The organism is Bacillus sp. FSL W8-1127 (assembly GCF_038006725.1).
GTDB classification, from domain to species: Bacteria; Bacillota; Bacilli; order Bacillales; family DSM-4216; genus Bacillus_O; species Bacillus_O smithii.
Genome location: NZ_JBBOVU010000001.1, coordinates 1,153,433 through 1,614,805, shown reverse-complemented (window position 1 = coordinate 1,614,805; position 461,373 = coordinate 1,153,433). Strand labels below are relative to the sequence as shown.

436 protein-coding genes, 6 pseudogenes, 3 riboswitches and 1 other annotated feature (2 of these 446 only partly in view) are annotated in these 461,373 nt (G+C 40.6%); of the genes and pseudogenes, 77 read left to right on the top strand and 365 right to left on the bottom strand.

The window, feature by feature from the left end:
* Window positions 1-485, top strand: partial view of a beta-class carbonic anhydrase gene (locus NST12_RS07690; RefSeq protein ID WP_341102157.1) — the 3' portion only. Its footprint begins 103 nt before the window's first position; 485 of the gene's 588 nt are visible here — the last part of the coding sequence; its start codon lies beyond the left edge, outside the window; it ends in the stop codon at window positions 483-485.
* Window positions 486-747: 262 nt separating this feature from the next.
* On the opposite strand, the gene NST12_RS07685 is transcribed toward NST12_RS07690, so the two are convergent.
* The 5 genes from NST12_RS07685 to NST12_RS07665 all read right to left on the bottom strand — a co-directional run bounded on the left by NST12_RS07685 (window position 748) and on the right by NST12_RS07665 (window position 7,270).
* A complete protein-coding gene (locus NST12_RS07685; RefSeq protein WP_255287952.1) occupies window positions 748-2,718 on the bottom strand; it encodes an MMPL family transporter in 1,971 nt (656 codons plus the stop codon).
* A gap of 18 nt (window positions 2,719-2,736) precedes the next feature.
* Window positions 2,737-3,021 carry a hypothetical protein gene (locus NST12_RS07680; RefSeq protein WP_048623306.1) on the bottom strand — a complete coding sequence of 95 codons (285 nt, stop codon included), beginning with the start codon at window positions 3,019-3,021 and terminating at the stop codon, window positions 2,737-2,739.
* 652 nt (window positions 3,022-3,673) lie between these two features.
* Entirely contained in the window at window positions 3,674-5,035 is a 1,362-nt protein-coding gene (locus NST12_RS07675) for an IS4 family transposase (protein ID WP_341029346.1), read from the bottom strand.
* Between the two features lie 179 nt (window positions 5,036-5,214).
* A complete protein-coding gene (locus NST12_RS07670; RefSeq protein WP_341102154.1) occupies window positions 5,215-5,604 on the bottom strand; it encodes a CPBP family intramembrane glutamic endopeptidase in 390 nt (129 codons plus the stop codon).
* Between the two features lie 382 nt (window positions 5,605-5,986).
* On the bottom strand, window positions 5,987-7,270 hold the full coding sequence (locus NST12_RS07665) for an IS110 family transposase (RefSeq protein WP_048622726.1): 1,284 nt from the start codon (window positions 7,268-7,270) through the stop codon (window positions 5,987-5,989).
* Between the two features lie 393 nt (window positions 7,271-7,663).
* Between NST12_RS07665 and NST12_RS07660 the strand changes: the two genes are divergently transcribed.
* Window positions 7,664-8,866: a transposase gene (locus NST12_RS07660; protein WP_270583607.1), complete on the top strand. Its 1,203-nt coding sequence runs from the start codon at window positions 7,664-7,666 to the stop codon at window positions 8,864-8,866.
* Window positions 8,867-8,991: 125 nt separating this feature from the next.
* Here NST12_RS07660 and NST12_RS07655 read toward each other — a convergent pair whose 3' ends face one another.
* Window positions 8,992-9,753: a sporulation-delaying protein SdpB family protein gene (locus NST12_RS07655; RefSeq protein WP_341100803.1), complete on the bottom strand. Its 762-nt coding sequence runs from the start codon at window positions 9,751-9,753 to the stop codon at window positions 8,992-8,994.
* Window positions 9,738-10,232 carry an SdpA family antimicrobial peptide system protein gene (locus tag NST12_RS07650; RefSeq protein ID WP_341100800.1) on the bottom strand — a complete coding sequence of 165 codons (495 nt, stop codon included), beginning with the start codon at window positions 10,230-10,232 and terminating at the stop codon, window positions 9,738-9,740. The genes NST12_RS07655 and NST12_RS07650 overlap by 16 nt, the downstream gene beginning before the upstream one ends.
* A 74-nt stretch (window positions 10,233-10,306) precedes the next feature.
* Here NST12_RS07650 and NST12_RS07645 point away from each other — a divergent pair, with 74 nt between their 5' ends.
* Window positions 10,307-11,473: an IS256 family transposase gene (locus NST12_RS07645; protein WP_048622577.1), complete on the top strand. Its 1,167-nt coding sequence runs from the start codon at window positions 10,307-10,309 to the stop codon at window positions 11,471-11,473.
* A gap of 302 nt (window positions 11,474-11,775) precedes the next feature.
* Here the strand turns inward: NST12_RS07645 and NST12_RS07640 are convergent, their stop codons facing one another.
* From NST12_RS07640 to NST12_RS07610, 7 genes and pseudogenes are all read right to left on the bottom strand, one after another.
* Window positions 11,776-12,156: a thiol-disulfide oxidoreductase DCC family protein gene (locus NST12_RS07640; protein WP_048623302.1), complete on the bottom strand. Its 381-nt coding sequence runs from the start codon at window positions 12,154-12,156 to the stop codon at window positions 11,776-11,778.
* 34 nt (window positions 12,157-12,190) lie between these two features.
* Window positions 12,191-12,499, bottom strand: a complete 309-nt coding sequence (locus tag NST12_RS07635) for a DUF3784 domain-containing protein (protein ID WP_244878053.1) — start codon at window positions 12,497-12,499, stop codon at window positions 12,191-12,193.
* 62 nt (window positions 12,500-12,561) lie between these two features.
* Window positions 12,562-13,923 carry an IS4 family transposase gene (locus NST12_RS07630; protein WP_003353499.1) on the bottom strand — a complete coding sequence of 454 codons (1,362 nt, stop codon included), beginning with the start codon at window positions 13,921-13,923 and terminating at the stop codon, window positions 12,562-12,564.
* 158 nt (window positions 13,924-14,081) lie between these two features.
* Window positions 14,082-14,375, bottom strand: a complete 294-nt coding sequence (locus tag NST12_RS07625; RefSeq protein WP_048623301.1) for a TetR/AcrR family transcriptional regulator — start codon at window positions 14,373-14,375, stop codon at window positions 14,082-14,084.
* Window positions 14,376-14,701: 326 nt separating this feature from the next.
* On the bottom strand, window positions 14,702-15,154 hold the full coding sequence (locus NST12_RS07620; protein ID WP_048623300.1) for a GNAT family N-acetyltransferase: 453 nt from the start codon (window positions 15,152-15,154) through the stop codon (window positions 14,702-14,704).
* A 145-nt stretch (window positions 15,155-15,299) separates the two neighbouring features.
* Window positions 15,300-15,875 carry a GNAT family N-acetyltransferase gene (locus NST12_RS07615; RefSeq protein ID WP_048623299.1) on the bottom strand — a complete coding sequence of 192 codons (576 nt, stop codon included), beginning with the start codon at window positions 15,873-15,875 and terminating at the stop codon, window positions 15,300-15,302.
* Between the two features lie 261 nt (window positions 15,876-16,136).
* A pseudogene (locus NST12_RS07610) lies at window positions 16,137-16,451 on the bottom strand (MaoC/PaaZ C-terminal domain-containing protein); the annotation flags it as partial.
* Window positions 16,452-16,593: 142 nt separating this feature from the next.
* Between NST12_RS07610 and NST12_RS07605 the strand changes: the two are divergent.
* Window positions 16,594-17,709, top strand: coding sequence for an IS4 family transposase (locus tag NST12_RS07605; protein ID WP_003352762.1), 1,116 nt, complete (start codon window positions 16,594-16,596; stop codon window positions 17,707-17,709).
* Between the two features lie 144 nt (window positions 17,710-17,853).
* On the opposite strand, the pseudogene NST12_RS07600 reads toward NST12_RS07605, so the two are convergent.
* The 22 genes and pseudogenes from NST12_RS07600 to NST12_RS07495 all read right to left on the bottom strand — a co-directional run.
* Window positions 17,854-17,949, bottom strand: a pseudogene (locus NST12_RS07600) (dehydratase); the annotation flags it as partial.
* The gene (locus NST12_RS07595) at window positions 17,946-18,395 is read right to left on the bottom strand and encodes a MaoC family dehydratase N-terminal domain-containing protein (protein ID WP_048623297.1); all 450 of its coding nucleotides are present in this window, start codon (window positions 18,393-18,395) and stop codon (window positions 17,946-17,948) included. The gene NST12_RS07595 and the pseudogene NST12_RS07600, both read right to left, overlap by 4 nt.
* An 18-nt stretch (window positions 18,396-18,413) precedes the next feature.
* On the bottom strand, window positions 18,414-19,178 hold the full coding sequence (locus tag NST12_RS07590) for a beta-ketoacyl-ACP reductase (RefSeq protein WP_048623296.1): 765 nt from the start codon (window positions 19,176-19,178) through the stop codon (window positions 18,414-18,416).
* Window positions 19,151-19,333, bottom strand: coding sequence for a hypothetical protein (locus NST12_RS07585; protein WP_156179230.1), 183 nt, complete (start codon window positions 19,331-19,333; stop codon window positions 19,151-19,153). Before NST12_RS07585 ends, NST12_RS07590 begins: the two co-directional genes overlap by 28 nt.
* Window positions 19,334-19,650: 317 nt before the next feature.
* Complete coding sequence (locus NST12_RS07580; RefSeq protein WP_048623294.1) at window positions 19,651-20,709, bottom strand: zinc-dependent alcohol dehydrogenase family protein; 1,059 nt, start codon at window positions 20,707-20,709, stop codon at window positions 19,651-19,653.
* 849 nt (window positions 20,710-21,558) lie between these two features.
* Entirely contained in the window at window positions 21,559-22,689 is a 1,131-nt protein-coding gene (locus NST12_RS07575; RefSeq protein ID WP_341100791.1) for a bifunctional cystathionine gamma-lyase/homocysteine desulfhydrase, read from the bottom strand.
* A 37-nt stretch (window positions 22,690-22,726) separates the two neighbouring features.
* On the bottom strand, window positions 22,727-23,656 hold the full coding sequence (locus tag NST12_RS07570; RefSeq protein WP_270583927.1) for a PLP-dependent cysteine synthase family protein: 930 nt from the start codon (window positions 23,654-23,656) through the stop codon (window positions 22,727-22,729).
* A gap of 14 nt (window positions 23,657-23,670) precedes the next feature.
* The gene (locus NST12_RS07565) at window positions 23,671-24,141 is read right to left on the bottom strand and encodes an S-ribosylhomocysteine lyase (protein WP_003352835.1); all 471 of its coding nucleotides are present in this window, start codon (window positions 24,139-24,141) and stop codon (window positions 23,671-23,673) included.
* Entirely contained in the window at window positions 24,113-24,787 is a 675-nt protein-coding gene (locus NST12_RS07560; RefSeq protein WP_341100788.1) for a class I SAM-dependent DNA methyltransferase, read from the bottom strand. The genes NST12_RS07565 and NST12_RS07560 overlap by 29 nt, the downstream gene beginning before the upstream one ends.
* Window positions 24,788-25,165: 378 nt before the next feature.
* Window positions 25,166-26,371 carry a phenylacetate--CoA ligase family protein gene (locus NST12_RS07555; protein ID WP_341100786.1) on the bottom strand — a complete coding sequence of 402 codons (1,206 nt, stop codon included), beginning with the start codon at window positions 26,369-26,371 and terminating at the stop codon, window positions 25,166-25,168.
* The gene (locus NST12_RS07550; RefSeq protein WP_371836629.1) at window positions 26,349-26,993 is read right to left on the bottom strand and encodes a methyl-accepting chemotaxis protein; all 645 of its coding nucleotides are present in this window, start codon (window positions 26,991-26,993) and stop codon (window positions 26,349-26,351) included. The genes NST12_RS07555 and NST12_RS07550 overlap by 23 nt, the downstream gene beginning before the upstream one ends.
* A 1,008-nt stretch (window positions 26,994-28,001) precedes the next feature.
* Window positions 28,002-28,379: an ArsR/SmtB family transcription factor gene (locus NST12_RS07545; RefSeq protein WP_048623276.1), complete on the bottom strand. Its 378-nt coding sequence runs from the start codon at window positions 28,377-28,379 to the stop codon at window positions 28,002-28,004.
* A 1-nt stretch (window position 28,380) separates the two neighbouring features.
* Complete coding sequence (locus tag NST12_RS07540; protein WP_327805551.1) at window positions 28,381-28,800, bottom strand: SRPBCC family protein; 420 nt, start codon at window positions 28,798-28,800, stop codon at window positions 28,381-28,383.
* 579 nt (window positions 28,801-29,379) lie between these two features.
* Window positions 29,380-30,198 carry an alpha/beta fold hydrolase gene (locus NST12_RS07535; RefSeq protein WP_341100784.1) on the bottom strand — a complete coding sequence of 273 codons (819 nt, stop codon included), beginning with the start codon at window positions 30,196-30,198 and terminating at the stop codon, window positions 29,380-29,382.
* 53 nt (window positions 30,199-30,251) lie between these two features.
* Window positions 30,252-30,941, bottom strand: a complete 690-nt coding sequence (locus tag NST12_RS07530) for an alpha/beta hydrolase (RefSeq protein ID WP_341029316.1) — start codon at window positions 30,939-30,941, stop codon at window positions 30,252-30,254.
* A gap of 263 nt (window positions 30,942-31,204) precedes the next feature.
* On the bottom strand, window positions 31,205-33,025 hold the full coding sequence (locus NST12_RS07525) for a XylR N-terminal domain-containing protein (protein WP_048623273.1): 1,821 nt from the start codon (window positions 33,023-33,025) through the stop codon (window positions 31,205-31,207).
* Window positions 33,026-33,180: 155 nt separating this feature from the next.
* Window positions 33,181-33,324, bottom strand: a complete 144-nt coding sequence (locus tag NST12_RS07520; RefSeq protein ID WP_156179229.1) for a hypothetical protein — start codon at window positions 33,322-33,324, stop codon at window positions 33,181-33,183.
* 198 nt (window positions 33,325-33,522) lie between these two features.
* Complete coding sequence (locus NST12_RS07515; protein ID WP_341100779.1) at window positions 33,523-34,725, bottom strand: flavin-dependent monooxygenase; 1,203 nt, start codon at window positions 34,723-34,725, stop codon at window positions 33,523-33,525.
* A 255-nt stretch (window positions 34,726-34,980) separates the two neighbouring features.
* Window positions 34,981-35,895 (bottom strand): catechol 2,3-dioxygenase, encoded by a 915-nt coding sequence (locus tag NST12_RS07510; protein WP_327797696.1) that lies wholly within the window; start codon window positions 35,893-35,895, stop codon window positions 34,981-34,983.
* A gap of 552 nt (window positions 35,896-36,447) precedes the next feature.
* Window positions 36,448-37,089 (bottom strand): SDR family oxidoreductase, encoded by a 642-nt coding sequence (locus tag NST12_RS07505; RefSeq protein ID WP_048623271.1) that lies wholly within the window; start codon window positions 37,087-37,089, stop codon window positions 36,448-36,450.
* Between the two features lie 172 nt (window positions 37,090-37,261).
* Window positions 37,262-37,870, bottom strand: a complete 609-nt coding sequence (locus NST12_RS07500; protein ID WP_341100777.1) for an NAD(P)H oxidoreductase — start codon at window positions 37,868-37,870, stop codon at window positions 37,262-37,264.
* A gap of 271 nt (window positions 37,871-38,141) precedes the next feature.
* Window positions 38,142-39,098 carry an LLM class oxidoreductase gene (locus NST12_RS07495; RefSeq protein WP_341100775.1) on the bottom strand — a complete coding sequence of 319 codons (957 nt, stop codon included), beginning with the start codon at window positions 39,096-39,098 and terminating at the stop codon, window positions 38,142-38,144.
* Window positions 39,099-39,380: 282 nt separating this feature from the next.
* Here NST12_RS07495 and NST12_RS07490 point away from each other — a divergent pair, with 282 nt between their 5' ends.
* Window positions 39,381-39,611 (top strand): hypothetical protein, encoded by a 231-nt coding sequence (locus NST12_RS07490; RefSeq protein ID WP_341100773.1) that lies wholly within the window; start codon window positions 39,381-39,383, stop codon window positions 39,609-39,611.
* Between the two features lie 332 nt (window positions 39,612-39,943).
* Here the strand turns inward: NST12_RS07490 and NST12_RS07485 are convergent, their stop codons facing one another.
* The 4 genes from NST12_RS07485 to NST12_RS07470 all read right to left on the bottom strand — a co-directional run bounded on the left by NST12_RS07485 (window position 39,944) and on the right by NST12_RS07470 (window position 42,755).
* Window positions 39,944-40,336 (bottom strand): hypothetical protein, encoded by a 393-nt coding sequence (locus tag NST12_RS07485; RefSeq protein ID WP_341100772.1) that lies wholly within the window; start codon window positions 40,334-40,336, stop codon window positions 39,944-39,946.
* A gap of 91 nt (window positions 40,337-40,427) precedes the next feature.
* Entirely contained in the window at window positions 40,428-40,709 is a 282-nt protein-coding gene (locus NST12_RS07480; protein ID WP_327805559.1) for a permease prefix domain 1-containing protein, read from the bottom strand.
* A 416-nt stretch (window positions 40,710-41,125) separates the two neighbouring features.
* Complete coding sequence (locus tag NST12_RS07475; RefSeq protein ID WP_270584767.1) at window positions 41,126-42,409, bottom strand: IS110 family transposase; 1,284 nt, start codon at window positions 42,407-42,409, stop codon at window positions 41,126-41,128.
* Between the two features lie 79 nt (window positions 42,410-42,488).
* On the bottom strand, window positions 42,489-42,755 hold the full coding sequence (locus tag NST12_RS07470; RefSeq protein WP_341100769.1) for a PadR family transcriptional regulator: 267 nt from the start codon (window positions 42,753-42,755) through the stop codon (window positions 42,489-42,491).
* A gap of 206 nt (window positions 42,756-42,961) precedes the next feature.
* On the opposite strand from NST12_RS07470, the gene NST12_RS07465 reads away from it, so the two are divergent.
* Window positions 42,962-44,524 (top strand): multicopper oxidase family protein, encoded by a 1,563-nt coding sequence (locus NST12_RS07465; RefSeq protein ID WP_341100767.1) that lies wholly within the window; start codon window positions 42,962-42,964, stop codon window positions 44,522-44,524.
* Between the two features lie 319 nt (window positions 44,525-44,843).
* On the opposite strand, the gene NST12_RS07460 is transcribed toward NST12_RS07465, so the two are convergent.
* The 6 genes from NST12_RS07460 to NST12_RS07435 form a co-directional block, all read right to left on the bottom strand.
* Window positions 44,844-45,317 carry a PCYCGC motif-containing (lipo)protein gene (locus NST12_RS07460; RefSeq protein WP_327797705.1) on the bottom strand — a complete coding sequence of 158 codons (474 nt, stop codon included), beginning with the start codon at window positions 45,315-45,317 and terminating at the stop codon, window positions 44,844-44,846.
* Between the two features lie 212 nt (window positions 45,318-45,529).
* A complete protein-coding gene (locus NST12_RS07455; RefSeq protein WP_341100765.1) occupies window positions 45,530-46,201 on the bottom strand; it encodes a response regulator transcription factor in 672 nt (223 codons plus the stop codon).
* Window positions 46,202-46,203: 2 nt separating this feature from the next.
* On the bottom strand, window positions 46,204-47,574 hold the full coding sequence (locus NST12_RS07450) for a sensor histidine kinase (protein WP_327797707.1): 1,371 nt from the start codon (window positions 47,572-47,574) through the stop codon (window positions 46,204-46,206).
* A 307-nt stretch (window positions 47,575-47,881) separates the two neighbouring features.
* Complete coding sequence (locus tag NST12_RS07445) at window positions 47,882-48,133, bottom strand: GrpB family protein (RefSeq protein ID WP_445662340.1); 252 nt, start codon at window positions 48,131-48,133, stop codon at window positions 47,882-47,884.
* A 398-nt stretch (window positions 48,134-48,531) separates the two neighbouring features.
* Window positions 48,532-49,815 carry an IS110 family transposase gene (locus NST12_RS07440; RefSeq protein ID WP_270584767.1) on the bottom strand — a complete coding sequence of 428 codons (1,284 nt, stop codon included), beginning with the start codon at window positions 49,813-49,815 and terminating at the stop codon, window positions 48,532-48,534.
* 79 nt (window positions 49,816-49,894) lie between these two features.
* Window positions 49,895-50,206 carry a GrpB family protein gene (locus NST12_RS07435; RefSeq protein ID WP_341100764.1) on the bottom strand — a complete coding sequence of 104 codons (312 nt, stop codon included), beginning with the start codon at window positions 50,204-50,206 and terminating at the stop codon, window positions 49,895-49,897.
* 22 nt (window positions 50,207-50,228) lie between these two features.
* Here NST12_RS07435 and NST12_RS17070 point away from each other — a divergent pair, with 22 nt between their 5' ends.
* On the top strand, window positions 50,229-50,450 hold the full coding sequence (locus NST12_RS17070; RefSeq protein ID WP_445662323.1) for an aldehyde dehydrogenase family protein: 222 nt from the start codon (window positions 50,229-50,231) through the stop codon (window positions 50,448-50,450).
* Window positions 50,451-50,458: 8 nt separating this feature from the next.
* Window positions 50,459-50,740, top strand: coding sequence for an aldehyde dehydrogenase family protein (locus NST12_RS07430; protein WP_445662322.1), 282 nt, complete (start codon window positions 50,459-50,461; stop codon window positions 50,738-50,740).
* Window positions 50,741-50,802: 62 nt separating this feature from the next.
* On the opposite strand, the gene NST12_RS07425 is transcribed toward NST12_RS07430, so the two are convergent.
* Both NST12_RS07425 and NST12_RS07420 read right to left on the bottom strand, forming a co-directional pair.
* Window positions 50,803-52,164 (bottom strand): IS4 family transposase, encoded by a 1,362-nt coding sequence (locus NST12_RS07425; RefSeq protein ID WP_003353499.1) that lies wholly within the window; start codon window positions 52,162-52,164, stop codon window positions 50,803-50,805.
* 182 nt (window positions 52,165-52,346) lie between these two features.
* Window positions 52,347-52,802, bottom strand: coding sequence for an OsmC family protein (locus tag NST12_RS07420; protein ID WP_327797792.1), 456 nt, complete (start codon window positions 52,800-52,802; stop codon window positions 52,347-52,349).
* Between the two features lie 218 nt (window positions 52,803-53,020).
* Here NST12_RS07420 and NST12_RS07415 point away from each other — a divergent pair, with 218 nt between their 5' ends.
* Window positions 53,021-54,382 (top strand): IS1182 family transposase, encoded by a 1,362-nt coding sequence (locus NST12_RS07415; RefSeq protein ID WP_048622333.1) that lies wholly within the window; start codon window positions 53,021-53,023, stop codon window positions 54,380-54,382.
* Between the two features lie 392 nt (window positions 54,383-54,774).
* On the opposite strand, the gene NST12_RS07410 is transcribed toward NST12_RS07415, so the two are convergent.
* From NST12_RS07410 to NST12_RS07380, 7 genes are all read right to left on the bottom strand, one after another.
* Window positions 54,775-55,692 carry a hypothetical protein gene (locus NST12_RS07410; RefSeq protein ID WP_327805619.1) on the bottom strand — a complete coding sequence of 306 codons (918 nt, stop codon included), beginning with the start codon at window positions 55,690-55,692 and terminating at the stop codon, window positions 54,775-54,777.
* Window positions 55,693-55,914: 222 nt separating this feature from the next.
* The gene (gene copZ / locus NST12_RS07405; RefSeq protein ID WP_270584557.1) at window positions 55,915-56,118 is read right to left on the bottom strand and encodes a copper chaperone CopZ; all 204 of its coding nucleotides are present in this window, start codon (window positions 56,116-56,118) and stop codon (window positions 55,915-55,917) included.
* A 14-nt stretch (window positions 56,119-56,132) separates the two neighbouring features.
* Window positions 56,133-58,544, bottom strand: coding sequence for a heavy metal translocating P-type ATPase (locus tag NST12_RS07400; RefSeq protein ID WP_341029308.1), 2,412 nt, complete (start codon window positions 58,542-58,544; stop codon window positions 56,133-56,135).
* Window positions 58,545-58,559: 15 nt separating this feature from the next.
* Window positions 58,560-58,871 (bottom strand): metal-sensing transcriptional repressor, encoded by a 312-nt coding sequence (locus NST12_RS07395; protein ID WP_003352825.1) that lies wholly within the window; start codon window positions 58,869-58,871, stop codon window positions 58,560-58,562.
* A 263-nt stretch (window positions 58,872-59,134) separates the two neighbouring features.
* Entirely contained in the window at window positions 59,135-60,811 is a 1,677-nt protein-coding gene (gene ubiB, locus NST12_RS07390) for a 2-polyprenylphenol 6-hydroxylase (protein WP_341029306.1), read from the bottom strand.
* A 44-nt stretch (window positions 60,812-60,855) separates the two neighbouring features.
* Window positions 60,856-61,146, bottom strand: coding sequence for a phasin family protein (locus NST12_RS07385; RefSeq protein WP_003352822.1), 291 nt, complete (start codon window positions 61,144-61,146; stop codon window positions 60,856-60,858).
* A gap of 20 nt (window positions 61,147-61,166) precedes the next feature.
* A complete protein-coding gene (locus NST12_RS07380; protein WP_341100760.1) occupies window positions 61,167-61,946 on the bottom strand; it encodes a patatin-like phospholipase family protein in 780 nt (259 codons plus the stop codon).
* Window positions 61,947-62,385: 439 nt separating this feature from the next.
* Here NST12_RS07380 and NST12_RS07375 point away from each other — a divergent pair, with 439 nt between their 5' ends.
* A complete protein-coding gene (locus NST12_RS07375; RefSeq protein WP_270583607.1) occupies window positions 62,386-63,588 on the top strand; it encodes a transposase in 1,203 nt (400 codons plus the stop codon).
* Window positions 63,589-63,793: 205 nt separating this feature from the next.
* On the opposite strand, the gene NST12_RS07370 is transcribed toward NST12_RS07375, so the two are convergent.
* The gene (locus NST12_RS07370; RefSeq protein WP_341100757.1) at window positions 63,794-64,948 is read right to left on the bottom strand and encodes an aminotransferase class V-fold PLP-dependent enzyme; all 1,155 of its coding nucleotides are present in this window, start codon (window positions 64,946-64,948) and stop codon (window positions 63,794-63,796) included.
* A 218-nt stretch (window positions 64,949-65,166) separates the two neighbouring features.
* Entirely contained in the window at window positions 65,167-65,793 is a 627-nt protein-coding gene (locus NST12_RS07365) for a LysE/ArgO family amino acid transporter (RefSeq protein WP_341100754.1), read from the bottom strand.
* A 131-nt stretch (window positions 65,794-65,924) separates the two neighbouring features.
* Between NST12_RS07365 and NST12_RS07360 the strand changes: the two genes are divergently transcribed.
* On the top strand, window positions 65,925-66,710 hold the full coding sequence (locus NST12_RS07360) for a PhzF family phenazine biosynthesis protein (RefSeq protein ID WP_270584617.1): 786 nt from the start codon (window positions 65,925-65,927) through the stop codon (window positions 66,708-66,710).
* 70 nt (window positions 66,711-66,780) lie between these two features.
* Entirely contained in the window at window positions 66,781-68,232 is a 1,452-nt protein-coding gene (pdxR, locus tag NST12_RS07355; protein ID WP_341100750.1) for a MocR-like pyridoxine biosynthesis transcription factor PdxR, read from the top strand.
* 114 nt (window positions 68,233-68,346) lie between these two features.
* Here the strand turns inward: pdxR and NST12_RS07350 are convergent, their stop codons facing one another.
* The 9 genes from NST12_RS07350 to glsA form a co-directional block, all read right to left on the bottom strand.
* The gene (locus tag NST12_RS07350) at window positions 68,347-68,829 is read right to left on the bottom strand and encodes a GyrI-like domain-containing protein (protein ID WP_341029296.1); all 483 of its coding nucleotides are present in this window, start codon (window positions 68,827-68,829) and stop codon (window positions 68,347-68,349) included.
* 296 nt (window positions 68,830-69,125) lie between these two features.
* Window positions 69,126-69,545, bottom strand: coding sequence for an arsenate reductase (thioredoxin) (gene arsC, locus NST12_RS07345; protein ID WP_341100747.1), 420 nt, complete (start codon window positions 69,543-69,545; stop codon window positions 69,126-69,128).
* Window positions 69,546-69,562: 17 nt separating this feature from the next.
* Complete coding sequence (locus NST12_RS07340) at window positions 69,563-70,858, bottom strand: arsenic transporter (protein ID WP_341102149.1); 1,296 nt, start codon at window positions 70,856-70,858, stop codon at window positions 69,563-69,565.
* 16 nt (window positions 70,859-70,874) lie between these two features.
* The gene (locus NST12_RS07335) at window positions 70,875-71,219 is read right to left on the bottom strand and encodes an ArsR/SmtB family transcription factor (RefSeq protein WP_341100745.1); all 345 of its coding nucleotides are present in this window, start codon (window positions 71,217-71,219) and stop codon (window positions 70,875-70,877) included.
* Window positions 71,220-71,422: 203 nt separating this feature from the next.
* Window positions 71,423-72,331, bottom strand: a complete 909-nt coding sequence (locus tag NST12_RS07330; RefSeq protein ID WP_341029292.1) for a cation diffusion facilitator family transporter — start codon at window positions 72,329-72,331, stop codon at window positions 71,423-71,425.
* A gap of 1,046 nt (window positions 72,332-73,377) precedes the next feature.
* The gene (locus NST12_RS07325) at window positions 73,378-74,244 is read right to left on the bottom strand and encodes an energy-coupling factor ABC transporter ATP-binding protein (RefSeq protein WP_341029289.1); all 867 of its coding nucleotides are present in this window, start codon (window positions 74,242-74,244) and stop codon (window positions 73,378-73,380) included.
* Window positions 74,244-74,732, bottom strand: coding sequence for an energy-coupling factor transporter transmembrane component T family protein (locus NST12_RS07320; protein WP_341029287.1), 489 nt, complete (start codon window positions 74,730-74,732; stop codon window positions 74,244-74,246). The genes NST12_RS07325 and NST12_RS07320 overlap by 1 nt, the downstream gene beginning before the upstream one ends.
* Window positions 74,733-74,827: 95 nt before the next feature.
* Entirely contained in the window at window positions 74,828-75,925 is a 1,098-nt protein-coding gene (locus NST12_RS07315; RefSeq protein WP_341030477.1) for an NAD(P)H-dependent flavin oxidoreductase, read from the bottom strand.
* A gap of 901 nt (window positions 75,926-76,826) precedes the next feature.
* On the bottom strand, window positions 76,827-77,750 hold the full coding sequence (glsA, locus tag NST12_RS07310) for a glutaminase A (RefSeq protein ID WP_341100742.1): 924 nt from the start codon (window positions 77,748-77,750) through the stop codon (window positions 76,827-76,829).
* Window positions 77,751-78,033: 283 nt separating this feature from the next.
* Between glsA and NST12_RS07305 the strand changes: the two genes are divergently transcribed.
* The gene (locus NST12_RS07305) at window positions 78,034-78,330 is read left to right on the top strand and encodes a hypothetical protein (RefSeq protein ID WP_341029282.1); all 297 of its coding nucleotides are present in this window, start codon (window positions 78,034-78,036) and stop codon (window positions 78,328-78,330) included.
* A 186-nt stretch (window positions 78,331-78,516) separates the two neighbouring features.
* Here the strand turns inward: NST12_RS07305 and NST12_RS07300 are convergent, their stop codons facing one another.
* On the bottom strand, window positions 78,517-79,350 hold the full coding sequence (locus NST12_RS07300) for a pirin family protein (protein ID WP_327805584.1): 834 nt from the start codon (window positions 79,348-79,350) through the stop codon (window positions 78,517-78,519).
* 205 nt (window positions 79,351-79,555) lie between these two features.
* The gene (locus tag NST12_RS07295; protein WP_048623254.1) at window positions 79,556-80,320 is read right to left on the bottom strand and encodes an exodeoxyribonuclease III; all 765 of its coding nucleotides are present in this window, start codon (window positions 80,318-80,320) and stop codon (window positions 79,556-79,558) included.
* A gap of 356 nt (window positions 80,321-80,676) precedes the next feature.
* On the opposite strand from NST12_RS07295, the gene NST12_RS07290 reads away from it, so the two are divergent.
* Window positions 80,677-82,038 (top strand): IS1182 family transposase, encoded by a 1,362-nt coding sequence (locus NST12_RS07290; RefSeq protein ID WP_048622333.1) that lies wholly within the window; start codon window positions 80,677-80,679, stop codon window positions 82,036-82,038.
* Window positions 82,039-82,193: 155 nt separating this feature from the next.
* On the opposite strand, the gene NST12_RS07285 is transcribed toward NST12_RS07290, so the two are convergent.
* From NST12_RS07285 to NST12_RS07270, 4 genes are all read right to left on the bottom strand, one after another.
* On the bottom strand, window positions 82,194-82,622 hold the full coding sequence (locus NST12_RS07285) for a cell wall hydrolase (protein ID WP_048623253.1): 429 nt from the start codon (window positions 82,620-82,622) through the stop codon (window positions 82,194-82,196).
* Window positions 82,623-83,061: 439 nt separating this feature from the next.
* Entirely contained in the window at window positions 83,062-83,871 is an 810-nt protein-coding gene (locus tag NST12_RS07280) for a formate/nitrite transporter family protein (RefSeq protein WP_048623251.1), read from the bottom strand.
* A gap of 292 nt (window positions 83,872-84,163) precedes the next feature.
* The gene (gene fdhD / locus NST12_RS07275) at window positions 84,164-84,964 is read right to left on the bottom strand and encodes a formate dehydrogenase accessory sulfurtransferase FdhD (protein ID WP_048623250.1); all 801 of its coding nucleotides are present in this window, start codon (window positions 84,962-84,964) and stop codon (window positions 84,164-84,166) included.
* Between the two features lie 18 nt (window positions 84,965-84,982).
* Window positions 84,983-85,327: a DUF2294 domain-containing protein gene (locus tag NST12_RS07270; RefSeq protein WP_048623249.1), complete on the bottom strand. Its 345-nt coding sequence runs from the start codon at window positions 85,325-85,327 to the stop codon at window positions 84,983-84,985.
* Window positions 85,328-85,656: 329 nt separating this feature from the next.
* Between NST12_RS07270 and fdhF (NST12_RS07265) the strand changes: the two genes are divergently transcribed.
* The 3 genes from fdhF (NST12_RS07265) (at window position 85,657) to NST12_RS07255 (ending at window position 91,072) form a co-directional block, all read left to right on the top strand.
* The gene (gene fdhF, locus NST12_RS07265) at window positions 85,657-88,593 is read left to right on the top strand and encodes a formate dehydrogenase subunit alpha (protein ID WP_048623248.1); all 2,937 of its coding nucleotides are present in this window, start codon (window positions 85,657-85,659) and stop codon (window positions 88,591-88,593) included.
* A gap of 21 nt (window positions 88,594-88,614) precedes the next feature.
* Window positions 88,615-89,100, top strand: a complete 486-nt coding sequence (locus NST12_RS07260; RefSeq protein ID WP_048623247.1) for a DUF1641 domain-containing protein — start codon at window positions 88,615-88,617, stop codon at window positions 89,098-89,100.
* Between the two features lie 277 nt (window positions 89,101-89,377).
* Complete coding sequence (locus NST12_RS07255; RefSeq protein WP_048623246.1) at window positions 89,378-91,072, top strand: methyl-accepting chemotaxis protein; 1,695 nt, start codon at window positions 89,378-89,380, stop codon at window positions 91,070-91,072.
* Window positions 91,073-91,384: 312 nt separating this feature from the next.
* Here NST12_RS07255 and NST12_RS07250 read toward each other — a convergent pair whose 3' ends face one another.
* The 10 genes from NST12_RS07250 to NST12_RS07205 all read right to left on the bottom strand — a co-directional run bounded on the left by NST12_RS07250 (window position 91,385) and on the right by NST12_RS07205 (window position 101,594).
* The gene (locus tag NST12_RS07250; RefSeq protein ID WP_048623245.1) at window positions 91,385-92,035 is read right to left on the bottom strand and encodes an NUDIX hydrolase; all 651 of its coding nucleotides are present in this window, start codon (window positions 92,033-92,035) and stop codon (window positions 91,385-91,387) included.
* Between the two features lie 196 nt (window positions 92,036-92,231).
* Window positions 92,232-92,369 carry a hypothetical protein gene (locus tag NST12_RS07245; RefSeq protein WP_155814569.1) on the bottom strand — a complete coding sequence of 46 codons (138 nt, stop codon included), beginning with the start codon at window positions 92,367-92,369 and terminating at the stop codon, window positions 92,232-92,234.
* Window positions 92,370-92,638: 269 nt separating this feature from the next.
* On the bottom strand, window positions 92,639-93,982 hold the full coding sequence (locus NST12_RS07240) for an MATE family efflux transporter (protein WP_048623244.1): 1,344 nt from the start codon (window positions 93,980-93,982) through the stop codon (window positions 92,639-92,641).
* A gap of 255 nt (window positions 93,983-94,237) precedes the next feature.
* Window positions 94,238-94,462 (bottom strand): hypothetical protein, encoded by a 225-nt coding sequence (locus tag NST12_RS07235; RefSeq protein WP_048623243.1) that lies wholly within the window; start codon window positions 94,460-94,462, stop codon window positions 94,238-94,240.
* A gap of 90 nt (window positions 94,463-94,552) precedes the next feature.
* On the bottom strand, window positions 94,553-95,860 hold the full coding sequence (locus NST12_RS07230) for an MFS transporter (RefSeq protein WP_328203810.1): 1,308 nt from the start codon (window positions 95,858-95,860) through the stop codon (window positions 94,553-94,555).
* 588 nt (window positions 95,861-96,448) lie between these two features.
* Complete coding sequence (locus NST12_RS07225) at window positions 96,449-96,766, bottom strand: heme biosynthesis protein HemY (protein ID WP_048623241.1); 318 nt, start codon at window positions 96,764-96,766, stop codon at window positions 96,449-96,451.
* A 205-nt stretch (window positions 96,767-96,971) separates the two neighbouring features.
* Complete coding sequence (locus NST12_RS07220; protein ID WP_048623240.1) at window positions 96,972-97,808, bottom strand: uroporphyrinogen-III synthase; 837 nt, start codon at window positions 97,806-97,808, stop codon at window positions 96,972-96,974.
* A gap of 34 nt (window positions 97,809-97,842) precedes the next feature.
* Window positions 97,843-98,808: an MBL fold metallo-hydrolase gene (locus tag NST12_RS07215; RefSeq protein WP_048624432.1), complete on the bottom strand. Its 966-nt coding sequence runs from the start codon at window positions 98,806-98,808 to the stop codon at window positions 97,843-97,845.
* Between the two features lie 261 nt (window positions 98,809-99,069).
* Complete coding sequence (locus tag NST12_RS07210) at window positions 99,070-101,076, bottom strand: molybdopterin-containing oxidoreductase family protein (RefSeq protein WP_048624431.1); 2,007 nt, start codon at window positions 101,074-101,076, stop codon at window positions 99,070-99,072.
* Between the two features lie 311 nt (window positions 101,077-101,387).
* Window positions 101,388-101,594, bottom strand: a complete 207-nt coding sequence (locus NST12_RS07205; RefSeq protein WP_048623239.1) for a hypothetical protein — start codon at window positions 101,592-101,594, stop codon at window positions 101,388-101,390.
* Window positions 101,595-102,006: 412 nt separating this feature from the next.
* On the opposite strand from NST12_RS07205, the gene NST12_RS07200 reads away from it, so the two are divergent.
* Window positions 102,007-102,642 carry a LysE family transporter gene (locus tag NST12_RS07200; RefSeq protein ID WP_048623238.1) on the top strand — a complete coding sequence of 212 codons (636 nt, stop codon included), beginning with the start codon at window positions 102,007-102,009 and terminating at the stop codon, window positions 102,640-102,642.
* On the opposite strand, the gene NST12_RS07195 is transcribed toward NST12_RS07200, so the two are convergent.
* Window positions 102,639-103,982, bottom strand: coding sequence for an amino acid permease (locus NST12_RS07195; protein WP_341100737.1), 1,344 nt, complete (start codon window positions 103,980-103,982; stop codon window positions 102,639-102,641). The genes NST12_RS07200 and NST12_RS07195 overlap by 4 nt on opposite strands.
* A 216-nt stretch (window positions 103,983-104,198) precedes the next feature.
* On the opposite strand from NST12_RS07195, the gene NST12_RS07190 reads away from it, so the two are divergent.
* Entirely contained in the window at window positions 104,199-104,915 is a 717-nt protein-coding gene (locus NST12_RS07190; protein WP_048623236.1) for a metallophosphoesterase family protein, read from the top strand.
* Window positions 104,916-105,080: 165 nt separating this feature from the next.
* On the opposite strand, the gene NST12_RS07185 is transcribed toward NST12_RS07190, so the two are convergent.
* Together NST12_RS07185 and NST12_RS07180 are read right to left on the bottom strand one after the other, a co-directional pair.
* Window positions 105,081-105,287: a YbxH family protein gene (locus NST12_RS07185; protein ID WP_003352780.1), complete on the bottom strand. Its 207-nt coding sequence runs from the start codon at window positions 105,285-105,287 to the stop codon at window positions 105,081-105,083.
* A gap of 228 nt (window positions 105,288-105,515) precedes the next feature.
* On the bottom strand, window positions 105,516-105,650 hold the full coding sequence (locus NST12_RS07180; protein ID WP_261794203.1) for a hypothetical protein: 135 nt from the start codon (window positions 105,648-105,650) through the stop codon (window positions 105,516-105,518).
* 414 nt (window positions 105,651-106,064) lie between these two features.
* Between NST12_RS07180 and NST12_RS07175 the strand changes: the two genes are divergently transcribed.
* From NST12_RS07175 to msrA, 3 genes are all read left to right on the top strand, one after another.
* On the top strand, window positions 106,065-107,948 hold the full coding sequence (locus NST12_RS07175) for an electron transport protein (protein ID WP_445662339.1): 1,884 nt from the start codon (window positions 106,065-106,067) through the stop codon (window positions 107,946-107,948).
* A 256-nt stretch (window positions 107,949-108,204) separates the two neighbouring features.
* Window positions 108,205-108,537, top strand: a complete 333-nt coding sequence (locus tag NST12_RS07170) for a winged helix-turn-helix transcriptional regulator (protein ID WP_341029248.1) — start codon at window positions 108,205-108,207, stop codon at window positions 108,535-108,537.
* A 437-nt stretch (window positions 108,538-108,974) separates the two neighbouring features.
* Entirely contained in the window at window positions 108,975-109,505 is a 531-nt protein-coding gene (gene msrA / locus NST12_RS07165) for a peptide-methionine (S)-S-oxide reductase MsrA (RefSeq protein WP_048623233.1), read from the top strand.
* 434 nt (window positions 109,506-109,939) lie between these two features.
* Here msrA and NST12_RS07160 read toward each other — a convergent pair whose 3' ends face one another.
* The 3 genes from NST12_RS07160 to NST12_RS07150 form a co-directional block, all read right to left on the bottom strand.
* Window positions 109,940-110,608, bottom strand: a complete 669-nt coding sequence (locus NST12_RS07160) for a DUF2642 domain-containing protein (protein ID WP_341029245.1) — start codon at window positions 110,606-110,608, stop codon at window positions 109,940-109,942.
* Window positions 110,609-110,846: 238 nt separating this feature from the next.
* Window positions 110,847-111,749, bottom strand: coding sequence for a spore coat protein (locus NST12_RS07155; protein ID WP_341100733.1), 903 nt, complete (start codon window positions 111,747-111,749; stop codon window positions 110,847-110,849).
* Between the two features lie 109 nt (window positions 111,750-111,858).
* A complete protein-coding gene (locus NST12_RS07150; RefSeq protein WP_341029244.1) occupies window positions 111,859-112,947 on the bottom strand; it encodes a CotH kinase family protein in 1,089 nt (362 codons plus the stop codon).
* A gap of 205 nt (window positions 112,948-113,152) precedes the next feature.
* Here NST12_RS07150 and NST12_RS17065 point away from each other — a divergent pair.
* Window positions 113,153-113,203 (top strand): annotated as a pseudogene (locus NST12_RS17065) (hypothetical protein); the annotation flags it as partial.
* A 26-nt stretch (window positions 113,204-113,229) separates the two neighbouring features.
* On the opposite strand, the gene NST12_RS07145 reads toward NST12_RS17065, so the two are convergent.
* From NST12_RS07145 to NST12_RS07135, 3 genes are all read right to left on the bottom strand, one after another.
* Window positions 113,230-113,751 (bottom strand): hypothetical protein, encoded by a 522-nt coding sequence (locus NST12_RS07145; RefSeq protein ID WP_341100731.1) that lies wholly within the window; start codon window positions 113,749-113,751, stop codon window positions 113,230-113,232.
* A 249-nt stretch (window positions 113,752-114,000) separates the two neighbouring features.
* A complete protein-coding gene (locus NST12_RS07140) occupies window positions 114,001-114,294 on the bottom strand; it encodes a YxcD family protein (protein ID WP_003352768.1) in 294 nt (97 codons plus the stop codon).
* The gene (locus NST12_RS07135; protein ID WP_341100727.1) at window positions 114,282-114,722 is read right to left on the bottom strand and encodes a hypothetical protein; all 441 of its coding nucleotides are present in this window, start codon (window positions 114,720-114,722) and stop codon (window positions 114,282-114,284) included. Before NST12_RS07135 ends, NST12_RS07140 begins: the two co-directional genes overlap by 13 nt.
* 233 nt (window positions 114,723-114,955) lie before the next feature.
* On the opposite strand from NST12_RS07135, the gene NST12_RS07130 reads away from it, so the two are divergent.
* Entirely contained in the window at window positions 114,956-115,723 is a 768-nt protein-coding gene (locus tag NST12_RS07130; RefSeq protein ID WP_003352766.1) for a DUF1836 domain-containing protein, read from the top strand.
* A gap of 118 nt (window positions 115,724-115,841) precedes the next feature.
* On the opposite strand, the gene NST12_RS07125 is transcribed toward NST12_RS07130, so the two are convergent.
* The 3 genes from NST12_RS07125 to NST12_RS07115 form a co-directional block, all read right to left on the bottom strand.
* Complete coding sequence (locus NST12_RS07125) at window positions 115,842-116,237, bottom strand: cytidine deaminase (RefSeq protein WP_048623225.1); 396 nt, start codon at window positions 116,235-116,237, stop codon at window positions 115,842-115,844.
* Between the two features lie 85 nt (window positions 116,238-116,322).
* Window positions 116,323-116,979, bottom strand: a complete 657-nt coding sequence (gene deoC / locus NST12_RS07120) for a deoxyribose-phosphate aldolase (protein WP_341100724.1) — start codon at window positions 116,977-116,979, stop codon at window positions 116,323-116,325.
* Between the two features lie 228 nt (window positions 116,980-117,207).
* On the bottom strand, window positions 117,208-118,389 hold the full coding sequence (locus NST12_RS07115) for a NupC/NupG family nucleoside CNT transporter (RefSeq protein WP_270584306.1): 1,182 nt from the start codon (window positions 118,387-118,389) through the stop codon (window positions 117,208-117,210).
* 529 nt (window positions 118,390-118,918) lie between these two features.
* Between NST12_RS07115 and yhfH (NST12_RS07110) the strand changes: the two genes are divergently transcribed.
* Together yhfH (NST12_RS07110) and yhfH (NST12_RS07105) are read left to right on the top strand one after the other, a co-directional pair.
* Window positions 118,919-119,053: a protein YhfH gene (gene yhfH, locus NST12_RS07110; protein ID WP_003352761.1), complete on the top strand. Its 135-nt coding sequence runs from the start codon at window positions 118,919-118,921 to the stop codon at window positions 119,051-119,053.
* Window positions 119,054-119,153: 100 nt separating this feature from the next.
* Window positions 119,154-119,288, top strand: coding sequence for a protein YhfH (yhfH, locus tag NST12_RS07105; RefSeq protein WP_003352759.1), 135 nt, complete (start codon window positions 119,154-119,156; stop codon window positions 119,286-119,288).
* A gap of 200 nt (window positions 119,289-119,488) precedes the next feature.
* Here yhfH (NST12_RS07105) and NST12_RS07100 read toward each other — a convergent pair whose 3' ends face one another.
* The 4 genes from NST12_RS07100 to NST12_RS07085 form a co-directional block, all read right to left on the bottom strand.
* Window positions 119,489-119,815 (bottom strand): AzlD domain-containing protein, encoded by a 327-nt coding sequence (locus tag NST12_RS07100; protein WP_341100721.1) that lies wholly within the window; start codon window positions 119,813-119,815, stop codon window positions 119,489-119,491.
* Window positions 119,806-120,537: an AzlC family ABC transporter permease gene (locus NST12_RS07095; RefSeq protein WP_341100719.1), complete on the bottom strand. Its 732-nt coding sequence runs from the start codon at window positions 120,535-120,537 to the stop codon at window positions 119,806-119,808. The genes NST12_RS07100 and NST12_RS07095 overlap by 10 nt, the downstream gene beginning before the upstream one ends.
* Window positions 120,538-121,005: 468 nt before the next feature.
* On the bottom strand, window positions 121,006-122,541 hold the full coding sequence (locus NST12_RS07090) for an FAD-dependent oxidoreductase (RefSeq protein WP_082142275.1): 1,536 nt from the start codon (window positions 122,539-122,541) through the stop codon (window positions 121,006-121,008).
* 164 nt (window positions 122,542-122,705) lie between these two features.
* Window positions 122,706-122,891, bottom strand: coding sequence for a cold-inducible protein YdjO-related protein (locus tag NST12_RS07085; protein WP_040340877.1), 186 nt, complete (start codon window positions 122,889-122,891; stop codon window positions 122,706-122,708).
* A gap of 717 nt (window positions 122,892-123,608) precedes the next feature.
* Between NST12_RS07085 and NST12_RS07080 the strand changes: the two are divergent.
* Together NST12_RS07080 and NST12_RS07075 are read left to right on the top strand one after the other, a co-directional pair.
* A pseudogene (locus tag NST12_RS07080) lies at window positions 123,609-125,055 on the top strand (amino acid permease).
* Window positions 125,056-125,396: 341 nt separating this feature from the next.
* Window positions 125,397-126,611, top strand: a complete 1,215-nt coding sequence (locus NST12_RS07075; protein WP_341100716.1) for a CynX/NimT family MFS transporter — start codon at window positions 125,397-125,399, stop codon at window positions 126,609-126,611.
* Between the two features lie 47 nt (window positions 126,612-126,658).
* Here NST12_RS07075 and map read toward each other — a convergent pair whose 3' ends face one another.
* Entirely contained in the window at window positions 126,659-127,402 is a 744-nt protein-coding gene (gene map, locus NST12_RS07070; protein WP_003352749.1) for a type I methionyl aminopeptidase, read from the bottom strand.
* A 399-nt stretch (window positions 127,403-127,801) separates the two neighbouring features.
* A complete protein-coding gene (locus NST12_RS07065) occupies window positions 127,802-130,249 on the bottom strand; it encodes an S-layer homology domain-containing protein (RefSeq protein ID WP_048623223.1) in 2,448 nt (815 codons plus the stop codon).
* Window positions 130,250-130,513: 264 nt separating this feature from the next.
* On the opposite strand from NST12_RS07065, the gene trhA reads away from it, so the two are divergent.
* A complete protein-coding gene (gene trhA / locus NST12_RS07060) occupies window positions 130,514-131,155 on the top strand; it encodes a PAQR family membrane homeostasis protein TrhA (protein ID WP_048623222.1) in 642 nt (213 codons plus the stop codon).
* A gap of 64 nt (window positions 131,156-131,219) precedes the next feature.
* Here the strand turns inward: trhA and NST12_RS07055 are convergent, their stop codons facing one another.
* The 6 genes from NST12_RS07055 to NST12_RS07030 form a co-directional block, all read right to left on the bottom strand.
* Window positions 131,220-132,476, bottom strand: coding sequence for an MFS transporter (locus NST12_RS07055; protein ID WP_048623221.1), 1,257 nt, complete (start codon window positions 132,474-132,476; stop codon window positions 131,220-131,222).
* 323 nt (window positions 132,477-132,799) lie between these two features.
* Window positions 132,800-133,285: a DUF6884 domain-containing protein gene (locus NST12_RS07050; RefSeq protein WP_341029220.1), complete on the bottom strand. Its 486-nt coding sequence runs from the start codon at window positions 133,283-133,285 to the stop codon at window positions 132,800-132,802.
* A gap of 90 nt (window positions 133,286-133,375) precedes the next feature.
* Window positions 133,376-133,840 carry a YkvA family protein gene (locus NST12_RS07045; RefSeq protein ID WP_341029218.1) on the bottom strand — a complete coding sequence of 155 codons (465 nt, stop codon included), beginning with the start codon at window positions 133,838-133,840 and terminating at the stop codon, window positions 133,376-133,378.
* A gap of 216 nt (window positions 133,841-134,056) precedes the next feature.
* Window positions 134,057-135,283, bottom strand: coding sequence for a YeeE/YedE family protein (locus NST12_RS07040; RefSeq protein ID WP_412677281.1), 1,227 nt, complete (start codon window positions 135,281-135,283; stop codon window positions 134,057-134,059).
* A gap of 233 nt (window positions 135,284-135,516) precedes the next feature.
* Entirely contained in the window at window positions 135,517-136,764 is a 1,248-nt protein-coding gene (locus NST12_RS07035; protein ID WP_048623218.1) for an MFS transporter, read from the bottom strand.
* Between the two features lie 156 nt (window positions 136,765-136,920).
* Entirely contained in the window at window positions 136,921-137,133 is a 213-nt protein-coding gene (locus NST12_RS07030; protein WP_341029212.1) for a hypothetical protein, read from the bottom strand.
* A gap of 391 nt (window positions 137,134-137,524) precedes the next feature.
* Between NST12_RS07030 and NST12_RS07025 the strand changes: the two genes are divergently transcribed.
* Together NST12_RS07025 and NST12_RS07020 are read left to right on the top strand one after the other, a co-directional pair.
* Complete coding sequence (locus NST12_RS07025; RefSeq protein ID WP_048623216.1) at window positions 137,525-138,397, top strand: cation diffusion facilitator family transporter; 873 nt, start codon at window positions 137,525-137,527, stop codon at window positions 138,395-138,397.
* A 426-nt stretch (window positions 138,398-138,823) separates the two neighbouring features.
* On the top strand, window positions 138,824-139,264 hold the full coding sequence (locus NST12_RS07020; RefSeq protein WP_341029208.1) for an Hsp20/alpha crystallin family protein: 441 nt from the start codon (window positions 138,824-138,826) through the stop codon (window positions 139,262-139,264).
* A 110-nt stretch (window positions 139,265-139,374) separates the two neighbouring features.
* Here the strand turns inward: NST12_RS07020 and NST12_RS07015 are convergent, their stop codons facing one another.
* Window positions 139,375-140,523 (bottom strand): acyl-CoA dehydrogenase family protein, encoded by a 1,149-nt coding sequence (locus tag NST12_RS07015; protein WP_328201342.1) that lies wholly within the window; start codon window positions 140,521-140,523, stop codon window positions 139,375-139,377.
* Window positions 140,524-140,998: 475 nt separating this feature from the next.
* Window positions 140,999-142,390, bottom strand: a complete 1,392-nt coding sequence (locus NST12_RS07010) for an ATP-binding protein (protein ID WP_341100710.1) — start codon at window positions 142,388-142,390, stop codon at window positions 140,999-141,001.
* A gap of 377 nt (window positions 142,391-142,767) precedes the next feature.
* On the opposite strand from NST12_RS07010, the gene NST12_RS07005 reads away from it, so the two are divergent.
* Window positions 142,768-144,252, top strand: a complete 1,485-nt coding sequence (locus tag NST12_RS07005) for an aldehyde dehydrogenase family protein (protein ID WP_048623214.1) — start codon at window positions 142,768-142,770, stop codon at window positions 144,250-144,252.
* 429 nt (window positions 144,253-144,681) lie between these two features.
* Here the strand turns inward: NST12_RS07005 and NST12_RS07000 are convergent, their stop codons facing one another.
* The 14 genes and pseudogenes from NST12_RS07000 to NST12_RS06935 all read right to left on the bottom strand — a co-directional run bounded on the left by NST12_RS07000 (window position 144,682) and on the right by NST12_RS06935 (window position 157,358).
* Window positions 144,682-146,361 carry a long-chain fatty acid--CoA ligase gene (locus NST12_RS07000; protein WP_341029201.1) on the bottom strand — a complete coding sequence of 560 codons (1,680 nt, stop codon included), beginning with the start codon at window positions 146,359-146,361 and terminating at the stop codon, window positions 144,682-144,684.
* 216 nt (window positions 146,362-146,577) lie between these two features.
* The gene (locus tag NST12_RS06995; protein ID WP_048623211.1) at window positions 146,578-147,354 is read right to left on the bottom strand and encodes an enoyl-CoA hydratase/isomerase family protein; all 777 of its coding nucleotides are present in this window, start codon (window positions 147,352-147,354) and stop codon (window positions 146,578-146,580) included.
* Between the two features lie 211 nt (window positions 147,355-147,565).
* The gene (locus NST12_RS06990; protein WP_328201353.1) at window positions 147,566-148,318 is read right to left on the bottom strand and encodes a 2-phosphosulfolactate phosphatase; all 753 of its coding nucleotides are present in this window, start codon (window positions 148,316-148,318) and stop codon (window positions 147,566-147,568) included.
* Window positions 148,315-149,385, bottom strand: coding sequence for a phosphotransferase family protein (locus NST12_RS06985; protein ID WP_048623209.1), 1,071 nt, complete (start codon window positions 149,383-149,385; stop codon window positions 148,315-148,317). Before NST12_RS06985 ends, NST12_RS06990 begins: the two co-directional genes overlap by 4 nt.
* 6 nt (window positions 149,386-149,391) lie before the next feature.
* A complete protein-coding gene (locus NST12_RS06980; RefSeq protein WP_003354652.1) occupies window positions 149,392-149,796 on the bottom strand; it encodes an acyl-CoA thioesterase in 405 nt (134 codons plus the stop codon).
* Between the two features lie 13 nt (window positions 149,797-149,809).
* Window positions 149,810-150,585: pseudogene (locus NST12_RS06975) on the bottom strand (enoyl-CoA hydratase).
* 2 nt (window positions 150,586-150,587) lie between these two features.
* Window positions 150,588-151,469 (bottom strand): 3-hydroxyacyl-CoA dehydrogenase family protein, encoded by an 882-nt coding sequence (locus tag NST12_RS06970; protein WP_048623208.1) that lies wholly within the window; start codon window positions 151,467-151,469, stop codon window positions 150,588-150,590.
* Between the two features lie 54 nt (window positions 151,470-151,523).
* On the bottom strand, window positions 151,524-152,093 hold the full coding sequence (locus tag NST12_RS06965) for a TetR/AcrR family transcriptional regulator (protein ID WP_048623207.1): 570 nt from the start codon (window positions 152,091-152,093) through the stop codon (window positions 151,524-151,526).
* Between the two features lie 68 nt (window positions 152,094-152,161).
* Entirely contained in the window at window positions 152,162-153,772 is a 1,611-nt protein-coding gene (locus tag NST12_RS06960; RefSeq protein WP_048623206.1) for a long-chain-fatty-acid--CoA ligase, read from the bottom strand.
* 38 nt (window positions 153,773-153,810) lie between these two features.
* The gene (locus tag NST12_RS06955; protein WP_048623205.1) at window positions 153,811-154,593 is read right to left on the bottom strand and encodes an SDR family oxidoreductase; all 783 of its coding nucleotides are present in this window, start codon (window positions 154,591-154,593) and stop codon (window positions 153,811-153,813) included.
* Complete coding sequence (locus NST12_RS06950; RefSeq protein ID WP_341029183.1) at window positions 154,581-155,816, bottom strand: acyl-CoA dehydrogenase family protein; 1,236 nt, start codon at window positions 155,814-155,816, stop codon at window positions 154,581-154,583. Before NST12_RS06950 ends, NST12_RS06955 begins: the two co-directional genes overlap by 13 nt.
* A 240-nt stretch (window positions 155,817-156,056) precedes the next feature.
* Window positions 156,057-156,194, bottom strand: a complete 138-nt coding sequence (locus tag NST12_RS06945) for a YuzL family protein (protein ID WP_341029180.1) — start codon at window positions 156,192-156,194, stop codon at window positions 156,057-156,059.
* 110 nt (window positions 156,195-156,304) lie between these two features.
* Complete coding sequence (locus tag NST12_RS06940; RefSeq protein ID WP_270582983.1) at window positions 156,305-156,991, bottom strand: LrgB family protein; 687 nt, start codon at window positions 156,989-156,991, stop codon at window positions 156,305-156,307.
* Entirely contained in the window at window positions 156,966-157,358 is a 393-nt protein-coding gene (locus NST12_RS06935; RefSeq protein ID WP_003354647.1) for a CidA/LrgA family protein, read from the bottom strand. Before NST12_RS06935 ends, NST12_RS06940 begins: the two co-directional genes overlap by 26 nt.
* Window positions 157,359-157,530: 172 nt before the next feature.
* Between NST12_RS06935 and NST12_RS06930 the strand changes: the two genes are divergently transcribed.
* A complete protein-coding gene (locus tag NST12_RS06930; protein ID WP_327797838.1) occupies window positions 157,531-157,773 on the top strand; it encodes a YkuS family protein in 243 nt (80 codons plus the stop codon).
* Between the two features lie 293 nt (window positions 157,774-158,066).
* On the opposite strand, the gene mobB is transcribed toward NST12_RS06930, so the two are convergent.
* The 41 genes from mobB to flhA form a co-directional block, all read right to left on the bottom strand.
* On the bottom strand, window positions 158,067-158,567 hold the full coding sequence (mobB, locus tag NST12_RS06925) for a molybdopterin-guanine dinucleotide biosynthesis protein B (RefSeq protein WP_327797840.1): 501 nt from the start codon (window positions 158,565-158,567) through the stop codon (window positions 158,067-158,069).
* Window positions 158,537-159,829 (bottom strand): molybdopterin molybdotransferase MoeA, encoded by a 1,293-nt coding sequence (locus NST12_RS06920; RefSeq protein WP_341029174.1) that lies wholly within the window; start codon window positions 159,827-159,829, stop codon window positions 158,537-158,539. The genes mobB and NST12_RS06920 overlap by 31 nt, the downstream gene beginning before the upstream one ends.
* 434 nt (window positions 159,830-160,263) lie before the next feature.
* Window positions 160,264-161,277 carry a GTP 3',8-cyclase MoaA gene (moaA, locus tag NST12_RS06915; RefSeq protein WP_341029171.1) on the bottom strand — a complete coding sequence of 338 codons (1,014 nt, stop codon included), beginning with the start codon at window positions 161,275-161,277 and terminating at the stop codon, window positions 160,264-160,266.
* A gap of 322 nt (window positions 161,278-161,599) precedes the next feature.
* On the bottom strand, window positions 161,600-163,192 hold the full coding sequence (locus NST12_RS06910; RefSeq protein ID WP_341029168.1) for a long-chain-fatty-acid--CoA ligase: 1,593 nt from the start codon (window positions 163,190-163,192) through the stop codon (window positions 161,600-161,602).
* Window positions 163,193-163,433: 241 nt separating this feature from the next.
* Window positions 163,434-163,604 carry a hypothetical protein gene (locus tag NST12_RS06905; protein ID WP_003354639.1) on the bottom strand — a complete coding sequence of 57 codons (171 nt, stop codon included), beginning with the start codon at window positions 163,602-163,604 and terminating at the stop codon, window positions 163,434-163,436.
* A 15-nt stretch (window positions 163,605-163,619) separates the two neighbouring features.
* The gene (locus tag NST12_RS06900) at window positions 163,620-164,462 is read right to left on the bottom strand and encodes an SPFH domain-containing protein (protein WP_003354638.1); all 843 of its coding nucleotides are present in this window, start codon (window positions 164,460-164,462) and stop codon (window positions 163,620-163,622) included.
* A gap of 324 nt (window positions 164,463-164,786) precedes the next feature.
* Window positions 164,787-165,782, bottom strand: coding sequence for a biotin synthase BioB (bioB, locus tag NST12_RS06895; RefSeq protein ID WP_270582988.1), 996 nt, complete (start codon window positions 165,780-165,782; stop codon window positions 164,787-164,789).
* A 14-nt stretch (window positions 165,783-165,796) separates the two neighbouring features.
* Window positions 165,797-166,390, bottom strand: a complete 594-nt coding sequence (locus NST12_RS06890) for a biotin transporter BioY (RefSeq protein ID WP_371836612.1) — start codon at window positions 166,388-166,390, stop codon at window positions 165,797-165,799.
* A gap of 485 nt (window positions 166,391-166,875) precedes the next feature.
* Window positions 166,876-168,114 carry a M16 family metallopeptidase gene (locus tag NST12_RS06885; RefSeq protein ID WP_048623195.1) on the bottom strand — a complete coding sequence of 413 codons (1,239 nt, stop codon included), beginning with the start codon at window positions 168,112-168,114 and terminating at the stop codon, window positions 166,876-166,878.
* A 31-nt stretch (window positions 168,115-168,145) separates the two neighbouring features.
* Complete coding sequence (locus tag NST12_RS06880) at window positions 168,146-169,126, bottom strand: polysaccharide deacetylase family protein (RefSeq protein WP_270582990.1); 981 nt, start codon at window positions 169,124-169,126, stop codon at window positions 168,146-168,148.
* A gap of 159 nt (window positions 169,127-169,285) precedes the next feature.
* The gene (pnp, locus tag NST12_RS06875) at window positions 169,286-171,403 is read right to left on the bottom strand and encodes a polyribonucleotide nucleotidyltransferase (protein ID WP_328201376.1); all 2,118 of its coding nucleotides are present in this window, start codon (window positions 171,401-171,403) and stop codon (window positions 169,286-169,288) included.
* A 325-nt stretch (window positions 171,404-171,728) separates the two neighbouring features.
* Window positions 171,729-171,998 carry a 30S ribosomal protein S15 gene (gene rpsO / locus NST12_RS06870; protein WP_003354630.1) on the bottom strand — a complete coding sequence of 90 codons (270 nt, stop codon included), beginning with the start codon at window positions 171,996-171,998 and terminating at the stop codon, window positions 171,729-171,731.
* A gap of 125 nt (window positions 171,999-172,123) precedes the next feature.
* Entirely contained in the window at window positions 172,124-173,074 is a 951-nt protein-coding gene (ribF, locus tag NST12_RS06865) for a bifunctional riboflavin kinase/FAD synthetase (protein ID WP_341100703.1), read from the bottom strand.
* Window positions 173,075-173,184: 110 nt separating this feature from the next.
* Window positions 173,185-174,093 (bottom strand): tRNA pseudouridine(55) synthase TruB, encoded by a 909-nt coding sequence (gene truB / locus NST12_RS06860; RefSeq protein WP_048623193.1) that lies wholly within the window; start codon window positions 174,091-174,093, stop codon window positions 173,185-173,187.
* Between the two features lie 219 nt (window positions 174,094-174,312).
* Window positions 174,313-174,672 (bottom strand): 30S ribosome-binding factor RbfA, encoded by a 360-nt coding sequence (rbfA, locus tag NST12_RS06855; protein WP_048623192.1) that lies wholly within the window; start codon window positions 174,670-174,672, stop codon window positions 174,313-174,315.
* A 17-nt stretch (window positions 174,673-174,689) separates the two neighbouring features.
* Window positions 174,690-174,971, bottom strand: coding sequence for a DUF503 domain-containing protein (locus tag NST12_RS06850; protein ID WP_003354626.1), 282 nt, complete (start codon window positions 174,969-174,971; stop codon window positions 174,690-174,692).
* Window positions 174,971-177,196, bottom strand: a complete 2,226-nt coding sequence (gene infB / locus NST12_RS06845; RefSeq protein ID WP_327797849.1) for a translation initiation factor IF-2 — start codon at window positions 177,194-177,196, stop codon at window positions 174,971-174,973. The genes NST12_RS06850 and infB overlap by 1 nt, the downstream gene beginning before the upstream one ends.
* 4 nt (window positions 177,197-177,200) lie before the next feature.
* Window positions 177,201-177,518: a YlxQ family RNA-binding protein gene (locus NST12_RS06840; protein WP_048623190.1), complete on the bottom strand. Its 318-nt coding sequence runs from the start codon at window positions 177,516-177,518 to the stop codon at window positions 177,201-177,203.
* Window positions 177,519-177,794: an RNase P modulator RnpM gene (gene rnpM, locus NST12_RS06835; protein WP_003354622.1), complete on the bottom strand. Its 276-nt coding sequence runs from the start codon at window positions 177,792-177,794 to the stop codon at window positions 177,519-177,521.
* Between the two features lie 12 nt (window positions 177,795-177,806).
* Complete coding sequence (gene nusA, locus NST12_RS06830) at window positions 177,807-179,000, bottom strand: transcription termination factor NusA (protein WP_048623189.1); 1,194 nt, start codon at window positions 178,998-179,000, stop codon at window positions 177,807-177,809.
* Between the two features lie 124 nt (window positions 179,001-179,124).
* The gene (gene rimP, locus NST12_RS06825; protein ID WP_341100700.1) at window positions 179,125-179,595 is read right to left on the bottom strand and encodes a ribosome maturation factor RimP; all 471 of its coding nucleotides are present in this window, start codon (window positions 179,593-179,595) and stop codon (window positions 179,125-179,127) included.
* A 161-nt stretch (window positions 179,596-179,756) separates the two neighbouring features.
* On the bottom strand, window positions 179,757-184,088 hold the full coding sequence (locus NST12_RS06820; RefSeq protein ID WP_341100699.1) for a PolC-type DNA polymerase III: 4,332 nt from the start codon (window positions 184,086-184,088) through the stop codon (window positions 179,757-179,759).
* A gap of 182 nt (window positions 184,089-184,270) precedes the next feature.
* The gene (locus NST12_RS06815; protein WP_048623187.1) at window positions 184,271-185,977 is read right to left on the bottom strand and encodes a proline--tRNA ligase; all 1,707 of its coding nucleotides are present in this window, start codon (window positions 185,975-185,977) and stop codon (window positions 184,271-184,273) included.
* A 205-nt stretch (window positions 185,978-186,182) separates the two neighbouring features.
* Complete coding sequence (gene rseP / locus NST12_RS06810; protein ID WP_048623186.1) at window positions 186,183-187,439, bottom strand: RIP metalloprotease RseP; 1,257 nt, start codon at window positions 187,437-187,439, stop codon at window positions 186,183-186,185.
* Window positions 187,440-187,455: 16 nt separating this feature from the next.
* Window positions 187,456-188,598, bottom strand: a complete 1,143-nt coding sequence (gene dxr, locus NST12_RS06805) for a 1-deoxy-D-xylulose-5-phosphate reductoisomerase (RefSeq protein ID WP_341094672.1) — start codon at window positions 188,596-188,598, stop codon at window positions 187,456-187,458.
* A 33-nt stretch (window positions 188,599-188,631) separates the two neighbouring features.
* Window positions 188,632-189,420 (bottom strand): phosphatidate cytidylyltransferase, encoded by a 789-nt coding sequence (locus NST12_RS06800; RefSeq protein ID WP_048623185.1) that lies wholly within the window; start codon window positions 189,418-189,420, stop codon window positions 188,632-188,634.
* A 222-nt stretch (window positions 189,421-189,642) separates the two neighbouring features.
* Window positions 189,643-190,419, bottom strand: a complete 777-nt coding sequence (locus tag NST12_RS06795) for an isoprenyl transferase (RefSeq protein ID WP_048623184.1) — start codon at window positions 190,417-190,419, stop codon at window positions 189,643-189,645.
* A 242-nt stretch (window positions 190,420-190,661) separates the two neighbouring features.
* Window positions 190,662-191,219: a ribosome recycling factor gene (gene frr, locus NST12_RS06790; RefSeq protein WP_003354612.1), complete on the bottom strand. Its 558-nt coding sequence runs from the start codon at window positions 191,217-191,219 to the stop codon at window positions 190,662-190,664.
* The gene (pyrH, locus tag NST12_RS06785; protein ID WP_048623183.1) at window positions 191,216-191,944 is read right to left on the bottom strand and encodes a UMP kinase; all 729 of its coding nucleotides are present in this window, start codon (window positions 191,942-191,944) and stop codon (window positions 191,216-191,218) included. Before pyrH ends, frr begins: the two co-directional genes overlap by 4 nt.
* Before the next feature lie 201 nt (window positions 191,945-192,145).
* The gene (gene tsf, locus NST12_RS06780) at window positions 192,146-193,027 is read right to left on the bottom strand and encodes a translation elongation factor Ts (protein ID WP_003354610.1); all 882 of its coding nucleotides are present in this window, start codon (window positions 193,025-193,027) and stop codon (window positions 192,146-192,148) included.
* A gap of 151 nt (window positions 193,028-193,178) precedes the next feature.
* Window positions 193,179-193,907, bottom strand: coding sequence for a 30S ribosomal protein S2 (gene rpsB, locus NST12_RS06775; RefSeq protein ID WP_003354609.1), 729 nt, complete (start codon window positions 193,905-193,907; stop codon window positions 193,179-193,181).
* A 150-nt stretch (window positions 193,908-194,057) separates the two neighbouring features.
* A complete protein-coding gene (locus tag NST12_RS06770) occupies window positions 194,058-194,591 on the bottom strand; it encodes a hypothetical protein (protein WP_341029143.1) in 534 nt (177 codons plus the stop codon).
* Between the two features lie 25 nt (window positions 194,592-194,616).
* Window positions 194,617-195,399 (bottom strand): FliA/WhiG family RNA polymerase sigma factor, encoded by a 783-nt coding sequence (locus tag NST12_RS06765; protein WP_048623181.1) that lies wholly within the window; start codon window positions 195,397-195,399, stop codon window positions 194,617-194,619.
* A 355-nt stretch (window positions 195,400-195,754) separates the two neighbouring features.
* On the bottom strand, window positions 195,755-196,252 hold the full coding sequence (locus NST12_RS06760; RefSeq protein WP_003354605.1) for a chemotaxis protein CheD: 498 nt from the start codon (window positions 196,250-196,252) through the stop codon (window positions 195,755-195,757).
* Window positions 196,245-196,886, bottom strand: coding sequence for a chemotaxis protein CheC (locus tag NST12_RS06755; protein ID WP_048623180.1), 642 nt, complete (start codon window positions 196,884-196,886; stop codon window positions 196,245-196,247). The genes NST12_RS06760 and NST12_RS06755 overlap by 8 nt, the downstream gene beginning before the upstream one ends.
* A 12-nt stretch (window positions 196,887-196,898) precedes the next feature.
* Entirely contained in the window at window positions 196,899-197,339 is a 441-nt protein-coding gene (locus NST12_RS06750; RefSeq protein WP_048623179.1) for a chemotaxis protein CheW, read from the bottom strand.
* Window positions 197,340-197,356: 17 nt separating this feature from the next.
* A complete protein-coding gene (locus tag NST12_RS06745; RefSeq protein ID WP_048623178.1) occupies window positions 197,357-199,396 on the bottom strand; it encodes a chemotaxis protein CheA in 2,040 nt (679 codons plus the stop codon).
* Window positions 199,397-199,411: 15 nt separating this feature from the next.
* Window positions 199,412-200,491, bottom strand: a complete 1,080-nt coding sequence (locus tag NST12_RS06740) for a protein-glutamate methylesterase/protein-glutamine glutaminase (RefSeq protein WP_341029138.1) — start codon at window positions 200,489-200,491, stop codon at window positions 199,412-199,414.
* Window positions 200,484-201,359 carry a MinD/ParA family protein gene (locus NST12_RS06735; protein ID WP_048623176.1) on the bottom strand — a complete coding sequence of 292 codons (876 nt, stop codon included), beginning with the start codon at window positions 201,357-201,359 and terminating at the stop codon, window positions 200,484-200,486. Before NST12_RS06735 ends, NST12_RS06740 begins: the two co-directional genes overlap by 8 nt.
* Before the next feature lie 4 nt (window positions 201,360-201,363).
* Window positions 201,364-202,494, bottom strand: coding sequence for a flagellar biosynthesis protein FlhF (gene flhF / locus NST12_RS06730; protein WP_341029135.1), 1,131 nt, complete (start codon window positions 202,492-202,494; stop codon window positions 201,364-201,366).
* Window positions 202,491-204,485, bottom strand: a complete 1,995-nt coding sequence (gene flhA / locus NST12_RS06725) for a flagellar biosynthesis protein FlhA (protein WP_341102144.1) — start codon at window positions 204,483-204,485, stop codon at window positions 202,491-202,493. The genes flhF and flhA overlap by 4 nt, the downstream gene beginning before the upstream one ends.
* A gap of 80 nt (window positions 204,486-204,565) precedes the next feature.
* On the opposite strand from flhA, the gene NST12_RS06720 reads away from it, so the two are divergent.
* A complete protein-coding gene (locus NST12_RS06720) occupies window positions 204,566-205,729 on the top strand; it encodes an IS256 family transposase (RefSeq protein ID WP_048623008.1) in 1,164 nt (387 codons plus the stop codon).
* A 260-nt stretch (window positions 205,730-205,989) separates the two neighbouring features.
* Here the strand turns inward: NST12_RS06720 and flhB are convergent, their stop codons facing one another.
* The 54 genes and pseudogenes from flhB to NST12_RS06450 all read right to left on the bottom strand — a co-directional run bounded on the left by flhB (window position 205,990) and on the right by NST12_RS06450 (window position 258,787).
* Complete coding sequence (gene flhB, locus NST12_RS06715) at window positions 205,990-207,072, bottom strand: flagellar biosynthesis protein FlhB (protein WP_048623173.1); 1,083 nt, start codon at window positions 207,070-207,072, stop codon at window positions 205,990-205,992.
* Window position 207,073: 1 nt separating this feature from the next.
* Window positions 207,074-207,850, bottom strand: coding sequence for a flagellar biosynthetic protein FliR (fliR, locus tag NST12_RS06710; protein ID WP_003354595.1), 777 nt, complete (start codon window positions 207,848-207,850; stop codon window positions 207,074-207,076).
* A 4-nt stretch (window positions 207,851-207,854) separates the two neighbouring features.
* On the bottom strand, window positions 207,855-208,124 hold the full coding sequence (gene fliQ / locus NST12_RS06705) for a flagellar biosynthesis protein FliQ (protein ID WP_003354594.1): 270 nt from the start codon (window positions 208,122-208,124) through the stop codon (window positions 207,855-207,857).
* An 11-nt stretch (window positions 208,125-208,135) separates the two neighbouring features.
* Window positions 208,136-208,804 (bottom strand): flagellar type III secretion system pore protein FliP, encoded by a 669-nt coding sequence (fliP, locus tag NST12_RS06700; RefSeq protein ID WP_003354593.1) that lies wholly within the window; start codon window positions 208,802-208,804, stop codon window positions 208,136-208,138.
* Entirely contained in the window at window positions 208,797-209,471 is a 675-nt protein-coding gene (locus NST12_RS06695) for a flagellar biosynthetic protein FliO (protein ID WP_048623171.1), read from the bottom strand. Before NST12_RS06695 ends, fliP begins: the two co-directional genes overlap by 8 nt.
* 20 nt (window positions 209,472-209,491) lie before the next feature.
* Window positions 209,492-209,854: a response regulator gene (locus tag NST12_RS06690; protein ID WP_048623170.1), complete on the bottom strand. Its 363-nt coding sequence runs from the start codon at window positions 209,852-209,854 to the stop codon at window positions 209,492-209,494.
* A 20-nt stretch (window positions 209,855-209,874) separates the two neighbouring features.
* Complete coding sequence (fliY, locus tag NST12_RS06685) at window positions 209,875-211,101, bottom strand: flagellar motor switch phosphatase FliY (protein ID WP_048623169.1); 1,227 nt, start codon at window positions 211,099-211,101, stop codon at window positions 209,875-209,877.
* A complete protein-coding gene (gene fliM / locus NST12_RS06680) occupies window positions 211,091-212,092 on the bottom strand; it encodes a flagellar motor switch protein FliM (RefSeq protein ID WP_341100689.1) in 1,002 nt (333 codons plus the stop codon). Before fliM ends, fliY begins: the two co-directional genes overlap by 11 nt.
* A gap of 25 nt (window positions 212,093-212,117) precedes the next feature.
* Entirely contained in the window at window positions 212,118-212,573 is a 456-nt protein-coding gene (fliL, locus tag NST12_RS06675; protein ID WP_341100686.1) for a flagellar basal body-associated protein FliL, read from the bottom strand.
* Window positions 212,563-212,784 (bottom strand): flagellar FlbD family protein, encoded by a 222-nt coding sequence (locus NST12_RS06670; RefSeq protein WP_327797864.1) that lies wholly within the window; start codon window positions 212,782-212,784, stop codon window positions 212,563-212,565. The genes fliL and NST12_RS06670 overlap by 11 nt, the downstream gene beginning before the upstream one ends.
* A gap of 60 nt (window positions 212,785-212,844) precedes the next feature.
* Window positions 212,845-213,639, bottom strand: coding sequence for a flagellar basal body rod protein FlgG (gene flgG, locus NST12_RS06665; RefSeq protein ID WP_048623167.1), 795 nt, complete (start codon window positions 213,637-213,639; stop codon window positions 212,845-212,847).
* 146 nt (window positions 213,640-213,785) lie between these two features.
* Entirely contained in the window at window positions 213,786-214,274 is a 489-nt protein-coding gene (locus NST12_RS06660; RefSeq protein WP_048623166.1) for a flagellar hook capping FlgD N-terminal domain-containing protein, read from the bottom strand.
* Between the two features lie 8 nt (window positions 214,275-214,282).
* Window positions 214,283-215,647, bottom strand: a complete 1,365-nt coding sequence (locus NST12_RS06655; RefSeq protein WP_341100684.1) for a flagellar hook-length control protein FliK — start codon at window positions 215,645-215,647, stop codon at window positions 214,283-214,285.
* Window positions 215,648-215,692: 45 nt separating this feature from the next.
* Complete coding sequence (locus NST12_RS06650; protein WP_048623164.1) at window positions 215,693-216,301, bottom strand: MotE family protein; 609 nt, start codon at window positions 216,299-216,301, stop codon at window positions 215,693-215,695.
* A 5-nt stretch (window positions 216,302-216,306) separates the two neighbouring features.
* Window positions 216,307-216,753: a flagellar export protein FliJ gene (fliJ, locus tag NST12_RS06645; protein ID WP_048623163.1), complete on the bottom strand. Its 447-nt coding sequence runs from the start codon at window positions 216,751-216,753 to the stop codon at window positions 216,307-216,309.
* A complete protein-coding gene (gene fliI / locus NST12_RS06640) occupies window positions 216,753-218,078 on the bottom strand; it encodes a flagellar protein export ATPase FliI (RefSeq protein WP_048623162.1) in 1,326 nt (441 codons plus the stop codon). The genes fliJ and fliI overlap by 1 nt, the downstream gene beginning before the upstream one ends.
* Window positions 218,075-218,836 (bottom strand): flagellar assembly protein FliH, encoded by a 762-nt coding sequence (fliH, locus tag NST12_RS06635; RefSeq protein ID WP_341100682.1) that lies wholly within the window; start codon window positions 218,834-218,836, stop codon window positions 218,075-218,077. Before fliH ends, fliI begins: the two co-directional genes overlap by 4 nt.
* Window positions 218,829-219,842 carry a flagellar motor switch protein FliG gene (gene fliG / locus NST12_RS06630; protein ID WP_341100680.1) on the bottom strand — a complete coding sequence of 338 codons (1,014 nt, stop codon included), beginning with the start codon at window positions 219,840-219,842 and terminating at the stop codon, window positions 218,829-218,831. Before fliG ends, fliH begins: the two co-directional genes overlap by 8 nt.
* Window positions 219,843-219,853: 11 nt before the next feature.
* Window positions 219,854-221,446 (bottom strand): flagellar basal-body MS-ring/collar protein FliF, encoded by a 1,593-nt coding sequence (gene fliF / locus NST12_RS06625; protein WP_341100678.1) that lies wholly within the window; start codon window positions 221,444-221,446, stop codon window positions 219,854-219,856.
* Window positions 221,447-221,493: 47 nt separating this feature from the next.
* Window positions 221,494-221,802 carry a flagellar hook-basal body complex protein FliE gene (gene fliE, locus NST12_RS06620; protein WP_341100675.1) on the bottom strand — a complete coding sequence of 103 codons (309 nt, stop codon included), beginning with the start codon at window positions 221,800-221,802 and terminating at the stop codon, window positions 221,494-221,496.
* 41 nt (window positions 221,803-221,843) lie between these two features.
* Window positions 221,844-222,305: a flagellar basal body rod protein FlgC gene (flgC, locus tag NST12_RS06615; RefSeq protein ID WP_327797875.1), complete on the bottom strand. Its 462-nt coding sequence runs from the start codon at window positions 222,303-222,305 to the stop codon at window positions 221,844-221,846.
* A 2-nt stretch (window positions 222,306-222,307) separates the two neighbouring features.
* The gene (gene flgB, locus NST12_RS06610; protein ID WP_327803085.1) at window positions 222,308-222,700 is read right to left on the bottom strand and encodes a flagellar basal body rod protein FlgB; all 393 of its coding nucleotides are present in this window, start codon (window positions 222,698-222,700) and stop codon (window positions 222,308-222,310) included.
* Between the two features lie 595 nt (window positions 222,701-223,295).
* Window positions 223,296-224,075 (bottom strand): GTP-sensing pleiotropic transcriptional regulator CodY, encoded by a 780-nt coding sequence (gene codY / locus NST12_RS06605; RefSeq protein ID WP_048623155.1) that lies wholly within the window; start codon window positions 224,073-224,075, stop codon window positions 223,296-223,298.
* Between the two features lie 88 nt (window positions 224,076-224,163).
* Window positions 224,164-225,576 carry an HslU--HslV peptidase ATPase subunit gene (gene hslU, locus NST12_RS06600; protein ID WP_341100673.1) on the bottom strand — a complete coding sequence of 471 codons (1,413 nt, stop codon included), beginning with the start codon at window positions 225,574-225,576 and terminating at the stop codon, window positions 224,164-224,166.
* A 14-nt stretch (window positions 225,577-225,590) separates the two neighbouring features.
* Window positions 225,591-226,133, bottom strand: coding sequence for an ATP-dependent protease subunit HslV (hslV, locus tag NST12_RS06595; protein ID WP_003354569.1), 543 nt, complete (start codon window positions 226,131-226,133; stop codon window positions 225,591-225,593).
* A gap of 21 nt (window positions 226,134-226,154) precedes the next feature.
* Window positions 226,155-227,048: a tyrosine recombinase XerC gene (gene xerC, locus NST12_RS06590; RefSeq protein ID WP_003354568.1), complete on the bottom strand. Its 894-nt coding sequence runs from the start codon at window positions 227,046-227,048 to the stop codon at window positions 226,155-226,157.
* Between the two features lie 59 nt (window positions 227,049-227,107).
* Window positions 227,108-228,412, bottom strand: coding sequence for an FADH(2)-oxidizing methylenetetrahydrofolate--tRNA-(uracil(54)-C(5))-methyltransferase TrmFO (gene trmFO / locus NST12_RS06585; protein WP_445662321.1), 1,305 nt, complete (start codon window positions 228,410-228,412; stop codon window positions 227,108-227,110).
* A 264-nt stretch (window positions 228,413-228,676) separates the two neighbouring features.
* Window positions 228,677-230,752, bottom strand: coding sequence for a type I DNA topoisomerase (gene topA, locus NST12_RS06580; protein ID WP_327797879.1), 2,076 nt, complete (start codon window positions 230,750-230,752; stop codon window positions 228,677-228,679).
* 274 nt (window positions 230,753-231,026) lie between these two features.
* The gene (gene dprA / locus NST12_RS06575) at window positions 231,027-231,896 is read right to left on the bottom strand and encodes a DNA-processing protein DprA (RefSeq protein ID WP_327797880.1); all 870 of its coding nucleotides are present in this window, start codon (window positions 231,894-231,896) and stop codon (window positions 231,027-231,029) included.
* 414 nt (window positions 231,897-232,310) lie between these two features.
* Window positions 232,311-233,213, bottom strand: a complete 903-nt coding sequence (gene sucD / locus NST12_RS06570) for a succinate--CoA ligase subunit alpha (protein WP_048623151.1) — start codon at window positions 233,211-233,213, stop codon at window positions 232,311-232,313.
* A 16-nt stretch (window positions 233,214-233,229) separates the two neighbouring features.
* Window positions 233,230-234,390: an ADP-forming succinate--CoA ligase subunit beta gene (sucC, locus tag NST12_RS06565; RefSeq protein ID WP_341100670.1), complete on the bottom strand. Its 1,161-nt coding sequence runs from the start codon at window positions 234,388-234,390 to the stop codon at window positions 233,230-233,232.
* Between the two features lie 182 nt (window positions 234,391-234,572).
* Entirely contained in the window at window positions 234,573-234,863 is a 291-nt protein-coding gene (locus NST12_RS06560) for an EscU/YscU/HrcU family type III secretion system export apparatus switch protein (RefSeq protein ID WP_341100668.1), read from the bottom strand.
* A complete protein-coding gene (locus tag NST12_RS06555) occupies window positions 234,860-236,674 on the bottom strand; it encodes a hypothetical protein (protein ID WP_341100666.1) in 1,815 nt (604 codons plus the stop codon). The genes NST12_RS06560 and NST12_RS06555 overlap by 4 nt, the downstream gene beginning before the upstream one ends.
* A pseudogene (locus NST12_RS06550) lies at window positions 236,671-237,460 on the bottom strand (ribonuclease HII). The gene NST12_RS06555 and the pseudogene NST12_RS06550 overlap by 4 nt, the downstream one beginning before the upstream one ends.
* Before the next feature lie 370 nt (window positions 237,461-237,830).
* Entirely contained in the window at window positions 237,831-238,685 is an 855-nt protein-coding gene (ylqF, locus tag NST12_RS06545) for a ribosome biogenesis GTPase YlqF (protein ID WP_341100664.1), read from the bottom strand.
* A 168-nt stretch (window positions 238,686-238,853) separates the two neighbouring features.
* Window positions 238,854-239,393 (bottom strand): signal peptidase I, encoded by a 540-nt coding sequence (lepB, locus tag NST12_RS06540; protein ID WP_328201424.1) that lies wholly within the window; start codon window positions 239,391-239,393, stop codon window positions 238,854-238,856.
* 362 nt (window positions 239,394-239,755) lie between these two features.
* Window positions 239,756-240,100, bottom strand: a complete 345-nt coding sequence (gene rplS, locus NST12_RS06535; protein WP_003354556.1) for a 50S ribosomal protein L19 — start codon at window positions 240,098-240,100, stop codon at window positions 239,756-239,758.
* Between the two features lie 164 nt (window positions 240,101-240,264).
* Window positions 240,265-241,017 carry a tRNA (guanosine(37)-N1)-methyltransferase TrmD gene (trmD, locus tag NST12_RS06530; protein ID WP_003354554.1) on the bottom strand — a complete coding sequence of 251 codons (753 nt, stop codon included), beginning with the start codon at window positions 241,015-241,017 and terminating at the stop codon, window positions 240,265-240,267.
* Window positions 241,014-241,532 (bottom strand): ribosome maturation factor RimM, encoded by a 519-nt coding sequence (rimM, locus tag NST12_RS06525; RefSeq protein WP_048623144.1) that lies wholly within the window; start codon window positions 241,530-241,532, stop codon window positions 241,014-241,016. The genes trmD and rimM overlap by 4 nt, the downstream gene beginning before the upstream one ends.
* A gap of 4 nt (window positions 241,533-241,536) precedes the next feature.
* A complete protein-coding gene (locus tag NST12_RS06520) occupies window positions 241,537-241,929 on the bottom strand; it encodes a YlqD family protein (protein ID WP_327824465.1) in 393 nt (130 codons plus the stop codon).
* Window positions 241,930-242,221: 292 nt separating this feature from the next.
* Window positions 242,222-242,494 carry a 30S ribosomal protein S16 gene (gene rpsP / locus NST12_RS06515; protein WP_003354551.1) on the bottom strand — a complete coding sequence of 91 codons (273 nt, stop codon included), beginning with the start codon at window positions 242,492-242,494 and terminating at the stop codon, window positions 242,222-242,224.
* Window positions 242,495-242,694: 200 nt separating this feature from the next.
* A complete protein-coding gene (gene ffh / locus NST12_RS06510; protein ID WP_341100658.1) occupies window positions 242,695-244,035 on the bottom strand; it encodes a signal recognition particle protein in 1,341 nt (446 codons plus the stop codon).
* A 29-nt stretch (window positions 244,036-244,064) separates the two neighbouring features.
* Window positions 244,065-244,397 carry a putative DNA-binding protein gene (locus tag NST12_RS06505; RefSeq protein WP_003354549.1) on the bottom strand — a complete coding sequence of 111 codons (333 nt, stop codon included), beginning with the start codon at window positions 244,395-244,397 and terminating at the stop codon, window positions 244,065-244,067.
* A gap of 280 nt (window positions 244,398-244,677) precedes the next feature.
* Window positions 244,678-245,670 carry a signal recognition particle-docking protein FtsY gene (gene ftsY / locus NST12_RS06500; RefSeq protein ID WP_040341498.1) on the bottom strand — a complete coding sequence of 331 codons (993 nt, stop codon included), beginning with the start codon at window positions 245,668-245,670 and terminating at the stop codon, window positions 244,678-244,680.
* 162 nt (window positions 245,671-245,832) lie between these two features.
* Complete coding sequence (gene smc, locus NST12_RS06495; protein WP_341100655.1) at window positions 245,833-249,399, bottom strand: chromosome segregation protein SMC; 3,567 nt, start codon at window positions 249,397-249,399, stop codon at window positions 245,833-245,835.
* A 14-nt stretch (window positions 249,400-249,413) separates the two neighbouring features.
* Entirely contained in the window at window positions 249,414-250,145 is a 732-nt protein-coding gene (gene rnc / locus NST12_RS06490; RefSeq protein WP_327797890.1) for a ribonuclease III, read from the bottom strand.
* Window positions 250,146-250,604: 459 nt separating this feature from the next.
* Window positions 250,605-250,838, bottom strand: coding sequence for an acyl carrier protein (gene acpP / locus NST12_RS06485; protein WP_003354545.1), 234 nt, complete (start codon window positions 250,836-250,838; stop codon window positions 250,605-250,607).
* A gap of 41 nt (window positions 250,839-250,879) precedes the next feature.
* On the bottom strand, window positions 250,880-251,623 hold the full coding sequence (gene fabG, locus NST12_RS06480) for a 3-oxoacyl-[acyl-carrier-protein] reductase (RefSeq protein ID WP_048623139.1): 744 nt from the start codon (window positions 251,621-251,623) through the stop codon (window positions 250,880-250,882).
* Window positions 251,620-252,567, bottom strand: a complete 948-nt coding sequence (gene fabD / locus NST12_RS06475; RefSeq protein ID WP_003354542.1) for an ACP S-malonyltransferase — start codon at window positions 252,565-252,567, stop codon at window positions 251,620-251,622. The genes fabG and fabD overlap by 4 nt, the downstream gene beginning before the upstream one ends.
* 12 nt (window positions 252,568-252,579) lie before the next feature.
* Entirely contained in the window at window positions 252,580-253,578 is a 999-nt protein-coding gene (gene plsX / locus NST12_RS06470; RefSeq protein ID WP_327797892.1) for a phosphate acyltransferase PlsX, read from the bottom strand.
* Entirely contained in the window at window positions 253,575-254,159 is a 585-nt protein-coding gene (fapR, locus tag NST12_RS06465; protein WP_048623137.1) for a transcription factor FapR, read from the bottom strand. Before fapR ends, plsX begins: the two co-directional genes overlap by 4 nt.
* A gap of 194 nt (window positions 254,160-254,353) precedes the next feature.
* Complete coding sequence (gene recG / locus NST12_RS06460; protein WP_327797893.1) at window positions 254,354-256,402, bottom strand: ATP-dependent DNA helicase RecG; 2,049 nt, start codon at window positions 256,400-256,402, stop codon at window positions 254,354-254,356.
* Between the two features lie 331 nt (window positions 256,403-256,733).
* The gene (locus NST12_RS06455) at window positions 256,734-258,407 is read right to left on the bottom strand and encodes a DAK2 domain-containing protein (RefSeq protein WP_341100650.1); all 1,674 of its coding nucleotides are present in this window, start codon (window positions 258,405-258,407) and stop codon (window positions 256,734-256,736) included.
* Between the two features lie 17 nt (window positions 258,408-258,424).
* A complete protein-coding gene (locus NST12_RS06450) occupies window positions 258,425-258,787 on the bottom strand; it encodes an Asp23/Gls24 family envelope stress response protein (protein ID WP_003354537.1) in 363 nt (120 codons plus the stop codon).
* A 597-nt stretch (window positions 258,788-259,384) separates the two neighbouring features.
* Here NST12_RS06450 and rpmB point away from each other — a divergent pair.
* Window positions 259,385-259,573, top strand: a complete 189-nt coding sequence (rpmB, locus tag NST12_RS06445; protein ID WP_003354536.1) for a 50S ribosomal protein L28 — start codon at window positions 259,385-259,387, stop codon at window positions 259,571-259,573.
* Window positions 259,574-259,869: 296 nt separating this feature from the next.
* Here rpmB and spoVM read toward each other — a convergent pair whose 3' ends face one another.
* The 17 genes from spoVM to NST12_RS06360 all read right to left on the bottom strand — a co-directional run bounded on the left by spoVM (window position 259,870) and on the right by NST12_RS06360 (window position 278,083).
* On the bottom strand, window positions 259,870-259,950 hold the full coding sequence (gene spoVM / locus NST12_RS06440; protein ID WP_040341495.1) for a stage V sporulation protein SpoVM: 81 nt from the start codon (window positions 259,948-259,950) through the stop codon (window positions 259,870-259,872).
* Window positions 259,951-260,036: 86 nt separating this feature from the next.
* Window positions 260,037-260,708: a thiamine diphosphokinase gene (locus NST12_RS06435; protein ID WP_048623134.1), complete on the bottom strand. Its 672-nt coding sequence runs from the start codon at window positions 260,706-260,708 to the stop codon at window positions 260,037-260,039.
* 212 nt (window positions 260,709-260,920) lie between these two features.
* Complete coding sequence (gene rpe, locus NST12_RS06430; RefSeq protein ID WP_048623133.1) at window positions 260,921-261,577, bottom strand: ribulose-phosphate 3-epimerase; 657 nt, start codon at window positions 261,575-261,577, stop codon at window positions 260,921-260,923.
* Window positions 261,578-261,583: 6 nt separating this feature from the next.
* Window positions 261,584-262,465, bottom strand: coding sequence for a ribosome small subunit-dependent GTPase A (gene rsgA, locus NST12_RS06425; RefSeq protein ID WP_003354533.1), 882 nt, complete (start codon window positions 262,463-262,465; stop codon window positions 261,584-261,586).
* A 99-nt stretch (window positions 262,466-262,564) separates the two neighbouring features.
* Window positions 262,565-264,517, bottom strand: a complete 1,953-nt coding sequence (pknB, locus tag NST12_RS06420) for a Stk1 family PASTA domain-containing Ser/Thr kinase (RefSeq protein WP_341102139.1) — start codon at window positions 264,515-264,517, stop codon at window positions 262,565-262,567.
* Between the two features lie 5 nt (window positions 264,518-264,522).
* Entirely contained in the window at window positions 264,523-265,272 is a 750-nt protein-coding gene (locus NST12_RS06415) for a Stp1/IreP family PP2C-type Ser/Thr phosphatase (protein ID WP_003354530.1), read from the bottom strand.
* A 6-nt stretch (window positions 265,273-265,278) separates the two neighbouring features.
* A complete protein-coding gene (gene rlmN, locus NST12_RS06410; RefSeq protein ID WP_371836613.1) occupies window positions 265,279-266,358 on the bottom strand; it encodes a 23S rRNA (adenine(2503)-C(2))-methyltransferase RlmN in 1,080 nt (359 codons plus the stop codon).
* A 21-nt stretch (window positions 266,359-266,379) separates the two neighbouring features.
* A complete protein-coding gene (rsmB, locus tag NST12_RS06405; RefSeq protein WP_327797898.1) occupies window positions 266,380-267,720 on the bottom strand; it encodes a 16S rRNA (cytosine(967)-C(5))-methyltransferase RsmB in 1,341 nt (446 codons plus the stop codon).
* A 1-nt stretch (window position 267,721) separates the two neighbouring features.
* Window positions 267,722-268,663, bottom strand: coding sequence for a methionyl-tRNA formyltransferase (fmt, locus tag NST12_RS06400; RefSeq protein ID WP_341100643.1), 942 nt, complete (start codon window positions 268,661-268,663; stop codon window positions 267,722-267,724).
* Entirely contained in the window at window positions 268,660-269,145 is a 486-nt protein-coding gene (gene def / locus NST12_RS06395; protein WP_003354526.1) for a peptide deformylase, read from the bottom strand. Before def (NST12_RS06395) ends, fmt begins: the two co-directional genes overlap by 4 nt.
* A 16-nt stretch (window positions 269,146-269,161) precedes the next feature.
* Window positions 269,162-271,573 carry a primosomal protein N' gene (priA, locus tag NST12_RS06390; RefSeq protein ID WP_048623129.1) on the bottom strand — a complete coding sequence of 804 codons (2,412 nt, stop codon included), beginning with the start codon at window positions 271,571-271,573 and terminating at the stop codon, window positions 269,162-269,164.
* Window positions 271,570-272,784, bottom strand: coding sequence for a bifunctional phosphopantothenoylcysteine decarboxylase/phosphopantothenate--cysteine ligase CoaBC (gene coaBC, locus NST12_RS06385; RefSeq protein ID WP_048623128.1), 1,215 nt, complete (start codon window positions 272,782-272,784; stop codon window positions 271,570-271,572). The genes priA and coaBC overlap by 4 nt, the downstream gene beginning before the upstream one ends.
* 287 nt (window positions 272,785-273,071) lie before the next feature.
* Window positions 273,072-273,299 carry a DNA-directed RNA polymerase subunit omega gene (gene rpoZ / locus NST12_RS06380; protein ID WP_003354523.1) on the bottom strand — a complete coding sequence of 76 codons (228 nt, stop codon included), beginning with the start codon at window positions 273,297-273,299 and terminating at the stop codon, window positions 273,072-273,074.
* A gap of 1 nt (window position 273,300) precedes the next feature.
* Complete coding sequence (gene gmk / locus NST12_RS06375) at window positions 273,301-273,918, bottom strand: guanylate kinase (RefSeq protein ID WP_048623127.1); 618 nt, start codon at window positions 273,916-273,918, stop codon at window positions 273,301-273,303.
* A gap of 4 nt (window positions 273,919-273,922) precedes the next feature.
* Window positions 273,923-274,183, bottom strand: a complete 261-nt coding sequence (gene remA / locus NST12_RS06370; RefSeq protein WP_003354521.1) for an extracellular matrix/biofilm regulator RemA — start codon at window positions 274,181-274,183, stop codon at window positions 273,923-273,925.
* 49 nt (window positions 274,184-274,232) lie between these two features.
* Complete coding sequence (locus NST12_RS06365) at window positions 274,233-275,111, bottom strand: YicC/YloC family endoribonuclease (protein WP_048623126.1); 879 nt, start codon at window positions 275,109-275,111, stop codon at window positions 274,233-274,235.
* A gap of 290 nt (window positions 275,112-275,401) precedes the next feature.
* On the bottom strand, window positions 275,402-278,083 hold the full coding sequence (locus NST12_RS06360; RefSeq protein WP_048623125.1) for a calcium-translocating P-type ATPase, SERCA-type: 2,682 nt from the start codon (window positions 278,081-278,083) through the stop codon (window positions 275,402-275,404).
* A 284-nt stretch (window positions 278,084-278,367) separates the two neighbouring features.
* Between NST12_RS06360 and NST12_RS06355 the strand changes: the two genes are divergently transcribed.
* A complete protein-coding gene (locus NST12_RS06355) occupies window positions 278,368-280,074 on the top strand; it encodes an Rqc2 family fibronectin-binding protein (RefSeq protein WP_048623124.1) in 1,707 nt (568 codons plus the stop codon).
* A gap of 38 nt (window positions 280,075-280,112) precedes the next feature.
* On the opposite strand, the gene pyrE is transcribed toward NST12_RS06355, so the two are convergent.
* From pyrE to NST12_RS06160, 39 genes are all read right to left on the bottom strand, one after another.
* The gene (pyrE, locus tag NST12_RS06350) at window positions 280,113-280,763 is read right to left on the bottom strand and encodes an orotate phosphoribosyltransferase (RefSeq protein WP_048623123.1); all 651 of its coding nucleotides are present in this window, start codon (window positions 280,761-280,763) and stop codon (window positions 280,113-280,115) included.
* Window positions 280,764-280,814: 51 nt separating this feature from the next.
* The gene (gene pyrF / locus NST12_RS06345; protein WP_048623122.1) at window positions 280,815-281,555 is read right to left on the bottom strand and encodes an orotidine-5'-phosphate decarboxylase; all 741 of its coding nucleotides are present in this window, start codon (window positions 281,553-281,555) and stop codon (window positions 280,815-280,817) included.
* On the bottom strand, window positions 281,527-282,468 hold the full coding sequence (locus NST12_RS06340) for a dihydroorotate dehydrogenase (protein WP_048623121.1): 942 nt from the start codon (window positions 282,466-282,468) through the stop codon (window positions 281,527-281,529). Before NST12_RS06340 ends, pyrF begins: the two co-directional genes overlap by 29 nt.
* On the bottom strand, window positions 282,465-283,244 hold the full coding sequence (locus tag NST12_RS06335) for a dihydroorotate dehydrogenase electron transfer subunit (RefSeq protein WP_048623120.1): 780 nt from the start codon (window positions 283,242-283,244) through the stop codon (window positions 282,465-282,467). The genes NST12_RS06340 and NST12_RS06335 overlap by 4 nt, the downstream gene beginning before the upstream one ends.
* Complete coding sequence (gene carB, locus NST12_RS06330) at window positions 283,241-286,459, bottom strand: carbamoyl-phosphate synthase large subunit (RefSeq protein ID WP_048623119.1); 3,219 nt, start codon at window positions 286,457-286,459, stop codon at window positions 283,241-283,243. Before carB ends, NST12_RS06335 begins: the two co-directional genes overlap by 4 nt.
* Entirely contained in the window at window positions 286,452-287,549 is a 1,098-nt protein-coding gene (locus NST12_RS06325) for a carbamoyl phosphate synthase small subunit (protein WP_048623118.1), read from the bottom strand. The genes carB and NST12_RS06325 overlap by 8 nt, the downstream gene beginning before the upstream one ends.
* Window positions 287,546-288,832: a dihydroorotase gene (locus NST12_RS06320; RefSeq protein WP_048623117.1), complete on the bottom strand. Its 1,287-nt coding sequence runs from the start codon at window positions 288,830-288,832 to the stop codon at window positions 287,546-287,548. Before NST12_RS06320 ends, NST12_RS06325 begins: the two co-directional genes overlap by 4 nt.
* Window positions 288,795-289,727 (bottom strand): aspartate carbamoyltransferase catalytic subunit, encoded by a 933-nt coding sequence (locus NST12_RS06315; RefSeq protein WP_048623116.1) that lies wholly within the window; start codon window positions 289,725-289,727, stop codon window positions 288,795-288,797. The genes NST12_RS06320 and NST12_RS06315 overlap by 38 nt, the downstream gene beginning before the upstream one ends.
* Before the next feature lie 269 nt (window positions 289,728-289,996).
* Complete coding sequence (pyrR, locus tag NST12_RS06310) at window positions 289,997-290,554, bottom strand: bifunctional pyr operon transcriptional regulator/uracil phosphoribosyltransferase PyrR (protein WP_255287916.1); 558 nt, start codon at window positions 290,552-290,554, stop codon at window positions 289,997-289,999.
* 181 nt (window positions 290,555-290,735) lie between these two features.
* The gene (locus NST12_RS06305; RefSeq protein WP_048623115.1) at window positions 290,736-291,647 is read right to left on the bottom strand and encodes an RluA family pseudouridine synthase; all 912 of its coding nucleotides are present in this window, start codon (window positions 291,645-291,647) and stop codon (window positions 290,736-290,738) included.
* Complete coding sequence (lspA, locus tag NST12_RS06300) at window positions 291,634-292,110, bottom strand: signal peptidase II (protein WP_048624422.1); 477 nt, start codon at window positions 292,108-292,110, stop codon at window positions 291,634-291,636. Before lspA ends, NST12_RS06305 begins: the two co-directional genes overlap by 14 nt.
* 91 nt (window positions 292,111-292,201) lie before the next feature.
* Window positions 292,202-292,480: a hypothetical protein gene (locus NST12_RS06295; protein ID WP_003354502.1), complete on the bottom strand. Its 279-nt coding sequence runs from the start codon at window positions 292,478-292,480 to the stop codon at window positions 292,202-292,204.
* 182 nt (window positions 292,481-292,662) lie between these two features.
* Entirely contained in the window at window positions 292,663-295,434 is a 2,772-nt protein-coding gene (gene ileS, locus NST12_RS06290; RefSeq protein ID WP_048623114.1) for an isoleucine--tRNA ligase, read from the bottom strand.
* A gap of 58 nt (window positions 295,435-295,492) precedes the next feature.
* Window positions 295,493-295,727, bottom strand: a binding site (T-box leader).
* 98 nt (window positions 295,728-295,825) lie between these two features.
* A complete protein-coding gene (locus tag NST12_RS06285) occupies window positions 295,826-296,338 on the bottom strand; it encodes a DivIVA domain-containing protein (RefSeq protein WP_048623113.1) in 513 nt (170 codons plus the stop codon).
* 84 nt (window positions 296,339-296,422) lie between these two features.
* Window positions 296,423-297,199, bottom strand: coding sequence for a YlmH family RNA-binding protein (locus tag NST12_RS06280; RefSeq protein ID WP_003354498.1), 777 nt, complete (start codon window positions 297,197-297,199; stop codon window positions 296,423-296,425).
* A gap of 152 nt (window positions 297,200-297,351) precedes the next feature.
* Complete coding sequence (locus NST12_RS06275; protein ID WP_003354496.1) at window positions 297,352-297,615, bottom strand: YggT family protein; 264 nt, start codon at window positions 297,613-297,615, stop codon at window positions 297,352-297,354.
* Window positions 297,616-297,620: 5 nt separating this feature from the next.
* The gene (locus tag NST12_RS06270; RefSeq protein WP_048623112.1) at window positions 297,621-298,052 is read right to left on the bottom strand and encodes a cell division protein SepF; all 432 of its coding nucleotides are present in this window, start codon (window positions 298,050-298,052) and stop codon (window positions 297,621-297,623) included.
* Between the two features lie 15 nt (window positions 298,053-298,067).
* Window positions 298,068-298,739 (bottom strand): YggS family pyridoxal phosphate-dependent enzyme, encoded by a 672-nt coding sequence (locus NST12_RS06265; protein ID WP_048623111.1) that lies wholly within the window; start codon window positions 298,737-298,739, stop codon window positions 298,068-298,070.
* A complete protein-coding gene (gene pgeF, locus NST12_RS06260; protein ID WP_048623110.1) occupies window positions 298,723-299,562 on the bottom strand; it encodes a peptidoglycan editing factor PgeF in 840 nt (279 codons plus the stop codon). Before pgeF ends, NST12_RS06265 begins: the two co-directional genes overlap by 17 nt.
* A 65-nt stretch (window positions 299,563-299,627) precedes the next feature.
* Entirely contained in the window at window positions 299,628-299,903 is a 276-nt protein-coding gene (locus NST12_RS06255) for a YlmC/YmxH family sporulation protein (protein WP_003354492.1), read from the bottom strand.
* A 96-nt stretch (window positions 299,904-299,999) separates the two neighbouring features.
* Entirely contained in the window at window positions 300,000-300,776 is a 777-nt protein-coding gene (gene sigG / locus NST12_RS06250; protein WP_003354491.1) for an RNA polymerase sporulation sigma factor SigG, read from the bottom strand.
* A gap of 215 nt (window positions 300,777-300,991) precedes the next feature.
* Entirely contained in the window at window positions 300,992-301,711 is a 720-nt protein-coding gene (sigE, locus tag NST12_RS06245) for an RNA polymerase sporulation sigma factor SigE (protein ID WP_341029064.1), read from the bottom strand.
* Between the two features lie 52 nt (window positions 301,712-301,763).
* On the bottom strand, window positions 301,764-302,687 hold the full coding sequence (spoIIGA, locus tag NST12_RS06240; RefSeq protein ID WP_048623108.1) for a sigma-E processing peptidase SpoIIGA: 924 nt from the start codon (window positions 302,685-302,687) through the stop codon (window positions 301,764-301,766).
* 452 nt (window positions 302,688-303,139) lie between these two features.
* A complete protein-coding gene (gene ftsZ, locus NST12_RS06235) occupies window positions 303,140-304,291 on the bottom strand; it encodes a cell division protein FtsZ (RefSeq protein ID WP_048623107.1) in 1,152 nt (383 codons plus the stop codon).
* Window positions 304,292-304,330: 39 nt separating this feature from the next.
* Window positions 304,331-305,632: a cell division protein FtsA gene (gene ftsA, locus NST12_RS06230; protein WP_048623106.1), complete on the bottom strand. Its 1,302-nt coding sequence runs from the start codon at window positions 305,630-305,632 to the stop codon at window positions 304,331-304,333.
* 506 nt (window positions 305,633-306,138) lie between these two features.
* Window positions 306,139-306,906, bottom strand: coding sequence for a cell division protein FtsQ/DivIB (locus NST12_RS06225; protein ID WP_048623105.1), 768 nt, complete (start codon window positions 306,904-306,906; stop codon window positions 306,139-306,141).
* 145 nt (window positions 306,907-307,051) lie between these two features.
* Window positions 307,052-308,158, bottom strand: coding sequence for an undecaprenyldiphospho-muramoylpentapeptide beta-N-acetylglucosaminyltransferase (gene murG, locus NST12_RS06220; RefSeq protein WP_048623104.1), 1,107 nt, complete (start codon window positions 308,156-308,158; stop codon window positions 307,052-307,054).
* 865 nt (window positions 308,159-309,023) lie between these two features.
* On the bottom strand, window positions 309,024-310,124 hold the full coding sequence (gene spoVE, locus NST12_RS06215; protein WP_003354483.1) for a stage V sporulation protein E: 1,101 nt from the start codon (window positions 310,122-310,124) through the stop codon (window positions 309,024-309,026).
* 102 nt (window positions 310,125-310,226) lie between these two features.
* Complete coding sequence (gene murD / locus NST12_RS06210; RefSeq protein ID WP_048623103.1) at window positions 310,227-311,579, bottom strand: UDP-N-acetylmuramoyl-L-alanine--D-glutamate ligase; 1,353 nt, start codon at window positions 311,577-311,579, stop codon at window positions 310,227-310,229.
* Window positions 311,580-312,554 (bottom strand): phospho-N-acetylmuramoyl-pentapeptide-transferase, encoded by a 975-nt coding sequence (gene mraY, locus NST12_RS06205; RefSeq protein WP_048623102.1) that lies wholly within the window; start codon window positions 312,552-312,554, stop codon window positions 311,580-311,582.
* Window positions 312,555-312,556: 2 nt separating this feature from the next.
* The gene (locus NST12_RS06200) at window positions 312,557-313,003 is read right to left on the bottom strand and encodes a hypothetical protein (protein WP_048623101.1); all 447 of its coding nucleotides are present in this window, start codon (window positions 313,001-313,003) and stop codon (window positions 312,557-312,559) included.
* Between the two features lie 4 nt (window positions 313,004-313,007).
* Window positions 313,008-314,468, bottom strand: a complete 1,461-nt coding sequence (locus NST12_RS06195) for a UDP-N-acetylmuramoyl-L-alanyl-D-glutamate--2,6-diaminopimelate ligase (RefSeq protein ID WP_048623100.1) — start codon at window positions 314,466-314,468, stop codon at window positions 313,008-313,010.
* 301 nt (window positions 314,469-314,769) lie between these two features.
* A complete protein-coding gene (locus tag NST12_RS06190) occupies window positions 314,770-316,683 on the bottom strand; it encodes a stage V sporulation protein D (RefSeq protein ID WP_048623099.1) in 1,914 nt (637 codons plus the stop codon).
* A 309-nt stretch (window positions 316,684-316,992) separates the two neighbouring features.
* A complete protein-coding gene (locus tag NST12_RS06185) occupies window positions 316,993-319,146 on the bottom strand; it encodes a penicillin-binding protein (protein ID WP_048623098.1) in 2,154 nt (717 codons plus the stop codon).
* Between the two features lies 1 nt (window position 319,147).
* Window positions 319,148-319,504, bottom strand: coding sequence for a cell division protein FtsL (gene ftsL, locus NST12_RS06180; RefSeq protein ID WP_048623097.1), 357 nt, complete (start codon window positions 319,502-319,504; stop codon window positions 319,148-319,150).
* Window positions 319,505-319,522: 18 nt separating this feature from the next.
* Window positions 319,523-320,458, bottom strand: a complete 936-nt coding sequence (gene rsmH / locus NST12_RS06175) for a 16S rRNA (cytosine(1402)-N(4))-methyltransferase RsmH (RefSeq protein ID WP_048623096.1) — start codon at window positions 320,456-320,458, stop codon at window positions 319,523-319,525.
* Between the two features lie 20 nt (window positions 320,459-320,478).
* Window positions 320,479-320,910, bottom strand: a complete 432-nt coding sequence (gene mraZ, locus NST12_RS06170; RefSeq protein WP_003354473.1) for a division/cell wall cluster transcriptional repressor MraZ — start codon at window positions 320,908-320,910, stop codon at window positions 320,479-320,481.
* Between the two features lie 351 nt (window positions 320,911-321,261).
* Entirely contained in the window at window positions 321,262-322,890 is a 1,629-nt protein-coding gene (gene bshC / locus NST12_RS06165; protein ID WP_048623095.1) for a bacillithiol biosynthesis cysteine-adding enzyme BshC, read from the bottom strand.
* Window positions 322,891-322,968: 78 nt separating this feature from the next.
* Complete coding sequence (locus tag NST12_RS06160; protein WP_169799152.1) at window positions 322,969-323,886, bottom strand: 2-dehydropantoate 2-reductase; 918 nt, start codon at window positions 323,884-323,886, stop codon at window positions 322,969-322,971.
* 316 nt (window positions 323,887-324,202) lie between these two features.
* Between NST12_RS06160 and NST12_RS06155 the strand changes: the two genes are divergently transcribed.
* Complete coding sequence (locus NST12_RS06155) at window positions 324,203-324,661, top strand: N-acetyltransferase (RefSeq protein WP_048623093.1); 459 nt, start codon at window positions 324,203-324,205, stop codon at window positions 324,659-324,661.
* A 59-nt stretch (window positions 324,662-324,720) separates the two neighbouring features.
* Here NST12_RS06155 and NST12_RS06150 read toward each other — a convergent pair whose 3' ends face one another.
* From NST12_RS06150 to NST12_RS06140, 3 genes are all read right to left on the bottom strand, one after another.
* Window positions 324,721-325,266 (bottom strand): RsfA family transcriptional regulator, encoded by a 546-nt coding sequence (locus tag NST12_RS06150; protein ID WP_048623092.1) that lies wholly within the window; start codon window positions 325,264-325,266, stop codon window positions 324,721-324,723.
* Between the two features lie 425 nt (window positions 325,267-325,691).
* Window positions 325,692-325,865, bottom strand: a complete 174-nt coding sequence (gene rpmF, locus NST12_RS06145) for a 50S ribosomal protein L32 (protein WP_003354468.1) — start codon at window positions 325,863-325,865, stop codon at window positions 325,692-325,694.
* A gap of 64 nt (window positions 325,866-325,929) precedes the next feature.
* On the bottom strand, window positions 325,930-326,460 hold the full coding sequence (locus NST12_RS06140; RefSeq protein ID WP_327832439.1) for a YceD family protein: 531 nt from the start codon (window positions 326,458-326,460) through the stop codon (window positions 325,930-325,932).
* 181 nt (window positions 326,461-326,641) lie between these two features.
* Here NST12_RS06140 and NST12_RS06135 point away from each other — a divergent pair, with 181 nt between their 5' ends.
* Window positions 326,642-327,853, top strand: coding sequence for a nucleotidyltransferase (locus NST12_RS06135; protein ID WP_048623090.1), 1,212 nt, complete (start codon window positions 326,642-326,644; stop codon window positions 327,851-327,853).
* A 142-nt stretch (window positions 327,854-327,995) separates the two neighbouring features.
* Here the strand turns inward: NST12_RS06135 and NST12_RS06130 are convergent, their stop codons facing one another.
* Both NST12_RS06130 and NST12_RS06125 read right to left on the bottom strand, forming a co-directional pair.
* Entirely contained in the window at window positions 327,996-329,054 is a 1,059-nt protein-coding gene (locus NST12_RS06130) for a SepM family pheromone-processing serine protease (RefSeq protein ID WP_003354463.1), read from the bottom strand.
* On the bottom strand, window positions 329,035-329,871 hold the full coding sequence (locus NST12_RS06125; RefSeq protein WP_174521024.1) for a patatin-like phospholipase family protein: 837 nt from the start codon (window positions 329,869-329,871) through the stop codon (window positions 329,035-329,037). The genes NST12_RS06130 and NST12_RS06125 overlap by 20 nt, the downstream gene beginning before the upstream one ends.
* 170 nt (window positions 329,872-330,041) lie before the next feature.
* On the opposite strand from NST12_RS06125, the gene ylbJ reads away from it, so the two are divergent.
* On the top strand, window positions 330,042-331,259 hold the full coding sequence (ylbJ, locus tag NST12_RS06120) for a sporulation integral membrane protein YlbJ (protein WP_156179223.1): 1,218 nt from the start codon (window positions 330,042-330,044) through the stop codon (window positions 331,257-331,259).
* Window positions 331,260-331,314: 55 nt separating this feature from the next.
* Here ylbJ and coaD read toward each other — a convergent pair whose 3' ends face one another.
* Together coaD and rsmD are read right to left on the bottom strand one after the other, a co-directional pair.
* Window positions 331,315-331,815 carry a pantetheine-phosphate adenylyltransferase gene (gene coaD / locus NST12_RS06115; RefSeq protein WP_003354460.1) on the bottom strand — a complete coding sequence of 167 codons (501 nt, stop codon included), beginning with the start codon at window positions 331,813-331,815 and terminating at the stop codon, window positions 331,315-331,317.
* Window positions 331,816-331,817: 2 nt separating this feature from the next.
* Window positions 331,818-332,390, bottom strand: a complete 573-nt coding sequence (rsmD, locus tag NST12_RS06110; protein WP_048623089.1) for a 16S rRNA (guanine(966)-N(2))-methyltransferase RsmD — start codon at window positions 332,388-332,390, stop codon at window positions 331,818-331,820.
* A 537-nt stretch (window positions 332,391-332,927) separates the two neighbouring features.
* Between rsmD and NST12_RS06105 the strand changes: the two genes are divergently transcribed.
* Window positions 332,928-333,317: a DUF7147 family protein gene (locus NST12_RS06105; protein ID WP_048623088.1), complete on the top strand. Its 390-nt coding sequence runs from the start codon at window positions 332,928-332,930 to the stop codon at window positions 333,315-333,317.
* Window positions 333,318-333,450: 133 nt separating this feature from the next.
* Here NST12_RS06105 and NST12_RS06100 read toward each other — a convergent pair whose 3' ends face one another.
* From NST12_RS06100 to ylbD, 6 genes are all read right to left on the bottom strand, one after another.
* Entirely contained in the window at window positions 333,451-333,726 is a 276-nt protein-coding gene (locus tag NST12_RS06100) for a YlbG family protein (protein WP_048623087.1), read from the bottom strand.
* Between the two features lie 139 nt (window positions 333,727-333,865).
* Window positions 333,866-334,309 carry a YlbF family regulator gene (locus NST12_RS06095; protein ID WP_003354456.1) on the bottom strand — a complete coding sequence of 148 codons (444 nt, stop codon included), beginning with the start codon at window positions 334,307-334,309 and terminating at the stop codon, window positions 333,866-333,868.
* 55 nt (window positions 334,310-334,364) lie between these two features.
* Window positions 334,365-334,757 (bottom strand): lipoprotein, encoded by a 393-nt coding sequence (locus NST12_RS06090; RefSeq protein ID WP_048623086.1) that lies wholly within the window; start codon window positions 334,755-334,757, stop codon window positions 334,365-334,367.
* 686 nt (window positions 334,758-335,443) lie between these two features.
* A complete protein-coding gene (locus NST12_RS06085; RefSeq protein ID WP_048623085.1) occupies window positions 335,444-335,701 on the bottom strand; it encodes a YlbE-like family protein in 258 nt (85 codons plus the stop codon).
* Between the two features lie 416 nt (window positions 335,702-336,117).
* On the bottom strand, window positions 336,118-337,401 hold the full coding sequence (locus tag NST12_RS06080) for an IS110 family transposase (RefSeq protein ID WP_270584767.1): 1,284 nt from the start codon (window positions 337,399-337,401) through the stop codon (window positions 336,118-336,120).
* Between the two features lie 123 nt (window positions 337,402-337,524).
* Window positions 337,525-337,935 (bottom strand): YlbD family protein, encoded by a 411-nt coding sequence (gene ylbD, locus NST12_RS06075; protein WP_053083227.1) that lies wholly within the window; start codon window positions 337,933-337,935, stop codon window positions 337,525-337,527.
* Window positions 337,936-338,068: 133 nt separating this feature from the next.
* Here ylbD and NST12_RS06070 point away from each other — a divergent pair, with 133 nt between their 5' ends.
* Window positions 338,069-338,551: a PaaI family thioesterase gene (locus tag NST12_RS06070; RefSeq protein ID WP_048623084.1), complete on the top strand. Its 483-nt coding sequence runs from the start codon at window positions 338,069-338,071 to the stop codon at window positions 338,549-338,551.
* Between the two features lie 69 nt (window positions 338,552-338,620).
* Here the strand turns inward: NST12_RS06070 and NST12_RS06065 are convergent, their stop codons facing one another.
* Window positions 338,621-339,685 carry a CAP domain-containing protein gene (locus NST12_RS06065; protein ID WP_048623083.1) on the bottom strand — a complete coding sequence of 355 codons (1,065 nt, stop codon included), beginning with the start codon at window positions 339,683-339,685 and terminating at the stop codon, window positions 338,621-338,623.
* A 459-nt stretch (window positions 339,686-340,144) separates the two neighbouring features.
* On the opposite strand from NST12_RS06065, the gene NST12_RS06060 reads away from it, so the two are divergent.
* Window positions 340,145-340,504 (top strand): YugN family protein, encoded by a 360-nt coding sequence (locus NST12_RS06060; RefSeq protein ID WP_048623081.1) that lies wholly within the window; start codon window positions 340,145-340,147, stop codon window positions 340,502-340,504.
* A 65-nt stretch (window positions 340,505-340,569) separates the two neighbouring features.
* Here the strand turns inward: NST12_RS06060 and NST12_RS06055 are convergent, their stop codons facing one another.
* The 7 genes from NST12_RS06055 to cyoE all read right to left on the bottom strand — a co-directional run bounded on the left by NST12_RS06055 (window position 340,570) and on the right by cyoE (window position 347,403).
* Window positions 340,570-341,031 (bottom strand): DUF420 domain-containing protein, encoded by a 462-nt coding sequence (locus tag NST12_RS06055; protein ID WP_048623080.1) that lies wholly within the window; start codon window positions 341,029-341,031, stop codon window positions 340,570-340,572.
* 225 nt (window positions 341,032-341,256) lie between these two features.
* A complete protein-coding gene (gene ctaG / locus NST12_RS06050) occupies window positions 341,257-342,162 on the bottom strand; it encodes a cytochrome c oxidase assembly factor CtaG (RefSeq protein WP_048623079.1) in 906 nt (301 codons plus the stop codon).
* A gap of 281 nt (window positions 342,163-342,443) precedes the next feature.
* Window positions 342,444-342,776, bottom strand: a complete 333-nt coding sequence (ctaF, locus tag NST12_RS06045) for a cytochrome c oxidase subunit IVB (protein ID WP_048624417.1) — start codon at window positions 342,774-342,776, stop codon at window positions 342,444-342,446.
* Window positions 342,777-342,779: 3 nt separating this feature from the next.
* Window positions 342,780-343,409, bottom strand: coding sequence for a cytochrome (ubi)quinol oxidase subunit III (locus NST12_RS06040; RefSeq protein ID WP_003354444.1), 630 nt, complete (start codon window positions 343,407-343,409; stop codon window positions 342,780-342,782).
* A complete protein-coding gene (gene ctaD / locus NST12_RS06035; protein WP_048623078.1) occupies window positions 343,409-345,280 on the bottom strand; it encodes a cytochrome c oxidase subunit I in 1,872 nt (623 codons plus the stop codon). Before ctaD ends, NST12_RS06040 begins: the two co-directional genes overlap by 1 nt.
* Before the next feature lie 29 nt (window positions 345,281-345,309).
* The gene (gene coxB, locus NST12_RS06030) at window positions 345,310-346,389 is read right to left on the bottom strand and encodes a cytochrome c oxidase subunit II (protein ID WP_003354442.1); all 1,080 of its coding nucleotides are present in this window, start codon (window positions 346,387-346,389) and stop codon (window positions 345,310-345,312) included.
* 102 nt (window positions 346,390-346,491) lie between these two features.
* Window positions 346,492-347,403 carry a heme o synthase gene (cyoE, locus tag NST12_RS06025; protein ID WP_048623077.1) on the bottom strand — a complete coding sequence of 304 codons (912 nt, stop codon included), beginning with the start codon at window positions 347,401-347,403 and terminating at the stop codon, window positions 346,492-346,494.
* Window positions 347,404-347,915: 512 nt separating this feature from the next.
* Between cyoE and NST12_RS06020 the strand changes: the two genes are divergently transcribed.
* Entirely contained in the window at window positions 347,916-348,878 is a 963-nt protein-coding gene (locus NST12_RS06020; protein ID WP_048623076.1) for a COX15/CtaA family protein, read from the top strand.
* Between the two features lie 125 nt (window positions 348,879-349,003).
* Here the strand turns inward: NST12_RS06020 and pyc are convergent, their stop codons facing one another.
* The 3 genes from pyc to NST12_RS06005 form a co-directional block, all read right to left on the bottom strand.
* Entirely contained in the window at window positions 349,004-352,441 is a 3,438-nt protein-coding gene (gene pyc / locus NST12_RS06015) for a pyruvate carboxylase (RefSeq protein WP_174521025.1), read from the bottom strand.
* 254 nt (window positions 352,442-352,695) lie between these two features.
* Window positions 352,696-353,847, bottom strand: coding sequence for an FtsW/RodA/SpoVE family cell cycle protein (locus NST12_RS06010; RefSeq protein WP_048623074.1), 1,152 nt, complete (start codon window positions 353,845-353,847; stop codon window positions 352,696-352,698).
* A gap of 121 nt (window positions 353,848-353,968) precedes the next feature.
* Window positions 353,969-354,250, bottom strand: coding sequence for a YlaN family protein (locus NST12_RS06005; RefSeq protein ID WP_048623073.1), 282 nt, complete (start codon window positions 354,248-354,250; stop codon window positions 353,969-353,971).
* A gap of 218 nt (window positions 354,251-354,468) precedes the next feature.
* Between NST12_RS06005 and NST12_RS06000 the strand changes: the two genes are divergently transcribed.
* Window positions 354,469-354,969 (top strand): hypothetical protein, encoded by a 501-nt coding sequence (locus NST12_RS06000; RefSeq protein WP_048623072.1) that lies wholly within the window; start codon window positions 354,469-354,471, stop codon window positions 354,967-354,969.
* A gap of 287 nt (window positions 354,970-355,256) precedes the next feature.
* On the opposite strand, the gene NST12_RS05995 is transcribed toward NST12_RS06000, so the two are convergent.
* Window positions 355,257-356,585: a PhoH family protein gene (locus tag NST12_RS05995; protein ID WP_040341485.1), complete on the bottom strand. Its 1,329-nt coding sequence runs from the start codon at window positions 356,583-356,585 to the stop codon at window positions 355,257-355,259.
* A gap of 407 nt (window positions 356,586-356,992) precedes the next feature.
* On the opposite strand from NST12_RS05995, the gene NST12_RS05990 reads away from it, so the two are divergent.
* The 3 genes from NST12_RS05990 (at window position 356,993) to NST12_RS05980 (ending at window position 360,090) form a co-directional block, all read left to right on the top strand.
* Window positions 356,993-357,610, top strand: a complete 618-nt coding sequence (locus tag NST12_RS05990; protein WP_048623071.1) for a YhcN/YlaJ family sporulation lipoprotein — start codon at window positions 356,993-356,995, stop codon at window positions 357,608-357,610.
* A 631-nt stretch (window positions 357,611-358,241) separates the two neighbouring features.
* A riboswitch (M-box (ykoK) riboswitch) is annotated at window positions 358,242-358,410 on the top strand.
* Between the two features lie 227 nt (window positions 358,411-358,637).
* A complete protein-coding gene (locus NST12_RS05985) occupies window positions 358,638-359,579 on the top strand; it encodes a magnesium transporter CorA family protein (RefSeq protein WP_003354429.1) in 942 nt (313 codons plus the stop codon).
* A 310-nt stretch (window positions 359,580-359,889) separates the two neighbouring features.
* A complete protein-coding gene (locus tag NST12_RS05980) occupies window positions 359,890-360,090 on the top strand; it encodes a YlaI family protein (protein WP_081473078.1) in 201 nt (66 codons plus the stop codon).
* Between the two features lie 136 nt (window positions 360,091-360,226).
* Here NST12_RS05980 and NST12_RS05975 read toward each other — a convergent pair whose 3' ends face one another.
* Together NST12_RS05975 and typA are read right to left on the bottom strand one after the other, a co-directional pair.
* A complete protein-coding gene (locus NST12_RS05975; RefSeq protein WP_040341542.1) occupies window positions 360,227-360,523 on the bottom strand; it encodes a YlaH-like family protein in 297 nt (98 codons plus the stop codon).
* A gap of 21 nt (window positions 360,524-360,544) precedes the next feature.
* The gene (gene typA / locus NST12_RS05970; RefSeq protein WP_003354424.1) at window positions 360,545-362,386 is read right to left on the bottom strand and encodes a translational GTPase TypA; all 1,842 of its coding nucleotides are present in this window, start codon (window positions 362,384-362,386) and stop codon (window positions 360,545-360,547) included.
* Window positions 362,387-362,540: 154 nt separating this feature from the next.
* On the opposite strand from typA, the gene NST12_RS05965 reads away from it, so the two are divergent.
* Window positions 362,541-362,726, top strand: coding sequence for a YlaF family protein (locus NST12_RS05965; RefSeq protein WP_003354423.1), 186 nt, complete (start codon window positions 362,541-362,543; stop codon window positions 362,724-362,726).
* Between the two features lie 55 nt (window positions 362,727-362,781).
* Here the strand turns inward: NST12_RS05965 and NST12_RS05960 are convergent, their stop codons facing one another.
* From NST12_RS05960 to NST12_RS05950, 3 genes are all read right to left on the bottom strand, one after another.
* Window positions 362,782-363,576, bottom strand: a complete 795-nt coding sequence (locus NST12_RS05960) for an inositol monophosphatase family protein (protein WP_003354422.1) — start codon at window positions 363,574-363,576, stop codon at window positions 362,782-362,784.
* Between the two features lie 572 nt (window positions 363,577-364,148).
* Window positions 364,149-364,598: a PH domain-containing protein gene (locus NST12_RS05955; protein ID WP_048623070.1), complete on the bottom strand. Its 450-nt coding sequence runs from the start codon at window positions 364,596-364,598 to the stop codon at window positions 364,149-364,151.
* Window positions 364,599-364,980: 382 nt separating this feature from the next.
* Window positions 364,981-365,175 (bottom strand): hypothetical protein, encoded by a 195-nt coding sequence (locus tag NST12_RS05950; protein ID WP_003354419.1) that lies wholly within the window; start codon window positions 365,173-365,175, stop codon window positions 364,981-364,983.
* 153 nt (window positions 365,176-365,328) lie between these two features.
* Here NST12_RS05950 and NST12_RS05945 point away from each other — a divergent pair, with 153 nt between their 5' ends.
* The gene (locus tag NST12_RS05945; protein WP_048623069.1) at window positions 365,329-365,979 is read left to right on the top strand and encodes a YktB family protein; all 651 of its coding nucleotides are present in this window, start codon (window positions 365,329-365,331) and stop codon (window positions 365,977-365,979) included.
* 296 nt (window positions 365,980-366,275) lie between these two features.
* Here NST12_RS05945 and NST12_RS05940 read toward each other — a convergent pair whose 3' ends face one another.
* Both NST12_RS05940 and NST12_RS05935 read right to left on the bottom strand, forming a co-directional pair.
* Window positions 366,276-366,557 carry a UPF0223 family protein gene (locus tag NST12_RS05940; protein WP_003354417.1) on the bottom strand — a complete coding sequence of 94 codons (282 nt, stop codon included), beginning with the start codon at window positions 366,555-366,557 and terminating at the stop codon, window positions 366,276-366,278.
* 33 nt (window positions 366,558-366,590) lie between these two features.
* Window positions 366,591-367,550, bottom strand: coding sequence for an NAD(P)H-dependent flavin oxidoreductase (locus tag NST12_RS05935; RefSeq protein WP_048623068.1), 960 nt, complete (start codon window positions 367,548-367,550; stop codon window positions 366,591-366,593).
* A gap of 148 nt (window positions 367,551-367,698) precedes the next feature.
* Between NST12_RS05935 and NST12_RS05930 the strand changes: the two genes are divergently transcribed.
* Window positions 367,699-369,168, top strand: coding sequence for an aminotransferase class I/II-fold pyridoxal phosphate-dependent enzyme (locus NST12_RS05930; protein WP_048623067.1), 1,470 nt, complete (start codon window positions 367,699-367,701; stop codon window positions 369,166-369,168).
* Window positions 369,169-369,836: 668 nt separating this feature from the next.
* Here NST12_RS05930 and NST12_RS05925 read toward each other — a convergent pair.
* The 6 genes from NST12_RS05925 to pdhA all read right to left on the bottom strand — a co-directional run bounded on the left by NST12_RS05925 (window position 369,837) and on the right by pdhA (window position 375,388).
* The gene (locus NST12_RS05925; RefSeq protein WP_048623066.1) at window positions 369,837-369,953 is read right to left on the bottom strand and encodes a GapA-binding peptide SR1P; all 117 of its coding nucleotides are present in this window, start codon (window positions 369,951-369,953) and stop codon (window positions 369,837-369,839) included.
* 131 nt (window positions 369,954-370,084) lie between these two features.
* Window positions 370,085-370,342 (bottom strand): hypothetical protein, encoded by a 258-nt coding sequence (locus tag NST12_RS05920; protein ID WP_048623065.1) that lies wholly within the window; start codon window positions 370,340-370,342, stop codon window positions 370,085-370,087.
* A gap of 155 nt (window positions 370,343-370,497) precedes the next feature.
* Window positions 370,498-371,907: a dihydrolipoyl dehydrogenase gene (gene lpdA / locus NST12_RS05915; RefSeq protein WP_048623064.1), complete on the bottom strand. Its 1,410-nt coding sequence runs from the start codon at window positions 371,905-371,907 to the stop codon at window positions 370,498-370,500.
* A gap of 5 nt (window positions 371,908-371,912) precedes the next feature.
* Window positions 371,913-373,217: a dihydrolipoamide acetyltransferase family protein gene (locus tag NST12_RS05910; protein WP_003354410.1), complete on the bottom strand. Its 1,305-nt coding sequence runs from the start codon at window positions 373,215-373,217 to the stop codon at window positions 371,913-371,915.
* 74 nt (window positions 373,218-373,291) lie between these two features.
* Complete coding sequence (locus NST12_RS05905) at window positions 373,292-374,269, bottom strand: alpha-ketoacid dehydrogenase subunit beta (protein WP_003354409.1); 978 nt, start codon at window positions 374,267-374,269, stop codon at window positions 373,292-373,294.
* Window positions 374,270-374,272: 3 nt separating this feature from the next.
* Window positions 374,273-375,388 (bottom strand): pyruvate dehydrogenase (acetyl-transferring) E1 component subunit alpha, encoded by a 1,116-nt coding sequence (gene pdhA / locus NST12_RS05900; protein ID WP_040341479.1) that lies wholly within the window; start codon window positions 375,386-375,388, stop codon window positions 374,273-374,275.
* A gap of 613 nt (window positions 375,389-376,001) precedes the next feature.
* Here pdhA and def (NST12_RS05895) point away from each other — a divergent pair.
* Window positions 376,002-376,556: a peptide deformylase gene (gene def, locus NST12_RS05895; protein ID WP_003354407.1), complete on the top strand. Its 555-nt coding sequence runs from the start codon at window positions 376,002-376,004 to the stop codon at window positions 376,554-376,556.
* Between the two features lie 182 nt (window positions 376,557-376,738).
* On the opposite strand, the gene NST12_RS05890 is transcribed toward def (NST12_RS05895), so the two are convergent.
* Complete coding sequence (locus tag NST12_RS05890) at window positions 376,739-377,509, bottom strand: Cof-type HAD-IIB family hydrolase (protein WP_048623063.1); 771 nt, start codon at window positions 377,507-377,509, stop codon at window positions 376,739-376,741.
* A gap of 471 nt (window positions 377,510-377,980) precedes the next feature.
* Between NST12_RS05890 and NST12_RS05885 the strand changes: the two genes are divergently transcribed.
* Both NST12_RS05885 and rnjA read left to right on the top strand, forming a co-directional pair.
* Entirely contained in the window at window positions 377,981-378,187 is a 207-nt protein-coding gene (locus NST12_RS05885; RefSeq protein WP_003354403.1) for a DNA-dependent RNA polymerase subunit epsilon, read from the top strand.
* 6 nt (window positions 378,188-378,193) lie between these two features.
* A complete protein-coding gene (rnjA, locus tag NST12_RS05880; RefSeq protein ID WP_003354402.1) occupies window positions 378,194-379,861 on the top strand; it encodes a ribonuclease J1 in 1,668 nt (555 codons plus the stop codon).
* Window positions 379,862-379,989: 128 nt separating this feature from the next.
* On the opposite strand, the gene NST12_RS05875 is transcribed toward rnjA, so the two are convergent.
* From NST12_RS05875 to NST12_RS05810, 14 genes are all read right to left on the bottom strand, one after another.
* Window positions 379,990-381,003, bottom strand: coding sequence for a cytochrome d ubiquinol oxidase subunit II (locus NST12_RS05875; protein WP_048623062.1), 1,014 nt, complete (start codon window positions 381,001-381,003; stop codon window positions 379,990-379,992).
* A 196-nt stretch (window positions 381,004-381,199) separates the two neighbouring features.
* A complete protein-coding gene (locus NST12_RS05870; protein ID WP_328202285.1) occupies window positions 381,200-382,537 on the bottom strand; it encodes a cytochrome ubiquinol oxidase subunit I in 1,338 nt (445 codons plus the stop codon).
* A 450-nt stretch (window positions 382,538-382,987) separates the two neighbouring features.
* Entirely contained in the window at window positions 382,988-383,443 is a 456-nt protein-coding gene (locus tag NST12_RS05865; protein WP_328202288.1) for a TlpA family protein disulfide reductase, read from the bottom strand.
* A 217-nt stretch (window positions 383,444-383,660) separates the two neighbouring features.
* A complete protein-coding gene (locus tag NST12_RS05860) occupies window positions 383,661-384,212 on the bottom strand; it encodes a peroxiredoxin (protein ID WP_048623060.1) in 552 nt (183 codons plus the stop codon).
* Window positions 384,213-385,303: 1,091 nt separating this feature from the next.
* Window positions 385,304-386,434 carry an N-acetyldiaminopimelate deacetylase gene (locus tag NST12_RS05855; protein ID WP_328201914.1) on the bottom strand — a complete coding sequence of 377 codons (1,131 nt, stop codon included), beginning with the start codon at window positions 386,432-386,434 and terminating at the stop codon, window positions 385,304-385,306.
* Between the two features lie 114 nt (window positions 386,435-386,548).
* The gene (dapD, locus tag NST12_RS05850; RefSeq protein ID WP_328201913.1) at window positions 386,549-387,259 is read right to left on the bottom strand and encodes a 2,3,4,5-tetrahydropyridine-2,6-dicarboxylate N-acetyltransferase; all 711 of its coding nucleotides are present in this window, start codon (window positions 387,257-387,259) and stop codon (window positions 386,549-386,551) included.
* A gap of 139 nt (window positions 387,260-387,398) precedes the next feature.
* The gene (locus tag NST12_RS05845; RefSeq protein ID WP_328201911.1) at window positions 387,399-388,289 is read right to left on the bottom strand and encodes a LysR family transcriptional regulator; all 891 of its coding nucleotides are present in this window, start codon (window positions 388,287-388,289) and stop codon (window positions 387,399-387,401) included.
* Between the two features lie 44 nt (window positions 388,290-388,333).
* Complete coding sequence (locus NST12_RS05840; protein ID WP_328201909.1) at window positions 388,334-389,824, bottom strand: MDR family MFS transporter; 1,491 nt, start codon at window positions 389,822-389,824, stop codon at window positions 388,334-388,336.
* A gap of 134 nt (window positions 389,825-389,958) precedes the next feature.
* Window positions 389,959-390,405, bottom strand: a complete 447-nt coding sequence (gene cbpB / locus NST12_RS05835) for a cyclic-di-AMP-binding protein CbpB (RefSeq protein WP_048623058.1) — start codon at window positions 390,403-390,405, stop codon at window positions 389,959-389,961.
* A 201-nt stretch (window positions 390,406-390,606) separates the two neighbouring features.
* Window positions 390,607-390,753, bottom strand: coding sequence for a hypothetical protein (locus NST12_RS05830; protein ID WP_155814574.1), 147 nt, complete (start codon window positions 390,751-390,753; stop codon window positions 390,607-390,609).
* Between the two features lie 127 nt (window positions 390,754-390,880).
* A complete protein-coding gene (locus NST12_RS05825; protein ID WP_003354390.1) occupies window positions 390,881-391,132 on the bottom strand; it encodes a YkuJ family protein in 252 nt (83 codons plus the stop codon).
* A 387-nt stretch (window positions 391,133-391,519) separates the two neighbouring features.
* Window positions 391,520-391,759 (bottom strand): hypothetical protein, encoded by a 240-nt coding sequence (locus tag NST12_RS05820; RefSeq protein WP_003354389.1) that lies wholly within the window; start codon window positions 391,757-391,759, stop codon window positions 391,520-391,522.
* A gap of 72 nt (window positions 391,760-391,831) precedes the next feature.
* Complete coding sequence (locus tag NST12_RS05815) at window positions 391,832-393,043, bottom strand: EAL domain-containing protein (protein ID WP_048623057.1); 1,212 nt, start codon at window positions 393,041-393,043, stop codon at window positions 391,832-391,834.
* Between the two features lie 383 nt (window positions 393,044-393,426).
* Window positions 393,427-393,642 (bottom strand): hypothetical protein, encoded by a 216-nt coding sequence (locus NST12_RS05810; RefSeq protein WP_003354387.1) that lies wholly within the window; start codon window positions 393,640-393,642, stop codon window positions 393,427-393,429.
* A gap of 283 nt (window positions 393,643-393,925) precedes the next feature.
* On the opposite strand from NST12_RS05810, the gene NST12_RS05805 reads away from it, so the two are divergent.
* Window positions 393,926-394,792, top strand: a complete 867-nt coding sequence (locus NST12_RS05805) for a metallophosphoesterase (RefSeq protein WP_341102137.1) — start codon at window positions 393,926-393,928, stop codon at window positions 394,790-394,792.
* Between the two features lie 82 nt (window positions 394,793-394,874).
* Here NST12_RS05805 and NST12_RS05800 read toward each other — a convergent pair whose 3' ends face one another.
* From NST12_RS05800 to NST12_RS05790, 3 genes are all read right to left on the bottom strand, one after another.
* Window positions 394,875-395,243, bottom strand: a complete 369-nt coding sequence (locus NST12_RS05800; protein WP_341100593.1) for a hypothetical protein — start codon at window positions 395,241-395,243, stop codon at window positions 394,875-394,877.
* A gap of 82 nt (window positions 395,244-395,325) precedes the next feature.
* Window positions 395,326-396,330: a YeiH family protein gene (locus NST12_RS05795; RefSeq protein WP_328201915.1), complete on the bottom strand. Its 1,005-nt coding sequence runs from the start codon at window positions 396,328-396,330 to the stop codon at window positions 395,326-395,328.
* Window positions 396,331-396,335: 5 nt separating this feature from the next.
* Window positions 396,336-396,689 (bottom strand): hypothetical protein, encoded by a 354-nt coding sequence (locus NST12_RS05790; RefSeq protein WP_328201917.1) that lies wholly within the window; start codon window positions 396,687-396,689, stop codon window positions 396,336-396,338.
* A gap of 495 nt (window positions 396,690-397,184) precedes the next feature.
* Here NST12_RS05790 and ssuE point away from each other — a divergent pair, with 495 nt between their 5' ends.
* From ssuE to ssuD, 5 genes are all read left to right on the top strand, one after another.
* Entirely contained in the window at window positions 397,185-397,739 is a 555-nt protein-coding gene (gene ssuE, locus NST12_RS05785) for an NADPH-dependent FMN reductase (RefSeq protein WP_048623054.1), read from the top strand.
* A gap of 133 nt (window positions 397,740-397,872) precedes the next feature.
* Window positions 397,873-398,628 carry an ABC transporter ATP-binding protein gene (locus tag NST12_RS05780; protein ID WP_048623053.1) on the top strand — a complete coding sequence of 252 codons (756 nt, stop codon included), beginning with the start codon at window positions 397,873-397,875 and terminating at the stop codon, window positions 398,626-398,628.
* Window positions 398,629-398,658: 30 nt separating this feature from the next.
* Complete coding sequence (locus NST12_RS05775) at window positions 398,659-399,648, top strand: aliphatic sulfonate ABC transporter substrate-binding protein (RefSeq protein WP_328201902.1); 990 nt, start codon at window positions 398,659-398,661, stop codon at window positions 399,646-399,648.
* A 26-nt stretch (window positions 399,649-399,674) separates the two neighbouring features.
* On the top strand, window positions 399,675-400,520 hold the full coding sequence (locus NST12_RS05770; RefSeq protein WP_412678308.1) for an ABC transporter permease: 846 nt from the start codon (window positions 399,675-399,677) through the stop codon (window positions 400,518-400,520).
* Window positions 400,521-400,581: 61 nt separating this feature from the next.
* Window positions 400,582-401,721 (top strand): FMNH2-dependent alkanesulfonate monooxygenase, encoded by a 1,140-nt coding sequence (ssuD, locus tag NST12_RS05765; RefSeq protein ID WP_048623050.1) that lies wholly within the window; start codon window positions 400,582-400,584, stop codon window positions 401,719-401,721.
* A 144-nt stretch (window positions 401,722-401,865) separates the two neighbouring features.
* Here ssuD and bioC read toward each other — a convergent pair whose 3' ends face one another.
* From bioC to bioF, 3 genes are read right to left on the bottom strand one after another with little or no spacing between them, the layout of a single operon-like run.
* On the bottom strand, window positions 401,866-402,687 hold the full coding sequence (bioC, locus tag NST12_RS05760; protein ID WP_048623049.1) for a malonyl-ACP O-methyltransferase BioC: 822 nt from the start codon (window positions 402,685-402,687) through the stop codon (window positions 401,866-401,868).
* Window positions 402,684-403,409 carry an alpha/beta fold hydrolase gene (locus tag NST12_RS05755; RefSeq protein WP_341100588.1) on the bottom strand — a complete coding sequence of 242 codons (726 nt, stop codon included), beginning with the start codon at window positions 403,407-403,409 and terminating at the stop codon, window positions 402,684-402,686. Before NST12_RS05755 ends, bioC begins: the two co-directional genes overlap by 4 nt.
* Entirely contained in the window at window positions 403,406-404,587 is a 1,182-nt protein-coding gene (gene bioF, locus NST12_RS05750; protein WP_328201897.1) for an 8-amino-7-oxononanoate synthase, read from the bottom strand. Before bioF ends, NST12_RS05755 begins: the two co-directional genes overlap by 4 nt.
* Window positions 404,588-405,014: 427 nt before the next feature.
* On the opposite strand from bioF, the gene NST12_RS05745 reads away from it, so the two are divergent.
* Window positions 405,015-405,485 (top strand): YkyB family protein, encoded by a 471-nt coding sequence (locus NST12_RS05745; RefSeq protein WP_048623046.1) that lies wholly within the window; start codon window positions 405,015-405,017, stop codon window positions 405,483-405,485.
* A gap of 344 nt (window positions 405,486-405,829) precedes the next feature.
* Here the strand turns inward: NST12_RS05745 and NST12_RS05740 are convergent, their stop codons facing one another.
* Window positions 405,830-406,735, bottom strand: coding sequence for a chemotaxis protein (locus tag NST12_RS05740; RefSeq protein WP_048623045.1), 906 nt, complete (start codon window positions 406,733-406,735; stop codon window positions 405,830-405,832).
* A 61-nt stretch (window positions 406,736-406,796) separates the two neighbouring features.
* Window positions 406,797-407,789, bottom strand: coding sequence for a magnesium/cobalt transporter CorA (gene corA, locus NST12_RS05735; protein ID WP_048623044.1), 993 nt, complete (start codon window positions 407,787-407,789; stop codon window positions 406,797-406,799).
* Between the two features lie 112 nt (window positions 407,790-407,901).
* On the opposite strand from corA, the gene NST12_RS05730 reads away from it, so the two are divergent.
* Window positions 407,902-409,062, top strand: a complete 1,161-nt coding sequence (locus NST12_RS05730) for an aminotransferase A (RefSeq protein ID WP_048623043.1) — start codon at window positions 407,902-407,904, stop codon at window positions 409,060-409,062.
* Between the two features lie 93 nt (window positions 409,063-409,155).
* On the opposite strand, the gene NST12_RS05725 is transcribed toward NST12_RS05730, so the two are convergent.
* The 6 genes from NST12_RS05725 to NST12_RS05700 form a co-directional block, all read right to left on the bottom strand.
* Window positions 409,156-410,025: an NAD(P)-dependent oxidoreductase gene (locus tag NST12_RS05725; protein ID WP_048623042.1), complete on the bottom strand. Its 870-nt coding sequence runs from the start codon at window positions 410,023-410,025 to the stop codon at window positions 409,156-409,158.
* 461 nt (window positions 410,026-410,486) lie between these two features.
* A complete protein-coding gene (locus tag NST12_RS05720; RefSeq protein WP_048623041.1) occupies window positions 410,487-411,272 on the bottom strand; it encodes an SDR family oxidoreductase in 786 nt (261 codons plus the stop codon).
* Between the two features lie 276 nt (window positions 411,273-411,548).
* Window positions 411,549-413,279 (bottom strand): phosphoenolpyruvate--protein phosphotransferase, encoded by a 1,731-nt coding sequence (gene ptsP, locus NST12_RS05715; protein ID WP_328201892.1) that lies wholly within the window; start codon window positions 413,277-413,279, stop codon window positions 411,549-411,551.
* Entirely contained in the window at window positions 413,279-413,545 is a 267-nt protein-coding gene (locus tag NST12_RS05710) for a phosphocarrier protein HPr (RefSeq protein WP_003354366.1), read from the bottom strand. Before NST12_RS05710 ends, ptsP begins: the two co-directional genes overlap by 1 nt.
* Before the next feature lie 360 nt (window positions 413,546-413,905).
* Complete coding sequence (locus NST12_RS05705) at window positions 413,906-414,082, bottom strand: aspartyl-phosphate phosphatase Spo0E family protein (protein WP_234395482.1); 177 nt, start codon at window positions 414,080-414,082, stop codon at window positions 413,906-413,908.
* Between the two features lie 333 nt (window positions 414,083-414,415).
* Window positions 414,416-414,610 (bottom strand): hypothetical protein, encoded by a 195-nt coding sequence (locus NST12_RS05700; protein ID WP_003354365.1) that lies wholly within the window; start codon window positions 414,608-414,610, stop codon window positions 414,416-414,418.
* A 509-nt stretch (window positions 414,611-415,119) separates the two neighbouring features.
* On the opposite strand from NST12_RS05700, the gene NST12_RS05695 reads away from it, so the two are divergent.
* Both NST12_RS05695 and NST12_RS05690 read left to right on the top strand, forming a co-directional pair.
* Window positions 415,120-415,299 (top strand): YkvS family protein, encoded by a 180-nt coding sequence (locus NST12_RS05695; protein WP_003354364.1) that lies wholly within the window; start codon window positions 415,120-415,122, stop codon window positions 415,297-415,299.
* Between the two features lie 279 nt (window positions 415,300-415,578).
* Complete coding sequence (locus NST12_RS05690) at window positions 415,579-416,391, top strand: hypothetical protein (RefSeq protein WP_327804302.1); 813 nt, start codon at window positions 415,579-415,581, stop codon at window positions 416,389-416,391.
* 124 nt (window positions 416,392-416,515) lie between these two features.
* Here the strand turns inward: NST12_RS05690 and NST12_RS05685 are convergent, their stop codons facing one another.
* Together NST12_RS05685 and NST12_RS05680 are read right to left on the bottom strand one after the other, a co-directional pair.
* Window positions 416,516-417,547: a YkvI family membrane protein gene (locus NST12_RS05685; RefSeq protein ID WP_327798104.1), complete on the bottom strand. Its 1,032-nt coding sequence runs from the start codon at window positions 417,545-417,547 to the stop codon at window positions 416,516-416,518.
* Window positions 417,548-417,890: 343 nt separating this feature from the next.
* Complete coding sequence (locus tag NST12_RS05680; RefSeq protein ID WP_048622401.1) at window positions 417,891-418,934, bottom strand: IS30 family transposase; 1,044 nt, start codon at window positions 418,932-418,934, stop codon at window positions 417,891-417,893.
* 335 nt (window positions 418,935-419,269) lie between these two features.
* Here NST12_RS05680 and NST12_RS05675 point away from each other — a divergent pair, with 335 nt between their 5' ends.
* Window positions 419,270-421,432 carry an ATP-dependent Clp protease ATP-binding subunit gene (locus NST12_RS05675; RefSeq protein WP_328200885.1) on the top strand — a complete coding sequence of 721 codons (2,163 nt, stop codon included), beginning with the start codon at window positions 419,270-419,272 and terminating at the stop codon, window positions 421,430-421,432.
* A 208-nt stretch (window positions 421,433-421,640) separates the two neighbouring features.
* Here the strand turns inward: NST12_RS05675 and NST12_RS05670 are convergent, their stop codons facing one another.
* Window positions 421,641-422,087 (bottom strand): MarR family winged helix-turn-helix transcriptional regulator, encoded by a 447-nt coding sequence (locus tag NST12_RS05670; protein WP_003354359.1) that lies wholly within the window; start codon window positions 422,085-422,087, stop codon window positions 421,641-421,643.
* Between the two features lie 845 nt (window positions 422,088-422,932).
* On the opposite strand from NST12_RS05670, the gene NST12_RS05665 reads away from it, so the two are divergent.
* Window positions 422,933-424,447: an ATP-binding protein gene (locus tag NST12_RS05665; RefSeq protein ID WP_341100576.1), complete on the top strand. Its 1,515-nt coding sequence runs from the start codon at window positions 422,933-422,935 to the stop codon at window positions 424,445-424,447.
* A gap of 52 nt (window positions 424,448-424,499) precedes the next feature.
* On the opposite strand, the gene NST12_RS05660 is transcribed toward NST12_RS05665, so the two are convergent.
* The 3 genes from NST12_RS05660 to NST12_RS05650 all read right to left on the bottom strand — a co-directional run bounded on the left by NST12_RS05660 (window position 424,500) and on the right by NST12_RS05650 (window position 427,704).
* Window positions 424,500-424,769, bottom strand: coding sequence for an aspartyl-phosphate phosphatase Spo0E family protein (locus NST12_RS05660; protein ID WP_328200890.1), 270 nt, complete (start codon window positions 424,767-424,769; stop codon window positions 424,500-424,502).
* 283 nt (window positions 424,770-425,052) lie between these two features.
* On the bottom strand, window positions 425,053-425,538 hold the full coding sequence (locus tag NST12_RS05655) for a methylated-DNA--[protein]-cysteine S-methyltransferase (protein WP_048623034.1): 486 nt from the start codon (window positions 425,536-425,538) through the stop codon (window positions 425,053-425,055).
* Between the two features lie 9 nt (window positions 425,539-425,547).
* Complete coding sequence (locus NST12_RS05650; RefSeq protein ID WP_341100574.1) at window positions 425,548-427,704, bottom strand: PAS domain S-box protein; 2,157 nt, start codon at window positions 427,702-427,704, stop codon at window positions 425,548-425,550.
* A 143-nt stretch (window positions 427,705-427,847) separates the two neighbouring features.
* Here NST12_RS05650 and NST12_RS05645 point away from each other — a divergent pair, with 143 nt between their 5' ends.
* On the top strand, window positions 427,848-428,876 hold the full coding sequence (locus NST12_RS05645) for an acyltransferase family protein (protein WP_341100572.1): 1,029 nt from the start codon (window positions 427,848-427,850) through the stop codon (window positions 428,874-428,876).
* Window positions 428,877-429,158: 282 nt separating this feature from the next.
* Window positions 429,159-430,910 (top strand): B12-binding domain-containing radical SAM protein, encoded by a 1,752-nt coding sequence (locus NST12_RS05640; protein WP_048623032.1) that lies wholly within the window; start codon window positions 429,159-429,161, stop codon window positions 430,908-430,910.
* Window positions 430,911-431,459: 549 nt separating this feature from the next.
* Here NST12_RS05640 and NST12_RS05635 read toward each other — a convergent pair.
* Together NST12_RS05635 and NST12_RS05630 are read right to left on the bottom strand one after the other, a co-directional pair.
* Complete coding sequence (locus NST12_RS05635; protein WP_341100569.1) at window positions 431,460-431,690, bottom strand: hypothetical protein; 231 nt, start codon at window positions 431,688-431,690, stop codon at window positions 431,460-431,462.
* On the bottom strand, window positions 431,690-431,851 hold the full coding sequence (locus NST12_RS05630; protein WP_003354994.1) for a hypothetical protein: 162 nt from the start codon (window positions 431,849-431,851) through the stop codon (window positions 431,690-431,692). The genes NST12_RS05635 and NST12_RS05630 overlap by 1 nt, the downstream gene beginning before the upstream one ends.
* A gap of 217 nt (window positions 431,852-432,068) precedes the next feature.
* Between NST12_RS05630 and NST12_RS05625 the strand changes: the two genes are divergently transcribed.
* The gene (locus tag NST12_RS05625; RefSeq protein ID WP_003354995.1) at window positions 432,069-432,275 is read left to right on the top strand and encodes an alpha/beta-type small acid-soluble spore protein; all 207 of its coding nucleotides are present in this window, start codon (window positions 432,069-432,071) and stop codon (window positions 432,273-432,275) included.
* A 166-nt stretch (window positions 432,276-432,441) separates the two neighbouring features.
* On the opposite strand, the gene NST12_RS05620 is transcribed toward NST12_RS05625, so the two are convergent.
* The 6 genes from NST12_RS05620 to NST12_RS05595 all read right to left on the bottom strand — a co-directional run bounded on the left by NST12_RS05620 (window position 432,442) and on the right by NST12_RS05595 (window position 438,747).
* Window positions 432,442-433,218, bottom strand: a complete 777-nt coding sequence (locus tag NST12_RS05620; protein ID WP_048623031.1) for a TerC family protein — start codon at window positions 433,216-433,218, stop codon at window positions 432,442-432,444.
* A gap of 242 nt (window positions 433,219-433,460) precedes the next feature.
* Window positions 433,461-433,925 (bottom strand): hypothetical protein, encoded by a 465-nt coding sequence (locus NST12_RS05615; protein ID WP_048623030.1) that lies wholly within the window; start codon window positions 433,923-433,925, stop codon window positions 433,461-433,463.
* A gap of 316 nt (window positions 433,926-434,241) precedes the next feature.
* Window positions 434,242-435,813 (bottom strand): peptide chain release factor 3, encoded by a 1,572-nt coding sequence (locus NST12_RS05610; RefSeq protein WP_048623029.1) that lies wholly within the window; start codon window positions 435,811-435,813, stop codon window positions 434,242-434,244.
* Between the two features lie 165 nt (window positions 435,814-435,978).
* The gene (locus NST12_RS05605; RefSeq protein ID WP_048623028.1) at window positions 435,979-437,304 is read right to left on the bottom strand and encodes a purine/pyrimidine permease; all 1,326 of its coding nucleotides are present in this window, start codon (window positions 437,302-437,304) and stop codon (window positions 435,979-435,981) included.
* Between the two features lie 19 nt (window positions 437,305-437,323).
* On the bottom strand, window positions 437,324-437,563 hold the full coding sequence (locus NST12_RS05600) for a YueH family protein (RefSeq protein WP_048623027.1): 240 nt from the start codon (window positions 437,561-437,563) through the stop codon (window positions 437,324-437,326).
* A 134-nt stretch (window positions 437,564-437,697) separates the two neighbouring features.
* The gene (locus NST12_RS05595) at window positions 437,698-438,747 is read right to left on the bottom strand and encodes a M42 family metallopeptidase (RefSeq protein ID WP_048623026.1); all 1,050 of its coding nucleotides are present in this window, start codon (window positions 438,745-438,747) and stop codon (window positions 437,698-437,700) included.
* 151 nt (window positions 438,748-438,898) lie between these two features.
* On the opposite strand from NST12_RS05595, the gene NST12_RS05590 reads away from it, so the two are divergent.
* On the top strand, window positions 438,899-439,150 hold the full coding sequence (locus tag NST12_RS05590) for a GlsB/YeaQ/YmgE family stress response membrane protein (protein WP_048623025.1): 252 nt from the start codon (window positions 438,899-438,901) through the stop codon (window positions 439,148-439,150).
* Between the two features lie 294 nt (window positions 439,151-439,444).
* Here NST12_RS05590 and metC read toward each other — a convergent pair whose 3' ends face one another.
* Both metC and NST12_RS05580 read right to left on the bottom strand, forming a co-directional pair.
* Window positions 439,445-440,614 (bottom strand): cystathionine beta-lyase, encoded by a 1,170-nt coding sequence (metC, locus tag NST12_RS05585; protein ID WP_371836632.1) that lies wholly within the window; start codon window positions 440,612-440,614, stop codon window positions 439,445-439,447.
* Between the two features lie 5 nt (window positions 440,615-440,619).
* Window positions 440,620-441,726 carry a methionine biosynthesis PLP-dependent protein gene (locus NST12_RS05580; protein ID WP_048623024.1) on the bottom strand — a complete coding sequence of 369 codons (1,107 nt, stop codon included), beginning with the start codon at window positions 441,724-441,726 and terminating at the stop codon, window positions 440,620-440,622.
* A gap of 789 nt (window positions 441,727-442,515) precedes the next feature.
* Window positions 442,516-442,626: riboswitch (SAM riboswitch) on the bottom strand.
* Window positions 442,627-442,924: 298 nt separating this feature from the next.
* On the opposite strand from NST12_RS05580, the gene bacA reads away from it, so the two are divergent.
* From bacA to NST12_RS05560, 4 genes are all read left to right on the top strand, one after another.
* A complete protein-coding gene (gene bacA / locus NST12_RS05575) occupies window positions 442,925-443,707 on the top strand; it encodes an undecaprenyl-diphosphate phosphatase (RefSeq protein ID WP_048623022.1) in 783 nt (260 codons plus the stop codon).
* A gap of 158 nt (window positions 443,708-443,865) precedes the next feature.
* Entirely contained in the window at window positions 443,866-444,678 is an 813-nt protein-coding gene (locus NST12_RS05570) for an amino acid ABC transporter substrate-binding protein (protein WP_048623021.1), read from the top strand.
* Complete coding sequence (locus NST12_RS05565) at window positions 444,665-445,360, top strand: ABC transporter permease subunit (RefSeq protein WP_048623020.1); 696 nt, start codon at window positions 444,665-444,667, stop codon at window positions 445,358-445,360. The genes NST12_RS05570 and NST12_RS05565 overlap by 14 nt, the downstream gene beginning before the upstream one ends.
* A gap of 52 nt (window positions 445,361-445,412) precedes the next feature.
* A complete protein-coding gene (locus NST12_RS05560; protein WP_048623019.1) occupies window positions 445,413-446,147 on the top strand; it encodes an amino acid ABC transporter ATP-binding protein in 735 nt (244 codons plus the stop codon).
* Between the two features lie 340 nt (window positions 446,148-446,487).
* Here the strand turns inward: NST12_RS05560 and NST12_RS05555 are convergent, their stop codons facing one another.
* Entirely contained in the window at window positions 446,488-447,951 is a 1,464-nt protein-coding gene (locus tag NST12_RS05555; protein ID WP_270584710.1) for a catalase, read from the bottom strand.
* Between the two features lie 1,149 nt (window positions 447,952-449,100).
* Complete coding sequence (locus NST12_RS05550; RefSeq protein WP_003355011.1) at window positions 449,101-449,322, bottom strand: YozQ family protein; 222 nt, start codon at window positions 449,320-449,322, stop codon at window positions 449,101-449,103.
* Between the two features lie 417 nt (window positions 449,323-449,739).
* On the opposite strand from NST12_RS05550, the gene fdhF (NST12_RS05545) reads away from it, so the two are divergent.
* Genes fdhF (NST12_RS05545) through NST12_RS05530 form a run of 4 tightly spaced genes read left to right on the top strand, consistent with a single transcriptional unit; the run spans window position 449,740 to window position 453,642 of the window.
* Window positions 449,740-452,721, top strand: a complete 2,982-nt coding sequence (gene fdhF / locus NST12_RS05545) for a formate dehydrogenase subunit alpha (RefSeq protein ID WP_048623017.1) — start codon at window positions 449,740-449,742, stop codon at window positions 452,719-452,721.
* Window positions 452,705-453,196: a DUF1641 domain-containing protein gene (locus NST12_RS05540; RefSeq protein ID WP_048623016.1), complete on the top strand. Its 492-nt coding sequence runs from the start codon at window positions 452,705-452,707 to the stop codon at window positions 453,194-453,196. The genes fdhF (NST12_RS05545) and NST12_RS05540 overlap by 17 nt, the downstream gene beginning before the upstream one ends.
* Before the next feature lie 28 nt (window positions 453,197-453,224).
* Entirely contained in the window at window positions 453,225-453,470 is a 246-nt protein-coding gene (locus tag NST12_RS05535; RefSeq protein ID WP_003355015.1) for a heavy-metal-associated domain-containing protein, read from the top strand.
* Between the two features lie 40 nt (window positions 453,471-453,510).
* On the top strand, window positions 453,511-453,642 hold the full coding sequence (locus NST12_RS05530; RefSeq protein WP_255287989.1) for a hypothetical protein: 132 nt from the start codon (window positions 453,511-453,513) through the stop codon (window positions 453,640-453,642).
* 211 nt (window positions 453,643-453,853) lie between these two features.
* Here NST12_RS05530 and NST12_RS05525 read toward each other — a convergent pair whose 3' ends face one another.
* From NST12_RS05525 to menC, 7 genes are all read right to left on the bottom strand, one after another.
* Complete coding sequence (locus NST12_RS05525; RefSeq protein WP_048623015.1) at window positions 453,854-454,540, bottom strand: ECF transporter S component; 687 nt, start codon at window positions 454,538-454,540, stop codon at window positions 453,854-453,856.
* Window positions 454,522-456,177, bottom strand: a complete 1,656-nt coding sequence (locus NST12_RS05520) for an ABC transporter ATP-binding protein (RefSeq protein WP_048623014.1) — start codon at window positions 456,175-456,177, stop codon at window positions 454,522-454,524. The genes NST12_RS05525 and NST12_RS05520 overlap by 19 nt, the downstream gene beginning before the upstream one ends.
* Window positions 456,150-457,037: an energy-coupling factor transporter transmembrane component T gene (locus NST12_RS05515; protein ID WP_048623013.1), complete on the bottom strand. Its 888-nt coding sequence runs from the start codon at window positions 457,035-457,037 to the stop codon at window positions 456,150-456,152. The genes NST12_RS05520 and NST12_RS05515 overlap by 28 nt, the downstream gene beginning before the upstream one ends.
* Complete coding sequence (locus tag NST12_RS05510; RefSeq protein ID WP_003355020.1) at window positions 457,034-457,909, bottom strand: DUF4430 domain-containing protein; 876 nt, start codon at window positions 457,907-457,909, stop codon at window positions 457,034-457,036. The genes NST12_RS05515 and NST12_RS05510 overlap by 4 nt, the downstream gene beginning before the upstream one ends.
* Window positions 457,906-458,484 (bottom strand): class D sortase, encoded by a 579-nt coding sequence (locus tag NST12_RS05505; RefSeq protein ID WP_048623012.1) that lies wholly within the window; start codon window positions 458,482-458,484, stop codon window positions 457,906-457,908. Before NST12_RS05505 ends, NST12_RS05510 begins: the two co-directional genes overlap by 4 nt.
* Window positions 458,477-460,543 carry a DUF4430 domain-containing protein gene (locus NST12_RS05500; RefSeq protein ID WP_048623011.1) on the bottom strand — a complete coding sequence of 689 codons (2,067 nt, stop codon included), beginning with the start codon at window positions 460,541-460,543 and terminating at the stop codon, window positions 458,477-458,479. Before NST12_RS05500 ends, NST12_RS05505 begins: the two co-directional genes overlap by 8 nt.
* A 133-nt stretch (window positions 460,544-460,676) precedes the next feature.
* A riboswitch (cobalamin riboswitch) is annotated at window positions 460,677-460,882 on the bottom strand.
* Between the two features lie 98 nt (window positions 460,883-460,980).
* Window positions 460,981-461,373, bottom strand: the 3' portion of a protein-coding gene (menC, locus tag NST12_RS05495) for an o-succinylbenzoate synthase (protein WP_048623010.1). It continues 711 nt past the right edge of the window; the window shows 393 of its 1,104 coding nt (coding positions 712-1,104); the start codon falls outside the window, past its right edge — the gene reads right to left on this strand; its stop codon occupies window positions 460,981-460,983.

Below are 461,373 nucleotides of genomic sequence, written 5' to 3'. Positions count from 1 at the left end.
TTCTGACTTGCATGGACGCCCGTCTTGATCCGGCTAAGTTTGCAGGACTAGCAGAGGGTGATGCTCATGTGATCAGAAATGCCGGAGGTCGTGCAAGTGACGATGCCATTCGTTCCCTCATTATCTCATATAAACTGTTAGGAACAAGAGAATGGTTCGTGATTCATCATACCGATTGTGGGATGGAGACATTTACCAATGACGTGATCCGCCAATTGCTCTCCAACAGCCTGGAAACAGCTGAATTTGACGGACAAAATTGGAAAGATGTAGGAAGAGACTCCGGTTCGAAAGAAGGCGAGTACATAGAATTTTTGCCAATCCGCAATCTAAAACAAAGTGTCATCGACGATGTTGAACGCATTCGTTCTCACCCTCTCGTGCCAAATTACATTCCGATCTACGGATTTATTTATGACGTGAAAAGCGGTCGTCTCGTGGAAGTACCAGAAGCGACTCGTATTGGACAAGCAGTCACCGTTTGATCATCATTGCTTTTTTCATATCACGAACCTACCGTTCTTTTATTTCAAAAAAATGAACATGTTTAAAGCATAAAAATAGCTGCTAAAAGTGCAGCTATTTTTATGGAATAACCGTTTCCTCTCGTTAACGGCCATTTTGTGCTGCTACTGTCATATTGGGTCACTCGCATTAAAATAATATAGTGTCCTTTGCGACATTTTCTTTATTTAAAAAACGTAATGAAGTATACTCCTTCTACATTTAGAAACCCAACTGTATCAATCATGAATTTGTTCCTCCCCGTACAGGTAATGATTCATGTGGAACTTTTGTTTTTGATGTTCCTTTCTTTTTAAACGGTATCCACCAATTTAATTCTCCAAATAATTTCATCAATATCGGAATTAGAATCGTTCTTACCAATAAAGCATCCACAAGTATTGCAAATGCTAATCCAAGTCCCATCTCTGCAACAACTCTTACATTTACTAATGAAAATGCGCCAAAAACAGCTATCATTATAATTGCTGCTCCATTCACTAATCCTGCTGTATCTGATAATCCTTTCACGATACTATTGTCATGGGATAGACCTTCTTCAAAAAATTCTTTCATTCGACTAATGATAATTACTTCATAATCCATACTTAGTCCAAAGAGAACCGTGAAAAGTACAACTGGCGTGATTGAATTTATGGTTTGATTCGGGTCAAAGTTTAATGAGAACTTGTTTTGAAAACCAAAAACCAATACTCCTATACTTGCTAAAGTGACAAGTGTATTTAGGACAATTGCTTTAATTGGAATAATAATGGATTTAAAGGTTATGACTAAAACAAAGAAACTGACTATAAACACGGTTAAAATCATGATCGGAATACTTTCGAAAACCTTATGGTCAAAATCCAATCCTGTTGCAGTTTCTCCCCCTACATAAGTAGTTAGATGATTCGTATTGTTTTTCTTAACGGTTTCCCTGATATCCTTTACAAGATTATGAGAGATTTTTGAATCTGCTGCTATATCAGATGCTACAAGGATAACTGTAGTATCTTTGCCATTGTCTGCATTTAACAAGTTCTCTAATTGTTCTTTTAGTGTGCCTGAAAACAAATTGAAATTTTTATAAGCTCCTTCATAATCTTCTAATTTCCATTCATTGTTCCAATTAGTGATACTCGTTACTTTATCAACGTAATCCAATTTGCTTACTTCATTTGTAATTCGATTAACTGTTTCTAAGTTTGATTTATCAATTATTTTTCCATGTTGCGATTTCAAAACAATCTCAATTGGAAATACATCACCTTGATCAAACTTATTGATCAACATCTCAAATCCTTCACGTTCCGGAGAATCGTTTGGAATAGAAGATGCACTAGCAACTGGTACTTGCATGTTTGTTTTTATGGCAGGAACAGCAATGATCAATAGAATGAAAAGCGATGGGATTAAAAAGACAACTGGATGTTTAATTAACTTATTCGCCAACCGTTCCCATATATTTGTTTTATTACGCCTATTAAATAAAGGTATTCTCCATTTGTTTACCCGGGTTCCCATCATTGTTAAAAGAGCGGGCAACAATGTTATGGAAACCAAGATAGAGAAGAAAACGACGATGACTCCTCCCAATGCGATGGAATTAAAAATCATTATATTGGGAATAAACAAAGCGGATAAACTAATTGCTACAGTTAAGCCCGAATAAAGAACAGATCTACCTGCCGTTTCCATCGTTTTTTTTACTGCCTCGATAACACTTGAATGCTCCAGCTCTTTTCTGTACCTACTTACGATAAACAGTGAATAGTCAACCGCAACTCCTAGCCCAACCATACTGATAATATTGGTAACTAAAATATTTAGAGAATAGTTCTGAGCTATAAAATATACTGTAGCCATCGTACCAGTTAGAGCAAACATTGCCATTGCTAAAGGCAATACTGCAGAAAATACAGTCCTAAATACGATGAGAAGAACTATAACCATTACCGGAAATGCAATCATTTCAGCTTTTGATACCGACTCTTTTGTAGCTTTATTTAAAGCGTAATTAAGAGCGGGTCCACCGGTTACTTTCACGTTAAAATTTTTATGACCAATACTGCCTAATTTAGATTCAATCTTAGGTACCAAGCTCGCTGCTTGATCTTCAGTTGCAGATAGTCCAACTGCTATATAAGTTGTTGATTTATCTTTAGAGACTAATTGTTTATTCTTGTGATCATAATAAGTCGTTACTTCTTTAATTTGGCTAAAACCATTGAGTTAGTTCTTAATTTCTCCAATAATCTTTTCATAATCTTTATCAGAAACTGTCTTTGATTTGTGTTGAACCACCACAATTAAGTTTTGAGGATATTTATTGGAAAATTCTTTTTGTATTATATTCTTTTCAGTCATCGATTCGCTTTTAGGGTCATTAAAACCACCAGAAGATAATTGATTAGGAAGATTAATGGCAAAGTATCCCCCTGCTAATAATATTAAAATCCAAAATAACAGGATTTTCTTTGGGTGACCAGTCACCCATTTTGCGAGTTTGGTAAACATTCATTCATCATCCTATTCTCTAGTTTGAATTTCAGATCTATTCACATAAAAGCTTCAAATTTTTTACGGGAATCGGCATTTGACTTAGTGTTAGAACATCTTCCACCAAAATTTATGGATTAAAGTGTAATGAATTCAGAATTTCCACTAGTTCTCCTTCGTTTTTCTCTACATTCGTCATCGGGAAACAGGGATCAATCCACCTTTTGATAACACTTCTGGTGCCGTCTTAACAGAATCAAATTTATTCAACATTCTTTCTTCCTTTCGGGTGAGTGACCAGTCACCCATTTATGTTGTTTAAAAAAAGGAAAACTTATTTCCCTAATTTTTATTACACCCTAATCCATTTAGTACGAAGTTGATTAAAAATTCAATTTTTTCATCTACAGGTAAATCTAATGGCAAATTCTTTGGCTGCAAATTAGGAATCAATGTATAAACCATTGAAAGTATTAAATAACCCGCTGCTTCAGGATAGGGAGTTTTAAAGATTCCCTGTTTCGTACCTTCCTTTAATATTTCACAGAACGGATGTCTGAGGTCTTTAAATATCTCAAACACTTCATCTTGAAAATCAGGGTGGTTTTGCAATTGGTACCTGGACCACAAAATTACAAATGGAATGTAGTTCTCACCAAATTTTAATAACTCAACTTTCGCACACAGTAATATTTAAGCATTGCTTGATATAATTAGGTATAGTGGCCAACCATTTATTCATTTGATTTTTAAAGATGTCCATGTTCAAAGAAACCTCGGCTTCCGCCAAAGTTTGGAAAAGGTCAATAAGTGATTGAAGGGCAGTAATAAAATCTATGTCTTTTACATCTTCGCAAAGGATGTAAAAAAGGTTGCCAATCGTCTTAGGATCCTCCTCTTTTCGCATTTGCCAAGCAATGAGAATATATCGTGTAAAAACAATGGTTGTATGGCTAATTAACATGTCGTAGGAACGTCCCTGGAATTCTTTCTCTAAATTTAAAAGGGATTTATTGCATTTGAAGAAGACTTCAATGTCCCAACGCATGCCGTAAATACGAATGATCTCTTCATTTTCTAATGTTGTATCTGTGCTGAGAATGGCAAGCCATTCGCTCCGTTTATTACGGTTTCGTACAAATAGAATTTTTACTGGAATTCCATTGTCTAAAGTAGCATAAACGGATCCGCGAATGTCTTTTTTACCCATGTGAGGTTTTGCCAATTTGTAAAGTTGATTCAGTGTGAAACGTTCACCATTGTAAACGTATCGCTGCTTTAATTGCTTCACCAAGCCAATGACAAATAACCCTTTGTTCGTAATCTTCTCAATTAAAGGCGCTTGTGTAAACCAGGAATCCATGAGAACATAGTCAGCTATAATCCCTTTTTCAAGCGCATGATCAAGTAAAGCTGAAGCCACGTCCGGTTTTGATTTCAGAGCTTCCTGGCGACGCTTATAGCCAGATGTTCGTTTATCAATATTGGTATTGATTTCTTGCAGGCGATTTTCCTTTTTCGGTGAACTTAGAAGAGCAAAATCAACGGGAATAAAAGTAAAACTATCGGTCCAGCCAAGGGTAAGCATTTGAAACCCTTTCAAGTACTGATGGGTAGAGTGATCAAAAACCTTAGCCAACAGTTCAACCGACTTACTACGGTTTCTTGAAAAGACAGAATCATCAATCACAAAAGCTGTGACACGATCTTTTGAAGTTAATGGTTGAAGCAGACGGATCATTTCACTGCTTAATGAAAGCAGAAACTTTCTCCAATGATAGGTTGGTGTATTTAAAAAGCGATAGACTGTATCCTTTCCGGGCAGATCCTGAGATCGTTTACTCATAAAAGCACGAAACCAGTTCTTATATTGGAAGACTAAAAGAAAAATCAGTTTGAAAACAGTAAGACAAGAATACCCGGAAAGTTTCGTAATATTCGCTTTTCTTAAATGATATCCAATATTTAATTCGGAAAATCCTTGTTTAATTTCTTTTGGTAATTGCGCAAAGTAGTCTTTATTCGTTATCATAGTGGTGACACCTTTCTTTTGGATTTGGTTTCGTCACCAATATTTTACCAAAAGAATAGGTGTCTTTCTTTATGTTTTAAAAAATGTCAAATGATAATTTTGTACTTCCAAAACCCATTTACATCAAGCATTTAAACAAGATTTTGGACTGCGAAAGTTGAGTTATAATTAAACCTTATTTAATAAAAAATAGACATAAACAAGACATGAATAAAGAAATCTGCCGACATATGTGCAATCATTGCATATTCCAATCCTTTTTTCCAATATAAATATCCGAACCATAAACCCAAAAGGCCGTTTAATACTAATGTTCGAATGAGAATAATTAATGAAAATTCACCTAATATTTGCACATTAGATGGCAAATGCCCAAGTCCAAATAAAAGTGCTGTCAGAAAAATTGCTATATAATAGAAGCTATTGGGAATACCCTCTTTTTCTTTTTTTGTTATACGTGCCAGTAACCAGACGATTAGTGTCATTATAAATAAACGCAGCATTAACTCTTCTGTGATTCCTCCATAAAACATAGCAAGTAATCCTTGCCACCATTTTGTAACAGGAATCTCCCTCTATAAACTTTAATTTTCTTCAAAATTCTCACGTTTTCTTTAAATTTCGCTAACACATAATAGCTTCTTCACCTCAAATGAGTGGATATTACTTGTATTTATTCAATATATTTACATGGTAAGGTGCATCCTATAATACAGATTTACAATATCTGTAATATCATGTATGACCGTGCAAGAAGTCTCCACACTTCTCATGGTCGCTCACCCTCCCATGTATCACTGGATTTTAAGATCCACACATTCCTTCGTCCTGCGTACCCATGAGGTGGAGGTTGGATATGCTCCTTTACAGGGTCTAATGCCCGAATGGTGAAAATATACTCCAACTCTGCACTATTGGTGTTTGTCAGAATAACAAGTCGTTTGAAAGCTTTTATGCAGCCTGTAATGCTTTTATTTGAGGTAATCCCTTTAATAGCTTTAATCCATCAAACTCACACTGTTTCTTACCAATGGCAAATAACACACGTAATAATTTACAACACAAGGCAATCAGAGACTGTTGTTTTTTTAACGGCCTGTCTGGCCGATTGGTATAGTAATGATGCAAGGCTTTAAATACAGGATTATGGGCAACCAATGGTCGAATGGCCAGGTATAATGCTTTTCGTAAACGTCTTCGACCCCTTTTGGTTATGCGTGTTTGCCCTTTATACTTTCCTGAACTGTGTTCTCTTAAAGAAAGCCCTGCCAGATTGACTAATTGTTGCGGATGATTGTACTTGGTTAAATCTCCTACTTCCGCAAAGAACAAAGCAATGGTAGTGTAACTAAGTCCCGGGATATTGGTCATTTGTTTCGCACCTGGTATGCTTTCAACAACACCTTCTAGTTCTTCATCTAGTTGTGCTAACTGTTTCTTGTAAAGCTCATATTGATCCAATAGGCAATCCAATTCTCTTTTTGCGAACTGGATTCCTGTCTCAATCCCAACGCTCTTTTTCGCTACTTCTACGAGTCGGGTTGCTCGTTTCAGCCCAACCCCACGCTGTACATACGGTTTCCATTTTTGCAGCACTTCTTCTGGTGACAACTTTTGAATATGAGAGGGAAATGGAAACATGCGCAAGGTATAAAAGGCTGCTTTACCTTTCCAATCTCCAAACACATCGAAAAACTCTGGGAAAAAGCGCTGAATGACGTTTTCAATCCGCCCTTCAATGATCATAAGCTGTTTGATGAGCTGATCTCGTAATTTGACGCCTTCCCTTAGTTCAGCGTATACGCCCTCTAATAGGTTCGGTACGGAGTATCGCCCATCTTTCATTAACTGTGCAATGACACGAGCATCTTTTGTATCGTTTTTTGTAGGCGAATTGTCATCAAGCTCTTTACTTTTTTTGACGTGCATGGGATTCACTAGCACTACATCATATCCTTTTGCCTTAAGAAAGTAAGCAAGATTTAGCCAATAATGACCTGTTGGCTCCATTCCAAAAATCACGTGGTCCTTATGATTTTCTTTTTGAATATGATTAACCCAATCTAATAAGGTTTGAAAGCCGTGTATACGATTTTCAAAGATCAATCTCTTGCCAAATTCTAAGCCTCGGTCATCTTGAAAACGGGCAACGTGCTTTTCTTTAGCTACATCAATACCTACAATGAGAGTTGATGGTGTAATTTGAGAGATTTTTTGATTTTGTGTATAATTCATTTTGAGTCCTCCTTGGTTTATTGAAATTCGGGGTCAACGCGCATTGACACCCTGTACTATACCAAGGGGACTTTTTTTTATCAAACCTCAAATTTCCTCATTACAGGAATGCTCCTTTCAAGTAGTAATAGTTTATACTCTTTATTTAGTGGTTCTAGGTATAGTATTAAAGCTGCTATCATCGCAGTAGAAAAACTAATTAAACCTAACATAATAGCAAAAATTTCGTGCATAAAAATGGCAAGTAAAAACAAGATTTTTTTTATTGAGCATTTTGCACATTTTTCAACCCAAGAGCCATAAGGTTTTCTAAAGCATAAAAAAGGACTTCACCCCTTATTTGTAGAATTTTGAAGTGACCAAACCACAAAAATCCACAAGGAGGAAGTCACTTTGTATATTCTACAAGAAAGTCTATTTTCCTTTGAAGAATTGCAAATTTTAGAGTCAAAAGAGAAATTACCGATCTTTTTTAGTGCTCTAGATTTGCGTCCTTATGCTAAACAATTGAAAAGTTCTTCACCCCAAGGGGCTGAAGGACATTCCAAAGAAGGGATATTAAGGGCTCTTATCGCTGCCCCATTAGAAGGTATTGATACTTTTACTTCTCTTCACAATCGATTGAAAAATGACCTGCGTTTTCGTTACCAATGTGGTTTAGATATTAGCAGGCCTGCACCATCCATCTCTACTCTTAGCCGAGTATTTTCTTCACTAACCAAAACTGGACTCGTGAAAAGAATCTTTCAAGATCTCGTCCAGTTAGCTCAAGAGGAAGGAGTAATTGATGGAAAACATCAGGCTATCGACAGTGCCGCCATTGATGCTTACGAAAAGAAGCAGCCTAAGAAGCGAAGTGAACAAACAGGCAACGCCAATTGGGGGGCAAAGTTTGATTCCTTCGGTAATAAAATGACTTGGTTTGGCTATAAGATGCATCTTTCCGTTGACACCAAAAGTGAATTACCAATGGCGATTGAAGTAACCCCTGCTCATATCAACGATGGGGATGTCGCACCACAATTAATTGAACAAGTAAAGAGTTGTACAAACTCTAAAATTGATTTCCTGATAATGGATGGTGGGTACGACCAGCTTAAAAACTACGAATCCGCCAAGAACATTGGGGCTCAAGCTATTATTCCACTCAATTTGCGTAATGAAAAGGAGCCTCCCGAAGGAATTGCCTCCAATGGAACCCCACGCTGTTCTATGGGGTACGAAATGACTTATTGGGGAGCCAATAAGGATCAGCTCAAATTCAGATGTCCACACGCAACCGGAAAAGTGGATTGCCCATTAGGAATGGCAGCCTGTTCATCCTCCAACTATGGAATGGTAGTAAAAATTAACGTGAATAAGGATCTTCGCCGGTACTCTAATCCACACCGCGATTCCAAACGTTGGAAAGAACTTTACAATGAGCGAACCAGTGTAGAACGGTGCAATTCAAGAATGAAAAGTTATCTTACAGCGAACTCCCTGCATGTGTGGGGAATCGATAAAGTAAAAACTCATATTTACTTGAACGCCATCGTATTACTGGTTTCAGCTCTCGCAATGGCAAAAGAGAGTAAAAAGCAACAAACCGCTTAAAAAATTTTTAAAGCGAAAAATTCTGCAAGTACGCCCAAAAAAGGACAAACAGAATATTTGTAAACCAAAGATACAAAATACCCCAATTTATTTGGGTTTCTTTTAAAACTCTTTTTAATAAAAATCTAATTTTGCAAAATGCTCATTTTATAATTAGAAAATAATCCACAAAATAGTAATAATTGCAAAACGATTGTTCCCCAAGTAGGTATAATAATTAACCAACTTTCCGCAATTGGTTCAATAAGGGTCATAAGTTTTGGATTTACTCCAAACATTGGGTCATTGATATAGTAGTAAACAGCTGTTCCATTAACCCATTCTGCATTAAACAGTTTTGCAATACTAGAATGTAAATATAAAATAGCAATTTGAAGTTGGATAACGAAGATAGCTGCCCAAGCAATCGCATTAGCAACTTTTGATTCTTCTACTGAAGTTTTTCTTTCCCAATGCCATTTTCTTTTATCTCCTAAAGTAATAGGAAGTAATAAAAAGGTTAATACACTAATAACTTGATCTCCACCATCTAGTGTTGTCATTGAGTTTTGGATACTAAATGCAATCCACCAATGTATTATCCCTGTGATTCTTGGTCTCCACCCTGACGCTACCAGTAGTAATAAGAAAATCACAATAATTTTAACGGTTGGTAAGAACTCTACAGGTAAAATACAAAATGCACTTATACGACTAATGCCAGTGGAGCAAAATGGATATTCTTCAATCCCTGCCACGGGTTTGAATAGTGTACTCACTTCATTAAACATAAGAGTCATAATAGAGGAAAGTGCTAAAATGGTTCTTGCTAAACCATAAACATTGGTAAATGGAGATCCAAGGTTATTTAGTTGGTTTACAGTTGATTCCTTTATGTTTTGGAACATTTTAATTCTACCTTCACCATTTTCATAGTTTTATAATTTCTTTCTATACTAGAACTCCAAGACCATGGCATTGGTTCCTTGATTGTAATAATATGTACTCCGCAAAGGGTTGGTTCAGGTGTTTTGTTTATAATTTCAATTGGCTTAACATCCTCTATCTCTTTAATACAATATTTTATATCATATTTTGAACATTCTTTAAATTCAGACCCTTGTATTTCTTGTAGAAACATCCCAATTTCTGTTCCTTGTGCTCTACCTTCTCTACTAATCCCAAATAGGTTTGAAACTCTCATATTTGGCCATTTTACTGACTTTTCTCCATCTAAAGAATAGACATCCAAGTATTCATCTCTAGGACTTTTGCTGAAGAACCCCCATCCTTGTGGCATTATTTGCGAAATCACAAGTTTATAATCACTTTTTATATTAATAGGATTTGGTGGTAAGGATGATGTATAAAATTTTGTGTCAAGCATTTAGTTAGACCAAAAGAAAAAGGTAGGGTATTCTCTGATTTGACCAATCATCTAGAGAAAGGAGTACCCTACCTATGTCTAAGAGTATATCGAATATAGATTGGATGAATCAACTGGAAAACGTTATTCGTGAGTTTGTAAAGGAAAAATTAGAGCTGATCATGAAGGAAGAAATCCAGACTTTCCTCGAAATGGAACAAGAGGGAACGTCGAATAGAAGAAACGGCTATTACCATCGAAACCTAGACACGCAGTATGGTCGTATCGAAGGACTTTCTGTTCCAAGAGACCGAAAGGGGGAATTTCAAACGCAGCTGTTCACCCCTTACCAACGCCATACGGGCTGGCTCGAGGAAGCCATCATCAAGATGTATCAAAGTGGTATGAGTACGCGTGAAATTGGCAAGTTTATTGAACGAATTTTAGGCAAGGCCTATTCTCCTTCAACGATCAGTCGTATGACCGATATCGTGAAAGAAGACATTGAGAAATGGCACAAACGTCCCCTGAACAAACGTTATTCTGTCTTATATTTAGACGGATTGTATGTAAAACTTCGTCGCGATACCGTGGAGAAAGAAGTGATTTATGTGGTGTTGGGGGTCAACGAAGAAGGATATCGCGAAATTCTTGATTTTTTCGTAGGAGGACAGGAGAGTGCCTATGGATGGCAAGAGATTCTTCAACAGCTCTACAAAAGAGGCGTACAGGAAGTGCTTCTGGGCGTATTTGATGGCCTTCCGGGGCTAGAGGAAGCCTTTAAGGCTGTTTATCCGAAAGCCGATGTGCAGCGCTGTGTCGTTCACAAAGTACGTAATACCTTAAATCGTGTTCGGAAAAAAGATCAATTTGAAGTGGCAGAGGATCTCAAACTGATTTATCGCGCACCGAATAAGGAGATTGCGTTACAGATGTTTCAACAGTTTGAGTCGAAATGGTCGAACAAGTATCCGAGAGAAGTTCAATCTTGGGCCAATGAGTTGGATGTCCTCCTTACATTTATGGATTATCCAAGCAGTATTCGAAGTGTGATTTACACGACCAATGCCATTGAACGAACGATCAAAGAGATTCGGAAACGTCTAAAGCCGATGAACAGTTTGAGTAGTTTAGAAGCCGCTGAAAAAGTCGTGTATTTGACCATCCAAGATTTTAATGAGAAATGGGCAGGACGAAAATTACGAGGATTTGCTGAAGCCTATGAAACCCTTCAACAAATGTTTGAAAAACGTTATAACTAACCAAATATTGTAAACGAACAAAATAAAGGGATTCTCCCTTTCCACACAGGAGACTGAATATTCAGTCTCCTGTGTGGAGGAAATCGAACCCCTATCCATTCCAAATCCATTTCAGAGATACCCTATCTATCTTACATAACACAAAATTCTTGACGGTACCGTGGTAAGGCAGCAATAATAGAAAGTACAAAAATCGATAACAAGATAAACAGAGTAATATAGAAAGACATTACAGTATTATTCTTAATTTCCTGATTCATGACCTTATTAAAATTCCCCCTATCTTTCTTTATATTTGTTACTTAAATGTTTTTAATATCACAAGTTTCTTCTGAGCAATTGCCTATTGGTACAATTTTTCTTGTGCTTGCTATATAATTATAAACATAATGACCGAATCCGAAATAACTTGATAATTTAATTGGAATGTAAAAGATGGTCAGCAAGGGAATTCTAGCGATGATTGAAGCAATTGCATCAATTCCAGTTGCAATCTTTCCATTATTAATATTTATACAATGCATTTCTTTTTCTAATTTCTGTATGGGAATGTTTATTATTCTTGAATCATCACGTATGGTTTGGAATTCAATAAGACGTAACCAATTAAGACGTTGTATATTTTCTTTCATACTCACACAGAGAGGACACCAACTATCATAAAGGACAATAATTTTAGACATAATTAATTCACCTTATTTCATATTTTGTATTCATTTAAAAATAGACTCTAATTAAAGTGAAAAACGTTAAAAGCACAATGATTCCAATTAATATCCATGAAGACCAGTCACCCAGATATTCCATTAGAAAAGGGAAAATTATTATAATAATCCCAAGAGTAATCGAATATATTCCCATCACTCTTGCTAATTTATTCTTATCTCCTTTATATTGTTTTTCATCATACCCGGCAATTAATTTCAATTTCTTTTTTCTCCAAATAAGCCAACCAACAAGAATGAATAATAAACCAGTAATAATACAAATAACAATAGCAGTAGAGAAATCTGTATTTAAGGACATATTTCACCTCCGTAATAAATGGACATTTTTGGAATGATTTTTCCGAATGTTTAATTATAAACTCAACTTTCGCACACAGAAATATGAAGACAGTCCTTGATATAACGAGGTAAAGAAGTAATCCAATTGGACAGTTGACACTGAAAAATGTCCATACTCAAATAAACCTTAGCTTCAGCCAAAGTTTGGAAAAGAGAAATCAATTGTAGTAAAGCCGTTTTAAAGTCCATCTCCTTTACTTCGTCACATAGAAACAAGAATAAGTTGCCCATGGTCTTCGGATCCTCTTCTTTCCGAAGTTGCCAAGCAATCAAGATATACCGAGTGAAGACAATGGTAGTATGGCTAATCATCATGTCATAGGAACGACCTTGAAACTCTTTGGCTAAATGTAAAAACGATTTACTGAATTTAAAAAAGGTTTCAATGTCCCAACGCATCCCATAGATTCGAACGATTTCTTCATTAGACAGCGTGGTATCTGTACTCAAAATGGCTAGCCATTCACTTTGGTTGTTTCGATTCCGCACAAACACGATTTTCACTGGTAAACCCGTATGAAGGGTTGCGTGAATCGAGCCGAGTGTTTCTTTTTTGCCAATGTCTCGTTTCGCTTTTCGATACAGTTGTTCCAAGGTTAAACGTTCTCCGTTGAAAAGATACCGTTGTTTCAGCTGTTTGACCATACCAATGACAAAAAGGCCTTTGGAGTGAATCTTCTCCACCAACGGGGCATGAGTAAACCATGTATCCATGAGCACATAATCAGCGAAAATTCCTTTATCCAATGCATGTTCTACTAATTTCAACACCATGTTTGGTTTTGCTTCCAATGCCTCGAGCCGTCGTTTGTAGCCTGTGGTTCGTTTATCAATGGACGAATGGATTTCGTTCAAGCGATTCTTTTGGTTCGCTGAACTCAAAAGAGCGAAATCGATAGGTACAAATGTAAAGCCATCGGACCATCCGAGCGTTAATAGTTGAAAACCATTGACAAACTGACGAGTGGAATGATCGAATACTTTAGCTAGAAGCTCAACCGATTTACTACGGTTACGAGAATAAATCGAATCGTCTACAATAAACACGGTAACACGGCGCTTCGAAATCGTTTGTTTCACACGACGAATCACTTCGGAGCTCAGAGATAGTAAAAAGGTTCTCCAGTTATACGTAGACGAGTTCAAAAAACGATAAATGGTATCTTTTCCTGGTAAATCGGCAGCCTTTTTGCTTTGTAAGGCGTGGTACCAGTTTCTGTATTGAAAAACAAGAAGAAATAATAGTTGAAAAATCGATAAACAAGAATAACCACAAGCCTTGATAATTCCTGCTTTTCTTAAATGATTACCAATTTGTAATTCAGAAAATCCGTCTTTTATTTCTTTTGGTAATTGCGCAAAATACTCTTTTTTCGTTATCATAATGGTGACACCTTTCTTTCTTTGGTTTTTGGTTTGGTCACCAATAGTTTACCAAAAGAAAGAGGTGTCTTTTTGTTTTTTAGACGAATTTTTTCAGTGTCAAGTGAATATGAGATACCCAAAGAAACCTATCAAATCAAGGATTATTCATAAATTTTTCACTGCGAAAGTTGAGTTAATAAATATTCTAAACATAGTTTTAATTTGTCCATTAAGGAACAATCAAGATCCATTACAGCATCTGATATTTCATTGAATTTTTCCACGACGGTTTCCATTGTGGCTAAAAATAACTCTTTTTTTGTTTTAAAGTAAAGGTAAATAGATCCCTTGCCAATTCCAGAAAGTGCTGCTATTTCATTTATATTTGCAGCATCATAGCCCTTTTCAGCAAATTCTTTGGCTGCAATCTCAATAATCTTCTGTCGCTTTAGTTTCTTTGGATCATCCAATTTAATTTCCCTTTCTTAGAGGTGACCGGTCACCCATATTTAATATAAACAAAAAAATACAAAAGTCAAAGAATTATCAAAATATTTTATCATTGTATTCTTCTTCCCGCTGTTATTTCAGCACCTGTAAATTATTTTGATTTACATCATCTTGGAGATGAACGTATTTATTTCCAAAAAACAAACATGTTGAAAATAGCTGCTAGAGTGCAGCTATTTTTATGGAATAACCGTTTCCTTTAATTAATACGGTCATTTTGTGTTGCTATGATTTTCATTAAAGGCTATGCTGACCTTTATTCTCTTCCTAGCAGCTCACATAGACATCACAGATCTTTTGATAAACGTATCATATCTTTGCATTGTATACCGTTTTCAAATATTTCCTCAGAATAATGTCGAATGAAGAAATCCCTATCTATTCCCGTTATTCTAAAGCCACATTTTTGATAAAGGATAAGTGGTGCTATACTTGAATTTCCGGTACCTATTTCCATAGTTTTGTACCCTTGATTTTTCGCATTTTGTTCAGCGTGCTGGACTAACTGTTTTCCAGTCCCATTCCCTTGGTTCTCTTTTTTAACGGCAATATTGACTAACTCAACTGTTCCTGGTCTTGTAGGCAATAATATATAGACTCCGATGATTTGTCCATTATCTTCTGCTACAAAGCATTGACCTCTTGTTGCATATTCTTTAACCAAATCTTTAGCGGGATCTGCTAACAATAGTAAATCCATTGGAGGGGATTCGTTTGAATTCAATTTTCTAATCTTCACGACAATCTACCTTTCTTAAGAAGCGAAACCAAATTTTTAAGCAAGGTTACTGTGGATTCACAGTAAGAAAATTCTCATCCTTTAGATTATCAATATCGATCCCATCACAATTGATAGTTTCGGGAAAGTTTAGACTTTTCAAGAGTTAGATAATCGACTGTTTAAACGGATCTTTCTCTTGCGTTTTCCATTCTCTAGCTAATAGGCTATAAACGATGTGGTCTACAAAATGGTCATAAAGCCATTCAGCCTCCCTGAACGTCCCTTCCTTAGAAAAACCTAATCTTTCTGGGATGGCTCGACTTTTGGAATTCAAAACTGCACATCTTATTTCTACTCTGTTTAATTGTAAGTCGTTGAAAATATGATGGATCATGGCTATACATGCTTTGGTCATCAAACCACGTCCTTGAAATGGTTCTCCTAACCAATATCCTATGCTTGTTTTCTTGTTGGTCCAATCAATAAAATGTAATCCGATTATCCCCGCCAACTGACCGTTGTACCAAATACCTGCATCCATTCCATTTTTTGAAGCAAATTTTTTCTTTGACGACTCAATGAAAGAAATCGTATCTTCTACCGCTTTGGTCGAGTCAACCCAAGGAAGCCATTCTCTAAGGTATGTTCTGCAAGAATCCGTGAGGTTAAATAATGGTTCGGCATCCTGTTCTTCGAGTAATTTGAGATAAGTTTGATCGTCAATTGGAAGTCTAAGCATGATCGTCCCCCGCTATTTATCTGCTAATCATCTATTAAAATGAAATTTTCTAACATTTTAACATAAAAATAGAAATGATAATGTGAAAATTCGTATTTTTTGTTGCAAGTATAATTCATGATCACGTCATGAATTCTCTGCCTGTCCCCCCATTTCAGCATCTCTCTTCACGATTCTTCTCGGCTCTCAAAAATGCACCGCAGTAAAAAGGGAGGCCTATTCGCAGTTTAAAAACTCTTAAATATCCGCCCTTTAGTATGTTTAATACGGAGAAAATACAACTTCTCCTTTTACCACTTCCTGCCCGTTTTGATTTATAGCTTGAACATGAAAACGCAGTTGATTCTCATTTTTTTCTTTTAGAGTAGCTTTTAAAGTAATAATATCGTTAAGAAAGACCATTCTTTTAAACCGGACCGAATAATCTTGTATAAACCCTTCTTCATAATAAGGAGTAAAAAGCTTTGCAAGATTTCCCATTGTCCACATACCGTGTGCGATAATTCCTGGCAAACCGGCTTTTTTCGCTTCTTCATCAATGGTATGAATAGGATTGTAATCTCCGGAAGCCCCGGCATCACTAGCATTGCAGTAATTAAATCTGATGATTCAAAATACTAAGAATGTTCAATTTTTTATTGATTTCGAAACAAAAAAATCCTTTACAATGGAAGTACAGGTGGTTCCTGCCCAAATCCAATCGTAAAGGATAACCATTATGGACAAGAATACACTAATTTCATCATTTGGTAAATGGGTTTCACCCATAAATATTCAAAAACTTAGCGAACAAGTCAAAGAATTGAAACAGGACTATTACACAAAAAAGCTGACAACAGAAGCCTATATTAAACTTTTATTGGTAGCCCAGCTGCTCGAATTTAAGAGCTTAGAGGAAATGAGTGATGCACTTGTAGACGAAGATCTTCAAAAAGCACTCGGATTTGAATCGATAAGTGCCTCTCAGCTATCCCGAAAAAACAATCAGATCCACCCACTAATTCTTGCAAATTTGTTCTTGGATCTTGTTTGGAAAATTCAACGGTACCATTATAAAAACGGAAAGAATATGCCACTGAAAATCATTGATTCAAGTACACTCCCGTTGAACTTGACCCATTATAAATGGGCAAAATTCCGGAAAACAAAAGCTGGTGTAAAGCTACACTTACGGCTCGTTTTCATGGATAAAGACACCGTCTATCCTGAAAAAGCAGTGATTACGACAGCAAAAGAACATGACCGAAATCAACTCGAAGTCCTAGTGGATGATCAAGAAGCCATGTATGTGTTTGACCGCGGTTATGTGGACTATGAACGTTTTGATCGGATGACAGATGATGGCTATTTCTTCGTTTCAAGACTGAAGAAAAACGCAGTCATTCGTGAAGTCTATACATTTTCACTTCCTGATGATTGTCACGTTCTATCCGATAAAATGGTCTACATTGGTACCACACAAAATCGTACTGAAAATGTCTTTCGTCTACTAGAAGTTATGGACACAAAAGGGAACTTACTTCGTTTCATCACCAACCGATTTGATTTAAAACCAGAAGAGATAAGTGATATTTACCGATCTCGCTGGGCTATTGAACTCTTTTTCAAATGGCTCAAGCAACACGTAGAAATTAAGCACTTTTATGGAATGAGTGAAACAGCTATTCAAAATCAAATTTTCTTAGCCCTGATCACGTATTGCTTACATGTTCTCATTCAATTGGAGATGAAAAGTAAGAAATCCCTACTTCGAATTACTCGTTGGTTAAAGAGAGCTCTGTGGAAACCAGCTTATGTTTGGTTGCGAAAATTTGATGGGCGAGCCAGTCCATAATCTCCCTTTTGTCGTTGTCGCTCTGGTTTAACTGTATATATTTACCAAATGGGCAGTGCCACCTTTCTTTAGGTTTTGTCTTTTTGGCACAAATTCACAAAAAATAATTAACAGAAAATTCTAACTATATTTATGCAATGCTAATGCCCCGGCATATTTAATTAAATCAAGCCGCGTAACGGGAGGAAGCTGTACCTCTTCCAGTGAATCTCCCACCTGCAATTTTATGAGCTCCTTCATTCGATCATCGCCTTTCTAACTGTTTCGGTTATGATGATAGTTTGTGTGGTAGTAAAAATGATTTCACTGGACGGTTCTTCTCCGTAGCCTTTTATAACCAAAAATCCTAACTGATCGTTGCTTCCTTTTTTCTCATAGTACTTTTCCACTTTCGAGTAGCAATAAATTTCTTCTTCAACAAAAAGAGGCCGCTCATAATGAAAAGTCTGCTCTCCGTGAATAAGCCCTTTGCTTGGAAGTTTCAATCCGTCCACCACACCGTAATCCAAGACCTTTGGAAACGTTGGCGGAGCGATATTGTTTTTATATCTAGATTTTTTTCCAGTTTCCTCATCCCAATAGATTGGATTTGGATCGCCTATGGCTTCTGCAAATTTTTTAACAACGCTTCTTTCAATTCTATTCCTCACTTTTTCAGAATATTTTCCAATATGTTCCGCAAACATTTAAGTCACTCCTTCCTTTTAATTTTTTGGACCTCCCGCTACATATAAAACTTGGCCGTTGATAAAGGAAGAATTCTCGTCTGCAAAGAAAGCGACAGCATGCGCAATGTCGAAAGGCTTTCCGCTTCTTCCAACCGGTATTTGTGAAACGCTGTGATGAACAAATTCCTCAAATGATAAACCAAGTCGTCTTGCTGTCTCTTTTGTCATATCTGTTTCGATAAATCCAGGAGCTACCGCATTAGTCGTAATCCCAAATTTTCCAAGTTCAATAGCCAATGTTTTTGTAAACCCTTGCAATCCCGCTTTTGCTGCTGCATAGTTGGCCTGACCTCGATTTCCGAGAGCCGAAGTGGACGAAATGTTGATGATACGACCATATCGTTTCTCTACCATATATTTTTGAACAGCACGAGCGCAATGAAAGGATCCCTTTAAATGAACATCCATCACGGTATTCCAATCAGAGTCTGTCATTTTGAAAAGCAGGTTATCACGAATGACTCCAGCATTATTGACAAGAATATCAATCGAGCCAAACGTGTCGACCGTTTTTTTCGTAAAGTCTTCCACCTGCGATGCATCAGTGACATTTGCCACTCTCGTATAAATGTCAAACCCTTTTGCTTTTAATTCAGCAGCCGTTTGACTTAATGCTTCTTCATTCAAATCTATAATCGCTACTTTTGCTCCTTCTTCAGCAAAGAGCTCAGCGATCGCTCTTCCAATTCCGCGGCTTCCTCCTGTCACAATGGCTACTCTTCCTTTAAATCTTTCACCCATTTTTCATTCCAAGCTGCTAAAATCGTAAAAATTCGAATATGGCGATAGAACCAGCAAACATCGCCTGCCGCCGCTTTAGGATCAGGTCGGATTTTCCTTGTACTAACGAGGCTCGTCGTTTGTTGATGACATCTGTCATTTTCTATTCCTTCCATCGAAAAGTGCACGACGACAATTTTAGCAGCCGGGAATACACCCCCTTTGTATCATTTGATGCTGGTTCATCCAACGACATTTGTGCAAAATGTTCCATTATAACCATTCAAATTCCTGCTTGACATATTCGATATTCCTCAACAAAATTCCTTTTTAATTCAACTGGAAATCAGATCAGCAATAAAAGTCATAGTAAAAAGATCAGATACGGATTCAATTTAATATAGTCTGTCGCTTTATAGCTCAATAGAACACTGGCAAAAGATCATCGCGATCTAAATACCCTTCCGGAACGCTATCCGGAAGGGTTTTTTCATCAACGAAAGCTAGTGATGACGTTAAATCCTTTTGTTTTATATTGTGTCATATTGTCAAATACCGTGTTTACCTCTTTCAAGTGGACTTCCCGTTCGATCAATCGTTTCGGATTCAGTCGTCCGGAAGAAATCAAGCTCAGTAATCCTCGGTAGTCTGGATGAGGATTTCCGAGGCTTCCGACAAATTCAATTTCAGCTGCAGTAATGAGGTCAACAGGAAGCGAAACAAAACCTCCTTCTTCTGAGGTAGTTAACCCTACTTGAACATGTCTTCCTCCTTTTCTAAGAGATAAAACCGAATTTAACACGGTATCTTTAATCCCTAAAGCATCTAATCCGACATGGGCACCGCCTTTTGTTATTTCTTTTATCGCTTCGGAAACGTTTTCTTTTCTGGCATTGACTGTGGCGACAGCGCCTTCCTGCTTAGCGATTTCAAGTTTTTGATCATCAATATCGACTGCAATGACTTGTGCTCCTAAAGCATTAGCCACCTGAATGGCAGAAAGTCCTACCCCTCCTGCTCCATGTACAGCGACCCAATCACCAGGCTTGACATTGCCTCTTACGATACCGTGATAGCCTGTCATGTAACGGCAGCCCACTGCAGCCGCTGTCAAACTGTCTACATTGTCAGGGAGCCTGATCAGGTTAAAATCCGCGTTGCGAATTAAAATATATTCCGCATATCCGCCTTCAAGTCCAGACACCAATCCATAAATTTGAAGATCTTCGCATAAATTCGGCACCCCTTTTTTGCAGTATTCACATCGCCCACAGGCAGAATGGAACGGAACGGTGACACGATCTCCCGGGCGAAATGACTTCACATCTTTCCCGACTTCTTCCACTATCCCTCCAAATTCATGCCCAGGAGTAATAGGTAATTCCGGAGACAAACCAATCCACGACCAATCGCCTTGCCAAGCATGCCAGTCACTGCGGCATACTCCACACGCTTCGATTTTAATCACCGCGTCTTCTGGCCCTGGTTTAGGATCCGACACAGTTTGAATTTCCAACGGTTTTTTATGATGAATAATTTTCGCTGCTTTCATCATCATTTCCCCCTTATAATGAAAGACTTGTGTATTTCTGATTTTCTCTACATTTTTGGCAATAAAGTAAATACTTCTGAATCGCTATGGATTTGGATGAGCCCATTTAATAATGACAGAAGATAGGTCACAGGATGAGAGGCTATAACAGTGTGACATCGAGCAATAAACATTCATTCCTGTACACGCAGGCATTTGTCTTTTCAGTCATTGTTGTACAGTGCTTTCTTTCAAGAAAGACATAAGGAAACGCTTTCAAAATAGACCGTCAAATGATGAAATCTCCGAAAATGTTAAAGCCTTCATTTCCAAAAAGTGTTTTTATTCTCCTAAGCATTCTACTCGTTTTTTATTAGGAGAGCATCCATACTTTTGTAATTATTTATATTTTATAGTGAAACAAAATATGAATTTTTTCTGTCTTCCGTCTTGTCCTTCATATTTATCCCTTACTTCTCGTATAATGTGCTGCCTAATTCAAAAAAATATAGAAGGAATTCTCGGATTGACCCAAAATTTTAGAAAACAGAGAATGATAACTAATGTTTAGAGGATTGAAACGCGTCCTATATCTATTTATAAAAAAAGAAGGTTTCAGGATGAGGGAAGAAATCTAGAATTTGCTTGAAGTTAAGTAGGTCGGATTTTTCAAAGAGACGATTGCAGAAAGCGTTTCTTAGTATATTGGATAAGCTTTCGAGATTGCATTTACATGTGTCGACTTTCATTTTAACTGAATTCGAAATTTCCCATTTGGAAAAAACACTAAAAAATCGTTTGAAAGAAAATATCCCTTGCCAATAAGCAAGGGATATTTTAACCTCTATTTTTAACGGAACTCATAGACCTTTATCGTAATGCGGATTCTAGATCTTCAAGTAAATCCTCAATATCTTCAATTCCGACAGAAATGCGGATCAATCCATCTTCAATGCCTAGTTCAAGACGACGTTCGCGTGGAATCGAGGCATGCGTCATTAGTGAAGGAATCGAAATTAAACTTTCCACTGCCCCAAGACTTTCAGCCAACGTAAAGTAGCGTGTCTTTTTCAATACATCCAGCGCTTTTTCTTGAGATTCTACAGTAAAGGAAATCATTCCGCCAAATCCGGCTGATTGTGAACGGTGAATTTCGTGTCCTGGATGGGTTTCAAGACCCGGATAGTACACTTTTTCAACTTGTGGATGGTTTTGTAAAAACTCCACGATTTTATTAGTGTTCTGTTCGATTTCCTCCATGCGGACACCTAATGTTTTGATGCCGCGCATAAGAAGCCAGCTATCTTGTGGTCCAAGAATTCCACCTGTTGAATTCTGAATAAAATGAATATCTTCTGCCAGTTTTTCATCTTTTACAACAATAAGTCCGGCGACGACATCACTATGTCCTCCAAGATATTTGGTTGCGCTGTGAACGACAATATCAGCTCCAAGCGTCAATGGATTTTGCCAATATGGAGTGCTGAATGTATTGTCTACGATAAACGTTAATTGATGTTCTTTCGCAATTTTACTAATAGCTTTCAAATCGGTGATTTTCAAAAGCGGATTAGTTGGTGTTTCTACATAAATTGCTTTCGTATTCGGTTGAATCGCTTCTTTCACTGCATCCAGATTACTTGTATCCACAAAAGTAACATCGATGTTGAAACGATTTAACACTTTCGTCATAACGCGGAACGTTCCACCGTACACATCATCTGTAGCAATGACGTGGTCGCCGGCGGAAAATAATTGAATGGCTGCGGTAATGGCCGCCATTCCAGAACTGAACGCAAATCCATGCGTTCCTTCTTCAATATCGGCAATTAATTTTTCCAACGCTTCACGAGTCGGGTTTCCCGTTCTGGAGTATTCATATTTAAAATTACCTACTCCATCTTGTTTGTAGGTGCTCACTTGATAAATAGGCGTCGAAACCGCACCAGTATACGGATCACGACTAATACCACCGTGAATAAATTTTGTTTTCTTACGCATGTTAAAACTCCTTTAAAAGAAAATAAATGAAAATCTTTTATTCATTGTTTGAAAATGAATAAATTCCACTACTTAAATAACGTTCACTGCTGTCTGGAAAAATGGTGACAATATTGGTCCCTGGTTTCGCTATTTCCGCTTCTTTCAGACTAGCTTCAAGCGCTGCACCTGAAGAGCTTCCTACAAGCAATCCTTCTTTCCGAGCTACTTCGGCCAAACGGAAAAAGGCGTCCTCATCAGGAATCGTATGAATGGCATCGAAGTACTTTTTATCGATAAACGGCGGGAGAAATTCCATGCCGATTCCTTCCGTACGATGGCTTCCGGGTTCTCCGCCATTTAGTATCGAGCCCTCCGGCTCCACAATCACCGTTTTTATTTGAGGATTTTTTTCTTTTAAATAACGAGCCGTTCCCATAAAAGTGCCGCCTGAACCGGCGCCCGCAACAAACACATCAACATGGCCGTCTAAAGCATCGTATATTTCAGGACCGAGGCTTTCATAATACGTATCAGGATTGGAAAAATTTTGAAACTGCCCCGGATAAAAAGAATTAGGCGTTGTTTCCAACAATTCTTTCGCTTTCTCAATTGCCCCTTCCATTCCAAGAGACGTAGGTGTATTGATCACTTTTGCTCCGAGAGCTCTCATCAATGTTTGCTTTTCTATACTGAATTTCTCAGGTACGACAAATATTGCTTGTACACCAAATTGAATAGCTGCGAGAGCGAGACCAATTCCAGTGTTTCCAGCAGTCGGTTCAATAATGGTCCAACCTTTTTTTAGTTTACCTTCTTGGAACGCACGCTTCAACAAATATTGCCCGAGACGATCTTTTACACTTCCGCCTGGATTGAGATATTCAAGTTTGGCAAACAGGCGTACACCTTCAGGCAAGGGATAAGAAGTGATTTCAACTAACGGTGTATTCCCAATAAGTTCAAACACATTTTTTGCGAATTTCATTTTTCATTCCCCATTTAGGCAAAAACTTGTTTCCATTCATCACGTTTCGCTAACATTTTTCTTGCAATTTCTTTTGCCCCTTCTAATGAATGGCTTGCTGCCCAGCCGCATTGAACTTCATTGCAAGCCGGAACTTCTGTTGCTTGTAAAACATCTTTAAGTGTTTTTTCAATGATATCAAGAACTTCATCATAGTCATCATGATTGATAACAGTAAAATAAAAACCCGTTTGGCATCCCATCGGACTTATATCGACTATTTTATCAGAATAGTTGCGGCTGAATTCTGCCATCATATGTTCCAAAGAATGAAGTCCAGGCATATCCATATGTTCTTTGTTCGGTTGGCAAAAACGAATATCGTATTTGCGAATGACATCTCCATGAATACCCTCTTTAATACCTGCCAAACGAACATAAGGGGCTTTCACTTTTGTATGATCTAAATTAAAACTTTCAACGTTCATTTTCTTTTGTTCCGTCATGTTTATCATCTCCTTTTAATTTTGCATCCATTAGCCATACAAAACGATTTAACTGCGTAAATGAAACGTTAAAACCATTTTCCTCAAATAAATTCGTAAGTACAGGAATGGTCGTATAATATTCACGCTGCAAATCTTCAGCAAGACGATTGAAACCTTTGCTATAAGATTCCTGTATCATTTCTTGCTTTGCCTTATCTGTGGTAAAAACGGTATCGGCAAACACAACACGACCATGTGGATTTAATCTTTGTCTGAATTTGGCAATCGCTTTTCTTTTTTCAACATCCGTTAAGTGGTGAAAAGCATACGTGCTCACAAAAGTATCGATTTTCTCTGTAACATCAAAATCGAGAAAATCTCCATCTATAATTTTAACATTTGGAAGCTTATTTTGAGCAATTTTCCTCATATTGGAAGATGGTTCGATTCCAATTACATGCAAACCTTTTTGATTCAATTTAGTCGTTAAATTTCCTGTCCCAACTCCAAATTCTACAACAATACCTTCAGCTTTGTCAGCAACTGTTGAAAGAATCTCATCATATTTAGAAAATACTTCTTCATATTCAGCATCTTGACCAGACACTGTTTGATCATAAGAATGGGACCATTCGTCAAATAGCTCATTAAATTCTCTGCCCAATCCCAATTCCTCCATATCCTATAAAATAAATCCGAATAACATGTTAACACTTCCCACTTCAAATCGCAATGAATACATATTGGTTTATTTTCTTCCAATATTAGACTCATACAGGATTTCGTATTGTTTTATAAATATGCTGAAAGAAAGGATTTGCGATTACCGATTTAAACTCCTTTTTTAATCAATAATGGGATGGTTAAAATTTGTTTACATAATATTATTATAGAAATCCAATAAAGTTTTCCCCACCGAAATTTCTAGACAAAAAAGAAAGCGCAACACCTCAAATGAAGTATTGCGTTCGAATAAAAAAACTGATTTAAAAAAGTGAATACTCAAATAAATCTATTTGCTTATCCCCCTGTAACCTTTCTTCTATTTTATAAGTAATTCATGTTCATCGGCATATTCACGTTCTATGTAGGCATATTTCCCATAAGCAGGTTTATCCGTCAATTTTTTAAGGGGAATGATCTCTGTTGGTTGAATATCCACTTCAAATCCCAATTTTTCACATAATTCATGTTGAATAGCCGATAAGATAGCTTCTCCAATTGGTTCAATGAACTGACATAAAAATTGTACTCGATTCCTTGAAGTTTTCATTTTCCACATAAATGGGACCCTACTAAGTGTATAAACAGCCTCTTGCAGTTCATAAAAGTTGACAGACTTGTTTTGATATTCGATAACATCTTCTTTTCGACCATAGTGGATCATGATCGGTTCCGTTTTTTTACAATCGCAATGTGCTCCATCCATTAATTGGATGATATCTTGATTAAAATATCTAAGCAGCGGCATCCCTTCTCTTGATGAAGAAATCACACAATTACCCGTCTTCCCAATTTCAACAGGGATTCCTGAATCATCTACTACTTCAATTAATACATTCGTATTGTCAAGATGATAATGTCCATTTTCACATGTCATAAACAGTCCGCCTGTCTCCGTACTACCAAACAACATGTGAACCGGAACACCCCACATGTTTTCAATGTATTTTTTTCTTGCCGGAGAAACAAGTTCACCTGCTAAAAGTAATGCCCTTAAACCTTGAGTCGGAAAATGAACCCCCATTTGCATACCGACATGGTACAATTTTTCAGCTTCGGATGGAAGCATGGTTAAAACAGTAGGATGAGTTCGTTGTATAATTTCGATCACACGCCGATCAGGAGTAACCATGCTTGCTTTATCGACGCCAATATGAACGGCCCCGGCATTTTGACACGCATCATATACAATAAATGAAGGGATGGCCAACGCAAAAGGAAACCGATTTAAAACGATATCCTGATCATTTAATTTTAGAGCAGATCGAAGAACGACTTGGGCTCCATGTTCGTGATCTTTATGGCTGTACCAACTTGGAGTAGGAGTACCTGTTGTTCCGCTCGTCTCATGATAAGTAGCCACTTGATGTAGTGGAACACCTAGTACATCATATGTATCCGCCTTTCTAAGATCCTCTTTCGTTGTAAAAGGAATGCTATTCCAATCTTCAAGATTGATATTTTTTAACTTGTTTTGATAAAGCTTGGATCGCATGGCCGCCTCAATGAATAGTTGATGTTTCATCGTCTATATCCCCCTTTTCATTTGAATGATTTATTTTTTGATACAAGCGTTGAGCGGTTGAAAGGCTCATTTTGGCTGATGTTATAAACTCTTCCAAAAGTTCTTTCATATTATTGATTTTTTTGACACCACCATTTTGAACTTTTCTGGTGAAATCAGTAATTTTTCTTATTTCTTCAGAGCCAGCTGAAAGTTCTTGAACAGCGGCCGATACTTCTGTAATTTGTTGTGAAACATCGTTTATATCTGATTGAATCACTTCAAAAGCGTGTTTGGCGTCATTAACGATACGCATCCCATTTGTCACTTCTTCTTTTCCTTCGTTCATATATTCCACAGATTTTGAAATATTTTCTTGGATTGTTGAAACAATTTCACTAATTTGACTCGTTGAAGAAGCCGCCTGTTCAGATAATTTTCTTACTTCATCTGCCACTACAGCAAATCCTTTTCCATGCTCTCCAGCACGTGCTGCTTCAATTGCCGCGTTTAACGCTAATAAGTTCGTTTGACTTGAAATATCCGTAATCGTTTTGACGATATTTCCGATCTCCCTAGAAAACTTAGACAAATCGGTAATAACATTTGAAAGATTTTCTACTTTTTGATGAATCGATCTCATTTGACCAATGACCGTATCAATAGCCCTAGATCCCTCTGCAACAGTTTGCAAGGTTGCCGTTGATGTATTGGATACGTTCTCCGCATTGGAAGCAATTTGTTGAATTCCGGATGAAATATCCATCATAGCTTCGGTACTTTTTTCTACATTTTTAGACTGAATCATAGCGCCTTCCAAAATATCCGAAGACATTTTGGAAAAATGATCAAATTCACTACTGATTGTCTGCAAAGAATCCATTAATTCTTTCACATCTTGCTCAATGCTTTTGATGAAAACGATCTGTTCATTATTTTCGGCGGGTGTATCTCGATTTTCATCATGAATTGAATGAGATTCAATCGGAATATTTCGATTCACGAAAACAATTGAAATCAGAATAAAAATAAAAGAAATTAAAATTGCGAATCCGATTAGCCAATCGAAAGAATGATCGGCGAAATAAAGCAATAAAAAAATTGTAGGCAAGAAAAAGGATGCACATAATAGCCCAATCACCTTAACCTTTATATTCATTTAATAGCTACTTCCTTTCTGTTTTGATGTGACGCATTATTTTACGTCTGATCACTTTAGCATTCATCTACCCAATTTTTGATTCATACTAGTTGTAAAAAACAGGGATGAAAGTACCCCAAAACTATTAAGTCCTTTATCCCATCCTCTATGATTATCAATCTATTCTCATTATTAATTTACAATTATATTATCGTACAAAGGTATGTTATTTTTATAGGTAAAATATCTTTTTTACAAAATTTCTGCTTTTATGGAAATTCAATGATATATTCTATGAGGCTCACCAAAATAAAAGTGAAAGGAGTCCTCTAAGCAACAAAAAATGATTGAATAAGGAATTTCGCGCTATCAAATGAAATTAAAAAACCTCATAAATGTACAGTCCCATCCACTAAATGCAAAGAAGGCTGACTTAAACATCGCTAAAGCAATGTTTAAGTCAGCCTTCCATTTTTTGATCAAACGTTCATTTCATGATTTCTATTTTTTCTACTCTTTAAATTCTTCTCCATCATGTTTGGATTCAACAAGTTTCAAATCACTTGCCTCGCCGTTTTCAACGTAATGTTGAAGCATTGCCATTTTATTTTCCCAAAATCGTTCATAAAAGGTCAGCCACTGTTTCAATTCAAGTAGTGGTGCAGGTTCCAGTCGATAGCGCGTCTCTCGCCCAACTTTTCTCTCTTTGACAAGACCTGCATCTGCCAAAATGCGCAAATGTTTAGAAACAGCTGTCCGACTTATTGGAAAATGTCCACTTATTACGGTAACAGGCATCTCCTTTTCAGCCAGCAATTTTAACAACTTGCGACGAGTAGGATCAGCGATGGCTTGAAAGACGTCATGTTTCGATGATAAAGCGGCCATTTCAAGCTTCGACATACGCTCCAAGAGATTTTCCAAGTCGAGACCATCCCTGATCCATCCGATCCCGTACGACCGTATGAGATTCTCCGAATTCCGTCACTTTGTTTGCGTCCCAACCAGAATGGATGAGCGTAAACTCCGTCTTGCCGTCAAGCTCTTTTAATTCGAATGTAAGGGTCCAATCTTTCCCCCAACGGAAGGACAGACGATGAGGCGGATCTATTTCCACCACTTTACAAGGAGACATGCCATAAGGGCCTGCATTTAAGTGAAATTCATGGCCTACTATAGGCTGAAAATCATTTGGCATAAACCATGCAGCAAGACCTTCCGAAGTCGAGACAGCCTCCCAAACTTTTTGAATCGGTGCGTTAAATACATAAGTATGACGAATGTCAGAAATATTTTTTTCCGTTGTCAATGCTATACCCTCCCAAAAAATTTTCTGTATGTAGTAGCATTATCTTTGCAGACTACATCTCTTTATTGACTACTTTGCGGCCAACCATCTCAGCACAATACTCAGTTACTATTCTTTTTCAATAAAAGAATCCTTATCCTTATTTCAGTTGCCCTCGTTTCAATATTCTTTCATCCTTTTTTTGAGCTGAACTTATCAATAGAGAAACGAAGACTTGTCCTTCTTATAAACGTTGCTTTCTAAATGACTATTCTTTTATTCAATCACTCCTTTTTATTATGAAACCAAATGGTTTCGTTTTATATTATATGAAACCATTTGGTTTCATGTCAATATTCAAAATAAACTGTTTGCCAGCCTTTCCATGATAATTTCATTCACTTTGGATGTCTGTTTCTTTGTCAAAAATTGCATACAAAATCGTTTCATCCGTAAAAACCCCCTGTTCATCAGGGGATGAAAAATCCATTTCTTATATTTGTATTTTTGTTTATTATTGTAAAGGTTTTCATCTTATCCTGTTCCTTCACTGATAATAGGCTCATTGATTCTCCTATGGCAAATCAAATTGAAATCCGCTTATTTTTTTAAAAATTCTATCACCTGACCTATAAAAGGTTCGGTTTTCTCGATTTGCACCCAATGTCCGCAATTGGGAAAAACATGGAGTTCCGCATTCGGAATAATTTGGGATAATTTCCAGTTTGTCTTTTCTAATGGGATGACCCGATCTTCTCTTCCGTGAATCAGTAAAATCGGAATTTCTATTTTACTTAATTGGTTTTCCGTAAGGGCTAAAGCATTCACATGTCTTTGCCGAGGTGCCGGAAACATAGCAGAGAACGCTTCTTGGAACCCAGGTTCTATACTGGATTCATAGCGCATTTTTACTAAATTATCATTTTCTGCCATGCTTTGATCATTGGAAAAGATCGAAATGAGCTTTTTCATGTTTTCTATGCTTGGCGTATAACCCCACACGGCATCCAATTCTGCCGTGATCGGAAATTCAATGCCGGCGCTCCCCATCAAAATGATTTTTTTGACAAGATCGGGACGTCGATTGGCAACATGCAGCGCTAAAGCACCGCCCATGGAATTACCGATAATCGACACGTTGCGAAGATTCATCGTTTCGATAAAAGCAATCATGTGTTCGACCCACAAATCCACAGAATATTGAATATTTTCCGGCCTTTCTGTGTATCCGAATCCCACGACATCAGGAGCGTATAAATGATAATGCCGGGACAGAATAGGAAATACTAACCGCCAATTCGCCCAAGCAGAGACCCCGGGGCCAGAGCCATGTATAAGAAGAAGCGGTTCTCCCTTTCCTTCTTCGTGATAATGAGTTTGAATTCCTTGAACGTCCACATATTTTCCCTTATCCATCATAATAGAATTTCCTCCATTTCGTTAGTCGATGAAATCTTCAAATAGATAAAAATTCAACGATCATTTGAGGCAATGCTGCTGGATTTGTGATTTCGACGGGCATTGAAACAATCGTAACGCAGCCATGCCACTGCATCTCGCTGGATGTCTTGTGTAATTTCGTGTCCAGACGGATAAATTGTATATTTTACAGATCCTGCATGTTTACGCAAATAATCATAGTTTTCTTGCCCCACTTGTAATGGAAAGATAGAATCCGATTCTCCTTGGGTTAGAAACACGGATAAATGAGAGATAGATTTTATTGGATATTCTTCCTTTACAAAGGATGGTATATATCCGTTCATGGCGACCATTCCTTTCACAGTATCCCCCAGTGCCAACGCAAGAGTCATGCTTAGAATAGCTCCTTGACTGAAACCGATAAAATAGACTCTGTCAGAATCTATTGGATACTGTTGGAACGTATATTCAATAAACTCTTTAAGTTTGTCTATACTATCATCGAATAACTTACGTTCTGGATTTCCGTATTCTTTTAAATAATAGTAAGCATATCCTTCTTCATAAGGGAGATCGCCCCGAATGCCTATCAAAATAAATTCTTCTTTTAGTTCTTCCACTACTGCGAGCATGTGCTGTTCGTTATATCCTATACCGTGCAGTGCAAAAACAACTGGATATTTCTTTCCATCCTCTATGACAGAAGGGAGAAGCGTTTTATAGACATAGGTGCTGCTCATTCAAATTTACCTCCTACAATGGAATAGATTAAAAGAATAATCGCATATGGATGTCAGTCGTGGAAACAGAAACAAAAGTGTTGTCGACGGAATTCTTTGCGTTTTTTCAAGGGAATCGCAATCATCAGGAAACAAGAATGATATTCTTGAAGATATTGAGAGTCACGGAAATCATCTAGTTGACAGCTCTTTTAACGGTATTAATGTTTACTGTTCCTTCAGAGTTCTCATTCAATGATTGTCGCATCTTTTTATCATCCGTTTCAATCGCCGATCGTTTTCTCTTCCTCCGATTGAGCATTTAAATCGATGTCAAGTTCTCCCCAATAAATTAAAAACTGAAGAGATACATACAATTGATAACCGACGCTTGGGACGTTGATATCGGTTTGTAAAATATCGGTGATTTTTTGCAGTCGATAACGTAAACCACTAATGGAAAAATTCATCGCCCGGGCGGTTTTGTGCACACTACAGCCGTTGCTTAAGTAATAGTAAAGCGTTTTCGTTAATTCCATATTCCTGCTTTTATCTTGTTCCAATAACTTTCCCAGCATTTTATGAATGAATTTTTGAATAGGGTTCATATTTTTCATTTGAAACATGACTCCTTCAATTCCCAAGGAGTCAAAGAAAATGATTTTTTGATGAAGGTTCGCAGCCCTCAGCGCCGAGAGACATTCTTCATATAATTGTGGGGCCTCTTCAATTGACAGGGAAGTCGAACTGATGCCTAATTTAAATAAACGGGAAGGAAATTTTTTCAGGCAATGGTCCATTAATGTTTGACAAAATATTTCCTTTTTCATTTTGTTTTTTAATAATAGACATTCCGATAATAGAATAATGACTTTACCCGATTTTTGGCCAAACAAGGCATTGATTCTTTGATCTTTCATAAATGCCGAAAGCTCATTAATCAATTCATCGTTAAATTCCAGTTCTTCTTTAACGGATGGCTTTTGAAGCAAACTGTGAACGGCAATCATAAAGTATGGATCTTTTAATTGAAATCCTAAATAATAAGCCCGTTCGGTCAATTCTTCCAATGTCATCCGATTGGATAAAATATCTTCTAAAAAATGACCTTTAATTCGTTGTTCGGTATTAAAACGAGTGCGTTCATTCAATAAATAAAGCGAACAAGCCAGTGCTCCATGTTCTAAAATTAACTTATCGACCTCCTGCGGCACCGTTTCGCGGTAAAGAAAAGAACAATAGCCGACAATTTTTCGATGCAGGTAAATCGGTGTAATCATCCTTTTATGCTCCGGAGAACAATTTAAAAACAAAGTTTGTTTTGAGTATTTTAAATTATCTGAATATTTTTGTCTATTCTTATGAAAGCACTTCTTTAGTTTTTCAGAAAAGAGAGAAGCTTCTTGCTCCGGAATACCTGATGCAGCAATCAGTTGTACATTCACGTCTTCAATGAAAACCGGCAATTTGGAAATTTGATGAAGAACTTTGGCTATTGAAGACAAATCATGTTCCTTCAATACTTCTTCCATCAGTTTTTGATGGACCACATAAGCTCTGCTGAAATTATCTCTTTCTATTTTTAGTTTTTCAAATGTTTGATCCAGCTCACCAATAATATTATCAGCCTCATAAAATTTCAATTCGTTATCTATTTCGCCATTCCATTCTTCCACAGTCCGGCATACTGCATGACAATGTTTGTGTCCCATCGCTTTACACTCAATCTCTTTGGCGATGACTTTTTTCCCGAGAATTGTAGACAGATACCCGCTTGCATAGCCGACTAACGTGTGACAAACAGGATCGTTGCTTGGACCAAACTTTTTCAAATGTTCTTCAGCCTCATAAGAATTTTTCCAGATCGCTTCATGGTGCATCCATCCATTCGAAAAATCTGCTTCGGCAACGAGCAGCTCTGCTTCTTCCAAATAACCGTGCAGCGTATGCATTTTTGGACCGACATATAAAAGTTCCTTTTTATTATCCCAATCCATTTCCAATGCTTTCTGTGCATCCTTCACCCCGCAATGCCAGCCATGACGCAGCAAGAATCCCTTCGTCCGTTCGAGCCCTAATGTCTTTATAAGCTCATGGCGCAGCATCCCTATGGCGGCTGTTGGTCACCATTCGTTCTTGTGGATCGTCTTGATTGTGAAGCGTAGAAATTTTATAGATTTGTGTTAAGTCCAATTCGTCCGCTTTCATGTTTTCACCACCTAAGAAGAATGAGTGAGTTTTGATAAATCGATGAGGATCTTCATATCAGAAATCGGATAAGTCTTGCACGCCAACGTATAATTTTCTTTTCCCGCTTATTGACAGCATCCAAAAGACTTTCATTCTCTTGGCATGGCAAACCAATGTGTTCTTCAATGCCATCCAAGACTTTTATAGTAAACATGGTTCATCCCCCTGTTTCAAAATCTCACGTGCTACCAACTCGCTTCATTCTACTAATTATTCCACATATGATGAATGATCTTTTAAATATGCCGTAGAATTTGCGATGAAAAGGAAAACGTTTTTTCTTTATTTGCAAATACACTTAGAACGGATGCTTCCAAAAGGAATAACAACTTCTCCCGCTTCCGCCCCTCTCTTACCATACAGGATCGCCCGGAAGACCAAATAATGTCCTTCCATACGCAGCCATAGCATCTTCCCACAAAGAATTTGGATGCGCCGCCACCGCCATTAAATCCCTTGTGAACAACTCTACCGGATCTCCTTTAAAGATGGCATTTCCTCCAAGAGTCAACAGCGTTCTAACGGCGATATCCACCGACGTTCTCGAGACATAACCACGCCATGCGTATAACTGTTCGCGCTCCTCATCGCATATCACAGCCTTTCCTTCTTTAATACAAGCATCTAGCTTGCGAATATAATGTTCCACAGTGCCTTCGATCGTATTTAACTCTGTTTTCAACTCTGCCAATAACCGTTGGCTTCCGGCGGATTCCTTTTCCTTCGCACCCGCTTTATAAACCCGAATACGTTTTTCGGTACGCTCTTGGAAGAGAGAAATCATTCGTTCAGCACCACCCCAGGAAACTAAAGGAAAGCCTAGTAAAAAAAGAGGCATAAACGGCATGCGATACACCGGATCATCCGCGTCATAATCCCCTCCCGCCAGTTTCCCCGTCGCCATCACTCGACCGGCTGGCATGATGTGATGCAATGGCACATAAGCTCCTTCAACCAATACACCATTGCTTCCTGAGCCGCGCAGACCAATAGTATCCCAATTTTCCACTATTTTTACATCAGACTTAGGAACAACCAACAAGCAGTACTCAGGGCTTTCACTGTCAGGAAGCTCCATCATGGCTCCAAGCCCAATCCAATCGCTATGCAAAACACCACTGCAAAAGTTCCACTGACCGTAAAGCCTATAACCGTCACCATCCTTCTTTACACGTCCCACAGGTGCAACGACGTCCGCTAACAACCCGCCTTGTTCAAATATTTCATTCCTGCCTTCAGGAGGAAGATAAGCAACCCATACCTCATGCATGGAGTAAAAATATGTCAACCAACCGGCAGCAACACTGTACCGAGATACCGTTCGGACAATCTCTGCGTAAGTCCGCAAGTCTACTTGTAGCCCTCCATACCGCTTTGGACGCAAAAGTTTGTGGAAATCAGCATCTTTAATCGCTTTTGGCACCCGATCTGAAAACCGGGCATTTTGCTCCGCTTCTTTTGCTTCTTGCTCTGCAAGACGCCCAATCTCCTCCGCTCTTGCAAGCAATTCGGCAGTATTCGGCTTCTCTTTTATGAATATTTTCTTTTCAACCATTTCTTTTCCTCCTCTCATTTTGGCAAAGGTCCGTTTTCTTTCCCCGGAATCGTCATGGAAGGAAGGGACCCCTTCGGAGCCTGCCTTCCCTCTATTAGAAAAATAGAAAAAAGAGTATCGTATTCTACCTAAAAAGACAGCGCTTTCAAAATAATTCATTATGATGCTTTTAAACATTTTGGCACCGGATTTAGAATTTTCACGTCTCAGCGACTACATTAGACCCACCGATCCATCCGCCAATTTCCCGCTTCATCAGGTAAGTGCTTTGGCAAACGACTCCGTCAGTTCTCTCCTATGATAAAAAATGCCTTGACCAATTTTATCTTCCGTCCATGTAATCGTAGGAAAATCAGGATACGTAATGTAACCGCTCGCAAATGCTTCATTGCGATTTCCTGAAGGATCAAAGAAATAAGTAGTCTGTCCGCGAGTAATACCGTGACGAGTCGGCGTAACATCAAATGAGACATTATTTTTCGACAAAATGTCTGCCGCTTTTAACACATCATACCAATTGTCAACATAGAACGCGGCATGATGCAGTTTCTTATCAGGCCCCTTAATAAAAGCAACGTCATGAGGCTTTCCATTGCTGGCGAATATAAAGCTTCCTACCATCTCTTCTCCATCAACTGTTGTGATTTGTTCACTGACAAACATACCTAAGACTTCTGTGAAAAATCTTGTTACCGTGTTAATGTCCTCACCGGTCAGGGCCAGGTGATCCAGCCGATGCGGCGCTATTCCTCTTAGTCCATCCGGCCAAGGAGGAGGATTCAAAGACCCGGTTTTCGATCCAACACGCAATATGTCATAGTACAATTCCACATGATGTCCTGTTGGAAGTTCAAAACGTATCGCTTCCCCTTCTGCAAGTCTTGTTCTTTTGGAAATCCTTTTCAACGTACATCCGAATTGCTCGATCTTTTTTTCAAACTTGGATAAATCCTCTTCATTTTCCACTTTAAAAGCCAAGTGATCAAGTCCCGGGGAATCGGCCTCTTGAAGAATGAGACTGTGGTGATCGAATTCATCCCACGCTTTAAAGTACACTTTTCCGTCACTTCTTCCCACTTCATCCAGTCCAATCACTTCCGTATAATACTTGACGGATTCTTCAAGATCCAAGACCCTTAATTCAGCACGACCTATCCGCATAACAGCCATTTTAAGCACCCCTTTTCTAAAATAAGTGTAGGTTCATGTATTTATTTTAAAATTTTTTATTTTCTGAACATACAGTTAATTATGCGGTTTTGATGGCTATTTTTGGATTCATTTCGTAGGATTCGTACGAAACGCATTATTGCGCACCGGAACTATCACGAAGATTAAATCAATTCTTACACTATCTATCCTTTTGTTTGCCATTTGGACAACAAAGCAAGGGTTTTTGACCTTCAATCGGAAGAATGGAAGCGGAATTCAAATGGGTGGTATGAGTATAAGATGAAGGATTAGATGGAAGATGTCAACTATTCTGAATGTAAATCGGGGATTGAATATGGATGATCATTCATTGAATTGCAAACGTATCGGATCATGTCAAGGAGTTCGTAGTATTATGCAACAACAGCATGCTACGAAAGCTCCTTGACACTTCCGATCTTTTACAATAGAGCAATCATTCACGGATTTATCCCGTTGAGTCAGCCTTTAAAGAACCGCGCTTAAATATCTTTACAACTGTTCAATCATGTTCCGTGTTTTCCAAATCCCTTATAACGTACGGAGTGCATCCTCTATGGATTGATCACCTGCTAGAAGCTCGAACGTTTTATTTTTGGCATTTTCCAAATCAAGACAAGAGACAATCACTTTAGCTACGTCACCTCGCGGAATATTCCGTCCTTCCACACTTTCAAAATGATCAGCTATTTCGACTTTTCCTGTAGGTGGATCAAAACTTAGCCAACCTGGTCGGACAATCGTATATGTTAATCCACTCTCTTGTAAGTATCGATCAGCTTCCCCTTTTGCTTTCAAATAAAGTTCCAAATTCGGCAAAGCATCCGGAACACCGGCTCCATAAGAACTGAGCATGATAAAATGGGAAATACCTTCTTTTTTCGCAGCGTCAACCAGGCGTTTTGCTCCTTCTTGGTCGACTGAAATGGTTTTATCCGGACCTGTTTTGGAACCGGAACCAGCCGCGAATATTACAGCATCCATCCCTTTTACAGCATGAGTCAAATCTTTTTCCAAATCAGCTACGATTGCTTCCTTTGCACCAAGTTGTTTCAAATTTTCTGCTTGAGATTCATCTCGAATCATCGCATACGCTTCATGTTTGCTTTTTCCAAGCAGCTCCACGATCAATCGACCTGTATGACCATTTGCACCTGCAATAAGGACTTTCATTTTATTCCACTCCTTTTTATTTAATTTTATTTAATGAATCACCAATTCATCATTCCGTCAAACAGTAAGAGTGATCACTATGCCATTTAACGGAACACCTCCCTGTACAATGGACTTGTATGATGTCTTGGAACTTATATCATCATTTAAATGAATGGATCTTTTAATTCTATTAAGATTCCGTTAATGAATGGCTGTACGTATTCCCAAGCTCATATGCTCTTTGAAACAATTGGTCATAATGTTGTTTGATTTCGTTTTCGTTTTCGAAGTCCTCAGCCAATGTGTTGTATAGAAAAGCCACTTCCGACTGGCCGATACCGGTATAGCCTGCTAAACCAACATTCAAATAATGAGTAATCATCGTATCAAAATTTCTTTTTTTAATGCTCTCTTCCGTCTCCCCCACAAGCGGAATCCACAGCACCTTTTTATGCGGAAGACGAGATCCGCCATAAGCAAATCCGTAGTTCCACGTGCGGTCAATATACCCCTTTACCATTGCCGGCAGTGAATACCACCAGATCGGAAAGATGAAAGCTAGTCCATCATTCCTTTTTAACCTTTCCATTTCTGCATGAACCCTTGGGGAATATTTTTTCATAGGGTTCTCCCAATCCGGTTCATCTTTCTCATGTACCAGAGGATCAAATTCTTCGCTGTATAGATCCGCCATTTCTACTTCATGTCCAGCATCTTTCAGCCCTTCAACAAATCGCTCTGCAATCGCAAAAGTAAGAGATTCTTTTCTAGGATGCGAAACAATGGTTAACACTTTCATATTATGAACTCCTTTATAGGTTTTTTATATCGTTAATAAAGTTTTGTGAATTTTGCCATTCTTGTTCCTAGTGAACAAACCGGTTTGCTGGAAAAAATCTAATTGGATGTACAAGGAATTTTCTTATCATCGAAAGTTAGGATATTCACGTTTCTTCAATTTGTATTGATTTTTCATATTTATTTCGTTGCTTCTCTGACCCGTTTTCGGTACAGAAAGATCAAAATAACGCATATCCACATTACCAAAATAAGGGAATTTTTTATAATCTTTATTCATGCTTTTCCGTTAAAGCCGGAAAATGCGGAACCACTTCTTCCCCTAATTCTTCTATTACCTCTTCAACCGGACGCTGTCCATATTTTAAGTTGATGATGACATGATTGACCCCTTCCGTTTTCAGACGTTCCAAGTATTCGATAAGTCGGTTGCGTCCGATCCGGAATCCTAAATGAATAGGAACAGGCTCATGATTCGGGTCCTCTGTTAAATCTACATAGAGAGATTGTCCAAACGGTTTAAACTGGTCGGTATGAGAGCGCCAGTTTTTGATCAGCCCCGCTTGGATTTTCAAATTTCGTGGATAATAGAGCCAACCATTGCTGTTTTCCGCAATCCATTTTACGGATTGAGAACTATGTCCAGTGACCAGAACGGGAATGTCTGACAAACTCGGTTTAGGCAATAAATCCCCGTTTGTCATTTGCACACGTGGGGATTGGATCTTCGGAAAGTTCTCTGCCCACGATTTTTTCATGACGGATATGGCTTCTTGAAACAAAATCCTGCTCTGTTCAGGATCAACGGAAAAAGCAGGGAATTCTATCGGACGATCGCCGGTTGCCACTCCGAGAATCAGACGTTCACCGGATAATTTATCGACAGAAGCAGCAGCCTTTGCAACATGCAATGGGTGACGCAGTGTAAGGATAATACTGGCAGTACCTAAAGCAATGTTTTTCGTATGAGCGGCTATGTATCCTAGATATACCCACGGATCATAAATTTGTCCTACGTCTCCAAACGAAGGATCGAGTAACGGAACGTCTCTGACGAACAGCGCAGCAAACTGAAGCTCTTCCGCTCTTTTTGCAAATTTGATCTGCTTATCCATATTCATCTCAGGAATGCTGCCCTTATACGATTCCAAAGGAAAGAATAAACCAAGAGTCAGATGATTTTCTTTAAACACGCGTGAATATCCTTTATGTTGATCCAGTCTGTTCATCTTCGTTCCCCCATGCGTCTTTTTAGTATGTTTTCCATAAGGGTTCAACATCATTCTTCTATATCCTTATTTTCAAATATATAGAATTATAGATATAATAATACAAAAAGAAAAGACATTCAAGTACAAACACTTATGATCAAAATCGATAAGTCTCCCGAATAAAGATTCCATCAATTGATTAGTGCTATTCTTTGAAATTTTCAAATCCGGTTTTATTGGCAATATAGATAGAATGATCTATAATAATACTAAAATTATCCAGTTAGGAGGAAGAATAGATTGAAAATTAAAATAAGAAAGATGGAAGTTAAAATAGCAGTCATTGCGTTCATTCTCTCTTCTTTCGTTTATTGCTTGCTAGGATACGGATTAGGAATTGATTATTTTAAATTTTACAGTGTGCAAAAGATTGCAATAACAACAGCTCATTGGTTTAATTTGAGTCCTGTTGTCATTGCTTTGATAGCCTCTATGCTGTATCATTGGAAAAACAAAAAAGTAAGTGAGTAATTCACTAGTTTTTTATGGATTTAAACCCATTATGGATACATAAAAGGAAGGGGAAACCTTCCTTTTATGTACAGAGAGTTAGTTTCATATTTTCATAAGCTAAATTTATTCTAATGGTTATTGCTTACGTTTCAGAAGAAGGACTGATCAGATATTTTCTGATTAAATCATGATATTCTCAGTGTTTGAACTTGTTTTCTTCAACACACCAGCTTTTACTCAGAATCAAGATTTCTGTTTTATCATTTAACTTTGAATAATCAGAATAATACAGATGCAGACTAACTTGTAATAAATGGAATATCCGTGATCCATGCTTTCTCCCTTTTCCCCTAGCTATGTATCTTAACAAGATTATCCTTCTTTCTTATTAGCAAAAATAATCCATAACCAAAAACATTTAGCACTATTAAACTTAGTATCCAAGCTAATTTTAATTGTCCAGCATGGTACAATTGAATGAATCCCCATACGGTAAATAAAACATAGTAAACTGTAAAACCTATCGTAAATAAGAAAAATCCAATGGTACGAACATCCACTATTTCAATCGAGACAAAAGATTGATCTGTTCCGTAGTACAACTCCCTTTTGAATAGAGCAGGTATCCACCGCTTTTTGTCTTCAAAAGTAAAGTCTGATTCCCTCGAATCTGCGTTGTATAATGAAGCTTTAAGAACAAACGGTTCTGAAGCAAATAGAGAATGCATCGTCTTTGAGTTCATGAATGAAAATTTTTCTCCAACGTCATAGCCAATATCCGCAAAATGAGCGTCATGAACGTTCCCCAAGTATAGTAAAAACATGAACAGCAAACTAACAATGAATAAACTCGAAATTCAGATTTTCAGCAAGCAATTGGCGAACGATTTTCTGACGAATTTGCATCAATGAAATTAATTTTTCTGCTTGTTCCAAACCACCTAAACGTTCTACTGCCATTCTGAACGCATCAGACTCTGAATAGCCATCCATCATTAATTCTTTTACAGATTCATTGAGATGCATTCGGGTTTCTTCTTTCAATTCCCTTGTATCGGGGTGTTTTGGATTCGCCTGCTTGTATAATAGATCAACATATTCATCAACCATCCGCATTTTTTATCCTCCCTCAATAAAGTTTATTTTTCTCCCGAATACTCGCTTTTTCTCAAAATTTCATAGACACTTAATAGAATACACACCTCATTTAATGGATATATGTTGAATTTTTTTAAATAATTTACATGGTAGGGGGCATCCTATCAACCAAATTGTATTTATTTGGTAAAAATAAGGTATAACCGTGCTTCATCATCTCCACATCACTCACGGTCGCTAACCCTCCCACATCTCTCCGGATTGAATTCCATACATTCCTTCGTCCTGCGTATCCATGAGGTGGAGGTTGGATATGCTCCTTTGCTGGGTCACATGCCCGTATGGAATAAATAAGCTCCAACTCTGCACTATTGGTGTTTGTCATTTGAGATAATTACGGTATTCTGAAATGATTTCATGAACTTAATAAAGCCTTAAGCTGCCTGTAATGAATCGATTTGAGGCAAACCTCTCAATAACTTTGAACCATCAAATTCACACTGTTTTTGACCAATGACAAATAAGACACGTAGTAATTTACAACACAAGGCAATCAGTGACTGCTGTTTCTTCAAAGGTCGATCAGGACGCTTTGTGTAGTATTGATGCAGGGCTTTAAACGTTGGATTATGGGCAACGAGTGGACGAATGGCCAAGTATAAAGCTCTTCGCAATCGACTTCGTCCTCGTTTTGTGATCTTGGTTTGCCCCTTAAACTTCCCGGAACTATGTTCACGTAATGACAGCCCTGCCAGATTTACTAATTGCTGGGGATGACTATACTTTGTTATATCCCCGACCTCAGCGAAGAATAGCGCGACTGTTGTAGGACCTAAGCCTTGAATATTGATCATTTCCTTCGCTCCAGGTATCGTTACTACAAGTGCTTCCAGATCCTTATCTAACTGTCCTAATTGCTCTTTGTATAGCTCATATTGATCGAGTAAATAATCCAATTCACGTTTAGCAAACTTGATACCAATTTGGATACCAATGCTCTTTTTCGCTGCTTCTATTAACTTTGTAGCTCGTTTGATTCCTACACCACGGTTTACTTCTTGTTTCCATTTCGCAAGAACTTCTTCTGATGTCATTTCTTTAATCTGAGAGGGGAATGGAAAGTTTCTTAATGTACAAAGAGCTGCCTTTCCTTCCCAGTCTTTAAATACATCGAAAAACTCCGGAAAGTAACGCTGGATGTGATTTTGAATACGACCTTCTGTGATCATAAGCTGCTGGATGAGCTGATCTCTTAATTTGACGCCTTCTCTTAGCTCTGCATAGATGCCATCTAAGAGATTTGGTACGGAGTATCGCCCATCTTTAATCAGCTGTGCAATCACACGTGCATCTTTCGTATCGTTTTTAGTTGGAGAGTTATCATCCAGCTCTTTAGTTTTTTTGACATGCATAGGATTGACCAAGACAAAGTCATAACCTTTAGCAGTCAAGAAATAGGCCAGACTCAGCCAGAAATGACCGGTCGGCTCAACACCAAAAATGACATGTGTTTTTTGGTGTTCCTTTTGATGCCTCGAAACCCAATCAAGCAGTTTTTGATAGCCATGTATGCGATTTTCAAAGATCAGTCTTTTTCCAAATTCGATTCCTCGATCATCCTGAGCTCGAGCGACGTGTTTGTCTTTGGCGATATCAATGCCTACAATTAATGTTGATGGTGTAATTTGCGAGATTTTACGATTTTGCGTATAATTCATCTTGAGTCCTCCTTGGTAATTATTAATTCGGGGTCAATGCATTGACACCCTGTACTATACCAAGAGGGCTCTTTTTGTTTCAAACCTCAAATTTCTTCATTACAGGAATAGCTCCTTTCCTTTCTTCCAAAAAGGTATCGATCAATTTTTTTACAAAATTCCATTCTTCGATTTTCAGATTATAATGGTAACGTACCTCATCAGTCATTGGATAATATTTCCTACGGCCTCCCGATCCTTGCTCATCACTCCAATAAGTAGTAATCCATTTTCGCTTTTCCATTCTTTTTAAAGAAAGATGTAAAGTCCCCTCCTTCAATTCAAATCTTCCATTCGTTCTAACCATTCACTACCGATAACTAATAACTTAGTTATCATTACAGTGGCTTGTTTTTTATTTTTATATCATGTCTCCAATTTAAAACGAATTTTTGATTTCCTCCCCATTACTAAGTACAAGCATGCTTCTCTTTTTCCTCCATAAATTTTGCACATTTATTATCTAAGATGATGATAGTATGATTAACACCATTAATTTAAAGGGGGAAAGGCATGAAGAAATTACTGTTAGGAACTTTATTGGCAGGAGTTATCGCTGTTGGTGCAGCCTGCTCAAATAATAATGTTTCGCACAATTCCATGCAAGGACACGATATGTCAAACAAGAAGGAAGAAACCGCCAAGTACTCCAGCCAACAACTTCCTTTGACAACAAATACAGAAGTTTTAACCGGTAAAGAGATTAATCTTACTGCTAAGGAAGCATTATTAAAAATCAATGATCAAGTAAAACTTCCGGTCTACACGTATAATGGATCTGTACCCGGTCCACAAATTCGAGTGAAACAAGGGGATCGTGTCATAATTCACTTTAAAAATGAATTGCCTGAACCGACATCGATACATTGGCATGGCTACCCTGTTCCAAATAGCCAAGACGGAGTTCCAGGGGTCACCATGGATGCAGTCAAACCAGGTGAAACCTATACGTATGAATTTACTGCAACCGTACCGGGAACGTATTGGTATCATTCCCATCAAGAAAGCGCGAAACAAGTGGACAAGGGGCTATACGGTACTTTAATCGTAGAGCCTAAGAATGAGGAAAAAGTAGATCGAGATTATACGCTAGTGTTAGATGAATGGATGAGCAAACCGAATGCAGAAAGCAATATGAATATGAGCGGTATGGATCATAGTAATATGGGACATGGTCAAATGGATATGAGCAGTATGGGCCATGATATGAGTATGTACGATATTTTCACAATTAATGGGAAAAGTGGTTCCGCTGTTAAACCTTTAAAAGTGAAGAAAGGCGAAAAAGTACGACTTCGCCTTGTAAACGCAGGGTACATGTCTCACAAGCTTCATCTGCATGGTCACAAGTTTAAAATCGTTGCTGCAGATGGGCAGCCGATAAAAGATCCGCAGCCAATCAAAGATGAACTTTTGAATATTGCTCCGGGTGAACGTTATGATATTGAATTTACAGCGAATCATCCAGGAGAATGGTTATTAGAATGTCACGGCGATATGAAAGGTACCGATGGCATGAAAGTGAAAATTCAATACGAAGGTGCAAAAAGAAATTCGGACAAAGCAAATGCAAAAGAGGACCTTCCTACCGTTGATTTGACAAAATACGGAAAACATGAATTAGGTTCATTTACGTTAGATCAAAAATATGATGTAGAGTATACGATGAATTTAGGAACCTCCATGGGCAAAGATGGCATGGTCTACACAATTAATGGGAAAACGTATCCTAAAACAGCACCGATCAATGTGAAAAAAGGAGATCTCGTAAAAGTAAAATTAGTGAACAATTCACCGACAGATTTACATCCAATGCATTTACACGGACATTTCTTCCAAGTGTTAAGCAAAAACGGCAAGCCCATTACAGGTTCCCCATTGATTAAGGATACGTTGAATTTAAAACCGGGTGAAGAGTATGTTGTCGCATTCAAAGCGGATAATCCGGGAAATTGGATGTTCCATTGCCACGATTTACATCATGCCTCAGCCGGAATGGTGACAGAAGTAAAATATACTGATTATAAATCGGATTATAAACCAAAACCGAATGATACAACCAATAAAGGCGAATAAAAAATTGAAAAAGAGTCAAACATTTAGGTTTCGATGTCCATTTTCAGAATGACAATGGAAACTTTAATTTGGTTGATGAACCTTCAACCGTTCACCCCATTGTACGCACCGTTATTTTATTCAATCATGACTCTTCTCCATACTTTTCAACCCTTGGTATTCCCAAAGGAATGGCCAAGGGTTTTTTGCAAGAAGTTATTTTTAGAAATTCTCGATAGTATCCCTTACAAGAGTTGGTCTGTTTATATGGATATAATCTCCTGCTAAATCTGTTTTGAGCATCATTCAATCACAATAAACAAGTAATTTCAGCACCTTTTTACAGAGGCATTGGAGTTTTCGTTGGTTTGGCGTAGCCTTCTTTGTACTTTTCATCTATGTAATGGCGAATTTCCTTTATAGATTTTCCTTCTTGTTTCATCTTAATGGATTCATCTGCGATTTGTAAGCAAACACCGCAACGAGTTCCGTGATCATCCCATATGACAGAACCATCTTGATTGATTTTTTTGACAAAGCAATTCATGTTGCTCTTATGTCCGGCACTCTCGCCACAACCGCAATAACAAGGAATCCATTGTAACAACTCAGTTGATTTTCCGGCAGCTTGATAGATCATTCGTATTTCTTTCTGTTGACCTTTTAAAAAGGATGGCAAAACTTCAGCAGAAGCCGTTTTTTCAAGCAAATCACCATTGGAAGAGTGCTCTTGATGTGATTGTTCATGATTGGAACCGCACGCCGATAGGATCAAAGTGAGTAATAGTAAAACCATCATTCCTTTTATTTTCATCCTGCTCACCTCTTAAAATCATTAGATAAGACTAACGCATCATAACAAGTAGATATTCTAAGTTTCGTAATGCCTTTGTCACGTAATCAAAATTTGGGCACTCGTAGGACGTAAACACAAAGAAAATATCTAATTTATTTGTTCAAGATTAGACCACAATTCAGTCGCTACTTTTAAAGGATCAAAAGAAATCATTTTCTATTGGTCACACCTTATGTGTCCCATTTATATCCCACTCCCCAAACAGTTTGAAGAAATTGATCTATCGGAAAACCAGCTTTCCTAAGTTTTTCTCTAATATTTTTTATATGAGAATCTATTGTGCGCTCTTCTGTGATTGCGTCATAGCCCCATAATGACACGATGATTTGTTCTCTGCTAAACACTCTGTTTGGATGCTTTAAAAACAGCCCTAATACGGCAAACTCTTTAGGGGTTAAACAAATGAGCTGATTTTTATACTGAACTTTATGCTGGTCTTCATCCCATACTAAACCTTGAAACTCAAGCTTCGAACGTTTACCAACCGAACGCCGCAGTACGGCCTCAATTCGAGCAAGCAACTCGGATTCGTCAAATGGTTTTGTAATATAATCATCAGCCCCCATTTTAAGTCCTTTTACTTTATCCAACGTTTGAGCTCTTGCCGTCACCATGATAATAGGGATATTGGAAAATTCTCTAATTTGTTTGCAAGTTTCCCAACCATCCATTTCCGGCATCATAATATCGAGCAAGACTAAATCCGCCTTGTTCTTTTCTAAGTATTGCAACGCTGATAAACCGGACTCGCACTTTATACAATGATACCCTTGAGGGGAAAGATAAAGATCCAGCAAATCTAGCATTCGTTTTTCGTCGTCAACTAGTAAAATCGTGTGCACGCTCATCCCTCCTGTAGTGTAATTATTATCTTAGTTCCTTTTCCTGGGATACTATCCGCATAAATAGAACCTCCATGAGCTTCAACAATTTCTTTTACAATGGCTAAACCTAATCCCGTCCCACCTTTGGTTCTTGATCTTGATTTTTCCACACGATATAACCGTTCAAAAATATGCGGCAAATCCTCTTCCGGAATTCCCGTTCCTTCGTCCGAAACAATAATCATAACATTCTTTTTTTTCTCTTTTACATAGATGGAGACGGTTGAACTTTGATCTGAATATTTTAATGCATTGTCTAACAGATTCATCATTACTTGCTCAAAACGTTTTTGGTCTATGTGGACGGTAATATTCCCATCACAGAAATAGTTAAGAGACATGTTTTTCGCTTGAAAAGCAGGATTCAGTTTGTCATACAATTTTTTTAAGAATGCGCATAAGTTTGTAGATTCCTTATGAATGTGAAAGGAATGTTGATCCATCTGCGCTAACTCAAAAAGATCTTTTACTAATTTTTCCATATGCTCTGCTTCTTCATAAATAATGGACAAATATCGATTTCTCTCTTCTTCTTCAATATTGGTTCTCCTGGCGATGTCGGCATACCCCTTTACATAAGTTAATGGAGTACGAAGCTCATGAGATATACTAGCGAGAAATTCTTTTCTTTCTTTTTTTAAGAATTCCAAATCCAACGCCAATGTTTGAATGGCTTTCCCTAATTCCGCCAATTCGTCTCCCCCTTTTACTTGCAAACGAACAGAAAAATCACCTTTACTTAATTTTTCGGTCATCTGTTTCATGCGTATGAGAGGAATGGTAATGACTCTTGATAAGAAAGCAATGGTAATAATGGTTAAAAAGACAGAAAGAATTCCAACCATAATGAAATGGTGCTTTAACTTATAAATCATATATTGAATGGAATCGGTATTTTGAAACATATAGACGTATCCTTTTAGTTTGCCGTTGATTCGAATCGGGCTTACGGTTGCAATATGCGACTCCTTTTGCCAGTTTTTTTGTACAATCATTCCGCGATAGGGAATGTTTTTATTTGTTTTTTTAATGATTTTTTTTGCAACCGGCAAAATATGATTGGAAAAATATAATATTTTTCCATTGTCATTTGTAATTACGACGTCTGTCTCCGCTTCAGATTCCATCAATTTGACATGTTCTAATGTTGAAGGATTATAATTTTTTTCCAACACATCGCGGTGGCTGTTCCCTCTTGCTAAGAGTTGCTCAAATTCCTCATTAATTCTCGAATGAACCAGAGTAACATATAAAGACGCAAATAAAACCGCTTCTACTCCTAATACAAATACAAAAAATAATAGTCCCAATTTAAACGAAATTTTTCTCACTTTTTTCCCTTCCATTCAACCATAAGTCCAGAATGAAAATATGTATTATTTTATATAATAAATTTGCAGAAATGATGGATTTGAAAAATTCCAGCTTTAAATTCGTTGTGGCAGCCAATCATCAATAAAGAAAAGAGGAGAGTTTTCTCAGATTGACTGCAGCCCTCTTAGAAAACCCTACCTCATTAGTGATAGTAGATCAAACTTTATTTTTTCCATTATTTGTTGGTTCCTAGGATCGCAAAAAAGATATTCAAACCCCTCCACTCTATTCATATCAACAGCAATATGAGATACAAATCAATATTTATTCTCTTGAACTTTTATACCATGCTACTGCTTTTCGTTCGATTTCTAAAACCAGCTGTTCCTTCCCTTTGATATACGATTCAATATCGCAAGGAAAACGTTTTGACAATTCCTCTTTTAAATCTCCATACTTTTTCGCAACATCTGAATGGGATCGTAAATAATCTCGAAAAGCCAGATGACGTTCAATCTCAGGATTGCCTAATTCAAAAAAGTGGATATGATGAGTACGGTTATCTCCTCCCTCAATAAAGTTTATTTTTCTCCCGAATACTCGCTTTTTCTCAAAATTTCATAGACACTTAATAGAATACACACCTCATTTAATGGATATATGTTGAATTTTTTTAAATAATTTACATGGTAGGGGGCATCCTATCAACCAAATTGTATTTATTTGGTAAAAATAAGGTATAACCGTGCTTCATCATCTCCACATCACTCACGGTCGCTAACCCTCCCACATCTCTCCGGATTGAATTCCATACATTCCTTCGTCCTGCGTATCCATGAGGTGGAGGTTGGATATGCTCCTTTGCTGGGTCACATGCCCGTATGGAATAAATAAGCTCCAACTCTGCACTATTGGTGTTTGTCATTTGAGATAATTACGGTATTCTGAAATGATTTCATGAACTTAATAAAGCCTTAAGCTGCCTGTAATGAATCGATTTGAGGCAAACCTCTCAATAACTTTGAACCATCAAATTCACACTGTTTTTGACCAATGACAAATAAGACACGTAGTAATTTACAACACAAGGCAATCAGTGACTGCTGTTTCTTCAAAGGTCGATCAGGACGCTTTGTGTAGTATTGATGCAGGGCTTTAAACGTTGGATTATGGGCAACGAGTGGACGAATGGCCAAGTATAAAGCTCTTCGCAATCGACTTCGTCCTCGTTTTGTGATCTTGGTTTGCCCCTTAAACTTCCCGGAACTATGTTCACGTAATGACAGCCCTGCCAGATTTACTAATTGCTGGGGATGACTATACTTTGTTATATCCCCGACCTCAGCGAAGAATAGCGCGACTGTTGTAGGACCTAAGCCTTGAATATTGATCATTTCCTTCGCTCCAGGTATCGTTACTACAAGTGCTTCCAGATCCTTATCTAACTGTCCTAATTGCTCTTTGTATAGCTCATATTGATCGAGTAAATAATCCAATTCACGTTTAGCAAACTTGATACCAATTTGGATACCAATGCTCTTTTTCGCTGCTTCTATTAACTTTGTAGCTCGTTTGATTCCTACACCACGGTTTACTTCTTGTTTCCATTTCGCAAGAACTTCTTCTGATGTCATTTCTTTAATCTGAGAGGGGAATGGAAAGTTTCTTAATGTACAAAGAGCTGCCTTTCCTTCCCAGTCTTTAAATACATCGAAAAACTCCGGAAAGTAACGCTGGATGTGATTTTGAATACGACCTTCTGTGATCATAAGCTGCTGGATGAGCTGATCTCTTAATTTGACGCCTTCTCTTAGCTCTGCATAGATGCCATCTAAGAGATTTGGTACGGAGTATCGCCCATCTTTAATCAGCTGTGCAATCACACGTGCATCTTTCGTATCGTTTTTAGTTGGAGAGTTATCATCCAGCTCTTTAGTTTTTTTGACATGCATAGGATTGACCAAGACAAAGTCATAACCTTTAGCAGTCAAGAAATAGGCCAGACTCAGCCAGAAATGACCGGTCGGCTCAACACCAAAAATGACATGTGTTTTTTGGTGTTCCTTTTGATGCCTCGAAACCCAATCAAGCAGTTTTTGATAGCCATGTATGCGATTTTCAAAGATCAGTCTTTTTCCAAATTCGATTCCTCGATCATCCTGAGCTCGAGCGACGTGTTTGTCTTTGGCGATATCAATGCCTACAATTAATGTTGATGGTGTAATTTGCGAGATTTTACGATTTTGCGTATAATTCATCTTGAGTCCTCCTTGGTAATTATTAATTCGGGGTCAATGCATTGACACCCTGTACTATACCAAGAGGGCTCTTTTTGTTTCAAACCTCAAATTTCTTCATTACAGGAATAGCTCCTTTTTGGAAGAATCGACGTCCAGTTATCCCGTTTTCCCCCTTTGGTTCATAACCAATTGAGATCATTTTTGTGTTAAACTCGTCAATTCTATTTATCTCTCTTACTATAGGCATGATGTCGATAATAGGCTTTGCTTTTAGGCCGTTTACTGAGGTACTGCCGATATGATGAATTTCGATGATTTCCGGCCCAAATATTTCATGCAATGTTTTAGCTTCGTCTTCAAAATTCGATACCCATTGCTCATCATATGACTTCACTTTAACTCTTCTCATTTCAGATCCCTCTTTTTGATCTATGATATTTTCTTGCCGATATGCCAGCGTGGCATCCAAATTAAAAGTGGGCCCCGGACTCAAAAAAGATACACAAATCAGTGCATCAGTTTCCGCCAAACCATACGAAACCGTTCGAGATTACTTAGAAACAGGGAAAGAAAAAGAGGCTAAGCCAATAACCGGGGAAAACCTAAAAAAGGTCCAGGATATTTTATTCCACCAACCGTTTTTACCGATGTGAACGAACATATGACCATCGCCCGGGAAGAAATTTTTGGACCAGCGGCTGCCGCCATGCCGTTTGATGGCAATGAACAAATTGCCGATGTCATGAAAAGAGCCAATGGCAGCAATTATGGATTAACAATCGGGATTGGGACAACTGATGTTATAAAAGGGTACAGAGTCGCACATCCAATGGAAGAAGGAACGATGTGGGGGAATTGCTACAATCTTTTTGACGCCGCAATGCCATTTGGAGGCTTTAAACAAAAATATCCTACTATGTCTGAATTCCATCTGCATCATTAAAAAAAGGAGGGTATATGTAAAATCTTACCTCTCCTTTTTAAAAATGATTTTATTTCATTTACTCAACTTTCGCACACAGAAATATGGAGACAGTCCTTGATATAACGAGGTAAAGAAGTAATCCAATTGGACAGTTGACACTGAAAAATGTCCATACTCAAATAAACCTTAGCTTCAGCCAAAGTTTGGAAAAGAGAAATCAATTGTAGTAAAGCCGTTTTAAAGTCCATCTCCTTTACTTCGTCACATAGAAACAAGAATAAGTTGCCCATGGTCTTCGGATCCTCTTCTTTCCGAAGTTGCCAAGCAATCAAGATATACCGAGTGAAGACAATGGTAGTATGGCTAATCATCATGTCATAGGAACGACCTTGAAACTCTTTGGCTAAATGTAAAAACGATTTACTGAATTTAAAAAAGGTTTCAATGTCCCAACGCATCCCATAGATTCGAACGATTTCTTCATTAGACAGCGTGGTATCTGTACTCAAAATGGCTAGCCATTCACTTTGGTTGTTTCGATTCCGCACAAACACGATTTTCACTGGTAAACCCGTATGAAGGGTTGCGTGAATCGAGCCGAGTGTTTCTTTTTTGCCAATGTCTCGTTTCGCTTTTCGATACAGTTGTTCCAAGGTTAAACGTTCTCCGTTGAAAAGATACCGTTGTTTCAGCTGTTTGACCATACCAATGACAAAAAGGCCTTTGGAGTGAATCTTCTCCACCAACGGGGCATGAGTAAACCATGTATCCATGAGCACATAATCAGCGAAAATTCCTTTATCCAATGCATGTTCTACTAATTTCAACACCATGTTTGGTTTTGCTTCCAATGCCTCGAGCCGTCGTTTGTAGCCTGTGGTTCGTTTATCAATGGACGAATGGATTTCGTTCAAGCGATTCTTTTGGTTCGCTGAACTCAAAAGAGCGAAATCGATAGGTACAAATGTAAAGCCATCGGACCATCCGAGCGTTAATAGTTGAAAACCATTGACAAACTGACGAGTGGAATGATCGAATACTTTAGCTAGAAGCTCAACCGATTTACTACGGTTACGAGAATAAATCGAATCGTCTACAATAAACACGGTAACACGGCGCTTCGAAATCGTTTGTTTCACACGACGAATCACTTCGGAGCTCAGAGATAGTAAAAAGGTTCTCCAGTTATACGTAGACGAGTTCAAAAAACGATAAATGGTATCTTTTCCTGGTAAATCGGCAGCCTTTTTGCTTTGTAAGGCGTGGTACCAGTTTCTGTATTGAAAAACAAGAAGAAATAATAGTTGAAAAATCGATAAACAAGAATAACCACAAGCCTTGATAATTCCTGCTTTTCTTAAATGATTACCAATTTGTAATTCAGAAAATCCGTCTTTTATTTCTTTTGGTAATTGCGCAAAATACTCTTTTTTCGTTATCATAATGGTGACACCTTTCTTTCTTTGGTTTTTTTGGTTTGGTCACCAATAGTTTACCAAAAGAAAGAGGTGTCTTTTTGTTTTTTAGACGAATTTTTTCAGTGTCAAGTGAATATGAGATACCCAAAGAAACCTATCAAATCAAGGATTATTCATAAATTTTTCACTGCGAAAGTTGAGTTCATTTATTTTTTACTCCATTTTGTATCCACTTCTATTCCGGCATCAACGAAGAGATTATAGACCGGGCATCTGCGTTCTACTTCTTTTTTCAATTGTTCAATTCTCTCTTCGCTTTCTTCCGTTTGAATGTTCACATGGAAACGAATTTTTTGGAAATGCGGTTTTACGCCTTCTTCCCCCATTAAACCTCTAATATCTACAATACCAGTGGTTTCAAATTCAATGCCTGAAAAAGTAAAGTCCAACTCTTTGGCCACTAGCGGTATCATCACTCCATTACAACCGTTCATAGCTGCCGCAACAAATTCTAATGGATTTGGACCTGAATCATTCCCACCTAATTTTGGTGGTTCATCTATTGAAAAAACAGGGAAATTCCTTATAGAAATATTGGTTTTAACGCCGGATTCCCATTTTCCAGTTGCTGCCACTTTCACCAATGTAGAAGTTTGAGACATCATTCTACCTCCTTAAACTAAGTAAATATATACGAATTATACAAATTATATATAAAAAATAATTGATTGTAAAGGTATTAATTTTCGAATATTTTGGCATTTTATATAAATCATCATTTTGATGATGATTCAGACTGTCGACAAATCCGAAAAAACCGGATTTGCCGACAGTCTTTTTTTGTATAATTAAGATACCGTAATGAATTGAGGTGGATGAAGTGCTAACAAAAAATACACAGATGAATCGTGATCAAATAGAAATGATAGCTTTAGACCAACTTGTACCTGCAGATCATTTGGTTCGTAAAATCGACGCTGCTATTGATTTTTCATTTATCTATTCGCTTGTTCAAGACATGTATTCATCGGAAAGAGGTCGACCAAGTATTGATCCAGTTGTATTGATTAAAATGGCTTTCATCCAATATACCTTCGGTATTCGTTCCATGCGAAAAACTATAGAGGAAATCGAAACGAATCTGGCTTACCGTTGGTTTCTTGGATTTGGTTTTTATGATAAGGTACCTCACTTTTCAACGTTTGGGAAAAACTACGAGCGACGCTTTAAGGATACAGACTTATTTGAACAGATATTCTATCGCATTTTGAAAGAAGCTGCAGATAAGAAGCTGATAAGCAGTGAGCATGTCTTTATTGATTCTACTCATGTCAAAGCGAGTGCGAATAAGCATAAATTTGAGAAGAAAGTGGTTCGAAAAGAAACGAAAGCCTATCAAGCACGTCTACAAGATGAGATAAATGCTGATCGAGAAGCACATGGAAAAAAGCCATTTCCTCCAGATAAATTTGGGAAAGAAGAATATAAAGAAATAAAAGAAAGTACCACTGATCCGGAAAGTGGTTACTACGTAAAAGACGAGCGAACAAAACAGTTTGCTTACTCATTCCATGCTGCTGCGGATCGAAATGGCTTTGTTTTGGGGGCTATTGTAACGCCAGGGAATATTCATGACAGTTCCGTATTGGAGCCACTTCTTGAAAAAGTCATCGAAAAACATGGAAAACCGGTTGTAGTTGCTGCTGACGCTGGATATAAAACTCCCGCCGTTGCCCAATACATATTTGAAAATGATATGACCCCTGCTTTACCTTATACTCGCCCTCGTACAAAGGATGGTTATTTCAAAAAACATGAGTATGTTTACGATGAATACTACGATTGTTATCTTTGTCCGCAAGGACAAGTGTTAAAATATGCAACTACGACGAAGGAAGGCTATCGTCAATATTTTTCTGATCCAGTCCAGTGTAAAGATTGTCCATTCCTCTCGAAGTGCACCCAAAGTAAGGAGCATAAAAAACTGATTCAGCGACATGTATGGGAATTTTATTTAGAGGAAGCTGATCATCTTCGGCATACACAAGAGAATAAGAGCATTTATGCAAGACGGAAAGAAACCATTGAACGTGTTTTTGCTGATGCAAAGGAAAAGCATGGTATGCGTTGGACAACCTTAAGAGGTCTAAAAAAATTGTCCATGCAGGCGATGCTAACTTTTGCTGCAATGAATTTGAAAAAGATGGCTTGCTGGACATGGAAAAGTCCAGCAATAACATAAAATAGACCCCTGGAGGGGTCTATTCCAAACATTTGAAAGCATAAAAGTGACAAAAGGCATCCGAAAGCGCACATTCGGATGCCTTTTGTCTACACTCTGAAATCATCATTTTGATGATGATTTTTTATAGATATCTTCTAATGAATGAAAATGAAAATTTTAAATAATTCCGCAATAAATAAAAGGCTTTATTAAATTCTATTCTATCAATTTCACTTTAGAGTATGCATATTTTTACCAGCAATAGCTGTCTGATTTAGATCCTAGCTTCAAATCAATTAAAATAAATGCAGCCAGACCATCTGGCTGACTGCATTCTAAACAAATTTTCCCAAACCATCTTGCAACGTTCAATGGATTTTGCTAGATATATGGCCGCTTTTGAACATAGATCACATTTGTACAGCTCTTCCTTTTTGCCTCATCTCGATCTTTTTATAGGCCAACACTGCAGATAACAGGAATAAGCATGTTATAAAGGAACCTAGTGGCAGCTTCGCCACAATCTCATCCGGGAAGACAAATGGAAGAAGCGGAAAAGCGTAAACCGCAGGGACACGGATGCCGACGACATATAACAGAATCAGCATCAAAATCATGTCTAGCAATGTTGCCAATATCCAAGAATCAATAGAAAAATATAAAAGCGTTCCTATCGTCGCAGAAACCGTTAAGACAAGCCCTTGTTTAAAAGCCATTTTTCCGTTGTACATCGGTTTTTGAAGCGACTCAAATACGACCACGAGTATCGGTGGGATCACAGCCAATGGGTAGCCGACAATCGAACATAAACCAATCCACACTAAGATCAGCACCAAGAACACTGCCATATACTTGTACTGGATCTCCGTTTTCTTCTCCAATCCTTTATTTAACCTAAATAGGAGAACCCCAATCATCAATAAAAAAGTAAGAATAAACACGGATATCACAAATGACCATTCCGTTGCATTCGTCACCACCGGCAGCAATCCCGTCGCAATGGAAGGGCCTAAGTTCGATTGAATGGTCCACAAAAAGATCATCATTAGGATAAGGGTAAAGATGACTTTTCCTAAATAAGAAATTGGCAATTGATTCACTACGAAACCGATCAAAGCCGTAATAGAAGGAACCAGAAAAATCTTGAATGGCTGTCTTATCCACCCCTCATCTCGCCACACCCACATGGCAATTGCCATGGCTGCTACTTCCGGCAAAATGATTTCGTGATCTTTAAGTATCACCGAAGCTGTTATCATCGCGATAATAAAAGCGAAGCTTATAATATAGGAAATAATTGTTTTTTTCTTTGAAACAGTTGATTCCATCTTTGTATACTCCTTTTTTGTGTTTCTCCATACTGTTTCTCTGCTTTCTTGTAGTTTAACGCCCTATCAAAATGGGAAAGGTTGTATTCACCATTTCTAACGCCAAATTTGTCCGTAAAAATGTTCATAGTTAGGCTTGTCAGACTTTTGTCGTCCAAACCGTTGATCATGTCAAAAATGATAAGAGATCATGGATTTTTGCTCCATGATCTCTTGTGGATGTTATTTCACATCGTAACCTTGATCCTCGATCGCTTCTTTCATTTTTTCTACACTGACTTTTGTCTCATCAAAAACTACATCCACAGTGCCTTCTTTTAGATGCACATCTACATTTTTCACACCTTCCAGCTCTTTAAGAGCATTTGTTACGGCCATTTTGCAGTGTCCGCAAGTCATTCCTTCTACGTTTAATGTAATGTCCATTAAGAATTCCTCCTTTATATCGTTCCATTTTCTATTTTCACGCGTTTCAAACGAAGCGCGTTTGTCACAACCGATACAGAGCTGAATGCCATAGCCGCTCCCGCAACCCAAGGCTCCAATAATCCAGCTGCTGCCACAGGAATGCCAATAGAATTATAAAACAAAGCCCAAAATAGATTTTGTCGAATGTTTCTCATCGTTTTACGACTTAACTCAATCGCATTTGGAATATGTGCCAGATCTCCGCCAACCAACGTTACATCAGCCGTTTCAATCGCGACATCCGTTCCTGTGCCGATGGCCATTCCGATATCCGCTTTTGCAAGAGCGGGAGCATCATTGATCCCATCGCCGACCATCGTCACTCGTTTTCCTTGTTTTTGGAGTTCTTCAACGATTTTCGCTTTGTCTTCAGGGAGCACTTCGGCATACACATGATCCACATTCACTTGCTTCGCTATCGCTTCAGCCGTGCGTTGATTGTCTCCCGTTACCATGTACACTTCTATACCCATTTGTTTTAAAGTTTGAATGGCTTCTTTGGAGCTTTCTTTTACGGTATCCGCGACAGCAATGATGCCGGCAATCTGATGGTCAATGGCAACCAGCATGGCGGTTTTCCCTTGTTTTTCAAAATCCGCCATTTGATTTTCATGCTCGGATATGTCAATCGAGTGTTCCTTCATCAATTTTCGCGTTCCAACAAGAACATGTTTGCCTTCAATAACAGCTTCAATTCCGTGGCCGGGAATGGCGGAGAAATGCTCCGATGGTTTTATGGAAATCGCTTGTTTTTTTCCGTATTCCACTATCGCCTGGGCCAGCGGATGTTCAGAAGCGCTCTCGGCTGAAACGGCATAATCAAGCATGCCATTTTGAAACTCTACTACATCTGTTACTTCTGGTTTTCCCTTTGTAACAGTACCTGTTTTATCCAGCAGCACAGCATTGATTGTATGCGTTCCTTCTAAATACTCACCCCCTTTAAAGAGGATCCCTTTTTCCGCCCCTTTACCGGTTCCGACCATAATGGATGTCGGAGTGGCCAATCCAAGCGCACAAGGACAGGCGATGACAAGAACCGCAATGGCCACTTCAAGCGCCTTTGGCAAGTCACCCGGCGCCACAATGAAGTACCATATCATAAACGATGCAACAGAAATCCCTACCACAATAGGCACGAAAATTCCTGAGATGACATCTGCCATCCGCTGAATCGGCGCTTTAGAACCTTGAGCCTCTTCAACGATTTTAATGATATTGGCAAGGGCCGTCTCTTTTCCTACCTTTTCGGCTCGAATGGTCAGTACGCCATTTGTATTCAAAGTAGCTCCTATGACAGCGTCTCCTTCTTTCTTATCAACCGGAATCGATTCGCCAGTAATCATGGATTCGTCCACGGAGGATATCCCGGAAATAACAGTGCCGTCTACCGGGATTTTTTCTCCGGGTTTGACAAGAATGGTATCTCCGATCACCACTTCTTCAAGCGGAACTTTTACTTCTTGACCATTACGGATCACAAGAGCTTCTTTTGCTTGCAAGCTCAACAGCTTAGAGATGGCTTCTGTCGTTCTTCCTTTTGCCAGTGACTCGAAGTATTTTCCGACCAGTACAAGCGTAATCAGCAAGGCACTTGTTTCAAAATACAATTTCGGCATATATTCGGGATTGGCTAAAGTTTTAAACGCTTCGTACAAGCTGTAAAAGTAAGCGGCCGATGTTCCAAGAGCTACTAATACATCCATGTTGGCGCTTTTGTTCCGCAATGCCCGATATGCCCCAACATAAAAAGGACCGCCTATGTAAAACTGAACGGGTGTCGCTAATAGAAGCTGGAACCATGGATTCATTAATAAATGCGGCAGCGGCAAGCCTAAATCAAAAGGCATATGAGCAATCATCGTATAAAGCAAGGGCAATGATAAGATGATCGAAATAGCCAGCTGTCGTTGCTTTTGTTTCAGCTGCACTTTTCTTCGATCAGCTTGATCTTGTTCTTCATCGTGGATCTGTCCCTTGTAGCCTAGCTTTTTGATTTTTTCTAAAATATCTTCTACAGAAGAAACGCCTTCATTGTATTCTACAACCGCACTGTTTGTCGCCAGGTTAACAACCGCACTTGTAACGCCCTCCATGCGTTTTAGCCCTTTTTCGATACGAGTCGCACAGGCCGCGCATGTCATCCCTTCAATATCCAGCGTTACTTTTTCAGTCGCAACGCCATATCCTAATTTGTTAATTCTTGTTTGAATATCGGCTACACTTTGTTTAGCCGGATCATATTTAACCGTTGCTTTTTCCATCGCTAAATTGACATTGGCTTCTACTCCATCCATCTTGTTCAGCACTTTCTCAATACGATTGGAACAAGCGGCACATGTCATACCAGTCACTTTTAATGTGACGATCTTTTGTTCACTCATAAAGCATTCCCCCCTTTACTTAGAGAATTGCTTAACAACTTCCATTAACTCTTGAATGGATTCTTCTCCGTTGCCTTCACGAATAGCTTTAGAAACACAATGATTGGCATGACGTTCCAACAAATTAAAACCTACTTTCTTTAATGCGGCTTGAATAGCCGAAATTTGAACTAAAATATCAATACAATAACGGTTGTCCTCCACCATTTTTTGCACTCCACGCACTTGTCCTTCAATGCGTTTCAAGCGCTTTATTAAACTTTCAATTTCTTCCTCTGTTCGGGGAACCATTTTAGGATTGATGGAATTATCTTCACAGTGGTCCACTGATATCACCTCATTCTGATCGCATCTTCATTATACATTATACCGGTAAGGGGTATAAAACACAACCATACAGCCCCATTTTATTCTTATTTTTTGACACCATCCCGCAAAAACATCATCGAATACCAATCACTAAAAGGCGTTCTCCTTTTAGACTTTTTCCTGTTATGCATTAGACTTGCTGCCCAATCGTAATGTATACAGTGAAACTCCCCCTACAGCCGGGGGTTCTTCCACTTGCGATCATCCATTTTTCTATTTCGTTAAAATCTTCCTGACTTAAAAATCGAATACAAAAGCCAAAAAAACATGAGTGTTGCCACCACGAATCCCATCTCAATGGCAGGAAATTTCCACAACAACGTGGATTGTCTATTCATGGAAGAACCGATAATGATCCCAACCATAATGATGCTGAAAGACAATAAAACAATGCTAAATGATAATCGATTACTGATCTGATCCAATTTCTTTAAAAAAAGATCCAGTTCCGGGATGCCGACCTCCATACGAAGTCTTCCCCGCTTGACCAAAGAAGTAAATTCTTTCATGTGTTTTGGAAAGTCCAAAATCAATTCTCTATAATCAGAAACTTGCTTCCATACCGTTTCTGCTACATTTTTGGGATGGTATCGTTCTTTTAACAGTCGACGGCCAAATGGTTCGGCAATATCGAGTATGCTGAATTCAGGATCAAGATTTTCAACTACGCCTTCAACCGTCAGCAAAGTTTTTCCTAATAATGATAAGTCGGCCGGAATTCGGATTGAATGCTGAAAAGCTAAACGAAATAAATCGTTCACGGCCTCCCCTAAACGAATTTGGCTTAAAGGAACATCATAATACTTTTCCCTCATACGTTCTACATCAGCTCGCAACTGTTTCATGTTTACATCATCCGGAATCAATCCCATTGCACTGATCGAATGAATCACCCCATCGGTACTTTGACGCATCAACGAAATGATTAAAGATGAAAAATGATATCTCATATCGGGAGTAAGCCGCCCTACCATTCCAAAATCGAGAAAAGCAATGATCTCTCCAGGTAATACTAGTACATTTCCTGGATGCGGGTCCCCGTGAAAAAAGCCACCGATGAAAACTTGTTGAAAAATTCCTTTTGCAAGACGTTCAGCTAAGTTTTTTAAGTTGTAGCCATTTTTCTTCATTTGGTCTATTTCATTGAATTTTACCCCTTCGACATATTCCATCGTTAATACTTTTTTAGTGGTATACTCCCAAAAAACTTTTGGAACATAGATGGTAGAGTCATCTTTAAACTGATTGGCAATTTTCTCCGCATTCCGTGCTTCATTCGTATAATCGAGTTCTTCGCGAAGGGACTTAGAAAATTCATCCATCATATCACGGATTTGATACTTTGCTGCCAATTCCGATCGTTGTTCAGCTAATGTCGCCAAATCTTGAAGAATTTCCAAATCTGTTTCAATCACAGTTGTAATATTTGGACGTTGTATTTTGACTGCTACCTGTTCCCCGGTGCGCAAAGTGGCCCGATGGACTTGTCCGATCGAAGCAGCCGCAAGCGGCACGTCCTCAAAATGGAGAAATATGTTTTCAATTTCCTCTCCTAATTCACTTTGAACAATTTCACGCACTTCTTGAAAAGAGAAAGGTGGAACATGGTCTTGCAGTTTTTCTAATTCTCTGATGATTTCTTCAGGAATCAAATCAGGGCGAGTACTGGCGATTTGCCCCAATTTCACGAAAGTAGGACCTAATTCTTCCAGAACGATTCTAATTCGTTCACCGACAGATTTAGAAGCTTTTTCTTTCTTCTCGAAAAACAGACGCTGAGGGAGGGAGAGAAATTGAGTAATGCCGGTTTCCTCGACCACCATTCCAAAGCCATTGCGAATCAACGTAATAGCAATATCGCGATAACGACTGATATGACGAATTCTTTTCCCAATCATACTATATCCCCTTCAAAAGACTAGGAACCCGAGACAGGGTTCCTTTACTTATCATCATTTTCCAATTTCTGAATTCGTTGTTCCAGTTTTTGAATATCCTCTTTTGTCGCTAAATCCAATTCGTTTAATATTTGTTTGATTTGCTCCCGTACAATGCGTTGTAATCCTTTTTTTTCTTCTTCTCCCCGCTGAACCAGCTGATTGACCATGTCTTTTGATTCTTCCAGAGACAACTCCCCTTTTTTCACCAAATCATTCACAAATTTTTCTGCTTGTTCCTTGCTCGTAACAGCCAAACCTAGTCCAAATGCCAATCCTTTTTTGATTAAATCCATTTCCAATTCAACCCCCTATACTATTTTGATTCCAACAAAGATAACACTTCAGGAATCTTCCGTTGAGCTTCTCGCTCGCCAGCTTTAATGCATTCTCGGATTCTGCTTGTGTCGAACGCTAAAATATGACCTACTTCCGGACGAAAAACGACATCTGCATACTTCAAGTTGACACGGCGCTGCACGGTCATCATAATTGTAAACGAACGATAAACCGTTTCAAATATATTACGAGGTTCCTGTTCATCATGTTCCCTTTCGACATCTACGGCAAGGATCTTATCCATTCCTGCCTCACGAAGCAAATCGGCAGGGAGATCATTTAAAATTCCACCATCCACCAATACTTTACCTTGATAATGAACGGGAGAAAAAATACCAGGAACCGATGTCGTCGCTCGAATAGCCAAGACAAGGCTACCTTCTTTCATCACGAAAACATTTCCTTTGATCAAATCGACCGATACTGCCCGAAACGGTATCTTCAAATCCTCGATTTTAATATCACCAAGCCCTTTTTGCTCCAAAAATTGAATCAACGTAGCGTATATTTTATTTCCGGCTAAAATTCCACGTTTTCGAATTCCAATATCCATCAATCGATAAGATGGCGTGCTTAGAACAAACCCTTCAATTTCTTCTACATCAATACCCGCGGCAACTAAGCCTCCAATCGCACCGCCCATACTCGTTCCTGCTATAAAATCAATGGGGATTCGATGCTTCTTTAACACTTTTAACACTCCAATATGGGCTATCCCGCGTACAGCACCGCCTCCTAAAGCAATTCCTACTTTCACAACTATTCTGTCCCTTCACTGAAAGATTTATGGGTATGGTACCATTTTTCGCTTTTTTGCCGCAAAAGGAAACTGCTGAAGAAAATGATCTGGATGAATTCAAAACAGTTTCTTATCCTATAGTTTATTCAATCGAGTAACAAGTCCATGCCTCATTTTAATCGTTCAACAGGATAACTTCTTTGATAAGCCCAATGAAGACAAATCAGCGATTCAATCTTTGTGAAGGCTGGTGAAAGTGGATAAATCTTTATTTTAATCTTAACATTTTTCAAACAAAAATTCGCATTTGGCATGCTCTTTTTTATATATTGAGCATTTTGCACATTTTTCAACCCAAGAGCCATAAGGTTTTCTAAAGCATAAAAAAGGACTTCACCCCTTATTTGTAGAATTTTGAAGTGACCAAACCACAAAAATCCACAAGGAGGAAGTCACTTTGTATATTCTACAAGAAAGTCTATTTTCCTTTGAAGAATTGCAAATTTTAGAGTCAAAAGAGAAATTACCGATCTTTTTTAGTGCTCTAGATTTGCGTCCTTATGCTAAACAATTGAAAAGTTCTTCACCCCAAGGGGCTGAAGGACATTCCAAAGAAGGGATATTAAGGGCTCTTATCGCTGCCCCATTAGAAGGTATTGATACTTTTACTTCTCTTCACAATCGATTGAAAAATGACCTGCGTTTTCGTTACCAATGTGGTTTAGATATTAGCAGGCCTGCACCATCCATCTCTACTCTTAGCCGAGTATTTTCTTCACTAACCAAAACTGGACTCGTGAAAAGAATCTTTCAAGATCTCGTCCAGTTAGCTCAAGAGGAAGGAGTAATTGATGGAAAACATCAGGCTATCGACAGTGCCGCCATTGATGCTTACGAAAAGAAGCAGCCTAAGAAGCGAAGTGAACAAACAGGCAACGCCAATTGGGGGGCAAAGTTTGATTCCTTCGGTAATAAAATGACTTGGTTTGGCTATAAGATGCATCTTTCCGTTGACACCAAAAGTGAATTACCAATGGCGATTGAAGTAACCCCTGCTCATATCAACGATGGGGATGTCGCACCACAATTAATTGAACAAGTAAAGAGTTGTACAAACTCTAAAATTGATTTCCTGATAATGGATGGTGGGTACGACCAGCTTAAAAACTACGAATCCGCCAAGAACATTGGGGCTCAAGCTATTATTCCACTCAATTTGCGTAATGAAAAGGAGCCTCCCGAAGGAATTGCCTCCAATGGAACCCCACGCTGTTCTATGGGGTACGAAATGACTTATTGGGGAGCCAATAAGGATCAGCTCAAATTCAGATGTCCACACGCAACCGGAAAAGTGGATTGCCCATTAGGAATGGCAGCCTGTTCATCCTCCAACTATGGAATGGTAGTAAAAATTAACGTGAATAAGGATCTTCGCCGGTACTCTAATCCACACCGCGATTCCAAACGTTGGAAAGAACTTTACAATGAGCGAACCAGTGTAGAACGGTGCAATTCAAGAATGAAAAGTTATCTTACAGCGAACTCCCTGCATGTGTGGGGAATCGATAAAGTAAAAACTCATATTTACTTGAACGCCATCGTATTACTGGTTTCAGCTCTCGCAATGGCAAAAGAGAGTAAAAAGCAACAAACCGCTTAAAAAATTTTTAAAGCGAAAAATTCTGCAAGTACGCCCAAAAAAGGACAAACAGAATATTTGTAAACCAAAGATACAAAATACCCCAATTTATTTGGGTTTCTTTTAAAACTCTTTTTAATAAAAATCTAATTTTGCAAAATGCTCATATATTGTCAAATTAACTCCATTGGCGCCTGTTTCATGTCCCTTTTTCTTAATGTCCATCTCATTCATTTCCCCCGTTCGTTTGTATAAGAGCGGTTGTCAACTCGTCAATCACCTGCCGAATTTCATCCTGCGTATTGTAAAAATGGGGAGCGATTCGGATGACGTCGTTTCTTGCAGAAACAATGATATTTCTCTCTTTCAAAATAGATTCAATCTGCTCAGCATTTTTCACATAAAAAGCTGTCATGGCGCCTCGCTGATCAGCAGATAGAGGCCCAGCAACGTGTAATCCTTTTTCTTGTCCATAATCTAATGCGAATTGAGCTAATGGATTTAAATAAGAAGATATATTCTCCACTCCTATATCAAGAAGCAAACGAAGAGCGGCGGCAGCGGCATAAGCGCTGATAAAAGAGGGTGTACCAGTTTCAAAACGACGTGCTCCAGCTGCTAATGTGAATTGATGAACGTTGAATTTCGAATGATTTTCTTGACCAAACCATCCTGTTATACGAGGCTTCCATTTTTCTGCTAATTCTTTTTTTATATATAAGAAGGATATGCCCGGAATACCTAATATGTATTTCCTCGTTCCTGCCGCCAATATGTCAATATCCATTTTCTTTACATCAATAGGAACTTGTCCTGCTGATTGATAAGCATCCACCAATAAAAGAGAACCTTTACGATGGACAATTTCCGCGATTGCTTGAATATCTTGTTTGAATCCATTGTGATAACCAATATGGGAAATGGATGTGATGAGCGTATCAGAAGTTACATAACGTTCGTAATATTCTAAAGGGATCACTCCTTGTTGTGAAGGAATAAATCTCACATTTGCTCCAAATTTCTCCTGAGCAAGCCATACATGACCGACGGTTGGAAAGTCCATATCTGTAGTCACAACGATATTTTTACCTTTTTCAAAAAAAAGAGAAGAAGCAATAGCAGAAAAAATGTCAGATACCGAACTGAATACAGCAATCTCATCAGGTGCAGCACCAATTAATTTTGCAAAACTGGATTTTGCCTTTTCCACTTCCTTTATGGCTTGATTCCAATTAACGCCCATCGATAATAAACTATTCATATACTCTTCAATCGATTCGGATACAGTTTTTGAAATGGCGCCTTGCGAACAACTCGCCAGATGGATTTTCGACTCTAAAACAGGAAATAAAGAACGATAATGTGCAAACGGGTGTTTCAATCCTAACTCCTCCTTTCGATTCCGCTTAAAAAGTTTCCACTGCTTCTTGATCTCCCTATTATGATCGTCATCAGTAACTGGATTCACTTTTAGACTATTACTATGTTTAATAGACTTACAAGAGTTTTTAATCTTAGTATTGATAGTTCAATCATTGGCGAGGAAAATGAAACCTCGTTACGAATGATTTCCACCACTGTGATCCAGAAACCCGGCTTTTATATTATCAGCGTGAATCCAATATATATGGCTGCTCCCCACATTACCAATGCTGAAATTTTGTTGAAAATCCTCATCAAGCGTCCAGATTTATCTATCTCCCCTGTTATCCGGCCAGCCACTGCCAGTCCCGCAAACCAGATCCAAGAAACCAGAATACAAGCAAGTGAGAAGGCCATTTTTTCAGACCCATTGTATTGAAGTGAACTCGTTCCGATCACTACAACCGTATCCATGATCGCATGAGGATTCAGCAACGAGACCGATGCCGAAAACACAACTTGTTTTAAAGGAGTAAAAGTTTCTTTGGCAGTATTTTCGTTCTTTCCTTTTTCAGCAGCAGGAGTGCTTTTCCAAGTACTCCACCCCATATAGAACAAAAACACCATTCCAGTGGTTAATAGGATCGTTTTGATCCAAAAAGAACCCAAAACCATAAGAGATACACCCAAAACAGCAAGGGTGATTAAAAGTGTATCACATATTGAAGCCGTTAACACGACCGGGAAAGCATGGATAAAGCGTTTCTGAAGGGCCCCCTGATTAAAAACAAAAACGTTTTGGACGCCAAGAGGAAGGATTAGTCCAAATGCGAGAATAAGTCCGTGAATGAAGGCTTCTGTCATTCAAATCCCCCCTATTGCTATCGTATGAATACCATTTTACTCGAATATCAATCGTTGTCTCCAACCAATTGGTTGGATTCGATACCAACCAAGTTGTATAATCAAAACAAGCATTATGGGGAGAGGACGAAATGAACATTTTTCTAATAAATGCGTTTACGGATCAACCATTTGCGGGAAACGCTGCTGCTGTTTGTTTTTTACCGGAATCAAAAGATGCGGAATGGATGCAAAAGGTAGCGAAGGAGATCCACTTGCCAACAACTGCTTTTATCAAACATACAAATGGCAAATTCAGCTTGCGTTGGTTTACTCCGTCTATGGAAATCCCCCTCTGTGGTCATGGAACTTTGGCTAGCGCCTACGTTTTATGGGAGATGGGATACATAAAAGCGGAAAATCCAGTAAGTTTTAGCACAAAAAGCGGAGTACTGACTGCCACCGTAAAGAATGGCTGGATTGAACTTGATTTTCCATCCGCTCCGGACCACGAAATCAATGCTCCGGACAGACTGATTCAAGCATTGGGAGTTGTACCAAAATACGTAGGAAAAAATCAGCTTGATTATATCGTCGAAGTCGAGTCAGACGATGTAGTAAAAAATCTCATACCTGATATCGATTCCATTGCCCAACTCCCAATTCGTGGAGTCATCGTGACAAGCCGATCAAGTTCCGGAAGGTTTGATTTCATTTCTCGGTTTTTTTCTCCCGTACAAGGGATTGTCGAAGACGCCGTTACCGGTTCGGCACATTGTTGTTTGGGCCCTTATTGGAAGCGCCGATTAAACAAAGACGAGTTTATTGCCTATCAAGCCTCAGCCAGAGGAGGAATGATAAAGGTCAAAATGGCAAACAACCGTGTCCTATTATCCGGTAAAGCTGTCACAGTTATGAAAGGAGAGCTTTTTGTTTAATGCCCTATCTTCTCTAAAGACTCATCCAAATAGATGAATTCAAAAATTTTTTATGGGAGAGAATTTTTTCATGATCGAATTGGATTGGAAACCCGACAAATCATCTCCAACTCCCCTCTATATCCAAATCAAAAAATATATAAAAGAAAAAATTAAAACAGGAGAATGGACTGTAGGGATGAAAATCCCGCCTCAACGTACATTAGCCCAAGCATGGGGGGTGAACCGCAGTACGATCGTAGCGGCCGTGGAAGAGTTGATTGCTGATGGATTGCTGGAAGGAAAAAGCGGGAGCGGTACCAAGATTATTAACAATACGTGGTCCTTGATGAATTCTACCCCGCCCCCAGATTGGTATTCCTATGTGCAAGCAGGGAGCCATTATCCTAATTTGCCTACGATACAGGAAATCAATCAAGCAGAATTTGCTCCAAATATCATCCGGCTGGGAACAGGAGAGCTTTCGCCTGATTTATTTCCTCGTGAGATGATGAAAGAAGTCTTTAAACGACTGCCGGACCGCATCAATTCACTAGGCTACGAAGAGCCTAAAGGGCTGCTGTTTCTTAGGGAACAGCTTAGCGGATATTTAAAAACCATAGGAATTGAGGCTTCCCCTTCTTCCATTTTGATTGTGTCCGGAGCTTTACAAGCATTGCAATTGATTTCAATGGGCCTCTTGCAGCGAGGGTCTACGATCTTTCTAGAAAAACCATCATACCTGTATTCCCTGCATGTGTTTCAATCTGCCGGGATGCGATTATTTGGACTTCCTATAGATGAAGATGGAGTTCAAATAAAAACGATTACGGAACAAAAAAAGCGGCAAAACGCTGCGTTGCTTTATACGATCCCGTCCTTCCATAATCCAACAGGAATTTTGATGTCTGAAGAAAGACGAAGAGAATTGATGGATGTATGTGAACAGGAGCGACTGCCGATTATTGAAGATGACGTATATCGGGAACTTTGGCTCGATTCTCCGCCTCCCCCGCCTTTGAAAGCCATCGATAAAAATGGACTTGTTCTGTATCTCGGGAGCATGTCGAAAACATTGAGTCCCGGCTTGAGAATCGGCTGGGTAGTTGGGCCGATCCCTGTCATTGAGCGATTGGCGGATATTAAAATGCAAACCGATTACGGATCCAGTTCCTTGTCCCAGTGGGCGGTTGCGGAATGGCTTTCAAGCGGATTATACCATCGCCATTTGGATGAGGTCAGAAAAGCATTGAAGGTGCGAAGAGAGGTCATGATTGATTCATTGCAAAGGTATTTTTCCGACATTGCGACCTGGTCTGTTCCAAAAGGCGGTTTTTATATATGGCTTCGCTTATTACCTTCACTCTCTATACGTGAACTTTTTGAAAAAGCATTAGAACACGGAATTCTATTGAATCCAGGAAATGTCTACGATCAACATGCGACTCAGTATCTTCGACTTTCTTATTCCTATGCTTCTATAGCTGATTTGAATAGAGGAATGGTTCTTCTTTCGAAAGTGATCCGTGAGCTAACCACTTAACTCTCGATTGAGCCAAAAAAGTCACTGAAGTTCACAACGGCTTTTTTGGCTATAGGGAGTGTTCAAAAACTTGAAGACTAGCGACAGTTGGCAGGGCAGAAAATGACGAGCAGGTCAATTGACTGGCACCCAAATTTTCGAATAAAAATCAGGGCTGGCGGGATCTTCATTTGTATACACTTCTAACGCTGGTGTTCCTGCGTGCTTATAGCCACTAGATGGGAACCATTCTGAAAAAATTTGTACCCATGCTTTCTGAATAGCTTCAGGCATCGGTCCGTGAACTTCAAATACAGCCCATTTTGATGCAGGTATTTTCAAATTACATAGTCCGTCAGGTGTTTTGCCATCATATTCAGTTGCTACCCAATAATCCATTACTTGCTTCGATTGAGTATGACTGTTAGCGGCACATACACCTAATACACCTTTTATTTCACCATTGTTCAACTTAAATAATAAATCAACTGTCCCATCCTTCTTCCATTGATCCCATAATTTTGGAATACTCTCAAAATTCTCATTATTGACAAACGAAATTTCTCTCTTTATTCCAACTACTTGAAAATGATCTCTTTCAACTAGTGTGTATTTCATTAGTGCTACTCCTTTCAGACCCATGTGTGAATTTAGTCGGGATAAGATTTGTGAACTTCCAAGTTCCTTAAGACTGTCTTGTTGTCCCTTTTTCACTTCATCGCGGTTTTTGTTAATGAAGATTGATGTTTTAAACCCATTTACTCGTAGGTTCACACATTGCTTGGTTGATCTTTTTCACACAATATACCTTCCTTACTGTAGAATAGTAGCCGAGAGAACACTCTCTCGGCTGCAAGTGACGGCTATAAATTGATGTTAATAATATTGATTTTTCTGTATAGACAATAATACTTTTATTCACCCGTCTCTGCAAATCGCTTAATTCTTTCCCCGATCTCATCTCGAACACGCTGGAATACAGCCCATTTTTCTTCTTCTGTCCCTTCCGCTTTTGCAGGATCGTCAAATCCCCAGTGTACGCGCTTCACATGTGGCGGTGTTACTGGACAGTTATCAGCAGCATGCCCGCATAATGTTACCACCATATCCGCATTGTTTAACAAGTCAGGATCAATGACATCCGATGTTTGGTTCGCAATGTCAATCCCCACTTCTTTCATGGCTTTTACTGCATTCGGATTTAATCCGTGGGCCTCAATGCCGGCACTATATATTTCCCAGTCATCACCAAGATATTTTTTGGCCCAACCTTCTGCCATCTGACTGCGGCAAGAGTTTCCGGTGCATAAAAAGTAAATGGTTTTCTTCTTCATTTTCACATGCTCCTTTATTAGATGATAAGCAACCATAAATAAAGTCCAATCAGTGTAATGAGTATTGTTGGTACGGTTAAAATAATCCCGTTTTTAAAGTAGGTTCCCCAAGTAATTTTGACTCCTTTCGTCGATAATACATGCAGCCAAAGGAGGGTGGCCAAAGAACCGATTGGGGTAATTTTAGGCCCTAAATCAGAACCAATCACATTCGCATAAATGAGTCCTTCACGAATGATTCCGGTTGTGTTTGTATTAGCTATGGCTAAAGCATCAATCATTACGGTAGGCATGTTATTCATAATCGATGAAAGAATCGCTGCGATAAACCCCATTGAAATGGTTCCTACAAGTAAACCTTTATTTGCCGCGGCTTGAATCGCGTCAGACAGTACATTCGTCAATCCTACGTTTCTTAATCCGTAGACGACAACATACATACCAATAGAAAAAAAGACAATTTCCCATGGTGCACCTTTTAGTATTTGTTTAACGTGAACAGCTGGGGTTCTTCTTCCAATGGACAAGAAAACAAGTGCGACCACTCCTGCAATGATAGACACAGGAATTTTAGTAAATTCACTGATAAAATAGCCTACTAATAAAATACTTAATACACTCCAAGCTATCTTAAACATTTTTTGATCCTTAATGGCTTCAATTGGTTTCTTTAAATGAGACACATCATATTGTTTTGGTATATTTTTTTGAAAATACAAATATAAAACCAAAATACTGGCTCCAAACGAGAAAACGGTAGGAATGATCATGCGCGTTGCATACTCAACAAACTTAATATGAAAATAATCGGCGGAAACAATGTTTACTAGGTTACTAACCACAAACGGTAATGAGGTTGTATCTGCGATAAAACCACTTGCCAGAATAAAAGGCAGTACTTTCTTTTCATCAAATTGTAAAGCTCGTACCATGGCAAGAACAATGGGAGTTAAAATGAGGGCTGCCCCATCATTCGCAAAAAAGGCGGCTACTATGGCTCCTAAAATAGAAACAAAGATAAACATCTTTACTCCGTTTCCTTTTGCCGCTTTTGCCATATGTAATGCTGCCCATTCAAAAAATCCAATTTCATCTAAAATCATTGATATGATAATAATAAAAATAAAAGCAAGAGTCGCATTCCACACAATTCCTGTCACAGTTAGGACATCTTGAAAATCTACTACACCTACCATAATAGATAGCAGAGCGCCCCCGCATGCAGACCAGCCAATAGATAAGTTTTTGGGTTGCCAAATCACAAATATTAAAGTTGCGAGGAAAATCAATGATGCTAGTAGGACGGAAAGCAAAAAATCACCTCTATCGTTATTCACATAAAATTCTTGTGCCTTTTTCTTCAAGTTCTTTTAATTGTTCTTGCTGGTCAGGAACATGAGCCAATATATCTTGAATGAGCGAATACATTTCATGTTCCTTATTGACAGAATAAAAAACCCATTGGGCTTTCTTGGTTTCATTTAGTAAACCTGCATCTTTTAACTTCCTGAGATGTTGGCTAATGGCGGGTTGACTCATCTGAAAAAATTCAACCAACTCACATACGCAACAATTTTTATTGTCTAATAACGCCATCATGGTAAGTCTAGTTTTATCGCCTAATAACTTTAATATTGTCGCGACGTCGTCTATATTCGTAACCACTCGATTCATTTTACCACTCCTCCATTCATATATCATAATATAACAATATGCTTATATAAGCAAATAAAAATAGGATGATATAGTATAGTATCGCTTCAAATGTCTTAATAGCCATAAAAAAAGTCGTATTCTAGCCGTATATTTGATCTTTTAACGACTATAATTGTTGCTGTAAAAAATAAAATGAAAAATCTCCCTCGTTTAAAGGGAGATTAATTGCAAATATCTACTTCCGTACATTTTTTCGTTTCTTCTATTTGTATAGTGGTATGATGAATGCCAAATTGTTTATGCAGCTTCTCTCTTGCCTCATATAATAATTGATCCCTATCAATTTGAGGACGGACGACAAGATGACAGCTTAAAGCAGGAAAATCTGAAGTAATGGACCATACATGTAAATCATGAACATTGGTGACTCCCGCCAAAGACAATAATTGATTTTTTACTTCTTGCAAATCAATATTCGATGGTCTCCCTTCCATCAGAATATGGATAGAGTCCTTCACTATGCGCCAACCACTGATCATAATTAAAACAGAAACCAATACACTGGCTATCGGATCGGCAATATTCCAGCCAAAAAGCCATATCAGCAAGCCGGTAACAATGGCCCCGATAGATCCAAGCAAATCCCCCAGCACGTGTAAAAAGGCGCTTCTTATGTTTAGGTTGTCGTTCTTATCCCCTTTCATCAAAATCCATGCAGCTAAAATATTGACGATCAGCCCCATTCCTGCGACTGTCAACATTCCCGAACTCATTACTTTAGGTGGATAATAAAAACGTTGGTATGCTTCATAGAAAATCATGACCGAAATAAGCAATAGTGTCAGTCCATTCAACAATGCAGCTAAAATTTCAAAACGTTTATATCCGTACGTTTTCGTTTCATTTGCTTGCTTTTCCCCTATTTTCAAAGCTAACAAGCTGAAACCTAATGCCGCTGCATCACTTAACATGTGTCCTGTATCAGATAGCAACGCAAGACTGTTCGTCATGATTCCACCGATCAGTTCCACAATGAGAAAAGAGAAAATCAGAAAAAAGCTATATAGCAATGCTTTTCGATTTGCATGATGTGCATGTGAATGACTTCCATGACTGTGATGATGTCCCATATCGAAGACTCCTTTAAGCCATAATTCTGTTTATCAAATTTATTTCTTTAAATGTCTACTTAATTCATTATATACGAGTTTCCCCTTTAAGTTGATTCCATTGGAAAAAACAATCCCAATGAATAAATAGACACTTCACTCGAAAGATGAAAAGTGTTGGCCATCTACAAATGATCCCCATTTATCAAGTTCATTTTACCACACTTATTCAGTAAATTGTGGTACGTTTCACCTTGTATTCGTCATTATTTGATACTTATCTAAACAAGCATGGAAAATCTTGATTTTCCCGTTAAAATCCTTTAATAGATCAATTTCTTTCTAAAACGGTAAAATAAGGTTGGAACCTATAAGCACATTGCGAAAGGATATTACACGGGTGCATAAGTTTACAGATTGTTATGGTCTTGTTTAATAAACTGACCAGGAGAACGAACGGGTAGAAGCACTTTATGAGAAGGATTTTGATTCGTCTTCAATATTTTTGAGGAAATGGAAGTTTCTTTTTCTTGCAAGATAAATGATGTCTGTCGACTCCTTTGTCCAATATGAACACCTATTTCATACGAAGCCGTTCTTCGTTAGAGTTTCTGACGGTTGTTGCGCCTTCTCATTAATCATGATGGTTTGATACCTTCTTTCATTTATACTCATAAAAAGTGGCAGTGGTTTAACTTGCTTTGGATCAAATGATCAACCGTATTCCGCTCAATCGATGTTCGTTGATATGGTATCTAGCATAATCGAGATTGTTTCCGGGAACCATTATCGCTTGTACAAACATATCGACCTTTTTTGATCGATATTCTAAACCAACTTGAGACGTTTTGCGATCTGTCATCAATAGTTATAAACACACTTCGTTTCTTTCCCGCACTAGGGACAACAATGATGTTTTATCCTATTTCAACATAATTGAAAACGCCTCCCGATCTCACCCTCTTCTCTGAACAGTTTTTACTCCGGATTCTTCGCAGTACTTTTCAAAGTAAACATAAGTCATTCGTTGATTCTGACTAATTCCCATATAAAGGGCGTGAGTTTTTTCATCCGGAAATTTTGCCTGAATTCCAACTTTTTATAGAGCTAATCTTTTGAAACAATTCTTCTTTGATTTGAGGGATCGCTTCATTTGCAGAAAAAAATTTTTCTTGTACGAGAAATTGGAAGGTTTCCATAACCCATGGTGCATCTAAATGAGCTTTTCTTATCAAATGAGCTTGTTCAAATACGGTGACCGGATCGCCATAACACAAGATTTCTCCATCATACATGATGATAATTTCATCAGCCCACTGGTAGGCTAGATTCACATCATGGGTAGACAAAATAATGGTTTTTCCCTGTTTTTGGATGTGATCTAATACCTTCATGATTTGTTTTGAAAAATAAGAATCGAGTCCTGCTGTAGGTTCATCTAGAATGATGATTTCAGGATCCATGGCGAGCACCCCTGCTATGGCGACACGTTTTTTTTGTCCTAAGCTTAAAAAATGGGTCGGCTTATCGCTAAATTCTGTCGTTTCTGTCTGCTCCATGGCCCATTCCACTTTTCGCGACACTTCTTCCTTTGGCAGACCCAAATTTTGCGGGCCAAAAGCAATATCTTGAATGACATTAGCCGAGAACAATTGAGAATCCGGATCTTGAAAGACAATTCCCACATGCTTGCGTAATGATAGAAGCGATTTTCGATCATATTTCACTTCTTTGCCTTTAAAACGAATGGTTCCGTTTGTCGGTTGCAGAATACCATTCAAATGCAGCAGCAATGTAGATTTCCCGGCTCCGTTATTACCTAATATGGCTATTTTCTTTCCCTGCTTAACCGTAATGGAGAGGTTTCTTAAAGCGATGGTGCCATCCGCATAACAATGAGTTAAATTTTCGATGTCAAAAAGAATTGGCTGCATTATAAAATTCCTCCAAACTGTACATAGATAAAGGCCATTCCTGCCAATATAAGTAAAATGATAAACCAATTGACAAGGGAATAACGATAAGATGGATCAAAAAACAAAATTTCATCCCCGTAGCCTCTGGAATTCATGGCAATGGATAATTGTTTCGTCCGTTCAAACACTTTTAAAAACAGGATAGAAATCAACAGTCCAAGAGATTTCATCCCTTGTCGTATCGTGATATATCCTAGTCGGGAAGACTGTGATTGATAAATATTGATCGATTCTTCCATGATGACGAAAATGAATCGATACGTTAAGGTAATCAACTCAATAAATATAGAATGGATTGGATGGCATACAGGAAAGAGAAAGTCATCGAACCGTGCGTGACTTGGGGCAGGTATTTCCTTCATTGCTACTGAGGTTGCACAAGCTTCATCATCCGCTCTCTCGTCATCCTCTTTGCGGTGAAAGTTTGAGGCAAGCTTGTGCAACATAACAACCGGCTTCATAACGTAATAACGCCAATTTCACCATCAGGCCTATTCATCACATATTGGATTCAGATGCTTTGAAAACAAAAATACGAAAACTATTTTTCACTGTTTACTTTTTGGAACTCTATTGATTTAAGGCTTTTTTCTACTTGATCGACCACCGAATGGATCAATTCTGCTGCCGTTACATGTTGGCTAAGACGTGGATTTTGTCCACACCAGAGTGACATCCATTCTCTTTTTCCTTGCTTGGCTGCTTCTTTACGAATGGTTTGGGTGAGGTTATTTTGAATAGGATACGGCGGCAATTCCCTCTCATAGTTTTTCATCATCCTTATAAATTCATTGTTCACCCCTCTTGCCGGCTTGCCACTGAAGGCCGACGTGATCGCTGTTTGCTCTTCGCTGCTGTTTAAAATTGCTTTTTTGTGCAGTTCATGAGCTCCGCTTTCCTTACAGGTCACAAAAGCTGTTCCCATCTGAACGGCTTGCGCTCCTAATATTAGCGATGCCAGCACACCTCTCCCGTCCATAATCCCGCCGGCCGCGATCACCGGAATCTTCACCCGATCGGATACTTGCGGTATTAACGTTATGGTTCCAATCATCGCTTGGTCAAATGGTTCCGCAAAACTCCCTCTATGTCCACCCGCTTCACTTCCCTGGACGACAATCATATCCATCCCGGCGTCTTCATTTTGTATGGCTTCGTTTACGGTTGTAGCCGTTCCGATTACCACAATATCGTTGTCTTTTAATTGCTCGATCACATTTCTCGGCGGGATGCCAAATGTAAAGCTTGCGACGGGAATTTTGTTTTTTATAACAATTTGAATCTGTTCTTCAAAAGTGGAGTTGTTCAGTATCGGATCTTCTTTTTTCTTTTCGATCCCCAACTTTTGGCGAATGGGTTCCAATAATTGATTTGCTCTTTCTATTTCCTCTTGAACAATAACCGGATTTTCAGGAACGAACAAATTCACCCCAAATGGTTGGTCAGTCCACTCCTTTACTTTTTGAATGGATGATTCCAAATCTTTCGGAGTCATATAACCGGCCCCGATCATCCCCAAACCTCCTGCATTCGATACAGCCGCAACCAGTTCAGGCGTAGTAATTCCGCCAGCCATCCCTGCTTGAATGATGGGATACTTTAACGATAATCTTTTCGTCACTTCCGTTTCATGCCACATCATGATAAACCTTCTTTCTTTATGAATATACTGACTTTTCTTTATATTAAGTTTATTATTTGCCATCCGCTATGTAAATACAAAAGCCATCGGATGAAAATAGTAAACAAACCGGAAGAATTACGATCGAACAGAAATCTAAATGATTTCAAAATGTCAACGGCATGAATCTTTTCTCGGGCAAATCTTTACTCATAATGGAACTGAAGATCGATAAAATTGTTTCAATTTGATGGATTTTGCAACATAGTGATTGTGAAAATACGAAAGTCTTATATAATAATAGTAGCAAGATGTTTTGACCAATTGTTTTTCAAAACAAAAAACAGCGGGAATAATAAAAAGTCTCCCTACTTAAGTATGGATGATGATCTTTTACGATTCAAAGCAACGAATTTTAGATGGATAACAGCCACACGTGAGAAAAGGAATCATACATTTACAAATCAATAGCGCAGTTCTTCATTTTTCTTTGAATGGCTGCTCCTTTCAACCTTCATTCGTTGCCCTTATCATTGGAATTCGAGGAAAGGAGAGAATGACCGTGTATTTTGCTCTTATGACTTTGTTGTATATTGCCTCGGTTGTAATACTATTTGTCGGGGGATATCAAATTATCAAACATGAAGAAAAATAAAAACGCCACCATTGCGTTTGAGTTTTCCCCTCTTCTTTTTTCTCCTTCTGTTTGACGGAAGAGGGGGAATTGCTTTAAGAACCGAACCTTCTTTTATCTTTTCATTTCATTCATAACCATCTTTCGGTCGAAAAACTTATCACAGGTGAAATGTTGCTGTTTCTAAATAATTCGCCGTTTTGCGATCACAAAAGAAAAGCGGGTTGTTTGACCGTTTCTCTCCTTTTTTGAGTATCTGCTCGAAATGACGCGAATAGGAGAGTGTTAGAACATACTCCAAGAATACTTCTTAGACAGCATTTCCAACAATTTCACTCCCGCTATGCTGTTTCCTTTACGATCTAAAGCCGGGCCGAATACTCCCAATCGATTAGGCACCGCTCCCATAATTCCGCCCGAAACCCCGCTTTTTGCCGGAATCCCTACTTTAGAAGCAAATTCACCGGAAGCGTTATACATACCGCATGTTACCATAAACGTTTTGCAAAGTCTCGCTATATCGGCCGGCAGGAGTCTTTTTCCAGTCATCGGTTCTACCCCGTCCATCGCGAAAACAACCCCTATTCTGGCCAAGTCAAAACAATCTAATTCAATAGCGCACTGTTTTGTATAAAGACAGATCAGTTCTTCCACATCTTCTGTGATAATTCCATCCTGCTTCATGTAATAGCAAAGAGAACGATTGATAAAAGAAGTTTCAAACTCCGATTTCGCCACTTCTTGAGAATAAGTAATTTTTGAATTTCCGGTTAATTCATGTACAAAGTGCAAAATGCGTTGAAATCGTTCTTCGATGTTTTTTCCTTTAATCATATGAGTCACAGCTAAAGCCCCGGCATTAATCATCGGATTTAAAGGTTTGGATGGGTTGTTTATTTCCAATTTTAAAATAGAATGGAAAGGATCTCCTGTTGGTTCATATCCGACCTTATGAAACACGGATTCTTCCCCGCAATCCATCAGTGCCAATGCAAGAGTGAGTACTTTCGAAATGCTTTGCAATGTCATTTTTTGTTGTATGTCCCCTGCCGATAGGCACGTTCCGTCGGGGTAGTATATAGTGGCTGATAAGTCATGAGGATTCGCTTTTTTTAAAGCGGGAATATAATCAGCTACCGTACCGTATTTTGTATAATGTTTCGCTTCCAATAATAATTCATTTAACTCCTCGCTTGATTGACAAGACAATGTTCGTCACCCGCTTTATCATTTGAATCTTAAAGAAGAGACACATCAGTTCTAGTATAGGTCAAAAGGAGAATCTCTAATCTTGTATCTTCAAACCGTTTTTTATCAATGCATCAGATCTTGTTGCAATCTTTTTGCTATCTAATACATACGACATCATTTTGAAACTTCTTTTATTAAGATAGCGCAAAGGTTATGGAAAAGGGTGATGGGGTCTGCATGGCTAATGGTTCTTTGGATATACTTCTAAAGAGGCATTTTTACTGAAAAGGGAGGAATTCAGTTGGCAAAAGAAAATTTTTCAACGAATACGACAACTCCTCATTTTGTCCAAAAAACGATGGAAGAGATTTGGAGTTCGACATGCGGATCGTGGCAAAATTGTAATAACGCGAACATTTCGTCTTTCTTATCTCAATGCTTGGAACACAACATCGATCCACAGTTCTGCTTCGATTGGATTTCCCAACACAGCAACGAAATCCCCAATTGGTCTACTGTTTCGAATACCGCTCGTGAATGGGTCAATCAGCATACTTCTACTGGTTCACCCCTCTCTTCTGAGAACGGCATTTCTTAAAGGCCGTCACCTGTTGCAACAGGGATCATCGAATAAGAATAAAAAAAGGAAAGGGCAATATGAAAAACCGCTTTCCTCTTGTGAACACTCATCCAAGTTCATTTTTTCATCTGCTTTATAAGGCCATGGGGTGAGGAAATGATGCAACCATTCCCTCACTCTTTCAATGCCGGATGACGGAAAAAATCACTGTTGATGAAATTTTCCGTTTTGGAAATCCAATATTGCTTGGCGAATCTCTTCTTGTGTTGTCATCACAAACGGTCCGTACGCTACCACCGGTTCATTGATCGGTTCACCGGCATACAATAACACCCGCATCTTTTCTTTCGCTGTTATTTTAATGATACTATCTGAATCTTCGTTATCCCTAGTTAAAAAGAGCACTTGTCCGGCACGGCCTTCCGTTTCATCCACGCCAAAAAATCCGCTTCCTTCCAAAACATAAAGAAATCCGTTATAGCTGCCCGGAAGATCCTGAACTATGCTAGCTTTCGGTTCCAAGTCGATCTCCACCATCGTTATAGGCACATGGTTCAGTGTTTTTGCTTTTACACCTTGAGAAGAGCCTGAAAAAACACGTATGACGGCCCCCTCCTCTTTCCGTACCGGTACGCTTTCTCTTTTTAAGTTTTGATAACGTGGTTCAGTCATTTTCTTTATTTTTGGCAAATTAATCCACAGCTGCAAGCTGTGAACGGTGGAACCAGGCGCCGGATCTTCTTTATGAATAACCCCTCTTCCTGCCGTCATCCATTGAACATCTCCTGCTTCCAATTTTCCTTTACCCGCTTGATTGTCTTCATGTTCTAGTGTTCCGTCGATCACATATGTCACTGTTTCAATGCCGCGGTGAGGGTGAAAATCAAAAGCTCCTTTTTGGAAAACATCTTCCATCAACATCAAAAATGGATCATATTCTTTCCAATTTCCTGGTTCTAATACATATCCATTTTGATGGATGGGACTGTTTTGTTTTAAGTTTACTGATTGAATACGGCGAATGCCTCGTTCATTCATCGTTGACCCCTCCTAATGTCAAAATTGAATCTAACCGATATTGAACGGTTTGAATAAATCTATCCACTTAGGATATTTTTTTGGCGAATTTCAAAACGCAAGAATACACGGGACAAATCATCAAGCTCCGAATCGCCGCGATTTATCATTCTCACTACGGTTCTTTTATTTCCTTTGCAAAATGCAGTACTTGCATTGCATCCTTTTATAATCTCGAGAAATCAATCTCCAAGACAATCGGACAATGATCGCTTCCCATCACATGAGAGTGAATATCAGCCGTTTTTAAAAAACTGGATAATCTGTTGGATGCAATAAAATAGTCGATTCGCCAGCCAATATTGCGCTCTCTTGCTTTATTGATATAGGACCACCATGTATAAGCCCCTTCTTTTTCGGGATAAAAATATCGAAACGTATCGATAAAGCCCGCATTCAGCAATTCCGACATTTTCGCCCTTTCTTCTTTTGTAAAACCTGAATTTCCTTGATTGGATTTCGGATTCCTTAAATCGATTTCTTGGTGAGCGACATTGAGATCCCCGCATAAAAGAACAGGCTTGTCCTTATCTAAATCGATGAGATAACTTCGGATTCGATCTTCCCATTCCAAACGATAAGGAAGCCTTGCCAGATCCCTTTGTGAATTAGGGGTGTACACATTCACCAAATAAAACTTTGGAAACTCCAATGTTATTATTCTTCCTTCCGGCTCGTTTTCAACGTCGCCCAGTCCGTAATGAACGGATAAGGGCTCTTCTTTCGTGAATACAGCGGTACCGGAATACCCCTTCTTCTCTGCATAATTCCAATATTGATGGTAGCCTTTTAAATCCAATTCAATTTGTCCGGATTGCAATTTCGTCTCTTGAACACAAAAGATATCTGCATCCACTTCTTGAAAATAATCGAGAAATCCCTTGCGTACACAAGCCCGAAGGCCGTTGACATTCCACGATACAAGTCTCATTTGCTGATCCTCTTCTCCTTACTTGTAAATGCATCGTTTCTTATACTATACTACGAAAATAGTTGATAAACACCCAATAAGACTTTGCTGGCCTGAATTCATCTTAAATGTTTCACTATGCGGAAAAAACAAGTTACTTTCATTCGTTTCATACAAATAGACCAAATCCATTAAATCAATGCCATTTGAAAGAATATTGTGTTTCAACCAAAGATTCTCCATTTTTGTCCATCACAACGAAAAAAGCCGTCCTAAGAAAGGACGGTTTCAGACTGTCGACAAATCCGAAAAAACCGGATTTGCCGACAGTCTTTTTTTGTATAATTAAGATACCGTAATGAATTGAGGTGGATGAAGTGCTAACAAAAAATACACAGATGAATCGTGATCAAATAGAAATGATAGCTTTAGACCAACTTGTACCTGCAGATCATTTGGTTCGTAAAATCGACGCTGCTATTGATTTTTCATTTATCTATTCGCTTGTTCAAGACATGTATTCATCGGAAAGAGGTCGACCAAGTATTGATCCAGTTGTATTGATTAAAATGGCTTTCATCCAATATACCTTCGGTATTCGTTCCATGCGAAAAACTATAGAGGAAATCGAAACGAATCTGGCTTACCGTTGGTTTCTTGGATTTGGTTTTTATGATAAGGTACCTCACTTTTCAACGTTTGGGAAAAACTACGAGCGACGCTTTAAGGATACAGACTTATTTGAACAGATATTCTATCGCATTTTGAAAGAAGCTGCAGATAAGAAGCTGATAAGCAGTGAGCATGTCTTTATTGATTCTACTCATGTCAAAGCGAGTGCGAATAAGCATAAATTTGAGAAGAAAGTGGTTCGAAAAGAAACGAAAGCCTATCAAGCACGTCTACAAGATGAGATAAATGCTGATCGAGAAGCACATGGAAAAAAGCCATTTCCTCCAGATAAATTTGGGAAAGAAGAATATAAAGAAATAAAAGAAAGTACCACTGATCCGGAAAGTGGTTACTACGTAAAAGACGAGCGAACAAAACAGTTTGCTTACTCATTCCATGCTGCTGCGGATCGAAATGGCTTTGTTTTGGGGGCTATTGTAACGCCAGGGAATATTCATGACAGTTCCGTATTGGAGCCACTTCTTGAAAAAGTCATAGAAAAACATGGAAAACCGGTTGTAGTTGCTGCTGACGCTGGATATAAAACTCCCGCCGTTGCCCAATACATATTTGAAAATGATATGACCCCTGCTTTACCTTATACTCGCCCTCGTACAAAGGATGGTTATTTCAAAAAACATGAGTATGTTTACGATGAATACTACGATTGTTATCTTTGTCCGCAAGGACAAGTGTTAAAATATGCAACTACGACGAAGGAAGGCTATCGTCAATATTTTTCTGATCCAGTCCAGTGTAAAGATTGTCCATTCCTTTCGAAGTGCACCCAAAGTAAGGAGCATAAAAAACTGATTCAGCGACATGTATGGGAATTTTATTTAGAGGAAGCTGATCATCTTCGGCATACACAAGAGAATAAGAGCATTTATGCAAGACGGAAAGAAACCATTGAACGTGTTTTTGCTGATGCAAAGGAAAAGCATGGTATGCGTTGGACAACCTTAAGAGGTCTAAAAAAATTGTCCATGCAGGCGATGCTAACTTTTGCTGCAATGAATTTGAAAAAGATGGCTTGCTGGACATGGAAAAGTCCAGCAATAACATAAAATAGACCCCTGGAGGGGTCTATTCCAAACATTTGAAAGCATAAAAGTGACAAAAGGCATCCGAAAGCGCACATTCGGATGCCTTTTGTCTACACTCTGAAGCCGTCCTAAGAAAGGACGGTTTTTTCAATGAGAAGTTTTTTCTCCCAGACGAATTAAAAGGTTGTATAAACATTGACGCATGTTTCTGCTGTTGGTTCATAAAAACAGTGTAGTTTGTACCGACCTACAAAAGGCTGATTGTACCAACGATCAGGGCAGTCTCCCTGTGGCCTAAAATACCATAAACTGTATTTGGCCGGCCAATACCGTTCGCCATTTACCACTCTTCTCGCTAATCGTTTTTCATTTTCTCTTGCTCTTTGATAAAAATATCCATATAACACGGCTTCAAATGCATGTGGTTGAAATATCATTTGCGGAATGGTTCGGATCCCTACAAAATCTGAACAATTGGCCCTGACGCGATTAATGCCGACATTCCCAACGAGCAGCATACCAAGTGTCCCTTCTCCTTCAGCCTCGGCTCTCATCAATCTTGCTAAAAGGGCGATGTCTGATTCTCTCGCTTTCACTACGGCCATATGACCACCTCCGTTTCTTCCTCTTTATCATATTGCTTGATTGGGTGAATGATGACGACTTAGGCGGGAAAATGTTTGAACAAACAGCAAGAAATGCCTCATACCATATTTTTCGCAAATACATACATCTTCTGAAAGAATTATTTGACTATCTCCTTTTGAATGGTCCAAAAGTTGACGATTCAAAAATGGAGCACAAAAGATTATGTCGCCTTTTGACCAATTTCAAAAAAACGTCCAATGTCTTTTAAGGCGAGGAACGATGATCTTTCGCTAATTTTTATGAACACCAATAGCGAGAAACATCGCAGTGAAAATTTCGCATGAAGAATAAAGTATGAAGAAGAAAATTGGCAGTCAAAGTACGAGAAAGAAGTCGTTTGGAAGGTAAAAGAAGAATTTTCCATCACTTGTGTTGAAGAAAGCAAAAAGGGCATGACTATGAAGCCTGCCCTTTTGAATCATTCTTCTCCCACAGCTGGCTTTGTTTATGATAGGCAAGAAAATAAGCAAGTCCTACAAAAACCGCTCCTCCAATCACATTGCCGATAAAAGTGGGAATAACATTACTAATAAAATCAGCCCATGAAAAATGTCCCGCAAAAATGGCAGCAGGAATCACAAACATATTGGCCACAACGTGTTGAAAGCCAATAGCAACAAAGCCCATAATCGGGAACCAAATGCCGATGATTTTTCCGATAAAATCGTCAGCTCCGTAAGAAAGCCAAACGGCTAAACAAACAAGCCAATTACAGCCAATTCCAGATACGAGTGTTTGCCAGAACGATTCGTCGAGTTTTCCTTGTGCAATGGCTACCGTTTTAGTCAAAAACGATCCCGTTTCTGTAAGTCCTACAACATGGCCAAAGAAATATGCAACAAAAATGGCTCCAATAAAATTGGTAATGGTAATGACAATCCAGTTGACCAACAGTTTTGACAAGGTGACTTTTCCTGCATAAAAAGCCATGGCTACTGACATGATATTACCTGTCACTAATTCTGAACCAGCCAATAATACTAAAATCAGTCCCAACGGGAAAACCGCAGCCCCCAGCAAATTGCCAAAACTTCCCCATTCCGGCGGCAGATTCCCGCTCACTCGAATATCAAGCAAAAAACCAAGCGCAATAAAGGCTCCTCCAAAAAACCCCAAAATGAGAATTGAGGATAGAGGCAGCTGTGTTTTTTTCACCCCTGCATCGATCGCGATACTTGCAATTTTGTCCGGCTTGTAAAACGCCATCCCCATCATCCCTTTCTTCAAAAAATATCAACAACCACACAACCCTTCACCCCATGCAAAGGGCAAGATGGCTGCTTCCTTTACCATACCAAGACAAGATATTTTCTATGAATTTGATAATCTACAAAACATGTACACCATATCCATATTTACCTATATTTTTATGGTTCATGAAAACGATGGTAATTATAACAAAACAGATGGCAGCATGCAAACTCTTTTGAAAATGAGAGTCAAAAGCCGACCTCCCCGTCCTGTCTCTCGAAACTTACACGGAATGAAATCGATATGCCTATTTTTCCAGATCGATGATGCGTTCCGGATGGGTATAGACATTAAGCGAACGATTGCGAATAAAACCGACTGCCGTAATTCCCAAATCCTCCGCTAGCTGAAGAGCCAATTCCGTAGGTGCTGATTTGGATAAAATGACTTCGCAGCCAATTTTCGCTACTTTAAGCAAGATTTCCGAAGAAATCCGTCCGCTAAATACGATAATTTTATCTCCTATTGGAATACTATGTTTTAGGCAATAGCCATATATTTTATCCAACGCATTGTGGCGCCCGATGTCCATTCGACTTAATATTATTTGATGAACATCACATAGCGCCGCATTATGAACGCCGCCGGTTTCGCGAAACGTTTCAGCTGATTCCTGCATGGTATTCATCAATCGAAAACAATCGTCTATGGACACTTTGACTCGAATATCCTTCATTTTTTTGGCCGTTAAAGCATCGTTGACGAATACGAAACCTTGTCTGCTCACTCCGCAGCATGAAGTGATATATCGCTTGTTTTGAAAATTCCGGTAATAAGGGTTGATATTCTCCGTCTGGACATGGACAAATCCTTCTTTCTCCTGCACCCATATATCTTGGATATCCTCATATCGACGTATCACCCCTTCTGAAGCTAAAAATCCTATAACCATATCTTCTATAAATTCCGGAGTGCATACCATCGTCACGAATTCTTGTCCGTTTACTTTCACTGTCACCGGGAATTCTGTTACGACTTTGTCTTCTTTTTCTTCTACACAACCGTTCTCAAAACGAAAAATGTTTCGGCTCACTTCGATCGGCTTCATGATCCGAGCCTCCTTTTTTCAAGTAATGTTTTGATCAAAAATAAAAACCGAAACTGCTATATCCTCTTCCACTTTGATATCAGAAAATAAGTACAAAAGCTTAGCTCCTATCACTTCTTCCATACCATCAGGAGGATGAATCGAATATAATTCCTGAATCATTCTTGTCCTCGCCGTATGGACCATTTCTTTTCCTTCCTGCGTGTTGGCGATAAATTTTTCCGTTGGCGTCAAATTGCCGTACAATGTGGAGACCGCCATATTCTCCACAAACACCGTATGAATTCTCTCCGGCCCTTTCCCAAACAGCTCTTTACGAAGTTTGCGGATAATATCATTGAATTCGTGTATCTTTTTAGACATCCCTTCCCCTTCTTTCATGAAATTCCATAAATTTTACATGTCCTATCATAAAACATCCCTTTTAAAAAGAAAAGCTAGCTTGGAAAAAGAATTAGAAAATGGAAGTTTCATTGTAAAGTATTGTCTATTTTTCAATTTAGCACTATAATAACAGTTGAATTTAAAGATGGAATCATAACAAGGTCTGTTATGATTCTATCGACTCACATATCAATGGATGGTCTGTTAGCAAGTTCTGCTAATAAACTAATCCACCATGAAAGCGGCCTGTCAGTAGGCGTTGCTTTTCATGGTGGATTTTTTTGTGTTTGAAAAAAGGAGGTAACAAGATGGATAATCAAATGATCCACGTCACGATTAACGGTCAGATATTTGAGGCCGATCCGGGATCAACCATATTAGAAATCATCAATGCCAACGGGATTGAACATCCTCAAATATGCTATGTACCGGAAGTGGATCCTATTCAAACGTGCGACACATGTATCGTCGAAGCGGATGGAAAGCTTGTACGTTCTTGCTCGACACCTGCTGTGGACGGCATGAATATTGAACTATCATCCAATCGTGCCAAAGAGGCGCAAACTGAAGCAATGGACCGTCTTTTAGAAAATCACTTGTTATACTGCACAGTTTGTGATAACAATAACGGAAACTGCAAACTGCATAATACGGCCGAACTAATGGGAATTGAGCATCAAAAATATCCGTACCGACCAAAAGTGGATAAATCCGAAGTAGATATGTCCCACCCGTTTTATCGTTATGACCCTAATCAATGTATTGCTTGCGGTCAATGCGTAGAGGTCTGTCAAAACCTTCAAGTGAATGAAACACTCTCCATCGACTGGGAAGCTGAACGTCCACGAGTCATTTGGGATGACGGCGTACCGATCAATGAATCATCGTGCGTCGGCTGCGGCCAATGTGTTACCATCTGCCCTTGCAACGCCTTAATGGAAAAATCCATGCTGGGCGAAGCTGGATTTATGACGGGCTTGAAAGAAGACATGTTGGAGCCCATGATCGATCTTGTGAAAGAAGTGGAACCTGGATACAGTGGTATTTTCGCTATTTCTGAAGTAGAAGCCGCTATGCGGGAAACCCGAACGAAAAAAACGAAAACGGTTTGTACTTTCTGCGGTGTCGGTTGTACGTTTGAAGTCTGGACGAAAGGACGCAAAATTTTAAAAGTACAGCCTAGTCACAATGCTCCTGTCAACGCCATTTCTACATGTGTAAAAGGAAAATTCGGCTGGGATTTTGTCAACTCCGAAGATCGGTTGACCAAACCATTAATCCGTAAAAACGGTGAATTTGTGGAATCCACTTGGGAAGAAGCTCTTGATTTAGTAGCAAGCCGACTGGGATCGATCAAACAACAATATGGTTCAGGAGCTTTAGGTTTCATCTCATCTTCCAAAACCACTAATGAAGAAAACTATCTCATGCAAAAATTGGCCCGGCAAGTATTTGAAACAAACAATGTGGATAACTGTTCCCGCTACTGTCAATCCCCTGCAACAGACGGTTTGTTCAAAACTGTTGGGATGGGAGGCGACTCTGGAACGATTAAAGACATTGCAAAAGCAGGACTTGTTATTATTGTCGGAGCCAACCCAGCAGAAGGGCATCCGGTGCTTGCGACTCGCGTAAAACGTGCTCATAAGCTCCACGGACAAAAGCTGATTGTAGCTGATCTCCGTAAAAATGAAATGGCAGAACGCGCAGACATTTTTATCAGTCCAAAACAAGGCACAGACCAAGTATGGTTGATGGCCGTTACGAAATATATCATTGATCAAGGTTGGCATGACCAAGCGTTTATTGATGAAAACGTTAAATATTTTGATGAATTTAAAGAACTGCTTGAAAAATATACGCTTGAATACGCAGAAGAAATCACAGGCATTTCAAAAGAAACGCTCATTCAAGTGGCACAAATGATTCATGAAGCGGACGGTACTTGTATTTTATGGGGTATGGGAGTTACCCAAAACGTAGGAGGTTCTGAAACGTCTGCAGCCATCTCCAATTTGTTGCTCGCCACCGGAAACTACCGCCGTCCTGGTGCCGGCGCCTATCCTCTCCGCGGTCATAACAATGTTCAAGGAGCTTGCGATATGGGAAGCCTTCCTGGCTGGCTGCCTGGATATCAACATATTACCGATGATGTGGCTCGTGCAAAGTTTGAAAAAGCGTACGGCGTTAAAATTGATGGTAAACCAGGACTTGACAATATCCAAATGCTTCATGCAATCGAAGAAGGCAAATTGAAAGGCATGTACATTGTTGGCGAAGACATGGCTCTTGTCGACTCCAACGCCAATTATGTTCATGAAATGCTTTCAAAGCTTGATTTCTTAGTTGTTCAAGATATCTTTCTTTCAAGAACGGCTCAATATGCGGACGTTGTTTTGCCGGGAGCTCCTTCTCTTGAAAAAGATGGAACGTTTACCAATACTGAACGTCGTGTTCAAAGATTATATCAAGCACTTCCTACACTGGGAGACTCCAAACCGGATTGGTGGATTATTCAAGAAATTGCCAATCGTCTAGGAGCCGGTTGGAATTACAGTCACCCAAGCGAAATTTTTGCAGAAATGGCTAGTTTGTCTCCGCTCTTCTCCGGTGCAAGCTATGAAGTTCTGGAAGGCTGGAACAGCTTTTTATGGGGAAGCCTTGACGGCAAAAATACTCCGCTTCTTTACGTTGACGGTTTTAACTTTCCTGATAAAAAAGCGCGTTTTGCCTTGTCTGATTGGGTTCCTCCCGTTGAGTTTCCTGAAGAATACGATCTTCACATCAACAACGGTCGGCTTTTAGAACATTTCCATGAAGGAAACTTGACCAATCGATCCAAAGGTATCCGTTCTAAAGTGCCGGATGTCTTCGTGGAAGTATCGCCTGAATTAGCAAAAGAGCGAGGAATTAAGGACGGATCAATAGTTCGTTTAGTTTCTCCATTTGGAGCGTTGAAATTGCCTGCACTGGTTACCGACCGAGTAAAAGGCAATGAGCTCTTCTTGCCTATGAACTCAACGTCAAAAGAGTCAGCCATTAACTTTTTAACAGGGACAGCGGTCGACGGTCGTACCCATACACCAGCATATAAACAAGCGAAAGTACGGTTGGAAGTATTGGATGTAGATGGGAAGAGTCCGCTACCGAAAACCAATCCACGCAACAAAAAGCGCCATCCACAAAATGGTGTAGAGGTATATCGCAAGTGGAAGCGGCGTGATTTCGTTCAATTAACAGATTAATAGAAAGGAGGAATTCTAAAAATGGCGGAACCCATTACCTTTATTCGCAAAAAGGAAATGACGAAAGAAGAGCAAATCCAGCAAAAGTTGGATGAACTGAAATCCCTTCTGGCAGATCATGATGATGATTTGACGAATTTGCTTAAGATAATCGGCGAATTGAATCAAGCAGGATTGCTGGAAGCCGCAAATGCTATGCTTCAAGCGCGGGAAAAAATCGCCAAAATTGCTCTTGGTCAGGTGTCACGTGAACCGGTAACCAATTTGATCAACAACTTAATGGGTGCAGCAGGTGCCGTTTCCAATATAGATCCCGACTTCACCGCAAAACTAATGAATAGCATCACGAACGGTATAAAGGAAGGAAATCATCATCTGCAAAACGGCGATAAAGTAAAATTCCGAGATTTATTGAAAGTCCTGAACGATCCGGATATTAATCGTGCGATTGGCTTTGGGCTCCACTTTCTAAAAGGAATGGGGCAAGGATTAAAAGAAAATGGATGACATCCATCCCTCTTATTTATAAAAAGAGGCTGAGCGGAATAGCCCCTATTTTCTGCTCAGCCTTTTTTCGATTTGGTGCGGAGAAAGGACGTTCCATTCGCCTTTGTGCTGTTCTATTCTTTTTTCGTTTTTGCCCGAATTTTTGAACTGATTTTCCGATCGCTTTCATCGCTGTGAACGTCCCCTCCCATCCTTACATACATGCCAGCCATTATTCGGCAGAAATATCGTTGCTTAAAAATATAATCAAAAGATAACAGGAATATGAAGGTGAAGAATGTTGAAGTTAAATGCAAAAATTAATGTACTAGTCATAAGCATTATTCTTTTTATTTCGTTTACCGTTTGTATTGCAGCTATGGAAAAAGTTTCTACCAGCATTAAAGATTTTGCGATTCATAAAGCCAAAAGTGATTTACGTTTAAGCTATCACTATATTGATTCTAAATACGAAGGCGATTGGGCCATTAAAAATGGAAAATTGTACAAAGGGTCCACTTTAATGAATAATAATGAAAAAATCGTGGATCAAATAGGAAAGGACACAAATGATACCATTACCATTTTCCAGGGAGATACCCGGGTTGCCACAAATGTTTGGAAACAAGGACAACGAGTCATCGGAACAAAAGTTTCGCCCGTTGTAGAACGGACCGTTCTTAAAGAAGGACGAAATTACTACGGGGAAGCAAACGTTGCAGGGAAAATGCACCAAACCGCTTATATGCCGCTGCATGATAAAAATGGAAAGATTATCGGCATTTTATATGTAGGAGCTGATCAAAGCATCATCGATCGCACCATTCATTCATTTCTTATCGTCTTTTCCGTTGTTTTAATCGTTGCCGTTCTCCTATCTCTGACGGTTGCGTTCTGGTTTACAAACTCACTGAAAAAACGTTTGCATGTTTTAGCGGAAGCACTGGAGCATTCAGGAAAAGGAGACTTTACGGTTTCAGTCCACGATTCTTCCCGTGATGAATTAGGACAATTGTCCAAAAGCTATAATGATATGAAAGAAAATTTACGAATCATGATCCAACATGTACTGGAAACGTCTGAACAAGTAGCTGCCTCCTCTCAACAGTTAACAGCCAGTGCAGAACAAACCAGCAGCACCGCTGAACAAATCACGGAAACCATACAGGAAGTATCCCAGGCAGTCGAAAATCAAACCATGAGTGTGGAAAAAAGCGAAAAAGCCATTGAGACAATGTCGAAAGCCATCCAAAACGTATCAATGAACTCGGAAAAAATGGCGGAAAAAGGAATAGACGCAAAAGAAAAAGCAAGACAAGGCGGGTTATACGTACAGCAGACTTCTAAACAAATGAATGAAATCCATAAATCCGTTCAAGAAAGTGGCGAAGCTATTAAAATGCTTGGTCATAAATCACGGGAAATCGACATGATCACAAAGGTTATTTCGGATATAGCGGATCAAACCAATTTGTTGGCGCTAAATGCCGCAATTGAAGCAGCCAGAGCGGGAGAACACGGGAAAGGTTTTGCGGTTGTAGCGGAGGAAGTAAGAAAACTCGCAGTACAATCTCAAGAATCTTCTAAGCAAATTGCGGGTCTCATAAAAGAAATCCAAGAGGAAATGGCTCGTTCCACTGATTCCATTGAACGAGTCAAGGACGATGTTCAAAACGGATTAGGCATCGTAAAAAATACGAAGGAAAACTTTGAAGAAATTGTCCATTCGGTTACGGATATCGAATCCGAACTTCAATCGCTGTCTGCAAATATCCAAGAAATGTCTGGAAAAATCCAAATGATTTCAGACGCGATGTTTGAACTAGCTTCCGCCTCTAAACAGACATCCAGCCATTCACAAACAGTCGTGGCTTCAACGGAAGAACAACTGGCCTCAATGGAAGAGATTTCAGCAGCAGCCGCTTCTCTATCCGAACTAGCACTCAGTCTGCAAGAGCGTATGGCAACATTTAAAATCACTCAGGAACAATAACGATAATATAAAACTTCATACTGCAATGGAGTGTTTTTGTCTTACGGATCTGCTGTTCAACCGGTATGGTATCATGAATCGATTATCCATATTGTATTTGAGTATATTTATATGATTTTCCCCTGCCTGATCACAAAGGCAGGGGTTTTAAAATCCTGATTACAAAAAATATTCATAACGAAATAATCGTGATGATAAAATGAAAAGCTTTCCTGAAATAAGAACCCTTAAGTTTCCGCTTCTTTAATCTGTAATATCCAATAGTAATGTAAAGAGCAACAAACGAATTGTTCCCCTTGTCTTGATTGGCGACTATTCTGTAAAACGATCTTGTTCTTTGGCTGATTTCGCAGTCAAATCCAAAAAATGTTTCAATATACTGGCTGTCAATCCCCAAATCACATAGTCTTTGTAGTAGTAAAAGTACTCATCCATTTGTTTGATTTGCCAATTATAATTTTTTCCGCCGGGGATCAAATGTAATGGGAAATTTTTTTCAGGAGCTATTTTAAAATTGATTTTATAACACTCAGGCTCCACAGATTGAAGATACGAGAGCGGTACTGTAAATATAGTTTCAACTTCTTGAGGATTTGGCCGGATTTCCGTGCCCTGTTCAATAAGACCCACATACGGATATATGATCCTTTTCCCAAAACCGGGTATAACGTAATCCAAGGGATACACTTCCGATAAGGAAGTGATGGGTATTCCCAACTCTTCTGACGTTTCTCTCATAGCCGTCTCTTTCGCCGTTCGATCATCAGGCTCCATTCTTCCTCCCGGAAAACAAATTTCGCCCGGCTGATGCCTCAGCTGCATGGAGCGCACTTCAAATAAAAGATGATATTCATTATTCATTTTAAGCAGCGGTAAAAAAACAGCAAATTTTGAAAAATGTTCGCTACCCATTATGGCAGGTTTCCGATCGCCCAATCCTTTTAAAAATCGTTTCACGTCCATACGTTTCACCTTCCACTAAATCCTGTTAAACAAAACAAGAGGTTAAGCTAATTTATGTCCCCCCTACCCTCTATTTCGAAACAACACGTACCCGGAAACACCAAGCTTTTGGTCCTATATTATCACTCATGCTTTCGACCACAACGTACCAGTGACAAACTTGCAATATATATCGGGTTAACAAACTCCCTTTTTCTTAGGTGCGAAGAGCCGCTGAATCAACAGTTTCAGAACGCTGAATCCCAAAATCAAAATGCCGCTTTTCATCATTTTCTTTCGACGTTTTATTAAGTTGAACGGTTTCATCATCATTCGAACATCCATTTGCCGGCACAAAAAACCCTCCTGATCCAATGATGGATAGGAGGCAGCGCTTCTCATGCAATGAAACCGAGAATCTCCTCAATAAGCCTATTCCACAAATAGAACTATGACGTTTTTAAATGATGTCGTTTTCACGAAATAGGTTTCCGATCACTTTAAAGTATTGCATTTCTCCGAATGATTTTCATTACTTTCATCATATCGTGTTTCAAGCAATCGTTCAAGATATTGATTCAAAATCACTTAGGAATCGTGATTCTGCTTCTGTATTACTCCATTTTATTCTCTTTCCGTAAATAATTGTTTTTTCCTCCATGTTCCATAACGATAATAAAGGAAAGCGATGATGCTGCTTATAACAAAACTGGCTCCCATTCCAAAAGCAATTCCCTTTTCGCCTATGTAAGAAGCCGACAATTCTGTTAAAGGATATCGGAGAATCCATAAAGATACGATATTGAGAACCAGCACTTGAAACATCGCACCTGAAGCCCGCACAATTCCGTTTAAAATAAAATTAATTCCCAAAAACGGATAGAAAAATGCGATGATTCCTAAATATTCAGCTCCAAACGAGACGGATGATTCAGGCTGCTGGATGAATAGCTTGACGATTCTGTCTGCAAGCAAAGCAACGAAAAACGCGATGACCAACATAATGGAAATATTATAGAGGACTCCGTTTACAGCGATTTGACGAACGCGAGTCCATTGATTGGCTCCAATGTTTTGTCCGGCCATGCTGTTGACAGCCGTTCCCAGCGCCTGTGCCGGCAGCATCAAAAGACTGTCAATCCGTTGAGCAGCGCCGAACCCAGCGACAACATGTCCCCCAAAGGAAGTGACGACACTCATAATAGCAGCCGTTCCTGCTGAAATCACCATCATTTGCAGCCCGGCCGGTATCCCGAGTTTTAAAATCATGGAAACTTCTTTTCTATGAGGCCATCTCGGAACTGAAAAGGGAATCAGATGTTTCCGTAAACTGTAGTACAATCCGTATAGAAATGAAACTCCTTGGGAAAGAATCGTTGCATAAGCCGCTCCATTTAAACCAAGTCCCCACACTTCAATAAAAAGTGGATCTAACACAGCGTTCAGCACTACGGCAAAGAAAACAAATCGAATCGGCGTCCGGCTGTCGCCTAGAGCACGAAACACTGTTCCGATAAAATTATAACCAAATAAAAACAAAATTCCGGCAAAATTGATTTCTAAATAGCTTTTCGCTTCAGGAACCATCGTCGACGGAGTTCCAAGAAACTTCAAAATGGGAACGGCTAACATCATTCCCATCGCCCCGAGTGTAAGAGAAATAAACGTTAATATCACAACAAAAGCATTCACATATCGCTTTAGGCCGATCTCGTCATTTTTCCCTTTCAGCTGGGATAATATGGTTAATGTAGCATTATTAATACCGATAATAAATGACAAGACGGTAAAAATCACCGTTCCAGAAACGGCAACAGCTCCTAAAGCGTTAGAACCGAGCAAATTGCCAACCCATAAGCTATCGATTAATTGAAAAGAGGTTTGCAGAAAATTAGTCAGCAGAATCGGTGTCGAAAACATCACCAGCTGCTTCATAATATTTCCACTTGTAAAATCATACTGCTTCATATGCTAACTCCTTTTTTCGGATCGAGTCTTTGTTAACCCCATTTAGATAAGAAGGAATGACGTTTTCGGAAGTAGAGTATTCGATTCTGGAATATCAAAACTAGTCGATTCTTATTTTACCGAAACGATAGAAAATTGCCTATTCCCATCTCTTCAAATATAGCAAACATCTTCTATTTTGGATATTTCTACGATTTCATCAAACTTCCTTGTATTGGGTATTGGAATGACCTTGCCGTTTGCAATCTTCATCTTTCATGCCATCCCGGACACCCTTGCGTTAATCGAGCCGTTACTTCTGTCTTCATACTTGACGATTGTCATCTTTATCAAGTCCACATAAAAAGGCAGGCCGTTTAACGACCTGTGCCGTTTAACGACCTGTCCTTTCCCATGTTCGCTTTGTTCATTTTGTTGTACAACAGGCATCATCATATCGATGTCTGTTCTTTCCATTCTCGTTCTATAATCATCAAGCAATCTATAAAGGCTCCAGCAAATCGTGTAGACCGTGATAGCTAACCCACAGCTTGTCGCTTACCCTATTTCAGAGTACCAGACGACGATGATCTAGCTTGCATCCTGTTCAGCTTCAATGCGGGAAGACTTCGAAGACTCACCCATACGCCAATAGACGATCAAACTCACCGCAATGCAGAGAGCCACGTAGAAGAAAAAGAGCGACTCTTCTCCGATGCTCTTCAGCCATAATGCAACGAATTCCGCTGTTCCTCCGAACACCGCAACGGTAAGGCCGTAGGGAAATCCTACTCCTAGGGCGCGGATTTCGGTCGGGAATAGTTCCGCTTTCACGATGGCATTAATGGAAGTGTAACCGGTGACAATAATGAGTCCAACCATCATAAGAAAGAAGGCAGCGAAAGGGTTCTTCGTCTGCTCCATCAAAAGGAACAGCGGCACTGTCAGCAATGTTCCCAGAATACCGAAACCCATCAATAGCGGGCGACGACCGATCCGGTCAGATAGCATCCCGGCGAGCGGTTGAAGTATGACAAATATTAACAAAGCAATAAAATTAATCCAACTGACGATCTCCTTTTGAATGCCCACCGTGTTCACCATAAACTTTTGTAAGTACGTCGTGTAAGTATAAAAGGCGACGGTTCCGCCGAGTGTTAGCCCGACCACTGTCAGCACTGCCTTGGGATATTTCATCAGCGCTCGAATGGTTCCGGCACTTGCCCTGCTTTCAGAATCCAATTTTGAAAACTGTTCCGATTCGTCCATCGTTCGTCGCAGCCACAACACGGCCAAAGCTCCCAATGCACCGATGACGAAAGGAATACGCCAGCCCCAGGACTTCATTTCGGGTTCGCTGATGATTTGTTGAAGAATAATCTGAACACCCAGTGCCACTAACTGTCCGGAAACGAGTGTGACATACTGGAAGCTCGAGTAGAACCCGCGTCGACCGCTTTTTGCCATCTCGGACAAGTACGTGGCCGATGTTCCATACTCCCCGCCTACCGATATCCCTTGGAGCAGACGTGCGAGAACTAGAATAATAGGCGCCAACACGCCAATCGTGCTGTAGCTCGGAGTAACGGCAATGATCAGGGAACCACCGGCCATGAGGCTGATGGAAAGCGTCAGCGCTGCACGTCGGCCGTGACGATCAGCGTATCGACCCATCAATAGGCTTCCGATTGGGCGCATCAGAAAGCCGACGGCGAAGATAGCAGCCGTATTGAGCAGTTGGCTGGTGGAATCCCCCTCAGGAAAGAACTCCGCAGAGAAATATACAGCGAAAGCAGAATAGACGTACCAGTCGTACCATTCAATCAGATTGCCGACGGATCCTTTAAAGATGTTGCTTGTGATGCGTCGCGTTTTTGCCGAATCAAATGATTGAGTCATCGTCATAACCTCCTTGTCCATATTCCCATTTTACATACCGATTTACAAATATTTTTAGAATAGTATATCGATTGTACAAGTTTTATATTTTCTTCAAACAAATTCATACATTACACTTTTTGAAAGCGCTATTAAAATTTATTATTTGAACTTATAAGAAGGATCATATAATGAAATTATACAATTACAATAAATATAATTCAATATATTAAAAAAATTAATAATATTATATCAATAAACAATATAATGATAAAAATATTTCCCGGACGTTAAGCAGAACGGAACTGGATCGGTCTTTTCCGCGCGAAAAAACGGCATATAAAAAATGAAGATAATATCTGTTCACGGTTTTAGCCAAGTTGCCATATTTCCTGCTTCATACTTTACGATGTCACACTCCTCATAAAATAAAACCTTTGTTCAATCATTTCTTTTGCAGTCACATAGAACAATAAAAAAGCAAGATTTAGCATTTTTCAACACCAGCCAGAATATGTTTAAAATGGACAGAAAAAGAGCTGATCCTTTTGCCTTTTGAACAAAAGACAAGCGCTAAAGGATGGCTTGTCTTTTGTGAATGATTAATTATTAATGATGATGGTGATGCTGGTGAGCTTCTTTCTCTTTCCATGGGTTTGTAATGACGAATTCTTCCTGAGGTACGTAGAAATATTGGACCCAAACTCCGTCTAAAAACTCTTCGCGTCGATCTAATAAGATATCGATATCTTTATCCGTATTCACGATTTCATCATGTTCTGTTGGAGTATCAAGCTTAATTCCATAATGAGCATGATCACCGTGAATTTCCGTAATATATACTCGAATCATTTTTCCTTCCGCTTCCGGGCTTTCCAGCATTTTTTTTAATACTTTCGCTGCATTACGATTTAGTTTGCATTTCATCAAAATCACTCCTCTTTCAAACAAATACCTTACCATTATCCCCTTTTTTTGATAAAAATGAAACTAATGTGCTTAATGTTTGAAAAAGAAATTGATTCAATCCTCGATGAAAGAAAAGACAAGGCGGATCACTTGATTGTTCGTTTAGGGAAAACGCCAAAAAGCTGGCAAACGCAGAGGAAAAAACCGCTTCGTGAAAGCGACTTCAAACATTGTCTTCGACTTTTTCTGATTGTTGCTGATAATAACGGGATAGTTCTATAATCATCGCTCCCATACGTTCGTTTTCCGGAACGAGATAACGGTCAATCCCTTCCTCTTGCAAAGCTTCTGCCGTTACTTTCCCCACGGCGACAGGCAAAACTGTATTACGAAATGCCCTGACCAGTTCTTCATCCAATCTTTGTGATTTAGCAAACGAAAATAAAGAGTGAACTTGTATCGCGCTCGTGAAACAAACGGCATCCACGTCATGCTGCAAAATTTCCTGACATAATGTATCCACTGTTTCCCGTTTCGGCGGAATATGCTGATAAGGAAGAATCTCTAAAATATCCGAAACGCCTTGATCTTGAAAAAATTGCTTCAATCGAGGAGCTTTTTCTCCATGCAGCTGTATCGTAACCTTCTTTCCTGAAAAATCGGTTCCTTGTAGCGCTCGTATCAGTCCTCTTGTCGTACCATCTTCATCAACGACGACCGGTTGAATTCCGATCTTTTTAAGAGCAGCGATCGTCTTATAGCCTCTTGCGGCAACACTCGTGGTTCGGATCCTATGTAAAAATTTTTCTTGTATTCCGATCTTTTCTGCCAAGTCCAAAAGCGTTTGTACTCCCGCTCCGGTTGTAAACACGGTCCAGTCCGATCCTTCATCAACAAATTTCCGCAAATCCGGCTCCACTTCCTTTTCTGCTTTGAAAACGGTTCCTTGAAGTGGACGGACGATCGGTGTTCCGCCTTGTTTTTCGATTAATGTGCTCATCTCTTCTGTTTTTCGCGAACCGCCAATCACGATTCGCTTACCTGATAGACCTTTACTCAATGTGACCCCTCCTTGTTGAAAGCCGCTCGAACGATTATTTCTCAGATTCAGCCATTCTTTTTTGAAAATAATCAACAATTCCCATCGAGCAGATCGTTAAATCTAAATCGAGTATTTCATAAACGTTTGAAGTGCGTGGCACCTTTCGTTCATCCAAATATCGAGTAACTTTTTTCTTTAATGTTTGATAAACGGCCTCCGTCTTTTTTTCAAAAGAAAGGTTGCTGTCGGCCACTTGCTGTCCTGCTTCTACAAATATAGGAAGCCAAAATCGTAATTGCCGGAAAGCAGCGGATGGATCTTCACTCATTCCAAAATGGCCAAAATAAATCCGGCTAATCCCTAGTTTCTCAATTCGATCAGCAGATTGGAGCATTGCTTCCGGATTAAAATGATTCGGAGAAGTTGTAGGCAAATAAAAATCCAGTCCATTTTCCAAAAGCGGAGTATAGATAATCCCAACTGTATCTCCCGTAAAGATACCGTTGCTTTTCGGGTCATAAATAGAAAAATGATGATAAGCATGGCCTGGTGTATCCAAAAACGTAAGTATACGGTCATGACCAATTTCCAGCGTTTCCCCATCCCGTTTCACGATTAAACGATCTTCCGGAACAGGCACAACAGGTTCAAAAAACTCTTCGAATTTTTCGCCATATACAGCCTTTGCCCCTTGGATCAATCTCGATGGATCGATAAGATGTCGTTTCCCCTTTGGATGTACAATCACTTTTGCTTTCGGGCATTTTTCCAAAAGCAGTCCTGCTCCTCCAGCGTGATCGAGATGAATATGTGTCACAATGATGTATTGAATGTCAGCAGCCTTTAGCCCCAACTGTTCCAATCCCTGCAGAATATAAGGGATAGATGGACTTCCACTTGTTTCAATAATCGTCAATTTTTCTTCTTGAATTACATATGTTCCCGTTCTTTTTTCACGTCCTAAATCCCGTACGTCCAATAACGAAATCCCGTGGCCCAAATATTGCGCACTTGGCATTGTATCCCCTCTTTCCAAATGATTCTCCCTCCCTAATACTACTAGTTTAACAGTTTGCGGAAGTAATGGAAAGTTCGGAAAAATGTTTCATTTTATTTGCATGAAAAAAATCCGTTTTGAATATATAAGTCGCAAAGGCTGACACTCCAGCATACATTTAGGCTTGCAGCAACCTTTTCAAACGTATTTGCTCTAAAATACTTTGCATTTCCTTTTTTTACAAGCGAAAAAACTGACGATCCTTTCATCGTCAGCTAAAACTTACTGGCTCTCTTTTTGAACTTCTACAAAAGTAGAAAAAAAGCAAGCTCCTCCTCCCATGTCTGCCAATTGCTGCGACGTTAAAACATTGACGGATTGGAATCCGGATTGTTCGTCATCCCACCAAAGTCCTTGAATTACGGCGGTTCCTTTTAAACAATCTTCTGTGACGTTTGCGAACAAACGGCAGCGCCCCCTCTGATTGTAAACAATGACCATATCGTCTGTTTTGATTCCGCGTTGTATAGCATCTTTTGGATGGATTTGCAGCCGAGGTTTTCCTTCAAATTTTTTTAATGCAGCTATATTTCCAAAAGTAGAATTTAAGAATTGATGATTGGGTCCAGAAATCAACATGAGAGGGAATTTTTTCTCCATTGGTTGAATAGGAGTAAATACAGGGACAGGCGGCAACCCCTCTTTTTTCATCCTTTCCGAGTAAAATTCCACTTTTTTGGATGGAGTGGGAAAGTACTGCGGAAAAGTATTGTTTGCAGCGCCTATTTTGACATAGCCCTTTTTCTTTAATTCGTCATAATCGATGCCGATATCCTCTACAATTTCTTTTATCATCTCTTCTTCAGTAACACGAAATGCCACATCATCAAATCCCATACGCTCCGCTAGTTCCTTAAACAAGGTAAAATTCGATTTTGCTTCTCCTTGAGGAGGAATGACCGGCTCGTGAAGCTGCAAATACAGATGCCAGTATGATTTATACAGGTCCCAATTTTCGAAATGAGTGGTTGCAGGAAGAACGATATCTGCATAACGGCAAGTATCCGTAAGAAACTGATCATGAACAACGGTAAATAAATCGTCCCGCAACAATCCGGCTCTTACCTTTTGTTGATCAGGTGCTACTTGCGCCGGATTACTGTTATACACAAACAACACTTTAATCGGGCGAGACCGATCAAGCAGAGCATTTCCGAGCTGATTCATGTTAATGGTGTAGGCGCGAGGATTTTGATGGAGATCAGGACGTTGGATTTTATAATGATGAAAAGGAAAAAAACCACTGTTTCCTTTTAAAGCACCTCCACCACGAATTCCCCACTGTCCGGTTAAAGCCGGCAAACATGCGATGGCACGGACGGCCATCCCGCCATTTTCATGATGCTGCAAGCCATTTCCAATTCTAATAAAAGAAGGAGTGGTTTGACCGTATAATCTCGCCAATGAAAGAATCTCTTCCTCAGAAAGGCCTGTCCATTTTGCCGTGATGGAAGGAGTATAAGCTAAAGCCTCCTTTTTTAATTCTTCAAAGCCGATTGTATATTTTTGAATAAAATCTGTATCAATCAAGTTTTCTTGAATCAGTACATGCATCAAGCCAATCGCTAACGCTGCATCCGTTCCGGGTCGGATCTGCAAAAAACAATCAGCCCATTTTGCAGTACGGTTGCGATGCGTATCGATGACAACAATTTTCGCTCCACGTTTTTTGGCTTCATTGGCATAGAGTACTTGATGCAAATTAGTGCTCACGGCATTGCAGCCCCAAATCAAAATGAGCTTAGAATAAATCGTTTCTTCTGGATCAATGCCTTTGTTTGCCCCCATCGTGTATCGAAATCCTTGCGCTCCGGCCGAATTGCAAATCGTCCGATCCAAAAAACTGGCGCCTAATTTATGAAAAAATCTCCGATCCATCCCTTCGCTGTTTAATATCCCCATATTTCCATAAAAGCTGTAAGGCAAAATGGCTTCACTGCCATAAGTTTGGATCACCCGCTGAAATCGTGTAACGATTTCATCATAAGCTTCCTCCCAAGATATCCTTTGAAAAGTCATCGTCCCCTTTTTTCCCGTTCTTTTTAACGGATAAAGAACACGCTCTTTGTGATAGGTTCTTTCCGGGAATTTTCGAACTTTATGGCAAATGACCCCTTTTGTCACGGGATGATCTTTGTTCCCCTCCACTTTTACAATTCTTCCATTTCGTTTTTCCACCATTAAACTGCAAGCATCCGGACAATCCAGCGGACAAACAGATCGGACCATTGTCACCTTGTCTTCCAACAGTATCTCCCTCCCACGATGAAAGCTTACTAGTGATTATAACAAATGTGGCATTTATGTTCACTTTCATTATATAAAAGTTTACTTATCAAATATCATGATGAAAAATCACCTTACACAAAAAAACAAACATGATTTAAAGAATTTTCACTGATCGCTTTTCAATCAAAAAACTGCTCGTCCCAAATTTCAAAAACAATTGCTTCCTTGAACGAATCCATTCTTTTTTAGTACTACTCTCTAAAATTTTCCTTTAAAAAAGACCCTTGGATTCATCCAAGGGCCAGCGACTTCTAAAAATTGACGGGTCGTTTTTTTCTCTTCCGAACAGAGAGTTTGTATTTTTCCATCTGTTCATTCCATTTGTCCCATTTCTCTTGCTCTTCCAATTGCTTAAAATATTTGGCCAAATAAAACGGGACTATCAAAAACACGATGTAAACGCTTCCAATCAAAAATTTAATAATGGATAGCATATGCTCACCCAAAAATGCCCACATCCTTTACGCCTCCCTTTCTATTGGTATCTTATGAAATTTTTGTCTATTTTATGAATTTTATTTGTCTATTTCGTGGCAAAATAAAAAATCCTGCATAAGCACCATATTTTTATTGAAAATTCAGAATATTTTCATGATATTCCTTCCAGCCTTATTGCTTCGATATGGATCGTCTCCAATAATTTTTTTACACAAAAGAGACTTTTCGTTTTCATGCTTACGGTCATTATCCATCCGCATCCGCCTTTTTCTATTTTGGGTTGATCTTTTGTCAAACTCCCTCCACGCATTTACATCACATTTCATCATTTTTCTATTAACTGGATATTATCTTTTTTCCAAAAGCTTGAGTTATACAAGTCTTTCTTTTGGAATAGAATCTTACGAGCAAAGAACGTGGAGGGTAGACTCAATGAGCGTCAGTTTATTTGTCAGTTATCTTCTTTTAGGATTATCGTTGGCGGCACCGATCGGACCGATTAATGCCGCTCAATTGGACAAAGGAATCAAAAACGGTTTTATGCACGCCTGGCTTGTCGGCGTCGGCGCTCTCATTGCAGACGCGTTTTATATGATGCTTGTTTATCTTGGTTTTGTCCGTTTTCTTGACGCTCCTTTCATCCAAGCCTTTCTTTGGTTGTTCGGATTTTTTGTACTTGTTTACACTGGCGTTGAAAGTCTTTTAACGGCCGGAAAAATTTCTGCAAATGTTCACCGAAGCAGCCAACCGCTTTTTAAAACGTTTATTTCCGGTTTTTTTATGTCTTTGTCCAATCCGTTAACCATTTTATTTTGGTTGGGGATTTACGGTTCGGTGCTGGCTAAAACAGCCACTACTTACGGAAAAGAGCAATTGTTCTTTTTGAGCGGAACCATCTTCGCGGGTATTTTTTTATGGGATCTAACGATGGCATTTATCGCTAGCAGTTTTCGCAAACTTTTGTCCACCAACTTTTTGTATTTGACTTCTTTTCTATCCGGTCTGTCGCTCGTCGGTTTTGGCTTTTATTTCGGTTTTCAAGGTATTATGACTCTCATCGCCCATTAAACAGGAGCCGGTTTTTGCTCCTTTTTCCAATTGGATCGCATTTTCAGCACTACAATGGCAACGATTCCGACAAACAATAAGCTGCCGAAAAAACCAAATCGACTCGTTTTTTCCAATAAAGTACCGCTAACCGCCAAAATGATGAGCACCATCCCTGACCATCTCTTTGTTTTGCCCCATGCGTTTAATTCGATCAGCCGCCTTGAATAGAGAAGAATAAAAAACCAATTATACAAAAGCATTAAACCGGCGGCAGTTGTAATATATTCATACACTTTATCCGGCATCGCGAGCGCCAATATAACGGAAGCGGCCATTCCTGCCGCCGTCAAACCCAGAGCTTTTACAGGAACTTTTAATTTCCATTTCCCATTTTTTGCTAACGCAGCAGGGGCATCTCCATCTTGCGCTAACATCACAAGCATAGATGTAATCGAAAACAAGGAAGCGCACATCGTGGAAAAACCGGCGATAATGAACGCTCCGTTAAAAATATGCGGGAAAAACGGCAGGTGATAGTCATTTAAAGCGATGACAAAAGGACTTTCCTTCGAATAAAAGGCCTTCCAAGAATCCATCATCACCGCCAAACCGAGAGAGAGGCAGTAAATGAGTGCCAGCAAAAAAAGCATGAAGCTTCCGGATTTTGGGGCATCTTCTTTTTTCCGCAAGCGAATCGCCAGTATTCCCATGATTTCAATCCCGCCAAATGAATAAAAGGCGTAGATGAGTGAAGCCCAAACTCCTATGACTCCATTCGGAAATAGTTGTTGGATAGTAGTTGGTACTCGAAAGCCATTTCCTCCGTCTAAAACTCCACATAATGCAAGCAAAGCGATCACAATAAACATCAAAATGGCGGAAACTTTCATAACGGCAAAAACATTTTCTAGCCTGTCAAAACCTTTCGTACCCGTTAATACAACCATAATCCCCAAAACGGCATAACCGGCTGCAAAGACCCATAATGGGACATTTGGAAACCAGAAACGCGAAAATATCGATAACGCAGTCATTTGGCTTCCCATAATTAACATTTCCGAACACCAATAAACCCACCCTGTGGAAAATCCAGCCCATCGTCCATAAGCTTTTTTGGCATAAGATCTAAAAGAGCCTTTTTGCGGGTCATTTTTTGTCATTTTTGCTAACGCATCAAAAACGATGTAAGTGGAAATTGCCGCAAGAATATAAGAAAGGATGACGGATGGCCCAGCATTGCGGATGGCAAGACCGGATCCAAGGAAATAGCCGGTGCCGATTATGCAGCCGACCCCGATTAAGGATAACTGCCACCATTCAAGCTGCCCCTCCTTAGAAGAACTTTTGTTTCTGTCCATGTCCATGCACTCCCTTTACTTCTTTTCCTACTATATTGTTCGTTAACGAAAGCGATTTATTCTGTCATTTCTAGTCTTGATTCATCTTCATCCATGCCTTTTCAAATTGGTCGGAACCCACCAAATGTGGTATAAAAAGAATGGAATTGCCTTTACTGACTGGCAACTTAAAGTTGATTCCAATATCCTTTTCAAGGAAAAAGAGGTGCATAATGAATGAAAGCTGCTTTTATCTCTGATATTCATGGAAATGCATTCGCACTCGAAGCCGTTTTGGACGATATCGCCAAAAAACAGATCGATCAAATTTATGTACTGGGTGATCTTTGCTTTCGAGGGCCGAATCCAAAACAAGCTTTAGACCTGATTCGTTCATTGAATGCCAATGTGATCAAAGGAAATGCCGACGAATGGGTGGTACGCGGCATTCAAAAAGGAGAAGTACCGGATAAGGCGCTGGATGTAATGAAAAAGGAACGAGAATGGACAGTCGCTCATCTAGATTCAGCGGATATCGATTATTTACAAAACCTTCCGCAAACTCTCCAAATCGACTTGAACGGTAAGGCAATCCTAGCGTTTCACGCAACTCCAAACAGCTTATTTGACATCATCCGTCCCGACACCGATGATGTTCATTTGGAAAAAAGGCTAATGGCCGAAAACATGGCTGATTTTTATATTTATGGTCATATTCATTTACCTTATATCCGTTTCTTGAACGGCAAAACAGTATTGAATATTGGCAGCGTCGGATTACCGTTCGACGGCCAAGCGATGGCTTCTTATGGTATCGTGGAAGCAGAAGATGGAAATGTACGCGTTTCTATTGAACGAGTAAACTATGATATTGAAAAAACAGTACAGCAATATATGGAAAACGATTATCCTAATAAAGCCATGGTTGATGTTGTGCGAAACGGTCGGCTGTAATATCCAACATGGTTCAAACGTGTCCTTCCCAAGAATGAAGGTTAGACATATACGGAGTATGTTTTGGTATTCTTCTTCAATGCGTTTCATCATAAGGAATGCCAAAGAAAAGGGCTGATCTTTAAATCAAGCCCTTTTCAATCAGTTTTGCCATATCACATGACTCTAATTTGAAGATGGCGTAATCCGATTGTTTTTACAATATTGTTCTACTAACTCCTCAATTTGATCAACATCCGGATATTTTCCCGAAAAATCAAATGTAATTTCATCCAGATATTTTCCATTTCGATACACATGGACAGCACCTTTTTGATAAGTCACACTGAACTCCGGCACAAACCGATATCCGTTCCGTTCAATCGCTCCCATTCGATCCCCCCTTTTTATTTTGCTCTTTTAGAAATCCAACGCTCCCTGCACTAAGCAAAAGGACAAATGGATCAATTCTCCCATTGTTCTTTATTGCTTCCTTATAGTCATGTCTTTTGCTCTTTGCTATCGAATTCTCACTATCCAATATTTGGTGAGAAGGATCATGGAGCGATAAGAAGTAGTCAAAACGATAACCACGGACTCTTCCTGTTTTTGTTACTGTTTTCAATTGATTTTCTTTTTCTCTTCCCTTTTTGATGCGCTTTTGATTAACTTTCCATCGAAACGATCGGGGGCTTTTCCCGCTCCAAGGGCTATGTTGGAAATTGGCAACTGTTCTAATTCTTTTCCGCTCGGCAAATGATTCACCTCCTTACTACATTGCAAGTTTTTTTAGTATACCCTTTGCCGTTTTAATTTACTGGTCGAGTGACCCCCATTTTGCGTCCATTCAAAATCTACATTTGTTTCTTTATGAACTCATTTTCTAATCGATTTTCTTTTTACAATACACAAGCTACATCCAACCATAAATATCAACCATCATACGGAAATAAAGTTCCACTGAACCGCCTTCACTTGTCGGAATAAACGCTGTGTTTTCTAGAAACAATAAAAAACGTTGGCTGCCCACTGTATCTTAAATTCGATACGTTGTTTCAAAACATCTTCTTTCCAAAATCTTTATTTCCAAAACATTCATCATCTAAGTCATTCATCTGGTTTCCAACATTCCATCATAAAAGAGCAACAGGACGACGGGGGATCGCTTTGATAAACAAGTCTTGGTTTATAGCCATCATAGGATTCATCATTTTTATCGCAGCCATTGTTTATTTTATAGATCTTGATTATGCCTATGTCCCTGATAAAGAGGACATCATCAGTTCTTATCGAAATGTAAACAGCTATGATTGGTACGGACAAACACTCAGTCTCTCTGAAGGAAATGCAAAAAAACTTTCAGAAAAGAATGGTGCGGTGAAAGTGGACCATGATTTGTTTGAAAAAGGAAGAGACGCTTTCTATAAAGAAACATTTGGAAACGAAGTATTCCTTACAGATATAATCGGCATTTTGGATGGACCGTTAACGGCACCTAATTTGATGAAAGCCATCCTTGCTCTAAAAGGGGAAGGTACAACCAATTTAAAAGTAGAACTGGCAAAAGACGTTAAGATCGGCGGGCAATCATTCAAAAAAGGTCAGATGATTTCAACAGGACTTGATGTTCCAAAAGGTTCTTTTGCTCCTTTAGGTATGCCTGTTTCATTTTCTAAAGGAGAGTTAAAAGCTGGCATTAGCTGCGCGGCTTGCCACGCGACGGTCGATCAAGAAACGAAGCGTGTAGTGGAAGGCGCCCCCAACTCAGATTTAAATGCAGGTCTGCTCCTTGCTTTAGCACCCAATACAGCCGCCTATTTCACTCACGCGAATATTTCTAATTTTTCTCAATTCCTTCAAAAACAGGGGAATCTTAAACTTCCCAATAAAGAAAAATTAGAAGAGTCGGTAGACAAGACATTGCTCCTGTGGCCACCAGGGAATTTTGACTCCACGATTGATTTAAAAGGAAATCCAGCTCAAATCCCTTCCTCTTTTACCTTTCAAAATTTCCCTTATAGTTGGAGTGGATTTGGCATGGCTGGTTCATTCCACGGATTAACCGTTTTTAACAATAATGTTCATGCTCAAAATTCCGATTCCCTTTCACAAGCAGATATTGCCAAACCGCTCTTTGACATTGAGAAAGAAACCTATATTGGAACCATTTTGCAAAATGCGGCTAATCCAAAATTTCGGTTCGATCCAAGCAAAGGAAAAAGCCCTTCCGCTTTTTTCGCTGAAGTGGATCCGACGCCTGCAGCCCCAGGAATAAACGAAATGGTCAAACCTCCGACATTTCCAAACGTATCTCCGGTTGCCCCGGATGGTTTAATCGTCAGCAGCCCTGGGTTTCATTTTAATGAACAAAACAATGCAATGTCTGCTTTTCAAAATGCGCTCGTTCCACCTAAACCGAACATAACCATTAGCAAATCGGAAACCGATGATGGGTATAACGTTTTTTCGAAAGCAGGATGCATTAAATGTCATGCCGGCTCTTATTTTACTAACCATCAAATCGTTTCAGCGGACGAAATTGGGACAGAACCGTCAAGAGCAAAAGCTCTGGCCAAAACGGCTAAAATTTTTGCAGAGCCTCTTCTCTATTCACCGACTGAGAATGTGCCGATCAGAAAAAATGCACGTGTGCTGAAAATCCCGATGGACAACATTGACGAACAACAGCTGCGATTAGGTTTTGCACACGATGGAAAAGGCGGTTATAAAACGCCCAGCTTGATCGGCCTTTATTGGCAAGCACCTTATCTTCATGACGGTGGCGTTGCAGTAGGGTATGAACATAACTACGGCCTTACCGGCACACTTCTCAAAGGAAAACCGGTCGATCCATACAGAAGCATCATCGCGCTTGTGGATCGAAAAGAACGCCAAAAAGTCATAAAAGCGAATGCCCCTCTCCATTCCGTCCATATAACAGGTGATGGCCATTCTTTCTGGGTCGATCAAGAGAGCGGCTTTACGAAGAAAGAACAGATAGCTTTAGCGAAATATTTGCTATCGTTAAACAAAGGCCGGACGGAACAAAAATAAACGTGCTAAAAAGGATCTAATGATTTTATTCATCAGATCCTTTTAAATTGGTTTTGTGAATCATTATCCAAAATTTACCATTAATGTATTTGATTAAATTTTTCTCTAAGCTGAGAAACGCAAAAAAACTGATTTAAATTGATCCCAATTCTAATTTGAATCATTTTCAAAACTAGAAACATTTCCATCTGCTATTGACTATGAAAGATTACAAGCATATGAATTTAGGTTATAATGGGTTCCAGAGGTGATCATATTGAGCCAATCAACCTTATGTCCCAAATTTGAAAAAGCAATGAACATTATCAGCAAACGTTGGACAGGTTTTATCATACATCAACTGCTTTCAGGTCCACAGCGTTTCTGCACCATTGAATCTTCTATTCCGATCAGTGGTCGACTGTTATCCGAAAGACTAAAGGAATTGGAGCAAGAAGGAATTGTCAATCGAAAAGTATATCCAGAAACACCGGTAAGAATCGAGTACTCTTTGACGGAAAAAGGGAAAGCATTAGAACCCTTCATACGGGAGCTGGAAAATTGGGCAAACGAATGGGTGGTCATTGAAGATCACTGTGAACACGAGTAAGGCAAAGCTTCATTCATGGCTTTGCCGCCGCAACGAATCCCCTGCTTCCTGTGATATGAAGATGATCTGTTCCTGAAAAATGTAAGTCATTATGATCTGTTTATCGATGAAAGAACGACTCCTATTCGTTGTATTGTGAACCATCAAAACTTTGTTGTATTCTTCATTTTAAAAAATCTTTGAAATGAGTTTGTTTTCGCTTTTATTCAAGGTCATCACCGAAAGATAATTGGCCTCACACGAATCATCCCGACACCACTATTTCCCTTTTCAATTTATTCTGGATGCCGATGCGATTCTCGATCTCCTGCTCCTTCCTTTCAACTTTTTTCTACATACACAAGAATGGCTGTTTCATCTCTTTTATTGCCGTCTTATTTCTTTTAGTGATAAAATGAGCATTGTATCGTGAAACCAACGTTTTGAGGTGTTTAAAAATGAAAAAGCAATTAGAAAAAGCAACGTTTGCCGGTGGATGTTTTTGGTGCATGGTAAAACCTTTTGATCAATGGGATGGCATTCATAAGGTAACTTCCGGTTATACAGGAGGACATGTAGAAAATCCAACCTATGAACAAGTCAAATCCGGCAAAACAGGTCATTATGAAGCAGTGGAAATTCTTTATGATCCAACTGTTTTTCCTTACAGCAAAATTTTAGAAATTTATTGGCAGCAAATTGATCCGACAGATGATGGCGGACAATTCCATGACCGAGGAGACAACTACCGAACGGCCATTTTTTATCATACAGAAGAGCAACGAAAATTGGCAGAGGAATCAAAAGAACGCCTCGAAAAAAGCGGTAAATTCAAAAAACCGATTGTAACTAAAATTTTGCCTGCTTCTACTTTCTACCCTGCAGAGGACTATCACCAAGATTTTTATAAAAAAAATCCAGAAGAATACAAGAAAGACAGAGAAAAATCTGGACGGGATCTTTTTATCAAGGAACATTGGGGCAAATAGACAGTTTAACTTTCTATTTGGTCGTTTTTCCTTTAAACGATCATTTTGCTAGTGGCGTAAAATCATGAAATCAACATAAACAAGCAGACGGAAATATGTATCTGCTTGTTTATTTTTTGGGTTGGAATTGGTCATTCAGTATACCAGTTTCTTTCTTAGCCTTATATGCATACAATGCCAATGATCAATCGATGTCGAAACGACATTTTTAGGGAGCGAAATGACCACTCATTGATTTCATAACTCTTTTCCTTACTTCTATAGCGACTTTGATTGATACAGCTTGTTCGTCATTCGAGCGACTGCCGGTTATGCTCTAGTCAGTTCGGATTCCTTTTATTTTTCAATTTATAAGTTCATTTAAGTTGTCCATTTTTAAAGCTTCAGCGTGTCCATTATTCTTCAAAACAAATGAGTCGTTATTCATTGGTTTTTTAAGGGAGATGAAACATTTTCAAATGAGAGAGCTTCCAAAAAACCGTTCGACTATCTGCCGCGGCAAGTTTGACCATATTGTTCTCTACGTTTTTCAACAGTCCGATTTTGTCTGCTTCCTCTCCCAAATCAAAAACCACTAACGTTTCTTTGTATTTTTTTAATTGTTCTTCAAACGATCTAGCCAACGGGATGTTCAAAGGAACGACAGGAAGTTCTTTGCTGCTTAGCGTATATGGGGTGGATGGAACAGAGTATGGTGTAAACCACTTTAAATGGTGCATGGAAATAAAAATAGTTTTATAAACGGGAGAGTAAAATACGATGTAATCATTTAATACACTCGTAATATAACCATGGAGGGATTTGTTTTTGGCAGCGAATAATTCAAGAAAATGTCCTTTTGCTTTTAACAGTGTTTTTCGGTAAGAAAGTTCATGATCGTCATCTTTAAAGCCGACGGTCACAGGCGGTTGAACGCCTGTCAATTCGTTTTTGCTCCGTTCTTTAATGTTATGGACATGCAAAAAAGGAATATAAAAATCTTTGCGTCCATCAAACAGGACTAATATATCAGAGCCAATATCCATTAAAATTCCATAAAGCTTAGTCTTATCGGATATCTCCAATTCAATTTCCGTGCCGATATATTTTTTTAATTGTTCCATCTTATTCTCCTTCCTATCCTATAATAATACCAGGTGCACCAGCGTCGCATATACTCATGCACCCAGCACGATGGCAATGATTGTGGATATCGGTTTTCCGTTCTCAATAATCGTTTTCTTTCTCTACCTCATCCTTTTGTTCCGCTATGATGGATCACTATTTTTAATTCTGGCTGTGGAGCGAGAGGTGCTATATCTTATTTTGGATTCTATCCGATCTTATGGAAGTTCTTCTTAACTATGCAGATCTAGAATGGAATCGTTTTTCAGATCGTCTTCCGGATCGTCTTCCGGATTGTCTTTCGAGGGATGGTTTTTTTTCTTTGTGGAGTGATCTTAGTGGAGGATCTTCCTCTGCTTCAATTTGGTCGTTTTCTTCTTTTTTATCCGTTTTTGGACCTATACTTATGCATTTAATATGAAACGGATTGATTCGTATAATTTCATGGTTGTTCGTAATGGTGAAATATCCTCCAGCATTTTCCACTAAAATGCCTTCCAAAGCATCGGGACCTCGGCGATTGATCAATACCCATTTATGCATCAATTGATCAAAAAGATCGGCAAAATATTCGGCTTTTAATATCTCGTGGCTTATAGAAGTCGAAGGTTTGGATGACACTGAAACCATTGTTTGATCAGATTCTTTCGTTTCGGTTAAATGATTAGATTTTATTCCCTTAGATAGTTTCAATGCACTTTTCACATGATCAAGATTAAAATACACGATCTCGTTGTTTTCCAATGCCAAGATAATATAATCGTTGCTTGTTTCCAGTAATGTCCCGACAACCAAATCAGGCCCGCCTTGATTGATTTGAATATATTCGTTTTTTAAGTGGCGGAATAGATCACTAAAGCTCTCCTCTTTAATAAAATCCAACTCCTCGTCCAGTTCCTTTACTGGTTGATTGGCTTTGGAATCTTCACTTACGCTTTTGACATGATGAATTTGATAATAAACGATCGTATTATGTTCAAGCTCTAAAACAATATAATCTGACTGAACGTCCAACAAACGTCCCGTTTTTGCTTCGGGATCGTTGCGATATATAGTAACCATCCGTCCTTTTAAGGATTCTAAAAAGGATTGAAATCGCTCCTTGTTGCACTGATGGTTCAAATTCGATTTCTTATTCATTCATATCCTCCTTGTTCGTGATCCATATGGTATAACTACAGTGCATGTATACTCATCACAAGGAAGAGATGAACCTTGTAGTTGCCTATTCACAAAAATTTCCACCTTACTAATCCAATACTTGTAAATGATTTCGAATATAATTTCCTCTTTTTTCAATAAAACGCAAGATGAGTTCAGGTTCATTTTCAAATAGCATCTGACGGTCTCTTATATAGGGATCTTTTTGTACATACGGTTTAATTTGTTTGTAGAGCTGTTCCACTTTCGGCTGCAAGTTTGCAACGGTATATTTTTCTTCCAATATTTCTTGCAAAATCAATTGATACTTTTTTCGAAACGAGGGAACGTCCAGAAGTCGAGCTGTAAGAGTATTATATCCTTGAATTCTTACATAATCTTCCGACATTTCCTTTCCATTGATGTCCCTTCCCCATGTTGCATCATAATCCCAAGGGATAATTTCAAATAAACCCGTTTCCCTGTTCAGATATAACGCGTAATTATGAACAAATCCATCGTAATTTTGAGTGCAGACGATTCCTGAAAGCCAGTATAGATATTGCTCGACATGAAAATATTTTTGAATCTCTTTTTCAAATTCCGCCCGCGGAGTAGTATTCAATTTAAGAATCATCTCTTGCAAGTAAAATATGTCTTGTTCATTCCCCCATTTCATTTCATATCCTAAATCCAACGAACGTTTCACTTCCTTGTCTAGATCACTCATTAATGAAAAATTGGCATCCCCATCCACCGCATAAAAAATGGCCCCTTCTGGCAAGCTCCTTTTCTTAAGAAAACATTCATCTACAGATTCCAATTCTAAATAGATCCCTTCGTTTCGGCCATTTATGGACAAAAAAATATGCTGGGAACGCGGCGACAATACGCCTATTTCGTTGAAGAAATCAAATGATAATTTATTTCGGATGACGGCCGGATCTTTAAACTCTGCATTCAGATGAATTTCTTTCGCTCCCCTGTATATTTGGGGTTTATAAAAAGCGATATGATAAGATTTTTTTTTAAATTTTCTGATATGCGAACCACGATAAGCTATATCAATTTCAAGCTTCTTGTTGCCTATTTTTAATTTTGCCGGCAGTGGTTCATCGTTCCAAATATCTCTTCTCAGCTCTTGGTAATCTTTAGGATGGATATAAAGTTCATATTGAGTCAAGTTGTTTTTATCCATCTCTCTCCTCCTCGCTCCATATAAAGAAATCTCGCATGATTACTATAATCATATGAAAAAAATAAGAGGGTGACACCTGAAGACACCTTCATAATTTTTTTACAAAAACTACATATTTGTCTCAGGCAATTCCTCATTGTCCTCATACTATGAATCGTGAAAAGAAATTTACATTTTTTATATAATTTTTAAAGGAGGTTTTCACATGGGACAGATCACCCATGATGATATTAAAGAGGCCGTTGAAAAAGCAACTGATGCTGGGTTAGAGGATTTTATGTATCAAGATCCAAGCGTCGTTAAGGAAGTAAAAGGCGGTCCATCAACGTCCCGCAGGTCGAGCACCTCTTCTAGGCGTTCTTCCAGACGTTCTTCTAGACGTTCTTCCAGACGCTCTTCTAGACGGACTTCTAGACGCTCTTCCAGACGGACTTCTAGGCGCTCTTCCAGACGCTCTTCCAGACGCTCTTCCAGACGCTCTTCCAGACAGACTTCCAGACGCTCTTCCAGACAGACTTCTAGGCGTTCTTCCAGACAGACTTCTAGGCGTTCTTCCAGACGGACTTCTAGGCGTTCTTCCAGACAGACTTCTAGGCGTTCTTCCAGACGGACTTCTAGGCGTTCTTCCAGACGGACTTCTAGGCGCTCTTCCAGACGGACTTCTAGGCGCTCTTCCAGACGCAGTACTTCTAGAAGTTTTTTCCAATATTCAAGTGAGACGGCCAGAAACCGCTTTGTAACAAAAAAAAGATTCTGGAAAAACGGAAATATGTGGGAACTAAGATTGGCTAAATAATTACGCAAAAGGATGAAAGGTTTTTCCCTTCATCCTTTGTTTCATTTCCATTGGAAAATTTCCACTAAGAAAATTCCCGCAGTGACAACCTTTTATTATTTTTTAAAACCCCGTTTTCCCTCATGTTGAAACTTTTATGATCCTGCTATCATTTCATCAATCTAAAAAATGCGTAATGTTTTTTCATGGTAAAAAAATCTCCTCGGGTTTTACCCAAGGAGACTTCAAACGCCACAATATTAAAATTTTGGATGTCTTTATTCGTTTATCATAGCGATAATTCCTTCATGATCATCTAATTTCAGCTGAATTCCAGCCGCATACGGATCGATTTGATACTCGCTCTTAATCCAACCTCTGATCGCCTCAATAAGTTGTGGTTCTGTCAATGGATGCAATACGCCTGCAATTTCTCCTTCTGCTCCAAATCCAGTGTCATCATCGTACAGTAATTCAGTAATGACATCTTCCGGGCGAACATTTGCTTTCGCCGCTACATAAACACAGACGGCATTTATGATTTCTTGTTCAGAAAGTTTTAACGTCTCCATGAGTCATACTCCCTTTGATGTCTGCGATTAAAGATCAATTTTATAGCGCTCAACACCAGCATGACAACGGCAAATAGAAGAAATAAATTGATGACAAATCCCAGCATGGAGCTGATTGGTCCGAGACCATGAAACAAACTTCCTGCTAAAAATCCGCCTAGACCACCCAATAAAAGCCCTTTGGCAAAACTGCCTTTGCTGCTTTTTTGTGGAACCGTATGAGTGTATGGGGTAGTGTTCGATTTTGACGAATTGAAGATGCTAGAATTTTGATTTTTGTTCGGAACAACTTGCTGGCTGTGACTCGGCTGATAAAATCCTTTTCCAGATCTGTATCCTTTTGCCGATGCGCTGTCTACCATACCTAGTCCAACAAGGGAAAAAACAAGAGCCAATGAAGAAAGCCATTTAACCCATTTTTTGAACATCGATGAATTCGACTCCTTTTCTATAATTTTTCATTTTAGTTTAAAGAACTGTCATGTTCAGGTTCTTATGAACTTATTATATGATCTTATTCAAAAATATTCAAGTAGAATTTCTTTCATTTTGAAAAGAAAATGTAACGACATGAAGTTCATTTAGTAACAAAGTCATTTGACTTTCTTAATATCAAAGCGTAAGATAAGTTCAAAAGAACTTGTAAATAGGAGGAAACTTCGTGAATACCTTTCAATTAACAAGAAAGGAAATGGCGTTCCTTCTCCTTTCATTAAAAGGTTGGAGCAAAAAACCACCGCTTTCGGTACTGCAAGAAGCATGGATTCACTCTGAAGAACATGGTTCTCTCTCCGAACTCGATCCAAATGCTGCGAACGTTGGAACGCTTCCGCCCATTTTTGAAAAAATCATAAAAACGAATAAACTCGATAGAGGTTTTTCTTTAAACGAAATAGCAGCACTTGGCAATCAAATCGAGTACACTAATTTTTCTGTCACGGCGTTACAAAACTGGATTAAACGGGATATTAAAGAAATGATCGGCTCTCCTCAAAAAGGAAAAAAATATTCACTTGAGCAAACCGCGCTTTTATTCATTGTAGAGGATTTAAAAACAGCCCTTGACTTTGAATCGATTCGTCAACTATTAAAGCTGATTATCAACGATCCTGATGACCAAAAAGATGATCTCATCAATCCTATTCATCTGTATGCATGTTACTCTACTCTGTTTGAAGAAATCAATGATCATTCTTTGAGCGAAAACCGCTTACCGAATGAAGGAACGATCGAAACGATCGAAAGAATTATTAAATATAAGGCAGAGGAAATGGTGCAGGAGCATTTCCAACTGGATGAAGAAAAGCGTAAAGCGATTAAAAACATTATCATCATTGCCGTTTTATCCGTTCATACGGCTTATTTTCATATGCTTGCTAAACGTTCTTTGTCCGCTGCTTTATTTTTGCAGAATTTACCTTTTTCTTAAGAGTAAAATAAAAAAGCCGGCTTAATCGATGAAAAAGCCAGCTCGACTCAAAACTGAAATGAGTGATTATTTCTTCCTGCAATTTGGGATCAAGGACATCTCCTTGATCCACTTTTCATTAATCTAAATGACTTGGTGAAAAAGCATACGGCAACAGTTCCTTAACGGTTGTCTCTTTTCTTTCTCCTTTTAAATTCGTTAAAATAACCGGCATATCCGGAGGGCAAAATTCTGCAATCACTTGGCGGCAAGCTCCACAAGGCGAAATAGGACCATCTGTATCCCCGACCACCGCCAACATCGCAAAATCAGTTTGTCCTTCCGAAATCGCTTTAAAGATGGCCGTTCTCTCTGCACAGTTACATAGACCATAAGATGCATTCTCAATATTGCATCCTGAATAAATGTCTCCGCTTTTAGTCGCTATGGCAGCGCCCACCTTAAAATGAGAGTAAGGGGCATATGCTTTTTCTCTCCCCGCGACAGCTGCTTGAATCAACGTTTCGCTAATCAAGTCCCTTCCCCCTTAGAGAAATTTTGTAAAACGGGAGCGGGCTGAAAATGTGCGGATTTGTTGTCCTCTTTACATTTCTAACATTTTAAGCTTGGCCTGTCACAATTTTTACGCCCGCACTGGCTCCGATACGATTTGCCCCTGCTTTTTCCATCGCCAGCAAGTCTTCTGCAGTTCGAATTCCTCCAGAAGCTTTCACCCCAAAATCCGGTCCAACCGTTTTACGCATTAATGCAACATCTTCCACTGTTGCTCCTCCTGTCGAAAAACCGGTAGATGTTTTGACAAAATCTGCTCCGGCTTTGACTGCTAATTGACAAGCGAGCACTTTTTCCTCTTCTGTCAGCAAGCAGGCTTCAATAATCACTTTCACCAGCGCTTTTCCCTTTGCTACTTCCACGACGGCTCGAATATCATTTTCCACCAATTCCAGATCACGACTTTTAAGAGCCCCGATATTGATCACCATATCCACTTCTTCGGCTCCATTTTGAATGGCATTGGTCGTTTCAAAAGCTTTAACTTCAGGCGTGGTTGCACCGAGTGGAAAACCGATGACGGTACATACTTTCACATCGGTATCTTTTAAAATTTCATAAGCGGTTTTCACCCAAACCGGGTTTACGCATACCGAAGCAAAACCGTATTTTTTGGCTTCTTCCGCCAACCGGACGATATCATCTTTCGTAGCATCGGCTTTTAATAATGTATGATCAATCATGTTTGCTTTTTCCAACAACATCGAAGTACATCTCCTTAACCGTATATTTTTCTATCGGCAGCAGCTGCTATTTCCTTTTAAAGTGTAACAGGATCTTGTCTTATTTTCAAAGCCGAAAGATGTGAAATTGCCATGAATTTTGAATTTCACCCTCACTGATCACCGCCGGCATCCATGGTATCACTCTACTTCCATTTTGTTAAACCACAACATGAAGACCGATCCTTTTTATTCAACCACCATTCCCCATTACAAAAATAAACCGATAATCGTCCCGGATAAAATGGACGCCAAAGTTGAACCATACAATAATTTCAAGCCAAAATTCGCCACTGCGTCTCCTTGTTTGTCATTTAACGCTTTCACGGCGCCAGTGACAATTCCGATCGAACTAAAATTCGCGAAACTGATCAGGAACACGGAGACAATTCCAACTGTTTTTTCGGACAGCGAGTGGGATATTTTTGTAAAATTAGCCATCGCCACAAATTCATTTGTCACTAATTTTGTAGCCATGATGCTGCCGGCTTTGACTGCTTCTCCCCAAGGAACACCCATTAAAAAGGCGATAGGAGAAAAGACATAGCCGAGTATTGTTTGGAATGATATATGGAAGACCAGCGTAAAGAGATAATCAATTAAGTTGATCAATGCAATAAATCCAATTAACATCGCTGCTACAATAATAGCTACTTTCAGCCCATCCATGATACTTTCGCTGATCATTTGAAAAAAGCTCAATTTTTTTGTTTCTTCAACGACAAGCAAGTCCTCTTCCTCTGAAATTTCATAAGGATTAATGATATTTCCGACAATCAAAGCGGAAAATATATTGAGTATTATCGCAATCACGACGTATTTCGGCTCCAGCATGGTCATATAAGCACCGACAATCGATATGCTGACAGCGCTCATAGCCGACGTACATAGTGTGTACAAACGCTTCCGGGAAATGTGTCCAATTTGCTTTTTCGTCGTCAAAAACACTTCTGATTGTCCTAAGACAGCAGAAGAAACCGCAATGTAATTTTCTAGTTTCCCCATCCCGTTTAGTTTGCTTAAAACAAGGCCAACATATTTAATAATCACAGGCAAAATTTTGAAATAGTTCAAAATACCGATCAAAACCGAAATAAAAATAATAGGCATTAACACATCAAGAAAAAAATTGGATATCCCTTTGTTTTCCAACCCTCCAAAAACAAAGTCGACCCCTTTACTGCCCATCTCAAGCAATTTACTGAACATTTTCGACACAAATCCAATGACCGAAATGCCTGCTTTTGTATTAAACATAATAAAAGCAAGTACTAATTGGGCAATCAGCATAGTAAAAATTGCCTTATAGCGCACATGTTTTCGATCATAGCTGACCAACATGGCAAGCCCATACACTAACAGCAAACCAGTTAGAAAAAAAACAACTCTCACAGCAGCTCTCCTCCAATAACATGTTAATGGCAGCGGTTTCAATCCAAACTAAAAGAAATAATTAGAACCGCTGCCCAAATGAATAGACGATCTATCCATTCTCGAAAATACTATACCAAGATATCAATCTATTGTAAACAACGAAATAAAACAGCTGTGTACACGAAAAGCTCGCGGCGAAAAAGCTGATTGGACTAAAGTGAAATGACAAGTTTCATTCTTTTAAAAAGGAGCGACTTCTGTTTTTTCAAGTGAAGCGATAGAAAATCTGTTTCGCTTATTTTGGATTAAGCGGAACCATTTTGTTCATACTTTTATCATAGTAAAAATTCTTTTTCCTTTCATATGGAAATAAATAAAAATTCTATTGCATGAAAATTAGATCCATTCTTTTCAGCGAATATTCATTTATATTTTATTTTTTTAAATTTTTTAAAAAAGGGGTACACAACAAGAAAAATGTTGTGTATACTGTATTATAACAGAAACAATATTTTATAATCTGTATTATAAAAAGGAGGTGCCTGAAATGGTTCAAAGTCCGGTTGAATTTTTCCAAACCATATCCATTAAAGTTTGTTCGGTATGCGGCCAGCATATGGATGAGCAAGCGGAATCTTATATGATGGAGTGCGATCGCTGCCTTGCGCAATCAGAAGAATAACATCCGTTTCATCCACTTCATAAGTTCATTATTTTTTCATTGAGACAATATTCGGCTTCATTAGAACAAAAATGAAAAAATTTGATAAGGAGGAATAAAAATGGTTCCAAGTCCGGTTGAAATGTTCCGTGATCTTCCTAAAAAAGTTTGTCCGGAATGCGGTGAATATATTGAAGAACAGGCTGAATCGTATATGATGGAATGCGACCGCTGCTTAGCCAACAAAGAAGAATAAGCTTCTTAAAACATTGCTTAGACCTTTGAAAGTCCAGTTGATCGGTGGATGGATGTACGGATCGGTATTAAAGGAGCAGTTGGTGTCAACCAAAAAGGTAAACTGGAAATGGAAAAAAGAAGCTCTTACGGTTTTTCATCTATTAGGACGGTTAAAAAATGGGAAGGAAAATGATTCCTTCCCGTTTTCTTTATTCTAACCTAAATAAAAAAGCGCGCAGCCATCATCGCGACAATTCCTATCACAACCGTCCCTAATAAACTACGGGTCGCAAGCGCCACCACAAATGCCGGTATAGCTGCCAACAACTCCAGTCGATTTTCCATGATCGAAAATTTTCCGTTTGAAAGCAGCAGCTCTTGCGCCAACAGGGCCGTCATGACCGCAACAGGCACATGGCTTAACCAACGTTCAGCCCATTGGGGCAATTGAAATCGGCTTAAAATCATCAGCGGAAGAATTCGCGGTATGATCGTGACAATCCCCGATCCAATAATAACCGCCAAAACATATGATCTTAATTCCATTTTTCAATAAACACCCCCGCTGTTGCCGCCACGATGGCTGCGGTAATCACTCCCGTGCTGCCCGAAACAAAAAAGCTTAAGATCACGATCGATGATGCACTGCATATAGCCACTGCTAAATCGACCATCCATTTTTTTCTGCTAGTAATCTGTAAAACAAGCAATCCAATAAACATCGCTGGCAGGGCAAAATCAAGTCCAAATGCATTCGGATCTGGAATCCATTCTCCAAAAAATCCCCCTGCTACATTGCCAATTAGCCAGTTGACATATGCAGTGACATTCAAACCGAGCATCCATTTAAAACTTCCGGCTGCTCGATTAGATAAATGATTCATCGCAACGCCAAATGTTTCATCCGTTAACAACGAACCGGTCAACACATTTTTCCACAAAGGAAGATGACGAAAATAAGGGGATATCGCTGCACTCATGAGAAGATGACGAAGATTAATAAAAAAGATCGTAAAAATAATAGCGGAAACAGGATTTGCGGCCGCGATCATTCCTGATGCAATAAATTGCCCCGATCCGGCATAAAGAATAAGGGAAATCAGCACAATTTCCGCGATGGTAAGCCCCGCTGTTTTTTCCACCACACCGGCTGCAAAACCGATGCTCCAATAGCCCAATAATGTGGGCACGCAGTCTTTCGCCCCTTGCCAAAACCCCTCTTCCGAATATGGATATGAAATAGTATTTATTCGAGCATTCTCTGCCATTATGTAGATCCACCCTTTACATACAGTGAATTTTCATTTTTTTCGTCTACTTCCACTATAAATTGAATTAAAATTTTGTCAATTCCATGGCCAACCATTTATCATGAAAAGCAAAGCTTAAGGGGAGGCTATAAAGAGGGAGGTGGAAAAAGTGAACAACGTTCCAACAAATCAGTTAATTTATTATGGCATACCGACAGCCGCATATGTATTGCTCGGCATTTTAACCACCCTTTAAAAAAGGAAAAAAACGGAAATAAACGTCCATCGCCTCTCCCATCCTTTTGAATTCGAAAGCCTTCAAAAAATATCATCTCCGCCAACGTCCTCATTAAGGCCATGATGGACAAAAACAATTTGGCGCCAGGCTACCGCCTAAAAATTCGATTCGTTCAGCCAACCATCAGCGGGGACACTGCCCCTGCTGATGGAAGTTTCCCTTATCCTTACCATCGAAACCAAATTTTTTCATTCTTCCACCTTATTGAGCGGCTGTTTCGCCGGTCCTTCCAATACTTCTCCTGTCACTGAATAACGTGACCCGTGGCACGGGCAATCCCAAGTACGATCACCACTGTTCCATTCCACTTCACACCCCATATGCCGGCAAGTGGTATCCACCATATATACGTTTTGATTTTTATCTTTATAGGCCCCCGCTCTTTTTCCGTTCACACGAATGACAGAGCCTTCATCCGTTTGTAAATCATCCACCGTTTTTAACGGGGATTCCCATTTCCCTTTTAATAAATGCCCCGCGACATTGGTATTTTCTCTAATCAATGTTTTCACTGATGGATCCACGTTGAAACGAGAAGGAGTAAACAACTCTTCATAAGGATTGGGCTTTTCTAAAATTAAATCACTGATTAATTGGGCTGCCGCTGTTCCATTTGTCATTCCCCACTTTCGAAAACCCGTTGCAACATAAATATTCGGTTTTTCGGAAGTGATTCGCCCAATAAAAGGCACTTTATCTAATGTCGTCCAATCTTGCGCCGACCAGCGGTACAAAAATTCGTTGATTCCAAATGTTTCTTCTGCGTATTTTTGCAGTGCTTCATAATGATGTATCGTAGAAATCCCTTGTCCAGTCTTATGACGTTCCCCGCCTACAAGCAATATTTTTTCATTGTCGCACAGCGTATACCGCAACGATCGTGTTGGTTCTTCAACCATAAGATACATGCCGCCAGAAAATGTTTTTTGAGGTTTGACGGCAAGAAGATAAGATCGTTCTGGATACATTCTGGCAAAATAAAATCCTGCCCCATCGTAAAACGGATAATGGGACGCAATGACTACTTGCTTACATGAAATCGTGCAGCCATTTCTAGCAACAACTTTTATCTCATTCCCTTGCTCTATATCCACTGCGGTCGTATTTTCAAATATTTCTGCTCCTTGATGTTCGGTCTCTTCCAATAGTTTTTTTAAATATTTTAACGGATGGAATTGGCCTTGCGTATTCATCCTAACAGCTGCTTTTACGGGTATATCAATGGGAATAGAGTTGCGATAGTCTCCCTCTATCCCCAGTTTTTCATAGGCCTCCATCTCCTTTTCAAGTTTGCTGATATAAGAATCCGTATTCGTGTAGAGATAAGCATCTTCTTCGGTAAAATCGCATTCGATTTGATGACGTAAAACGGTGTCGCGGATAAAATGTAAGGCAGACATATTCGCTTCATAATAACCACGTGCTTTCTCAAATCCAAAATGTTCCATCAATTCGTGGTAGATTAAACCATGCTGAGCGGTAATTTTGGCAGTTGTGTGCCCCGTTGTGCCAGTGAGAATTTTGCCAGCGTCGATCAGAGCGACTTTCATTCCTGCTTTTCCTAATAAGTTGGCAGAAGTGATTCCGACAATTCCGCCACCAACAATGGAAATGTCCACCTCTATATCTTTCTCCAGTTTCGGAAAAGACGGTAATTCCAAATTGGATCTCCAAAAAGACTCGGGAAATGGAGGCATGTGTTGGCTTGCATTTTCCGAAAACATCCAATTCCTCCTTCATGGGGTTAGTATCTAAAGGAAATCTTCCCCAAAAAAGAGGACTTTATTCTTTTTCTAAGCGTTTGTGGGAACGCCTTAAAGTAAAGCGAGAACATAAACTCGTCATAAAAAAAGAAAAGCTGCCACTTATAGGCAGCTGCCATCATACATTAGTTCTTTTTGATTGGATATAACTCCCGTATCTCTTCTTTCATTTCACTTCCGCAAATTGGGCAATGCAAATTGGGTGTCGCAAATTCTTTTCTCATCCAAACATTGCAATCAGGCGATTGGCAAGCGTAGACACTCGTTTCGACCATTTCAACTTCTTCTTGATTCCGTTTGTTATAATACACAAATAAAGACCCCTTTATTATAATTGATGATGTTTCTGCAAAACACAAAAAGCCCGATCTCAAGTAGAATGAGGAACAACTTCATAACAGTATACGACCAATTTTGGGATGAGGGCCCTGACTTTACTGATAAAGCAACAAGTCGTACTTCTATCTTACCACTTAATTGACAGAAAGCCAATCTCGCTCAAATTTCTAGTCCTCCCATTCGTTCTATTGAATGGCTACTACGTATTAAGATTATGCCTCGAGAAGACAGATTATAACCTTAAAAGACCGATTTTAGTGAGAACGACTTCAAAATACCATTCGCTTCCTTTTTTCCTTAAGATATCGTGAAACTTACAGCAAAAGGATTTTTCTGCGGATAAAAATAACAATAGACGAATTGTGTCGATTGTTGTATATTTATTTTGCGTTCTAAATAATCATACCTTCACAATGAAGAATGATAGTCATTTCTGCAAAAATATACAAATAATGATCGATTGACTGATCGGGCTGTTTTCAACGTACTTGAATACTATTTTGAAGGCATCTGCGAAAATTTCAAACGAGACGGCGGTAAACGTTACCGGATGAAGGATGCATAAAAAACATGCCTGCCTGGTTGCGAATAAATAAACACATTCTCATTACATTTTCGCAAATGTCAATCCCCGTTTTACATTTGCAGCACTGTTTCGTCATCCAAGTAGAAAGGGGTTCATTGATTCAATGGAACAAAAACGATTAGGGTTTTGGCTTTTGACCGCACTGGTCGTTGGAAATATGGTAGGATCCGGAATATTCATGTTGCCACGAACGCTTTCTGAAGCCGCCAATCCAGCTGCTGTGTTATTGGGATGGTCTTTAACTGGTTTCGGTGTCCTCACAACGGCTCTTGTCTTCGGTAATTTATCCATCCGAAAACCAGAACTGAACGGCGGACCACAAATTTACGCAAAAGAACTGTTTAAAGAGGGATCAACACTTTCCACATTGTCAGGATTTATGTCTTCTTGGGGGTATTGGATCGGAAACTTCGCTGGAAATGTTGCTATTATCACTACTTTTACAAGCTATTTAGCAACCTTTTTTCCCATTTTAAACAGCAAAGCTCCGTTATTCACAATCGGAACCGTTGCTTTCAAAACAGGCAACGTTCTAACTTTTATTATATGCACCGCCATGCTTTGGTTTACACATTTTTTAATTTTAAGAGGAATTGAAGGAGCAGGAAAAATCAATTTTCTAGCCACGAGCGCAAAAGTGATCGGTTTCTTTTTATTTATTGTCCTAAGCCTGTTTGCGTTTCAAAAAAGTAATTTGCTTCCATTTACGGCTCCACGCTTAGATGAAAGCGGACATCCACTAGGAATTTTAACACAAATAAACCACGCAGCTGTCTCAACACTTTGGGCTTTCGTGGGTGTTGAATCGGCTATTGTATTTGCCTCCAGAGCCAAAAAACAAAGTGATATAAAACGGGCCACTATTATTGGGCTAATGATTGCATTGGCGATTTATATCGGTATTTCCTTGCTGGTGATGGGCGTTCTGCCACAGGAAACTCTAATACATTCCGAAAAACCACTCGTGGATGCTATTGAAACCATCATCGGACCAATCGGAGCTTATTTAATCGCTGGATTGGGCTTGATTAGTTTAGCCGGCTCCACAATAGGTTGGGTGTTAATGAGCGCCGAGGTTCCTTATCAAGCGGCTAAGCAAGGATTGTTTTTAGCTTCTTTTCTAAAAGAAAACAAAAGAGGCGTTCCATCCTTTTCCTTATGGCTGTCAAACGTTCTTGGACAACTCTTTATTTTTTCAACCATATCCAATTCAATGGCCCATGCATTTGACTTTTGTCATTTATATCGCCACATTGGCTTATCTCATGCCTTATCTTATTGCATCCTTGTTCCAGCTTAAGCTCGTTTGGACCGGTGAAACGTATCAGCTTAACAAAAGCCGGTACACCGATGGTCTTATTGCTTTATTGTCCACTATTTATTCCATTTGGGTCATTTATGCAGGTACTTCTGATTTAAAAACATTTTTGTTCGGAGCCGCTTTATTGGCTAGTGGACTGATCTTCTACCCTTCTTTGCGCAAACAAACTCAAGCCACACCTTTCACGAAAAACGGCAGGCTTTTAGCTAATCAAGAGGAGACCCCTTAAGGTCTCCTTTTTTTATTGTTCTCCTATCATTCTTTGCCCTGGCGACTGAAGAAAGTTCGCAATGTAATTTAGGATATGTCATGGCACATTTACGGCTGTCATGTTTTGAAATATGATATACTGGGATTCGAGTCTTTTTTCATTTAAGCTAATGGCCTTTTAAACGATCCGTTCAACCGACTGTATGAACTCCCTAAATGTTGATACACTCATCAACAGTTTGTGGATGGCGGATGAGTCTTAATGGATTGAGACGTTAAAATGGGAGGCCGTACCGTCATTTTGCAATCATTTTCCTTAAATTATTGACTGGATGCATGTGAATGAAAGGTGGTTTTGTCATGAAAGAAACGGCTGCGTTCAAACATTTTGATAAAAAATGGGTCTTCTTAGTAATAGGAATTTTATTCGTAGCAGCCAATTTACGCCCTTCTCTGACCGCAGTGGGGCCGGTGCTCGGTTTTATCAGAGAAGATTTAGGTTTGTCCCATTCCGTGGCCGGGTTGCTTTCCACACTCCCGCTTATGGCATTTTTCGTTTTTTCCCCACTGGTTCCTCAACTTTCTGGGAAGTTTGGAATGGAACGAACCCTCTTTTTCAGCTTGCTGTTATTGACGGCGGGCATATTCATACGTTCCTGTTCCTCTATTTTTACGTTATTTTTAGGAACATTTATGATAGGAACGGCGATTGCTGCTGGCAATGTTCTTTTGCCGGGGCTGATCAAAAGGGATTTCCCTCATCAAGTAGGGCTGATGACAGGCGGATATTCTCTTTCGATGAACACTTTTGCCGCACTTGGATCCGGCCTAAGTGTTCCATTGACTCATGCTCTTGGCTATGGATGGCAAGGCTCCCTTATGTTTTGGGCTTTGTTGTCGCTTGTGGCGCTGTTCATTTGGCAGCCTCAGCTCCGCCATACAACGATGAACCACTTACCAACGTATAAAAACAAGGAAAAAAACCGGCTCTGGAGATCCAAGCTTGCTTGGAAAGTGACGATTTTTATGGGTTTCCAGTCTTTTGTTTTTTATATATCCATTAACTGGTTTCCCAACGTTTTTCAAGATCGTGGAATGAGTGCTGAGGCATCGGGTTGGATGGTCTCCATCATGCAGTTTGTTGGTATGCCGGCGACCTTTATAGTTCCGATCCTTGCAGAGCGCTGGAGTAGTCAGCGGCTTTTATCCACCATCGTCTGCTTGATCGGGATTATCGGCTATGCAGGACTTCTAATGGAAAATCCCGATTATACGATTTGGTGGGTTTTGCTCATAGGCATCTCGCAAGGAGCGACGTTCGGTTTAGCTTTGACTTTTATTTCTTTGCGGGCAAAAACGGATTATACGGCGGCAAGACTTTCGGGTATGGCTCAATCAATCGGATATTTGTTCGCAGCATTTGGCCCTTTTCTGTTTGGACTTTTGCATGACTTGACAGGCCACTGGTTCGTTCCCCTCTTTCTTCTGGTGGCAGCCACAACCGTTCAATTGGTTTCTGGACTAGGTGCAGGACGAAATTCGTACGTCTTAGAGGAAGAAACAACGATTTCATAAATACGAAAAAATCGACAGCCTACCAGCTGTCGATTTCTTTTCTCCTTCTACAAAGTCAAAATAATCGGCTTATCTTTTGTTACGATAATAGTATGCTCCACTTGAGCCACCAGGCTGCCGTCAGGAGTTTTGTAAGTCCATCCATCTCCTGCTTCTTCAATCATATCAGCCCCTGTAGAGATAAACGGCTCAACCGCAATGACAAGACCCTCTTTTAATAATTCATTATCCCACGGGTCGTAATAATTCAATATATGATCGGGCTTTTCATGGAGTGATCGGCCAACTCCATGGCCGGTTAAATTCAGGATGACAGAAAAGCCATTGCGCTTTGCTTCTTTCATCACTGCTTTACCAATTTGATTTTGTTTAGACCCCGCTTTTGCTTTTAATATTCCTTGTTGAAAAGCTTTCTCCGCCGTTTCACATAATCGATACAGTTCTGGATCCCCATTGCCGACAACAAATGAAATTCCCGTATCTGTAAAAAAACCGTCGAAAGACCCGGAGACATCAATATTTACAAGATCCCCTTCTTGAATGACCTTGTCGCCGGGTATTCCGTGTGCTACTTCATCATTCACGCTTATACAAGTATAGCCGGGAAAATTGTATTCTTTTTTCGGTCCTGATTCTGCACCGTATTCTGCAAATAATTTTCCGGCTAATTCATCTAATTCCTTTGTTGTGATGCCGGGCTTTGTATGGATTTTTAATTGGTCGCGAATCGCGGCCATCACTTTACCGCTTTGCTTTAACCCTTCTAGTTCTTGTTCCGTTTTTACAATCATATCTCTCTTCCTTCTTATTTTGTAAATATTCGTTTCCTATACTATCTTACTTTTTTCTTTTTTTCAAAACAATTCATTCTGAAAGTGTGCAGTAACGAATTCCAGCATCGCTTTTTCATCATGTTTTTTAGCATTCTTTAACGGCATCTGCTCTCTCTTATTCATACACATTTAATTAAAAAAGCAAGCCTTTGAAAACTATCATACCTCCCATTGTCAAAAAAAGACTGACTCAAAACATCGCGTTGGAGCGATATTGAGCCAGCCTTTTCCTATTTTAACAACCATCCTTATGTTCGAATAAGCCACTGTATAAACATCAGAGTTACTCACAGTCTTTACAAACAAGCAACGATGATCAGCAAAGATACTCATCGGCATAACGGATCAACCGTTTGTCTATGATTCCACATTTTTTAAAAATAAATCAACGAGTTTGGCCGCTTGAGCACGAGTTAAGTTTTTATTAGGAGCAAAGGTACCATCTCGATAGCCACTAAGGAAGCCTTTTTCGTAGGCCGCATTGACATAGGGCAAAAATTCTGCTGAAATCGCAGATGTATCTTTAAAAATGGTTTTATGTGTGGTCGCAATACGTTGTCCCGTTTTCACTTCATAGGCCTTCATTAAGATTTTCGCTGTTTGCTCGCGAGTAATTGTGTCGTTCGGAGCAAATTTATCCTTTGTTTTTCCATCAATGATTCCTGCTTCATAGGCTGCGGCAATATCTTGAGAAAGTTCCAAACCTTTAATATCCTTAAATGGCGGTTTTCCCTTTGCTTCTAATCCTAAAGCACGGACGATAAGGGAAGTAAACTGGCCGCGAGTCACATTTTGGTTCGGCACAAAAGATTTTTCTGTCATGCCTTTTGCGATTCCTCTTAATTGTAAATCCGAGACATATTCATAAGCCCAATGACTTTTGTCTACATCTTTGAATTTATAAGGCTTCGGCAATTTTGTGAGTGAAGGCAGTCCGGTTATATACCCAACACCGCCTGTTTTATCGATTCCAATCTTTTCTTCCATCGCTTTTTTTAACTCTGATTTGTCAACAGCCGTAATGCTGTTTTGATCTAATTCATCTCCAGGATGCTGGAAATTGCTCAAAATATAAGAGAAACCGTTCATATTATCTACCGCTGACAAACCGGTTGCTTCTGCCCCGGCCGGAACAGATAAAATACGGGACAATTTTTTTGTATCGACATTGTACGCCCACACAAAGTTGTTCGTATGTTTTCCGCTGTCTTCGCCTATGAATAATGTTCTAAGCGGCTCGGAATAGCTTAAATTATCCGTATTGGCTACTTTGTCCACATTAGCCGTATTGCCGTATGAATCCGCTGTTGTTAAATCTTCACCGGCAATTAAACCAGACATGGTCGCGGCAACATAGTCGCTATCAATGGCATTTCCATCCTTATCTTTTTGCCCGCCGGTTAAATCCAATTGGTACGTGACACCCGATTTAATGACTGGTAATTGAATATCGTCAACAGGATCTGTTCCTTTTGTATCTTTTGCCATTCCGCTGCTTTGGTCTGAAATGGCTATATAAACTTTTTTATCTTTTGCATTAAGTGCAACACCTTCCATTTTATTAAATTCAGATGTCGCTCCAAGCATGGCTGCATAACGTCGTGATTCTAAAAAGGCAGCTGCTTTTTCCATTCCTGGTTTTAATTTTAAATATTCTGTTTTGCCGTAGGAATATTGCTTGATGGCAGTAAAGCCTTCTTTGGGCGCATCTGAAGTTTCGAAAATATCACTAAATTGAATGCCACTGTCAATGATATCTTTTATCTCTTTATCTGTAGCATGACCTAGCTTAATCCATTCTAATTTCCCGCTACCGCCATTTTCAGTACCGGTTTGATGAAATTTAGCAGCATAAAGTGTACCTGCTGATAAATCCGCAGGCTTATCCGCTACGTACATGAATAAAGTAGTATAAGAGCCATCATCACCAAAAAAGGCTGTACGTTTATCAGGCATCACCTTCATTAATTCATGTGAAAAGCGCCCAACGCTATAATGTTTTTCCACCTTTGTTGAACCGTCTTCCTTCACCGTAATCTCCGGAATAAATCCGTAGTAATAAGGATTTGCTTTCGATTCATCACCAAAATAAAGCTTAGCAAAACTTTCTGTCCAGGTTCTTGCAGAAGATTGTGGATTGAATTCAAAACTGCGTGCATCCGGCTCATATTCTTCTGATCCGAGATGAGTGTTCCAAGGCGATACACTGCCATTACATGGAATCCAAAGACCATTTACGGAAGAAAAATCAATTTTTTTCACTTCTACTGCTTTCAGCTCCCCAGTTTTCTTATCCTGCGCTAATTTCGTCAAAGTCATAGAGGCTGGAACTAATCCATAAGCTGAATGGCCGGCCGCATCAAATGTGTCGTATTCATAATGGGTCACCATATAAAGTTGACCTTTTATATTTAATAAGCTATTTGAGTCAGGTGCATCCGATATAAAATAAGTTGGTTTACCTTCAACACTGTGATCCATAATGGGATTCCCATGTACATCAATCGGTGTACCCGCCGGAATTTTTTCGCCTTTGTTCGCGGCTACTTGATCTTCCGATTTAAACAATGTTTTATAGGCAAGCGGAAACTTTCGAACTCTGCCATCGCTGTATTTTACCTCAACTGATGCATCGGTATAAGTATTCACCATTTGATCAATCGTGGAAGGTGGATTCATTCCGTTAAATTGGATGGAATCAATGCTCACTTTCTCGTTACTCGCCGCAGCAACCGGTGTTACAGCAGGAATGGTTAAAGCTAGTGCGAATGCGAATGTGGCTCCTTTTTTCGTAATCAGCTTCATCTACTTTTCATCTCCTAGTTCAAGATCGTTTCTTTTCTCTGTAATCTATTAAACTATTAAACTGTTAATGCTGAATGAAAAATTTGTTAATTTATCATTAATTTTACATTTGTTTCCATAACTTTTTGAGATTTAACCTGTACAATTTTACATGCTCGAAAGACTTTATGGTAAAATGAATAGGAAGCTTCATTATGGATAACAAAGTTTTTCAAATGTCTTTCAATAAGTTGAACGATCCTAATGGATGGAAAGGACTGACTAATGGCCAATACGCATTCTTATTCAAAAAATGAGGAAATTGCCAACTCGATTACTCACGGCATTGGAGCGCTGTTTAGCATTGCGGCATTAGTGATGTTGATTGTGTACTCTGCATCGTATGGCGGACCCCTTCATATCGTTTGTTTTACGTTGTTCGGCGCCACCATGCTTCTTTTATACTTATCCTCCACGATTGTGCATAGCCTTCCGCCTGGGAAAGCAAAAAAATTATTTGAAATTTTCGATCACTCGTCGATCTATTTTTTTATCGCTGGTACTTATACTCCCTTTGCTTTACTGGCGATAAAAGGCTGGCTTGGATGGACGCTTTTTGGCATCGTGTGGGGGATAGCTGTGGGCGGAACCATTTTTAAATGTTTTTTTGTGAATAAATTTCTTTACACCTCCACTCTTTTGTATGTAGCGATGGGCTGGCTTGTGGTTGTTGCATGGGGTCCTCTGACAGAAACGGTGGCTCCAAACGGAATTTTACTGTTAGTCATCGGCGGCATATTCTATACAGTGGGAACAGTTTTTTACGTGTGGAGGGGATTTCATTACCATCATGCGGTTTGGCATCTGTTTGTTTTAGGTGGATCATTTGCCCATTTCTTTGCTGTTTTGTTTTATTTGCTACCTTAGTTTGATGAAAAATCAATGCAAACATAAAGAACGAGAAAGAAAAATTCCTTCTCGTTCTTTTTCATTAAGAATTTGGCTTTATTGCTTTCATCGAAAAAAAAGCGGATACGAGGCATAAAAAGGCCAAAATAAAGAACATCACAAATTCCGAATTTTTCATGAGAATGGAGCTGACAGGAGGCCCCGCTGCTACACCGGCAAAACGCATAGCACTGTAAATAGAAGTAATCGTCCCTCGCTCTTCCTTTTCAATGCTGCTTGTGATCATGGCATCCATACAAGGCAAGCCGGCACCAATGCCGATCCCGCAGATCACAAAAATGGCTAATATATACCACAATCGATCTGAAAAAAGGATCATACATAATGATATAGCAGTGACAACAAGCCCGATCGTTGTAATCCATTTCATCGTCTTTTTATTCCCTTTAATATATTTCCCGGTTAAAAAAGAAGCAAAGCATAAAGCTGCGAGCGGGATCGCAAGCAAAAATCCTTTCATAATTCCAACAGTATGAAATTGATCTTCCAAGATGCTCGATAAATAAAATTGAAATCCAAACAAAACAAACATTAATATAGTCCCAATAGCAAAAACGGCATAAAGCCATCTGCCTTCCCTCTGAAAAATTTCCTTCACCTTTTGGATAAATTCACGAATCGATTCTTTATTCTCTTCTTCTCTTTTTGGGCTTTTAACGAAAAGAAGCAAAAGGAAAATAGAGACTAAACAAAATAACGGAAAAGAAAAAAAAGGCATAAACCAAATCCAACCCGCCAACAAAGCTCCCAAGATGGGACTGAGTACTTTTCCAAGCGTGTTCGACGTTTCAATGACACCAAGCGTCGCGCTTACTTCCTCTTCTTGTCGGAACAAATCTCCGACTAGGGGCAGTACAATAGGAAAAGCTCCAGATGCCCCCACTCCTTGCAGCATCCTGCCGATCAGGATCATATAGTATGGGTTCGACATCTTCCAAGAGGCCCATCCCGCCAAAAGCCCACCTATTCCCGAAATGATCAAACTCGGAATCATGACCATTTTACGTCCCAGTCTGTCCGAAAGATAACCAGCAATGGGAATAAGCAATATCGGAACAACTGAATAAACCGTAATAATCAAGCTCGATTGCAAATTCGAAATCCCCAATTGCTTTTCTATAACTGGAAGAACCGGTATAAGCATAGAATTCCCAAGTGTCATAATAAGAGGAACCGTTGAGATTGATAATACGGCCGCCGGTTTACGATGTTTTTTTTCTTGTTGAGAGGCGGATCTTTTTTTGCTGTAGCCTTCAGCTGGATATTCAATATGCTCCATGAATGAATCCTTTCCTTCCTTTTCAATCTTGCTTATTATTATGTACACTTATTTGAATTCCTACTTAGTCGAATAGCTGTTTCCAAACATTTCTTTTTGATAAACACGTTAAAATGGACTCATATTGAAAACATCATGCAACAAACATAGTGATGGATTGAACATCCATCAAGAGAAGTCGGTTCTTATATACCCGACATCACCCAGCTGAATCATCTGATAAAATAAAAAAAGGCTACCGATTTTTTGATTTATTCATCAGTGAGCACATTACCATTACATATTGTGGGTCACTTGTTAACATAACATTATTATAATAAATTTTAATCGAAATCAATTTTATGAATGGGGTTCCTGTTTTCTATTGCGTCTTTTAATCGTTTTTGCATGTCGCCGATCCCTCTGCTTCCTTGGAGCGGAAACTGAATATCGTGGCATTCCGGGAACATTTCCCGCAAAATGGGTTGAAATTTTTTTCCACCCAACATGACAACCACGTCAACCGCAGCGGCTCCTTTTACCTCCGCTTGTTCTCTCAGTTGGCTTATTTCGATCATTTCCGATTTTCGATGATGATCTGAAAAAGATAAATCATAATTACCAGGGACAATATCATCCGGAAGCAATAACCCATGCTTAGCCGACAAAATGCCCCAATGATCAAAAAACAGGCGAGCGTAGTTTTGACAAAGGCCATGAAATATTCCGATATAGGCCGCATCAGCCCGCACCGGTCCGGCCTCTGGATGTTGATCCCAAATTTTCCGTTTGCCACACGGAATGATGCAAAAGAATTTCTTTTGTCTCATTCGTTTTTTCCCCTCCCCCTTTTTTAAACATGAACATTTCTTTTTCAGTATGAACTCTTATTTTAAAGCTCTTTTCAATGGATTATAAAATTATTCTTTTGTATCAATCATTTGGGGACTGTTCTTTTTTTCTTTCCACTGTTTAAATCGCTCTAAGTCTTTTTCCACTAATTTTAATGTAAAACCAATGACGGCCGCGTCATCGATCAGTCCAAATCCTAGCAAGACATCAGGAATCGCATCCGTTGGGACAGCAAAATAGACGATGGCCGCAAAAATGGACAGCATCGAACGATAAGGAATTTGGCGGTATTCCCCTTTCGACCAAGCTTTAGCCAGTTCTAATAATAATTGCAAATTGTTCCAAACATCACGAAGGCGCCTTCTGTTTTTTCCTGCTTTTATTGTCGCCCGCCGAATAAGTTTCATCGCTTTTCTCTTATCTTTTAAATATTCTTTTGCTCTTCCAACGAAAACGTTCGAGTTTTTGCTTTCTTCGTCTCCACGATTGTGTCGAAAGCTATTCAATGGAATCATCCCCGTTCTTATTTTCATGCCGGCGATTCCTTCAGCACATTCATCGCCCTGCTTGTTTCCTATACATTCCCCATTTTACAAGGATTTATGATGATTTTGGCCTTTTTTTCTTACTATATCCTTTATCAAGCCATATTGCTCATTAAACCGATTTGCTTTCCCAAACCTAGATGATTTTAACTATTTTCTCCCAAACACAAAAGGACTGGAAATACAATCCAGTCCCTCTTTTCTCTATTGTTCATAAGCACAATATGGGCGCAATTTGACTCCAATCATACTTCCTATATAAGCGGAAGCAAACCACAACCAACCATGAACGCTGAAAGATGCGATTCCATCAAAATAAGATCCGATGTTGCAGCCAAAGGAAATCCGAGCTCCATAACCCATAATCACTCCGCCGCATAGGGCAGCAATGGTCATTCTTGTCGGGCGTTTCCAATGAATAGGTTTCTTAAATCGACCGGCAACTGCCGCAGCCAATAAAGCTCCAACCATCACACTAATATCCATCACTGTTGTAATATCCATATATAATGGATTGTGGAGAGAAGCTGCTCTCGCCGGATCAGTCCAATACGACCAATGTTCCGGATGGCCTCCGAACAGCTGCACAATTTTGGCTCCCCATAAGGCAAACGCCGAAGTGATTCCCCAAGGCTTTCCTTGAATAATCAGGACGAGCGTGTTCACAATAGCCAATAATAATCCGCCAATGACAAGAGACCAAGGTCCGGTAAACACCGATTTCCAACCATTTCCCTGTTTAAGTGTCGGCGCAACCCAATGGCCATTTCGGCGTTTCTCTAACATAATCGTGATAACAAACACAACGGCTATTATAATCAGTTGAAAGATGTATCCTCCCAGCGGCCCGAAGGTTTGGATAAAGGAAATGGGTTCAAAATGAGGCGTATTCATCCACCAATTGAAATGAGTTGTCGCGATTACAGATCCTATAATAAATCCGATTAACGTCACAATCCCGTTAACATCTCCGCCGCCTATATGATAAAGCGTTCCAGAAGCACAACCGTCTCCAAGCTGCATTCCAATGCCAAACAAAAAGGCTCCGATCAAAACAGACATTCCGACGGGTGATACATATCCTTCAACTGGATGACCGAATATGGATCCTTTTATTAGAAAAGGTAAAAATAAAAGACTTGCTGTTGCCAACATAATCATGTGGGCACGCAAACCTTCCCCTTTTCGGTAAAGAATGAACTTACGCCAAGCAGAAGTGAAGCCAAAGTGCGCTTGATAAAGAGTAAAACCACCCAAGCCACCAAGAAGATATAATAAAGCTTGACTGACGGAAACCCGCTCGTATAAAAAGACGGCACCTCCTAAAAGAACGGCCGCTGATATGATTTTCAGCATAATATCAAAATAGTGCGGTTTACCTGATATTGGTTTTTTCATTTGTTCTGTACGATTGTGAGCTGCTAATTCCAATATCATTCCCTCCTTTTCATATTCATTAATATAATACAAAATCGATCAAAATGGTAGGAATATCTCCGAAAAAAAATGGCCTATCCGCAAGATAGGCCATTTAATGACTTCTATTTGCATTGACATCCGCAAACTCATAAGTGCACCAAATTAAGGCTTCTAACGAACGATGATTTTCAATCGAACAAGTCCATATTGATATGAAGGAACACTCATGCCAATTCACAACGAAACTATTGACCTGTTATCTCGCGAACTTTTTCATCTCTCGGAAGCAGCCAAGAAACCAATCCAAAAAGAGGCAATAAACTACAAAAAATCATGACAAAGCGAATGCTGAACAAATCGGCAAGCGAACCAAATAAAACGGATCCAACTCCTCCCATTCCAAAAGCCAATCCGACGATTAGCCCCGAAGCCATACCTACTTTCTTCGGCATCAGCTCTTGAGCATATACGACTGTGACACTGAAACTCGTCATCAAAATAAAACCAATAAGTGCTATCATTGGAATTACCAGCCATAACGGAACATGCGGCAATAGGACAGCCAACGGAGCGGAGCCGAGCATGGAAACAGCGATGATATTTCTTCGTCCGAAACGGTCTGCAAGCGGGCCGCCAAAAAATGTTCCTAGCACTCCAGCAACTAAAAAAACAAATAAATAAATTTGCGCTTCTTGAATCGATAAGCCATAATCATCCAACAAATAAAATTGATAAAAATTGGAGATCCCGGCATAATACCAAGAACGAGCAAACACGAAGAAAACCAACACGACCATCGCCCATTTGATTTTGCCAGAAATCGATTGCTGAATTTTCGTATTTTGACTTGCCGGTTTTGCACCTTGTCTTCTTTTTTTCTCTATAATGACAGGCTGCCTGCTGTACCATCTCGAAACCATAAATAATAAAATAATGCCCATAACCGTAACGAATGTAAACCATAATCCTCCTCTTTGACCTAAAGGAACAAAAATCAAAGCTGTGAAAAGAGGAGCTAGCGATTGGCCGGCATTCCCCCCTACTTGGTAAATGGATTGTGCCAGTCCTCTTTTGCTCCCTGCCGCCATATACGCTACCCGCGAGCCTTCAGGATGAAAAACCGCTGAACCAAGGCCGATGAAAATGACCGATGCCAACAGCGCCCAAAATTCATTGGATATGGAAAATCCGATCAGACCTAATGTACTCATGAACATCCCAAAAGGAAGCAAAAAAGGGGTTGGTCTTCTATCCGCAAATACACCAAACACCGGCTGCATCACAGAGGACGTCATGTTTAACATAAAAGCAATCAACCCAATTTGGGCATAAGTAATATGTAATGAATGTTCTAAAATCGGGTACATAGCCGGGACGACCGACTGGATGGAATCGTTCACAAGATGACCGGTGCTTATGGCCAAAAGGATGCCGTATACGGTGGCCATTGCGCCTTTTGGCATGGGTTGTTTTTCTTTTGCAATACTTGTCATTTCCCTTCACTCTTTCAATTTAGTTTAGATTGTCAATATTATATATAATTATCGGAAAATTAGAAACAAAAAAGTTTTCTCCTTATAAAAATCCTCGGATTTTCGCAAGCCAAAACCCGAGGACTTCCAATTGATGAAAAAAAATTCATTTGATTTTTATATCCAACGGAAACGGGGCTGTTCCTCCCCTTTTGTCTCGTTGGTTGCTTCTTCTTCATGGGGTCGGATCCGCCAAAAATTGTCCCAAACTGATGGAGATCGTTCAGGAGACTGCTCTTTGGCCTTTTCCTCGATCCTTTCCTCAGTCTTTTTCTCGGTCTTTTCCTTGATTTTTTCTTTTTTCGGCTGTTTCTTTTTTTTCTCTGCCATTGCTCTGCCCTCCTCCCGCATTTTTGACATTATAGTTTATTCAAAAAAAAATGGCCGCGTATAGGCGAATGATTTGCTTTGATATGGTGTGTTAACAGAATACGCAATTTTTCTATCTAATGTGCTCTCATCTAAGAAGCGATCAGGCACTGCCGCTTAATAAATGACATATTCTTTTCTAAACGACTTTGTGCTGTTTTTTATTGAATGAAACAAAGCAGTTAGTAAAAAATAGAAAAGCCGATCGATACAACGTTTGTTTTTCCATAGAGAAACTTTTTTTACACCTTCCTATATTCATGAACGTTCCTAAAAAGGTTGCTATAGACTCAAACGCCATCCATTTGGTAACATGTTCTAGTAGCATAAGTTGGTAAGGAGATAGTCGCATATGGATGAAAAAAAATTTCAAGATCTGAAGGCAGGAGAAAGAGGCGCTGTCATCAGCATTTTTTCTTATCTCTTTTTATCGGTTTTCAAACTGTTGATCGGAATTACGAGCCACTCGGAAGCCCTTAAAGCGGATGGTTTGAATAACACCACTGATATCATCGCCTCTGTCGCGGTACTCATTGGATTGAGATTGGCGCGTAAACCTGCCGATGAAGATCATCCATATGGCCATTGGCGCGCAGAAACGGTCGCATCTCTTATGGCTTCATTCATTATGATGATGGTAGGTTTGCAAGTGCTTTTCAACGCTGTTTCCTCCATCTTTCATCATAAGGAACAAATTCCTGATTGGATATCTGCATGGGCCGCTCTTTTCGGCTCTTTTGTCATGTTTCTTGTTTATCTTTATAATCGTCGTCTCGCCAAACGCATTAACAGCCAATCGGTTATGGCTGCCGCTAAAGACAATTTGTCTGATGCCTTAGTCGGGGTCGGGACAGCAATTGGAATCATCGGCTCCCAATTTCACCTAGCCTGGCTCGATCCTTTGGCCGCTGTCATCATTGGATTATTAATTTGCCGCACTGCATGGGAAATTTTCCGAGATGCTTCTCATGACTTGACAGATGGTTTTGATGAAGGGCAATTACAGAAATTTAAAGAAACTGTTCTTACCGTTCCCGGCGTGATTAAAGTAAAAAGCGTCAAAGCACGAAAATACGGAAACAATGTCATAGTGGATATCGTGATCCTCGTTGACCCTACTCTTGATGTCCGTTCCAGCCATGGAATTTCCGACAAAGTGGAAAATATTTTAACGGAAAAATATGACGTATTTGGGGCTCACGTCCATATTGAACCAAAGGATTGAACGAACGCAATCTCAAGGATAGCCCCAAACGCTCCTTGAAGATTCTTTCCCCAAAATGTAGTCCACACAAAAAATTCAACGTTTTCTAACAGAAATCAAAATTGATTTCAGTCCATTCCGTATATCCATTTCCTTCCCCCTGTCAGTTTGCCTTTGATGTTCTGTTCTTTTTATTTTTCACTTCAAACCATTTTGCTGAAAAATTCTTCTGAATCAATGGAGAATCCTTTTCTTGACGTAATATCGCTCTTTCTGTCTGTTTTATAAATCAACTTTTCCAAAGCCCCTTTCATTCAAAAGGAAACAATTGATAAAAAAGGGATAATCCATCGTCCTCACGGAACCATTTTTCAACGCACCATGAATGTTTTTTTCAGAAGTGGGAATCTTATTTAAAGGATCGATCATTTTATAAAGGAGGTTATCATGGTGATTCAATGGCCAAGCAATGATGCTTTCCAACCTTTAGGCCAGTTTCGAAAAGACATGGAACGTTTCTTTAATACAAATTTCCCTTCATTTTTCCAAAATAATTTCAACTTTCCAAGAATGGATGTGCGTGAAACGGATAATGAAGTTATTGTTACTTGTGAAATTCCAGGATTAGAGAAAAAAGAAGACTTGTTTATTCATTTAGATGGCACAGAACTTCAAATTTCTGGAAAAATAGAAAAAACCGAAAAAAGGGAATCAGAGCAGATTCATCATGAAGAACGATATTATGGAAGCTTCCAAAGAAAAATAACTTTGCCTGCAAAAGTGGATGAAAACAGCGTTCGAGCCACTTATAAGAACGGTATTCTTGAAATAAGAGCCAACAAATTGCAGAATTCCAATCGTAAAACGATTGACATTGAATTTCAATAGCACCGCCGCTCCCATACTTCCCGGTTTTCTAAAAACGAGCGAAAAACCTCCGAGCGAAAGACTCGGAGGCATTTACAAATATCTATCCACAAAATGGAATTCCATTTTGTTCAATTTTGAATCCCATCAAGAGCTTTTTGGGCCAGCATGGCAATGACAGCGTCATCCATTGGAGGATTATGCAATCCGGCTCGAACATCTCTGTAATAGCGCTGCAAAGGATTTTCGAAAAATAAACTTTTGGAGCCGGCAATCCGCATGGCCGCATCCACAACGCGTATACTTGCATTCACAGCCACATGTTTTACGGCTCCTAGAGCTGCCTGAAGTTCCACTTTGGATTCCGAACGATCCCATTTTTCTGCGATTGCATACATAAACGTACGAGCTTGCAAGAGTTCTAGTTCCATTTGCCCAATCAGCTGGCGGATATTCGGTAAATCACTGATCGTGCCTTCTATGCTGTTGGGAGAATATTCAGTCGAAAATCGGAGGGCATAATTACGGGCAGCACCGGCAATTCCAAGGTAGCAGGCCGGGATATGGAGCAGCCATCCCGCTGATTGATTGTTCACAGGATCGACGGTCTCCACAAAATATTTTTCATCTATACGAACATCTTTTAATAATAAGTCATGGCTTCCGGTTCCTCTCATCGAAATGGTATTCCAAGTTTCTTCAACGGAAACCCCTTTCGTTTCTTTCGGTATGAGAAAAATACCGACCTTTTTTCGTTGAGGAATATAAGCCTTTACCAATATGAAATCGAGAACGGGGGATAAAGTCGTATGCGTTTTTCGGCCATTGATCACCCACTGTCCGTTTTCGAATACAGCCGTAGTTTGCGGCAAGCCACCTCGAGTTGGACTTCCCGTTTGCGGCTCAGTAGCTGCAGTGTTGATTAAAGCCCCTTTTTTTACTTTCTTCACTACTTCGTTCCAAACATCTTGATTCCATGGCCGCCTTGCGGATAAATCCATCATCGTGCCCATGTGCCAGCCGATTGCCAAAGCAGTAGAGCCGTCTCCTTCGGCAATTTTTTCTTGATAAAGAAGAAATTCATATAAAGAAATTCCTTTTCCGCCAAATTCTTTGTCTAAAGTCCACGTCGTATAGCCTGCCTCTTTTAAATCTTCCATATTCTCATATGGAAAATCTCCCGTTTCGTCTATTTTACCCGCTCTTTCAGAAAAACGAACAGCCAATTTCCCAATTCGTTCCAAACGTTCTTGTTCTTCCTTTGTTCTCGCAAAATTCATTTCTGACCAGCTCTCTTTCTTTTCCTGCTTCTGCTTTCTTTATACTATTCTAGTTTTTATTTTAATGCGACTTTTTAGTCGTTCCGTCCTCTGGAACAGGGGGTTCTCGAGTCTCTCGATCCTTATATTAAACTTGTATTTTCTCCCTCAATTATTCGCCAAAAAATAAAAAAGAAAGCGATAAGGAGTTTGAAAGCCCTATCATCTTTTCGTTTTTTACGATCAACAACGAAATATAAGAAGGAGAGATTCTATAAAAAAAGAAAGGATTTTCATTCGATGTGTGCGACTTTTTCTAAACCGAATTTCGACGATCGCGAACCGTTCAGCAAAGCATATAAAAGATCTTTTTCCTTGGAGTGAAACACAACAACAATTAACATTCGGAAAACCATTTCGTTTCTCTCCGTTTAGAAGATTAAGAAGGAGGAAGTTTTTAAACGCGATCGGCGCTTTTATATTGTTCCATCCGGCTTTATCTTCTGCCTATCGTTTTTTTGCTGATTTTTCTAGGCAATCGAATCGTAAAAGTAGTGCCTTTATTTACTTCACTATCAATTTCCAAAGACCCTTTATGATTTTTTATGATTCTCTGACAAATCATTAATCCAAGACCCGTTCCTTTTTCTTTTGTGCTAAAAAACGGTTCCCCCAATCTTGAAATCAGCTCTCTTGGAATTCCAATTCCTTCGTCGATCACACGTATCACCACATGATCTTCGGAATGATCCACTTCGGCTTCAATCGTGACGGTCCCGCCTTCCGGCATCGCTTCAATCGCATTTTTAATAAGATTAATTAACACTTGTTTAATTTGATCCGCTTCCGCTTCAATCACAGGACAATCCTTCAAGCGAATATCAGAAATAATATCAATATTATACATAATAGCTTGAGTCCTTAGGAGCGTGACAACACGATCAATTAACTCGACTAAATTGATTTCTTCAAGATGGGAAATCTGCGGTTTGGCAAGCACAAGCAAATCGCTGACAATTTTATCAATACGGTCGAGTTCTGTCAAAATCACATCCGTATAATCCCGATGACCCATATTGCTTAATAATTGGGTAAACCCTTTGATCGCCGTTAACGGATTTCGTATTTCATGGGCGATACCCGCGGCCAACTGTCCGACAATGGTCAGCTTTTCAGCTTTCTGAAGCATTTTTTCCGTTTCTTTTTTGTTGGTGATATCTTTTAAAATGATTTGATATGTATGCCGATTTTTATAAAACAGAGGTATTAATTTGAATTCTACGCATTTAACAATTTGATCCACTCTTCTAATGCAAACTTCCAGCGAATCTTGCTGGTGAGGATGTTGAAGATATGTTTTAACAAGCGGGATATATTCCTCAAGGAGATAGTCGAAAAGGGAACGGCCAATAATTTCCTCCTTTCTTGCTGAACCGAGTAGTTGTTTACCGGCTTGGTTAATATCGACAAAAAAGCCTTCCTCCGTGACGATTCCTATTGTATCGACCGTATTTTCCAACAAAAGGCGGTACTTTTCTTTTTCTTCTTGAATTTGTTCTTCAAACACTTTTCGTTCAGACACATCATGGGAGATACAAAAATATTCCATTTCATTTGTCATAGCAATGCAGCTCGTTTCAAGCCAAACATAATCGCCGCACTTTCTTCGTGCACGGTACTCAATCTTATCCCAGCCATGATCGGAAAGTTGCAACTTATACCGATCTTCCGGATGGATGTAGGAATAGATAAACGTCCCCAGCAATTCGTAAGCTTCATAGCCAAGGATGAGAGCTGAGGCTGGTGATACGTACGTCAATCTGCCGTTGGAAGAAATACACATGATCAGATGTCTGGAATCTTTGATCAACGATTGGAATTTATTCACAATAAATGAAATGTTTTTTTGTTCACCATAAAATTAAACCCCTTAGCAATGAAGAAAAATGTCATTATTTTCTATTATACACAAAATTCAGGTTATTTGAGGCAATTTTACTTTTGAAGATCCTTTTATTGTCTCTGTTTCGCTCCTTTTGTTTGACATTTTCATTCCTCCAAAATTGCTGCTCTAAAGAAGAATTTCAATATAAAATTCTATTCAATGCCCTATATCATGGCAAGATATTTATAGATTGCGAAGAAAAAACAAGATTGTTGTCGAAAAATAAATTAAATATTTTTAATATTTATAATTGAAAGTCATTTATTTTCATGTTAGATTGATAGTGGTAACTCCCAAACTAAAATGTAAGGAGGAATTCGATGAGCTCAGTTGCAACTCCATTAAAGGAAAAAGTTGAACAATTTTTGTCTGGTGTCAAAAAATTGTACATTAACGGAGAATTTGTAAAAAGCGCCTCTGAAAAAACCTTTGATACTCCCAACCCTGCGACGGGTGAAGTGTTGGCTACAGTTTATGAAGCGCAAGAAGAAGATATTGACCGTGCTGTAAAAGCAGCAAGAGAAGCATTTGACAATGGTCCGTGGTCTAAACTAACCCCCGCGGAAAGAAGCCGATTAATGTACAAACTCGCAGATTTAATGGAAGAAAATAAAGAAGAACTGGCTCAACTAGAAACCCTCGATAATGGTAAGCCGATCAGGGAAACTTTGAATGCCGATGTTCCGTTGGCCATTGAACATTTGCGCTATTATGCCGGTTGGACAACGAAGATCGTTGGCCAAACCATCCCTGTGAACGGTCCGTTCTTTAACTACACCCGCCATGAACCGGTTGGAGTAGTCGGCCAAATTATCCCTTGGAACTTCCCGCTTTTAATGGCGTTGTGGAAATTAGGGGCCGCACTTGCTACCGGCTGCACCGTCGTATTAAAACCAGCAGAACAAACGCCTTTATCCGCTTTGTATTTAGCTGAGCTGATCGATGAAGCCGGTTTTCCTAAAGGAGTAGTGAACGTCGTACCAGGATTTGGTGAAACAGCCGGGCAACCGCTTGTAGACCATCCTCTTGTCGATAAAATTGCCTTTACAGGTTCAACAGAAGTCGGAAAATTAATTATGAAGCGAGCATCCAATTCGATCAAACGGATCACGCTTGAATTGGGTGGTAAATCACCGAACATCATCCTTCCGGACGCAGATTTTTCAAAAGCCATCCCGGGAGCTTTAAACGGGGTTATGTTCAATCAAGGTCAAGTATGCTGTGCCGGCTCACGCGTCTTTGTACCGAAAAAGCAATATGATAATATCGTTTCCGATATGGCGGATTATGCGAAAAACATTAAGCAAGGTTTCGGACTTCATTCCGATACAGAAATGGGTCCGCTTGTATCCGATGAGCAGCAAAATCGCGTTCTTGGATATATTGAAAAAGGATTGGAAGAAGGCGCTGAATTAGTCACCGGAGGAAAGAAACCGTTTGAGGAAGGTTATTTCGTCACTCCTACCATTTTCGCCAATGTGGAAGACGATATGACGATTGCAAAAGAAGAGATTTTCGGTCCGGTCATTTCTGCCCTGCCGTATGAAGATTTAGATGACTTAATCAATCGCGCGAACGATTCCATCTATGGATTGGCTGCTGGAGTTTGGACACAAGATGTGAAAAAAGCACATTACATCGCCAATAATCTCCGTGCTGGAACCGTTTGGGTCAACTGTTACAACATATTTGACGCTGCAAGTCCTTTCGGTGGATACAAACAGTCCGGTATCGGCCGGGAAATGGGCTCCTACGCTTTGCAAAACTATACGGAAGTAAAAAGCGTGTGGATCTCTCTGAACTAATAGCGGTAAAATAGTAAGGGCTTACAAGAGCTGGATCCTCTATTGATTTTCCTCTAAATTCAGCGAATCGCTTGAATTTAGAGAAGCTGGGAGGAATCTGGTTCTTTTGCCTTTTGCCTTGCCTTATTTTTCTTTGCTGTGATAAATTCGATTTTTACTTTTTTGAAGATGGTTCATTCTAAAAGTTTCACCTTCCCCCGATTTATGAATTCTTCTTCTTCCTTCAAAAACGGCCAAATGCTTATGAGAATTCCGTGTTTCACTTTTTTACTTTGAACAAAATCAAACCTTCCCCTTTCTCAACAGTAAAAGTACAATCGAAATGAATCCTTCACAAACGTGATCGGTTTTCGGTCCAAAAAATATCCGATTACAGAAAAAGACCGTGCAAATGTTGAAACGCACGGTCTTTTTGACCTTTTTCAGGAATTATTTATTCATTTCAAATTTTTTCTTCTCTTCTTCCGCGAGTTTTCTCCACAAAAGCTTTCCACTGGACGTAGTGGGCAAGGAATCGCGGAATTCAATAAATCTTGGATATTTATAAGCTGCCATGTGTTCTTTAGACCAACGAATCAATTCTTCTTCCGTAATTTTTCCTTTGTAGTCTTCATTCAAAATGATGAAAGCCTTTACATTTTCACCTCTTTTTGGATCTGGAATTCCGACCACACAAGCTTGCTGCACGGCTGGATGTTTGTAAAGATAACTTTCGACTTCAGTCGGCCAAACTTTAAATCCCGAAGCATTGATCATTCTTTTTAAACGGTCCACAATGAAATAATATCCTTCTTCATCGCGAACCCCAATATCGCCAGTCCGGAAGAATTTTTTACCATCTATTTCAAGGAAAGCCTTTTCGTTATCCTCTTTGCGGTTATAATATCCGACAAATACTTGAGGACCGTGTACCACAATTTCCCCTTCTTGACCGTCGTCCAATTCTTCTAAAGTTTGTGGGTTTATGATTCTAGCATCAACATCGAACGATGGAACCCCTAAACATTGCAATTTTGGGCGATCCGGCGGATTGAAATGTGTATGAGAAATCGTTTCGGATAATCCATATCCTTCTACATAGCGAAGGCCCGTTAATTTGTACAGCTTCTCCCCAACGGCCGCTGGCAGCGAAGCTCCTCCCCCCGCAATTAATTCCAGCGAGTCGACATCTTCTTTTTTCAGCAGGGGATTGGCAAGAAAATCAATAAGCATGGTGCTGATGACCACCCAATGAGAAATCTGTTTCTTTTTTATGATTTTTCTGGCATATTCGCGGTCCCAGCGCGTTAATACGATCATTTCCGCTCCTACAAAAATAGGCATATGCATGCTGTGAATCATTCCGGTCACATGGAACAGCGGCAATGTTGTGAAACAAACTGAATTGGGCGTTAAAATATCCCAATATGCTCCACCTATCGTGTTTGCCTGGACACTGCTATGTTTATGCAAGCATCCTTTTGGCAAACCCGTTGTACCGGATGTGTACGGCATGACGGCAAGATCGTCCGCATCTCCCAGCGTACACTCCGGTTTTTCTCCAGCTTCTAACACATCTTTCCATAAATAATGATTTTGTTTTGAGAACAGACGGCGACTTTCTGCCACTACCGGAGGAATTGGATCATCCACTTCTTCGGGCAAATAATCATGATAACAAGCGATCACTAACTGTTCTAGAGGAGTTTGTTCCAAAAGCGGGGCAACATAATCATAAATTTCTTGTGAAACGATACCGGTTTTGATCTGGGCGTCTTGAATATAAAATCTAAGTTCTTCGTTTGTATTCATCGGATTGATCGGAACGACAATCGCATTAATCCTGGATATAGCGTAATAAGAAATGATAAATTGAGGCGAGTTTTGCATATACAGCATGACACGGTCCCCTTTTTGGACGTGCAGCCTTTTTTCCAAAAAACCCGCGATTCTCTCTGCTTCTTCCAAAATTTGTTGATAAGAATACGTGGCGCCATAATAATAAATGGCATTTTTTTGAGGAAATCGTTTGGCGGAAACAACTAAATTATCGAAAATATTGGTTTTTGGAACCGTTAGCGTTTTGGGGACTCTTGTTGGCCAGAATGAAAAATGGGCAGTATTTTTCATTTTTCTCCTCACCTCATGAATTCATAATATTTTCCTTTTATCAAAACAGCCGGGTGTCTAAAAGGGAGATTTCTAATATTCCAGTTTTAGTGTGTCAACTTGTTATACGGTCTTTACCACAGGCATCTGAACGTTATTCATAATCAGAAACAATCTTTATCGTTCTTTCTATCATGATCCATAGTCGAGCTTCATCGTGTATTTCAGTGCAGCCGTTTATTTTCCTCGAAAAATCGGTGTTCTTTTTTCATTAAAAGCGGTAACACCTTCTTTATGGTCCTCTGTTTCCGCCATCAGCATCTGTGTGAGCCTTTCTCTTTCAAGCACTTGTTCTAAAGTCAGCTGATAAGATTCATTGATCAACTTTTTCATTTTTCCATACGCTTTAAGAGGTCCTTGCGATAAGCGCGCAGCAAAAATGATGACTTCATCCTGCAGCTCTTCGATAGGCACCACGCGGTTGATGATTCCTAACGCAAGCGCTTCTTTTGCTGTGATAGGCTCTGCTAAGAAGAACAATTCTTTCACTTTATGGGGACCTAAAATTTTAGGTAAAAAATGGAGGCCTCCGCCATCGGAAATAAGCCCTACTTGAGCAAAACTTAAGATAAATTTACTTTCATCCGATGCAAGAATAAAATCGCAAGCTAGAGCCAAATTAAATCCCGCTCCTGCCGCATATCCATGAACGGCTGCCACAATCGGTTTTTCCACTTCTTGCATCGTCAAGATACATTGATTGAGATGACCTACATGCTCATACAAGGATGTGATGTCAGTTCGGCTGGCCATGCTTTTCACATCACCCCCCGCAGAGAAAGCTCTGCCTGAACCTCTTATGACGATTGCCTTCACTGAATCATCCTCACCCGCTTGTTGCAGTTGTTCTCTCAAACCAATGAGCATATCCTCGCTAAAAGCGTTTAAACTTTCCGGACGATTTAACGTCAAAATCAAAATTTTTCCTTGTTTCTCCACTAATACATCACTCATTCTTTTCCATCTCCTTTTCCCATTTTTTTGATCAACTTACCGAATCTACTAATAAATTAGTGGCGACGTTGATCCGTGTATTTGAACAACTGTTCCGCTGGAATCACAGAACAAAAGTAAACGCTTTCCAAATGGATTGTTGGACGCTTCTCCTTTTTGTAATGAGTATATACCCACTCATATTGTATATCTGATTGGATTCAGACTTCCCTTAAAAATGAGGTTGACCATCCTGCTCATTTTCCACATGGATTAACTTTCCGTCTTTCCAGCGCGGAACGACAGTGAAGGCACTTTTTTGGGAAATAAAGTCCAATTCATCATCATACGAATAGCGCGAAAGTATTTTTCCGATTCTTGTTAAGCGCAAAAGTTCATAAGGATGATCCTTTTGGGATCGATAAAACAATTGCGCCGTTTTCGCAGCATCCGTCAACTGAAAAGAATGAAGCGAAAGCAAGCAGTCGACCATGTAGCCGGCCCCATAAAAATCTTCCATACTGAAGCTGCCGCGCGACCCTCCGCAAATAAGGAGGATGGTTTCATTTTGATAATGTTTCACAATGTCGGCTGCGACAGCTTCTGTATTTAATAGGCTGGCTGCGTATAATTTTTTGGCCGACTCCGCTTTCTTCAGTGCCACTGTACCATTTGTCGTCGATAAAATGAGCGTTTTTTCTTTAATCCTTTTTCCCAGCTCTTTTGGATAAGGATCCAGAAACCCTTCCATTGATTTCCCGTTATATTCTCCGGCAAGCACAGCAGACGATGACGGAAATGCAGAGGATACTTCGACTGCTTCTTCCCTGTCGTATACAGGAATCACGGCTTCGGCCCCTTGTTCCAGCGCAGCCGTAATGGTGGATGTGGCCAGTATAATATCAAATACAACGGCGATTTTTCCTGCCAATCTTTCCATCACTAAATCTTCTTTTTTCAATACTACGTGGATCTTCCTTGTCATAGCTCACCTCTTTCACTATGAAAAGCCGTCAGCCAGGAATATCGAACTAATGATTTGGCAAATTCTCCGTAGCGGGCAAAGCGATGATCATTTGTCTGGCCGTTTTTGTAACGATAATAAATCTGCTGGCAAATACCAGCTAATTTAAAATATCCGAACGATAAATAAAATGGAAAATGTTCCACGTCCCTTCCGCTTTTCCTGCTGTAGCTTTTCACAAATTCCTTTCTTGTGTAAAATCCAGCCAACGTTGTGACAGAGGGCTTCCCAAATCCTGCTTTCAACTCGGGCGGATCATCTGGTTCCTGCCAATAGCTCATAGCTGCTCCCAAATCAGCCAATGGATCTCCTACTGTTGCCATTTCCCAGTCAAGCAACCCTGTCATCTTCGACAAATCTTCAGAAAATAGAGCATTGTTCAGCTTGTAATCATAATGGATAATGGCCGGTTCAGGTGAAGTTGGAATATGGTGGACAAGCCATGTTTTCAACCGTTCCAACTCGGGAAGATCTTCCGTTTTCACTCGTTCAAAACGAGCGATCCAGCCATGCACTTGCCGTTGTAAAAATCCTTCCGGCTTCGTCATTTTCTCTAGTATTGTTCCTTTATATGGAACAGAGTGAAGATTCACAAGCATATCGACCATCATCTCAGAAATGCGCTTCCCTAATGCCGGCGTTGGTTCAATCTCTTCCGGAAAATCGGTATCGATCAAAATCCCTTCTTTTTTTTCCATCAAAATAAATGGCTTTCCCACAATAGAATCATCTTCGCAAAATAGAAATGGCCGCGGCGCCAAAGGGAAATGTTCCGCTAATACTGACAGAAATTGATGCTCCCGTTTCATATCATGAGCTTTCGGAGCAACAGGCCCCATAGGCGCACGCCTTAATACCGCCTCCCAATTTCCTATGTTTAATGCATATGTGAGGTTCGAGGCTCCCGTACCGAATTGCCGGATCTCTAACGGCGAATCCGGTAAATCCTTAAAATTCTTGCGTAAATACGCTTCCAATTTTTCTTTATTTATTTCCTCTCCTTTTCGGACAGGTATGATATGGGACAATCGGTATCACTTCCTTTTCAGAAATTCCGTTTCTTCCAAGTGTTGATGTAAATAATTTCTCAGTTCTGTCGGCAAAGGTTCGCTTTCTTGGGTATCAAAGTTAAAATAGACGATCACGGCTTCGGCACAAGCGACAGTTTTGCCAGTATGTTTGTCTATAATTTCGTGACCCAATGTAAAACTTTTCGTTCCGATTTTTTTGATCGATGTCGTGACAACAAGCCTTTGATTATAATAGGCTTGAGCAACAAAATCACAGCGTGTGGAAGCCAATATAAAACAATGATCCATATTAGTTTCTTCCAAAAAATCGAGACGCGCTTCCTCTAAATAAGCAAAATAACTAGTATTATTCACATGCCCAAAAGCATCCGTTTCACAAAAACGGACACGGATTTCAGTTGAATGCAACGAATTTCCTCCTTTACCGATGGGAAAAAGATGCTTCCCTTTTTTCTATAAACGCTTGCACACCTTCTTTGATATCTTCTGTTTGAAAAACTTCTTCAAAGAGCTGTGCTTCCAGCTGAATTCCTTCCCACAATGGAGCTTGAAGACCTTCATTGATGGCTTTTTTAATTCTGATTAAAGCTGGCAAGGAAAAGCGGTTGATTTTTTCCGCCAGTTTTTTTGCATAGTTTAAACCTTCTCCTTTCGGGACAACATGATCCACGAGCCCAATTTGAAGTGCTTTTTCTGCCGATATGGGATCACCTGTGAACATCAATTCCTTCGCTTTGCTTGCCCCAATTAGGCGTGGAAGCCGTTGAGTCCCTCCCCCCTGGGAATAGGCCTAGCTTGATTTCCCGCAAACCGATTTGGACGTGATCTTCGGCTATCCGGAGATCAGCTGTCAGTGCTAATTCGCAGCCGCCTCCCAATGCCAATCCATTTAACACAGCTATCGTAGGTTTTTTAATATTCTGAATTTTAAAGAAAAAATTATCCGTTTTCATGAATTCTTCTTGAAGCCCCTTTTTCCCAATCCATCGTGGGAAATCTTTTATATCCGCTCCCGCCATAAAAGCCCGTTCTCCTGCACCAGTTAGAAGAATAGCAGTAATCGTTTTCGTCCTCTTCCAGTTGATCGAAAATTTCCGAAATTTCATTTGTCACTTGTCGGCTTAACACATTGAGAGGAGGATTGTTTATCGTCACAATCGCTGTCCTTCCTTCTTTTTCAAGGCTTATTAATGTCATTCTTATTTCACCTCTTCTTTTTCATACGTATAGAAACCCTTGCCTGTTTTTCGTCCAAGCTCTCCCTTTTCCACTTTCTCTTGCAAACATTTCGCCGGTCGTTCCAGAGGGTTTCCTGATTCTTGATATTGCTGATTTTGAACGAAATAGACAACATCTAGACCAGAGAAATCCATTAACTCAAACGGCCCCATCGGATGACCTAATGCTTTCTTAACGATCAAATCAATATCTTGATAGTCGGCATAGCCATTTTCATATAGATAAATAGCTTCCTTATTTAGTGCACCTAAAATCCGGTTTGCAATAAATCCGGAAATTTCTTTTTTTAACAGGACAGCTGTTCGATTCATCCGTTCGCAGACTTCCATCGTCACCTTTGCCGTTTCTTCGCTTGTTTGGCTGCTCATGACGACTTCCACACAATCCATGACAAGCGGTGGGAAGAAAAAGTGCATATTAATCATTTTTTCCGGCCGTTCCGTTACTTCTGCTATGAGAGAATTCACGATCGTAGAACTGTTGGTGGCTAATATAGCGTGTTTTGGCGCCCATGTATCAAGCTCCTTAAATACGCTCCGCTTCACTTCCAGTTTCTCGACAACCGCTTCAATGACAAAATCGGCATCTTGAACCGCTTCCTTTAAATTCGTGGAAAAAACGAGCCGGGCAAAAGCGGCATTTACGGCATCCTCTGTGATTTTCCCTTTGGAAACCCATTTATTCATAATTCCATTCAAAGATTTTTCAGCTTTCGTTAGCGCGCTTTCGCTTATGTCTTGGATAGCGGTTTCAAAACCGCCCAATGCAGCCAACATCGCAATTTGGTGCCCCATTTGTCCTGATCCGATCACTGCTATTTTCTTCACATCATTAATGTTCATGACAGTACCCCCTTATGGACTCATTACATCGCAATCAAGAGTTGATACTGAATATCAATTATTATGTTGGATCCCATGAATGAGCATTTCATAAAAAATTTCGGCCACACGCTTGTCGCTCACTTTTCCTGTTGGCTTAAACCAAAAATAGCTCCAATTGGCAATGCCTAAAATGCCGAATGAAACAATATCAGGCGGCAAGTCTGTGCGGAATTCTCCGTTTTTTATTCCCTCTTCAATCAATAATTGAACATTTTCTCGAAATTGATCTCTTTTCGGCAGAACGATATCAAGATATTGATCGCTTAAATGATTGATTTCCCTTATGAATACTTTTGCTCGCTGTCCTTCTTTTTCGATATCTTGAATTAATTTATAAATGATCGCAAATAATTTTTCTTGACACGTTTTGCTTGGATCCGAGATGATTTTTTTCTGATTCTCTAAAAGACGTTCGATATATTGCAAATGGATATCCTTTAGCAATTCTTCTTTGCTTTTGAAATAATAATAAAAGGTTCCTTTCGTTACATGCAGTTCATCCATGATGTCCTGTATAGAGGTTTCTTTAAAGCCTTTTTCAGCAAATAGCTCGATGCTCTTGTCCATGATTGTTTCTTTCATTGTACAATCCTCACCGTTATCAGTTTTTTGTGATTATACTATAAGAACGAGAGCATCAATACAAGTCTTCATTGTTTTTTCATTGACTCTTCTCGGATGGCTCTTCTCAAAATTTTCCCTATATTGGTTTTGGGCAATTCGTTTCTAAATTCAATGATTTTTGGTACTTTATATGCGGATAGATGCTGTTTGCAGTGATCGATCAATTCTTTCTCGCTTGTTGTTGCCCCTTCCTTTAAGACGATAACAGCTTTAACCGTCTCCCCTCTGTAGGCATCTGGAACGCCAATCACCACTGCTTCCTGAACGGCTGGATGCTCGTATAAAACTTCTTCTACGTCGCGCGGATAAATATTATAGCCACTTGCGATAATCATATCTTTTTTGCGATCGATAATGGATACGTATCCTTCCATATCCATTTTGGCGATATCTCCCGTATACAGCCAGCCGTTGCGTAACGTCATCGCCGTTTCTTCCGGTTGGTTCCAGTATCCTTTCATTACTTGCGGGCCTTTGATGACCAATTCTCCTGGCTCACCAGGCGGCATTTCTTTCGTTCCAGATTCCAAATCGACTATTTTATAAGCTGTCCGAGGGAACCCGATCCCAACCGTTCCCGCTTTTCTTGCTGCAAACGGAGGATTGCAATGGGTTGTAGGTGACGCTTCTGAAAGACCGTACCCCTCTACTATTTTCGCTCCTGTTTTTCTTTCAAATTCTTTCATGACTTCTATTGGCATAGGCGCACTTCCGGAATTGCATAATTTCATAGAATCCAATTGGTACTCGTGGGCGCGTGGGTGATTGGTAATCGCTACATACATGGTTGGAACACCTGGAAATACCGTCGGCTGTTCTTTCTTAATGGTCTCCAACACTTCTTGAAGATCAAATTTTGGGAGAAGGATCATTTCATTCCCACAAAAAATGGAAAAGTTCATGCATGATGTCATCCCAAATACATGAAATAGTGGAATAACCGTTAAACATTTTTCATTGCCTGGATTTAATTCACTTTTAAAAAACTCGTAAGTTTGAACAATGTTAGCCACCAAATTAAAATGAGTCAGCATAGCCCCTTTTGATCTGCCTGTAGTACCGCCCGTATACTGCAAAACCGCAATATCGTTTTTTGGATCTATCTTCACAGGCAAAAAATCGTTTTTTACTGAAAGAACAGATTGAAGCGCCAAATCGGGAAGCTTAGGATGAAAAAGATCTCCTAAACTGACAGTCATCACGGTTTCAATTGCCGTATATTTCTGTACTGATTTTATTTTTGGGTAAAGAGCATCTATCAGAATGATGATTTTCGCCTGACAATCTTTTAAAATATACTCCAGTTCTTTCTCCGATAGCATCGGGTTTAGCTGGGTGACGATTCCGCCAGCGGCAAGGATCCCATAATAACTGATCAAATATTGTGGGCAATTTGGCAATTGTATGGCGACCCGGTCACCTTTTTGAACACCTAGTTTCTGCAAATGGGCGGCAAATATTTGAACTGCTTCCCAAAGTTGTTCATATGTCAGTTTACGGCCATAAAAACTGGCGACATATGCTTGAGGGAATTTTTCCACCGACTGTTCTAACATTTCAGGCAATGTCATTTCCGGAATCGTTATATCATGGGAACAGTTTCCCTGATAGGGAGCAAAGTATTGAACTTCCTCCATTGGAAAATCCCCCTTTTGATCCAATCAGTCCGGAAATTTTATGTCAGAGCGTGCGATCCACCATCCACAAAGAGGACATCCCCGGTTATATAATCCGAAGCTTTTGAGGCCAAAAAAACGGCCGCTCCCTTTAAATCATCGTCACTACCGAATCTTCTTAACGGCGTATGTGACAGCCAATAATCTTTCCCTTTCTCAATAACGACATTCGACATTTTCGTCGGGAAGAACCCCGGCGCAATCGCATTCACATGAATATGATACGGCCCCCATTTCACCGCCAAATCTTTTGTAAAAGTAATGATGGCACCTTTGCTGGTATTGTAGCCGATGGCATCCAAATAATCGGGATCCGTTCCGCCAAGCCCGGCAATCGAAGCCATATTTATAATCTTTCCCGACTGCTGCTCTATCATTTTTTTCCCAACCGCTTGCGACATTAAAAACGTGCCGGTAACATTCACATCGATTACTTTTTTCCAAGCATCAATCGGCATTTCCGCCGCTGGCGCCCCCCATGAAACTCCGCTGTTATTCACTAAAATATCAATGCGTCCCAACTTGCGAATCGTTTGATCCACTACCGTCTGAACATCCTCCGGTTTTGTGACATCGCATTCCAGAGCTAATGTTTTTATCCCGTACACGGACTGTAAACGTTCAGCTGTTTCTTGACAATTCTCTACTTTACGCGAACAAAGGACAACGTTCACTCCTGATTCAGCGTACGCTTCTGCGATCTGCTCTCCTAATCCTCGCCCTCCTCCAGTAATAATCGCCGTTTTTCCGGTTAAGTCAAACAGTTCCTTTACTGTTGCCATTGAAATCTCTCCCTTTCTAGTGAATGCTCACGCAATTCCAGCTTCGCAATTTGCTGTTTATGAACTTCATCCGGACCATCAGCTAGTCTTAGTGTTCTTATATTGGCCCAATGAGCGGCAAGAGTCGTATCATTGCTGACGCCTTTCGCACCGAATGCTTGTATGGCGCGGTCTATTACTTTTAAGGCCATATTCGGAGCAATCACTTTAATCATCGCAATCTCTTTTTTGGCCGCTTTATTGCCGACCGTATCCATCATATAAGCCGCTTTTAAAGTCAACAGCCTTGCCTGTTCAATTTCGATCCGCGATTGAGCAATCCAATCTTGGATCACTCCTTTCTTCGATAAAGATTCGCCAAAAGCCTCCCTTTCTTGTACGCGTTTACACATTTCGTCCAGCGCTCTTTCTGCAGCGCCAATAATTCTCATGCAATGATGAATTCGTCCAGGTCCCAACCTACCTTGGGCGATGGCGAATCCTTTGCCTTCTTCCCAAATGATATTTTCCGCCGGTACCCTCACGTCGTGAAAAAGAATTTCCGCATGCCCATGTGGAGCGTGATCATATCCAAAAACGGGGAGCATGCGCTTAATCTCCACACCCTTTGTATCAAGAGGAACGATAATCATGGATTGCTGTTCGTGTTTTGGAGCATCGGGGTTCGATTTGCCCATGACGATGGCAAATTTGCAACGCGGATCCCCTGCTCCGGAAGACCACCATTTCAAACCGTTTATCACATATTCGTCTCCATCCCGCACGATGCTGGCCGAAATATTGGTGGCGTCGCTGCTCGCAACATCCGGTTCCGTCATCGAAAAACAAGAACGAATGTCGCCGTTCAGAAGAGGTTTCAGCCACTTTTCTTTTTGCTGCTCGCTTCCATAACGGACGAGAACTTCCATATTCCCGGTATCAGGTGCATTGCAGTTAAATATTTCCGGAGCGATCATGCTTCTTCCCATAATTTCGCAGAGCGGGGCATATTCCAAATTGGTCAATCCGGCGCCATATTCGCTGTCAGGCAAAAACAAATTCCATAATCCTTCTTTCTTAGCCTTCTGCTTCAGCTCTTCTAAAATGGGTGGAATGGACCAGCGAGTTTCTTGATCATTCAACTGTTCCTCGAATGTTTTTTCATTCGGATAAATGTATTCTTCCATAAAGGCTGTCAACCGCTTTTGAAGATTGATCACTTTTTCGGAAAACGAAAAATCCATAGAAGTTTGGCCCCCTTTTTTAACTAACCGGTCGGTATGTGCCGTTAATTGTATGTTATATCAATTAAGTATTCCTGACAATAATATTTTATAAAATTCTGAAAATTTTATTCGACATAAAAATAGGAAAATCCTATTTTGGTCCATCCGTTATTTACAAACTTTTGCGCTCAATAAAAAATCAGTTTCCTCCGGGCCAAGTCAGGATGACCAATGGAAACCGGAGGAAACCAATAAAAATCAATACTTTTTCTGTTTTTTCTCTGCTGATGAGTGGCTCACACCGCCGGCTGTTTCTCGTTCCGTTGTTCCTTGCCCTTCCGTTTGAGAAGAGTCTAAACCAATAGTGGAAGGATCTTTTTTTACTCGTTTGCTCAATTTCCATCACCTCTGTCTTACTTTACCTTGACAGCCGCTTTTTATGTATCATACCAGCTGCTTTTTTTAGGATGGAAATCCACGTCCGTGACTTAAATCTTGTTTGTCCGTCAGAACAAGAGCGGAAACAACCACGGAAGAACGGCTGATGTCAAAATGGACGCAAACCCCATGGCAGCCCCGGATACTCCTCCCGGCAACGACCCTTCTGACAGTATTTGCGCTGTGCCGATACCGTGAGAAACCGTACCAATGGATAGTCCTCTGGAAAACGGATCTGATATCCTCGTCACATTCAATAGCCACGGTCCGAACATTGCTCCGAAGATGCCGGCGACCATGACAAAAATCGCCGATAGCGCAGGATCTCCCCCTATAATCTTCGCTTCTTCTATGGCAACCGGCGTTGTAACCGATTTCGTCGCTACTGAGGCTGCAATGGTTCCCGAAAAATCAAATAGTTTGGCAAGCAAAACAGCAGAAATGACGGTTGAAAAGGTACCCAAGACGAGTCCGGCAAGTGCAGGCATCCATTTTTTTAACAGCAAATCTTTATTATGATAAAGCGGAACAGCAAGCGCCACTGTCGCTGGTCCAAGCAGATAAGTCATAATATCCTTTGCCGGCCCATAGTCTTTGTAATCCATTCTACATACCGTAAGCACGATGATGATGAGTACTGTACTCAAAAAAACAGGTGTGGTCAAAGGGGATGGGTATTTCCGGGCCAAAATGCGAGAAATCCAATAAGCCGCTATCGTCACGACAATACTAAACACTGTAATGGCGATCTTCATCCATATTCCCTTCTTTCTCTTTTCCCAGCCATTGACTTGTATACCCCGTAATCAACAGACCGATAATGGAGCTGCCCAGTAAAATAATGATCAATGCAAATCCATTTTTGACAAAAAAATTCCCATAGCTCATGAAACCTACTGAAATGGGAATGAAGAAAAACGCTAAATGCTTATTTAGAAAAGAAGCTCCCCTCTCCACCCAATGAATTTTCACAATTCCAGTTAGAAGCAGTATAAATAAAATCACCATTCCCAGCACGTTTCCCGGAATGGGGATATGAAAAAACTCGACGATACTATAGCTAATCTCATTGATAAGCCATAAAAAAGCGATTTGCAACACAAAAATAAATCCCTGCTTCATCACTCACACCTCCATTTTACCGAAAATTCAAATAACAATTAATTTTATTGTAACTCATTCGTCCAATGAATGGAGAAAAAAATCCATCTTTCATCGTTTTCGAAAAAAACAGACGCCATATTGTGTATAAATCCTTTCATCCTAGAAAACGATAGGAAGGGAGGTGTTAGGAATGGCAAAAATCGGAGTAGAAGAATCATTGCACAATGTATCCGAAGCCTTAAAAGAAAGAGGATATCAAGTGGTGGAATTGAAGAAGGAGTCTGACGCCCGCGGCTGCGATTGTTGTGTGGTCACCGGATTGGACTTCGATATGTTGGGCATTCAAAATACGGTCATAAAAGGACCAGTCATCAACGCCGACGGCTTAAGCGCCGATGAAGTTTGTCGTGAAGTTGAAAACCGACTTCAATAGAGACACTCAGCGGGAAAACCCGCTGAGTGTTTTTTCCGGCTTTCATATGCTCTCTCAAGTGAAGTGCTTACTGTTGAAAACTTTCCCATCCAGTCTCAATTGCTTACTAGAACGTCAGAAAAGACAAAAGTCCTTATCTGTTGTTTGAAGTTTGACACCGACAAAAAAGCAGACAATGGAAAAGACTTGGCTTTTCGTCATTTACCATTTAGCAAGACGGTTCATCTCAGAGAAATCTTATTATGAGCTGCTTGTATTTTTCATGCTGAAATGATTTTTTCGTGTTTTTCCGCCTATAACAAGAAATAGTTCCATAGCCATTCTGCCATTGATTTTTTATCCTCAACGTGAAAAGCAGGAATTTGTTTAAATTGATGCGGGAAAGGCGTGATGACGGCTTGTACATTTTCCAATTTCAATAAATTCTTGTCCTCTTCTCGGTGAATCATAACCGCTTTAGGAAACGAAGCTTTTTTATAGCCTTCTATCAAAATGAAATCAAGTGGAAGCGATTGATACAGTTTCAATATGTCTTCTAAGCCATAGTAACCGTTGATCGTGACAACGGCTGTGTTTCCGCCTTCTACCGTAACAGCATAAGCGCCTTTTTTCCGATACCTTTCTGTATCTTTTCCTTTATCTCCGATGACAGGTCGTCCACCATGTCCATGATGTTTCACTACGCCCACCGTTTTTCCGTGAAAAGAAGCATATTCAAGCAAATATTCGATCCAAGTTGTTTTCCCGCTATTTTGATACCCTACTATTTGGAAGATCTTTTGCTCTCTTCCCACCACGACTCACTCCCCGTGTTATCTTCGAGAAAGAGAACATCTACAAGATCTCCGCTTCCAAACCCTCTTGTTCCTCCCGGAAGAACCATTAAGCAGTCTGACCACGCCAAGGACGTTACGACGTTTGATTTATCCAGTCCCACCGGTTTTACATGCAGCTTTCCGTCCTCGCCATAAAAGACTCTGCTGCGCACAAACCTGGAAAAAGGATTGGCTTTCGGGAATTCTGATTGTAAAAAAGCTTTTCCTTGGCGCAAGTATGGTTTAGAAGAATGAAGCCAGTAACGTATAAGGGGGCGAACATACAATTCAAATCCAACATAACAAGCAGAAGGATTTCCGGACAATCCAAACAGCATTTTGCCATTCAAAACGGCGGCCGTTGTCACACTACCAGGACGCATAGCGATTTTATTAAAAAGCACTTCAGCCTTCATTTGGCGATAAATTTCCGGCAAATAGTCAAAATCTCCTACAGAAACTCCGCCCGTCGTAATGACTATATCGCATTCTTTGTACGCAGTTTTGACAGCATTTAATACCGAATCGACATCATCGGCGCATTGCCCGTATGTTTTGACTTTTCCCCCTGCTCTTTCAATTTGCGAAGCGATCATGTACAGATTGGAATTGCGGATTTTTCCCGGCACCAATTCTTCATCTACATTTAATAGCTCAGATCCCGTAGCAAGTACACCGACAACGGGAGGTTTCACAACGGGAACTTTGGCATAACCGAAAGTTGCAAGCAACGCTTTTACACCGGGATTAATTTGAATTCCTTCTTCTATCAAAGGCTGACCTTTCTTGGCATCTTCTCCTTTAAAGGAAATATTATCATGTTTTTGGAACGGCCGTTTGATCGCAATAAATGTTTTGCCATCCCGTTTTTCCTCATGAACCAATTCAAGCATGACGACACAGTCCGTCCCTTCCGGAATAGCCGCTCCTGTCATAATGCGGATTGCCTCCATTTTCCCAACTCGAAAAGGACTTACTTGCCCGGCTCCAATTTCATCGATGACTTCAAGAAAAACCGGGCTGTCGCTAGTCGCATCTGCAGTATCTTCGCTGCGGACGGCAAACCCATCATAAGGAGAGCGGTCAAAGGGCGGTACATCGTGATCCGCTACTAACGGTTTTCCTAAAAAGCGGCGATCGCACGCATCAATATCCACATATTCTATTTCTCCAAGCTGCTTCCACTCCATGACTCTCCGAACGGCTTCACCAACTTTGATCGGGCTTCTCCGTTCCACCATGATCCTCATCCTTTCTCTTTACCACCATCATTCTTCGACGTCGGCAACTTTGAGCCAGTTCCAGTCAACGTTCTTGATCCGGTTGGACCCATACTCGTTCCATTCATCCATATATAGAGCGATCGAGTGATTTTTTCGTTCCGATCCATTTTATAAAAGGGAAATTAACAAATTTTCGAATGATGTTCTTCTCTTTTATCCTTCATTCTTTGTAGATTATACCACATTTTCCCTGGCGTCGTTTTGAAGTTCAGCAAATACCAATGGGAGAAATGGATTCTCCATCTCTTCCGTCCGGTCACTTTTGCTCCTTTTTTCCATATGTCAGGCTTGATCAACTTTCAGTCCTTGTATGGAAGATTTCCTTCAATTTTTTCTGATTATATCTTGTTCGTTTTGACAATACGCGCATTTGTTTTTTTCTTATTGGACGGTTATCCACCGATATAGGACATTTCAATTTTTTTACGGGGATGATGAGTATTAGCCAAACGTTCATCTGAATAACGATCTGCTCGGTGGTTCCAAATGTCTGCTACTTTTTGTGCAATTTCTTCATCCTTCGCCCCGCTTCGCAGAAGAGCTCTCAAGTCGTAGCCTTCACTTGCAAACAGGCAAGTATACAGTTTTCCTTCGGCCGAAATTCTGGCTCTTGTGCAGCTTGAGCAAAAAGATTCTGTAACAGAGGTGATAAAACCGACTTCCGTTTGTTCACCTTGATAACGATACCGTTTAGCCACTTCGCCAAAATACGCCGGTTCCACTGGCTCTAATTGAAAACGGCTCTTTAATTTTTCGTATATTTCTTTTTTGGTTACCACTTGATCTAATTTCCATCCATTTGAATTTCCGACATCCATAAATTCAATAAAACGGAGAGAAAGTCCTTTTTTTCGACAAAATTCTGCCATCGGCAAAATCTCGTCTTCATTCATACTTCTTTGGACAACCATGTTTATTTTCACCTTAAGGCCATGGGCAAGAGCAGCGTCAATCCCCTTTATGACTGCCTTGGAACGGACTCCTCGGCCGTTCATTTTCATAAAAATTTCATCATTCAGAGCGTCAAGGCTGACATTCACCCGTTTTAAACCAGCTTCTTTCAATTCTTTTGCATATTTAGGCAAATATACTCCATTTGTTGTAAGACCAATATCTTGAATGCTGGGAATTTTCAACAATCGCTGAATGAGGGAGGGGAGTTCTTTTCTCATGAGCGGTTCCCCGCCTGTAACTCGGATTTTTCTGACCCCCAATTTGCTAAAGATGATTGCCAATCTTTCTATTTCCTCAAACGAAAGCACTTCCTCTTTCGGCAAAAAAGCAAAATCCGGGCCAAATATTTCGGCGGGCATACAATATTGACAGCGGAAATTACAGCGATCAGTCACACTTATACGCAAATCTCGCAAAGGTCGATTCAACGTATCAAGAATTGGAATTTTCATTGTTTTCATCTCCCAAAAAGGAATGTTCCTTTTTAAGCTCGTTTCTTTTTTTGTGAAACGTCTCTCATTTCCATAACGATAGAAAAAGGGAGCAGAGTACGCTCCCTTTTTTCTATTGTAAAGGAAAATTCATTGTACGTACACCGTTTTTTTCCTGATGCCATTTTCGACTCTCTTTATGAATAATGTACAGATCAAAAAAGAAAATCAGACCTGATTCAGGAGAAAAAGGTGCGGCTAATATTCGTAAACAACGTTATGAAGGGTATGAGAGGAACCAAATTATGAAAAAGACGGCAAAAGAAACTTGCCGCCCATTTCATTAATTGACCAATCGCCCCGTTATTCCTTTTGATTCCCAATAATTTTTTCTTAATAACACCTTTTGAATCTTTCCCGATGCCGTTTTCGGCAGTTCCTCCACAAACGTTACTCCTGTAATCGCTTTAAAATGAGCTAACTTTGAACGGGAAAATTCGATTAATTCTTGTTCTGTTACGGTTTCGTTCGGTTTCTTGACTACAAAAGCATGCGGAGTTTCTCCCCACTTTTCATGCGGCACGGCGATGACAGCAGCTTCTAATACAGCCGGATGCTCGTAGAGAACGCCCTCGACTTCAATAGAGGAAATATTTTCTCCGCCGCTAATGATAATATCTTTTTTTCTGTCCACAATGTCGATATACCCGTACTCATCAATCGTCCCCATATCGCCGGTATGAAGCCAACCGTTTCGGATCGTCTCCATTGTCGCTTCTTCATTTTTCCAATAACCTTTCATCACGGCGTTGCTTCGAATAACCAGTTCTCCTATTTCCTTTCCGTTTCGTGCTACTTCCTCCCCATGTTCATTAACAACCTTAACACGACAACCAATCATCGGATAACCGGCTTTGGCTCTCACACGCCATTGCTCTTCCAAAGGTAAATGGCTCAAATGGGAACGAACGGTGGAAACCAAATGCAGCGGCGTACTTTCCGTCATTCCGTAAACTTGGATAAACTCCCAACCCAATTCATTCTCTACTCTTTTCACAAAGGAAGGCGGAGGAGCTGATCCGGCAATAACTACACGTACATCTTGTTCGATTACTGGATGATGCTGTTCATTATATTGAAGCAAGGAATTCAATACTGTTGGAGCCATTTCCATAAAGGTTACACGATGCTTTTGCACTAAATCAAATATCGTTTTTGCTTCCACTTTTCTCAAAGCTACATGAGTCGCTCCATTGGCTGTAAAATAAAAGGGGGCTCCCCAACCGTTGACGTGGAACATAGGCAGTACATGAAGCAGCTTGTCTCGATCCGAAACGCGCAAATGATGCATCGACCAAAGTGCATGAAGATAATTATTGCGATGCGTCAACATAACCCCTTTTGGGTTCCCGGTCGTCCCGCTCGTATACAATAAACTACATACATCTTCTTCATGGATTTCGGGTCGTTCTATTTCGTTAGTTGGAAACATGCTCAACCAATTGTCATAATCTATTTCCTCGTTGTCTTTGTCTTTATAATGAACAATAATATGTTCAACGGTCTCTAGACGGTCTTTCACCGGTTGGATCAAATGATAAAGATCTTGGTCGACAAACAGTACTTTCGATTCACTATGATTTAGCATAAACAAATAATCTTCAGGTTTCAATCGAATATTCAAAGGAACCATAATAGCTCCTAGCTGAAAAATTCCATAAAAACCTTCAAGCATTTCCAATGTGTTGGGCGCCAAATACGCCACTCGATCTCCCTTCTGGATGCCTAGTGAATACAACCCATGAGACAACTGATTCACTCTTTCTTTTAATTGTCGATAAGTGAAGTAGCGATCGTCATTAATCACTCCAATTTTTTCTGCATACAAATCAGCAGCGCGATCTAAAAAATCTGTCAGTACTAACGGAACGTGCATAACTCATCTCCTCAACTGTTCAGAAAATTATAATATATTAGAATATTAACATATTTTAATAGGAATAAACAATGATTTCACTGCTGCCTTTTTTCCTAGTCTAAAAGAATGATAGAAAATTCAGCCAATCCCTTTCATCGATCCGTCCCTTGTATGCGTCTATAAAAAAGAGGATATACGTTCTTGAACGAACATCATATCCTCTTATCATTAATGAATTAAAAGCAAGTGTATGAAAAAATTATTCATCCTCTTTTTTTCTCTTTGGCAATCTCTTTTCACGCCGAGCAGCCTCTCTTAATAAAAATTCAATATGGGCATTCACACTACGGAATTCTTCTTGCGCCCACCGTTCAATGATTGCATACAATTCAGGATCTATTCTCAACGGAAAATGTTTCTTGTTGGCCATGTTGATCCACAACCATTAGTACAAGCTGCCAGTATTAATGACCGGCTGAGCGCCACGGTCCGATATGATCGCAATCATTAAATTATTGACCATGTTCACTTTTCTTTCCTCATCCAGTTCAATCGTTCCATCGTTCGAAAGCTGTTCGACGGCCATTTGAGCCATACTGACAGCACCTTCTACAATCATTTTTCTGGCCGATAGAACGGCGGCGGCCTGTTGACGCTGAAGCATGGCGCTCGCAATTTCTGTCGAATAAGCCAAATGGGTCAGCCTCGCTTCGATTACTTGAACTCCCGCAACGTTTAACCGTTCTTGCAATTCGTCGGCCAATTCTTTGGAAACAATATCCGCATTGCCTCTTAATGTAATATGGTGGTCATCCAACGTATCATATGGATACTTTGTTGCGACGTGGCGGATAGCAGCCTCGCTTTGGATTTCCACGAATTCTTCATAATCATCTACATCAAAAGTTGCTTTCGCTGAATCAATGACTTTAAAGACGATGACGGAAGCAATTTCAATCGGATTTCCTTCCACATCATTTACTTTCAGTTTTTTGCTGTTAAAATTTCGCACGCGAAGAGACACTTTTTTCTTATTCGTAAATGGAACAGTTAAAGCTATACCGCTTTTTCGAATGGTTCCTACATAACGCCCGAAAAAAACGACAACATTGGCTTGGTTAGGCTGTACAATAGTCAGACCGCTCCCGATCAGTATGGCAATGATCACCAACAAAATAGAACGAAAAAAATGATCTCGAGACATGGCTAAAAAAGCCACAGCCAACAGAGCGATAATTAACAAAATTCCGATAAATCCGTTCATGTGCCATGCATTTTTCTCTTTCAATTTTCGCTTCCCCTTCCTATTGGAATTTATATCAAAATGATATCATAATTTGAAATATATGTAAATCATAACAAATTTTCCGTAAAATGATTGAAATGAAAAAAAGTCCTTATTTTATCAACGCCTTAAACTTTTTATCACGATAGGATGTCCACACCGCACCCGTTCATGATTGTGCGGTCTCATCCTTTTATTGTCACTGTCCTAACCATCCTGAGCAAGACAAACCATCTTCCATGAACAAAACACAAAAAATCGCCGCTTCATGGAAGCGGCGGCCTGTACGACGGCTGAATAAGCCTTTATTGTTGATTCCATTTTCAGCTAAATCACTTGTTCTTTTTCTTGAACAAACTCAATTTCAAAACCTAAATCGGCAATCATTTGATGGTCTGCGGTTGTTTCCTGGCCTTCCGTTGTCAAATAGTCTCCGATAAAAATCGAATTGGCCGGATAGAGTCCAAATGGCTGCAAACTGCGCAAGTTCACTTCTCTTCCGCCGGCGATGCGAATTTCCTTTGACGGATTGATATAACGGAATAAACATAGAACTTTTAAACAATAGAGCGGGTTCAACTCCCTTACTCCTTCGAGCGGCGTTCCCTCTATCGGATTTAAAAAGTTTACCGGTATCGAGTCTGCATCTAAAATATGCAAACTGCGGGCCATATGGATGACATCTTCTTTCGTTTCCTTCATTCCGACTATGACACCCGAACAAGGGGAAATTCCGCTTTCTTTCACGGTTTCAATGGTTTCTACGCGATCCTCGTACGTATGCGTTGTCGTGATGTTTTCATAGTGGCGCTCCGATGTATTGATATTATGGTTGTAACGGTCTACCCCCGCTTCTTTCAACCGCTTGGCTTGTTCCGGCTTCAATATCCCCAAGCAAGCACATATTTTCATTTGATATCGCTCTTTAATTTCTTCCACGGCGGCAGCAATGTGTTCCACTTCTTTATTGCTAGGTCCTCTTCCGCTCGCCACGATGCAGAATGTTCCGGCATTTAATTGCCGCGCCCTTTCTGCTCCTTTTAAAATCGTTTCTTTATCCATCATCCGATATTTTTCAATCGGTGCTGTGGATATGACGGATTGAGAGCAGTAGCTGCAGTTTTCTGGACAGAGTCCTGATTTTGTATTTAAAATCATATTTAATTTTACCTTGTTGCCGTAATAGTGGTGCCGTATCCGATAGGCTCCCTGAAGCAGTTCAAGCAATTCTGCATCGGGGCAATTCAAAATATTCATCGCTTCCAAATCGCTTATTTCATAACCGTTTAAAACGCTTTCAGCCAGTTCGATCCATCTAGACATTTTTTCCCTTCTTTCTATACATTTTGATTACGCAATTTGCTTTTGGAAAGTACAGTACGTTCTAACCGATAAGCAAGAAATCCGGCAAAAACAGATAAAAGGATATCTTTCGGAAGCGGGACTAACATCGTCAGCCAAGCGGCTTTATAAGAAAAAGCCGGCGGGGCATCTGCCCACAATTTCATCGCCATATACATCCAGTTCGTTCCGAAAAGATAATTGGCTGCCATACCGGCTAATGAGGCTATTACGTAGGCAGTCTGCGTTTTCTTTTTTTCGATTATCCATCCTGTTATGTACGCAGCCAAAATAAAAGACAATATAAACCCAAATGTCGGGCTAAAAATCGTTTCGAAACCTCCTTTAAATTGGGCAAAAACCGGTACACCGATTATTCCGATAAGGGCATAAACAGTCATGGAGATAGCCCCTAGCCGTTTGCCGAGAACCGCACCAGCCAGAACGGCAAAGACTGTCTGCAACGTAATGGGCACCCCGTTAATGACCATAAAAGGTGCAAAAGAAGTAATATTTGCCCCGATCATCATCAATGCAGCAAACAACGCCATCATCGTCAAATCAATCGCCTTTATATTTCTTGGTTTCAACACCCTCTCCCCTTTCTGTCTCTACCAAATAGCATAATCTTTCCATTTTTGATTGTCAACCTATCAAATAAATAGTTGACATAAAAAACAGGATATTTCTTTGAATTTAACCTATTTGTTCCTTTCAAAAAAATTTTAGCTTGCAATCCATATGTTTTATTGATCTAATTTGGATGAACATGGGCAGCCTTTTTTCGTCTAAAACTCACTCATACTTTGCACAAGATCAAAAGGTGAACCACTCATTTCTAGCCAAACAAAAACCCCTTATAGCAGATTTTATCTACTATAAGGGGATCAGATTCCTTTTTTATGCATCAAAAAATCCGTTCAATGTGAAAATCCAAAAATCTTTTTTAAAAATTAAAGATCCAGTGCATCAACTTTTTCATTAAAATAAACGTAGAGAACTGGTTCTGTGTGGCTACAGCTCTTCTTTTTAATCAGCGTCTTCCACCCGCGGCCAACCGCTGGAATGGAGATGATTATATAAGGGATGACGGCAGTTTCCCATCAGGGCTGATCAACGAAAGGGCATATGGTTTCGAAAAAAGTTCTTGCGCCATTTCATTGACGGACTGAATATTCACTTGATCGATTAATTGAATCATTTCATCCAAAGTGCGATGTCTTTTCAGCAATAATTCGTTTTTGCCGTTTCGGCTCATACGACTGTTTGTGCTTTCCAGCCCTAGCATTAAATTGCCCTTTAGTTGTTCTTTACTGTTATGTAGCTCTTTCTCCGTGATACCCTGTTGCTTTAAGTGTTCCAGCGTTTGAAAAATCGTTTCAGAAAGTTGATCCAGCTGATCGGCCCCTGTACCGCCGTAGATGGCGATCATCCCGTTGTCACGGTAGGATGAATGATACGAAAAGACGGAATAAGCAAGCCCTCTTTGCTCTCTGACTTCTTGGAACAGTCTTGAAGACATGCTGCCGCCCAGCACATTGTTTAAAATGATGAGATTATAACTATCTTCATGCCCAACTTCCAATCCTTTGAAACCGATACATAAATGGGCTTGTTCGGTGTCTTTTGTTTTTGAAATCCGGTCAGCATGGAATGTGGGTTGAATGGATCCCCGATCACGTTTTCCACCTTCATAAGAGCCAAATCGTTTTTCCACTTCTTTTATAAACGTTTCATCGACGTTTCCTGCGATAGAGATCACAACACGATCCGGAGTATACATTTGATGCATATATTCTTTTAATTTTTGGCTAGTAAAGCTCTCCAAAGTCTCTTCCGTTCCAAGGATAGGATATCCTAAAGGATGCCGTCCGTATGCTGCTTTGCTTAACAAGTCGTGTACAAGATCGTCAGGAGTGTCTTCATACATTTTAATTTCTTCTAAAACGACATTTTTTTCTTTTTTTAATTCCTCTTCCTCAAATGTGGAATGGAAAAACATATCGGCTAACAGTTCTAATGCATATGAGGCATGATTATCAAGAACTTTTGCATAATAGCACGTGTATTCTTTCGATGTGAACGCATTGACTTGTCCGCCTATGCTATCAAAACTCTCAGCAATTTCCTTTGCATTCTTGGATTCTGTCCCTTTAAAAAACATATGCTCTAAAAAGTGGGAAATACCATTGTTTTCAGGGGATTCATCCCTCGAACCGGTTCCTACCCATATTCCGATGGCAACGGAGCGGACCGTAGGAATAGTTTCTAATACGATTCTTACTCCATTCTGACAAGTATAAGTTTTGATCAAATTGCATCCTCCTATCTTGCTGCTTCCATTATTAGTCATTTTTCTCATCTTCTATTGGAAAAATGCGTTCTTCGTTTAATAACTGCGACACCGTGTTGATCTTCAAATTCTTTTTTTGAATTTTTGTGATTAATCGTTCCAAAGAAGCTGCGGTGCTTTTTGTCGGATGCATGAGAACAATCGACCCCGGTCCGACATTGGAAATGACCCTATTCACCAATTCATCTGGGGCAGGATTTCTCCAATCAATGGTATCAACCGTCCACATGATTGTTTCCATCCCTAGACTGTCCGCAATTTTGACAACTTCATCGCGATAGCTTCCGCTTGGAGGCGCAAAGAGCGAAACGTTTTTTCCTGTCGTCGCCTCTATCACTTGATTCGTTTTGATCATCTCTTCCCTGATTCGGTCGGACGAGAGGGTTTTCATGTCAGGATGTGTGAAGGAATGATTCCCCACTTCATGTCCACCGTCCACAATCATTTTGGCTAAATCCGGATTTTTCTTTACCCATCGCCCCTCCAGAAAAAAAGTGGCATGAATATGATGCTTTTTTAAGACAGAAAGGATTTTGGGCAAATACTCATTTCCCCACGCCACGTTCACCGCAAAACTAACCATCGGCTTATTGGGATGACCGCGGTATATGGGAGCGGGAGGAAGATTATGTAAATGAACTTGGGGTTTCGTTTGATGAAAAACAAGTTTATCCTCATTAAACTTTCCGTCTTTTTTCATTCTTTCGTAAGAACGTTTCACATCCACTTTTATCCCATTATAACCGGGGATTTTCTTCCAAACCCGATCAATCACGGCATCTTGAGCTTTTCGGGAATATTTATGATCAGCTGCTTTAATTTGGTTATACAAAGATGTCTCAACTTTGGCATCTGCAGAAAGCGATTCTGTTTTCAAAGAAGATAAATATTGGGTCGTCATCGGGTTATCCACAATGAAAAAGGATAGCATACACAAAAACAGAATGCCAAAGATTCGTCTTAACTTAGCCACGGTTTTCCCTCCCCCTACACTACCATATGAAAAAAGGGGGACAGTTAGAACAGCGTTTCTTGAAAGCGTTCATGCAACAAAAAAGCCAGGGAACCCCTGACCTCTTTACTCATTATTTATAACATAGGATGAAAATCCGTTTCAATGGCTGGATGAAAATTATGCTTGTTCATTTTTTTTCTTTTGATCTCTTAACACCGCTTTTCGCGATAAATTGATCCGACCATGTTCATCAATATTGATGACTTTCACTAGTATTTGGTCTCCTATCGACACGACATCTTCTACTTTTCGAATTCTTTCTTCCGCCAATTCAGAAATGTGGACTAAGCCGTCTTTTCCGTTGAAAATTTCCACGAAAGCACCGAATTTTTCAATCCGTTTAACAGTCCCAAGATAGATTTGCCCTGGTTCAACTTCTCGAACGATATCTTCAATGATCTTTTTGGCTTTATTATTCATTTCTTCATCTACTGAAGAAATAAAGATCGTTCCATCTTGTTCAATATCGATTTTAACTCCTGTTTCTTCGATGATTTTATTGATTTGTTTTCCGCTTGGTCCGATGACATCGCGGATTTTATCCGGATTAATGGTCATCGACAAAATTTTAGGAGCATACATCGATAAATGGGTGCGTGGTTTTGAAATGGTGCTCATCATATGTTCAAGGATTTTCAATCTTCCCCGTCTAGCTTGTTGGAGTGCTTCTTCCAAGATTTCACGATTTAGTCCTTTTATTTTAATATCCATTTGCAGAGCGGTAACGCCTTTTTCTGTACCGGCAACTTTAAAGTCCATATCGCCAAGATGATCTTCCATTCCTTGAATGTCTGTTAAGACCGTATAATGTTCTCCGGATTTCACTAATCCCATTGCAATTCCCGCAACCGGCGCTTTAATGGGCACACCGGCGTCCATCATCGCCAGCGTACTAGCACAAATACTAGCCTGAGATGTCGATCCGTTTGATTCCAAAACTTCAGAAACAAGACGAATGGTATAAGGGAATTCTTTCTCATTCGGAACAACAGGTTCCAGAGCTCTTTCTCCCAATGCACCATGCCCAATTTCCCGGCGTCCCGGTCCTCTCATTGGTCCAGTTTCCCCTACACTAAAAGGAGGAAAATTATAATGATGCATAAAACGTTTCGATTCTTCAATTCCGAGACCGTCCAAGATTTGAACATCACCAAGCGCTCCTAATGTACATACGCTTAAAGCCTGTGTTTGTCCACGAGTAAACAATGCGGAACCATGTGTACGCGGCAATAAGCCAACAGCAGAAGAAAGCGGACGAATTTCATCGATTTTTCGTCCGTCCGGGCGAATTTTTTCGACTGTAATCAAACGACGGACTTCTTCTTTCACGATTTTATCCAGTATTTCTTTTACTTGTTTAATCGTTTCTTCCTCAATATCTTCTTTCTCTTCAAATTCCGCAACTACTCGGTTTTTTATCTCTTGGATGGCGTCATCCCTGGCATGCTTTTCTTTTACTTGGATGGCAGCCAACATTTCTTGTTCGCACATGGAACGAACTTGTTTTTCCAATTCAGGATCAATTTCATACAGCTGAACTTCCATTTTTTCTTTGCCAACTAATTTGACGATTTCTTCTTGGAAAGCGATCAACCGTTTGATTTCTTCATGACCGAACATTATCGCTTCCAACATGGTTTCTTCTGGTACTTCATTCGCTCCAGCTTCCACCATATTAATGGCATCTTTTGTACCGGCAACGGTTAAATGAATATCGCTTTTTTCCATTTGTTCCACAGTCGGGTTAATGACAAATTCACCGTCAACGCGCCCGACAATGACCCCGGCAATCGGTCCTTCAAAAGGAATATCCGAAATGCTGAGCGCAAGTGATGAACCAAGCATCGCTGCCATTTCCGATGAACAGTTTTGGTCAACGCTCATCACCATACTTACGACTTGAACTTCATTTCGAAATCCTTCCGCAAATAACGGACGGATCGGGCGGTCTATTAAACGACTTGCAAGAATGGCTTTTTCGCTGGGCCGGCCTTCCCTTTTAATAAATCCGCCTGGGATTTTACCAACCGCATACAATCTTTCTTCATAATTGACGGTAAGCGGAAAAAAGTCTACTGACTTTGGTTCTTTTGAAGCGGTTGCCGTACTTAAAACTACCGTATCACCATAATACACGAGCGCAGCGCCGTTCGCTTGTTTGGCAACCTGTCCAATTTCCACCGTCAGTTTGCGTCCAGCCCAATCTATAGAAAATGTTTGTTTCTCTTGCTCCATAAATGAACTCCTCTCTATTCAATCACATAGTTCCTAATGACGCACTCTTGCCTTCAAGAATATCATTGCTTTCAGGAAAAGTATAGACAAAAAATAATCTCCATGCTTTTCCATCGAGCCATGAAACACGAAACGGACAAACCTAAGGGTGTCGTAAATGGAAAACCCATTAGAACAAAACTCTGTATTATGTATTTTTACCGAATTTAACATCTGTCATCCTGGAACATACAGGCTCAGTGCGGTCGACTTGCTTATATCACGCACTAAAAGCCACTTATTTTTCTGCTAACAAAAAAGCGGGAAAAATCCCGCTTTTTGCTGATTATCGGCGCAAACCAAGTTTTTGAATCAATTCACGGTAACGTTGCACGTCTTTTTTGCGTAGGTACGTCAATAAGTTGCGGCGTTTCCCTACCATTTTCATAAGACCGCGACGTGAATGGTGGTCTTTTTTATGAACACGTAAATGATCATTCAATACATTGATTTGTTCAGTCAGGACAGCGATTTGAACTTCTGGAGAACCAGTGTCATTCTCGTGTGTTTTGAATTGATTGATGATCTCGTTTTTGCGTTCTTGTGATAAAGCCATCCTTTTCACCTCCATTTTCTTTTCGATCCCCAATTACTGAGCAAGCGCCGGAGCAACGTCATGCCAAGTAATGGTTCTTTTTCATACGATAATTAGAATACTATGTTTTCAAACAAAAAGCAAGTCTATTCGGCTTCATTTTGAAAATATTTGATGGCCGATTGTTTATCTTTTTCAATTTGAGCGACCAATTCTTGAACGCCGTTGAATTTGCGTTCTTGTCGAATGTGCTTGTACCATTCTACTGTCACTTCTTCGCCATAGATGGAGTGGTCAAATTCAAACAAATGAACCTCAATCGACATGAAACGTTCATCCGGTTGTTTAAAAGTAGGTCTATACCCAATATTGCATACACCATTCACCCATTTGTCTTTCACTTTCATTTTCACCGCATATACTCCCGTTTTCGGCAGATAATAGTCGTCAGCACATTCCACATTAGCTGTCGGGAATCCAATTTCTCTACCCCGTTGGTCACCGTGGACCACCGTCCCGGTAATTCGATAAGGCCGCCCTAAAAGACGATTGGCTTCTTCGATTTGCCCTTCCGTTAGTAAGCGGCGAATTTTAGTGGAGCTGACTTTTTCTCCGTCGTAAGCAAGCTTATCCACTTTCGTGATCGTAAATAAACCACGAGAATGCTCTGGAAGCGTGTCCATCGTTCCATTTCCGCACCGGCCGTATGTAAAATCATAGCCTGCCACAACATGTTGGACATTTAAACCAATAATATATTGATCTATAAATTGCTGCGGCTCCAAGCGGGCAAAATCAGAAGTAAATCGAATGACAAACAAGTGATCGATACCTAACTGTTCTATCATTCGAATCTTTTCCTCAAGGGGAGTGATATACCGAATCTTTTCATGTTTTTTCCCCAACACGACGGAAGGATGGGGATCAAACGTCATCACTGCGCTTTTCCAGTTTCGCTCGTTCGCAATGTTTTTTGCTGTCTCAATGACTCGCTGGTGCCCCGCATGCACCCCGTCAAAAAATCCTAATGCCATTGCCATCGGGGGCAGTTCCTCTTTTTGGATGGAGTGCGGGTGATTCAACATCGTTATTTTCATTATCCTCACCTATCCCTCTTTCTTCCGCATTTCTCTTCGCGGAATTGAACAGACGCGAAACAGTCTGTCCAGCCCTTGCCGACAATAGAGTCTGACATCTGTCAGTTATCTCATTCAGTCAAAACTTTCACTGGTTTTATGTATAGCTGTTTCGTAGGATGTGTTTGATAGATGGCCATCAGACGATTTTTGTAAAAAACCGCCACTTTTCCGTCATTTTCCGGCCAATCAATAGGTTTTTCCAATATTGCTCCGTTTTTTACTTTCTCCGCTACTTTATCACTAATATTCCATTTCGGCAAATGGGACACACCTTGTTCCAATGGAAAAAGGATTGTTTCCAGCTGATTTTTTTCAGCCAGCTTGGATAAATCTGAAAGCGTGACACAATCTGTTTTGGAAAAACCACCCGACGCTGTTCTCGTTAATTTGGACATATAGGCAGGATATCCAAGCTCTTGACCAATCATGACAGCAAGAGTACGAATGTATGTTCCTTTGCTGCAAACGACTCTAAATGGAATGGAGACAAATTCTCCAGAGAACCATTCACGGTCATCCAATAACTCCAGTTCATAAATGGTGACCGTTCTTTTAGGTCTTTCCACTTCCAACCCTTGTCTTGCATATTCGTATAGTCGCTTTCCATTCACTTTCACTGCCGAAAACATGGGCGGCGTTTGTTCAATGGTACCCGTCAACCGCTCGAACACATCCAAAATTTCTTTCCGAGAAAAGGTTTTATCTACCGTTTTTACTTCTACGGTTTCTCCGTCGGCGTCCTCCGTTGTCGTGGAAAGTCCGATCGTTACCTCTCCTTCATATGTCTTTCCTGCATTCGTCATGTATTCGGCGATTTTAGTCGCTTTGCCTATACAGATAGGTAAAACACCAGACACATTCGGATCCAGCGTACCTGTATGGCCGACTCGTTTTGTTTTAAACAATTTTCGGATTTGAAAAACGCAGTCATGCGATGTCATTCCTCGTTCTTTCCAAAGTGCTACAATACCGTCCATCGATTCACATCCTTTTTTCTGTCACTAGACGGTTTCATTATCATTATGAAAATGATTTTTTACGAAAAGCTCTATATAGAAAAAGGGCTGATTACAGACCAATACAATAGAAATATCGATTTCCTTCGTTTGAATGGTCATTACATAACATGAACCTTTTTTAAGATCGTACAGAACCCTTAAAGAAAAAGGATAGACTTGTGGGTCTATCCCCTTCCTTTAATTCTCCTGATTGGATTCATTGCTGCTGATTTCTTTCAGCAGCGTTTCAATGCGATTGCCATAATCAATGGATTCATCAAATTCAAAAAGAAGATCGGGCGTTTTCCGCAGGCGAATTCGTTGGCCAATTTCAGAACGAATGAATCCTTTCGCTTTGGCAAGAGCTTTTAATGTATCCTTTTTTTGTTTTTCATCGCCTAACACGGAAATATATACTTTTGCCTGCTGCAAGTCGCCTGTCAATTGCACATCCGTCACAGTGACAAAACCAATACGCGGATCTTTAATTTTTCTGCCGATGATATCCGACAGCTCTTTTTTCATTTGTTCTCCGACTCGGTTTGCACGAAGGTTCACATTTATCACCTCTATCTCTATAACCATTCATAAGATGCGCTTAACCTTTCCCACTCAGGAAATGAATCCAAATAACGGAGGGCATTCTCCAATTGGCGTTCACAAGCTTGTCGTGACGATGCTACCGTCACAACCGCAATTCTTGTTCGTTGCCAGACATCTTGATGGTCGATTTCAGCCACGGAAACATTCATTTTTTGCTTCAAACGTGTTAACACACGCTGAAGTACAGCCCGTTTTTCTTTTAATGACCGGGCATCCTGGATGAAAAATTCAACTTCCAGGCTGCCGATCGTCATTAACGTTCCACTTCTTTCATGACAAATGCCTCAATGACATCTCCTTCTTTAATGTCATTAAAGTTTTTAATGGTAATTCCGCATTCATATCCTTGATGGACTTCTTTTACATCGTCTTTAAAACGTTTCAAAGTATCAATCTCGCCTTCAAAGATGACGATGCCGTCACGAATGAGCCGAACTCCGCTATCACGGGTAATTTTTCCTTCCGTTACATAAGAACCGGCAATGGTACCAATTTTAGAAACTTTAAACGTTTGTCGAACCTCTGCTTGACCAATAATTTTTTCTTCATATTCCGGATCAAGCATTCCTTTCATTGCGGATTCAATTTCTTCAATCGCTTTGTAAATAATACGGTGCAGACGGATATCGACTTTTTCCGTCTCAGCCGCACGTTTAGCATTTACATCCGGACGAACATTAAAACCTATAACGATGGCATTGGAAGCACTTGCTAAAATAATATCTGATTCCGTAATCGCTCCAACACCCGTATGAATAATTTTTACATTTACGCCCTCTACATCAATTTTTTGTAAAGCAGCAGCCAGTGCCTCAACCGATCCTTGCACGTCGGCTTTTAAAATGATATTTAACTCTTTCATTTCCCCTTGTTTCATATGTTCAAACAAATTGTCGAGGCTGATCTTCGCTTTTTCGCTTCGTTGTGCCGCCAGTGCTTGTTGAGCCCTTGCCTCGCCAATTTGACGGGCTTTTTTCTCATCTTCAAATACAACAAAACGGTCACCAGCCTGAGGAACGTCGTTTAAACCAGTAATTTCTACCGGAGTAGACGGTCCAGCCGTTTTGACACGACGCCCTAGATCGTTTACCATCGCACGAACCCGACCGTAAGTATTTCCTACTACAATCGGATCTCCCACATGAAGAGTACCGTTTTGAACAAGCAATGTGGCTACAGGGCCACGGCCTTTATCTAGCTGCGCTTCAATCACCGTTCCGAGCGCCAGTCGATTCGGATTCGCTTTTAACTCCTCTACTTCGCTGACCAACAGGATCATTTCCAATAAATTATCGATGCCTTCTCCGGTTAAGGCCGAAATTGGAACAAAGATCGTATCGCCGCCCCAATCCTCAGGAACCAATCCGTATTCCGTCAATTCTTGCATGACACGATCCGGATTGGCAGATGGTTTATCAATCTTATTGACCGCTACAATGATCGGTACATTAGCCGCTTTCGCATGGTTGATGGCTTCAACCGTTTGCGGCATTACCCCGTCATCGGCAGCGACAACCAGCACAGTGATGTCCGTCACTTGTGCCCCACGTGCCCGCATCGTTGTAAAAGCAGCATGGCCCGGCGTATCCAAAAACGTGATTTTCTTTCCGTTCACTTCAACTTGGTAAGCACCAATATGTTGGGTAATTCCTCCTGCTTCTCCTTCCGTCACTTTTGTATGACGGATCGAATCCAGCAATGTCGTTTTCCCGTGGTCAACATGCCCCATAATCGTCACAACAGATGGCCGCTCTACTAAATCTTCCGGTTGATCTTCCGTAAAGTACACTTCCAGATCGGTTTCATCAATTTGGACTTCTTCTTCTACTGCCACACCGTATTCGTCCGCAATCAACTCAATGGCATCTTTATCCAATTCTTGGTTGATCGTGGCCATAATTCCTAGCATAAATAATTTTTTAATGATTTCGGACGGCTCAACATGCAATTTTTTGGCAAATTCAGCAACTGTCATAGATCCTGAGAATGTTATTTTTTCAGGAAGTTCTCTTTTCTTGGCAGAAGGCTGTTGGGCATTGGATGGTTGATGCGCTTTCTTTCCTTTTTGATTTTTATGCTTGTTGTTTTTTGGCTTGTTTCCTTTACGGTCGAAGGAAGCAGTTTCTTTCGGACGGTGATCATGATGATCATGTTTTTTGCCTTCTCCGCCTTTTGATCCCGATCTTGGCTGTGATTTCACACGATTTTCTTTTGCGTTTTCCTCATTCGACTGCTTGAACTGAGGAGAAGCTTTCGATTGCGGCTTGTTTGACCTTTCCGGATTCTTCTCATGGCGATGGCCATGTTCTTTTTCTTTGTGTAATTGATCGAACGCTTTGTCCAGTTTTTGAATGGTTTCATCATTGATGGTCGTCATATGGTTGGAAACATCAATATCTAATTCCTGAAGCTTAGAAATCACCTCTTTGCTAGACACATGCTTGGTCTTGGCATACTCATATATTCTCATTTTACTCATATGTTCACCCCCGTATAGTTTCGTCGAGCAGAAAATGCAGCTTTTTCGCAAAGCCTTCGTCCAGCACAGCCACCACGACTCTTTCCTTTTTTCCGATCGATTGTCCCAACAAATACCGGTTGGAAACTTCTTTTACAGGAACTTGGTAATAAAGGCATTTATCTTTTATTTTTTTTATGGTGTTTTCCGAGGCGTCTTTCGACAAAAGGACGAGCTTTGCTCGACCCGTTCGAATTTCTTTCACTGCCAATTCTTCTCCGGAAATAATTTTCCCCGCTCTATTGGCCAATCCAAGAAGTGAAACCCACTTTTCCTGTTTCACTTACTTTTTCTCCTTTTCGATATACTCGATTAGTTCTGAGTATAAAGAATCGTCGATCTGAACATTTAAATGTCTGGAAAGCGCATTGGTTTTTTTGGCCAGAAGGACCGCTTCTTTATCTTTTGACAAATAGGCTCCTCTTCCGGATTTTTTGCCGGTTGGATCAATCGAAACCGTTCCTTCTTTCGAACGGACGATGCGAATCATTTCTTTTTTAGGTTTCATTTCACCCGTTGCAACACATTTACGCAATGGTATTTTTTTCTGAACAGCCATGATTCTCCACCCCTATTCGATTTTTTCAGATGAAAAATCAGTTGCTTCTGTACCCGTTTCTTGTGAATTCTCCACTTCCTCAAGCTGTATCATTTCTTCTGTCGTTTCAGATTCATCACTCTCGTTTATTTCTTCTTCCAAGTTTGCGGCAGCCGGAGGATAGATTCCAAGTTTTCTCGCTTCCGATTCACTTTTAATATCAATTTTCCATCCGGTTAGTTTAGCCGCAAGCCGTGCATTTTGACCTCTTTTGCCAATGGCCAGCGAAAGTTGATAATCCGGAACAACGACAGTCGTCGCTTTTCCTTCCTCATTCACCTGAACATCCAACACTTTGGAAGGGCTTAACGCATTGGCCACGAACACTACAGGATCGTCGGACCATTTGACAATATCGATTTTTTCTCCTTTTAGTTCGTTTACAACCGCCTGAACACGGGCGCCTTTAGGACCGACGCAAGCACCGACAGGATCGACATCCGGATTTTCCGCATACACCGAAATTTTTGAACGATCTCCCGCTTCACGAGCGACCGACTTAATTTCAACGGTGCCATCAAAAATTTCAGGAACTTCAATTTCAAATAGTCTTTTCAGCAAGCCAGGATGAGTACGCGATACATAGATTTGCGGTCCTTTTGTCGTTTTTTCTACTTTCGTAATATAGACTTTAATGCGATCATGCGGCTTGTACGTTTCATTCGGCATTTGCTCGTTTTGCGGAAGGAGCGCTTCAATCTTCCCTAGACTGACATAGATAAAACGAGAATCTTGCCGCTGCACAATCCCCGTCATGATATCTTCTTCACGGTCAATAAACTCGGAATAAATAATTCCTCTTTCCGCTTCCCGAACTCTCTGCGTCACTACTTGCTTCGCGGTTTGTGCCGCAATTCTTCCAAAGTTTTTCGGTGTAACTTCCAATTCTACAATATCGCCGATTTCATAGGACGGGTTTATTTTTTTAGCCTCGTCCAGAGAAATTTCCAAACGAGAATCAAATACTTCTTCCACCACTTCTTTTCTGGCAAAAACTCTCATCGTTCCCGTTTCTACATTTAAGTCGACACGAACGTTTTGGGCTTGGTTAAAGTTCCGTTTATAAGCCGAAACAAGCGCGGCTTCAATGGCATCGACAATCACTTCTCTTGAAATCCCTTTTTCTTTTTCCAAAATAACAAGAGCATCTAAAAACTCTGTGCTCATTGTCGGTTCATCCCCCTTCAAGATCACAATTAAGCTCTATCATTATATGATAACGTTCATTCGAAAGCGGATCCCTTTCCACGGATTGTGAACAGACTGACTCGCTTTGAATAGAATCCTTTCATTAAAAGAAGGAAACGGCTAAACGGGCTTTGGCCACTTTTTGGAACGGAATGATGACTTCTTTTTTCCGTGTTTTCACGCGGATTTCTAACACCAATTCATCATCACGAAACGATATCATTTTCCCTTCAAATTCTTTTTCGCCATCAATAGGTTCAAAAGTTTTAACATGAACGTGCTTTCCAACGGCTTTTTCGAAATCGCTCTTTTTTTTCAGCGGCCTCTCCGCTCCGGGCGATGAAACCTCCAAAAAATAATTATGGGAAATTGGATCCAATTCGTCTAATTTTTCGCTTAAACGTTCGCTGACCGTTCCGCACTCTTCGATGTCCACGCCTTCCACTTTATCAATATAGACGCGAAGAAACCAATTTTTTCCTTCTTTTACATATTCGACATCGACTAAGTCGAGTTTCATATCGTCCAGTATGGGTTGGACTAGCCGCTCTACTAATTCTGTAATTTTACTCATAGAAACCTCCTGGCCGAAAAAAAATTTACCAAGAATGAAAAATAGGATAACAAACACGAAAGAGTGGGGACACCCCACTCTTTCAAAAGAGAGTTATTGTTAGTATTTCCACTAAAAATATACCATAACCATTAAAATTATGCAATAGTGCGGAATAATGGCTAAAACAAGGACAATTGATTTTGTTCAGGAAGAGCATCCAGGCAGCCATGTTGATCCAAATATTCCATGATCGTTTTCGACACTTTTCCTCTTTGCTGCAAGTCCTCTTTTGATAAAAACTCGCCTTCAGATCGTGCTTTCACAATATTTAAGGCCGCGCTTGTTCCAAGACCCGAGATGGCATTAAACGGCGGAATGAGCGCATCGCCATCGATGATAAATTCAGAAGCGCTCGACCGTTCGAGATCAACCATTTTAAATTTGTAGCCTCTTTCACACATTTCAAGCGCCATTTCTAAAACCGTCAACAAGCTTTTCTCTTTTGGCGAGGCATCCAAACCTTTGGCATTGATTTCTTCGATTCGAGCACGGATAGCCTGAGAGCCGCGTACCATCGCATCAAGATCGAAGTCCTCCGCTCTTACCGTAAAATAGGCGGCATAGAATAATAGCGGATGATGAACCTTAAAATAAGCAATTCTGACAGCCATTAAAACGTAAGCGGTCGCGTGGGCTTTAGGGAACATATATTTTATTTTTTTGCAAGAATTGATATACCATTCCGGTACATCATGATTCCTCATTTCCGCTTCCATCTCTTCCGTCAACCCTTTACCTTTGCGGACGGATTCCATGATTTTAAAAGCAAAACTTGGCTCTAAGCCTTGATAAATCAAATAAACCATGATGTCGTCACGACAACCGATCACGTCACTTAATTCGCACGTGCCATTTTGAATTAATTCTTCTGCATTTCCAAGCCATACATCCGTTCCGTGAGACAATCCGGAAATTTGCACAAGCTCCGAAAAAGTGGAAGGCTTTGTGTCTTCCAGCATTTGCCGAACAAATCGAGTACCGAACTCAGGAATGCCAAGCGTTCCTGTTTTACACATGATTTGCTCTTCTGTAACTCCCAACGGTTCAGGGCTTTGAAAAATTTTCATCACTTCCGGATCATCGGTCGGAATCGTCTTCGGATCAATTCCGCTCAAATCTTGAAGCATCCGGATAACGGTCGGATCATCGTGGCCGAGAATATCCATTTTCAGCACATTATCATGGATTGAGTGGAAATCAAAATGGGTCGTTCTCCATTCAGAAGACTGATCGTCAGCCGGATATTGGATCGGCGAAAAATCGTAAATATCCATATAATCCGGAACAATGATAATCCCTCCCGGATGTTGTCCCGTTGTCCTTTTTACACCTGTACATCCTTGAGCAAGGCGGTCTATTTCGGCCCCTCTCAATTGCAAATTGTGATCTTGGGCATATCCCTTCACATAGCCGTATGCCGTTTTATCAGCCACAGTGCCGATTGTTCCAGCTCGATACACATTATCTTCACCGAAAAGCACTTTTGTATAATTGTGGGCTCTAGGTTGATAATCTCCGGAAAAATTCAAATCGATATCCGGTACTTTGTCGCCTTTGAATCCCAAGAAAGTTTCAAAAGGAATATCATGTCCATCTTTTTTATATTTGGCTCCGCACTTAGGACAATTTTTGTCAGGCAAATCAAATCCTGATCCGACAGATCCATCGTTAAAAAACTCTGAGTGTTTGCAGTTTGGACAGACATAGTGCGGCGGAAGAGGATTCACTTCTGTAATTTCTGTCATCGTGGCGACAAAGGATGATCCTACAGATCCCCGCGACCCGACAAGATAGCCGTCGTCCAGCGATTTTTTTACGAGTTTATGGGAAATTAAATAAATAACGGCAAATCCGTGTCCGATAATACTTTGCAATTCTTTTTCCAAACGAGCTTCCACTATTTCCGGAAGTGGATCGCCGTATATTTGTTTTGCCCGATCATAGCTCATTCGCCGAATTTCTTCTTCTGCTCCCTCGATTTTCGGTGTGTACAGTTCATCTTTAATCGGCTTCACTTCTTCAATCAAATCAGCAATTTTATTGGTGTTTTCCACTACGATTTCTTTCGCTTTTTCTTCCCCTAAAAAGGAAAATTCTTCAAGCATTTCATCCGTCGTCCGAAAATGAACTTCAGGCAACTGATAACGATTCAGTGGATTAGCGCCGCTTTGTGACCGTACCAGTATTTCGCGATATATTTTATCGGTCGGATTCAAATAATGCACATTCCCGGTTGCTACTACAGGGATATGCAATTTTTCTCCGAGTTTCACGATATTGGCGATAATTTCCTCTAAGTCTTGTTCGTTCTTGATCAATCCTTGTTCAAGAAGCGGAGCATATACGGGTTTTGGATGAACTTCCAAATAATCATAAAATCGGGCCATCTCCTCTACTTCTTCAGGAGCTTTTTGCATCATTCCCACAAATACTTCGCCTTTATCGCAGCCGGATCCGACAATGATGCCTTCTCGGTATTGTTGCAGCTTTGAGCGCGGAATCCGCGGAACCCGGTAGTAATAGTCGATATGGGCGATCGACACCAGTTTGAATAAGTTTTTTAATCCTTTTTGATTTTGCGCGAGCAGCGTGCAATGGAACGGACGGCTCCGCTTATAGGCCTCTCCTTCCCCCATATGCTCATTAAACTGGTGATGGTATTCAATTCCTTTTTCTTTGGCGTCCTTCAGCATTTTCAACAACAAATAACCGGTTGCTTCCGCGTCATAGATCGCTCTGTGATGCTGCGTCAATTCTACATCAAATCGTTTTGCCAACGTATTTAACCGGTGATTTTTCAACTCCGGATAGAGAAATCTGGCAAGTTCCAGAGTATCGATAACCGGATTTTTTGCTCGTTCCAGCCCAATTTTTTGGAAACCGACATTTAAAAATCCCATGTCAAATGTAGCATTGTGGGCTACTAAAATCGAATCTCCTGCCCATTCAAAAAATTCTTTTAGAACGACCTCATCATCCGGTGCATTTTCCAGCATTTCATCCGTAATTCCCGTCAATTCGATCGTTTCCGCTGATAACGGGTGATGCGGATTGGCAAACCGTTCAAATCGATCAATAATTTCCCCATCACGAATTTTTACGGCAGCCAGTTCAATTATGGTGTCGTATACAGCTGAGAGTCCCGTCGTTTCCACGTCAAAGACAACAAATGTATCATCGGCAAGCAGGCGGTTTGCGTCGTTGTACGCGATGGGAACACCGTCATCCACTAAGTTTGCTTCCAATCCGTACAGCACTTTGATGCCATGCTTTTTGCTGGCGCTGTATGCTTCCGGAAAAGCCTGTACGACGGCATGGTCTGTGACCGCAATCGCTTTATGACCCCATTTTTTTGCCTGAGCAATTAGGTCGGAAACACTGGTGACAGCGTCCATCTGACTCATTGGAGTATGAAGATGAAGTTCCACTCTCTTTTCATTTTCAGGAGCTTTGTCTTCCCGCACTACCGCTTTCACTTCATTAATATCATTGGCGATCATCACAAGGTCGCGGACAAACGTATCGTTTTGTACAGAACCGCGAACCCTGAGCCACATCCCTTTTTTCACCTTGTTTAACAGAGCAGCATCTTCTTTATCTCTTGAAAACATTTTGACTAAGATCGAACTAGTGTAGTCGGTGATTTTAAAAGTAAGAAGTGTTCTGCCGCTTCTTAACTCTTTTGTTTCCGCATCAAACACATAACCTTCGATCGTAACTCGACGTTCCTCATCTACGATATCTTCCAGCTTCCGGAAATCAGCATCATCTTTTATGGCATATCCGATCATTAGCGGACCATCATCTTCTGCACTTCCATTGGCCTCTTCATTCTTACGTTCTTCTCGTTTCCGCATTTCCGCAATGGCTTGCTTCGCTCTCTCTTCATCTTCTTTTTGTTTTTCCTGCAAAAATTGCGCATATTCTTGCATGTCTTGCTGCTGACTGATCTCGACATCCACCTGCAAAAGGGGGAATCCATAGTTTTGATAGTTTGCTTGAATGAAAGAACCATATTTTCTTTTGATCGTCAAAGCTTCCATTTCGCCGGGGGCTTGAATCAACAGTTTGTTTCCTTGGAGAACCGGTTCCTGGGTTTCAAGAATTTTTCTCACCGGCGGAGAAATTCCATCCAAATTTCGAATACAATCTTGCCAGTAACCTCTTATCAAATCTTCTGTGAACGAAGGATCGAGCACTTTTGCAGAAAAGGTGACATCCGCGATTTCCCGAAAAGCAATGGATAGCTGCTGCTGCAGTTGTCTCCAAATGGCCGCCGGGATGATTCGCTCAAACGTAAAATGAAAATGCCACTTTTTTTCTTTCCGCAATACGGTTAATTTATCGATTTCAGCGTTGCAAAAATAGGTTTCAAGCTCTTGGTTTTTCAAATTCAACTGCTCAAGAAGCAGCTGAAACCGTTGCTTTTTCCCTTCGGCCTTTTCATTCATTTGTGACCTCTCCCAATTCGTTTAAATTTCTTCATACTACTATCATCTTAAAAAAAGACCACTAGTCTTTCAATAGAAGGAAACTTTCCTTTCTATAAATCCCCCAATTCATTCCATTCAAAAGAGAAAAAGGCGCCTTTCAGGCACCTTATAGGCATCGACCGACTTGTCCAAAAGATTTTTTACAAGCGCTCAAAAATAGATGCAAGTTGAGAAACAATGTCAGATGCAGGGACTTCAAACGTTTCTTGTGTTTTACGCACTTTTACTTCGACAATGCCTTCAGAAGCTTTTTTTCCGACGGTTACACGAACAGGAAGTCCGATTAAATCAGCATCGGCGAATTTCACACCGGCACGTTCCGGACGATCATCAAACAACACTTCGTACCGCTCTTTTTGAAGCGATTGATAAAGTTGTTCCGCCAGTTCTCTTTGAACTTCATCTTTTGTATTGACCGCAATTAAATGTACATCGAACGGAGCAATTTGTTTAGGCCAAATAAAACCTTTTTCATCATTAAATTGTTCTGCCACAGCTGAAACCGTTCTGGAAACTCCTATTCCATAGCATCCCATAATCATCGGTTGAGATTTTCCGTTTTCATCTAAATAGTAAGCCCCCATCGCTTCGCTATATCGCGTGCCAAGCTTAAACACGTGGCCGACTTCAATTCCTTTCGCAAATCGAATCGTTCCTTTTCCATCCGGAGAAGGGTCGCCTTCTTGAATAAAACGTAAATCTGTATAGGCTGTCACTTGAAAATCTCTTTCTGGATTCACATTGACAAAATGCCATCCATCTTCATTCGCGCCGCAAACTCCGTTGACAATAGCTTGGACTGCATGATCGGCAATCACTTGAATACCTTCTTTTACTTCTACAGGTCCGAGTGAACCAATAGGACAGCCTAAAACGGATTTCACTTCTTCGGGACTAGCCAATTCCACTACACTTGCCTGAAAATAATTTTTTACCTTGACGTCATTTACTTCGTGGTCTCCACGTACAAGCACAAGTACGTACTTATCATCCACTTTGAAAAGAAGCGTTTTAATGCAGCGTGTTTCTTCTACGTTTAATAACTTTGAAACTTCTTCAATCGTTTTGGCATTTGGTGTGGAAACTTTCTGCCTTTCTTTTAACGGTTCATCCGGTTTTTCGTATGTAGACACTACCGGCGCCATTTCTATGTTTGCTGCATAATCAGACGAGTCGGAGTAAGCAATGGTGTCTTCACCGATTTCAGAGAGCACCATAAATTCGTGCGTATCTTTTCCACCCATGGCCCCAGAATCGGCAATAACAGCACGAAAGTTCAATCCTAATCTCCTGAAAATATTAGAATAAGCTTGAAAAATACGATCATAGACTTCGTCTAAACTTTGTGTATTAGAATGAAAAGAATAAGCGTCTTTCATGATAAATTCCCTGCCGCGAAGCAGTCCAAAACGAGGACGCTTTTCATCACGAAATTTTGTTTGAATTTGATAAACGATGAGCGGCAAGCGTTTATATGATTTGATTTCATCACGAACAATGCTCGTAACGACTTCTTCATGAGTCGGTCCTAGTGCGAATTCGCGGTCATGTCGATCTTTTAAACGCATAAGCTCCGGGCCGTATGTATACCATCTTCCGGATTCTTGCCATAATTCAGCTTGTTGCAAGCTGGGCATCAACATTTCGACTGCTCCGGCTGCATCCATTTCTTGACGTACAATTTCTTCTACTTTCTTTAAAACTCTCTTCCCTAAAGGCAAAAAAGTATAAATTCCACTTGCTGTTTGGCGGATAAATCCCGCTCTAAGTAAAAGCTGATGGCTTTTTGTTTCCGCATCAGCAGGAATTTCTCTCATAGTTGGTATAAGCGTTTGACTTTGTCTCATCTTTAGCACCCCATCATTTCTAATACTTCTATCTTGTTTCAAATATCGCTGCTTCGCAGGGAGTCTCCTCATCAGGCAACAAACGATCAATCATTTTTTCATACATACATCCATGATTTTTCTATTGGTCGTGAATAAACTTTCAAACTTATCTTTCGTTTCATCGCCTTTTGAGGAATTTTCATTTCGATTATGAAGCATTGATTTATAAAAAGAATCTTTGGATGTCATTCCATGTTACCACAATCATCAGCAGCATTAATAGAGCAAATCCGATAAAATGAACAAGTCCTTCTTTCTGTTGATCGATCGGTTTTCCTCTAACTGCTTCAATGGCAAAAAACATCAAACGGCCTCCATCCAACGCCGGAATGGGAAGCAAGTTCATAATGCCAATGTTAATACTTAGCACTCCCGCCCATTTGATTAAATAAATAATTCCTGATTTGGCGACGGTCTCGGTGGATGCGTAAATACCAACAGGTCCTGACAACATGTTAATGGAAAAACCGCCCGTGATAAGTTTCCCTAACAAGTGAAAAATCTCAACGGTCCAAGAATACGTTTCTTCAGCCGCATAAGTAATAGTGCCGAACACTGACTTCTCAACAGGGTTATAAACGCCAATAATCCCAATCGTTTTCCCATCGATTTTCTTTGCTTCGGGAGTTACAGGAACTTCCAGCGTTTTCTTGCCTCGTTCTATACTGAAACGAAGTTCTTGTTCCGGATGTTTTTGAATAATGGACACAATATCGTTCCAGCTGTTCGTTTCTTTTCCATTTATGCTCAGTACAACATCGCCTTCTTTTAATCCAGCTTGTTTTGCAGCGCCATTATCCGTTAATTTCCCCAATTCAGGTTGATTGGTTGGAACTCCTTGCAAGGCGGCAATTAACAAAAAGGCAATAAACGCTAAAACAAAATTCATCATAGGTCCGGCAAAAATCGTCATCGCTCTTTTGCCAAGAGACTTGGAAGCAAATTGACGGTCTAAAGGCGCAATTTGCGTTTCAATGCCATTTTCAACGATAACTGCTTCTCGATGGACAGGAAAAGTTTTTAACTCTTCTTCGCCATCTTCATAGCCACGGATCAACAACTCTTTTTCCAAGTCAGCGTACTCTACTTCCACTACTTTTGCATTCGAATAGCGGTCTTTTCGATTTAATATGATTTTCACCGCTTCTCCTTTGTCATTAAGGATGAGACCGGCGCGATAACCAGGTTTTAATTCAACCGTTTCCGCATCTTCGCCGGCCATTCTGACATATCCGCCGATCGGCAATAAACGAATCGTATAGACGGTTTCCCCTTTTTTGTGTGCAAAAATCTTCGGACCAAATCCAATGGCGAACTCACGGCAAAGGATCCCTGCTCTTTTAGCAAAAATAAAATGGCCAAATTCATGGAAAAACACGAGAGCTCCAAAAATCACAACAAAGGCTAAAATTGTACTCAAATGAATAACCACCTTTTTATAATAGTGAGTCGATAAATCGGCGTGTTTCTCGATCGATGCATTGAATGGATTCTAAATCCGGGTCTTTTATTAGTGTATGCCATTCTAGCGCTTTTCCGATTAATTCTTCAATTTTGAGGAAAGAAATTTTTCCATCCAAAAAGGCTTTTACTGCCACTTCGTTTGCCGCATTCAACACAGTAGGCATGCTGCCTCCTGCTTTTCCTGCTTCATAAGCAAATGCAAGACAACGAAAACGGTCAAAATCTACTTCTTCAAAATGAAGAGACCCAATGGCTGCTAAATTGAGCCGCTTTGTAACAGGTAATGGAAGCCTTTCAGGATAAGTTAAAGCATATTGAATTGGAACACGCATATCAGGAGTTCCGAGCTGAGCAATGACAGAATGGTCCTGATATTCTACCATAGAATGAATAATACTTTCACGATGAAGTATAACATCGATTTGTTCATATGGCATTTGAAAAAGCCAGTGCGCTTCGATGACTTCCAATCCTTTATTCATCATGGTAGCCGAATCAATGGTGATCTTGGCACCCATCGACCAATTCGGATGGTTCAAAGCTTCTTCACGAGTAACGTACCGAAGCTCTTCTCTCGTTCGATCACGAAAACTTCCTCCTGAAGCCGTTAATATGAGCCTAGCAACATTCTGGCTGTTTTCACCTTGAAGACATTGGAAAATAGCCGAATGTTCGCTGTCCACAGGCAAAATATCGACATGATATTTTTGAGCAGCTCTCATCACCAAATGGCCAGCTGTAACGAGTGTTTCCTTATTGGCCAAAGCAATTGTTTTCCCCGCTTTGATCGCTTCCAACGTTGGAATCAGTCCAACGCTCCCCATGACTGCATTGACAACCGTATCCGATGCAGAAAAAAGGGCTGTCTCCGTTAAACCTTTTTCTCCATATACGAATTGAACGAAAGGAAATTCTCCTTTCAGCCTTAAAGCATCATCTTTTTCCAATACGGACACAAGCTTTGGAGAAAAATCTTTAATAATTTTTCGCGTTTCCTCTATATTTCGTCCGGCTGAAAAAGACGATAATCGGAAATAGTCTGAATGCTGCCGGATAATATCCAATGTTTGCCTTCCGATAGAACCGGTTGCCCCCAATAGACTGATGTTCTTCAAAAAACTCATCTCCTCCATATTGGTTCCGCCGTCTTATATGATGTGAAAAATATGTATCAACGGCAGAACAAACAGCCAGCTGTCACAGCGATCTAAAATTCCGCCATGTCCAGGCAAAATATTCCCAGAATCCTTAATATTATAATGCCGCTTCAGTGCGGATTCAACCAAATCGCCAATTTGTCCAAAAACAGCCATCACGAGAGCCGCTATCAAGAGCTTCGCTAAAGGCACCTCCAAATGGATCGAGAACGCAAAGACAAATGCGACTACACAGGCGGAAAGAATGCCGCCAAAAAAACCTTCGACTGTTTTTTTAGGACTGATTTCAGGCCACAATTTTTTCTTTCCAAACGATCTTCCTATTAAATAGGCGCCGATGTCAGTCGCCCAAATGATAAACAACGCCAAAAATACATAAGCCACTCCCGCATTTCTCGTTTCGATTAAATAATAGAACCCGAACCCTACATACAGTGCGGAAAGAACTCCAAACGCCGCATCATCAAATGTAAAACGATTTTTGGTGACGACTGTATACATTAAATAAATCAACACCAAGAAAAGCAAAAGTTCAAGCTTATGATACCCCCATTTTTCTATGAGGTTCTCATACCGATTCGGAATGAGCAATAGCCATAACATAATGAAAGGGATCACGCTTTCAAGCGACAATAGCCGAATTTTCTTCATTTTCAGTGCTTCATAAAGCCCCACGGACGCCATTAAATACGTTAATATTAGAAACGGCCATCCTCCATAAAGAACAATAGGCAAAAAGATGGCTGCCGCTATGACACCAGTTATAAATCGCTGTTTCATACGATTGACTCCTCACTTTTCTCCATACCAACTTTGATTACATACGCTACTATTCCATATTAAATCCCTCGATCACCGAATTCATCTTTCTACGTTATCTCAGACAATGCCATTTGATTTCAAATAATTTTTTCAAGCTCTTCTATGATCTTCATTCCTTGATCGATGATAACGGATCTTTACAAACCGCTTTGCTTGATCATCCTCTTTCGTGAATGGACATTAGCCTAATCCACCAAAGCGGCGTGACCGTTTTTGATAAGATTCCACCGCTTCAAGAAAATGGTGTTCTGAAAAATCCGGCCAAAGAGTATCTGTAAACCATAGTTCCGTGTAGGCCAGCTGCCAAAGCATAAAGTTGCTTAAACGGATTTCCCCGCTTGTACGTATCAACAAATCCGGATCAGGCAGCTGTTTCGTCATTAAATAGCGGGAGAAAGTTTCCTCATTTAAGAGCTTTTCGTTCATTACGCCGTTTTTAATGTCTTCCAGTACATGATGGACGGCTTCCATAATTTCTGCTCTGCTTCCATAATTCAAGGCGAAATTGAGAATAAGCCCGTTATTCTGCTTTGTATCATTGATCGCTTTTTTAATGGCATCTACCGTATAGGAAGGCAATTGCTGTTGGTTGCCCATCATTTGCACTTTTACATTTTCTTCAACCAGTTCTGGCAAAAACGTTCCAAGAAACTCTTGGGGAAGCTTCATTAAATAGTCCACTTCCTTTTTGGGACGTTTCCAATTTTCGGTTGAGAAAGCGTAAAGGGTCAATGCTTTCACGCCTAAACGATTGGCGAGCCGAGTGATTTTGCGAACGGTTTTCATTCCCTCGTGATGACCGGCAATTCTCGGTAAGGCGCGTTTTCTCGCCCATCTTCCATTTCCATCCATAATGATGGCGACGTGGCTCGGAATGGGGCCTTTTTTAACAATCTCCATTCGTTCTTCCAGTGAGAGATTGTTATGGGTTTTCCAAAGCTTGTTTTTATTAATCATATAACATCCTCCACTTCGCATCCTTACCAATCATTTATCGCGATAAGCGCTCATTGGTGTTTATTTTTCACACGGTGCAAATCTATAATACCAAAAACTTGTGACAGTATCTCTATTAATTACCGATCTTCCTCATTTTTTCGATGGAATTTCACAATCCATCCCAGCGATAGACACATCAATAAAAACGAAGTATGTATATAACGGAAAAACCCCCTTTTGGCAAGAGGGTTTTCACACGATCAAACTTCCATAATTTCTTTTTCTTTCTTTTTCGCCATGTCGTCAATCTTTTTCACATGTTCATCGGTAATCTTTTGGACATCTTCTGTATAGCCGCGTAAATCGTCCTCTGTAATTTCCCCGTTCTTCTCTAATTTTTTCAAATCTTCGTTTGCATCCCTGCGAACATTCCGTACTGCTACTTTCGCTTCTTCCGCTTCTTTTCGCACTAATTTTACTAATTCTTTGCGGCGTTCTTCGGTAAGCGGCGGAATCGTGATGCGAATGACGCTGCCATCGCTCGTAGGCGTCAATCCAAGATCCGATTTTAAAATCGCTTTTTCCACTTCTCCGACAACGGATTTGTCATAAGGCTGAATGACAAGCAATCTAGCCTCCGGAACTGAAATCGATGCCAGTTGATTCACCGGTGTAGGCGCTCCATAGTAATCCACTACTACTTTATCAAGCAGCGATGCGTTTGCACGCCCTGCCCGAATCGTCGCCAATTCCCTGGATAAAGCTTGAATCGCTTTTGACATTTTGTCTTTCGCTTGCTCAATCACTTGTTTTGTCATTCGGCTTTCCCCCTTATCATCGTTCCAATGGATTCTCCTAAAACAGCCTTTTTAATATTGCCTTTTTCCATAATAGAGAATACAATGAGCGGTATATCATTGTCCATACATAACGAGGAAGCAGTGGAGTCCATTACGGCCAGACCTTCTTTTAACATATCCAGATAGGAAATCTGATCGTATTTCACAGCCGATTTATCCACTTTTGGATCTGCAGAGTAAACACCATCTACATTATTTTTGGCCATTAAGATGACTTCTGCTTCAATTTCCGCCGCACGCAACGCAGCCGTCGTATCCGTAGAGAAATAAGGGTTTCCGGTGCCGGCGGCAAAAATCACAACCCGTTTCTTTTCCAGATGGCGAATGGCCCTTCTTCTTATATAAGGTTCCGCCACCTGTCTCATTTCAATGGAAGTTTGTACACGAGTTTCAATTCCAAGCTGCTCTAAGCTGTCTTGAAGCGCCATTGAATTCATGACCGTTGCCAACATTCCCATATAATCAGCGGTGGCACGATCCATTCCCATTTCGCTTCCGGTTTTCCCGCGCCAAATATTTCCTCCCCCAACGACTACTGCCACTTCGACACCAAGTTCAGCAATTTCTTTCACTTGTTCCGCAATGGATTTCACGACTTCCGGGTGAATGCCAAAGCCCCGATCCCCAGCCAGCGCTTCACCGCTTAATTTTAATACAACACGTTTATATTTTGGAACGCTCATAAGAACCTCCGTATGTAAATCACTAGTTTTTATCGTTTAGCTGTGTACCTTCTTAATTTAATGTCATGCCATTCTGAAAAAAAGGGAACACATTGTGTTCCCTCTATTCCCTCGATTTCCGAGAACAAAAAACGTTCATCTTGTTTTCAAATAAGGCATAGTGAGTATCTTCTCACTCAGATATTCTTGGAAAGGTCGAAATTATTTTTTCATTTGATTCATTACTTCTTCAGCGAAGTTTTCTTGGCGTTTTTCAATTCCTTCTCCTACTTCGAAACGCACAAAATCTTTGACAGTTGCACCTTTAGATTCAACGAATTGGCGAACTTTTTGATCAGGGTTTTTAACAAAGGATTGTTCAAGCAGACAAATTTCTTCAAAGAATTTGTTAAGACGTCCTTCAACCATTTTTTCAACAATTTTTTCAGGTTTTCCTTCATTGAGAGCTTGCTGTTTCAAAACTTGACGTTCGTGCTCTACTTCTTCTTGCGGCACTTGGTCGCGAGAAACGTATTTTGGATTCAAGGCAGCAGCATGCATAGCTACATCTTTTGCTACACTTTCATCCGTCGTTCCACTTAAGAGGGCAAGAACGCCGATTCGTCCACCCATATGCAAATATTCACCAAAAACTTCATTTTCGCCTTTCGTCTTCACTTCGAAACGGCGAAGAGTTAATTTTTCACCGATTTTAGCGATGGCTTCATTGATGTATTCACTTACTTTTGCGCCATTTTCCATCGTTTGGTCAAGAGCTTCTTCGACTGTTTTTGGTTCATTTTTCAAAATATGTTGAGCCAATTCTTTTACGAGATTTTGGAAGCTTTCGTTTTTAGCCACGAAATCTGTTTCGGAGTTGACTTCCAAAATAACGGCTTTATTTCCTTCGCTTAACAGATAAGTTGTTCCTTCAGCTGCTACGCGGTCAGCTTTTTTGGCAGCTTTGGCCATTCCTTTTTCACGAAGAAAATCGATCGCTTTTTCCATATCGCCATTCGTTTCTGTCAGCGCTTTTTTGCAATCCATCATGCCGGCGCCCGTTTTTTCACGTAGTTCTTTTACCATTTGCGCAGTAATTGCCATCTTTTTTTCCTCCTTAAGAATATATGTACTAAGCCGCAATAGCCGAAACAGCCATCCAGCTTTTGATTTCACCGTAAAATTTCTTAAAAAAAGGTGATAAGGGCCTTCCCTCTTATCACCTTTTCATTTTTATCTTGATTGGCGCTGGAGCTTATTCAGCAGCAACTTCTGCCGTTTCAGAAACTTCAGCTGTTTCTTCACCTTGTTTAGCTTCTAAAATAGCATCCGCCATTTTTGAAGTCAGAAGTTTAACAGCGCGAATCGCATCGTCATTCGCAGGAATGACATAATCAATTTCATCCGGATCACAGTTCGTATCAACAATACCGATAATCGGAATATTCAATTTCCGTGCTTCTGCTACTGCGATACGTTCTTTGCGTGGATCGATCACAAACAAAGCGTCAGGAAGTTCTTTCATATCTTTAATGCCGCCAAGAAATTTCACAAGGCGTTCATGTTCTTTTTTCAGCTGAACGACTTCTTTTTTAGGCAATACATCGAATGTGCCGTCTTCTTCCATTCTTTCGATGTCTTTCAGACGTTGAACACGTTTTTGAATCGTTTGGAAGTTGGTTAACGTTCCACCGAGCCAACGATGATTTACATAATACATTCCGGAACGCTCTGCTTCTTCTTTTACGGATTCTTGTGCTTGTTTTTTCGTACCAACAAAAAGAACTTTTCCGCCGTTAGCAGCCAATTCTTTAACGAATTGATAAGCTTCTTCTACTTTCTTCACGGTTTTTTGAAGATCGATAATATAGATGCCGTTGCGTTCTTGGAAAATGTATTTTTTCATTTTCGGATTCCAACGGCGTGTTTGGTGTCCAAAATGCACACCTGCTTCTAATAATTGTTTCATAGAAATAACAGACATTTTTTCTTTCCTCCTATGGGTTATTATCCTCCGTCCTCTTCATATTTAAACAGAGACTGACAAAAATCAGCACCCTCTGATTAAATCCGAGAACGTGTGTATTCACACCAAAAGATACTATATCATAATCAAATCTAACTATCAAGCTTATCATTGCCCATTTGTTCGAAATTTTAAAAGCAGTTGTATTTCTGTTGTACCTTTATTTAATTTATGCGCAATTTCTTCAATCGTTAAACCCTTTTTTTGTAAAAACAATACATTTTCATATAAGTCGTCTTCCGTCCAATCCAATACGTCCATCTCCGTTTTGGATTCTTTAGACCCAACGACCGACGGTTCTTGCTGGTATTTTTTCAACGCTTCTTTTTTCGAAACGACAGGCTGTTTGGACTGGGTCCATTTCCGTTCATCCTGTTTCGACTGAATCTCGAAACTTTCCTTTTTATGCTTAAGCTGCGGCTGTTCAGCATCCATGGACGATATTTTTTTCAGAAATGCTTCATTTTCATCTTTCATTTGAAGAAGATAGGTTGATAACAATTCTTCCGTATCTTGAATCATTTTTTCTTGCTCCTCTTTTAATCCGAAAAGGCGGTTTTGTCTCATGTAAAGGAGCACAACAGCAAACAGTGTGATGACATTAAAAATAATGGATATGAAAAACAAAAAAGTTGACACCATGATTCCCACCTGAATTTCAATTCTTTTAGCAGCGAAAAGGGATGCCGCTGACTTTTTTTAGCTTGTTCCGCAATTTAAAAAGAGCTTTCGAATGGATCTGTGAAATTCGTGAAGTGGAAAGATTCAGAATCTCTCCAATTTCAGTCAATGTTAACTCCTCCTGATAAAATAGGCTCAGCACTAATTTTTCTTTCTCAGACAATCCCGCTATTTCACGGGATAACTCTTGGATTAACTCCTCTTTGACAACCTCTTCTTCAGGAGTAGAGATTCGGTCATCTTTGATATCGTAGCCTTTTCCATCCATTTCCTCTTGATCTTTTATTTGATCGTCCATCGATAATATGTTGGCCGTATAATATTCAGCCATGATTTGTTGAAGTTCCTCTACGCTCATGTCTAGTTCGTTTGCGACTTCTTCCGCCGTGACATGTCTTAAAAATTGCTGCTCTAATTCTTCGATTTTGGCTTCGATTTTTTTCGCTTTTTCCCTCGTCCCTCTTGGAAGCCAGTCCTCTTTTCTGAGCCCATCTAATATTGCTCCTCTAATACGAAAAGAAGCGTATGTATCAAACTTTAAATCTCTGGACGGATCAAATTTTGTCAACGCATCCACCAAGCCTAAAAATCCGAGGCTTTTGAGTTCATCCCGGCTTACATTTTTCGGCATGTGAACAGAGAGGCGCTGAACATGATAACTGACAAGCGGAGTATATCGTTTGACAAGCAAATCCCCGGCGTCCGGATCTCTTGATGTAAGCCATAAATCCCACCATTTTTTCTCCTCTACAAGTTGTACATCTATCATGATTCTCCTCCTCGAATGTTTCCCAGGGAAGTTTGTGATTCATAGCGAGGCCGATATTCGGTTTTCGTACAACCATTTTTTGTTTGCCTGAATGAATGCGGTAAAAATAGCAGAAAATAGATGATCTTTATTGCGACGGATGTGATTTCGAAACAAACAACAGTCGAGCGAAGCGAATGAAAAATCGTCTATTGCTCTTTGAGACAGTATCCGAGTATACGAAATGATAATACATCTAGTATTCTACTATTTTTTCGATCAGAAGTTTCCTTTTCCCGTCACACACATCTAAAATAACAAACCCTTTCGTCGCCCCTACACTTCGCTTAAAGACGGGCTTCTTTCGAAAAAAATGTTAAATGATGGACACGCCTTTATTCACGGTTCTGATTTCCAAAAGGCCAGTGGAAGGATCAAACTCAATGGTTCTTCCACTGTTACCGCCAACGTCCTCGGCTACGATGGGAATATGTTCTCTGTTCAATTGTTTTTTCACTGCCTCGACATTTCTCGGTCCGATTCTCATTATTTCATTTTTGGACGAGAATTGGAACATTTGTGCTCCTCCGGCAATTTTTGCTTTTAATCGTTTACGCAGCGCACCTTCGTTGATTAACATATCCGTTAATTGGGGAATAGCTGTATCAGCAAATTTGGCTTTATTAAATGTTTCCGTCTTGGCTAGCGAAGAATCCGGCAGCATAATATGAGCCAACCCGCCAATTTTTGTTTTTTCATCAAATATGACAATTCCAACGCAAGAACCTAAACCAGCCGTTCGAATTCGATCGGGTGGGCGCACCACATTTAAATCAGCGATACCTACTTTAATGACTTTTACCGTCTCATTCATCTAGCGGCACTCCCAATGCATCCAAAACTTTCCAAAAGGAATTCGGGTCAGGCAAGAGAAAAAAATGTCCTTTCACGGAATCAGAGGCTTTTCCATCTGCTTCTTTCAAAGTCGTGTCAATAAAAATGGCATAATCGCTGTATTGGGATATTTCAAACAATCCATCACTCATTACGGCTCCCACCATATCAATGGCCAAGGCGGGTACGGACGGAAAAACATGCAGACCCGTAAAATCTCCCAAAGCAGACAAATACGAACCGGACAAAATATTTCCTAATTCTTGAAGCGCCGATAAAGCCATTTCCGAATAGGGCGGATGGTCAAAAGAAAAAGATTGGTCGCCAGTCAGCTTTTGTATAAAAAGTGCTGCCTGTTCCAGCTGGAGGACGAAAAACATGCTTCCTTCAATATCTCCTTCAATCCGCAAAAAAACGCTTGCTACAATGTTGTCCGGTCCGCCCGCCATTTCCATCACGTCATCAAAGTGAAGAATTTGTACAGTGGGAACCACCATATTTATTTTTTTATTCATCAAAGTGGACAAAGCAGTGGCTGCATGGCCCGCCCCGATATTTCCAATTTCCTTGAACGTGTCTAAATGAGCGTTTTGTATCCGATCTAAGTAACTCATCAGCTTTCATCCTTATTTTTCTAGAATTTTTTCAAGACTTAATAAAATAAGAAGCCTTTTTTCCCATTTGACAACACCCGTGATATATTCTGCTTCAATTTCCCCTACCATTTCAGGCTGGGGTTCGATGAACTCTTCGGAAATATCTAACACATCATTCGCTCCGTCCACAATGAACCCTACTTCCATTTCATTAAGCGTCGCAACAATAATTCTTGTACCATCATCAAACTCTTTTTCGGGAAGCCCAAATCGTGTTCTTAAATCAATGATCGGGGTGACCACTCCCCTTAAATTGATCACACCTTTGATAAACGGGACCGTCTTAGGTACTCGAGTAATAGGCATCAATCTTTCGATGGATTGGACTTGATGGATTGGCAGCGCATATTCGTTGTCGCCTAATTGAAAGGCAATAACCTTCAGAACAGAAGGTGCTGATATTTTGCTCATTTTTTCTCTCCCCTTCCCTATTTGATTAGTGCGTTACAATCAATGATTAATGCTACTTGACCGTCTCCTAAAATAGTCGCTCCGGATATGGCAAATACGTTCGTTAGATAATTCCCGAGACTTTTCAATACCACTTCTTGCTGCCCAATAAAAGAATCCACGACCAATGCCGCCATTTTGTCGCCTTTTCGGACGATGACAACTGACAAGTAATCATCTTCCGCCTCTTCTTTCGGTACCTCGAAGAGCTTTTCCAAAAAGAGAAGAGGCACGACTTTCCCTCTAAAATCAATGACTTTTTTACTATGCGCACTTAAGATGTCTTCTTTTTTGATAATGGCTGTTTCGATTATGGAGGATAACGGTATGGCATATTTTTCATTTCCTACTTCGATCAGCATGACTGAAATAATAGAGAGTGTCAGCGGCAGCTGAATAGAAAAGACGGAACCTTTGCCTTCAACTGAGTTGATATTGATGGATCCGCCAATCGATTCAATCGTCGTCTTGACTACATCAAGTCCCACACCTCTTCCGGAAATATCCGTAATACGGTCGGCTGTCGAAAAACCGGATTCCATAATGAGGCCAAATACTTCACTGTCCGTTAATTTCTCCGCTTCCTCTTGAGATACAATTCCTTTATCAATGGCTTTTTTTAATACTTTCTCACGGTTGATTCCCGCTCCATCATCCTCCACTTCAATGAAAACATGGTTTCCGCTTGTATAGGCTTTTAACTTTACTGTACCTTCTATCGGTTTCCCCTTCGCTTTTCTTTCTTCTTTCGTTTCAATTCCATGATCGACAGCATTTCTGAGCAAGTGGACAAGCGGATCACCGATTTCATCTATAACCGTCCGGTCCAGCTCCGTTTCCGCCCCGATGATTTCTAAATTAATTTGTTTATCTAATTCGCGGGCTAGTTTACGAACCATCCGCGGGAAACGATTAAATACCGTTTCAACCGGAATCATCCGCATATTTAAAATAATATTTTGCAAGTCTCCGGAAATTCTGGACATCCGTTCCACTGTTTCAGTCAATTCAGGGTGATTTAACTCACGGGAGATTTGCTCAAGTCGTCCGCGGTCAATCACCAGTTCTTCAAATAAATTCATCAAGCTGTCCAAACGTTCGATGTTGACACGAATCGTTTTATTGGAAACATTTTTGGATTTTCTTTGTTTGCCTCCATCTGCTTGATGATCTTTCGCGTTTTTTTCTGCAGAGGCCTTTTTCTTTTCCTCCTTGTCGGAATGATCTGTTTCTTTTGAATGGTCGCTGGCTTGTTTTGGAGAATCTGCAAAAGGCTGAACGACCACTTTTTCTACTTCTGAAACTTTCATCACTTTCTTTTCAATCTCAGAAGCTTCGTCTTTCGTCACAATCGTTACCGTAAATCGATGATCAAAATGCTCTTCTTCCAACTCTTCTACTGCAGGAACAGATTTAATGATTTCTCCGCATTTTTCAAGAACTTCAAAAATCATATAAACCCGTGCCGCTTTTAACAGACAGTCTTCCTTTAATGTAACGATCACTTCGTAACAGGAAAATCCTTGTTCTTTTGACTGCTGAATAACGGTTGTTTCAAATTCGTCATATTGCACAGAATTCCCTTCACTTGAATGGCTTGGCTCCCGGACTTCACTTTTCTCCTTCTTTTCGACGTTCGATCCGCTTTCAATCGCTTTAAGCCGTGCCACTATCTCCTCTACATTTCTTTTGCCATCTCCACCAGAAGCAATATCTTGAATCATGGCCTCCAAATCATCCACCGAAGCAAAGACAACATCTAATACGTCTGTTGTAACTTTTATTTTATGGTTGCGGATGGCATCCAGAACATTTTCCATTTTATGAGTGAGGTTTGCTAAATCTTCAAATCCCATTGTGGCGGACATTCCCTTTAAAGTATGGGCAGACCGGAATACCTCATTGACGATCTCCATATCTTCCGGGTTTTTTTCAAGCTCAAGAAGATTTTCATTAATAGCTTGCAAATGCTCTTTGCTTTCTTCTATGAATATTTCAAGATATTGAGTCGTTTCCATCTGTTCCACCTCTTCCTAAGACAAATATTTTAAGATTGATTGAGCGATATCTTGAATCGGTTTCACTTCATCAATGACATTCGCTTCAATTGCAGATTTTGGCATTCCAAATACAACGCATGAGTCTTTAGACTCAGCAATGGCATGTACATTGCCTTTTTCTTTTAATTTTATCAGACCATAAGTCCCATCTGAACCCATTCCAGTTAAAATAACGGCAATTTTTTTATAAAATTCCAATTTGCTAGCTGACTCAAAAAGAACATCTACAGAAGGCTTGTGACCATTCATTCGGGGAGATTGATCAAGCGAGATGGCAAGAGACCTTCCTACCTCCTTGATTTTCATATGAAAATTCCCGGGGGCAATATAGGCAACTCCTTTTTTCAACAGCTCACCGTCTTCCGCTTCTTTAACGTAGATGCGTGACAGTTGATTCAAACGATCAGCCAAGGATTTTGTAAATCCTGGAGGCATGTGTTGAACGATTAGAATAGGCGCTCCAATTTCCTTTGGCAGTTGCGGCAGCACTTCTTGAAGCGCTCTCGGTCCACCGGTGGAAGTGCCAATTAGCACTAAACTTTTTGCATATTCTTTCGTACTCCAATGGTTTAACTCCGACTCCCTATTGGACGTCATTAGGCCGCGATCCATCTCGTCTGTATGGACCCGCACGTTGCTTTTCGTTCCTTTTTTTACCTTTGAAGCCAGCAAAAGTTTCGAGATCAATTCATTTTTTACCTTATCCAGATCCAGCGAAATCGGTCCGGACGGCTTTGCCACAAAATCAAAAGCTCCATTTTCAAGGGCTTTAATCGCATTTTCTGTTCCTTCCTTCGTCGTACTCGACAGCATTACAACCGGCAGCTGATAATGGCTGATGATCCATTTTAGCGCTTCAAGTCCGTTCATGACTGGCATTTCGATGTCCATCGTGACGACATCCGGACATAACGTCTTCACTTTTTCTATGGCATCTTTTCCGTTTCTAGCTGTCCCGACCACTTCCAATTCAGGATGTTCGGAAACAAAGTCCGAGATCAATTTTCTCATGAATGCGGAATCATCTACTATGAGTACTTTCTTTTTATCCATCTCCAACACTGCCTTTCAGAAAAAACTGGCGAAGCTTCCCAATAAAACGACCCTTTTGGATGGTTCCCATTGCGTTCGATTGGGACAAATAAATTTCCACGATCGATTTTAATGAGCGGGAAATACTGGAATAAGGATTGTATAAAAAGAAAGGTGTCTGGCTTGCGACTGCATTCTTTACGATTTTATCTTCAGGCAATATTCCAAGTTTTGAAACCTCTTTATGCAAAAATTTCTCCATGGCCATCGATATACGTTCGAGCGTGACTTGTCCTTCTTGATTGGATTCAGCACGATTGCAAATCAAATAAAAATGTTTGTCTTGATCTCTTATTTGAATATATTTCATCATGGAATACGCGTCTGTCACAGCAGTCGGTTCAGGGGTCGTGATCACCAATAAATCATCAACAGACATCAACAGCTCCAAGCTTTCTTTTGATGCTCCGGCCCCCATATCAAACAAAATATAATCATATTCCCACTGCAATTTTGCTACGGACTCGATCCAACGTTGAAAATCATTCTCAGACCATTCAAGAAGACGCCCAAGACCAGAACCGCCGAATATGTAGGAAAAGCCCCCCGGACCGGAAATGATCAGATCCTTCAATTCATATCCGTTTTCTATAAAATCTACAATCGAGCGATCCGCACTAATACCTGATAAAATATGAATATTCGCCATGCCAATATCCAAATCAAACAATAAAACTTTTTTTCCTAACTGCGCCAAAATGACAGCTATGTTCACAGAAATATTGGACTTTCCCACGCCCCCTTTACCGCTGATCACGGCAGCCGTTTTAGCAGGTGACTGATGCAACTCTCTCAATTTCAGCCTTAATCCTTCTGCTTGGTCTTTCATATGCTTACTCCCTCAATATTTCTTTCAAAATGATTTCAGGATTGCCAGTCAATAAATCGTCCGGGACGTTTTGTCCATTTGCCAGGAACCCCACTTTTTTCCTGTACTTGCAAACAAGATTGAACAATGAGCCTTTTCGCTTTGTTTCATCTAATTTCGTAAAAATAAATTGATCAAATGGAAGGTCTTGAAATTTTTCTATTATTTCATCCAAATCTTCTGCTTTGGACGTAAGAGCCAGCACAAGATATGTCTCCATCTCTTCACGGACCGGAATGATTTCTTTTAATTGGTCGATATACTGATTTTCCCGATAATTACGTCCCGCCGTGTCAATCAAAACGAGGTCATAATCCAAAAATTTTTGCGTCGCCTTTTCAAAATCAGCAGAATTATAAACAACCTCTACAGGCACGTTCAGCAAATTGGCATAAGTTTTTAATTGTTCAATCGCGGCAATTCGGAAAGTATCCGTGGTGATAAAAGCGATTTTTTTCTTGTGTTCCAGCACTGCTTTTGCCGCCAATTTCGCCAACGTAGTCGTTTTTCCCACGCCAGTCGGCCCGACAACATTGATATATTTTTTAGCAAATAGTGGGTTGTCGGTTTGAACGGATTGAAGTTTTCTTTTTAAGTAATCAATGGCTCGTTTGCGTATTTCTGTTTCGCTCACTTCGCCCTTGGATTCAATATAAAACGCATATAGCTCGTCCCCGATGGTTCGCACATGGTCGGATCCGATTTCTTTTTGCTCCAATTCTGACAGAATGGAATGAATCATTTCCGGGTATTTGGAACGATCCTCTTTTGATGTCAAAAGAGCGATCATCGACTTTAATTCTTCTAATTCCTGTTTGAGCTGTTGATTTTCGCCGTGGTCAGCTTGCTTTTGCCGTTCTGAAACATGGAGAGGCATTTTCGGCTGTTCCGCTTCCATCCTTTCCATCCTTTCCATCATTTCCAGTTCAGGATCCACAGCGGCAATCACTTCAAATTGTTTCTTTTTAAAAAAACCGAGAAAGCCTCCACCGTACGTAATCTTGGAATTCAGAATAACAGCGTGCTCGCCTAACTCCTTTCTAATTTTTTTCATGGCTTCCGGCATGGAAGGGGCTATAAATTTCTTCACTTTCATTCGATGGTCACCACCCCGACGCTTTGTACTTCCACATTTGGTTCAAGTTCGTTGAAAGATAGGATCGGTAATCGTGGAAAATATCTTTCCAACAGCTGCCTTACAAACATTCGAATTGCCGGAGAACATAAAATGACCGGCATTTGCTGCATGATAGAAACTTCTTCTACTTTTTTTGAAACGGCTTCTATTAATTTTTGCGAATTGACCGGGTCGATCGACAAATAATTTCCATGCTCTGTTTGTTGTACACTATCAGCGATCAATTTTTCCACCTGCGCTGACAAAGTGATCACTTTGATGGTTCCTTCATCGGCATATTGATTGGTAATTTGTCGTGATAAAGCTTGACGAACATACTCGGTTAACAAATCGGTGTCGGATGTTAATTTGCCGTAATCGGCTAGCGTTTCAAAAATGATCGGCAGATTGCGTATCGAAATATTTTCTTTTAACAGTTTTGCCAACACTTTTTGTATGTCTCCAACGGATAAAGGATTCGGTGTTACTTCTTCAACAAGAACAGGATACGTTTCTTTCATATGGTCAATCAATTGCTGCGTTTCTTGTCTTCCGAGCAAATCATGGGCATTTGCTTTCAATACTTCCGTTAAATGAGTGGAAACAACACTCGGTGGGTCGACGACAGTATAGCCCAGCATTTCTGCTTGATCTTTTACTTCTTCCGTAATCCATTTGGCAGGAAGACCGAATGAAGGCTCAATCGTATCAATTCCTTCAATCGAATCCTCTTCTTCGCCGGAATTCATGGCCAAATAGTGATCAAGAAACAACTCTCCTTTGGCCACTTCATTTCCTTTAATTTTAATTCTGTATTCATTCGGGGCTAATTGAATATTATCTCTGATGCGCACAACCGGAAGAATAATCCCCAATTCCATGGCCAGCTGTCTTCGGATCATCACAATCCGATCAAGCAAGTCGCCGCCTTGGTTTGCATCGGCAAGAGGGATAAGTCCATAGCCAAATTCAAATTCAATCGGGTCAATATTTAATAAATTGACGACATTTTCGGGCCGCCGCAATTCTTCTGCTTCGTTCTCTTCTTGAACCTCTTCCGTTTCCACCGGCTCATCCGGAACTTTTTGAAGCCTGTATCCTCCGATCGCAAGCAGCGCCGCAACCGGAATCGTCAGCAAATCATTAATAGGCGTGGCAATTCCAAGCAAAAAAATGGTACCGGCCGTAACATATAACATTTTAGGATAGGATAACAATTGAGACATTACATCTTCGCCAAGATTGCTGTTTGAAGCGGTTCGAGTGACAATGATGCCAGTAGCGGTGGAAATTAATAATGCCGGTATCTGGCTGACAATTCCGTCCCCCACTGTCAACAATGAATAATGATTGGCTGCATCTTGAAACCCCATACCTTGCTGGACCATGCCAATGACCATTCCAAAAATCAAGTTAATGATGACGATAATAATACCGGCGATCGCATCGCCTTTTACAAATTTAGTCGCACCATCCATCGCTCCGTAAAAATCTGCTTCCCGTGAAATATTTTCACGTCGTTCCCGCGCTTCCTGCTCCGATATCATTCCTGCATTTAAATCCGCGTCAATGGCCATCTGTTTACCCGGCATAGCATCTAAAGTAAAACGTGCTGCCACTTCAGAAACGCGTTCTGCTCCTCTCGTGATGACAACAAACTGAATAATGATTAATATGAGGAACACGACTAAACCAACAACCAAATTTCCGCCGACAACAAACGTTCCAAACGTTTCGACAACGCCTCCTGCCTCCCCTTTGCTCAAAATAGAACGCGTTGTCGACACGTTTAAACCTAATCGAAATAAGGTTAATAGAAGCAGCAAAGACGGAAATACGGAAAATTGGAGCGCTTCATTCATATTCATGGTTGTTAACAGCACCAATAACGCAAGAGATATGTTCAGGATAATCAAAATGCTTAATAGCCATGAAGGAAAGATGATGTAAATTATTTTGTGTAAGCAAATTTTTCTACTAGAAAAAAAGAAAAAGGCAGGGTATTCTCAGATTTGCGACCAAACAAAACTGAAAGGAGATACCCTACCTTATGAGTAATAGTATACTCAACTCAGATTTCGCAAATCAACTGGAAAATATGATAAAAGATTTTGTTCAAGAAAAGCTTGAATTCATCATGAGAGAAGAAATCAAAAATTTCCTCCAAGTGGAACAGGAACACGTTCAAAACTCAAGAAATGGTTATTATCACCGTACTCTTGATACAAAGTACGGGAAAATAGAAGCTCTTACGGTTCCAAGAGATCGCAACGGGGATTTCCAGACTCAACTGTTTGAGCCTTATCAACGTCAAGACGGCTGGCTGGAACAGGCGATTATTAAAATGTATCAAAGTGGGATGAGCACTCGAGAAATTGGGAAGTTTATCGAAAGAATTCTTGGTTCAACCTACTCTCCTACCACGATTAGTCATATTACAGATGCCGCGTTGGAGGATATTCAAAAATGGCAACAACGTCCATTAAACAAACGGTATTCTGTGTTGTATCTTGATGGGTTTTATATAAAAGTTCGTCGTGATACGTATGCCAAAGAAGTCATTTACGTTGTTCTTGGTGTCAATGAAGAAGGTTATCGTGAAATTCTTGGCTTTTACGTTGGAGGTCAAGAAAGCGCGCATGGCTGGCAAGAGATTCTCCAAGACCTTTATACACGCGGTGCTCATGAAGTCTTACTTGGTGTTTTTGATGGACTCCCAGGTCTTGAAGAAGCCTTTAAAGCCGTCTATCCGAAAGCCGATGTTCAACGATGTGTGGTCCACAAAGTAAGAAATACGTTAAACAAGGTAAGGAAAAAAGACCAATTTGAAGTGGCTGAAGACCTAAAGCTGATCTATCGTTCGATGACAAGAGACGCAGCCATTCAAGCCTTTCATGAGTTTAAAGACAAGTGGTCTAAAAAGTATCCTAGAGAAGTCCAATCTTGGGAACAAGATTTAGATGTCCTCCTAACATTCATGAAATATCCGACCAGTATTCGTAGTGTCATCTACACGACCAATGCGATTGAACGAACGATTAAAGATATACGTAAACGACTCAAAACGATGAACAGCTTAACCAGTATTGAAGCAGCAGAAAAAATCACGTTCTTAACGGTACAGGACTTGAATGAAAAATGGTCCACTAGAAAACTTAAAGGGTTTTCTACGGCATACAAGGCACTTCAAGATATGTTTGAAGAAAGATACTGAAAGACCAAATTTTGTTCATGAAGAACAGAGTCTAGGGAGACTAAGTTGTCTTATATGAGACTGAATATTCAGTCTCATATAAGACAACTAAACACCTCCTCCAAGATTAAAAAAACGTATCTGAGAATACTCTCTTACACAAAATTCTTGACGGTACCGAAGGAAAAGGAATAATAAGCATTGCGACGATTAAAATGACTCCCAGTAACACCGAAAAATCTCTTACCTTCATGATGTTCTCTCCCAACTTTCAATAAGACCTACACTTTATTTTTTAATCGGTACACATACGCCAAAATTTCAGCGACCGCTTTGAAAAATTCTTCCGGTATCCTCTCTCCAATTTCCACCTGGGTGTACAGAGCCCTTGCCAACGGACGGTTTTCAACCGTTTCAACATGATTCTCTTTGGCGATGGCCTTAATCTTTTGCGCCAAATAATCTGCCCCTTTAGCGACTACAACCGGCGCATCCATTTTCTCCTCTTCATATTTCAGCGCAACGGCAAAATGAGTTGGATTGGTGATTACGACGTCTGCGTTAGGCACTTCTTGCATCATTCTTCTCATCGCCATTTCCCGTTGTCTTTGCTTAATCCGTGATTTGATTTGCGGGTCGCCTTCTGAGTTTTTATATTCATCTTTAATGTCTTGCTTTGACATTCGAATGCTTTTTTCAAAATCGTATTTCTGATAAAGATAATCAAACAAGGCCAAAAACAACAGAGCGATCGAAGCAGAAATTCCCATTTGCACCGTTAACGTTCCTACCGTTTTCAATGAATCGGACAATGACTCAAAAGACAGGCCAAGTACTCTGTCCATATTCATCCACAAAATCACAAAGGTCACGGTTCCGACAATGGAAATTTTTAAAATGGACTTCAGTAACTCTACTAGTGCCTTAATCGAAAAAATCCTTTGAAATCCTTTCATAGGATCGATTTTTTCCAGCTTGGGAACCAACGTCTCCGTCGTAAACAAAAACCCAACTTGCAGATAATTGGCGGCTAAACTTCCCACTAATGCGACAAGCAGAAAAGGGCCGACCATATATGCAAAATCTTTCAATACATCTAAAACGATGGATTTTAAGTTTCCTTCCGTAATAGGCATGAGCATATAATCTTGAAAAGAACGTGAAAAGAGCCGCCTCACAATATCGCCAAGAAAAGAAGAAGCAAAATAGAGCGAGGAAAAAACAGCCAACAGATTGATTGCCGTAACGACCTCTTGGCTTTTTGCCACTTGACCTTTCTTCTTCGCTTCTTCCCTTCTTTTGGGTGTGGCTTTTTCCGTTTTCTCCCCCGCAAAAAACTGCAAATCAACGGTCAATAATCTCACTTTACGTCCCTCCGATGATTTTCATCACATCTCTCATCGCGTATAGCATCATTTCAAATAAATGTTGCACCACCGCGAAAATGGCACTCATCACCACGATCATGACAATAAAAGCCACGGCAATCTTCACAGGAAATCCGACAACAAAAATATTCATCTGCGGAACGGTGCGGGCAATAATCCCCAACGCGACGTCGACTAGAAATAGGGATGCAACCACCGGAATGGCCATTTGAAAGGCGATGACAAACATGGATTGGAAAGCATGAATCATATACTGCGCAAAAGAGCTGCTGCCAAGCGAAAACTTCCCTTGTTCCAGCGGTATGAGCTGATAACTGTAATAAATTCCGTCCAAGAGAAGATGATGCCCGTTTACAGAAAGCAAAAAAAGCAGAGCAAACATGTAAAAATATTGTCCCATGATCGGACTTTGCATTCCTGTGTGAGGATCAATGACATTGGCAATGGTAAACCCCATCTGAAAATCAATGAGAGCTCCGGCTACTTGAACCGCCGCCATCACCAACGCAGCTGTAAATCCAATCAACAGACCGACAAGCATCTCTTTTAATATTAATAAAAAGTAGGCGCCATCTATCGCAATCGGCGCAGTATTCATGGTATAGTACATCATCCAAGAAAGAGCGAAAGAAACGCCCACCCGATGTATGGCCGGAATGGTCCGATACGAAAAAAGCGGCACGGTCACAAAAAAAGACGCTACCCGGACAAAAATGAGAAGAAACACGGAGAATTTCGGAACTAGCTGATCCATGCCATCATCCCACAAACTGTGTTAAATTCGATAAAATTTGCGAAGTATAAGAAATCATATGAGTCAGCATCCAAGGACCAAAAAATACCAATCCAACCAGCATCGCCACAATTTTAGGAATGAAAGCGAGTGTTTGTTCTTGAATTTGAGTCATTGCTTGAAAAATACTCACGACAAGTCCGACAATGAGCCCAATCAGCATGATCGGACCGGATAGAATCAAAATCATATAAACTCCTTTTTCTGCGAGAGAAATGACCATTTCGGGATTCATGTACTCTTCACCTACTTATAACTTTGTAAAAGCGACTCAATCACTAAATGCCAGCCATCGACAAGAACGAATAATAATATTTTAAATGGCAATGAAATCATAATCGGAGGAAGCATCATCATCCCCATAGACATGAGTACACTGGACACCACCATATCGATGACAAGAAAAGGGATAAAAAGCATAAATCCCATTTGAAACGCCGTTTTCAACTCGCTGATCGCAAACGCCGGCACAAGCGCAGTTAACGGTATATCCTCTATGCTTTTTGGCCGTTTCGCATTCGAATATTGCAAAAATAAGTCCAAATCCTTTTCTCTCGTGTATCGACTCATAAAGTCTTTAAAAGGGACGCTCGCCCGATCATAAGCTTCTTCCAGATTGATTTCATTTTTAAAAAGAGGAGTCAAAGCTTCTTTATTGACCTGTTGAAACACCGGCGTCATGATAAAAAAAGTCAAAAACAAAGCAAGGCCCACCAATACTTGGTTCGGCGGCATCTGTTGCGTTCCCAAGGCAGTACGGACAAAAGACAGCACAATGATGATGCGCGTAAAACAAGTCATTAAAATCAAAATACTCGGCGCCAGCGATAAAACGGTCAAAAGAAGAAGCAGTTTTACCGACAATGACACATTTTCCGGGGAGCTGTTATTAAAATAATGCATAAATTCATTCATCAGACTTCTTCTCCTTGGTTTCCAGCTGCTGGAGCGCTTGCTCCCTTGAAGTTTTTATTTCGTTTAACTGCTTTTCAAGCACACTTTTAAAAGGCGCTGAACCACCTTTTTTGACCGCTTTTTGTTTTCTCTCCTGCCATTTTCTCAAAGCGACCGTAAAAATATCTTTCGTATCCAGCAATAGATCCTTTTGTTGATTGTAAACTTGCAAAAGCTGTTTATATTCTTCTTGGTCGTTGATTTCTTTCAGCAGTTCTATGTTTTCACCAACTCCCAGAATAAAAATGCGTTCTCCCACCTTTACCAATTGGATGGAGCGGTTTCCTCCAAGAGGAGAACCGCCCAAATGCTGGATCAGCTTCGAATCTTGATAAGTTTGGCTTTTTTTATTGATAAATTTGATTAAAAAGTAGATTAATACAATCACAAAAAGGAGCGCGAACAGCATTCTTGCATAATCCCAAGCACTGACTCCGGAAATATCGTCCGTCGCAGTGCTTTTTTCTTTTTTAGATGTTCCTGAATCCTGACATTTATCAGGATGTTCGATACAATCTTTTACGTTTCCGCTCAAAGTTCCCGCGGCAGTGACAGATGTTCCGCCAATACCCAAGAGAAACAGGCTAATGAATATGATCAAACACTTTTTGACTCGTTCCAGATTCAATCGAAAGCACCTTCTTAACATTAACCAAGCGTCTTTTTAATTGCTTCTATCACCCGATCCGCTTGGAAAGGCTTGACGATAAAGTCTTTTGCTCCGGCTTGAATCGCATCAATGACCATAGCCTGCTGTCCCATGGCCGAACACATAATGACTTTCGCATTGGCATCAATCGCTTTTATCGCTTTTAACGCTTCAATTCCATCCATGTCAGGCATCGTAATATCCATCGTTACAAGATCCGGCTGCAACTCTTTATATTTTTCCACGGCTTGATTTCCATCGGCCGCTTCTCCAACCACTTCATAACCGTTTTTCGTTAAAATATCTTTGATCATCATTCTCATAAAAGCTGCATCATCTACAACTAAAATACGATTTCCCATTTTCATTCCTCCTCAAATGATTATTTTAATTGATGAATGCGTTCACTTTGGCTTTGTATTTCCGTTATACGAACACCGAAATTTTCATCTATAACCACAACTTCGCCCTTTGCTATCAACCTATTATTGACCAATATATCCACCGGTTCCCCTGCCAGTTTATCGAGCTCAATGATAGAGCCGGAGGAAAGTTCCAGAATATCCTTTACCGTGCGCACGGTTCTTCCAAGCTCGACAGTCACATTTAAAGGAATATCAAGCAATAAATCTAAATTTCTTGTTTCAACAGAAGGTGCGGTTGTCGGCTGAAATTCCGCAAAAGCGGCAGGCTCCACATGAACCATCGGTTCCGTTTTCCTGCTTTTTCCTACATTCTCTTCTTTCTGAACATCGGGTTGTGGTCGGTCGGTTTTCGACGCAGTCTCTTTCCTTCCCTCAGCGATTGTTCCTTTTTGAACAGAATTTTTATCTGATGCGTTTTCTTCATTTGCCATTTGCGGCTCTTCCCCATCGGTTGAAGGGTTCACCAATTCTTCTACAAGACTTTTGGCAAATGAAATCGGCAATAATTGCATGATATTGGAATCAATTAAGTTTCCAATCGTTAAACGGAAGGAGACTTTGACGAACAGTTCGTGATCAGGTATAGCGTCAGATCCTTCTCCGTTTTTTAAGTCCATTAAGACGAGCGAAGGCGGGGAAATATCTACACGCTTTTGGAAGATGGTCGACATGGACGTGGCCGCCGAACCCATCATTTGGTTCATTGCTTCCTGGACGGCGCTTAGTTTGATGTCATCCAAAGTTTCGCTTGGATTCTCACCAGTTCCCCCTAGCATGAGATCCGCAATGATCGCGGCGTCTTGCTGTTTTATCACTAAAAGATTCACTCCGGCAAACCCATCGCGATATTCTACCAATATCGCAACATACGGATGAGGAAATTCATCCTGAATTTTGCTCCGAGGGATAATCGAAACAGAAGGTGTGGTAATATCTACTTTTTGGTTTAATAGACTGGACAAGGCTGTTGCCGAGCTACCGAACGAGATATTGCCGATTTCACCCAAGGCATCTTCTTCAACCGGCGTTAAATAATCTTCCGTATGTATCATTTCCTGTTGTTCTTGTTTTTCTTGTTGCGTTTCCACATCGTCTATCTCTTGATTCGGAGCTTCTGCGTCATTCACAGTTCCTTTCAGCAAAGCGTCAATCTCATCCTGCGAGAGCATGTCATCATTTTTCATCGTTTTCTCCCCCCTCAATGGAATCTATAATTTGCACAGCCAGTTGTTTGTTGACTCTTCCCGGTTGGCCGATAAATTTAGGAACATCCCCTGTTTTGATTATCAATGGTTCATCGATTTTTCTATCCAGTCTGATGACATCTCCCACATCCAACGTTAAAAATTCCTCAATCGTAATCTCAGAAGTTCCCAGTTCTGCCGTCACCGGAATTTGCGCATTTCGTAGATTATTTTCTAAAATCTCCAATTCCCCGGGCTTGCGCTCTTTTTTTTCAGATGTTTGCATCCAATAGTGTACGGATAATTTCGGAAGAATAGGTTCCAACACTACATGAGGGATACAAATATTGATCATGCCCATCACTTCGCCAATGACCGTATTCAAAGAAATGACCACGACGGTTTCATTGGGCGAAATCATTTGTAAAAACTGTGGATTTACTTCAAATTCAGTCAAGGACGGATTGATTTCAACAATGTTTTCCCATGCTTCCCGATAATGATAAAAAGCTCGTTCAAACATGTTTGACATAATATTTGTTTCGATTTCCGTCAATTTTTCAATTTTACTTTCTCCTGATCCTCTTCCTCCCAGCAAACGATCAACCAGCGCATAGGCGATATTCGGATTAATTTCCATAATAATCCTTCCATCTAACGGCGGAACCTCAAATACGTTTAAGATCGTCAAATTAGGGATTGATCGTATAAATTCTTCATAAGGAATTTGGTCCGCTGAAGCAACAGATATTTGTACATAAGTTCGCAGCTGAGCAGAAAAAAACGTCGTCAATAACCGTGAAAAGTTTTCATGAACCCGAGTTAAACTGCGGATTTGATCTTTTGAAAACCGCAGCGCTCGTTTAAAGTCGTATACTTTAACCTTTTTTTCTTCTTCTTCTTTTTTTAATTCATCCGCATTCATTTCCCCGGCAGATAGAGCCGACAAAAGAGCATCAATTTCACTTTGGGATAATACTTCCTCCGACAAAGAGCTTCACCTCCTTACGGTTCCATCAAGATTGTTGGATGATATAGGAGGTAATGTACACTTTGACGATTTTTCCTTCCTGCATCACCTCGTTTAATCTTGATTTCAACATTTCCGCCAGCTTTTCTTTTCCGGCTGCTCCTTTCAAATCTTCCGCTCTCATCCCGGATAATAATTCTATAATGATGTCCTTTGTTTGAAAATCACGTTTTTCGAGTTCTTCTTTTGCTTTTTTGCTGTCGGTTTGAATTTTAAAGGAAATGCGGATGAAGTCGTTTGAAGCCAAATTGGTTGTAATTTCCGGTACATCGACGGAACATTCCAGAACTTGATCAATATCCGGTTCTTTTCCTTGATGCCCGCTGTTCGACTTTAACATGATCACCAGCGCAACAGCCCCGGCCAATGTGATGACGGTTAAAATAATGAGCATAATGGTCAGCAGTTTATTTCGACCTTGGCTAACCGCTTCATTCCCCATCGTCAAACACCTCCTTATCCAATTTTCCGAACAGCTGAATGCTCCGATAAAAATCCAGCACCAGCTTTTGCACCTGATCTTTGGATTCTTTCACTACATATTTGCGCCCATTCGTTAACGTAATCGTCGTATCCGGAAAAGCTTCGATCGTTTCTATGTAAAGTGCGTTTAACTGAAAGGGCCTTCCATTTAAGCGCGTTAATGTAATCATACTGTCAGAGGGCCGCTAAGAGCCTGCGGCCCCTCCCTCCCTTGCTAAAAAACTCGTATTCTATCGTTTTAGATTGACCAACTCTTCCAAAATTTGGTCCGAAGTCGTAATAATTCTTGAATTGGCTTGAAAGCCGCGTTGGGCCACAATCATTTCCGTGAATTCCTCAGATAAATCGACATTGGACATTTCCAAAGCACCGGGAACAATTTTTCCTGCTCCCTTTGTTCCTGGTGCATTACTATTCATATTGCCTGAATTCGTTGTGACCTGATAAAGGTTATTTCCAACCTTTTCTAAACCTTCGGGGTTGGGCAACTTAGCCAATGCGATTTGCCCTGCCGTTTTTAGAGTGTCCGAATCATCTACATAAGTAACTGTTCCATCAGCACCTATACTAATCGATTTAGCTGAAGTGGGAATATTAATTTTTTTGTCACCCATACCCATTACATATAGCCCATCTTCATTCACAAGATCTCCATTTTTATCGAGATAAAAGTTTCCGGCTCTAGTTAAGTAATCATTCGTTCCATCACGTACAATAAAAAATCCATCACCGGAAATGGCCAAATCAAGCGTCCTGCCGGTAGTCTGCAAGCTTCCTTGTGTCTGCACAGTATCAATGGCGCCAAGTGTAGAGCCCAAACCGACTTGTTTCGGATTTGTTCCTCCTACTGCCCCAGCCACTGGAGCACTTGCCCCGGAAATTTCCTGGCTGACGAGGTCTTTAAAAATCGTACGTCCTTTTTTAAAGCCATAAGTGTTGACGTTGGCAATATTGTTCCCGATGACATCGAGTTTCGTTTGGAAATTTTTCATTCCGCCGATTCCCGAGTACATGGATCGAAGCATATCACATTTCCCCTTTCCGATTTTCTGCGACAGTTCATCGCTTGTCTCAAGCATTCCATAACAAGAGGTCGTTCTATCATCATTCATTTAGTTTCTAGCTTCAAATGATGATAGTTTCCATATTATTGAGCCATGCACAGACTTTTTCAGGTTTCATCTGTACTAGGAGTTTCAGACGATGCTTGAATTTCTGAAATATTGGCAGGCTCCAATACTGTGCCATCCGTTAACACAAACTCAACGCTGTCTCCTGTAAATCGTACGGATGATACCACTCCATGTCCTTCTTTTACCACCGGGTCTCCATTTGGATCATCGCTGTCTTCCAGTTTGTGATAAGTGACGTTTTTCCCGACAAAAGAACTGTAAGCAATATATTGATTTTGCTGCTCCATGTTCAAAAGTTTCTCAAAAGAAGCAGCCAAATTCGTGATTTGTTCCAACGTCGAAAATTGCGCCATTTGGCCGATCATCTCATTATTGTCCATCGGACTCAAAGGATCTTGATTTTGCATCTCGGCCATTAACAGTTTTAAGAAATCATCTTTTCCTAAAATCGAATTGTCTTTTCCATTCGTATTGGATTGATTATTAGTCGTCGGTAAATAAAGGCTTGGATCAATGGTATTTCCCATATTCTCACCTAAACTTCCATATTAATGAGTAGTTCTTCAAAGGAACGGTCGGATTCTTTTTCATCGTCCTTTTGTTTTTGCGGCTGCTGCCGCTGTTCTTGGCGCCCGCCTTCAGATGAATCGCGATGATATGTGTCTAATTCAGGCGGATGAAACACGATCTCCACTTTATCTACGGAAATATTTTGTTGAGTGAATGCCTGTTTTAAAGAAGCTATATTAGAATCAATCAATTCTTTAACGGTTTGAGCGGAAGCCAAAATTCGCGCTGTTACAACGCCATCTTTTTGCTGCAGCTCAATCCGCAGCGTCCCCAAATTCTCTGGATACAATTTAATCATTAAAGTATTCGCATTCGGTTGTTTAGCAAATTGCGACTTTTCTAAGATCTGTCTAAATTTATCAATAAACTGCTGCAAGTTCATCAGTTTCGGATTTGATTGCAACGGAACTGAAATCGTTTCCCCGGCCTTAGCCGTATTGGACTGCAATGAAGAATTAAAAGACGCTTCATGTTCATTCAACGGCTGAATTTCCTTTGCACTCTCTCCCCATTTAGCGACCGATTCAAGTCCTGACAGTTCCTTTTCTCCATCTGTCGTTTGCGTTTGCGGTTGAACATAATGGGAATAAGCCTTTTTCAAAATGGCCAGCTGCTGGTTATCGGCTTCAACCGTTTCCGTCTCCGCTTTTTGGCTGATTTCACTTAAAAGCTTTTGAATCCAGTGCACAGACTCTGATACATTCGGTGATAACTGTGCTTTACTGTCGAGGTTCGTTAGCTGTTTTGCCGCTGCGAACAGTGGCACCATTACATTTGGATCTAGTTTTTTCCACTGATCGATGGGTAAAGCGACTAGCCCTTCTAACACTGCGATCAATTGTTCAACAGAATCCTTTTGTATCTTTGAATCGTTTTGTTCGATGTCAGGCGCTCCTGATCCCAGCCATTTGTGGAGGGCATCTGAAACCACAGCTTGAGCCTTTTGTAATAATTCAGACGGCAACACTAGATCTTTTAACGATTCGCCTTGCCACTCGATGGACGATTTTTCCAAACCCTCACCCGAGCCTTGACTGCCCTCAAGAATCTGCAAAACACGAGCGATCCAGTCTTGCGAAGACGCATTGTTTTGCTGCGGTGTGATAACGGACTTTGATCCCTTTCCGCTTTCTTCCATAACTTGGCTGAACAAAGCAGCAAACGGTGAGCCTTCAGCCATTTGGAAATCAGGCAACTCTAATGCAGCTGTTGATTGGACCGCACCCAACAAAGGCATTTTCATCATTTCTGCATTTAAACTGACCCCGTTTTTGTTCGAAAAGGGGATCATGCTCCCAAACAAGGGCATTTGTTTCATCCCTGCATTCAAACCCTCACCTCCTTTCCAGTTCCCATCGATACAGAAGAAATGTCATTACGGATTGGCCAACAATCTTGTGTATTTGGCGGCTGTATCTGGCGGGAGTTTTTCCAACACTTGAGCTTGTTGGTCCGTATTCAGCTGTGACAAAATGCTGACCGCTTGTTCATCCGTCATTTTCATTAATATGGCCGCTACATTTTGAGGCGACATCGTTTCGTATGTTTTCGCAACGTTTTTGCTCATTTGAGCTTTATTGGCTGCTTGTTTTTGCTTCGAGAGATTTTCCATTTCAATATTTAGTCGATCATTTTCTACTTGCAGATCCTCCATTTTTGAATTGGCAGAATCCAGCTGGTTTTGCAATTGATCAATTTTCGATTGCTTTTTTTTCACTTCTTTTTCTAAGGAAGCAATTTTGTGCACATATTCATTCATCTTTTGCTTCTGCTCATGGGAAGCGGCCATTTGATCTAAAAACGGAATTTTGCCACCCGCTTTTTTGATAGCGTCAGCAACCGATACACCGGACACTGACATAACAAAATAAGCAATCACAGCAGCAAACACAAGCGGTATAATGCCAACAAATAATATCCATTGAAAAGCGCTATACTCTTTCTCTTCTTGATCTGGTTTGCCGGATATCTTGTTTTTTGCCATTTGACTCACCTGTTTCTCCGATTCATAAACTGAATAACGGAAAGTTCATCCATTTCTCTGTTTTCCATCTGCCCTAACAACTTTTGATATTTCTGCCATTCTTTTTCTTTAATTTTTTCGTATTTTTTCACTTCTATGTTCTTTTCTTTCAGCTTGTTTTCAAACCAGAACATTCTATTTCGTGCGTTCATCACCAGTTGCTGCTGATAGTCAATCATCTTTTCCAAATTACTGATGAACAACTGATAATGCTGGATTTCATACACCGGAAAGCCGGATGCCAATTGGGTCTCTTGAAAAGCCAGTAAATCTTCCTTTTTCTTTAATAACTCGTATAATTTCTCGGCGACTTGTTCAAATTGCCTTTTGGCGCGGTGATATCCCGATTGAATTTCTTCTTTTTCGCGTTCTTTTATTTGCAGGATTTTTTCGAACTTAAAATAGTATCCCATTACTGCCAGTCTCCTTTTTCACTTAAATGAATAAGCGAACGGATACTTTCTTCCATCGTCGACTTTTCATTCACATCTTGTTTCAAAAAGGAAACAATTTTTGGATAATAAGCAATCGCTTTGTCAATATCCTCGGATGAGCCTTTTTTGTAGGCGCCGATATTAATTAAATCTTCGGCGTTTAAATATGTACTCATCATTTCTCTTATTTTTGCAGCAGCATGTTTGTGGTCTTCTTCCGCCAACGTGTTCATCAGACGGCTGATGCTTTTCAGTACATGAATGGCCGGGAATTGACCTTTATTCGCAAGGTTTCGGTCCAGGACAATATGTCCGTCTAAAATTCCGCGAACGGTGTCTGCAATCGGTTCGTTCATGTCATCACCGTCTACCAGCACCGTGTAAAAAGCGGTGATGGTTCCTTTTTCGCTAGTACCGGTTCTCTCCAGCAATTTAGGCAAAATGGCAAAGACGCTAGGCGTATAACCCTTTGTCGCCGGCGGCTCTCCGGTAGCAAGCCCGATTTCCCGCTGAGCCATCGCTACGCGGGTGACAGAATCCATCAGCAACATGACATTGAATCCTTTATCACGAAAATATTCTGCAATGCTTGTCGCCGTATAGGCCCCCTTGATCCTCATGAGGGCAGGCTGATCGGAAGTGGCGGCCACTACAATGGAACGAGATAAACCTTCAGGCCCCAAATCTCGCTCAACAAATTCCCGCACTTCTCTTCCTCTTTCTCCGATGAGGCCGATCACGTTGAGATCCGCTTTCGTATTGCGGGCAATCATGCCAAGCAATGTGCTTTTACCGACGCCGCTGCCTGCAAAAATGCCGACACGCTGACCTTTTCCTACAGTAAGCAGGCTGTCAATTGCACGAACCCCTACTTCCAAACGCTCCGATATAGGAGGGCGCTTTAAAGGATTGGGCGGTTCCTGATCGGTTGCGATAGACGAGAGACCTCTAGGCAAAACCGAACCGTCCATCGGCATACCGAGCGGATCGACAATTTTACCGATCAAAGCGGAACCCACTTTAATTTCCAACGGTTTTCCCTCAGATTCTACTAAACTTCCCGGCGCAATTTCACTCAAATGAGTATATGGCATTAAAATGACCATTTCATCACGAAAACCGACAACTTCCGCCAGAATCTTCTTATCTGATTGTTTTTGCGAAGGGTAAATATAGCATATATCGCCTACCGAACAATCGGGGCCTTGAGATTCGATCATAAGTCCGACGACCCGCTTGACTCGTCCATATTGCTGATAGGACGCTATATTGGCGATTTTATGAATAAGATCAGCCGCTTTCAAACAAGATCACCTTCAAACATTTCCATGAGCGTCTGCCTGATTTTGAACAATTGACTGTCAACGCTGGCGTCCAACCTTCCATGTATAGTTTCGATAATGCAATCATTTATGTCTAAGTCTTCATCCGGATACAGATAAAGTTCAACGACAGCCGGAAAAATGGCCTCCAATTCTTCCTTTTGCGAAAGCAAAAACTCATAACGAGACGGATGAACGTGGACTTCAACTTCCCGTGAATCCTTAATTTCCTTAAAACTCCTTTTAACAAGAGACGAGAACAGTTCCTCATCTTTTTCTAAAACCGTCCCTAAAATCTTTTCCGCGGTTTTCATCGCTAGCTCCAAAATGACTTTTTCCGACTGAATAATATTCTTTTGAGCTTCCATTTTTGATTGTTCGACAACATTTTTCGCGGATTGAAGCAAAGTTTTATATTCCTTGTAGCCATCCTGCCGTCCTTGTTCTATCCCTCGTTCATATCCTTCCTGATAAGCTTGCTCCATCAAAGATTCCTTTTCTTGTTTCCATGACAATTTTTCTTGTTCGAGTTGTTCCTTTAGCTTTTTTGCCTCATATTCCGCTTTCTCCATGATTTCATCCGCTTCTTGTCTTGCCTTCACAAGCAATTGCCCATTGTCCAAGCCTGTGTCGGCAGCAGACTCATCATTTAATTCGGTGGTGGAGACTTCTCTAATGGTGATCACTCTCGCGGATCGTTTTTGCTGGTAGCCCCACGAAGATTTCAATATTTTAGACAATAATATCATCTCCTCCGCCCCGGGCAATAATAATTTCTCCGGCATCTTCCAATCTCCGAATGACGCCGACAATTCGCGACTGAGCCTCTTCGACATCACGAAGACGGACAGGGCCCATGTATTGCATTTCTTCTTTAAACGTTTCTGCCATTCTGGACGACATATTTCGAAAGACTACTTCTTTCACTTCCTCGCTGGCGACTTTTAACGCAAGCAGCAAATCTTCATTTTCGCAATCGCGGATAACACGCTGGATCGAACGGTTATCTAATGTCACGATATCTTCAAATACAAACATCCGCTTTTTAATTTCTTCTGCCAGTTCCGGATCTTGAACTTCCAAAGTATCTAAAATCGTTTTTTCCGTCGAACGATCCACACCGTTTAACACTTCAACAACTGCTTCAATTCCTCCAGTTTGCGTGTAGTCTTGCGTAACGGTGGCACTTAATTTTCTTTCTAAAATCGCCTCAACTTCACTGATGATTTCCGGCGAAGTCCGGTCCATAATCGCTATTCTACGCGCCACATCCGCTTGAACATCTTGAGGCAATTCTGACAGAATTTGCCCTGCTTGCTGCGGATCCAAATAAGAAAGTATTAACGCAATCGTTTGCGGATGCTCATTTTGTATAAAATTTAAAATTTGACTTGGGTCCGCTCGCCGTGCGAAATCGAACGGACGGACTTGCAAGGAAGAAGTAAGCCGATTGATGATGTCCTGAGCTTGTTCTTTGCCAAGCGCTTTTTCAAGGATCGTTTTCGCATAACCGATCCCTCCTTGAGAAATATAGTCTTGGGCCATGGCAAGTTGTTGAAATTCTTCCATCACTTCATCTTTTTTCTTTGAATCTACTTTTTTCACATTGGAAATCTCCAATGTTAACCGCTCAATCTCTTCTTCGGTCAAATGTTTGTAGACGGACGCCGAAACATCCGGCCCCATTGAAATAAGGAGAATGGCTGCTTTTTGTTTGCCTGTTAACTTGCTTTTTGTTCCGGCCAACCTTCACCCTCCTATTCCTCAGACAACCAAGTTCTGATTAGTTTTGCAAACTCTTCTGGCTTTTCTTTCGCCATTTTTTCTATCTGCTTCCTGCGCTCCAATTGCTCATTATTTTTTTCTTCTTCTTGTTGAATTTTTTCAGCTGCAAGTTCAGACTCCAACAGTTCTTCTTCTAATTCTTCCTCTCTTGCCATCCGTGAACGGATCAAGAAGAAAACAAGCAAGCCAATGATCAATAATAAGATCGCCCCGATCAAATAAGCCCACCACGGAAGGAACGGCTGCTTTTGATCATGAAACTTGATTTTGCCGTTAAACGGTTGAACAGAAACGGCAATTTTGTTTTGAATGTCATTATCCGTCAACTGTGTTCCTGTACTCTTGTCAATGGACGTGCTAACAACAGTTGACAATATTTTTTTTATGTCATCCACCCGGCTTTGCGGAAGAGACGACGGATCATTCGCTTTTGGCGGCTCAACTAACACTTGAATACCTAAATCGCGAATTTTATATGGGCTTTCTACAATTTGTCTATGAATGCGGTTGATCTCATAGTTAATCGTTTCTTCTTTATGTTCGGAATTTCCGCTGCCGGTTTGACCTTGAACATAAGTGGATCCTACTGTATCCGCTTGGTTTTGGGATTGAGGTGTTCCTCCTTGAGCTGCGTTTGTCCCAGTATATGTATCGGATATTCGTTGGGCGCTGATCTCAATTCCCTTCATATTTTCTTTATCAACAGGTTCTACTAATTTTTCATCCCGTTTTTCTTTTGTAAAGTCGATATCGGCCGTAACAGATACGACTACTTTGTCTTGTCCCATCAAAGTACCGAGCATGGTTTGGACTTGCTGTTGGATGTCCCGTTCCACTTGCTTTCTCACATTCAATTGCTGTGCGAACTCATCGCCGGTTGTATCGTCATTATTTTGCAAATCATAGTACTCAAAATTTTGGTTCATAATGACAATATTATCTTCCGGCAAATTCGGAACGCTTTTGGAAACCAAATGATAAAGGGCTTTGATTTGCTTGTTATCAAATTGATATCCCGGCTCGGTTTGCAAAACGACAGACGCTGATGCTTCTTCGTTTTTATCACTGACAAACACACTTTTTTCCGGAAGATTGATCATGACTTTTGCATCTTTGACACCATCAATGCTTTTAATTAAGTTCGCAAGTTCGGTTTGCATGGCATCCAACTTCAACACGTTGAATTCGTTGTCTGTCATTCCGAACTTTGCATTTTGGCTAAAAAAGCTGTAGTCAATCTGTCCCGTTTTAGGCAATCCTTCAGCCGCCAGGTCCACTTTCAGCGAATCCACCGAATCTGAAGGCACCATGATGGTGGTTCCCCCGTCGGTAATTTCATACTTGACGCCGCGGGAATCCAAATCTTGCTTGATTGAACCGACTTCTTCCGGCGATAAATTGCTGTACAAAGGCTCCATTTTCGTTCGCGTTGCAAAAAAGGTGATAACACTCGCCAGTAGCACAATTAACGCTAAGCTGCTTAGAAAAATCGTTTTTTGTTTCTTAGAACGACTTTTCCAGAAATTTGATGCGTTCGCAAAATACTGTTTTAATTTTTCGTTCATTATGATCCCCCGGTTATTTCTCTTAATCTCTCAACATAACCGTTTTATTAGACTTGCATTCTCATGATTTCCTGGTAAGCTTCGACCGCTTTATTTCTAACTTCTACCGCTAAATTCAGCGCTACTTGTGCTTTTTGGGAAGCAATCATGACTTCATGAAGATCTACATCATCACCAAGAGCCAGTTTTTGGCTAAGTTGATCGGCCTGCAATTGGCTGTTATTCAAGCTGTTTATGGAATTTTTTAATATATCACGAAAACTGGAGTCTTTTTGCTGGTTTGTATCAGCCTTTGTGAGTGTAGGGGCGGACGGCTTAAAAACGGACTCAACCGCGCCTATTGATTGAATCGCCATATTTGCAAAACTCCTTTCAGTGTGATTATAAGTTTATGAGCTTATTTTCCGATTTCCAAAGCTTTCATTAACATCCCCTTTGTGGCATTCAGTACGGTGACATTTGCTTCATACGAACGGGTTGATGACATTAAATCCACCATTTCTCTTAAAGGATCGACATTGGGCATTTGTACATATCCGGCTGCATTGGCATCTGGATTTTCCGGATCATAAACAAGTTGAAAAGGTGTCGTCTGGTCTTCTACAATTTTCGTCACTTTTACGCCGCCGCCGGCAGTGGGGGCATTACCGCCATTTATCGCTGCCTGCATGTAGGATGAAAAATTGGTCTGTTGCGGCTCTAAAACAACCATTTTTCTCCGATAAGGCTCCCAATGTCCGTTGACCATTTTCGCCCTTGTCGTATCCATATTCGCCATATTAGATGATATGACGTCCATTCTTACTCTGTCAGCAGTTAATGCAGAAGAGCTTATATTCAAGCTTTGAAAAATCGACATGACTATTTCCCACCTTTAATAACCGTATTTAAGGAAGAAAATTTTCCACTAATCAACTCGGCCATCGCATTATAATAAATTTGATTACTTGCAAGATCCGACATTTCTTTATCCATATCGACACTATTTCCATTCTCGTTATAGGATGATGGACGGCTGAAAATGGCACTAGACAATGTATCTTCGTTTGGAAACGTGAAATGTCTCCGATCCGTTCGATAGGCGGTTATTTGGTTGGACTTGGACGATTCCAGCAGTTTTTGAAAACTGACATCCTGGGCTTTGTAGTTGGGCGTGTCGACATTGGCGATATTATTGGCTATGACCTTTTGTTTTAATGCCGAATAGTTTAGCGCCTGTTCTAGCGTTGTGATTGAATTTGAAAAGAAATCCATTTTTTCACCCCCCATCCCTTGAATTCTTTGTCTTAAAAACCGTCAAAATCCTTCTTTTTCGATAATTGATCATGTTTTTTTAGAATGATGGTGTCGCGGCCAATTCCAATGATGATGGACAAGACAAAAATCTCAACATCCCTTTACCAATAATAACCTATGGGACATATTTGTACCATGACCTATTAACTAAAAAATCCTACAATGTAAAATATATCATATTTTTCCTTGTCGAAACACTGGGACTTTTTGCTCTTAATATAGTTGTAATAATTCTGAATAGAAGGATAATTGTTATTATTAGTATAACGTTCTTTTGCTTTCAAAAAAATGCTATTCTCTTGTCTTTTTCTATCATGGATTTGTTTATACCACTTTATACGAAATGGTTGTTTCTTGTCATTTTTTGTCAATTATACGAATATAGCTGGTTCCTTTATCACATGCCCGTTATCATATGAAAGGGGTGCTGTATTTTCCCGTACTTTCCCATATGATTAAGATCCCTTTGTTCATTCAATTGAAAAAATTCACATTCGTCTTTTGTATTTATACTCATAAAAAAACCGCCGAAAAAATCGGCGGTTGAACATGATTAATGAGATTTTAATTTTTCAAGTTCCACTAAAAATTTATCGTTTAATACTTTAATATAAGTACCTTTCATTCCGAGAGAGCGTGATTCAATCACTCCGGCACTTTCCAGTTTGCGAAGGGCGTTGACAATAACAGAACGGGTAATGCCGACACGGTCAGCGATTTTCGAAGCCACTAACAGCCCTTCTTTGCCGTCCAGTTCCTCAAATATATGTTCGATCGCTTCCAATTCACTGTAAGAGAGCGAACTGATAGCCATTTGAACAACCGCTTTGCTGCGGGCTTCTTCTTCAATTTCTTCCGTTTTTTCACGTAAAATTTCCATTCCGACTACAGTAGCTCCATATTCCGCCAAGATCAAGTCATCGTCTGAAAATTGTTCATTCAAGCGGGCAAGTATGAGAGTTCCAAGACGCTCTCCTCCGCCCACGATTGGCACGATTGTTGTTAAGCCATTTCTGAACAAGTCTTTGTTCTCAACCGGAAAAGCAGTATATTCACTGTCGATATCCAAGTTTGGAGAAGTTTCTTTAATGTTGAACAAATTATTCGTATATTCTTCCGGAAAACGGCGTTCTTCCAGCATTTTTTTCATACGCTCATTTTCAATTTGCTGATGAACGGCAAATCCGAGCAATTTTCCTCGACGGCTTACCACAAACACGTTGGCTCCAATCACTTTGGCCATCGTGATCGCCATTTCTTTAAAATTCACAGGTTTTCCTGCAGCTTTTTGTAGCATCGCATTAATTTTTCTAGTTTTGGTTAATAGATCCATTACTGTTCCTCCTAATACTATTCAATTTTTATTTATGGTATGAACGTTGCATTTTCCCTATTTTATAACTCTGTCAAGAAGATTCAAACTAGAGTATAAACTGGCTTAAATCCTTATCCTTTGAAATAGCTGCTAATTTTTCATCCACATATTGAGGAGTGATTTGGATCGTTTCCAAATTGATATCCGGTGCTTCAAAGGATAAGTCTTCCAACAATTTTTCCATGATGGTTTGAAGTCTTCTGGCTCCAATATTATCAGTATTTTGATTAACCTTAAATGCAAGTTCAGCGATTCTTTTTATAGCATCGTCAGAAAATTCTATTTTTATACCTTCCGTTTCCAATAATGCTTGATATTGTTTAATCAAAGCATTATCAGGTTCAACAAGAATGCGTTGAAAATCTTCTACAGACAACTTTTGCAGTTCTACCCTGATCGGAAAGCGGCCCTGAAGTTCCGGTATGAGATCAGACGGTTTTGCCATATGGAAAGCACCCGCCGCAATGAACAAAATATAATCCGTTTTAATTGAACCATATTTGGTCGTCACAGTCGAGCCTTCTACGATTGGCAAAATATCTCTTTGAACACCTTCTCTCGATACATCGGCAGAAGAAGAGGTTCCATTTTTATTGGCGATTTTATCAATTTCATCGATGAAAATAATGCCAGTCTGTTCAGCACGATAGATGGCTTCTTGAACGACTTCGTCCATATCAATTAATTTTTGAGCTTCCTCATTGGTGAGTACTTTCCGCGCTTCTTTCACCGGCATTTTTCGTTTTTTCTTTTTCTTTGGCATAAGGCTGCCAAGGGCCTCTTGGAAGTTTTGCCCCATTTGTTCAATTCCGGACCCTTGCAGAAGGTCGAACATGGAAGGTTGTTGTTCTTCAATTTCAATGGTGACCAGTTCGTCTTCCAATTCCCCTTTTGCCAACCTTTCGGCAATTCTCTTGCGCTTTTCGTGGATATTTTGATCATTATCCGTGTCGCCCGCTTGATTTGATTCCATTTCTGTGTTGCTGCCGAATATCATTTCAAAAGGATTTTTATAGTGATGGGAATTGTTTTTGCCGGGAACGAGCAGTTCAACAAGCCGCCTGTTTGCCGCTTCTTCTGCACGTTCTTTTACCCCCAGCATTTTTTCTTCTTTTACCATACGGACCGAAACTTCCGCCAGATCACGGACCATTGATTCAACATCACGTCCCACATATCCGACTTCCGTGAATTTTGTCGCTTCTACTTTGACAAATGGAGCTCCGACTATTCGGGCAATTCGTCGAGCGATTTCCGTTTTACCGACTCCTGTCGGTCCAATCATCAAAATATTTTTCGGAATAATTTCATCCCGAACATGATCCGGAAGCAAACTGCGGCGATATCGATTTCTCAGTGCCACCGCCACTGCTTTCTTCGCTTCCTTTTGCCCGATGATATATTGATCAAGCCGATCGACAATTTGTTTTGGCGTTAATTCCAGAGCGCTTTTTTTCATGGAAACTCACCCCTTTACAGCTCTTCCACTATAATATGGTCATTCGTATAGACGCAAATTTCACCGGCAATTTCAAGAGCCGCTCTCGCAATTTCTTTCGCCGAAAGCTCATTTCCAGAAAATCTTTTTAAGGCACGGCCGGCAGCCAGTGCATAATTCCCTCCGGAACCAATCGCCAAAACACCGTCATCCGGTTCAATGACTTCCCCTGTTCCAGAGATGAGTAGAAGATCTTTTTGATCCATGACAATCAACATGGCCTCCAATTTTCGAAGCACTTTATCGCTTCGCCATTCTTTGGCAAGCTCCACAGCAGCCCTTTGCAGATTTCCATTATACTCTTGAAGCTTTCCTTCAAACATGTCGAATAAAGTAAAGGCATCCGCTACGCTTCCGGCAAAACCAGCAAGCACACGTCCGTTGAAAATTTTTCTGACTTTTCGAGCCGTGTGTTTCATGATTACGGCTTCGCCAAACGTGACTTGGCCATCCCCCGCCATTGCACATTGACCATTATGCTGTATGGCAAAAATGGTTGTCGCATGAAAATTGCTCACTGTCCTTCCTCCTTATCCGGACTAAGCCCGAGGATGATGATTTAAGTAACTCTTTCGCAAATGCTCATTCGTCACATGTGTGTACAACTGAGTAGACGATAAATGAGAATGGCCCAACAATTCCTGAACCGCTCGCAAATCCGCCCCATTATTCAACATATGCGTTGCAAAGGTGTGCCTTAACATATGAGGGTGAATTTTTCCAGACAATGATGCTTTTTTTATGATTTGATTTAAAATATGCCGTATGCCCCTGGGCGTTAATGGTCCACCGCGGGCATTCACAAATAAGGCGGAATGTTGATGGTCATTTTTTTGTATAAGTATGCTTCTAGATTTTTGTATGTAACGCTTGATGGCTTCTTCGGCAAAACTGCCAAAAGGGACATATCTTTCTTTTTTTCCCTTTCCTTTCACTAAAAGTGTACACAATTCGAAATCAATATCATTCATTTGAATATTAGCACACTCGCTTACGCGAATTCCGGTGGCGTATAATAGTTCCAGCAACGCTTTATTTCGGATGGCAAGGGGTTCCTCGCCTTCACAAGCAGCAAATAAAGCTTGCATTTCTTCATCATAAAAAAAGTCAGGCAGCCTTTTTCCTTTTTTAGGCTGGGACACAAGTAAAAATGGATTTCCAGTAATCTTATTTTCTCTTTCTAAAAAGCGATAAAAACTTCTTAAACTGGATATTTTTCTAGAAACGGTCGTTCTAGCCATTTGCTCTTCATATAACTTCGTCAAAAAAAGCCGGGCATCTATATACTCCACATCCTCGACCTTTTTGATACTTTGCTCAATCATGAACTTATAAAACTGCTCGATATCACGGCGATAATTGTCAATTGTATATTCGGAGTAGTTTTTTTCTATTTGCAAATACTGCAAAAAGAACTTCAACTCATCTTCCATGTTGGACACCTCACAGGGCTACTAAATAGTAACATATATCAGCAGCCCTTGCAATGTTTCTACAAACTTTTCACAAAGTTATGAATTGTTTCTAATGCTCGGCGTGCGTATTCCATATTTCTTTCTTTTTTATCACGAATTTTCTTCGGAAGTGCAGGAAACAATCCAAAGTTCGCATTCATCGGTTGAAAATGGTCCGGATTAGCAGTCGTAATATAATGTGCCATACTGCCAATCGCCGTAACAGCAGGAAATTCCACAGGGTCTAAGCCTTTCGCCAGTCTTGCAGCGTTTAATCCTGCCACTAATCCGCTGGCAGCTGATTCTACATATCCCTCTACCCCCGTCATTTGCCCGGCAAAGAATAAAGTGTCCCGATTTCGAAATTGATAGGTCGCTTTTAACACCTTCGGAGAATTAATAAATGTATTTCGATGCATCACACCATAGCGGACAATTTCAGCATTTTCTAATCCGGGAATTAAACGGATCACTTCTTTTTGCGGCCCCCATTTCATATGCGTTTGAAAACCGACAATATTATACAATGTCCCGGCAGCATCATCCTGTCTCAGCTGCACGACTGCAAATGGACGTTTATTGGTACGAGGATCTTCCAATCCAACTGGCTTTAGCGGCCCGAACAGAAGCGTCTTTTTCCCTCTTTGCGCCATTACTTCCACCGGCATGCATCCTTCAAAATATTTTTCTTCTTCAAACTCTCTTAATGGAACGGTTTCCGCCGCCAATAACGCTTCGTAAAAACGGTCAAATTCTTCTTCCGTCATCGGGCAGTTCAAGTATGCCGCTTCCCCTTTATCATAGCGGGATTTTAAATATACTTTGTCCATATCGATGCTTTCTTTCTCAATGATCGGCGCCGCGGCATCATAAAAATAAAGATAATCTTCGCCAGTCAGCTCTTTTAATTTTTCTGACAACGAGGGGCTGGTCAGAGGACCGGTCGCAATAACCGTGATGCCTTCTGGTATTTCCGTCACTTCTTCCGTAAAAACTGTCACGTTCGAGTGGTTTTTGACTCGTTCTGTCACGTTGGCCGCAAATTCATGGCGGTCAACCGCAAGCGCTCCGCCTGCAGGTACCTGGCAATCATCAGCAGAACGAATGATGACGGAGTTAAGTGTTCTCATTTCTTCTTTTAATACACCAACTGCATTAGTAAGAGTATCGGCACGCAATGAGTTGGAACATACCAGTTCCGCAAATTTATCGGTATGATGAGCCGGTGTTTGTTTGACCGGCCTCATTTCATAAAGATTGACCTTTATTCCCCGTTCTGCGATTTGGAACGCGGCTTCGCTTCCGGCAAGACCGGCTCCTACTACATTTACCGTTTGTGTCATATTTATATTGCCTCCTGATAGATGAACCTTATCGTTTTACTGTCTCTTCTTTATCCCGTATGGATTTTACAACAGCTGAATCGTCAAAAAAAGCGTTTTGCTTACCACGAAGAAAGAGTGAGCGATTTTGCCCACCCTTCCGTGATCTTATTGGAATCTTAACATTCCTCACACGAGGCTGTTTTACGGACTGCTTTTGCTGCAGGCATTTTCGGAACGAAAGGACAAAGAACGCCCACATTCAATCATGCAGCCAAATTCCATTTATTGTTGCGGTTGTTCTTTATATTCACACTGTGTACATTGAACTTGCACGCCTTTTTTTAATTTTTTTTCTACTAACAGTCCTTCGCATTTCGGGCATTTACGATCAATCGGTTTATCCCATGAAAGAAAATCGCATTCCGGATAACGGTCGCAGCCGTAAAAAATCCGGCTTTTTTTGCTTTTTCTTTCTATTATATTTCCTTTATGGCATTTCGGGCATTTCACTCCGATTTCTTTCACTATCGGCTTAGTGTTTCGGCATTCCGGAAAATTGCTGCAGGCCATAAACTTTCCGTATCTGCCCATTTTAAATACCATCGGGCTTCCGCATCGTTCGCAATCTTCCCCGGCATACTCATCTTTTATTTCTACTTTTTCCATTTCTTGTTCTGCTTTATCCAAATGTTTTTCAAAGCCTTTGTAAAAATCATCTATGACTTTGATCCACTCTACTTTTCCTTCTTCGATTTCATCCAATTCCTTTTCCATATTGGCCGTAAATTCCACATCTACAATTTCCGAGAAAAACTCAAGCAATAATTCATAGACAATTTCGCCAAGCTCTGTGGGAACAAAGCGTTTATTATCTAAAGACACATAGCCTCGTTTTTGTATCGTATCAAGAGTAGGAGCATAGGTGGATGGCCGTCCAATTCCAAGCTCCTCCAGCGTTTTCACTAAACGAGCTTCCGTATATCTTGGCGGTGGTTGTGTAAAATGCTGTACAGGTTCAATTTTTTCCGAATTTACTCTATCACCTTTTTGTAAATCAGGCAACCAATTTTCCTTTTCTTCTTTGTTATCGTCCGTTCCTTCCACATAAACTTTCATAAATCCCGGAAATTTTATTTTCGAACCATTTGCCCGAAACATGACCCCATTTTGCAGAAGATCCACACTGATGGTATCCATGATCGCAGGAGCCATTTGACTAGCTACAAAACGCTCCCAAATCAGTTTATACAGTTTAAATTGATCTCTGGTTAAATATTCTTTTATTTTCGCCGGCTCTCTAAATGTGCTGGTAGGCCGAATCGCTTCATGGGCATCTTGGGCATTTGTTTGCTTTCTTTCTTTTCGCTTTTCCGTTGGAGTATAGTTTTTTCCAAAATGTTCTTCTATATACTGTAAAGATTCTTTCTGAGCCACTTCCGATATACGTGTCGAATCGGTTCTCATGTACGTAATCAAACCGACCGTGCCTTCTTTTCCCAGATCAATCCCTTCATAAAGCTGCTGGGCGATCATCATTGTTTTCTTCGCACGGAAATTAAGCTTTCTGGCAGCTTCTTGCTGTAAAGAAGATGTGGTAAAAGGCGGAGCAGGGTTTCGTTTTCGTTCTTTTTTCGTAACGCTATCAACCGTGAATTCTTCTCCGTTAAGTTTGGCTAAAATTTCCTTTACTTGCTCCTCTGATTTCACATCCTGTTTTTTTCCATCGATCCCGTAAAACGAAGCTTGAAAACGATCGCTATTTTTTCGAAAGACTGCTTCGATCGTCCAATATTCCTCCGGCTTAAAATTCTGAATTTCTTTTTCTCGATCGATGATAAGCCGAAGTGCAACCGATTGAACTCGGCCTGCGCTCAATCCTTTTTTTACTTTCTTCCAAAGCAGCGGGCTTATTTTATACCCTACGAGACGATCCAGCACCCTGCGCGCCTGCTGGGCATCGACCAAATCCATATTGATCGGCCGTGGATGTTTGAAAGATTCTTTAATGGCATCTTTTGTGATTTCATTGAAAACCACACGGCAGTCTGAGTCCATGTCGAGGTTTAGACTATGAGCCAGATGCCATGCAATGGCTTCTCCTTCACGGTCCGGGTCGGCGGCAAGATAAACTTTTTTCGCCTTTTTGGCTGCTGATTTCAGCTCTTTTAAGATGGCGCCTTTTCCGCGAATAGTAATATATTTTGGTTCAAAACGATTTTTTATATCAACTCCCATTTGGCTTTTAGGCAAATCGCGGACATGCCCCATGGAAGCCTTCACTTTATATTTTTTCCCCAAATATTTTTCAATGGTTTTTGCTTTTGCTGGGGATTCCACTATTACGAGATAATCTGACATGTGTAAACCTCCCCTAACGGGTAAAAATGGAAACATTTATACGAAAGATATACCCACTGATTAGAGGCATCTTCCGTTTGTAATGTTTTCTCTCGTTTTTCAGTTTTCATAATTTTGGAAACTTGTTTGCGAGTATTCTGTTGCACAATGTATAACAGAATGAAAAGAAATGCAACCTTTTTACATAAAAAATCTGTTTTTCATTCATAATCCGTTGTGGATGAAAAAATTCCTATTTTCATTTTTATGTTGAAATTTTTTTCTTTGCCTCCATTTAAAAAGCCTTTATAATATCTTCGGCGTTTCTAACGAGATGAGCTCCATCCGCAATTAAATCATGTGTGCCTTCGGAAAGGGGATCAAAAATGGCGCCGGGGACTGCAAACACTTCTTTTCCTTGCTCCAAAGCATGCTGAACGGTGATCAAAGATCCGCTCCGCTTTCCTGCCTGTATGACCACCGTACCAATCGTCATACCGCTAATAATTCGATTTCGTTCCGGAAAATGCCACTTTTTCGGTTTCCTATTTGGCGGATATTCTGAAATTAAAAGCCCTTTTTCCGCAATAAGTTTCGCTAAAGGAGCGTTTTCTTTCGGATAAAGATGAAAAAAGCCGCCGCCAAGTACAGCAATGGTTTTCCCGCCAGCTTGTAAGGCCGCTTGGTGGCTGAAGGAATCAATACCGGAAGCCAAACCGCTGACAATAATAAATTTTTCCTCTACCAACGGCGGTATAAACTCGGAGATGACTTTTTTTCCATAATCATTTCCTTTTCTGGATCCAACAAACGCAATCTTTTTCTCATCAGATAAAAGCCGGGAATCTCCTGCTGCATAAAGACCCCAAGGCGGAGTGGGGATTTGCTTTAACAAGCGAGGATAATTAGAATCATATATGGGAAAAAACTTAATTTGATAACGATTATATATATTCAACGATCGATGAATGTCAAAGGAATGGATTTCGTGATAAATCTGAAGAGATTTTTCCAAGGGGATGGACAAAACTTCACTGAAATGGCGGGCAGAATAAGAGTAGATATGTTTCAACGAAGGATCGGCCTTTAACAGGCGAAAGATTCTGTTCCAAGTCATCGACGGGCAATGAGATAAATGAAACAGTTTTTGCGACAATTCATCCATAAAAGTCCTCCTTTTTTGGTTCAACTAACCATCACCGGTCTCTTGACGGAAGTTTCCTTTATCGCACATGAACGGGCAGGAAGCCCCTTCTTCAATATTGGCAAGTCTAATATTGGTTCAATGGGGAAACTCTTCCGAATGTCTGATTGGTTCTTAATACAGCGTCCTTTTTACAAATTGGGGTCAATACATTGAGGCATCTAAAGGAACGGAACGGTAGAAAACGAACTTTTTACTAAATTAAGCACCGAAACAATCTTGTACTAAGAAATATTCTTACTCCTAGTTAAGCTTGATAAGCCGTTGGGACTTTTCAGCAATGGTTGGTTGCAGAACCACCGATTGCTTTTCCCAACGGCCGACTATTACAAGTATTTTGACAAAAAAAGATTGTCTGTTTAAACTTCATTTTGGTCAATGGGTCTTACATTGTTCGTACAGTCCTGCCTCTTTAATGGCTTCAATCAATGTTTCGCCTATTTTCGCCGGCGTATCCGCTATTTTAATGCCGCATTCTTTCATCACGCGGATTTTTTCATCCGCCGTCCCTTTGCCGCCTGAAATAATCGCGCCGGCATGACCCATACGTTTACCCGGAGGGGCCGTCCTTCCACCGATAAATCCGACAACCGGCTTTTTCATATTGGCTTTTATCCAGCGGGCCGCGTCTTCCTCTGCGGTACCACCGATTTCTCCAATCAGAATGACGGCATAAGTGTCGGGATCATGATTAAACTCTTTTAAAACATCAATAAAATTCGTTCCGTTGACAGGATCTCCTCCGATCCCGACGGCTGAAGATTGGCCAATACCGGCTTGTGACAATTGGTGCACAGCTTCATACGTTAAAGTTCCAGACCGGGAAACGACGCCGACATGGCCTTTTTTATGAATATATCCGGGCATAATGCCAATTTTGCATTCTTCCGGTGTAATAACGCCTGGACAGTTGGGACCAATTAACCGTGTTTTCTTTCCTTCCATAAAGCGTTTTACTTGAACCATATCCAAAACGGGAATATGCTCTGTGATGCAGACGACCAATTCCAGTTCGGCATCTACTGCTTCCATAATCGCGTCGGCAGCAAAAGGCGCAGGTACATAAATAACCGATGCGTTTGCCCCGGTGGTTTCCACGGCTTCTTTCACAGTATTAAATACGGGCACCCCTTCTATTTCCGTGCCACCTTTACCAGGTGAAGTACCGCCCACAATTTTCGTACCATATTCCAGCATTTGTTTTGTATGAAATCGAGCAGTAGATCCGGTAATTCCTTGAACAATGACTTTTGTTTCTTTATTCACATATACACTCATTTTTTCCCCGCCTTTCTTAACCTACTTGTTCCACTATTTTTTGTGCTCCATCCGCCATGGATTCTGCGGCTATAATATGAAGACCAGATTCATTTAAAATTTTCTTGCCTAGATCCACGTTGGTTCCTTCTAGACGTACCACAAGCGGAACTTGCAAGCCAAGTTCTTTAGCGGCTTCGACAATACCCGTCGCGATGATGTCGCATTTCATAATGCCTCCAAAAATATTGACAAATATCCCTTTTACATTGGGATCAGATAATATAATCTTAAAGGCTTCCGTTACTTTCTCAGCTGTAGCGCCGCCCCCGACATCGAGGAAATTCGCTGGCTCACCGCCGTAATATTTAATAATATCCATAGTTGCCATCGCAAGACCAGCTCCATTTACCATGCAACCGATATTGCCTTCAAGAGAAATGTAGCTTAAATCATATTTAGAAGCTTCGATTTCTTTTGGATCTTCTTCGTCTAAATCGCGGTATTCAAGGATATCTTTATGGCGATACAGAGCATTTGAGTCAAAGTTAAGCTTTGCATCCAACGTCATGACTTTTCCGTCGCCGGTCACAACAAGCGGATTAATTTCTGCAATGGAACAGTCTTTCTCAACAAATACTTTGTAAAGACCCAGCATGAAATTCGCCGCTTGATTCACCAGTTCATTTGGAATGTTGATATGGAAAGCAATCCTGCGGGCTTGGAAAGGTGTTAATCCCGTTAATGGATCTATCGTCTCTTTGAAAATTTTCTCAGGTGTCTTCGCAGCCACTTCTTCTATTTCCGTACCGCCTTCTTCTGAAGCCATTAATACAACGCGGGAAGCGGCACGGTCCAGCACGATCCCCACATAATATTCTTTCTTTATATCGCAGCCTTCTTCAATAAGTAAGCGCTTTACTTCTTTGCCTTTTGGACCAGTTTGATGTGTGACAAGTGTTTTCCCCAACAATTCCTCCGCATATGTACGAACTTCATCTAAGTTTTTCGCAATTTTGACGCCGCCTGCTTTTCCACGTCCCCCAGCATGAATCTGCGCTTTCACAACCCAAACATCCGTCCCCAGTTCTTTAGCGGCTTCGACTGCTTCTTCCACAGAAAAAGCCGCTTTGCCGTTTGGAACCGCCACCCCATACTTTCTGAGTATTTCTTTTCCTTGGTACTCATGGATATTCATTCATTCCATCCTCCTATTAACAACCAATAATGGACTGCGTATTGTTTATTTTATAAAAACTCTGACTATTTGTCTAGCTCTTCTCTCATTTTATCAGCATTTATGTCTTTTTTTTGTATTTTATGTCCCTATTCTTCTCTTTTACTTTAATAATTGCGAAAAAGAACCGGCGTTCCGCCGGTTCACTCATTATGCCCTTCCTCTGCTTTATCCAACCGATAAATAAAGGCAAAAACTTCTGCAACTGCTTGATACAGTTCTTCCGGTATCGCTGTAGACAATTCCAGTTTGCAAAGCAATTCCACTAAATTACGGTCTTCTTGAATGGGAATATGGTTTTCTTTAGCTTTTTCAATAATCGCCTCAGCCGTTTTGCCCGACCCTTTCGCGATAAGAATTGGAGCTTGATGCTTATGAGGATCATAAGAAAGAGCAGCTGCTTGTTTTCGTTTTATTCCGTTTTCTTTTTTCATATCAAAATATTCACTCCGGTCGAAAATGGATCTTGCATCATTTCCTGAAGGATCATTTTCCCGTTTTTTTCATCTAAAGGTTTAAACTGGACAGAAGATAATTGGTAGCGAATCTGTTGCAATCCTTCTTTTAAGTTGGATAGAAGCGGAGAGGCAATCGTTTTTAGTTCCGGGTTGTCGCTCATTATAAGGAGAGTGACGATACGGTTTTGAACTTGCATATCGACAACAACCTCCTTTAAATTTTTCAAATCCAAATAAAAAAGAATTCGGCAATAGTCCGGGTCAAGCTTTCCGTCTTTGTTCTTTTTTCCCGACCATTTTATGGTCAAATCTGTGTTGAGTCCGAAAAAAGAAAGAGGAAAATTCATGACAATGGTTTGAGCGGCTCCCAGATCGTTTGATAAAATCGGATATGCATTCAGCCTTGCCAATAGTTTTTCGGCGCTGTCTTTGATCTCTCCGGAAGCCTGGTCTATTACAAGATCGGCCAGCTGTGGTTTTAAAACTTCTTTCCAATTTTCAGTGAAAGATAAAAGGTTGGATTCGTAATCGGCGCCCAATAATTTCATCATCGTTTTCAAGAGAGCAAAAGCATCCTTGCCTTTTAAATGATTTTCCGTCTCTTGTTTTACTTTTTCCCACAAGCCCTGGAACAGTTTTTCCCCTTCGCTTAAGCTATCTAAGGGAAGCTGTCTCGTACGGTCAGCCTCCTGTTCCACTAGTTTTAGCAGCCGGTCTTCCGAAACTGTCAGCAAAGCAGCCAGTTTCTTTAATGAGATTTCACCGTTTTCCGGAATGGATGCCGCCTCCTTCAGCAATGCCGAATAAACTTTTTCAGCCCATTCCGTTGTCTGCGACCGTTTCGATCCACTCTCACGCAAAATATCACGAACCAATTCTTGCTGGGCGGGATCCAGCCGGGATAAAAAGGATGAAAGCTGTTTTCTTCCAATCTCCCCAGATGAAAAAAGCCGTTGAAAGGAATCATCATCCGTTGAAGAAGAAAATAAAGAATTCAGCCATTTGATCGCCAAATCGGACAGTCGAACACCGTTTTGTTCTTCTTTCGGCAAAAATCCCCACTTTTGAAGCAAATCAGCTGCGGCATCTTGTTCGGATGGACCGCCGCTTTCCAGAAGCGCAAGAAACTTTTGGAAAAACTTCATTGCCAATAATTTTGTGGAAGGATCCTTTATTTGATGAAGCGTGTTCATCAATGGGGGCACAAGATCTCCTTCAGGCGATGAAGACGCCATCTGTTCCCTTAATGCCGCCAACAATGAATGGGTGCTGCCCGTCTCCCCCATTACTGACATCAATGAATTAAAGACACTTTTCGTAAATGGGAGGGAACGATCCATCATCAACTTTAAAATGTCAAGCCCTGCTTTTGTATCCGTCAGCTTCAGCCATTGGGCTGCATTTTTCATTTTTTCTTTTGTCAGCACCCATTGTTCAGCCGCCATTTTTTCTGCAATCGCCTTGATCTCCGGAGAAACGGGAAGAGAAAGTTTTTTCACAAGACTTTCGGCCGCAAGTTTAGGGTCCGTCCCCATTTCTGCTGCATTGGCAAGCACTTTTAAGTGCAAACCATTTTTCACCGTGGCTACTATAAACCAGTACCGTTCTCCGGCTTGGAGCGGAACTTCCATTTTAGCGAACATCTTTTGTCCTTTTATATTGATTTCTGCCATATTTTGCGGAAGCCACCGGACAATTTTGGCCGAAAACATTTCTCCTGTCTGAAAATGGACTTGTCTTTCCCGAGGGATTCCTTTTAGGGAAACAATACTTTGCAAAATATTCAATGAATCTTCTCCCCTTTTAGGCTCTCCACGATTTCTTTCACCGGAGAAAAGGATAAGCGATGGATGTCTGAAGGGCCGTATATTTTCAAACCAGCAAGATGCTCTTTCGTTCCGTAGCCCATGTTTTGATCAAATCCGTAATAGGGGTACTTCTTTGCAAACTGTTCCATCATCCTGTCTCTTTCCACTTTCGCAACAATCGATGCGGCGGCAATCGAAGCACTTTTACTGTCTCCTTTTATAATAGATTCTTGAGGAACAGAAAGCGGGAGAGTGATGGCATCGATCAGCAAATAATCCGGAGTTCGAGTGAGCGATTGTACAGCCAGCTGCATTGCTTTTTTTGTCGCTTGATAGATGTTCAATTGGTCAATTTCCTTATGGTCCACAATCCCGATTCCTATGTCTGCATGTTGTTTAATATATGTATAATAGGATTCTCGTTTTGCTTTACTCAGTTTTTTAGAATCATTGAGACCCGGCAAATAAAAATCTTCCGACAAAATGACCGCCGCCGCTACAACGGGTCCGGCAAGCGGCCCTCTGCCAACTTCATCGATCCCGGCAATAATCGAATAACCTTTTTTTTTTGGCTTTATTTTCATAAGTAAATAATGATCGAAATTGTTCTTTTTCTCTCTGTTTCTTTTCTTGTTCTTTATACCAAGCCTGAATCAGTTTTTGCACTCCTTTTCGCTCATCCCCCAGCCATTCCCGAAATAACGGGTCATCCTCAGACTCGATCTCTTTGATTTTTTCTTTGATTTCCCCAATTGTCAGGCTCATATACCGTCTCCTCCTTTTTGAAATGGAACGGAAATCTTTCAAAACTATTACTTCTATTCTAAGAATCCCTTTTCTTTCGATCTGGATATAAGGACAGAATAAACATCCAAAACTTCGAATCGTCAGCTGAATTTCATCAGAAAATGCTCGATATTGGATAAGGGGCATGTCCCCTCTTGGTTTTATTATCGGCTTTTCACAATAAAAAATAAAGACCCGCTAAGAGGGTCTTGAGTCTGTCGTGGACATCGTCCGATTCATTTAACTTTGAAGAGTCCATATGGAAAAAATTCAGCTTCTCCCCAAAAAGCTTCGTCTTTATTCCCTCACAGGCAGGTTGAAAAGAAAAGGGGTTACGTCGCAAATATCTTTAAGAAAGGTGATTTTCCGGAAAATCAAATGTCAATTTCCCTAACTTTTCAGAACGGATATCGCGGATGATAATATCAGTAGTTTTATCGTAATCAATTTCTCCGCCTTTTAGCAGGCAGCCTCTCAGTTTTCCAATGGCATCAAACATTTCGATGATTTCCAAATGAGGGTCAATCTGGTATCGCTCTGTCAGACGCTCGGGATAATGCTCCTTTAAAAATCGCAGTCCATAAGCTGCAACATCTTGCAAATTAATGATCGAATCTTTTATGGCCCCCGTTAGCGCCAATTTATAGCCTACTTCCTCATCTTCAAATTTAGGCCATAAAATACCTGGGGTATCTAAAAGTTCCAGTTCCTTCCCCACTTTTATCCATTGTTGGGCTTTCGTCACCCCTGGTGTATTGCCTGTCTTGGCAATGTTTCGTTTAGCCAGCCGATTAATCAGAGTGGATTTCCCCACATTTGGAATACCGACAATCATAGCACGAACAGCACGGGGCTTGATCCCTCTTGCTCTCATTCGCTCAAATTTTTCTTTCAACAGCTCTTTTGTCTTATTCATTATTTGGGAAAGTCCCTGACCCTCTTGAGAGTTTATTGCAATGGCGGGCAATTGGCGACTCTTGAAGTAAGAGATCCATTCTTTCGTCCATTCCGAATCAGCCAAATCCGCTTTGTTCAATAAAATGATTCTAGGTTTTTGCTGGATGATTTCATCGATCATCGGATTTCGTGAAGACAGAGGCAAACGAGCATCTACCAGCTCAAAAACGATATCAATAAGTTTAAGTTTCTCGGTCACTTCTCTCCTCGCCTTTGCCATATGGCCAGGAAACCATTGTATCGTCATGATTTCACCTCCTATCTGAATGGTTTCTTGATAAGCTTAGCTATTGAGATGAAGTGTTTTGATCAAGCCAAGCTTATTCCAACGAGAAATTCTAAGATGAATCCATGATTCGGAAAACAGGTGTTTAATGGAACGACAAAAAAACATTCCTTTGGTACAAAAAACGGGCTATTTGGCTATTCCGATATCTTTAATCGGCCAATAAATAAACTTTGTCTCCCCTACTATTTTATCCATTTTGATCGTCCCGATATGGCGGCTGTCTTTGCTGAATCGGCGATTGTCCCCTAAGACAAAAATCTCTCCTTTTGGCACTGTATCGCGGCCAATAATTTCTTTCAAAGTAAAGTCTTGTGTTAAAGGACCGTCCGTCACTTCTTTTTTGTATTTGTCTAAATAGGGTTCTTTATAATATTTTCCATTAATATACAATTTGTCGTTCTTATATTCGATTCTATCTCCCGGAAGCCCGATCACTCGTTTAATATAATCTTTTCCTTCCGGTGCGTGAAATACGACAATATCGAATCGTTTGGGTTTCGCAAGTTTATTGACAATCATACGGTCTCCGTTATGCAGTGTCGGCATCATCGAAAGCCCGTCAACCACAATAGGAGCAAAAACGAAGTAACGAATAATCGCCGCGAGAGCCACTGCGATTAAAAGAGCTTTTGTCCATTCCCATAATTCATTTTTCTGTTTTGCCAAATTGTCCACCACCCAATGCCTATATAGAATCAAAATTGCGCCTGCATGCTGTTTCCTCGGACCATTTGCCACACAAATTTCGAGGAAAAACGGCGTTTGTTTTTCTATTAATTCAAGCAGAAAAAACGGAAACATGATCTGATCTATACGTTTTCCTGCCGCAACTCTTATTATTTGTTGAAGCGTTATTCACACAGTGTACTTGGTCATCCATAAAACGAAGCTTCGTCTGAAGAATCCATACATGGCATTTATTTTACTTCATTTAAACTATTTTTGCCACCATTTGGAACGGCATGCAGTATGTATTGGGACATAAAAAGGAGCTTGAATACAAGCTCCTTTTTGCAAAGATCGTTCTATTATCGAATTTCTTTAATACGAGCAGCTTTTCCTCGCAAGTTACGCAAATAGTAAAGTTTCGCACGACGAACTTTACCGCGACGCACAACTTCAATCTTCGCAATTTTTGGTGTGTGAAGAGGGAATGTACGTTCAACCCCTACACCGTAAGAAACTTTACGTACAGTAAAAGTTTCGCTGATTCCGCCGCCGCGGCGTTTGATTACAACACCTTCAAAAATTTGGATACGTTCGCGATTTCCTTCTACAACTTTCACGTGTACGCGTACAGTATCCCCTGGACGGAAATCCGGAATATCATTGCGAAGTTGTTCTTTTGTAATTTCATCAATTAAATGGTGCATCGTATTCAACTCCTTCCAACAGATGCTCTTGCAGATCGATCGTTTGCAGCGGAACATCGTTTTCAAACGAAAAGAACGAAATATTTCGTTCAAATCACAAGCTAAATCTTATCATATCGCCAACCGCAAATCAAGCAGCAATTAGAAATTTTGCCAGTACGTTTTTAAGAGTCGGAGGACGAGTAATTCCCCTTTTCCCATTCTTGCAGCCATTCTTTTTGCTCAGGAGTTAATGGATAATTTTCTAACAAGTCAGGCCTTCTTTCCCAAGTTCTTCGCAGCGACTCCTTCATTCGCCATTGCTCAATCAATCGGTGATTTCCGGACAACAGTACGTCTGGAACTTTCAACCCACGAAAGTCGGCGGGGCGTGTATAATGAGGATGTTCCAGCAATCCAGAGGAAAAAGAGTCCATAATCGGTGAATTCTCATTGCCTAAAACTCCGGGAAGCAGTCTTACAACGCTGTCGACAACTGCCAACGCACCGATTTCGCCTCCAGTCAGCACAAAATCGCCAATGGAAATCTCGTCGGTAACGATCGTCCGAATACGTTCATCATAGCCTTCATAATGTCCGCAAATCAAAATCAAATGGTCTTCTTCGGCAAGCTCTTCCGCTTTTTTCTGCGTATATCTCTCGCCTTGGGGGCACATAAGGATCACTCTTGGCTGAGTGTTTTCGCTTTTTTGTTTCAAATGGGCGACGGCGTCGAAAATGGGCTGTGGTTTTAATACCATCCCGGCGCCGCCCCCGTATGGATAATCATCTACTGATTGATGCTTGTCATTAGAAAATTCTCTGAAATTGACTACATGATAGGTGACAATTTGCTTTTCTGCCGCTTTTTTTAGAATGGAAGATGACAAGACACCGTCAAACATTTCCGGAAACAATGTTAAAATATCAATCTTCATGACAGCAGTCCTTCCATTGGATGGATTATAATGATTTTTTCGTCAATATCTACTTTCTTCACGATGTCCTCAATATACGGAATATAATATTCTTTTCCATTGGAGTCTTTTACCACCCAGACATCATTGGCTCCCGGTGTAAGAATTTCCGTTACGATTCCCACCGGGTCGCCATCTTCCGTCTTTACTTGACAGCCAATGATTTGATGAAAGTAATATTCCCCTTCCTCCAATTCGTGTTGCTGGCTTTCAGGAATCTTTAACATCGCACCTTTAAACTTTTCCACATCGTTGATGCTTTCATAACCTTCAAATGAAAGAAGATCGAATGACTTATGAGTCCTATGACTATTCACCACGAGCGGAATTCCTTCCGTTTGTCCGGGGAGGAATAAATAGAGAGTATTGCCTTTTTTATAGCGTTTTTCCGGGAAGTCGGTACGGGAGAGCACCCGCACTTCTCCCTTGATTCCGTGTGTATTCACGATTTTACCGATATTGAACCATTTCTCCATTCTTTCACCCCTCACGAATGTCAATAATTATTCCGTCTTTCACGACAATCGTTTTCCCTTTTGCCACTTCATCCCAACGGTCTCCAATTTCCACTGTTACAATCGTCTCCAATTCCTGCTCTTTTATTTCGCTTCCAAGCGGCAATAAATCCAATTGTTGAAGTTGAAATTCATATTGCTTGATTTTTTCTCTTCGTTTGTCGATTTCCTTTCCGAAGTAGGCACGAACTTGCGCAAGGGAGAATTTTTTTTCTTTTTCTACCTTTTTTTGCTCAAATTGAAGCTGAGCACATTCCTTTTCCAGCTGCTCGATTTTTTCCGAGTATTTTTGGAGTAGCAACTCTTTGCTTTTTTCCGTTAATACTTGCTTAACGACCACTTTTTGGATAATTTCCATCGGGACACCTCCGAGATTGCCCCCAATAGGCTGACCATGAGTCCTATACAAAAAGGGAGGTTTCCCCTCCCTTTTTCGGCAATTTCCAAATATACTTTTTCCTTTATATCAGCACTAGCTGCCTAAAGAACAGTCCGAATGGTTTTCACCATACGTCCGTATTTTCCAACCACTTTTCCGGCATCAGCCGGTCCATTGGAAGGCTAGAAACCTCTCTTCGCGGATCGACACGGAGCCTTTTCCGAGTGGTCCGCGAAAGGTTGGTCAACGGCAAGAATGAATTCAATCATTCTTATTTGCCGTATTTAGCGTTGTGGAATTTTTCCATAATTCCTTTTTGAGAGAAAAGGTTGCGAACTGTGTCAGACGGTTTTGCACCGTTTTGCAACCATTTAAGCGCCAATTCTTCGTTAATTTCGACTTGAGCCGGTTGAGTCAACGGATTGTATGTTCCGATGGTTTCAATAGAACGGCCATCGCGAGGAAAACGAGAATCTGCCACTACAATACGATAGAACGGAGCTTTTTTTGCCCCCATACGTTTTAAACGAATTTTTACTGCCATGATTAATGCACCTCCGAATAGTTTCACACAAGATAGTATGTTATCAAAAAATCCTATTGCTTGTAAAGTGTTTTTTCTTAACACATGAATATTGCCTCAAAAAACTTACAATTGAAAAGTTTTTAGATCAAGAACCGTAAAAGTAAAACATCATAGATTTCACATGAAAAGGGTGAAACAATGACGGGCCGCTCATCGCGTTACATAAAAGGGAATTTGAAGCCCTTTTTCTTTCCTTTTTGCATGCTGGTCATTTGTTTCATCATTTTTTTCATTTCTTCAAATTGTTTCAACAGCCGATTGACTTCTTGAATGGTTGTACCGCTTCCTTTTGCGATACGTTTTCTTCGACTGGAGTTGATAATTTCCGGATGCTCTTTCTCTTCTTTTGTCATTGAGCGAATAATCGCTTCCACATGGCTGATTTGCTTTTCATCGATTTGAATGTTGTTCAGCCCTTTGATCCTGTTCATTCCGGGGATCATTTTTAATAATTCATCGAGTGGACCCATCGAGCGGACTTGGCCCAATTGGTCAAGAAAATCATCGAGTGTAAATGACATCGTTCGGATTTTTTGTTCAAGCTGTTTTGCTTTCTCTTCGTCAACGGAAGCCTGAGCTTTTTCAATTAACGTCAGCACATCTCCCATTCCGAGAATGCGCGATGCCATTCGTTCCGGATGGAAAGGTTCAAGAGCATCCATTTTCTCGCCCATTCCGGCAAATTTGATGGGCTTACCGGTTACCGAACGAATCGATAAGGCAGCCCCTCCGCGCGTATCCCCGTCCAGCTTGGTTAAGATGACGCCGGTGATGCCAAGCTGTTCATCAAAGCTTTGAGCGACATTGACAGCATCCTGTCCCGTCATCGCATCGACGACAAGAAAAATTTCCTCAGGCTTGGTCAAAGACTGGATTTGTTTTAATTCTTCCATCAAATTTTCATCAATATGGAGCCGGCCGGCGGTATCAATTAAAACATAGTCATAATGCTCTTCTTTTGCTTTTTCAATCGCCTTTTGGGCAATTTCCACCGGGCTGACTTGATCGCCGAGAGAAAAGACCGGCATATTCAGCTGTTTGCCGAGAGTTTCCAACTGCTTGATGGCGGCAGGACGGTAAATATCCGCAGCGACCAGCAACGGCTTGCGGTTGTATTTTTTCCTCAAAAGGTTAGCCAGCTTGCCTGTTGTCGTCGTTTTCCCCGCTCCTTGGAGCCCGACCATCATCACAACAGTCGGAGGGCGCTTCGCAACGGCAATTAGGCTCTGTTCACCGCCCATCAGCTCGGTCAATTCTTCCTTAACGACTTTGATGACTTGTTGGCCGGGAGTCAGACTCTTCATCACTTCTTGGCCAACGGCGCGTTCGCTCACTTTTTTTACAAAGTCCTTTACAACTTTAAAGTTGACGTCTGCTTCCAAAAGCGCTAAACGAACTTCTCTCATCATCTCTTTCACATCCGCTTCGGATACTTTTCCTTTGCCGCGGATTTTTTGAATGGTGTTTTGCAAACGCTCGGCCAATCCTTCAAAAGCCAATGCTGCCGCCTCCTTTCTTTATAAAAAATCTACTCCAACCTCTCCAATTGTTCCACCAACTCGAGCAACTGCTCTTTTGAATGGTTGTCAGAAGAGATGGCATTCTTTAATTGTTGAAACAGTTCAGTCCTCATTTGAAACTTTTTGAATAAAGACAATTTTTCTTCATATTCTTCCAGCATGGCTTCTGTCCGTTTAATGTTATCATAAACCGCTTGACGGCTTATACCATATTCTTCTGCTATTTCCCCCAACGAGTAATCATCGAGGTAATAGAGGGCCATATAATTACGCTGCTTTGGAGTCAACAACGATTGATAAAAATCATACAAGAAATTCATTCTCGTTGTTTTTTCCAGCATGCCATTCCCCTCTTTTCGTTGTTAAGTGGAATTCCTTTACACTATTTCAGTGTACTTTGAATGACTTCAAATGTCAAGGAAATTCCCTTGCATGTGCCTGACGACAGAATATAAAGCGCTTTTTGGCGATAAAGGAACTCATGGAGCTCCCATTCCCCTTATTTCAAAAGTGAAAAACCGTTTGAGCCATAGACTGTTTATTTCCATCTGACCGGATAGTCCCAGCTGCGGCTCAAACGGTATTAGAAGAAGCCTTTATTCCTGCCTCTCCCCCAAAACGTCAGTTGGTGGAATCCTCTTTCATAAGGTCGGAAAATAATCCGTATACATACTTTTCAACATCAAACTCCTGCAAATCATCCATTTTTTCACCAAGTCCAACAAATTTTACCGGAATTTGCAATTCATTTCGTATCGCCAGCACGATGCCCCCTTTCGCCGTGCCATCCAGCTTGGTCAACACAATTCCTGTGACTTGGGTAGCTTCTTTAAAGGTTTTTGCTTGGATCAGTGCATTTTGGCCGGTTGTGGCATCTAAAACGAGAAGCACTTCATGAGGAGCCCCGGGCACTTCCCTTTCGATCACGCGTTTCACTTTTTCTAATTCTTTCATCAAGTTCACTTTATTTTGCAGGCGTCCAGCCGTATCGCAAAGGAGAACGTCTACTTTTCTCGCTTTTGCTGCTTTGATGGCGTCAAACATGACAGCAGCGGGGTCCGAACCTTCAGTCTGTTTGATCACATCGACTCCGACCCTTTCCCCCCATACTTCCAATTGTTCAATGGCTCCGGCGCGGAACGTATCGCCTGCAGCCAGAAGCACTGATTTTCCTTCATTTTTAAATTTATGGGCCAGCTTCCCTATCGTTGTCGTTTTGCCGACCCCGTTCACGCCGACAAATAAAATAACTGTCAGACTGTTTTCCTGGAGATTGAGTTCATGAAGGGTTTCATCTCCCCCTTGATAAATCTCCACGAGTTTTTCCACAATCACATCTTGCAATTCAGCAGAGTCTTGAATTTTCCGGCGTTTGGCCTCCATTTTCAGCTCTTCCACCAGTTCCATCACGGTTTGAACACCGACATCGGCACTGATCATAATTTCTTCCAATTCCTCAAAAAACTCCTCGTCCACTTTTCGATAGCGGGCGATCAAGTCGTTGATTTTACTCGAAAATCCACTTCTTGTTTTCGACAAACCGCTCTTGAATTTTTCTGTTACAGTATCCGTTGATTTCGTAAATTTTGATTTTAGTTTTTGAAAAAAGCTCATCATTTCACTTCCTTTACTCATACTACCAGAGTCTTTGCACTTCATTTTTTCTTTAAAACAAGCCTTCGCATTCTGAATAAAGATCAAATTTGAACTTAAACAGAAGATTGCTTGATTCTTAAAAGAAAAAGTTCAAAATGAAACAGCAAGAAAAAGTGTTTCTTACACTTTTAACAATTCCTTCGTTTCTTCCAACCGGACGGAAACCAGCTTTGATACGCCTGATTCTTGCATTGTGACTCCATACAGCACATCGGCTTCTTCCATTGTACCTTTTCGGTGAGTGATGACAATAAACTGTGTTTCTTCGCTGAATTGCTTTAAATAACGGCTGAAGCGATAGACATTGGCTTCGTCAAGCGCTGCTTCTACTTCGTCCATAATGCAAAATGGAACAGGACGTACTTTTAAAATCGAAAAGAGTAATGCAATGGCCGTAAGCGCCCGTTCTCCGCCGGAGAGAAGCCCCAAATTTTGCAGTTTTTTTCCTGGAGGCTGAGCAATTATTTCAATACCGGTAGTCAACATATGATCAGGATCTGTTAATTTTAATTCAGCTCTTCCTCCACCAAACAATTGAGAAAAAACCGATCCAAATTGTTTACGTACAGCAGTGAAGGTCTCTTCGAAACGTCGAGCCATTTCTTCATCCATCTCGGAGATCACACGATAGAGTGTTTCTTTCGCTTCTTGAAGATCATTTTTTTGTTCCAACAAAAAGGAATAACGTTCGGAAATCCGCTTATACTCATCTATCGCTCCCAAATTGACCGTCCCTAATTCCTCAATCGCCAATTTGATTAGTTTTAATTGCTTGCGAGCTTCTTCAATGGGAATCGTAAGCGGATAATGTTCTTTTGCCGCTTCAAATGTAAGCTTGTATTCTTGATTTAAAACGGAAAGACGGTTTTCTAGTTCGACATCCAAACGATTAATCTTTACTTCTTCATCTTGAACGACTTCGACAAGACCTTTATGAATTCGTTTTAATTCTTTTAATTCAAGTTCTTCATCTTCAATGATTTGCTGAAGCTTGAATCGTTCTTCCCTTCTCAATGAGATGAGACGTGCTGTCTCTTCCTTATCTTGGGATTTTTGCTTAGCAGCTGCTTCCACTTGAAATTCCCCGTCTTCACTGTTCACCATTTCGGACTGCAAATCGTTCAAATCGTTTTCCAATTGCTTTTGTTTGTTGGACGCTGCCTCAATCTCCGTTTCTACTCTTTGAAGTTCTTTTTTGCGTGCGTTAAGCTGCTCATTTTTAACCGCCAATAATGCTTTCAAATCGCTGATTTCACTTTGCAGTTTTTCTTTTGATTCTTTCTCATGATATTTCTGCTCTGTCAGACGTTCTAATTCAGCATTGATTTTCTTCAACGCAGATTCTGTATTTTCAAGAGATCGAAGCAAAGGCTCTTTTCGCTCTGTCAACGCTTGTTTTTCCCGCTCGTATTCCGATTTTTCCAAATCGTACACGGCCAGTTTTTCATTTAGATTCTCAAAGGCCATTTCGTTTTCACGCCATTTGGCTTTCCATTCTTGCTGCTGCAAACGAAGCTTTTCCCCATCTTTTCGCATTTCTTCCAAATGAGCTTCGCGGGATTGGATTTCCGATTTTAATTCCTTTACCTTTTTTTCCGCCTCCATTGTTTTTTGTTCCATGATTTCGATTTCCTGCTTTAAAGATTCCAGCTCATTTTTGCGGCTTAAAATGGAAGCATTCTTTTGTTTAACCGCTCCTCCTGTCATGGAACCTCCGGGGTTGACGACATCGCCATCAAGCGTTACCATCCGCAATCGGTATCCAAGTTTTTTAGCCAGATCATTAGCTGCTTTTAAATCCGTTGTGATCACAACATTTCCTAACAAATTGGAAATGATGTCACGATATTTATCTTCACAACGAATCAATTCTGCCGCAATTCCGACAAAACGGCTATCCGATCGCAGCAATGCAATCAGGTCATTGGAAATCGATTTGCCTTTTATGATATTCAACGGCAAAAAAGTCGCCCTGCCGTAATGATGCTTCTTCAAAAAGCCGATAGCTTCACGGGCAGAACGCTCGTCCACCGTCACGATGTGCTGCGTGGCACTGCCGAGAGCTGTCTCGATGGCCCTTTCCAATTCTTTCGGGACTTCAATCAGTTCAGCCACCGCTCCTTCAATTCCATGAAGAACCGAATTTTTAGCTTTCAAAACTTCTTTTACGCCTTGGAAAAAGCCGGCATACTCTTCTTCCATCGTTTCGAGCATTTCTTTACGAGACTTGGCTTGCTGCAGAATTTTATAGGCTTGATATAAATTCGATTCCAATTTCGCATATTTTTGTTTCTGTGCTTCAAGCGTTCGTTTTTCCGTTTGGAAAGAATGAATGTGCTGATTCAACTCAAGTTCAATTCGTTTCAACTCGTTTTCTAAATATTTTCTTTCGTTTTCAAATTCAGTACGAGAGCTTAAATATTTTTCGTTTTCCTTCGTCAGCCTTTGTTGGCGAGCTTCATATTGCTGCCATTGCTGTTCAATGTACTGCAGCTCATTTTTGATAGACGCTTGATTGTTTAAATGATCGATATAATCGGTTTTTAATGAATCAATCCGTTCGTCTACGTCGTCGGCCAGCTCGTTTAATTGTTTTTGTTTATCAGCGAGTGATTGTTTTAAGGCGAGCGCTTCCTCTTTACAGTTTTCCGTTTCTTGTTTAAGAAGCTCTTTTTCGTTTTGCAAAGATTGAAGACGTTCTATAAGTTCGATAACATTTTGCCTTAATTGGCTTTCGTTTTGAGCCGCATTTTTCTTTCTTTCTATTAATACCTTTTTTTGCCCTTCCAGTTTCTCCAATTCTTCACTGGCCGCCAACAAAACATTTTGCAAATCACTAATGGATTCATCCAATGCCGTCAGCCGATCCCTCAACTCCGCAAGCCTAGCTTCCTTTTTTTGAATTTCGGCCGATCGAGCCATTTCATCTTTTTTATGACTATCCAGCTCGCTGCTCAATTTTTCCCATCGCTTATGTAATTCTTCAATCTCATAAACGATGCAAGCCACTTCCACCTTTTCTAAATCCTCTTTTTTCTGAAGATAATCTTTGGCGATAGAAGCTTGAATTTTGAGCGGCTCTACTTGGTGTTCCAGTTCGTGCAAAATGTCATTGACCCTGTTCAGATTTTCTTCTGTTTCAGCCAATCTGGCCTCTGCCTTTTTTTTGCGCGTTTTGTATTTCAACACTCCCGCTGCTTCTTCAAAAATGCTTCGTCTGTCTTCCGGCTTGCTGTTCAAAATTTCTTCTACGCGGCCCTGTCCTATCATAGAAAAAGCTTCCCTGCCAAGACCGGAATCCATGAACAACTCGACAATGTCTCTCAATCGGCATGGCTGTTTGTTAATAAAAAACTCGCTTTCACCAGATCGAGTCACCCTTCTAGTGACACTGATTTCATTATATTCCAGCGGCAAAAATTCATCTTCATTATCGAGAACTAACGTAACTTCCGCAAAATTTAAGGCTTTTCGGGTATCACTTCCAGCAAAAATAACATCTTCCATCTTTGATCCGCGGAGCGACTTTGCAGAATGCTCTCCTAATACCCACCTGACGGCATCGGTAATATTGCTTTTCCCCGACCCGTTTGGCCCAACCACTGCTGTTATACCAGGAACAAAATCAATGGTGATTCTGTCAGCAAACGATTTAAAGCCAACGATCTCCAATCGTTTGAGGAACATTTATTTTCCCCCTGTCATTTCTGATTTTGTTTTAGTTTAGACAATGCTTGTTCGGCGGCACGCTGCTCCGCTTCTTTCTTGGACCGCCCTGTCCCTACGCCGAGAACCTGACCGTTTAAGGCAACTTCAGAAACAAATTCCCGATGATGGGCAGGTCCTTTTTCTTGCAGTATACGATACGTTAAAATACCGTTTCCGTCCCTTTGAACCATTTCCTGAAGCTGAGTTTTAAAATCCATCACATGAGAAAAAGCACCGGCATCGATTTTAGGAAACACGATTTTTTCCAAAAACTGGACAACAGCCTCTAATCCTTGATCAAGATAAAGAGCCCCTATGAACGCTTCAAACACATCAGCGAGCAAAGCAGGCCGCGTTCGTCCTCCAGTCATCTCTTCTCCTTTTCCCAATCGAATGTATTGACCGAATTGCAGTTCGTTGGAGAATCCGACAAGGGAAGGTTCACATACAACCGCCGCACGCAGCTTTGTTAATTCACCTTCGCTCATGAAAGGATATTTGTTGAATAAATAATTGGATACCGTCAGTTCCAGCACTGCATCTCCTAAAAACTCCAACCTTTCGTTATCATCGTGTGGCTTTTTTCGATGCTCATTCACATAAGATGAATGGGTAAAGGCTTGCATTAAAAGGCTTTGATCATGAAAATCAATTTCAAGCTTCTCTTGCAGCTGCCGAAATCGCTGCTCTTCTATTCTCTTGTCTTCTTTGGATTGTTTCCTCATTACAAAGTTCCTCCACTAGCATAAAATGAAAAACTTCTTAGTCTGAATGCCTCCATCTTCACTCACATAACAAGTTTAGACGAAATATCCTTTCAGCGCAAAATGTTTTCCCAATTTTCTTTTCGGCACAGAGCCTTCTGAAATAATCAGTGTAAAAGTGCAACTTTCATCAGAGTTAATGAAAAAACTGATGACTAGTTGAACTTTTCGAGCATTATGGTCATGGACATTCAATCATTTGTTTTGGAAAGACGATCATCGTAGTGATCCTTCATGTGTTCTGACGAATGGAATGTGAAATGTCATTTCTTCCGTTAAACAATTGCCATTAGCGATATGTATACTGGAGGATTAGAAAAAATCGTATATGGGAATAAATGTGTTTGAAACAAAGATTCTTACAAAAAAAAGCAGCCGCCTCCTTTGGAAGGACGAGCGACCGCTTTAAACTTCTGACGATTATTGTTTACTTTTTATGTAATTAACAGCATCACCGACTGTTACGATTTTTTCAGCTTCTTCGTCAGAAATTTCCATTTCAAATTCATCTTCCAATTCCATGACAAGTTCTACTACGTCAAGAGAATCAGCACCAAGGTCTTCTTTAAAAGAAGCATCAAGCGTCACTTGAGATGCTTCCACTCCTAGGCGGTCCACAACAATTTTAGTTACACGCTCTAAAACGTCGTCCATTCTACTCACCTCCCCTCAAATACTTCGACTTAACTCTTATATCACATGCCCATTCCACCGTCAACCCGCAATATTTGCCCAGTCATATAACTGGAATCAGGCGACGCCAAAAATAAGGCCACTCTTGCAATCTCTTTCGGCTCCCCTATTCGAGCAAGAGGAACTTGTTTGATCATGGCTTCTTTTACTTCTTCTGGCAGGTCTTCTGTCATATCAGTAGATATAAATCCAGGCGCGATCGCATTGACCGTAATTCCCCTCGAAGCAAACTCCTTCGCGGTGGTTTTGGTTAAACCGATTACCCCTGACTTGGCTGCCACATAATTCGCTTGACCTGGATTTCCAGTAATCCCGACAATAGAGGAAATATTGATAATGCGACCACTTCTTTTCTTCATCATGGCCCGTGCTGCTGCCTTTGTACATAAAAAGACACCTTTTAAGTTCGTGTTGATGACAGCATCCCATTCCTCTTCTTTCATTCTCAAAATCAAATTATCTCTCGTAATACCAGCGTTATTGACAAGGATATCTAAACCACCAAAGTAATCGACAACTGATTTTATCATATCTTGAACAGCTTGACTATCCGAAACATCACATTGAACAAGGAGTGCTTTTCTTCCCATTGCTTTAATTTCTTCGGCTACTTCACGGGCTTTTTCTTCACTGCCAGCGTAATTAACAGCTACATCGGCTCCTTCTCTTGCAAACTCAAGTGCAATTTCCCGGCCGATTCCTCTTGAAGCCCCTGTCACAAGGGCCACTTTTCCTTCTAATCTCACACTGTTCCCTCCTTCAGTTCTTGAACGGTGGACCGAATCGATTCTTCGTCCGAAACGGCGAATGTACGAACTCGGCGGTTCACTTTTTTAATCAAACCAGACAGTACTTTTCCCGGCCCAATTTCAATAAAAGTATCAACCCCCAGCTCCAAAAGTGTTTGAATGGTATCTTCCCACAATACAGGAGAATAAAGCTGTTCCAACAGCTTAGCACGAATATCGCTGGCAAGTTGAACCGGACGGGCGTCCACATTGGCGACTACCGGGACTTTGCAGTCATGAATCTCTATTTGATCCAACACTTTTTCCAGTTTTTCTGTAGCAGGCTTCATTAAACTAGAATGGAACGGCCCGCTCACTTGCAGTGGAATGACTCTTTTAGCTCCACGTTCCTTGGCCAGTTCTCCAGCTGTTTCGACGCCTTTTTTTGTCCCCGATATGACAATTTGCCCAGGACAGTTCAAATTGGCTAATTGGACACTATCCCCGCCTTGCGATACTTCTTCCGTCACTTTCAGCAGTTCTTCACGCTCCATGCCCAACACGGCAGCCATTGTCCCTACACCTGCCGGAACTGCTTCTTCCATATAACGTCCACGCATGTGCACAGTATAAACGGCATCTTCGAAACGGAGAGCTCCGGCATAAGTCAACGCAGAATATTCTCCCAGACTGTGTCCAGCGGCATAATCGGCATGAATTCCCTCTTTATTGAGCCTGTTCACTAGCGCCGAACTTACAGTCAATAAAGCCGGCTGAGCATTGTACGTCAGTGTGAGCGTCTCTTGAGGACCATTGAACATAATATCGCTTAACGAGTAACCAAGTTTTTCATCTGCTTTAGCGAAAAGGGCGGCAGCTTCCTGATCTTGTTGTGCCAATTCCTTCCCCATGCCAACTGTTTGTGATCCTTGTCCAGGAAATACAAAGGCTATTTTTCCCATTCTTGTCTCTCCTTACGCTTCTTGATTTTGCAGTTTTTCCGCTTCTTCCTTCACAATTCCGGTTATGTTGTATTTGACCATTTCCCGCGCCTGGCGAAGGGCGTTATAAAAAGCTGTGGCGTTGGAAGATCCATGAGCCTTAATGACTGGTGCTTTCAACCCAAGGAGCCCGGCGCCTCCATATTCCGAATAATCCATTTTCTTTTTCAGCCCTGATAATTCCGATTTCATCAAGCTAGCTCCCAATTTTGTTTTCCATGACGACAGCATGACTTCTTTTATCATAGAAAAAACAGAAAGAGCCGTTCCTTCGATTGTTTTTAACACCATATTTCCGGTAAATCCGTCTGTCACAACGACATCCGCTGCCCCCTGAAGCAAATCTCTTGCTTCCACATTGCCCGTAAAGTTGAGATTTGTATGGGACAATAGATCAAATGTCGATTTCGTCAGTTCATTTCCTTTTTTCTCTTCGGTTCCAATATTCAAAAGTCCTACCCGCGGACGGGATATTCCCCGAACTTTTTCAGAGTATATCGTCCCCATCAAAGCATATTGAAGCAAGTTCTCCGGTTTTGCTTCAGCATTGGCTCCCAAGTCAAGCATTAAAAAGCCTTTTCCGTCAACTGTCGGCAACGTGATGGCGAGAGCCGGACGGGAAATTCCCGGAATTCTTCCAACCACGAACAGTCCCGTGGCCATTAAAGCCCCTGTGTTTCCGGCAGACACGCACGCATCTGCTTCTCCTGATTTTACCGCTTCAGCCATTAAAACCATGGATGAATTTTTTTTCCTTCTAACTGCTTTTACGGGTTCATCCGTCCCCAGAATGACTTCATCCGTATGTACAATTTTCACTCGATCGCTTGCTTTTAAATACTGTTTAATCTCTTGTTCTTTTCCAAACAAAACAATTTCTAAATCCGGAAACTCTTCTAAAGCCCTGTTTGTTCCCAGCACTATTTCTTTCGGGGCGTTGTCACCGCCCATGGCGTCTACTGCTATTTTCATAGTTCTTCATCCTTTGTTGTTGATTTCGAACGAAACATAGTAAATTCTCCATAAAATACCAGCTCTTGTCCAACATAACTTCTTACTTTCACAATCGCTCTTCCCGTTTCCGTTTGAGGATTTGATACTTTCGCCTTTGCTACTACCCTCTCTCCTTCTTTGACAGAACGGGTAAAGTGAATGTTGGCTTTTTCCGTAAGAGCAAGCTCATCATTGATCACAGCGACTGCAAGCGAATTGGCTTGGGCAAAAAGATGATGGCCTCTGGCAATTTTATTTCTGCTAAAAACATGTTCTTCTTTCACATCAAAAATGGAGATGGCGCTCTTATCAAGTTCTATATCAACAATATCACCGATCACTTCTTCAATCGGGAGAGAACGGACTTCGTTCCGAAATCGCTCTTCTGCCACGTGTTTAATCCGTTCCCGCAACTCCGGGATGGAAAGTTCCATACGATCTAATCGAATGGTTTGCACACTCACACGAAATCGTTCTGCTAATTCTTCGTCGGTGATAAAAGGATTGTCTTCAATTGTCTCCTGGAGCCTTTTTTGTCGTTCTTTTTTGGATAATCTCATATTATACACCATCCGATATTAGTACTAGGTACTAACAGTAGTATATAATCAAAAAATATAGAATGCAAGATCATATTGGCATTCAGTCAGTAATTTGTAAACGTTTTTCTTCCTCAACCGAGACAATCATTCAAATCTTTCCTCCCGACGAGTGAGAGTAAAGGATGCGGAAGGAAACGACCTCTCTTTTTTGGTTAATCCAGCTTTTCTCCAGACAGGACTCCCGACTCTTGTAAATACGTGCGCAGCGGTTCGTATTCTTCGGTGGTCCAAAAAGCATCTGACTGGATAAGCTCGGCCGCATCTTTCCGGGCTGTTTCCAGCGCACGATAATCATGAACGACATCAGCCACTTTAAAATCTGGCAACCCGCTTTGTTTTTTCCCAAATAAATCTCCCGGTCCGCGCAATTCCAAGTCTTTTTCGCTTAAAACAAACCCGTTGTTCGTTTCCGTCATAATTTTCATACGTTCTTTACCTACTTCTGTTTTAGGATCAGCGATTAGAATACAATACGATTGCTCATTTCCTCGTCCAACACGTCCCCTTAATTGATGCAGCTGAGCAAGTCCGAATCGATCAGCATCATAAATCACCATAATGGTAGCATTTGGAACATTCACTCCGACCTCGACAACAGTTGTGGAAACAAGAACATGAATTTCATTGCGACTAAATGCATTCATCACTTGGTCTTTCTCCTCGGCACTTAGTCGTCCGTGCATCAGCCCGATGTTGTAGCGGTTATGAAAATAATGGGTTAATTGGGCATGAATATCGATAGCATTTTGCACGTCCAGCTTTTCAGATTCCTCAATCAGCGGGCAGATCACATATGCCTGCTTATTTCGTCGCAGCTCCTTTTCCATAAAGGCTAGAACACGTTCAAACATATCATGCTTTGCCCAATACGTTTCAATCGCTTTTCGTCCTTTTGGCATTTCATCAATGACGGACACATCCATCTCTCCAAAAGCGGTGATCGCCAGCGTTCTCGGTATCGGTGTCGCCGTCATAAACAACACATCGGGATTTTCTCCTTTTTCCCGCAACACTCTTCTCTGCTCAACTCCGAATCGATGCTGTTCATCCGTAATGACCGTGCCTAATTGTTTGAAATTCACATCCTCTTGTATGAGAGCGTGAGTACCTACTAAAATATCAATGTCTCCGTTTTCCAGCTGTTCCAACACCTGTTTTCTTTTCTTTCCTTTTACAGAACTTGAAAGCAGCTCAACGGTGACGTCAAAAGGTTCAAAAAGTTCACGTAAAGACGACGTATGCTGTTCCGCCAATATTTCCGTAGGCACCATCAAGGCTCCTTGATTGCCTGCTGTAATCGTTGCATATAAACAAACGGCAGCCACGACGGTTTTTCCCGAACCAACATCTCCTTGAAGCAATCGGTTCATACGGTAAGGCGATTTTAAATCGGCGCAAATTTCATTGATCACACGTTTCTGAGCATTAGTCAGAGGAAATGGCAAATGTTGAATAAATTCTCTAAGTTTTTTCACATCATAATGTTGCTCTTGACCTTTTGAATGCTCTCTCTCAAATTTTCGCAACGCCTGTATTTTTAATTGGAAGTATAGAAATTCCTCGTACACAAAACGACGGCGCGCCTGTTTTAATTCCTGCGCGTTTTTCGGGAAATGCATCGCCCGAATGGCTTCCCGGCGACCCGGTAATTTATAATTTTCAAGAAATGCGGTCGGTAGATTTTCTCGAATATAATCTCCATATTCATTAAGGGCGGTTGCAATAAATTTTTTCAACATATTGGACGTGATGTTTCCCTTTAAAGAATATACCGGTTCAAATTCGCTGCGATATGAGTAGGGACCGAGATGATAGTGTTGCACGGTGATCGTTTGACGGTGGCGATCCCATTTTCCGGTGACTGTGATCGTATCGTTCAGTTTGATTTTTTTCTTTAAAAAGGGCTGATTGAAAAAGACCGCTGTCACTAAATAGCGATCTACAAGAAGTTTAAACGTTAAACGTGATTTTTTCCGACCGTAATACATGACAGAAGGATCACTGTGAACTTTCCCTTCGACCGTTACCCTCTCTTCATGAGGGACATCGGCCAAGTCTCTCAAGCGGTAATCTTCGTACCTGTAAGGAAAATATTCCAATAAGTCCTTAATGGAGTAAATGTTCATTTCCGCAAGCGAATGGGCTGTTTCTTTACCGATCCCTTTTAAAACACCAACGTCTCGAGAAAGCAGATTATTCACGGTTATTTTGCGATGTCTCCCCCCTTATTACGGACATCTCCGACCAGGAGAGCCACCGCATACCCCCCTTCTGCTGTGACTATCTATTATCGTGAATGGCAAAGATACTTTTGACAGAGGCAGCACCTTTCTATCACTTTTTTTCTTTGGCTAAAGCCTTCTGTTTCGTGATCGAATTCAAAAAGGGTCAATAGTCCCATTTCACACAGCCGCCATATTCCATCTTTCCCAACGAAATCATTTTTTTAATTAAAATGATTTCCATACGAAATAGAAGGGGAATATCCCCTTCTATTCGTCGACTTCCCAATATTCGATTTAGTTCCTTTTCCTATTCAATCGAAATAATAAAAGAATAAAGCGGTTGCTTTCCATTATGAACTTCTATTTCCAAATCCTCATATTTCTCTTCAATGAAAGCAACGAGTTCTTCTGTTTCTTCTTTGGAAACATCTTCACCATAAAAAATGGTGATAATTTCACTATCTTCTTCCACCATATTCTCAATTAAATGTATGGCAGCTTCCATTTTATCCTTGCTGGTCGTTACAATCTTTCCATCTAAAATGCCCATAAAATCATTTTTAGCAATGGAAATGCCGTCAATCGCCGTATCTCGAACGGCATACGTAATTTGTCCCGTCTTAACATGAGCCATCGCTTCCGCCATAGCTGCCTGATTTTTCTCCAAACTTTGGTCTGGACGAAAAGCAAGCAGAGCGGCTATTCCTTGGGGAACCGATTTCGAAGGGACCACTACTACTTCTGCATCAATCATTTCTTTTGCCTGTTCCGCTGCTAAAATAATGTTCTTATTATTCGGGAGAATGATGACTTTTTCAGCGTTAACTTCCTGCGCCGCTTTGACGATGTCCTCCGTACTTGGATTCATCGTTTGTCCGCCCGGAATGACTGCAGAAGCTCCTATGCTCTTGAACATTTCAGCAATTCCTTCTCCCATGGCAACCGTTACAATCCCATACGGCTGTTTCTCTTTCTTCTTTATATCCGTATGCAGCTGTTGGTGGGTTTCCCCTACAATTTGACTATGCTGTTCACGCATGTTTTCGATTTTTATTTTAATGAAGCTTCCATATTGCTGTCCATATGTAAGCACTTCACCAGGTCGTTCCGAATGGATATGTACTTTAGCCACTTCGTCATCTGCAACAACAAGCAGAGAATCGCCAAATTGGCTAAGGTCTTCCCGGAATTTTTCTTCTGAAAATGGATGATCTTTGAGTTTCTCTTTTTCCAAACGAACCATAAACTCCGTACAATATCCATACACAATGTCTTCTGTTTTCATGAAGCTTTGAGCTTTATGATGTTCCGCTTTGACGAGTTCGTCAAGCGTCGGTTCAATCGCAGGAGTTCCGGGTAATTGTTCCCCTTTTAAAGCGGCTAAAAATCCTTCATATACAAGGACAAGCCCTTGTCCTCCGCTGTCGACTACCCCCACTTCCTTTAACACCGGGAGCAATTCTGGGGTTCGTTTCAAAGAGCTTTTCGCTTCTTTCAGCAATGCTTCCGTCACTTTCACAATATCGCGCTCATGCTTAGCCGTTAGAACGGCTTTTTTTGCAGCATCTTTCGCAACCGTTAATATCGTTCCTTCTACCGGCTTCATGACCGCTTTATAAGCTGTATCTACTCCAGCTTCAAAAGCATTAGCGAATTCTTGGCTATTGATCCATTCTTTTTGTTCAATTGCTTTAGCAAACCCACGGAATAATTGGGAAAGAATCACACCTGAGTTGCCGCGCGCTCCCATCAATAATCCTCTTGCAAAGGAAGCCGCAGTCTTACCTACATGATCTGTTAGATGTTCTTGAACTTCCTTAGCTCCGGAAGTCATAGACAAATTCATGTTTGTTCCCGTGTCGCCGTCAGGAACAGGGAATACGTTTAATGCATTGACCATTTGTGCATTGGCAGCCAAGTTATTGGCACCGGCAATGATCATTTCCGCAAAACGCTTACCATCCAAAGATGTTATCGACACGTATTTTTTCCTCCTCACTAAGGGTTCGTCACCCTGACACCTTGTATAAAAATATTGACTGTATCAACTGACAGCCCAACCGTTTGATCAAGTGTATATTTTACTTTCGTTTGAACGTTATGGGCCACTTCGGAAATTTTCGTTCCATAGCTCACGATAATGTACATATCGATATGAATCCGATCGCCTTCTTGCCGAACAATCACGCCACGAGTGAAATTTTCTCGTCTCAAAATTTCCGTTAATCCATCTTTCAGTTGATTTTTGGACGCCATACCCACTATGCCGTAACAATCTACAGCAGCTCCACCGGCAATAGTGGCAATGACTTCATTAGAAATATCTACCGTTCCATACTTCGTTTTCAGCTCAATCGACATGAAAAGAGCCCTCCTTATCGAATTCTTCCTTTGTTACAAACATTTTACTATACATAGGGGCTTTTTAAAAGTGAACCTTCCGTTCTTATCATTCCAAATTAATCGATCAGCGTCAAGGTGTTTTTCTTGAAAGATATTTTGTTCCAGTTTTTGTCTCCTATTCGTAAATTCCTATCATATTAAAAATAAGTCCTCTTCCCTTCTGTCCTTGTGAATCAACCAAACCCAACTTATTTTATTACAAGAAGAGATGAGAAATGACTCTTTCATTCTTGCTTTTCCTTCCTTTTCTATCATACAGATCAATGAACGTACAGCCAGATGGCTTCTATTGAACATCAAATTTTGTGCATGAGTACAACAGACAGCTGTTTAATCCTTCAAAATCCATTTTAACTGTGAACAAAAGCTTTGCCTCCCATGATTTGGTCATTTTTTACATCTTAATAGCTAAAAAGCCAGAGATTCATCGGTGTCTTTTCCCTTCCTGATATTGCATTAACCAATATTCTATGTTAAATTATATTAGTGTCTGTTTGAAGATAAGGAAGTAATGAAATTGAACATTTTCAGCTTCTGCAGTTAGGAGGGAATCAAATGGCAAAACAATGCGTGATTACTGGTCGCAGAACGCGTACCGGAAATAGACGTTCCCACGCTATGAATGCCAACAAGCGTACTTGGGGAGCAAACTTACAAAAAGTGCGCATTCTAGTTAACGGTAAGCCAAAACGGGTTTGGGTTTCTGCAAGAGCTTTAAAATCCGGAAAAGTTGAACGTGTATAATGACAATAAGCACCCACTCTCGGGTGCTTGTTTTTTATCCCGTCATATAATATAATGAATGATCTGCAGCCATTCCATTTTCACTTCAACGGCCATTTCAGGTGACCATTTTCGCTTTCCTCTCGTTTCTCTTTTTTACGCTTTCACCCATTTATGTCTCATGAAAAGGGGGGTGAGTCCAAAGGCCTGACTCACTCAATCACTCAAGACACGCTACGCTGGGCAGTTCATAGCATGCTGAAAAATCTGGCCTTCCGCCCGACGTCAGCCCCTTGGAAACCATTTCTCTTTTCTCTTTATCCTTTTTTAAAGGTACCAAGCATTGCCCGGACAATTCCGCCTAAAAATCTAGGCAATTTAATCGTATAAAATTTCATTCCATGTCCCTCCCCATTCATCTGAAGGATGATAATGGTCTATTCGCCATATTATATTCAAACAAAGGAAATAAGTACGTATCGTCCTAACGTGCCGGACTGATTGGCATTTCATCGGAACTTCTTACCATCATTAATATGCCGCTTGTAAAGGAAAAAGTACCTTTTTCTTCAATCAGTTCATTGCTTATGCATCGAGTCGATCCAAATATTGCCGTATAATTATGTAAAGGATATTTAAACCCTGTAAGCGTTAATCCTTCAACATGGCCGTTCACAGGAAGAAAAGAAACATATGGCTTATCAGGAAGTTTTCGTATTTCATATTTTTTCGGACGATGAACCGAGATGATATTTTGGCGATCGATGATCTTAAAATCTATAGAGCTTTTGCTCCATTTCTCATTCACAAGCAAACTGATATTAGCCAAAAAATGATCCAGCCTCCCGCCGGTGGCGCCAAACAGAGAGATGGTGTTTGGATTTTGCTTTACACCGTATTCGATGGCTAGCTCCATATCGGTTTCATCTTTTTCCGGTCTGTATTTTTTAATATTTCGCACTTTTTCCTTTATTCGCTTCCATTCGCTCTCTCGAATGGAATCAAAATCACCTACAGCGAGATCAGGCACAATTTGTTCATCCAGCAAATATTGCACGCCTTTATCGACCCCGATCCAATACATCTCTTGTCCATCAAACGCTTTTAAATCCGGTATACATATACGGGGACCGCCTGCCACAATGCCCACATTCATCCATATTCCTCCTATCGATTCCCATGAATGCATCTATAGCAATGAGTACTGATTTTAAACTTTTCCAAACGGGAAACGCCTAATGTGCAAATATTTTTTCCCTCTTCTTAGCGAATCAACCATTAAAAAAAGGGAGGGAGGTCCTCCGCCTTTTCTATGAAACTATTGTGTAAGAGTATAAAGATGGAGGATACAACAATATCCTTTATCCATTATTGTTCCAGTCGTTTACGGATCAAGCTGATCGCTTTTTGGCGATCTTCCTGATTAAAAATGGCTGAGCCGGCCACTAACACGTTCGCGCCGGCATCGACGCATAATTTTGCTGTTTCTGCGTTGATACCGCCATCCACTTCAATTTCGACATCAAGACCGTTTTCACTCACTAATTGCCGCACTTGACGAATTTTCGGAAGAACAGTATCGATAAAGGTTTGTCCGCCAAATCCAGGATTGACGGTCATGACGAGAACTAAATCAACGTCATTTAGCACATGACGGATCATTTCTACAGGGGTAGCCGGATTGACCGCTACACCTGCCTTTACTCGCAGCGAACGGATGTGTTGAATCGTGCGATGAAGATGCGGACACGCTTCCACATGGACCGTAATATAATCAGCACCTGCTTTGGCAAATGTGTCAATATAAGCATCCGGGTTTTCAATCATTAAGTGGACATCCAGCGGCAGCTTCGTAACAGGTCGGACGGCTTCGACAATCAACGGTCCCATCGTAATGTTAGGGACAAAATGTCCATCCATCACATCCACATGAATGTAGTCGGCCCCGCCTTTTTCAACTTCTTTCACTTCTTCCCCTAATTTCGAAAAATTGGCGGAAAGGATGGAAGGTGCAATTTTGATCATAGTCCATCAATACCTCGGCTTTCTCTCTTTTATTTCAACTAAAAACTGTTGGTAATGATCATAACGATAAGCGGGAATTTTCTTCATTTCCACCGCTTCTCTCACTGCACATTTTGGTTCATTCAAATGACGACACCCTCGGAACTTGCAATATTGACTTAGTTGATGAATTTCCGGAAAACAAGACGACAATTCATCAAGGTCCAAGTCTCCTAATTCAAGGGAGCTAAAACCAGGAGTATCGGCCACAAGACCATTATCTATTTCAATCAATTCCACATGGCGAGTGGTATGTTTTCCCCTTCCCAGCGAATCGGAAATATCTTTCGTCTCTAATTGTAAGTCTGGACGCAATGCATTCAAAAGCGAAGATTTACCGACACCAGATTGTCCAGCAAACACCGATGTTTTCTCTTGCAAAACAGCACGAATTTGATCTAAGCCGCTCCCGTTTTTAACAGATGTGGTAATGACTTGATAGCCGATTTCCCTGTAATCCTCACAGTATGAGTGGATTTTTTGTTCGTCTTCCGGCGAAAGCAAATCCATTTTTGTGAGGCATATGATCGGTGTGATCGCTTTAGATTCGATTAACACAAGGAAACGGTCCAAAAGCCCGAGATGAAAATTGGGACGCGCCACTGAAAAAACCAAAATGGCTTGGTCTACGTTCGCAATGGGCGGACGGATCAGCTCATTTTTGCGCTTCTCTATGCTTAAAATATATCCTTCCTGATTGCTTTCCAACTGATATTCCACATAATCACCGACAAGAGGGGAAATTTTTTGTTTTCGAAACACCCCTCTTCCTCGGCATCGAACCACTTTTTCTCCATCTAATACATAATAAAATCCGCTCAGCGCTTTAATAATTTTTCCATTAGCCATTGCATTCCTCCTTACTCAAAATGATTTTCTTACAGGTAAGACTTTTAAAGCCAACGGATCGCTCAAGAAAAATAGTTGGTCAAAGTTGTCGTTATGGACTTACTCGTCATCCGGAAAAGGGACCATTTCGTCAATGATGACTTTTTTATCTCTAACCACTTTATATCCTGCTTTTTTGCCACTGGCAATCGTCAATGAAATCGTTTTTCTCGTGTCTTCATGAATGAAAAAAGTCTCATATGGTACAGTCATGCTGTTGTTTGCGTCTTCGATGTAAATGACCACTTCTTGAGGCTTTCCTTCTTCATCCGGTTCATATGGAATGAACAATTCTTTTGTAACGGTTTTAGGCGGAATTTCTTTTTTGCCTTTTGACAGCACAACTTCCACTCTATCCCCTTTGTTTAACAGCGTACCGGCTGAAGGATTTTGAGAGATTACCAGCCCTTCCGGCACACTGTCAGAATAATCTCTTCTGACAATGTCCACTTTTAAACCGCTTGTGGCCGCATAATCTTTCAAACTTTTCTCGTTGTAATCAGTCAAATCAATCAGCGATACCTTTTCCGGACCCCTGCTTACCGTAAATGTCATCTCTGTTTCTTCCGGAACGACTTTTTCATTTGGCCCCGGATCTTGGTCTATGATGGTTCCCGGCGGGTGATCGTCATATATCTCTACTTTACGGATCCTTTTAAAATGTTCTTTTTCCAACATGTCGGCGATTTCATTATAATCCCGATCACGATAATCATCCAGTTTAAATGTTTTTTTCCCGGAGCTTACATACAGATCAACAGAAGATCCCTCTTTTACTGTTTGATTAGCACCAGGTTTGGTATAGATGACCTTTCCTGCCGGTACATGATCGCTAAACCTTTCGATCGTGTCTCCAACTTTCAATCCATCCGTCACCAATTTCGAAACGGCGTCATCCACCGTTTTCCCATGAACATCCGGCACCTTGATTTCTTTCGGTCCCAATAAATCCGGGATCACAAAGACGCTCCCCGCTGCCAACAACAAGAGCAAGAAAATTCCGGTTACAATCCAAGGCCATTTTTTTCTTTTCTTTTTTTCCGGCTTGTCCGACCCACTGTTCGTTTCTTCTTTTAATGGGTAAACAGCCGTCGATTCTAAATCATCTACCGGAAGTGGACCTTTAATGGCAGGTATGACTTTTGTTTCTTCTTCGTCCACCAAAATGGTAAATTTCGGTTCATTCAGTCGGCTCGGTTCAAGAGCAGTCCTTATATCTTCTTCCATTTCTTCCACGCTGTTATAACGGTAAAAAGGGTCTTTGCAAGTAGCTTTCAGCACAATATTTTCCACACTTTGCGGAATTTCCGGAAATTTTTCCCGCAAAGAGGGGGTATTGGATTGCAAATGTTTTAAGGCGATGGAAATGGCTGTTTCTCCTGAAAATGGCAAATTTCCTGTCAGCAGTTCGTACATTACAATACCAAGAGAGTAAATGTCTGATTTTTTTGTTGCTACTCCTCCACGTGCTTGTTCAGGAGAGATGTAATGGACAGATCCGAGAAAAGAGTTGGTTTGGGTAATCGACGTCGCACTTAAAGCCATCGCAATGCCAAAATCGGTAATTTTGACATGACCATTGTGATCGATCAAAATATTCTGCGGTTTAATATCACGGTGAATAATCGAATTGCGGTGTGCGTGGGCGATAGCTGAAGTCAGCTGACTCATGATGTCTAGCACTTTCTCCACCGGGATAGGGGAATGCTGCATTATGTATTGTTTTAAAGTCATTCCATCCACATATTCCATCACAATGTAAAAAATATTGTCTTCTTCCCCCACATCATAAATATTCACGATATTCGGGTGGACAAGACTGGTTGCCGATTGAGCTTCTCTTTGAAAACGGCGGATAAATTCTTCTTCTTCGGCAAAATCCATTCTCAATACTTTTAGAGCTACATCTCGGTCCAATATGATATCTCGTGCTAAATAGACATGCGCCATCCCGCCTCCGCCAATCATTTCGATTACTTTGTATCTTCCGCTGATTCTCCTGCCGGCAAGCATTCCGATCACCCGCTTTCACTCCCGGCTGTCTGGTGTAAAATCACAATGGTGATATTATCCTCTCCGCCTTCTTGATTGGCTAAGTCAATGAGCGTTTGAGCTTTTTCCGCCAACGGAAGTTCCCCTTTAATCACTTCTTCCATTTTCGCTTCCGAAACTTTATTGGAAAGGCCATCCGAGCAGAGCAGCAAATAATCGCCATCTTCAAAGGTGATGCTTAGCACATCGGCAGCTACTTCCTCCTCTGTCCCAAGGGCTTTCGTCAAAACATTTTTGCGGGGGTGATGTTCAGCATCCTCTTTGGTGATTTGTCCTGTTCTTACAAGTTCGTTCACTAAAGAATGATCTTCCGTCAGCTTTTGAAAGCCGTTTTCATTCAAAATATAACAACGGCTGTCACCGATATTGGCAATCGTGCAGAAGCGGCTTGTGCAAACCGCAGCCACAATGGTCGTGCCCATACCCGAACATTCAATATTTTCCCTTGAGTGGGATAAAATCTTCTCATTCACTTTGACAATGGCCGTCTTTAGCCATTCTTCCGCCTTGTCAGGGGTGGAAATCATCTCTGTTTGCTGCCACTCTTTTTGCAATTCTTTGATCGTCATTTCACTGGCGACATCTCCAGCATTGTGGCCGCCCATTCCATCGGCCACAATGGCCAATAGGTCACCGGATGAGTTGCGAAAAATTCCGCCGCTGTCTTCGTTATGCTGGCGGACTAATCCTTTATCAGTCTTAAACACTGACTCCATAAGCGGTCACCTCGTTTCTTCTTTCCGCTCCTTAGCGCGGAGTTGCCCGCAAGCAGCGTCAATATCATGCCCGTGTTCACGGCGAATCGTTACATTGATTCCGTGTTTTTTCAACGTTTTCTCAAATTTAAAGATTTGGCTTCTCGGGGTCCGAACATAATTTCGTTCCGGAACATAGTTCACTGGAATTAAATTGACATGACACTTTAGATCTTTGATCAGCTCGGCCAATTCTTCGGCGTGTTCAACCGAATCATTTACTCCGCCGAACAATCCGTATTCAAAGCTGACTCTTCTGCCTGTTTTTTCAATATAATACTTTACGGCTTCGATTAAATCCGGCAATTTGTATGCGCGGTTAATTGGCATTAATTTGCTGCGAAGCTCATTATTAGGAGCATGGAGGGAAATGGCGAAATTAATTTGCAAATTTTCATCGGCAAATTGATAGATTTTCGGTATGATTCCGCTTGTAGAAACCGTAATATGGCGAGCGCCGATATTGAGTCCTTTTTCATGGTTGATAATTTTTAAAAACGAAAGCATTTGATCATAATTATCAAACGGTTCTCCAATTCCCATAATGACGACGGAACTGACCCGTTCTCCCATTTCATCGAGCGCTTTTTGCACATGCACCGCTTGCGCCACGATTTCCCCCGCCTCTAAATTTCTTTTTAATCCTCCTAAAGTTGAGGCACAAAATGTGCATCCAATCCGGCATCCAACTTGTGTGGTCACGCAAACCGAGTTTCCGTATCGATGACGCATTAGCACCGTTTCAATAGAAAATCCATCATGCAATTCAAATAAAAATTTAATGGTGCCATCTTGAGAAGTTTGTTGAACAATCGTTTTCAATGTGGTGATAGTAAAGTGTTCCGCCAGTTTATCCCGAAGGCTTTTCGGCAAATTCGTCATTTCTTCAAACGACGTGACCCGTTTCTTGTAGAGCCAATCATAAATTTGTTCTGCTCTGAAAGGTTTTTCGCCATGATGGCGGATCCATTCTTTCAACTCAGGCAGTTCCATTGAGTAGATAGAAGGCGGCCTGTCTTCTATCATTTTCTTAGATTTTTTCGTCATCGTGATTGTCTGTTCCATTTTTCATTCATCCTTCTTTCTAAAACAGCTGATAAAAAATCCATCTCCACCAAAATCTTGAGGAAAAATTTGAAGAAAATGTCCCGCTACAAACGGCTGCACCGCTTCCGGCAGATGATCCAACAGCTCGGGTTCAAATTCAGGATGGCGATCAAGAAATCGATTAGCGGTACCTTCATTTTCTTCTTGGTCCACCGTACAAGTACTGTAGACCAAAAGGCCGCCGGATTTCAGAAGAGGTGCCTGGGCGTCCAATATTTCCAATTGTATTTTCTGCAAAGTCTGAAGATCTTCCTGTTTCTTGACATATTTTATATCCGGCTTCCGTCTTAAAACGCCTAGTCCAGAGCAGGGGGCATCGACTAAAATACGGTCGAAAGATTGCGGCGGGAACTTTTCTCCTCCTTTACGGCTATCAAGAGGAAGGGAGGAAATATTTTCAAGACCTAATCGAACTGCATTATCTTCAATCAATTTGATTTTATGAGGATGTAAATCAAGAGCATACACTTTTCCTGTTCCCTGCATTTTTTCCGCCATATGGGTCGTTTTCCCGCCGGGAGCAGCGCAGGCGTCAAGGACAACCATTCCGGGTTCCAGTTTCATGGCATGCGCTACCAGCATAGAACTTTCATCTTGAATGGTCATCAACCCTTTCTGAAAAGCGGACGAATGGGCTGCGTTCCCTTTCAAAATTCGAATGGCTTCCGGCAAAATCGGACTTTCTTCTGCTGAAAATCCTTCTTGGCGCAAGCTGATTAAAACTTCAGCCCTATCTGCTTTCGTTTCATTCACGCGCACCGTTTGAACAGGAACGGACAAATTGGTTTCACACATCGCTTTTGTTTTTTCCAATCCGAATTGACGAATCCAGCGCTTGACAAGCCACTCAGGATGACTTGTCTCAATCGAAATTCGCTTGACTGGATCCGTGATCGCATCTAATGCTGGCAATCCCTTTCGTTGTATGGAGCGAAGCACGCCATTGACCATGCCGGCAATTCCTTTATGGCCCCGTTTTTTGGCTATTTCCACCGCTTCGAATATAACAGCCCGGTCAGGAACTTTGTCTAAATACACCATTTGGTACAAAGATAATCGCAATAAATTTCGTACCCATGATTTTAGCTTGTGTTTCAAAAACGGTGCCAAAAAATAATCCAGCGTAAATTTTCTTTGTATCGTCCCATATGTTAATTCTGTCAATAAACCGGCATCCGGACCTGTTAAATCGTATTTTTGAATAGCTGAATTCAGCAATAAATTACTGTATGACTGATTTTGTTCGACTGCTTCCAACAGTTCAAGCGCAGCCTCGCGAACATTTTTCTTTTTTTTCTCCATTTCAATCTCCCAATTTCATTCCAATTTGCAGAGATCCGGCTCCTCTCAAAAACTGTTCTGCTTTCATCCTCTTTTTTCCGGCTGGCTGGAGCTCCGTAATCTTGATGCCTGTTTCATTTCCGGAAGCGACGAGAATTCCGTCATTTTCTATCGCCACGATGGTTCCGGGTTCTTGTTTTTCAGGGAGCGTTTGTTTTTCTCCCCACCAAATTTTCACTATATTCCCATCAAGTGTAGTATAGGCAACCGGCCAAGGATGCAAACCACGTATATGATTGTAAATATCCTCACCCGGCTTGGTCCAATCAATTTTTTCCTGCTCTCGCTTAATATTGTGGGCAAATGTCGCCCGACTCTCGTCTTGCTTAATCGGCGTGATTTCGCCATTTATAATTTTTGGAAGCGTTTTGGAAAGCAATTTGGCCCCTTCCTTGCTTAATTTGTCATGCAAGATGCCGACATGATCCGTTTCTTCGATCGGCACTTCCACTTGGCTGATAATATCTCCGGCATCCAATTTTTCTGCCATATACATGATGGTGATGCCTGTTTTCTTTTTGCCTTGCATGATCGCGTAGTGGATCGGCGCTCCGCCGCGAAGTTCCGGCAAAAGAGAAGCATGAACATTTATACAGCCGTATTTGGGTGCTTCAAGCAATTTCTTCGGCAAAATTTGTCCGTAGGCTGCAGTCACGACGATATCCGGCTTGAAACTCAATATCGTTCGCAATTCTTCTGAATTTCTCAATTTTTCCGGCTGGAGAACGGGAATGCCGTGTTTTTCTGCTTCTACTTTAACAGGAGGCGGAGTCAGTATTTTTTTGCGGCCAACAGGGCGGTCAGGCTGTGTCACAACCGCTTGAATTTCATAGCCGTCTTCTAGTAGCCTTCTTAGAATAGGGACAGAAAAATCGGGTGTTCCCATAAATACAATCTTGATCATTCAGCCTCATACCCTTCCAACGATTCTTCTTCTACATATTTATCCACTTTAGTAGTAAACAAAATACCATGAAGATGATCAATTTCATGTTGAATCGCCCTTGCCAAAAAACCATTGGCTTCGATGATGAAAGTTCGTCCTTTCCAATCTTTTGCCTTTACCTTCACGTAATAGGGCCTTGTCACTTCCCCGTATAGACCGGGAATACTTAAACAGCCTTCTATATCTGTTTGGGTCCCTTTTGTTTCCAAAATTTCCGGATTGACAAGTGCGATCATTCCATTTTCGTCTCCGATATCCACAACTGCTACTTGGAGATCGATCCCGACTTGAGGAGCGGCCAGACCAACCCCGTCCGCCTCTAACATTGTTTCGTGCATATCTTTAATCAATTTTTTTAAATGTTTATCAAAAGATGTCACTCGCTTGCATTCTTTTTCTAATATTTCTGCCGGATAAGTGACAATAGGTAATATCGCCAAAACTTTTCCTCCTAACTTACATCATCACAAACGGATTGATATCCACTGCTATTTGCAAATGAGAATAGGATCCTTGTCCGTTATACTGTTCCAATATCGATTTCAACGTATCGGAAAGCATTGGTTCATGCTTGTATTTTATCAAACATTGATAGCGATATCTATCATTGATCCGAGGAATGGGAGAAACAGTCGGTCCGAGAACAACCGTTTTATTGGAGAGCCGGCTGCGGATGAATTTCGTAATTTTTTCTGTTACGGAGGCTGCCACGAGCGGATCCTCATGGCTGACATTGACAAGGGCCAAATAATAAAACGGAGGATAACTTCCCAATTTTCTCATGATCATCTCCCGCTGATAAAAACGCTCAAAATTTTGTTGACCGGCAAGCTGTATGCTGTAATGTTCAGGGGTATAGGTTTGAACAACCACTTCTCCTTGCAATTCATGCCTGCCGGCTCGTCCGCTCACCTGGGTTAATAGCTGAAACGTTTTTTCTGACGAGCGGAAATCGGGAAGATGCAGCATCGTATCCGCACTTAACACCCCGACAAGTGTAATATTCGGAAAATCCAGCCCTTTCGCAATCATTTGCGTTCCTAGTAAAATATCGGCTTTTCCTTCTGAAAACTGGCGCAGAAGAGTTTCGTGAGCGCCTTTTTTTCGTGTCGTATCCACATCCATCCTAATGACTCTGGCCTCAGGCAGCAGCTTTCCCAATTCTTCCTCTACTTTTTGTGTTCCGGTCCCAAAATAGCGAATATATGGGCTGCCGCATTCCGGGCAAACAGACGGCGCTATTGTTTCATAGCCGCAATAATGGCATTTCATTTCATTTGAAAAATGGTGATATGTTAATGAAATGTCGCAATGCGGACATTGAACGACATAGCCGCAGTCTCGGCACATGACAAAGGAGGAATGTCCTCTTCGGTTTAAAAGCAGCACGGTTTGTTCGCCCTTTTCCACTCTATCTTTTAACTTTTCAAATAGAGACCTTGAAAATATCGAACGATTGCCAGCCCGCAGCTCTTCTCTCATATCGACAATTTCCACTTCAGGAAGATCGCGGTGATTCATACGGTTTTTCAGCGTTAATAAATGGTATACACCTTTTTGCGCCCTCGCGAAACTTTCCAACGAAGGAGTGGCGCTTCCTAAAATGACGGGACAATTAAAATGCTGTGCTCTTTTGATCGCGACGTCCCTAGCATGATATCGCGGAGTTTCTTCTTGTTTATAGCTTGTCTCATGTTCCTCATCAATGATGATGATCCCGATGTTTTCAAACGGCGCAAAAATAGCCGAACGAGCGCCCACCACTACTTTCGCTTCTTTTTTTAAAATTTTCCGCCATTCATCATACTTTTCGCCAATGGACAACCCGCTGTGCAAAACGGCTACATCATCACCAAATCGGCTTTTAAAGCGATGAACCATTTGTGGTGTCAGAGAAATTTCCGGTACGAGCACAATGGCTTCTTTTCCTTTTTCCAGTACCTTTTGGATCGATTGCAAATAAATCTCTGTTTTTCCGCTGCCTGTCACTCCGTATAATAAAAAAGTTTCATGCTTTTCTTCTTCCAAAGCTTCAATAATGGGGGAAATGGCTTTTCTTTGCTCATCTGTCAAAGGAAAGGGACTTGTTTTTTCAAAATCCGTTTGAGCATAAGGATCGCGATATACTTCTTTTTGCTCTTCATACAAAATCCCTTTTTGGATCAGCGCCTGCAAACTGGATGACGTACTGTTTGCATTCTCCAGCAGTTCTTTTGCAGATATCATTTCTCCTGGATGTTGTTTAAACACATCGATCAGCCGTTTTTGTTTGACGGCATTCCCCTTTAAACGGGAAGCGGCTTCTGACAGTTCCTCGGCCGATAATCTCGTGCCAATCATCCGTACTGTCTTTTTGTTTCCTTTGCTTTTCACCTTATAAATCAATTCAACCGTTCCAGCTTTCACCTCTTTTTGTATAGAGGTTAAAAGTCCCGCCTTTTCCCCTTCTTCCCAAGTGATTTCCTTTTTATTCTTAAACAGCTCGGCTACCTTCTCATCCGCTATCTTCTCTTCGTTGACTGCCGCGAATCGCTTTTCGTATTTTGCTTTCATGGCAGCTGGAAGCATCGCTTGATAGGCCGAAACTTTAAAACAAAGCGTCGTTTTCGTCAACCAGTCAGCTAGATCCATCAACTCTTGATTCAGTACCGGAACAACGTCCATTGGCTCTCGAATGGCTTTTAACTGAGGAAAAGACGAATGGTCTTTTACTTTCACTACATACCCTTGCACATTTCTTGACCCGAAAGGCACGATCACTCTCATGCCTGGCTGGATCATTTGACTCCATTTTTCAGGAATCAAGTAATCAAACGGCCGGTCGGTTTGCATGGTTGGTACATCCACAATCACGCTTGCTACGTTCATTTTGATCTTTCCTCTTGAAGCGTTTTGACGATTTCACGAAAGATTTCTTTTGCCAATTCTTTTTTGGACATAAGCCCTAATCGTTTGTTTGAACCGTCTTTTTTATAGATTGTCACAATATTGGTATCTTCCTCAAAGCCGGCGCCTTTTTCGTTCACATTATTGGCAATGATCATATCTGCGTTTTTCCGCTTCAATTTACTCATTGCATATTCATCGAGATTGGAAGTCTCAGCGGCAAAACCAACGAGGAACTGATGATCTTTTCTTTCGCCGAGCGTTTTTAAAATATCTTTCGTCCGTTCCATTTGGATGATCAAATCTCCATCCTGTTTTTTCATCTTTTCATTGGATACTTGTTTTGGACGATAATCGGCAACAGCCGCACTTTTAATGACAATGTCTGCGGACGGAAACTCCTCCAGTACGGCGTCGTACATTTCTTCTGCGTTTTCTATATATTTTACGTTCACACCGATCGGCGGATTTAACGAAACCGGGCCGGAAATAAGCGTTACATCAGCTCCTAATTGATGGGCCTCTTCCGCCAAGGCGTATCCCATTTTTCCGCTAGAACGGTTGGAAAAAAAGCGGACAGGATCTAAAATTTCGCGTGTCGGCCCCGCTGTTATGACGATTTTCTTTCCTTTCAAAGGCTGATTTTTTTCTTTTTCCCAATACGAGCTAATCAACTTGACAATGTTCTCCGGTTCCTCCATCCTTCCTTTTCCTACATATCCGCAAGCCAAATAACCTTCATTTGGTTCTACAAATTGATAACCGTAAGATTGCAGACGTTCAATATTCCGCTTCACCGCAGGATGGTCGTACATATGGACGTTCATTGCCGGCGCTATCCAAACCGGAGCAGTAGCAGCAAGCAAAGTCGTCGAAATCATATCATCCGCTATGCCGTTGGCAAGTTTTCCGATTATATTCGCTGTAGCCGGCGCCACGAGAACGAGATCGGCCCAATCTGCCAGGTCAATATGGGCGATCGATTCGGGATGCTTTTCATCAAATGTATCTGTATAAACATCGTTTCTAGACAGCGCTTGAAACGTTAAGGGCGTGACAAATTTTTGAGCTCCGTTGGACATAATGACTTTTACAGAAGCCCCCGCCTGCGTTAATTTACTGGTCAATGCCGCTGCTTTGTAAACGGCAATGCCACCTGTAACGCATAGTAAGATGTTTTTTCCTTTCAACATTATGAAACCCCCTTCTCTATACCATTGTACCGCTATTGGACAGAAAAGCTTTGTTTTTTCACTCGACTTTGTAAACGAAACATTCCGGATCAAGAAGCAAAACAAAAAACCTCACGGAAATAAAATCGGTTAATGGGCGCCTACAGGTTAAAAGCATCTCTTCCTATTTCAAAATTCCTTCTTCGTATAAACGACTGACTTGTCTATGCTTTTATGTCACACGAATGAAAACCGCTGACATGATTCGACTTTTTTGATTAAGAAAAAATAACAACCTAATAAGGTTGTTATCCTTCATCGGAGTAAGTTGTACCTTCTGTTTTTTCTTTTAAGGTTAAATACTCGGCATCTATTTCTTCCAATGCTTTACCGACATATTTCTGTGAAACATAGGAATCTAAAAGTTCGTCTTCAGGATGATCTTGTAATTGACGCGCTCTTTTGGCGGCAATGCTGACAAGTGAGTATTTGGAATCAATTTTCTTTAATAAAGAGTCAATCGATGGATAAAGCATACTATTCTACCTCCAACATTTTTTTATAATGATGCTGAACTCTTTCACGTCGGCAATGCTCGGCAATAACGATGGCTTTAATGCGTTCGCATGCCTTTTCCACTTCATCATTTTCCACTACATAGTCGTATAAATCCATCATTTCGATTTCTTTGCGAGCCTTTTCCATTCGTCCGCGAATTCGTTCATCATCTTCTGTTCCTCTATTCACGATGCGATTATACAGTTCGGAAAGGCTTGGCGGCGCAAGGAAAATAAATAAGCCATCGGGAATTTTTTCACGTACTTGTTTGGCTCCTTGCACTTCGATTTCCAGAAAGATGTCTTTTCCCGCTTCCAATGTTTCTTTCACATAATCAAGCGGAGTTCCGTAATAATTCCCCACATACTCCGCATATTCAAGCAACTTTCCTTCCTTTATAAGCTGTTCGAATTGTTCGCGGGTTTTAAAAAAATAATCTACACCGTCTACTTCACCTTCCCGAGGCTGTCTGGTCGTCATGGAAATCGAGTATTCGAAATCAACATTTGGGTCTGAAAAAATCGCCTTGCGCACCGTTCCCTTTCCTACACCGGACGGCCCGGACAAGACAATCAACAATCCTTTTTCTTTCCTCATGAAATTATCCTTCCTCCAATTCTTCTTTTGAAACAATTCGATGCGCGACCGTTTCGGGCTGAACGGCTGAGAGTATAATATGACCGCTGTCCATAATAATGACAGCTCTAGTCCTTCTCCCGTATGTAGCGTCAATTAATGAACCTCTTTCGCGCGCTTCCTGAACCAACCGCTTAATCGGGGCGGATTCAGGACTGACTATGGAAATGATTCGATTGACAGAAACAATATTTCCAAACCCAATATTAATCAGCCTGATGGACATGCGGCTCCTCCAATCAATGTTTGATTTTGAACGTAGAAGTTCTGACCTATTACTCAATATTTTGTACTTGTTCTTTCATTTTTTCTAAACAGCTTTTTAATTCAATGACATTTGCCGCGATCTCTGAGTCATTCGCTTTGGAACCAATCGTATTGACTTCTCTGTTCATTTCTTGAATGATGAAATCAAGCCTTCTGCCGATCGGTTCATCTTTCTCCAAAAGCTGTGAAAATTGCTTTATATGGCTGGCTAATCTTACACATTCCTCATTAATATCCGCTTTATCAGCCAAAATAGCCACTTCCGATAAAATTCTGGCTTCATCCACCTCGTTATTGGACACAGCTTCTTTTACTTTCTTTTCAAGGCGTTCTTGATAATGCTTGGACACTTTCGGTGCAAGAGATTGAATTTTTTTAATGACCGTCTGAATTTTATTTAATTGAATCAGCAAATCTTTTTCAAGCTGTTCCCCTTCTAATCTACGCATTTCCAACAAATTTCGAACAGCTTCTTCTATCGTTTGGAAAACAAGTTTTTCAAGTTCCTCGTTTTCTTCCTCTCTTTCTTCTATCGTAATTAATTCTTCTTTACGAAGAAAGTCGCTGATTTGGATTTCGCCATTTAACTGATATTTTTCTTTTATTTTTTTTATGAATTGATAATAATCCTCAATCAAATTCCAGTCAACATGTATTGAACGTTTAAGAGCCCCCGCTCCTTCGATGATCACAAAAATTTCAACACGCCCACGTTTTATGTATTGTCCGAGATATTTTTTGATTTTATCTTCCAGCTTTAATAACTGTCGGGGCATGCGTATCGTAAACTCGCAAAAGCGGTGGTTCACTGATTTCATTTCAACCGTAACCGCATGCTGAGCAGACTCTGCTTTGCTTCTTCCAAAGCCTGTCATGCTAACAACCATCGGTTTCACATCCTATCCAGCTATGAATTTCTCTTTTACGAACAACGTCTATCGAGGAGAGCATTTCACCCTCCCAAATGTCCTTCATCCACAAGGTAATCTTCCGGATTGCTGTCATTCAAGCTTTATGCATTTTTGGGACAGCTGACAATCGGACGCAACCTTCTTATTGATTCAGTCAATTACATATATTGACATGATGAAAAAAGGGTCCATTATGATAAATGTCTTTCTGCAAAAAGAAAAGGTATAGAGGAAATCCTCTGATACCTTTTGGATTATATCACAAATCATTTTCTTTTTCTTGTATAAAAAGAGCCTGCCAAAAGAAATGTCGGTAATGCACTTAGCCCTAATATAAGCAGCCATTCCCTGGGAGGAAGGGTGACCGTTTGAAAAACCGGCTGCAGCGAAGGAATATAGATCACCGCCAGCAATAGAACGGCCGATGAGAGAACAGCCAGAACGAGCCAACGATTCTCAAACGGATTTCGAGAAAAGATCGAATGTTCGCTTCTACAATCAAATACAAGAATCAATTGACTAACGGTTAAAGTGGCAAAAGCAATCGTTTGAGCATAGGCTAAATTTTCCGGATGCTGTTTTCGAGCAACAATAAAAGCGATGATGGTGACAGCGCCAATTAAAAATCCTCTGGACAAAACCTTCCAACCAAGACCACGAGCAAATACCCCTTCTTTTGGATTTCTCGGTTTGCGCTTCATCACATCTTCTTCCGGATGGTCCAGTCCTAGTGCCATGGCCGGAAGTCCATCCGTCACTAAATTGACCCATAAAATTTGAATGGGGACGAGTGGAAGAGGAAAGGCTAAAATCATGGCAAATAGCATCACTAAAATTTCCCCTACATTGGAAGCTAATAAATAGCGAATAAATTTGCGAATATTTTCATATATATTTCTTCCTTCTTGAATCGCTGACTTAATAGTGGCAAAATTGTCGTCCATGAGCACAAGCGAAGAAGCTTCTTTAGCCACATCTGTACCCGAGATCCCCATGGCAATCCCGATATCAGCAGCTTTGATGGCAGGTGCGTCATTGACTCCATCTCCCGTCATCGCCACAATGTGGCCATTATTTTGGAGAGCCCGAACGATTTTTAATTTATGTTCCGGGGAGACTCTGGCGAATACAGCTGTATCTTGAACTACTTCTTCCAGTTCAGCGATAGACATTTGATTAAGTTCCTGACCACTGACCACTTTGGAACGATTATCTAAAATCCCTAATTGCTTGGCAATGGCTCTTGCTGTCATTACATGGTCTCCTGTAATCATAATGGTCTTAATGCCAGCTTCTCGGCACTCTTTGATGGCTTGTCTGACTTCCGGACGAGGCGGATCAATCATTCCTTCAATGCCAATAAAAATAAGCTCTTTTTCCGCTTCTTCTACATTTTGAATAGCTGATTCCCTCTCCTTAAGCGGTTTGTAAGCAACTGCAATATTGCGAAGAGCCATGCCAGCAAAATCACTGATTACGTTGTCTACGATCTTTTTATGATCCCGGGAAAAGTTTACCTTTTTCTCGTTCCATAGAATCGACGAACACTTTTGGATTAACACGTCCGGTGCTCCTTTGGTGATGACAAAACGCTGCCCGCTTTGATCTTTCACCACAACGGACATCATTTTTCGAATAGAGTCGAACGCGAATTCTTGTTCAATTGTGAATTGTTGCGACAAATTCTCCCTTGTCAGGCCCGCTTTCATCGCCGCCACCAATAAAGCCCCTTCCGTTGGATCGCCGTCAATAAAAAAATCACGCTTGTTTTGTTTTAACTCCGCATGATTACATAAAAGTCCGAATGTCAGCAGCTGGTAAAGACTTTTTTCCCGTTGGGGTATGATCCGGACGCCATCTTCAAAAAATTCTCCATTCGGTGAAAAACCTGTTCCGCTTACGGTCCACGTTTTCCCATTCGACCATAAATGGGTCACGGACATTTTATTTTGCGTCATCGTTCCGGTTTTATCGGAACAAATAACGGATGCGCATCCAAGCGTTTCGACAGCCGGCAATTTGCGGACAACGGCCCTTTTTTTAATCATCCGCTGAACCCCCAATGACAAAGCGACTGTCACAATGGCCGGAAGCCCTTCCGGAATCGCCGCAACCGCCAGCGATACGCCAGCAAAAATCATTTCATAAAAACCATGACCTTGCAAAATCCCAATGCCCACCACTAACGCCGTTAAAAACAAAGCGGCGACAATTAATACTTTTCCCAGCTGTTCCAACCGCATTTGGAGCGGGGTAGAAAGGGTTTCGGCATTTTGAAGCAAATCAGCAATTTTTCCCATTGCCGTATTCATGCCGATTGCCGTAACAACTCCGATTCCGTTTCCCCTCGTAACCATTGTCCCCATGAAAGCCATATTCTCTAAATCCCCGATATTTAAATGTTCCCCGTGAATCGATTCAGCGATTTTAGGTACAGGGACCGATTCTCCTGTTAAAGCGGACTCTTCCAATTCTAAGTTATTCGCTTTTAAAATACGGACGTCGGCACCAATTCGGTCTCCGCTTTCGAATTTCATCACGTCCCCGATCACGAGCTCTTTTGAAGGAATTTTTATCCATTCACCGTTCCGGAGCACGTTTACTTTGGGAGCAGATAATTCCTTTAATGCTTGCAAAGATTGTTCGGCTTTACGTTCCTGAAAAAAGCCAAGAAACCCATTCACGATCACGATGGCAACGATAGCGATCGCGTCCATGTACTCCCCCATCAATCCAGACACTAAGGTAGCTGCCAGTAAAACCAATATCATAAAATCTTTAAACTGAGAAATAAACAATTTAAACGCGGACTGGGATTCCCCTTCTTCCAATTCATTAACGCCGAATTGTTTTCTCCTTTTTTCTACTTCTTTTGAGTTCAATCCCTTTTCCAGATTAACATTCAATTTTTTTTCTATATCCGGCCTTTCCATCTCATAGAATTTCATTTCTCTATCACACTCTCCCCTTAAACGTCGCTCTTATAGCAAGGTTATTCAGACTCGTCCAAAAAAATGATATGATTTATTAGAAAAGAGCACTTTTCACGCTTGGAGTTAGTTGTGATGGCAAAAACAAATGAAGGCTAATGGATTTTAATCCATTCATAATTCCCTTGCACAGATTTCTAACAACAACTCAATGAGAGTTTCCATTATAATAATAAAGATTCATAAAAAAGGACGCTCTTACAAGGAACATTAAAATCATATAAAGAAAAGGATGTTTCATTATGTCGTTTGACGGATTATTTACCCACGCCATGATGATGGAGCTGCAAAAAGTACTCACTGGCGGAAGAATTACGAAAATCCATCAACCTTATAAAAACGAAATTATTCTCATCGTCCGTTCCAAAGGGAAAAATTATAAACTGCTTCTATCTGCCCATCCTACCTATGCCAGGGTGCAGCTGACAAATGAGCCGTACGAAAATCCGAAAGAACCGCCCATGTTCTGCATGCTTTTGCGCAAGCACTTAGAAGGGGCTATTATCGAAGAACTGAAACAGAAAGAATTGGACCGTATACTGATTTTTAAGCTAAAAGGAAAAAACGAAATCGGCGATGTTTCTACTAAACAGTTAATCGTTGAAATTATGGGACGCCACAGCAATATTGTCCTGGTGGATCAGCCGACGCAGAAAATTATTGACAGCATTAAACATATTACGCCTGCCCTTAGCCGGTACCGAACCGTATTGCCAGGAAACGAATATTTATATCCGCCTTCCCAAAACAAGTTGAATCCACTGGAGGCGACCGAAGATGACGTGCTTCGTCTCCTCGATTTTAATGGCGGAAAACTCGACAAACAGCTAGTTCAGCACTTTTCCGGTGTTTCACCGTTGTTCGCGAAGGAAGTGCTTCATGAAGCCGGAATTCCTAACCGTACGACAGTCCCGGCTGCCTTTATTCGCCTGCTGCAGCCGCTAAAAGAAGGGCGTTTTCAGCCAATGCTGTGGAAAGGAGACGAAAAAGAGCATTTTTACTGGCGGGATCTCAATCATCTTAAAGGAACCAAGCAGCCGTTTCATTCCCTAAGTTCTCTACTTGACCGTTTTTATTTCGGCAAAGCGGAGCGGGACCGTGTAAAACAGCTGGGCAGTGATTTAGAACGACTGGTGAAAAATGAATTAGAAAAAAATATATCCAAGCTAAAAAAATTGGAAAAAACGCTTCAGGAAGCGGAAAATGCCGATGAGTACCAAATACTCGGCGAATTGCTGACCGCCAATCTGTACGCCGTTCAAAAAGGAATGACGGAAATTGAAGTCATCAATTATTATGATGAAAACGGAGAAAAGGTCACCATTCCTTTGGACCCGAAAAAAAGTCCGTCGGAAAATGCCCAGTCTTATTTTTCGAAGTATCAAAAAGCAAAACATGCATTGGTCGTTGTAAACGAGCAAATCGATAAAACAAAGCAAGAAATTCAATACTTTGAAAATTTGCTTCAGCAGCTTGAATCCGCATCCCCGAAAGACATTGAAGAAATCCGCGAAGAATTAGAGGAAGAAGGCTATTTGCGGATGAAATCGAAAGCGAAGAGAAAACAAGGAAAAGAGAAACCAATGATCGATACTTACACAGCCAGTGACGGAACGATTATATTAGTGGGCAAAAACAATAAACAAAATGATTATGTCACAACGAAACTCGCTCGACGAGATGATATTTGGCTGCACACAAAAGACATTCCCGGTTCCCATGTTGTGATTCGCCATAATAACCCATCCGAAGAAACGCTGTTGGAAGCCGCCAACCTGGCCGCTTATTTCAGCAAAGCAAAACATTCCAGTTCGGTACCGGTGGATTACACGAAAATTCGTTATGTCAAAAAACCGAACGGTTCAAAACCTGGATTTGTCATCTATGACAATCAGCAAACCATTTATGTTACACCGGATCCTGATTTAGTGGTGAAATTGAAAAAATAAGGAAGAGTCGCTCTCTTCCTTATTTTTTCATCTATGTATTACGATTGTACCATCGGCCAATGCTCAGGATTTTCCCGCCATTGACGAAGAGTCTCTAAATCCGTGGGTTGAATCGCTCCTTTTTCTAAAGCAACTTCCATTAGCGCTGAATAATTGCTTAAACTATAAGCTTTTAAATTGGCTTCATCAAGCAGCTGCTTTCCTATTTCAAGTTCATAAGTAAAAATCGACACGACTCCAAGCACCTCGCATCCTGATTCTCGCAAGACGTTAGCTGCTTGAATAGCGCTTCCTCCTGTCGAAATTAAGTCTTCTACGACCACCGTTTTAACGCCCGGCTGTACTTTTCCCTCTATTTGTTTCCCTTTTCCATGGCTTTTCGCTTTTGAACGAACATAGCACATGGGCAAATCGAGTAGATCGCTTACCCAAGCCGCATGAGGAATGCCCGCTGTCGCAGTCCCGGCAATGCATTGTACTTCTGAAAAATGTTTGTTAATCAAAGAAACGAGTCCTTTCGCAACTTCTTTTCGCACCGCCGGATAAGAGAGGGTAAGACGATTGTCGCAATATATGGGCGATTTTATTCCTGAGGACCATGTAAATGGATCGTTTGGTTGCAAATAGATGGCTTCAATATTGAGAAGCTGTTCTGCTATTCTTTTACTTTGTATATGATCGTTCTGCATGTGACTGTTCTCCTCTCACCATTTTTACAGCTTTTTTTCAGATCTGCTGGTTTATAGACCAGAATTTCTAACAAGAGGCTTTGAATAATCATTCCATAGTTTTTTTACCTGTTGATATGCATGTAGAGGATCTGGAGCTTTAGTAATCGGTCTTCCCACCACGATCATGCTTGCACCAAGTTGTCTGGCGGTTTTCGGATCTGCCACACGACTTTGATCATGAGATTGATCTGTTTGCAAGCGGATTCCCGGTGTCACCTTTAGAAATTCGGCTCCACATGCTTCCGATATTTTTACTGCTTCATGTACAGAGCATACGACTCCGTTGCAACCAGCCGCTTTTGCCAGCTTTGCATAATGGACCACTGATTCCTCCAGCGAGACAGCAACAAGCTGTTCAGACTGCATCTCAAGTTCACTTGTTGACGTAAGCTGGGTGACGGCCAATAACAGTGGGCGCGATTTCCCTGCCGGCGTTCCGGCTTCTAACCCTTCCAAAGCCGCTTCCATCATCCGTCTCCCGCCCGCTGCATGCACGTTGACCATATCCACTCCGAGATTCGCCAAGCCTTTCATCGCTTGTTTGACCGTATTAGGGATATCATGGAGTTTTAAATCCAAAAAAATTCGATGATTCTCTGCTTTTAATGCTTCGATGATGACTGGTCCATTCTGAAAATAAAGTTCCATTCCCACTTTTACATACAATGGCTTCCCGGAAAACGGCGCCAAAAATGCTTTTGTTTGATTCCAATCGGAAAAATCAAGAGCCAATATAGGTTCTGTTTCCATGAGACTTCCAGCTCCTTCCCGTCAATTCGCTGATATGATCAATTCCTTTAGAAGCCACATAGTCTTGCAGCTGATCAATGAGTTTCGGGCAAATAAACGGATCAACAAAATTCGCTGTACCGATGGCCACTGCGCTGGCCCCCGCATAAAAAAATTCGAGAATATCATCGAGCGAGGAAATACCGCCCATTCCAATGATCGGAATATGGACATGCTGGCTCACTTCATAGATCATCCGCACCGCAATCGGTTTGACAGCGGGACCTGACAAACCTCCGGTGCCGTTTGCCAATAGAGCCCTTCCAGTATGGATGTCTATCTTCATGCCTAAAAGCGTATTAATCATCGTAATACCGTCCGCTCCGCCTTCTTCTACTGCTTTTGCTATTTCCACAATATTGGTGACATTAGGAGACAATTTCACATATACCGGAACTTCGGATACTTCTTTCACTTTTTTCGTCAGTTCTTTTGCAATTTCCGGTACCGTCCCAAAAGCAATCCCGCCTGTTTTAACATTCGGACAAGAAATATTCAGTTCCAACGCTTTCACGTTGTCCACTTGTGAGATGGCTTCAGCAACCGTTACATAGTCTTCCATTTCCGATCCGGCGATATTGGCGATAATCGGCACATCAAATTGTGAGAGCCATGGAAGCTCGTCACTGATTACTTTTTTTAATCCCGGATTTTGCAGCCCAATGGCATTCAACATTCCCGAAGGTGTTTCTGCTACTCGCGGAGTCGGATTTCCAAACCTTGGTTCCGGTGTGGTCGCTTTGATCATAATCGCTCCCAACTGATTCAAATCATATAACTGACTGAACTCTCTTCCAAATCCGAAGCAGCCTGAGGCCGGCATCACTGGATTTTTCAACTCTAAACCTGGCAATTGGACATGCAATGGATTCACAATACAACCTCCCCAATCGGGAACACCGGACCATCGCTGCATATTTTTCGATATTCCGTTCCCTTTGGATCATTACTAGGATGGCAAACACAGGCAAAACAGGCTCCGATTCCGCAACCCATCCGCTGTTCAAGGGAAACGAACCCCCGATCGGCCGGATTTTCCTTTTCAAGAGCTTTCAGCATCGGGATCGGACCGCAAGCATATAAAACATCTCCTTTTACAGAAAACTGCTTGATGGCATCTGTGACAAATCCTTTTATTCCAAGCGAACCATCCTCCGTCGCCATATAGGTTTCACCTAAATCACAAAATTTTTCCATATAAAAAGCACTCTCTTGATTTTGAAAACCAAGAACATGGATGACATGAACATTTTTTTCTTTAAGTCGTCGCGACAAATCATAAAGAGGAGGCACTCCGATTCCTCCGCCGACGAGAACGGCGGTTTGACCAGATTCGATCGCTTCCAACGGAAAGCCGTGGCCGAGAGGGCCCAGGACATCGATTCTTTCCCCCGCTTTCTTTTCGGAAAGAAGTCGTGTCCCTTCCCCGCCCGCTCGATAAATAATGGTAAACTGTCCCAAATGTTGATGAACCGCAGCAACACTGATGGGCCGCCTCAAAAGGGGTGCAGTCCCGCCGTTGATACGGAGATGAACAAACCTTCCCGGTTCGTCCATCTCCTGAACCAATTCGCCTTCCATTGTTAATTCATAAATATTCTTGGCAATTTGTTGTTGAGAAACAATGGTCATAAACTCTTGTTTGATCACGCCATCACCGCCTCGATGTGTCCTTTCATTTTTGTTTTCGGCATAGCTTCCATCGAAAAAGTCATCGATTCCAGCACTCTCAATATCGCTTCCGCTGTATCTAGCGACGTTAAACATGGAATGCCGTTTTCCACCGCTTCACGCCGAATTTTAAAGCCGTCGCGCTGCGGCTGCTTTCCTTTTGTCAACGTATTAATGATAAACTGCGCTTGTCCTTGACGAATGACATCCAATATATCCGGCTGTTTCGAGCCTATTTTTCCTACCGTTTCTGCTGAAATGCCTCCCATTTGCAAATATTTGGCTGTACCGCTTGTCGCCAGAAGTTTAAAGCCAATGGCCGCAAATCGTTTGGCTAGTTCCAACGTTTCTTCCTTATCCTTGTCCGCAACGGTCAATAAGATGGAACCTTTTTGCTGAATTTTGATTCCGGAAGCAAGCAGCCCTTTATAGAGCGCTTTTTCCAATGTGACGTCTTTCCCCATCACTTCCCCGGTTGATTTCATTTCCGGTCCAAGTGTTGTATCCACTTGGCGCAGCTTCGCAAAGGAAAAAACAGGAACTTTTACATATACACCCTTTTGTTCTTCAGCTAATCCTGTAGAATAACCCATTTCTTTTAAATTCGTTCCCAAAATGGCTTTTGTCGCCAAGTTTGCCATTGGAATATTCGTGATTTTGCTTAAAAACGGCACTGTGCGGCTTGAACGCGGATTGACTTCCAGAACAAATACATCTTCCTTGGTCACCACATATTGAATATTCAGTAAACCGATAATGTTTAAACCTTTTGCTAATTTAATCGTATAATCGACGATTTTGTCTTTCTGTTCTTTCGTCAACGTTTGCGGCGGGTAGACAGCAATGGAATCACCTGAATGGACGCCGGCACGTTCAATATGCTCCATAATTCCCGGGATGAGCACATCGTTTCCATCCGAAACGGCATCAACCTCGATTTCTTTTCCTGTTAGATAACGATCAATCAGCACCGGATGTTCTGGATTGATTTTGACAGCATTTTTCATGTAATGAAGCAATTCCTCTTCATGATAAACGATTTCCATGGCACGACCACCTAACACATAAGATGGTCTCACAAGAACCGGGTAGCCGATTTCAGCTGCGATTTTCACTGCTTCTTCTGCGGAGAAGGCCGTCTTTCCAAGCGGTTTCGGAATGTTGAATTGATCGAGTGCGATTTCAAACTTGTCGCGATCTTCCGCACGATCAATGTCTTCCAGAGATGTTCCTAAAATGTTGACTCCCCTCTCCACTAATGAATCTGCCAAGTTAATAGCTGTCTGTCCTCCGAATTGGACGATAACTCCTTCCGGTTTTTCCAAATCAATAATATTCATGACATCTTCAATCGTGAGCGGCTCGAAATAAAGTTTATCCGAAATGCTGAAATCAGTGGAAACCGTTTCCGGATTGTTATTAATGATAATCGCTTCATACCCTGCTTCTTGAATGGCCCAGACAGAATGGACCGTCGCATAATCAAATTCCACTCCTTGACCAATTCGGATGGGTCCAGATCCGATTACGACCACCGATTTCCGACGGGTGACAATCGATTCATTTTCCTCTTCATACGTTCCATAATAATAAGGAGTTTCCGACTCAAATTCGGCAGCACACGTATCGACCATTTTATAAACCGGAACAATCCCGTATTGTTTTCTCCAGTCATATACTTCTTTTTCAGTCACGTTCCACAGTTTTGCAATAGTCGCATCGGCAAAGCCCATTTGTTTAGCTTTCTTCGTTTTTTCCACATCAAACGGGTGGGCTTTTAATACAGATTCATAGGATACAATGTTTTGAAGCTTCTTTAAGAAAAAGAGATCGATTTTGCTCCATTCATGGATGGTTTCAATCGAAATCCCCCTGCGAAGAGCTTCGCCAATGCAAAACAATCGTTCATCATCTGCTGTTTTAATTCGGGTCGCCAATGTTTGCTCATCCAGTCCCGCCAACTCTTTCCGTTCTAAATGGAACACATTGTTTTCCAGGGAGCGGACGGCTTTTAAGATGGATTCTTCAAACGTTCTTCCAATCGCCATTACTTCTCCAGTCGCTTTCATCTGCGTTCCGAGAATGCGGTTTGCCGATTCGAATTTATCAAATGGCCAACGCGGAATTTTAGAAACGACATAATCAAGGGCCGGTTCAAAACAAGCGTACGTTTTCCCGGTCACAGGGTTCTTTATTTCATCAAGTGTTAATCCAACAGCGATTTTGGCCGCCAATTTGGCAATGGGATATCCCGTTGCTTTTGAAGCGAGCGCCGACGAGCGGCTAACGCGTGGATTCACTTCGATGATATAGTAATGGAAACTGTTCGGATCAAGCGCCAGCTGGACATTGCATCCGCCTTCGATTTCTAAAGCGCGGATAATTTTTAATGACGTATTGCGAAGCATTTGATATTCGCGGTCGCTAAGTGTTTGGCTTGGCGCTACAACGATGGAATCGCCTGTATGAATGCCGACCGGATCGATGTTCTCCATGTTGCAGACAACGATGGCATTGTCATTGGAATCACGCATGACTTCATATTCGATTTCCTTATACCCGGCGATACTTTTTTCTACCAAGCATTGATGAACCGGGCTTTTTTTCAGTCCTCCTGATACAATTTCAATGAGTTCTTCCTCGTTATGGCAAATTCCGCCGCCGGTCCCGCCAAGTGTATAGGCAGGACGAACAATGACCGGATAACCGATTTTTTCCACAAAGGAATAGGCTTCTTCCAAAGTGTGGACAATCTCGCTTTCCGGAACCGGTTCGCCCAATTCTTTCATCAGATTGCGGAACAATTCCCGATCTTCTGCTTTTTGAATGGCGGATAGCTTCGTCCCTAAAATTTCCACTCCGTACTGTTCTAACACGCCTTCTTTCGCCAGTTCGACAGCTAAGTTCAAGCCGGTTTGACCGCCAAGCGTTGGCAAAATGGCGTCAGGTCGTTCTTTTTGAATCACTCGGGTCACAAACTCTAAAGTTAAAGGCTCCATATACACAACATCGGCAATTTCAGTATCCGTCATAATGGTCGCCGGATTTGAGTTGACTAGAATGACCCGATAGCCTTCCTCTTTCAAAGCCAAACAAGCTTGCGTCCCTGCATAGTCAAATTCTGCTGCTTGACCGATAATAATCGGGCCGGATCCAATTACTAAAATGCTTTCAATATCTGTACGTTTAGGCATGGAGAGTCTCCTTTCCAACATGTTGATAGTTTTCCATCATGCGCATAAAACGATCAAATAACGAATTATCATCTTCCGGACCCGGTGAGGCTTCCGGATGGTACTGAACGGTAAAAGCCGGATAATCTTTGTGCTTCAACCCTTCGATCGTTCCGTCATTCAGAGCAATATGGGTGATTTCCAATCTTGTATTTTCAAGAGAAGCCTCGTTTACGGCAAATCCGTGATTTTGGGAAGTTAAGGCGGTTTTTCCTGTTTCTAAATCTTTTACAGGATGATTGGATCCTCGATGGCCGAATTTTAATTTGAACGTATCTGCACCGCAAGCTAATGCAAATAGCTGATGTCCCAGGCAGATGCCGAAAACAGGCACTTTTCCAAGCAGTTTACCGACGGTTTCAATGGCTTCAGGAACGTTTTTCGGATCTCCCGGGCCATTGGAAAGCATCACACCATCCGGCTTATATCGAAGAATGTCTTCTGCAGTTGTATTGTATGGAACAACGACAACATCACAATTTCGTTTGTTTAGCTCCCTTAAAATGCCGTGTTTCATCCCAAAATCCATCAGCACCACGCGAAATCCTCGACCAGGGCTCGGGAATGGAGCTTTAACCGATACTTGTTTTACTTGATCGGTTGACAGTTTCGTTTCTTTTAAACGAGCAATGACGCGATCAGGAGATTCGTTTTCGGAAACAATCGCCCCTTTTAATGTGCCGTATCGGCGGATAATTCGCGTTAGTTTTCTCGTGTCCACCCCTGATATGCCGGGAATGTCTCTATGTTTCAAGAATTCATCGATCGACCATTCACTCCGCCAATTGGAAGGAAAGTCCGCGGCTTCTTTTACGATCAATCCTTTTACCGCCGGATGGATCGTTTCAAAATCATCTCGGTTTATGCCATAATTTCCAATGAGCGGATAAGTAAATGTGACGATTTGACCGCAATAAGAAGGGTCGGACAGCACTTCTTGGTAACCTGTCATCCCTGTAGTAAATACGACTTCTCCAATCGTTTCTTTTTCGCTTCCAAACCCTTCACCGATCATGATGGTCCCATCTTCTAAAATAAGCTGTTTCTTCACGCGTAAATCCTTCCTTCCTGCCAAACTATTTTTCCGTTTACGATGGTTGCGACTGGCCAACCTTTGCATTTCCACCCTGCAAACGGAGTATTCCGTCCTTTAGAAGCAAAATGCTTTGGCTCAATTTTCTTTTCCAAGTTCAAGTCAATGATCACAAGATCTGCGGGAGCTCCTTCCTCAAGCTTCCCATATGGCAAATGAAACACTTCCGCCGGTTTAATCGTCATCCAATCGACTAGCTGTTTTAACGTAAAAATGCCTGTTTGAACATATCGTGAATAAAGCAGCGGGAAAGCTGTTTCCAGACCGACGATCCCGAAAGGAGCTTTTTCAATCCCTGCTTGTTTTTCCTCCATTGTATGCGGAGCGTGGTCTGTTGCTATACAGTCAATGGTTCCATCTAAAAGCCCTTCGATTAAAGCTTCACGATCTTCTTTGCTGCGAAGAGGAGGATTCATTTTAAAATTAGCGTCAAGCCCCGGAATGTCTTCCTCTGTCAACAGCAAATGATGAGGCGTTACTTCCGCCGTCACACGAACACCCGCTTTTTTGGCATCCCGTACGGCTCTTACCGATTCTTTCGTACTGATATGGCAAACATGGTAGTGGCATCCCGCTGCTTCAGCGAGCAGCACGTCCCTTGCGATATGTACCGCTTCACATACGGAAGGGATTCCTTTCAAATGATGTTTTTTCGCAAACGTGCCGTCGTGGACGACTCCTCCGAAAATTAAAGTATTCTCTTCGCAGTGGGCGACAATCGATGCTTGAACGGCCGCCGCCTTTTTCATTGCCAAAAGCATCATTCCTGCATTTTGAACACCAACCCCGTCATCGGTAAAGGCAAATGCTCCTTCTTTTTGCAAACTTTCAAAATCCGTCAATTCCTTCCCCGCTTCATTGACAGTAATCGAGGCATAAGGGAGAACGCGCACATAAGCTTTTTCCTTAATTCGCTTCTGCAATTCTTGCATCCGTTCCACCGTATCGGGAACCGGCTTTGTGTTAGGCATGGCGCAGACGGTCGTAAATCCTCCTCGTGCCGCGGCGAGCGTACCGGTTTCGATTGTTTCTTTCTGTTCTCCGCCCGGCTCACGTAAATGAACATGGACATCGATAAAGCCAGGCGCAACCAAATTTCCTCCAGCGTCCAAAATGGTTTCATCGAAAGCGGTCAGATGCTCTCCCATTTCGGTTATTTTTCCGGCTTCCACGCGAATATCGACGATTTTCATTTTACCGTTTTTACAAAGAATATTGCCATTTTTGATCAGCAGCTTCATTGGCCATTCTCCCTTCCAACACTTCTTTTAAAACAGCCATGCGGACATAAACTCCATTTTCCATTTGCTTAAATATTCTTGATCTTCTACATTCAACTAAACGATCATCGATTTCAACGCCTCGATTAACGGGAGCGGGATGCATGATGATGCTTCCCGGTTTCATTCTTTTCTCGCGTTCAACGGTCAGGCCGTACAATTCGTGATATTCCTCTGTTGAAAAAGAGGTATGTTCGTTATGACGTTCATGCTGAATTCTTAAAAGCATCAGCACATCCACCTCAGGAATCAAATCGTCGATCGCTGCAAATTCACCCGAATACAAGAAATCCTGATCAAACCATTCTTTCGGACCTGAATAAAAAACATTCGCTCCCAGTTTTCTTAATGCCTCTGCGTCGGAACGGGCAACTCGGCTGTGACGAATATCGCCGACAATTCCAATCTTCAATCCTTCAAAACTTCCAAACTCTTGCTGAATCGTAAATAAATCCAGCAAACTTTGAGTCGGATGCTGCCCGCATCCATCGCCTGCGTTAATAACGGGGATATTCACTTTTCCAATTAAGTGGCGATAGTATTCATCTTCTTCATGGCGAATCACAACCGCATCCACTCCTAGTGATTCCAAAGTACGGACTGTATCATAAAGAGTTTCTCCCTTTAATACGCTTGAACTTCCCGCTTCAAACGGTATCACTTCAAGTCCTAATTTCCTCTCGGCCATCTCAAAGCTGCTTTTTGTTCTTGTGCTCGGCTCAAAAAATAAGTTTGCGATAAAAGTTTGATTGTCAGGTTGCCAGCGATAGCCTTTGCTAAAATAATCGGCTTGCATTAATATTAACAAAATTTTATCTTTATGCAAATCCTTAATTGATACTAAATTTTTTAACATGCGCTCTGCACCCCTTAAATTTCGTTTTTTTGCTTGAATAAAAAAGTTTTTCTTTTTTCGTTCGAATCATCCAAAAATATTGTGTTTTTTGATATTTGTTTTTTTATACAAGCATAAAAAAACCTCTTTGCAGCTAAACGCCGACAAAGAGGTAAGCAAAATCATGCGCTCGCTGTTCGATCTCCCATACACGGTACCGAAATCAGCAGCGCCGTCATTCATTCTGCCCTTTGTCAGCCTCTCTGGACTGCATTTAAAAGGGAACTTATTTAGTTTTCAATCCGTTCATGGATCGTTACTCTCTCGTGTTGATCTACCTCCTCCAGCTCTACTACAATTTTTTCATGAATGGAGGTAGGTATGTTCTTTCCGACATAATCCGCTCGAATGGGCAATTCCCTATGTCCTCTGTCCACAAGAACCGCCAGTTGAATCTGAGCAGGACGCCCCATATCCATTAAAGCGTCCATCGCTGCTCTCACTGTTCTTCCCGTAAAAAGAACATCGTCTACTAATATCACTTTACGATCAGTGACATCTGTCGGAATATCCGACCCTTTTACCTGTGGCTCCTTACGATTAGATTTATACGTGAGATCATCTCGATATAAAGTGATGTCCAGCTCTCCGACCGGAACACTCTGTCCCTCGATTTCCTCGATTTTTTTTGCTAGTCTGTTTGCGAGATAAATGCCTCTCGTCCGGATGCCGACAAGCAAGCAATTATGAATACCTTTATTTTTTTCGATAATTTCATGGGCAATTCGAGTCAAGGACCTGCGTATGGCAGGCTGATCAAGCACCATCGCTTTTTGCATCGGACTCACCTTCTCTCTTTTTTTGGAAACGGCACAAAAAAAACTCTCATCGTCAGGATGAGAGGATTCATTTCGAAAGCATATCTTGTCAAAGTGATTACGATCATTTCCGTTTCCTTCTCAGCCTCACGGGACTGGATTAAAGGTTCATATTCAACTGCCATTATGATACTCTTTTCAAAATGTACTGTCAACCTTCCAATCGCAAAAAAGTCAGAATTCGAGAAAAATCATCCGGTAATGGCGCTTTAAACTCTAAATATTCTTCCGTTCTCGGATGAATGAAGCCAAGTACCTCAGCATGTAAAGCTTGTCCTTCAATATTTAATGTTTTTTTGGGGCCATACTTCGGATCTCCGGCTAAAGGATGACCGATGTATTTCATATGAACGCGGATTTGATGAGTCCTTCCCGTTTCCAACTCACATTCAATTAAACTATATTGACTAAAACGTTCCAAAACTCGAAAATGAGTGACCGCATGTTTGCCGTTATCGACAACCGCCATTTTTTGCCTGTCTTTTGGGTCTCTGCCAATGGGAGCATCAATCGTTCCAACATCATGTGGAATCATGCCGTGAACGATGGCTTTGTATTTTCTTGTAACCGTTTTATTAGAAAGCTGCTGAGAAAGCTTTTCATGAGCATAATCATTTTTAGCCGCCATCAATAATCCGGAAGTATCTTTATCAATGCGATGAACAATTCCAGGCCTTAGAACGCCGTTGATGCCTGACAAGTCTTTGCAGTGAGCCATCAACCCATTGACAAGAGTGCCTGACAGATGCCCTGGAGCCGGATGAACCACCATTCCACGCGGTTTATTGACAACGATGACATCTCGATCTTCATAGTAAATGTCCAAGTCCATTTTTTCCGGTGTGATTTCCAGTACTTCCGGTTCCGGAACGCTAACAACAATACGGTCATCTGCCTCACATTTATAATTTGCTTTCACAGTCGCTCCATTGACTGTTACACGTCCTTCTTTAATCCATTCTTGAACTTGACTCCGTGACCAATCTTCGTTCCATTGACTAAGAACTTTATCAATTCGTTGATGCTGTTCCTCTTCTGTGATGATATGTTCAATTCGTTCCATTCGCTTTCTGTCTTTCCCTCCGATCTTCTAATAACAGAGCAATAATCAAAAGCACCACCCCGATGGTGAGCGATGAATCGGCGAAATTAAATATTGGAAAATCATAATGGAAAATATACGTATGGATAAAATCGACGACTTCTTTCCGGAAAAAACGGTCCAGAAAATTTCCAATCGCTCCCCCGAGAATAAAGGAAAAACCGATGGATTGAAGCGTTTTATCTTTTCCGTATTTTACCATGTAATAAATGATGCCAATGACAACAATGACGGTTAAGATATAAAACAGCCATAGCTGTCCTTGGAGCATTCCCCATGCTGCTCCTTTATTGCGATGGGAAGTTAAGTACAAAAGATTCGGCACGATCTCTATGCTTTGACCGACTTGCATGTATTTGACAATCAACCACTTCGACCATTGATCGATTATCACCACCACAATTGCTAAACCAAAGTAATACAATAAACGCACATTGGTTACCTCCACCTCTAAAGTGAATTGTTACCTTTGCATTTTAGCATAACCTTTTTGATTCAACAATTGTAGAATGAATTTATCCGTATATCCCTTTTCTGCCATATGTTAAAACGCATTTCTCCCATTCATCGATCGTTTCCATTGTAGGAATTTGTTTGATCCATTCAAAGGGAATCCATTCTCCGCTGATTTCGCATTTTCCAAAATCTCCCGACTCAAATTTTTTTAAAGCTTTTACAATATCCTTCTTTTCCTGCTCGATGTAACGATACACTTCTTCTTTTTGGGATCGTGAATTCATTAATTCTTGATAGACGATCTGCAATTCATGATAGATCTTATCATACGTTGCCATCTTCATCCCTCCGTTAACACCGATTGAAGTTTATTCCCGGGAAGTCTTATTGAAAACTGCATCAACGCGAAAACGCTCACTTCTGAATTTCTTGTTATCGTTAGTGTTCCTTTATGAACAAAATTATTACGATGAAAGAAAAAGAAGCTTTGGATAAATTATGATCCAAAGCTTCTTTCGAATTAAGCTAAATGGGAATAATGATTTTTCACCACATCCGCACAGCGCGGGCAAAGAGTCGGATGTTCCGGATCTGATCCAACTTCCGGCGTCACTGTCCAGCAGCGTTCACATGTTTCCCCTTCCGCTTTTTCGACCACAACGGCTGCCCGTTCCAGCTTTAAGGCGTGTTCAGGAGCGTCTTCCAACCGACCAGCTACTTCAAATCCCGACACGATGAACAATTGTTTTAAGTTTTCATGAATGGAATCAAGCAGAGCTTTTGTTTCATCGTTTACATAAAGTTTGACGTGGGCGGTCAGCGATTTTCCAATTATTTTTTCGTTCCGCGCCTCTTCTAGCGCTTTAAGAACATCATCGCGCAGTTTCATAAATTGATCCCATTTTTCTTCTAATTCTTTACTGTTAGGAATCTCTTTATAAACCGGCATGTCAGTTAACTGCACACTTTCTTCCGTTACACCCGGAATATGTTCCCACACTTCATCCGCCGTATGCGCCAGAATAGGAGCTATTAATTTGACGAGGGAAACGAGACATTCATACAAAACGGTCTGAATGGCCCTCCGTTCATAGAAGTTCATCGGTTCAATATACAGAATGTCTTTCGCAAAATCGAGATAGAACGAACTTAAATCAAATGTGCAAAAGTTATTAATTTCGTGATAAATCGCCGAGTATTCATAATGTTCATAATGATCGTGAACACTTTTAATTAAATGATTTAATTTTACAAGGATATATTGGTCGACTTCACGCAGGTTGTCATAAGAAAGCGAGTCTTTTTTCGGATCGAAATCGGCAAGGTTTCCTAAAAGGAATCGGAACGTATTGCGGATTTTGCGATACACTTCCGAAACTTGCTTTAAGATCGCATCAGACACGCGCACATCGGCTTGAAAATCAACAGAAGCTACCCAAAGTCTCAAAATATCAGCGCCGTATTGATTCATGACTTTTGCCGGTACAACCACGTTGCCAAGCGATTTACTCATTTTTCGTCCTTCACCGTCTAAAGCAAATCCGTGGCTAAGAACGGCTTTGTACGGAGCTTTTCCCGTTACAGCGACAGCGGTTGTCAATGAAGAGTTAAACCAGCCGCGGTATTGGTCGGAACCTTCCAAGTACAGATCGGCAGGACGGTTCAATTCTTCTCTTTCCAGTAAAACGGCTTGATGCGATGATCCGGAATCAAACCATACGTCCATAATATCCGTTTCTTTTGTAAATTGACCGTTCGGGCTGCCAGGATGAGTAAATCCTTCCGGAAGAAGATCTTTAGCCTCCCTTTCAAACCATACATTGGAACCGTATTGACGGAACAATTCCGAAACATGCTGAATGGTTTCATCGGTAATAATAGCTTCCCCGTTTTCCGCATAAAATACCGGAATCGGCACTCCCCAAGCCCGCTGACGGGAAATACACCAATCACCGCGGTCACGAATCATATTGTAAAGACGAGTTTCTCCCCATTCAGGCACCCAATTCGTTTCTTTTACGGCTTCCAGAAGCTGTTCTCTGAAGGCGTCGATAGAAGCGAACCATTGAGCAGTGGCTCTAAAAATGACCGGTTTTTTCGTACGCCAATCGTGTGGATAAGAATGGGTAATAAACGCAAGTTTTAACAGTGCGCCTGCTTCTTCCAATTTTTTCGTAATGGCTTTATTCGCATCATCGTAAAAGAGTCCTTCAAAACCTGGAGCATCTTCTGTCATGCAGCCTTTATCATCTACCACTGATAAGACATCCAAATTGTATTTTTTCCCGACCAAGAAATCGTCTTCCCCGTGTCCAGGAGCTGTATGAACACATCCCGTACCTGAATCCGTGGTCACGTGCTCTCCCAGCATCACTAAGGAATCGCGTCCGTATAAAGGATGTTTGGCAACGACATACTCCAGTTCTGTGCCCTTTAATGTTTTCACTACACTTGGCTCATTCCATTCAAGCGTAGATGATACATCTTCAAGCAGAGCTTCCGCCACCACATATTTGTGGCCATTGACTTGAACTACCACGTAATTAATGTCAGGATGAACCGAAATCCCAAGATTGGCAGGTATCGTCCAAGGAGTGGTCGTCCAAATGACGATGCTTGTATCCGAATCCAGTACCCCTTTTCCATCCTTCACAGGAAAAGCAACATAAATGGACGGGGATCTTTTGTCTTTGTATTCGATTTCCGCTTCTGCCAAGGCCGATTCGCTGGAAGGAGACCAATATACCGGTTTTAGGCCTTTATAAAGGTATCCTTTTTTGGCCATTTCACCAAAAACTTTAATTTGTTGGGCTTCATACTCCGGCTTTAATGTAATATAAGGATTCTCCCAATCGCCTCGTACACCTAGTCTTTTAAATTGTTCACGCTGATTGTTAATTTGTTCGTAAGCGTACTGCTCACAAAGTTTACGGAATTCGGCCACGCTCATTTCTTTCCGATTGACGCCTTTATTCGTCAAAGCCTGTTCAATCGGAAGTCCGTGCGTATCCCAACCGGGAACGTAAGGGGCGTGATAACCGCTCATTGATTTATAGCGGACGATAAAATCCTTTAAAATTTTATTCAGCGCATGCCCCATATGAATATCTCCGTTCGCATAAGGAGGGCCGTCATGCAAAACAAAAAGGGGGCGTCCTTCCGTACGTTTTTGCACTTTTTGGTAAATATTCATTTCTTCCCATTTTTTTTGAATGGCAGGCTCTCTTTTTGGTAAATTCCCACGCATTGGAAAATCCGTCTTAGGCATTAACAGTGTTTCTTTATAGTCCATTCTTTTTACCTCCTTGTCCGTTCGTGAATGTAAATACAAAAAAACCTTCTCATCCCCAAAAAGGGACGAGAAGGTTGATGATTCCCGCGGTACCACCCTTATTGGCAAACAAACTGTCTGCCCTCTCTTTCATTCGTAACGTGAACAAACCGCTGTCTTCTACACATCCGTTTTGGATTTTCAAAGACAGAACTCAAGGGTGATCTTCCACTCTTCGCTTATACCGGCTTCCACCGTCCCGGCTCGCTGAACAATAAGCTAAAAGAATGTACTCTCCCCGTCATCGTTTTTCCCTTATACCTTTTACATTATAGAAATCGTATGTCTGTCAGTCAAGTCTTGCAACGGCACTCTCTTCCGGATAGAACGGTGAGACAATCAAAAATAAATCTTACTCCTCGTGTTCATTTTGCAGACTTTTAAGATCGGTTGCATCTACTTCAAATTCCATCAGCTGATCCCAATCGTCGTTGTTTAACAAATCCAGTTGGGCTTCCACAAGCATTTTAAAACGAGTGCGAAATACTTTTGACTGCTTTTTGAGCTCTTCGATGTCAAGAGCGATTTTCCTCGCTTTTGATAAAGCTTCATTGACAATGCGATCCGCATTTTTCTCCGCTTCCTTAATGATTAGCTTAGCTTCTTTTTGAGCATTCCGCTTTACGTCTTCCGCGGCTTCCTGAGCGATCAAAATCGATTTATTGAGCGTTTCTTCAATATCTGAATAATGATTCAGACGTTCACGCAAAGATTCCAGCTGTTCTTCCAGATCTTTTTTTTCCCGCAATATCAGTTCGTAGTCTTTAATCACTTGATTTAGAAACTCGTTGACTTCATCTTCATCATAGCCTCTAAATCCTTTACTGAATTCTTTATTATGTATGTCCAAGGGCGTTAAAGGCATACAGCCACCTCCATACCTATCTATGGACTTTATTATAACGGTTTTTTTCCCATTTGTAATGAATATCTTGCAATTTTCCCCAAATTATTTCAAAAGACCTAATGTAATTCGCCACTTCTCTTTTTTTGTTTTATCATCAATCGACAGCAGCTTGCACCTTCCTTTTCCACGCACGGAGAGAACATCCCCTTCTTCGCATAGAAAAGCAGGGTTGTCCACCACTTTCCAATTCACTTTGACTAAGCCGCTTTTGATCATCGTCTGCACTTTTTGGCGGGACAGCTTGGCATAAGCGGAAATCATAACATCTAAACGCAACGATGAGACGGTTGTTTGAACCGGTTGCCAGCTTTCTTCTGATTCAATCGCTTCTTCTAGTTTTTTTTCTTCCAATTGGACGGACGCTTTTCCCACTTGACGAAAATTTAATTTCACAAAATCAGCCATTTCCGCAGCAACTAAAAACTGAAAACGCCCTTCTTTAGCTAGAATATCGCCGAATTTTTCGCGTCGAAGTCCAAGACCCATTAAACTTCCTAATACGTCGCGATGATTTAAAACAACAAATTTTTGCGGGTAGAGAATTTCAAAAAGCGCTACTTGAAAGTCTTCTTGCTGTACAGAAAAGTAAGGCGGATAAAGGAGCGCCCTCTTTCGTTCCGCCTGTACCGTTCCTCCGAAAAACGACACGTTAACCTCGGTGTTTTTCCCCAGCAATGAAGACAAAATTTGCTGTTCCCGAGGATCTAAAAAATCCATCAATTTTGGTGCATATTTTTCTTCGACCTGTCGAATCGACTCGAGGACATCGTCAATAAATTCCTTTTCCTCCGGTCGAAAGTGCTGATAAATCGATGACATCGTTTACTCCTTTTCACTAACGAAATCGAAATAAATATTTAAATAACCTTTCTCTTCCGCACAATGGTTTGTCGGTCATGATTAGCATGATTACAGAATTTTCCTTTCGCAACGATCACAAAAAACGTTGCGAAACGGAATTTTCAACTCTGCTATAACACCCAGTAGGCAAGTTGATGCAGTCCCCGAGTAGCTAGGTTTAAAACAATGAACGCCACAATAGGGGAAAAATCTATCATCCCGATCGGAGGCACGATGCGTCTGAACGGTTCTAAATAAGGTTCACATATTTTAGCAAGAAACTGTCCGAAACCAGATTCTCTAGCTCCAGGCAACCAAGACATCAAAATGTAGATAATTAACGCCCATGAATAGATTTCAATGAGCCAAGACAAAGCATTAAAAACGAATACCATTCTTCTTATAACCACCTTGAATTATCCATATTTTCTTCTGACAATATTTCAGAAATAGAACCGGAAACCTCCACATTGTCAGGAGCGCAAAGAAAAATTTTCGGTCCTAAATGCTGGATGTCTCCACCAATAGCATAAACAGTTCCGCTCAAAAAATCCACAATCCTTTTGGCTTGGTCATGCTGGATTCTTTGTAAATTGACAATCACCGCTTTATGACTTTTTAAATGATCTGCAATTTCTTGAGCTTCAGCAAAAGCACGCGGTTCTATTAAAATCACTTTAGATGATTTTTGCACACTTTGCAAACTGACAACATTTCGTTTTGGAGCTTCTTTTGACGGTTGTTTCGGCTCTTCCTGTACTTCGCTCTCCTCAACCGCTTCATAATCATCGTCCAAAAGGAAAAACGTTTTAATTTTTGACTTGATTCCCATCCTTCCAACCCTCCTTTATTCACCTACAAGAGCTGTTCCGATCCTGATAAAAGTTGCACCTTCTTCAATCGCGATGGGAAAATCATTGCTCATGCCCATAGATAGTTCCGTGCAAGGCGCATAAGGCAAATCGAGATTTTGAATTTCCAACTGCAATTGTTTCAATCGTCTGAAACAGTCCCTTATGATGAGCTCATCGGTTGTAAACGGGGCCATCGTCATGAGACCGACCACCTTAATCTTTGGAAATTCTTCCAATCGCTTAACAAAATCTTCAACCGCTTCAGGAGCTAATCCATGTTTCGTTTCCTCTCCCGACGTATTCACTTGGACGAAACAAGAGATTGGTTCATTCGCCCTCTTATCGATCTCTTTAGCGAGCGACAGTCTATCCAAAGAGTGTATGTAGGAAACTTTATCTATAATGTTTTTTACTTTTCGGCTTTGCAGCGTGCCGATAAAATGCCACACAGGCTGATCTTTTAATGCTTCCCACTTGGAAAGAAGACTATCGTCTCGATTCTCGCCAAGATGAATGATCCCTGCATCCAGAGCTTCTTTCGCCCTCTCAACGGATACATATTTCGTAACGGCCACGATTTGAATTTCTTCCGGACTGCGCCCTGAACGTCCACATGCTTCTTCAATCTGTTTTTGTATGTTTGCCAGCTTATCGGCTACTCTCAAGATGCGAAACCTCCTTATTCCATCCGATAAAACCAAGCATTCTCCCCGTCTTTCCATTATCGCGGCGATGAGAATAAAACTCGTGATGACAGCTTGTACATAATGAGGTGACAAGGATGTTTTCTTTTGGCAATCCCGCATTTTCTAAAATAGTGCGGTTTAACGCTTTTAAATCCAATTGATAACGCCCTTTTTCTGTTTCAACATATGGAATGTCGTCGTTAGGAGATAGAACGGCATCGACTTGTTGAATGACACGATCATCCACTTGATAACAATTTTGGCAGATAGAAGGTCCAATGGCCGCAAAAAGCTCAGTCGGATCGATTCCATCACTCAGCCATTTTGCCGCCATTTCCCCGGCAATTTTTTGCACGGTTCCTTTCCATCCGGAATGAACAATGCCGATTCTTTGCTGTTTAGGGGCAAGAAAATAGATAGGGACACAGTCAGCATAACACATGGTAAGCAAAATGCCTTTTTCCTCTGTGTAAAAACCGTCAGTGTCCTTTATGCTATCTTCATAACGAAGTGCGCCTTTTCCACGATCATTTTGCGAGATGCGGCGAATATTTTTTCCATGAGTCTGTTCTGCGCTTACCCATTGCTGAAGAGGAAACCCGATCTTTTTTGCTAATATACGGCGGTTTTCGCACACATCGTCGCTGTTGTCATTGACATGAAACGCCAAGTTCATGCTGCGAAACGGTTCGCTGCTTTTTCCTCCATTTCTCGTCGTAAATCCGGCTACGAGGCCGGAATTGTTCTTCATCCAGGAGTCAAGAATATAGAGGTCATTCATTAAACGAAAAGGTTCTGTCATAACGACAACTCCCGTTTTTTCTTTAGTTTAACACGATTGCCAACAAACGTCACTGTTAAAGTGATTTATTCTTTTGGTTCTTCTAATTTCGACTGAGTATAATAAGATCCGCGTGTTCGGACAAGAATCACATCTTCGCCGATTTTTACTATCTGACTCCAAGGTATGACTGTTTCTTCTTCTTTTCCAAAAAAGCCAAGGACTTTTCCGCCGTTATTCATCACAATCGCATCAATTTTTCCAGTATCGAGATTAATTTCAATATCCGTTATATTTCCAAGCTTTTTTCCGTCAGAAACATTGACAACGTCCTTCACTTGAAAATCAGAGACTCTTGCCATTATCTCTCCCCATTTCTTTTCCGTCTTATTGTTACAATATATGCTCTTTCTCCGCACAAAAGACCCCGCAAGCTGTTCGCTTGCGAGGTCCGTTTCTTATTGAATATTTTTATTCATTTGTCGGATGGCCGCTTTTTCCAATCTTGAAACTTGCGCTTGCGAAATGCCTATCTCTTCGGCCACCTCCATTTGAGTTTTTCCTTGGAAAAAGCGTTTCCTTATGATCATTTTTTCGCGTTCATTCAATCTCTTCATTCCTTCTTTAAGCGCGATCCCTTCAATCCACTGGCTGTCTAAATTTTTCTCGTCGCTCAGCTGATCCATGACATAAATGGGATCCCCCCCGTCATTATAAATGGGTTCAAAAAGAGAAACGGGATCTTGAATGGCATCTAATGCGAACACAATTTCTTCATGGGGGACATCCAATTCCTTGCTGATTTCTTCGGCTGTTGGTTCCTTTGAGGTTTCACTGATCAGCCGTTCCCGTACTTGCAACGCTTTATAGGCGATGTCTCGAAGGGAACGCGAAACACGGATTGGGTTATTGTCTCGCAAATAACGGCGAATTTCCCCAATAATCATCGGGACCGCATAAGTGGAAAATTTAACATTTTGACTTAAATCAAAATTATCGATCGATTTCATTAATCCGATGCAGCCCACTTGAAATAAGTCATCCACGTATTCACCGCGATTATTAAACCGCTGGATCACACTTAAAACAAGACGAAGATTTCCATTAACGAGCTTTTCTCTTGCAGAAATGTCACCTGCTTGCATTTGCTTAAAAAGCTCACGCATCTCCTCATTTTTCAATACAGGGAGTTTAGAAGTATTCACACCACAGATTTCAACTTTGTTGCGAGCCATTGATTCCCCTCCTTGCAGGAGCTGCTATTTCAAAGATCAGTATCTCCTTGGAAGGGAATTTTATGCACGCCTGAATCCATCTTCAAAACCTGTCGCCGCCGCTTATCTGTAAAGCGATTGGCCCGTATTTTTCGTTAGATCGCTTTTAAAATTTATTATTTCCATCTATTTTTTATTTTCCGACAAATGATCGGATGTCAATCAATCTTAACTGTTTAAACCATTTTATTAAACTCTTTTCGGAGTCTTTGAATAATTCGTTTTTCCAGCCGAGAAATGTATGATTGGGAAATTCCAAGCATATCTGCGACATCTTTTTGCGTTTTTTCTTCTTCCCCGTTCAGGCCGAATCTCAGCTCCATAATTTGCTTCTCTCTGTCCGATAGTTGATGCAAAGCTTTAAACAACAATTTTTTGTCCACAGTCGATTCTAAGTCTTTCGTGATAATATTATCCTCAGTACCAAGCACATCCGATAAAAGCAATTCGTTTCCATCCCAATCGACATTGAGTGGCTCATCGAAGGAAACTTCAGAACGGATCTTATTGTTTCTTCTTAAATGCATTAAAATTTCATTTTCAATACAGCGAGAGGCATATGTAGCTAATTTGATTTTTTTCTCAGGATTAAACGTGTTAACGGCTTTGATGAGACCAATTGTACCGATACTAATCAGATCTTCTATGTTAATGCCTGTATTCTCGAATTTTCGGGCGATGTAGACTACCAGCCTTAAGTTGCGTTCAATTAAAATGGATCGAGCGGCTTTATCCCCTTTTGGCAGCTTCTCAAGCAGCACTTTTTCTTCTTCTTTAGACAGCGGCGGAGGAAGAGCCTCGCTCCCCCCGATGTAATAAATTTCATCGGTTTTTAATCCTAAAGCAATCAATAATTTATACCACAAATACGTCCATCGCACTCTCCATTTTTTCATTTTTTGTCATCCCCCTTCTATTTTCGATCCATACGAGTATAGTAATAATACGTTAAGATGCACTTTCTTTCGGGGCAGTTGCCGCTAATTTCGGGTGAACGATACATGCAAAAGATTGATCTGCCGACAATTGTTGAACGGTAAAATGAATCAATGCTTTGCTGACAGTTCCTCTAGGTTGGTTTTGGATTTCCACCCCATCCGATTTAAAAGCCAGCAAAAGCTGACGAGTTTTTCCGACGCTTTGAGCAGGAATGAAATGGACCCGGTCCGCCCACTTTTGGTTTAATTCTAATTCCCCATTTAAAAACTTATCTGGTTCTTCGGCTATTTCCAATATTTCTCTAGGAAGAGTATTTTCCAGACCTTTGGTAGAAACAATCATAACGGGCGTTTTTGTCAAAGGATCGAAAAGGTGATTGCCACTGTCGACAAGCCCTTTCAATTCCAATTGGCAGCCGGCAAAATGAATCATCACATCAACAAGTTGATCATATTGAATTTTGGCCGTTTCAAAATCTTCCAATCTTCGTTTAGAGAAATACCAAGCAACCGGAATCGCCAACATGACAAACACCCAGCTGATGGGATCGCCAAATCCTTTTACATTTGCTAGAAGCGTGGCGGAGTGAAGATCGGAATCAAATGAAATAAAATAATGAATGCCTATTAAGATTCCCCCCAGCAGAAAAGTTGCAAAATATAATGTCAGTAAATTGGACAGAAAAAAGCGAAACCTTTTATAGCCGAACACCGCCAATACCATCCATATGGAGAACAAAACTTTCACAGCCGGATTTCCCGCGATCGGCGCAAACTTGGTTGCCAATAGAAGAACAAGGCAAGATCCGATTATCCCTCCGAGAAGAATACGAAAAAAGGACACTTGCCTTTTTAAAAAAAGCGCCGTCATCCATAACAACAAACTGTCCACCAGCAAGTTTAATAGCCATATCACATCGAGATAGACTACCAATGTTTTCCCCCTTTTTCTTCCCTTTTGTTATCGAAGTATATCCTACTGCACATCCAAAGTGTGTCATAATTTGGATTCGATAATAGGTTTTTTTTTAATGATATATTCGAAAATTGTCAGCTTTATTCCTTAAACTGTTCTATAATCTTCTTTTGACAATCATTTTCTAAGAATGATGAGTTTAAAAGGGGCCGAAATAAGAGAGGATGCTATAAAACCGCCTATGATTTGTCACAATAGCCGGCAAGATTCGAAATTTAAATGAATCTTTATTCATGGATCGCACATTCCATCCCATTGCAGCATGTGGCTAACTTTCATTCTCCAAGAGCGGCTAAAAATACGATCTCTATCGTTTGATACTTAGCACAAAAAATGACTGCCTCCAAAAACCATAGATTACGGAATGGAGACAGTCATTTTCTTCATTTATGTTCATATCGTTTTTTCACTTATCTGCGGCGATTGCGATTGCGTAAAAATGTTGGAATATCAAGCGTATCTTCCAGCGGTTGAACATTGGAACGAGAAGGTGTTTCAAAGTGAGAGGCTTCTTCTTTTTTTCCTTCACGCTTGATATGACTGGAAGGAGCAGCACTCGCTTTGGCTTGTCCCAATCCGGTACGAATCGGTTTACTGTTTTGTGATGTATCTTGCTTAAATCCAGTCGCAATGACAGTGACGACAATTTCGTCTTTTAAATTCTCATTGATGACAGATCCAAAAATCATATTGACTTCTTGATCTGATGCAGAAGCTACAATGTCTGCTGCTTCTTGTACTTCATATAGGCTTAAGTTTGTTCCGCCCGTAATATTCATGAGAACACCTTGTGCGCCATCAATGGACGTTTCAAGAAGCGGACTGGAAATAGCCTTTTTCGCAGCTTCTGCTGCCCGATTTTCACCGGAAGCCACTCCGATTCCCATCAAAGCTGATCCTTTATTAGACATGATCGTTTTGACGTCAGCAAAATCGAGGTTAATCAATCCAGGAACGGCAATCAAATCAGAAATGCCTTGAACTCCTTGACGCAATACATTATCGGCTTCCCTGAAGGCTTCGAGCATCGGGGTGCTCTTATCGACAATTTCCAGAAGGCGGTCATTCGGAATCACAATTAACGTGTCCACCGCTTCTTTCATTGCCGCAATTCCCCCGGCTGCTTGGTTTGCCCGTTTTTTTCCTTCAAATGTAAATGGGCGCGTTACGACTCCAACAGTCAAAGCTCCTAAGTCTTTTGAAATTTGAGCGATGACCGGAGCGGCCCCGGTTCCTGTACCGCCGCCCATACCGGCTGTTACGAATACCATATCCGCTCCTTTGAGCGCTTCTTCAATCTGTTCTTTGCTTTCTTCAGCTGCTTTTTTTCCTACTTCCGGGTTGGCACCGGCTCCCAATCCTCGGGTCAGCTTGGCCCCAATTTGCATTTTGATTTCCGCTTTGGATAAATTCAACGCTTGTGCATCTGTGTTGACGGCAATAAATTCTACCCCTTGTACACCATGTTCAATCATACGGTTGACCGCATTGTTTCCTCCGCCGCCAACACCGATTACTTTTATCGACGCAAATGAATCTACACTCATATCAAACTCCAACATGACAAATCCTCCTAATTCGTCGTTATTCCCTCAAGATGACTACTCATCAAAAAAGTAACCAAAAATTCTTTTCATTTTAGCAGTAAATTTTTCTTCTTTATGTTTGTCAGGCTTCACTTTTTCTTTCGAAGGTTGCGGTTCTATTTCTTTTTGAATTCTCGCGTCCGGCACCATGACCGGTTCCGGATTCGCACTTACCGTTCTTCCTTGCATTCTTGCAGTCTTGTAAGCGTACTGTATCAATCCAATAGATGTGATAAACTGTGGATTTCGAACACCAATGTAATCAGGAACTGCAATGCGTACTCGATTTTCAAAAATGCTTTGAGCTAATTCCATCACACCTGGCATATTGGCAACTCCGCCAGTAAGAACAATGCCGCCCGGCAAATCATGGACACCCATCCGTTTCATTTCTTGCCGTGCCAATTCAAAAATCTCTTCCAATCTAGCTTCAATAATATCAGAAATTTCTAATTGATTGAATTGCTGATGTTGGTCGCTTCCTATGATTGGCACACTGAAAACTTCGTCCTCCGAGGCAAGATCATAAAACGCATGGCCGAATTTTATTTTTATTTTTTCGGCATCTTCCGTATTGGTCCGAAGTCCAACGGATAAATCTTTCGTAATATGATCGCCGCCCACAGGAAAAACCGTTGTGGCTTTTATATGTCCTTGTTCAAATACCGTTAAGGTGGTTGAACCTCCGCCAATATCAATCAACGCAGTGCCTAATATTTGTTCGTCCCGTGATAACGCCACCGTTCCGGCTGCCAACGGCTGCAGGACGATTTCCAGAATCTCCAGTCCAGCTCTTTCTACGCAACGTAATGTATTATGTAATAAAGTTTTGGATCCGGTTATTAAGATTCCTTCCATTTCCAAGCGGACCCCTATCATTCCTCTTGGATCGTTGATTTCATCCAATCCGTCCACGATAAATTGTTTAGGCAAAACATTGATTATTTCCCGATCCTGCGGAATCGGCATCACTTGGCAGGCGTCTATCACTCTAGCAACATCTTCATCTGTAATTTCACGATTCTCGCTAGATACAGCGACTACTCCGCTGCACGGCTGCAGCTGCACTTGATTGGCCGGAATGCCAACGATCACTTGCTTGATCTCCATTCCAACCATTCTTTCAGCTTGTTCGACTGCTTTTTTTATAGAATGAACGGTTTCATCTATATCAATAATGGATCCTTTCTTAATTCCTTTCGATTTTACATTTCCGACACCGATGATATTTAATGAATCATTAACCATTTCGCCGATAATGACTTTAACTGTGGATGTACCGATGTCAAGACTGACATAAATCTCATTGCTGTTCATTCTCTGGCACCTCCTTTATCTTACATCCAGCGTAATCCGATTGTGAACAACAATTGACCAATTCTTGTAAATACCTTGTTAAGTTATTCGTCATTTTTTACTTATTTCCCTTTAAAAAATATGAATTTTTTTCATCGCTCATAGCTTTGCATCTTCATGAAAATTTTTTTAAAAAAGTTTATTGCGATGCAATGGCAAAAGTATGCTAAATACAAGTCTACACTAAGATTCAAAGGGAGAAAAGCGAAATTTAGCTAAAGGATTTTCTCCTACGTCGTTTTTCTTTTTTCTTTCACTCCCGCCCATCCTTAAACTTTATGTCAGTTATCCACCCAGAACGCAATAGGACAGTTAAAAATAGTTTTTGCCATACGTTTCCATTCATTAATCGCTTTTTCCGAATTTCAACGGTACATAAATATTGTATTTTTTACGGAAACCATAGCAAAAAAAAATTTCTTTCATGAACAAAAATAGTTCTTATGACCTAACGACCTTTCTTTCCTTTATCTATTGTTTTGTTTCTTTTCTCCTTTATAGGATTGAAAAAAAGTACCTACTTCTAAATCGATAACTCCTTTTACTTTCGGATCCAATTGACTAACAATGGAAGGATAATACACCATTTTTTTCGAAAACGTCTCAAGTGTTGCTCTTACTTCATAACCATCATTCATATAAAGCGTTATATGATAGCGATCCGTTTTTTTCGGTGTGTAGTGTATCTCTGAAATGGAATTGACGATTTCAACCGGCAATTCGTTTAACGATTTCACCATTTCTTTTAAAACATCATCTTTTTTAAAATCAAATAGAATGGGTAATTGTTTTGGAATCTTTACAGTTTTTTCTTTTATCACACGTCCGTTTTCCAGAACCGGTTCATATGTGTCGCCATTCGCGAGATAGCCGATTTGCTTCATTTCCTTGATTTTAATATGGATACGGTTCGGGAACCGGACGGATATGTCTGATGATTTAATTTCGGGTATTTTTTTTAGCCGTTTTTCCACATCGTCCTTGTTCAATTTCCAAATGCTCATTCCATTTTCAATATTGCTCCATTTGATAATATCTTTCGTTTTCAGCACATGGTTTCCAGAAACAGTCACTTCTTTTACATGGCTGATAGGCGACAAAAAATAGACCACTGACAACACTAATAAGAAAAAAAGAAAAAGAAGTAAAATCAGCCGGCGATTCGCCTTCCTTTTGCGATATTCTTTTAATCTAGGAATCCGATCCTCCAACGAGACGATTTTCCCATTTTCCACTCCATTCCCTCCCTGATGTTGCTGAACAGATACTAGGAGCATGTTCCCTCTGCTCACCTTGTCCAAGGCCAGGAAACACACGGCGCATAGTACAGTTGATTCATCCTATTTTCTTGTACGGACACGCAGCTAGGATTAATCGGCCTTATTGGGGATCCGATGAGTTCGCCAGTTCAACCATTACTTGGTATAATCGATCAGATGCATCTGGAATTCCCAATTTGGAAGAAGCTTGCTTCATTTTTTTCAGTCGATTCTCGTTTGTTAAAACGGCATCCAGCTCCTTGACCAGCCGCTCCGGTGACAATTCTTTTTCTAAAAGCAATACTGCCGCTCCTTTATCGGCTAAAGTCCGAGCATTTTTTTCTTGATGGTTGTTCGTCACATAAGGGCTCGGAATTAAGATGCTCGGTACTCCAAGCGCCGTTAGTTCTGCTAAAGTAGTTGCTCCGGCACGAGAAACAACCAAATCTACTTCTTTTAATATCTCCGGCATATTATGGACAAACGGAGCAATAGCGACATTGGACGGCTTTCCTGCTAAAGAGACTTCCTTTTTGACATTCTCAAAATGGATTTCTCCTGTTATATACAAAATTTGATACGGTTTGTTTCCTAACACAGGCAGCGATTTGACGACTGCTTCATTTAAAGGTCTTGCTCCCCTGCTTCCGCCAAAAATAAGCACAGTAGGAACATTTTCTTTTAATCCAAATGCACGCAAAGCCCCATTTTTCTCCGCAGAAACCACTTCGGAAGCCCGGGGATTTCCAGTCAAAATGACTTTTTCCCGTGGGAAAAATTCCTCGGCTGCCTCAAAACAAACCGCTATTTTATCAACATATTTGCTTAAAAATTTATTGGTTAAACCAGGAACGCTGTTTTGTTCGTGTATGATGGTGGGAATATGTAATTTCGACGCGGCGTATACGACCGGTCCGCACACATAGCCGCCGGTACCGATGACAATATCCGGCTTATACTCTTTCAGCCACTTCTTGCATTCTCTTACACCCTTTAGAAAACGAGCCACCGTTTTCACGTTTTCAAAAGAAAGAGAACGTTTAAAACCCGTAATATGAATAGAGCGAAACTCAATTCCTTCTCTCGGAACAAGCTTTGATTCTAATCCCTTCTCTGTTCCGATATACAAAAAAGAAGTTTCGGCATGTTTTTCTTTTATGGTCCTGATGAGAGCCAAAGCCGGGTAAATATGCCCTCCAGTACCGCCGCCACTGACGACGATTTTCATATTCTTTTCACCTCAAATTCTTCTTTCACTGTTATGTACGTATTCATGATAGTCAATCCACATCCTGTTTCTTTTTCGGAAAACACGTTCACAAAGGTCGACTACATTATCATACTATATTTTAGCGAATGAATGTCCATGCGCAAATACAATTTAATAGAAATTGCAACATTGTAACAAAAATCGAGTAGGAGGGAGCGATTAACTCCCGTCCTCTCACACCACCGTACGTACGGTTCCGTATACGGCGGTTCAATTAAGATAATTGACGCAAGTCTTTATAACTTCCGTGAATAGCTGTTCTCTTTATGCCAGTGGTCACTCCACCCTCCAAGAGGTCTCCCACGGGATTCACCGCTTCCTCCCTCAAGTGAGGTACTACGTTTTCTGTGTTCATCATGACTCACTGAATACCAAGGGCTATTCTCTCTTAATTGTTCGGTCCTTCTTAGTTGTTCTAGACCAACTAATACTATGACCTCTGCTGACTTCTGACGGTTCAGCTACTTATCACTAAGTAGGTTATGAAGAGTACTTCACATATCCGCCAGACCTCCCCGGGTAAGTACATGCACTTTCACACCATCTATCCGCCTCATTTACTCGATATGACCTTCGACAGAAAGAGCTTTGTTTTGTTATGCAAACTCACTCAATCATACCTAGCCTTATATGAGGTTCGTGTTCCTCGGACCGGTGTTTTGCCTCCAGCTTCCTTCAGATTCCGCGTCACCACGGACACCCTTGCTCTTGGCTAACCTCTACTTCTGTCTTCGGGGTTCGGGACTTACACCCTATAGTTCATGTACATGCCGGGCGCACATACAAAAAACTGGAAACCTTAAAAGATAAGGTCTCCAGTTTTTTAATATCGGGAATAACGACTTACATTTAAAAGAATCCCAATGGCTGCTAATACAAGCGTCAAGGAAGAACCGCCATAACTCAAGAAAGGAAGGGTGATGCCGGTGACCGGCATCAATCCGGTCACCACGCCCACATTGATCATGACTTGGATGGCCACCATGGAAATAATGCCCACTGCCAAAAAACTTCCATACAAATCTGGAGCCCCCAATGCAACGCGTATGCCCCTCCATAATAAAAGCGTAAATAAAAGGAGCACAATGCTGCCGCCGATAAACCCCAATTCTTCCGCTAAGATGGCAAAAATAAAATCGTTTTGCGGCTCCGGCAAATAGAAAAATTTTTGCCGGCTTTCTCCCAAGCCCAGCCCAAATAATCCTCCTGGTCCAATAGCATACATCGATTGTATGATCTGAAAACCGGTTCCCAGTGGATCAGACCACGGATCCAGATAAGAGGTAATGCGGTTCATCCGATAAGGTGCCGAAAGAATAAGACCCGCAAAACCAATCAGCCCGACAAAAGCAAAGCCAGCGAAATGTTTGATTTGAGCACCGGAGATAAAGATCATCACAATGCATGTGCCCACCATGACAGTTCCTGTTCCAAGATCCGGCTGGAGCATAATGAGTCCAAAGGCCAAAAACACTAAAGACAATGTAGGTACCAGCCCTTTTTTAAAAGAGGTAATGTACTTTTGCCGTTCTGATAAATATTTTGCCAAAAAAACGATCATAGCCAGTTTCATAAACTCGGATGGCTGGATGGAAAACGCACCGACCCCGATCCAGCTTCGCGAACCGTTTCTGACTGTTCCCACTCCCGGCACTAGCACAAGAATGAGCAATGCAAAACAAACAAGCAGAATGACTTTTGACCATGAACGCCATATCCAATACTCCACGTTCATGAGAAAGAACATCGCCATGACGCCAGCGCCGGCAAAAAGCAGCTGCCTTTTTGCAAAATAAAATGAATCACCAAACTTATATTCCGCCCAAACGGCGCTGGCGCTGTAAACCATGATGAGCCCAATGGCCAAAAGACTAAGTGTCAGTACAATTAAAACAAAGTCCGGGGAAGACTTTTTGTAAGACAAAGCCAACACCTCGATAGACATAGATTTGAGCTAATCAGCACGAAATTAGCCGATCGTAGGTGTTAATTCTTTGTTGGGTCCGTGCATCCACTAGACAAGCTCTTACTTCAGTCTATGCACAGCCTCAATAAAAATATCACCGCGTTGTTCGAAAGTTTTATACTGATCCCAGCTGGCGCATGCCGGCGATAACAGAATAATGTCCCCTTTCTCTGATAACTGATATGCTTTTGGCACTGCATCGCTCACATTCTCCGCATGAACAATCGTTTTAATGCCCGCTTTGCGCGCCGTTTCGGAAATTTTTTCTGCTGTTTGTCCAAATGTAATGACAGCTTTCACATTTTTTAAATAAGGAATAAGATCGTCAAAACCGTTTCCGCGGTCCAGACCGCCTGCAAGGAGAATAATCGGGCTTTGAAAGGCGCTTAAAGCGGCTTTAGTCGCCAACGTATTCGTTGCCTTCGAATCGTTGTAAAATTTTCGGCCATTCACTTCACCGACATATTGAGTGCGATGTTTTACTCCAGCGAAAACTTTTAACACGTTTCGAATCGCTTCATTTCCCCCGCCGGCCAATTTAACGGCTGCAACTGCAGCCAGTATATTTTCTAAATTATGGGATCCCGGGAGAGCAATTTCCTCTGTATCGATCAATTTTTCACCACGGAAATAGACGATGCCGTCTTGGATATAAGCTCCGTCCTCAATCACCCGTTTAGTGGAAAATAGAACTTTTTTCGCTTTGGAAAATTTCGTCAGTTCAATTAGTTCTTCTTGATCGCCATTGATAATCAGATAATCGTCTTCTGTTTGATTTCTCGTAATATTCGCTTTCGCTTTTGCATATTCTTCTTTTGTTCCATGGTAATCAAGATGAGCCTCATACAAATTCGTAATAATGGAAATATGAGGCCTGAACGTATCAATCCCCATCAGCTGAAAAGAAGACAATTCCATGACCACTATATTCTCTTCCGTTGCCTTTTGGGCAACTTTAGAAGCTACTTTTCCAATATTTCCGGCGATAAGCGGCCGCTTCCCATCCTTTTCTAACATCTCGAAAATTAACGTCGTTGTCGTTGTCTTGCCGTTCGTGCCGGTAATGCCGATGATAGGAGCTTCCGAAATTAAATAAGCCAATTCTATTTCCGTCAAAATCGGAATCCCACGTTCCAAAGCCCCCCGAACAAGAGGGTTCGAATAAGGAATGCCGGGATTTTTGACGATATACTCATATCCCTCATCCAACAATTCGATGGGATGGGAACCCGTGATCACCTTTATGCCCTGTTCCAGTAAATCTTGGGCTTGAGGATTTTCCTGCAAAGGTTTTTTATCGTTTACTGTGACAAATGCGCCAAGCTTATGTAGAAGTGAAGCCGCGCTTGCTCCGCTTTTGGCGAGGCCCAATACTAATACTTTTTTATGCTGAAATTTAGTGATCGTTTTCAATTAGTCCCACACTCCGATATAGATTCCTAGTCCTGCACAAATAAGAGAGGCCGTCCAAAAAGTCACGACGACACGCCATTCTGACCAACCGCCGAGCTCAAAATGATGATGCAGCGGACTCATCCGGAAAATACGCTTGCCGGTCGTTTTAAAAGAAATCACTTGCAATATAACAGACAGCGTCTCTGCGACAAACACCGCACCGATGACCAGAAGGACGAGCTCAAGCTTCGTTAGCAAAGAAATGGTGGCAATCGCACCTCCAAGCGCCAACGAACCGGTATCTCCCATAAACACTTTGGCCGGGTGGGCATTAAAGACGAGAAATCCTAACACAGCTCCCACCACTGCCATCGCAAACACAGCTGTCTCATATTGCGATTGATTCCAAGCCAACACTCCGAACGCCCCGAATGCAATCGCGCTCGTTCCCGAAACAAGCCCGTCAAGACCGTCTGTCAAGTTGACAGCATTGGAAAAACCAACAAGCCAAAAAATAACAAACAATACATACAACCAGCCCAAATCGACCGATATATCCGTAAATGGAATGGACAACTCCGTTGAATAATGATGCTGCTTATAGAAAAAATAAAAAATAACGGAAATAATGATTTGACCCAACAATTTTTGCTTGGATGTCAACCCTAAATTCCGCTTCATCACCACTTTAATAAAATCATCTAAAAATCCAAGCAGACCAAATCCAACTGTCACAAAAAGCAATAGATAGGTTTCCACATTCGGTTTGGAAAACTTTCCGGTCATCACTAGAGTCGTAATGATGATAGACAGTAAAATAACGATTCCGCCCATTGTTGGTGTGCCTGATTTTTTCTGGTGGGATTTTGGCCCTTCTTTGCGAATGCTTTGCCCAAATTTTAATCTTCTCAAAAAGGGGATAAAAATGGGCGAAAGAAGCACAGTGATTAAAAACCCCATCAAGATCGTATAGAAAATCACTTGTTCCATCATCGTTATCCCCTCCTCTTCCCATATTGATTAATAGATGAAAACAGCTGTTCCATTTCCCTTTCATCATCTAGGTGGAATGGTAAATATTGATTGAATGATGGATCGTTTTGATAAAAAATAAAAGTTGTCATTTCTTTCCACTCTTCTTGTTCTATTTTTTTCTTGTAATTCTCAGCAATCGTGTTAAAGGCATCAAATAAATCTTGTGTTTGAAAAACTGGAAAATCGTTAGGCACCGATCTCGGCAAAGGGCTGTCCGTGTTCCACAATGCCGCAATCGCTCCTTGTTTTATCGCCGCTAAAAAATTCGGATTTTCTTCAACAGGCAAATAAAGCCCTTTTGGCATCGATAATGAGGAAGTGATCGAAACCGTTTCAATTCGAATTTCCTCCATTTTGGCTCCCGCGACTTGCTTGAACCATCCGGCTATTTCTTTCATGAATAGCATGGATTTATCTCTCCTTCAAAGCTTCAATAGCTACTTCCCGATCATCAAAATGAAGCACTCGATCGCCGATAATTTGGTACGTTTCATGGCCTTTTCCCGCAATGACAACGACATCGCCGGCGGATGCTTTTTTAATCGCTTTGAAAATGGCCTCACGGCGATCCGGAATGATTTCGTATTTCTCTCCTTCAACCCCTTTTTCCATGTCCTTCAAAATAGCTAAAGGATTTTCACTACGGGGGTTATCCGAAGTAAAAATCGGATCTGTCGCATATTGACAAGCTACTTTCGCCATTAAAGGCCTCTTCGTTCGGTCCCTGTCTCCGCCACAGCCTACGACGACGAAAATCCGTTTGTCTGTCAACTGGCGCACCGTTTTCAGTACATTTTCAAGTCCGTCTGGAGTATGAGCATAATCCACGATAACAGAAAAATCTTGGCCTTCATGAATTAATTGAAAACGGCCGGCCACTCCTTCGATGTCTCCTACCGCTGAAACGATCGTATCGAAGTCCACTTTCGCAACATATGCGGCAGCAATGCTCGCTAAAACATTATACACATTAAATTTTCCGGCAAGTTTCGTTTTTATCTGACATTCCCCGTCCGGATACACTAAATCAAACGTTGTTCCCGAAGGGTGGAGTTCAATATTTTTGGCTCGAAATATAGCCTCCCGTTCGATGCCGTACGTGACAATATGGGCAGCTGTTTCGCGGATAAAGTACTCGGAAGCCGGGTCGTCGATGTTCAGCACGGCAAATTTTTGCTTTTCTCTGTCAAAGGTATTTCCCAGCTGGGCAAATAACAGCCCTTTGGCTCTCCGATACTCATCCATCGTTTTGTGATAATCCAAATGATCTTGAGTTAAATTCGTAAAAACGGCAATATCATAGTCACAGCCATGCACCCGCCCCTCGACAAGGGCATGCGAGGAAACTTCCATTGCCGCCGCCGTGACCTGTTCTTCCTGCATTTGATGAAATACTTTTTGCAACGTTAAGCTGTCGGGTGTCGTATTTTTGGTTTCCAGCGTTTTATCCCCTATTTTTATGTACATGGTGCCGATCAAACCAGCCTTTTCGCCCGCTTTCTGAAATATTTCGTACAGCAAATGACTGGTCGTCGTTTTACCGTTCGTTCCCGTGATTCCGATTAATTTTAACGATTTTGTCGGCGATTGATAAAAGGCATCGGCCAATACGGCCATCGCTCTTTTTGTATCTTTTACATATACGACCGGGACATCAACGTCAACAGGCTCCTCTGCCACGATCGCTGCAGCCTGTCGTTCCGCTGCTGCCTTCGCAAACTGATGACCATTTACCGTATACCCTTTAATACAAATAAAAAGGGAACCCTTTTTCACTTGGCGATGATCGTTTTCAATCGAAGTGATGTCTGGGTTTTGCTCGGAAGTAAGCTGATAAAAAGGCAATGATTTTATCAAACTTTGCAGTTTCATTATGTCCAATCCTTTCTAACAGTCGCATCCATCCTATGTATTTGGCTGTATGGCTGTTTTGCTTATTCAATCTTTACTATGATGATGGATACTTGGCCATGACAGCCACTCTTTTCTCATTTTAACGAAATTCCTGCGAGAATGCGAACCAATATCGAAGAAAAATGACTTTAAAACGGAAAGACAGATTGAAAAAAATGTCGAGCTGTGGCAGTCACTTAATCATATTAACACAGAATGGTAGGTTCTGCTTAACTTTTTGAAGAAGAAAGATGGGTAGGCGGCATATTGCCGCCTGCAGCTAATTCATAAAAATGCGGACAGTAGCCCCCTCTTCTACTTTCGTTCCCGGTTTTGGAGATTGATTGACCACTTTATTTCCATTTCCGCTTACATCGAATTGTAATGGATATCGTTGTTCCAATAATTCTTTTTTTGTCATTCCTTCCAAATTGGGAATCTTGATTTCTTTCGGGTCGTTCCATTGTCGTTTTTTCTCGATTTGATTTTTTCTTGGTTTGACATTCATCGCTTGCAAACTGTCATCCATGATTTTGCCTACAATCGGGGCCGCGACGGTTCCTCCGAATTGAATCGTGCCTTTAGGATTGTCGACTGCCACATAGACGACGATTTGAGGGTCATCCGCAGGTGCAAACCCGATAAAAGAAACGATATGATTATTTTCTAAATAACGCCCGTTTTGTGCTTTCTGAGCCGTTCCGGTTTTTCCGCCCACCCGGTAAGAATCAACATAGGCGTTTTTTCCCGACCCTTTCGCAACGACACTTTCCAATGCATAGCGAACTTTTTTAGATGTCTCTTCCGAAATCACTCTTCTCTTTTTAACGGGAGTTTTTCTCATCAGAACCTCATGAGTGTTTGGATCAATTAATTCTTTTGCTACATACGGCTGGTACAAAATTCCGCCATTGATAGCAGCGGAAACAGCTGCTACCTGCTGAATGGGAGTAACGGAAACACCTTGACCGAAAGCGGTAGTAGCCAATTCAACTGGCCCTACTTTATTCATAGGGAATAATAACCCTTTTCCTTCTCCTTGCAAGTCGATCCCGGTTTTTTCGCCAAAGCCGAAATCATGAATATACTTGAACAATTTTTCTTTTCCCAAACGTTCTCCCAATTCGACAAAACCAGGGTTGCAGGAGTTTTGGACCACTTCCAAAAATGTTTCCGTCCCGTGTCCTCCCCGCTTCCAGCAATGTAGTGTGGCACCCGACACCTCAATATAACCGGGATCATGAAATTTTTCATGCTCCAAATCTACCTTTTTTTCTTGAAGCGCCGCAGCAAGAGTGATAATTTTGAATGTCGAACCAGGTTCATACGTGCTCCAAATCGGCAAATTTCGGTTGTAAATTTCCGGAGGGACCTCTTTATAGTTTGCAGGGTTAAAAGTAGGCCTAGAAGACATCGCCAAAATTTCTCCTGTATTGGGATTCATCGCAATAGCTATGATTCCGTCCGGATTATACTTGGCTTCTGCATTGTCCAATTCCCTTTCAATAATCGTTTGCACTTTTGTATCAATGGTCAGCACTAAATCTTCCCCGTCCATTGGAGGTTGGTAGTCGTCGGACATATTGGGCATTTTTTTGCCCTTAGCATCAGAATAATATTTCATCGAGCCTTTCTGTCCTCTCAACTCTTTATCATATGTCAATTCCAGCCCGGCTAACCCTTGATTATCGATTCCCGTGAACCCCAGCACATGCGACAAATAGCTTCCAAATGGGTAATAGCGCTTTGAATCCTCAGCAATAAAAACTCCTTTGATTCCTAACGCTCGAATTTCGTTTGCTTTTTCATAAGAAATTTTTCTGCCTTCGGGTAAGCGTTCAATAGAAGTTTTTTTCGTCAAATGCTTATACAATTTTTCTTCATTCGCATTCAGAACAGCCGCCAACTTTTCGGCAGCTTCTGCAGGATTTTCAATTTGCCGCGGCATGACATAGATGGTCGGAGCACTCTTGTTTGTGGCTAGCGCAACGCCATTTCGGTCGAGAATTTTTCCGCGCTCAGGCTCAAATGGTATATTTCGGCTCCATGAGTCTTTCGCTTTATCCGTGAGCATGTCTCCCATGGCAAATTGAACATAGCCAAGTCTAACATCAATAACGGCGAATATAACTATCCCTGCAAGCAGCAAAAAGGTCAGACGTTTTCGAACCGTAACTTGAGATACACGCTTCAAGAAATCCCCTCCTTTCCAGGCTCGTTCCCAATATATGCTTGTTTTTTTTTAATAGAACGGACAAACCCGAAAGAGAAGTCTACTTGCTAACGCTGAAACAAAGCGAATAGGAGACGTTTACTATGCACGTGCATCTTTCATTTTTACAACGATGATAAACAATCTTGCAATGGGTTCTAATGAAGTTTTTTGAAATAGAAAAAGCCGGATCCCAGGCCCTGTTGTTTAGATGCCTTAGATCCGGCTGCATGGACTAAATATTTCTGCAGAACGTTTTTTCGTATCCGTCTCCTTGGTTTGCTCTCTTTTTTATTGCTGTTTAACGTAATTTTCCGGTCGTGTTAAATGGATGACAAGCTCCGTTCCTTTTTTAATGGTTTCATTCGGCTTTATGTTTTGTTTGATCACATAGCCTTTTCCGCTCACACTCAGCTTCAAGCCCGCCAGCTTCGCTACTTTCGCCACGTCACGCAATGACCACCCCTTCAAATCAGGAATCGTCAGCGGCCCATCTATTCGCAAAATGACTTTTTCTCCTTCGAGAAGGTCTGTGGACTTTTCTGGATCCTGACTTTGAACAGTGTCCCCCTTCCCTAACAATACAGGTTCCAATCCTGCCTCTTTCACTTTTTGAACCGCGTCTTCCGCCTTCATTCCCGTATAATCGTCGACGGTTATCGTTTTGGCTGTAATCTTTCGTTGCGGTTTAATATTTAAATACTGCAAACTGTTTTTCATGACAGGATTAAAGATTTTGGCCACCGGGACTCCTCCCGTCTCATTTTTGAGATGAGGCTGCTGTACCGCCACATATACGATCAGCTGCGGATCATTTTTTGGTGCCATGCCTAAGAAAGAAAAAAGATAGTTTTCGGCACCGCTTAAATAGCCGCCGCCGTTAGGGTTGGGCAGTTGAGCTGTTCCAGTTTTTCCTATCACATCATAGCCATCGATATTATAAATTTTTCCAGTTCCATTTTTCGCTGTGAGAACCGTACGCAAAATATCCCGAACTTCTTTTGCCGTGTTGGAGGAGATTGGTCTTCCTACCTCTTTCGGTTTTGTTTGCATAACGATTTTATTCGTATTAGGATCCACGATTTTATCAATCACATATGGTTTCATCATCTTCCCATTATTCGCGATAGCCGTAGCTCCTTGAACGAGCTGTAATGCCGTTACGGTCGTCCCCTGACCGAAGGCCGTCGTCGCCTTTTCCACAGGATACCGGTATAAGATATTTCCGGAAGCTTCATCAGGGAGTTCAATTCCTGTTTTCTTTCCAAATCGGAAGCGATCCAAATACTCTCGGAACGTATCCGATCCCATCATATCCAGCAAATGCACAAAGGCCACGTTGGAAGATCGCTGAACCCCTTCCAAATAAGTAATGGTTCCCCAACCTACGCCACCGTTATGATCACGTATGACGCTTGTTCCCACTTTATAGCTTCCGGATTTATAGGTGGCATTTGGTGAAAATACTCCTTCTTCTACTGCGGCCGCAAGCGTAAAAATTTTCATCACCGACCCTGGCTCATAAGCAGATTCCACGATTTCATTGCGCCAGTTATCGGACAAACCTTCCCGCGAACCGGGATCGAAAGAAGGTCTTTGACCCATCGCTAATATTTTTCCGGTTTTCGGATCTGCAACAACAGCTAGGATTTTAGAAGGTTTGTATTCTTTTTCTACCGTGTTCAATGCATCTTCCAAAAATACTTGTATTTTAGAATCGATCGTTAAATAAATATCATCTCCGTTCTTCGGTTCTTTCACCATTTCTTTTTTATTCGGCAATAAATATCCCCATAAATCACTCTCATATTGAATTTTTCCATTTCTGCCGCGCAAAAATCGGTCATAAGCTTTTTCAATCCCTAATTGTCCAATACTTTGATCGGAATTTTCGTCTTTTCTGGCAAACCCGATTAAATGCGAAGCGAATTTGCCGTTCGGATAGAATCGAGTTGAATCTCGCAGAAAAACGATCCCGGGCAATTTTTCCTTTTCGATTTTTTCTTTTACATCGTAGGAAAGGTTACGGCCTGCATTGCCAAATTCAACTTGAAATACTCCTTTTTTCGTTAATCGCTTGTAAATTTCTTTTTCATCCATATCAATATATTTGGCGAGAATTCGGGCGGTTTTTTTGGGATTCGTGACATGATGTGGATATTTCGGATCGCTTGTCGCTCTTTTATCCAGAATAGCCGCAAGCTTATAAGTGGTCATATCCTCGGCAATCACGTCTCCATTTCGGTCATAAATGTTTCCGCGATGAGCGATCAAAGTATCAGTTTTCATATACTTTCTTAACGCTTCGTTTGCCAATACATGGCCGTCTACTTTTCCTGTGATTTCTATGTATAAAAAACGTACAAATAAGACAAAAAAGAGCAAAGCGAAAAAAACAAATAAAATCGCTGCTCCTTTTCGGATGTTTATTTGATTACCATTCATGTTACTGCACAACCTTAATGTTTTGTTGATTCAAGTTTAGCCCTTGTTGTCTTGCCTTTTCCCAAATTTTTTTATATGTACTGTCTTCGCTGATTTGCATTTGTAAATCCTTGTTCACTTTTTGTTGATTTTTTACTTTTGCTTCGATCTGTTGGATTTCCTTATTCGTTTGATAAATGGCTGTTTCAGTTGAAATAATTTTCACGGACAGCACACAAAAAAACAATGCAAAAACAACGATCATCACTTTTTCACCCGGAGTAAGCCACCTTTTGTGGCGGCGTACTTTCTTGGGTGCTATCGGTTTCCGTAATTCCGGTTCCTCGAACACTTGTACTTTTCGCGCTACATTCGCCATCGTTTTCCCCCACTCATTTTAGATTTTTTCTGCGATTCTTAGCTTAGCCGAACGGGCACGGTTGTTGTTCATGATTTCTGCTTCATTCGGTACAATAGGCTTTTTCGTTATCACTTTTAATTTTGGTCTGTATTCTTCCGGAAGTATCGGCAAACCCGGAGGTAAATCCGGAGCTGAACTTAGCGATTTAAATATTTGCTTGCAAATGCGGTCCTCCAATGAATGAAACGTGATGACACTAATTCGTCCTCCGGGATTCAATAATTCAATTGCATCATTCAACGACTGTTCAAATGCGGATAGCTCATCATTGACGGCAATTCTGATCGCTTGAAATACCCGTTTGGCAGGATGTCCGCCTTTTCTTCGAGCAGGAGCCGGAATGGCTTCCTTAATTAGCTCCACAAGCTGGCCAGTCGTCTCAATTGGTGCTTTTTTTCGTGCTTCTTCAATTTTTCGGGCGATTGGCTTGGAAAATTTTTCTTCCCCGTATCGGAAAAAGATTCGGACTAGATCTTCGTATGGCCATTCATTGACGATTTCATATGCCGTTCGTTCCCCATCGAGATCCATCCGCATATCAAGAGGAGCATCATGATGATAGCTGAACCCCCGCTCCGGCGTGTCCAGCTGGGGAGAAGATACCCCGAGATCATATAAAATTCCGTCTACTTTATAGCATCCAATCGATTCCAATTCTTGTTTGATGAATCGGAAATTGCTTTTGACAAAAGTGATTTGATCTCGATAATCAGCCAATTTTTCTTTAGCAAATTGCAGTGCCGTGACATCTTGATCGAATGCAATTAATCGTCCTCGTTTCGATAATTTCGATGCCAAATATTGGCTGTGTCCTCCACCACCAAGTGTGCAGTCCACATAAATACCGTCGGGCCGTACATTCAGTCCGTCCACTGCCTCTTTTAATAAAACTGTTTCATGCACAAAATTCATTTACATCCATCCAATCGAATCTAAATATCAAAATCAATCATATTCTCAGCAATCTCTGTAAAAGACTCTTCCGACTTTGCAAAATAGTCTTCCCAAATCGGTTTACTCCAAATCTCAATTCGATTGGAAACTCCCAAAACTACACATTCCTTTTCCAATTGAGCGTATTGCAGAAGAGTCGAGGGAATATTGATTCTTCCTTGTTTGTCCAGTTCGCATTCCGTTGCTCCCGAAAAGAAAAATCTCGTGAAGCTTCGTGCGTCTTTTTTTGTAAGGGGCAATGCTTTTAATTTTTCTTCTAATATTTTCCATTCCTGAAGGGGATAGCCAAACAAACATTGATCCAATCCTCTGGTCAAAACAAACGTTTCACCAAGGTCTTCCCTGAATTTAGCGGGGATGATCAATCTTCCTTTTGCATCAATGCTATGCCGGTATTCCCCCATGAACATCACTGAGCCCCCACTTTCTAACCTAACTGTACCACATTCCCCCACTTTTCTCCACATCTAATTATTTCTTTAAACATTAAAGATTTCCTCTTTTTGAAAAAAATTTTAATCTCCAATTTGATTTTTTATATTCTTGTCTATGAAAATAACTCGTTCACTCGTTTCACTATACTCACTTCACACTTATCTTCTCCGCTTCATGAAGAAAACGGAATGACATTCTAAATAAGTTTCGCTTGCTTTTCAACCAAAAGCGCGGCGCTTCTTTATTCCGAAGAATCGACAGTTTTGGCCGCTCCATACAATCCATTAAAATAGAAAAAACCGGCCAAAGCCGGTCGTTGTAAGCATCTAAATTTTGACTAGTTGATGGGTGCCGTCAAACGTGAACGGCAATTCCATTAGATCGTGAATAAAGGAAACACCGTATTGGTTCATAAAATAAAAGAGGTTCCACACTCTTTCTTGAGGACCGCCGTTCGGATGAAGGCTGTTTTCGATGCGATCGTACTTTTGGAGAATGGCTTGATGTTTGACCATAAGGTTTTGGTCGGTTTTTTTCTTAAGATAATCCAGCTGTCGAAAATGAAATTCAAGATTTTTTTCTATAAGAGAAAGGGGGCCTAAATTCATTTTGCGGGCTCTGTCTTTTATTTTTTCATAATGCTTCATTAAATCCTCTTTCGTCGTCTCGATCAAATCGTGGAAAGTATCGTCTCGAACAGTATCCCAATATTGATTCTTTTCGCTGGAAATGCCCGATTCTATAGCTGTTTTGACATCTATTCCCAGCACTTCAAGATCTCTTGCCACACTTCTTTCCAAAAGAGTGATATTCAGACGCGGAAGGATTGGCGGCACTTTCATATCCAGAAACTCAAAAGCTTGTTTTAATTCAGCCCAATAAGCGATTTCACCAGGCCCCGCTATAAATGCCAGCGTTGGAAACAACTGTTCTTGCATGATCGGTCTCGTGACCACATTATTGCTAAAACATTGCGGAGCTGTTTTCAGTCGATCAAGCAAATGTTCAATTTCCAATTCGATTTCGCCATTTTTACCTGTAAAACGTTCTTTCTCTTTATTGTATTCAAGCAAAATTCGTTCTCCACATTCGTATAGAAAAAGGTTTGCCGCTTCCTCACTCAATTCGATCATATTGGAAAATCCAGCTTGACGAATTATCGATTGCTGCTCTAACACTTTTTCCGTAATACTCTCATTTTCGAGGATCATATTTCGAAAATAAGGGATTTCCAGTTTGCGCAACGGCTCAAACGCTGAATCGATCAGTAAAAGACCGTAATGGCAAAATAATCGGGCGATCAGGTAGCGAAAAAAATCAGTAATGGTTTCTGAACATTCAATGGCTTCCCGAAGCAAGTCAAGCAGACCGTTAGTATGCTCTGTCTCTCCGAACTGCCGTATAATCTCTTCGACCCACTTTTGCATCAATGCTTTATTAAAGGAGATATCAGAGACCATCTTTTTTCCTAAAACGCTTTCCGTATAAGAGAACTTTTCCATTTTCGTTCCTTTTTGAACATAAAGATGGTTCACTTCCAAGAAATCGTGATCTTCTCCAGCAATCCAAAAAACAGGCACTATAGGTACGCCTAGCTTTTCCTCCTGCAGACCGGCAAAGCGAATAACCGAAATGATTTTATGAATGGTATAAAGAGGGCCTGTCATTAGCCCCGCTTGCTGTCCGCCCAAAACCACCGCCGAATGTGGGAGCTTCAACTTGTGAATGGATCGCTGAACAGCGGGAATATGTAAAAAATCTTCCATATATTTTTCCAGACAACCGGCTAATTCATATCGCAAAAAAGTCCGGTTTTCAAGTTCTCTTAGTCTTTTTTCAAAAACATAAGGATCAGATAAACGATAATGAAAAAAATCCACAACCGGTTTTTCTTGTTTTAAGTAAGATGAAGCAAATAAGTTGATCGCTGGAATTTGAATGTTTTCCAGTTTCATATATATGTACTCTCCTTCTTCAGGCATGTCGTTTTCAAATACCACGTTTATGACAAATTTGGAAAGGATCCTTAATCATTAATCGAGGTCCAAATGATTCTCAAGCCCTTTTATCATCCAATAAACGGTTTGAATCATAGGAGTGCTGATTTGTTCTTGTTCAGCTATCTTCAACACATATCCTAAAATGGCATCGATTTCTGTTTTTCTCCCATTCTCTAAATCCGTCAACATAGATGAACGGTTTTCCGCCGTCTTTTGAATAATTTCCAACACTTTGTTGAATGTGGCATCGGATTCATATTTTGGAAACACGGACACCAGTTCCGTAAACATGGCCGTTAACAGCTGATGATAATACGGATTTTTGATCAATTCTCCATTCGGAACTTTCAAAACAGCTGTTAGCGGGTTAATCATGGCATTAGCCAATAGTTTTGCCATCATCATGTTTTGATAATTTTGATGAAATTGGAAAGGGAACGACCCATTTGTCTGCGACACGAAATGCTCAAGAAATTGCCGGGATCCCCGATAAACCGACACATTGGTTATTCCCCTTCCCCTTACTTGGACGATAGTATCTTTTTCTTTCAAAACACCGTGTTCGACGGTTCCTAAAAAGACATTTTTTTGAGGAAGCTGTTCCAAAAGAAAAAGATGGCCCATCCCATTTTGCAAAAACAATAACGAGACATCCGGGGACAATTGTTGGAAAAACGGGACCATCCCTTGTAAATGATATTGTTTCACAGCAACTAATAAGAGATCCTCGTCAATCGAATCCGCCTCGGTCAATTGTTTGACCCGTACGATCGCTCTTTTCTCACGACCATTTTCTCTTAAGGTGATTCCATTTTCTTGAATGGCTTTGCTTTGTCTGGATGTTCTTGTATAAAGGGTTACCGGAAACCATTTTGATAGATTGGCAGCATAATATAACCCGATAGAACCGCCGCCGATGACACCAATTTTCATTTCACTTTTTATGCTCATCATCCATTCCCCTTGTCTGCAGTCCTCTCTGCTTTCATGCTCTTTTATTTCGTTCATTTAAAACTTTTCCAAAGTCTGATTTCATCAACCAATATCATCTTTTCTTCACTTCATACACATTTTATCAGAATGCCAACTCTTTGATAACCATTTTCCTTGGCGAGATGGCCATCCCGGATCGCAGATGAGAAAACGTTTACATATTTCAATCGAATCATATATAATAAAATTAAGAAAATAAACTCAAAATATCCCATATCGCTTTTTTCACCTGTATAGATGGATCATCCTTCAATAAACAAGGGGGTTTTCGCCTATGACAATAAAAGTGGAAAACTTAAAAGTAAATTTCAAAACATTAGAGGAATTCACTCAATTTAAAGAATACGGGCTTCAAGAACTTTCCATGCTGGAAGAATTGGAATATTCCTTAGTAGAAGACGCAGCGGCTTCTCCTTTTTACGGAATCTACTTTGGAGACAAATTGGTTGCACGCATGTGCTTATATGTGAAAGACGGCCACTTGGATGGCGCCATTCAAGAATATGATAAGCATTTGGAAATTTGGAAATTAGAAGTGCTTCCACAATACCAATTTAAAGGGTATGGACGAATGCTTGTGGACTATGCCAAACATTTCAATTTGCCGATTGTGACAAGACCTCGTGTAAAATCACAAGATTTTTGGGTCAAAATGGGGTTCCAATCATTATCTGAAGACTCTTCCCGCCTTGTCTGGATACCCGATTCCATCAGCACAAAAAAAATAAGCTGATGAAAAGAAAGACGGATCAAGTGTTTCCCGGTTGATCCGTCCTTTTTTCATTTCGACGTTTAATTTCTTTCATCTACCGCTAATTTCCTTGCTCTTTCCATAATATACAGAAGCGAACGATAATCCTCTTCCAATTGATCATATTTTGTTTTCAGCTGTTCGAATTGTTTTTTTTCTTCATTCAATTGCGCCGTCAATGCCTCTATTTCCCTTCCTAGCAATTGTTTTTCTTTTACAACCTGATCATATTGGTCAGCCTTCTTTAGCTTTTCGGTCAAATAAACAATGATTTCGTCAGCCGTTTGTGTATCATTGCTTTTTAAATTAGAATTTTCTAAAGAATCGGTGCCTGCCTCATTTTCATGCAAAAATTCTTTTTTTACTTGTTTTCGTTGTTTTTTGGCCAGTTCGATTCCCGATTGATATTGTTTCCTTACATAAGAGTTCCACCGAAAGCCACAAGCAGCGGCTGTTCTGGAAAGCTTTTTTCCAACTTCTTCAAAAGCCTTTAATTGCGTGCTTCCGTCACGAATATGCCGCAATACCACCTCCGCCAACAAAACATCTTCATCTTGAGTCCATGCATCTTGACGCATTGCAGACAAGTCTATCCCCCCACTATCAGTTTATAGAGCCTTAAAAACCGCAAAACCGGCTCTAAAAGTTTTTCCTTCGTAAAAAGCCGGTAGTAGTTCCGCTTTATAGTAATACATATGTTGGTAGTAGAAGTGATAGACTGTTTCACGTTCAAATTTCTTTTTTATTTTGAAAAGATAAGACCTGCACATTTTTAATTTGTTTTTCGTTTAAACAACCGGGAAGTAATTTAGCATGATTTCAAAAGCTAAGTCACCCCCTGAACACGTCAAAGAGTAAAGGATGTCAGGAGTTTTATTCCACATCCTTCCAAAACCTTTATCACTGAGAACATTTTGGTTGAAAGCGAACCAGTCATTACACGGATTATAGAGCTCTCTTTGCAGCCATGCAAAAAACGCGAAGGATAAACTTCCTTCGCGTTTTTTGAAGATTATTTATTCACAACTTCTTTTCCTTTGTAAGTTCCGCATGATGGACATACACGGTGAGCAAGTTTCATTTCACCGCAGTTTGGGCATTCTACCATTCCTGGTACTTGCAATTTATAATGAGTACGACGTTTGTTTTTTCTTGTTTTAGATGTTCTTCTAAAAGGTACTGCCATTTTTCCCACCTCCTTACAGAGAGCTATAATCTATGAAGGCCAGAATAAGCTGGTTCTTCTCGGTTTATTTGTCATCAGCAAAAAGATCAGCCAGCTTTGCCAAACGTGGATCTATTTTTTCGCTTTCTTCTTGAAGAAGTTGATCCTCCGTCAACAGCTTCCAATCTTTTCCTGATGGAAGTTCTTTCTTCTTCGCATCTTCACTAATCACTTGCAATGGCACTTCTGCCAATAACATTTCCTTTATGACAGGCAACAAATCCAGCGTATCCCCTTGAACCTTATGGACATCTTCATCTTCCCAATCCTGTCCGGGCCATTCTTTCAAGACGTATATCTCGGTTGAATCGATCGCAAACGGGTACGGTACATCGACCAACGTCCGAGCGCACGGAAGAATAAATTGACCCGTGACATGAAGATGAAACGTCACTTTTTCAGAACTTATATCAGCTCTTCCCGTAATATGTACGGGGGAAAGATCGCGGATTTGTTCATCCATTTGTTTTAATTCCGGTATCTCTACCGTCTCGTCAATGATAAAGTCATCACGATTTTTTCGTAATTGTGCAACGGACCACTTCAAAAAAATCACCTCAAGGCAACAGAAATAATTATATATTCCCCTTATATGATTGTCAACTTTTTTTCTTTACAGGATAAAGAAAACTATTCTTAGTATACCACTTTTTCATCTATTATCTTCTTTTTGTTGATCCATCCATCCTTCCCCGCTAGAATGAAAATAACAATTTGCTTTCAAAGGATGAGAAAACATGAAAAGTGCTGGAATTGTGGTTGAATATAATCCTTTTCATAACGGCCACCTGCATCATATTTTGCAAACGAAACGAATAACAGGCGCTGAAGTGCTGATCGCCGTGATGAGCGGCCATTTTTTGCAAAGAGGGGAACCGGCACTCCTTTCCAAATGGGCGAGGGCAAAAATGGCCCTGCATTCCGGAGTTGACCTTGTCGTGGAGCTCCCTTATTATTTTGCCACTCAGAAGGCCGAAACCTTTGCTTTCGGAGCCATTGCTCTTTTACACGAGCTCGGTGTGGACAGTTTTTGTTTTGGAAGCGAATCAGGGGATATCAAAGCGTTTGAAAAAACGGCCAACTTGTTGGAAGAACAAAATGAACAGATTCAAAACGAAGTACAAAAATGGATCAAAACGGGCATAAGCTACCCAAAGGCTCAATCACTGGCCATGAAAAATGTTTTAAAAAACGTTTCTCTTTTAGATACGTCCAAGCCCAATAATATTTTGGGCCTTCAATACATCAAAGCAAAGAATCGACTGTCACCGGACATGAAAGCGTATACGATCCCTCGCCAAGGAGCCGGATACCACGATAAACAACCGAACAAGTCGATAGCAAGCGCTACCGGGATTCGCCATTCTATTTTTCATCCAAATGGTGTTCGGTTAGACGGTGTAAAACCCTATGTTCCGAACGCGACCTTTACCGAATTAAAAAAATATCTATCCACTTTCGGAGTTCTCCATCATTGGGAATTGTATTGGCCTTATTTGCAATATCAATTGCTTTCTGCCAAGCCGGAAGAACTGCAGTCGATCTACGAAGTGGAAGAAGGAATTGAATATCGGCTGATCGAGGCGGCCCATCAATCCACTTCTTTCCAACAGTTTATGGAATCCGTTAAAACAAAGCGATATACATGGACACGCCTGCAACGAATGTGCGTACATATTTTAACTCATGCTTCAAAAGAACAGATGGCGGCTGAATCAGACTATCCTTCCTATATCAGAGTGCTAGGGATGACATCAAAAGGGCGGGAATATTTAAGAAATGTAAAAAAAACATTACAGATTCCATTGATCGCCAAGGCGTCCGCTTATCGGAATCTGCTTACAGCTGATATAAAAGCGACTAATATTTTCGCAATAGGATTGCCTTCAAACAAACGTTCAGCGCTGCTTAACAGCGATCTTCTCTTTTCCCCGGTCATCATCCCTTAATTGGTTATATCTTCACCAGAAATGAAGAGACAAACGGAAGATGGAATGAAAAACAGGTTTCCTTTCGTTTGGAGGGTTTGTTTTTGGCCCTGATCCAAAATGATGAGGCATCCCGGTTCTCGTTCCATTTTTTTGTATCTCATCATTCCTTTGGTTTTAGTTTCTGCAAATAATCAAGGGCATCATCCAACGTTTTGACGGGAACAATTTTCATATTCGTTTTCGTATCTTTTGCCGCCTTTACCGCTTCTTGATAATTCGTTTGTATTTCCGGGTGCTTCTTCTTCCATTCTTTCGGGATTGGATCATTAGGAGCGAAAAAGATATCCGCTCCAGCTTTATCAGCGGCCACTACTTTATAAGCAATTCCTCCAATTCGACCAACGGTTCCATCCGGAGAAATGGTCCCTGTACCAGCAATTTTATATCCTTTTGTAATATCTTGTTTCACTAACTGATTATAGATTTCCAAACTGAACATGAGTCCTGCAGAAGGTCCGCCAATGTTTTTCGTGTTGATCGTCACTTTAGGATGAGTGGTTACTTTTATATCGTCCATTAATCCTATTCCAATGCCAGTTTTATGTTTCTGCATAGGGAATTTCATTGTACTGATCGGTTTTGTGATTTGTTTTTCTTTGCGAACAAAAGTGACTTTCAACTGTGTACCCGGTGGTTTAGATTGGACATATTTCATAAATTGCGAGGATGAAACTAAATTCCTGCCGTCTACCGCAATAATCCTATCTCCTGGCTTTAATACCTTTTCTGCGGGCATATCAGGAAAAACATCCAACACATACACTCCTTTAAAGTCAGTACGATACGGCCGTTTGATTTTATGGAAAGCGGCCATGATCGCATTATTTTTTGAGCTGTTCATATCATATAGTTGGCGGACATTGTATTCTTCATCTGTTTCCTCATCGCCAAACAATTCTTTTTCCGGGATAATGTCTTCATACTTGCGAATAGAAGCCAACAAATAAGTCGGAAGAGTGGCTTTTACAATCTTCACTGTAGTCAGCATCAGTTCTCCTTTTTCCTTTGTCCCGCCTTCGACCTTGATGACCGAATCCAGTTCATGGGCGATTCCCGGCTCCGTAATATAAAAAGGAAGAGGGAAAAATAGCACTGCAGCTAAACATAATCCTGTTATAAATAAAAAAAAGTATGACTTTTTAGTTCGTTTCACCCTCATGGTTCTCCTTCCAGTCGTCTATAATAGTTAAAATTTCAGGAATCTTTTTGCGGGCTTCATTTTCACCTGCTTGAATAATTTCTTGGATATTGGTAAAACTTCGCGAATTGAATTTTTCTACTGGTGGTTTGATCATGAGATGTGATTCTACCGTACGATTTTCCATCGCTTCTAGCTGTAAAATGTCGATGCTCTGAATGATGACGTCATAAATCGTCGAAATATCCGTCCCTTTTTTCACTCCCGACACATCAACCCCGATGATAATATCCGCCCCCATTTCCTTTACTACCGAAACAGGGACACGATCGACCACCCCACCGTCCACCAATAGTTTACCGTTCCATTTTTCTGGGACAAAGATTCCGGGAATGGAAATGCTCGCCCTTACGGCATCCGCTACAGGACCTTTCGTGAATACCACTTTTTCTGCTTGCTTCAGATCCGTGGCGACAATCGCAACGGGCAACATTAAGTCTTCAATATTTTTGCCATGAGTCAATAAACGAATCATGTCTTTGATTCGATTGCCCGCAATCAATCCCATTTTAGGGACAGTAAAATCTAAAAAGAACTTTTTCCGAAACGCTAAGGAAAACTTGCTTAATTGCTCCATACTGTGGCCCGCACCATAAAAACTCGCGACAAGAGCACCCATACTGCTGCCTGCAATCATATCTATAGGAATGGAAGCCTCTTGAAATGCTTTTAACACCCCCACGTGGGCAAATCCCTTTGCTCCCCCGGATCCGAGAGCAAGACCGATCTTAGGTTTTGCCAAAACTTCTCCGACCTCCTTTTCTATCAGCTTCCACATTTCCGGTATTTCTTTTTCGGCTCAACTCATTTGTTATCATATGGTCTATTTCAAAAACGTATGAGTATATTGAATTATCAGGACAAGAATTTCACGGCAGTCATCTTTTTCCCTATCTTTTACCTTTCCCTGCCATTTAAGAGCGAAACTTCAGATAGGAGGTACAGAACTTGACCCCTTCCAAATTAAAAACGGCTGTTTTAGCGCTAATGGCGACCATCTTTACGTTTTCTTTGATTGCGTTTCCAGAAGAGGCGTTTGAAGCATCCATTAGAGGATTAAATATGTGGTGGGAGGTAGTATTTCCTTCCCTGCTTCCATTTTTTATCATATGTGAAATGTTGATCGGCTTTGGAGTTGTCAAATTTATCGGTGTCTTGCTAGAGCCATTAATGCGCCCTTTGTTCCGCGTACCAGGTGCCGGTGGATTTGTCTGGGCGATGGGAATTGCATCCGGATTTCCGGCAGGGGCAAAACTGACAGCCAGGTTGCGCCAGGAAGGACAGCTGACTCGAAATGAAGCAGAAAGGTTAGTGTCTTTCACGAATTCTTCTAACCCGTTATTTATTTTTGGAGCCGTTTCAGTAGGATTTTTTTATAATCCCCATCTCGGCGTCATTCTAGCTCTCTCTCACTATTGCGGGAATTTTCTTGTTGGTTTAACCATGAGATTTTACGGAGAAGACCGGAGAGAAAAAAGAACAAAGAATAAGCAAACCTCTCTCTTAAAAGCAGCGTTTCACGCCTTGCATGAAACAAGAATAAAAGAAAACAGACCGATCGGAAAACTATTGGGAGATTCCGTTATGTCATCCATTCAAACTCTTTTGATGATCGGCGGATTTATTATTTTATTTTCCGTCGTCAATAAGCTATTGTACCTTCTACATATTACGTCTTTTGTCAGTCAAATCGTTCAAGCCATTTTTTCCCTGTTCGGGCTTTCTGCAAGCTTAAGCATCCCTTTTATATCAGGATTGTTTGAAATTACGCTTGGCAGCCAAATGATCAGCCAAGTCCCCCACGTACCGACGATTGAACAAGCAGTCCTTGTCAGCTTTATTCTGGCCTTCAACGGATTTAGTGTTCAAGCACAAGTGGCGAGCATCTTGGCGCAAACGGATATACGCTTTAAACCCTTTTTCTTTGCTCGTTTGCTTCACGGCATTTATGCTTCGACGATAGCTTTTTTGCTTTGGCCGCTTTTATACGAGCACTTTTTCAAAAATGGAGAAACCCTTCATTCCCTTCCGGTTTTCAGAAGTGGAAGTCAATCCATGTCTTTGCTTCACTGGTTTGAAAACAACGGCCCCTTCATCACCATTTGCGCACTAGTGGTCTATTTATTTCTCTACGCTCGCCGTTCTTTTCCTGAACGAATACGTTAAGGCAAAGCCAGCCATTACGGAGGAATATCCCTTCCACAATGGCTGGTTTTGTTCGCTACTTTTGACCGTTGTGCAATTTTTTGAATTTCTCCTTTAACGCCTTCTCTACCTCTTTTGGAACAAGAGCCGAAATTTCAGCATTATATTCTGCTGCTTCTTTAATAATGCTGGAACTCAAAAAGGAGTATTGGTTGTTTGTCATCATAAAAAAAGTCTCAATATTTTCATCGAGAAATTTGTTCATCGAGGTGATTTGCATCTCATATTCAAAATCAGAAACAGCTCGGAGGCCTCTTAGAATGACATTGGCATTGACGCTTTTGGCATAATCTACAAGCAAACCATGGAAAGAATCAATTTCCACATTCGGTATATGTTTTGTCACTTTACGGATCAATTCCATCCTCTCTTCCACTGTAAACAACGGTTTTTTTGCAAAATTGTGAAGTACCGCTACATATACCTTATCGAATACTTTCGCTCCTCTTTGAATGATATCCAGATGACCGTTTGTAATCGGATCAAAACTCCCTGGACATACGGCAATCCTTGTCATTTCTAATCCCCCTTTTCTTCTGTGTCCTCTGTCATTCGATAAATGGTGACCCCAATGATTCCATAAGTCTCATGTTTCCATTGCCGAAGATTTCCTGATCGGGCAGGGAGCGTGACTTCTTTACTGTGTTCACAAACGATAAAGCCATTTTCTTTTATGTATCCATTATTAAAAATACTCAAAAGCTCCTCCAATTTTTGTTTTCTATAAGGTGGATCCAAAAACACACCATCAAATCGGATTCCCCTTTTCTTTAGAACTTGCAAAGCTCGAAAAGAGTCATTTCGATATACTTCGCTTTGTTCCCGGAAACCACAAAAGTCGATATTGGCATGGATAGTCTGAATCGCTTTTGAATCTTTATCGACAAAAATCATTTTTTCGAATCCCCGACTTAAGGCTTCTATGCCTAACCCGCCGCTCCCTGCAAACAAATCTAGACCAATACCTCCGGAAAAATATGGTCCTACCATATTAAAAATCGCTTCTTTTACCTTATCGGTAGTCGGTCGAGTCGATTTTCCGGGAACAGCTTTCAATTGTTTTCCTTTACAAATTCCAGAAATAACTCGCATGTTTACTCACCATTGTTATAAAAATTCTTTCTCATGGTAACATAATTTGATCATCATCGCCACTAGGAAGCGTTTTCATCATCATTCTCATTGTTTCTTATGGCAGATGCTTTCCATTCTTTACGTATAAATCGAAAGAAAACGGGAACAATAAAAGTGACAGCACCAAAAAGGAAGGTGTTGTTGTCAACCGCGGAGAAGACTTACGTTTCCCCATAAGTTCTTCCTCCGGTTTCTCCTCTCCCTTTACCTTCTATCCTTTTACTAGGAATTAGAAGGGCCCTGCAGGAAATCCTGCAGGTTTTTTTTGTTAACATTCTGCCGTCGATAAGCGCTCATAGTATTCTTGATGGACGTTTTCGACAAATATTTTTCAAGATCCTAAAACTAGCAAATTGTCCGCTTTTCTTGAAATCTCCGCGCTTTTCTCCTTTTCTCTTTTTTTGGATTCATCGTTTCTCCTCAGATTGTCATGTTGAGCTCTAGAAGCAGTCGCGCTACAATGAAAGAGAATGACAACGAGAACGGAGGATGAAGATGATTCAACGATTTATTGAACTAGGAGAAGGCTATTCCGATCTATATGAATTAATTGAAATTGCGAAATCCAATCAGCACCGCTTAGCTCATTTAATGGCTTTTCACACGACCATTGATGACCGTCCCGCAACGTCCCTTGTCGTCGTATTGAATCCAACAGAACGAGGCGAGTTTCAGCCTTTGTATATTTGCAGAGAAGGCATTCCTCATCCTAGTCATAAATCTTCTCAACGATGGAATGATTTTAAAAGTGCGGCGACCTCGCTTGGGAAGGAAATCATTGAGTTAGATGTAAAACCGTCCACATTTTTTGCCGAAAAAGAACTGTTTTATCAATATCTTATCGGCATTTTGCGGATGAATCGCTATATTCCGCCTCTTCAATAAAAAATGGAAACAGGAAACCAAGAAAGACCTCGTTCAAAAGGCTTCTATGTATCTTGGAATTTTTTCTCTGCAGCGAATGCTGCAAAAAACGGATCGATGAATTAAAAAGGGGAGGACTTCCCCTTTTTTCCCTTTATAAGCCTATCTTATAATCATATTCTTTTGCTTTATCCGGTTTTGAGTTTTCGAATTCCGTTTTTAAAAAAGGTTTAAAGGAAGGCTCTACTTTTTTGACAAAGGGTAATGTGGATATTTTTTTCATGCAGTCTTCTATTTCATCTTGGTTGCAGTACACAACCGCATACTTCATTTTTTTTGAGACATAATGGACATTTCCATATCTTCTTAACGTCTTGGCTTGTTTTAAACTATAGAGCCAAACGATCATCGCTTGTCTTGCTGTAAACATAGCATCTCCTCATTTTTCAGAATATTCACATTCAGTCTATCATAGTTTTTTATTGCAATCAATGTTCTTAGGCGCCTGTTTAAGGGATTCAAAAAGCAAAGCACGCGTTTGTTGCTTTGCTTTTTTGAAAGTATGAAATTTACGCAGAGCAGCTGCAAGCTCCTCCTGAACCGCACCCGCAACCAGATGATTTCTCGAAAAAGGGGTTACCAACCGGTACTTTAATATGCGGTGACACGGAATGAGCAATCAACAGGCTGACCTCATCCAATAATTGTTGCAATGCATTTTCCGCTTTCCGAAAATTTGCGACATTTTCATCCAGATCCATTTCTCTTTTCGCTTCACGGATATTTTTCATCACATCCGCATAATCAGGATGATAGCGTCCAAAGCGCTGTACTTCTTCATATCGTTCTTTCAACCTGGAAAAGCGGTTGATTTTTTCTTTAGTAGATGGAGTTGTATATAGTCGATCGTAACACTTTCGATATTGTTCGGCGATATCAGATTGAACAATCATCTCAGCCAATTTCTCGGCTTCTTCTATTATTTCAATCGTTTCTAATGTTGCAGCAAGCAATACAGCTCACCTCCGTGCCTTCATTTTATCACGTTTTTTGGATGGAAGGAAAGAATCAAGGCACGGTCACATAAAATTGCTTTCTTAATCCTAAAGGATGATTGTTAGTATCCTTTATTTCGATATTGATTAAATGTGTGCCGCTAGGAAGCGATTCGATGATAAAAGCAGCCGTTCTGTATTCTCCGTAGCGAACGCCATCGATGGAAACAACTGCTTTTCCCCGCTTTTTTTGATTAGATTTTGTCATAAAAGTAATATCAGGAACAAAGCATTCCACATAAAGATCATTTGATCGTACGACATGGCGGACAACAAACAGAGAAGGATTCTTTTGTCCGGCGGCCTTTGCCGACTGTTCTAACGAATGTGTTTTCGAAACATCCGGATTTTGCTGGCAAGAAGCAAGAATGAAAACGAAAAAAATGATAAAAACAATTTTCTTCATAAGAATCGTACAGGATCCCTCCCTTGGGGTTGCAGTGATCCACTATATGTGGAGGAACTATATGGATTTTGCATTCGCAAAAACACTTCCTGTACTTCCTCCCTTCTAGATATTGAATTCGTTAACATAGACTCTCAATTTTATGGCACTTTTCATCCCCTGGACATTGGTTGCATTGAGGAAGTTCGATAAAGAAAACCGTTGAAGAGCTTTTTCAACACGAAAAACGAAATGGTCCAATTTAAGTTTGATTCAAGTCAAGATGACAACTGTATCTTCAGCCGTCGAGCTGTTCGTTTGTCTTCAAAGTGACAAGATGCAAACAAATTTACTCTCTTTATCGGACAACGGAAAACAATCATTCAGTGCAAGAGAAGATCCCTTTATTTTCCCTGACAAAGCTTTAACCGTCTAATCTCTCCCCTTCTTTTCCAATCAAAATGGCATCGATGATCATAATGAGTGCTTTTTTTATAGTTTTTACCAGCGATCTTCATTTATACAAAAAAGTTGAAAAGCTTTTCCGCAGTTGTTTTCTCTTACCAAGTAAACGTTGAGTTAAAACTCCATCATTTTCATTTTGGTGTATGACGACAGAAGGCAGGAACCAGCAAAATCATTAAAATAAAGAATGAAATTCCATTCACTTCTAGACATTTGAACGATCCAAATAAAAAGAACCGTTATCACTCCGCCGGTTCTTGGTTTCCATTATTCTGGATGGATGGCAGCATGCCCATCATCATCTTTGCTATTTGAATGCCGTTTGAAAATTTTTCCATTTGATGAGGGATCGTCCTTTTAAAATAATGAAGCGATTGAATCTCAAATTTTTCTAAATCCTCAGGTCTGCGGCTTAAAATTCGGTACCATTGCGGTTGTTCCCTCAAGAATTGCCTCAATTCATTTCTGGAATAAATATAATCAACTATTTCTTTTCTCACAAACGTTCCTCCCTCAATAAAGTTTATTTTTCTCCCGAATACTCGCTTTTTCTCAAAATTTCATAGACACTTAATAGAATACACACCTCATTTAATGGATATATGTTGAATTTTTTTAAATAATTTACATGGTAGGGGGCATCCTATCAACCAAATTGTATTTATTTGGTAAAAATAAGGTATAACCGTGCTTCATCATCTCCACATCACTCACGGTCGCTAACCCTCCCACATCTCTCCGGATTGAATTCCATACATTCCTTCGTCCTGCGTATCCATGAGGTGGAGGTTGGATATGCTCCTTTGCTGGGTCACATGCCCGTATGGAATAAATAAGCTCCAACTCTGCACTATTGGTGTTTGTCATTTGAGATAATTACGGTATTCTGAAATGATTTCATGAACTTAATAAAGCCTTAAGCTGCCTGTAATGAATCGATTTGAGGCAAACCTCTCAATAACTTTGAACCATCAAATTCACACTGTTTTTGACCAATGACAAATAAGACACGTAGTAATTTACAACACAAGGCAATCAGTGACTGCTGTTTCTTCAAAGGTCGATCAGGACGCTTTGTGTAGTATTGATGCAGGGCTTTAAACGTTGGATTATGGGCAACGAGTGGACGAATGGCCAAGTATAAAGCTCTTCGCAATCGACTTCGTCCTCGTTTTGTGATCTTGGTTTGCCCCTTAAACTTCCCGGAACTATGTTCACGTAATGACAGCCCTGCCAGATTTACTAATTGCTGGGGATGACTATACTTTGTTATATCCCCGACCTCAGCGAAGAATAGCGCGACTGTTGTAGGACCTAAGCCTTGAATATTGATCATTTCCTTCGCTCCAGGTATCGTTACTACAAGTGCTTCCAGATCCTTATCTAACTGTCCTAATTGCTCTTTGTATAGCTCATATTGATCGAGTAAATAATCCAATTCACGTTTAGCAAACTTGATACCAATTTGGATACCAATGCTCTTTTTCGCTGCTTCTATTAACTTTGTAGCTCGTTTGATTCCTACACCACGGTTTACTTCTTGTTTCCATTTCGCAAGAACTTCTTCTGATGTCATTTCTTTAATCTGAGAGGGGAATGGAAAGTTTCTTAATGTACAAAGAGCTGCCTTTCCTTCCCAGTCTTTAAATACATCGAAAAACTCCGGAAAGTAACGCTGGATGTGATTTTGAATACGACCTTCTGTGATCATAAGCTGCTGGATGAGCTGATCTCTTAATTTGACGCCTTCTCTTAGCTCTGCATAGATGCCATCTAAGAGATTTGGTACGGAGTATCGCCCATCTTTAATCAGCTGTGCAATCACACGTGCATCTTTCGTATCGTTTTTAGTTGGAGAGTTATCATCCAGCTCTTTAGTTTTTTTGACATGCATAGGATTGACCAAGACAAAGTCATAACCTTTAGCAGTCAAGAAATAGGCCAGACTCAGCCAGAAATGACCGGTCGGCTCAACACCAAAAATGACATGTGTTTTTTGGTGTTCCTTTTGATGCCTCGAAACCCAATCAAGCAGTTTTTGATAGCCATGTATGCGATTTTCAAAGATCAGTCTTTTTCCAAATTCGATTCCTCGATCATCCTGAGCTCGAGCGACGTGTTTGTCTTTGGCGATATCAATGCCTACAATTAATGTTGATGGTGTAATTTGCGAGATTTTACGATTTTGCGTATAATTCATCTTGAGTCCTCCTTGGTAATTATTAATTCGGGGTCAATGCATTGACACCCTGTACTATACCAAGAGGGCTCTTTTTGTTTCAAACCTCAAATTTCTTCATTACAGGAATAGCTCCTTTTTCTTCTAGTCTTTTCGAAAACCGAAGAAAGATTGTTCCGGTCTGTTGGGAGATTGTTTTGGAGATGGGGTTGCAGAAGAATTAGTTTGAAACTGCGCCAACAAATTTTGAAGCGCACCAATGGCCTGATTCATATGATAGAGATGCTCCTGAAGCTGATTGGGATCTATTTTTTTAAGCGATGTAAAAATCGTTTCCGTCCACTTGGAACTTTTTGGCTTATCTGATTCCGAACGCTCAGCAGCTTTCTCTTTATATTTGTCCCAGAGAGGATCTTCTTCCCCAAGCAGATACCATTCCTCAAAAAATTCTTGGAGGGTTTTATCCTTATTGTTGACTTCCTGAATAATTTTCGGGTGTGCTTTGACAAATTCTTTAAATTTCAATACTTGAGGATGCAGCTGCTTTTGGCCCAAGGAACCATCACCTCCTGTTTTTCCCATTTACTACATCGTATGATTTTCACTTAAAAGAGTGATTCTCAAGATTTCTATCTCGTGATAAGATAGAAAAACAACAGTAAAACTTTTTCAGGGGGGATCGCTCAAAATGAAAGAACCATTGTTCCAGTTATTTCAACAAGTAATAGAGAAAACAAACGAAAAAGAAAAAACCATTCTTAAAGAGCTGTTGGAAAGATATGAGAATTATATCGGTTCCGATGAACCTTATTTAGGAAGATTGCTTGGAATGCAAAAAAACGTAACCGATTCCAATTGCGAAATCACGATACCTATTACTGAAATTATTCATAACCATTTAGGTATCGTTCACGGGGGGATTACGGCAACTCTTTTGGACAGCGTGATGGGAACAATAGCAAGCCATGTGGCCCCTGATGGTCATGGAGCGGTCACTTCCAACTTAAACATTCATTATATCGCCCCAGGTAAGGGAGATAGCCTTACTGCCGTTGCAAACGTCATACATAAAGGCACAAAAACGATTGTAGTAGAAGGGGAAGTCTATCTGGACAATAGAAAAAAAATTGCCCACGCTACTGGGACATTTTTTATCGTCAAGATTCGATAAAACGAAAGCGTTTTAATTAGGGGAATCATGAATGGGAAAGAAAAAGAGGAAGTTTGCAATATACTTCCTCTACCATTTTTCTTTTTGAATAAAATCCTGTGTATAGTAAGTTTTGTAAACCCCGACTCCTAAGTGCGAATAATTTTTCTCCAGAAGTGCTTTCCGATGGCCTTCCGAATTCAGCCATCCTTGTACGGCTGCAGGACCGTCAACGTAATGGGCAGCAATATTTTCACCCGCCATCTGATAAGGAATCCCTGCTGCTTTTAAACGCGTCGCTAGATCTCCTTGTGACGGTGAATCATGCGAAAAATAATTTTTATCGCTCATTTCTTTACTGTGCCCGAACGCGACATTTGCCGTTTTTTCATCCCACTTCAGCGGCTCTAGATGAAACTCTTTTCGTATCATATTCGTTATATCAAAAATCTGTCGTTGCTCACCTTTTTCGATCATGTTCCATTGACCAGCCGTCGGATTCGGCCATTCAGGAAGTTCTCCTTGGTATATCAGCTCATACGGTTTTTGGCGAAGCAAAATTTCTTCATTGACAAATCGTACACTGGATAGCGTCCCTGAAAATTTATCCAAATACAATTGAGCGTAAATCCCCCCCATTTTTACTAACGGCTGAAGGTTTAAATCCTCTTCCGACAGTTCAAATCGATAATTCCCCGCACTAGTTTTAATCACGATTTCAGGATTCATGGAATAGGTTCGAAAAATATCGTCGATCCGTTGTCCAATTTTAAACGGCTGTACGTTTGCATCATGGCCAATGGCATAGACAGCAACCACCTTATTTTGTTCGACGCCAAATTGTATATACGAATTTTGATTTTGATAAATCCACCAATGATACCCGTATTGCGTTGGATCGATGCGGACCGGTTTCCCAAATTTAGAAATGACTTGCTGTTCGGATTTTCCGATAAAAAAAGCTAAACTTTCTTTCGGCAATTTTTCAGCCACATGTGTTTCTTGTGATCGTTTCTCTTCGCTTCCTTTCCATTTAAGAGAGTTGTCTTGCAGCGGCGGCTGTAAAAATCCCCAGTTCTCAGCATATTGATTTAAGTAAACTCCCATCACCAGAATGATGCTCAAAACCACAAGGACTCTCAAAATCGTTCGCAATCATTTCCCTCCTTCTAATTCTTTCAAGCTTGCAACAAGTAATCGTTCGGATGCCAGCCTTCATAACCAAGCCGTCTATCGAAAATCCCACTTTCGCTTTTGTGAGACTTTGCTTTTGAAACTCGTCACAATCAAATATCATTATCCCGAACTAGTTGTCCTCAGTCGTGCAGAAAAGAACATTTTAAAGAGACGTTTCGCTTGTTCCAAACATTTACGGATATTCTTTTAATCACTAGAATCATACATGATCGCATTCGAAAAATCTACGTCTATTGTTCCACATTCAATGCAGAGAAAATCATTCATAAAATATTTTATGCGATAGAAAATAAAAAAGATGGATTGAATAAATGTCTTGGATATATTTGCAAGCAGAATTTTTTTCGACTATTATAAAAATAAGATAATGGACTTTTCGCAATTTTCTTTAAAACTCTTTTTTGGGGGGATTTGTCCATGAAATTTGAAAATGTTGGTTTAGAAAAATACAAAGCAGATTTAAACCGCTTGGACGAAATTATGGAAGAACATCGATTGATTCGTGCGGGACAGTGGGATTATGAACGTGTCACATACGATCGCAAATTTGAATTAAAAGAAGGCGTATATTATCTTCGCGTCCAAGGATATGCCGTAGAAGGCGATGTGGGGGCTCATGATGCCGTCATTCAGTTAATGACACCCATTCTTGGAAAACATTATTATCCGCACGGGATAGAATATGGTGATGACGAATATTATCCCGAATATTTGGTGAAAGAATGTGAATCCGTTCTTTCCGCCGTCAAAAAAGAGATTGAATCTTTCGCCGTGTAGAAAAAGCGCAAAGCCAACCTTCAGTCGGCTTTGCGCTTCTTTAGATTTCAGCACCTAAATAATGCTCAATACCCCAAGATCGCTTTTAGCATCGAAGTTGTTTCGCCGCCTTTGTAAAATACGTAAAGCAGCAAATACACAGCGATCCCAGTAATCGCTGTGAAAAACCAGATAATGCTCGTAACAGGTCCTATTTTCCGATGTTTTTCAAATTTGCTTTTGTAGCCAAGCCAAAGGGTAACAGCTCCAAAAATCCCCCCGATTGTCGCAAGGAAAATATGGAAAATCAAAAAAATCGTATAGTAAACTTTCATATTAGCGGGACCGCCGAAAGCTGTGTTGCCAATAAACAAAGTTCTGCTTAAGTAAATGATAAAAAAGGTCAACGCAAAAATGGCGGCTGCCGTCATCAATTTTTGATGAGTATCTCTTTTTCCTTGTACAATTTTGATCCAACCGATACCGATTAGTACGGCACTTATGACAATGCAAGATGTGCTAATGGTAGGTAAAATAGGAAGCGTCATTTCCTTTCTCCTCTCTTCTTAACCATTTTACTATGTACATAACCATTCGCATTTCTATTTAGGACTATGACAAAACTCTGGGAATGAACCGGATGATGTTTCGTTCCATCCGTTATGTTTTTTAAACCGGGCACACTTTATGGTTCTATAAGAAAGGCTCCTTTTAAAAAGGAACAGACTCCCTTCTTGGGAATCTTCTTTCCGATTGAGCGTATTTCATTTAAGCTACCATTTCGTTTGGTGCTCACGAAGAGAAGCTTCCGTAATTTGATCGGCTTCAAGCTGTTCTTTTCGGTACCAATCAAAGAAAATTCGGGCCAGCACAATACCATAAACAACTTCTTGTATAATTTTCATCAACACTCCACCAAGCTGTTGATCTTCGATTACCGGCAAATTGGAAAACAGCTCGGGGCCGGAAAGTTCCAAACCATTTAGAGTGTTGGTTGGAACGCACAATTGCATCGATTGCAGCCAAGAAGACGGATCGCTGTACGTGTTATATAGGGGATGGCCGGAAAAAATAATCAATCCGCAAGCAGGGGTCAAAAGTACGGCATCAGCGATTAAATATCCGACCTTGCGTAATCCGATCAAATTCGAATGTTCGGGCAAATGATTCATCAGCGGCCACCACATAAAAAGGGCAAATCCAAATAAGACAACCGTGAAAAGCCCATGAAAGATCCCGTTCTTGTTAATCTTATCAAGAATAGCTGGAATATGGTAGAAGGAAAAAAGCCCGTTGAAAGCAATCGCTGCCATTAATGGTTTTGTCAATAACGAAAAAATCGGCTTGATGATTGGCAATTCAATTATGTATTTCCAAAACCATACCGGAATTCCTTTTATGAGGATCGGAGGCAGAACCAAGCAAAGAATGGCCATTTGAACCATGTGATATGAAAACATAATATGGCTCATTAAATCAACGGGAGAGCCTTTAATACCATACAAAATCACCATGGCCAGAATAAAATGCAATAATTCTTTTTTGGTCAAAGGTTTACTGTTCGGAAAAACATTTCTCCATTTGATCATCAGCAAAAGGTAAAAGACTGTCATCAAAAGTATGGCCATCAAAAAATACGGGCTCCACAACGCTTGAAACCCAAATATTGTGATTGGCATTGCTTCATCCCCTCATTCCCGTCAATTGCCCATAATATCATTATACTTTCTCTGCCAAACAGGAACAATGCAACAATTGACAAGTTTATGATTTTTCGCTGCCTTTGCGTTATGGTTTTACCGTTTTATCGAATGAGCCGAAAAGCCAACCGTTATGGCTGGCTTTTCGTTTCTTCAATCTTTCCCACACCGCATCCATCAAAAGATGAGTGAAACAGTAGGCCAATACAAAGTCCTACCATCAGGATAAAATAGTCATTCTTATCCGTCATTTTCACTTTTTAGATCCAAACAATCGTCGCAAACGTCAATACAGTTAAAAATGCGACGAAGACTGCGGACCAGAAAAATAGTGAAGGAGCTTCATGGCCTTTATGACTCATGTGCATAAAATAATATATTTGAAACAACACTTGTATGCAGGCCAGCAGCAAGACAAATGGCAGCACAAACCATTTCGATAAACCCGCCCCAACGGCCACAAACGCTATCAGCGTTAAAAAGAGCATCAGCGTGAAGGACACAATCTGCATTCTCATTTCTTCCGCATTTCTTCTTCTTCGAAACTTATAGTCGATTCTTGAATTTTCTTGATTGACAGGTTGATCCGTCATCATTCATCCCACCTTTCCCATCAAATATACGACAGTAAAGATAAACACCCACACGACGTCAATAAAATGCCAATACAAGCTGGCTACATAAAATTTCGGTGCATTGTAAAGAGTTAAGCCGCGTTTCGCATTGCGAATCATTAATGTCAAAATCCATAACAATCCAAAAGTAACATGGGCTCCGTGAAATCCGGTCAATGTATAAAAAGCCGAACCGAACGCACTGCTGGTAAAAGTATGATGAAATTCATGAACATAATGATTAAATTCATAAATTTCCGCTACCAAGAAGCCTATTCCAAGAAGTACAGTGATGAACAGCCAAGCCTGCATGCGCTTAAAATTGTAATTCCTCATATGGTAAATGGCATAGACGCTGGTAAGGGAACTTGTTAAAAGAAGCATCGTCATCGTAAATACGAGCGGCAATTCAAATAATTCTTTTGCATGCGCTTGATTAGGATTTGGAACTTTATCTTTTAAAGCGATATATGTTGCAAAAAGGGAGGCAAACATGACGGTCTCGCCTCCAAGAAACAACCAAAAGCCAAGAAATTTATTTTTCCCTTCAATGGTCGCTTTTTCAGGCAATTCGGGCCATGTTTGCGGCGTAAACTTTTGTTCCGCTTCCATTATGCCTTAACCCCCTTTTCCGAATCTTCCAACAATTCTTCTTTGTGAATATGGTAGCCATGATCGTCCTTCACGGAACGGATCAACATGGAACCGAATGTGATGGCCAAGCCAACGAACAACACTGGAATTCCCAACGGTGAATCAGCATGATACATTACGCCGAAAGAAGCAACAAATAAACCAAAAGCGATGAAGAACGGAAGTATGGATGAATTCGGCATATGAATATCACCGATCGGTTCAGCGGGCGTCAGTTCATTGCGCCCTTCCATTTTTTCCAGCCAATAAGCATCCAATCCACGAATCAGTGGTGTTTGTTTAAAATTATAATATGGCGCCGGCGAAGAAACGGCCCATTCAATTGTCCGTCCATCTCCCCACGGATCATTGCCGACTCTCTCTCCTTTGGCTGTGGAAGCGATGATGTTGAACAGTAAGATGAAAACGGCAATTCCCATCAAACCGGCCCCAATTGAACTGACCAAGTTTGGAGTATCAAAGCCCTGATTGGGTAAATACGTCCATACTCGGCGCGGCATTCCCATTAAACCAAGGAAATGCTGAATAAAGAATGTAAGATGGAAACCGATAAAAAAGAGCACAAATGTAATTTTCCCAAGAGTCTCATTTAACATTTTGCCAAATATTTTAGGCCAGTAAAAGTGAACAGCGGCCAACAAGGCAAATACAACGCCACCGACAATGACATAATGAAAATGCGCGACAATAAAGTAGGAATCGTGATATTGATAATCAGCCGGCGCAGCCGCTTGCATAACACCTGTAACCCCGCCAATGACAAATGAAGGAATAAATGCAATCGCATACAACATAGGAGTCGAAAAACGGATATTCCCCCCCCACATTGTCAAAAGCCAGTTAAATATTTTGATTCCTGTCGGAACAGCAATCGCCATAGTGGCAACGGCAAAAATCGCATTCGCAATCGGACCTAGCCCAACCGTAAACATGTGGTGAGCCCACACCATGAACCCCAAGAAACCGATTAAAACGACTGCAAATACCATTGACGAATAGCCAAAAAGCCGTTTCCTCGAAAAAGTGGCAAATATTTCTGAAAATATACCAAAGGACGGTAATATTAAAATGTACACTTCAGGGTGTCCGAAAATCCAAAAAAGATGTTCCCAAATAATCGTATTTCCACCGCCTGCAACATCAAAGAAATTAGTTCCAAACAAGCGGTCAAACATCAATAAAAAGATTCCTACGGTTAAAGGCGGAAAGGCGAATAATATCAGAGCAGAGGCAACAAACGTAGTCCATGTAAACAGCGGCATTCTCATGTAGGTCATTCCTGGTGCCCGCATATTAATGATGGTGGCAAGAAAGTTAATTCCAGAAATCAACGTACCAAATCCTGATACTTGCAAACCAAGAACATAGAAATCAATGCCATGGCCTTTTGACGCAAGAGAAAGCGAAGCATAAGAAGTCCATCCGGCGTCAGGCGTTCCTCCTAAAAACCACGATAGGTTTAAAAAAAGTCCTCCAAAAAAGAACAGCCAAAATCCCAACGCATTTAAAAACGGGAAAGCTACGTCACGAGCTCCGATTTGAAGCGGAACCACTGCATTCATAAAAGCAAACAACAGCGGCATGGCGGCTAAGAAAATCATCGTTGTGCCGTGCATAGTAAATAATTCATTGTATGTTCCAGCACTGACGAAATCGTTATTCGGCACAGCAAGTTGAATGCGGATGAGAAGGGCCTCTACACCGCCTATCAGAAAGAACAGTCCGCCGGCCATTAAGTATAGAATGGCAATCTTCTTATGATCCACAGTCGTTAAATAATCCCAAAGAGTAGCGCCGAAACCTTTTTTCTTGGCAGCTATTGTACTCAAAGATTAACCCTCCTTTTTTGATAACCCATTTAATCTTGCACTTTAAGCGTCATTAAGTATGTCGCCAGCTTGTCAATTTGATCTTCTGTTAATTGTCCATACGCACCCGTCATTTTATTTCCGGGTTTGTATTTTTCGGGATCACGTATCCAATTTTTCAACTCTTCTTTGTTGTGATCAAGGACTCCGGCAATACGAGAGCGCTCTCCAAAATTGGCGAGATTCGGAGCAGTTCGGGCTTGCTCAGGCCGATTGTCCTGTGGCGTGACCGCGTGACAGCTGAGGCATTTTTGTTTAAAAATCTCTTGACCTTGTGCAGCGACTGGATCAGAAGGGGTTGTCACTTTAGCTGCCTGCATATCTTTGACCCATTGATTAAATTCATCCTTAGGAATAGCCTTCACTTTGAAATCCATTAAAGCATGGGAAGGTCCGCAAAGTTCAGCACACTTTCCGTAAAAGAGGTTTCCTGCTTCTTTTGCTTTCTTACCATCAAACTCCAGCCAGAACGTATTGACATTGTCGACATTCGCATCCATTTTTCCACCAGCAGCCGGCACCCAAAATGAATGCTTTACGTCGCTGGCTTTCACGCGAAAATACACTTTTTCATCAGTAGGAACGACCAAGTCTTGGCTTGTAATAATCTTTTGATTAGGATACTCAAATTCCCACCAATATAGATTGGCTCGCACATTGACGACCACCGCTTTTGGGTTCCCTTTTCCATCCTTATCATTTAAACCTTTATTATCGGCCAATTTAAAAGTAGCGGAAACCGTCGGTACGGCCAAAATCAAAAGAAGAATGATCGGAATAATCGTCCAAAGCAGTTCGAGTTTATGGCTCCCCTCCACCTGCTTCGGAATTTTGTCTTCATCCCCTTTTTTTCTTCGAAAGCGAAAAATGGCCACTACATAAACCACTACAACAACTAAAATAACCAATACCATAATGGCAGTGCTCAAAATCATCAAATCAAATTGCGTTTGAGCAACTTCGCCAGCTGGATCCAGAGCTGATAGAAACGGCTCCCCACAGCCGGAAAGTATCAGCCCCAAAACAGCTAAAACAGCAAACAGACGCCATTTTTTTAGCCTTGCTTTCATAGCCTCATCATACCCCTCTTTCATTGGATTCTAGTCAAGTTGACTAGTCCTCTATTTGGATTTCTTCGTGAAAAGAAAGAACTCCCAACCCCTTAGTTCGTCTTACACGACAGTCACAATCACCATCGTTACAAATAAAATCGTTAAATAATTCAAGGAATAGATGAACATGATACGTGCCCATTTCAAACTGTCTTTCATTTTATATCCATAAATGCCAAGAATTAACCATCCCAAGTTTAATATAGTGGCAAAAATTACAAAAAAATGACCTAATGACGTCATGAAGAATGGCAGAGGCAACAAGGCCGCAACCCACAAAACAATATGACGCTTCGTTACGTCAAATCCCTTTACAACAGGAAGCATCGGTATACCGGCAGCACGGTATTCTTCGCAGCGCTTCATAGCCAAAGCATAAAAATGAGGGGGCTGCCAAATGAACATAACGACAAATAACATAAAGGCAATCAAATTCATATGGGGATCAACAGCGGTCCATCCGATTAACGGCGGAATCGCTCCTGAAATGCTGCCTACAACCGTATTGCTGACAAAACGTCTTTTCGTCCAGAGTGTATATAAAACAACATAGCTAAATACGCCGATGATTCCCAGCACTCCAGCAGTAAACGTTGTCATAAAAAGGCTAATCGTTCCCAAAATAATAAAAGCAAAGCTCATGACCAAGACTTTTCCACTGCTGATTTTACCCGTGACGGTTGGACGTGATTTCGTTCTTTCCATGAACGGATCGATATCACGATCAATATAATTGTTCAAACTTGCCGCCCCGGCAATGACCAAGGAAGTTCCTAACATCGTAAAAAAGATGGTATCGAGCTGGGTCAAAAAATGGATGTTATTGAAGTGGAACGCCAGCCACATTCCGGTAAACGTTGTAATTAAATTGGAATTTACAATGCCGATTTTGATCAACGCCATGAAATCCTTCAAGGCAGTTGTTTCAGGAGCATTTTTTTCTGTCGTGGTAATGGCTCGAGTATTAGACACCGATTTTTCCTCCTTGTCAAAGAACAAAAATGTTCTTATTTTTTAATATAAATGATTATAGATGTTATTTCTAGCCATTCTTCTAAAATTTTGGAAATTCTCTTTCAAAATAGGTCGATCTCATTATGACTCCCACCCTAATAAATGATAAAAAGCCGTCAATATAATATTAAAACACAACGGTCGATCTTTTGTGAACAAATTATGAACTAAATATGGCTAATTTGTTACTACTACATCTAAAACATTTTCATCTTTCAAAATTTATAAGAAAATAGTAATGATTACAATGATAGATAATAAAGATCGGGGATGGTGGATTTCAAACAAAATAATAGCTATACCTCTTGATCCATCATGATGCGAAAATGCGAAAATTTTCACATGATTTTTGGTCAAAAAAGTTTGATAGTTTCCTTAATCATTGTTTTTTCTTTCATTGTTCTGTATGATCGTTACAGTGATAAACATCAAAACAACATTTTAATACTGATTTAAGAAGGTGAATAACATTGCATCGAGGATTAAAATGGTTGGCTGTTCTTTCTTCGCTCGGTATGCTTTTCGTGCTAATAGGAGGAGCTCTGGTAACCAAAACACATTCCGGGATGGGATGCGGACATTCATGGCCACTGTGTAAGGGACAGGTGATACCTGATCACATTACGGTTGCCACAGTGATAGAGTTGGCTCATAGATTTGTTACTGGTGGAGTCTCAATCTTTGTAGTGGCTTTATCGATTTGGTCTTGGATCGCCATCGGCCATGTGCGAGAAACAAAATTTTTAGTTATAATGTCCGTTTTGTTCTTAGTGCTGCAGGCATTAATTGGTGCCGCCGCCGTCGTTTGGGGACAGTCTTCTTTCGTTCTCGCACTCCATTTCGGTATTTCATTAATCTCTTTTGCAGCCATATTTTTGCTGACATTATTGATATTTGAAGTAGATAAAAAGTTTGATGCCGCTACTTTGACAATCAGCAAAAAAATGAAGTGGAATATTATCGGAGTGACCATATACAGCTACATCGTTGTGTACACTGGAGCGCTTGTCCGGCACACAAACGCCAGTCTCATTTGCAAAGATTGGCCCTTATGCGTGAATTCGCAGCCCGCACTTCCTGCCAATATGCACGAATGGATACAAATGGGGCACCGTCTCGCTGCTGCTGCCTTCTTCGTGTGGATTGCTTATATTACGTATATCGCAGTAAAACATTATAAGAATCAGCGGGTGATTTATTGGGGTTCAATCATTGCGTTAAGTTTGATGATCTTACAAGTGTTTACTGGCGCTTTAAGTATTTATACCCGTTTAAATCTCTATATTGCGCTCTTGCATGCCTTATTTATTTCTTGTTTATTTGCTCTTTTATGTTACTTAGTATTGTTAGTATTAAGAAGCAACGTGAAAGAACCAGGTATATCACCGGCAAAAGAAAAAATGTCCACTACTCGTCCAACAACTATTTCATAATGAAACGACATAAAAAAGGCGGCAAACCATTTCGTTTGCCGCCTTTTTGTCATGGATGAATCATTCAAAAAAGAAGCACACCCATTTTCCTTAAGATTTAAAATGTTTCGCTGTTTTTTTATTTCTTATTTTTGCAGCTCAATCAGTAAATCACCTGTTGAAATGGCATCGCCGCTTTTTACATAAATATCTTTCACAACGCCGGAAAAAGGAGCTTGAACCGTCGTTTCCATTTTCATTGCTTCCGTTATCATTAAATGGTCGCCTTTTTTAACTTTTTCCCCTTTCGAAACAATAACTTTCATCACCGTACCCGGCATCGTTGCAGCGATATGGTTTTTATTTTTCAAGTCTGCTTTTACTCTTGTAGCGACTGTTGATTTAATGCTTTCATCTTTGATGACCACTTCACGAGGCTGGCCATTCAATTCAAAATAGACAATTCTGGTGCCGTCTGCTTGGGCTTGGCCGATGGATACCAGCTTGACAATCAACGTTTTACCTCTTTCAATTTCTACTTCAATTTCTTCTCCTAATCTCATACCGTAAAGGAAAGTCGGTGTATCGAGAACAGATAGGTCGCCATATTTTTCCACAGCTTGAATATAATCCAAAAATACTTTTGGATATAATGCGTAGGCTATCACTTCATGAGCGGTTACTTGGCGTCCAAGTTCATGGAATAGTTCATCCCTTAAAGCTTTGAAATCGACGCTTTCGAGCAATTCACCAGGTCTGACGGTAATGGGTTCTTTCTCTTTTAAGATGACTTTTTGCAGTTTTTCAGGAAATCCTCCATATGGCTGTCCGAGATATCCTTGGAAAAATTCAACAACAGAATCAGGGAAATCGATCGTTTCACCCTTTTCCAACACATCTTCTTCCGAAAGATCATTTTGCACCATAAATAAAGCCATATCTCCCACTACTTTCGAAGAAGGAGTCACTTTCACAATATCGCCAAACATCATATTAACCCGATGGTACATTTCTTTCACTTCATCCCAGCGATCTCCAAGACCAACTGCTTTTGCTTGTTGTTGAAGGTTGCTGTACTGGCCTCCGGGCATTTCGTGCTGGTAAACTTCTGTATGCGGCGCCACCATGCCGCTTTCGAAGTCTTTGTAATATTTGCGTACGTCTTCCCAATATCGGGAAAGTTGTTCAAGCCCTTCCACATTCACAACGGGTTCTCTTTCCGTCCCTTTTAGCGCATAGTATAAGGTATTCGCGCTTGGCTGTGATGTCAAACCAGCCATAGAACTGAGCGCTACATCCACAATATCGACTCCTGCTTCTGTTGCCTTGGCGTACATATAAATGCCGTTTCCGCTCGTATCATGCGTATGCAAATGAATGGGAATATCCACCGTTTCCTTCAATTCAGAAATTAATCTGTAAGCGGATTGCGGTTTTAATAAGCCGGCCATATCTTTAATGCCGAGAATGTGAGCGCCTTGATTTTCAAGCTCTTTAGCAAGATGTTTGTAATATTGAATATCGTACTTCGTTCGAGTCGGATCATCTATATCCCCCGTATAACATATGGCTGCTTCCGCAATTTTCCCGGATTGTCGAACTGCATCAATGGCTACTTCCATCCCTTTAACCCAGTTGAGGCTATCAAAAATTCGGAAAACATCAATTCCTGCATCTGCAGATTTTGCTACAAATTCACGGATGACATTGTCAGGATAATTTTTATAACCGACTGCATTCGATGCTCTTAACAGCATTTGAAATAAAATATTGGGAATTTCTTTCCTCAATTGCAGCAATCGATCCCACGGGTCTTCTTTCAAAAACCGATAGGCGACATCAAAGGTAGCTCCTCCCCACATTTCCAATGAAAACAAATTAGGGAGCAGTCGTGCTGTTGGTTCGGCAATGCGAACAAGGTCATTCGTTCTTACCCGAGTTGCCAAAAGCGATTGATGAGCATCGCGGAAAGTGGTATCTGTCAACAACAAATTCTTTTGATTTTTCACCCATTTGACAAGTCCGTCCGGCCCTTCTTTGTCCAGAATTTGTTTTGTCCCTGACTGTATTTCCTCGTAATGCTTAATTTTAGGGATCCGAGGTTTGTCAAATACCGGTTTTTTCTTTTTTTCAATGCCCGGGAATCCGTTGACGGTGATCGTTCCGATGTAGTTTAACATTTTGGTGCCACGGTCTTTTCTTTTTGGAAAAATAAATAATTCAGGTGTTGTATCTAAAAAAGACGTGTCGTAATTCCCTGACAGAAATTTTTCGTGTTTCATGACATTTTCCAAAAATGGAATATTTGTTTTGATTCCGCGAATTCTGAATTCTTGAAGGTTTCGAACCATTTTTGCAGCCGCTTGCTCAAATGTTAGAGCCCAAGTAGACACTTTCACTAATAGCGAGTCGTAATAAGGTGTAATGACTGCTCCTTGAAACCCATTTCCTGCATCTAATCGTACTCCAAACCCTCCACCGGATCGATAAGCCATGATTTTTCCTGTATCCGGCATAAAATTGTTCGTTGGATCTTCTGTTGTCACACGTGATTGAATGGCATATCCATTAAGATGAATGTTTTCTTGTTTTGGAATCCCTATTTTTTCACTATGTAACGAGTACCCTTTCGCAATCATAATTTGGGTTTGTACAATATCGATGCCCGTGATCAGTTCAGTGATGGTATGTTCTACTTGAATGCGCGGGTTTACTTCAATAAAGTAAAAATTTTCGCCCGAAACTAAAAATTCGACCGTACCTGCATTTTCGTATTGAACGTTTTTCATTAACTGCACAGCTGCTTCACAAATTTTTTCGCGAAGTTCATCCGATAAAGAAACGCAAGGAGCCACTTCGACTACTTTCTGATGCCGGCGCTGTACGGAGCAATCGCGTTCATACAGATGAATGATATTTCCTTCTTTATCTCCAAGAATTTGGACTTCGATATGTTTCGGATTTTGGACAAATTTTTCAACATAGACTTCACTGCTGCCAAATGCGGCTTTCGCTTCCGACGCAGCTCGTTCGTAAGCTTCTTTCACTTCTTCACTGCTATGAACAATTCGCATACCGCGTCCGCCGCCGCCTAATGCTGCTTTAATGATGATCGGGTAACCATATTTTTCCCCAAACGCTTCAATCTCTTCATAGCCGGAAACAGGTCCATCGCTTCCTGGAATAACAGGAATTCCTGCTCGCTGCGCTTGTTTTCTGGCTTTTACTTTGTCGCCAAACATATCCAAATGTTCGGTCCGCGGACCTATGAAAATAATTCCTTCTTCTTCGCATCTTCTTGCAAATTCAATATTTTCAGATAAAAAACCGTAGCCTGGATGAATGGCATCCACTTCTGCGTTCTTCGCAATTTCCAGTATCCCTTCTATATCTAAATAAGCGTCTATCGGCTTTTTTCCTTCACCGACTAAATAAGCTTCATCCGCTTTATAACGATGGTAAGAACCGGAGTCTTCTTTTGAATAGATGGCCACCGTTCGAATATTTAATTCTGTGCATGCCCGAAAGACGCGAATGGCAATTTCACCCCTATTGGCGACAAGCACTTTCTCAATCTTTTTCATCATTTCTCTCCCCCAATGCAATCAAAATATTTATATATATCGTCTTATGAAACCTGTAACAAAATGGCTGATCGGTTTTGACAAGAATCTCCATGGTCAGAACCATGCAACCATTTTGCTGAATTTGGCTTATTATTGCCCTGCACTAATGAAAGGACCGATCACCCCCTATTCTTTTGTGCAGGACAACCTTTTCTATGTAACAAAAGGCGCGTGAACCGCTTTCACGCGTAATAAGCCACATTATTCTAGCCTTATTTCTTAAAGTGTTTCTCATAATAGTTAAACATGGAAATATTGGCCAATATACCCATCGATAGGGCCAGCAAAATGAGGGAGGAGCCTCCATAGCTGATAAAAGGAAGGGGTACCCCAGTAATAGGAATCAATCCTAAAATACCACCGAGATTAATAAAAGATTGAATGGCAATCATGCTGGAAATGCCAACTGCCAACATGGATCCAAAAGGGTCGCGGCACTGTATGCCAGTATAAATTCCTCTCAATACCAGAAAGGCAATCCCTCCCAATACAATCACTACTCCGGCAAGCCCTAATTCTTCAGCGATAACCGCCATTATAAAATCGGTATGGGGCTCCGGCAAATAACCTAATTTTTGAACGCTTTGTCCCAAACCAAGCCCCTTAATTCCTCCCGATCCGATAGCCAAATAAGAGTTAACTAATTGGTACCCTTGGTCACTTTTCTGTTTAAACGGATCTAGAAAACCTTCCACACGCCCCATTTTTTCAGGAGTAAAAATCTTGTCTTTTTTCAACAAAACAACAGGTGATAAAAGAAGGCTAATCACCAGACCCAGAAGGATCAATTTACCGATATTCTTAAATTTCATTCCTGACGTCAAAATGACCGTTGCGCCGATCATAAAGATAATGAATGCCGTTCCAAAGTCAGGCTGTAAAGCAATCAACAAGCAAATAAAGATCAATAATATAATTGGTGGTATGACACCCTTGTCAAAAGAGTTGATGTATTTCTGCTTTTTGGCATATACAGCTGACATATAGATAATGACAGCAAGCTTGGCAAACTCAGCGGGCTGAAGGCTGTTTGACCCCACTCGAAACCAGCTTTGCGCGTTATTGGAAACATGCCCGAAAAAAAATATAAGGATAAGCCCCGCTGTAATGGTGGCAATCATAGAGAATAAAAACTTGCTATTTTTTAAGGCTTTATAAGGAAAAAAAGCCATAATAGCAAACAGCAGAAAAGCAACCATAATATGCAATTTTTGTTTGGAATAAAAATAGTCGCTTGGAACGCCATACCGTTGGACTGCAGTGACAGAACTAGCGCTGTAAACCATCACCAATCCAAACAGGCTGAGTATGATATAAACTATTATTAAGCTGTAATCAAAAGATTTCAAGATTTTCTTAAACATACTACTCTTCCATTCTATTATGTATTGTTCACAAATTCGACATGATATTGAAATTTCCTGCTTGTATCTACAAAAAAACTCAAACAAATACACTTCGTAATGTTTGAGTTCTTACTCATGTTTATTCCTTTGAGATCGCTTCATGAATGGCAGACAGCTCTTTTTCCAAAGAATCAAGCAGCTTTTTGCCGTCTGCTTCATTCACCAATCCTAATCGAACTGCAAAATCTATTTCACGGGATAAGCCAAACATTTGAGTATCCAACACTTCCTCATAAAGAGGGCATTGGGGCATCGTTAAGTTATCCATTTGTACTTTTATTAAACGCAAAATTTTCTCTGCGTCTGCTTTCAAAAGTGAGTAGGCCTTTTCCCGGTGATCCAAAGTCGTTTCCGACGCCATTACAATCCCCCCGTTTCCGAGCGATTCATCACTTATTATGAAATTTTATCGTTAAAATTCGTTTTTTGCAAGGGAAAGGAAGGAGGTTGCTCTTTTCCGGGATGTTCAATGCTCCTATTTCTCTTTTCCCCTACTCTATAATAGGAGCTTTAAAAGAATGTGACAAGACTTCTTTGAAAGGATATACTTAAGTTGAAAAAGAAAAGGAGGAACATGGTATGAACACGATCATTCCATTTAAAGGAAAAGTGAAATATCCGGTTACGATGGATGCCGGTGTATGGATTTTCGATGATCGACGCATTGATTTAAATACATATTTTGATCAAGAAGATCAGCAAACAGAAGAAACGGAAGAAGATTATACGAAAAAAGTGTCGAAATATTGGGAACGGGAAATTCGTGAAGGCGCCGTCTCTCCGCCTACTATTAAAACCGAAAAAAAATTTGAAAAGGAAAAATTATTAACGGGAACATTCGGTATCAAGCTGGCCCCATTTTTAAAAAATGCCGAACCGGAAAAAGATGCAACCACTTTGGTCATCGAAACAGCTGAAGGCGAAGAAGCTGTTCCATTGGAAAAAGCTTATGACTTAATCCTTTGTTTTTCCAAAAACGGCAAGCCATTACGTGAAGACGGTCCTGTGCACATCTATTTTGGAGACGGTTCCAATAAGAAAAACCCGATCAAACATGTCAGAGCACTTCGCGTAGAATAAACGGCTGTTCTTTTTCTCTAACAAACATTTTTTCAGTACAATCCGGCTGGACAGCAAAAGGGAACGATACACGCCGATCCGCGCAGTACTCCGTTGTATGCCCATACACCTTTACAACGGCTGAAATTCTAGTATTTTTACAACAAATGAGCAGCGGCCTATGATAGCCGTCCTTTTCTAACATATGCCGCTGCTAAGCTTTTCCAACCGAAAGATGTTATTTTTTTCAAAACGTTTGGAGCTCGAAAGACAAAAGTCGCGGACGAAGAATGGATGGCGAACGCTTTTTATAAAATATCCGCCGCTAATTGTGCAAGGTCAGAGCGCTCTCCTTTCATTAATTTAATATGTCCGGCCACTTTTTGATCTTTAAATTTTTCAACAACATAGGTTAAACCATTGTTATATTCGTCTAAATAGGGGTGATCAATCTGGGCGGTATCCCCCATTAGAACTATTTTGCTTCGTTCTCCAACTCTCGTTAATATGGTTTTGGCTTCATGTTTGGTTAAATTTTGCGCTTCATCGATAATAATAAACTGTTCTGGAATACTTCTGCCTCTTATATACGTCAGTGCTTCTACTTCAATGGAGTTCATTCCTGCCAGAATATTGTCAATTTCCCCCGGTTTTTTGGTATTGAATAAAAATTCTAAATTATCGAATATCGACTGTGTCCACGGTCTTAGTTTTTCCTGTTTCTCGCCAGGCAAATAGCCGATATCTTTCCCCATAGGGACAATCGGTCTTGCAACGAGCATCTTTTTATACAAATCCATATCTTCTGTCTGCAATAATCCGGCAGCCAGCGCCAGCAACGTTTTCCCTGTTCCTGCTTTTCCCACCAGCGTGACGAGCGGAATATCTTGCCTTAGCAAAAGTTCCAATCCCATTATTTGCTGTACATTTCTAGGCCGAATTCCCCAAACCGGCTCTTGATTGTATTTAAGTTTCCTTACATGTTTTCCGTCTTCAGCCACTATGCCAATAGCCGATTGGGAACTTCCCAACGCATCTTTTAAGATGAGAAATTGATGTGGATAAAATGGATGCTGGGTTAATTCTGAAAGAGAAAGTTCGCCTTTTACATAAAATTGGTTTAAAGCTTCGTTGGAGATATAACACTCTAAAAACCCCGTATAAAGATCATTGAACTCAATCACTCTGTCATTCAGAAAATCTTCTGCCTGCAACCCGATCACATCAGCTTTTACACGGACTAAAATATCTTTGCTGACTAATATAACCGGGCGCCCATTTTCTTTTGCTGCCTCTTCAAGTGATAAATTTTTGGCTACGGCCAAAATTCGATTATCATTCGTTTTTTCCACAAAGATTTCTTGAAGTTGCTGAAATGAACGATGATTTAATTCAATTCTGAGCGTTCCGCGGTTTGGAAGGCGAATTTTTTCATGGAGCTTTCCAGATTGTCGTAACCCATCAATTAATTTCGATACTTGTCTTGCGTTTCTTCCAATTTCATCCATATTCCTTTTTTTCGAATCCAGTTCTTCGAGGACAACAGCCGGTATCACCACTTCATTGTCTTCAAATGAAAAAATGGCGTATGGATCTTGCAACAAGACATTGGTATCTAAAACATAAATTTTCCCCAAATCCATGCCTCCTGCTCCATTTTCTTGATACAGCTTTGATTGCCGCAAATTTCGCAACTGCAGTTTTCTGGCGGCTGCAGCTACAGAGTCGCAACATCCTCCTCTTTGACTTCAAACGACTGCAACAACGCGATTCATGAAGCATCAACTCAAAACCTGATGTAGGCTTTAGCCGATTTTAAGATCGACATTCATATCCCTAATACGTAAAAAATTCAAGAATGTCGAGATAAACCCCCGCTAATTCAGTCGTTTTAGTTTGTTACTATTATATGAAGAATTTCTTGCTTCAGTTCAGAAAATTGGACTTCCTTTTCAAAAAATCACAGTCTTTTGAATAAAGTTGGAAGATCCCTGCAAAATAAAAACAGAACGAAAAAGATCAGAAAGATTTGAGGTGAAATCCATTGAAAACTTGGCTATTCCTTTTAGCCGTTCTATTATTGGCCTCTTGTTCCGGAAACAGAAATATAGCCGAAAACGCAAATCGTCCAAATCCAAATCCAAATCAAAACGCGCCACTCACGCAAGTGAAAAACAGCAATCCCCGTCCGCTGGACAGAGAAAGTGGGCAAAGAAAAGCGAATCACTTAGCTAATTTAGCGGACAGCGTACCAAATGTTGAAAACGCCCGAGCGGTTGTTCTCGGCCCCTATGCTGTTGTAGGAATAGATGTCAATCCTAATATTGACAGATCACAGGTTGGTTCCATCAAATATTCGGTAGCTGAAAGTTTAAAACACGATCCATACGGATCCAGAGCGGTTGTAGTAGCGGATCCCGACATGAACGCTCGTCTAAAAGAAATCCAAACGGATATTCGAAACGGTCGACCGGTTCAAGGGATTATGGAGGAATTATCCGATATTGTCGGCAGAGTCATGCCTGAAATTCCGAATCAAATTGTGGAACAAAAAAACCCCGACCGGGCAACCGAACATCCAAAAAGGAATTTACCTGATCGACAGGACCACAAGTTGGAAAAAGAACAGCAAGATCAATCGAATCAAATGAAAAACCGCTGACACAAAGGAGAATGTTTTCATCCAAACGAATTCACATGATGACAGTCCATTTTTCCAAACATAGTTTAAACAAAGTTGAAAAGGGTCTCTATTCCAAACGAACACCGACCAAAGTGTCTTACTTTCCAAAAGAGACCTTCTCATCCATAACGAATATACTTTCTTTCATCAAATGAGATCACCGCATTCAAAGATGTAGATCTTTTTTTTGACACATCATCAAACTAAATATAAACTAAAAATCGGCTCCTTCTTTTCTTCTTCCAAGGAGTTGATTTTTTTGCTGAAAAAAAACACATAAACATCGTTGAAGTGAAGTAAAGTCATACTCAAAATGGCTTTTTAATTGAATAAAACGTTCGTTGACTCTATCTATTTAATTCCCTTTTCTTTTTAAAAATCCTCTTGAAAAAATAAGATTTCATTTTGAATACCATAACCCTCACGGACTTATTGTTCCATGACGTGGGCACCATTTTTCCTCGTGATGATCATGAATTTATATTGATCATAAAGAGATGCGACTCTATTTTTATTTATATAAAACTCGCAGCCATAAAATATTTGAACACTTTTAAATAAACATTCTTGACTTCTTGATAATTAGATTTATAATCGAAACAGATTAAATGAATTTCCTCGTTAGGCGAGGCTCCTATACAAACAAAAGCCACTGCCCAGAAACATCGAAAGATGCCATTGGGTAGAACAGGTTTGGTCGGATTAAGGCTTAACCCAATGTGGCTGAGAGCATGACTCTCTACGTTGTATAGTGCTAAAGCTAAACTAGGGGGAAAAAGGTTCTTGAACGTTCCCCCCTCATCTATTCGTGAGGGGGGTTCAATTATTTAAAAAGGAGTTGAGCTTTTATGGGTAGTCAAAATTCCAATGAACCGGACCCACCGAAAACCGAGGAAGCCATAAACCAGCCCCTCTATGTACGATTGATTACTCATAAAAGTTATCAATCCTTAAATTGGGATGGTTTCTGACTTCCTCAATCAAACTGAGGGAGGAAGAAAGCATTATGATGAATATTTATTACACAAGCGAACATGGAAACCTTATTGAAATAAACGAAATAAAAAATGGCTGTTGGATAAAATTAGTCTCTCCAACAGAGGAAGAAATTCAAAATGTCGTCCAAAGACTTGAAATTCCTTTGGATTTTATTAAGGATGCTTTGGATGAAGAAGAGAGATCCAGAATTGAAAAGCATCGCAATCAATTGCTGATGATCATTGATATTCCGCTGAAGAGTTTCAATCATTCTAAACAGAAACCTTTTTATGAAACGATCCCAATGGGAATCATCGTCACGGAAAAATGTTTTGTAACGGTTTGTTTAAAAGAAAATTCCGTTTTCGATGATTTTATTCAAAACAAAGTAAAAGAATTTTATACTTACAAAAAGACAAGATTTTGTCTCCAAATGCTATATAAAATTTCCACTTATTATTTATTGTATTTAAAACAAATTAATAAAAAAACGGATTCAGTTGAAGCCGAATTGCATCAATCGATGAAAAACCAAGAATTATATACGTTGTTGGATTTGCAAAAAAGCCTAGTTTATTTCACCACTTCGTTAAAGTCCAATAATCTTGTTATGCAAAAATTGTTAAATGGGAATTTTTTAAAAATGTATGAGGACGACCAAGAACTTCTCGAAGATGTGATCATCGAGAATAAACAAGCGATTGAAATGGCGGAAACATACACTTCTATCCTTAGCGGAATGATGGACGCTTTCGCCTCTGTCATTTCGAACAATCTCAATATTGTGATGAAGTTTTTAACCTCCATCACCATTATCTTATCGTTGCCTACAATGGTAGCCAGCTTTTTTGGAATGAACGTCTCCATACCATTCCAGCATTATCCACATGCCTTTACAATTGCCATTATGATTTCCGCTTTTCTTTCTTGCTTTACGGCGATCATTTTTTGGAAAAAGCGATTCTTCTGAGGCGATCATAAGCAAGCATGTAAACTTTTTCGGAATTGAAAGTGTCGATCACGACAGGCCTTTTATAAAAATTTTGGTTTATTTTAAAAGATCGGTATGAACGGATGTAGATTCAAAACAACGGTTTATTTATTTAAAGTGTTGGAAAAAGGGCTAAGTCTTCATTACAGCATGATCATAAGATAAAGCATCAGTGTCGACGTAAACATGATGAGAAAAAGTGGTCGCAGACATCCACTCTTGGCCCTTACCTTTTACTTAAAAAAAATGTATACTTAAGAACAGTTGATTTGGTAATGAGGTGTTGAATTTGAGGGTAAAATGCATTTTATGCGACCGCGTTGACCATTTGGATGACGATTCTGTGTTAGCAAAACGGCTAAGGAACCGTCCGATCCACACCTATATGTGCCAAGAGTGTCATGATCGGATTACAGAACGAACAAAAGCAAGAATCGCCACCGGGAAATTCCGTTTATACCGATCAGGAAAAATGAGCAACCATTCATAGTCTATGAATGGCACAAAATAAAAAAGAAGTTCCGAATACAGGAACTTCTTTTTTATTTTGATTTGACAATGTCTGCCTGACGCCCAATTGCAATGACACACAATCTATTATTTTCGATAACCAACGGAAAATCGCATCATTCACTTTCTGCTTCTTTCTTGTTTCGACGGATTCGGTAAATGCCTAATACAATGGCTGCGACAAAAAGACTTTCCACAACAGGCAACTGATAGGATAATATCAACAAAATAAAAGAGCCCATGATCATGAGAACATAAATCACGATATTTTTCCCAAAAGAAAGCTTTCTGGCGAACCCGAGATTATACACAAGGATGGATAACACAATGATGATCACGAAGTACAACCAGACAGCCCCCTTCACCCCCACAAGCTGGATCAAGAGGGCCAAAAGCGGGCTGACATGTTCCATTCCTGCCACGTGTTTTCCCCCTTAAGAGCGTGTATCTGAATACTTTTTCTTTCTCTCCAATTTTTCCCGTTCATTTTTATTCAAGATTTTTTTACGTAATCGAATCGATTCAGGCGTTACTTCACAATACTCATCTTCATTCAAATATTCCAAAGCCTCTTCCAAAGAAAGAATTCTTGGCTTTTTCAAAACGGTCGTTTGATCTTTCGTGGCTGAACGGACATTGGTTGCATGCTTCACTTTTGTGATATTAACAGCAAGATCATTTTCTCTAGTATGCTCTCCGACGATCATTCCTTCATAAATTTCTGTTCCCGGTTCCACAAAAATAGTGCCTCGGTCTTCCACCTGGCCGATTCCATACGGTGTGGCCGTCCCCGTTTCCATTGAAACAAGAACTCCTTGTCGGCGACCTCCTACTCTTCCAGGCTGCATTGGCTGGTAGCTGTCAAAGGTATGATTTAAAATTCCGTAACCTTTCGTCAATGTCATAAATTCGGTTGTATACCCAATTAATCCTCTGGCAGGAACCATAAAAATCAATCGTACTTGACCATTTCCGTTATTGATCATATCGAGCATTTCGCCTTTTCGGGATCCGAGAGATTCAATTACAGCGCCAGTATGCTCTTCAGGAATGTCGATTTGCACTCTTTCCACCGGTTCACATTTGACGCCATCAATTTCTTTGATAATGACTTCCGGTTTTGAAACTTGCAGCTCATAACCTTCACGACGCATATTTTCAATTAAAATAGACAAATGAAGTTCCCCGCGTCCAGACACTATCCACGCATCGGGAGAATCCGTGCTTTCCACCCGCAAGCTGACATCGGTCTGCAATTGTTCCATTAAGCGCTCTTCGATTTTTCTGGCAGTCACATACTTGCCTTCTCGGCCAGCAAACGGACTGTTGTTGACAAGAAACGTCATTTGCAGCGTCGGTTCATCAATTCGTAATGGCGGCAATGCTTCCTGATGATCGATAGGACATACCGTCTCTCCTACGTTGATATCTTCCATTCCCGATACCGCCACCAAATCGCCTGCATACGCTTCTTCAATTTCCACTCTTTTCAATCCGAAAAAGCCGAACATTTTAGTAACACGGAATGATTTCACCGTACCGTCCAGTTTCATTAAAGCGACTTGTTGCCCTACTTTCATGGAACCTCTAAAAATACGTCCAATCCCAATCCGGCCTACATATTCATTATAGTCAAGCAGAGCCACTTGAAATTGCAGCGGTTCATTACGATTATCTACAGGAGCCGGGATATGCTCGACGATCGCGTCAAACAGCGGCTGCATGTTTTCTCCTTGTTTGTCTGGAGTTGTGCTTGCCGTCCCGTTAATGGCAGAAGCATAAATGACAGGAAATTCAAGTTGATCGTCATTGGCATCCAACTCGATAAACAGTTCAAGCACTTCATCCACTACTTCTTCGGGACGAGCGAATTCTCTGTCGATTTTATTCACTACAACGATAGGAGTTAAATTTTGTTCCAATGCTTTTTTCAAGACAAATCGGGTTTGCGGCATACAACCTTCGTAGGCATCGACCACAAGCAGTACCCCATCGACCATTTTCATAATACGTTCTACTTCTCCTCCAAAGTCAGCATGGCCAGGAGTATCCAAAATATTGATCTTTACATCTTTGTATTGAACAGCCGTATTTTTTGCCAAAATGGTAATACCGCGTTCTCTTTCCAAATCATTCGAGTCCATCGCCCGCTCTTCCACATGCTCATTGGATCGGAAAATTCCCGATTGGCGAAGCAATTGGTCCACCAATGTTGTTTTCCCGTGGTCTACGTGGGCAATGATAGCAATGTTGCGTATATTTTCCCTTCTATTCAAAGTAATACTTCCTTTCTATTACCACAGCAATTTGCATTGTCTGTTTGCACGTTGAAATAAAAGTTTTTCCATTAACCCATCAATTATATCACAGAATGTAGAAAATTGAAAAAGAGTTATGTAAAATATGAGAGAGAAGGAGGCTTAACTGGTGATGAAAAACATTCAATGGATTTTCTTATTTTTTGCAGTTGCAGCAGCCGCCAGCATCATTGGCATTGGCATATTCATCGCAGAACAAAGCTTGGCCGGCATCATCATTTGTATTATTTTATTATTCGCCATCATGGGAACGGGCTTTAAATTAAAACGAAAAAGAAGAGAAGAAGGCAGACTGTAAACGTGACCGCTAAAAGTGCTGGATGGCAAGCACTTTTAGCGAATTTTTGTTTACGTTAAATATTTTGAAGGAATCGCTCCATAATTTCCGTATGCAAACCAGGTTTTGCTACAAATATCGTGTTATTCTCTAGCAAATTAAGCGGCTCCCCTTTTAAGTTTGTCACAATTCCACCTGTTTCTTCCACCAGAATTTTTCCGGCGGCAAAATCCCATGGTGAAAGCCTCATCGTGATATATCCATCTAATATACCGGCTGCCACATAAGCAAATTCCAACGCTGCCGTTCCGTAAGACCGCGTTCCTCGCACCGTTTGGGCCAATGAAATGAGCGGCTTTGGATCCATTCTTCGATTTTGAACCAGCCAAGTAGAATTTAAAGCAATAATCGCTTCTTCCACTTTAACAGGAGCCAGTTTTTTTAACGGCTTGCCGTTTAAAAAGGCTCCTTTCCCTTTTTCGGCAAAATAAAGCTCATCATGTGCCACATCATAAATGTATCCCAATCGACCGATTCCGTTTTCGAAAATCCCGATGGATATAGCGAAATGACGCTGCTGATAAATAAAATTCATGGTCCCGTCAATCGGATCAATAATCCACACGACCCCATCCAATGACTCAAGCTTATCGCCAAACCCTTCCTCGCCCAATATCGAATGATCCGGATAGTTTTGTTTAATTTTTTCGATAAAAAATTGTTCAGTCGCTTTATCCATGTTGGTTACTAAATCATTTGGATTTGATTTTGTTTGAATATCCAATGTTTCAGTGAACGATTTTCGTATATTGTCCCCTGCCTCCCGCAGCCATTGTTTCACCTTTGCATCTATTTCATTCCAATTCGTCATCTCGATTTCCTCCAAACCGGATAAAAATACGATTGCGTCAATGAAGGCAATTCATAATCCTTCTCATTGCCAACGTTCGATTATGTACTTAATTAAAAAGCCTCTCCGGCCAATTTCACAGCACAGTACTGTGATGATTCCGAGACTGTCGAAACGGATCCAAAATTAGCTCATGGAAATTCGGTTCTCCGGCCACAGCAGCAGGCTTGTTTTATTGATGACAAAGAAGGTTGTTCTGGAATTACCATCAACAAAAGAATTTATAGTTACAACTCCAAGAGTTCCTATTGGAGTATATGTGGCGTATGAGATCTTCAAACATTTAGAAAGGTCATTCCGTCCCGCTGCTGTGACAAAATCCGTTGAAGCTTTTGTAAAAGCCTTGTAAGCCTACAGAATCTTATGTAAAGTATAAACCGAAAACCACCTTGTTTTCTGCAGGGTAGTTTCTTTTCATTTGCTCGTCATTGGTTCTAATACTTATTTCTTCCACTCATTTTAATACTTCTCTATGGCTTCTTCAATCAATATGTAACTGTAAAACGGTTTCTTTACGCAAATTTGTACATAACCTAAAACCGTTTAACTTCAATGATTATGTCTGGTCTCATTTTTTTTATTTGTTTTAAAAATAACGATTTGTCTTTAGGAGAAATTAAGATGAACTTCGATTTCCCGTACACTACTTGTAAACGATCAAGTGATAGAGCTGGTGCCGCTAGAGGATTTTTAGACTCAGTAATCACTTCAATCTCTTCAAGAGGAATTGTCCAACTAAAAATTCCTCCTCTAACTTTTAAGACTTTGTCAGTTAAAATGTAAAATGTATGGAACCATCCTGAAAGCAAAAAGAATGTAAATAAGCTACAGATGACTGTTAATAAAATTTTGTCCGCAACAGTTAGATTCTCCGCTATAGTACCTAACTCTAAGTGGACAGCTATCGGCAATGCGATACTTCCAATGATTAACAGCCATGTCAGGATGGAACTAACGGGTCCTTTTTTCGAGTAAAATACCAACTTAATCCCTCCTAACTGATACATCTGTCATCATTGTCATTAATCATGGATATTTATGAAAAACGATCTTTTCTTCATGGCAAGCGATTAGAATATCAAAAGATCCCTGCTATGCAAATCACCTCTTCAATCTCCTCTTTCGTTGATCTTCACTTGGGAAATGCATTTGTTATTTCTATCTTACCAAATATTAGACGGCTGCTCTCACTCTTTCAATCTTCATTTCTTTAAAATTATTTTTTCAATCAGAACTCCATAGCATTCATTTCTTTTAATTATCACTCCTTTAAAAGGAAAAATGTCGGTTGTGAAATTCACAAAAAAAAACCTTTAAACTCTCGTTTCGGGTCCGCCTTCTTTTCTTTTTATCTTCCCTGTTTTTTCACAACAACGATTCTAACCGCACCAATTCTTCACGCAAAGCGTGTAATTTTGTTTTCACATTGTCCATCTTTTCTTTATCGTTTTGCTCCATAGCTTCAAACAAAACGGCTAATTCATAATCCAATTCCATACGAATGACGGCCAACTTTTCTTGTGTTTTCTTTTTCTTCGAGTCATTCACCAAATGTTTCATTGAAGAAACACTCCCTCGAAATCAACTTATGGTTAGTACATCATATGAAATGGTATGATAACTTGTAACAAAAATGTCTCGCTGCCTAAAAGAAAATTTAATTTTCAAAGCCCTTTATGATAAAATATGTTCAATCTTTAAGGAGGGACAAAGATGAACTTTACCGGTTTTTCGAATGAAGATTTTCAAGTATTTCAAATTCCTGGCTTGGATGCCCGAATGGAGGCGATCAAAAGACTCGTTCGTCCAAAACTCGAATTTTTAGGGAAATACTTTGCACCGACGCTTAGCACCTTAACGGGAGATGAAATGCATTATCATGTGGCAAAGCATGCCCGCCGTACCATCAACCCGCCCAATGATACATGGGTTGCTTTTTCTTCAAGTAAACGTGGATACAAAAAACTCCCTCATTTTCAAATCGGCCTTTGGGAAACGCATTTATTTATCTGGTTCGCTGTCATAAATGAAGCTCCCAATAAAGATCAGATCGGCGCTTCTTTTCAAAATGAAGTATCTGCGATTCGAAAACGGATCCCTTCGCATTTTGTATGGTCCGATGATCACACGAAACCAAATGTCATCCAATCGAACGAATTGTCCGACCAACAACTGGTTCAATTGTTTGAAAGACTCCAATTCGTCAAAAAAGCGGAAGCTCTTTGCGGTTTGCATATTCCCAAAGATGAAGCCGTACGTTTAAACAGCACAGACCTTTTGAATACGATTGAGGATGTCTTTGTACAATTAATCCCTCTATACAAACTGGCATACAGACAAACGGCGATTTCAACCGACAAATAGTGTGCCGCATCCGTAGAAAACAGGATTGTTCGGCTTTAGCTAAAATAAAAAAATTGCTTATTCTGATATAAGAAAACGTGGTTTACATAATGATGTTGCGGTAAATCTGTTTATTTCAGACGAGAAAAAAGGAGACCCCATCACGCAAAAGTTTTCAATGATTCCTTTCAAATCCCCTAAGATGGACAAACACCTCATGATCGATAGGTTTAACATCACTACAAAGGGCTAAGCCCCTTCTACCAAAGTTGCAGGATCTAAAACGGTAGAATGGACGCCTAGCCCTATTGTTATGACTACTTTTGGTCCATGTACACCTTATCGCCCGGTTTTAAAGCTTTCATTTTTTTGACGACGTGATAAGAAGAATAGCCGCTCGATTCTTCAAATTCGTTGCAAAGCTTTTTTTCTTCCGATTTGCTCGGAACGATTTCTTTAAAGCGGCGATAAGCAGCCATCAGCTCTTCTCGTTCAATTCCCTTCTCATAAGCTTCTTCAATAGCTCGAAAAAATTTGATCACATCGATGACTTCCTGAGTGGACCAATCAAATGAAAACGGATAAGAATATTCCTTCATATTATTCCACCTGCTTATTCTGTTTTGCTAACTTTAGTATGCCCATTTTCGGCGAATGTCCTCCGCCTCTCCAATCATTCTTTCTATTAACTCTTTGACAGACGGAACGTCCTTGATCAATCCCATCACTTGCCCGGCCCAAGCAAAGCCGGAATCCGCTTTTCCTTCATATATAAAACGCTTATTGGCTTCACCGCTTATGTAATCTTTCAGCTGTTCATAGCCCCCATTTTGTTTTTCGATTTCTAAAATTTTTTCTGTCCAGCTGTTTTTAATGGCTCTTCCAGGCGCGCCTAAAGTTCGTTTAATCACTACTGTGTCATTTTCAGTCCCTTGAATAAGATAGTTCTTATATAATTCGGAGGCATGGACGCATTCTTTTGTCGCGATAAACCTTGTACCCATTTCAATCCCTTCAGCTCCAAGACTGAGAGCAGCCATAAGCCCTCTGCCATCGCCAATTCCACCTGACGCAATGACCGGGATGCTGACGTTGTCAACTACTTTTGGCGTCAATACGAATGTTCCGATGTCATTCTTTCCTAAATGCCCTCCACCTTCTTGGCCGACGACCATAACTGCATCGGCGCCAAGTTCTTCCGCTTTCTGCGCCTGTCGTACAGCCGCTACTAAGACCAGCTTAATCACATCTACTCCCTTAAGCTGATCGAAAATAGGAGCAGGATTGCCGCCTGTCATGGTGATGACCGGCACTTTTTCCTCTACAGCGACCTCCAAAAAATGTGAAAAAGAACGATTGTGCTGCCCAATCGCAAAATTGACTCCAAACGGTTTATCAGTTAATCCTCTTACCTTCCGAATTTCCTCCCGTAAATCTTCCGGTTTTTCTAACGACATGGCCGTAATTTGACCTAATCCACCAGCATTAGAAACGGCGGCTGCCAGTTCAGAATAGGCAAGATGGGCTAATCCGCCTTGTATAATCGGGTATTGAATCCCTAACAATTTTGTTACACGAGTTTCCCAATTCAAGTTAATCCCTCCCGACTCTTATTTATTCTACTTTGACCCTTCAAAGTCCTTTTTCTTTTCACAATTGGTTACAAATAAAACTAGGAAAATCCCAACTCCCATGCTATAATTCATTTGTTTTAGCTTACATGAAGAGGTGATTGTTGAATTGTCCCAGTTTGATACACCATTGTTTACATCATTAGTCCAGCATGCCAAAAAAAATCCTGTACAGTTCCATATTCCCGGCCATAAGAAAGGAGCGGGAATGGATCCGAAATTCAGAGAATTTATCGGCGAAAATGCGTTATCCATTGATTTGATTAATATTGCTCCACTTGATGACCTCCATAATCCAAAAGGCGTGATTCATCAGGCGCAAAAGTTGGCAGCCGAAGCATTCGGAGCAGACTATTCCTTTTTTTCCGTTCAAGGAACAAGCGGCGCCATTATGGCAATGGTCATGAGCGTTTGTGGACCTGGCGATAAAATCATCATTCCTAGAAACGTTCATAAATCTATCATGTCCGCTATCATTTTTTCCGGTGCTGTTCCGATCTTTATCCACCCGGAAATTGATGGCCGTCTCGGTATTTCACACGGTATTACTGCCGATGCAGTGGAAAAAGCGTTAAAACAACACCCAGACGCTAAAGGGGTTTTAGTCATAAATCCTACTTATTTCGGCGTTTCCGGAGACTTAAAGAAAATTGTAGAGATTGCCCATTCTTACAACGTTCCCGTTTTAGTGGATGAAGCCCATGGCGCCCACATTCATTTTCATGACGATTTACCTATTTCGGCCATGCAAGCCGGGGCAGATCTTGCAGCTACGAGCGTCCACAAATTAGGCGGTTCTTTGACACAAAGCTCGATCTTAAACATTCGGGAAGGTTTAGTCTCCGTTAATAAAGTCCAATCGATCATGAGCATGTTGACGACAACGTCAACTTCTTATTTGCTGCTCGCTTCATTGGATGTCGCACGGAAACGTCTTGCGACCGAAGGAAAAGAACTTTTAGACCGAACGATCGCATTAGCAGAAAACATTCGTAAACAAATAAATGAAATTCCATATTTGTATTGTGTAGGCGAAGAAATTCTCGACTCAGAAGCTGTTTTTGATTACGACCCGACAAAACTGACTATTTCCGTAAAAGATTTAGGAATCACCGGACATGATGCCGAAAAATGGCTTCGTGAGGTTTATCAAATTGAAGTGGAGCTATCCGATTTATATAACATCCTTTGCATCATTACACCCGGCGATACAGAAAAAGAAGGAACCATATTAGTCAATGCGCTCAAACATTTATCCGAAACGTTTCAACATGATGCGGAAGAAAAGCATATAGAAGTATTACTGCCGGATATTCCCCATCTTGCCCTAACCCCTAGGGATGCTTTTTACGCGGAGACAGAAATCATTCCTTTTGAAAAATCAGCCGGTAGGATCATAGCTGAATTTGTGATGGTCTATCCTCCAGGTATTCCTATTTTCATACCCGGAGAAATTATTACAGAAGAAAATTTAGCCTATATTCGAAAAAACATGGAAGCGGGGTTGCCTGTCCAAGGCCCGGAAGACCCGGAATTAAAAACATTAAGAGTCATCAAAGAATTCGAAGCTATACGCTAGATTCAATTTCTCAGTTTCAAATGGACCTTCACTTTACCGAAAAACGGCTATTTATTACACAGCCGCCAATTAGACAGCAGCATAATAATTCGTAAATAACGTCAAAACGATAGCTGCTTTATGCGACAATGGACCCCGAAAAAGATAAATTTCGGTATTGGATGACGACTATTGTGAAAGTCCATTCATTTCCTTTCTGAATGATCAGCGTTCAAAAACGGAAGGTGAAATGCCTTCCGTTTTTTTGAAAAACACCCCCCTTTAAAAACTCCCATACTTAAAGAAATCTATTTTTCCAATCGATCGTTTTCACTTCAGTTCGTTTCTGTTTGAACAGATGAAAAATGACGTTCCTGTCTACATTTCTCTCATCTATTGTATCGTTGATTTAAAATTCGCCGGCACCATCAGCTTAACCTCTTAGCTTGACTGGGAAAAATGTATAGTGAAATTTGTAAATAGCGTTAGGTCGTACCATAGTCATAAACGTTTTCTTTTTAAAATTAGGTCGGCAGACTGTGTTAAAGCATTTCAGCCAAAGCAATTTCCACACATAGCAGAAAAATGGGCAAAAAAAAAGCCAGCATAAAATATGCCGGGCATTCTATGTGAAAGTAAAGGTGATGATGATAAATGAATGAAAAACTGAAATTAGAAGGGAATATGACTTAGTCGTCCAATTCTTCTTCTTCGTTGCAGCCACAATCAGAATATAAAACGGTTACTTTTTCATCTTCAAAATGATCAATGGTTGAGAGGCAGGACTTGCAAACAATGGTCCCCATCTTCCAACTTCCTTTCGTGTAAGTTTGTAATCGGTTCATCTCTATGTATCTATAATAATATAACACATTTATTTTTTCAAGCCTATTTTGTATGTCACATTAAAAATAAATGTGTAGACCCTTTATGTGTTTCATAGTGTAAAAGGAGTTTGAAACACTATATCCAGAGCATATTGGATAAGCACAAATGCCGTTAGACTAGAGATTGTAACTAATATCACATTCTTATTGGAAGGAATAAATTTTTTCGCCACTAAAATCCCCAAATAGAGAAAAACCAAAAACATCAACCATTGAAAGCGAGCACGGTCACCTTCAGACAACCATGCCGCTAACATGTAACCGCTCCAAATGATTAATTGCAGCAAAAAAACGAAATAAAATGCCATGTTCGTCCACTCTTTTCTGTTACATACTGATACTTACGCCCTCTCGACTGTATTACTTTATTATATGAACGGAAAAACGATATTTCATTAAAACCTCTAGAAAAAAGAGAAAACCCTCAGCACATTGAACCGTGCTAAGGGTTTATCCGAACAGGTTATCTGACAATATGAATTGGTGTGCCTAAAGCCACTTCTGCAGCTTCCATCGTAATTTCCCCTAATGTCGGGTGAGCGTGAATAGTCATGGCAATATCTTCTGCTGTTACACCAGCTTCAATCGCCAATCCTAATTCAGCAATCATATCCGAAGCTCCAGGTCCCGCAATTTGAGCACCAATGACAAGACCGTCTTCTTTGCGGGTAATTAATTTCAAGAATCCATCCGTGCTGTCAAGCGACAGAGCCCGTCCATTTGCTGCAAACGGGAATTTAGCGGCCACAATTTCGATTCCTTCGTCTTTCGCTTGTTGTTCAGTATATCCTACTGTTGCTAGTTCGGGATCCGAGAATACAACTGCAGGAATAGCTAAGTAGTCAATTTCATCCGGCTGTCCAGCAATAGCTGCAGCTGCTATTTTTCCTTCATAAGAAGCTTTATGTGCAAGCTGTGGCCCCGGAACGATATCTCCGATAGCATAAATGTTTGGAACATTAGTACGACATTGTTTGTCAATTTTGATAAGACCTTTTTCTGTTAATTCAATGCCGACTTGCTCAAGTCCTAATTCATCCGTATTAGGTCTGCGGCCCACTGTTACAAGTACGTAATCAGCTTCTATCGTTTTTTCTTCTCCCTTTACTTCATACGTAACTACGACGCCATCTTCTTTTTCTTCGACACCTTTTGCCAACGCATTTGTAAAAATTTCAGCACCTTTTTTCTTCAAATTGCGTTTGACAATGGAAGACATTTGTTTTTCGAAATTAGGAAGAATTTCGTCGCCGCCTTCAAGAATCGTCACTTTTGTTCCAAAGTTGGCAAATGCGTTTCCAAGTTCCGTTCCGATGTATCCTCCGCCGATGACAACCAATTTTTCAGGAACTTCTTCAAGTGCAAGGGCTCCAGTAGAATTTAACACGCGTTTTGAAAATTTGAAAGCCGGAATTTCGATCGGACGAGAACCTGTTGCGATAATCGCATTTTTAAATGTATATGTTTGGGCTGATTTCTCGTCCATCACCCGAACAGTGTGCGCATCGACAAAATACACTTCACCTTTTACAATCTCAACCTTATTTGCTTTTAAAAGGGTTGAAACGCCGCCCGTTAATTTTTTGACAACGCTTCCCTTCCAAGATTGTACTTTGGAAAAGTCAACTGTCACATTTTCCGCTTTAATTCCAAGAGAATCGGAATGCAGCGCATCATGATAACGGTGGCTGGCTGAAATCAGCGCTTTTGAAGGAATACAGCCGACGTTTAAACATACGCCCCCGACATGCTCTTTCTCAACGATGGTTACTTTTTGCCCTAATTGAGCAGCGCGGATTGCAGCGACGTACCCCCCAGGACCTGCGCCGATGACAATAGTGTCTGTTTCGATTGGGAAATCTCCTACTACCATTTTGATTACGCCTCCATTAGTAATAATTCTGGATCGTTCAATAGACGCTTCAGATGATTCAGCGCATATTGAGCGGTAGCTCCATCAATCATACGATGATCGAAGCTCAATGATAATGCTAACACAGGTGCGGCTACAATTTCACCATTTTTAACTACAGGTTTTTCAGAAATTCTTCCAATTCCTAAAATAGCTACTTCTGGATGATTGATAACAGGCGTAAACCATTGTCCTCCAGCAGAACCGATATTCGTGATTGTGCAAGAGGCTCCTCTCATTTCATCTGGAGAAAGTTTTCCTTCACGGGCTTTTGTAGCAAGTTCTTGTATTTCAGCAGAAATAGCAAATATCGATTTACGATCCGCATGTTTTACAACCGGGACAAGCAAGCCGCGTTCTGTATCAGCTGCAATACCGATATTGTAATAATGTTTATGGATGATTTCCCCTGCTTCATCGTCAAGAGATGTATTTAAAGCTGGAAATTCACGCAATGTGCTCACGAGTGCTTTAACTACATATGGAAGGAATGTAAGCTTGATATTCTTTTCAGCTGCCACTTCCTTGAATTTTTTGCGGTGAGCAACAAGTTTGGTTACATCTACCTCATCCATTAAAGTCACATGTGGAGCAGTATGTTTGGAATTAACCATCGCTTTTGCAATCGCCTTGCGAATTCCACTCATTTTTTCGCGAGTTTCAGGGAATTCTCCTTCCAAAACGACGGTTTGGGCAGGAGCGGCTGCTTCGACAGCTTTTTCTTCTGTTGTCGTTTGTTCTGAAACTGCAGGTTGTGCTCCTCCGCTTAAGAATTGATCGATATCTTCTTTCAATACGCGTCCATTTTTACCGGAACCAGTTACTTGACGAATATCCACGCCTTTTTCACGAGCATATTTACGAACGGATGGCATCGCGATTACACGACGATCGGAATCCACTTTTTCAGGTTGGCCAGCAGGCTGAGGAGCCTCTTGTTTTGCTGCTGCTTCTTGTACGTTTTGAGATTTTTCGGCAGGAGTTTCTTCTTTTGATCCTTGATTTTCTTCTGCGGCATTGTCATCGCTGTAACCTTCCGCATCAAATGTGATTAATACATCTCCAACAACCGCAACATTTCCTTCTTCAACAAGGATTTCTTTTACCGTTCCATCCACCGGAGAAGGAATTTCAACCACTGCTTTGTCGTTTTGCACTTCACAAAGTACGTCGTCTTCACTTACTTTATCTCCAGGTTTCACATACCATTTAACGATTTCACCTTCGTGAATCCCTTCACCAATATCCGGTAATTTAAATTGAAATGCCAATGTATTCACCCTCCTAAAAATTGTCTAGTTCCGTAAAAGAGGGGAGCATAACCCATCCTCATAACGGTCATCCATTAAAATTCGAGCACTTTTTTAGCAGTTTCGACAATGTCTTTAAAGTTCGGCAACCATACCGATTCGGCTTGTGAAAAAGGATATACAGTATCCGGAGCAGTTACACGAAGAACAGGAGCTTCCAAGCTGAGAATAGCTCTTTCATTAATTTCCGCTACAACATTTGCAGCTATACCTGCTTGTTTTTGTGCCTCTTGAACAACAATCGCCCGATTTGTCTTTTCAACGGAAGCCACTATCGTTTCCACATCAAGAGGGCTGACCGTTCTTAAATCAACTACTTCTGCAGAGTATCCTTCTTTTTCTAGTTCTTCAGCAGCTTTTAATGCTTCATGTACCATTGCTCCATAAGCGATGATGGAAATGTCTTTTCCTTCACGCTTCACATCTGCTTTCCCAAGCGGAATCGTATATTCACCCTCAGGAACTTCTTGACGGAAAGAGCGATACAATTTCATATGTTCCAAGAATATGACTGGATCATTATCACGAATGGCTGAGATTAAGAGCCCTTTCGCTTCATAAGGTGTGGAAGGGATCACCACTTTCAGACCAGGTTGTTGGGCTACCAGCCCTTCTAAACTGTCTGCGTGCAATTCTGGTGTATGAACGCCTCCGCCGAAAGGAGCGCGAACGGTGATAGGCATAGAAAATTTTCCGCCGGAACGGTAACGATAACGAGCCATTTGTCCGCTCAGGGAATCCATTACTTCATAGACGAATCCAAAGAATTGGATTTCAGGAACAGGACGAAATCCTTGAAGAGCAAGCCCAATGGATAAACCGCCTATTCCGGATTCCGCTAACGGTGTATCAAATACCCGTTCCTCTCCAAATTCTTTTTGAAGGCCTTCTGTCGCACGGAAAACCCCGCCATTTACGCCGACATCTTCACCAAAAACTAGAACGTTCTCATCATTCTTTAATTCCGTACGCAACGCATCATTGATGGCTTGGATCATTGTCATTTGCGGCATGGCTTACTTCGACTCCTTTTCTTTATATAATTCATATTGTTCTTTTAAGTTATAAGGAAGCTCTTCGTACATAATAGAAATCAAATCGGTCACTTTTTGTTTTGGAGCTTCGTCAGCTTTTTTAATGGCAGCTTTAATTTCTTCTTTTGCTTTTTCGATTGTTTCATTTTCCATTTCTTCGTTCCATAATCCCTTGCCTTCAAGGAACTTGCGGAAACGTACAATCGGATCTTTTCTTTCCCATTCTGTATCTAGTTCAGATGAACGATAACGAGTTGGGTCGTCACCTGACATTGTATGAGGTCCGAAACGATAACAAATCGTCTCAATCAGTGTCGGTCCTTCTCCGTTAACGGCACGTTCTCTTGCATCACGCACAGCCGCATAAACAGCCAATGGATCCATTCCGTCCACTTGAATGCTTGGGATTCCTGCCGCAACCCCTTTTTGAGCTATGGTTTTAGCTGCTGTTTGTTTTTCTCTTGGCGTAGAAATCGCAAATTGGTTGTTTTGAACAATAAAGATAGCTGGTGCTTTGAACGCGCCCGCAAAGTTGATTCCTTCATAGAAATCCCCTTGTGAGGAACCTCCGTCACCTGTATATGTAACAGCTACAGCTTTTTCTCCTCTTTTTTTCAATCCAAGTGCAATTCCTGCCGTTTGTACATATTGAGCACCGATAATAATTTGTGGAGGAAGTGCACGAACTCCTTCAGGCATTTGTCCTCCCATATAATGTCCGCGAGACCATAGGAACGCTTGTGATAACGGAACACCATGCCATACAATCTGCGGTACATCACGATATCCAGGGGCAATCCAGTCTTCTTTTTCGAGAGCAAAATGGGAAGCAATTTGAGAAGCTTCCTGACCTGCCGTAGGAGCATAAAAGCCCAGCCGGCCTTGACGGTTTAAAGAAATGGAACGTTGGTCCAAAATGCGTGTAAATACCATCCGCCGCATCAGCTCTTGAAGCTGTTCATCCGTTAATTCAGGAAGCGCTGCTTCGTTAACGACCTTTCCTTCTTCATTTAAAATTTGAAACATTTCAAATTGATCTTCTATCGCTTTTATCTTCTTCTTCACATCAAGTGGTGCCTTGTTTGCTTTAGCACTCATTCGTGTCACCTCTTCCTTTCTTCCATAACAATGTTCATATTTAGTAACAGAATACCCCCAAATAACAGTTCCTAACCCCGACGATGACGATGGTTATGAGTGAATCTGCCTAAGTATGAAAAAGCACCGCAAACTGTACCATTCATTTTCCGTATTTTCATTAGTACAATTTTCATTTTACGAACCTAGTTTAAACCTTTTTTCTTTAAAAAGTCAAACAAAATAGCAGTTTTTCTTTCATTATTTCTTTCTGTATTATTCAAATATAATAATCTGTTTTATAAACACGGTTCGTTTAAATCTTTCTGTTATATAGAAGTAATACGGCGTTGTTTCCGGTTCAAAATCAGCTGTTGTACACTTCTTCCTCATTTCTGCCCATATATGGAGCCAAGGAAGAAATCTGGTTTCACTAGAAGCGTATACTGGTTTTAGAGGTCATTTATCGACAGTGAGCGTTTATTAAATTATAATTGGTTGATTCGACCATTGAGAATTTAGAAGTATGGATAGAAATCGCTTTTCGCGCGGGACAAAACCATTAACAAATGAATGATCATTTGTTAGACTTAATTACGGCAGTTGTAAATTTCTGTCGAAAGGAGGAATTTTCATGATAACCATGAAAGATATCATTCGTGATGGACACCCAACTTTGCGAAAAGTCGCTGAGGAAGTTTCACTGCCGCCGTCCGATGAAGATAAAAAAATACTAGAGAGTTTAATCGAGTATTTAAAAAATAGCCAAGATCCGGAAATCGCCGAACGATACGGATTAAGGCCAGGCATTGGACTAGCAGCGCCGCAAATCAACGTTTCCAAAAGAATGATTGCTGTCCATGTGGAAGACGAAAATGAAAAACTTTACAGCTATGCGCTTTTTAATCCGAAAATTATAAGCCATTCAGTGGAAAGAGCGTATTTAGCTTCAGGAGAAGGCTGTTTATCAGTAGATAAACCGATTCCGGGCTATGTACCTCGATATGCAAGAGTGACTGTAAAAGGGTATGACTCGGAAGGAAATGAAATCAAATTACGGTTAAAAGGTCTACCGGCAATTGTTTTTCAGCATGAAATTGATCATCTTAACGGTATCATGTTTTACGATCATATTAATAAAGAAAATCCATTTGCACCTATTGACAATGCAGTAGCAATTACGCGCTGAAAAAATAAGATCAATCGTTACTGTTCAAATCAAAAGAAATTTCCGTTTAGAAAAACAGTCAAATTGTCAAAAGGCCAACCCTTTCCATGAAGACTGCGGATCATTTTTCATCCATAGCCAAAATGGAAAGGGTACAACCTTTTTTTAGAGGTCGACGTCAGTCGCCGTTTGGGAAAGATGATTTAAATAAGCTGCAACCTTTTTAATCCTTCATAAATTCCATCCTCGGCCACATCTTTCGTGACGATATCCGCTTGTTTTTTTACAGGAGGCAATGCATTTCCCATGGCAACGCCCGTGCCTACTGTTTGAAGCATTTCGATATCATTCAATCCATCACCGAACGCATAAACGTCTTCAATACGAAAGCCAAGCTTTGCGATCAACTTTTTAATCCCTTCCGCTTTAGAACCGCCTGCAGGTAGTACATCCACTGAATACTCATGCCAGCGGATAAAACGAAAGTCGGGAAAACGTTCTTCGTAATAAGCCTCCTCACCAGGTTCGCAAAACAATAGCGCCTGGTAGATATCATGATTTCGATAATAATGAGGACTGTATTCCGGATGTGAAAATTTCAATGTGCCCAAGCTTTCTTCTATATAGCGATGATGGTGTATATTCGACTTCATCGTTTTGTCAGTCATAAATACGAGCGGATGATTTCTGCCATTTGCCTCTTTTTCCAACCGTTCCATCTGGTCAACAGAAAAAGGCCGATGATAGATCACTTCGTTTTCAAACACAACATACTGGCCATTAAAACTGACAAAAGATTCGATTTCTAATTCTTCCCTTAAATTGGCAAACATAAACGGAGCCCGCCCGGTTGCTATCGCAGTGTACACCCCGCTTTGCTTTAACAACTGAATCGCTTTTTTCGTATTTTCGGGTAGTTTTTTTTCATGGTCCAACAATGTGCCGTCTATGTCAAAAAAGACTATTTTACTCATCACTCAAACTCCTCACATAGAATCATTACTTGATGGTTAAGGTAAACTACAAGCACCATTTTGTCAAATAGGTTAAATGTTCCAACACGGGCAATGCAAATTTTTCGGTCAATTCCATATACTATCAACAGTATATAAACCAATGTGGGAGAGACGTAAATGACAATGCTGGCCATCTTAAGGGCGGCTTTTCCTTTGGACAAGTTTGTAGTACAATAAAGGCAAGGGAGTGATCCACTATGTTAAAGAAGCTTAAAAAAAAGCTCCTAAAACAGTGGAAAGACCTATTACGCAAAAAGTCTATCGCTTAGTTTTTGGCACCGCCCTTCTCTTTTGGGAGGGCTATCTTTATGAACAGTTTTTTTTGTGTAAATTATTGGAAATGATTTAGCGCTATGAAAATGCATGAAAAAGTTAATAACTTTTTATATAATAGAAAAAGTTACTAAAAACGGCAAAGGAGTGAGTACATTGATTTACAAAGTTTACTATCAAGAATCAAACACGGAGGTTCCAACTCGCGAAAATACAGTCGCTTTGTTTATAGAAGCAGACTCTGAAAGGGATGTACGCCAAAAATTAAAAGATCGCCCCATCAGTATCGAATATATTCAGCCGCTGGAAGGGGCCTATTTGGAATATGAAAAACAAAGAGAAGACTTCAAGGTGGAGAAATAGACATATATGAAATTTGTAAAAAATGATCAAGCAGCCGTTTTTGCCTTAGGAGGATTGGGCGAAATCGGAAAAAACACTTATGGCGTACAGTTTCAAGATGAAATCATCCTTATCGATGCCGGAATCAAATTCCCGGAAGACGAACTGCTGGGAATTGACTACGTCATTCCGGATTACAGCTATTTAGTCAAAAATGAAGATAAGATTAAAGGTTTATTTATTACCCACGGCCATGAAGATCACATCGGTGGCATCCCCTATCTTCTGCGGCAGGTCAATGTTCCGATTTACGGAGGAAAATTGGCTCTTGGTTTAATTCGAAATAAACTGGAAGAACATGGTCTATTAAGACAAGCGAAACTGCACGAAATTCGCGAAGATGACGTGATTAAATTTCGCAAAACGTCTGTCACCTTTTTCCGGACAACACACAGCATTCCGGATTCATATGGAATTGTTGTTAAAACGCCTCCTGGGAATATCGTTCATACGGGAGATTTCAAATTCGACTTTACTCCCGTCGGTGAACCTGCCAACTTAACCAAAATGGCGGAAATCGGAAAAGAAGGCGTTTTATGCCTGCTATCGGACAGCACAAACAGTGAAGTACCTGAATTTACAATGTCGGAACGGCGGGTAGGAGAAAGCATTGAGGCTATTTTCCGAAAAGTAAAAGGCCGGATTATTTTTGCCACATTCGCTTCAAATATTCACCGTCTCCAACAGGTAACTGAAGCAGCGGTTCAAAACGACAGGAAAATTGCCGTTTTTGGAAGAAGCATGGAATCGGCTATTGAAATCGGGCAAGAGCTTGGCTACATTCGCTGTCCGAAAGATACATTTGTTGACACTCAAACGCTTAATCGCCTGCCTGCCCATAAAGTCACCATACTTTGTACGGGAAGCCAAGGAGAGCCGATGGCTGCTCTTTCAAGAATCGCCAATGGAACCCATCGGCAAATTCAAATTCAGCCAGGAGATACGGTCGTATTCTCCTCTTCGCCAATACCGGGTAATACGATCAGCATTAACCGCACCATCAATTTGCTTTATCGAGCAGGTGCCGATGTGATTCACGGTTCCTTAAATAATATTCACACGTCCGGGCATGGCGGACAGGAGGAGCAAAAATTAATGCTCCGCCTTATTAAACCGAAATTTTTCATGCCGATCCACGGTGAATATCGGATGCAAAAAATGCATGCAAGACTGGCAATGGATTGTGGTATTCCGGAAGAAAATTGCTTCCTAATGGACAACGGTGATGTATTGGCTCTTGGAAAAAATTCGGCAACGATCGCAGGAAAAATCCCTTCTGGCTCCATCTATATTGATGGAAGCGGAATCGGAGACATCGGAAATATCGTATTAAGAGATCGCCGAATTTTATCGGAAGAAGGTTTAGTCATTGTCGTTGTCAGCATCAATATGAAAGAATTTAAAATCGCTGCTGGACCTGATATCATCTCACGCGGATTCGTCTATATGCGAGAATCCGGTGATCTTATCAACGAAGCTCAAGCGATGATCACGAAGCATATCAACAAAATGTTGGAACGAAAAACTTCTCAATGGTCGGAAATAAAAAACGAAATTACCGACACCTTGGCACCGTTCTTATATGAAAAAACGAAACGGCGCCCAATGATCCTTCCAATTATTATGGAAGTTTAAAACAAGCAAAACCTCCTTAGAAAAAAGGAGGTTTTTGCTTGTTTTAAAGGGCTCTGGACATTGTTCTGAGTCTCATTAAAAGCCAGTACAACGATTCTTATGAATAGCATCCTTACGTTCAATCACATTCATTTTTTCCCTCTTACATAATCCGCATCGAACAAAAAAAGTCTCATAAGCAAAACTAAAGACGGGATTAAAAGCAAAAGCCCGAATATAAAAGCAACCACTAATGAGGTCCCCATTGCCGGATTGGTCACATTTTCATGCACGGTAATAAAAGGATATAAAATATACGGTAAATGTGAGACTCCATATCCAAAAAAGGCAAAGAAAAATTGCAGCATAACGAAAATAAATGCAGTGCCAAATCGTTTTTGACGGTAGATAAAATAAACAGCTGTCAGAAAGCAAATTAACGATAAGGCAAACATCCACCAATAATCAAGAGCTCTGTCATAATGAACAGGATTATGGACTTTAAGACCCCAAAATACGAGTAAGCTTGCTAAAATAGTCGGAGGGCTCCAAAAGAGAGCAAACTTTCTCAACAACGTTCTTGCCTTAAGGTCATTCGCCCGGTCGGCATAGTAAGTCAAAAATGCAGCACTGATAAAAAGAACGGAAACAATGGCTAAAAAGACAACGCTCCATGAATACGGGCTGGCAAACAGCTTATTGGCCAAAAAATGCACTTTATGATCCTTCACCTCTATAAATCCGCCTTCTGAAATAGTCAACGTCGTCGATAAAGCGGCAGGAGACAACAAGCCGGTTGCACCGTATAAAAATGAATAAACGAGGCTTCTTCGCGATCCATAATTTCCAAAAGCATAAAAAGAACCTCGAATCGCCAACAAAAGAATCGCAATGCTACCCGGAATCAACAGAGCGGTGCCATAATAATAGGCTGCCGCCGGGAAAAATCCGACTAAGCCGACAAAGAAAAATACAAAGAAAACGTTTGTCACTTCCCAAACCGGCGATAAATAACGGCTAATGAGTGTATTCATGACATGTTCCTGCTTTGTAATTTTTCCATAGAAATCAAAAAACCCTGCTCCAAAATCAACGGAAGCCACTATTAAATATCCATATAAAAACGTCCATAAAACAGTGATTCCAACGATTTCTAGGCTCATTGCTCATCCTCCTTTCCAAATTCCCTTCTACTTGCATACATAAGTCTGAATGATGAAATGTTGAATGTAACACTTTCATTCTGATAGTCCTTTAAAAGGAGTAAACACACTGTATTCTCCCTTCATATTTGCCTCTTAGAATAGACTTTGTCGATCAGCTGTCCATTTCGGAAACAATCAAACTCCAACGCTGAAACTATTTCGGATCTACATAAGGGAATCGCCGTTCCAATTCCACTTCTGCCGGATTATTTTTAAACATTTTACTCAGGACAAAACAGCACATAATGGTCAAAATGAAATACAAAATCGCAAACAATGTAAATGCCAGACCCACTCCATTTCCTTTTGTGGCCGCATCTGCCACTTTCATATACCCTCTTAAAATCCACGGCTGCCGACCTACTTCATCTAACATCCATCCTAGTTCGATGGCCAGCACCGCCAACGGACCGGAAGCCACGATCGCCCACAACAGCCATTTATTCCACTCTTTTTTCTTAAAGGCCCATAAGAGAATATATAGAGCAGAAACAGCTGTAAGAAAAACACCAATTGCAACCATCAAATCAAACATATAGTGAATAATCAGCGGCGGTCTTTCATCTTTCGGAAAATCATTCAACCCAATTACTTTCGTATCAACAGAATTTCCGGACAAAAAACTTAACATCTTTGGAATGCGAATTTCATAATGGACATCATGATGGCGATCCAATGAACCAAACATGATTAAATCGGCACCTGTTTCCGTATTAAAATGCCATTCTGCCGCCGCCAATTTTTCAGGCTGCCGGTGCGCTAAAAATTTAGCCGATAAATCTCCCGCCAACGCCGTAAAAATAGAGAAAACAAGCGTGCATACCATGGTCATCCGCAGCGCCTTCTTTTCATATTCCCCCCTTCTTCCTCGCAAAATAGCAAAAGCGCTGATTGCGGCTAAAATCACTGCGCATGTAACATAACCGGACGATATCACATGCAGTACTTTGGAAGGTGTAGCAGGGTTAAACATTGCTTCGATCGGATTAATATTCACCGTTTTTCCGTTTTTTAATTCAAATCCTTGCGGTGTATTCATAAATGAATTTACAGTCGTGATAAAAAGTGCCGAAGAAGAAGATCCCACCATCACTGGTATGGAAAGCAGCCAATGATAAATACGGTTTTTAAAGCGATCCCACGTGTAAAGATAAATGCCTAGAAAGATCGCTTCAAAAAAGAAAGCGAACGTTTCCATAAACAGCGGAAGTGCTATCACCTGGCCGGCGACTTCCATAAATGAAGGCCATAGCATGGATAATTGCAAGCCTATAGCCGTACCTGTCACAACGCCAACGGCAACAGAGATCGTAAATCCTCTCGCCCAACGGCGCGCGAGCAGCAAAAAGTGAGGATCCTTTCGTTTGATCCCAATGAACTCAGCTAAGGAAATCATCACAGGCACGCCCACGCCTAACGTTGCAAAGACAATATGAAAGGAAAGCGTCATTCCAGTTAATAGACGGCTCAACATGACGTTATCAAATTCCACTTTGACCCCTCCCTACTACATGTATGGCAACCTTACCAGCCAGATTGCCATCCTATGATTTTCATCATTGTTGGAAATTCATTTCCATACAATCCGCTTTCTTTTTATATCTTTCCCAAATAAGCTCAAGCAAACCATAAAATCATACTGTGACGAGAAAAAAATCCCTGTTCTGTTGACAACGATAACAAACAAAAATACATTCAAAATTCATTATAAAAACCGATCTAGTAAGATCGGTTAATGTGTCGATGCATTTTTCCTTTCAATATATATGAATTATTATTCGGAATATTCAATCTAAAAAATAAACAGGTTGTCGGCTATATCGACGACAACCTGATTAAAATTTTTGAGCATGCAAGTACAGAACAAATGTCGCTAAATGCCCGATTGGTTCTACTGACCTCAGTGAAGATGAAACTTTACGTCAATGATCATAGCTTCACTTTATTCGCTTTTTTCGGATTCTTCCAATACGCGATTCACGCGTTTTTCAAGCATTTTCATCCCACTTCCGCCAGCTTGGAAATGACGGAGTTTTCCTTCTTTATCAAATACATAATAAGCCGGTACGTATTGGTTTTGAAATGCATCTGTCAATTTATGTTCGTTATCAACAAAAATAGGCTGTGTAATTCCATGTTGTTCAGCCACTTCCTTAATTTGATCGATATCCAAATCTTTCTCGGAACGAGGCATATGGACAGCCACAACGTTTAATTTATCTTTATAACGGTCACGGAATTCGTTTACTTGGGGCATGGCTTCTTTACAAATATGACAGCTTACAGACCAAAAATGGATTAAAGTAGGTTTTTTACCTACAAGTTGGTCTCTTGACACCTGTCCGTTGAGCCAAGTCGTTGCACCGGTTAATTCCGGCATCGGTTCACGCAATTTCATGGATATATTCCTCCTTATTCATTTTGAAAAAAGGCCTAACGACTTCGGTTAGGCCTCCTTCCAATCACGATCCTGCTTCCCATTTGCAAATCATTCCTCTTACTTAGAAACCCCCGGCTGTCGTTTCCAATCTACCGGAAGAATTCAAGCTAGAGAGATGTTCAGACGAATGGGGAAAGCTGGATATACTCTCTTATAAGCTAATCGAAAGCTAAGCTTATTTTACTTCCAAAGTAGCTTGACCTGGTTTCCAGTTTGCAGGGCACAATCCACCCGTTTGAAGTGCTTGAAGCACACGGAGTACTTCATCGACGTCACGGCCGATATTGTTATGATGAACTACTTGATATTGAAGTTCACCTTCAGGATTGATGATGAAGAGACCGCGAAGAGCGACACCTTCTTCTTCGATTAGAACACCATAATCACGAGCTACTTTATGGTTATGGTCAGCTGCAAGTGGGTATTTGATTTCTCCAATTCCGTTTTCGGAACGATCAGTATTGATCCAAGCTAAGTGGGTATGAACGGTATCAGTAGAAGCACCGATTACAACAGCATCCAGATCTTCAAATTCATCATAGCGGTCAGAAATGGCTGTAATTTCTGTTGGGCAAACAAATGTGAAGTCCATTGGGTAGAAGAATAAAACAGTCCATTTGCCATTTTTCATGTTTTCTTCCAAGCTAACTTTTCCAAATTCTTTGTTTGGCAATACTGCTTCCATTTCAAAACGCGGAGCTTGCTTCCCTACTAAACGTTCTGCCATGATACAGATCCCTCCATTTGATTTTAATATATTGTTTATTGAGAAAGTAACGGGGATATTCTCAATTACTTTCTCCTGATTACACTTGTCATTATAATAAATAATACATTGCTAGTCAATTAAAATAAGTATAAAAAAGAAATAATTTTAATCGGAAGAAATTCTCCTTTTTTATTGTGTCCCATTAAAAGGAAAACTACTCCATGAACGATTGGAATTGATTACTATTTTCACTTTAAGTTTATCATGTTTTTTTAGCGGAACAAAATATTATGCCTTTCATTACAAAAGAAGCTTTTTTAACCATTATGATATGGAAGCACTTCTATTTAAACTTGAAAATGGAATGTTAAAAATACGCCTTCATTTAATCAAGTAGGAGGGGGTGACTAACCCCCGACCTCTCACACCACCGTACGTACCGTTCGGTATACGGCGGTTCAATTAAGATAATTGACGCAAGTCTTTATAACTTCCGTGAATAGCTGTTCTCTTTATGCCAGTGGTCACTCCACCCTCCAAGAGGTCTCCCACGGGATTCACCGCTTCCTCCCTCAAGTGAGGTACTACGTTTTCTGTGTTCATCATGACTCACTGAATACCAAGGGCTATTCTCTCTTAATTGTTCGGTCCTTCTTAGTTGTTCTAGACCAACTAATACTATGACCTCTGCTGACTTCTGACGGTTCAGCTACTTATCACTAAGTAGGTTATGACGAGTACTTCACATATCCGCCAGACCTCCCCGGGTAAGTACATGAACTTTCACACCATCTATCCGCCTCATTTACTCGATATGACCTTCGACAGAAAAAGCTTTGTTTTGTTATGCAAACTCACTCAATCATACCTAGCCTTATATGAGGTTCGTGTTCCTCGGACCGGTGTTTTGTCTCCAGCTTCCTTCAGATTCCGCGTCACCACGGACACCCTTGCTCTTGGCTAACCTCTACTTCTGTCTTCGGGGTTCGGGACTTACACCCTATAGTTCATGTACATGCCGGGCGCACATAGAAAAGGGCGGCGCTGCCAACAGCAGACGCACGCCCTATTGCAAATCCGTTCCATTCGTTTTTATGATCCGTCGAATTTCATTCGCGGTTTGACAAACTGGTCAAGTAAGAGGTGATAGCTTGAATACCGGTTTCAATCGCCTTTTCATCAGGATTTAACTTAGAATGGTGAAGTCCATAAGGCGAACCAACTCCCAACCAAAACATAAACCCGGGAATTTCTTTCAGCATGTAGCCAAAATCTTCACCCGTCATCGCTTCACGGCAAGGAACAAATGTGATATCCTCTTGCTTTTCCAAGAAACGAATAAAATCTCGGGTCAGCTCAGGATCATTGTTCACTTGATAATAACGACAACCATAATCTATCGATGCCTCGCAATCAAACGCTATCTCGATGCCATGCAGAATCGCTTCAATCCGTTCTTTTACCTTTTCCATCGCTTCCGGGGAAAGGGTGCGAATGGTTCCTTCCAATCGAGCCGTTTCAGCAATAGCGTTTTGAACGGTGCCGGCAGTCATTTTCCCTATAGTAACGACTGCGCTGTCAAGTGGATCTACATTTCTGGATACGATCGATTGCAGCTGTGTGACCAGATGGGCTGACGCTATCACCATATCCTTTGTTTTATGAGGATAGGCAGCATGCCCCCCTTTTCCTTTTAAATCAATATACAATTCCGACGTATTGGCAAATAGCAGTCCTTCTTTAAGTGCAATCGTACCGGCCGGATATTCTGGGGCTATATGAAGGGCAAAAATCATGTCGGGTCTCCACTTTTTCATTTGTTCGCTCTCCATCATCGGCAAAGCCCCGCCCGGTCCTTCTTCAGCAGGCTGAAACAGAAAAACAAGATCATCACGGACAGGATGATGAACGAAATGCGTTAACACACCAAGGGCAATACTCATATGAACGTCATGCCCGCAAGCATGCATACGCCCTGGATGTGTGGATCGGAAGGGCAAACCCGTTTCTTCCTCGATGGGGAGCCCGTCCATATCTGTTCGATAGCCAATCGTTTTTTCAGGTTTTAGTCCTTTTATTTTTACAAAAATTCCGGTTCTCCATGTTTCTATTTCCATTCGCTCTTGCGGTAATGTTTGAAGATAATCAAGCAAATATTTCTGCGTTTTCACTTCTTGAAAGCCAAGCTCGGGAATTTGGTGTAAATCACGGCGTATTTGAATAAACTGGCTGATAGCCATACGATTTCTCCCTTTCTTTCCTTTTTCCGTAAACGGCGGAACGTAGAAAGTTCATCCGCCCATTTATTGCAAACTACAAACAAGCGTGGATGCTGGCATCCACGCTGATTCACATTATAAACTCCGAAGTTCCTGCATAATTTCTGTTTTGGATTTTGTCTTTTCATCAATTTCTTTGATCACTCTTGCAGGAGCACCGGCCACCACCGTATTAGGCGGAACATCTTTTGTTACGATCGCACCGGCTGCTACTACCGAACCTTTTCCGACAGTTACACCCTCCAAAATAACCGCATTAGCGCCAACAAGCACATCATCTTCAATAATGACAGGTTTTGCAGAAGGCGGTTCAATTACACCTGCAAGAACGGCACCTGCTCCAATATGGCAGTTTTTCCCGACAGTCGCACGTCCTCCAAGAACCGCATTCATATCAATCATCGTTCCTTCGCCGATAACGGAGCCAATATTAATGACGGCACCCATCATGATGACGGCCCCATCGCCGATTTCCACTTGATCACGGATAATGGCACCTGGTTCGATACGTGCATTGATTCCTTTTAAATCAATTAGAGGCAAAGCGGAATTGCGGCGATCATTCTCGATTACATAATCGTCAATGCGATCTTCATTGTTTTGAATCGCTTGTGAAATTTCCGCCCATTCACCGAACACTACACCTGTATTGCCGTTAATAAAGGTTTTGGCAGAAGGACCAAAGTCGATTCCATCTAAATTTCCTTTTATATAAACTTTTACCGGTGTAGATTTTTTGCTGTTGCTGATAAATGAAATGATCTCATGAGCGTCCAACATTTTCATAAAAAAATTCTTCCTCCTTGTCCATTTTTGGCAAACCACTCAATATGTATTTTTTGCAGCGGTTGAACACAAACCACCGTAAAAGCAGATGAACGTTTGATACTACTTTAGCAAAGGAAAGTCCTTAGTACAAGAGATTTTATTCAAAACTTGTCGACTGCTTTGCCAAATAATCATTGACAACTTCCACAAAAGCCTCCACCTGTCTTAGTTCAAAGGCGGAATCATATCCCATTAGCCAAGTGTCTCTCGCCATTGGCAGCCCATGCTCATCATGCAGAGGAATTTTATAAAAATCTGATTCCGACTGATGAAGCGTGATCGCAGGGAGAATCGCATAGCCGATCCCGTTAAACGTCATCTGCTTGCACGTTTCGATTTGGTCGACAATAATCGTTCGTTTTGGGGCCATTTGAAACTGACGATGCCACCAATTCTGGATTTCTTGATAATAGTTGGAGTCGCTTTTAAATTGGATAAACGGCCTGTCGGTTTCCAATACTTCTTCGACTCGGCGAATTTCCTTGTCAACCAGGTAAAGCCGGTCCTTGAATAAATGAATTTTTCGGCTTTTCCAATCGGGTGTACCGCGAAGGATGCCTATATGCACTTCTCCTTCATAAAGCGCCTTCGCTATTTCGCTGCTCCATCCCGTCATCAACGAAATCTTGGCATGTGGATACTTTTCGACAAATTGCTTTAATATTTTCGGAAGCCAATTTTGCCCTACGATGGAGGCGCAGGCAATTTTTAGCGTACCATGCACTTCCGATTCAAATGAATGGATTTTTTCCAGCACTTTTTCTTTTCGTTCCAGAATTTCGTTTGCAAAATCCACCACCAATTCCCCGGCAGGTGTCAAAGTCAATCCTTTTGGGGAACGGTTGAACAACCTTGTTCCCCATTCTTTTTCAATGTTCTGCAAACGCTGAGAAAGAGCGGGCTGAGATACAAACAGCCGTTCAGCCGCTTTTCGCATATTCATTTCTTGAGCCAGAACAGATAATAGTTGAAACTCCGAAAAAGACATGACCTATTTCCCTTCTGTTCGTTCTATTTCGCAAGAAATTTTCGCTATTCTTTTTTAGGCAAAAACATCACCAAAACAAAAGAGAGAAGACCGCAGAAAAAGACAAACAAAAATACAGTATGCAGGGAAGCGGACAAACCGTTTCTCAGAACGGAGACTAAACTAGACGGAATCCGGCTATTCCCGCCGTTGCCAAGCAAAGAATTAATTGAATTGATAGAAGCATATTGAGAATCTGTACGGTGTTCCAAATAACGTTGGAGGCGGCTGTTTAAAATCCCCCCCAGCAAAGCAGCACCGACTGTATTTCCAAGATTTCTCATAAACATATTGGTAGCTGTGGCGATCCCTCTTTGCTGCCATTCAACCGTGCTTTGAATGGATACAATGAAAGCGGTGGATGTTAATCCCATCCCCACTCCGACGAAAAACGAAGAGACAGCCGCCCATAACGGACCTGAGGACGATTTCATGAAAACAAAAAGCAATCCACCGATAACAAGAAAGATCCCTCCGAGCAGCGAAGTATATCGGTACCCAATTTTTAATAATAATCTTCCGGATACGGTAGAAGCAATCGGCCAACCAATGGACATGGCCGTCAAGGCAAATCCGGCAATGGTGGCATTTTCTCCCATCACACCTTGTACATACGTTGGAAGAAAAGAACTAATGCCGATCAGCATCACTCCCGTTATAAAGGAAACCACATTCGCAATAGCAATAGAAGGGACCTTCCAAATGGCAAACGGAACGAGAGGCTCTTTTGCCCGCTTTTCCTGCCAAATAAATAAGCCCAAAAAAAGGACTATTCCAAACCATATTCCGACGCTGGCATTTGAACGCCACCCAATATTCACTCCGCCTTCCACTAACAAAAACATAAAAGAGGAGATAGCGATTGTAAAGAAAATCGCCCCTAAGTAATCAATTTCGGCATTTTTCTTCTCTAAATGTTCATGAAAAAACAGCCAAATGCCAAGAAGCGATAGCACTCCCAAAGGTATGTTCATCCAAAAAACAAAATGCCAGCTGACATATTCCACCAATATTCCGCCGACAGCGGGACCGACAATGGCCGAAATACCCCAAACACTAGATAAATATCCTTGTACTTTTGCTCTTTCTTCTTTCGTATAAATATCGCCAATAATCGTATTCGCTATTGGCATGACAGCTCCTGCTCCAATACCTTGAATAAAGCGATACAAAATAAGCTGTCCCATCGACTGAGCAAACCCACACAAAGTCGATCCAATTAAAAATAAAATGATTCCTATCGAAATGATTGGTTTACGGCCTAACAGATCGGATAATTTCCCATAAATAAGAACAGTGACCGAATTCATAAGCAGATAAGCAGAAAACACCCAGCCATAGAGGGAAAATCCTCCAAGATCAGAGACAATGTCAGGCATTGCCGTTGAGACGATCGTCGATTCAACAGCACCCATGAACATCGCCAGCATAACAGCCGCAAGAACATAAGGCCGCTTTGTTTGCTTCAAACCGGAAACAGATGCTTCGCTATCCATCATCCACAACACCTCTTTTCAATCGCGAATTCCCATTCATTATTTCAATCTTCCTGAAATGAAAATGCAGCCCTATTAAACGGGGATTGGATATTTGCCAAAAAGAGAGATGCTCCCAATACCGGGAGCAGCCCTTAAAAATGATTTAATTGATCCACGTGGCGGTTTAATTGCTTTAATATGATTCTCCTCGTTAAAATGCCTTCAAAATATCCACTGTCGTCCACCGCACAAAGAAAAGGATGATCAATCAATAATCCAAGCGCCTTTTTAAAGCGATCATCAGATTTTAACGTAGGAATTTTAGAATTATATACATCTTTTACCTTTAATTGTTCGAGTCTTTCAAATTCAATCCGTTCAAGACCGAGGATTGCTTCTGTGATCATTGGAGAACTGATAAGCCCATGTAAACGAAATTGAGGATCAAGGACAGGAATTGCGGTATAACCGCTTTTTGTCAGAACTAGAAGAGCATGTTCCAAGCTGTTTTCTAACTGTACATGGGCTACTTTTTCAGAAGGAATTAAGAAATCCGAAATCTTTGTTTCTAAAAATTCTTCACTTTGGAAAGAAATCATTCCATCTCCTCCAGATAAAATTGCCGCTTTATGTAAGCGCTTGATTTCTTTTTACATTTTACCATATACCCGAATTTCTTGCTCCTAAAACACCTTGGAAAATATAAAAAAGGAATAAGCCCTTCTAAGTTCAGCAAACAAAGCACTTAAAGCACTTTATCAGTTCCGCTGCCTAAAGAACTTGACGCTCTTGCAAAACAGCTATGACCGATCCGTCGGCTTTTTAGAAGATTGATCAGACAAAATTTTACGGATTTCCGTCAATTCCTTTCTTGTTCCTGCGAGCTCCGCAGACATCAGCAGCAAAAAGAAAAGTTGGATGATTAACAAAACAATGATAAAGGTCACCGGTTTCACCCGCACTCGTTATTTATATTTTGAATTTCTGTCATTATACCAGAAATTGATTCTTATCTACAGTATTTTGACATGAAAAATCCCCTATTGAGACCAAATCCTCAACAAGGGAACTCGATTATTGCTGCCGTTCTTCCTGAAGTAAATCAAAAATTTCAATGGCGGTCATATCGATGTCATCAAACGGATACTTTTTGGATTTACCGTCTTGATCGAACACTTCTAACTCAAACGTATCTTTATTTGGGAAATATTTAACTTGGCAAATGGTTTTTCCGTTCAGTTCAAACAGCCGTTGCTGGACCTCTCCTGTCTCGCTTCCTTCTTGCAATGACTTGAGTCGTTGAATAATGCCGAGCAATTGTGACATACGCTAGGATTCCCCTTTCTAAATAAATGGTCTACTTGTCTGCCGCCCGTACAAATAGTTTTAAAAAAAGAAACAAGAGAAATATACCATACATCTTTTAAGCAGCCAACTATTTTATTTTTTTCAAATTTTTTTTAGCCTCTGCTAACAGGAAGGAAGCATAAACATCTTCTTGTGTACAGTTTCAAGAAATGGAAACACATCTTGCAAAAGAAATACAAGATAAGCAAAGATAGAATCGATCCAAGCGAAAATTTTCCTCTCTTTTCTTATTGAAGAAATAGATGTAAAGGATAACATGTTCTGATATTGTCTACACGATTTTCTATCACTAGTCACAATGGCCCGTTTTTCTTTATTCACGATTCTGAACGAGGTCTGTTCCTTCTATAAATAGCCATAAATGACCGCCTCATAAAATATATAAAAAAGAACAAGCCCTGTTCCGATCACTACGGTCCATATAACAGGGTTTCGAATATAGGGATGATCTTGAACAGCTTTTGGGATCGCAGAATCGTATGTTCGTTTCAGTTTTTGCTCTTGTATGATCAGAATCGTGTACAAAAGAGATCCGGAAACCACTACAACGCCCGCCAATGTTAAAATCCACATAAAAAAACTCATATTCAGCACCTCTAGCCTTATATTGTGTATAGTTAATATGTCCAGGTGCTGAATGAGCTATTCGAACCTATTTTAATAAAGAAGACCATCATGCTCGTATAAATAATCGTACGTAATGTCCATAAATAAATATTCATGATCATTGACTGGATAGGAGAACGTGCGGATTATTTCCCCCGTTTCAAGATCAGAATACAAATCTGATAAAAGACCGGTACGGTTTTTGCGCATGCGGAGAATGTTTTCCAGAAAGTAGGGACGCCAGCTCCAGTTTTTATTTAAATACTCCGGCTGTACAATCCACTCCCCATCCTTTTTCAACAAGTTCGGCGTCACTTCAAATCCGTTTTCATCACATATGTAGAAACGAAAACACATCGGATCAAAATAAGCAGCCAGTTCTTTGAGCAGTTCAATCCTCGAATCCGTTTGTTTCCTTAATTTCGGCAAAAGTGTTTGCAAATCGTTTTGTATGGATTCCGCCTGAAGATATACTTTTTCCAGCATGCGCTTTTCATGAAGAATAAATTCTTGGAATTTTCTCCTCAATTTCTCCTTAAGAACATCGCAAGGCAAAAAACCGGGTATTGGCTCTTGCAAGTAGCAGCCTTGATAATACCGGCCTCCATGTTTCCATGCATATTGAAGCTGAAATTCGATTTCTATTTTTTCAAAAAGCAGAGAAGCGCCGATTTTTCTTGCTAATATCGACAAAGAGTGAAGAATGTCTTTGTATGCCCGGTTTCCGGCATCATGTCGAAGAGCTTGCAAGCTGACTTTTAATATATCCGGATAAGAACCGGTAAACTTATGAATATTGACATTCTCTTCCCCAATATGATCAATCGCAATTTGTATGCCAAATGTTTTATAGTATTGTAATAGATGTTCAAGATCACTCGTATATTTTTTTTCCGAAATCTCAAGCACAATTTTATGTAGATCAAGACCCGTTTCTTTGTACCCGAGCAATATATTGAGAAATTCTTCTTCTTTGTCCATCATCAGTAAACGAGCATCCCTGTTGATAAACAGATGTCCTTCCGCTTCTTCCTCCATAAAACGATTGAGCGCCTGCCTTAAGATGTGATTATCCGCCTCTAACCGAAATTCATCCGGCACTTCCTCATCTTCAAAGAAATCTCCTAAACTTACCGGTCCATTTTCCCCTAAATATCTTCCCAACACCTCGTACCCAATGATGCTATGTTCATCTGCGCTAAAGATCGGTTGAAAGTAAGGAACTACTCTATCTAAATTCGCCATAATTTCCAATGCGTCCATAAACAAGCCCCCATCAGCAAAAATCTTGTTTCCGTCTTTTATTTAGAACAGGCCAAACGGCTTTTCCTAGGCGCATATTCAGCAAAAGTATGAACATAGGGAAAAATTCCTTGTCCCGTTTCAAAAATGTGCTATATTCTGCTTTATTAGCCGGAAAAATCGCTCGATTCAAAATACTTGAGGTTGTCGAATCATTCAAAAGTTCGCTAATTCTACCAATCATCCGCTTCTTACGAACTTTCTCTTAACAAAAAATTTAAAAATCTCAATTATATTATATGAAAAAAAGCGGGTTCCCGCCAGAATGACCCCCAATGATCCTCGTCCTTTTTCATTATTTATAAAAAAACGCTGATAAGAGAAAAATTCCGCCGAAGCGGAATTTAGAGGTTTTCATTTATTAATCTTTCATTTAATTTATTTAATGTTTGAATGATCGTCTTCTTTTTATTATACCCTTTCATATTGATGGTATATTCATGATACTGGGCAAACACCTGTCCCCAGCTTCCGGGAGCATCAAATCCATAGATAAACACCCGTATCATTCCTTTTTTAGAAGGAAGGAAAAACATTTCAAACCGATTTTCTTTTTGCACGGCTGCAGCCTCCTTTAAGCTGCCATCTTTTATTGTGCAACTTCATCTATTCAAAAAGTAACACTTGAATCGAAAATAAGCAATACATTTGATTGCAAGTCCATAGAATAATAACAGAAACTTTTTGAATCAGTTTACTAGAAAGCAAATGATTCGTGTTTAGGAATGACAGCACTTGCTGCTGCAACATGAAAATTCCCGTTTCTTGAAAAGAAAAAACGCCAATCCACTTTTTATGAGTGGGTATCCCCCATGGCAAGAATAGGTGTGGATCAACGTGAACATGAGAATATCGAGAAGAATGTTTCTCCAAAAGATGGCAGGCACTTTTTTGGCTTTTCTAGGGTTGTCCGGCGGAGGGCTGGCCTACGCACATTATATAGAACCGAAACGGCTGGATATCCATGTGGAAGAATTTTACCATCCTCTCATTCCTCCGTCATTTGACGGAATGTCGATCGTTCTATTCAGCGATACTCATATTGGATTTCAATATACTTTGAATCAATTGCAAAAACATGTCGCCATCATCAACTCTTTGCAACCTGACATTGTATTCTTTACAGGCGATTTGTTAGACCAACCTGGTCAGTTTCCAAAAAAGCATGTTCTCCCTGACATTCTCGGGAAAATCAAAGCCCCTTTTGGAAAGTTCGCCGTTTACGGCAATCACGATCACGGAGGCTATGGAACAGAAATTTACAAAAACATCATGGAAAAATCGAGCTTTCAAATTCTCCGCAATGAAAGCAGAACAATCTCTATGATTAACCAACAACGCATCTACATCGCTGGAATTGACGATGCTATGCTCGGATCACCGAATCTTTATGAAACGATCAAAAAAATCCCAGAAAATCAATTTACGATTTTATTATCTCATGCACCTGATTTAGCGGATGAGGCTTCTCTTTTTCCTATTCAACTACAATTGAGCGGTCATAGCCATGGCGGACAAATCAAACTGCCTTTCATCGGGGCATTGATTACCCCACCCTTTGGAACAAAATATCCAGAAGGACGCTATGAACTGACAAAACACCACAGACTCACACTTTATGTGAATCGCGGATTAGGCACCACCCGTCTTCCATATCGTTTTTTCGCCGTTCCCGAGATTACAAAAATCGTTTTGAAATCAGTTCCTTGAAAATTTGGAATCTCACTGTTTAGTTCGTTGAAAGACTTTTTTGTTTATACTTTTCTTCCAAGTTTCGTAAAACGGAAAAGAATCACAGCATTCCCCATTTTCGTTCGTATTCCACTTTCAAATTATAATCGCCATTGGTGAAACCGTGTCTGGACAAGATATCGAGAGCTTCACTAAAATCAAAAGTAGCGGTTTCCATAATGATTTGGTTCTTTTTTTCGTAAATCATCCAATGATCATGCGCTTCTTGCAAAATGTCCATCATGCAAGCAATCTTCTCCAATCGAACCGATAAACGATCCTTCAATTCTCTCACATGTCGTGAATTCACTTGGTGAAAACGGGATGACCTTTTAAGAGGTTTTATTTTGCGCGGAAACCAAATCTGTCGATCCCAAATTTCGAAAATAAAACAGATTTTTTGATTACAAGTCAGTTGATTTTTATTCATTCAACAGCACTCCTTTAATATTCGCGTTAATCAGCAGAAAAAAGGCCTATGAAAGTTGAACTGTACATAGGCCTTTTTTTCTTTATGATGATAGATTCGCCCAATAAGAGCCAAAGACAAGAATAGATAAAATATATCCCAAAACGACGTTCACCACGACCCCTGCACTGAAGGCGGCAAGCGGTTTCCAACCAACCGATGTTAATTCTTTGAAACGAGTTGTCAATCCAATCGACAGGAAACAAAAAGTAAAAGCCCATGTTCTCAGTTCTTTGATTGGTGCAATAATCTCTGTATTAATCACATCTGCCTGAACGGCCGAAGAGCCGGCCAAAAGGATGGTCAGGATGGCTGAGGCGCTGAAAAAACCAATCACAAACTTAGGAAATCGGCGCCATATTTCAGACGTATCCGCTTTTGCACCTTCTTTTCGCTTTTCCCACCAAGTGATTGAAATGAACGTAAGTATGAAGCACCAAACCCCTATAAAAATATCACGGCCGATGACCTTCATGAGTGTAAAGGCTACGAGCGCTTTATCGCCGAATGAGCTGGCGGCCGTTATTCCCGCCGCATCTGCAAATTCTGATGTTCCAATCCACGCTCCCGCTTGTCCTGCTGGTAATCCAAGCCATTTGATAATAAGCGAAAGAGCAAAAATCATAAATACTGCCCAAATCACAACAAGTGAAATCGAGACGGAAACATGTTCTTTTTTTGCTTTTATGGAACTTCCTACGGCAATCGAAGCCGAAACACCGCAAATGGAACCCCCTGCACCTAATGTGGCCGCAAATCGTTTATCCAATCCCAGCCATCTGGTTCCCACGAAATAAATGACAAGGAATGTTGCCACAGCAATGATCGTTGCCTGGAGAAAGGCAACAGGACCAGCCTTTATGATCAGTGTGAAAGGAAGCGTTGCCCCAAGAAACACAATCCCCACTTTCACGTAAAGTTCCGTCCTGAGCGCCGTTCCAAACCATTCGGGAATAGGTATTAAGTTGCCGATAATAAGCCCTAAAGCAAGGGCAACAAGAGGAGCTTCCAAATTATATTGCTGCGCCCATTCCCAAGAACTAAAAATATTGATTAAAACGCTGAGTATAAATAAAACAAAACGATAAATCCGGAAATAAAGTGACTCGTTTTTACTTGCAAAAAGAAGGCAGCGATCGAAAATAAAACAATATAAATGGCCAACAACAGAATGATGGAACCGAAATGTTGACTTAACGTGGTCGTTAAAGTATGAATGTCTCCCCATTTTGGAATTTGGGCTGTTAACACTTTAATGGAAGACCCTGCTAACCAAAAGAATATAGCTATCACAACCAGAAAAAGTCCGATCCACACGGCCCACCAGTCTTCCTTTCGGATCAATTCACCCCAGCCCCTTTGAACCGTCGGCAATGCCTTTTTTTCATTCAAGTTTGTCCCCAGCATCATCAACAACCCCTTTCTATATTGAATTGGATGTTCATTTAAAACATTGTTTGTCTTTGAAACGCCAAAATTTTGCTTTCCACGCACCATAATTCAATTATGTCGATATGTTTACTATGATTAAAGACTAAAAAAAAGAACATTTCGCTTTGCACATCACTTCCTTCGTTTTCCCAGTAAAAAAGTCTTCGTTTTTTAAAAAGAAGAACTTATGAATACGCTAAAATGGTATATTCTTGCCTACCTGATAGATATCGGGGGATAGACTTTTTATTGGAAAGCTCCTTCCGCTTTTGGAAAAAGATAAAAGACAATGGTGGATTTATTCATCAAAATAACATGTCCGCGCAATAAAATCAACATAAAATTCAGAATAAACAAAAATAAAATTCATAGTTGACAGGTATGAATACACGGTATTAGAATGAGAGCAATCTTAAATTTTGATTATTATTTGTTTTTTCAATTTTCAAATAGAAAGGGTGTGAAAAAAAATTGAAGCAGATTATCGTTTTATCGGGAAACCCGACAACTTATTCACACACAGCGCTTGTATTGCAGCAAATCAGCGATTTGTTAGCTTATCGTGGATGTAATGTAAAAAAGGTGTCCGTAAGAGATGTTGAGCCGGAGACGATATTCAATGCACGTTTTGACGATCCACAAATCACTTCGATTGTCAATGATTTTAAAAACGCCGATGGAATCGTCATTGGATCGCCTGTCTACAAGGGATCCTATACGGGCGTGTTAAAAGCATTGATTGATCTATTCCCGGAAGATTCGTTCAAAGGGACACCGATTCTGCCCGTCATGGTAGGCGGAAGCAGCCATCATATGCTCGCCATCGAGTATGGTTTAAAACCATTATTATCCGCTTTGAAAGGCGAATTATTGCAAGGGTTTTATTTGTTGGATAAACATGTGGATAAAACTTCTGCACCGTATGTCCGAAACATAGACATTTTACAACGCATCCATAAACAAATAGAGCAATTTATTGGGGAGATGGATAAAAATGGATCTTTTGTTCATGTCAAAAGCGAATAAACGCAATCTTTCCTTGCGAATTCATCCTGTTCGTTTCGTGATCACAACGTATCACGATTCGAAAGCTAGGTCATCGCTTTTTACGTCTGTTTGTTCTTAAGTTAAAGGAAAGCCGAAGCTTGGAGGAACAAAAATGGATATAAAAATCAACATAAAAGACAAGTCATTTAAAACGAATCAAGGAAGTGTGCAAGTGCTGCATGATGTTTATTTGAATATAAAAAACGGTGAGTTTATTACGGTGATCGGTCCGAGCGGTTGTGGCAAAAGCACACTGCTGAAGATTATCGCCGGGCTGGATACGAATTACAACGGAGATGTTTTCCTCGGCCAACAGGCTGTTAAAAAGCCAAGTGTCGCCCAAGGTTTTGTTTTTCAAGAACATCGCTTGTTTCCATGGCTGACAGTCGAAGAAAATATTGCCGCTGATCTTTCTTTAAAGGATCCTGCTATTCGCGAAAAAGTACATGAATTAATCGACATCGTTCGATTAAAAGGGTTTGAAAAAGCCTATCCAAAGGAATTGTCAGGAGGCATGTCACAGCGGGTAGCCATCGCACGAGCTTTATTGAGAGATCCAGTCGTTTTATTGTTAGATGAACCATTTGGCGCCCTGGATGCATTTACAAGGCAACATTTGCAAGATGTCCTTTTACAAATATGGGCAAAAACAAAAAAGACTATGATTTTAGTGACGCATGATTTGGATGAATCGGTCTATCTTGGGAATAGAGTCGTCGTCATGAAATCAAAACCGGGAACGGTGCACCGCGAGATTCCCGTTGACTTGCCATTTCCGCGCCAAAGAACAGATTCATCATTTCAAAAAATGAGACAAACCGTCATGCAAGAATTTGAAACAGTCAATCATTTTTCATTATCAAAATAATGTCTGTCACAGCAGTCAAGGAGGAAGTTTATGAAAAAGGCATATCTATTCTTTATTTTCGGAATTATTTGGATAATAGCCGGATGCGGCAACAGCCAAGCAAGCGAAAGTGCAGATCAAAAAAATACTACGATCAATATAGGTATTCAACAAGATGTCGGCCCTCTCCTTTTAGCAAAAGAAAAAAAGCTGTTTGAAAAAGCTTTCCAAAAAGACCATGTTCAAGTGAAATGGACTGAATTTCAAAGCGGCCCGCCGCAAATAGAGGCCATTTCTTCCAACCATCTTGATTTTGCGGGAGTGGGCAATTCTCCTGTTATTTCAGCGCAAGCCGCCGATATCGGTTTTAAAGAAATTTCCAATACCCGATTAGGATTAAAATCGGATGCGATACTTGTACCGAAAGGAAGCTCGATTAAAACCCTTAAAGATTTAAAAGGCAAAAAAATTGCTGTCGCCAAAGGAAGCAGCGGATTTAATTTATTATACCTGGCTTTACAGAAAGCAGGATTAAAAGATTCCGATGTGCAAATTATCCAGCTTCAACCGGATGAAGCACAGTCGGCTTTCAATGCAAAAAAGGTAGATGCTTGGTCGATTTGGGAGCCTTTTATATCTTATGAAACATTAAAACATGATGCTAGGATTTTAACGACCGAAAAGCAATTAAACAGTTTTTCGCCGAGTTTTATGCTCGTACGTTCCCAATTTGCAGAAGAACATCCGGATTTAACAGTGAAGTTCTTGAAAGTGTATGAACAGGCACGGCTTTGGGAAAAACAGCATTTCAACGAAGCCGTTGCGATCTATGCCAAGGCGAAGAATTTAGATAAAAAGGTTGTGGCCAGCGCATTGAAAAACAATCCATCCACCAACCTGCCGATCTCTAGCAAGATTATTCATGCTCAGCAAGAAACGGCTGATTTTCAATACAAGAAACATATCATCCAGAAAAAAATCGATACAAGCAAAGTAGTAGATAATCAATATATCAATCAAGCACTATCAAACAAAAAGTAGGTGAATAAAAAATGAGCAAAGCAGGAATGACAGCTGAAATACCGGTCTCCACGCCACGTCAATCTGAGAAGAAATGGAAATCTATTTCGCAATCTTCCGGAAAAAGAAGTAGGTATAGATTACTTTCCGGATTTATACTCCCTGTTATCATCATTATCATTTGGCAATTAATAGGGTCTCTCGGATGGGTGACGAAAACCGTATTGCCGACACCGTGGGAAATTATTTTGGCGGCTAAAAATTTAGCCGTCTCAGGGGTTTTGTTCACCAATATGAAAGTGAGCATTATTCGAGCCGCATGCGGATTTGTCATTGGCGGCGGATTGGGATTGGCTTTGGGAACTCTGGTAGGACTATCGGCAAAATCCGAAAGTTTATTAGATCCAACTTTACAAATGGTGCGGACTATTCCGCATTTGGCGATTACCCCGCTATTCATTCTGTGGTTTGGCCTAGGAGAGGAATCGAAAATTTTATTAATCGGATTAGGCGCATTTTTTCCGCTATACGTCAATACCTTTTTAGGCATTCGTAAAGTGGACGCAAAGCTTTTTGAAGTAGCGCGCATACTTGAATTCAGCAAATGGAAGCAAATCAAGCTGCTGATCGTGCCTTCCGCTCTTCCCAATATATTGTTGGGAATCCGTCTATCGCTAGGAGCCGCTTGGCTCTCACTAGTCGTAGCGGAACTGATGGGTTCTACGTCGGGCCTTGGCTATATGATGATGGACGCCAGACAATTTAGCAACACGGATATCGTATTTGTCGGCATCATCATTTTTGCCATTGTCGGAAAATTAACAGATTCATTGGTCAGGCTGATGGAAAAGCATTTTCTGAAATGGCAAGACACTTACAAAGGTGAAGTATAAGTTGAAATGGGCTTATTTAAGATGAATCATCCATAATCATTCATTTAAAGGAGTGAAAAACATGGAAATATTTTGGTTTATTCCTTCTCACGGCGATGGAAGATATTTGGGAACGACAAAAGGCGGACGTGCAGGAACTTATCATTATTTCAAACAAATTGCTCAAGCTGCCGATCAGCTGGGATATAAAGGAGTGCTGATTCCGACGGGTAAATCGTGCGAAGATCCTTGGTTGTTGGCTTCATCGCTGGCCGTCGAAACCGAACGATTGAAGTTTCTTGTTGCCGTAAGGCCGGGATTAATGTCCCCAACTCTCGCGGCCAGAATGACGGCGACGCTAGATCGAATTTCCAATGGTCGATTGTTGATAAACGTTGTAGCCGGAGGCGATCCAGTAGAATTAGCCGGAGATGGGCTATTCATAAGCCATGATCAAAGATACGAAGCGACTGATGAATTTTTAACGATCTGGGAAAAATTATTAAAAGGCGAAACGGTCACGTTTGACGGACAACATTTAAAAATTGATAGTGGCGAACTTCTTTTTCCTCCCGTACAAAAACCATATCCGCCTGTCTTTTTTGGTGGATCGTCTGATGCCGGAAAAAAAGTGGCGGCTAAACACGCCGATGTGTATTTAACGTGGGGGGAACCACCAGAGCAAGCGGCCAAGAAAATCGAAGAAGTCAAGAAGTTGGCAGAAGAACAAGGCAGAACAGTTGAGTTTGGCATCCGATTGCATGTAATTGTGCGGGAAACGGATAAAGAAGCATGGGAAGCGGCAGACAAACTGATACACTATGTCGATGAAAAAGCCGTTCAAACAGCAGATCAAGTCCTTTCCCGGTATGACTCGGTCGGACAGAAACGAATGAGTGTTTTGCATCGCGGGGCAAACAAAAGCAGACAATCATTAGAAATAAGCCCTAATCTTTGGGCGGGGATCGGATTAGTAAGAGGAGGCGCCGGCACAGCCTTAGTAGGGGATCCCGAAACAGTTGCAAAAAGAATGTTGGAATATCAACAAGCAGGATTTAATCGTTTTATATTATCCGGATACCCCCATTTGGAAGAAGCGTATCGGGTGGCTGAATTGTTATTTCCATTGTTGCCTTTGGAACAACAAAATAATGAAAATGAATTCTTTCATTACGGTGAAATTATCGGAAATAATATATCGCCGAAATTTATCAAAGTATAACAAAGTAAGGGTCACCTCCTGTCCGTATAAGCGGCAGGAGGTGTTCGTTTTCGAAAAAGCCATCAGATAGAATGAAAACAGAACAAAATGACAGAGATAAAGGATCTGATTATGTGATTTTAAACCTCTTTCCCCTCTATCAAATCATCGTTTCAACACAGCTTCTATGAATAAGCAATGATAAGTAGCTGTTATAAAGCCATTTTCTTGAAAATCACGCTCATAGATTTTTATCATTTTTTTTAATATCGAAGGTCGTTGGAAAAATGGCCCTTGATTGCTATTCGTAGCCCCTATTTTTTTCAAAGAAGTGAAAAAGTCTCTCACAGAGAGGAATCGTTCTTTTTCAATGGTCTCTATTCCGACGATGTTCGAATGTGGATGAACCAATCGAATCGTACGATCGCATAATTCTAATAAATCCTTTAATGAGTAAAACGGCTGCCCGAGTCTGGCATTCGTATAGATTTGCCATTTTTGCAACGCTCGAGAAAAAGAAGTGTGAAGTTCATGGAATGTTTCGGCTCCAAATGTTGAAAAAAGAATCCTTCCATTATTCTTTAACGAATGGCTAAGACGAATCAGAGTATTCTCCATATCATTCAGCCATTGAAAGGTTGCATTGGAGATGATAAGATCATACCGTTCTTTTAGCCCCATTTCCTCAATATCACCGCAGAGAAAATGTACCCGTTCATCATTGATCCGCTGTTTCGCGATTTCGATCATTCCCGGTGCAAAGTCAATTGCGGTTATCGTTGCTTCGGGAAATTGTTGCGACAGTTTCTTCGTCAAATATCCTGTACCACAGCCAATCTCCAGAATATGGATCGGAGCGAATTCACTTTCTTTCCCATCCATCCGCTTCAATAACTGAGTCCCCATTTTTTTCTGCACGCTTGCAAATTGATCATACGTTTTGGCATGGTCACTAAATCGTTTTTTCAGCAACGGTTTATCGATCATTGTTCTCCCCCTGCAAATAATTGAATCAACTGTGCACATTCGTCCGTTTTCGTTAAAAAAGGAGCATGTCCGGTTTTCGGCAATTTATAGAGAAGCGCCTTGCCACTTGTCTGTTCCACAATGTCTTCTGCAGCGGATAGCGGGCATATTGCATCTTTTTCCCCATGAATGAGCAATAATGGAGCCGAGATATCTCTCACAGCAAAACGAACATCTGCTGAAATTAAATAGTCAAGGCCTGCTTCTAAACTATTTGGTTTATCACAATGAAAGTGATCGATGAAATCGATCTCCTTCCCTTTTTCGTCTTCATAAAGCAACGAGTTTATAAAAGTAGAAATCGTTTGTGCGCGATTACGAATCAATTGCCTTTTCATTCGTTCCACTATCCGTCTATTCCATCCAGCGTGATAACGATCTCCTTGAATAAACCGACTCGTACCGCTGATGAGAACTATGCGCTCGATTTTTTCGGGAACAGAAAAAGCAAGTTCAAGAGCGATCAACGCTCCAAGCGACCAGCCCACGAGAACAAAAGAAGAAAGACCTTTTTCTTCTATGAACTGAAGCGCTTTTCGTTTAAAATCAGCTGCTTTATCAATCCCATCCCATTCCACTTTATAGATGGCAAAAGTCGATTTTAGCCTTTCTTCAAGAGGACCCCAAATCGTTCCTTTCATTCCCCATCCCGGAAGGAAGACTAGAGAATGCTGATGTTTCACGAAATCACCCCCAATTCTTTTCCAACGGCGGCCACTTGCTCAAGCGTCCAATCTAGTTCCTCTTTTGTGAATGTCGACATAAGGGAGAAACGGATTCGTGCTGTCCCCTCCGGAACCGTAGGAGGCCGAATGGCGACAGCAGCAACACCTTTCTCTTCCAATTTCTTACTAAAGAGAACCGTTAACTCATTGGAACCGATCATGATCGGAACGATTTGTGTCTCGCTTGTACCGATATCAAAACCTATTTCATATAGTTTTTTTCGAAAATAATAACTATTCTCTTGCAACTTTTTCCGGCGTATCGTCTCTTGTTGGACAATGGAAATCGCTGCAAGGATCGATCCCAATGCAGCAGGCGGCAATGCGGTGGTAAAAATAAAGCTTCTCACTTTATTGATGAAATAGTCGATGATCCATTGTTTTCCTGTTACGTAAGCTCCAAAAGACCCCAGAGCTTTGCTGAAAGTCCCCATTTGAACATCTACTTGCTGTTCAATACCTAATAAATGAAGGAGCCCTTCTCCTCTTTCTCCGTAAATACCACTGCTATGAGCTTCATCGACCATCAAAATAGCCCCGTATTTTTCTTTTAATTCAACGAGCCCTTTTAATGGAGCAATATCCCCATCCATACTGAAAACAGAATCAGTAACGATCAGTTTTTTCTTATGAATGGGCGCTTTTTTTAAAAGAGATTCTAAATGATCCAGATCTTGATGTTGATACCGTTTCATTTCCGCTCGGCTAAGAATCGTTCCATCGATGATGCTGGCGTGATTCCATTTATCGCTGAAGACGATATCATGGCGACCGACGAGTGCAGAAATAATGCCAACATTGGCTGTATACCCGCTGTTGAAAATAAGTGCGGCTTTTGTCCCTTTCCACTTCGCTAATTCCGATTCGACTTTTTCATAAAGTGAATAGTTGCCAACCATTAATCGAGAAGCTGTCGATCCGGCACCGTATTGCTGGGCAGCGCGCACGCTTGCTTGAATGAGCCGATCATCGCCAGCCAATCCAAGATAATTGTTCGATGAAAAATTAAGAAGCCTGCGACCATCTTTCAAAACGTATGAGTTCTTCAAAAAATCAATAGAATACAAATGGCGTTTTTGCTTTTTATCCTCTATATGCCGCAGTTCCTCTTTCATTTGTTTCTCCCATAAGTACATGAAAAAACATCTCACCTCTTTTGTTAACTAATTTTATAAAAAGTTAACATTTTTGAGATAATCGTATCACAACGGAAAATTTTAGACAATCTAAAAACGATCTTCTTTCGCGGCAAGCGGCAATGCCTGGTCCTTATGTTGATAAAGAACAGAGATTGGAGCATGTATGATGAGTTAAAAACCAATCTTCTCATCGAACAAAAAGGAGTTTATAATATTTGGAATATACAGAGAAAAAAATGGATATCCCCTTTTTAGTTTTATCGGTTTAGCCGTTTCAGAAAAATTAAAAAATATAAAGTTGAACTCCCATAAGAGAGTTTTTATTCCATTTTTATGAAAAAACTTTCTTTATCTTTTTCCTTCCCCTTTCCATCAAGCCTAAAAAAGGATATAATATGGTAAAAATGCTTCGAAAGGAGTTATCATGTTGAACAGCCAAAATGAATTGCCCTCGCTTCCTCCTACAACTACGAACCTCTCAAAAGCAATATTTACGGTGAATCGCCATGCTAAAACAGCCACCAATCCAAAATACTTATATTCACTGAAAAAGAAAGCGTTGCTGAAAATGATTCAAGAAGGAAAAGCAAAAAAAGTGGGGCTGCACTTTTCTCAAAATCCAAAATACAGTCAGCAGCAGTCTGATGTGCTCGTAACATGTGGAGAATACTCATTTCATATACCTGCCTCTAAAGATGACTTTCAACTTTTGCCGCATTTAGGTCATCTTGACCAGCATACTCATAATCCAAAATGTCATATGAGCCTGTTCCAAGCGAAAAAATTGCTTCAGAATTATACTGGTTTTGAAGAAAATGAAACACGTCCGTCAAGCGGACGAAAAAAATATCGAAAACCCGTTTTTAAACCTCTAGGAGAGTCATTTTTTTCCTAATGGCCACATCAACTAAAGAGGTTGGACCTTTGACCCGTTTTGCGGGTTCGTACGCTCCAGCCGCTTAACGTACGATTGTCGGCTGGAGTTTTACGCCATCAAATTGTTCACATAAATTACTGCATTGTTTGTGAGCCTCCCATCCACCCTTTCATTACAATCACGGCACTTTATGGACCGATATTCTCACCCCTTTTGCCATACCGTTCAAATTCATTCGATTGAGACGATTCCTTTTTATTGAAAAGCACTCTCTAAAGTTTCACCGTAAAAGTGAATCGGCGTTCCGTTACACATTTTTATGTCCGGAATAACAAAAAAGCACCTCACTCGGTGCCTTATCGCTATAAAATATACTCGTCAATTTTTTTGATCAATTCATTGATTTCTGGTTTGCTGACTTGTTCATCAGCTCCCACCATTTCTCCTTTGTGCCGTAATTCATTGGTGATCAATGAGGAAAAAATAATGACAGGCAGCTTTTTCAGACTTGGATTATCTTTTATCCGCTTGGTCAAATGATGTCCGTCCATTTGCGGCATCTCGATATCGGTAATCACCAATTGTACTTTTTCTGCAATATCAGATTCTTCTTCTATGAGAGATTCCAAGTAGGAAAGAGCCTCTTGTCCATTTTCAAAGAAATCAATATTTACATATCCCGCTTCTCCCAACGTCTCTTCCAATAATTTTCTCAACAGCGGCGAATCTTCCGCCACGATTATTTTCTTGTTCGATCTCTCCCGTTTACCAAGTTTTTTCACTTGTTCGACTTGAATACCGGAAGTCGGGTTAATATCGACCATTATTTTTTCAAAATCCAAAAGCAAAAGCATTTCTCCGTTCATTTTAATGACGCCGATGATTTCACTGCTTTTCCCTTGATAAATTTCGGAAGGCTTTTCAATGCTTTGCCATGAAATCCGGTGGATTTTAGAAACGTTGTTGACACGGAAAACAGCTTTTTGGCAGTTAAATTCCGTCACGATGAATTTATCATTCTCTTTCGGCTGAGAGTTTTCAAACCCCAGCACACTCATCATGTCGATTACCGGCAGTATTTCCCCGCGCAATTCGATAATTCCTTCAACATGAGGATGTGAATGAGGTATAAACGTGACGGGAACCGGCAATATAATTTCTCTCACTTTTATCACATTAATGCCGTATTTGTTTCCGTTCACTTCAAACTCTACAATTTCCAGTTCATTTGTCCCACTTTCTAACAGAACTGTCGTATTTTTGTCCATAGTGGCAACCCCTCCCAATTACCTTAACTATACCATGAAAATGATAGGCAAAAAAGACTATCTATTTTGAACTATGACGATTCCGTCGATTTTTTTTATTCCCGATTTTCAGCCATCCAATTTTGACAAAAATCAAAAACATAAAGAAGGCTATACATGCCATCCCTATTAACACCATATAATAAGCGTATTTAATATGAAGTTCCGGCATATAATCAAAATTCATTCCATATATTCCTACGATAAAGGTTAACGGCATAAAAATCGTCGTAATAATCGTCAGCGTCATCATAATGTTATTGGTCTTATTGGAATTAAAAGACATATAGTTATCACGGATATCGGCAGAAAACTCCCGGTAGGATTCCAGCATTTCTGATAACTTCAACAAATGGTCATATATATCGTGAAAATAAAATCGCTGATCTTCAATAAATGAGACATTTTCTGAATTTAAAAGCCTGTAAAGAAGATCTCTCATCGGCAAAATGGAGCGCCGGAGCTTGGACATGTCATGGCGTATTTCAAATATTTTATCCAGCAACTCATTAACAGCCTCTCTATCGCTGTTTTCTTCGATTTGATTGAGGGTATCTTCAATATGGAAGACAGGCTGAAAATAATCGTCTACGATCTGGTCAATAATGCTGTGGACCACAAAAATCGGCCCCTTTTTTAAACCTTCTTCTTTTTTTAGACGCACCCATGAGTTATTAATGGCTCTGTTCGGCTGTTTATGATAGGTGACAAGCATATGACTGTTCATAAACACCTCTACTTCGTCTGTAGCCAAAGTTGTTTGCTGAATGGAATGCAAAAGAAAAAATAAATAATTTTTGTAGAAATCCACTTTGGGCCTTTCAATCAATTCGTCTAAACAGTCCTCCACAGCCAATGGATGGAAATGAAAAAAATCACGTAAAAGGGAATTTTCCTGATCGGTTGGCTCCGAAAAATCCACCCAATACCAAACCGTATGTTCATTGTTAAGATCACGAAGCGGAACATCATATACGATTTGGTTATCTTTATCAACAGCGCATGTTCTGATCATAATCTCTCATTCAACCGCCTTTAAATGATGAAGTTTTTTGATTCTTTCCTTTTTAAGAGACTCTATAGACATTATAATGATAACAAAAGGAAAGAAAGGTTAGTGAAAAACATTGGAACAATATCTGAACGAAAACGTCAAAAATATTCAAATCTCTGGAATTAGAAAGTTTTTTAATATGGTGAGCGGAATAGAAGGGATGATCTCCTTAACCATTGGCCAACCGGATTTTCCTACACCGGATCATATAAAAAAAGCGGGAATGAATGCCATTCAAGAAAATTTTACCGTTTATACACATAACGCAGGATATTTGCCGCTTCGCCAAGCCATTAGCCATTATGTACATAAAAAATATGATTTAACCTATTCGCCGGAAAGCGAAATCATTGTCACGATAGGAGCGAGCGAAGCGATTGACGTTGCCTTAAGAACCATTTTATGCCCTGGAGATGAAGTCATCCTTCCAGGTCCGGTCTATCCCGGCTATGAACCGATCATTCGGATGTGCCAAGGGGTCCCTGTTTTTGCCGATACTAGGGACAACCAATTTAAATTAACAAAAGACGTTCTTGAAAAATATGTCACCGCCAACACGAAATGCGTTATTTTGCCTTATCCGTCCAATCCAACAGGAGTAAGTTTAACAGAAGACGAGTTAAAAGAAATCGCTCTATTTCTTAAAGATAAACCTATTTTCGTGATTGCTGACGAAATCTACAGCGAACTTCTTTACGATCGTCCTCATGTCTCCATCGGCCGTTTTTTAAGAGAACAGACAATAGTCATCAACGGCTTGTCGAAATCGCATTCCATGACTGGATGGCGGATTGGCTTTTTAATGGCGCCGGAAAACATCGCCCAACATTTACTAAAAGTTCATCAATATAACGTGTCTTGCGCTTCTTCTATTTCTCAAATGGCTGCATTGGAAGCTTATACAAATGGAGAAGAAGACTCCGCGGCTATGAGGGAAGAATACAAAAAGCGCCGCGCTTATGTATATGAGCGTCTCGAAAGTTCCGGCTTGGAAGTGGTCCGCCCGGACGGGGCATTTTATTTCTTTGTAAAAATACCTGATGCGATAAAACTGGATTCTTTTGATTTTTGCCTTCAATTAGCGCGGGAACAAAAAGTGGCCTTGGTTCCCGGGAGTGCCTTTTCCCACTATGGAGAAGGATACTTTAGGCTGTCGTATGCTGCCTCGATGAAAGAGCTTGAGGAAGGGCTGAACAGACTGGAGAATTTTCTAAAAAGCAAACATATCCTGTAATCATTCTGCTTGCTTCGATAATATCGTAAAAATGTTGGCATTCAAAAACGGTAAAAAACTGGTCCTTTTGTGGACCAGTTTTTGCTTCTTTTTTTATTCAGCCCAATATTTGATAAGGGCTTGCGTCCCACTTGATTCTTCTCCTTTTGCCGACAGTTCCTCATACATTTGTTTAGCCAGCGAAAGTCCCGGAAGTGAAAGATTCATTTTTTCGGCTTCTTCAAGAGCAATCTTCATATCTTTTATAAAGTGTTTAATGTAAAAACCCGGTTCAAAGTCTTCTTTTAAAATACGTGGAGCTAAATGAGACAACGACCAGCTCCCGGCTGCTCCTGTGGAAATGCTTTTTAGCACCATTTCCGGATCCAATCCCGCTTTTTTCGCATAAATAAGCGATTCGCACACACCGATCATATTAGTAGCAATAGCAATCTGATTGCACATTTTTGTATGTTGTCCGGAGCCGGCTTTCCCTTGGTAAACAATATTATTTCCTAAAACGTTTAAAAGATCTTGAACCCGATCAAAAATTTCTTTATCTCCTCCGACCATGATGGCAAGCGTCCCGTTTCTAGCGCCGATATCTCCTCCTGAAACAGGGGCATCTAATGTATAGATTCCTTTCGATTGGGCTGTTTGATAAATGTGTACAGCCAATGACGGCTTGGAAGTGGTCATATCGATAAAAATCTGTCCACTTCGGCCGTTTTCAATCAGTCCGTTTTCAGATAAATAAACTTCTTCCACATCACTTGGCATACCGACTATCGTAAAAACGATGTCCGCCTGTTTCACTAATTCTTTCGGACTGTTCGCCCATTTTGCTCCATTCTTTAATAGCTCATTCGCTTTTTCTTTTGTCCGATTATACACCACCAGCGGATAACCGTCCGCTAAAATATGTCCGGCCATACTTTTCCCCATTACTCCTGTTCCAATAAACCCGACAACCGGTTTCGTCATCCTCCTCCTGATTGCCAAAATCCGTATAAACGGGCGAACTCCCATCAGAAGAGATTTCACATCTCCCCAGGGCCTTTACATCGATAAACCTGCGAGTCTTTCAGGATATACAATAACGATGTAATCGTTTAAAAATACAGAAGATTCCCTCGACTATTCGAATACCCGTTTATATAATTGGATTTCGCAATCAGTTGTTCACCTCCTCCGTTTATTGTAAAACGATCTGAACCTTTCCATAATAAAATGAACGATCTTTATATACCGAAAAAAAGAAGACCTGTTTCAACAGGTCTTTAAAAGAAAAGGGGGTTGTGAGTGAGAATCTTTAAAATTCCTCTTTCATCATTAGAATTCCCCCCATTTTCTTTTTTAAACATGTTTTTACAAAACATGTGCCTGTTGTTTTCAATATCATATATTTGATGTTTTTTCGATTCGTCGAATGGTCTTTGAAAGCATTAAATGGAACGGACCATGCCGCCGTCGACTAAGAAAGTGCTGCCTGTCATATATGTATTGGCTTCCGAAGCTAAAAACGCGACCACATTCGCAAATTCCTCCGGTTTTCCGTATCTTCCGAGAGGAATCTTACTTTTCATGATTTCTGACATTTCTTCTATGGAGATCCCTTGTTTTTCAGCGCCAATTTTATCCAGCTCGATAATTCTATCAGTCGCGATGCGCCCTGGAGCCACTGTGTTCACTAAAATATTGTACGGAGCAAGTTCCGTAGCCAGTGTTTTAGAAAGCCCTACTATCCCTGTTCGGAATGTATTCGATAAGATTAAACCTGGAATTGGCTCTTTAATAGAAGAAGAAGCAATATTGATGATCTTTCCGCCGTTTTGTTTTAAATAAGGCAAAGCGGCTCGAATCATTCGTATATAGGAAAGCAGATTCAATTCAAACGCTTTTTGCCACATTTCATCCGTTATTTCTTCAAACGTTCCGGACGGCGGTCCTCCTGCATTGTTGACCAAAATATCGACTCCGCCATAAACGTCTACCGTTCGTTCGACCAGATGTTGAATATCAGCAAGTTTTGTCACATCGCAAGTTGTCCATTCTATCCGGCCGGGCAATGTCTTGTCCCATTTTTGTTTTAGATCTTTCAGCTTTTGTTCGCTTCTGCTGGAAATCATGACATTGGCTCCGTTAGCCGCGAGTTCCTCCGCAATAGCTTTTCCCAACCCTTGACTAGAAGCGGCAACGATTGCCTTTTTTCCTTCTAAACCTAACTTCAAGCAGAATCCCTCCTTTAACCAAAGTACTTTTATTATAAAACATGCAAAATTTTCTTGCATTTTTTTCGCTTCATTACCGTCTAATCACAAAGTCGATCCGAAATGCCATGAAATTGGCAGAACAACACCAAACGTTTATTCCCTCCAACCACCAAAAAAGAGGCTGGAACTTTTTAAAACTCCAGCCTCCATAAAGGGGGAAATGAGAATAAAGATCTAAGTTGAGTATTCGTGTGGCATTTAACATTTTTACCCCTGATTAAGAATTTATACATCTTAATGGCTATATTGAGAAGACACTGCTTTTTCAACAAGTTCTACTACTTCAGCAGTAGTTCTTTTATTCAATGCTTCAGAAGCCAATTGTTCCATTTCGGATCGATTTAACTTTTTAATAAGAGATCGAGCTTTTAGAATGGATGTGGCACTCATGGAGAATTCATCAAGACCAAGACCGAGCAAGAGCGGAATGGCCGTCTCATCTCCTGCCATTTCTCCACACATTCCTGCCCATTTACCTTCTTTATGAGCGGCATCGATGACCATTTTCACAAGCCGTAAAATCGCCGGATTGTATGGTTGATACAAATAGGATATGCGTTCATTCATACGGTCTGCTGCCAGCGTATATTGAATTAAATCGTTCGTTCCTATGCTGAAAAAGTCCACTTCTTTTGCAAATTGATCTGCCATTACAGCCGTGGACGGAATTTCCACCATAATGCCGACTTCAATTGAATCCGAAACTTTCGTTCCATCCTGAATCAATTTTTCTTTTTCTTCTTCTAAAATAGCTTTTGCTTCACGAAACTCATTAATGGTTGCAATCATAGGGAACATAATTTTCAGATTACCGTAAACGCTGGCGCGCAGCAATGCCCGAAGCTGTGTGCGGAACAGATCTTGATCTTCCAAGCATAAGCGAATAGCCCGGAAACCTAGGAACGGGTTCATTTCTTTTGGAAGATTTAAATATGGAAGTTCTTTATCTCCGCCAATATCAAGTGTGCGGACAACGACTGGCTTTCCGTTTAAGCCTTCCAATACCGTTTTATAAGCTTCGAATTGTTCGTCTTCGGACGGCAGTTGATCTCGTCCCATATACAGAAATTCAGTACGGAACAAGCCAACTCCTTCTCCTCCATTATTGATAACGCCTTCTATATCTTTCGGCATTCCGATATTGGCGACCAGTTCGACTTGATGGCCATCGCTGGAGTATGTTTTTTCATTCTTCAATTTGGCCCATTCTGCTTTTTCCTTAGCAAATTGTTCCGCTTTGTCTTTATAAGATTCAATGACTTCAGGAACAGGATTGACATGAACCTCTCCATTGATGCCGTCAACGATCACTAAATCGCCATTTTGAATTTCTTTTGTCGCTTCCTTTGTCCCCACAACAGCAGGAATTTCCATTGAACGCGACATGATAGCGGAGTGAGAAGTTCTTCCCCCTACGTCGGTCGTAAAACCTTTAACAAATTGTCGGTTCAATTGAGCAGTATCAGAAGGAGTTAAATCTTCTGCTACTATGATTACTTCTTCCGCAATCAAGCTAGGATTCGGAAGTTCCACTCCTAATAAATGAGCGAGAACACGCTTCGTTACATCTCTAATGTCAGCTGCCCGTTCTTTCATATATTCGTTATCCATGTTTTCAAACATGGAAACAAACATATCAGCTGTTTCTTTTAAAGCATATTCAGCATTGACTTTTTCATTTTTGATTTTATCTTTAATAGAACCTGTCATCTCAGGATCGCTTAATACAAGAAGATGAGCTTCAAAAATGGCTGCTTTTTCTTCGCCCAACTCTTTTTTGGCATGATCCCGAATCGTTTCAAGCTCGCTTTGAGATTGACGGATTGCTTCTTCAAAGCGGTTGATTTCTTGTTCAGAATTCTGAATGTCTTTTCTTTCTACTTTTAAGTCGGGTTCCACTAAACGGTATGCTTTCGCAATTGCAATCCCGTTTGATGCTGCGATTCCTTTTAAAATCGTCGACATTATTCTGCCAAACCTTCTTTTTTCATAGTTTCTTCAATCGTTTTCAACGCATCCGCTTCATCGCTTCCTTCAGCGGAAATCGTTATTTGGGCGCCTTTTCCGATTCCTAGCGCCATAACACCCATGATGGATTTCAAGTTCACTTTTTTGCCATTATATTCAAGCTGAACATCGCTAGAAAATTTGCTTGCAGTTTGTACTAATTTAGTTGCTGGACGAGCATGGATTCCTGTTTCATCAATAACGGTAAATTGTTTTTGCACCATTTATCATCGTCTCCTTTACTTTTTCGTCATCAATACATTAACGAATCTTTCTTCATTCGTCAATACTGGTCTATACCACATGAAAACTCAATGCAATTCCCCCATGAAAGAATATCATGGAAAACCGGATAGTGACAATAAAGAAAGTGTGTCATTTCTATTATATCTTAAAGAAAGAAATCTTATTTCTTTTGGATTTCTGTAAAGAATTCGGACTATTTCATTCTGTTATGCAAATCACATTGGATTTAAAGGGTTAACTTAGCGCTTTCTCTCTTTTTGCAAGTGCCGTCATCAAAGAAGACTTCTCTTCATTTTTCTTTCAAAGAATATAAAAAAAATAGACCCTATGAAAGAAGTCTAGGATTTTGAAATCGCAAATTGTTTATCGTATTCATTTAATAACAGATCAAGTTCTTTGCTTAATTTTATTGTCTCTTCACTGTTTAACCCTTTTTCAATCCCGACCGCAATCATCGCGATTCTTTTTTCTTCAATTAACTGGATGAGTATAGCCGGGGAACGGTTAGTATTCACATTTCGTCACCACATTTCGAATTTTATCCCCAGAAAAATCGAAGTCTTTCATCTACAATAGATTACTATATTATTGATAATTTTACAATCAATGACATTGTGAATTTATATATGTTTTTACAATATTTGATAATTATATGAAACTTTTATTAACGATGGCTTTCTAACAACTTGTTCGAATCAAATGATAGGAAAAGTTACCAACGTGGGACATTCTTCGGTGCTTCCATCCTTAAAGGCAGGGGCTTTTTGTGGAAAATCGCCGGTCAAATGGCAGCCCAAAAAGGAGAACCGGATGATCGTATACTCCTTATTAAATATTTTTAAAGACATTTACTTTCGAGGTTCTTTATCATAATAAAACAGCACATCTCCCCCTCTTTGGGCCACTCCACGAAAATGTTTGAAATCCGGCCGCTTAACAAGATGGGAGCGAAACTGCATAAAATCCTCTTTTTTCACTAAAAACTCGTGAATTTCCTCGTTTTTCAATTTGTCCAAAATGGATTGTATTTCTTCTTCTTTCAAGAGATTCCCCCCTATTCGTGCTTATCTGCCAAATCCGAATATGGTCTTTAAGCTAGAAAGCGAGCGCAATAGGTTCGATCATCTTTTAAAGTTCAAAAAAACACCAAGACAGCAAAATCATCAATGCGCACAGTACAGCTATACGTTCGTAGTCATGATGATTTTAGAGTGAACTTTTCATTTTTGGAATTCATTATCCAAGCCAGCCGACGATGTTTCCATGTTTTGAGAAAAAGAAAGATCTCCTTCGAAAATAGCGATTTTCAAACAAAAATTATTATAAGACTATTGCTTTCAAAATGCTATAAAAAAGATTATTGAAAAATTATACATTTTTATGTAAAAAGACTTTACCTTTTGATTCTTATAGGGCAAACTATTATTAATTATTTTCCACATCTTGCAAGCAGGAATGCGGGCTTGCTGTTGTTTAATCGCGTCTTATGCAAAATTTGTACTCCGTCCTATGAGTGACTTATTTCGGACTATAATTCAAAGGAGAGAGGGTTATGATCAAAGCAGAAGTAGGAAATATCATTGAGTTTAAAGGCGGATTGAGGGGGATCGTCGAGAAGGTGAACGAAAATTCGGTGATTGTGGATTTAACTTATATGGAAAACTTCAGAGAGTTGGATTTAGAAGAAAAAACAGTGGTCAACCATAAAAATTATACGATCGTACAAAAATAGGTCCATGCTCTCACATCGAAGGTTTGACATCTATAGAAACGTCTTTTCGGAGAAAGCCCAGTATATCTTTTTTCAGTTTCGGCTTTACAAAAAAAGGATTTTGAACCGAATTTGAAAAGAATTTGTAAATCATTTGAAGCAGATTTCCTTTAAAATAGAATCAGAAGCAGAAACAGGCAATGTATATTCATTGAGATTTCCTGTTCTCAATGCTTATTCCCTGATGCCAATCTCGATGCATTGCCGGTTATACAACAAAAGGATAGAGGAGGAAATGGCATGAAAAGTTGGACCAACACTGTTCTTGCATTGGCATTATTGTCAACTCTCAGTTTAGCCGGATGCGGAACGAATGAAAAAACATCTGAAAACGAAAACCAGGCATCATCTAATACTGTCGAAACAAAAGAGCATAAGGACGCTGCAAAACAAGCCGTTCAATCAAGCGAATCCAATCAAGAAAGCGAAAATCAAAATACCGCCAGCTCAGAAAACAAGCAAAATGAACAGGAATCAGCGAAAGCAAACGATTCCTCAAACAATCAGACTGAAAAAAAGGCTTCAACCAATGACAGCGTTCAACCTAAGGATAGCTCACAATCCAAAGACAGTACACAATCCGGAACCGTCCGCCCATTCGAGAAAAAGATTCAATATTCCATAGGCGGACAAAACAAAACCGATACAGCTGTATTGGAAGAAAGCGACAACCAAGGGTTTTCCATGTATGTTCTTCCCCACTATGAACTGACAGCTGAAGAACCATACAAAGATGTTGTGTACTTTAAAGACAAAGACCAGCTATTTATGCGAATTGAATTAATGCAAAAAACCCAAAATTGGGATACATTTAAACAATCGGCTTTCGATCAGTTGAAAGCTATTAATGATGAGGTAAAAACGATTTCGCCGCCAAATACAAGCACGTTTAAAAACGCTACCGCCTATCGGACTAGCACTCAAGATGCAGTGGTCACTGCTTATGTGATACCATCGAGCACCCAGCCGATAAAGATTACCATTTATGATGACAAAGACAGCTCGCATTCAGATGCCTTTTTAAAAATGGCGGATACCATTCAAGTGAAATAACTTTCTTTAGGGAAGCTGATCATCGCTTCCCTTCCCTCTGCCTCTCCCCTCTCTCATTTCATTTATCACCATTTAATCTTTTTCTTTCGACGTTTTATCCCATAGCAGAGAAATCCCGCTCCCATTATTTGATAGGCTTTACCCAAAGAAGAAAGAAGAACAAAAAACTAAAGTATCCGAATAATGGATAAAGAAAGGATAACAATCGCCCGTAATGAAGCTGGCTTAAGCAAAAAGCAATCAAAAAAACGCTGATATAAAGAAGAATAGGCTGAATTGGCCAGTAATGACTCAATTGTCTTTCCAATCCATATATATTTCCGATAATCGAAGTAAAAATTTCTCCATAAATAATACATAAATAAATGCCTGAAATTCCATAGGCGACGTTATTCATAACGCTTGCCATCGGTATTTCCAAGCTAGTTACGTCAGGAAGCTGCAACAAAACAAAGTGGCTGGAAAGGAGAATGATCGTCAAAAATAATCCTCCAATGATTCCCCCCCATCGAATGGTTCTTTCGTCATTGATCTCTGCGGCAACAGGAACTAATACTGCTTGAGCAAGAGCCAAATTAAAAGCCGTATAAGCGAAAGGACTTACTATGGATTGAATACTAATATCGGAAGAAGCTGACGAAAAAAGAGAAGAAAAAAATTCCGGTGTTTGGGATGAAACCAAAAACACAATAAGGTTAAAAGTGATCATCAGCGGAACAACAAATGAATTGACAGCCAATAGTCCTTTCGTTCCATTGATGATCACAATCACCCCTCCAAAAATCGTCAACCAAATCCCCAATTGCTTCGATAATCCTAATTGTTCCTCAAAAAGCGCTCCAGCCCCAGCTAGCATAACGCCGGATACACAGATCAACATGACCAGCATGGCCATATTAAAAAAGAAAGCAAGTTTTTTGCCAAATAAATATTCATTTAATTCTTCATAAGATTGAGCTTTTAACTTGATCGATACTCTCATCGTCTTCGTTCCCATAACAATAAACAAATAGCCGCTTACCATGATTCCGAGGAACCCAATGAATCCAAACTGAGTAAAAAACTCCACGATTTCCTTTCCCGTTGCAAATCCCGCTCCAATCACTGTTCCTACGTAAACAAACGCAATTTGAAGAGCGCCATAAAAAGCCTTCACGAATACTCCCCCAATTCTTTCCCCTCTGTCCATATGTATGTGAAACCATCCCCTTTCATAAGCGGAAAGCAAAAAATTTTATTTTAAGAAAATCACTTCGTGAGGGTGAGAAAAAAATTTTTTCTTAAATTGCAATATTAAATGCAACAAGTATTGAAAGACCAGATAACCCATGATTAAGTAGAATCGGGACACTCTGCGCGACTTGACGTGGAGTGGCGGGCATGGTAGCCTGGTTGGCCCAGCCAGTACCGTATACCTGGCTTCATGGCTGGTAGCCATGCCCGCAGAGGCTCTTTGTCAAGTTGCTAAAAACCAACCCTTTGGGTTAGCTGGCTTAAGGTTAAGAAGCTAAGCCAGCTAACTCTATTTGGAAACACTCCTCAGGTGTACGATAATTGAGGATCTTCCTTGGAAGATGGTTACACCAATTTTCAACATAGGTAATGGTTTCGTCTGCCACAGAGGAAATGGGTCTCCCCTTTGGTATGAAGCGCCTAATAAGGCCATTATGACGCTCGTTGGTTCCTCGTTCACAGGATGTGTAAGGGTGTGTAAAATAAACCTCTGTTAGATCTTTTTCAACACTAAGGCCGAGGTCAGCAAATTCAGAACCGTTATCAGCCGTAATGGTTTTAAACACTTTAGAGAACCGATTACCATAAGACACTTTCAACTGAGATATGACTTCTGAAACGGATAGACTATCCTTGGCTGTCACTCTCAAAATTATTTCTTTACGGGTTTTGCGCTCAGTAAGAGTCAATAAGGCCTGATCTTTAGTCTTCTTGCCTATAACCGTATCAATTTCCCAGTGACCAAACTCTTGGCGTTCATTGACTTCAATTGGTCGCTCATCGATACTGCGTCCTAAGATCTTCTTATTCTTCCGGTTACGTTTTTTCTTGGTGTTCAGGGTAATTTTCATAGGTAGGTCAATGTTTTTAACGCCTATAAGTCCTAGATCAATATAGTTATAAAGGGTCTTGGTGCAAACCATTTTGTCTTTGAATTTCCCATCACGTTTGGCTCTCCCACATACCGCATCAGGAGACCATTTCTTATCAAGGATCTGAGTTTCGGCATACTTAATAAACTCGATGGCATCGTCTAGTTTTAGCTTGCGGCCACAGGCTTTCCTGTTTCTCTCATAGAGAAGTTGACCTGTGTCTGGAAAATAGACATGAACAATTTTCCCGTTGCTTTTTCTTTGTGGCACTGTACCTCTTCTTAACTCACGGGAGATGGTGCTTTTGTGACAACCAACATAATCTGCAATCTCCTGTTGAGTCTTACCAGCAGCGTGTAAGGCCGCAATTTTCCCACGGTCATAAGCCGTTAAGTGTTTGAAATGCCGAGCTCCTATGGTAGAATTAGTAATTGCCATAGATAAATCCTCCGTATCGATATTGTTTTAGTCGACTTAATCATACGTGGTTTATCTATGGTTTTTCATTTTTTATGCTTGTTGCATTTGATTATACAACTAGCCAAAAAAATTTTTTAAAAAAGAACAAAAAAATTTCATCAAAACACTTGAAAGTCAAAAATGGTCAGACTATAATAAAAGCGAAAGGTCAAATTTAGTCAAACTTTCTCGATGATCTTTGACGAAAATCAGTTGACACTAACAGATGATCCTTTTAAATTCATCTGCTGTTTACGAGCACCTTAAAAGTCAAAGTTAGTCAAAGTCAAAACCTTTTAAGGAGGTTGAAATAAATGCTCTGTGAAAAATGCCATCAAAAACCTGCCAATATAAGCCTTCATTTGCAAATCAATGGACAATCGAAAGATTACCATTTTTGCGAAGAATGTTATGAGAAAGAAAAACAATCGATCGCTCAATTACAAGGAGGGATGCCTATGTTTATGAATTTTGGTGGATTTCCGTTCGACGATTTCTTTAAAGGCTTCGGGGAACAACCTCCATTTGAAAACGGAACGCTAAACGCTTTTCCATACCAAGCACAGCCAAAACAAGCCGGAAACGGCAACAGTTTTCTTGACCAGTTTGGCCGCAACTTAACAAATGCAGCAAGAGCCGGCATCATCGATCCTGTTATTGGCCGCGACGAAGAAATCAACCGTGTGATTGAAATTTTAAATAGAAGAAATAAAAACAATCCGGTTCTGATCGGTGAACCAGGTGTCGGAAAAACGGCAATCGCCGAAGGGTTGGCTCTGAAAATCGCCGAAGGCTCCGTTCCTTCCAAATTGAAAAATAAAGAAGTATATTTGCTGGATGTCGCTTCACTCGTCGCGAATACAGGAATTCGCGGACAATTTGAGCAAAGAATGAAACAATTAATTGCAGAACTGCAAAAAAGAAAAAATATTATACTCTTTATCGACGAAATTCATCTTTTAGTGGGAGCCGGATCCGCTGAAGGGTCTATGGATGCCGGAAATATTTTGAAACCGGCGCTCGCACGTGGAGAATTGCAAGTGATCGGTGCCACCACATTGAAAGAATATCGACAAATTGAAAAGGATGCTGCTTTGGAACGCCGCTTCCAACCTGTTCAAGTGGATGAACCAGCACCGGAAAAAGCTTTGGAAATACTGAAAGGTTTGAAGAAACGTTATGAGGATTACCATGGCGTCCAATACACGGATGATGCGTTAGCAGCCTGCGTCCATTTATCACATCGTTATATCCAAGACCGATTCTTGCCAGACAAAGCCATTGATTTAATGGACGAAGCTGGTTCCAAATTGAACTTAACCATTACGACAAACGATAAAGACGCCATTCAAGCGCGGTTGAACCAAATAGCGAAAGAAAAAGAAAAAGCTTTACAAGAAGAACACTATGAACTGGCTGCTAAATTAAGAGACGAAGAAGCCAGCCTTGAAAAACAACTGAACAGCGAGGCGGATTCAAACATTCGTCCGGTCGTCACTGTCGCTCATATACAAGAGATTATTGAAAAGAAAACGGGAATTCCGGTCGGCAAATTACAGCAAGATGAACAAGAAAAAATGAAACATTTAGAAGAAAACTTAGCGAAAAAAGTCATCGGCCAAGATGAAGCAGTCAAAAAAGTGGCGAAAGCCATCAAAAGAAGCCGCGCCGGCCTTAAAGCGAAAAATCGACCTATTGGCTCTTTCTTGTTCGTCGGTCCTACCGGAGTTGGGAAAACGGAATTAAGCAAAACGCTTGCCGAAGAATTGTTCGGTTCAAAAGATGCCATGATTCGTCTCGATATGAGTGAATATATGGAAAAACACAGCGTGTCAAAATTGATCGGTTCTCCTCCTGGCTATGTAGGTCATGAAGAAGCTGGTCAATTAACAGAAAAAGTTCGTCGCAATCCATACAGCATCATTTTGTTGGACGAAATTGAAAAAGCCCATCCAGACGTTCAACATATGTTCTTGCAAATTTTAGAAGATGGTCGCTTGACAGATAGTCAAGGACGAACTGTAAGCTTTAAAGACACCGTTATTATCGCAACAAGCAACGCAGGACAATCGGTTAAAACGATTACGGTTGGATTTGAAAAGGGAAATGACAAAAGCGAAAGTTCCGTGCTGGATTCGTTGAAAAATTACTTTAAACCAGAATTCCTCAATCGTTTTGACAGCATTATTGAGTTTAAACCTTTAGAAAAAGAAGAATTGAAGAAGATTGTCGATTTGATGTTGGCGGAATTAAACGAATCATTAAAAGAACAAGAAATGACGATCGAAGTAACGCCTGAAGCAAAAATGAAACTAGCTGAACTCGGCTATCATCCAGAGTTTGGCGCCCGTCCGTTGCGCCGAGTCATTCAAGAACATTTAGAAGATCCGATTGCCGATTATATGTTGGACCATCCGGATGTAAAACATTTAAAAGCCGTGCTGGAAAATGATCACATCGTCATTGCTGCAAACTGATATTGGTCTTGAATGAAAAGAGGCAGACACTAAAAGAGGATACGGTCTATTAAATAGATTTAACTCCACAAAGCCGTATTCTCGTGTCAGCCTCTTTTTTTACTTTACAGCAAGTCAGAAGGATCATAGAATCGCATAAAAGCCTTTCTGATTCGAATGAAAGAGCAAACAGACGGAATGAAGAATTTTCCTATAGAAAATATGGGTTCTATGTGGATAAATCCTTCACGGCAAGTCCAATTTTTTTTAATAAACGGATAGCCGTTTCTTTCTCCTCGTCGTCCAGAACGCTCATCAGTGAATGAATGTTTTCAGCATGCTTTGGAAATATCTCTTCAATAACGGCCCTTCCTTTTTCCGTAATGGCAGCATATGTCACCCTGCGATCGGTAGGGCATGCGACCCGCTCTACCAACCCCTTTTTTTCTAATTTGTCTACTACATAAGTAATACTGCCGCTCGCCAGCAAAATTTTGCTTCCAATTTGCTGCAACGGTTGCGGGCCTTTATGATACAACAATTCCAATACGCCAAATTCCGTAGGATTTAACCCATTTTGATAAATCCATTCATTCGTTTCTTCATTGACGACTTTATATGCTCTTGACAGTACAACAAATAGTTTCAAGGACATTTGTATGTTTTTTTCTTCCATTTTCTCAATCAGTTCCTTCTATTCATAAATTCTGCATTCTTTGCGGCTCAATCACTATCCAATAATCATGATGGCCAGCAGCTTCGTCTATTTGTACTTGTTGAATTTCGGCAAGCAATCGAGCATGTCCCCATTGCTGATATCATCTGTTTTTCTTTTATACAAAACAGATTTTCACCAATGCCACCGCACCATCACCTATTAACGTTTGAAACATTTGTCCAGACAAGACTTTTTCCTCATTGTAACATAATCTTTCCATTCTTTGGCCATGTGGTTTCGCAATATTGATCAAAATTCCTTCCTGCATATCAACATTATATTACTTAGACTTTGGGTGAATAAACAAAGTGGTCATGCCAATTTTTTATTTTTCAATCGGAAAATCACTGTAGACCGCTGAAAGCGCCATTTTTGACGTCTTCTCCTACAAATAAATCGTCCATGAATGCTCGCAAACCATTTCCGGTTCTCTTCTGCTTTTTAAAATATAAGCCGCTTTCCATTTCTTCTTTCGTCTGTCAAAAGGTCATGCAGAAATCCTGTAAAAACACAACCACTCCTTCTGTTTTATACATATCCCATCAGATTGATTTCACCTTGTCAAGTTTAAACGTTTGCTCCTATTAAAAGATGCTTATATTCAAATTACTTTTTTTCGATCATTTTAAAGGGAAAACAACATCAAACGATTGATTTTCTCTCATTTTGACTTTTTTTCCAAAGGTTTTTTTCTAGCACTTCTCATTTCAAAGTTTCTGATATAATAAAGTAGATTTCAACATCGCAGAAGAGATCATTGAATCACGAATCTGCGGGAACCATAATAGTAAGGGCGAATTTTGATGCGAATAAATAAGAAAAAACAAAAATGGATTTATTTTTGGGTTGTGGTGGTCCCAAGTATTCTAACCATCATGCTGTTCTACCGTATTTTATTAGACAATGAAAGAGACAATTATCGTCAACATATTGAATGGATCGCCTCCATTCATCAAAACCAAATCGATCAATTTATTGGGGAAACGATCACGGGATTAAACATTTTAGCTTATAGTCTGGATCCGATGCTGAATGATTTGGATTCAGTCAAAATGATCTTAAAAAAGACTCAAAATCAGGATCCGCGTTATGGAGGAATGTATATTCTAGATTTAAAAGGCAACGTGATCACCGGAACAAACGACTTGTTAAAACACTATAATTTTAGATATATGGACTACTTTCGAGAAGTTCTTTTAATCAAACATACGGTCGTATCCGATCATCAGGAAAAGATTGATAATCAGCATGTTATTGCCGCCGCTTCTCCCATTTTGTCGAATAATAAAGTCATAGCGGTGCTGGTAGCCCATATACAAGTCGATTATATAAGAAATATCATGAAACAATTGACTCCAGATCAGGCTATATCATTTGAGAATTCAAAAGGAAAGACCATTTTTACTGTCAACAAACCACCGAAAAATAACGATACAGAAAATAAGATTCGTTATCCGCTTGAGCAATTACCTTGGAATATTGTTCTAACGACAGGCAACCGTTATTATCGGGATGTGATTCGTTCAACCATCTTATTTGCTATCATTCCGTTTATTTTTTTTCATATTCTTTTCCTCGTCTTTAAATATTTTATGCTCAAAAGACAAACGAAACTGGAACGGGTTCAAATCGAGGCTCAAAAACTGGAATTGATAGGAACGCTTGCGGCCGGCATTGCTCATGAAATTCGAAATCCTTTAACTGGAATTAAAGGGCTTGTTCAGCTTTTAAGCGAGAAATATCAAGATCAAACGGATCGTTTTTATTTTTCGGTTATTAATAAAGAAATTGCCCGCATCAATCAAATTGTCAGCGAGTTTCTTATTTTAGGAAAGCCGACGGTTCAAAAAATGTCGTACACCGATATTCGTGACATTATTGTTGATTTGAATCCATTGATTTATTCAGAAGCAAACTTGTACAACGTTCAATATGAGTATTCACTTCCAGATGAGCCTGCGATTCTATACTGCACGGTGGATCAGATGAAGCAAGTGCTCTTAAATTTAACCAAAAATGCTCTTGAGGCGATGAAAGATGGGGGAATTCTCCAATTAACCGTCACGAAAGCAAGCCGTTCTTGTTTGATTACGATCGCCGATAACGGAGAGGGGATCTCTCAAGAAAACTTGGAAAAGATTTTTACCCCGTTTTTTACATCGAAAGAAAATGGAACAGGGCTCGGCCTGGTCGTATGTAAACGTATCATTGAATCTTTTGGCGGAGAAATTGCGATTGAAAGCAAGCTCAAAATAGGCACCCAAGTTCGGATTACTTTGCCGCTAAAAGAAGATACAAGGGATGATATAACGAAATAACAAAAAAGCCAGGAAGGGAATCTTCTCCTGCCTGGCTTAGCTATCCACAGTGTCAGACCATACTGGCCATACAAGAAGAAAATGTCGCTTCTCGAATACGGACTGCCACTTTTTTTCCGGACCGGTATCTTTTGATCGTATTGGTTTGCGCTTTGTCGTAGAAGTATTGATAACGATTCAAAAGCTGATCCAATTCTTGGCTGCATTGAATGGTTTCTTTAGCATCAAGTCCCATTAAACTGCCAAGCCGAATCATCTCTTCTCGTTTTTCCTGAATTTTTTCCATCAAATACGCCTGATCATACCAAAAACAATCACTCACTTTACTTCCCCCAGATTATTCTTTTTTTCCAACACAGCCGTATCATAAACGCTTCGAGATCCGCTAAATTCTCTCATCTCTCGCATTTCATAAGTATTTTACCGTAGGATTATCTCAAGATTTTTCGAAAATGTAAATAGGTTCGGAAAAATAAGACATAAAATGGCATTACTGATCATATTTTGACATATTTTGATTGATCCGTCTGAATCTTTCATCCCATTTTGAAGAAAAACTCTCTCATACGTTTGAAATCCCAAACATATACATCTCCATAAAACTGTCACACCATCATAAACAGACTCGTTTTCTCGAGTTCTAAAAGAATGGCTTTTTTATCAATTTGTTTTCCGGCATAACCAATCAACTGATTGTTTTTCCCGATCACTCGATGACAAGGGATAATGATCGGCATCGGATTGGCTTTATTCGCTTGTCCTACCGCTCTGACGGCATTCTTATTGCCAATCGCTGCCGCAATCTCTTGATAGCTTCTTGTTTCTCCATAAGGAATATGAAGAAGTTCGTTCCATACTTTAAGCTGAAATTCCGTTCCTTTCAGAAAAATTGGAAGCTGAAAAACCTTTCTTTTTCCGTCAAAATACTCCAAAAGCTGTCCTCTGGCCTCCAATAATAAGGCGTCTTTTTCCGCTTTCTTTATCTCTTCATTTTCCGCTTTTTCACCAAATTCCAGTCCGATGATTCGTTCTCTGCTCGATACGATCGTCAAATTTCCGATCGGACTGTTCATCGTTAAAAATAATTTCATCTTTCTCTCTTACTCCTTTTTAACAGGCAAATAAATATAAAATGTTGTTCCCTTGCCAACACTACTTTTTACTTCCACTTTTCCATTATGTTCTTTAATGATTTTGAAGCTGACCATTAAACCAAGCCCCGTCCCCCGTTCTTTTGTCGTGTAAAACGGCTCGCCTAGCTTCTTGATCTTTTCTTCCGGAATGCCCGTCCCTTCATCCGATATCATAATACAAATATACTCTTTTTCCACTTTGCTTTGAATCAAGACATTCCCGCCTTTTGGCATCACTTCAATGGCATTTTTAATAATATTGATAAATACTTGTTTTAATTGATTGGATTCCGCATAAACAACCGGCAAGTTTTGATCCATTTCCATAATAAGCTGAACATTGGTCATTAAGGCCTGTGGCGTAAGGAGGTCAACTGTATGTCTGATGACTTTTCCAATATCGACTTTTTGGAATTGAACCGCTTGAGGCTTGGCCAATATTAAAAACTCGGTAATGATCGATTCAATTCTTTCCAATTCTGTTTTAATGACTTCAAAATACATTGCATATTGACCATTTAAATTATGCTCCAACAGTTGGATAAACCCTTTCATCGCCGTCAAGGGATTCCGGATTTCATGGGCGATGCCTGCCGCCAGCTCGCCGACCACATTCAACGTATCCGATTTTCTCAACTGCTCCTGTATTTTGATTTGTTCCGTCACGTCCCGAATCACCGTTAAATTCAGATGAGTATTTAAATATAGTTTGGAAGCCAGCTCAAAATATTTCGTCTCCTCACCGCATTTTTTCGTTAAAAGCAATTTCGCCTGTCCATGTTTTTTTACCTGACAAAAGTAATTTCTCTCTTCTTCTCTACTGGCATAAGATTTCATAACGTCCCTTACGTCCTGATTCAGGAACGTTTCTTTTTCCGCTTTTAACAAGCGGCAAGCCACATGATTAATATCTTTAATCACATAATGTTCGTCCCATAAAATCATGCCGTCCATCGATTCTTCAAAAACTTTGCGAAAACGCTCTTCACTCTCTCTCAATTCTTTTTCCATCCGATAACGGTCACTGACATTTCGGAAAATACTAAGATGATATTGTCCATCGGATGGCATTTTCACTGTAAATTCCAGATGCTTCTTTTGTCCATTAGGCATTTGAAAAAGCATTTCTTCCCTGGCTTGTCCATCTCGGTTCAGCTGCTTAATCACTTTCTCGTAGTCATCTATGTTATCAATAAAATCAATAAGGTTTCTGTTGAGCAGTTCTTCTAAAGTGCATTCAAACACCTTCAGCGCTGAGCGGTTCGCTTTAATGATCGAACCATCCCGGTTCCAAAACACGATCGCATCTACAGCTTCATTAAACAATTCCTCAAACATTTTTTCGCTTTTTTTTAATCTGATTTCCATCTGCTCATGTTCGTTCATGCCTTGCATGATCGCCAAATTGATCCCTAAGTCTTTGACGGGAATCACAATATAATCAAAAATCGTCATACCGTTGGCATGGATCATCGGGATTTCTCCGACTGTTTTTCTCCCCAGCTGAATCATCTCTTGAATCTCTTCAAATTGGTTTTGATATTCTTTTGGAACAAAAGAAGCAACCGTTCTCGTTTTTGCTTCCGACATGGTAACAGACATTTCTCGGCAGAACGCAGGATTCACATCCAATATGTTGCCTTGGCAGTCAAACAGAAGAATAGCATTCGATGCGTGTCTGTAAATATTTCTCAACATCATGGAAGTCGTAACAGCAAAGCGATCTTTTTCTTTTAAGTAGGTGATGTCACGCAAATAGTATATAACCATCTGGAGATTTTCATCGCGTTGAATCGTGATTTGCACAAATTTCATCGTGCCATCTTTTAAATGAAGGACCGTTTCATCTTCCAGTTTACCGTGTTCATGCAGCTCCTCTTTAAAATAAGCCAAAATTTCCTCTGGAACAGCCGGAAAAAAATCCTTCCATTCATGCTCCATCAATTCACGTTTCGTCAAATGCACCAAATCAGCAGCCGCTTGATTGGCATAAATGATTTCCGAGTCCATAGTAGTGACAATGATAGCTTCCCTTGAGCCTTCCAGTATCTTTTGATAGAATTGTAAAGTGTTCTCATCGGACAGCCGTTCTGCGACCTTTTGCCGTCTCTCCTTCTTTTCCATTCTTTCGCCTCCTAAGTTTTGAAAACACTAAACGTTCATTCCTTAATCAATCGGGTTTATATGAGTGGTTGTTAGGGTATAACTATAAATGTTTTTGGCCTTTGCGCCATGATGGATACTTCATAATGAAGGTGATCATTCGAATGTCAAAAAGAGATTTCTACTTTGACAACGCAAAATTTATACTCATCTTTTTCGTTGTTTTCGGTCATATCATACAGTCTTATATTCATGACAATTCCGTGATTACAGCCTTGTACATGACCATTTATACGTTCCATATGCCGGCGTTTACACTCGTTTCCGGCTATTTCGCTAAAGGGTTTTACAAAAAAGGATATGTAAAAAAATTGGCGAAAAAATTATTGATTCCTTATTTGATCTTCCAAATGATATATACCATTTTTTACTATTTCCTTTACCAAGAACATACTTTTCAAATCGAGCCGTTCGTTCCACAATGGTCCTTGTGGTTTTTGCTCAGTTTATTTTTCTGGAATGTACTGCTGATTTTGTTCGTGAAAATCTTTCAATTAAAAGAAAGTCTTTCTCTTTTTATTTCTTTGGTTTTGGGCCTTGTGGTTGGATGTTTTGAAGATCATTTGGATGTTCTCAGTTTTTCACGGACGTTTGTGTTCTTTCCGTTTTTCTTGCTCGGATTTTATTTAAAGAAAGAACATTTTTCGTCTATCATCACGACAAAAGCAAGAATCCTTTTTCTAATGGTTTTGTTGACCGTCCTGGTGTCGGTTTATTTTCATCCGAACTTAAATGAAAATTGGCTTTTGGGGTCCAAGTCTTATGCGCAGCTCCATTCTGATAACTTTACCGGGATGGTTTTACGAATTGGCATATACGCCATTAATATTTTAATGGTTTGCTGCTTTTTCGCTTTTGTTCCCCAACGAAAATTTTTCTTTACTCATTGGGGGAAAAATACGTTATATGTGTATCTTTTGCACGGCTTTTTTGTCAAAACTTTCCGTGAAAGCGACATGAAAAATTCGGTGGAGTCTGTCATTCTTTTGCTGATCGTATCGTTTTTGCTGACTGTCTTTTTGTCCAGCTCTTACATGACAGCCGTCGCACAACCAATTATTGAGATGAAGTGGGGAAAATTAAAAAAGATGATCCTCCATTTGAAAAAATCATCGAAATACATGGAAAGCTAGCATCGTTTTCGTACATAAAATAGTATTCGGAAAAAGATGAACATTTCCTGCTAAACAGTAAAAAAGACCATTGTTTTTTGTTTACCGGCTGGACGATACCGAAAAACCGTCTCCCTTCCAAGCGACGAAAAATTTTCCCGATGTTGGAAGGGAGATTTATTATGGAAACTTTTCTATATGTTGTCCTTTTTTCCCGTACTTTTATAAAATAGATTTAGTGATTTTCGCACGTTTGAACAAATGAAAAAATATTGAAATCGAATAGAAAAAGGAGTAACATCGATGCGCATAGTTGTCAGTACATTGAATGCTAAATTTATACATATGAACTTGGCGATACGCTATTTAAAAGCGTATGTTCAATCAAAATACAATGTGGAAATTGCGGAGTATACCATTAAAGATCCCGTCATGAATATTGCGACCGATTTGTTCAACCGAAAACCCGATGTTTTAGGATTTAGCTGCTATATTTGGAATATCGAAGAAACGATTAAAGTAATCAAATTAGTCAAAAAAATTATGCCAAATGTAATCATTGTCCTTGGCGGTCCTGAAGTTTCTTACGATGTCCCTTATTGGCTCAAAAGAATTCCGGAAGCAGATTTTATTGTGATGGGCGAAGGGGAAAAAACGTTTGAACAGCTTCTTGATGAAATCAACGGGAATCAAGATTTCAGCACAGTTCCCGGCATCGGATTTATCAAGGAAGGAAAAGTCCAGATCAATCCCCCTGCAAACAAGCTTGATTTAAGGGAAATGCCGTCGCCGTTTCGATTCGAAGAGGATATACCGGATCTTCCCAACCGGATCGTATATATTGAAACGAGCCGTGGATGTCCTTTTCAATGCCAGTTTTGCCTTTCCTCGATTGAAGTGGGAGTTCGTTACTTTAACCGTGAAAAAATAAAAGATGATATCCGTTACCTGATGAAGAATGGAGCGAAAACCATCAAATTTGTAGACCGAACATTTAATATTAGCCGAAGCTACGCCATGGATATGTTTCAATTTTTAATTGAAGAACATCTCCCGGGCACCGTGTTTCAATTTGAAATCACCGCAGACATTATGAGGCCGGAAGTGATTGAATTTTTGAACCGTGAAGCACCCCCTGGATTATTTCGGTTTGAAATCGGCGTTCAATCGACCAATGATTTAACGAACGAACTGGTGAAAAGAAAACAAAATTTTGCAAAACTGACACGGACCGTCACGATGATAAAAGAAGGCGGGAAAATTGACCAGCATTTAGATTTAATTGCCGGCCTTCCGGAAGAAGATTACCAATCGTTCCGGAAAACGTTCAACGACGTATTTGCACTTAGACCGGAAGAACTCCAACTTGGTTTTTTAAAAATGCTCCGGGGAACCGGTTTGAGAATCAACGCCCGTAAATACGGATATATTTATATGGATCATGCTCCGTATGAAATTTTGCAAAATCATGTTCTGGATTTTGAAGATATTGTCAAAATCAAGCAAGTGGAAGATGTACTTGAAAAATATTGGAACGATCATCGAATGGATCAAACGGTAGAATTTCTCGTCTCCCACGTTTTTCCTTCTCCATTCGATTTTTTCCAATCGTTTGGAAGCTATTGGGAAGAGCGAAAATGGTCAAGAATAGGCCATCAACGAGAAGACCTTTTCTTACGGCTTAAAGAATTTCTGCAAAATGAACGAGTAGAACAATGGCCTTTGATTGAAGGATTCATGAAATACGACTTTTTGACTAACGCTCGCTACAAGCCGCGAAAACCATGGTGGAACACAGTTTTGGATAAAAAAGAACGGGCAGCGGTATATGCACGCTTATTAGAAGAACCGACATTATTAGGCAAAAACTTTGCAAGCCTCAATCTGGATGAAAAAGATTTGTACAAACACACAATTTTAGAAAAAATTCCTTTCGATATAGAGCATTATTTTCAAACAGGAAACATTGTCGATTCGCCAAGCTATCTTCTTGTCTATTATCAGCCCGCTACAGGTGAACCTGTTTCTTTTTTCTTACATGAAAAGGAATGCTGAGCGCTCAGCATTCCTTCTTTTTATGTGCGCCCGGCATGTACATGAACTATAGGGTGTAAGTCCCAAACCCCGAAAACAGAAGTAGAGGTTAGCCAAGAGCAAGGGTGTCCGTGGTGACGCGGAATCTGAAGGAAGCTGGAGGCAAAACACCGGTCCGAGGAACACGAACCTCATATAAGGCTAGGTATGATTGAGTGAGTTTGCATAACAAAACAAAGCTCTTTCTGTCGAAGGTCATATCGAGTAAATGAGGCGGATAGATGGTGTGAAAGTGCATGTACTTACCCGGGGAGGTCTGGCGGATATGTGAAGTACTCTTCATAACCTACTTAGTGATAAGTAGCTGAACCGTCAGAAGTCAGCAGAGGTCATAGTATTAGTTGGTCTAGAACAACTAAGAAGGACCGAACAATTAAGAGAGAATAGCCCTTGGTATTCAGTGAGTCATGATGAACACAGAAAACGTAGTACCTCACTTGAGGGAGGAAGCGGTGAATCCCGTGGGAGACCTCTTGGAGGGTGGAGTGACCACTGGCATAAAGAGAACAGCTATTCACGGAAGTTATAAAGACTTGCGTCAATTATCTTAATTGAACCGCCGTATACGGAACCGTACGTACGGTGGTGTGAGAGGACGGGAGTTAATCGCTCCCTCCTACTCGATTTTGCTTTTTTTTTTTTTTTCGCTTCTTTATGGGTGATATCATATAATTTAGAGGCGTTCACATCTCCAAATTCAAGGCCATACTCTACTTGCAATGAAGGTTTCTTTTTTTTCATTATCCTCTACCCTTTCTTCCCTGTTTGGAATTGCGGTTGGCGTGTTTGATCGCTTCTTCGCCATTGGCAAACTCAACGGAAAAATCCGTTTCCTTCACATTTTCTTTCGGTGTTTTGCTGTATTTTTCCACCGCATTCTTTTCCGCTTTTCGCTTCGGCAATAAAAGTACCTCCCTTCCATTCGGTTATTTTCTATCATGACCAAAATAAACACGATTATCCTGACCTACACACGAATAAACAGATCGAACAGTTCACGAAGAAATGCTTATTCCAAATTTTTGTTTCATGATTTGCCGTCATGGGGAAAAAATAAAATTGAATGGACCATTGAACACGAATGGTCTAATATTAAAGTTTTTAAAGGAGGATGCACCAATGGCAGGCAGTCGAAATAAATTATTAATACCAGGAATTGAACAATATCTTGATTCCATCAAATATGAAATTGCCGAAGAATTCGGCGTACAGCTAGGCTCCAACACTGCTTCCCGCTCCAACGGGTCTGTCGGTGGAGAAATAACAAAACGACTTGTGAAGCATGCCCAATCCGAACTAGCTGGATCACAAAATCAAGAATCATGACGTTCAACCAATAACGAAATTTCAAGATCAAGACCTTCTCTTGAGAAGGTTTTGAAAAGTCGCTTTCAAACATTTTTCAGAACCTATAAAACCATAACAAAAGAGGCTAGACCATATCGAATATGAATAAGTCCGCCTCTTTTGTGAATGCTTGTCTTCATTCTTCTTATTGTCTACCAAAATTCTCTTTAACCATTTCTTTTTTTCGCGACACCACATAACCAATAACGGCGATGGCAATCAAAACACCCCAGAAAACGGATTTCCAGCCGATAGATTCCGGAAAATGCTCGTCTAGGATATGAATTTTAGGATGAGCAAGCGTGAAAACAATCAATTTTACACCAACCCACCCCACAATTAAAAAGGCCGCTGTTTCCAATGTTGGATATTTTTCTAGCAGCTGGACGAACCAAGAAGCGGCAAATCGTATTAACACTAACCCAATCATACCGCCAAGAAACATGACGATAAATTGTCCGCCGTCAATTCCACCTATTTGGAACGAGCCAATAGGACTTAATGTGATGGCCATCGCCACGGCTGCCAACATCGAATCGATTGCAAAGGCAATATCCGCTATTTCGACTTTTAGAACCGTCAGCCAAAAAGAGGTTCCTTCCAAGTTTTTTGGGCTTTCCGATTTTTTCTCCTCACGTTTCCATTTTTTGATTAAATGATTGATCATGATATACAGTAAATACAATCCTCCGACGGCTTGAACTTGCCAGACATTCACTAAATAAGAAATTAAAAACAAGGCGCTAAAGCGGAAAAGAAACGCTCCGGCCAAACCGTAAAACAACGCCTTCTTTTGCTCTTCTTTTGGCAAATGCTTGACCATAACGGCCATAACAACCGCATTATCAGCTGCCAAAATTCCCTCCAATACAACCAGAATCAACAAAACCCATCCATATTCCATCAGCAATGCAATATCCATTTTTCTCCTCCTCCCTTGATTTACAAAAGTTTCACAAAAAAAGACCTTTGCCCGTTATCGTACAGGCAAAGGTCTTGCGATGCATGATCCAATGTTCATGCCAACAAAGCCGATGGAAAGCTCCATGAATTGACGACTTTGTTGTAGGCTGAATCAGCCCATTGCTACTCCCCTTTGACTTAATAGCCAAGGTATTCATATTGTTATTAACATTATATGTTTCGAAACAGAAATTGTAAACATTATTTTTTCTGAAAATGCAACAAAAAGATTCTCATCAGTATACCGGCGACCAAGCCAGGAAGCAAAAAGAGCATCGGAGTAAAAATTGGACCTAAAAATGCAGAGCCAACATAGACTTTCGGCGAGTAAATCAAGCCTAGCGTGACGGTATAAGCTGAAAAAACAAATGGAAAATACGCATATTTTTCTTTCTCATTCGAAGCCATTTTATAGGCATCCCACATCGAAAACATATACAAACACGGATAAAACATAAGCCACTGATAATCGACAATTTCAGCTGCTTTTTTCGTTTTTCCTAAAAAACTAAGTATAATGCCTTCGTTAAAATGACTAAGAAGGTTAACGTAAATTTCCAATACAACCAATAAAATCCCTTTTACCCATTCACCAGCTAAAAGCTGAGGAAAGCCGGGAAACGCGATGCTCCAAAGCACTGCCTCCAACTTTGTTAGCCTTTTCATATTTTCTTTCGCCGGTTGGCAGCCAGTTGATCTTCTTGAAGTTGAAAAATTCCGCTGCTCATAGAACCTGCCTCCTGATTTCTGCTTATCCATAGTTTATTCGTTTTAAGACAAATTAAACATCAGCCAGTGTAAGGTTCACTTTGCAAGATGGATTTTCCTTTTGCTGCAAAAAGATTTTCCGCTGTCGAATCCATGACCATCCATACAAATTCGAATGATCTTTTTTCGCTCTCGCTTAAAAGGGGCCCATCCATTGACGGCCCCTTGCTTCAAAAAAGTATTTAAAGTTTATCAACAATAAAAGATTCGTCCTTTAGTCCATTGGATTATATAAATGAATATCGGGATTTTTTTCTTGAAACCAGCGAAGTGCGAAATCATTTTCGAATAAAAAGACCTTTCTGTCAAAGCGATCCTTCACCAACAAACTGCGGCTGCTGGATAAAGAATCATTCACGGCGTCTTCATTTTCAATCCAACGAGCGATTTTGGACCCCATCGGCTCCATTAATACTTCTGAGTTATATTCGTTTTTCATCCGATGTTCAAATACTTCAAATTGCAATTGTCCGACAGCCCCGAGAATATACTCCTCAGTGCGATAAGTTCTAAACAACTGAATGGCTCCTTCTTGAACTAACTGCTGTATCCCTTTATGGAAACTTTTTTGTTTCATCACATTTTTTGGAGACACTTTTACAAACAGCTCCGGTGTAAACTGCGGCAGTTTTTCAAAATGAAATAATTTTTTGCCCTCTACAATCGTGTCTCCGATTTGATAGGTCCCGGTATCATATAATCCGATAATATCGCCGCTGACTGCTTCGTCCACAGTACTGCGATCATCGGCCAAGAACTGCGTAGATTGACTAAGCTTCATGCTTTTCCCCGTTCTGGATAAGGTCACTGACATCCCTCTATTGAATTTTCCGGAACAAATTCGAACAAACGCAATTCGATCACGGTGAGCGGGGTTCATATTGGCCTGGATTTTAAAAACAAATCCTGAAAAAAGATCACTGCAAGGATCTATTTCCCCTTGATCAGATAGCCGAGGCTGAGGTTCGGGGGCAAATTGCAAATACGTCTCTAAAAAGGTTTGTACGCCGAAATTGGTCAATGCACTTCCAAAAAAGACCGGAGTCAATGTTCCTTCTCTGACACGCTCTTCTGAGAATTCATTTCCCGCTTCATCCAACAGCAAAATTTCTTCCAAAGTTTGTGTATATAAATCGGATTCTTTTATTGGATGGTCGCCGATGATTTCTCCATTTTCATCCAGAGAAAGGAACCGTTCTTCTTCCTCTACTCGAAATTGTTCAACGCGGTGATAAAAACGGTCATAAATTCCAAAGAACTCTTTACCCATGCCAATCGGCCAATTCATCGGGTAAGAGTCGATTCCCAAAACCTCTTCTAATTCAGACAACAGTTCAAGCGGTGGTTTACCCTGCCGATCAAGCTTATTAATAAAAGTGAAGATCGGAATGCCCCGCATGCGGCATACTTTGAACAATTTAATCGTTTGAGCTTCGATCCCTTTCGCCGCATCGATAATCATGACGGCGCTGTCAACGGCCATGAGTGTACGGTATGTGTCCTCGCTAAAATCTTGGTGGCCCGGTGTGTCTAAAATATTGACCCGATAGCCGTTATACTTAAATTGCATAACGGACGAAGTGACCGATATTCCTCTTTGTTTTTCTATTTCCATCCAATCGGAAGTAGCATATTTTCCGGTTTTCCTTCCTTTTACCGTTCCTGCTGCCCGAATGGCGCCCCCAAAAAGAAGCAGCTTTTCCGTAAGAGTGGTTTTTCCCGCATCCGGGTGAGAAATAATTGCAAACGTTCTTCGCGAACGGACTTCTTCCTGTAATGATGCCATATAGAATCAATTTCCTTTCCAAAATTCAACTTAAATGGCCCGAGACTGGCCTTAAGATCGTTACCTTTTCTATCATATTCTTTCAAAATCAGAATTTCAACGTGATTTCATCATAAAAAAGACTTTGAAATCAGGATCTCGGCATATCTAACGGAAAAATGGCCTTTAATCTAATCTGCTCACTTGCTTCCTTTCCGGTCGCCAAATGTGTTCCAACAATAAAGCAAGAAGCATTCCAATCATGATACCGTTGCTGGCCACATACTGCACAATGGCCGGCAACCCTTGAAACACAGACTGAGGTAAAAACATAATGGCCGTTCCTAGCGAAAGAGACATGCCGACAATCGTCAAACGTCTTTCATCCAGAGGGGATTTCAAAATAGAATTCAATCCGATTCCCAACATTTGAGTAAATGTTACTAACATGGCCGCATATGCAATCGGACCTGGCAAAAGCGACAACGCTTGATAGACAGCCGGTAAAAATGAACTGACAATCAAAAGTACACAACCGATTATATAAGGCTTCATACGGCTTTGGCCCGTCATACGGACAAAACCCGCCGAAATGGACAATGGGACAACCCCAACAGAAGAAAATAAAGAAGACAACAGATTGTTAACCCCGCTGATGATTCCGGCTCGGTTCAGTCTTCCCCTTTCCTCTTGCCGATCAACTACTTGCTGCATGGCCGCCACACTGGCAATAATATTGCTGATTAATACAAAAGCAACTAAAACAGCAGAAACCGCCATGCCTGCGTCCAATTTTGGCCATCCCCAAGCGAAAAACTTAGGAAATGAGACAACTGAAGAGACAGCCGGAGCCTTTTGTTCAAATCCATTTAGCATTATAAAGGTTAACCAGCCGAGAAGAATCCCAATGAGGACAGCGTAACTTTTGAAAAATCCCCTTCCCCATACAGACAAAATAAATACTAATATAAAGACGATAAAAGAAACGAGCACATGGCTTGCTTTTATTTCTCCTCCGGAATCGCCAACACCGATCATACCTTTTAAAAACACACCGGAAAGTTGGAGGGATAAAAGAATTAAATAGACTCCTGTCACGAGAGGCGTAAACAACTCAACCATATAATTCATCAGCCCCATGGCTCCAATGACAAGCAATACCCCTCCCGCAACTAACATTCCGCCTTCAAGCAATTGTAAAACTTGGAATGGATGAGAATGCTCCGCGGCTGCCATTTCCCCCATCAACACGAAGATGCCAAGCCAAATTCCCGCCGGCCCATCGGCAACCGGCAATCGGTGACCAATCCAGCCGGAAAGCAGAGAAGATATGCCAACAACCAAAAAAGTCCGCTGCAAAAGTTCGGCAATCTGATCGACGGACAAGTGGTAGACTTGTCCAACGACAATAGGAAGTACAATGGAATTGGCAAGTAAAAAAATAAACCATTGCAGTGACGCAACAGCGGTTTCCACTGTCCGTTCTTTCATAAGGGGTCCCTTTCTTTCCATTGAGCGGCACCTCACATCCCTACATCTCTCTTGTCCATTGATAAATCCGCTTTGCCACTTCATCTGATTCGTTTTCTGACAATGCCTTTGACAAAGAATCACTCATTTTCCTTAAAAGCGGTTCCTTTTCCTCTTCATATGTAAAAAAGATGGACCATTCTATTTCAGGAATAGAAACGACGAAGTAATCCTCTTTTTTATTTTCGTAAATAAAGATATTCGTTTCATTTCCGTTTATTTCTGTTTTACGAATTTTCATTTTGTTTTCCCCTTCCTATAAAAATGCAGTCATTTCAATAACTTTGGATGCTGCACTATCTTCATATAAATAAGCATCGTTTTTAATTTTGAGCAGGACACGCTGTCGATAAAGGCAGTCATTACTTTTTTAGGTCACACTTCTTCAGCCATTGGCGAGTATAAATAGACATACAGCAACTTTTCCGTATTTTCGATTGCCTTTTGATGAGTTCGTTCGAATGCGTGGGAAGAATCGATTCCCGGGCCGATCAGACCGTGGACGAGATCGCGTCCCGCTCTCATAGCCGCTGAAGCATCCGAGCCGTAGAAAGGATAAATATCGATTTTATATTGAATTTGATGTTCTTTTGCCAGCTGAACTAAATGCTTTCTTAGTCCGTAATGATAAGGTCCGCTAGAATCTTTCGCACAGATTGACACAGAATACTCATCTGAAGACTGTCCGTCCCCGATTGCCCCCATATCGACCGCCAAATATTCCACTGTCTCTTCCGGAATATTGGAATTTCCACCATAACCGATTTCTTCATTATTAGAAAACAAAAAATGAGTCGTATATGGCAATATACGTTCTTCTTTTTGAATCCTCCTCAAAGTTTGAATTAAAATCGCCGCACCTGCTTTATCATCAAGATGGCGCGATTTTATAAAACCCGACGCTGTCATTTCAACCCTCGGGTCAAATGAAACAAAATCACCAACTTGAATTCCCAGCGATTGAACATCGTTTGCAGATTTTACCTCTTCATCGATGCGCACCTCGATATTTTCATCATTTCTTTTTGCCTCTCCCGCTTCTTTATAAACATGAACAGACTGTTGGTGCATCAGTATCGTTCCAGTATACACGCTGCCGGAATCGGTATGAATACAGCAATATTCGCCTTCAACGGAATTCCAGCGAAATCCGCCGATCATCGTTAATTTCAGCCGTCCGTCTTTTTTGATTTCTTTAACCATCGCTCCTAACGTATCAACATGGGCAGTTACAAACCGGTGTTTGGATGAATCTTTTCCCGGCACCGTCACCAATAAACCGCCTTTTCGGGTTTTCTTGGTTTCGAACGTTGTATCTTTCAACAAAGACTCCACATAACGAATAATGTTTTCTGTATATCCTGTCGGACTGGGAATCGATACAAGCTCTTGAATCAATTTCATCGTTTCATTGACATCTTCCATCCCACATACTCCTTTCCATCGATATCGATTATACAATATGTATTTTAATAAACCTGGAAAAGCGATAACAAGTTGTCAAACATGCAACTTTATTCCAGTATTTAAAATCACCGTGGTTGGGGAATACTTCAAATAAAGGAGGATGATGAAGATGTTATCGTTTATTCTATATTTAATTGTTGGAGGAATTATCGGCTGGTTAGCCGGTCTTATCTTAGGGAAAGACATTCCCGGGGGAATCATTGGAAATATTATCGCTGGGATTATTGGGGCTTGGCTTGGCGGTTTGATACTGGGAGATTGGGGCCCTGATATTAGCGGTATCGCGATCATTCCAGCCTTAATAGGATCCATTATTCTTGTTTTTATTGTTGGCTTGATTTTAAGAGCAGCCAGAACTTAATCAGTACTTCTAATCGCAAACCTATACCTCCACTTTGTTTATATGAACACTTTGCGGGCAGTTCAATTTCCTTTTTTCATTCTAAAAAGGAATTTTTCTGCCCTTTACATATATACCCAGTCAAAAAGCCATTTCATTTATGATCAAGGCCTCTCTAACTATCTCCATCCTTGGTGAGTTAGAGAGGCTTGTTTTCCTATTCACTGTTTATAGGCCAGCTTTCAAAACTATATGAACAAAACCGATGACTCTTGTTATTCCAGACGTAAAGGCCCTTTTTTCTCGATGAAAGCATTATACGTATTTCAAAGCATGGTCCAAATCCCGAATCAAATCGTCCGGGTTTTCAAGGCCAACGGATAAACGTAACAGCCCGTCTGTAATTCCTCTTTTTTCTCGTTCTTCTTTGGGCATTGCCGCGTGAGACATTTTAGCTGGATATGACAAAATAGATTCCACCGCTCCCAGACTCACTGCAAACACGGGGATTTCTGCGTGTTGCACAAAAGTTCGAACCGCTTCTTCGTCTTTCAACGCAAAGGACAAAACGGCTCCCGCACCTTCAGATTGGCTTTCATGGATCAAATGTCCTTCATGGAATTTCAATCCCGGATAGTAAACATGTTCGACTTTTGGATGTTGAGCCAAAAACTCAGCAATTTTCAAAGCCGAATGGGAAGATTGCGTCAACCTCACATGCAAAGTTTTTAATCCTCTCATGACTAACCAAGAATCGTGCGCCCCTAATACAGCGCCAAATGCATTTTGCAAGGCATACAGTCTGTCCGCCAATTCTTTCTCTTTTACAACAGCCAGCCCGGCTAACACATCACTATGACCGGCTAAAAATTTTGTCGCACTATGAAGAACAATATCAACCCCAAAGTCTAAAGGTCGCTGCAAGGCAGGCGTCATAAACGTATTATCAACGAAAGTAAGACATCGATTCGCTTTTGCCAATTTTACAATTTCTTTTAAATCCGTAATTTTTAATAATGGATTGGAAGGTGTTTCTACATAAATGACCTTCGTATTCTCTTTTATATTTCTCGCGACGGCATCCAAGTCCGTCATATCTACAAACGTATGTTCAATGCCGAATCTGTTTAATACAGTTGTAACCATGCGATAGGTTCCGCCATAGACATCCTCTGTCACCAATACGTGGTCGCCTTGGGACAATAACAAAAAAGCTGTTGAAATCGCCGCCATTCCCGATGAAAAAGCAAAACCTCTCGAACCGCCCTCAAGCTGGGCAATCACTGACTCAAGAGCCTCGCGTGTTGGATTTCCTGAACGACTGTAATCGTATTTTCCAAATTCATCAAAACTAGTTTGGTGAAAAGTGGAAGCTAATTGAATGGGAACACTTACTGCCCCTGTAACCGGATCGAATTTATGCGAATTATGGAGCAACTCTGTTTGAATGGAAAATTTTCGATCGATCAATTTTTTATTACTCATGCGGATCACCCTTTCATATTTTGAAACGCTTGTTTTAAGTCGGCTAACAAATCTTCCACATTTTCAATGCCGATGGAAAAACGCAAAAGCCGATTGTCAATCCCGTTTTTAATGCGAATTTCTTCCGGAATATCCATATGTGTTTGCGTAGCCGGATACGTAATAAAGCTTTCGACTCCTCCTAAACTCTCAGCAAAAGAAATTAACTGCAAGCTTTGTAAAAAAGGGTTGACCCATTCCTCTTTTTGCAATCGGAAAGATAGCATTCCTCCTCTTCCAGGATATAAAACATCGGTCACCTCGCTACAACATCGCAAAAATTCACTGATTCTCCGGGCATTTTCTTCATGCTGCTTCATTCTTAATCCGAGCGTTTTCATCCCTCGAATCAATAGCCATGAATCAAATGGAGATAAGACCGCTCCGATCGCATTTTGATATTCGCCGATTTTTTGAGATAATTCTTCTCCTTTTGTGGCGACAAGGCCTGCAAGGACGTCATTATGTCCGCCAAGATATTTCGTAGCACTATGGACGACAATATCGGCCCCTTGAAGAAGCGGCTGCTGCAAAACGGGGGTATAAAACGTATTATCCACAATCAATAAAAGCCCGTATTCTTTTGCTAATTTTGCTGTTTGCTCTATGTCTGCTTCTTGCATAAGCGGATTGGTCGGCGTTTCAAGAAAAATCGCTGCCGTTCGATCCGTGATTTTTTCTCTTACTTTGGAGATATCTTGAAAATCGTCATAAATAAAGGTTAAACCGAATTTTTTCCAATTTCTTTCAAACAATCGATAAGTGCCGCCGTATAAATCTTTGGAAACGATCAGTTCATCGCCTGATTGAAACAAACTCAAAACCGTTTGAATCGCTGCCATTCCTGAACTGAATGCAAAACCCGCATCGCCTCCTTCCAAGTCGGCAATGGCTTTTTCAACGATTTTTCGCGTCGGATTTCCTGTTCTTATATAATCATATCCAGTCGATTGACCTATCTCTTTATGTCGGTAAGCGCTCGATAAATAAATGGGAGGATTGATCGCGCCGGTGGATTCCTCGCTCCGGTTGCCTATTTGGGCCAGTTTGGTTTGCAAATGATAACGTTCCATTGCATGCATCTCCTCTTGAAATGGTTTTGATAGGACGACATGATGGAAAAAAGAAATTTTTACAAATCAAGTCGATTTCCTAACACTGTTCATGAATAGTTTCAAATCGAGTAGGAGGGAGCGATTAACTCCCGTCCTCTCACACCACCGTACGTACGGTTCCGTATACGGCGGTTCAATTAAGATAATTGACGCAAGTCTTTATAACTTCCGTGAATAGCTGTTCTCTTTATGCCAGTGGTCACTCCACCCTCCAAGAGGTCTCCCACGGGATTCACCGCTTCCTCCCTCAAGTGAGGTACTACGTTTTCTGTGTTCATCATGACTCACTGAATACCAAGGGCTATTCTCTCTTAATTGTTCGGTCCTTCTTAGTTGTTCTAGACCAACTAATACTATGACCTCTGCTGACTTCTGACGGTTCAGCTACTTATCACTAAGTAGGTTATGAAGAGTACTTCACATATCCGCCAGACCTCCCCGGGTAAGTACATGCACTTTCACACCATCTATCCGCCTCATTTACTCGATATGACCTTCGACAGAAAGAGCTTTGTTTTGTTATGCAAACTCACTCAATCATACCTAGCCTTATATGAGGTTCGTGTTCCTCGGACCGGTGTTTTGCCTCCAGCTTCCTTCAGATTCCGCGTCACCACGGACACCCTTGCTCTTGGCTAACCTCTACTTCTGTCTTCGGGGTTCGGGACTTACACCCTATAGTTCATGTACATGCCGGGCGCACATAAAAAAGCCTTCTAAGAAGAAGGCTTTTTTATGACAGTCCTCTTCTTATCTTCCGGATAAATCCGCTGGATTTAGCACCTTGACAGCAATCGTGGATTGCAGCAGGTTGCTGAGGTTTCACAGGGCCAGTCCCTCCACCTCTCTCGATAAGAACGAAATTATTTGAATTTTTCCATCTTTTAATTAAATGTAACCGATCAGGTAAAAAAAAGCAATGATTTTTTATCATCGTTATGGAAAGGTTGAAAAGATGACAGCCTTTCATCCATTTCCTCTTTTGTTTCACATCTGCCAAAACGGTTCGATCAAAACGCCGTTCACTTGTGAATATTTTCCCATTTTCAGCAAAATACTTCATCGAATCTTGTCATTTATGAGTCTATATTTCTCATGTCCTGTTTTTCTCCCATATGGTATAATTAAGCATATTTTGTGAAAAGGATGTGGGATTGTGCTAGAAGTCATCAAAGCGATTGTGCTAGGATGCGTGGAAGGGCTGACCGAATTTCTTCCGATTTCTTCCACAGGACATTTAATTCTTGTGGGTCATTTTCTTTCATTTACAGGCGACAAAGCAAAAACTTTTGAAATTGTTATCCAATTGGGTTCGATACTTGCCGTGGTCGTTCTTTATTTCAAACGGTTCCTTTCCCTGTTTAACTTCAAAAAGCGATCTGGTTTAAACCTTCTACATATTATTATCGGGATGATTCCAGCCTCTGTATTAGGTTTTCTCTTTCATGATGTCATTAAAAACGTACTTTTCTCTCCCTTCACCGTCGGTATCGGTTTATTTTTGGGAGCTTTTTTAATGATCTATGCGGAAAAAAAGAGCAAAACCGAATCTACCCAAGATTTGGATCACTTATCGTATAAACAGGCTTTCATTATCGGTTTGTATCAATGCCTGTCCCTATGGCCTGGTTTTTCAAGAGCAGGATCGACCATCTCAGGAGGACTCCTTGCCGGGGCTAACCATAAAACCGCTGCTGAATATTCCTTTTTGCTAGCTGTCCCCATGATGGTCGCTGCCAGCGGACTTGACTTGTTAAAGAGCTATCAATACTTATCGATTCATGATTTGAACTACTTTGCTGCAGGCTTCATTACCGCCTTTATTGTTGCCATGCTAGCCATTGTCTTCTTTTTGAAAATTTTATCCAAAGTCAAACTCATTCCGTTCGCAATCTATCGAATCATCATCGGAATCATCGTCATCGCATACTTTATTTAAAGCATTAAAGGGGCCTGGCCCCTTTAATGCTTTAAAAATTTATTGTTGGATTATTTGTGGTCTTTGGGTTAAAATACATACTGCTGGGTGATAGAAAGGTCTAAGTACCTATTTTTATCCATATCAAAGTAACTCTATACACATTGGAGGTTTACAGCATGAAAAAATACTTTAAGTGGTTTGCTGTTGCTACGCTTATGCTCGTTTTAGCAGCATGCGGCAACGGTCAATCAACAGACAAGAATAAGACTTCTCAATCCAACGACTCCGATCTTTATCGTCAAGTCAAAGATAAAGGCGTTCTCGTCATCGGTACAGAAGGTACATATGCTCCGTTTACTTTCCGTGATAAAAGCGGAAAACTAACAGGATATGATATCGATGTAGCGAACGAAGTGGCAAAACGCCTTGGAGTCAAAACAGAATATAAAGAAACGCAATGGGATTCCATGTTTGCAGGTTTAAACTCTAAACGTTTTGATATGATTGCAAACGAAGTAGGAATTCGCCCTGACCGCGAAAAGAAATACGATTTCTCCAAACCGTACACCGTCTCTAAAGCGGTAGTAATTGTGAATAAAAACAACAAAAATATTCATTCATTCGCAGATCTGAAAGGGAAAAAATCCGCACAATCACTCACAAGCAACTTCGCAGATCTTGCGAAGAAGAACGGCGCAAACATCGTGGGCGTAGACGGATTTGAACAAGCGATTCAATTATTAACATCCAATCGGGTAGATGCTACGATTAACGATTCATTGTCTTATCTTGATTATAAAAAACAAAAACCAAATGCTCCGATTAAAGTGGTAGCTAAAAGCGATGATGCTTCTAAAAGTGCTTTCATGTTCCGTAAAGGTTCAGGTCAATTAGTAGATAAAGTAAACCAAGCATTGGATGACATGAGAAAAGACGGCACTCTAGCCAAAATCTCTAAGAAATGGTTTGGTGCAGATGTATCTAAATAGTATCCAATTACAAGATCCTAATCATTATATGCAAATTGCACAAAGTTCCCTTCTCCCTATGTTGAAGGGGGCTTTGTATTATACATTGCCATTAACTCTGATTACGTTTTCTATTGGCTTGATTCTTGCTCTTTTAACAGCACTCGCAAGAATTTCAAGCATTAAACCGCTTCAGTGGATAGCGCGTTTTTACGTATCGATTATCCGTGGTACTCCGTTGCTTGTGCAATTATATATTATTTTCTATGGTCTGCCATCCATTCATATCACCATCAATCCATTCCCGGCTGCCGTGATCGGTTTTTCTCTTAATGTAGGAGCTTATGCGTCAGAAATCATACGTGCAGCGATTTTATCGATTCCAAAAGGTCAATGGGAAGCGGGATACTCTATTAATATGAACTATTCGCAAATATTAAGACGAATCATTTTGCCACAAGCGGTGAGAGTATCGATCCCGCCTTTATCCAACACTTTTATTAGTTTGGTGAAAGATACTTCTCTTGCATCACTGATTTTGGTTACAGAAATGTTTAGAAAAGCCCAAGAAATTGCCGCAACCACATATGAATTTTTACTTCTCTATTCAGAAGCGGCTTTAATCTATTGGATTATTTGTTTCATTCTCTCCATCATTCAACAGAAATTGGAAGGTCGTTTCGACAAGTATGTAAGCCATTAAAAAAGCTTTTGTACAATAACAAGCCTTTTATAAAGGAGTATTGAGCATCGGCATGATTAAAATTCATGATCTACGAAAACAATTTGATCAACTTGAAGTTTTAAAAGGGATCAACATGAGCATCGAAAAAGGAAAAGTCATAGTGATTATCGGTCCATCCGGCTCCGGAAAAACCACTTTTCTGCGCTGCCTGAATGCCCTTGAAATTCCAACAAGCGGGACGATTCAAATCGGAGATGTAAAAATAGATTTTTCACAACCTGTTTCAAAAAAAGAAATTGCCGCTTTACGCAAAGAATCCGGGATGGTCTTTCAACAGTATAATCTTTTTCCGCATAAGACGGTTTTGGAAAACGTAACGGAAGGACCCATTATCGTAAAGAAACTGCCGAAAAATGAAGCCATTCAAAAAGCAGAAAAACTCTTGCAGAAAGTGGGCTTGCTTGATAAAAAAGATGAATATCCGTTCCAACTGTCCGGAGGGCAGCAACAACGGGTTGGAATTGCACGCGCCTTAGCCATGGAACCGGAATTAATGCTGTTTGATGAACCAACTTCCGCTTTAGATCCCGAACTCGTCGGTGAAGTGTTAAATGTTATGAAAGAACTCGCCAATGAAGGAATGACGATGGTCGTTGTCACCCATGAAATGCGATTCGCAAAAGAAGTGGCAGATGAAGTCGTCTTTATGGACCAAGGTGTGATTGTGGAAAGAGGTACACCTGAAGAAATCTTTACACGTCCTAAAGAACAACGGACGAAGCAATTTCTGCAATTATTAACATAACCCCTTTCATCCACTTTGATAGATCCTTCCTATCTTTTAAATCATGATGGGAAGGATTTTTTTATTTTACGTTTCCAACAACCGTTCTGTCTAAGATTCTCTCATTTCTAACGCCAAAACAAGTACTCCATTGTTTTTCCCACCAATTAAAATCACGTAATCATTTATTTCTTCTTTTTCTTTTCTTGCTTAAACAGTCCATCAGTCATCCTTCCAAAACCGGGATTTTACAGTCTATTATGCGGGATTTAGTGCATTCTTCAAAAATAGGTATCCCCTTTTATCCATAAAAAACCGCCTCCGGAATTCAACCAGAAGGCGATTCTAACGGATGGTCTTTTTATTTGGCCAGTTCCTTCACATAAGGTGTGATGTCGATTTTTAAACTGTCTGCCAATCGTTGTCCCAGCCCTTGATCTGCTTGATAAAAATTCATAATCGAACGAATCGTAATCTTTTGATCTTTTACTTGGCTTAAATCATCCGTTAAGTTTTTAATCACTGTATCTTGTACTTCTTTTGAATATTTTCTCCACACTTGTCCGGCTTGACCAAAATTGTTTGGTTTATAGAAAGCTTGTTTAGCAGCAACTCCATTTATCGGCTGCGGTTCCTCAACATAAGACCGGTCTTCTTTCGGCTCATTTTCATAGCTGTTCGGTTCATAATTGATCGGGCTTTCTTGCTGTTTAAACGGCATATAGCCATCACGTTGATAATTATGAACTTCTACACGCGGGGAATTAATCGGAAGTTGCAAATAATTCGGTCCGATCCGATGCCGTTGAGTATCCGAGTAGGAGAATAGACGCCCTTGAAGCAATCTGTCTTCAGATGGCAACATTCCTGGAACTAACACGCCCGGATTAAACCCTACTGATTCAGTTTCCGCAAAATAATTTTTTGGATTGCGATTTAAAGTCATCGTCCCGACAAATTCGTACGGAATATCTTCCTCGAACCAATCTTTCGTCGCATCGAGCGGATTAAAATCAAATCGATCAAAATCTTTCGGATCAAGTACTTGAACATATAAATCCCATTGAGGAAAATCGCCGTTTTCAATCGCTTCATATAAATCTTTCGTTGCATGGCTATGTTCATGAGCTTGAATTTTCGCTGCTTCTTCAATACTTAAATTTTTGATTCCTTGTTTCGGCACCCAGCGCAATTTTACATACACTGTTTTCCCTTCAGCGTTGATCCATTTAAAAGCATGAACGCTTGAACCTCTCATATGACGATATGTCGCCGGAATCCCTTCATCCGTAAAAACATGAAGAAGCATATTGGTGGATTCTGGAGAAAGCGAGCAGAAGTCCCAAAAACGGTCTTTTGATTGCAAGTTTGTTCTTGGATCCGGTTTAAAAGCATGGATCATATCCGGAAATTTAATGGCGTCTCTAATGAAGAAAACGGGAAGATTATTTCCAACAAAATCATAATTTCCTTCTTCTGTATAAAATTTCACCGCAAAACCTCGTGGATCTCGCAATGTTTCCGGAGAATGATTTCCATTAATCACCGTGGAAAACCTTGCAAAAACAGGAGTTTCCGTTCCCGGTTCTTGAAGAAATTTTGCTGTCGTATATTTGCTCATGCTGTTTTTGGTCACAAACACTCCATGAGCCCCTGCTCCCCGAGCATGAACAACCCGTTCAGGAACACGTTCTCTATCAAAATGAGCCAGTTTTTCAATTAATTGATAATCTTCCAGCAAGGTTGGCCCATTCACCCCAGCTGTGCGAGAATTTTGATTATCTCCTACTGGCGCTCCCTGGTTCGTGGTTAACTTTTTCTTCATTCTCTCCGCTCCTTTATCAATCATTATTTTTATTTTAAAATTATTATTATCTAATACACTTTTTATTTTATATAATTGAGAATGAAAGTCAACTCCAAATTATAATAATTTTAAATTATTTTTTTTCGAGTTTTCGATAAACCTAGACTTTCCTTTCGATTTGTTATGTCTACAACTCATGATTCCCCGCTCAAAAAACAATTTTTAATACAACGTATGTCTATGTAAAAGAGCAGCTAACATTTATATATATATAAAATGAAAAGGGATATTCGCATCGGAATATCCCTTTTTTATGTGCGCCCGGCATGTACATGAACTATAGGGTGTAAGTCCCGAACCCCGAAGACAGAAGTAGAGGTTAGCCAAGAGCAAGGGTGTCCGTGGTGACGCGGAATCTGAAGGAAGCTGGAGGCAAAACACCGGTCCGAGGAACACGAACCTCATATAAGGCTAGGTATGATTGAGTGAGTTTGCATAACAAAACAAAGCTCTTTCTGTCGAAGGTCATATCGAGTAAATGAGGCGGATAGATGGTGTGAAAGTGCATGTACTTACCCGGGGAGGTCTGGCGGATATGTGAAGTACTCTTCATAACCTACTTAGTGATAAGTAGCTGAACCGTCAGAAGTCAGCAGAGGTCATAGTATTAGTTGGTCTAGAACAACTAAGAAGGACCGAACAATTAAGAGAGAATAGCCCTTGGTATTCAGTGAGTCATGATGAACACAGAAAACGTAGTACCTCACTTGAGGGAGGAAGCGGTGAATCCCGTGGGAGACCTCTTGGAGGGTGGAGTGACCACTGGCATAAAGAGAACAGCTATTCACGGAAGTTATAAAGACTTGCGTCAATTATCTTAATTGAACCGCCGTATACGGAACCGTACGTACGGTGGTGTGAGAGGACGGGAGTTAATCGCTCCCTCCTACTCGATTTACCAGCATGTATTTCTGTTGCAGGTTAAGATCTTAATGCCTACAAGCATGATATTTTTTTTACACTTTTCCTTCCCTTTTTCTCCGACAAGCACACAAAGGACATTCACCCCTTGTTTCAGACGACCTTTTTAAAAAAAGTGTAAGAAGAAACTATTTTTAGACCCATCCCAGAACTGATCACTATAACACACATACATAACTTGAAGCCTTATTCCTTTGACCCCTCTTCATAACCTCTACTGGAAAGAGAACGATCTTCACCATCCAATTGTTCTATTTTCTCGTCAATGGTTCCTTCCGTCACCGTATCGTTGACTTGTTCATGCGTTTTGGCCAAACCAGAAGCCACTTCTGATGAATCTTGATTATCTTCGGGATGAAAATATCTTCCTGCTGAATTTTCACTATTTTGTCGTTTTTGGGCTGCCATTTGTCTTCCCCTTTCCAAATCGTTTATCCCTATTTTTCACTTATAAGAACTCTTTATTCGCTTTTCTCATTTTGGCCTTTATCGCCATTGAAAAAATTGGACTATAGCCATCGCTACGTTTACTCTCCTGTTCATGTATCTTCCCGCAACAATGTTCCTCAACCGTTCATTATAAAAAGATACGTTTTGACCTTTTGAAAAGCGATAGACAATAAAAATCGTTCTACTCCATTTAAAAATTGTGGGAAAACCCTTTCATTCATGTTCTCTAAAAATGAAAAAGTCAAATCCGCAAAAACTTCAAACAAAGATACATCTACAGTAAATTTCCTTTGCAGTTTCTCATGTATATTCACCACTTCATTTGCCCATACTTTTTATCGGATGGTAACTTTTAAATAAACAGGTGATATGCAGATGGAAAATAAGACCTTTACCATTTTTGTAAATGGCGTTGAAATCGAAGCAAGAGAAGATCAGTCGGTTTTTGAAGCGGCGCGGGATCATAACCAATATATCCCCGGAATTTGCTCGTATCAGCCGGATCTCGGCGTTGGTGTGCTGCAAACTTGTGACACTTGTTATGTTGAAATAGACGGGGAACTGCAGCGGGCTTGTGCAACGAAAGCCAAGCCTGGCATGCGGGTAAACTCTTTATCAGACAAGGCGAAGGCAGCACAATTGGAAGGAATGTCACGGATATTGGCCAACCACGAACTCTATTGCACAGTCTGCGACAACAATAATGGCAACTGTGAAGTCCATAATACCGCCGAATACTTGCAAATCGAACATCAAAAGTATGAATTTACGCCAAAGCCTTATCCACCCGATCATTCCCACCCTTTTTATCGCTATGAGCCGGATCAGTGCATTCTTTGCGGTCTATGCGTCGAAGCATGCCAAGACCTACAGGTAAGTGAAGTTCTCAGCATTGCTTGGGACAGAGAACGACCTCGTGTCATTTGGGACAATGATGTTCCAATCGATCAATCATCCTGTGTTTCGTGCGGACACTGCGTAACTGTCTGTCCTTGCAATGCTTTAATGGAAAAGTCCATGTTGGGCGAAGCCGGCTACTTAACAGGTATTCCGAAAAATATTTTAGAACCGATGATTGATTTTACGAAAGAAGTGGAACCAGGTTATCAAGAGATTTTCGCTATTTCCAATATGGAATCAAGCATGAGAGAAGCTCGGATCAAAAGAACCAAAACGGTATGCACTTATTGCGGCGTCGGCTGCAGCTTTGAAATATGGACAAAAGGCCGAAAAATATTAAAGGTTCAGCCTGAGCCAGAAGCGCCGGTGAACGGGATTTCCACCTGTGTCAAAGGAAAATTCGGCTGGGACTTTGTGAACAGCGAAGAACGACTGACTAAACCGCTTATCCGAAAAGGCGATCATTTTGTCGAAGCAACGTGGGATGAAGCACTGAATTTAATCGCAGAAAAATTCCAATCTATAAAAGAAAAATACGGTCCCGACTCTCTTGGATTTATTTCGTCCTCTAAATGCAGCAACGAGGAAAATTATTTATTTCAAAAACTGGCGCGAGCTGTTTTCGGTACGAATAATGTCGACAACTGCTCTCGTTATTGTCAAACCCCTGCTTCCACCGGTTTGATGAGAACGGTTGGAATCGGCGGCGATTCCGGCACTATTCAAGATATTGCTAGTGCCGATTTAGTCATCGTGATTGGAGCCAACCCTGCGGAATCCCATCCTGTTTTAGCAACAAGAATCAAACGAGCCCACAAACTGCATGGACAAAAATTAATAGTAGCAGACCTGAGAGTAAATGAACTGGCCGAACGAGCTGATCTCTTTATTCATCCGAAGCCCGGAACCGATCTCGTCTGGTTGTCTGCCGTAACAAAATACATTCTGGATCAAGGCTGGGAAGATAAAACATTTATACAAAACCGAGTGAATAATGTCGAGGAATATATTCGCTCGCTGGAAAAATTCACATTGGATTATGCAGAAGAAAAAACCGGTTTATCCAAAGACACTCTTGTCAAGATAGCCACTATGATCCACGAAGCAAAAGGCACCTGTATTCTTTGGGCGATGGGAGTTACGCAACATTTGGGCGGAACCGATACAAGCACTGCGATCGCCAATTTGCTTCTAGTGACAGGAAATTTTGGAAAACATGGAGCAGGTGCCTACCCACTTCGCGGACACAACAATGTTCAAGGAGCAAGCGACTTTGGAACAATGCCTGCATGGTTTCCGGGATACGAGCCTGTTGAAAACGACGAAGTACGCACACGATATGAAAAAGCATGGGGCGTGAAACTGCCGGAAAAACCAGGACTGAACAACCATCAAATAGTAGAAGCCATTCATGATGGAAAAGTGAAAGGAATGTATTTGTTCGGTGAAGAAATGGCTTTAGTGGATTCCAATATTAATCACGTGAACGCTGGATTTGAAAAATTGGAGTTTTTCGTCGTTCAAGACATTTTCTTTTCCAAAACGGCCCAATATGCGGATGTGGTGCTTCCGGCTGCGCCTAGTCTGGAAAAAGAAGGAACGTTCACGAATACAGAACGAAGAATCCAGCGCTTTTACCGAGTGATGGAACCACTTGGCGATTGCAAACCGGATTGGGAAATTTTCCGCGATCTCGCTAATCGTCTAGGTGCCGATTGGCGCTATACCCACCCGTCTGAAATTATGGATGAAGCGGCTAAGTTGGCTCCTGTTTTTGCCGGTGTCCGTTACGATCGACTGGAAGGATGGGAAAGTCTCTTATGGCCTGTTGATCGAGATGGAACAGATTCGCCGCTCTTATTTAAAGACCGATTTGGATTTCCCGACGGAAAAGCAAGATTGTTTCCGGTTGATTGGACACCACCTTTTGAAGCAGGCGATGGCTATGATCTCCATTTGAACAATGGCCGTTTGTTAGAACATTTCCATGAAGGAAATATGACTTATCGCTCAAAAGGCATTACTCATAAAGTGCCGGATACGTGGCTGGAAATTTCTCCGGAGCTAGCGAAAGAACGAAATATCGAAACCGGAGCGCTTGTCCGTCTGACGTCACCATATGGAGAAACAAAAGTCCGAGTTTTGGTCACCGATCGAGTCAAAGGACACGAATTGTATTTTCCGATGAACGGGAACAAAGAATATAATGCCGTTAATAAACTAACAAGCAGTTATCATGATCGGGTGACTCATACCCCTAACTACAAAGAAATGCAAGTGAAAATGGAAGTTCTTGAACCAAAAGGAGAAAGCCCGTTGCCAAAAGTAAATTACAGGTTTGGAAATCCACAGCCGCATATAGGAGCAGAAGTAGAACGAAAATGGAAACGTTCTGACTTTACGCCGATACCGGAGGAAATCAATAGGGAGGGAATCATCGATGGCCAAGCCCATTAGTGCAATTGAAAAACAACATCCCGATCCCCTTGAAGAAACATCAGAAGCTTTAGCAGAAATGGGGGAAAAATTAGCGAACAGTCGAGAAGCTGTTCTAAAAACACTGGATATACTTCAAGAGATGCAAAAATCGGGTGTATTGGACATTCTATACGGCCTCTTAAAGTCACGTGAAAAAGTGGGCGCGGTGATGATCGAACAAATCAATCAGCCCAAATATCATCATGTGATTAAAAACGGCTTTCAATTATTGGCTACACTCGAATCAGAACAATTGGAAACTATTTTTAACGCTATGAAAAAAGGGATTGAACAATTGGATCAACCTTCAAAAAAGCAACAATCGCTAAGCCTCTGGGGCATGATGAAAGCAGTGCGAGACCCATATATCAACTCGGCCCTTTCCATGATGCTCCATTTCTTGCATGGCGTTGGTAAGGGATTGGAAAGTCAGAAGCAATTGAAAGAAAGCTGAAAAACTTTGGCCATGGATGGTGAGAAGATTGATTACACGCATGATTTCCATTCCAAATATGACAGAATCAGATAAGGATACGGTAAGCAGAGTGCTTCACGATGTGTGGGGAGTACGAAATATTCAAATGAATGCCGAGAAAAAAACCGTTGCAATCTCATTCGATGAAAATGCAGCCACTTTGGAAGATTTTCGACAAGCCATGATCGATAACGGATTTGAATGTCAGATGATGGAACATCAGCCGCCTGACATTCCCGACCATATTCAATGAGATCACTGTAAAAATGTTCATCAATAAGGAGGATGCCTTGATGCCTAGAATTTGCGAAATATGCGGAAGAAAAGAAGAAGTGGAAGATGAACAATGGGAATATGATATTTTAGATGTATGCAAAGACTGTGCAAATGATCGAAAAATGACATTGGATCCTGAAGAACTATAAAGAAAAAGGGATGGCCAACCTCCGTAATGGATAAAATTCAATGGAGGTAGATCATCCCTTCTTTTTTCTTTCAGCCTGTTATGTTCTATAACGGTAGGAAACCTTCTTCTTAACTGGAAGCCTCTTTCCTCTAAAAAACGCTTGACGGGATCCGTATGAAAGAAAAATCTTTATTGAATCCCCTTCGACATGATCCATGCGGCTTATTGGTTTATTGTTCCAATAAGCCGTATTTTTTTTGAAAACGTTGTAGAACTTTGATCCAGCTTTTTGCAAATAAAGCCAGAAAGAAGACATTGGAAAGCCCGTGAGCCAAATCAAATGGAAAACTGGCGCTGTAATACGCTACTATTTGCGGCCAAGTGATGTGGTTCATAACAGAGACGACATACATGAGATTCATACCCCATCCAAATAGAATGCCCACCACGAATCCATAAGCACAGCGGCCAACCGTATTTTTCATCAGCCTTGTTCGTCGCATCAAACCTGCCGTTAACCCGATCATACCCCAAGCATACATTTGCCAAGGCGTCCAGGGGCCTTGTCCTAAAAACATATTGGAAACGAGTGCTGCGAGTGCGCCGACCACAAACCCGCTTTCTGGTCCAAACGCGAGCCCGGTGACAATCACGACGAACGTGGTAGGCTGAACGCTTGGAAGAGGAGCAAACGGAACCCGACTTACTGCGGCAATCGCTCCTAAAACCGCCAACAACACCAGCTCTCGTCCGGCTGCTTTCCGCCTCTCAAAGCGAATGACAAAAGGAAGAAACGTGCCGATCATAAAAATCACGCTGATCCATAAAAAATGGCGCTGTACCGATAAAGGCAAAAAGGCTAGAATCACAAATAAAATAACCGCTAACAGGATGAGAATCATTCTAGAAAGCGCCATTTTTCTCGAGCCTCCTCTACCGTTAACACTTCCGGGACACGTCCGCCCCTGGAAATCCGATTGGCAACAGTCGTGTAAAACGTATTTCCTTGAAAAAACGTTTTAGTAGGAGCGGTAATCGTTACTTCTCCTTGGAACAGCATGGCGCAGCGAGTCGAGTATTGAGCAGCAAACTCAATATCATGAGTAACCATTACAATCGTAACCCCATTAGCCCTTAAATTTTTTAACAGTTTCCCAAACTGAAGTTTTGCTTCCGGATCCAATCCTTTTGTCGGTTCATCTATAAGCAGAAGTCGCGGATTCATCAGCATCACACCGGCAAGAGCCGCCTTTTGCATTTCTCCTCCGCTTAAATCATAAGGATGACGGTCTTTAATAGGCGTCAATTGAAACATCTCCATTAATTGTTCCATCTTTTCTCTTCCATGTTGAATTTGGTGCTTATCGATGATGGCCTCTAACTCCGTTTCCACTGTATCCTGCAGGAAGAAAAGTTTCGGATTTTGCGGTAAAAAAGCAATTTCTGATGGAATTGGCTTTTTCAGTTTCTTTCCATTAAAGATAACGGCACCACGCTGCGGGTTTTGGAGACCGGCCATGACTTTCAGCAACGTAGATTTTCCCGATCCATTCGCTCCAACTACCGACAGCCACTCCCCTTCATACACGGAAAGCGACAATTGATCCAGTATTGGTCTAGTCTCCTTTTCATATTGAAAATTAATTCCTTTTAAAGCCAACAAAGGTTTTTTATTTGTAATATCCTCTTGAAACGGCTGGGTGGGAACGGAGGTCCCTTTCAGGGTCGAAATCCATTTTCTTCCTTCTTTTACTGTCAGCGGAATGCTTTCTGAGGCAGGCTTTTGACTATGTTCTAAATATAGGCGGGCCGGGCTGGGAAGATAGGGATAGATCTGAGAAGAAGGATGTTTTGCCAATTGAGAAACGACTTCACGCGATGGGGCATCATAAATCTTTTTGCCCTTTTCCAAAACCATGACGCGGTCTGCAAGTGAAAACAATTCCTCCAAGCGATGTTCCGCGATGATGACGGTAAGTCCAAATTCTTCATTCATTCTCCGGAGCATGGTCATAAATTCACTTGCAGCCACCGGATCAAGCTGAGCAGTAGGTTCGTCTAAAAGAAGAATACGCGGATGCAACAACAAAACAGCAGCAAGATTGACCAATTGTTTCTGGCCGCCTGACAATTCAAATGTCTTTCGCTCCAACCATCCTTCCAAGCCAAAAAAATGAACCATTTCGGCTATTCGCTTTCGCATGTCCTCCGTTGAATATCCCAAATTTTCAAGACCAAAAACCAACTCCTCCATCACCCGGTCCATAACGATTTGATTTTCCGGATCTTGAAAAACCATGCCAATCTCTTGTGCCATTTGTTTGGCCGGAACTTTCATAAAAGAACATCCGTCCAAAAACAACTCCCCTTCTATCTTTCCATGCGGACGGACTTCTCGCTTTAACAAACGCAGAAGAGTGGACTTTCCGCTACCGGAAGGGCCGCAAAGGAGAATAAATTCTCCCGGCTCTACTGTAAAAGTGATATCAGATAGAGCAGGTTCTGGTGCATCCGGGTACGTAAAAGTTAAATTTTTCGCTTCCAATAACGCCATAGCAGTGCCTCCCTTACTTGAATTCCTATTGGAAACCCTACAAACATAACGAACATGAGCAGGAAAAACCACTCTCTGCCTTGCAATAATAGTGGTTCCAAAATCGGATAGACTGCCAGCACGCCGTCCCCAAGCCACCATCCAAAAGCCACTGCCGTTCCGAAAACAAGCAAATAAACCATCGCAAACCAATCTTTTCCCTTCATCCGAAAAGGAATATAACGGCTCCGTTTCTGAATCCCATAACCCCTTGCTGCCATGGAATCGGCGGTTTGAATTGCCTCTTCAAGCGACCAAGTTAACAATATTTGCACGAATTCCAGACCATTTCTTACTCTTTGTATGAAGGTGCCTTCTGTGACAGATTGTCCCTTTCCTCTTTGGACCATTTCAATTTCATAAAGCCTTCTTCGTAAGAGCGGAACAAACCGCATGGCCAGCATAGCCAACAGGGCCCATTGCGGGAGCCATTTCGCAAATAAAAATAAAAATTTTTCCGCCGTAATCACTTGGTTGTAAGCGGCAAAAGCCGCCATTAAATTAAATAAAGTAAGCGCAAGCATCAATCCTTGCAAAAACGATTCCAACGTGACGGGATTTGCGCCGAAATAAAAGAAAATATGACTGCCGCGGTGATTCGTCAATGGATTGAGTATCAAAAAAAATACGGGAATGGTGATCATCATCCCCTGCCATTTACGCACCGTCTTACCGGAGTCCAACAAAATATTCAATATGAGAAAGAGCACAGCACCCGCCGCTAAAAAGACTGGGTGCTGATAAAGCATGGCAGACACCATCGCCCCGGCAAAATAAAGAAAGCAAACGAATGGATGGTAAGAATGAATTCCTTTTTTCATGGTTGTGTATCCTTTGTATAGTCATTCGTGTAAATCCATTGAATCACATCCCCCGCCTTGACGGCGACAGCACCTGCACTACGAGAAACGTACTTATTGTTGACTTTTATCGTCCAACCACTTAACGGACCATGATCAAATTCATAAAGATTCGAAATTCCTTCCACATAAGCCGTGGAATGACTGCCGCGTATACTGACCGGAATGCCCTTTTGCTTGGCGATTCGCAATGTCACTTCCAACGCCGTATCCCCATTTTGCAACGGTACTTTAGTGGGGGAAAGGATGGTTCCCGTTTGTGAATCTCCACGAATCGATACCGTTACCGTTTGTTTGTTAACCGGTTTTGAGGCCGATTTTGGGGCCGGTTTTGGAACAGGCGTTGCGGCTGGTTTCGAAGATGGTTTTTTGGCCGGCTCCGGTTTCACAGTCGATTGACTCTTTGGTGCTTGTGGAGTATGGATTGTCGTCGCATTGCTCTTTTCAGCCGTTGATTTTTGTTCGCTGTTCCCTTTGCTATTCTCTTTCTCCGCATTGGCATTGGACGATCCGTTTTTTGACTTTGCAGCTGAATCAGTCGATTTCGACTTTGTTTCTTTTTCATTGCTGGTTTTGGACGAATCTGCGGCCGAATGGGACGACTTTTCCGCATCTGCAGTTTGATCTTTATTTTGATTATGATCTTCTTTGGAAGTTTTTATCTCCTTTTCTTTACCGTCTGAAGATGTTTTGTCCGAAGATGACTGAACAGCCGCTGCGTTATGATGGTCGTTATTGGAATGAGGCACGACTTCATCCTTTTGACAGCCTGCCGTAAACAAGATCAACAAAAAAGAGAATAGTAGTAAGAACGCATTTTTCCATTTTCTCATTTACCGTCACCCCCTTGAAAATGTTCCGGATAAGCATAGATGATATAACGTTTCGGTGCATTTCCCACATAACGAAATGGGTAGCATGTCGTTAAAACTAACTCCTCAGTCGGCGCGGTGGAATGAATGACAGAACGATCGTCCTTGTCCACAATTTTCATGCGGCGAATGGTATAAGAAAAGGATCCGTACGACAATCGAATGATCAACTGATCGCCTTTTTTCAGCGTTCCTATTTGTCGAAACACCGTATCCCGGTGGCCGGAAAGAACAATTTGATTATGTTGTTTCGGATAGGCAGAAGCTGAATAATGGCCGACCCCTTTTTCTAAATCTTCCGGAGAAGCTCCTTCGACAATCGGCAGCTTCCGTTTTAAGGCTGGTATCTCTAAAGTACCCACGACTTCTCCGCGCACAGGATGAAAAGATCCTTGTTTATGTTCAGAATGCACAATTTTTTCCGCTTTTCGAAGCGCATCTTTTTGATCCGCATCCATTTTCAGCTTCTGCCATCCAGCGCAGGCAATGAAAAGAAAGCCCCCAGCAATGAACAAAAGAGAGATCTTTTTAATCATGGCCTCTCTCCCGGTATTTCCGGTTATAAACATATAACAGAACACCCGCTATGATCAGAATGATTCCTGCCAAAAGAAGATTATAGATATTCGTTGAAGTATTCGGCAATTTGCCGCCCAAAGGAGGGTGTGAAGTTTTGGATCCGGATTGATCGTGATCATTTTTTTCTTTTGAATTGTTCGTTACGAGACCGCTGTTCTCATTTTTTGATTCTGAATTAGGATTGTTGCTCGTTTGGGTATTGTCGGTCCCTTCTTTCGCCGGATTTGGATTTTGTGCCATCCGATAAACGGAACCTTTTCCATCAGCAAAAAGTTGATAAGCGACCATCGCCTCGGCACCTTGCTCGGTTGCCACTTCATCTGCATCACCCGTTGCCGTGTGGCGAAATTGTCCGGCACCATTATAAAAACGGATCAAATAGCTCAACAAATTGCCGTCTTTTTTCGTAAATGCAGCACCTTGAGGATCAACTCCTGCTGCTGTCAAACCTATAATGGCTGCGGATGCTGCTTCACTTGTTTCCCCTAGTTGAGGATCTGCAAAACCACCATTTTCCTTCTGTTCAGCAGACAGCCAATCGACACCTCGTTTAATAGCGGCAGCCACTTCCGGTTCATCCTTATAAGGAGCCAGAGCAGCGATTGCGATTCCGGTCATATCGACAGGTGAACCTTGGCCGTTATATAGCGTCCACTTGCCATCCGCTTCCTGTAATTCTAAAATGCGTTTCTTTAACTTTTCTCTCGTCCAATTAGCGTTTGATGGAACTGGATAATTTCCGCTGTCCAAAGCAATTAAGGCATACAAGATTCCGTTTGTGCCTTGGCGAGTCATTGGACAGCTTTCGTTTTTTTCGCAATAGTCACTGTTGTAGATTTTCTCCACTAAATTATATCCTGCTATATCGCGAGGATCTCCTCCTGCAGCCGTTATACCAATAACATCTCTTTCATAATCGGTAATATTCCGGTACTCTCCTTTTGTCTCTATCACTTGTTGCTTTATGTCATTCAAATAAGATGCAGGAACTTTCATTCCGGCTTGACGAATGGCAACAGCCTCCCACGGACTGTCGACTCCCGATTGAAGAATATGGTTCACCGTCGTTTTTAAAATGTCATTTATTTCGTTTTCACTGACCTTATTTGGTTCGTTTACCGGCGATGTATTGGACCCATCTGATCCATTTTGACCATTGCCGCTGCCTTCATTTCCGGTATTTCCGTTATTTCCACTATTTCCATTGTTTTCATTATTCCCGTTGTTTCCGTTATATTCGTTCGTTCCCCACGTTTCGACTTTAAAAGTTATATTGTCATCCGGTTGCAGTACATAGGACGATGCACCGACGGAAGCCATTTGGCCATTGACATAAAATGCCCAATATTGCCCCCATGTATCATGAGATTCAAGCCGTTCTGTTCCGATGTTTTGAACGTAAAAACCAAAGTCTTTACTATAAGTAACATCAAGAGGAATCTTTTGATCATCCGCAATCGATTTTAACAAATCGTAAGCCGTCGCATGGCCTTCGGTTGTTCTTTTTACATTCGAAACAAAAGGTTTTCCATCTTTCCCGATGATCGTTAAACTGGCATCTACTTTCTGATTTTTCGTATAATCAGTCGTGTATTCCCACTGAATGTGATCATGGTTGGTCACTTGATATACAGCGGCACTGACAGGAATGGAGAGCCCGTTGACATACACCATCCAGCCGCTAGCCGGTCCGCGGTCGCCTCCATGTAAACCATTGATACCGTCTACATAAACGTTTTCACCGCTTCCCTTCGTTTCGACCGAAAGATGGTTTTCAAGGGCTGCTTTTTGCAAAACGTCCAAAATCGTACTTCCAGAAGGGACATCGACCGCCGTTGTTTGCAAGATCGGACCATTGTCCCCGATGATGGTCACTCCTACTTCTGATTGCTGCTGTTCAGCCGTTATACTGCTATTTGACGGTTCCGACGCGAAAGCAGTAAAACCAAATGCCAATTGGCCTATTATGAAAATAGACATTAAAGCCGTGACAGCTATCTTTTTAATAGAAAACACAAATCCCCCTCCTCAACGATATGTAATAATAAAAAATAACCAAAAGAAAAAGGCACACCTAACGAGATAGGGTGCCAAAAAAAAACAAAAATAGCCAGCAACAAACTGACGCACCCTATCCTCGTAGGTATAACGTCGCAAGAAAAAATAGGCAGGTCTCCTGGCTCATGATCATCGCTTTCTAAAGCCTTCCCATCTGCAAAACAGCAAACAGTGGCAAACCATTTAGAAAGCTCCCATTCACAGTGGCGGGACCGCGCCGGATTTTCACCGGACTTCCCTTTTCATGGCAAGAGCTCGACAGCACGGCTTTTGCCAACCTATTTTCCTATTAACTAATTGTATTTGAATTTATCATAGCCAATCAAAGTGTAAACTGTCAAACGGACAAAAAATGACAAAATGGTTTGCCAAACAATCATTTTTTCTAACATCCATTAAAAAACTTTTTGGTGGCAAGTAAAAGAATCAATCGCTTCGAAATCTGGCTCATAGCCAATCCCGGGTTTTTCAGGGACATGAATCCATCCATTCTCGACGGTCACTTCCGGTTGAATGATATCACGTTCCCAATAATGAGATGAGGCAGCCGTATCCCCTGGCAAAGTAAATTGATCCAGAGTAGTGATGGCAACGTTATGGGCCCGGCCGATTCCTGCTTCAAGCATTCCTCCACACCAAAGCGGAATGTGATGTTCTTTGCAAAAATCGTGAATTTTGATAGACTCTCCTAATCCGCCAACGCGGCCGATTTTCAGATTAATAATTTGACAACTTCCAAGTTCAACAGCTTTTCTTACATCTTCAAGACTATGAATGCTTTCGTCCAA

Excerpts from the sequence above, each read along its gene's own strand:
- NST12_RS05920 (WP_048623065.1), bottom strand. The coding sequence starts at position 370,342 with ATGGCATTTTATTTCGTTTTTTTGCTGCAATTAATCATTTGGAGCGGT.
- ftsA (WP_048623106.1), bottom strand. The coding sequence starts at position 305,632 with ATGAACAGCAATGAGATTTATGTCAGTCTTGACATCGGTACATCCACA.
- NST12_RS07530 (WP_341029316.1), bottom strand. The coding sequence starts at position 30,941 with ATGAGCAGCACCTATGTCTATAAAACGCTTCTCCCTTCTGTCATAGAG.
- infB (WP_327797849.1), bottom strand. The coding sequence starts at position 177,196 with ATGAGTAAAATGAGAATATATGAGTATGCCAAGACCAAGCATGTGTCT.
- trmFO (WP_445662321.1), bottom strand. The coding sequence starts at position 228,412 with ATGACACAAACGGTAAATGTAGTAGGAGCCGGTCTTGCCGGAAGCGAA.
- fliE (WP_341100675.1), bottom strand. The coding sequence starts at position 221,802 with ATGGCGATTCAATCAATAGGCGCGGTTGAGTCCGTTTTTAAGCCGTCC.
- NST12_RS05625 (WP_003354995.1), top strand. The coding sequence starts at position 432,069 with ATGGCAGGCAGTCGAAATAAATTATTAATACCAGGAATTGAACAATAT.
- NST12_RS05605 (WP_048623028.1), bottom strand. The coding sequence starts at position 437,304 with ATGGAAAGAAAGGGACCCCTTATGAAAGAACGGACAGTGGAAACCGCT.
- NST12_RS07595 (WP_048623297.1), bottom strand. The coding sequence starts at position 18,395 with ATGTTTGCGGAACATATTGGAAAATATTCTGAAAAAGTGAGGAATAGA.
- NST12_RS06450 (WP_003354537.1), bottom strand. The coding sequence starts at position 258,787 with ATGTCGATTGAGCTGAAAACGAAGTATGGAACGGTAGATATTTCTAAT.
- NST12_RS06320 (WP_048623117.1), bottom strand. The coding sequence starts at position 288,832 with ATGAAGCTGCTGATCAAAAATGGCAATATTCTTTGTAAAAACGGTAAA.
- ctaF (WP_048624417.1), bottom strand. The coding sequence starts at position 342,776 with ATGACGGATCAACCTGTCAATCAAGAAAATTCAAGAATCGACTATAAG.
- NST12_RS06275 (WP_003354496.1), bottom strand. The coding sequence starts at position 297,615 with ATGGTATTCGTTTTTAATGCTTTGTCTTGGCTCATTGAAATCTATTCA.
- NST12_RS07550 (WP_371836629.1), bottom strand. The coding sequence starts at position 26,993 with ATGAGATCGATTCATCAAAAAGTAGAAAATCTTTCAAATGTTATTACC.
- NST12_RS05590 (WP_048623025.1), top strand. The coding sequence starts at position 438,899 with ATGTTATCGTTTATTCTATATTTAATTGTTGGAGGAATTATCGGCTGG.
- pyrH (WP_048623183.1), bottom strand. The coding sequence starts at position 191,944 with ATGAGCGTTCCAAAATATAAACGTGTTGTATTAAAATTAAGCGGTGAA.
- NST12_RS06750 (WP_048623179.1), bottom strand. The coding sequence starts at position 197,339 with ATGAGCAAAATATCAGCACCTTCTGTTCTGAAGGTTATTGCCTTTCAA.
- NST12_RS07510 (WP_327797696.1), bottom strand. The coding sequence starts at position 35,895 with ATGGCTGTTATGCGGATAGGTCGTGCTGAATTAAGGGTCTTGGATCTT.
- NST12_RS05675 (WP_328200885.1), top strand. The coding sequence starts at position 419,270 with ATGCTCTGTGAAAAATGCCATCAAAAACCTGCCAATATAAGCCTTCAT.
- NST12_RS07270 (WP_048623249.1), bottom strand. The coding sequence starts at position 85,327 with ATGTCTAAAAAGATACACGAATTCAATGATATTATCCGCAAACTTCGT.
- NST12_RS07590 (WP_048623296.1), bottom strand. The coding sequence starts at position 19,178 with ATGGGTGAAAGATTTAAAGGAAGAGTAGCCATTGTGACAGGAGGAAGC.
- truB (WP_048623193.1), bottom strand. The coding sequence starts at position 174,093 with ATGGACGGTATTGTAGCACTTTGGAAAGAACGAGGAATGACATCGCAT.
- rplS (WP_003354556.1), bottom strand. The coding sequence starts at position 240,100 with ATGCACCATTTAATTGATGAAATTACAAAAGAACAACTTCGCAATGAT.
- NST12_RS07090 (WP_082142275.1), bottom strand. The coding sequence starts at position 122,541 with ATGTTTTCGGAAAATGCAAGCCAACACATGCCTCCATTTCCCGAGTCT.
- rpmF (WP_003354468.1), bottom strand. The coding sequence starts at position 325,865 with ATGGCAGTACCTTTTAGAAGAACATCTAAAACAAGAAAAAACAAACGT.
- flgC (WP_327797875.1), bottom strand. The coding sequence starts at position 222,305 with ATGTCGATTTTTCAAAGCTTGAATATAAGCTCTTCTGCATTAACTGCT.
- NST12_RS05505 (WP_048623012.1), bottom strand. The coding sequence starts at position 458,484 with ATGATTAAAAAGATCTCTCTTTTGTTCATTGCTGGGGGCTTTCTTTTC.
- NST12_RS05680 (WP_048622401.1), bottom strand. The coding sequence starts at position 418,934 with ATGGCAATTACTAATTCTACCATAGGAGCTCGGCATTTCAAACACTTA.
- sucC (WP_341100670.1), bottom strand. The coding sequence starts at position 234,390 with ATGAATATCCATGAGTACCAAGGAAAAGAAATACTCAGAAAGTATGGG.
- NST12_RS05560 (WP_048623019.1), top strand. The coding sequence starts at position 445,413 with ATGATTAAAATTCATGATCTACGAAAACAATTTGATCAACTTGAAGTT.
- NST12_RS06910 (WP_341029168.1), bottom strand. The coding sequence starts at position 163,192 with ATGCACGTTCCGTTAGTACTGACAGATTTTTTAGATCGCGCTGCTGAT.
- NST12_RS06950 (WP_341029183.1), bottom strand. The coding sequence starts at position 155,816 with ATGGATTTTTCGTTTTCCGAAAAAGTGATCAATCTTCAAAAGCGGTTG.
- NST12_RS07435 (WP_341100764.1), bottom strand. The coding sequence starts at position 50,206 with ATGAGAAGAGTTAAAGTGAAGTCATATGATGAGCAATGGGTATCGAAT.
- NST12_RS07195 (WP_341100737.1), bottom strand. The coding sequence starts at position 103,982 with ATGGACAGAAACAAAAGTTCTTCTAAGGAGGGGCAGCTTGAATGGTGG.
- flgB (WP_327803085.1), bottom strand. The coding sequence starts at position 222,700 with ATGGATTTCTTTTCAAATTCAATCACAACGCTAGAACAGGCGCTAAAC.
- NST12_RS05840 (WP_328201909.1), bottom strand. The coding sequence starts at position 389,824 with ATGGATAGCGAAGCATCTGTTTCCGGTTTGAAGCAAACAAAGCGGCCT.
- NST12_RS06255 (WP_003354492.1), bottom strand. The coding sequence starts at position 299,903 with ATGGCAAGAGTCTCTGATTTTCAAGTGAAGGACGTTGTCAATGTTTCT.
- NST12_RS05940 (WP_003354417.1), bottom strand. The coding sequence starts at position 366,557 with ATGAAGGAATATTCTTATCCGTTTTCATTTGATTGGTCCACTCAGGAA.
- NST12_RS05740 (WP_048623045.1), bottom strand. The coding sequence starts at position 406,735 with ATGGACAAAAATACGACAGTTCTGTTAGAAAGTGGGACAAATGAACTG.
- NST12_RS05965 (WP_003354423.1), top strand. The coding sequence starts at position 362,541 with ATGAAAAACATTCAATGGATTTTCTTATTTTTTGCAGTTGCAGCAGCC.
- hslU (WP_341100673.1), bottom strand. The coding sequence starts at position 225,576 with ATGAAAAAAAGCGCTCTGGAATTAACGCCAAAACAAATTGTCGATCGG.
- NST12_RS05820 (WP_003354389.1), bottom strand. The coding sequence starts at position 391,759 with ATGAGTTTTTTTATGTGGATTTTAACATTGGCGGGCGTTGTAGTGGTT.
- NST12_RS05555 (WP_270584710.1), bottom strand. The coding sequence starts at position 447,951 with ATGAAGAAAAAGTTAACCACGAACCAGGGAGCGCCAGTAGGAGATAAT.
- NST12_RS06080 (WP_270584767.1), bottom strand. The coding sequence starts at position 337,401 with ATGAATTATACGCAAAATCGTAAAATCTCGCAAATTACACCATCAACA.
- NST12_RS06905 (WP_003354639.1), bottom strand. The coding sequence starts at position 163,604 with ATGGCCAACAAGAAACATTTTCCGTTGAGAATAGATCCTGAATTGTAT.
- nusA (WP_048623189.1), bottom strand. The coding sequence starts at position 179,000 with ATGAGCACAGAGTTTTTAGATGCTCTTGTTATTTTGGAAAAAGAAAAA.
- NST12_RS07015 (WP_328201342.1), bottom strand. The coding sequence starts at position 140,523 with ATGAATTTTGCGAGAACAAAGGAAGAACAAGAACGTTTGGAACGAATT.
- NST12_RS07615 (WP_048623299.1), bottom strand. The coding sequence starts at position 15,875 with ATGCTTAGACTTCCAATTGACGATCAAACTTATCTCAAATTACTCGAA.
- fliQ (WP_003354594.1), bottom strand. The coding sequence starts at position 208,124 with ATGAATCCCGAAATGGTCATTTCTCTCGCAGAAAAAGGAGTTTATATG.
- NST12_RS06520 (WP_327824465.1), bottom strand. The coding sequence starts at position 241,929 with ATGGAAATTATCCAAAAAGTGGTCGTTAAGCAAGTATTAACGGAAAAA.
- NST12_RS05640 (WP_048623032.1), top strand. The coding sequence starts at position 429,159 with ATGCGCATAGTTGTCAGTACATTGAATGCTAAATTTATACATATGAAC.
- NST12_RS05510 (WP_003355020.1), bottom strand. The coding sequence starts at position 457,909 with ATGAGAAAATGGAAAAATGCGTTCTTACTACTATTCTCTTTTTTGTTG.
- NST12_RS06040 (WP_003354444.1), bottom strand. The coding sequence starts at position 343,409 with ATGGAAGCGGAACAAAAGTTTACGCCGCAAACATGGCCCGAATTGCCT.
- rnc (WP_327797890.1), bottom strand. The coding sequence starts at position 250,145 with ATGAGGAAACAATCCAAAGAAGACAAGAGAATAGAAGAGCAGCGATTT.
- fliR (WP_003354595.1), bottom strand. The coding sequence starts at position 207,850 with ATGGATCAGCTAGTTCCGAAATTCTCCGTGTTTCTTCTCATTTTTGTC.
- NST12_RS05790 (WP_328201917.1), bottom strand. The coding sequence starts at position 396,689 with ATGCTGGGGACAAACTTGAATGAAAAAAAGGCATTGCCGACGGTTCAA.
- NST12_RS06125 (WP_174521024.1), bottom strand. The coding sequence starts at position 329,871 with ATGTGGAAGCTGATAGAAAAGGAGGTCGGAGAAGTTTTGGCAAAACCT.
- NST12_RS07505 (WP_048623271.1), bottom strand. The coding sequence starts at position 37,089 with ATGAAAGTCCTTATTGCAGGTGCAAATGGTCATACAGGTCGATTGATC.
- NST12_RS07230 (WP_328203810.1), bottom strand. The coding sequence starts at position 95,860 with ATGACTCAATCATTTGATTCGGCAAAAACGCGACGCATCACAAGCAAC.
- pyrE (WP_048623123.1), bottom strand. The coding sequence starts at position 280,763 with ATGCAGAACGATCATATACAAAGTAAAAGAATAGCAGAACAGCTTCTC.
- NST12_RS06990 (WP_328201353.1), bottom strand. The coding sequence starts at position 148,318 with ATGACAAGGAAGATCCACGTAGTATTGAAAAAAGAAGATTTAGTGATG.
- NST12_RS07655 (WP_341100803.1), bottom strand. The coding sequence starts at position 9,753 with ATGTTCCAAAACATAAAGGAATCAACTGTAAACCAACTAAATAACCTT.
- NST12_RS07150 (WP_341029244.1), bottom strand. The coding sequence starts at position 112,947 with ATGGATAAAAACAACTTGACTCAATATGAACTTTATATCCATCCTAAA.
- rpmB (WP_003354536.1), top strand. The coding sequence starts at position 259,385 with ATGGCAAAACAATGCGTGATTACTGGTCGCAGAACGCGTACCGGAAAT.
- NST12_RS07260 (WP_048623247.1), top strand. The coding sequence starts at position 88,615 with ATGGCGGAACCCATTACCTTTATTCGCAAAAAGGAAATGACGAAAGAA.
- NST12_RS07075 (WP_341100716.1), top strand. The coding sequence starts at position 125,397 with ATGAAAGAAACGGCTGCGTTCAAACATTTTGATAAAAAATGGGTCTTC.
- coaBC (WP_048623128.1), bottom strand. The coding sequence starts at position 272,784 with ATGTTGAAAGGAAAAAACATCTTACTATGCGTTACAGGTGGCATTGCC.
- NST12_RS06505 (WP_003354549.1), bottom strand. The coding sequence starts at position 244,397 with ATGCTGGAAAAAACAACGAGAATGAATTTCTTGTATGATTTTTATCAA.
- NST12_RS06755 (WP_048623180.1), bottom strand. The coding sequence starts at position 196,886 with ATGAGTTACTTAGATCGGATACAAAACGCTCATTTAGACACGTTCAAG.
- NST12_RS07185 (WP_003352780.1), bottom strand. The coding sequence starts at position 105,287 with ATGGGAGCGATTGAACGGAACGGATATCGGTTTGTGCCGGAGTTCAGT.
- NST12_RS05945 (WP_048623069.1), top strand. The coding sequence starts at position 365,329 with ATGAACTTTACCGGTTTTTCGAATGAAGATTTTCAAGTATTTCAAATT.
- tsf (WP_003354610.1), bottom strand. The coding sequence starts at position 193,027 with ATGGCAATTACTGCGCAAATGGTAAAAGAACTACGTGAAAAAACGGGC.
- NST12_RS07280 (WP_048623251.1), bottom strand. The coding sequence starts at position 83,871 with ATGGCGTTTTACAAGCCGGACAAAATTGCAAGTATCGCGATCGATGCA.
- ctaG (WP_048623079.1), bottom strand. The coding sequence starts at position 342,162 with ATGCCAATCACAATATTTGGGTTTCAAGCGTTGTGGAGCCCGTATTTT.
- NST12_RS06130 (WP_003354463.1), bottom strand. The coding sequence starts at position 329,054 with ATGAGGGTGAAACGAACTAAAAAGTCATACTTTTTTTTATTTATAACA.
- fabD (WP_003354542.1), bottom strand. The coding sequence starts at position 252,567 with ATGGGAAAAATAGCCTTTGTATTTCCTGGACAAGGATCACAAACAGTT.
- topA (WP_327797879.1), bottom strand. The coding sequence starts at position 230,752 with ATGTCAGATTATCTCGTAATAGTGGAATCCCCAGCAAAAGCAAAAACC.
- spoVM (WP_040341495.1), bottom strand. The coding sequence starts at position 259,950 with ATGAAATTTTATACGATTAAATTGCCTAGATTTTTAGGCGGAATTGTC.
- dprA (WP_327797880.1), bottom strand. The coding sequence starts at position 231,896 with ATGGATGAATTGTCGCAAAAACTGTTTCATTTATCTCATTGCCCGTCG.
- rsmB (WP_327797898.1), bottom strand. The coding sequence starts at position 267,720 with ATGGAGAAAAAAAAGAAAAATGTTCGCGAGGCTGCGCTTGAACTGTTG.
- NST12_RS06280 (WP_003354498.1), bottom strand. The coding sequence starts at position 297,199 with ATGTCATCGATTTATCAGCACTTTCGACCGGAGGAAAAGGAATTTATT.
- NST12_RS05540 (WP_048623016.1), top strand. The coding sequence starts at position 452,705 with ATGGCCAAGCCCATTAGTGCAATTGAAAAACAACATCCCGATCCCCTT.
- NST12_RS05670 (WP_003354359.1), bottom strand. The coding sequence starts at position 422,087 with ATGGAAGAAAAAAACATACAAATGTCCTTGAAACTATTTGTTGTACTG.
- fliL (WP_341100686.1), bottom strand. The coding sequence starts at position 212,573 with ATGGGGAATGAAGCGGTTAGCCAAGGTCGAAATAAACTGCTGACCATT.
- NST12_RS06770 (WP_341029143.1), bottom strand. The coding sequence starts at position 194,591 with ATGGTGTCAACTTTTTTGTTTTTCATATCCATTATTTTTAATGTCATC.
- NST12_RS07525 (WP_048623273.1), bottom strand. The coding sequence starts at position 33,025 with ATGCTGCGCCATGAGCTTATAAAGACATTAGGGCTCGAACGGACGAAG.
- fliY (WP_048623169.1), bottom strand. The coding sequence starts at position 211,101 with ATGAAAAATGATGACATGCTCTCGCAGGATGAGATTGACGCTTTGCTG.
- NST12_RS05975 (WP_040341542.1), bottom strand. The coding sequence starts at position 360,523 with ATGGAACATGTCAGCCCGCTTTTGGCCCTCTTGATCCAGCTTGTGGGG.
- NST12_RS07210 (WP_048624431.1), bottom strand. The coding sequence starts at position 101,076 with ATGGTCCGATCTGTTTGTCCGCTGGATTGTCCGGATGCTTGCAGTTTA.
- NST12_RS06795 (WP_048623184.1), bottom strand. The coding sequence starts at position 190,419 with ATGATTAATAAAAACAAGCTTTGGAAAACCCATAACAATCTCTCACTG.
- rpsO (WP_003354630.1), bottom strand. The coding sequence starts at position 171,998 with ATGGCTTTATCACAAGAACGCAAAAACGAGATCATCAATCAATTCAAA.
- NST12_RS06160 (WP_169799152.1), bottom strand. The coding sequence starts at position 323,886 with ATGAGCATAAAAAGTGAAATGAAAATTGGTGTCATCGGCGGCGGTTCT.
- corA (WP_048623044.1), bottom strand. The coding sequence starts at position 407,789 with ATGATCAGAACATGCGCTGTTGATAAAGATAACCAAATCGTATATGAT.
- NST12_RS06765 (WP_048623181.1), bottom strand. The coding sequence starts at position 195,399 with ATGATAGATGTACAACTTGTAGAGGAGAAAAAATGGTGGGATTTATGG.
- NST12_RS06315 (WP_048623116.1), bottom strand. The coding sequence starts at position 289,727 with ATGTTAAAAAATTTAGTATCAATTAAGGATTTGCATAAAGATAAAATT.
- carB (WP_048623119.1), bottom strand. The coding sequence starts at position 286,459 with ATGCCTAAACGTACAGATATTGAAAGCATTTTAGTAATTGGATCCGGC.
- rlmN (WP_371836613.1), bottom strand. The coding sequence starts at position 266,358 with ATGACGAAAAAATCTAAGAAAATGATAGAAGACAGGCCGCCTTCTATC.
- NST12_RS05905 (WP_003354409.1), bottom strand. The coding sequence starts at position 374,269 with ATGCCGCAAATGACAATGATCCAAGCCATCAATGATGCGTTGCGTACG.
- msrA (WP_048623233.1), top strand. The coding sequence starts at position 108,975 with ATGAAAAAGCAATTAGAAAAAGCAACGTTTGCCGGTGGATGTTTTTGG.
- acpP (WP_003354545.1), bottom strand. The coding sequence starts at position 250,838 with ATGGACGACGTTTTAGAGCGTGTAACTAAAATTGTTGTGGACCGCCTA.
- codY (WP_048623155.1), bottom strand. The coding sequence starts at position 224,075 with ATGGATCTATTAACCAAAACTAGAAAAATTAATGCGATGCTACAAAAA.
- NST12_RS05800 (WP_341100593.1), bottom strand. The coding sequence starts at position 395,243 with ATGAATAAAAATCAACTGACTTGTAATCAAAAAATCTGTTTTATTTTC.
- NST12_RS07240 (WP_048623244.1), bottom strand. The coding sequence starts at position 93,982 with ATGAAGCAGTATGATTTTACAAGTGGAAATATTATGAAGCAGCTGGTG.
- NST12_RS07630 (WP_003353499.1), bottom strand. The coding sequence starts at position 13,923 with ATGATAACGAAAAAAGAGTATTTTGCGCAATTACCAAAAGAAATAAAA.
- NST12_RS05550 (WP_003355011.1), bottom strand. The coding sequence starts at position 449,322 with ATGGCAGCCCAAAAACGACAAAATAGTGAAAATTCAGCAGGAAGATAT.
- NST12_RS07320 (WP_341029287.1), bottom strand. The coding sequence starts at position 74,732 with ATGTTGCACAAGCTTGCCTCAAACTTTCACCGCAAAGAGGATGACGAG.
- NST12_RS07160 (WP_341029245.1), bottom strand. The coding sequence starts at position 110,608 with ATGGAACAATTAAAAAAATATATCGGCACGGAAATTGAATTGGAGATA.
- NST12_RS07255 (WP_048623246.1), top strand. The coding sequence starts at position 89,378 with ATGTTGAAGTTAAATGCAAAAATTAATGTACTAGTCATAAGCATTATT.
- rpsB (WP_003354609.1), bottom strand. The coding sequence starts at position 193,907 with ATGTCTGTTATTTCTATGAAACAATTATTAGAAGCAGGTGTGCATTTT.
- NST12_RS05530 (WP_255287989.1), top strand. The coding sequence starts at position 453,511 with ATGCCTAGAATTTGCGAAATATGCGGAAGAAAAGAAGAAGTGGAAGAT.
- NST12_RS06355 (WP_048623124.1), top strand. The coding sequence starts at position 278,368 with ATGTCGTTTGACGGATTATTTACCCACGCCATGATGATGGAGCTGCAA.
- NST12_RS05655 (WP_048623034.1), bottom strand. The coding sequence starts at position 425,538 with ATGAAATTATTTTTAACGATGAACAGTCCGATCGGAAATTTGACGATC.
- rpoZ (WP_003354523.1), bottom strand. The coding sequence starts at position 273,299 with ATGCTTTATCCATCGATTGACTCTTTATTAAAGAAAATTGATTCCAAA.
- NST12_RS07360 (WP_270584617.1), top strand. The coding sequence starts at position 65,925 with ATGAACATTTTTCTAATAAATGCGTTTACGGATCAACCATTTGCGGGA.
- pgeF (WP_048623110.1), bottom strand. The coding sequence starts at position 299,562 with ATGACAGAACCTTTTCGTTTAATGAATGACCTCTATATTCTTGACTCC.
- ssuD (WP_048623050.1), top strand. The coding sequence starts at position 400,582 with ATGGAAATATTTTGGTTTATTCCTTCTCACGGCGATGGAAGATATTTG.
- fdhF (WP_048623248.1), top strand. The coding sequence starts at position 85,657 with ATGGATAATCAAATGATCCACGTCACGATTAACGGTCAGATATTTGAG.
- NST12_RS07555 (WP_341100786.1), bottom strand. The coding sequence starts at position 26,371 with ATGAAACATCAACTATTCATTGAGGCGGCCATGCGATCCAAGCTTTAT.
- NST12_RS07520 (WP_156179229.1), bottom strand. The coding sequence starts at position 33,324 with ATGTTTACTATAAAAGTCTTGGATGGCATTGAAGAACACATTGGTTTG.
- lpdA (WP_048623064.1), bottom strand. The coding sequence starts at position 371,907 with ATGGTAGTAGGAGATTTCCCAATCGAAACAGACACTATTGTCATCGGC.
- rsmH (WP_048623096.1), bottom strand. The coding sequence starts at position 320,458 with ATGAATTTTGTGCATGAAACAGTTTTATTAAAAGAGGCAGTGGACGGA.
- NST12_RS07430 (WP_445662322.1), top strand. The coding sequence starts at position 50,459 with ATGACCATCGCCCGGGAAGAAATTTTTGGACCAGCGGCTGCCGCCATG.
- mraY (WP_048623102.1), bottom strand. The coding sequence starts at position 312,554 with ATGATGGAACAAGTGATTTTCTATACGATCTTGATGGGGTTTTTAATC.
- frr (WP_003354612.1), bottom strand. The coding sequence starts at position 191,219 with ATGACAAAACAAGTGATTGAGCAAGCGAAAGACAAAATGTCAAAAGCG.
- sucD (WP_048623151.1), bottom strand. The coding sequence starts at position 233,213 with ATGAGTGTATATGTGAATAAAGAAACAAAAGTCATTGTTCAAGGAATT.
- NST12_RS06195 (WP_048623100.1), bottom strand. The coding sequence starts at position 314,468 with ATGAAACTGCAAAGTTTGATAAAATCATTGCCTTTTTATCAGCTTACT.
- NST12_RS06200 (WP_048623101.1), bottom strand. The coding sequence starts at position 313,003 with ATGCTATTCATGAAAGAAATAGCCGGATGGTTCAAGCAAGTCGCGGGA.
- NST12_RS07225 (WP_048623241.1), bottom strand. The coding sequence starts at position 96,766 with ATGAAATGCAAACTAAATCGTAATGCAGCGAAAGTATTAAAAAAAATG.
- smc (WP_341100655.1), bottom strand. The coding sequence starts at position 249,399 with ATGTTCCTCAAACGATTGGAGATCGTTGGCTTTAAATCGTTTGCTGAC.
- NST12_RS07205 (WP_048623239.1), bottom strand. The coding sequence starts at position 101,594 with ATGTGGGCATTTTTGGGTGAGCATATGCTATCCATTATTAAATTTTTG.
- NST12_RS06295 (WP_003354502.1), bottom strand. The coding sequence starts at position 292,480 with ATGGCAACGTATGATAAGATCTATCATGAATTGCAGATCGTCTATCAA.
- NST12_RS07495 (WP_341100775.1), bottom strand. The coding sequence starts at position 39,098 with ATGAACAGACTGGATCAACATAAAGGATATTCACGCGTGTTTAAAGAA.
- NST12_RS07200 (WP_048623238.1), top strand. The coding sequence starts at position 102,007 with ATGAGCGTCAGTTTATTTGTCAGTTATCTTCTTTTAGGATTATCGTTG.
- NST12_RS06055 (WP_048623080.1), bottom strand. The coding sequence starts at position 341,031 with ATGACGCTTCCTATTTTACCTACCATTAGCACATCTTGCATTGTCATA.
- NST12_RS05780 (WP_048623053.1), top strand. The coding sequence starts at position 397,873 with ATGGATATAAAAATCAACATAAAAGACAAGTCATTTAAAACGAATCAA.
- flhF (WP_341029135.1), bottom strand. The coding sequence starts at position 202,494 with ATGAAAGTGAAGAAATTTATAGCCCCTTCCATGCCGGAAGCCATGAAA.
- NST12_RS06735 (WP_048623176.1), bottom strand. The coding sequence starts at position 201,359 with ATGAAAGACCAAGCAGAAGGATTAAGGCTGAAATTGAGAGAGTTGCAT.
- metC (WP_371836632.1), bottom strand. The coding sequence starts at position 440,614 with ATGAGTAATAAAAAATTGATCGATCGAAAATTTTCCATTCAAACAGAG.
- NST12_RS07025 (WP_048623216.1), top strand. The coding sequence starts at position 137,525 with ATGGATGAAAAAAAATTTCAAGATCTGAAGGCAGGAGAAAGAGGCGCT.
- coxB (WP_003354442.1), bottom strand. The coding sequence starts at position 346,389 with ATGAAAGCAAGGCTAAAAAAATGGCGTCTGTTTGCTGTTTTAGCTGTT.
- coaD (WP_003354460.1), bottom strand. The coding sequence starts at position 331,815 with ATGACAAGGATTGCCGTATGTCCAGGGAGTTTTGATCCGATTACAAAC.
- NST12_RS07385 (WP_003352822.1), bottom strand. The coding sequence starts at position 61,146 with ATGGATTTAATCAAAAAAGGATTGGCATTTGGACTAGGTTTGGCTGTT.
- NST12_RS06090 (WP_048623086.1), bottom strand. The coding sequence starts at position 334,757 with ATGAAGAAAATTGTTTTTATCATTTTTTTCGTTTTCATTCTTGCTTCT.
- rpe (WP_048623133.1), bottom strand. The coding sequence starts at position 261,577 with ATGATCAAAATTGCACCTTCCATCCTTTCCGCCAATTTTTCGAAATTA.
- ylqF (WP_341100664.1), bottom strand. The coding sequence starts at position 238,685 with ATGACGATACAATGGTTTCCTGGCCATATGGCAAAGGCGAGGAGAGAA.
- NST12_RS05950 (WP_003354419.1), bottom strand. The coding sequence starts at position 365,175 with ATGAAACATTTGGTGAATGACTCGAAGAAAAAGAAAACACAAGAAAAG.
- yhfH (WP_003352759.1), top strand. The coding sequence starts at position 119,154 with ATGGTTCCAAGTCCGGTTGAAATGTTCCGTGATCTTCCTAAAAAAGTT.
- bioC (WP_048623049.1), bottom strand. The coding sequence starts at position 402,687 with ATGATCGATAAACCGTTGCTGAAAAAACGATTTAGTGACCATGCCAAA.
- NST12_RS07650 (WP_341100800.1), bottom strand. The coding sequence starts at position 10,232 with ATGCTTGACACAAAATTTTATACATCATCCTTACCACCAAATCCTATT.
- NST12_RS05635 (WP_341100569.1), bottom strand. The coding sequence starts at position 431,690 with ATGAAAAAAAAGAAACCTTCATTGCAAGTAGAGTATGGCCTTGAATTT.
- NST12_RS07665 (WP_048622726.1), bottom strand. The coding sequence starts at position 7,270 with ATGAATTATACACAAAATCAAAAAATCTCTCAAATTACACCATCAACT.
- NST12_RS06815 (WP_048623187.1), bottom strand. The coding sequence starts at position 185,977 with ATGAGACAAAGTCAAACGCTTATACCAACTATGAGAGAAATTCCTGCT.
- NST12_RS07545 (WP_048623276.1), bottom strand. The coding sequence starts at position 28,379 with ATGGCCGCTTTATCATCGAAACATGACGTCTTTCAAGCCATCGCTGAT.
- pdhA (WP_040341479.1), bottom strand. The coding sequence starts at position 375,388 with ATGAGTGCTAAAGCAAACAAGGCACCACTTGATGTGAAGAAGAAGATA.
- NST12_RS06965 (WP_048623207.1), bottom strand. The coding sequence starts at position 152,093 with ATGAAAGAAACAATCATGGACAAGAGCATCGAGCTATTTGCTGAAAAA.
- map (WP_003352749.1), bottom strand. The coding sequence starts at position 127,402 with ATGATTGTAAAAACGGAACAAGAACTAGAAGGGTTAAAGCAAAGCGGT.
- NST12_RS07005 (WP_048623214.1), top strand. The coding sequence starts at position 142,768 with ATGAGCTCAGTTGCAACTCCATTAAAGGAAAAAGTTGAACAATTTTTG.
- NST12_RS07440 (WP_270584767.1), bottom strand. The coding sequence starts at position 49,815 with ATGAATTATACGCAAAATCGTAAAATCTCGCAAATTACACCATCAACA.
- rsgA (WP_003354533.1), bottom strand. The coding sequence starts at position 262,465 with ATGGCTAATGGAAAAATTATTAAAGCGCTGAGCGGATTTTATTATGTA.
- rpsP (WP_003354551.1), bottom strand. The coding sequence starts at position 242,494 with ATGGCAGTAAAAATTCGTTTAAAACGTATGGGGGCAAAAAAAGCTCCG.
- NST12_RS06650 (WP_048623164.1), bottom strand. The coding sequence starts at position 216,301 with ATGGCAAAAAACAAGATATCCGGCAAACCAGATCAAGAAGAGAAAGAG.
- rimP (WP_341100700.1), bottom strand. The coding sequence starts at position 179,595 with ATGAGTAAAATTACAGAATTAGTAGAGCGGCTAGTCCAACCCATACTG.
- pyrF (WP_048623122.1), bottom strand. The coding sequence starts at position 281,555 with ATGGAAACAGAACCTATATTGGCTCTTGATTTTTCCGATTGGAATCAA.
- NST12_RS06970 (WP_048623208.1), bottom strand. The coding sequence starts at position 151,469 with ATGAACATTAATGATGTGAAGAAAATAGCAGTGATCGGATCAGGACAA.
- NST12_RS05665 (WP_341100576.1), top strand. The coding sequence starts at position 422,933 with ATGCGAATAAATAAGAAAAAACAAAAATGGATTTATTTTTGGGTTGTG.
- NST12_RS05805 (WP_341102137.1), top strand. The coding sequence starts at position 393,926 with ATGAGAATATCGAGAAGAATGTTTCTCCAAAAGATGGCAGGCACTTTT.
- NST12_RS06935 (WP_003354647.1), bottom strand. The coding sequence starts at position 157,358 with ATGAAGCAGGGATTTATTTTTGTGTTGCAAATCGCTTTTTTATGGCTT.
- NST12_RS07585 (WP_156179230.1), bottom strand. The coding sequence starts at position 19,333 with ATGGAAGGAATAGAAAATGACAGATGTCATCAACAAACGACGAGCCTC.
- fmt (WP_341100643.1), bottom strand. The coding sequence starts at position 268,663 with ATGATCAAGATTGTATTTATGGGAACACCCGATTTTTCTGTCCCTATT.
- NST12_RS06820 (WP_341100699.1), bottom strand. The coding sequence starts at position 184,088 with ATGAATGAAAAGGCCGAAGGGAAAAAGCAACGGTTTCAGCTGCTTCTT.
- NST12_RS07055 (WP_048623221.1), bottom strand. The coding sequence starts at position 132,476 with ATGGAGCATATTGAATATCCAGCTGAAGGCTACAGCAAAAAAAGATCC.
- NST12_RS06070 (WP_048623084.1), top strand. The coding sequence starts at position 338,069 with ATGAAAGAACCATTGTTCCAGTTATTTCAACAAGTAATAGAGAAAACA.
- NST12_RS06105 (WP_048623088.1), top strand. The coding sequence starts at position 332,928 with ATGATTCAACGATTTATTGAACTAGGAGAAGGCTATTCCGATCTATAT.
- NST12_RS06270 (WP_048623112.1), bottom strand. The coding sequence starts at position 298,052 with ATGGGAATCAAGTCAAAAATTAAAACGTTTTTCCTTTTGGACGATGAT.
- NST12_RS17070 (WP_445662323.1), top strand. The coding sequence starts at position 50,229 with ATGATATTTTCTTGCCGATATGCCAGCGTGGCATCCAAATTAAAAGTG.
- NST12_RS07100 (WP_341100721.1), bottom strand. The coding sequence starts at position 119,815 with ATGGAATTAAGATCATATGTTTTGGCGGTTATTATTGGATCGGGGATT.
- NST12_RS07470 (WP_341100769.1), bottom strand. The coding sequence starts at position 42,755 with ATGGTTAGAACGAATGGAAGATTTGAATTGAAGGAGGGGACTTTACAT.
- NST12_RS05985 (WP_003354429.1), top strand. The coding sequence starts at position 358,638 with ATGATGAATATTTATTACACAAGCGAACATGGAAACCTTATTGAAATA.
- NST12_RS05960 (WP_003354422.1), bottom strand. The coding sequence starts at position 363,576 with ATGACGAATTGGAATGAAATAGATGCAAAGGTGAAACAATGGCTGCGG.
- NST12_RS06745 (WP_048623178.1), bottom strand. The coding sequence starts at position 199,396 with ATGGAAACGACTCAATATCTTGAAATATTCATAGAAGAAAGCAAAGAG.
- NST12_RS07155 (WP_341100733.1), bottom strand. The coding sequence starts at position 111,749 with ATGAATAAGAAATCGAATTTGAACCATCAGTGCAACAAGGAGCGATTT.
- NST12_RS07465 (WP_341100767.1), top strand. The coding sequence starts at position 42,962 with ATGAAGAAATTACTGTTAGGAACTTTATTGGCAGGAGTTATCGCTGTT.
- NST12_RS05815 (WP_048623057.1), bottom strand. The coding sequence starts at position 393,043 with ATGGACGCATTGGAAATTATGGCGAATTTAGATAGAGTAGTTCCTTAC.
- NST12_RS06360 (WP_048623125.1), bottom strand. The coding sequence starts at position 278,083 with ATGAAATTCTATGAGATGGAAAGGCCGGATATAGAAAAAAAATTGAAT.
- def (WP_003354407.1), top strand. The coding sequence starts at position 376,002 with ATGATAACCATGAAAGATATCATTCGTGATGGACACCCAACTTTGCGA.
- NST12_RS06940 (WP_270582983.1), bottom strand. The coding sequence starts at position 156,991 with ATGAAGATCGCCATTACAGTGTTTAGTATTGTCGTGACGATAGCGGCT.
- NST12_RS05525 (WP_048623015.1), bottom strand. The coding sequence starts at position 454,540 with ATGGCGCTTTCTAGAATGATTCTCATCCTGTTAGCGGTTATTTTATTT.
- NST12_RS06760 (WP_003354605.1), bottom strand. The coding sequence starts at position 196,252 with ATGAATGAGACGGTAAAAGTCATTAAAGTAGGTATCGCTGATTTAAAT.
- NST12_RS07400 (WP_341029308.1), bottom strand. The coding sequence starts at position 58,544 with ATGAGTGAACAAAAGATCGTCACATTAAAAGTGACTGGTATGACATGT.
- NST12_RS07035 (WP_048623218.1), bottom strand. The coding sequence starts at position 136,764 with ATGACAAGTATTGCAAAAGAAAAACAACCCATGCCAAAAGGCGCAATG.
- NST12_RS07335 (WP_341100745.1), bottom strand. The coding sequence starts at position 71,219 with ATGAATCGAGTGGTTACGAATATAGACGACGTCGCGACAATATTAAAG.
- fliP (WP_003354593.1), bottom strand. The coding sequence starts at position 208,804 with ATGAATGAATTTATGCATTATTTTAATAACAGCTCCCCGGAAAATGTG.
- NST12_RS05645 (WP_341100572.1), top strand. The coding sequence starts at position 427,848 with ATGTCAAAAAGAGATTTCTACTTTGACAACGCAAAATTTATACTCATC.
- NST12_RS07515 (WP_341100779.1), bottom strand. The coding sequence starts at position 34,725 with ATGGTTGAAAAGAAAATATTCATAAAAGAGAAGCCGAATACTGCCGAA.
- ftsL (WP_048623097.1), bottom strand. The coding sequence starts at position 319,504 with ATGGCGAATGTAGCGCGAAAAGTACAAGTGTTCGAGGAACCGGAATTA.
- fliJ (WP_048623163.1), bottom strand. The coding sequence starts at position 216,753 with ATGGGATACTATTTTAAGTTCGAAAAAATCCTGCAAATAAAAGAACGC.
- NST12_RS05890 (WP_048623063.1), bottom strand. The coding sequence starts at position 377,509 with ATGAGTAAAATAGTCTTTTTTGACATAGACGGCACATTGTTGGACCAT.
- NST12_RS06930 (WP_327797838.1), top strand. The coding sequence starts at position 157,531 with ATGGCAAAAATCGGAGTAGAAGAATCATTGCACAATGTATCCGAAGCC.
- NST12_RS05570 (WP_048623021.1), top strand. The coding sequence starts at position 443,866 with ATGAAAAAATACTTTAAGTGGTTTGCTGTTGCTACGCTTATGCTCGTT.
- copZ (WP_270584557.1), bottom strand. The coding sequence starts at position 56,118 with ATGGACATTACATTAAACGTAGAAGGAATGACTTGCGGACACTGCAAA.
- NST12_RS07065 (WP_048623223.1), bottom strand. The coding sequence starts at position 130,249 with ATGAAGCTGATTACGAAAAAAGGAGCCACATTCGCATTCGCACTAGCT.
- ptsP (WP_328201892.1), bottom strand. The coding sequence starts at position 413,279 with ATGTCGACGATTTTAAAAGGAATCGCAGCATCAAACGGGATTGCAATT.
- NST12_RS07285 (WP_048623253.1), bottom strand. The coding sequence starts at position 82,622 with ATGGCCGTAGTGAAAGCGAGAGAATCAGACATCGCCCTTTTAGCAAGA.
- NST12_RS07030 (WP_341029212.1), bottom strand. The coding sequence starts at position 137,133 with ATGGCAGAGAAAAAAAAGAAACAGCCGAAAAAAGAAAAAATCAAGGAA.
- NST12_RS07365 (WP_341100754.1), bottom strand. The coding sequence starts at position 65,793 with ATGACAGAAGCCTTCATTCACGGACTTATTCTCGCATTTGGACTAATC.
- NST12_RS06955 (WP_048623205.1), bottom strand. The coding sequence starts at position 154,593 with ATGGCAACAGTAAAGGAACTGTTTGACTTAACCGGAAAAACGGCGATT.
- NST12_RS07410 (WP_327805619.1), bottom strand. The coding sequence starts at position 55,692 with ATGGAATCAACTGTTTCAAAGAAAAAAACAATTATTTCCTATATTATA.
- NST12_RS06365 (WP_048623126.1), bottom strand. The coding sequence starts at position 275,111 with ATGGTTGTTAGCATGACAGGCTTTGGAAGAAGCAAAGCAGAGTCTGCT.
- trhA (WP_048623222.1), top strand. The coding sequence starts at position 130,514 with ATGGCCAATACGCATTCTTATTCAAAAAATGAGGAAATTGCCAACTCG.
- rnjA (WP_003354402.1), top strand. The coding sequence starts at position 378,194 with ATGAAATTTGTAAAAAATGATCAAGCAGCCGTTTTTGCCTTAGGAGGA.
- ftsZ (WP_048623107.1), bottom strand. The coding sequence starts at position 304,291 with ATGTTGGAGTTTGATATGAGTGTAGATTCATTTGCGTCGATAAAAGTA.
- NST12_RS06800 (WP_048623185.1), bottom strand. The coding sequence starts at position 189,420 with ATGAAACAGCGATTTATAACTGGTGTCATAGCGGCAGCCATCTTTTTG.
- deoC (WP_341100724.1), bottom strand. The coding sequence starts at position 116,979 with ATGTTGTTGGAAAAAGCAAACATGATTGATCATACATTATTAAAAGCC.
- NST12_RS07575 (WP_341100791.1), bottom strand. The coding sequence starts at position 22,689 with ATGCGTAAGAAAACAAAATTTATTCACGGTGGTATTAGTCGTGATCCG.
- NST12_RS05690 (WP_327804302.1), top strand. The coding sequence starts at position 415,579 with ATGAAAAGTTGGACCAACACTGTTCTTGCATTGGCATTATTGTCAACT.
- NST12_RS07050 (WP_341029220.1), bottom strand. The coding sequence starts at position 133,285 with ATGAGACAAAAGAAATTCTTTTGCATCATTCCGTGTGGCAAACGGAAA.
- NST12_RS06995 (WP_048623211.1), bottom strand. The coding sequence starts at position 147,354 with ATGAGTGATGTATTAGTGGAGAAACAAGGAAAAATTTTGATTTTGACG.
- NST12_RS06010 (WP_048623074.1), bottom strand. The coding sequence starts at position 353,847 with ATGTTTAAGAAAATCTTGAAATCTTTTGATTACAGCTTAATAATAGTT.
- NST12_RS07420 (WP_327797792.1), bottom strand. The coding sequence starts at position 52,802 with ATGTCTCAAACTTCTACATTGGTGAAAGTGGCAGCAACTGGAAAATGG.
- bioF (WP_328201897.1), bottom strand. The coding sequence starts at position 404,587 with ATGTACTTATGGGAGAAACAAATGAAAGAGGAACTGCGGCATATAGAG.
- NST12_RS07500 (WP_341100777.1), bottom strand. The coding sequence starts at position 37,870 with ATGAAAGTGTTAACCATTGTTTCGCATCCTAGAAAAGAATCTCTTACT.
- NST12_RS06155 (WP_048623093.1), top strand. The coding sequence starts at position 324,203 with ATGACAATAAAAGTGGAAAACTTAAAAGTAAATTTCAAAACATTAGAG.
- NST12_RS05845 (WP_328201911.1), bottom strand. The coding sequence starts at position 388,289 with ATGTCTTTTTCGGAGTTTCAACTATTATCTGTTCTGGCTCAAGAAATG.
- NST12_RS06000 (WP_048623072.1), top strand. The coding sequence starts at position 354,469 with ATGAACACGATCATTCCATTTAAAGGAAAAGTGAAATATCCGGTTACG.
- NST12_RS07000 (WP_341029201.1), bottom strand. The coding sequence starts at position 146,361 with ATGAAAAATACTGCCCATTTTTCATTCTGGCCAACAAGAGTCCCCAAA.
- rsmD (WP_048623089.1), bottom strand. The coding sequence starts at position 332,390 with ATGCGAGTTATTTCTGGAATTTGTAAAGGAAAACAATTGAAAGCTGTT.
- flgG (WP_048623167.1), bottom strand. The coding sequence starts at position 213,639 with ATGCTTCGATCCATGTACTCGGGAATCGGCGGAATGAAAAATTTCCAA.
- NST12_RS07565 (WP_003352835.1), bottom strand. The coding sequence starts at position 24,141 with ATGACGGAACAAAAGAAAATGAACGTTGAAAGTTTTAATTTAGATCAT.
- NST12_RS05925 (WP_048623066.1), bottom strand. The coding sequence starts at position 369,953 with ATGGGGACCATTGTTTGCAAGTCCTGCCTCTCAACCATTGATCATTTT.
- NST12_RS05710 (WP_003354366.1), bottom strand. The coding sequence starts at position 413,545 with ATGGTGCAAAAACAATTTACCGTTATTGATGAAACAGGAATCCATGCT.
- NST12_RS05600 (WP_048623027.1), bottom strand. The coding sequence starts at position 437,563 with ATGAAAATTCGTAAAACAGAAATAAACGGAAATGAAACGAATATCTTT.
- bioB (WP_270582988.1), bottom strand. The coding sequence starts at position 165,782 with ATGTCTAGATGGATCGAACTGGCTGAAAGCGTTTTAAACGGTTATGAA.
- ribF (WP_341100703.1), bottom strand. The coding sequence starts at position 173,074 with ATGAAAATAACGATGTTGAATCACCCGCACTCCATCCAAAAAGAGGAA.
- gmk (WP_048623127.1), bottom strand. The coding sequence starts at position 273,918 with ATGAGGAAAGAAAAAGGATTGTTGATTGTCTTGTCCGGGCCGTCCGGT.
- bshC (WP_048623095.1), bottom strand. The coding sequence starts at position 322,890 with ATGAAACTGGAAAACATTCAAATTCCAGCGATCAACTTATTTGCTTCA.
- NST12_RS05725 (WP_048623042.1), bottom strand. The coding sequence starts at position 410,025 with ATGACGAAACCGGTTGTCGGGTTTATTGGAACAGGAGTAATGGGGAAA.
- pdxR (WP_341100750.1), top strand. The coding sequence starts at position 66,781 with ATGATCGAATTGGATTGGAAACCCGACAAATCATCTCCAACTCCCCTC.
- NST12_RS05855 (WP_328201914.1), bottom strand. The coding sequence starts at position 386,434 with ATGGCTATCAGCCAGTTTATTCAAATACGCCGTGATTTACACCAAATT.
- NST12_RS05770 (WP_412678308.1), top strand. The coding sequence starts at position 399,675 with ATGACAGCTGAAATACCGGTCTCCACGCCACGTCAATCTGAGAAGAAA.
- NST12_RS07135 (WP_341100727.1), bottom strand. The coding sequence starts at position 114,722 with ATGTTCAAAAAATGGGTTAAATGGCTTTCTTCATTGGCTCTTGTTTTT.
- NST12_RS06850 (WP_003354626.1), bottom strand. The coding sequence starts at position 174,971 with ATGACGATCGGCAGCCTGGAAGTTGAATTTTTCATCCAGGATGCCCGG.
- NST12_RS05520 (WP_048623014.1), bottom strand. The coding sequence starts at position 456,177 with ATGGCGTTATTGGAAGCGAAAAATTTAACTTTTACGTACCCGGATGCA.
- NST12_RS05515 (WP_048623013.1), bottom strand. The coding sequence starts at position 457,037 with ATGAAAAAAGGAATTCATTCTTACCATCCATTCGTTTGCTTTCTTTAT.
- NST12_RS06060 (WP_048623081.1), top strand. The coding sequence starts at position 340,145 with ATGAAATTTGAAAATGTTGGTTTAGAAAAATACAAAGCAGATTTAAAC.
- ubiB (WP_341029306.1), bottom strand. The coding sequence starts at position 60,811 with ATGATTGGGAAAAGAATTCGTCATATCAGTCGTTATCGCGATATTGCT.
- plsX (WP_327797892.1), bottom strand. The coding sequence starts at position 253,578 with ATGAAAATAGCAGTAGACGCCATGGGCGGTGACAACGCCCCGAAAGAA.
- sigG (WP_003354491.1), bottom strand. The coding sequence starts at position 300,776 with ATGGCTCGCAACAAAGTTGAAATCTGTGGTGTGAATACTTCTAAACTC.
- NST12_RS07045 (WP_341029218.1), bottom strand. The coding sequence starts at position 133,840 with ATGAAAATAAGAACGGGGATGATTCCATTGAATAGCTTTCGACACAAT.
- xerC (WP_003354568.1), bottom strand. The coding sequence starts at position 227,048 with ATGGAAGATGAGTTGAAGTTCTTTTTGCAGTATTTGCAAATAGAAAAA.
- dapD (WP_328201913.1), bottom strand. The coding sequence starts at position 387,259 with ATGAAAATGTTGGACGCTCATGAGATCATTTCATTTATCAGCAACAGC.
- moaA (WP_341029171.1), bottom strand. The coding sequence starts at position 161,277 with ATGAAAATTCCAATTCTTGATACGTTGAATCGACCTTTGCGAGATTTG.
- NST12_RS07535 (WP_341100784.1), bottom strand. The coding sequence starts at position 30,198 with ATGATGGATAAGGGAAAATATGTGGACGTTCAAGGAATTCAAACTCAT.
- NST12_RS07680 (WP_048623306.1), bottom strand. The coding sequence starts at position 3,021 with ATGTTTACCAAACTCGCAAAATGGGTGACTGGTCACCCAAAGAAAATC.
- remA (WP_003354521.1), bottom strand. The coding sequence starts at position 274,183 with ATGTCCATCAGGCTGATTAATATTGGGTTTGGAAATATTGTTTCTGTC.
- NST12_RS07645 (WP_048622577.1), top strand. The coding sequence starts at position 10,307 with ATGTCTAAGAGTATATCGAATATAGATTGGATGAATCAACTGGAAAAC.
- mraZ (WP_003354473.1), bottom strand. The coding sequence starts at position 320,910 with ATGTTCATGGGGGAATACCGGCATAGCATTGATGCAAAAGGAAGATTG.
- NST12_RS07485 (WP_341100772.1), bottom strand. The coding sequence starts at position 40,336 with ATGAACTCAAAGACGATGCATTCTCTATTTGCTTCAGAACCGTTTGTT.
- murG (WP_048623104.1), bottom strand. The coding sequence starts at position 308,158 with ATGAAAATCGTCGTCAGTGGCGGCGGTACTGGAGGGCATATTTACCCG.
- NST12_RS05595 (WP_048623026.1), bottom strand. The coding sequence starts at position 438,747 with ATGGAAGATGTCAATGAAACGATGAAATTGATTCAAGAGCTTGTATCG.
- NST12_RS06435 (WP_048623134.1), bottom strand. The coding sequence starts at position 260,708 with ATGAATGTGGGCATTGTGGCAGGCGGTCCCCGTATATGTATACCGGAT.
- NST12_RS05650 (WP_341100574.1), bottom strand. The coding sequence starts at position 427,704 with ATGGAAAAGAAGGAGAGACGGCAAAAGGTCGCAGAACGGCTGTCCGAT.
- NST12_RS05825 (WP_003354390.1), bottom strand. The coding sequence starts at position 391,132 with ATGTCACAATTGCTCGGCATTATTCAACGACTCAAGTCATTGCAAGAA.
- pnp (WP_328201376.1), bottom strand. The coding sequence starts at position 171,403 with ATGGAGCAAGAGAAACAAACATTTTCTATAGATTGGGCTGGACGCAAA.
- NST12_RS05695 (WP_003354364.1), top strand. The coding sequence starts at position 415,120 with ATGATCAAAGCAGAAGTAGGAAATATCATTGAGTTTAAAGGCGGATTG.
- NST12_RS07635 (WP_244878053.1), bottom strand. The coding sequence starts at position 12,499 with ATGTCCTTAAATACAGATTTCTCTACTGCTATTGTTATTTGTATTATT.
- NST12_RS07350 (WP_341029296.1), bottom strand. The coding sequence starts at position 68,829 with ATGAAATACACACTAGTTGAAAGAGATCATTTTCAAGTAGTTGGAATA.
- NST12_RS07425 (WP_003353499.1), bottom strand. The coding sequence starts at position 52,164 with ATGATAACGAAAAAAGAGTATTTTGCGCAATTACCAAAAGAAATAAAA.
- pknB (WP_341102139.1), bottom strand. The coding sequence starts at position 264,517 with ATGCTTGCCGGCAGGAGAATCAGCGGAAGATACAAAGTAATCGAAATG.
- yhfH (WP_003352761.1), top strand. The coding sequence starts at position 118,919 with ATGGTTCAAAGTCCGGTTGAATTTTTCCAAACCATATCCATTAAAGTT.
- ileS (WP_048623114.1), bottom strand. The coding sequence starts at position 295,434 with ATGGACTATAAAGAAACACTGTTAATGCCTAAGACGGATTTTCCAATG.
- NST12_RS06690 (WP_048623170.1), bottom strand. The coding sequence starts at position 209,854 with ATGGGAAATCGTATTTTAGTTGTAGATGATGCAGCTTTTATGAGAATG.
- NST12_RS06660 (WP_048623166.1), bottom strand. The coding sequence starts at position 214,274 with ATGGGAAATACCATTGATCCAAGCCTTTATTTACCGACGACTAATAAT.
- fliF (WP_341100678.1), bottom strand. The coding sequence starts at position 221,446 with ATGAACGAAAAATTAAAACAGTATTTTGCGAACGCATCAAATTTCTGG.
- NST12_RS06185 (WP_048623098.1), bottom strand. The coding sequence starts at position 319,146 with ATGAATGGTAATCAAATAAACATCCGAAAAGGAGCAGCGATTTTATTT.
- NST12_RS07300 (WP_327805584.1), bottom strand. The coding sequence starts at position 79,350 with ATGAATGAACGAGGCATTCGCCGTATTCAATCAGTAAACTTAAAACAA.
- NST12_RS06100 (WP_048623087.1), bottom strand. The coding sequence starts at position 333,726 with ATGTTTACAGCAAGACAAGCGATGATCGTTTGGCTCTATAGTTTAAAA.
- NST12_RS07580 (WP_048623294.1), bottom strand. The coding sequence starts at position 20,709 with ATGAAAGCAGCGAAAATTATTCATCATAAAAAACCGTTGGAAATTCAA.
- NST12_RS07325 (WP_341029289.1), bottom strand. The coding sequence starts at position 74,244 with ATGCAGCCAATTCTTTTTGACATCGAAAATTTAACTCATTGTTATGCG.
- NST12_RS07020 (WP_341029208.1), top strand. The coding sequence starts at position 138,824 with ATGGTGATTCAATGGCCAAGCAATGATGCTTTCCAACCTTTAGGCCAG.
- NST12_RS07315 (WP_341030477.1), bottom strand. The coding sequence starts at position 75,925 with ATGTGGCATGAAACGGAAGTGACGAAAAGATTATCGTTAAAGTATCCC.
- NST12_RS06960 (WP_048623206.1), bottom strand. The coding sequence starts at position 153,772 with ATGGAGGAAGTTCAATACTTTGCTCCCTATCAGGGAAACTGTTCCCAT.
- fdhD (WP_048623250.1), bottom strand. The coding sequence starts at position 84,964 with ATGAAGCCGATCGAAGTGAGCCGAAACATTTTTCGTTTTGAGAACGGT.
- NST12_RS06670 (WP_327797864.1), bottom strand. The coding sequence starts at position 212,784 with ATGATTACATTAACGCGCTTAAATGGAAGGCCCTTTCAGTTAAACGCA.
- NST12_RS07295 (WP_048623254.1), bottom strand. The coding sequence starts at position 80,320 with ATGAGACTTGTATCGTGGAATGTCAACGGCCTTCGGGCTTGTGTACGC.
- NST12_RS06920 (WP_341029174.1), bottom strand. The coding sequence starts at position 159,829 with ATGGTGGAACGGAGAAGCCCGATCAAAGTTGGTGAAGCCGTTCGGAGA.
- NST12_RS07480 (WP_327805559.1), bottom strand. The coding sequence starts at position 40,709 with ATGCGGATGGTTGATGAATATGTTGATCTATTATACAAGCAGGCGAAT.
- sigE (WP_341029064.1), bottom strand. The coding sequence starts at position 301,711 with ATGAAAAAATGGAGAGTGCGATGGACGTATTTGTGGTATAAATTATTG.
- trmD (WP_003354554.1), bottom strand. The coding sequence starts at position 241,017 with ATGAAGATTGATATTTTAACATTGTTTCCGGAAATGTTTGACGGTGTC.
- arsC (WP_341100747.1), bottom strand. The coding sequence starts at position 69,545 with ATGAAGAAGAAAACCATTTACTTTTTATGCACCGGAAACTCTTGCCGC.
- rnpM (WP_003354622.1), bottom strand. The coding sequence starts at position 177,794 with ATGGCTGTTCAGAAAAAAATACCATTGCGTAAATGTGTTGCAACGGGT.
- NST12_RS06560 (WP_341100668.1), bottom strand. The coding sequence starts at position 234,863 with ATGAAAAAAGAAAACGGAATAAAACGAAAACAAGCAGCTGCTCTTTCT.
- priA (WP_048623129.1), bottom strand. The coding sequence starts at position 271,573 with ATGAACGTAGCAAGCGTGATTGTGGATGTACCAACCATGCAAACCGAC.
- NST12_RS07190 (WP_048623236.1), top strand. The coding sequence starts at position 104,199 with ATGAAAGCTGCTTTTATCTCTGATATTCATGGAAATGCATTCGCACTC.
- NST12_RS07095 (WP_341100719.1), bottom strand. The coding sequence starts at position 120,537 with ATGGCAGAGAATGCTCGAATAAATACTATTTCATATCCATATTCGGAA.
- NST12_RS07250 (WP_048623245.1), bottom strand. The coding sequence starts at position 92,035 with ATGGACGTGAAACGATTTTTAAAAGGATTGGGCGATCGGAAACCTGCC.
- NST12_RS07140 (WP_003352768.1), bottom strand. The coding sequence starts at position 114,294 with ATGGAGACGTTAAAACTTTCTGAACAAGAAATCATAAATGCCGTCTGT.
- NST12_RS05875 (WP_048623062.1), bottom strand. The coding sequence starts at position 381,003 with ATGAGCCTAGAAATCGTTGGAATCACTGTTTTATGGACGTTTTTATAT.
- NST12_RS07460 (WP_327797705.1), bottom strand. The coding sequence starts at position 45,317 with ATGAAAATAAAAGGAATGATGGTTTTACTATTACTCACTTTGATCCTA.
- NST12_RS07675 (WP_341029346.1), bottom strand. The coding sequence starts at position 5,035 with ATGATAACGAATAAAGACTACTTTGCGCAATTACCAAAAGAAATTAAA.
- NST12_RS06740 (WP_341029138.1), bottom strand. The coding sequence starts at position 200,491 with ATGGATAAAAAGAAAGTACTCATAGTAGATGATTCCGCATTCATGAGA.
- NST12_RS06720 (WP_048623008.1), top strand. The coding sequence starts at position 204,566 with ATGAGTAATAGTATACTCAACTCAGATTTCGCAAATCAACTGGAAAAT.
- NST12_RS07605 (WP_003352762.1), top strand. The coding sequence starts at position 16,594 with ATGGACAAGAATACACTAATTTCATCATTTGGTAAATGGGTTTCACCC.
- NST12_RS07640 (WP_048623302.1), bottom strand. The coding sequence starts at position 12,156 with ATGTCTAAAATTATTGTCCTTTATGATAGTTGGTGTCCTCTCTGTGTG.
- NST12_RS05620 (WP_048623031.1), bottom strand. The coding sequence starts at position 433,218 with ATGGATATTGCATTGCTGATGGAATATGGATGGGTTTTGTTGATTCTG.
- NST12_RS05580 (WP_048623024.1), bottom strand. The coding sequence starts at position 441,726 with ATGGAACGTTATCATTTGCAAACCAAACTGGCCCAAATAGGCAACCGG.
- NST12_RS07475 (WP_270584767.1), bottom strand. The coding sequence starts at position 42,409 with ATGAATTATACGCAAAATCGTAAAATCTCGCAAATTACACCATCAACA.
- pyc (WP_174521025.1), bottom strand. The coding sequence starts at position 352,441 with ATGAAAAAGATTGAGAAAGTGCTTGTCGCCAATAGGGGTGAAATTGCC.
- NST12_RS07215 (WP_048624432.1), bottom strand. The coding sequence starts at position 98,808 with ATGCCAAGTGCGCAATATTTGGGCCACGGGATTTCGTTATTGGACGTA.
- fapR (WP_048623137.1), bottom strand. The coding sequence starts at position 254,159 with ATGAGATTATCCAAAAAAGAACGACAAAAAAGGCTCCAGGAGACAATT.
- NST12_RS05775 (WP_328201902.1), top strand. The coding sequence starts at position 398,659 with ATGAAAAAGGCATATCTATTCTTTATTTTCGGAATTATTTGGATAATA.
- NST12_RS06305 (WP_048623115.1), bottom strand. The coding sequence starts at position 291,647 with ATGGAACGAATTGAACATATCATCACAGAAGAGGAACAGCATCAACGA.
- NST12_RS05745 (WP_048623046.1), top strand. The coding sequence starts at position 405,015 with ATGTTGAACAGCCAAAATGAATTGCCCTCGCTTCCTCCTACAACTACG.
- NST12_RS05610 (WP_048623029.1), bottom strand. The coding sequence starts at position 435,813 with ATGGCATCATTACAGGAAGAAGTCCGTTCGCGAAGAACGTTTGCAATT.
- NST12_RS05565 (WP_048623020.1), top strand. The coding sequence starts at position 444,665 with ATGTATCTAAATAGTATCCAATTACAAGATCCTAATCATTATATGCAA.
- NST12_RS05860 (WP_048623060.1), bottom strand. The coding sequence starts at position 384,212 with ATGGCAGAACGTTTAGTAGGGAAGCAAGCTCCGCGTTTTGAAATGGAA.
- cbpB (WP_048623058.1), bottom strand. The coding sequence starts at position 390,405 with ATGATTTCTTTCCAAAGTGAAGAATTTTTAGAAACAAAGATTTCGGAT.
- NST12_RS06135 (WP_048623090.1), top strand. The coding sequence starts at position 326,642 with ATGAAAAGTGCTGGAATTGTGGTTGAATATAATCCTTTTCATAACGGC.
- rimM (WP_048623144.1), bottom strand. The coding sequence starts at position 241,532 with ATGGAGAAATGGTTCAATATCGGTAAAATCGTGAATACACACGGAATC.
- fdhF (WP_048623017.1), top strand. The coding sequence starts at position 449,740 with ATGGAAAATAAGACCTTTACCATTTTTGTAAATGGCGTTGAAATCGAA.
- NST12_RS06285 (WP_048623113.1), bottom strand. The coding sequence starts at position 296,338 with ATGCCTTTAACGCCCTTGGACATACATAATAAAGAATTCAGTAAAGGA.
- NST12_RS06415 (WP_003354530.1), bottom strand. The coding sequence starts at position 265,272 with ATGGAGTCAGTGTTTAAGACTGATAAAGGATTAGTCCGCCAGCATAAC.
- NST12_RS05615 (WP_048623030.1), bottom strand. The coding sequence starts at position 433,925 with ATGAAAAGGCTAACAAAGTTGGAGGCAGTGCTTTGGAGCATCGCGTTT.
- NST12_RS05865 (WP_328202288.1), bottom strand. The coding sequence starts at position 383,443 with ATGAAATTGCGTGAACCGATGCCGGAATTAACCGGTGCAACGACTTGG.
- NST12_RS07330 (WP_341029292.1), bottom strand. The coding sequence starts at position 72,331 with ATGGGACATCATCACAGTCATGGAAGTCATTCACATGCACATCATGCA.
- NST12_RS07570 (WP_270583927.1), bottom strand. The coding sequence starts at position 23,656 with ATGAAATTCGCAAAAAATGTGTTTGAACTTATTGGGAATACACCGTTA.
- NST12_RS06005 (WP_048623073.1), bottom strand. The coding sequence starts at position 354,250 with ATGGCGTCGGAAACGACTTTGGATCACCGGGAAAAGGCCTACTCACTT.
- ftsY (WP_040341498.1), bottom strand. The coding sequence starts at position 245,670 with ATGAGCTTTTTTCAAAAACTAAAATCAAAATTTACGAAATCAACGGAT.